Source organism: Bacteroides sp. L008, from assembly GCF_040812255.1.
In the GTDB taxonomy this organism is placed as follows: domain Bacteria; phylum Bacteroidota; class Bacteroidia; order Bacteroidales; family Bacteroidaceae; genus Bacteroides; species Bacteroides vicugnae.
The window spans coordinates 346,027-807,399 of record NZ_JBFNXO010000002.1 but is presented as its reverse complement, the minus strand read 5'-3'; the positions used below and the strand labels follow the sequence as shown (position 1 = coordinate 807,399).

Here is a 461,373-nt window from a genome sequence, read left to right as displayed (position 1 = left end):
GCAAATGCAACCAAGCAATCTGAAGTTCATCAGAATTCAGAAAGAGGATTAGGAAACTACTATCTAAGCAAAGGATGGGATAAACTCGATACAAACTGGGAAAGATGCTTTGCTATTATTGAAAATGCCAACATCGTTATTGATGGTATTCGTAATAGTGATCTGTTAGCAGAAGGGACTACCACTCGTAAACCAATGCTTCGCTATTTAGGAGAAGCATTGACCATGCGTGCAATGGTATATTATGATATTGTTAAAAATTACGGAGATGTCCCTATGCGTTTTGAACCTACTCAAGCTAACGGTTCTAACATGTATGCAGCAAAAACAGACCGTGACGTTATCTTAGACCAACTATTAGATGATCTGGATGAAGCTGCAAATTATCTTCCTTGGGCAGGTGAAGACGGATACACAACAGAACATGCCACTGCAGGTTTTGCACATGGTCTATTTGCCCGTATTGCTTTATCACGTGCCGGATATAGCATCCGCGAACAGGCAAAAACAGGTTATAGAAATCATCCGACTTGCAGTGACGGACAATTCCCCACTCAACGCCCGTCAGAAGCAGAAGTTCAAAAACTACACGAACGTGCATTGGCACATTTGGATATTGTAGTTAGTAAACAAGTTCATAAATTGAATCCGTCTTTTGAGAACCAATGGGATTTGATCAACAAGCGGACATTAGATACTAAATATTACGAAAATCTATACGAGGTAGCTCACGGATTAGGAAGATCAGGTGAAATGGGATACAGTACCGGAGTTCGTATTAATGGTGCCAGCAATAAATATGGCGCAAAAGGCAACAGTAGTGGTAACATCAGACTCACAGCTTCTTATATCTTGTCTTTTGACAATAACGACAGCCGTAGAGACATTACATGCGCCTATTATGAATTAAAACAGACTACAGTAGACAATAAAGCAGTCATAAAAGAGACATTGCTTTCCAACTCTCCTTTCAGTGCTTACGTAGCAAAATGGGATATCCGTAGAATGGACGATGCAATCATCTCTTTGGCACAAAATACAGACCAGAAATGGGCTCCGGGTATTAACTGGGTAGTGATGCGTTATTCTGATATTTTATTAATGTATGCTGAAGTTATGTATAACTTGTATGGATTAGAAAGTAGCAATCCAAACGGCACCACTACTAAAACCGCACTTGAAGCTTTGACAGAAGTACACATTCGTGCTTTCGATACTGCTGCCCAGACTGCTGCCAAAACAGCAATTGAAGCATCTGCCCGAAACAACTTCATGGAAGCACTTGACCAGGAACGCGCATGGGAATTTGCAGGAGAATGTGTTCGAAAATACGATCTGATACGTTGGGGAACACTCTCTGAAAAACTGGATCAGTTCAGGACAGACTATAAAGCCATGATTGAAACAGCTCCTAAATTTATCTTCTACAAAATGAAAAGTGATGATCCATATTCAATTGATATGAACAGTATCACTTGGCGTACTGAACAAATTCCTCCCGACCTTAGAGACCTTGAGGATCCTGATAAAGTGAAGGAAGCTGCAAAGACTGCAGGTTATGAGTATGTTACTGGTTGGGGAACTAACTATGAATGGAAGAAAGGAGTAGCAGATACTAGCAAAACAACCAATGATTTAAATCTTGAGTATGTAGATGATATCAGCAGTGGTTTAAATACTACAATCAAAAATAGACATCTATTACCAATAGGCTCCAAAACAGTTTCGGATGCCAATGGATACATAGAAAACTCCTATAACTTCTAATAAATGTATGAATATCATTCAATAATTGATCTCATGAACATGAATATTATCAAATCAACAAAATATACGGTTTTATCAGGACTTTTTATAGTCCTGACCGTACTGCTTTCATCGTGTGAGAAAGCAAATGATTGGGAAACAGACAGTGCCTACAATCGTCTGTTCCGTAGTACTAAACTGGCAGTCAGCCCTAGCATCAACGATGCTGAAGTTATATGGAATAATACAATCAATACCGATTATTATATCATTGAAGTGAATACTTCTGAACTCACCGCTGAAAATTATCAGGAAGGCTCTGTTATTTTCGGAGAGGATAAGAGTATAAAAAGCTCTCCATACACTATTGAGGGATTGGATGCAAATACCAATTACTATATTCGTATTCGCTCATGCTCAGAAATAGCATCACCTTCCAAATGGGTATATCCGGAAAATACAAGCTTTAAGACTAAAACAGAACAGTTAATTGAAGATATCTCAACCATCACCGGTTCTACTGCCATTATCACATGGAAAAAGAATCAGAGTGTAACTCATTTCCTACTGACGAACACAGAAACTTCAGTAGTTACAAACATTCCAATCACTTCGGAAATGAATGCTAAAGGTAGTTACCAACTTACAGGACTGGCTGCTTCTACCGCATATACTATTGGTATATACAATACTGTCAGTGGTGAAGAAATCTTGAGAGGTGAGAAATCGTTCCAAACTACAGAAAACTTCCCGGACGGTTATACACCTGTATATCTTACAGCTGCTGATGATCCTAATGAGGTGCTTGCTGCTCAAAGTGGAAATATCGTTCTGGTTGTGCCTCACTCTACAACGATCACATTCAATAAAGCTGTCATTGTACCTGAAACTATTACATCAATAGTATTTTGGGGAGCAAGTGGAGGAGCTGAACAAGCAACGATGACAACTAAAACTATTTTGACTTTAGGAAATAAGGATGTGGTACGTTTCTATAACTTAAATGCCGATGCGCAGGGAGATTATTTCTTTAATCTTCAGAAGAGTACAGAAATGACAGATGATATAGCAACTAGTATCAACACTCTATTAATAGAGAATTGTACGATAAACAATTCTAAATCGTTAGTAAGAGCTAAAGAAGGTACTAGTATTCAAATCAATAAAGTTAGTGTAAGTAAATCTATTATCAACGGTTGTAGCGGAGATATGTTTGCTTATAAAGAATCAACAGTTGCCCAAATCCCTGTTACTGAAATAACTAATAGTACCTTGATTAAGCCACAAGGACGAATCTTCTATGCAGGAAATGCAGCTTCTTTCTCCATCGATTATTGTACGATGTATGGCTGGGGAGGTTCAAAAGCATTATTAGAATTAGGAGATAAAAATACGACAGGAATGTCCTTAGCTATCAAAAATACAATCTTGGCTAATGGTGGAAGCAGTAGAAAAGCTCATAATGCAAATGCAGCTGCAAATCTTAGTCTGACTATCGAGAAAGTTTATGGTACTAATGATATGACATTCCATAGTACTCTTGGTGATGTAACCAAATATGATAAATCATCTGCGGAAGTGTTCGAAAATCCGGAAGAAGGAAACTTCAAAATCATAGATGCCCTATTCCCAAGTGGCATTGGTGATCCTCGCTGGACAGAATAAGAAAATAATGGAATGTCTGAAAAGACATACTAAAATTGAAAGGCTATCATTTTATCTGATAGCCTTTCTTGTTATCTCCCCACTCTATCCCGATACTCCGTAGGCGTCATTCCAACCTGTGCTTTAAAGCATTTACTGAAATAACGCGGATCATTAATGCCTACCATATACGAAATCTGGGTCATATTAAATTCTCCGGTTTCTATTAATTGTGTAGCCCGCTTGATACGCATTTCTTTGATAAATTCAATCGGAGCCAGTCCGGTAAGTGTTTTCAGCTTCTTGAAGAAAACAGAACGGCTGACAGCCAGTTCCCGAACCAGATCATCTACCACCAGTTCTCCATTATCCATGTTCTGCTCCATCAACTCTACCAATTTATCCATAAACTTACGGTCGTTGGGAGACATTTCGAGAGTTGCAGGTACAGTTTCGGAGGCATCTTCTTCAGCAGACGGCATATCCGTAGCCACAGGCGCTACCTCCTGGCCGGTAGAAATATTGATATGCATCAGACTATCCCGGTAGAAACTTTGCAGTTTCTTACGCTGCATCAACAGATTTTCCACACGGGCTTGCAAATAGGTAGCACTGAAAGGTTTCGTTATATAATCGTCCGCACCATATTCCAGTCCCTCCAGTTTGCTTTCAATCGTAGTTTTGGCAGTAAGCAAGATGATAGGTATATGGCTGGTCGTCATATCCGCACGCAGTTCGCGCGTCATTTCGATACCATCTTTCTCAGGCATCATCACGTCACTGATGATAATATCTGGCAGATACTTCAAAGCTTTGCTTGCCCCCTCCTTACCGTCAGCAGCTTCCACCACCCGGTACATCGGAGAAAATATACTGCGCAAGAATTCACGTAACTCCTGATTATCTTCGACTAACAACATCAATTCTTTGGAGTTCTCTTCTTTCGCAAATTCTTCCCCATACACATCTTCAATCTTCTCCGAATCATCGCTTACCAACGTTTCAGACTGAATGGAAGAATTGGCTATATCCACTACTTGTCCCATTCTTGCCGGAGCAACCGCATCTTCCAGAATAAACTCGGCTTCCTTATCATAATGTTCTTTTCCCTTTAGGAAATCTACTTTGAAGCAACTCCCTTCTCCCAAATGACTATCAACGGAAATAGTCGCTTTATGCATTTCCACCAACTCTTTCACCAATGAAAGTCCGATACCCGTACTAGCCTGATTGAAAAGATTCTTATCCACCAGATTCTCAAAACGGACAAACAGTGACTTCTTTTTGTTTTCCGCAATACCGATACCCTGATCTTGCACGCCAATAGAAACTGTATTTTCATCTTCACGGATAAACACAGTAATCATCTTACCATTCGGCGTATATTTAAATGCATTGGAAAGCAAATTGAATACAATCTTTTCCAGCTTATCGGCATCCACCCAAAGATAAAGATGTTCCTTTTCGGTCTGGAACAGAAAATCAATCCGATGTTCTTCGGCCACAGCTTCAAAATTATCCATCACCTTACGGACGAAAGGTACAATATCCAGCCGCTGCACCTGCATCTTCATCTTCTTATTCTGAATCTTGCGGAAATCCAGAATCTGATTGACAAGACGGAGCATCCGATTGGTATTCCGTTCAACCACCACTAACTGTTCGCGAGCATCAGCCGGCAATTTATCATTCTTCAAGACCTGCTCCACCGGACCTGCTATCAACGTAAGCGGGGTACGCAACTCATGCGATATATTAGTAAAGAAACGTAGTTTTATATCCGAAATCTGCTGTTCGACCGAAACCTCATGCTTCAACCGATAAATGGTAAACAGGATATAAACGGCTACGAAAATAATAATCAGAATAAAAAGTACATAAAGCACATAAGCTACCGGCGTCTCCCAGAAAGAAGGAAGAATAACAATGTTCAGCAGACGTTCATTATCCACCCACACACCATCACTATTCGTTGAACGAACACGGAGCACATACTCTCCTTTCGGAAGATTCGTATAAGTCACACTACGCTGTTTGTCGGCAAAAGTCCACTGTTTCTCAAATCCGTCGAGAATATAAGCATACTGTATATTCTGCGGATTGGTATAATCAAGTGCCGCAAAGTGAACGGAGAAAATATTCTCTTTGTGTGAGAGCACCAATGGGTCGGTATCGTCAATATCCACCTTCAGCAAGGAGTCATCTCCGGGTGTAATATCCTCATTAGTCACCATCAGCTTGGAGAATACGATAGGTGGGATATAGCTACTCTTACGAATAGAGTCGGGATTAAATATAAAGACTCCGCCACTGGCACCGAAAAGCATACTTCCTTTAGCCGTCAATGTGGAAGCCGCTTCACTAAAGCGCACCGGGAAAGTAATACTACGTTCATCGTAACTTTCAAAACGTTCTTCTGACGGAATAAACTTACAAATCCCATTCTCCGTACTAATCCATAAATTCTCCTTACTATCTTCGCGGACAGAAAGCAAGACGTCAGAAGGAAGACCATCCAGTACGGAATATGATTTGAACTCTCCATGACCGTCTTTACTGATAGATACCAGTTTGTTGAGTCCCCCGCCGAAAGTAGCCAGATAAAGTTCCTTTTTCTTAGTGGAAATAATCCAATGGACATCATTATTACTCAAACTTTGCGTATCGTTCGGCATACGGGAGAAATGATAGAACTGCACATCCTCCGGTTTCTTAAAGTTCTCATCAAAAGCAACAGCTCCCGTAGTTGTGCCTACCCACAGACGTCCATTATGATCGGAAGTAATGAAACGCGCTTTGTAGCAAGGATCAATCGGATATCCTTTCAGATTGTTCCGGTGATTGATAAACAACGTCTTTCCTGCTTCATTCTCCGTAATATAATTGATACCTCCGGCAAAAGTAGCTACCCAGATACGACCATAATGATCTTCATAGATACAATACACATTGTTATCGCTCAAACTGTACATATCTTCTTCACGATGAAGATAACGGGTCAGTTTATAAGACATTCCGTTGGAAGAAGTCGGCTCGGCACGGACAAGTCCGTCTCCTTTTGTTGCAATCCAGATCATTCCTTTCGAATCCTGAATAACAAAATAAACAGTTCCCAACATGGGAGTACCAGTAGTAGAAACGATGCCGCTTTCGGTCAGGTATCCTTTATAAGTTTTATCGGCATCATACATACGAAGCATACCGTCTTTCAAACCGACCCACAGATTACCCAGTTTGTCTTCACACAGGGCACGCACCTCATTATGCAATGATTCATGTTCATGCGGCATAGGAGTCATCATCGCGAAAGGCACATTCCGATAAGTCACTTTCTCCAATCCCTTAGAGTGGGTGCAAAGCCATAAATTACCTTGTTTGTCGGAAAAAGCCGAATGAATCTTATTGGAAAAACGCCAGTCACGGCTACCCAATTCATTATAGAAAGGAACCAACCGCTTTTTTTGAGGATCAAAATAAGAGAAACCTCCTCCGTAAGGATGTACCCAAAGATATCCGTTTACATCTTCATGGATATGGAAGGCCGGACGGGAACGTTCGGGATTACTGTATTCAATAAGAATCTGTTCACGGGTCACCACTCCGGTCGAAGGATTAAAATGGGCTACAACACCCGGTTCTTCCTGCTCAAACCACACTTCCGAAGCACGGTCTACATAAGCAGAAAGGATCGGTTTTGCGGGTAAAGCCTTGCAAGTCAGGAATGAATAATGCACATTTGTTTTAGTCCGCAAGTTGTAAGTAAAGAAACCATCCGAATCAGTAGTGATCACAGAGATGTCCGGTGCAACCGGATGAATAGAAGTGATCCGTCCTTTCGTGGGGAGCTCGATCAACGTAAATTCTCCGCTTTCTTTCTGATAAGACCAGATGCGTCCATGATCGGAGGCAAAGCAAATGTCCTTATCCCGCTCCTGTACTGCATAAAAAGCTTGGTTCATTCCGCCAAACTTTCCTTTTGTCTCCGTAAAGTAAGAGTCCGGTTCTTTCTTTTCGGGGCGGATCATGCCGAGACCGTTATCTGTCAACAGCCAGTCATTGCCTGCTTTATCTTGATGTACTTTGAGTATATGTAGAGAGGGAAATAACTCCGTCTTACTGGAATAAATATCCCATGTCAGGCGATTATTCTCATCCGGATGAGTCTGGATTCGGATAGCTCCGTCATTTTCTGTCAGCAGCCAGACGGTTCCATTCGGCATCACCTCAATGGTATGTACATTGAAAGCGCTTCCCTCTTCTCCGGCAGCAGGCACCTGTTCAAAAGTCTCCGTCTTCGGATCGAAACGATGGACACGATTATCATAGGTCAGTAGCCACAGAAAACCGTAACGGTCTTCATAGATACGATCTACACGGTTATTGGTCAAACTGATATAGTTTCCCTGACGGGCCTTGTATGTTTTAAAGGTATAACCGTTGAAACGGTTGATGCCATCCCAAGTGGCAAACCAAAGATTGTCTTTGTGATCCTGCAAGATGTTCATCACCGTATTTTGGGATAATCCATCTTCAGTAGAATAGTGGGTGAAAAAACAGTGCTGCTGTGCATGTGTCAAGAACACAATAGCTAGCAAAAAGATTACTGAAATTAAGGTTTTCTTCATCATATCACTCGGTTCTGTGCCGTAAAGATAGAAAAATACTTGTAGTTTAATGCAATCTTTAGCGGCTATTTAACAGAATCGGACCATTCTATAGAACAAGTCATCAATTTTAGACATAAGAATAAAAGAACAAAATATCTTGTCGGATTCTGTTTTTTCGCTCTTTTGTTCTTATGTCCACTTATTTATACTTCTGCTTTGTTGTTCTGCTGCTTCCAGCTAATTTGTTTCTTTACCTGTTCATCAAATCAGCGCTTTACCGTTATCAGTTTGTTTCCGTTCTCTACCGGATTCCAACCATCTTCTCCTGCCAAAACAGTTGTTATCTCATATCCTTTCTGATTTTTCAATTGTCGGGAGAAAGCAGCACGTGCTTTCGGGTTGGCCCCTTCACCCCGATTTTCGTATTCGGCATAAAAGACTGTCTTTTCATTTTCTTTCTTGCCCCAATTATTCCAACCGACAGGAAGGATATGTTTCCCCAACTCACAACGAATAAATACAGCCTGTGCATACGGACGCCAAGGACGGGACAGATATACTTTCTTGGCTTCCGGCTCTGCTGTCAACCGGCAATCGTAGAAGACATAGCCGTACTTTTTCCCTTTATCGGTAGAAGGAGCAGTGACATAGCCATCGCGTTTGCTATGAATGTGACAGCGATTAAAAACAGCGGTAGACCAGCCGAAAATAAAATCGACTGTTCCTTCAATATAGCAATCTTCGTAATATTGACGGCTTTGCTTCCCATATGTGTAGAGAGTATCTTGGAAGCCGAGGAAACGGCAGTTCTTAAAATAGACACGGTCGGCAGATACAAAGCAGGCAACTGCCTGTCCTACGGGACCTGATGAGTTCTCAAAAGTGATATTTTCCGCATAGAAGTCGGGAGCATAGATATAGCAACTGGATGAACCGGAAGTTCCCATATTCTCACCGAATACATTTTTCTTGTTTGCGAAACCGTCATAAGTCAATATCGTACCTTCTTCTCCAATCAGGGAAATATTAATCTTGGATTCAGGGATGATGAGTTTCTCTTTATAAGTACCCTTGCGAACCAGAATAGTGGTACGGATGTCTTTGCGAAAATCGGGAACAGCATCGATCGCTTCCTGCACGGTAAAGAAATCACCGCTACCATCTTGAGCCACTACATAATCGGATTGACGGATATATTTCGCCAATTCCGGAATTTCCTTGCCGATGGCATCCACAGCCAGCCCTGCAATAGTTCGCGCTCCGTATACATTCAAGTGAGTATTGTCTTCACGGCCTTTCGGAAAAGCAGGCACTTGATTGGGCTCAACAAACACAAATAATTTCTTAGATTCTACTGGTCCAAGTCCTTGTACCAGGTCATGAGTGATTTTATTCATATCAATGAAAATCACTCCTAATTCTTTTGCCACATTGCGGGAAGCATCCAGATAAGCACCATGTGTATCGAATAAAACAGCTCCTTCCTTCGGCTGTTCCTTTTCCCCCGGCGTGCGGCGGACATCTTTTGCAATGGCGTCATCCTTCGGTTGCACAAAGTTACGACGGACGATAGAGTTAAACAATACCGGTATTCCACCCTTGGCACGGGTTTCATTTACATAGCGGCGAAGAATCTCATCAAAAGTTGTCCCCGGATCAGTGTGACGGGTAGAGTCTGCTTTCTCATCGTTATGACCGAACTGAATAAAGACATAATCTCCTTTTTTCACTTTGGAAATCACTTTTTCCCAACGTCCTTCACTGATAAAGCTCTTGGAACTGCGTCCGTTAGCAGCATGATTGTCTATCCGTACATCTTCAGAAAAGAATCCGGGAAGCACCATTCCCCAACCACGTTCAGGGTTTCCTCCATCTATTTTCTTGTTAGCCATGGTCGAATCGCCTATCATGAAGATAGTGATAACCGGTTTGTCCGCACGAAATGCAGAAAAAAGAATGAAAACTGCGGCCAGCAGCCCCCACATTTTATGTCTTTGTGTCTTCATATTTATCTATAATTATAATACTACTCTCTATATATAAAAATCATTTTCCTCTATCACCTTCAAACCGGAGATGCTTACAAGACACTTGCAGCTTATCGTAAACCGATTTATTTCGGTTGAACCAATGTGTTCACCGTATTGAAGCAAAGTGTTTCAAGCGTTGAAACTAATAATCCCAAGCGGGCTGGCAACCATTCGCCTTGCTTCTCTCATTTATAAGGATACCAGTTACTACTTTCTTTAAAGATGTTTTCCGGAGTATACTTCGCTACTTCCTTCTTCGTCAGTTGTTTGGCCCACGTTACACGTCCTGTCGTATCAGCACCTGCACCGGTATTTCCAAATTCGGCATAACGAGCTGTTTTTTCGTTCTCCGGATTCTTCCAGTTGTGCCATCCTTCGGGGCGGATGTGATTACCAAACTCACAATTAATAAAGACCGTTGCGGCATAAGGACGCCACGGACGACCCAGATATACTTTTTTCACGTCCGGAGCAGCTGTCAACTTGCAGTTCTTGAAGACATATCCGAATTCTTCACTTTGTGGGGTTGAAGCGGCCGTGATATATGAATCACGTTTGCTATGAAGCTCACAATATTCAAATAGAGCAGTTGAGGGACCAAAAATAAAATCGGTAGTCCCCTCGATATAACAATTGGTAAATAAGAGCCGTGTTCTTTCAGAACCCGTATAAATAGTATCCTGATTTCCCAGGAAACGGCAGTTGACAAACATGAGCCTGTCACCTTCGGTATGAAGAGCTACCGCCTGTCCCAATGGAGCCGCATTATTCTCAATCGTCAGATCCTTAAAAGTAATGTCATTTCCCTCTACTTTTACTGTATAGGTACGAAATGTCCCCATCTTATTGATGTTGGCATGATCGTCATAAGTAATAATCGTTTTCTCTGCACTTTCGCCCACCAGTTGAACATTCTTTACCCAAGAAGGGATGACCAGTTTTTCTTTATAGACACCATTCTTGATAAATATAGTTACCGTATAATCCATAAAAGCGCGGACAGCTTCCACTGCTTCCTGAATATTACGATAGTCTCCTGTCCCGTCACGTGCCACAACTAACGTGTCTTTGCGTTGCTGTTGCTGTGAATAAACAGATGTTACTCCTACGCCGAGCAGAAACAAGCACATCATTCCTTTAAAAATAGTCCTTTTCATCGCCGGAAATTACTTTTGTAAACGTTCATATTCCAAGCTAGCCATAATAAAAGGTCCTACGGCTTTAGGATCGTTATTGCGGATAGTTTCATTTATATAATAGTCATAATCGCCGGAACGGTACACTTTTCCTCCCAATCCTGCTACTGCGCAAGCTTTGGTGATGGTTACCAATCCATTTTTGTCCACTTCGATAAAATTATCGAGAAATCCCTTATAACCTTTCAGCGCTACATCCAGATAAGATTTATCAATATATCCCAGACGGACTGCCTTAAAGAGCGAATAAATAAACATAGCAGAACAGGAAGATTCCACATAATTTCCCTTGTCCCCACTCCTGTCCATTACCTGATACCATCCTCCTGTCTTCGGGTCTTGAAGTTTCTTCACCTGCACAGCCACATTATTCAGGATATCCAGCAGGGAATCTCTTCCGGCTTCATGCAGCGGAATAAATTCAAGTGCATCTACCAATGCCATTGCATACCATCCCATAGCACGTCCCCAAGTATGTTTCGACTGTCCGGTTACCGGATCTGCCCAACGTTCGGTACGACTTACATCACACGCATGGCGATAAAGACCGTTCTTAGGGTCATACGTATGCCGCGCACAGGTGATAAATTGGTTGATAACATCTGCATAGTCCTGCGGAAGATTATTACGGAAGGCATATTCGGCATAGAAGGGAGCTCCCATGTAAATTCCGTCCAGCCACATCTGATGAGGATAAATCTTTTTGTGCCAGAAACCACCGTCTTCATTGCGCGGCTGTCCTTCAAACTGGCTATAAAGCAGATCGAGCGCTTTTTTATATTTAGGATTCTTCGTTTGCTCATAGATACGGAAAAGAATTTTTCCAGAGTTGATACGGTCGAGACTATAATCAGTTAATTTGTAAGCGGTAATGCTGCCGTTCCCATGCACCATTGTATCTGCATACGCAATGGCATAATCACGAATTTTCTTGTCACCATAAGCATCATACACATCAAGCATAGCTCCCAATTCCAGTCCGTGGCAATAATCCCACTTCAATTTCGGTTGGAAATCGAGTTGCCAGGATTCCGGGCAACGGATCATTTCCGATTCGGTCATCCGTACAGACCAGGGCAACTTGCCGTCTACCTGTTGCGCCGATACCGGAACGGTCATTGCAATCAGCAGAGCCAATATAAAAAAATTAGAAAAAAGAGTTCGTCTCATGGTTTGTTATTTTAAGGATTAAACATACAAGTCTTTCACGCTACGAAAGTAGTGTTTTTCCTCCAAACCCGATAGGATTTTTTAGTCAAGTAGGTGCATTTTTTGTTTTTCGTGCACGGAAACGACCAATTTTGTGCACGTAAACGTCAAAAATGTCCATTTTTTATGCAATATCTGATAAATTAAGAGTTTCGTTTTGGAAGAAAGCGGAAAAGGTCGTACTTTTGGCACGGTTTACAACTAATACCCTCTGGGGGAAACACAGGTAATTTATCATTAAAACAGAGAAAAAATAGAACAGAATGGAAGAAGTATTCAAGTACATTATCGGTCTTGGAGCGGCAGTGATGATGCCGGTCATTTTCACAATCTTAGGAGTATGTATAGGTATTAAATTCTCTAAAGCGCTGAAAAGCGGTTTATTGGTAGGTGTCGGTTTCGTCGGTTTATCAGTAGTCACAGCGTTGCTTACCAGCAGCCTGGGCCCTGCACTAAGTAAAATGGTAGAAATCTACGGATTGGAACTGGGTATTTTCGACATGGGATGGCCCTCTGCAGCAGCAGTTGCCTACAACACATCTGTCGGTGCTTTTATTATTCCGGTTTGTCTGGGTGTTAATTTGCTGATGTTGCTTACTAAAACAACCCGCACTGTCAACATCGACCTTTGGAACTACTGGCATTTCGCCTTTATCGGAGCGATCGTTTATTTTGCTTCCGACAATATCTTCTGGGGATTTTTCGCTGCAATCATCTGCTACATCATTACACTGGTAATGGCGGATATGACTGCTCCCGCTTTCCAAAAGTTCTATGATAAAATGGAGGGTATCTCTATTCCACAGCCTTTCTGCCAAAGTTTTGTTCCGTTTGCTATTGTAATCAACAAACTACTTGATAAAATTCCGGGATTCGACAAACTGAATATCGATTCTGAAGGTATGAAAAAGAAATTCGGATTGATGGGTGAACCGTTGTTTCTGGGTATCGTTATCGGTTGCGGTATCGGAGCACTGGGTTGTGCCAGTTGGAAAGAAGTATTGGACGGTATTCCGGGGATTTTAGGATTAGGAATCAAGATGGGTGCGGTGATGGAGTTGATTCCACGTATCACCAGCCTTTTCATCGAAGGTTTGAAACCGATTTCTGACGCTACCCGTGAGTTGATCGCTAAAAAATATAAGAATAACACCGGTTTGAGCATCGGTATGAGCCCTGCATTGGTAATCGGTCATCCGACTACGTTGGTAGTATCCCTGCTTTTGATTCCTGTAACGATCTTCCTGGCCGTTATCCTTCCGGGCAACCGTTTCTTACCGTTGGCTTCTCTGGCAGGTATGTTCTACTTATTCCCGATGATTCTGCCTATTACAAAAGGTAACGTAGTGAAATCATTCATTATCGGTCTGGTAGCTTTAACAGTCGGACTGTATTTCGTCACAGGACTAGCAGGTTTCTTCACGCTGGCTGCCAAAGATGTATATGCTGCAACGGGTGACCCGACAGTGAATATTCCCGCCGGTTTCGAAGGTGGAGCACTCGATTTCGCTTCCAGCCTCTTCTGCTGGGGTATCTTTCACTTGACTTACAGTCTGAAGATTATCGGTCCGGCTATCCTTGTCGCGCTGGCACTCGGTATGGCTGTTTACAACCGTATCCGCATGACCCGGAATGACGCGAAAAATGCATCAACCAATAAAGAATAATATAAATCCTATAAAGAAAAGATGATGAAAAAATTAGCAATTGCAATGATGTTGGGTATCGCAGCGATGTCTGCTTCTGCCCAGGTGAATTACAAGATGCAAGTGGCTTGCAGTCCGCAAGACGTGAAAACGTATGATACAAACCGCTTGCGTAGTAGCTTCCTGATGGAAAAAGTAATGGTTCCGAATGAAATTAACCTTACTTATTCGATGTACGACCGTCTGATCTTTGGCGGTGCAGTACCTGCAACCAAAGAACTGGTTCTGGAAACAATCGATCCGCTGAAAGCTAAATTTTTCCTCGAACGCCGTGAACTGGGTGTTATCAACATCGGTGGCGAAGGTATTGTAACTGTAGACGGTAAAGAATACACGCTGAAATTCAAAGATGCCTTGTACGTAGGTAGAGGCAAGCAGAAAGTGACTTTCAAGAGCAAAGATTCCAGCAATCCTGCCAAGTTCTACATCAACTCGGCGACTGCTCACAAAGAGTACAAAACTCAATTGATCACTATTGACGGACGCAAAGGCTCCCTGAAAGCTAATTCATTCGCTGCCGGAAAGATGGAAGAAAGTAATGACCGCGTTATCAACCAGTTGATTGTCAACAATGTACTTGAAGAAGGTCCTTGCCAATTGCAGATGGGATTGACGGAATTGAAACCGGGTAGCGTATGGAACACGATGCCGGCACACACTCACTCCCGTCGTGTGGAAGCATACTTCTATTTCAACGTACCGGAGGGCAATGCTATCTGCCACTTCATGGGCGAACCTCAAGAAGAACGTATCGTATGGATGCAGAACGAGCAGGCTATCATGTCACCGGAATGGTCTATCCATGCTGCTGCCGGAACAAGTAACTATATGTTTATTTGGGGTATGGCTGGTGAAAACCTCGACTATGGAGACATGGACAAGATCAAATATACAGAAATGCGCTAACCGTTGCGTATTCCTATTCATACATATAATCAATGATCCGAAAAACTTCATTCTTTTCTCTTGCAGGAGAAAGAGGTGAAGTTTTCCGGATTTTACATATTCTTCCCCCAAAGAACAAACACTTCGTTACCTATTATATAATAAGATGTAACAAAATCCATATATAATGCAACGAATAATACATGATTTTGACCAATTTTTACAAATAAAATTCAGTCGAAATGCCGACCTTTGTCAACGAAACAAAATCTATTTAAATCCATTATCATGAATGCATTTCAAAAAACAGGCGAAAAGATGACAAACTACAGGTGGACCATCTGTGCTATGCTATTTTTTGCTACTACAGTTAACTATCTCGACCGTCAGGTTCTCTCATTGACGTGGGACGAATTTATCAAACCGGAATTCCACTGGGACGAATCTCACTACGGTACTATTACTTCTGTTTTCTCCATTGTATACGCTATATGTATGCTGTTTGCCGGTCGCTTTGTCGATTGGATGGGAACTAAAAAAGGATTTTTATGGGCCATCGGTGTCTGGTCGGCAGGTGCTTGTCTTCATGCCGTTTGTGGCGTTATCACAGAAGCACAGGTAGGTCTGCATAGCGCAGCAGAACTGGCAGGTGCCACAGGAGATGTGGTAGTCACCATTGCTACTGTCAGTATGTACTGCTTCCTCGCTGCCCGCTGTATCCTCGCTTTGGGAGAAGCCGGTAACTTCCCCGCTGCAATTAAAGTAACTGCAGAGTATTTCCCTAAGAAAGACCGTGCTTACGCTACTTCTATCTTCAACGCCGGTGCTTCTATCGGTGCATTGATCGCTCCTCTTACCATTCCTATTTTGGCAAAAATGTTCGGTTGGGAAATGGCGTTTATCGTAATTGGTGGACTTGGTTTCATCTGGATGGGATTCTGGGTATTCATGTACGATGCTCCGTCGAAAAGCAAACACGTTAACCAGGCAGAGCTTGACTATATCGAACAAGACCAGCGCGAAGCTGGTAGTGCGCCGATGACAGACGAAAAAGATGAAAAGAGAATGAAATTCTGGCAATGCTTCAGCTACAAGCAGACATGGGCTTTCATCTTTGGTAAGTTTACCACTGACGGCGTATGGTGGTTCTTCCTTTTCTGGACTCCGTCTTACCTGAATACTCAATTCGGTATCAAAACTTCCGATCCACTAGGTATGGCATTGATTTTTACGCTTTATGCAGTAACAATGTTGTCTATCTACGGTGGTAAATTGCCTACTATCTTTATCAACAAAACAGGTATGAATCCGTATGCAGCCCGTATGAAAGCGATGTTGATCTTCGCCTTCTTCCCATTGGTTGTATTGTTGGCACAGCCGTTAGGCACGGTTTCTCCATGGTTCCCGGTTATTTTGATCGGTATCGGTGGCGCTGCTCACCAGTCCTGGTCGGCTAATATCTTCTCTACTGTAGGTGATATGTTCCCAAGAACAGCTATCGCAAGTATCACTGGTATTGGTGGTATGGCAGGTGGTTTCGGCTCCATGATTCTTCAGAAAGTAGCAGGTAACTTATTCGTATATGCTTCCGGAACAACGATGGTTGACGGTAAAGAAGTAGAAATGACGAAAGAGTTGCTGGAACAGGGAGCGCAATTCGTACACCCTGCCATGACATTCATGGGCTTTGAAGGTAAACCGGCCGGATATTTCATTATTTTCTGCGTGTGTGCAGTAGCTTACTTGCTGGGTTGGATCATCATGAAAGCATTAGTTCCGAAATACAAACCTATCGTATTGGATTAATTCCATATCAATAGATACTATCCATAAAAACAAAAGAGTAATCCGTCGCCGGATTACTCTTTTGTTTTTTAACCAATTATTCAAAAAATGAAAAAAATAAAAAAGCCTCTTCTCACGAAGAAGGCTTTTTAGGTTTACTTATCCTGCATCATCCTCCTGCAAAATATTTAAACGTAACACTTAAAACAGTGTTTTTGCATTCCTATAATGAAGTATAGTAAACGTTAAGATGAAAAAAAGGGAAGTCTCACGACTTCCACAATTCTTCTAACCTTAAATCTAAATCTCTATGAAAAAAACGTGTTGCAAATATAGGCGTTTGTTCAATATAGAGGTGTTAATGAATTGCATAAAGAGAGAATAAAAACTAACATCTGCAAAATGATGCAATTTTTCAGGAGCCTTCTATTAATTTTAATAAACTTTTGTAGAGTGGATTACGTTCCAAGAGTTCGGGAACTCCTGTGATGAACATCTGTTTCCTCGCACGGGTTAAGGCAACATTCAGTTTCCGGTCAATCAAAACACCCTCTTCTTCCGTCAGATTGGATAGAAATTTTAATTGATAAGGGTAGTTGACACAGAAGGAATAGATTATTACATCACGCTCGCTTCCCTGAAACCGCTCCACGGTGTCAACCAGAATGCGATTCAGAACCGGAATACCTACTGATTCTATTTCTTTTTTTATCAATGCTATCTGACTCCGATAAGGAGTAATGATTCCTAAGGTACGGGATTCGTCAAAATCCGACTGATGGTGTTCATAAATGCGAACGGCTAAATCTGCAACGATACGTGCTTCCGAATAGTTGATTTTGGCAGACGCTCCTGCTTTCTCCGGTACAGAAGGATAAAAGGCCAAACGGCAGATCGTGTCCGAGTCCTCTATTTGATGAGGTAGTCCGACAGGAATCAGACGACCTCCGTAAAAAGTACGATTGGCGAATAAGGCAACCTCCGGATGCATACGTCCCTGACGACAAAGCATATCATAGGAACGCTGAATAGCGGACGATGAACAGGCTGCCGTACAGCTCCGGTAAAGACGTTCAAACAAAGAATCTTTCAGATTACTCAACCCGATAGACAGTAATGATTCATCATAGATTGCCGCCTGTTCGGTGTTTTGCTGAACAACGGCAGGCAGTTGCTTATGATCTCCAATCAATACAAACTTATCAATTGCATTTTTCCCGTCTTCTCCACGGGCACAAAGAATACCCAGTAACTGCGGCTCCAATATTTGAGTAGCCTCATCAATGATAGCCACATCAAAGTGTTTCAGACGAAACAGTTCCGGTTTACCGGAAATAGCCGCTACGGTCCCCACGATAATCCGGCAACTCCGAATACGCTCATAGACCTCTGAACGACGGTTGCAAGAAGATAACTCATTTTCAATCAGATGCTCGCGATAGGCTTCATCACAGGATAATTCGCTTCCCACCCGGATAAAATCAACTGCCGGGGCAATGGAAGCCAACGACTTGCATATCTCATCAACCGCCCGGTTGGTATAGGAAAGCAAAAGAATCTGCGCATCCTTGTCTGCATGAAAGGTTTCTACCATTTTCTTCAAGGCGCACGAAGTCTTGCCCGTTCCCGGAGGTCCGATAAGAAGGAAATAATCCTGTGCGGCTTTTGCTTTCAAAGCAACTCGTGTAAAATCATCCTTCGAACAGGAAATGAGAGAATCCAATGATTCATCAAACCTCGGAGAACGCTGCGATAACAACAAATCCCGACGTTCCTGTGTGGCGGAAAGATAGGCATACAAGCCCTGATACATGGAACGGAATGTAGTATCCATGATATCATGTTCTATCGCATAGAGGCTTTCGGCAGGAAGCACGGATGGATTCTGCTGGGTAGCACGTAACCGAATGCCTATTTCGTTTTCTGTCAGGTACTCAATATTGCCTTTGAAAACCATTTTATTGGTGACATTATCTGCATCGCAATTCCGTTCATAAAGGATAATAGCATCTCCTTGACGGAAATTAGGAAGAAAAGTTTCACTTTCAAGAGCTCTATTTCCGATTATATTACTTTCAGAGACTTCATTTTCAGTAATATCACTTCCGGTAGTCCCAGTTACGGGGATCTTATTTGTCAAAGCATCCCCTGCTTTTTTCTTTTGAAAAAAAGAAAAAGTAAGTCCGGCTTTATGTTCATCAGCAGCATGATTCTCCTTTATTTTCAAATCATAAATGATTTCTCCGGCCTCACATTTCTCCGCCAACGTAGAGAGCCACAAAGAAGCTGCCCCTGTACGTCCTTCATAATCTACGTCACCGGATTTTGAGGTATAAAGTTCCTTTGTTATAAAGTTGTACACCGCATAGAAGTAATTCTTTTCCAATGAGGAAAGAGCTTTCAGCTTCGATTGGAAGTTATCAATAGAAGGACGCAGGTATGTTTCCCAGAAACGCCCTTTCAAGCCTCGCTCATTCAAGGTAGAAGCATTGATTTCTTCCAGTTTTTGTGACGTATACTCCAGACTGTTTCGTAATTGGATGCCATATTCATCGGCTACAATCCGGTTACGCAAATCAATCACCCGGCGCACCATCGCCCACGAAGGACGGGAAGGATAAAGAAGCGGATAGCGGGTATAAAGCAAATAAGCCTTCACTTTCCGGTGATCCATTCCCATCGAATATTGCAATACCGCCTGATAAAGCAACATCTGTACCTTATTATTCTCTTTCGGTTCTACCTTGCCCCGGATAGCATACTCGTCCGCTTTACCGGATTTCATTTCGATGAAAGAAGACATATCCCGCTGCATATAGTCAAGACGTCCCTGAAGTCCGAGTGCCTCACAGATATAAGATGGTTCGAGCACGGCATCTGTTTTGTCAAGCTCATAGCCGGCTGCATGAAAGGTGTCATTTACTGTTTCACGAATATGATCGAAGTGCAATTTGCAGTCTTCAAAGAATTGGCGTTCTTTCTCCTTGTCTCGTAAATCGGAACAGGCGGCCAGTTCAATAGGATAACGCCGGAAGGCTTTCTGCATACAGGTACGATAGTCTATCTCTTCGCTCTTTGCATGAATCCATTCGTCCAGAAAAAGGTTGGCTATATTTCCCAATAATAAAGGACGGGCATTTTCGATCGGTTGAAGACGGGAAAGAAAATAGTTGGCCGGATGGTGTCCGTAGTCACGGAAACACTCGGCAAGGGAACTGATGTCGAGCAAGTAATCCGGTTCGAGTACGATAAAAGAAGGGGTCAGGATTCCTGCTTCATCGATGGCTACATCCAATAAGTTGACTTGCGCATGACGCCAAAGCAGCTTGCACGTCTCTGCAAACTCTTCATTGATTTGGGGAACATTATAACAGACAAGGTATGGTTGCTCCGAAACTTCATCTAAGGGAGTCACATACAGATATTGTTCGTCGGCATACTGGAAACAGACACGCATCCGCTGCACCCGTTCGCGGGCAGGAGGCGCAACCAAATAGGTGGCATCCGCACGGGGAAGCAACCGATATAGTTTCGGAGGAATATCTTCTTCCAAGAGTTTACGGATAAAGAAAGCCAGAGTTTTCGCATCCCGCAAGAGTTGTTCCCGATTGGGCTCTTGTTGACGGTTCAGGATAGCATTTGAAGTTAACCGGAAGGTATGCAGCCGATTCTGCTCGGCAACAGAAAGACCCACCTTAGCCGACACAAAACTAATTCGTGCGGAAAGATCGGTCATCTGTAAACTTTCGTTTTGCATTTGCGCGCGACAAATGCGTTCCAGCAAGTCACGCATTTGCTTATATCCTACGGCAAGGTAGGCGTCTTCTGCCCGGCAAACTGCTAAAAGTAATTCATAAGATTCTATCGCTTCACTCTTCGGACAGGGCAACGTCATCTCCAGCTTCATCTTCTACTTCCTCTTCGGTTTTCTTCTTGTCTTTTATCATCAAAATACTCATCTCGTACAACAGATAAAGTGGAATAGCTACGACACTTAAAGTGAAAGGGTCGCCTGTCGGAGTAATAATAGCTGCTGCTATCACGATAACAACCACCGCATGACGGCGGTATTTCCGCAGGAAGGACTTGTTCACCACTCCCATCAAAGAAAGCAGCCATGTAACCAATGGAAGTTCAAAAGCCAATCCCATGCAGAGAATCAGCATCATAAAATTATCTATATAGGAATTGAGTGACAAGATATTCTCCACTTCCGAGCTCAACTGATAAGTAGACAGGAAACGAAGTGTCAATGGATAAACCATAAAGTACCCCAGCAGAACACCGATGAAGAACATCAGCGTTCCAATAGTCAATGCTTTACGTACTCCTTTTCTCTCATTCGGATAAAGAGCGGGATTAATGAAACGCCATATTTCAAAGAAGAGATAAGGCATAGCTGTCACAACCGACATCCAGAATGCTGTCGACATGTGAATAAAAAATGGAGCAGCCAAGTTGATATTGACTAGCTTCACATAAAATTGTTGTGTAAAAAAATCATCGGTCAAATCAAATGTCTTCCCGATATGCCGTAATAAATCGTAGAATATGAAATCATTGTGGCAAGGTGCCAATATCACATGATCGAAAAGATAGGGCATAGCAATGAAGTAGCCTACCGCCAAAACAAACCAAATTCCGATCACCCGAAAAAGTACCTTACGCAGTTCATCCAAATGATCCCAAAAGGTCATTTCTGCCATCCGTACTTGCTTTACTTACCTGTGTCGGCAGGTTTATCCAGATCTTCTTTTGCCTTGTTTATTTCATCTTTTGCTTCGTTCACACCGTCTTTGAAGCTCTTCACGCCTTTGCCTAATCCGCGCATCAGTTCAGGTATTTTCTTTCCACCAAAAAGAAGAAGGATAACCAAAGCGATAATAATCCATTCGGACCCACTAGGCAAAAAGCCTAACAATAATAAGTTTGTCATAAGTTTATTTGATAAAGAGGTTTTTAATAGTTGCTGCAAATATAATCATTTTCACTACAGGTTACATGGATTAACACAGATTTTTATTCACCACAGAGGACACAGAGGGCACAGAGTCCTTTTTTCATGATACGCTGTCAGTATCTTCAGTATCTGATTTGTATCTTTGAAAAAGCTCCGTGTCCTCTGTGGTGAATTAATCTTGATAATATACCCGTTTCACTCGTGTCGATATACTTGTCAACACTTCGTAAGGGATTGTATCCAGCGTATCGGACAAAACCGTAATCGGAAGATCATCACCGAAAATGATGGCCTGATCGCCTTCCCGACAGTCAATGTCCGTTACATCTATCATGCACACATCCATGCAGATATTACCCACATAAGGAGCTTTCTTTCCGTTCACCAGGCAATAGGCATTGCCACGTCCCAAATGACGGTTTAATCCATCCGCATAGCCGATAGGAATAGCTGCAATACGCGAAGGGCGTACCAGATGTCCCATCCGGCTATATCCCACCGTATCTTCCTGGGGAACATCCCGGATTTGAAGAATGGTAGTCTTGAGCGTGCTCACATTATGTATAATCGAATTGTCTATCGGGCTAACTCCATAAAGTCCGATTCCCAAACGTACCATATCAAACTGTGCATCGGGGAAACGTTCGATTCCTGCTGTATTGCAGATGTGACGGAGAATCTTGTGAGAGAAAGCGGCCTGCAATTCCTGCGAACCTTTCTCGAACAATTCAATCTGTTCACGAGTGAAAGTGTCGAACTGCGGCGAATCACTTCCTACAAAATGAGAGAATACCGAACGGGGGATCACTGCACTCTGATTCTTCAGACGACGAATGAGCAATGGTATATCCTCTACCGCAAAGCCCAAGCGATGCATACCTGTATCCAGTTTCACATGAATCGGGAAGTTGGTGATTCCTTCTTTTTCTGCCGCTTTGATGAGCGCATCGAGCAGATGGAAATTATAGACTTCCGGTTCCAGCTTATAATCGAACATGGTTTTAAATGCTGTAAGCTCCGGATCCATGATTATAATAGAGGCGGTAATACCTGCTTTGCGAAGTTCTGAACCTTCGTCAGCCACGGCCACAGCCAGATAATCGACATGGTGTTCCTGCAAGCTCTTGGCTATTTCGTACGAACCGGCTCCGTAAGCGAATGCTTTCACCATACAGATCACCTTTGTTTCCGGATGGCGAAGCATGGAACGGTAATGGTTCAGATTGGCGACCATCGCTCCGAGGTTTACTTCAAGGATGGTTTCATGTACCTTCAATTCAAGCTCTTCGGATACCAAATCAAAGTTGAACACGCGCGAACCTTTTACCAGAATTACTTCCGAATGAAGTGATTTGAGTATGCCGGATGTAAGAAGTGCTTCTGTGTTAGGAAAGAAGTAGCGTTCGAGATCGTCATCAAAACGAGCGGAACAGGAGGATATTTCCTGCCCTACACCAATCAGTTTATTTATTCCTTTACTCTGCACCAACTGTGCTACACGCCGGTAGAGCGTAGCGGTACTTTGTCCGGTTTCCAGTATATCCGACAGGATCAGTGTCCGCTTCAAGCCTTTCTTTTCCGAACGGCGTACCAGAAAGTCGAGTGCAATATCCAACGATGCCAGGTCTGAATTATAACTATCATTAATCAATACGCAGTTATTCTTTCCTTCTTTCACTTCCAGACGCATGGCAATCGGTTCGAGACGGGCCATCCGTTCGGTGATCTGGTCGGCAGGCGTCATCAGGTAAAGACAAGCTGCCAGGCAATTCAGCACGTTTTCGATGGAAGCGTCATCGATGAAAGGAATACAGAATGTATTATCCATTTCCAGATAACGATAGGATATAACGGTATGATCTTCTTTCTTGATTACACGGCTGATATACAATGGACGTTCAATATCCTTACAGCTCCAGGCTATTTCACGTGCGGTCAGCATTGATTTTGCGACACAATTACTGATTAATTCGTTATCGCCGTTGTAAATCACTACATCGCAGTCTTTGAAAAGCGTCAGCTTCTCCATGCATTTCTCTTGCAATGAGAAGAAGTTTTCCTGATGGGCACCGCCGATATTGGTCAGAATACCAATGGTAGGCTTTATCATTCGTTTCAAGGCTCCCATCTCTCCCATTTCGGAGATGCCGGCTTCGAAAATGCCCAGTTCTGCTTCTTCTGAAAGTTGCCATACAGAAAGAGGAACTCCGATCTGCGAATTATAGCTACGCGGAGAACGGACGATACAACGATCCGGACTAAGTAACTGGTGCAACCACTCTTTCACAATGGTTTTTCCATTGCTTCCGGTGATACCGATCACAGGGATTTTAAATTTATCACGATGCGCTTCGGCAAGCTTCTGCAAAGCCTTCAGAGGATTGGGAACGATAAGGAAATTGAGAGTTGAGAGTTGAGAATTGAGAATTGGCTGCGCATCATCATCTTGCCCAGATTTCTCCATTTTCAATTCTCCATTCTCAATTAATTTAAAGTCTTCTTCTGTTATTACAAAATTGCGTACGCCCCGGTCGTATAATTCGGGGATATAACGGACTCCGCTATTTCGTTTGGTAGTTAAAGCAAAAAAGAGAGTTTCTTCCGGAAAACTCAAAGAGCGGCTGTCTGTTAACAGCCAATCAATAGTCGCTTTATGTTTGCCCATACGGCGGGCACCGATACTTTTGGCTATGGATTCAATCGCATATGACATAGTTCTGTTTCTTTTTGAAAATCTAAGTACGGGTATTTTCCGATAAGTCGTTCTATTTTTAACACTATTTGTCCTAAAAAGCGTTGATACGCCTCTGACTCGGGGTGAAAGGGTTTATGTGCCAAGTCCCGGCGGATGTCCTGCACTGCCATGATAACCTGCTTTGTTTCAGCGGAAAAGAAGGTTTCGGAGAAGCGTTCCCACAGGTAACGAATCGCCAGAGGAGACGGATGCAGCATATCGTCAGCATAGAAGCGATAATCACGCAATTCGTCTAATATGATTTCATAAGAGGGGAAGTAGAACACTCGTTCCGGGAACAATTGCTGCAACCGGTCGATGGCCAGTAACAACGTAGATTTACTTAATTGATTGGCGTGCATTCCGTCGCGTATATGACGGATCGGGCTGACTGTAAACAGCCATTTTAATTCCGGATTGCAGGCTGCCATTCCGGTGATGAGCGCTGTATAATCTTCTACAATTTCTTCAACAGTAAGCCGGTAACGTAAGAAATGGTTTTCCGGCAGTTGATGGCAGTTGGCTACCACTTGCCCACTCTCTTTTTGTTTATAAACATAAGCGGTGCCCAAAGTTACCATTAGCCAGTTCAACTCCGGCAGTCTTTGATGGGCGTGATGAAGACGGGCATTTATGGTATGCAATGTTTCTTCGGGCGTAAAAGCTGAAAAAGAGCCGTGATGCATCGGACTATGCCATAAGTCTTTGTAGGCAAACAAATCCTGACTGGTATATTCTTTATTTCCTATAATCTCTCTCAAAGCGGATGAGATAGACAAAGGATTATAAAGGATACCAAAAGGATTCAGATCCAGCTGAAACCCGGCATCTGTTAATTGTCTCCCGATATTTTCCGCAAAACAGGAGCCCATCTGAAGAATATGATCTGCATGACTGACAGGCGGCATCCCGGCAGGCAATTCTACAGATGTTTGAAAGTTCATACGATTTTCCATCATTTCATTACGTTTCATATGCAAAAGTAATCAAAAAACAATTTCCTACCTCTTTTTCCTCACGATTCAATAATCTTAGGGGGTACGAAAAACAGATACGTCTCTATGCCGAATAAGATTTTATAAAAAAAAGGAGGCCGAATATACTTTCTTTTCGTATTTTTGCACTAAATTTCCTCGAATCATGAAGAATGAACCGATATATAACTTGCTAAACACTATCAATTATCCTGAAGACCTGCGAAAACTAGACGTGGAGCAACTGCCGGAGGTATGTAGTGAATTAAGGCAAGACATTATTAAAGAACTCTGCTGCAACCCGGGGCATTTTGCTGCCAGTCTGGGAACAGTGGAGCTGACCGTAGCTTTGCACTACGTCTACAATACACCTTATGACCGTATTGTATGGGACGTGGGACATCAGGCATACGGCCACAAAATACTGACAGGACGCCGTGAAGCCTTTTCTACGAACAGGAAACTCGGAGGAATCCGCCCTTTCCCGTCTCCGGAAGAAAGCGAATATGATACTTTCACGTGCGGACATGCTTCCAATTCTATTTCTGCAGCTCTCGGTATGGCTGTCGCAGCCGCCAGAAAAGGAGATGCCAAACGCCATGTAGTAGCCATCATAGGCGACGGTTCCATGAGTGGCGGACTGGCTTTCGAAGGACTGAACAATGCATCCGCCACGTCGAACAACCTGCTCATTATCCTGAATGACAATGACATGGCTATTGACCGTAGTGTAGGAGGCATGAAGCAGTATCTCTTTAACCTGACAACTTCCAACCGCTATAATCAGCTACGTTTCAAACTCTCGCGCATGTTGTTCAAGCTCGGCATCCTAAACGAAGAACGCCGCAAAGCGCTCATACGTTTCGGGAACAGCCTGAAATCAATGGCTGCACAGCAACAGAATATTTTCGAAGGGATGAATATCCGTTACTTCGGTCCGATAGACGGACACGACGTTAAGAATCTGGCAAGAGTATTGCGCGACATCAAAGATATGCAAGGACCTAAAATCCTGCATCTGCATACTATCAAAGGAAAAGGATTCGGACCGGCAGAGAAGCACGCTACCGAATGGCATGCTCCCGGCAAGTTCGATCCCGTTACCGGCGAACGTTTCATTGCTAACACTGAAGGAATGCCTCCGCTTTTTCAGGATGTATTCGGAAATACATTGGTAGAGCTTGCCGAAGCCAATCCGAAGATTGTTGGTGTCACTCCCGCCATGCCTAGCGGCTGTTCAATGAATATACTGATGGAAAAAATGCCCAAACGCGCGTTTGATGTAGGCATTGCCGAAGGACATGCGGTTACTTTCTCCGGTGGAATGGCAAAAGACGGATTGCAACCATTCTGCAATATCTATTCTTCTTTTATGCAACGGGCGCATGATAATATCATTCATGACGTAGCGATTCAGAATCTCCCTGTTGTTTTGTGCCTCGACCGCGCCGGCTTGGTTGGCGAAGACGGTCCCACTCATCACGGAGCTTTTGATATGGCATGTTTGCGTCCGATCCCCAATCTGACGATCAGTTCGCCCATGGACGAACATGAATTACGTCGCCTGATGTATACGGCACAATTGCCGGACAAGGGTCCGTTCGTGATCCGTTACCCTCGCGGACGCGGTGTATTAGTGGATTGGAAGTGTCCGCTGGAAGAGATTCCGGTGGGAAAAGGACGAAAACTGAAAGAGGGCAACGACCTTGCGGTTATCACTATCGGACCGATAGGAAACATAGCTGCCCGTGCCATCACCCGGGCAGAAGCTGATTTCGGTCTGTCGATCGCCCATTACGATTTGCGTTTCCTGAAACCGCTGGACGAAGAGCTGTTACATGAGGTAGGACGCAAATTCCAACGTGTCCTGACTATCGAAGACGGGATTATCAAAGGCGGGATGGGTAGTGCTATCCTTGAATTTATGGCAGACAACGAATACAAACCAACCGTGAAGCGTATCGGTATCCCTAATATATTTGTAGAGCATGGTTCAGTGGCCGAACTATATCAACTGTGCGGCATGGATGAAGAAGGGATTCTGACTAAAATAAAAGAATTTATCAATTGACATGAAGATTATTATTGCCGGTGCCGGCAACGTAGGCACCCATTTGGCCAAGCTGTTATCGCGCGAGAAGCAAGATATCATCTTGATGGATGATGACGAAGAGAAACTAAGTGCTCTTAGTGCCAATTTTGACTTGCTGACTGTTGCCGCTTCTCCTTCTTCCATCTCCGGATTAAAGGAAGTGGGCGTCAAAGAAGCCGACCTGTTTATCGCAGTCACACCGGACGAAAGCCGTAACATGACTGCCTGTATGCTGGCTACCAATCTGGGAGCTAAAAAGACAGTGGCACGTATCGACAATTACGAATATCTTCTGCCCAAAAATAAAGAGTTTTTCCAGAAGCTGGGAGTAGATTCGCTGATTTACCCGGAAATGCTGGCTGCGAAAGAAATCGTATCTTCCATGCGTATGAGCTGGGTACGCCAATGGTGGGAGTTTTGTGGAGGTTCTCTGGTTCTGATTGGTACGAAGATGCGCGAAAAGGCTGAAATCCTGAATATACCGCTGCATCAGCTAGGCGGTCCTAATATACCTTATCACGTAGTAGCCATCAAACGCGGAACGGAAACGATTATTCCGCGTGGAGACGATGTCGTTAAATTGCATGATATTGTTTATTTCACCACTACCCGCAAGTATATTCCTTATATTCGTAAGATAGCCGGCAAGGAAGATTATGCCGACGTACGCAATGTGATGATTATGGGAGGAAGCCGCATCGCAGTCCGTACCGCACAATATGTGCCGGACTATATGCAGGTGAAAATAGTTGATAATGACCTGAACCGTTGTAACCGCCTGACAGAGTTACTGGATGATAAGACAATGATTATCAACGGAGATGGCCGAGACATGGATTTGCTCATCGAAGAGGGACTAAAGAATACCGAAGCATTTGTAGCTCTGACCGGTAACTCGGAAACAAATATTCTAGCCTGTCTCGCCGCTAAACGTATGGGAGTGGAAAAGACGGTGGCAGAAGTAGAGAATATCGACTATATCGGTATGGCGGAAAGTCTTGACATCGGTACTGTTATCAATAAAAAAATGATTGCTGCCAGCCATATCTACCAAATGATGTTGGATGCCGACGTGTCTAATGTGAAATGTCTTACTTTTGCCAATGCGGACGTTGCTGAATTCACTGTACCGGAAGGTGCTAAAATCACCAAACACCTGATTAAAGACCTGGGACTCCCGAAGGGTACTACCATCGGAGGAATGATCCGCAACGGAGAAGGTATCTTGGTGACGGGTGATACACAAATCCGTCCCGGCGACCATGTAGTCGTATTCTGTTTGAGTATGATGATTAAAAAGATTGAGAAGTTCTTTAATTAAGTATTAAGTATCAGGTATTAAATATTAACCGTAGCAACCCATTTTCACCGACTAATACTTAATACCTGATACTTAATACCTGATACTTAATACTAGTTTATGATTAATTCAAAGATGATATTCCGGATTCTGGGCTTTCTGCTTCTGATAGAAACAGCGATGCTGTTATGTTGTGGAGCGGTCTCTCTTTTTTATAAAGAGAATGACTTGCAGAGTTTCCTGATTTCATCTGCTGTCACAACCTGTATCGGCGTTCTGTTGCTTGCCGTCGGGAAAGACGCAGTGAAATCCTTGAATCGTCGCGATGGATATGTCATCGTCAGCGCAGCATGGGTTACCTTTTCCCTTTTCGGAATGTTACCTTATTATATAGGAGGATATATTCCCAATGTTACAGATGCTTTTTTTGAAACGATGTCCGGATTTAGCAGTACGGGGGCCACTATTCTGAATAATATTGAGTCAATGCCCCACGGAATACTTTTCTGGCGGGCTATGACGCAATGGATAGGTGGTTTGGGTATTGTATTCTTCACCATTGCCGTTCTGCCGATTTTCGGTGTGGGCGGAATTCAGGTATTCGCAGCAGAAGCCAGTGGACCTACTCATGACAAAGTGCATCCCCGCATTGGCATCACCGCTAAATGGATTTGGGGTATTTATGCCGGAATGACGGGAACACTGATTATTTTATTAATAGGTGGTGGCATGAGTATATTCGATAGTATATGTCATGCTTTTGCAACGACCAGTACCGGTGGGTTCTCTACCAAACAGGCCAGCATTGAATATTACCATTCACCTTACATAGACTATGTAATTTCCATTTTCATGTTCCTTTCAGGTATTAACTTCACATTGCTGCTATTGATGTTTAACGGGAAGATCAAGAAGTTCTTACATGATGCGGAACTGAAGTTCTACTTTATTTGTGTTTCATTCTTCACTCTATTCATTGCTGTCTGGCTCCATCAGACTTCTTCTATGGGAGTAGAGGAGGCATTCCGGAAATCGCTTTTCCAAGTGATTTCATTGCAAACTTCTACGGGATTCGTCACAGCTGACTATATGCTTTGGCCTTCCATCCTTTGGGGCTGCCTCGTCATTGTGATGATTATCGGAGCTTGTGCCGGCAGTACAACAGGGGGGATCAAGTGTATTCGTATGGTTATTCTGTTTCAAGTAGTGAAAAATGAATTCAAACATATTCTTCACCCTAACGCCATACTCCCGGTGCGGGTAAATAAGCAAGTTATTTCCCCTTCCATTCAGTCTACTGTATTGGCTTTCACCTTTTTGTATGTAGTTATTGTTATCATCAGCGTGCTTGTCATGATGGGCTTAGGAGTCGGTTTTCTGGAATCAATAGGAACCGTAATCTCAAGCATAGGCAATATGGGACCAGGCCTCGGCACATGTGGCCCGGCTTTCTCGTGGAGTGCATTGCCCGATGCTGCCAAATGGCTGCTTTCTTTCTTAATGCTCCTGGGACGCTTGGAATTATTTACTGTATTATTGCTTTTCACTTCCGACTTCTGGAAGAAGAATTAAAAACTCAAATTCTCAACAATACTTATCCCTATGAGAAAAAATACTCATACCTATGAGAATATATTTCCATTGGTATGAGTATTTTTTCTCATTACGATGAGTATTCTATCGTATTTCTACGTCATTATCGCATCATATCTTTCTAAGTAAAATCTTTCTTACTACAGGTTTATTAACCTCATAAATCTTATTGATAAGAACTTCCATTTCCTGCTCACGAGCTTCACGGACAGGATCCAGCATCATCTTTGAATACATATCGCGACGTCCTTTCAACCAGACATTCTTATCCACGTTTTCATCCATTATCTCAATTGCTTTTCTATCATTAGCGAACAACAATCCCTGCTGCTGGAAAAAGCCAAATTGACACCATGCATACTCTCTGAATGTTCTTTCAATCTCCCAACGATATTCATTCAGGTGCATCACTGTCAATGCCTGTTGATATTGAGGAGTTTTGGATTCGGCAGCTAGATTAATGCCTTTTGCCAAGTCGTCTCCACTCCATATTCCAATTTCTTCCTCATCAATCAACAATTTATAATCACCTTTCAGACCTGTTACTTTCAGAACCTCACGATTCATTTCATCCATAAAAGGAATGACTTTCGTAGCTTCTGCCTGACCTTTTTTTTGTCCCCATCCACGGGCAATCGTATCCAAAGGATAAGGAAGAGCTTCTGCCAGATAGTCAAAGCTCAAATCTTTCCCGTTCTTCTTGATATTTGAGATTGTACAATTCTCTGCTTTAACTGCCTGTTTCTTATTAGCATTTATCTCCATTTCTGCTACTTCTTTACCCACAAATCCTTGTGCTTTCAGGAAAAGGTAAGCCATCACCATGTGTCCGTCATTATCCGGATGAATACGGTCGCTGCCACAAAGCGTAAATGCCGGATCTTTTTGTTGGTTTTGTTGATTCAAAGCAACCATAGGAGCATTCAAATCCGTAAATTCCCAATTGTTCTTAGCTGCAGATTCTTTCTGGTATTCAACGATACGTTTGATAGTTTCGTTCTTTGTTTTGAACGGTACATTCTCTTTCAATTGCACGGTTTCATCATAAGGGGAAGTTCCGACCATCACAATACGGGTATCAGGAAGATCTTTGAAACGCTTCTCCATTTGCTGATAGTTCTTGATACTTTCCTGATATTTCTGTTCACCGAATTCTTTTGGATTATCCCCGTTATATTCAAAATATCCGGAGTCATTCATACCAAAAGTAACCATCAATACAGAGGGTTTCATTGGGAAAATATCTCCATCCAAGCGTTTGTTCATATCGTATGCCGTATCTCCGCCAATACCACCGTTCAATATGCGGAGAGGCATATTCGGAAAACGAGTCATATAATACAACCAGATATACGAATGGTAATGACCGCCATCCGTGATACTGTTTCCTAAAAATACTGCTCTTTCACCCTCTTTAAAAGGTTTCACAGTTTGAGCAAAGGCAGTAGTATATGTCATACAAACTGCCGCAATCAATACAAAAATCTTTTTCATGTCTTAATATTTTTTACAAATACAAATGCCAAACAGAAAGATTATGATCTTCTTCATGAACATTTTCTTTATTTTTTGAGAGAATCGTATATAGCAACTGCCACGCGAGAATCAGCACAGCCATAATAGAGGAACCACTTCTGGTTGTGGAATACAAGTCCCTCGATAAATACCGTTCCGGCAGGGTATTGTCCGCTTTTCTCAAAGTCTGATTCGGGAGTATAGAACGGTTTATCCAGACGATCGATTAGTTTGGTGGGGTCTTTACTATCAAACAGGGCTTGTCCGGCACAATAGGAATTCGCTGTATAAAGCGTATCCCCCTCTGCACCCGATTTGTTTTTACCGTTATAAAACAACAGGATTCCTTTATCTGTCAGGATAGCAGGAGGGCCACACTCGGTCAGGTCACTGTCGAATTTACCCGGACGGGGTATCATGACTTTCAGGAATTCGCCGTTTTCATCCAACATTGGTTCCCAGTTGACGAGGTCTGTGGAGGTAGCTACATTGACAAACTTTTCTCCCCAATACATCCAGTATTTCCCATCTATTTGAGCGATCACTTGTTTGCCGTCAACTAATTTAGTCAGGATAGAGGCAGACTTTGAGAATTCATCCAGAAATCTTCCATTATAGGCTTTGGCAAAAGCAGGTCCGTGTTTTTCCCAAGTTTGGAGGTCACGTGAGGTGGCCACTGCCAAACGTGCCTGTTTACGGTTCCATTGTGTGTAATGCATTACATAAAGTCCGTCTTCTGTTACGGCAATGCGCGGGTCTTCGCAACCACCCGGATTCTCGAGTTCTTTCTGGCTATCGTCTGCCGGATAAAATACGGGAACAGTCATTCGTTGGAAATTTATTCCGTCGTCGGAAGAAGCGTATCCTAAACGGGAAGTACGTGAACCAATACCGGTTGCCGAATTATCTTCAGCCCGATAGAGCACTACTACTTTTCCATCATAAACGGTGGCAGCCGGATTGAATGTATCGCTCGCCTCCCATGCCACTGAATCCTGCCTCATCGGACAATAGAAAATAGTAGTAGTATCAGGTGAGATAATTGGATTAACGCCTTCCGGACGCTGGAAGTCCGCCCACGCCCAATCCGGAAATTCGGATGTTTGTTTCTTCTCGCCACATGAAGTAACGAATGCGGCAGCCATCAGTAGATAAGCTATGTTCTGTAGTTTTCTTTTCATTCTTACGTTGTTTGATTAATATGTCTTCATAATTAGTTTTTATAATAAAATAGGCACGGATTACACAGATTAACGCTGTTGCTTTACATACCCATCATTCTAAAAACCGTGAAATCCGTGTAATCCGTGCCTAATCTTTTTGCAAAATTATTACCAACCTGCTTTATTTCTTTAAGGGAAAGAGGGAGGCACCACTTTAGTTCCCCATTTTACATCGGGTTTGGCCGAGGTAGCAAAATCAATAGTCCCACCATTATTAAGTTGATCCCAATCTATCCATGTACTATCATACGGTTTGCCATTCAACTTCATGGATTTGATATAGATATTCTTTTCCGAACCGCCTTTTATCACTATATCTCCTTTCTTCAGATGAACTTTCACCGATGAAAAGATTGGTGTATTTACAGTAAAGCCTCCTATTCCCGGTATTTCGGGATAAAGACCGATACAGGCAAACACATACCAGGCACCCATCGTACCTAAATCATCATTACCCGGCAGACCGTCAATTTTACTTGAATACTGTTCATTCAATACACGGTTGATAATTTCCTGTGCTTTGTAGGGAGTTCCCACCCAGTTGTATATCCAGGGGATATGGAAACTCGGTTCATTGCCGGAAGCAAACCAGGCATCATTGTAGCCGGCATCCAGACGGGTGAAGAATTCGTCCAAACGTTTCTCTGCCGCGGCTTTTCCACCGATTATTTCAATCAGACCGGCAATATCGTAAGGCACCATCCAGAAATAATTCTTATAGGTCGATTCACGGAAGTCTTCAGTCAGAGGTTTCCACGAACCATCCGGATTACGTGATTGCAACCAGCCGGTTTCCTGATTGTACAGATTCTTCCATGAACGGGCAAAATGAAAATAACGCCAACTTGCAAATTCATCTCCTACAGCGTGCAATGCAAACTGTCCGATGGCAAAATCCGCAGAAGTATATTCCAATTGAATGGAAGCATTATAATATCCTTTATCCAAATACTGTTTCAATCCCGGACGCGCCTCCACATTCTGCGACATTGCTCCCGGTTCTTCGGCTCCCTTTCTCATTATTTTGAAAATCGGCTTCGGATCATAATTACGGGCACCAAAAGCATAGGCATTAGAGATCAGGATAGGAGTCGGATCTCCTTGCATCACTCCGGTTTCAATATTCGCCATGACCCAACGTGGATAAGCGCCGCCAGCTTCTTCAGCAAATAGTTGGTGAGAAATCACAATATCAGAAGCTACTTCGGGATCGAGCATCGACAATAATTGAATCTGTGTGCGATAGGTATCCCAGTTGCTGAAAGAGGTGTAGTGTTTAGAACGGGACTTATGCACCTTGAAATCAGCTCCCATATACTCTCCGTTCACATCACTGCATACATTCGGGTGAATGAACGAACGATACAAATGGGTATAAAATTGAGTGGTCCGGTCCGGATTAGTGCCCTCTACTTCGATTTTACCCAAGTAGTCATTCCATTTGGATTCTGCCTGGTTTTGAATCTGTAAGAAGTCCCATCCGGTATTCTCTGCTTTCAGATTCTCACGTGCATTTTCTACGGAAACATAAGAAACACCAATCTTATACTGGATATTTTTCTTCTTGCTTACATCAAAAGTAAAGTAGACTCCGGAATATTCTCCCTCGGCAAAAGTGGTGTTCGGTTTCAGTTCATCTCTTTTCCAGGTTCCCGATTCCAAGGCATCGGCATCAAATTCTGCAACGAAATAGACTTTATACGGTGTACGCAGACCGCAGAAATTACCACCCTCTGCATATCCTTCACACTTATTCGGTGCAGTGATTACAACGGCTGCCTGCTCGATCGGAGTGGCGGAAATACCTCCACCGATAATGACTGTACCATATTGTTGATCTGCCGGATATTCATAATTCGCCATACCGGTTCTTTCGGTCACAGTCAGTTTGGCTTTGATGTCTTCCTGCACCATTGCCTCATAATAGCCGGCATGTCCTTTTTCTTCAGAGATATTGATACGATAGTTGAGAATGTTGTCCGGAGACATCTTCAGTTTGCCTTTTACCGGAAAAGTAGGGAAGTTGCCCATGTGTTCGCAACCGCCGCCACTCAATTGGTTGATGACAAATCCGGAACGTTTGGAAAAGTAAGAAGGGGTGAACTGCACCATTCCATAAGGATAGGTGGCTCCGGGATAAAGATATCCCGAAGTCAGACCAACGCCTTTTGTACCTATCAGTGTATTCACCTGACGGGCATAATTGCTCCCGGCATTCTGTGCCAGGAGGCTCCCCCACCCTCCAATCAATACCAATAATAAACCTGTTAAAACTTTATTTTTCATACTGTATTTCGTTGTTTCTTTTCTTATTCTTTCGACAGAGAGAAAGGAGCGGCATATTTTGACGTACATCTCTCTTTATTCGGTTGCCCTCCCATTTCAAAACGGAGCGTACCACCGTCTGCTATATCGTCATATTTAATAAAATTCTTATCCAATACACGTCCATTCAAAGTAGCAGACTGGATATAGACATTCTCTTTATTGTTGTTATTTGCTTCGATCACAAACTTATTTCCGTTTTCCAGCGTTATGGTAGCCTTTTTAAATAATGGACTGCCAATCACATATTCATCCGTACCCGGACAAACGGCATAAATGCCTAATGAGCTTAATATATACCAGGATGACATACCGCCTTGGTCTTCGTCACCCGGATATCCTCTTTCTGTTGAATTATAGAGTCTTTCAACAATCTGACGTACCCAATACTGTGTTTTCCATGGCTGTCCGGCATAGCTATACAGGTAAGGCATGTGCTGAATCGGCTGATTGCCATGCGCATACTGTCCCATCCCTGCGATTTCCATTTCTTTCATTTCATGGATCACTCCTCCGTATGTTCCCGGCTTGATAGTGCTGGGCAGGGTAAACACTGAATCTATTTTGGTAGTAAACTTCTCATCGCTTCCGAACAAGTTGATTAATCCTTCGGTATCATGGAATACCGACCAGGTATAATGCCAAGCATTGCCCTCACAGAAAGGTCCGCCCCATTCCAGCGGGTCAAACGGTTCCTGCCATTTGCCATCGACGCCTTTTCCACGCATAAAGCCGATGGACGGATCGAATACATTCTTATAGTTGTACATCTGACGGGCAAAAACTTCCTGATAGTGTTTGTTTCCGACCATTTTTGCCAGCTGGTAGCCACAGAAATCATCATAAGCATATTCCATGGTCTGGGCACTCGATCCCATTGATTCCGGATAAGGGACATATCCCAGTTCAAAATATTCTTTCCAGAAGCCGCGTCCGTTGGCTCCTCCCCAGGGACCTTTGTTCATCGCTTCGTGTGCGTATGCTTTCAATGCTTTTTCCGGGTCGAAGGTACGGATGCCTTTTGCCCATGCGTCTGCCAATAATGAGATGGAGTGATTACCCAACATTCCTCCCGTTTCTCCGGGAGCCGACCAGGATGGTAGCCACCCGCATTGTTCCTGTGCGGCAAGCAAAGCATTCATGTAGCGTCCTTGCATAGTAGGATGAAGAATATTGGTCAGTGGGAACTGTGAACGGAAAGTATCCCAGAATCCATTATCGGTATACATATATCCGTCATATACTTTGCCATCGTAAGGGCTGTAATAATAAGGTTCTCCGTTCGCTTTACGTTCGTAGAATTTACGTGAGAAAAGATTAGCACGGAACAGACATGAATAAAAAGTCTTCATTTGTTCTTCTGTTCCACCCTCTACCTGAATTCTGTTCAGCAGTTCATTCCATGTTTTTTGTCCACGGGCTTTAGTAGTTTCCAGGTTGGAGTCTTTACCCAGTTCATCGTTCAAAGTAATCACAGCCTGTTCTGCACTGATATAGGAAGAGGCTGCCTTAGCCTGTACTTTCGAGCCTTTTTTAAACTTGATATAAGCACCATAACCTTTGCCTGCTCCCTCCTGTTTTTTAGAGAAGATTTCATCTTTCTGATTTTCCCATACGCCGTAATCTTCAAATGCTTTATCGAATTGCACAACGAAATAACTGCGGAATGTCTTGGAATTATTTACAAAACGCTGGTTATTCACCCAACCGGATATTTGTCTCTTGGCGGGATCTATTTTGATTTCACTCATATCCGTATATCCGTCTATCACCAGATAGGCGTCTCCAGTAGAGGGATAGGAAAAACGCAAATGCACGCCGCGGGTAGTCGGTGCCATTTCGGTGGTAATGCCATTATTCAATGTTACTTTATAATAATGCGGCTTGGCTATTTCATTGTCATGACTAAATTTCGTCGCCCGTTTATCCTGATTAACGACTAGTTCTCCCACCATCGGCATAAAGGAATATACGGCATAATCACTCATCCACGGGCTGCATTGATGTGACTGGCAGAATCCTCTGATGGCATCTACCGCATACTGATACTTCCAGCCCTCTCCATTCTTTCCGGTTTGTGCAGACCATGTGTGCATGGCATAAGGCATACCGGTAGTAGGATATGTATTTCCATAACTTAATCCAAAATGGGAATCAGTGCCCTGTAACGTATTGACGTATTGCACCAAGTCTTTCGTTTGAGCGTATATTCCTGTGGAAATAAAAAGAAAGATTACTAGATAAATTAGTTTTCTCATGGTTATTCTTTAATGTGTAACGTACTATTTTTACTGATAGATTGAATGAATCATTTATTGCCAGCAGTGATTCCCGGCCAATCATCCGTACGGAATGGAGATGCCGGAAGATTGGCTCCATTATACAAATTACAGATCGGATTATCAGCCCATGCATATCTAACTGCTACCGGGAAAGCGACTGCCGGCGAAGATACTACGATTGTGTTACCCTCAATCACAGCATCAGCCCAATGGAATTTATGATCGACACCGGCAATGGTAAATCCTTTTATTATTTCGTTATTTGCAGTCTTCAACCCACCGTCCGTATGTTTGAAATAAATACGGATCTTATTACCTTCCATCTGATACGTATCATACATTGGACCGGAATATGGTATTTTCTCACCATAAGTCTGTGCCCGCGCAGCCAATGCCAAACGCCTGCCGACTTCCTGTTTATTTTTCGGATGAATATCAAAAGCATCACCTATATCAATGGTCACAGCCATTCCTGTATTTTCAAGATGCAATGTTCGCGTTTGAGCCTCTCTCAATTCAGCCCAGGTTGCATCCACCGGAGCGGTTTGTTGAGCTGTGAAACTGGCAAGTTGTACCATATAAAATGGAAAATCAGTTCCCCAACGATTCCGCCAGTCGGTAATCATCAATGGCATCAACTCACGATACAGATATGCTTGTCCGGTATTAGCCTCACCCTGATACCAAATGGCTCCCTTTATGCTATAGGGAATCAACGGATTCAGCATCGCATTAAATAAGAAGCCGGGAATATTAGGTTCATTAGCTGTATTTACAGGCATTTGTGGAATATCTTTTATATTCAAAGAAACCTGATATTTCCAATCACCGGCCAATGGTATAGCGTCTGATTGAGAGCGATGGAGTGAAACACTTTCAGGACTTCCATTTATACCTCCTGTACCTCCAGTGTCCATCACACGCACAGCAATCACCGCCTTACCACCTTTTACCAGTTCTTTGGGTACTTTGTAGCTTCTGGGAGCCATCCACCCCTCAGTGTGTCCCACTTGTACGCCATTGAAATAGGTGAAATCATTATCATCAATTACTCCGACATTCAACGTCAGTTCTTTGCCTTCCCATTTTGCCGGAATATCTATTGTTTTTCTAAACCAAACAATACCATTAAAGCCTTTCAAGCCTTGCTCCTGCATCAGCCCCGGCACTTTCATCGTTTTCCATGCACTGTCTTCAAAGTCTGTGACTGTCCATACAGCTCTGCCATCCACAAATCCTTTGTCAATCTTTTCAATCTCTTTCTTCCAGTCTTCCACATCTGAATGGAATTTCTTTTCACGATCTTCGGATGAAATCGGAAGTCCTTTCAGTACCTCTAGTTTCTTCTGCATATCCGGCACGGTTGCCAAAGCCTCTTTACTCGTCCATGTTTCAATATAAGTACCTCCCCAGGAAGTATCTATCAGTCCGATTGGCACATTTTGATACTTATGCAAATCGCGCCCGAAAAAATAACCGGCTGCCGAAAAGTCTGCCACACTTTTTGAAGAGCAAACCTGCCAACCATTACCTGCTGCTTTCATATCATTTATGGGTAAAGGACTTGTTGCTTTCTCTACCAACAAGAAACGAATATTCGGATAGTTATTCGCCTCCTCTTTCTCTTGTTGATAGTTCATCACTTTACCCCAACCTTCTACCTGCATTTCCATATTGGATTGGCCGGAACATACCCATACTTCACCAATCATCACATTGTTCAACTTTACAGGTTTCCCGTCAGAAATAGTTATCGTATATGGCCCTCCGGCGACCGGAGTATCTACTTTAGTCTTCCAATTCCCTTGTGCATCAGCCTGAATAGTATATTTCTTCTGATCCCATGAGGTAGTAATTTCTACTTTCTTATTGGGTTTAGACTTACCCCATACAGGAGCTTGTGTTTGTTGCTGCAACACCATGTTATCAGAAAATACCGGAGATAGTTTGATCTGTGCAAAGACATTACCTCCACACATTAAACACCACAAAATACAGATTAAAGTCTTATTCATATCTGTTTTTCATTTTATTAATTAGTATAAAATTATAATTTATGAACGAACAAAATGGCATTTACCACTAATATGTAACCTTTAAAAGAATAAAAAAGAACCATTCCTCTTTTCACTAGAAATGGTTCTTTCGATTATTTACTACAGTTTAGCCTTACTCTTCATAAAGTTTCTCCCAATTATATACACGATAAAAGTAAGGACGATAAAGATCTGCACTACCCACTGCATTAAAGTTACCACCAAAACCATCAGCCGGATCTGTATTTGTAGAAAACACTAATTCACCTGCCCGTGATAAATGAGGATGCAAATTTACCATATACAAATTGCCATAAGTCTGTACCCCTAGTTTATCTAAAGTATTGGGGAATCCAAACAATGTTTTGCGATCTGTAAAAGGTCCATAAGGTTTATCACTTCGGAAAATATACATTTCATGCCCAAACCATTTAGCTTGTGCCACCATGTAGTAACTATCTCCTTTTTTAAAAACCCAAGGCATACTGCAATCCGTTTCTTGAATTTTGGAAAGAGCAACCTGTTCTTGAGTTGGATAAGTGTTTTGCCAAGAATATTCTCCATCCTCATTGCATACATAATATTCCCATGGACTATCTAAACTATGTGTAGCCGTACGCGCAACTATTATATCATAATTATTATATGAACCATACAAATAAATATGCCCGTCTTCATCTTCATACAAAGTAGAACCGTATCCATAGACATCAGCATCATTAAAATGATGATTTGCACTAATGAGTTTCAAATAGCTTTCATCACCCGGTTTTCCTTCCAAGCTATAAGTAGCCAAACAAATACCTTCATGTCTCATCAGATGTTCATTATCTGTATTATCCACTCCATTCCAAAGAACTTGTAATTGATTATTATACACAGTAGCATCACCAGCCCAATATAACCAATCTTGATCGATCTCCCCTTCCTGTATCTGTGCTTCAGATCTGCTAGCTTTAGGATGACGAATATGAGTACGTGCCTGATAATAGCGCGGAGCATTAGGATCGGTTGTTTGAACAAAATCGGCTAACCAAATAAGATTTTCTTCTTTATCACCAGGTGTCTGCACCATAATAGTGTTACGAGGGAAATTTACTTTATTTCCATCACGTGACCGAGTTTCTCCATCTACAACTCCATAGAAGCTATCATTAAATGACCAAAATGTGTTTCCATCAGGCAACTGCGTCGTTAACACTCCATCACCTCCATTCCATCCTAAAGTACGAGTAAACAACTTATCGTATTTTTTATCTTTAAAAGATACCACATAGTCGTTCCGCTCTAATAATTCCAATTCCCAGGTTGGATCTATATTATTCAATACATTCTCCACCGCATCATCCTGCGGGCTGTTCTTATATTCCAAAGGAAAGGCTTCAAATTTGTCGCAAGCCTCAAATGCTCCACATAACAAAGAGAGCAATAAGATTTTTCCAACTTTATGTTTATTCATAACTATATCTTTTATCAGTTAATTAGAACGTCAATTGCACACCTAAATTCACAACACGTTGGTTCATGTATGCATCACCTGCTGTATTTGTCTTAATTTCTGGGTCTTGCTGATATTTATCATAACCTGTAAATGTCAATAAATTGTAAGCATTCACATAGAAACGAATATTATCTATAGCTTTCGGCAATATCTTCTTTGGAAGTTGATATCCCAAATCGATTGTTTTCAAACGAATATACCAAGCATTAATCAACCAAAAATCAGACATATAGGTACTGGCACTATTAATTGTAGAAGGATTGGTTGTCAAACGCGGGAAACCAATTTCTTCACCATTCTGATAACGTTCCAATGTCCAACGACTAGTATGGATAGGCTGGAACTGACTCTTGAATGACTCAATACCTGTACCGTTAATAGCAAAACTATAATCAAATGACCCCTGAAACAATACATTGAAGCTAAATCCACGCCAATATCCACCAAATGACCATCCTAAAGTAGTAGAAGGCAAATTGGGTTTACCAATAGCACCTTTATCATAATCATCAATCGTTCCATCATTATTTAAATCGGCATATTTCAAATCACCAGCTTGTACAGGAATATCCGTGTAAGGAGTTGCCGGAGCATCTGAAGCACCGGATTGTATCTTTGCAACATCTTCCGGAGTATAATACCCGATCCATTTATAACCAAAGGGTTGATTTAATGGCTTTCCGGTCTCTGCCAACCATGGATATTTTTGTTGAGCTTCAGCTTTATAATCTACCTTATTCTTTGCATAAGAAAATACCAGGTTAGTATTGAAATCAAAATCACCAAAACGATCTTGATAGCTAATCTGACCGTCGAAACCTTGATTAGTAGTCCTTGCTATATTGTTTGGAGAGAAGCCGATACCAAGAACCAAAGGGACGTCATTTCTCGTCACCAATTGGTCATAACGCTTATCTAAGAAGTAGTCGATAGTAAACGAAAACTTATTTAAAAAATTCATATCCAAACCAACATCAAACTTCTTTGCCTTTTCCCAAGTAGCATTAGGAGTTCCCAAATCACCCTCTTTATAAGAGTCAGTAAATTTTGGATAATCACCAAAGGAGTAGCCATCACCTTTCTGATATACTTGATCGTACAAATAACGATTACCCGCTGCTACATCCGAACCAACCAAGCCATAAGAAGCTCTCACTTTCAAAAGTTGCACTTTATTTGCCAGCCAATCTACATTCTTAAAGAAATCTTCTTCCGAAATAGCATAACCGATACCTACGGCAGGAAAGAATCCAAAACGGTTTTTTCTTCCAAAACGGTCAGTTCCGTTATAGGCCATATTGAGATCAATCAAATATTTACTTTTATACTTATACCCCATTGTCAAGGTATATCCTTCAAAATTGCTAGGAACAGCCGCTGATACAAGACCATCTCTATCTACTGTAGTAGTCTGAAGATTATACAGAAACATAGCGCTGACATCATGATCTCCTCCGTTAAATACGCGAGCATAGTTCACCGAAGCTTGAATATTCAAGTCTTTTGTAGCCTTTTCCGTACCACTGGTCACCGAAAACGTTCCATAATCATACACCTTATTCGGATTAATTACATATCCATTAGTCGACGAATCGTAATGATAGGTAGGATATTGAGATCGGTTTGCCTGACGATGATTTTCATCTACACTCGAATATGCCAAGCGATAATTGGCAGAAAGTCCCTGTGTCAAAAAATCCATTTTCCAAGTAGCTCCATACAGAATATTATTATCATTACGACGGGTACGCTTATATCCCTCATTTGCTAAACGGGCATTCAAGGTGGGTTTATATCCTTCCGTATCATTTAGATAAGCATAAGAGCCATCCGGATTCAATACTGGAGCTGAATAAGGATGCATTTTTGAGAAATCGTAAATTTCACCTGTTGCATTCATATTACAAGGTTCGTTGACATTCATAAAGCGTGATGATATATCCAAACGCATACTCAGGTTATCTGTCACAGCAAAGTCAATGTTAGTACGATAATTGAAACGACGGTAGAAATAATTGGAATTCACTCCACTCTCCTTTGTACCAAAATCTTTCACCATACCATCCTGTGTAAAGTAACCCGCAGAAACAAAATATTTCAACCTCTTAGAACCACCGGAAATATCCACATTCACATTCTCCTGAAAAGCACTTTTCTTAAAAATTTCATCATACCAATTTACATCCGGATGTCCGTAAGGATCAGTATGATCCCTAAAAGCCATAACATCTGCCTTTGAGAATGGCCTAGGCATACCATCATTCTCATAAGCTTCATTCACCAAAATAGCTGTATTGTATGAGTCCAAAAATTTTGGAGTACGCACTGGAATCTGCATACCACCTTCCAAACGTACATTGATTTGAGGTTTCCCTTGCTCTCCTCTTCGGGTCTTCACCACCAATACACCATTAGCACCCTTAATACCATAGATAGCTGTTGTAGAAGCATCCTTCAAGATAGATATGCTTTCTATTTCGTTCACATTGATTTGTGACAACTGATCGTACGTATACTGGACATCGTCCACTATAATCAACGGCTTATTGCCATCCGCATTCAATGAACTCACACCACGAATAAAGAAATCAGAAGCATCCTTACCTGGCTGTCCAGATTGTTGTTGGCTAAAAAATCCAGGTAGCTTTCCTGTTAATGCATTTTGTAAGCTACTGGTCGGTACATTACGTATTTCACGTGCTTGTATACCACTTACAGCACCAGTCATCGTAAGACGCTTTGCTTTACCATAAGCCACTACTACCACCTCATCAAGATTTGTCAAGTCTGGCGTTAGCTCCACATTCCAATCACGTTGATTTCCTATTTTCACCGTAAGTTTCTTAAAGCCAATATAAGTAAACTCTAGCACTTCTCCCTTGTTCACCTTCAACTGATAATTACCATCAAAATCCGTAATTGTACCAATTGTCGCATCCTTCACTTTTACATTTACTCCCGGAAGCAGTTCACCATCAGTGGAAGAAACCTTTCCTCTTACTGTTATCGATTGTCCAAAGGCAAACGCAAACAGATTTATACTTAATAATATTAAAAGTATTCTTTTCATAACATATTACCAATTCGGGTTTTGAACCATATTTTTATTCTTTATCACTTCCGAGTACGGAATAGGATAGAAGTAACGTTTCACATTAAACGTAGTAGACAGTACATTTATCTTATTATAAGTCGTTATAGCACCGGAAATTTGAATATTTAAACCTTCCAGAGGTTTCGCGAAAACTTCTTCAGCTATTCTCCAACGGCGGATATCCCAATAGCGTTGTTCTTCAAAAGCCATCTCAACACGTCGCTCGTTCTGAATAATTTTACGCATATCAGTCTTATTTATCGACCCTAATGCTCCTAAGCCATAATTATCATCTCCATCGATACCCGCACGTTTCCTCAATGCAATAATAGCATCATATACATCTTGTGAAGGTGCCGACTGATATTCATTCAACGCTTCAGCATAATTTAGCAATACCTCTCCATAACGATACATTACCCACAAGTGTAGTGCTTCACTATCATACTCGCTTTTCGTTTTATAATCTTTCATGAACTTAGATATATAATAACTAGTTCGGCTATATTCGGCTCCTGAAGGATTGTTCGCTCCACCGAAATTTGTTTGAAGCTGCGTATTCAACCAAGAAGAACCATGATGCAATACTGTTAACTCTAAACGGGGATCACGATCTCTATACGGATCGTTCGAATTATATGTATATTTACTTTTATCTGTGGACTTGCCATCTTTCATTAAAAATGATTCCACTAAATTTTGTGTTGGATTAGTGTTCCCATATCCCTGCGCATTTCCGGAAAATCCCAATGGACCATTAGCTGTTTCAATACCTTTTCCTTTACCTATAGGACGAAAGAAAATCAATTCAGGATTACTTGTTGAGCTATAAAATTCGGTAGATATATTCCGGTAATCAGCTGTCAAATCCAACGTCTTTTTACCATTAGGGCCAAACTCATCAATCACCTCCTTGGCTGCTTGAGCCGCCAGATTCCATCGCTCCGGATCATAAGAAGCATATCCTATCAATTCATTTCCAGGTTCTATAGGTCTCTCATTAAACAACGGACTAGCTGCATATAACAATACTCTGGCTTTCATTGCCATACAAGCTTCTTTTGTTGGTACATGCGCATAGTCGCCACCATCCGATATCGGTAATGAACGAAGATCATTTTTAATTTCATCCAGTTCACGAACAATATAATCAACGCATTGAGCAAATGTATTCCGGGGAAGCTCTATATCATCATTCAAATCGTATACTTGATCACCCACCAAAGTTACACCCCCATAACGTTTCACTAATTCAAAGTAAAAGTGGGCTCTCAAAAAACGGGCTTCCGCTTTCATTGTATAATTCAATGGTTTTACCTCTCCCAACGCATTCGTATATTTCAGGTTGAAAGGCACCACGTCAATATTATTAATCAAGATATTCGCTTTACGGATTCCTTGATAATATTCCCCCCATTCCATATCTGTTACACGAGTCAATGCCGAATAGCGTCCTATTAGCAATTTATAGACAGCTGGGTCATTATTGTTGATGGAGACAGCATCATCCGAAGCAGCATCCAAAAAATCACCACCCACCCGATTATATCCACTATATAAATGTTCATAATAGATATTGTTCAGAAATCGTCTGGATTGTACACCAGCCGAATCGACTCTGGAAAACAAATAATCAAGTGTGAATTGTTCTACCGGTTCTTTCTCATATCCATCGTTACAAGCCGAAGCCATGAACAACAAACCTGCACCTAAAAATGTTAAATATTTATTTCGTACCATACAATAATTCATTAAAATCTGATATTAATACCTGTACTAATGCAACGTTGTAACGGATAGCTTGTGAAGCTAACTTCCGGGTCAACTAAATCGCACGCAGACTTCGTAAACAAGTTTTGTCCATTGACAAACAGTTTTACACGCAAACCACCTAAATTGTTACGACAAAATGAATCGGGCAGGTTATATCCCAAACTTATATTTTTTAGACGGATATAGTTTCCGGAACGTAACCAGAAAGAGGAATTCCAGCCATTACCACGGTTATAATTATTTCCACCAGCCGTCAGTCTTGGGAACGTAGCAGTTTCAGCTGTTTCCGGAGTCCATCGTCCCAACATGTTTTCATAAGCCTGACCATAAAATTGACCATTTTGTTGGAAACCTTCGGTTAAAGTGACATCGCCTAAATAGTAATCACGGTTATAAGCTCCTTGCCAAAGCATTGAGAATTCCAATCCTTTCCACTCAAAACCCAAATCAATTCCAAAGTAAGAATACGGTTTATCACCACCAATCACAGTACGGTCAAACTCATTAATCACTTTATCACCGTTCAAGTCTTTGTATTTGATATCACCTGGCTGAATATTTTCAAATCCTTCGATTACCGGACTATTTTCTATTTCTTCTTTGGAAGTAAAGAATCCATCGGCTACCAATCCGTACATGACTCCTACAGGACGACCCGTCTGACGTAGATACTCTTCCGGAACATACTGTTCGTCCATATAGAGCAATTTACTTTGATCACAACTCCAGTTAGCAGAAATATAATAATTGAAATTGCTTACACGGTCTTGATAAGTCACAGAGAGTTCTCCACCAAAACGACGTACTTTACCTATATTTTCTGTCGGATAATACTGTCCAATTAACTGGATACTTTTGCCTCTGCTTTGAAGCAAATCAAAATATTTATCATTGTAATAATCTGCAGTCAGTTTCAAGCGGTTACCAAATAATGATAAATCAACTCCCACATTCAACTTATATGCTTTTTCCCATGTCAAGTAAGGATTTGCTAACGGAGTATTTTCCGTTGTAAGATTTCCCATACCCAAGTTTGTTCCCATTGGGTAACCAGCTGCCACGTTGCTAGAAAAAGTTTGTCGATATCCATAATAACCAGAGTTATCCATACCATTACCTGTCTTACCAAATGTTCCACGTATCTTTAACTGATCCAACCAATTAGCATCTTCCATAAAATTTTCTTTGCTTATATCCCAGCCAAGACCAAACGCGTAGAAGGTTCCCCAACGATTACCCGGGGCATAACGATTGAAATAACTTTCACTCAAAGCAGCCTGTACAAAATATTTCTCCGCATAATCATAAGCTACGTCACCTATAATATTGGAAGGCAACTGTGGTAAATCATAATTGACCAATGTTTGACGAGTGTCGCTCATTAAAGTAGCTTTTACTCCATGTTTTCCAAAACGCCGATTGTAGTCGACAGCAATCTGACCATACATTTGCTGGTAACTAGTCACAGAATTAAAGAAATTAGATTGAGTATTTGTGGCTCCATGCAAAGTGTAGAATTCTTTCCCTTCTTTATCAAATCCATAAGCATATACCGGAGCACGTTTACTTCTTTGAACATACGAACGGTTCTGAATAGAAACATTACCCACCATACGAACCGACAGACCCTCCACTAATTTACCAAAATCATATTTCAAGTTAACGCCTCCTACCATATCTCTCGCGCTATCCTTGATATAACCTGAATTAATCGATTGTGACACCAAGTTATTGTCAAATGTTTTATTACCACCCCATGTTCCATTTGGATTTTTAATAGGATAAGCATTATTAGGAGTATTATAAATAGAATTTAATAAGCTCCCATAAGAAACACCAGGTTGATTACCATCTTCCACGCGACCAAGCAAAGTTACTTTTGCTGTAAAGTCATCAGTAATATTGATGTTCACCTTCGAAGAAATCATATAACGTGAATATGATAAATTCGTATCATGCGCATCATTATCTGTGGGATTTGCAAACAACCCTTTTTCACCCTGATAGCCTATACTGACAAAATATTGTGTGACCTTATTACCTCCTGTTACATTTAGGTTATATGCCTGTGTAGTAGCATTTTTGTTCAATATTTCATCGAACCAATTTATATCAGGATGTGTGTATGGACTAGAATGTGTACGGAACTTATTAAAGTCATCGTATGAATAAAGCGGATCTTTTCCGTCATTTTGCAGTGCTTCATTCAACAAGTATGCATATTGATATGCTGATAGAGGTTTAGGAGTTTTCAATGCACTCTGCACACCAAAACGTCCCGTAAAAGATAAATGGATTCCTTCATTAATAGGTTCTTTAGTTGTAATCAGTAAAGCACCACGCGAACTACGCATGCCCAAAAACATTGATGACAACGCATCTTTCTGTATAGATACCGACTCGATAGCTTCCGGGTCGAGTGAATATAGTTCTCTCTGGATACCATCAACAACTACTATTGGAGCATTACCACGTGAACCGACACCAAATTCAGTGTTATCACTATAAAATCCCTCCCCAAATAAAGGAACGCTACCAACCAAATCATTTCTTGAATTAGAGGCAATCTGATGCGCACGAGCTCCTGCATATTGACTTACATTCAAACCTGCCATACGACCTTGCAAGGCTGGTAAGATGGTTGTCCCCATCATAGACGACAAGTCATCCGTATACACAGTAGCAGCAGATCCTAAATAGTTTTTCTTATTTTTAGGCTCATAAGGGCCACTAACGGTTTTCCTATTTTTAATAAATTGTTCATTTAATGTCACCTTGAATACGCGCTCTGTATTCCTCAACTTATTAACCTTAACTTCTTTGTGAATGAACTCCGGATGTGACAAACGCAATACATCTCCTTTTTTCATTTGAAATGTAAAAACACCATCAATCCCTGTTATAACTTTAAAATCACTATTTTTCATGGTGATCGTTACATCCGGAACCGGATTACCGTATTGGTCAACCACCTTACCAGTAATATTAGCACCACCTACTTCCTGCGCAAAAACTTTCGGAGACATCATTCCCCAAAGCATACCCATGGCAAGCAATACAAAATAAAACCGTCTACTTATTTTAGTTACTATATTATACATATAATTTATCTATCTTTTAATATTAATAAAAAGAACATGATGGCTTTATTCACAGGCTAGTTCGCAAATAAAAGGTTCTTTCTCACCTTCTACCTCTCCCCCTTCCGCAGCTATTTTATCATCAGTACTCGTAATACTAAGCGTACCATCCTCATTTGTGAATATGTACTCAATATGGGTGATCGTTTCCCCCTCTTGAATTCCAAAATATTCTGCCGGCCAAATTGTTAAATTAAAGATATTACTAAGAATACTGTCTTCCTTAGGCATCAACGTCTTTGCACTCTTTTCTTTTACTTCATATGTATTGCCATTATCTGTATATGCTATAGCTTCCAGATAGATAGCATCTGCCTTCTTAAGCTCATTGTCATATGTATCACCTAGGAAAGTGAATGTCACAAAGTCATCTTGTAATACTGCTAGCGGTTCAACTTTATTATAGTGAAAAGCACAGAAATCAGTTACTTCTCCTACTCCTTCTACCACTTCGAAGCAGTCGTTACTAGGTACATACTTCTTGTATTTCATACCGTGTTCGTCATTTGCAGGAAAATCGTCTTCTGCAAAATTAATGAAGAAAGCAGGCTTAAAACGGAGATTTTTAGGTCCGGTTTTACATTTCAAAGTTATTTTAATAGTAGCGTTCTCATGTTCAAGCATCGTATAAATCTTATTCGTACTAAAGGCTACCCATTCCATATCGTTCAAGACATTGGTGCCCACACCATATTCAGCCCTTAATACTTCCGCCCAAGGTACATCCACATTTTTGGGCACTAATTGGGGGTCAACAGGTGACATGGGAAACGAAGTTATTCCATCTTCCTTACCAGTAGCCGTATAGGTCACAGTTGTATTCTCACGTGCATTCCAACTTTTCGGGACTAAGATTGCCATAAGAAACTTCCTCGTTTGATTTTCTGCTGATTCGATATGCGCATCAATAGTAAAAGTTGCAATTTCTCCTGCTTTTGCCCAATAAATGGGATTCTCTTCCGTTCCTTGGTTGATATTGACCTTATCAAGATAAACACATCCGACTACAACAAGAGCCATCAGAATACTACTGCCTACCCAAGCAACCCTATTTTTTTTTATATTCGTTTTCATAAAATTACCTTAAAACATTATTCTGTTACTTGCTTAAAAGTATAGATATACTTATTTGTATGACATCCCGGACTCAAAGTGATGGTCATCTGACGTTTTCCATTTACTGTTCGAAACCCAATAAGTGTCTTTATTTCCTTCTCTGTCCCATTTTCTTTAAAAAAAAGATGGAATGGATATATTGGATCATCTACACTCCAGCTACCATTACCTTTCACGATAAAAGGTAAATAGTTTTCTATTTTGTATGTATTATCTTCATTCAGCACAATATGGAAACGCGTAAAATCCATCATGTCCGTAATGTCTACTCCATTTCGAGAAACAGCCGACAATTGCCAGTTGGCATTTATGTTTTTAGCTACTTCTGAATAATTTTCAGGGGTTATTTCATCTTTAAATGTATTGCAAGAGCTGACAGCTATCGCCAATGTAAAGAAAACCCCCATTGTAAATCGTATATTTAATTTCATATTATACTCTATTTCTTAGAATTATTCGTAATAAGGATTTTGTATCAAATCTTCAGACTTCACCGTTTCTTTATAAGGAATAGGAAAGAAGTACATCGCTTTACGGAAAGTATGTTTACGCACCGGAATTATCTTACCCTTCTCCGTCACACTTTTTGTAATTTCGAATCCATGCATCTGTTTATTCTCAGTTTCCTCAGCAATCATCCAACGGCGCACATCAAAGAAACGATGTCCCTCGAATGCCAACTCAATGCGACGTTCTAATCGAATAGCATCTCGCATTTTCTCATAATCCCTATCTATCCCCTCTGCCAATCCATATCTGCCATCCTGTCCAGGGTCGATACCTGCACGTTCACGAAGTTTTTCCAACACTTTACGAGGACTTATAGTATACTCACCTAAAACATCCTCATGATCTGGACCATAATATTCATTGGCTGCTTCTGCATAATTCAGTAGAATCTCAGCATAACGAATCAAGTCAAATGCTTGAGAAGTACCTACAAACCAATTTCCCGCTAATTGACGATGACTAAATTTACGAATATAATATCCAGTTGGCGTACCGCTTCCAAAAGCATCGGTAGTTGATCCTTCCCCTTTATGAGTATAAACGACGTGGTCTTTGTCACCTCCACTCATCATTACACTACCATTCCAAACAACCGTGTTGGCAAAACGCGGGTCACGTCCTTCTGCCGGTTTCAAAGGATCATAAGGATATTTATCACTTTGTCCTATTGATTTCCCATCTTTCATAGGGAACTGTTCTACCAAGTCATGATAAATATAACCACCATTACCATTCCCGCCACAAGTGGGAGGTCCAAATAATGCTTCACGCTGATTTCCTTCTCCCGGTCTACATTCGAACAATGCTTCACAGTATGTTCCATTCGGATAAGTCACTCCATTAGCACCATCCGACACTTTACCAAAGTCATTGTTATGGAAAATGGCATAAAATCCCCAACCAGGTTCAGCACTTCCTTGGTTATATCCACCACTTTCTATATGGCGTATATAAATGGAATAACGGTTCAATTTTATCACATCAAGAGCTGCATCGACAGCCGCTTTCCAGCGTTCTTCTTTATACTCAGGATAACCAATCAACTCTTTGGGGCAATTAGTAGCTATACCAAAATCACTACCATTGAATAATTTACTGGCTTCGTACAAACGAATACGTGAAATCAGTCCTTTACATGCTCCAGCTGTAGCACGTCCATTATCCATACCACTGAACACAATAGGCAAATCTTTCGCAGCCAATTCACATTCATCTACAATGTATTTCACACAATCAGCATATGTGTCACGCTTTGTTTTCATATCATCTGCGACCTCATATATGGTATCACCAAGCAAAGGCACTCCACCATAATGACGTAACATCATCGCATAATACCATGCGCGCAAGAATCGGGCTTCTGCCTTATATTGGACCTTAGTAGATTCAAGTAACGGAGCAGCATCTACGTACTTCATAAATAAATTCACTCTTCGGATATTAGTGTACGCCTTCTTCCAAACATCATCTTCTAATACATTTAGCGAATTAATAGTTCCGGTAGCAAACATCACATCATTGGTTACATCAGAGACAACTTTATAAGCAGCCTCATCACAAGCAGTTTGTAAGCCTCCATGCTCTTTCGTTACCCCGAAAGCATTAGTTGTGTATCGATTAGGCTTAACATCATAACCAACATCTACATAAATTTGAGAAAGGAAACCTGCCGTATATGCACTATCCGCAAAGACAGACTCCCGGTCAAGATCTGTCGTTTCAATTTGCTCTAAATTAGCGCAAGATGAAACCAACCATACACCTGCAATAGGTAAGAATAAATAAAATAAGCTTTTCATATACAATAGAAATAGCGGTTAATAAATCGTTTATAAACTCTGTTAACAGTAAAATTCATTATTATTAGTTTTTTTTATCATGCTGCATTTATATTTTATAAAGTAAGAACGATTATAACAGATTATACCACTAAATAAAAATGTATTTTTTTCAATGGATTCAATACCTTCACAGCAAAATCTATAAAAGTGTAAGAAGCAGATTAAATCTTTGTCTGATACTTATCTTTTGTATCCGGATCTGCGAAAAAATAGGAATCATTACAGACTATCTGTATGAACAGTATGACGTATTCTAAGTTACAAACAACGAGATAGCCATTTTTAATTACGACATTCTACCTCTCATTTAAATGTTTATTTAGTAAATTCATAATCAAAAGCTTGAATTTCAACCGGTCCAAGTAAACCCGAAGACTGCAATGGTGAATCAGCTTTCCATGGATTGATAGTTGTCCACGTCGGACGCAGGTCTTCTGGAAGAGATTGGTCACCAATAAGGCGATTTTGCCAATTATTGACGACTGTTATTTCCAACTTATTCTCGCCTTTCTTCAAATAGTCAGTCACATTCATACGATATGGGTACGTCCATACACCTCCTACATAATGTCCATTTAAAGTAACTTTAGCCATCACCATCACACTGCCTAAATCAAGATACAAATTCTTCAATGGGAGTTCTTCTAATATGAATTCTGTTTCATAAACAGCCTGTCCAGAGAAATATTTGATTTTATCATCATCGGAATTTATCCAATCTTTTAAGTGAGACCAAACAACAGGTGTTTCCATGCCACGTTTACCAGCTTCAAATGTTATCTTCCAAGGTGTATCTATCGTATAAACCATTTCTTTCATCGGAAAATTTTCTTTCTTCTCTGTTGTTTTATCATTTTTGCAGAAAACTATAAAAGTACTTTCATTTCCTTCTAACTCAATTGGTAAAGATATATCTCCTTCTTTACTTTCAAAATCAGGTAAATGGCGAATCTCTCCTGTTACAGGATTCCAAAGCTGCGGAAACAATTCCTGCGAAACGCGGAACTCTCCGTTGAAAACGACTTTTTCATTATCTTGATTGGACACAAAATAAATTTCCGCATCCGGCAAAGTTCGATGTATAAACAGAACCGGAATATCTTTTTCACATGTGAAATCAGGATGTATATTTAGTGTATCCAGTACTTCTTGCATAGCAATACCTCGGTGGAATACTTTACCTTTTCCATAATGACTGTTAGCGAACAATTCTGTACCGATACGCAACACTTCCTTATCTACTTCAGGATAACCAGACAAACTTGGAGAATATTCAGGAGCACCACCATAAACAGCCAAACCTGCACGTACCAGTTCGCTGATCTTTTTCAGCACTTCGGGACGCATGCTTTTTTGATTAGGTAATACCAGTAAACGGTATTTCATTCCATCAGGCAGAGTTAAACAAGCATCCTTTACAGTAGCCCTCGTTAAAAGCACCTCACTATTAATAAAATCAAAAGAGTAGCCTTTGGGTAATTGAGGGTCTATCGAACCCGTCATCTTCGGAGTATCTTCCCCGATAAAATAAGCAACATCTGCCACATAGGTACCCTGCTGCAAAAGAAAATTCGCTCTCCTCAAATAGTTTGTAAACAGATCCATCTGACTAAACCAAGTATTCTTACGATGAAAATCATTTCCGAACCAAGCACTCACACCGGGATTACGATCTTCATAAGGTTGATGAATATACAAATGAAGTAAGGAAGCATTGATACCTTCTGTGAAAAAGCGGTCAATACGTGCTTTCATATCGCCTGGATAATGGGTAAAATTAGGGCCTCCACTTGTGCATGATTCTGCCCAGATGCGCTTCTTACCATAAATATGTCCACAGGAAGAGGCACAACGGTTCTCAATCAGTCCCAAATCACCAAAACTCCAGAACTCACCACTGATTTCATCCGACTGCCCGCCATATTGTAAAAACTCACCCGGAAATCCCCAATGCCCATAGTTTTCCAACCAGGTAGTAAGTCCATGCTGATGGCAGATAGTTCTCAGTCCACCTACATAGTCATACGAAATACCATCAGCAATTAAACGACGCAAATCCCAAAGAAAACGTGAAGACATGTCTTCATTACCTACGACTTTTCCATACAGAGCTGGTAAATAAGGTAGAGGATCATATCCATAAACTTTTTTAAAACGTTCCAACATATCATCTGTCCAGTTCTGACTACCCGTCTCATAACTATCCTGTACAACAATCTTCAGACTCTTACGATCGGCTTCAGGGATACGGCGAAGAATTTCACCCATATAGGCGTCAAAGTGTGCACCGACATGTTTCTTACTCATCTTATCCACTTCAAGTCCGGTAGCCTCAGGAGTAGCAGGTGTATTCGTCACACCTGTGGTTTTCATTTCCAGACAAGAAACAATCCAGTCACCAGCGGGCACATTCCAAGTCAAAGTCCCACCTGACGAAAGAGAAACAGTCAAATCTATCACCTTATCTTGTGGAATAGTAAATCCTTCCGCCTCATTATACCAATCCTGATTAGCCCACATATATGAGTCCCACTTAGGATCAGGTCGTTGATACATCTTCGCTAAAGTTTGTTCCGGATATCGTTCTATCATTCTTGCAGAGGAAAGAACAACTGTAGCTTCTATATCTCCATAAGAATTGATTGGTCTATCCAATAACAGACGGAAATCTCCGGATTTTGTTGCAGGAAGAGATAGAACAACCGGAGCATTTGCAAAGAATCCAACAGACCGCATGCCATTGGTACGATCTATCTCAAATTTCCGAATCGTTTGATAAGTATTACCTATTTTAGCTTGCAGTTCTGCTTTTGTCCATACATAGTTGTTTGTAGTAAAAGTGAAGCTACGAATTGGTTGAGATTCATCGATATGCATATCAAAAGCCACGGGTTCGTATCCTTTCTGTTGTAATTTCCATTCTTTTTTAAACACATCGCTCTGCGTTGGATAAGCAATGACGCGAACCAATTGCATGGAATCCGAGTATCCGGGTACTGTATATGAGAGAGTTTGCGGACCTTTTACCTGCATATCTGTAGAAGCCAAATAGCGCATACTCTGCTCCGGTTTCACCCACGGTCCTCCCGATTGACTCCATCCCGGACTATTAAACATTCCTATTTCAATATCAAGTTCCGTCGCAGTTTTTAATGCTGCATGTACGGCTTCCCACCATTCAGGCGTGAAGATCTTCACCTCTCCGTAGGAATTTCCTCCTATATCAATATTCCCAATATACGCACGGGTGATTCCTGCCTTTTTCATAGCATGCAAATCTTTAATCACTCCTTCCTTTGAAATATTATCGGAAATCCAATACCAATAACATCCCACCCTAATACTATCTGGTATCTCACGAAATCCCTTTTCAATAGTTCCTATCGAAAACATATCTTTTGTATTCGAGCACCCTGACAGAAAACAAATCACAACGCTTGCAAGTATTACTAATATATTTTTCATAATATCATATTTTTCACTTTAGTCAAAACAGAGGACTTCCAGCAATTCATCCGGCTATTAATAAAAAAAGAGAATAAACAAACCGAAGAAATATTGTGGTACTTCAAACACCAATCCGAATCTTTTACTCAATATCTATTGAACTATATACTATGAACGTCCAGAAGCTGGAATACCACTAAAAAGAAATAAAAAATAATCGAATAGCTCCGGCCCGTTTCAAAGAGTATAAAAATATTCTTTTACCACTGCACTATCATCACATACCACCATTACAACATTTATCATTATCATGCCCCATAATGTGACGAACATCAATAATGAGAATCAGCAGCTGAATTAGATTAAAACGGTATGGAGATGAACTAATCTTAGTTTCTCTAAAACTTAATCTGCATTATGCAATGATTTAACATTCATCATACATAAATTTATTCGTCTGACAGTTGTTGAACTTTCGTCTGACAACTGTTATTCTTTCGTCTAACAGTTGTCAGACGAAAAAGAAACAGTTGTCAGATGAATAAATCCATGTATCATTAGCCATAAATCCATTAGGCATTAAAAATAAATCTGCGCAAACTCGGATTTAGTTCATAACGGTCAAGTTATGAATGAAGAATGATCAATGGACTAGGATTTACGTGTCATTTCTTAATGAGGCACACGTTATCCCTTCATGAATGGCAAGAAACTATTAATGATTCAAATCAAACACAAAATCATAGTTACCTTCTTCCACGGCAATTGTTTTCTTTTCAATGCTAACTTTCTTCTTATTCATCTTGCACGAAGTAGCAGCATCGGGTATGCAAATAGTGGCAGTAGTTCCGGAAGGAACTGAAACTTGAAGATTCAGCTGGCTATTTTTCAATTCCCAATTGACGATAATAGTACCATAAGGTGACTCTTTCGTAGTTTTAGCCCAGGTGACCCCGTTCGGTATTTGAGGATCAATATAGACATGACGATATCCCGGAGCAGCCTCATCAGGACGTATTCCTCCTACTGCTTGATAGAACCAGGTGCCGATTCCATTGTAACAATTATGCACCCGGCTACGTTCGCCACTCCAATATTCCCAAGTTGCTGTAGCTCCATTATCAATCATATATAGATATCCGGGATAATCACGCTTTTTCAATATCTGATAGAAGAAATCCGCTTTTTTATTCCGAACAGCCCATTCTGTCAAAATGGGTACTCCAACAAGGCCGACTGCTATATGTCCTTTATGTTTTTCTTCAGTGATAGCCATCATATTCTCTCTTACCGTATTGTATAAAGCATCGGGGACAACGCCTACCAACATAGGATAACACATATCCAACTGCGAACCGGTAGAATAGATACCCTCATTCGGACGATAGAAAGTCTGATGTATCAGTTTATTAAGCTTTTCTTTACGGGTTGCAAATTCTTCGGCTTCTTCTTTCTTACCCAACACTAAAGCTACTTTATTCATAGTACCCAGACATTCACTGATAAAACAGTTGCTTACCAAATCCACAGAAGATTGAGCACCGGCATCCACTCCCATCGGTGCCAGCCAGTCGCCAAGATACCAATCGCGATATTTCGTATCAGGCCAGCGTTTCAATAAACCGTCAACTGTATATTTATCGACATATTTGAACCACTCTTTCATTTGAGAATAATATTTCTCTATTAGTCGCGGATCATTGTAGTTGACATAAGTTCTCCAAGGAGCCAACACAAAGAATCCACACCAATAAGGACCGCCACCACCTGCACCGGGATTAGGACCTACGTGTGGCAAACTACCTCCCTCACGCATGGAATCTCCCCATGTCTGTATCCAGTTCTCAAAAGTCGGAGCTACATCATACATCGTCTGCAAAGACATCGTTGAAGAGTTTCCATCACCACCATAACCGGCACGTTCCAGATGAGGACAGTCTACCATATATCCACTAAAGGTGAGACATTTCATTGTATATTGAATCATATTATGAATAGCATTCAAATCGGCATCCGAACATTCAAAAGTGGCCGCTTGCTGATAACCTCCGTGAATCTGGAGCGATTTCATCCATTCTCTTTCCGGCTTTACAGGAAGATTGGAAATACGCACATACCGATAAGCATGATGATTGAATTTATTTCTAAAACATTCTCCATTCCGTCCACCGGATATATAAATATCACTTTCACCTTGTTTGTCAAATTCTCCGTCTTTAGTCAGATTATCACTATATTCCATTGTTATTTCATGACCTACAGGCAATGTAGGCATATACATTTCAAACCATCCGGTCTGCACCCGTCCCATATCTACCAGCCAAGTGTCTTCATTCAATTGCCTTATAGAAACAGGTTGTAGTTTCTGATAGATTTTATTGACCTCACACATTTGGGGTGAAGCAATATGATCGGGAACTTTCACCGTTACTACCGGAGCCCATTTCATCTTGTTCAATGCTTGTGAAGAAAGATCTGTCGGCAAAATTCTTCCATCTACTCTTTCACCAGCGAATTGCAGTGCCCGCCAAGTCCCTGTATCCGAATAACCACTTTCGCGTCCACACCATGAACTATCTGTTTTTGTCAGTACTTCCCATTTTCCATTTCGTAAAACATCCAGTTCCGCTTTCACCAATGGGCCGTCGTAAGCTGATCCGAAAGTAGTACTTTTATACCATCCCTGTCCAAGCCAGATCAATAAGTCGTTTTCTCCCTCTCGCAAGTAGGGAGTTACATCATAAGTGACGATCAATGAACGCTTAGTCAGATGAGATACAGCAGGTGTCAGTACATCCTCGCCAACTTTTTCGCCATTGATATAAATCTCATGATAACCCAATGTATTCACATGCAAAAAAGTGGTTTCCCCTTTTGTTGCATTTACTTTCTTACGAAGAATAGGAGCACAGACCTTTCCTCCCTCAACAGATGAGCCTATATATTCGCCATGCATATGTGATTTATCCAAAATGCCAACGGCAAAACGAGCTACCGGACTCCAGGCTGAAGCCTGTTTTTTGGAATCCCATGCACGAACTCTCCAATAACATAATGAGCGGGAAGACAAAGGAGCACCTTGATAAGGCACCATTACCGAAGCATCGGATTTCAATTTCCCGGTATTCCATAAATCGGCTTTATCTTGTATCAGAAGAATACTGTCCGAAGCCACTTGTATCTCATAGTAAGTTTGTCTACCTTTCAACCCATCACCTTTCAGCTTCCAACTGAAATGAGGAGTAGTATTATCAATCCCCAAAGGATTCACCAGATTCTCACACTTCATTTCTGTCAGCATGAAAGGAGCTTCCTTCGCTTTGCCATACACAAACGCCGATATACTGCAGAAACAGCCTATCAATCCTACACTCAATAATCGTTTCATTCTACTCATACTACCATTTTTATTAACTTATTTAAGAACGACAAAGTTATACGATCCCGATAACACCTCCATTCGATTCGGATGTACTTCATCTTTTATAATAGTCCCCACCCTGCTCACCGGGATTCCTGATTCCAGAATCGTGTTGCTTCCCCAATCCGGAATGACAACCGTAGCCGATGTATTGGCAGGTATTTCTATTTTAAGACTTAAATTTCCATTCTCATTTATTTTCCATTCAGAACAGATCCTACCATATAAACTTTCATACGATGCTTTACAATATTTCAAATCCGACACAAGTTTCGGCGCAATATAAAAATATTTCATTCCGGGATTCAACGGATCAGGCTTTATACCTGCCAGTGAACTGTAGAACCACGCCACAACACTTCCAAACATTGGATGGCAATGACCACATCCTTCATCGTTTCCGTCACCATTCCACGTTTCCCAAAGAGTATTATTTTTCTTATCAGCCAGATAGCCGTATCCCGGAAAATCTCTTTGATTCATTAATTTATACGCAAGGTCTGCTCTTCCATTTTCTGTCAGGACTTTCAACACAAGCGGCGTGGCAAGTATACCTGTATCAAAATGAAAATTAATATCTTCCAGATGTTCAAGCAAAGCTGAAAAAACTCTTTCATACTTGTCTTGAGGAACAAGTCCGAATGCCAGTGCAAAAACATCAGATCCTTGTTTTCCCTCCCAATAATGATGGGTATCTTCATTATAGAACTCGACATTGAAATTCTCTTTTATTTTCCGGACTTGTTCCCGAAAAAGATTCTCATCCCCGGTTTCATTCAACGTTCTTGCTATTTCTGTCATGATGCAAGCGACATGATAAAAATAGGCCGTATTCACTAATGATGTAGGAATTTCAAGAATATTATGAGGGGTAGACCATTCTCCCAAACACCATCCATTGGGTTCTTCTCTGACTACTATTCCTTTATCGTCCGTACGTGTTTCCAAATATTCAACCCAGTGTTTCATACCATTATAATGTTCATGCAATAACGCCGTATCACCATAATGACAGAAATAGGCCCAAGGGATAATAACATAAGCCGACCCCCAGGCAGGTCCTCCCCCTCCCCCACCAAAAGGAGCAGTATGAGGAACATAACCCGTTTTCTTATTACTTGCATCACTGATATCGCTCACAAATTTCTTGAGAAACCCTGTCATATCATACGAATAAAGTAAACTCTCCGTAATCACCTGTCCATCCCCCGTATAGGCCAATCTCTCACGATGCGGATCACTACTTATTATACCTTTGAAATTAGCATGCATCGTACGATTATAAGCCTGACAGATATTATTAAATAACTCATTGGAGCATTCAAAACTTCCTGTATTCTCTATATCCGTATAAATAGATTTCACAATAACACTCTGTTTTGAGATTTCTATTCCTTTCGCTATAATCTCAATCTTTTTAAATGCATGCCAGGTAAACTGGGGTTCCCATTTTTCTATATTTCCACCTTTTAGAACATAAACATCTTTCTGACCATAGTCCAATCCTTCATCACTGATAAAACGTAATTTCACAGAATCTCCCCGTTCTCCTTTTACTGACAGTTCGCACCAGCCGGAAACTGTTTCAGGTAGAGTAAAAGTATAGGTTGAATCGTTCATCTTCTCAAAATGAGCATTCATCGTTTGCATCACTTTATTGAACGGAATCGTCTGTGCTTTTAAAGCACCTGTGGGCGGACGTACAAGCAAGGCCGATCTCCATGTTGATTCATTATAGTGCGTCTGATTCCATGAGCCTAATTCAAGACGGGCATCATAAACTTCACCGGTAAATATAGCATCATGCAAAATCGGTCCCGTAGTAGTTTTCCATGATTGATCCGAGACTATCGTTTCTTTCGTTCCATCTTTATATTCAATTTCCAGTTGCAGTATCATTTTAGGGACATCATACCACATATATCCTTCCACAATACGGTCACGCTGATTATACCAACCATTACCTAGGATAACTCCTATCACATTGTTTGATTTCTGCAGACTAGAAGTTACATCAAATGCATTGTAAAGTACTCGTTGTGTTGACTGGTCGTCATAGTGATACAAAAGCTTTTTCAATGACCGCTTATCATAATTCGTAACGGCAGGAGCTAATACTTGATCTCCGACTTTACTTCCATTTATATACATTTCATAGAATCCTAATCCTGACACGTATACTCTAGCTTTCCTGACTGCTTTTTTAATAACAAACTCTTTACGAAAATAAGGTGCCGGAGAAGTACATGCAGAATCGGGATATAAATCTTCGATTTGCCCTATCCATTTTGCCTGCCAATCAGAAACCTGTAACAGACCCATCGTCCAATTCGAAATATCGCTCCAATTGGATGGAATGTCATTTTCATCCCAAATCATCACTTTCCAGAAAAGTTGATTTCCGGATAATAATGCTTTTCCCCGATAGTTGATTATAGACTCTGACGACTTCATCTTACCAGAATCCCAATAATTTCCCTTTCCCTTATTTAATTGTTTAATATTATCAGACACAAGAATGCGATAGGCCGATTGTTTCTTTCCTCTTTGATCTGATGATAATTGCCATCGAAGTTGTGGATTCCGGCTCTCGACAAGAATTGGAGTTTTCATATTGTCGCAATGCAGATTCACAACACGGATGTCACTCCTTCCATAAGCAAAGGAAGACAATATTATCAGCAGAAAAAGACTTCCGATAAACTTGTTCATCTTATAGTAACTAAAGGATTGTTTCATATGCACGGGCTCTTTCACTATACAGCTATCATTATTTCATTCTAGTCAGTTTCACCTGATGAATAACCGGTTTATTTATTCTATAAATTGTTTCAACAATAGAATTCATATAATCACTCCATACCTTACGTATTTCAGGATGCATTGCTTTGACATACCAGTCATAGCTTGCTCTAAGAAAAAAATCTTTAGGCAGGTATTCCTGAAGTTTATCGATAGCTTTCTGATTATCGGCAAACAATAATCCCTCCTTTTTCAGGAAAGAATATTCTGTCCACAAATATTCTCTGAACCGTTTCTCTATTTCAAACCGCTCTTCATTCAGGTACATAATTGTCATAGCCTGCTGATATTGGGGAGTAGTCGGATAGTCCGCCAGATTAATCCCATCTGCCAATCGTTCGGATGAAATATCATCTATAAACTGACCATCTATAGTCAACCGATACCTCCCTTTCTCCAGGTTGATTACCTGAAAGTATTCCTGATTAAATTCCTCCATAAACGGGATTAACTGCATGGCATCATGTTGAGATCTCTTGTTTCCCCAGCCATGCCGCGGAATAGAATCCAAAGGATAAGGAAGCGCATTGGCCAGATAGTCAAAAGCCAGTTCGCCTTCTTTCTTCTTTAATCGGGAGATTTTACAGTTTTGGTGGGTTACAACATTCAAGCGCTGTGCATCAATGGAAAAATCCGACACTTTATGTCCTGCCAGCCCTTGCGCTTTCAAGAACAAATAAGCCATCACCATCTGACCATCATTATCCGGATGAATCCGATCTATCCGGCAAAAAGTAAATGTCGAATCTTTCTTCTGTTCTCTTAGACTGATTTCGCACATCGGTTGGTTGAAATCTACAAAACCCCATCCATTCTTTTTGGCTGACGTGCGTTGGGCATCTATTATTTTCAGAATGGCGTTATTCTTCTGATGCAGAATGAAATTATTGAACTTTGAGGTTTCATCATAAGGAGAACCACCTATCAATACTTTGGTTATTTTATTCTTAGCCAGCAGCCGTTTTTCTATTTCCCGAAAGCTATCCAACGACTTTGCAATCTGTTGTCCTGACAGTTCGTTTGCATTGTCTTTCATGTAAATATCATAACCGGTATCATTCATACCGAAAGTAAGGGTCACGTAAGTTGGACGTCTGCCGAATACATCATCGTCCAGCCGGTCTTTAATATCCCATGCACTCTCGCCGCCAATACCAGCATTCATGATAGTGATCGGTTTATCCGGAAAACGAGTCATGTAATACAACCAGATAAACGAATGATAATGTCCGCCATGAGTGATGCTATTTCCTGTAAACACTACGCGCTCCCCTTTCTTGAATGGAGGAATTGCCGACTGTGCCTGCAAACTACTAATACTCACATAAGCCAAACACAGTAATAGAAATATCTTTCTATTTATTTCATGAATCACCATCTGATACCTTTTTTGAATCATACCGAACTATAATTATCAGAACATTATATCCAATTTATTCTTCTCCGCCTTCCCATACTGTTTCAGCAACACACTAACGTCCCCTTTCAGCAATTCGGGTTCTGCTTCCACACTAATAATCTTCTCTTCACCGGGCATCAAAGTAACATAATTATCAGACATAATAACAGGAAGTATACGTTTCTGCGTAGACTTGTTAACAAGCCTCATACGATTGGCAAATGCTACTGTTTCAGCATTATTCTTCAAGGCTATTTTTACCTTTCCATTAGACAGTTCCGACTTATCTACCAACCGGCAGGATAATTCTGCCTCCGGCAGCGTATTCAACAAGGTATAATCGAGATCTCTCACGCCATTTCTCCAATAGAAATTTTCGGAAAGCAGATTACCTCCAGCGTCAGTCAGTTCCAACTTGATAAAATGCAAAGGTGTCAGTTCTTCTATTCCTGCAGGCTTTTCACCATAGACTTCAAACTCAAATAATGAATACCCGAATTGTGTAGCACGACTAATACCCACCAGTTTCACATAACGAGCGGCCACCGGTTCTAAACGAATTTGTTCCGTACCACCTTTTCCAGCCTTATTGGTATAGACCGTTTTCCAATTCTTTGCATCTTTCGACACCTGTAACTCATATTCTTTAGCACAAGCCACTTCCCATTTCAATGTCACATTTTCTACTTTCTCCTCCTTACCAAGATCAACATATATCCATTGAGGATCACTATATTCACTTTCCCAGCGGCTTCCTGTACCTCCATCCATAGCCAATGAAGCCTTTTTGGAATCACCCGTTGAGGAAGAAGCAACTGCATTCTTTCCGAAAGCCAGATTGAACGGATTAAAGTTCAGTGTGAAAGCTTCTGTCCTATTACTGGCCGCCACGTCAATCTGCTTCGCCTGCCCATATGCAGAAACCTCTTTTCCATTCAGATCGTAAATTGTTGCTTTAGCCATTGCCCCTTTCAGGTCTTTCGCTGTCGTATTTATGGCTTTTATACTGTTATTAGAAGCATTCCATTGAATATGTAAAGGCTCACAAGCCTTTTTCGCTCCCCAGTAAGCTCCCGTAGGATCATAATAATAATCATAAGTCTGCCATACAAATGAAGGATAGGCAGGATGGCTCATCCAAATCAAGAGTCCGGCAGCATCATTCCACATCTTATCATTCCAAGCCTCATACATCCCCTTCATTACTTCGATATTCAGCATTTGTGCTTTCTCACAGAATTCTTCCAGTCCGGACGATTCTCCGTACTGTGTGTTCACCGAGCTCTTGTAATTAACAGGGTTGGCATTAGATGCTTCTTTACCGAAGAAATGCTTGTTCCAGACATTATCATCATCATTCTTCAATTGCTCGTCGGTAGGCAAAGGCCACCATGCTTCTTGAGGTATAAACTCTTTTATACTTTCAAATGTAGGGAAAGTAGCTGTACCTATTTCTGTACGCATACCATATCCATGGTCGATACCATACGGATAGGCCGGTGTATTAAAGGCCAGATTACTGCCGGAAGTTTCGAAATGATGTCTCGGAGGCTGATTTCCCCACCAGCCACTTCCAGACAGACCATCCTGATTGGAACAAGACTTATACATACGGTCATTATTGTCTTCTTTCGCTACCATTTCACGCAGATAATTATCCAAATCGGGTACCGGATGTGTTTCATTGGCTCCACACCAAATGGCAATAGAAGGATGATTTCGCAAACGTTTGACCTTATCAAGAGCGTTTGCTTTGAAAGCTTCCGGTTGTGCCACCTCATTATAAGCTACATACAACCAGAAGTCATTCCATACCATAATTCCATACTTATCACAATAATCGTAAAATTCATCGTCAGTCACACAGCCTGTCCACAAACGAATCATATTATAATTCATTTCTTTATGTAATCTGATCTTTGTTTCATACTCTTTACCCTGACACCGAAGCAGATACTCGCTCATTCCCCAATTACCTCCTTTCAGATAGATCTTCTGTCCGTTGATAAAAAAGGTCAGAACAGGATAACCTACCACATTATCAATCATTTTATACTCATACTTCTTGATACCAAACGTGAGTTCTTTCACATCCGATGGTTTACCATCTACAGAACAAGTTAGTTTGCAAGTATAAAGATTGGGAACACCATAACCGTTTGGCCACCAAAGTTTCGGATGATTGATAATCAATTGCGCGAATTCATCTTTGTTGATAGACAATCTGGCAGTCGCCCCTCCATCCACTTGAATATCTTTGGAAAAGGATATATTTCCCGGCTGGATAACTCCGGAAATAACCACTTTCTTTCGTTCAAGAGAAGCATTCTTTACATCAGTCGAAATAGAAATCTCCGCTTTCTGCAAAACAGGCAAATCTGAACGCACCCAAGGGTCTTCCATCACTACATCTCCGGTAACAGCCAGATAAGCATTACCTGTGATACCCGCCAGACGTCCCGGTACATAAGGCATCCAGTCCCATCCGGCACCTGCCAGATAACTGGGGCTACATGCAACTCCATACGGATCTTTAGCCTTGCGTGTTTTCTTCTGATCGGGATCGGTAATCAAAACAGCAATTGCATTCTTACCGGATTTCTTTATCAGATGAGTTACATCAAATTTTGACCGTATCATGTGACCGCTTACATCTTTAGTAGACGTTTTCGTTCCAGATATTTTCTCTCCGTTAAAATAGAAATCAGCAAAACGATTCGTATTATCAAAATGAAGCCACACACGTTTGCCTTTCGAATAGGAAGCCGGAAGTTTAAATTCGGTACGATACCAGAAAGGACGATTATAATACGTTTCGTCCACTTTATAAATATGATCGGCATAATTAGGATCAGGAACAATCCCGGCATCTACATAAGCTGTAAAAACAGTTCCGGGAACTACGCCTTTCACATAATCGGGCATTTTAAACCCGGGAGTAGATATTTGTTCTCCGGTCGCATTTTCCAAATCTGCCTGCGGTTTCACCTCCCAGACAATTCCGGAATCAGAGCTGTTTAACGACATATTTATATCCTTTTCAGCACATACCCCCTGAATAGAAGTAGCCATCAACGATAATAAAAAAAGACCAAGCTTATTCATCAATCAAGCATTTAAAGTTACCATTTGTTTTTCCAATCCTTACTCCTATTAGATACCCCATCCGGTATTGGGCTGATCGCCCATAAACAGTTCCAATGTACCTCCGGCTACAATATCCGCAAAATCGAGATAGCATTTATTGTACTCCTTGCCATTCAGCAAAGCCTTTTGTATATAGATGTTGTTCGTGTTGTTATCATGAGCTATTACAGTAAATGTCTTTCCCGAATAATAGGTAGGATCCAAGCGAAATTCCACTTTGTCAAATACCGGACTTGTAATTTCCATACGTGTATTACCCGGACAAGAAGGATGAACACCGGAGGCTGCCAACACATACCATGCCGACATCTGGCCTACATCTTCATTGCCGACAATACCTTCTACTTTATTCGCATAAGCTTTTTCGCAAGTATAGCGAGTCCACTTTTGTGTATGCCAAGGCACGGCAAGCTGATTGAACAGGAAAGGAACAAAGTGCACCGGCTCATTTGCATGATTATAATATTCATTCCACAACATATTGGAAGGAGTCTTATTGAAGAAATCAGTCAGGTCGGCAATTACTTTTTCCTTACCTCCCATCAATTCCACCATACCCGCAACATCGTGAGGTACAAACCATCCCTGTTGATAGGAGTTGGCTTCTATACAGCCATACCACTCTTTAAGACGTGCATTCTCCGGCCATGCCACCCATGTTCCATCTGCTTTACGAGGGCGGAACCAACCTTTCTCATGGTCAAAAACATGATGATAAGCCTGTCCCTTTTCATAGAAACATTTAGCATCGTCTTCTTTCCCCATAGCTTTTGCTAATTGGGATATACACCAGTCTGTATATGCGTATTCCAAAGTAGTAGAAATACTCAATGGTTCGGGAACATATCCCAATGAATCATTGCCAAAGCGATGTGATGTATTGACTGCATATTGATATGCCTTCTCCGCATCGTATGTACGGATTCCTTTGATATAGGCATCTGCCAAAACAGACAGGGCAGGATTGCCCAGCATACAGCCGGAATAAGAATTCATAAGCTCCCAACGCTCGTAATATTCACGTCCGCTTTGATCGGCCATAGTAATCAGGGAGTTCAGTTCATCGCTAACTAAGCGTGGATTGATAATAGTCTGTAAAGGGAACTGACTGCGAAAGACATCCCATCCGCTAAATATAGTCCGTTTCGTGAAAGTACTGTCGCCCGCATGCACTTTATAATCTCCACCTACATAACGTCCGTCCACATCCGTATAGATACGAGGATCGATCATTGTATGATACATGGCAGTATAGAATATCGTTTTTTCATCATCCGTACCGCCGGATATCCGAATGCGGCCAAGTTCTTTATTCCACAAATCCGTAGCCTCCTGTTTTACCTGTGCTAAATCTTTAGAAGCAATTTCCTGTTTAAAATTATTAGCAGCTCCTTCCATATCGACGAAAGAGATACCCACTTTCATCTCCACGCTCTCCCCTTCTTTGGTCGGAAATTCAGTAAAGAAGCCCAAGTGTTTGCCTTCCAACTCTTTCTTATCTTTTATAATCGGAGCCTGTGAAACACGTGTCAGATAGGGAATACTCACTACCTCATCCCGCTTCCGGGTCCATTGGTCAGGAATATCTGCACTCCAGAAACCGTAATCAGTCAGAGGTTTGCTGAATTGCGCATAATAATAAACGGTATAATTGGCTTTTCCCTCGCCATTACCCCATCCACCACCATCGGGTGTGCACTTCATCCAGCCTTGAATCGTATAATCATCTACCACTTTAATATATTGGGAAGTAGATGTTCCTCCTACCCTGCGTGCCAGATCTATCTGAATACGGGATTGATCGTTAGAGGGATAAGTGAAACGCAATATTCCACAATGCGGCGTCGCACTGCTCTCTACTTTTATTTTGTAATCAGTCAACTCTACAGAATAATATCCGGCTTTAGCTGTCTCGGTTACTTTATTATAAGCCGAACGATATCCTTTGATACTATCGTTATTCTCTTTGCCTGCCACTTTATACAATTCACCGGTAGTTGGCATTACAAGAAAATTTCCTAGATCCCCAAACCACCCTACGCCACTCATCTGGGTAAAAGCAAATCCCTCAATCGTTTTATGCTCATCACTATAACCGGAACCGTTATCGCCTCCTGTTATTGTGTTCGGGCTAACTTGCACCATACCATAAGGAGTCGTAGCCCCAGGAAAAGTTTTACCTAACCCATGATAAACGCCGGCAGCTCCCACACTGGTACTGGCGCCAATAAATGGATTTACATAATCCGTCGGGATTAGTTCTTCCGAAGCTGTATGGACCGATGAACACCCTGTCATCCACCACAAAGAGCAAGCAATTAAAAGACTAGCAGTTGCTTTATACATAACAATATTATAATTATTTTAATTCAAACCCAAAACAAATGTCTTTATACCAAAACGAGGCATTGAAATTGTCATTTCCGACTTTCCGGCATGTGTTTTTATTTTCTTTCTTTCGATGCATTGACCATTCAGATCGACTTCTTCCACGCTTGATAATGGCATATCGAAAACGATCTTCTGTAGCTTGTCATTTCCTTCTGCATTAAACAGGCGTAATATAATCTTTCCACTTTCCAACCGGGCAGTACTTATTTGATAACCTGTATTTCGCAAATCGACAAATGATTTTGATTCCAAAGCTGCTATTGAATGGCAGGAATATAGCAACGGCTCATTCCAACAATCGCTATCATCTGCTATTGATGCTTTGTCCCATTTACCACGATGAGGTATGATTGCATATTTCATCTTCAGCGGCTGCGTAATTTTATAATCCGGCCCCCAAAGTCCTCCTCCCGAATATTGAGCTGTGAGTCCTAATGGATAATCTTTCCCATGAGAATAAGAAGTGGTATGATCTGACAATAAAGCCAGTGCATAATCGCCCTCCTGTTCAGCCAAATCAACCCAATGAAGTATGATATTATGTTTGATCTGATCCCAGGAATTAAAGAAAGTATTGTCGAGTTTACTTTCACAAACATCAAACGGTGCATTCTTATAGATACGAGGAGAATGAAGATCGGCCGGGAACAGAACATTCAGTTTAAACCGGTCGTCACAAAAGGCCCTACGATTATCACTCCAATGATTTTCTTTATATTCTCCAATACCTACATTCTTTTTCCAATCGATTGTCAATTCAAAATCAATTCGTTTTGTTCCTTTAGAAAAAGTTACAATCTGTGTAAACGGATGAGAAGCAATTTCTCCTTGTACCTTTACTTTTTTCTCATACGTGTTATCTCTCAATACCGTCAGTCTGCCCGGTGTTTCCGTAGAAGAATGAAATTTATTTTCTTCATAAAAGAAACCTCTCAATTCTCCCAAAGAATATTCACCTGTTTTACATGCAAACTCTTTATTCCCCTCTTTCTTAGCAATCAGACTTTTTATAATTCCTCCTTTCGATAAGTCGAAAACAATCTTATACATATCATTTTCAACCGCGTACTCCTGTTCATTAACCTTTTCACTCTTTGAAACCTGTTCATTCCCCGAAACTGCTCTTTTACCTGTTTCTTTCTTTTTTATGCAATACGTGGAGTAACCGAAAGGAGGAATATCTGCTTCAAAAAACAATCTTATTTTTTCACCCTCACTTTCTACAAAGCAACCTATCTCTTTCCCTTTCCAATCATAAATACCTAAATCCGAATATCCTGATTCCGAAGGAAGAAGGACATTCATTGTTTCTTTTCTTTCCGTTCCTAAAGTATTGAAAACGCGTATATACTGTTGTTGAGTGACCTTTTTCTGTTGAGCAATGGGATTATCAAAGCTCTGCATAGATGCTCCGATAATTCCATCAGCAATAGCATTCGTACTATCTGTCCAGCGTTTGATCTGATCTGCCCATGTACCCTGTTTATTCAATCCATTGTAGGGCACAATCCATGAGTCATGATGCTGCGCCAGCATTAAAGTGCGCCATGCCTCATCCATATCAGCTTGTGGACAGGTATATTTATTCTTCAGATAAGCCATCACGGACATTTTTTCCGCCATGATAATCCGATTTTCAGATGTGCGTACTTCCTGTGCGATACGCTGCATCACCTGACTTCCCCACATCAGGTTTACATGCATGTCCTCCTGTGAGAAATGCCAGTCATCATCTGTTTTTCCAATGGAGATCTTTTCAATGTAATCTCTCCATCTCATATATATAGAGTTATTTTTTGTGTTCTTCCCACTTCCTATCCACGGACCATTTTTCCATCCGGCATCCTGAAAACACATACCAACCGGATGCTGGATACCTGCATCACGACAAGCTTTCAAATATGCGTCCGAATTCCCCCAGGCAGTTGTTTGCCAAGTCGATTTCTGCTCCAATTCTTCACAAGCATACCGGGGAACTGCCAATATGGAAGTACCATCTGGTCCTACCCAGTTAACCAGTTCACCACCATAAGCAGCCGTATATCCTCCCCAACAAGTATTAGGACATTTCAATACAGCATATTTAAAACCGAATAGTTTAAGAATTTGTGGCAAACAGCTTGTGAAACAAGGTTCCTCCACGGAATAAGTGACGAAATCCACCTCTGGAAAATGTGCATTTATTTTAGCTATACCATATTGAAACTGCCGTATGATACTTTCACCCGAAATATTATAGCAATAAGGCTGCGCATAAGTAGGATTCGTAAATTCTACCTGCTGACTGGTTGCCACTTCTTTAAAATGCTGATAAGCTTCTGGGGTCTGTACACGAACCGTATCCCAGGTTTCAGGTTCTATTTCCAGACCTATTCGCCAATCCGGATGCATGTGCAACTGATCCACTATAAATTGCGTTTTCCATTTCACCGGATAATGACCATATATTCCGCCATGGTATCCGTCAACAAAATAGGCTTGCTGCGAATAGGCATTAGTAGATAAGAAAACAGTCAGTAATATGATATAAATTTTATTCATGGTATCCTAAGACTATTTGGTTTTGCGTTGTTCCATTTTACGCATAAATTCTTTTAATTTTAGCTGCGCAACTTCTTCGTCATTCTCATTCTCCGGAAATGTCCAATCAAGAAGTACCAAAAGATTCTGATTTACAATAAATTCTTCTTTAAGTTCTTCACTATTATCCACTTCCTGCAGAAAATTTGTTTTTTCATCAGAAGTCAGTTCATCAGCAAAATATCTATTCAGAAAATTTCTCATTCCTCGTCCTTTTTTATCAAAGAACGATTAGATATATAAAAACCCCTAAAAGAATATCTATAAATTAATTAAAAGTCACGCTGCTAAGCACACATTAAGTTTTACTCTCAATTTTTTAAGTGCTATTCCCATTTGACATTCCACTGTATTCACCGAAATTCCCAGCTTCTCGGAAATCTCCCTGTATTTCAATCCCTTCATACGACTTAACAAAAATATATCACGGCATCTTTTAGGTAAACTGTTGATAGCATCTCTGACCAGTCTTTCCGTTTCATTTCCCTCGGATATATCAGATACATCAAAACGGTCTAAAGATTGCAGTTTCAAATTTAATTCTATCTCAAAAGAGGCTTGCACATTCTCTGCATATTTTTGTTCGAATACCTTATGCTTCAAATAATCCAAGCATCTGTTTCTTACAAGTCTGAAAAGGTATGCATTTACATTTTCGATATGATCTATCGCATCTCTTCTCTCCCATAGGTCTGTAAACACATCTTGCGTTATGTTTTCAGCATCCTCTTCCAGTACAACAAATTCTTTTGCGAACCGAACAAGTTTGGGATAATACATAAGATATAATTCTGAAAAGCTCATAGTTGTGTGTTTCTTTAGATTAGTATTCAGTTATCAAAAATCTTATGTTGCAAATATAGAGATGAAAAAAGCCTACTTCTGTGTGGAAGTAGGCAGGAAAGTAGACGTTTTAAAGACTAAAAATCTTATATATATTTAATAATCAGCATCTTACCACAATACCATTTTGTTGTTTTGGTAAACCCTGTAGAATCATTTTTGAGATAAAGAACCGAGCTTTTTCACCTCTTCTTCAAAGAGATTACTATCAAGAACAGACATTCTCTTCACTTTACTCTTATAATTATAAATTGTCTGCACAGAATAATGTAGAAATACAGCGATCTGACCTACGTCTATGATCCCTAATCGGATCAATGCAAATATGCGCAATTCTGTATTTAACTGGTCTTTTTCGAGCTTGTAATGCTCCTCCGGTTTCAACAGAGAATTAAACTCTTCTACAAAATTGGGATACAATTTAAGAAATGCTTTATCGAAGTTATTATAAAGTTCTTCAAGTTCCTTTTCAAAAGGACGGGAAGAGGATTTATACAAATCATCAATTTGTCCTGTCTTTATTTTCCTGTTTACATTCTTCCTGTATTCATCAAGCTTATTAATATAAACGGCACACTGGTTCATAAAATATCCCACATACTTTTCCTTGATTAGATTTGCTTCATCAAGATTCTTATTCAATCCAATCAATTTCTCATTCATGGCTTTAAGATGTCGTTTAGCCCGGGATACCACTTTTGTTTGCTTATACGTGAAATATAAGGTTATTGCAAGCGCCACCACAAACAAACTGGTCAGTAATATATAAAAACGCAGGTTTCGTTTCTGCTCCTCCAACCTGTATAAATAAGTATTCTCTATAATCGGATGAATACGGGCTATTACGGTATTCTTAAAACGGGAGTTATAGAAAATTGCATCATCCAAAGCCACTTTTATATAATTATAAGCGCGGTCTATATCTCCTTTATGATACAAATTGACTGCTAAAGTCAACAATGCTTCATTCTCTTTCACCGCCAACTTCGTATCTGTCATAGCAGCCAGTATCAGGTACTTTTCCTCCAATTCAGGATTTTTCATCAACCGATAGATTCGTGCAAGTCCCATAGCCATCATAGCATATCCATGAGACTCCGGTTCCTGTTTATCATATATTTGCGTCAATATCTGAAGTGCTTCTTTTGTGTCACCACTATCTTGAAGCTTCACCGCTTTTTCTTTCCTGTACTCGTCGGACTCATTAAACAAGATACTCATGACTGTATCTCGATAAGCTTCTTTTTCTACAATATATCCTTTAGAGAATCGTACATCATCCGTATATTTAATGAGGTTTTCATAATAGCGTATCTTATTCCAACAATACAATGCTTTCAGATGATCGGGTAAATCTGCACACTCAATTGACTTAAAAATGTCATTTGCCTGAATAAACAAACCGGATAGGGAATAGACGAAAGCCAAACGGAGTTTCTCTTCCAAAAGATATTCCTCATTACCCATCTTCTTTGCAATCTCAATATTCTCATGAATATATTGTTCTGCCGAATCACAGACAAAAGTTTCATACTGATGGATAATCTCTTTATTCAAATTATACAAATCTTCCGGAGTGTTCTGTCCGGACTTCTTTGTCTTCAATTCTTTTATGGTGGCTTCCTTTTTCTGTGTATACACCAAACGTTCAGAAATCACTTTGTCCAACACCTTCAACAAAGAGTCATTTTCATTACCTGCATAGAGGTAAAATAAGGAGTTCAAGAGAAAAAATGTAAACCAAAGTGTGCGTTTCATATTAGTGCGTTCTTTCTTAGTCTGCAAAAAAATGTATTTTATTTGTGTAATTCGTAAAAAAGGAAGTAAATCGTTCTTTTTATTGCATCTTTTAACAAATACAGGAGAAAGAATAGCCTTATTTCAAAATGATATTTATGAAACCGTACCGACCAAAAAACGAATCCTCTGGAAGCGGAGTTAAAAAAAGCTTTTTTGCCACTCGGACTTTGCAAAAAGTATAAATATTAGTTCTATATTTGCAGCCGTTAAAGGAGAAAGATGAAACAAAGCTTAAAATTCGGACTACTTTTAGTATTGGCTTTGCTCATCCATTGTGCAACTAATGGAGCAATGGAAGATATGTGCAAAGTTTCCTCCCCGACTTATCGGCAGGAGAAGTGCTATGTGTCACAAAATTGTCCGATTCACAATGCTTTAGAACGTCTTTACAACCTTTACGCTACCCAATCTTGCGATATGAGTCATACGGACGTCACGCATGTCCCGGCAAATAAAAGCATACTGTTGCCAGTTGCTTTTTCCGGAGAACATCACAATTCTCAAACACCGTACCACTCTTCATCTTCTCATCCCCCAACGTGCTATTATGATCCTATCTCCTATTATATATATGAGTTAAGAAAGATTGTCATTTAGCCTACAGTACAGTAGACTCTTTTACTCGTCTTTTATTACAGTTGGTTTTATTCTCCATAGGGCGAATAGATTAATTGTTTATTTCTATATAATATTCAATCTAAACAGCTATTGAATTATGAATTTTACATTTTTAGTTGTTGTTTTACTGACAGCGCTTGCTTTTGTCGGTGTAGTAGTAGCTCTTTCGCGTGCTATTTCTCCCCGTTCATACAATCTGCAAAAGTTTGAGGCTTATGAATGTGGTATACCGACACGTGGTAAATCATGGATGCAGTTTCGCGTAGGCTACTACCTGTTTGCTATCCTGTTCCTGATGTTCGATGTCGAAACTGCTTTACTGTTCCCGTGGGCAGTAGTTATGCATGACATGGGACCACAGGGACTTATTAGTATTCTCTTCTTCTTTATCATTTTAGTTCTGGGTCTTGCTTATGCCTGGAGGAAAGGAGCTTTGGAATGGAAATAACCAAAAAGCCAAAAATAAAATCTATTCCGTATGATGAGTTTATCGACAATGAATCATTGGAAAAGTTGGTCAAGGAACTTAATGCAGGAGGAGCAAACGTTGCCCTCGGAGTTCTTGACGACTTTATCAACTGGGGACGCAGTAACTCACTGTGGCCGCTTACCTTTGCAACCAGTTGTTGCGGTATCGAATTTATGGCACTGGGTGCCGCGCGTTATGACATGGCCCGCTTTGGGTTTGAAGTAGCACGTGCCAGTCCGCGCCAAGCTGATATGATTATGGTATGCGGAACAATCACCAATAAAATGGCTCCGGTACTGAAACGACTCTATGACCAGATGCCCGATCCGAAGTATGTGGTTGCCGTAGGCGGATGCGCCGTCAGCGGAGGTCCTTTCAAAAAGTCCTATCATGTGGTTAACGGAGTGGACAAGATTCTTCCGGTAGATGTATATATTCCCGGATGCCCGCCACGTCCTGAAGCTTTCTATTATGGCATGATGCAATTGCAACGCAAAGTAAAAATAGAAAAGTTCTTTGGTGGAGTAAACAGAAAAGAGAAGAAACCGGATTATTTAAAAAATGAAGAATGATTCTACATTCTGTAATTAAAAGGATTTATGCAAGAAATACAATTTATAGCTCCTGCAGCGTTACACGACGAGATGCTGCGCTTGCGAAATGAAAAACAGATGGACTTTCTCGAAAGCCTCACCGGTATGGACTGGGGAGTAGCCGATGAGAAAGACGCTCCGGAAAAACTCCGCGGTTTAGGCGTAGTCTACCATCTGGAATCTACCATTACAGGCGAACGGATAGCATTAAAAACAGCGACAACCAACCGCGAGCTACCTGAAATTCCATCTGTCAGCGACATTTGGAAGATAGCCGACTTCTACGAACGTGAAGTTTTCGATTATTACGGTATCACTTTTATCGGTCATCCTGACATGCGCCGGCTTTATCTGCGTAACGATTGGATAGGTTATCCAATGCGCAAAGATAATGACCCGGAAAAGGATAACCCATTGTGTATGACCAATGAAGAGACGTTTGATACGACTCAAGAAATAGAACTGAACCCGGACGGAACCATCAAAAATAAAGAGATGAAGCTGTTCGGTGAAGAAGAATATGTAGTTAACATCGGTCCGCAACACCCTGCTACTCATGGTGTAATGCGTTTCCGTGTTTCTCTGGAAGGTGAAATCATTCGTAAGATTGATGCGAACTGCGGTTATATCCACCGGGGCATCGAGAAAATGAATGAAAGCCTCACCTACCCTCAAACATTGGCTTTGACAGACCGTCTTGACTATCTAGGTGCACACCAGAACCGTCATGCACTGTGTATGTGTATTGAAAAGGCTATGGGTATTGAGGTTAGCGAACGTGTGAAGTATATCCGTACCATTATGGATGAATTGCAACGTATCGACTCTCACTTGCTGTTCTACTCTTGTCTTGCCATGGACTTGGGAGCGTTGACAGCATTTTTCTATGGATTCCGTGATCGCGAGAAAATTCTCGACATCTTTGAAGAGACTTGTGGCGGACGTCTGATTATGAACTACAATACAATTGGCGGTGTACAGGCTGATCTTCATCCTAACTTCGTCAAACGAGTAAAAGAGTTCATTCCTTATATGAGAGGAATCATCCACGAATATCATGATATATTTACGGGTAACATCATCGCACAAAGCCGTATGAAAGGCGTCGGTGTGTTAAGCCGTGAAGATGCCATCTCTTTCGGTTGTACCGGAGGTACAGGCCGTGCTTCAGGATGGGCGTGTGACGTACGCAAACGAATGCCATACGGTGTATACGACAAAGTAGATTTCAAAGAAATTATTTATACGGAAGGTGACTGCTTTGCCCGTTACCTGGTGCGTATGGATGAAATCATGGAAAGTCTGAACATCATCGAACAATTAATAGACAATATTCCCGAAGGACCTTATCAGGAGAAGATGAAGCCTATCATCCGTGTTCCGGAAGGCAGTTATTACGCTGCAGTAGAAGGAAGCCGTGGTGAATTTGGTGTCTTCCTTGAAAGCCAGGGTGACAAAACACCTTACCGCCTGCACTACCGTGCTACGGGATTGCCGCTTGTTGCCGCAATCGACACCATCTGCCGGGGAACGAAGATTGCCGACTTAATTGCTATTGGCGGAACAATAGATTATGTCGTTCCGGATATTGATAGATAAAATACTTAATTATTAAGAATATATGTTCGACTTTAGTATAGTAACAAACTGGATACATGAGCTACTGCTCTCCATTATGCCGGAGGGATTAGCCATCTTTATAGAATGTGTAGCTGTCGGCGTGTGCCTCGTAGCACTATATGCCATCCTGGCTATCATATTGATCTACATGGAGCGTAAAGTTTGCGGTTTCTTCCAGTGTCGTCTTGGTCCGAACCGTGTTGGTAAATGGGGTTCTATTCAAGTGGTCTGTGACGTACTCAAAATGATGACCAAAGAAATCTTCATGCCGAAGGGTGCCGACCATTTCCTTTACAATCTTGCTCCATTCATGGTGATTATCGCCTCATTCCTGACTTTCGCTTGTATTCCTTTTAATAAAGGTGCAGCGATTCTGGACTTTAACGTGGGCGTGTTCTTCCTGTTGGCTGCTTCCAGCATTGGAGTTGTCGGTATCTTGCTGGCTGGTTGGGGTAGTAACAACAAATTCTCTTTGATCGGTGCCATGCGAAGCGGTGCACAGATTATCAGTTACGAACTTTCTGTTGGTATGAGTATCATGACTATGGTAGTGCTGATGGGAACCATGCAATTTTCTGAAATCGTAGAAGGACAGGCTGACGGCTGGTTCATCTTCAAAGGACATATCCCTGCTGTCATTGCTTTTATCATTTACCTGATTGCCGGAAATGCAGAATGTAACCGTGGCCCGTTCGACCTTCCCGAAGCTGAAAGTGAGCTGACTGCCGGATACCACACAGAATACTCCGGTATGGGTTTCGGTTTCTTCTATCTGGCAGAATACTTGAATCTGTTTATCGTGGCCAGTGTTGCCACCACTATCTTCCTGGGAGGATGGATGCCGTTACACATCGTCGGGCTGGATGGATTCAACACTGTAATGGATTATATTCCGGGCTTTATCTGGTTCTTCGCTAAAGCATTCTTCGTGGTGTTCCTTCTGATGTGGATCAAATGGACGTTCCCACGTTTACGTATCGACCAGATTCTGAATCTGGAATGGAAATATCTGGTTCCAATTTCTATGGTAAACCTATTATTAATGGCATGCTGCGTAGCTTTCGGCTTCCACTTTTGATAAATGAAAATTATGGAATATAAAGATAAAAAATATACGTACTTAGGTGGTCTGGTGCACGGCATCAGCACACTGGCAACGGGTATGAAAACCAGCATCAAGGTATACTTCCGCAAGAAAGTGACCGAGCAATATCCCGAAAACCGGAAAGAGCTGAAAATGTTCGACCGTTTCCGTGGTACGCTGAATATGCCCCACAATGAGAATAATGAACATCGCTGTGTAGCCTGCGGATTATGCCAAATGGCTTGTCCGAACGATACAATCAAAGTGACCAGCGAAACCGTCGAAACAGAAGATGGCAAGAAAAAGAAAATCCTGGCAACCTATGAATATGACCTGGGTGCCTGTATGTTCTGCCAACTCTGTGTCAATGCTTGTCCGCATGATGCGATTACGTTCGACCAGAACTTCGAACATGCAGTATTCGACCGGACAAAACTTGTCCTGAAACTGAATCACGACGGTAGTAAAGTAATAGAAAAGAAAAAAGAAGTTTAGATATGGGATCAACACTTGAAACAGTAGTATTCTACTTTTTGGCAGCATTTATTATTGCTATGTCCATCATGACGGTGACTACCCAACGTATCGTACGCTCGGCCACCTACCTGCTCTTCGTGCTCTTCGGCACGGCCGGCATCTATTTTTTGCTGGGTTACACCTTCCTGGGCTCTGTTCAGATAATGGTTTATGCCGGTGGTATCGTCGTTCTTTATGTATTCTCCATCCTGTTGACCAGCGGAGAAGGTGATCGAGCCGAGAAAGTGAAACGAAGTAAGCTCCTGGCCGGGCTCATTACCATGATTGCCGGTTTAGCAATTATCCTGACCATCACGTTGAAGCATAATTTCATGCAGACGGCTAATCTTGCCCCGCACGAGATCAATATTCATGCCATCGGGAACGCTTTGCTTAGTAGCGACAAATACGGTTATATATTACCTTTCGAAGCTGTCAGTATCCTGTTGCTGGCTTGTATCATCGGTGGTATCATAATTGCACGTAAGAGATAGAAAATCAAGTATTAACTATTAAGTATTAAGTATATGATACACATGGAATATTATCTGGTAGTTTCTACCATCATGATGTTTGCAGGAATCTATGGATTCTTTACCCGCCGGAACACACTGGCTATCCTGATTTCTGTAGAGTTAATGCTGAACGCCACGGACATCAACTTTGCCGTGTTCAACCGTTTTCTCTTTCCGGAGGGAATGGAAGGCTATTTCTTTGCACTCTTTTCCATCGCCATCTCGGCTGCGGAAACTGCAGTAGCCATTGCCATCATGATTAACATTTATCGTAATCTCCGGAGCATCCAGGTGCGCAACTTGGACGAGCTGAAGTGGTGATTTGTTTCTCACCAAGAACAAATAATAATAAATCAAGTAATAAAAATAAAACTGTATGGAACTAACAATTCTAATACTCCTTCTTCCTTTCTTCTCCTTTCTCATACTGGGAATCGGAGGTAAATGGATGTCCCATCGGACAGCGGGCACAATTGGTACGCTGATACTGGGAGCAGTAGCGGTACTATCCTACGTTACAGCTATCCAATATTTCTCGGCTCCACGACTGGAAGACGGAACATTCGCCACACTGATACCTTACAACTTCACGTGGCTTCCTTTTACAGAGACCTTACACTTTGATTTGGGCATCCTGCTCGATCCTATATCAGTAATGATGTTGATTGTCATCTCTACCGTGTCACTGATGGTACATATATACTCTTTCGGCTACATGAAAGGTGAGGTAGGTTTTCAACGTTATTATGCTTTCCTATCCCTGTTTACCATGTCTATGCTGGGATTGGTTGTTGCAACCAACATCTTCCAGATGTACCTTTTCTGGGAATTGGTGGGTGTAAGCTCTTATCTGCTAATCGGTTTCTACTATACAAAACCTGCTGCGGTTGCCGCTTCCAAGAAAGCGTTTATTGTCACTCGCTTTGCCGACTTGGGCTTCCTGATCGGTATCCTGATTTACGGATATTATGGTGGTACATTCGGATTTACCCCGGACACGGTATCCTTGATAAGCGGTGGAGCTTCTATGCTTCCATTGGCTCTCGGATTGATGTTTGTCGGTGGTGCCGGTAAAAGTGCCATGTTCCCGTTGCATATCTGGTTGCCGGATGCAATGGAAGGTCCTACTCCGGTCAGTGCATTGATTCATGCGGCTACCATGGTTGTTGCCGGTGTATATTTGGTGGCACGTATGTTCCCGCTTTTCATTGCCTATGCACCGAATACGCTGCACATGGTTGCCTGGGTAGGTGCATTCACCGCATTCTATGCAGCAAGTGTGGCTTGCGTACAATCAGATATTAAACGCGTACTGGCTTTCTCTACCATTTCACAGATTGGTTTCATGATGGTAGCTCTGGGTGTCTGTACTTCCATGGATCCTCATGAAGGAGGCTTGGGCTACATGGCTTCCATGTTCCACCTCTTCACACATGCTATGTTTAAGGCATTGCTCTTCCTCGGTGCAGGTAGTATCATTCATGCTGTACATTCTAACGAAATGTCCGCGATGGGAGGTTTACGCAAATATATGCCGATCACTCACTGGACATTCCTGATTGCTTGTCTTGCTATTGCCGGTATTCCTCCATTCTCGGGTTTCTTCTCGAAAGATGAAATTCTGGCTGCTTGCTTCCAATACAGCCCTGTAATGGGATGGGTAATGACAGTAATTGCTGCGATGACCGCTTTCTATATGTTCCGTCTCTACTACGGTATTTTCTGGGGCAAGGAAAACAAAGAGCTCCATGCACACCACACACCACATGAAAGTCCGCTGGCTATGACTTTCCCATTGATGTTTCTGGCGGCAGTAACTTGTGGAGCCGGATTTATTCCTTTCGGACACTTCATCAGTTCGAATGGAGAATCTTATTCCATCCATCTCGATCCGTCGGTGGCTATTACGAGCGTTGTCATTGCGATTATTTCGATTGCAATCGCTACATGGATGTACAAGAATGCCAAACAGCCAGTTGCCGATTCATTGGCAAAACAGTTCAAAGGTCTGCACAAGGCTGCTTATAACCGCTTCTATATTGACGATATATACCAGTTTATCACGCATAAGATTATCTTCCGCTGCATCTCTACTCCTATCGCATGGTTCGACCGTCATGTAGTGGATGGATTCTTTGATTTTCTGGCATGGGCTACCAACACAACAAGCGACGAGATCCGTGGTTTGCAGAGCGGTCAGGTACAACAATATGCATACGTGTTCCTTTGCGGTGCACTGGCACTTATCCTACTGCTGATTCTCTAAATAGTAAATCTTTAAATAGTAAATCATAAAGATGAATTTCTTATCAATATTCGTACTTATCCCCTTATTGATGCTGGCCGGACTCTGGGCAGCACGAGGAATCAAAGCCATCCGGGGGGTTATGGTTACTGGCGCATCGGCACTTCTGATTGCCTCCGTCGTACTTACATTCCTGTATCTGGGAGAGCGTAGTGCCGGAAACACGGCAGAAATGCTTTTCCGTGCAGATACGCTTTGGTATGCCCCGCTTCACATATCCTATTCAGTAGGTGTTGACGGAATTTCGGTAGCCATGTTGTTACTGTCCGCTGTCATTGTGTTCACCGGTACATTTGCTTCCTGGCGTCTGCAACCGCTGACAAAAGAATATTTCCTTTGGTTCACCCTATTGTCTATGGGAGTATTCGGATTCTTTATATCCGTCGATTTATTCACCATGTTCATGTTCTACGAAATCGCATTGATACCGATGTACCTGTTGATTGGTGTATGGGGATCGGGACGTAAAGAATATGCAGCCATGAAGCTGACCCTCATGTTGATGGGTGGTTCTGCCTTCCTGCTGATCGGTATTCTCGGAATCTATTTCGGTTCGGGAGCAACCACTATGAACCTCCTCGAAATCGCGCAGTTGCACAACATACCTTTTGCACAGCAATGCATCTGGTTCCCGCTGACTTTCCTTGGTTTCGGTGTATTAGGTGCCCTTTTCCCGTTCCACACATGGAGTCCTGACGGTCACGCTTCCGCCCCGACTGCCGTATCTATGCTTCATGCCGGAGTATTGATGAAACTGGGAGGTTACGGATGTTTCCGTATCGCCATGTATCTGATGCCGGAAGCTGCTAACGAACTTTCATGGATATTCCTGATATTGACAGGTATCTCTGTAGTTTACGGTGCATTCTCCGCTTGCGTACAGACCGACTTGAAATATATCAATGCTTATTCATCCGTATCTCACTGCGGACTGGTTCTTTTCGCTATTCTGATGCTGAATCAGACAGCAGCAACAGGAGCTATCCTTCAGATGCTTTCACACGGATTGATGACAGCCTTGTTCTTTGCTCTTATCGGTATGATTTATGGACGTACACACACACGTGACGTTCGCGAGCTTGCCGGCTTAATGAAAGTTATGCCGTTCCTTAGCGTATGTTATGTAATTGCCGGTCTTGCCAACCTCGGTCTGCCGGGATTAAGTGGTTTTATTGCTGAAATGACTATTTTCGTCGGCTCTTTCCAGAACAACGACCAGTTCCACCGGGTACTGACTATCATCGCTTGTTCTTCGATTGTGATTACTGCAGTCTACATTCTGCGTCTGGTAGGTAAAATTCTATACGGAACCTGTACCAACAAACATCATCTCGAACTGACTGATGCGACTTGGGACGAACGTGTAGCCGTTATCTGCCTCATCGTTTGTGTAGCCGGACTAGGTATGGCTCCTTTCTGGGTTAGCCACATGATTGGTGAAAGTGTACTCCCCGTAGTCTCACAACTGATTCCATAGCCCTTTAATTTTTAATCTTTAATTTTGAATTGATAAAGATGGATTATTCACAATTTCTATATATGCGAGAAGAGCTGTCGCTCATAGCCGTCTTACTGCTGCTATTTCTAGCTGACCTCTTCATGAGTCCGGATGCACACAAAAATGGTGGGAAAGCACGCCTGAACACAATGTTACCCGTTATTCTGATGGCTATCCATACAGCTATCAATTTAATTCCGGGAACTGCTGCCGATGCATTCGGCGGTATGTATCATTATGTACCGATGCACACAGTGATTAAATCAATCCTGAACGTCGGCACACTGATTGTTTTCCTGATGGCACACGAATGGATGAAAAGAGAAGATACTTCGTTCAAGCAAGGAGAATTCTATGTACTAACACTCTCTACCTTGTTTGGTATGTACCTCATGATTTCTGCCGGACACTTCCTGATGTTCTTCATCGGACTGGAAACTGCTTCTATCCCGATGGCAGCGCTGATTGCCTTTGACAAATACCGTCATAACTCTGCCGAAGCAGGAGCCAAATACATTCTGACAGCTCTTTTCTCCAGTGCATTACTGTTGTTCGGTCTGTCAATGATCTACGGTTCTGCCGGTACTCTTTATTTCGATGACCTTCCTGCCCATATTGACGGAAATCCGTTGCAGATCATGGCATTTGTATTCTTCTTTGCAGGAATGGCATTCAAATTATCATTGGTTCCGTTCCACTTATGGACAGCAGACGTTTACGAAGGTGCTCCGAGTGCAGTTACCGCTTATTTGAGCGTTATATCAAAAGGATCGGCAGCATTTGTTTTGTTGGCTGTACTTATCAAAGTATTCGCTCCAATGATCAATGACTGGCAGGAAGTACTTTATTGGGTAACCATCGCTTCTATCACGATTGCCAATATATTTGCTGTCCGTCAGCAGAACCTGAAACGTTTGATGGCGTTCTCCAGTATTTCACAAGCGGGATACATTATGTTGGGCGTTATCGGAGGTACGGCACAAGGCATGACAGCTTTGGTATATTACGTATTAGTGTACGCTGCTGCCAACCTCGGAGTATTTGCCGTGATTACTATCGTGGCATTGCGCAGTCAGAAATTCACGCTCGAAGATTACGCAGGACTTTATAAAACGAATCCCAAAATTGCTTTCCTGATGACTCTGTCTCTGTTCTCATTGGCAGGTATCCCTCCGTTTGCCGGATTCTTCTCGAAGTTCTTTATCTTCATGGCTGCTTTCGACGCAGGTTTCCACTTGCTGGTATTCATTGCATTGGTAAATACAGTGATTTCATTGTACTATTATCTGTTGATTGTAAAAGCAATGTATGTCACTCCTTCCGACAACCCGATTCCTACTTTCCGCAGCGACCGCTGCACGAAATGGGGACTGGCACTCTGCACACTGGGTATCATCGGACTGGGTATCGCAAGTATCGTATATCAGTCTATCGATAAATTGTCGTTCGGAATATAAACGAACTACCTCTATAACATAAGAAACGGTCTTGGTTTCATGTCCCTATCAATCGACATCAAAACCAAGACCGTTTCCTTTATATATTAAATTGCCCCTTTACCGGGCACAACTCATCTCTTCCGTCACAATTACCCCAGGAATAGTAAACCAGAACCGTGATCCTTTTCCTTTTTCAGAGTCAACGCCAATACGTCCACCCAGTTGTTCTACAATGCTTTGACAGATAGAAAGTCCCAATCCTGTACCGTGCACAAAAGAATTAAGCTTCACAAAACGTTCAAAAATATGCGGTAACTGCTCTTTCTCAATACCGATTCCCGTATCTTTGACATAAAACTCCAACTCTCCTTCTTTTATTTCATATCCGACATGAATACTCCCTTCGGAGGTAAACTTCATTGCATTATTAACAAAGTTAGAGATCACCTGATGTATGCGATTACGATCACTAATGACATGACAGACCGGAAGATGATTATCAAGTACCAGTTCCACGTCTTCTTTCGCTTTCATACGCATCGAGCGGACAATATCCTCACACAACAGATTTACATCTACGTCTCCATTAGTAAACTCAAACGTACCAGCCTCAATCTTCGAGAGGTCGAGTATATCCGAAATAAGTTGCAGTAACAGATCATTATTCTCACGTACAATCTTAATATACTCCTGACGTTCTGCCACGTCTTCAGTTTCCACCAACAAATCGGAGAAACCAACAATAGCATTCAGCGGCGTACGGATTTCATGACTCATATTTGCAAGGAAAGCACTTTTCAAGCGATCCATCATCTCCGCTTTATCGCGTGCCTGAATCAATTCGGCTTCGGTCTCTTTCAGCTCTGTGATGTCATAATTGATGCCGATGATTTCTATTTCGTTTTCTTCCGGTCTATAGTTAGTGACCATTACATTACTATTTACCCAATTCCATTCGTTCTTTGTTCCGGGACGACGAATACGCACTTCTCCCTGAAAATGCCTCCTTTTACCCTTCTTGACTTCGTCATAGAAATCAAAGAAACGTTTACGGTCTTCCGGATGCATTTTGCCATAAACTCCCACAACCTCGCTCAAAGGAATATCTTCTTCCTCACCCAAATTCTTATACCACTGTTTAATAGCATAACCTTTCCGGTTCAAAAGATTCAGTTTAGCATAACCTACCTTGGCATAGTCGGATATCATCAGGAAGAAATTCTCAAAATCACGGATACGATTCATCGCGTCGATGCGTTCCGTATTGTCAATGCTGATTAAGATATATCCGTTAAAGTTACCCTCGTTGTCATATAGTTTACTAACTTTCGAATATAGTTCGATCACGTTGGAGCGGCTTGTTTCATAATATCCCCCGGTTTGCTCAAAAGAATAGTTAAGCCGGAAATCGACTAAATCCTCATTCCTCACACGATCACGGATGTTCTGTGGTACATTCGGATTCTCAAAGAAATTAACCCCTATTACATCCGATTTATTCACTACACCGAATATCTCCAGATCTTTATTATTTAAATTCACCAGATACCCGTCTTTATCATAGATTTCGACTCCTGCCGGGATATTGGTAAAGATATTCTTAAATAACTTTTCGCTCCGGTCCAGTGCCCGATTGGCTTTCACTGATCCCGTGGAATCGAGGAACAAGCCGACAACTTCATCCTGTTCAGGAGAATAAATAATCCAATGCGTATAGCGTTCCGTTTTAGGAAAATATTCATCTTTTTCCCTATAAGAATCACTATCCAGGATCTCTTTCAGGAAATCAAGTTTTTGGAGATAGTCGGAATGCTTTTCAGATCCCAAAGCACCAATATAAGATTCCAAAGGATGTCCGAAAAATGTGGAACTTACCTCATTTGCATCTGTCACCCGATAATCACAAGGCTTATTATTCTCGTCACGGATAATCGACATACGGATATAACCCATCGGCATAAAATGGAACAGGTTATTCAGGAAAGCCTGTTCACGGATCACCTTGTCCTTGGCCTTACGCAACTCGATACAAATGCTTATAATATTTCCCAATGAAGAGAACCATTGAAAATCTTCATTACTCCAGCCATGGTAATTTTTCACCAGATCAATGCCCATATACCCCCAAACGTGATCACCCGTCATCAAAGGAGTAACCATTAAAGAACGAATCCCCTGAACAGCAAGTATCTTATACTCATCGGCTGCTGCTTCCGGTAATTGTTCCAATGTATCCAAGAGAATAGGTTTACCAGCTAATATCTGTTCACTCCACCACTTCGATTGACTGATAGGTATATTTTGGAGAGTCTCTTTTTCAGCTGATACCCCTTCGGAAACAACTTCATAAGTACAACTATGATGGGTATGAGTCTCATCATATTCAAAAATATAAACGCGTCCTTCGCCATCATATAGATTCAGTATATCTCTTAAAATATCTGTTATACAAGATTCCACCTCTTCATCACGAAGGAAACGAAGCAACGATTGCGACACAAAATTCTGACGGCGAAGCAAGTCATTCACACGTCTTAATGCATCCCTTTGATCTTCTTCCTTAGGAGCTTCGACACGCTGGATTACTCCGAAGGATTTATCACCTCCATCAGCACCTGCTCCCTTCTCACGAAAAGCCAGACGAGTATGTAACCAAACCTCACCATATTTGGAATGAATAGGAAAAGTTTGTTCATAAAAGTCCTTATGAATAGAAGTGTTTGCCTGAAACTCTTGGGTAATTTGCTTGCGATAATCTTCACGTACCAGATTCAGAAAATCCGAATTAGAAATAGTGTCTCCATCCAAGCCCAGAAGATCACAAAGATAATCGGAACATAAGTAATATCCTGTCGTTAAATCTACTTCCCACCACCCGATCTGTGCAAGAGAAGCCATTTTATGGTACCGCTCGTTGTCTGTTTGCATAATTTATATCATTGTAAGATAATAGGTCGACAAATATACGAAAAAGGAAATCACTCATACCATAAAAAACCAAATAAAAAAACTAAAATAAGATTACGAAAACAAACAAATAGAATATGGGAGAATCTGTTTGTTACAAATACTCCCATACCTCCTATTAAAAAATAAACCTCGCTAATCTATATCTTAATTATAATGAGGAGAAATTATATCCGGTCCAAGTGAACAGGGATGCATCTGCACCAGTGTTAGTAGCAGGTTCGGTAAATGTATTCAATGTACCGTTCAGCTTCGTTTTATATTGCAGAGTATTCGTTATGCTAATGCTGGAAGCTGGATTTCCCGCACCTTTGCTGTCGTTCATATCAATCAGGTCGATGGTTCCGCCGGTACCTTTGACAAGCGCATTGATAATGGTAGCTTTCGCGCCACGACGAATCTTTATCACATCCTGCATACGGTCTACATTGTCCGTTGTATTTGCAGCATTATTTACAATCGTCATATTTTCAACCGTAAAGTCCGATTGACGCAGATGATCGGGATAGATACCGTCCAAATTACCGTCTGCTTCAATACCGCGCGGATCTGCTTCCGTACTGGTATAACCGCTTTCCCAAACACCATAGCAGTTTTTCAATGTACCGGAATATCCTTGAGTAAAGTCGAACATATCATCATCCGGGTTTACAGCTAACAGGTTCGTTACATTCACTGTACCGCCAAAGAATTCGATGGCATCATCCGCACTTTCAAGAATATAGATATTCTCAATCTTGGTACCGTTTCCAACACCGTTCAGCGTCAATCCATTGTGTTCGATATCTGCTGTAGAGCGAGCACCGGCATAGCAGATTTTCACATAAGTCAGTGAACCGGAATTATCATTATCGACACTACCACCATATTTATAGTTGTTGTCGATTTCTGTCAGACCTGTATCACTCTTATTTGCATTCGAGCCGGAGATCGGAGCTTTACCGTTGATAATGACTCCTCCCCAATAACCGGATGTGGGACTCGTTGAGTTGGCTGTGAAAACGATTGGCTTGTCAGCGGTACCGTCAGCATAAAGTTTACCCCCCTGTGCTACCAGCAGATAACTGCTGAAACCTTCACGGGCTTTAATCGTTGTTCCGGCAGGGATATTCAGACGGCCTCCGTCTTCAATCACGACTGTTCCGTTCAGAATATATTCCTTAGCTTCCAGCGTTTGCTCTCCGGTCAGCGTTCCGGACAGGATATTTTCACCCACAACGATAGAGCTACCTGTTCCGCCATTGTTTCCACCATTTCCATTACCATCGCCGTCTCCGTCACTATCACTGCTACATGCAGTCAATGTAAGTGCTGTTGCCATAACGGCAAATGTCATAAAGTTCACAAACAATCTTTTCATTTTGCTTTCATTATTAGTTAATAATTTTATTTCATCACCCGGTTTAGAATGTACACGACACCCCCAGGCTTATATTTATTCCTTTCTTATAATCATTCAGTATCACCTTCTCCCCGTTTTCGTTCGCTTTGCGGCTTAACTTATAAGAGGGATTCAGCAGATTACGAGCTTTCAGGTTGAGTGAGAGATGTTTATTGAGTTTAGCTTGAGACACAAAATCCAGTGTCAGGATTCCCTGCTCCATCATATCTTGATAGCCCTGTGTACCAATGGTATATATCTTATCACTCACATAATTAAGTACCAATGTATTGACAAAGCTACGCTTACCCTTCGTGAAGTTATGTGAGAGATCGAAATTGACAATCCACGGTGCAGCTCCTTCCAGTTGCGAACCGGTAGTAACGGTTGCCAAAGGCATTTTGGCATTCGTGTAGATATAAGAGCCGTTCAATCCGAAAGAGAGTTTATTCATTCCATTCGCGGCATTACCCGCCGGACGGACAAACAGATTCTTACGTATTTCCACTTCTACTCCGGCTACGGTTGCTTTGTCTGCTATATTCTCATAAGAAAGATAACCTCCGGCACTTGCCACTTCTATGCGGGATATCGGATTCTTGATCAGTTTATAAAAAGCCGTGAGAGAAATCAATTCGGTCGGAGTGGGATTAAAGTCCCATTTCAAATCAAGGTTATAATTATCCGAAGGTTTCAGATTGGGGTTACCCTGGCTGTTGAAGTTCACACCGACATAACGGTAAGGAGATATTTCCTTTGCCTGCGGCAGCGTATACGTTTTGCTGGCTCCCAGACGAAGCGAGTTTTTCTCATTCAGATTGTATTTGAGATTCAAGCTGGGCAGGAAATAATCTTTTTGAATGGTATTGTTTCCTTTAGAGCCTCCACGATTGACATTATAGTCCACTTCAATGTCTACCTTGTCATATTTCAATCCCAGATTCACAATCCAACGGGAAGTAAACTGGTAGGTAGCTTCGGCATAAGCGGAATGAATATTCTTTTTTACTGTATATTCATCTATATTCTTCTGTATCTTAAACCAGTCGGAAGAAAAGTTTTCCTGATTATAATAATCGTCAAGCGAGAAGTCATGCAAAGAAGGGATGGTAGAAACATGTCCTACCGTCAGATTATACTCCGTAGCTTTGAAGTTATCATCAACGAATCTGCCTGCATATCCGAAACGGACATTTGATATCTCTTCCACATCATCTTTCAGACGATAGACCAAGCCTGCTTTTACATTCAGGTCGTTTTCGTCTAAAGTTGAGAAATAGCGCTGTTGCGAGTTTCCTCTAAGCAATGTATATCCATTTTCCGCTTTGGTCAGGTTGTTGATACGACGGTCCGGTTCATAACCTTTCACTATATTATAGGAAGCACCTGCATCCAGACTTAACGATTTGGTTAATCCCCAGTTGGTCATCAGCTGATTAACGATCAACATATTGTCATTCGCCTGTTGACGACGGGTGAATCCGAGGTTTTCGTAGTCGTCACTAAAAATCGAGTTCTTACCGTTGTAGTCACCCACCGACTGGGTATTGGCATGAATCATCATAAAATTATAACTGATGTGATGACGGTTCTGCATATCGAAATCAACATTGGCAAGTGCCAGCTGACTGATATTCTCCGTATACTTCTTGCCATTCATATCTTTATATATCGTACCGCTGGTAGTTGTATTACGTATGATTTCATCCGTATACTGATAGTCCGTCGTATGTCCGGCAGTCAGGAAGAAAGAAAGCGGATTTTTGTCTTCTCCGACATAGAATCGTTTGCCACCGGAAATGCTATAACTCCGATTGATCTGGAGATGTTGACCGAAAGGGTCTAACTTATTTTTGAAGTTCCATGAGTTTTCATCCACAGGTTCGGTGCGATTGGCAAAGCCCATAAAGTTCACTCCATCCTGTTTCAGAAAATCGGCCGCTACAGTCTGTGTGTTCAAGCCACCGGAAATACCGAATCCCAAATGACCGCTACCTATCAGTTCTTTGGATACAATATCTATGGTTGCCCCTCCAACATCACTGCTGCCTCCTGCGTTGAATGCTTTATTTACGCCTACAGACTGGATAATGTCCGTACCGAAGAAATCAAGAGAGATATTCTTATATTCCGGATCTTCGGAAGGAAGAGCGAATCCGTTGAACGTGGTTGCATTGTAACGGTCTCCCAATCCACGGACAAAGACATTCTTCACCCCGTCTTGTTTAGATACTCCGGCAACTTTAGTGACGGCACCTTCCGCATCCGAAACACCCTTGCGGGAGAGTTCCCTAACGCCGACGGATTGCACGGCAATCACTGCCTTCTGCTGTTCGAGCAACAGCATATTCTCATTTTCCCGGTTCTTTTTGGCTACTACCACCACGTCGGAAAGTTCTTGTGCATCTGTTTCCAGTTCCAGATTCAAAATCACCAGCTTTCCATTCTCCACACGCACCTTACGGCGCACTTCTGTCTTATAGCCTACATATTTTATTTCAATATCATACATACCTTCCAAAACACCGGCAACATTCAACTCGAAGTTACCATCCATATCGGTAACGGCTCCGGCTTGAGTGCCTATCAGCCGGATAGTAGCTCCGATCAGAGGTTCTTTGGAAAGTTTGTCTTTCACAGCTCCTTTCACCTTTATATTAGCAGCCAATGCGGAAAGTACACATACGATACTGAAGAAGACTGCAACAGAGAATCTTAATAGAAATAGCTTTTTCATCGAACTTTACTCTACGTTTAAATTACATCGGCAAAGGTAGAGCGTAAATGTTACGATGATAATACGAAGAAAATACAATCTATTGAAATAAGCATTGCAATCTCATTGCTTCTACATGGAATTTCCTTTCATTGCTATCTTTATTTCCTTTCCTGCTTATGACAGGCAATGCCAACCCGCTGGCACAACTGTGCCATCGCAATGGCACAACAGTGACAACGTAGTGGCACAACTGTGACAAGCCGCTGGCACAAGCCCTCGTCCAGAGCATCTCCAGAGGCTTCCTTTGCAGAAAAAACGGAGTCCGGGAGGGGGACTAGCGTCAACCGGTCTCTATTCCCTCGCCAATCACTAAATCAATTTCTTTTTCTTCCGGTAGTTCTCACGAAACTCTTTGGGCGAACAACTCTTTTTCTTTTTAAAGATACGGTTGAAATTGGAAAGGTTATTGAAACCGCACTCATAACAAATCTCGGCAATAGACATAGTAGAATCGACCAGCAACCGGGAAGCAAAGCCCAAACGAATGTCTATGATATAATCAGATAAGTTCTTTCCGGTACGCAGTTTGAAGAACCGGCTGAACGACACATCCGTCATTCCCACCATATCAGCCAATTGTCCCAGACGTATTTCCTCCTGATAATGTGCATTGATATATTCCTGCACTTTTTGCACACGGCGGCTGTCCGAATGAATATCTATCTTGGCAAAAGACGAACTGGACAACGTACGGGCTTCTTCTTCAAAGAGAGAAAGCTCATACAGTATCGTCATAAACTTGATGACTGCATAGAATCCCTGTTTCTCGGAAGCAAGCGTATCCAGCAACGGATAAATTTTCAGTATGGCAGACATGGGAAAACAAAGTCCCTTCTGTGCCTTATCCAGCATCCGGCGGATAGAATCGAATTGATTCTTATTGATAAAGCTCTTGAAGAAAAGATCGGAAGAAAACTGGATGGTAATCTCCCGTATCTCTTTAGAACGACAGTCGTTCTGTTCCCAGACGTGTTCCAAGTCTTTTCCCGTTATCAGCACCAGATCATAGTCGCCTATCACTTCGGAAGAATCTCCTACAATCCGCCTCACCCCGGCAGCCTTTTCGGTGAAGTTCAATTCAAATTCGGAGTGATTGTGAATAGGATAAGTGAATTCCGTTTTATAACGCTCCGCAATGTAAAAGCAATCCTTATCTGATAAAGGAGTGATTTCACGGATAATCTGGTTGGATAACGGTGTAGTCATAGTAGTAGTAATTTATAAACGTTTGATTAGTTTTCTATCTTTACCCCTATCCGATGGAAGTCGGCTCCCGACGGATTCTGGAAGACACGCAGATCGAATTCAGGAATAATGGCAAGCACATGATCGAAAACATCTGCCTGTATGCCTTCATAGGCAACCCATACTTTATTGGCAGAAAAGAAATAAAGTTCCAACGGAATACCGGTTTCGGTAGGCTGGAGCTGGCGTACCATGCAGGTCAGGTCCTGATTGACGGTAGGCAGGTTTTTCAGATAATTAGTCAGATAGGCGCGGAAAACTCCCAGGTTTGTTTGCCGACGTCCATTCACTAATACGGAGTTGTCGATGTGATGCTCCTTATTATATTCTTCCACTACCTTTTCCGTTTCATCCACATAGTTCGTCAAAAGTTGTATCTTCCGGTATTTTGCCAACATTTCCGGTGTACAGAAGTGCACGCTGGTCATGTCTATATTAATGGAACGTTTCACACGGCGTCCGCCGGATTCCTGCATTCCCTGCCAGTTCTGGAAAGAGTCACTAATCAACAGGTAAGGAGGAATGGTGGTGATGGTGTTATCAAAGTTACGCACCTTTACGGTGTTCAATGTTACCTCTATCACCGTACCGTCCGCACCATATTTCGGCATCGTGATCCAATCGCCTACTTTCAGCATATTGTTGGCAGAAAGCTGGATGCCGGAGACAAATCCCATGATACTGTCCTTGAAGACTAACATCAAAACGGCAGCGGAAGCTCCCAGTCCGGTCAGCAGCACCACCGGGCTTTGCTTTATCAGGATACTGATAATAATAATGGCTCCTATAAAGAAGAGAACGACTTGTGCTGTCTGCAAAAGTCCCTTCAAAGGTTTGTCCTTATATTGTTCACGTGCGCTATATACGAGGTAAACGGCTGTGAACAGCGCACTGACGAAGCGAAGAAAGACTGCCAGGATATAAATCATGCAAAGTCTGCGAAGGAAGTCCAGCAAACCGGAGTCCGCATGTTCGGGAAATGCGATAGGGATAGATATATAAATCAAAATAGGTGCTACCAATCTGCTGATATTCAGCATCACTTTATCATTAAATACAATATCATCCCAAGTTGCTTTCGTCTGTTTCACCAATCTGGCTACGGTACGCAGAATAATCTTGCGGCAAATCAGATTGGCTAATAAAGCGATTCCGATTATGCACAATAAGATGATAAAGTTATCAATCTTATCTGCCCAGACTTCATCTACTCCCATCGAAAGCAAAGCATGGTTTACTTCTTGCATCATTACATTACCTGCTTCTTCCGGCTGTCCATTTGCCAATGCTATACTCACAGTGTCAACTACTTCCTTTACTTCTTTCATAAGCAATCTTCTCTCTCTCTTTTAGTTTTTCTTTTATTTATGATTTCTGTTTATTTTTTCCTTCTTCCAAATATTCACTGATATCCTGCCGCAACCAATCGTAATGGAAGAGCCTTTTGTAGGCTACATTCTTCTTGAGCATGATTTCCACATTCACCTGGCTGTTCTGATAACAAGTCAGTTCGTTTCTGAATTGTTCATTGTGTTCGGCCAGTCGTTTGATTTCCTGTTCCCGTTCACGGCGTAATACAGTGCAGACCGGAATCAAAAGTTTCATTACCACATTATCCATCACATGGTGTCCCTGCATATACAAATAAGTAGTTTCCGGCACCAACCCCAGCTCTTTAAATTCAGCCTGCAGTCCGTTTACTTGATTGATGTTATGAGGAAATTTCTTTTTCAACTCTGCCAACTTCTGGTTAACCCGTTGTTGGAGTGATTCCAGACTCTTTTCCGGATTCCGGAGGTTAATCTCACGCAAAGAGGTATAGGTATGGAAATCGTACATCGGGAAAGTGTAAGTATCCCGTTGGCGATAGAACCATACGTTCCAGAGAAAAAGCGGATATACTATTTCGGAGTATCTCTTTAGATAGGAATTGAAGTCGAGAATGGAACGGTCGTTCAATGTGGCCTGCACACATACCTCGTGAAGGCTCTCGGCAAAACAATGATAGTTTTCAATAGCATAGGTATAAGTCTGAAAAATATATCTGTTCCGGTTGATTTTACGGGAGGTATTGGTGGCTCCCTGCAACAGGAAATCATAGTCACTGTCCACACAGGCAATCAGGCTTCTCCCCAGTTCGGCTGTATTCAGCGTGTTCATGAGTACCATCTTTTTTCCTTTTGCCAAGGAGGTGGCCGAAGGAAGCATCACCTGGAAATAGTGTTCATCATCTTCAAATTCTTCAAGCAATGTGCGCCAGAAAGCGATGTCGTCATAGCTTTCTACATAAGCGATGATACGTCGGCGGGCTTTTTTCGGATAAAGCTTATGGGCGGCATTGAAATAGGAAGAAGTCAGATTATCTCGTAGTGAAGTTGCCATCAGTTTTATTTATATTGGTAGATATATCGCTTACTTCTGTCACGGCATCCAGCCATCCTTCCATAATGACGGCAGGTGAATGGGTAGTCAGGATGATCTGCACATTCGGATTCAGTTCACGTATCATAGCAATCAATTTTTGCTGCCATTCTATGTGAAGGGAAGCTTCCGGCTCATCCATAAACAATACGCAGTGGCTGTTGTCCTGCACAAGTACGGTCAGCAGAATAACCAGCATTTGCTTTTCGCCGGACGATAGTTTATAAGGAAACAATAGCTCGCCATCCTGGTAGAAAGCAATATCATTCCGTTTCCGGTCTATCTTTTTACGTGTATAGCTGAACAGTTCGTCAATCATATCCTGAAAGCGGCGCTTAGCCACAGACAGTGTGGCCGCCTTGCGACGTTCCTCTTCATTGTCGCTGGAAAGCATTTCGATCATCTTATTGCCTATGTTAACCTGATAATCGAGATAACGGCGTTGCAACAGGTAGAGTTGCCAATCCAGTTCGGACTTTACATTCTTGTCTGCCATACGGGCGGTGAAGTCTCCCATAATCAAGGGACGGTCGTAGCTCCGGATCACATTATAGGGGATATAGGTTGCCTGGGGATTGTCGAAGAAAAGACGCACTCCGTTCTTCTCGTCACTTTTCATTTCACCGGAGAGTTCCTCGAGATATCCTACCGAACGGTTCAGAATGGTAGTCTTCCCCACTCCGTTGATGCCGGAGAGGATATTCACATCGGGACGCAAATCCCATCCTATATTAAAGCGTTCCCATAGTCCGTGTATCTCGATACGACGGATATAATTGGCTTGTTGTTCCATAATATTCAAGTTTAATCAAGGCAAATATAAACAAATCATACGATAAAAAGCTACCTTTGCAACCGTTTTCTCTATTTGATTGTTAATGATATCAGAAATATAGTAAAATAAATAGCATCAACATGGACAAAAGTAAGAACCTGTATGGTCATTTGTTTGCGCTTACGGCAAACGTTATGTGGGGATTAATGTCTCCCATCGGTAAGTCAGCTCTTCAAGAGTTTTCCGCAATTTCAGTTACCACGTTCCGTATGGTGGGAGCAGCAGCAGCTTTCTGGATTCTTTCTATATTTTGTAAACAGGAACATGTGAATCATCAAGATATGCTGAAAATCTTCTTTGCTTCACTTTTTGCGCTAGTATTCAATCAAGGAGTGTTTATCTTCGGACTTTCTATGACTTCTCCTATCGATGCTTCTATCGTAACTACTACTCTACCGATTGTAACAATGGTTGTAGCGGCCATCTATTTGAAAGAACCTATTACCAATAAGAAAGTAATGGGAATTTTTGTAGGTGCTATGGGAGCACTCATTCTCATTGTGAGCAGCCAGGCAGGAAGTAACGGAAACGGAAGCCTGATTGGTGACTTGCTTTGTCTCGTTGCGCAAATCAGTTTCTCCATATACTTAACTGTATTCAAAGGATTATCTCAACAATATTCAGCAGTAACGATTAACAAATGGATGTTCATCTATGCTTCGATGTGCTATATTCCATTCTCCTATTATGATATTTCTACGATTCAATGGACTTCTGTTTCCACAATTGCTATCATACAGGTATTGTATGTCGTATTAGGAGGTAGTTTCCTCGCATATCTCTGCATTATGACTGCGCAGAGACTGCTTCGTCCTACGGTAGTCAGCATGTACAATTATATGCAACCGATCGTGGCTACAATTGCGGCAATCGCAATGGGTATCGGAAACTTTGGCTGGGAAAAAGGGATTGCCATCGCACTCGTATTCCTGGGAGTATATATTGTGACTCAAAGTAAATCGAGAGCTGACCTTGAAAAAACAGAAAAGCTTCATTAATAGTATAAACGGGTAGAAAGACTGAACGTTTCCTACCCGCTTATGCTAAATGTATTCTTTAATAATTAGAATCTTGTTAATTTAAAGCCTTATTTCAAATCCTCAAAGTAAGTATCGAGCAGACTTCTTGCAGCTATAAACGAAGTCAGGTTACCTTTCAATACCTGCTGTTCTTTTTCTAAGAGCATCGCTTCAATCTTCGGATTATGATAAAAGCTGTCACGAAGTTGTTCATTAATGCTTTCATACATCCAATATTTACTTTGTTCGTTTCGGCGATATTCAAAATAGCCGTTTCCTTTCACGAAATCAATGTACTCGTAAATCATGTCCCAGACTTCCTTCACTCCCAGATTATAAAAACCGGAGTAAGTCAAGACTTTGGGAGTCCATCTGGATTCAGGCGCAGGAAACAGATGCAATGCATTACGGAATTGAGTGGCAGCCAACTTGGCACGTTCCAGATTATCTCCATCGGCCTTATTGATAACGATACCGTCCGCCATTTCCATAATACCACGCTTAATCCCCTGCAGTTCATCTCCCGTACCGGACAACTGAATCAACAGGAAGAAATCAACCATCGAGTGAACAGCCGTTTCGCTCTGTCCCACTCCTACGGTCTCCACAAAAATCTTATCAAATCCGGCAGCTTCGCAAAGAATAATCGTCTCCCGTGTTTTACGTGCCACTCCTCCCAATGAACCGGCTGACGGACTAGGGCGGATGAACGATTTAGGATGTACGGCCAGCTGTTCCATACGCGTCTTATCTCCCAAGATACTGCCTTTACTGCGTTCACTACTGGGATCGATAGCCAATACCGCCAACTTGCCCCCTTTTTCAAGTACATGCAGACCGAATACATCTATCGACGTACTCTTTCCCGCACCGGGAACACCACTGATACCGATCCGAACCGAATTGCCGGAAAATGGCAGACATTTCTCGATGATTTCCTGTGAGACAGCCTGATGTTCAGGCTTTACGCTTTCCACCAATGTCACAGCCTGACTCAATATAGTGACATCACCCTTTACGATACCTTCTACAAACTCTGCTACTGAAAGTTGGCGTTTCTTAGGTTTCCGCTTTAAGTAGGGATTCACAGATGAGGGTTGCTCAATACCTTTATTGACAACAAGTCCCTTATATTCTTCACTATTTTCAGGATGTTCCATAACAATAGGATTTAGCGTTTGATATTGATTTCGACTTTCGGGCGTAGCGGATCATTCGTTATCATCAAGATACGTAAATGATGTTTCTTATTACCTACGTCACGCTTACGAATGGTCACTTTAAGTTTCGTCATTCCATCCGGGGGAAGCACTGTCTTTTTCAGGCTCACTCCTACCGATGAATTAAATACCTGCAACTTACTGATAATTAATGGAGTTTTTCCGGCATTGGCTATCAATATGTCGTGGCTTGCCTTTTTCTTCTTTATCAATGGCACGCTCAGGTCGATGTTCGTTTCAGAAATACGCATGGCAGGAGCGTTCAGAGAATCTTTTTCTGTCATACGTGAGAAGTCGGGAAGAAGAATAGCCGAAACCGGTATTTCATTATCTTCGCTCACCTTATCACCGGAAAAACGGGAAAGGTAAACGGATGTTTGTGTCAATCCATAATCTTTCAGCTGGCTTGCATCCAGCGTCAGTTTAACAGTTCCTTTCTTACCTTTCAACAGCACTTTAGGTTCCGCTTCCATTTTCAGATAAGGAGGCAGGTGCATCAGCACCGGTTCGTAGGGACGATCGGAAAGATTGGCGATGTTGAAAGTCAATGAAGGCTGCTGTCCGCGATAAACATCAGGAAAAGCAAACTCATCACGATCTAAACGGATATTTCCGATGGCATGAGGAAGCAGCTTGGTATAATCTTTAATTTCCTGCACCACTTCGCCGGTAAACTTCAGATAAACCAGACTCGGACTGGCATTGCTATAGATGCCTACTGACTTCTCAAAATGCCCTAACGCCTTGGCATCAAAAGTAGCCTTTACTACTCCCTTTCCTCCGGGAGCAATCGGTTCTTTCGTCCAGTCGGCCACGGCACAGGCACAAGAGGTCGTGACGTTGGTCAGCACCAACGGTTGGTTTCCCGTGTTAGTGATGGTATATTCCACAGCCACCGGACGTTTCCACTCTATTTGTCCGAAGTTATGTGTCTCTTTATTTGAAGAGATACGCGGTTGGGCAACGGCTGCCAAAGCGACAGTAAGCAAAGTTAATATAGATAGTAAACTACGTTTCATGCGATATTTTTTATTTTGGTGCACAAATGTAGGGGTTTTAGATGAGTTTTTCACCACAGATTACACAGATTAACACAGATTGGGAAAAGACTTTACTTAATAGCATTCCTTGTAAGCCCCTGTTTATAAGAAAAAAGTTCCTCACCGAGGAAGGATGCCTTCCTCGGTGAGGAATACCCTCTTCATCGGTGAGGAACGCCTCGCTCATCGGTGAGAATAAAAATCCCCTGCCGGAACTATTTAATAATAATTGTCATCGAAGCAGAATGAGAAGCATATTCCGGTGCATAAGCACACTGCATAGTTGCCAAACCTGTTTCGTAAGTTCCTGCACGACTGACACGGTAGCTATATTCCAACACGTATACACCCTTTCCTAAATGATCGAAGAAGAAATTAGTCGATGCATCTTTGATGTCTACGTAATAGCCAAGCCCGTTGTTCCAACGATAACCGGAAATGCCGCCAATCGGTTCGAAACAAGCGCCCCGCTGATCTTTCAACTGTACAAAGTCCATCGGACGGTCTACGCGGATGCTCAAACGGGAAACGACTTTATCACCTACCTGAAGAACCGTTTTGGCAGTAATAGGTTGCAATTGAGGCACGTTATTCACCGTACGCTCCACATACAACTGTTTCTCAACATTCAGTTCACCGCCCTGTTGTTTCACATCACTCATAGGAGATTCAAATTCTGCATACACAGCTCCCCAGGCAATACCCGGATTTCTCTTTTCCACTTCAATCTTGCGGGCATCCACCACATTCTTCTGTGTGAAAGAACGTTTGATATATCCCAATCCGGGAACAGTCGTTTTACTTGGACTAACAGTTTCCAGCACTTCATCAGCAATCACAATCCGTACATCTCCCTGATTGTCGAGTAAATTAGTACCCTTCATCAGCAATGCAAATACCGCATCGGCAGTAGCTACCGGAGAATTCCACTGTTGTGTCTGCTTTTGCTTCAACAACCAAAGTTTCATTTCTTCCACTGTATCGGTATTGCCGCCTGTCTGTTCCAGCGCTTCCATCACATCTACATGAGCCTGCATCTGCATTCCGCCCCATGTATACGGATTCTCGTTGAAAGCAAAGAACATTCCCTGTTCATCTGTCTTCGTCAGATGTTCTTTCAGAGAAGCGACAAACTCCTGCGCTTCCTTCTTGCGTCCGGCTTTATCAAGCACAATGGCGGCAATCGCTTTTGTATCCATCGAAGGAGAAGTCAGCAATTCTCCTACCTTAGAAAGATAATAGGTATAAGCCGCTTTATTGACTGCGGGTACCTGCTCTCCCGAAATAGCGATGAGATACAAATATTGCAGAATACTGCCCGAAACGCCCGTAAACTTCACACCGTCTTTCTGCGCTTTCAGGATTTCCTTATACTCGTCCAAAGCTGATTGATGAAGGTAAGAGAAAGCCTTCTGTTGCAAGGAAAGAGCCGATCCGCTTAATTTCTCACCTGTCAGCATAGCCAGACGGGCATTCAGTTCGGCGATATAGGTAGTTACAGATCGACTGCCGTTCATTCCTTTATACCAGGACCATGCCCCGTTTGAGTTCTGTAACTCCTGCAATCGAGTCAAAGCTGCGATATTATTACTACGGATGTTATTCAAATCAAACAAGGTGGCGATGCGCTCTTTCTGTTGCTCTTCCGTCTGTGCTTCGAGCACCCAGGGAGACTCGGACAAAATGATATTCTTCACTTCCTGATTCTTTTGCAGATTGCTCAAGAACGTTTCTTTCGTACCTCCTTGCAGTTTCCAACTTTCAAATACCGCTTTGATCTTCGGCTGACTGTTCATGATAAACGAGGCCAATGTATTGGCATAGTAGGCAGTAGCCCAGGAAATAGCGTTATTACTTGTCGGAAGACTCAATGAAGGCAATGCCTGAACGGCATACCAAGCCGGGTTTCCTGTAAATTCAACAGTTAGTTTACGATCTGTGGCTGTTTTACTTTGCTGATTGAACAGATGATCGAGTGAGAAAGTACGGGTTTCTTCTCCACGCACTGGCATTGGAAGTGTCTCCACCAAATGCTCTTTATTGCTAAGAACCGGAAGCAACTGTTGTTCTCCATCGCTGAAAGTACCACTGTCGGCAATCATCCGGCATCCCACTATTTCGTATTTATCACTAACGGTAAACTGGAAGTCCACACCCATTGTCTTTCCGGCAGCAAGGCTGAATTTCTGTTTTTGTGTACTGATAACCTTCTCTGTCATCGGATCAAAAAGGACCAGACTGACCGTTCCGGCTTGCGGCTTACCAGTCATATTAGAGATAGAAGCTGCCAGAGAAGTCTTATCACCCACACGCACAAAACGAGGGAGATTAGGAGTCAGCATAAATTCTTTGCTTGTGGTAGCTTCGCCATCCAATGTTCCTGTCAACATTCCCTTTGTATGAGAATATCCACGGAAGTTCCAACGCGTCAGACTTTCGGGCATCGTGAAAGAGAAAGAGATCTCTCCCTGTTCATTGGTGCGAAGTTGAGGATAGAAGAATGCTGTTTCTGCTAAATTGGTACGCAAGTCGGCAGATGCTTCGGGAAGCATTTCGTTGTCAGATGCCTCATCCGCTTTTTCTCCCGTGGGTATCATTTCCGATTGAAATTCAACATTAGTCATGGCATCAGCAGCCATAGCCGATTTCATCTTTGGCGCATTACTCCTTAAAGTTGCAACGTCCAATGTCGAAACGCTACCTGTCACCGTCAACTTTCTCGTCGAGCCATATCCTCTCACCATTATTTCATCCGTTCCTCCGCTATTATAATAATTCAACAGCATCACAAAGTGGTCATACTCCAGTGATGGCACTTTGAGACTCTTCGTATTCCACCAGTAATTGAACGAATTATTGCCGGAATACCCACTCATCCAATTAAAGTAAGGGAGTATCTGATTGTAATACACCCAAAATTCCTGCTTACGATTCCATATTTTATCCAAGGAGGCATCATACATCGTTGCCAGCATTTCCGCGTTGGCAGCCTGCCCTTGCGGCGTTTTAATCGTCAGCTTCCATTCTTCCTTTTGTCCCGGACGCAATTTATCACGGAACACTTCCCACTTCATAGCCAGCGTTTTATCAGGAATCCGTTTGGTCAGCCGCACCTGTTCCTGATAAACCTGTCCGTCCCTCACCATACAGAGATTCACAAAGACACCATCCCCATAACTTTCCCGATATGGATACTCGAAACGGACAATTGTATCTGACAAATTCAACGTCTTGCTCTCCAACAATTTATCACCGGAAAATACATTCATCATCACATAAGCATCTTTTTTCGACGTACCGAAACAGAACACGGCCGGATGGGCAGCATCAAATTCCGTATTTGCACCATAGAACCACATCGTCGTTTCTATGGGCGGACGTTTGTCCTCGACAGAGAAAAGAATCGTGTTGGTGTCAGCAGTCACTTCCTTGCCCTGATTGTCTTTCACTGATGCTTTCAGCACATAAGGTCCCGATGGAAGATTCTTCCAGTCGAGCGTCATGTCTTCATTAGAAGTAAAGGTTCCCGTTGCAACCGGTTTCTCTTCCAGCTGCTTAAAGTCCTTGTCTTTGGCAGGGTACAAGTAATAATCCCCCTTCACCTCCACAGGTTGTCCATTCAGGTTCTGTACTTTAAATATTGTTTCGAAGGGTTGATCCTTGCAAGTCTTATCTTGCAATTCCACCTGCAAAACCAACGAACGGTTCCCTGCCGAAATCACGTCCGTAGAAGATTGTGTTTCACCTGCCACGTTGGTAACAGTGGCCTCAATGGAATAACGATAATATACCTTATCGTTATTTTTATAAGAGTCACTTTCCTGCAGACGAACCGGTATCGTAAATTCTCCATTCTCATTGGCCATCACTTCACCGGAAGCAATCTGCACAGATTCCGCAAACCGCCAAAGGCTGTATGCAGAACGCTTTACCGTATATTTCACCGGAAGATCCTGAAGCAGCACACCACTATAAGATTGTACCATCCCTTTCACCTGTACCTCATCACCCAGTTTGTAACTTCCTTGTTGCTTTTCGAAAGTGACATCAAATGTCGGACGTTTATAATCTTCTACCCGGATGCTTGTACGGCCTCTTCCCGCTTTCAAAGAAAACATTCCGTTCAGGCAAGCCGAAGGCAATGCAAAATCGGTGGTAAACGAACCAAACTCATTGGTACGTACCGACTTCTGCCCTACTTCCTGATTGTTTACATCCAATAAAGTCACCGTATATTCCTTGTTCGGAAGCACATTCGCCGTATCTGATTGTTGAGAATAAGCAATTCCCTTCACATATACCGTCTGCCCGGGACGATACAAAGAGCGGTCGGTCAATAAAGTCATATTTTCAGTCACTTTATCTTCGTCGCCGTAATATCCGTAACTTCCTGCATAAATGCCTTGTTTCGGCATTGCCGTATCCGTCCCCTTGGAAGCTTTCAGATAGCGGTATTCGGATTTCCAGGGAAATACGACCTTACCCTCTTCGTTTGTCGTAAACTCCTGCAACACTTTTTCGTCATTACTGTACATTGTCACTTTCGCATGGGGAATAGGATGCCCTGTCTGTCCATCCAGCGTCACCACTTGATACTGTTTTTCCGGCAGACGGCACGTCAGCACTTTGAAACGTGTTACATCAAACTTACTTTCACTATCTCTCTTCGCACGAATATCAGGTATGATACGCATCACGTAAGATCCAAGCTCGGGAGCTTTGAATGTAAACACAGTGTCCTGCGTCCGGTAATCTTTCGGACGAAGCACAGCGTAATGTTGTTCCTTTATCAGTTTCTTCGCCTGATAAAGACGGACAGTGAAACCATCCAGATTTTTGTGTGAGACCCTCAATTCTATCTCTTCGTTCGGAAAAGCCAAATCGGATGCATAAACATTCAAATAAGGAGCCAATATCTCTTCCCGAAGATTTTTCAAAGCATTGATTCTGCGATAGCCTGGATAAAGGCGGATTGCCTCATCGCAAAGCTGCAATGCATTGAGCTGCTGTTGTTTTCCAATAGCATACCGGGCTTCCGCCAAATAGACTTCGGCACAGATGGGTTCGGAAGCATACTTGCTTTTCAATGTGTTCAAAGCTTTCAGATAAGTATCTTCCGTCAGTACCGGAAGTTCGCCCTGTACCTGGAGAGGTCGAATATTCCGATCAGCATTCCATCTCCATTCCAGGTAGTTAAGTGCTGTCAACACATAACCTTCTTTTAATCCGGCTGCTTTATAAGCGGAAATCATATTTCCATAAATAGCTATTATATCTTGTTTTACCGGATTCACAGTACCGTCATTAGTAATCCTGTTACCCAGTTCTTCCACCCGTTGCAGTGCTTCAATGCTACGGGAAGCCAATAAATGATACATATCATGGTGATAGTATTCGCTCGTTTCTCCCAGTTCTACAAACGGAATATAGTCGCGTGAGGATGTTTTGAGCAGCAATACAGAATCGGCCAATGCCTCCTTTATATTTGTCCGCACTTTTTCGATGAACATATTGGCTGTCCATTCACGCATATCGGTAGCAGGTGTCTGGTCTACGATTTCTGTCCGTTGGCGGAGTTGCCACAGGTTGCTGGCTGCATAATCTGCATAGATTCCCGCTATCAAAGAGTGTAGGATGGCGCGATCCATTGGTTGGTCAGTCTGTTTCACCCATTGTTCCAGTCCTTTCAAATCAGCATAAAGACTGTCGGGATTCAACATTTCCCGATATTTCATCCGCCACGTATATGCTTTGAGCATTTGTGGTGAGTTTTTCTCTTTTTCCCCTTTCTGATAAATCTCATCAGTCAGTTTTATTACTGTCTTAGGCAAGCTCTTTTTCCCCGCTTGCTCCACTTCTTTCCATAATTTGTCGAAAGTTTGTGCTTGTACTGCCGGAATCACTCCCAACCATAATAGCACCATCATACAAATCTGCTTTACTTTCATAATCTTTCTAGTTTAAGTTTGATATAAGTCTCACTCTTATAAATAACAAAGTAAGGAAATAAAGTTTAAAGATTTGTACTTTTTAGCTTAAAAAAAGCTTTTATCAAGCTACCAGCCCTATAGCATATTGCATAAACATTAGCCTATTAATCAACTCACTTTGGAATAAAATAAAAAGTCCAAAGGCTGCCACTCCGTTTGTTGTTTAATTGAAAAGTTTATCTTCTGCAATAAGATTAACCTATCTCTTACAAGTTCAAAAATGTAAAAGTATCTTGCACCTTACACTAATCCTGTGATAGTTAATTGATATACAGGATTTGTAGCAGTACAAAAAACAACTTTATGTAAAATTTTAGATATAAAAAATGGGGATATCGTATTTAATAACGTATCCCCACTCTAAACTTAGTTAATGTACTTGTTCTCATTTCTCAATTCTGTACCCCCATGAAAGCATTTCATTACGACCTACTTCACTAAGGATTTTTCTAACTAAAGAACTCATTTTCTTTGCCATAATCTTTAAACCTTTAAAATTACTAATTCCTGAAAACTAAAAAATAAAACTTACTTGTTTGGTTTGGTATTAATTGTTGAATATCCCCAAACATGTACATCGGCTTCGCCGATCTTTCTAAACAATCTTTTTAAACTTTTCATTTTGTTATCCTCCTAATTACATGTTTTACAACACAAAAATACAGCCTTTGTTTATACATTGATCTAAAAAAGAGAGAAATTTATGTTTTATAGCATATTTCTTGATTTGCATCAATTAATTTATTTGTTATACAGCAGAATTGTAATATACGCTGCAATAAATATGACAAAAGGCACAGATGAAATATCATCCGTGCCTTCACTATGGTTACCTATTATATAATAGGAGAATATTTATATAAAGAGAAATACGTTATTTCATTGGAGTTTGCTCCAAAGTTGCCACCAGAAAGTCATAGAACTTCTGTACGGTAGGAATCAACGCTCTTTCGTCCGGCGAATGCGGTGAACGCAAAGTCGGACCAAAAGAAATCATGTCCAATCCCGGAATAATAGCACCGATAATACCACATTCCAAACCAGCGTGAATCACTTTCACTGCAGGTTCTACGCCAAACTGCTGTTTATAGGATGACTTCATCGCATGCAAAATCGGAGAATTTACATTAGGTTGCCAACCGGAATATCCGCCTGTCATCTCTACCTTCATCCCTGCCATAGAGAAACAAGACTCTAAGCTGGTAGTCAGATATTCCTTCATGCTATCGCTTGAACTACGAGCCAAAATCTTAATGGCTGCCTTCCCTTCACCAATCGTAATAATAGCAAGGTTGGAAGACGTTTCTACCGTATCCGGAACAGTAGGGATCATACGTGTCACACCGTTCTGACAAGCAAAGATTGCATCAATCAGATTGTCTTGAATTTCTTCAGGTACTTCACCGGCAGGAAGTTCTACGCGTTCAGCTGTAAAACTGATCGGAGTTTCAATAGCCGAATATTCTTCATTGAACAGGTTTTCGCAGTATTTCACCAAGCCCAGCAGTTCTTCTTCATTTTCAGCCGGAATGGTAATAACCGCATGCGCCTCACGCGGGATAGCATTACGCATATTACCACCTTCCCAGCTAGCCAAACGGGCTTCATAGCTGGCAACCGCTTCACGAACGAAACGAACCAATAACTTATTGGCATTGGCACGCCCTTCATTGATTTCCAATCCCGAATGTCCGCCGCGCAATCCTTTCAAAGTAACTTTCACTGCGATATCTCCTGCTTCGGGAACTACTTCCTTATATTCCAAGGTAGCAGTTACGTCCATACCTCCGGCACAACCGATATACAATTCACCTTCATCTTCCGAGTCCAGATTCAACAGAATTTCACCGTTCAGGGTGCCCGGCTTCAAACCAAATGCACCGTACATACCGGTTTCTTCATCTTTAGTGATAAGAGCTTCCAGAGGACCGTGTTTCAGGTCTTTTGCTTCCAGCACGGCCATGATGGCAGCTACTCCCAGTCCGTTGTCCGCACCCAAAGTAGTACCTTTTGCTTTCACCCAGTCACCATCTATATAAGTTTCAATCGGGTCTTTTTCAAAATCGTGTACAGTATCGTTGTTCTTCTGCGGAACCATATCCATGTGCGCCTGAAGAATTACACCTTTCCGGTTTTCCATACCCGGAGTTGCCGGTTTACGGATAATCACATTACCTGCTTCGTCTACAAAAGACTCCAAGCCCAAGCCTTTTCCGAAACCAAGAAGAAATTCAGTTATTTTTTCCATGTGTCCTGACGGACGAGGAATCTGTGTCAACGAATAAAAATGCTTCCACACATTTTGTGGAGCTAAAGAAAGAATGGTACTCATAATAAATATTTTAAAACGATTTTAAATCTAATAATTAAACAGTGCCAAGTTATGGAAAAGTTTTCAGATGGCAAAGGACGTCAACAAAAACATTTAAGAATACACAGTTTTAGCTAAAATTTCACCCTCGATGTCTATTGGTGAATGGCAGAGCGGCAAATCCATAGATGCCCAACAGAACAACCAGAAAGGTTTGAATACCGTGTACAATCAGGGCAAAGATTCCGGCATCCGTCACATTTACTCCATAAAGCATCATCATAGAAATGATAGCGAAATGCCACGGCCCCGCCCCGTTGGGAGTAGGCACAATCACGGCAAACGTACCGCCCACAAACATGACCAATGCCGCCAGAATACCTAAATGCGCTGTAAAGGCAAAACAATAGAATGTGAAATAGAAATGGAGAAAGTAGCACGTCCAAATAGCCAGTGTATAAAAAATAAAGAGAGGAATGTTACGCACTCCCCTTAAAGACATAATCCCCTCCCATATATTAAGTACAAAGCCTTTCACCCGTTCGTAAAAGAACAGCGTTTTTCTTAAATAATAAAGAAGGATCGCCACACCGATAAAACAGAACAGGATGATATAAAACCATACTGAAGTCAAAAGATGAACAAGAGAGGGTATTTTTGTTCCGGTCTGTTGAAGAAAGGTGACGAAGATAGGTAATTGAAGTAAAACAGTGATGCCTGTAATAAGAAGAATAGTCAACGTATCAACCAGTCGCTCCGTAACGACTGTTCCCAACGACTTGGCAAACGAGACGTTATCATATTTCGCCAAAACCCCGCAACGGCTCACTTCCCCGATCCGGGGAACTACCAGACTGGCAGCATAAGAAATGAAGATAGCATTCACACAATCGCTCTTTTTCGGGAAAGCGTCCAACGGTTCCAGTGTCTGTCTCCACCGCCATCCACGAAAGACTTGTGCGAACACCCCGAACACTAATGAGAAGAGCATCCACCACCAATTTGTACCGTGTAATAACACATCGCCCGCTTTTGTAAAATCAAAGTCGCGATATACCCAGAATAAGATAAAGCCGCCTAAAACAACCGGTAATATCAGTTTCAGTGTCTTTTTTAATAGTTTCTTCATCCTTAATTCTTCATTCTTCATTTAAAAGAATTACCTTTGTCGGCTGCAAAAGTAATTATTTAGTTGGTAAATGAAATTAGTAAAGCCTAAAAAGTTTCTCGGACAGCACTTTCTGAAAGATCTGAAAGTTGCGCAAGATATTGCCGATACTGTCGACACTTTCCCCGAACTGCCTATTTTGGAGGTGGGACCGGGTATGGGAGTATTGACCCAGTTTCTGGTGAAAAAAGACCGGTTGATAAAGGTCGTAGAAGTTGACTATGAGTCGGTTGCCTATCTTCGCGAAGCTTATCCGTCATTGGAGGACCACATCATCGAAGATGACTTTCTGAAAATGAACCTTCACCGGCTATTCGACGGCAAACCTTTCGTACTGACCGGTAATTATCCGTATAACATCTCCAGCCAGATCTTTTTCAAGATGCTGGACAACAAAGATATCGTCCCCTGCTGTACGGGAATGATTCAAAAAGAGGTAGCCGAACGTATTGCAGCCGGACCGGGCAGCAAGACTTACGGCATCCTTAGCGTATTGATTCAGGCTTGGTACAAAGTGGAATACTTATTCACAGTGAGCGAACATGTGTTCAACCCGCCCCCCAAAGTGAAAAGCGCTGTCATCCGCATGACGCGCAACGAGACTAAAGAGTTGGGATGTGATGAGAAACTGTTCAAACAGGTAGTGAAAACGACTTTCAACCAACGACGCAAAACATTGCGCAACTCTATCAAACCTATTTTAGGCAAAGATTGTCCACTCACGGAGGACATATTATTTAATAAACGCCCGGAACAACTATCGGTAGCAGAATTTATAGACCTGACCAATAAAGTGGAAGAAGCATTAAAGACGGCAGGCAACAACCAACAACCGACTGATGGGCAGCAGTGAGCAGAGAACTGGATTTTGTAATTCGTAATTTGTAATTGACAACGATGAACGAGGAATACATTGACAACGTTAAACACCTTATTGAGCAAAAAGACGCCGATACGGTAAAAGGGCTTCTCATCGACCTCCATCCGGCCGACATCGCCGAATTGTGCAATGACCTGAATCCGGAAGCGGCCAAGTTCATCTATCGCCTGCTCGACAACGAAATTGCCGCCGACGTACTTGTCGAAATGGACGAAGACGCTCGTAAAGAGCTACTCGAAATGCTCCCTTCGGAGACAATCGCCAAACGCTTCGTTGACTACATGGATACGGACGATGCCGTAGACCTGATGCGTGAACTCGATGAAGATAAGCAGGAAGAGGTTCTTTCGCACATTGAGGACATTGAACAGGCAGGTGACATTGTCGACTTGTTGAAATACGACGAAAATACCGCCGGTGGTTTAATGGGTACGGAAATGGTACTCGTCAACGAGAACTGGAGTATGCCCGAATGTCTGAAAGAGATGCGTCAACAGGCGGAAGAGCTGGACGAAATCTATTATGTATATGTCATCGACGACGACGAACGTCTGCGAGGTATCTTCCCGCTCAAAAAGATGATTACGTCTCCTTCTGTATCCAAGGTGAAACACGTGATGCAGAAAGATCCGATTTCCGTGCATGTAGATACTCCCATTGATGAGGTGGTACAGGCGATTGAAAAGTACGACTTGGTGGCCATCCCCGTCATCGACAGTATCGGTCGGCTTGTAGGACAAATCACCGTCGACGACGTCATGGATGAAGTTCGTGAACAATCGGAACGTGATTATCAGTTGGCATCCGGTCTTTCGCAGGACGTAGAAACAGACGATAATGTATTGAAACAGACCACTGCCCGCCTCCCCTGGTTATTAATCGGTATGATCGGCGGAATCGGAAACTCTATGATATTGGGAAATTTCGATGCTACTTTTGCCGCTCATCCCGAAATGGCACTTTATATCCCGCTGATCGGTGGTACAGGAGGAAATGTCGGAACACAATCTTCGGCAATCATCGTACAAGGCTTGGCAAACAGTTCGCTAGATGCCAAAAACACATTCAAGCAAGTCACCAAGGAAGCAGTAGTAGCATTAATCAATGCCACGATTATCTCCTTATTAGTATACACCTACAACTTTATCCGGTTCGGTGCAACAGCTACGGTGACTTATTCCGTATCCATCAGCCTGTTTGCCGTGGTTATGTTCGCATCCATTTTCGGAACACTGGTACCAATGACTCTGGAGAAGCTAAAGATTGATCCTGCAATTGCAACAGGACCGTTTATAGCCATTACAAATGACATCATTGGAATGATGTTGTACATGGGAATAACCGTTTTATTGTCATAAAAACACGATAAACAAAAAAAAATAAGCAAAATAGTATGAAGTAATCGTTTTATTTCATTAATTTGTGACCCAAAACTAATATACAATGATGGACGCTCATGACACTAATCAACCCTTGAACCAAGGGGAATTAGAAGAAGAAAAGAAAACAGTCGAGGTTTCTGAAGCTATTACAGAGACTCCGACTGAAGAAGTTACTGCCGAAGTTCAACCTGAAGCAGCCCCTAAACCTGCCACTAAGGAAGATGTACTAAACCAGCTGAAAGAGCTTGCGCAAGATGCCGAAAATGCGAACAAGCAGGAAATTGACAATCTGAAACAATCATTCTACAAGTTACATAATGCCGAGTTGGAAGCTGCTAAGGTACAGTTTACAGACAACGGTGGAAACATTGAAGATTTTGTTGCCCAAGAGGACCCGACAGAGGAAGAATTCAAACGTCTGATGGGGGTTATCAAGGAAAAACGCAGCAGACAGGTTGCTGAATTGGAACGCCAGAAGGAAGAAAACCTGCAAGTGAAACTTTCCATTATCGAAGAACTGAAAGAATTGGTGGAATCCGGAGATGATGCCAACAAATCTTATACAGAATTCAAGAAGCTGCAACAGCAATGGAATGACACGAAATTGGTACCGCAAGGCAAAGTGAATGAACTTTGGAAAAACTATCAATTATATGTAGAGAAGTTCTACGATTTATTGAAACTGAACAATGAATTCCGTGAATACGACTTCAAAAAGAATCTGGAAATCAAGACGCGCCTCTGCGAAGCTGCTGAAAAGCTGGCTGACGAGGAGGACGTGGTTTCCGCTTTCCACCAACTGCAGAAGTTGCATCAGGAATTCCGCGATACAGGTCCGGTAGCCAAAGAACTGCGTGATGAGATCTGGAATCGGTTCAAAGCCGCTTCTACCGCTGTCAACCGCCGTCATCAGCAGCACTTCGAGTCGCTGAAAGAGGCCGAGCAGCACAATTTGGACCAAAAGACCGTAATCTGCGAAATCGTTGAAGCGATTGAGTATGATGAATTGAAGACATTCTCTGCTTGGGAAAATAAGACTCAGGAAGTGATTGCCCTGCAAAACAAATGGAAAACCATCGGTTTTGCACCTCAAAAGATGAATGTGAAAATCTTCGAACGTTTCCGCCATGCCTGCGATGATTTCTTCAAGAAGAAAGGAGAATTCTTCAAGAGCTTGAAAGAAGGTATGAACGAGAATCTGGAAAAGAAGAAAGCACTCTGCGAAAAAGCGGAAGCTTTGAAAGACAGCACGGACTGGAAAGTTACTGCCGATGCGCTGACCAAACTTCAAAAAGAATGGAAGACCATCGGACCGGTAGCCAAGAAACATTCGGATGCTGTCTGGAAACGTTTCATCACTGCTTGCGACTACTTCTTTGAGCAAAAGAACAAGGCTACTTCTTCACAACGCTCTGTCGAAACAGAGAATATGGAAAAGAAGAAAGCATTGATTGAAAAGTTATCCGCTATCGATGAGAACATGGATACTGAAGAAGCGAGCAATCTGGTTCGGGATTTGATGAAGGAATGGAATTCTATCGGTCACGTGCCGTTCAAAGAAAAAGATAAGCTATACAAGCAATATCACGGATTGATCGATCAGTTATTCGACCGTTTCAATATCAATGCTTCCAACAAGAAGTTAAGCAACTTCCGTTCGAACATCAGCAATATCCAGGGAGGCGGAACTCAATCTTTATATAGAGAACGTGAGAAACTAGTGCGCACTTATGAGAATATGAAGAACGAACTTCAGACTTATGAGAACAATCTGGGCTTCCTGACTTCTACTTCCAAGAAAGGCAGCAGCTTGTTGACTGAACTAAACCGCAAGGTAGACAAGCTGAAAGCAGACTTGGAACTAGTATTACAAAAAATTAAAGTAATCGACGAATCAATTAAAGCAGAAGAATAATCCTCTGCCCGATTTAGAGAAATAAAAGAAACCGGTTTTATGCTCGCTTGAGCAATAAAACCGGTTTCTCTTTTCTAGCAAACAAGCTTATACAGCCTTTAAGGATTTATTTATTAAACATCAACCCCACGTATTCTTTTCACAGCAAATATGTGTTTCTTCTGACTATAAATGTCAGAAAACAATAAAACCCTGCAAGATTTAATTCTTAGCAGGGTTCTATATAAATTGACGTTGATTTGTTGGGCTACCTGGATTCGAACCAGGAATGACAGGACCAGAATCTGTAGTGTTACCATTACACCATAGCCCAATGATTTTCGTTTGCGGGTGCAAAGATACAAATATTTTGGGAATTCAAAACAATTCTGATATTTTTTTTGCAAAAATGCCCAAATAAGCTTTCTAAACAAAAGTATCTCCACTAAAAAACACAAAAATTGAGGGATAACTTTCTTGTATCCAATAAATCAGCGTATATTTGTCAAAAATATCACGTTTATAATCAGAAACAAAGGGTTGCCTTTTTTTGTTATAAACAAATAGAGAACATAAATTATTAATCTCAATTACAGGAATGAACGATACTAAAGTATTAATTGAAAAAATAAAAGAAGGAATTCAAGAGAAAAAAGGTAAAAAGATAATCGTTGCCGATTTAACCAGCATAGAAGATACCATCTGTAAATATTTCGTTATCTGTCAGGGAAATTCTCCCAGTCAAGTGAGTGCCATTGTAGATTCAATCAAGGAATTTACACGCAAAGGTGCGGATAGCAAACCTTATGCAATCGATGGGCTCCGGAATGCAGAATGGGTGGCAATGGACTATGCCGACGTACTGGTACACGTTTTTTTGCCGGAAGTAAGAGCTTTTTATAATCTTGAACACCTTTGGGCAGATGCCAAACTCACTCAAATCCCCGATCTAGACTAATTAATGATTATGGACAATAATAATAGCAATAATAACAATAGCAATAAACCTAATAATAAGGTTAATATGCCTAAGTTCAACCTGAACTGGATGTATATGATTATTGCCCTTATGCTTCTCGGCCTCTGGTGGGGCAGTGATTCAAAGGGAGCTGGAAGCAAAGCTGTAACTTACAGTGAGTTTCAGGACTACGTAAAAAAGGGCTATGTAAGCAAAGTATTGGGTTATGAAGATAAGTCAATCGAAGCTTTTCTTAAACCGACTGCTGTAGGAGCTGTTTTTGGAGCAGATTCTACCAAAGTAGGACGTAACCCTATCATTACAAGTAGAACGCCATCTACCGATAAACTGGAAGAGTTTTTGCAGGCAGAAAAGGAAGCCGGTCATTTTGACGGCTCTTCTGACTATCCGCCCAAATCGGATATTTTCCCCGCAATCCTGATTCAGATACTCCCGCTTGTCTTGCTTGTAGCGTTATGGATCTTCTTCATGCGCCGTATGAGCGGAGGTGGCAGTGGTGGCCCCGGTGGTGTATTTAACGTAGGAAAATCAAAAGCCCAGCTTTTTGAAAAAGGCGGAGCCATCAAGATTACATTTAAGGATGTAGCGGGTTTGGCAGAAGCTAAACAAGAAATAGAGGAAATAGTAGAGTTCTTGAAGGAACCGCAGAAATATACGGATTTGGGAGGTAAGATCCCTAAGGGAGCATTGCTGGTAGGCCCTCCGGGAACCGGTAAAACTTTGCTTGCCAAAGCTGTAGCGGGTGAAGCTAATGTTCCTTTTTTCTCACTGGCAGGTTCTGACTTCGTGGAAATGTTTGTGGGTGTAGGTGCATCCCGTGTTCGCGACTTGTTTAAACAGGCTAAAGAAAAAGCTCCCTGTATCGTCTTTATCGATGAGATTGATGCCGTAGGACGTGCTCGTGGCAAGAATCCTGCAATGGGAGGAAATGACGAACGTGAAAATACATTGAACCAGTTATTGACAGAGATGGACGGTTTCGGTTCCAACAGCGGTGTGATTATCCTCGCTGCTACTAACCGTGTAGACGTACTTGATAAAGCGTTGCTCCGTGCAGGACGTTTTGACCGTCAGATACATGTGGATCTGCCTGACTTGAATGAACGTAAAGAAGTATTTGGTGTGCATTTGCGCCCGATCAAAATAGACGATAGTGTTGATGTAGACTTGCTGGCTCGCCAAACTCCGGGATTCTCGGGTGCGGATATCGCCAATGTCTGCAATGAAGCTGCACTGATTGCTGCCCGCCACGGAAAGAAATTTGTAGGCAAGCAAGACTTTCTGGATGCGGTAGACCGTATCATCGGTGGTCTGGAAAAGAAAACCAAGATTACTACGGAAGCTGAAAGACGTTCCATCGCTTTGCATGAAGCAGGACACGCCTCTATCTCCTGGTTATTGGAATATGCCAATCCGTTGATTAAGGTAACTATCGTTCCCCGCGGACGTGCATTGGGAGCTGCCTGGTATCTGCCGGAAGAACGTCAGATTACTACTAAGGAGCAGATGTTGGATGAAATGTGCGCCACTTTAGGAGGACGCGCCGCTGAAGATTTATTCCTTGGCCGCATTTCAACTGGTGCCATGAACGACTTGGAAAGAGTGACCAAACAGGCATATGGTATGATTGCTTATTTAGGTATGAGCGACAAGCTGCCGAATTTATGTTATTACAACAACGATGAATATTCTTTCAATCGTCCATACAGCGAAAAGACAGCCGAACTAATTGACGAAGAGGTAAAGAGAATGGTGAACGAACAGTATGAACGCGCCAAGAGAATTCTGTCAGAGCATAAAGAAGGTCACAACGAACTGACACAATTACTGATTGACAAAGAGGTAATCTTCGCAGAAGACGTTGAACGTATCTTCGGCAAACGCCCCTGGGCTTCGCGTTCGGAAGAAATCATGGCTGCTAAAGAAAGCCAGGATGCTGCAAGAGCTGAAAGGGAACTTGCCCAAAAGCTGAAAGAAGAAGAAAAAGAAATCAAAGAAGAGGAAGTTGAAAATACTGCAGAGGAACAAGCACCCATTGACACCAAAGTTGCCGCAGCGGGTAACAAGGTTACAGTGGAAGGCAAAGTTACCGTAGAGGGTAAGTCTAATGGAGAAGAACAAGCTAACGAGTCCAACTAATTAAAACGAATAGATTTTGATTAATAATTTCATAAAACGAGCTATTACAGGTGTACTCTTCGTTGCCATCTTGGTAGGGTGCATCCTTTATGATGCATTCAGTTTTGGCATTCTGTTCACCGCTATCAGTGCACTGACTATTTATGAGTTTGCACAGCTGGTAAATATGCGCGCAGAAGGAGTCAAGATAAACAAAACCATTAATATGCTCGGCGGGGCTTATTTATTCCTCGCAATCATGGGATTCTGCATTGATGCAGCCGATTCGAAAATATTCATCCCGTATGTGCTTTTATTGCTTTACATGATGATTAGCGAATTGTATCTGAAAAAGGAGAACCCGGTACTTAACTGGGCTTATTCGATGCTTAGCCAACTTTATATCGGCCTGCCTTTTGCTTTGCTAAATGTATTGGCTTTCCATAACGACCCAGCGTCGGAATTCAGTAGCATAAGCTATAATCCGATTCTACCGTTATCCATCTTTATTTTCCTTTGGCTGAATGACACGGGTGCTTATTGCATCGGTTCACTGATAGGCAAACACCGACTCTTTGAACGCATCTCCCCGAAAAAATCATGGGAAGGTTCTATCGGTGGCGGAGTTGTAGCAATCGGAGTATCTTTTATACTTGCTCACTACTTCCCATTTATGTCAATGATTGAATGGGCAGGACTGGCATTGGTAGTGGTTATATTTGGCACATGGGGCGACCTGACGGAGTCATTGCTAAAACGCCAATTGCACGTAAAGGATTCGGGAAATATCCTTCCGGGACATGGAGGGATGCTCGACCGGTTTGACAGTTCTTTGATGGCTATACCGGCAGCAGTCGTTTATCTATATGCATTAACGTGGTTCTAACAGGAGTTTTTCTCATCAATTAGAATTGCACACAATACAAAAGGTCGGGAACTTCGATAGAAGTATCCCGACCTTTTTCACACACAGTAAATCATAGTTAGGTTATCGGATCGAAGAAGTGGAGTGTACATCCTTCGCAGCTTCCGGCACACCTACCGGATGATCCAGATCAAGAACGATCACTCTTCCTTCTCCATGTTCTCTTGAATTTATAGTCACTTTAAAACCTTTCATTGTTGATTCAGAATCTTTCTCCGTTGGGAAGAACTTTTCCAGATTATAAGAAACTCGTCCCCATCCCCAATAATCGGTTACATCTTCATACGTATTATAACGCAGTTCCAAATGTACGTAACCATCTTCAGCCACATTCAATGTTCCCGGTTCTGACGGTTCTCCCGTTTCTATCTTATTTTGCACAAGACTGATACGATGTTTCTCCGAGCGAGGCAGTTCCTGACGAAAAATTACATTCAGGAATTTTCCTCCCAACCACATATCACCCTGATAAATCAGGATAGGATCATTGCCGAATTCCACCGCTTCTTCCTCTGTGGTCATATCTTCTACTTCCTTTGTCAACAATTCCTGTACACCTTCCATCTTCACCTGAACTCCTTTTCCTCCTTCCATGTCATACAAAGGATTGAAAAAAGCCACTACACGTTCACCGTCCACCGGTTTAAACCAAGGTATGGAAGTAGCAACCGGATCAATCAATCCCCAACGATCACCTTCCAAATAATAGCCTCCTCCACCGGTTGCACGAACGGTCGCCCAGTCCCAGCTAAAGTCTCCGATAGAATAGCCATCATCATCACATGATTGCAACATTGGCACTAATGCCAATAACAACATTCCTAAAAGCCACTTAAATTTTTTCATATCTTTTTTCCTTTCTTTTTTAGTCTTCTGCTTAATAAATAAAAAAGCCGTGCAATTACTGCATCGGCTTTACGTTTATTCAGAAAAAGAAAGTTATTTTTTCAACAAATGCAGCATTTCACGAGCTGCACGACGGGGAGCACCGGCAGGTCCCAACCGTTCAGCCATATATTCATATCCCGAAAGCATTTCATTTCTATATGCTTCATTTCCAATGATATTTTTCAATTCACTCTGCATATTCTTCACGGTCATCGTATCCGCCACCAGCTCTTTTACCACTTCACGGTCGGCAATCAAATTAACCAACGAAATAAATTTCACGGTCAAGATATGACGCCGCAAGAAGGAAACTATTTTCCCTATCGGAGTGTGATAACAAACGACTTGGGGAACACGGAACAATGCCGTCTCAAGAGTAGCCGTGCCTGAAGTGACCAAAGCCACATCTGCGTGTTGCAACAAACGATAGGTTTGATCGAAAATGATTTTCACTTTCGCCTCTCCTACATATTTTTTATAATATTCGGGAGCAATGGCAGGAGCACCCGCCAGAACAAGCTGATAATCAGGAAAAGCAGAAGCCGCCTCCAACATATCCGGCAGATTATCTTTGATTTCCTGTTTCCGGCTACCTGCAAGAAGAGCTATTATCGGTTTATCTTCCAGTTGATTCTCCGCAATAAACAGATTCTTATTTTTCGGATGAGCTTCCTGATAGGCTGCCACCTCATCCACGGTAGGATTTCCAACATAGTGGATGGGATATTGATGCTTTCCTTCGAAGAACTCTACTTCAAAAGGAAGAATGGAAAAAAGTTCGTCTACATCTCGTTTTATATTCTTAATGCGATACTCTTTCCACGCCCATATCTTCGGAGAAATATAATAATAAACCGGAATCTGTGTCTTTGCATGGACAAACTTGGCTATATCCAGATTGAATCCCGGATAGTCCACCAGAATAACAACATCCGGTTGCCAGGAAACAATGTCTTCTTTACAACGCTTCATATTTGCAAAGATAGTGCGCAGATGGAGCAACACGGGAATAAACCCCATGTACGCCAGTTCTTTATAATGTTTCACCATCGTTCCTCCAACGGCAGCCATCAAATCACCTCCGAAAAACCGGAAATCAGCCTGCGGATCTTCGGCCTTTAAGGCAGCCATCAGATGAGAAGCGTGCAAGTCGCCGGAAGCTTCGCCGACAATCAAATAATACTTCATAATAGTTGATAGGTGATAGGGGATAAATGATAGGTGATAGGGGATAAATGATAGGTGAAAATTAAAACATGACAACCACTAAGTCGTGTCTTGTAACCGATTCTCAACTCAACATCTATCGCTTATCACCTATCATTTATCAACTAATTAAACCATTTGTTAAGTTCATCCATAAAGTGATAAGCTGTCACATCAACCGTGGTCGGAGTGATAGCAACATAGCCATTTGCCAAAGCCCAATGATCATTCTTCTCATTTTCAAGCTCGTGGTCGGTAAATTCGCCGGTCAACCAGAAATAATTCGGATCGTTCAGACGGGGACAGGCAGCCCATTCGTTCGTCCAACGACCTTTTGCCTGTTCACAGATTTTGATTCCTTTGATATCGGTTGTATTCGGGAAGTTTACGTTCAGGCAGGTCAAAGGAGGAAGTCCTTTTTCCAGTACCATGGCGGCAATACTGCGAATATAAGGTCCGGCAGCTTCAAAATCGGCATCAGGTTCATGATTACACAAAGAGAAGCCAATAGAAGGGATTCCATTCAAACAACCTTCGAACACCACTCCCATCGTACCGGAATAATGCACGTTAGTGGCGGAGTTATCCCCATGATTGATACCACCGACTACCAAGTCCGGTGTCCGGTCGAGCACTGTGTTCCGTGCCAATTTGATACAATCGGTCGGCGTTCCCGAACATTTATAAACAGTTAAACCTACCTCTTTCTTTACTAACTGGTAATGAACAGGCTGCGTCACCGTCAGCGCACAACCACTGCCCGAACGCGGAGCATCAGGTGCCATTACCACAATATCTCCCAAAGGGCGAAGAAACTTCACCAGTTCATTAATCCCTTTAGCCATCACGCCATCGTCATTTGAAACAAGTATCAACGGCTTTTCATTTTCCATATCTTCAATCCTTTCCTTTTTTATATTCGCACAAAAGTAACAAAAAGAAGCCGTACCGCCAAACACCTCCCTGCATCAGATCGAAAAGTCTCTTTCCACCCCATTCCTACCCGTTTACAAATCTTAATCTTCTGCAAGCGAGCAAAAAAAGAAATAGATATCCAATATAAATATGTATATTTGCAAGCTCGTTAAAGAGAAAAGTAGATGATGCAACCTGTTGAAGTTTTGTAACCGTTTCGTCCGACAGTTATTAACAAAACAGGCGACTTATCAACAGAAATTGCAAAGTTTCTCTTTTTTCGTAGGCGCTCTAAGGATTTATCACTTATTTCGCTGCCAATAAATTTAGAGAATATGGGAAAAATTATTGCTTTGGCCAATCAAAAGGGTGGTGTAGGAAAAACAACGACTACGATTAACCTCGCAGCTTCACTTGCTACACTGGAAAAAAAGGTACTCGTGATAGATGCCGACCCGCAAGCTAATGCCTCTTCCGGTCTGGGAGTAGACATCAAGCAGTCGGAATGCACTATCTATGAGTGTATTATTGACAGAGCCAACGTACAGGACGCTATCCTTGACACGGAGATTGATTCTTTGAAAGTGATCTCTTCGCACATCAATCTTGTAGGGGCAGAGATTGAAATGCTGAACCTCCCAAACCGAGAAAAGATACTGAAGGAAGTACTCACTCCTTTGAAGAAAGAATATGACTATATTCTGATAGACTGTTCTCCTTCATTAGGACTAATCACGATCAACGCCCTAACGGCAGCGGACTCGGTGATTATTCCCGTTCAAGCTGAATATTTCGCTCTTGAAGGTATCAGCAAACTATTGAATACCATTAAAATCATCAAGTCGAAACTGAATCCGGCTTTAGAGATCGAAGGTTTCCTGCTGACGATGTATGATTCTCGTCTGCGTCAGGCTAATCAGATCTATGACGAAGTGAAACGGCATTTTCAAGAACTGGTGTTCAATACCGTTGTTCAACGAAATGTAAAATTGAGCGAGGCTCCCAGCTACGGTGTTCCGACCATCCTTTACGATGCGGAATCTACCGGTGCCAAGAACCACTTGGCTCTTGCAAAAGAGATTATCAACCGAAATAAATAAAAGAAGAAGATATGGCAACACAAAAAAGAAATGCATTAGGACGCGGTTTAGACGCCTTGCTCTCAATGGATGATGTGAAAACCGAAGGGTCTTCTTCCATTAATGAAATAGAGCTGGCAAAGATTACTGTCAATCCTAACCAGCCCCGCCGTGAGTTTGACGAAACAGCGTTGCAGGAACTGGCTGATTCCATTGCGGAAATCGGTATCATCCAACCTATTACTTTACGCAAACTCTCGGACGATGAATATCAGATCATCGCGGGAGAACGTCGTTATCGCGCTTCACAAAGAGCAGGCTTGAAAACAATCCCTGCTTATATACGCACCGCCGACGACGAAAACATGATGGAAATGGCGCTGATTGAAAATATCCAGCGTGAAGACCTGAATGCCGTAGAAATCGCACTTGCCTACCAGCATCTGCTCGATCAGTATGAACTGACACAGGAACGTCTTAGCGAACGTATCGGAAAGAAAAGAACGACAATCGCCAACTACCTGCGTTTACTAAAATTGCCGGCTCCCATACAGATGGCCCTGCAAAACAAGCAGTTAGACATGGGACATGCCCGTGCGCTGATTTCATTAGGCGACCCGAAACTACAAGTTAAAATATTCGAAGAAATACAAGAGCACGGATATTCAGTCCGCAAAGTAGAAGAAATTGTTAAATCATTAAGCGAAGGAGAAGCGGTGAAAAGCGGTACGCGGAAAATAACACCGAAACGTGCCAAACTTCCCGAAGAGTTCAACTTATTGAAGCAACAACTCTCTGGCTTTTTCAACACCAAGGTACAACTCACCTGCTCTGAAAAGGGAAAGGGAAAGATCAGTATTCCTTTCGGTAACGAGGAGGAACTGGAACGTATCATGGAAATCTTCGATACGCTAAAGAAGTAAATGACAAGAAAAAGTAAGAAATACCAGTTACTAGTCAGCGCCCTGCTTCTCTGTTTTTTACAGGTGGCAGGGATTGATGTGTATGCACAGTCCACTGTTACTCCAGTACGGAAAGATACAACAATCATACAGCGTGAAGCACCGAAAGCCCGTGCACGAAGGCATCGCGAACCGATTGCACAGGATTCGACAAGACAGGATTCTATCCGGATCATACCCTCCAAAGAACTTCCGGCCATCGACAGCTTGTCAGCTGCCAAGATACAGATAGCAGACAGTCTGGACGCAGCCAACAAGAAAGAGCTGAAAAAGATAGAACAGCCGTCATCGATTGTTGTAAAGACCGACAGTGTACCGCCAACGACTCAAGATATTAACAAGAAGATATTTATCCCGAATCCGACCAAAGCTACCTGGTTGGCAGTCGTATTCCCCGGTGGAGGACAAATTTACAATCGTAAATACTGGAAACTACCTATTATATATGGAGGGTTTGCAGGTTGTGCCTACGCGTTAAGCTGGAACGGCAAGATGTACAAAGACTATTCGCAAGCCTATCTGGACATCATGGACAGCAATCCGAACACCAAAAGTTACGAGGATTTGTTGCCCCCGAACTCCACTTATAATGAAGAGCAGCTGAAAAACACCTTAAAAAGAAGAAAAGATATGTTCCGTCGTTATCGGGACCTTAGTATATTTGCATTTATCGGAGTTTACCTGATCTCTATCATCGACGCTTATGTAGATGCGGAGTTATCCAACTTCGATATAACCCCCGACTTGAGTATGAAAGTAGAGCCGGCCGTTATTGATAATAACAACCAGTTCCGCTCCAACAGCTTTAAAAACAAGTCGGTTGGCCTGCAATGCGTATTACGATTTTAAAAACACAATTTAGATTGATCTTATTATTGAAGCATGAAGAAATTAGTTAGCTATTGTTCGATTATTTTTCTTTTACTAGTGGCCACGTCGCAGGTAAAAGCGCAAAGTGTAGATGTAGTGATTCGTGAAAATGGAACTGAACGCAAAGAAAGCATCGACCTGCCTAAAAGTATGACTTATCCACTTGACAGTCTGTTGAATGACTGGAAAGCTAAAAATTATATTGATTTAGGCAAGGATTGCAGTACGGCTGAAATCAATCCTTTATTCAGTGACTCTGTCTATATCGACCGCTTGTCACGCATCCCGGCCATCATGGAAATGCCTTATAATGATATTATCCGCAAATTCATCGATATGTATGCAGGACGCTTGCGCAATCAGGTTTCTTTCATGCTAAGTGCCTGCAACTTCTATATGCCTATTTTTGAAGAAGCACTGGATGCATACGGACTTCCACTGGAACTAAGATATCTGCCGATTATCGAATCTGCGTTGAACCCATCAGCCGTATCACGTGCAGGTGCTTCCGGTCTGTGGCAATTTATGATTGGTACAGGTAAGATTTATGGTTTAGAATCAAACAGCCTGGTAGATGAACGTCGTGACCCGATTAAAGCAACTTGGGCTGCCGCTCGTTATCTCAAAGAAATGTATGATATCTATGGAGACTGGAATCTGGTAATTGCTGCTTATAACTGTGGGCCCGGTACAATCAATAAGGCAATCCGCCGTGCCAATGGCGAAACTGATTATTGGAAAATCTACAATTACCTGCCTAAAGAAACGCGTGGTTATGTGCCTGCCTTTATCGCTGCCAACTACGTGATGACTTACTACTGCGACCACAATATCTGCCCGATGGAAACCAATATTCCGGCAAGTACTGACACAGTGCAAGTAAACCAAAATCTGCACTTCGAACAAATCGCTGACCTTTGTAATGTACCTCTGGATCAGATCAAGAGTTTGAATCCGCAATATAAGAAGCAAATGATTCCGGGTGACAGCAAACCTTATACGCTAAGACTCCCTATCGACGCGATCAGTACTTTTATCGATAAGCAAGATACGATTTATGCACATCGTGCCGATGAGTTGTTCCGCAACCGCAAAACCGTTGCTGTAAAGGATATTACACCTGCAACCCGTAAAACGACAACAGCAGTTGCCGGTAAGGGGAAACTGACCTATTACACAATAAAAAGTGGAGACACTTTATCCACTATCGCCGGAAAGTATGGCGTCACAATCAAGGATATACAAAGGTGGAATGGAATGTCTAACACTAAAATTGCAGCAGGAAAACGATTGAAAATATACAAATAAATAACTTCCTGCTTGCATCGTTCGGAAATTTGCTTATTTTTGCAGAACTAAGCAAGTGAAAGGATAACAATTATGGATAATCTGGCCCCCAAAGAAATAGCTGACGAAGAGATGATTAATCAGGCGTTCCACGAACTACTGAATGACTATCTCAATACTAAACATCGCAAAAAAGTTGAAATCATTACGAAAGCTTTCAACTTTGCCAATCAGGCGCATAAAGGAATCAAACGCCGTTCGGGTGAACCTTATATTATGCACCCGATTGCCGTTGCCAGCATTGTATGCAATGAAATAGGTCTCGGTTCCACTTCTATTTGTGCAGCCTTGCTGCATGATGTGGTAGAGGACACTGATTACACAGTGGAAGACATCGAGAATATCTTTGGTCCGAAGATTGCCCAGATTGTGGACGGACTGACTAAAATATCCGGTGGAATCTTCGGTGACCGTGCTTCGGCACAGGCAGAGAACTTCAAGAAGTTACTGCTCACCATGTCGAATGATATCCGGGTCATTCTTATCAAGATAGCGGACCGTTTGCATAACATGCGTACTCTTGGCTCCATGTTACCCAACAAGCAATATAAGATTGCAGGCGAAACGCTTTACATCTATGCTCCACTTGCCAACCGTTTGGGGCTCTATAAGATAAAAACGGAGCTTGAGAATCTAAGCTTCAAATATGAACATCCCGAAGAATATGCGGAAATAGAAGAGAAGTTGAATGCTACTGCCGCTGAACGTGACAAGGTCTTCAACGACTTCACAGCCCCGATCCGTACCCAACTGGATAAGATGGGATTGAAATACCGGATACTTGCCCGTGTAAAATCAATCTATTCCATCTGGAACAAGATGCAGACCAAGCATGTTCCTTTCGAAGAAATATACGATTTACTGGCTGTTCGAATCATCTTCGAACCACGCAATGAAGAAGAAGAACTCAACGACTGTTTCGATATCTACGTTTCTATTTCCAAGATATACAAACCCCATCCGGACCGTTTGCGCGACTGGGTCAGCCATCCTAAAGCTAATGGTTATCAGGCATTGCACGTCACTCTGATGGGTAACAACGGACAATGGATTGAAGTCCAGATTCGTAGTGAACGGATGAACGACGTTGCCGAACAAGGTTTCGCAGCCCACTGGAAATACAAAGAAGGAGGAGGTAGCGAGGATGAAGGCGAATTAGAAAAATGGTTGAGAACGATTAAGGAGATATTAGATGATCCGCAACCGGATGCCATCGACTTTCTGGATACCATTAAGCTAAATTTATTTGCTTCCGAAATATTCGTGTTCACTCCTAAAGGCGAACTGAAGACTATGCCGCAGAACTCTACGGCTCTCGACTTCGCATTTTCCCTGCACACGGATATTGGTAGCCATTGTATTGGCGCTAAAGTCAATCATAAATTAGTGCCGTTGAGCCACAAATTGCAAAGTGGTGACCAAGTTGAAATCCTGACTTCAAAATCGCAACGCGTACAACCGCAATGGGAAGTTTTTGCAACCACTGCCCGTGCCCGCGCCAAGATAGCAGCCATTCTCCGCAAAGAGCGTAAAGCAAATCAGAAGATAGGAGAAGAAATCCTTAGTGAGTTTCTGAAAAAGGAGGAAGTCCGTCCGGAAGAAGCTGTTATCGAAAAGCTACGCAAACTGCATAATGCCAAGAATGAGGAAGAGTTGCTGGCTGCCATTGGTAGTAAAGCAATCGTTCTGGGAGAAGCAGACAAGAATGAACTGAAAGAAAAGCAAACCAGTAACTGGAAGAAATATCTGACATTCTCTTTCGGCAATAGCAAAGAGAAGCAGGAAGAGAAAGAACCGCAGGAAAAAGAAAAAATCAACCCGAAAGAGGTGCTCAAACTGACGGAAGAAAGTTTGCAGAAGAAATATATCATGGCCGAATGTTGCCATCCTATTCCCGGTGACGATGTATTGGGATATGTGGATGAAAACGACCGGATCATTATTCACAAGCGCCAATGCCCTGTTGCCGCCAAATTGAAGAGCAGCTATGGCAACCGCATATTAGCGACCGAATGGGATACACATAAAGAACTATCTTTCCTGGTATATATATATATAAAAGGTATAGACAACATGGGACTTTTGAATGAAGTCACCCAGGTCATCTCCAGACAGCTCAATGTAAATATCCGTAAGCTGACCATCGAAACCGAAGATGGCATCTTTGAAGGAAAAATCCAGTTGTGGGTACATGATGTGGATGATGTAAAAACTATCTGCAACAATCTGAAGAAAATACAGAATATCAAACAGGTGAGCCGTGTAGAGGAATAGCTTTCATTTATTCCCGCCCATCCAGTTCGCGTTTAATGGCCAAAAGCTCTTCTTTGATCGCTTTCAGCTTATTAACGATCTCATAATTACGAACTGTAGCTTCTTTATTATCCTTCAAACGTTGCCGGGCACCGGGAAGTGTCATCCCTTTCTCTTTGACCAAATGATAGATAAGTCCGATCGTTTCTACGTCTTCCTTACGATACTGACGTATTCCTCTTCCTGCTGTCTTAGGCGAGATTTGCGGAAATTCCTTTTCCCAAAAGCGGAGTAACGACGGATTGACTCCAAACATATCGGCAACCTCTCCTATTGAATAATATAGCTTCAATTCTTTATCTGTATTAAGCATAGCACTCCTGTTTAAAGATTTTAATCAAATACTTTACCATGATTGGCTGCCAGCTGAATCATCCTTTCATAATCTTCGGCACTCAAGTCCATGAAATAATAATTGACCGGATTCACGACCTGTCCTTTCACATGCACTTCGTAATGCAAATGCGGACCGGTACTCTTTCCTGTACTCCCCACTTTTCCGATAATCTCACCACGCACTACTTTCTTTCCGACTTTCGTATTAAATCCTTGCAAGTGAGCATATCGAGTGAGATATCCGAAACCATGATCGATTTCGATGGTATTCCCATATCCGGTCTCCCATCCTACTTTCACTACAGTTCCGTTTCCGGTAGCATATACATCTGTTCCCGGATGAGCAGAGAAGTCCATACCTGCATGAAACTTTGTCGTACCGTAAATAGGGTCGATACGTGTACCATAACCGGATGCTGTCTGACGAAGATCTTTATTCGAAATAGGCTGGATAGCCGGAATACATTTCAACATCTCATCATGGTTTTTACACATATCAATCACATCGTCGAAAGATTTCGACTGAATATACAGTCTTTTGGAGAGCACATCCAGTTTTTGAGTCGTATTCACTACCAACTTAGAATTCGCCAAATCCATCAGTTCTTCGTAACGGTTCGTCCCGCCATAACCAGCTTGGCGGATAGCCGGAGAAACAGGATCGGCCTGCAAAATCACCCGGTACAAATTATCGTCACGCTGCTGGATATCCTGAAGTACTCCCATAGCGTCGTCCAGACGACGGGAAAGTACATTATACTGTGCCAAAAGACGGCTGTTCTCAATTCTTAATTCTTTCTCCGATGGAGAGCCAAAAATCAGAAGCAATACAATAAAGCAACCTGCTCCCAACCCCATTCCATAGAAAAGCCGGCGCAGGATACTAAGCGCACGCTGCCGTACGGTAGGGTAAATTCGATCATAAGTCTGGGTCTTTGAATTATAGATGTAGTATACTTTGCGCATCTTTTTGGAAATATTTCGCTTGTTAATACGGCAAAAGTAATAAAAACAAGCTATCTTTGCACAGTTTTTTGAGAATATTAACCTCAACGATAGATATATAGAAGAATATGTTGACTGCAAAAGAGATCAGAGATTCATTCAAGAATTTCTTTGAGTCGAAAGGACACCACATCGTCCCCTCGGCTCCGATGGTGATTAAAGATGACCCTACCCTGATGTTTACGAACGCGGGGATGAACCAGTTTAAAGATATTATTTTGGGTAACCACCCGGCGAAATACCAAAGAGTCGCGGACTCGCAGAAATGTTTGCGCGTTAGCGGAAAACATAATGACCTGGAAGAAGTTGGACACGACACCTACCACCACACCATGTTTGAAATGCTTGGGAACTGGTCGTTTGGCGATTACTTCAAGAAAGAAGCAATCAACTGGGCGTGGGAATATCTGGTAGAGGTCTTGAAACTGAATCCGGAACATCTCTATGCAACCGTATTTGAAGGAAGTCCCGAAGAAGGATTGAGCCGTGACGACGAAGCTGCTTCTTACTGGGAACAGTTCTTGCCAAAAGATCACATCATCAACGGTAACAAACACGATAACTTCTGGGAAATGGGTGATACAGGACCTTGCGGACCTTGTTCCGAAATCCATATCGACCTTCGTCCTGCAGAAGAACGTGCCAAGATCTCCGGTCGCGACCTCGTGAACCACGATCATCCACAGGTGATTGAGATCTGGAATCTCGTATTCATGCAATACAACCGCAAAGCAGATGGCAGCCTTGAGCCGCTTCCAGCCAAGGTTATTGACACCGGCATGGGATTCGAACGTCTTTGTATGGCTTTACAAGGAAAAACATCCAACTACGACACAGATGTATTCCAGCCAATACTAAAAGCTATTGCAGCCATGTCGGGTACAGAATACGGAAAAGACAAGCAGCAGGACATCGCCATGCGTGTAATTGCCGACCATATCCGTACCATTGCATTCTCTATCACAGACGGCCAGTTGCCTTCTAATGCGAAAGCAGGTTATGTGATCCGCCGTATCCTTCGCCGTGCCGTTCGTTACGGATATACTTTCCTCGGACAGAAACAGGCATTTATGTATAAGTTGCTTCCTGTATTGATTGATAACATGGGAGAAGCTTATCCTGAACTGGTTGCACAAAAAACACTGATTGAAAAAGTAATCAAGGAAGAAGAAGAATCATTCCTCCGCACACTGGAAACAGGTATCCGCTTACTGGACAAGACCATGGAAGATACCAAAGCCAGCGGAAAAACAGAAATCAGCGGTAAGGATGCCTTTACTTTATATGATACATTCGGTTTCCCACTCGACTTGACAGAACTGATTCTCCGTGAAAACGAAATGACTGTCAACATTGAAGAGTTCAATGAAGAAATGCAGCAACAGAAACAGCGTGCACGTAATGCTGCCGCTATCGAGACTGGTGACTGGATTGTGCTGAAAGAAGGTACGACCGAATTCGTTGGTTACGATTACACTGAATACGAAGCTTCTATCCTTCGTTATCGCCAGATCAAACAAAAGAACCAAACATTGTATCAGATTGTACTTGACTATACTCCATTCTATGCAGAAAGTGGTGGCCAGGTCGGTGATACCGGCGTATTGGTAAGCGAATTCGAAACGATTGAAGTGATCGATACCAAGAAAGAAAACAATCTCCCGATACATATTACCAAAAAGTTACCCGAACATCCGGAAGCTCCGATGATGGCTTGTGTAGACACTGACAAACGTGCTGCCTGCGCAGCCAATCACTCGGCAACTCACTTGTTGGATGCTGCTTTGCGTGAAGTGTTGGGTGAACACATCGAACAGAAAGGTTCATTGGTTACACCGGATTCATTACGTTTCGACTTCTCTCACTTCCAGAAAGTGACCGATGAAGAAATCCGTAAGGTAGAGCATATCGTCAATGCGAGAGTTCGTGCCAATATTCCTTTGAAAGAATACCGCAACATTCCTATCGAGGAAGCTAAAGAATTGGGGGCTATCGCTCTCTTTGGTGAAAAGTATGGTGACAAAGTACGCGTGATCCAGTTCGGTTCTTCTATTGAATTCTGTGGAGGTACACACGTAGCTGCAACCGGAAATATCGGTATGGTGAAAATCATGTCGGAAAGTTCTGTTGCTGCCGGTGTTCGTCGTATCGAAGCCTATACCGGAGCGCGTGTAGAAGAATTGCTGGATACAGTGCAAGATACACTTAGTGATTTGAAAGCTCTTTTCAACAATGCTCCTGATTTGGGTATTGCAATCCGCAAATATCTGGATGAAAATGCAGGATTGAAGAAGCAGGTAGAAGACTTCATGAAAGAAAAAGAAGCAGCTCTGAAGGAAAGACTGTTGAAGAATATACAGGAAATTCACGGCATCAAAGTGGTTAAGTTCTGTGCTCCGCTACCGGCAGAAGTAGTGAAGAATATAGCTTTCCAACTTCGTGGCGAAATTACAGAAAACCTGTTCTTCGTTGCCGGAAGTATAGACAACGGTAAACCGATGCTGACAGTCATGCTTAGCGACAACCTGGTTGCGGGTGGTCTGAAAGCCGGTAATCTGGTGAAAGAAGCTGCCAAGTTGATTCAAGGTGGCGGCGGTGGCCAACCTCACTTTGCAACCGCAGGAGGTAAAAACACTGACGGCCTACCGGCAGCTGTTGAAAAAGTACTGGAGCTAGCAGGAATCTAAAAGTAAATAAAAAGGGCCTGATAAGAAGATAACAGGCTCACTTTACATAAAGATTTAAAATTAGGCGCGGATTACGCGGATTTCACGGTTTAAAGAATAAAAATCCGTGTGATCCGTGTAATCCGCGCCTAAATATTATACAAATCGAGGCACTGATGAGCACCCCGTCCGACATCGATGAAACAACCCTGCGGCACGAAGGAATACGTTGTCCGATGCCAAGGAATATCGACCAGATGTAGAAGTCTATTTGTCTCTCTTTAAAAATATTAAGCCTAGAATTTAGGCTTGTCACAGTTTTTTTCTACCTTTGTGACCTGATTAATTATTTTTCTTATCCTTCAAATAAATAAAATAAGTAATCACTAATACCTAAAAAGCAATGAGAACACCAGCTTATCTATGCCTGCTGCTAACCTGCATGCTCATTTCTTGTACCTCTACACAAGAAAAACACGAAATAGATTACACATCTTATGTAAATCCATTTATTGGAACCGACTTCACCGGAAATACTTATCCTGGTGCCCAAGCTCCTTTTGGCATGGTACAACTTAGTCCGGATAACGGACTTCCCGGTTGGGATCGTATCTCCGGTTATTTCTATCCGGATAGTACGATTGCCGGCTTCAGCCACACGCATCTCTCCGGCACCGGAGCAGGAGACTTGTATGACATTTCTTTCATGCCTGTCACCCTTCCCTACAAGGAAGCAGAGGCTCCACTTGGCATCCACTCTAAATTCTCCCATAAAGATGAAAGTGCCCATGCCGGTTACTATCAAGTACGTCTGACTGATTACAATATCAATGTTGAACTGACCGCCACCGAGCGTTGTGGTATCCAACGTTATACATTCCCGGAAGCTCAATCCGCCATCTTCTTAAACCTGAAGAAAGCCATGAACTGGGATTTCACCAACGATTCTCATATCGAAGTCGTAGACTCCGTCACTATTCAAGGTTACCGTTTCTCTGACGGTTGGGCGCGCGACCAGCATATCTATTTCCGCACCCGCTTCTCCAAGCCTTTTGAGAAAATGAAACTGGACACTACCGCTATCATCAAAGATAATAAACGCATTGGTACTGCCGTGATCGCCCGTTTCGACTTCAACACCCAAAAGGATGAACAGATACTAGTAAACACCGCTATTTCCGGTGTCAGCATGGAAGGCGCAGCCAAGAACCTGCAAGCAGAAGTCCCCGAAAACGACTTCGACAAATACCTGGCCGAAACGAAAGCAAACTGGAATCATCAACTCGGAAAGATTGAAATAAAAGGGGATAACGAAAATGATAAAGTTAATTTCTACACTGCTCTCTATCACTCAATGATTGCACCTACTATTTACAGTGATGTAGACGGAGCTTACTATGGCCCCGATAAGAAAGTGCACCAGGCCGGCGGCTGGATAAATTACAGTACTTTCTCCTTATGGGATACGTACCGTGCCGCCCATCCCCTCTTTACCTACACCGAGCCGGAGCGTGTTAACGACATGGTGAAATCTTTCATCGCTTTTTACGAACAGAACGGACGTCTGCCTGTATGGAACTTCTATGGAAGTGAAACAGATATGATGATCGGTTATCATGCTGTCCCTGTCATTGTAGATGCCTATCTGAAAGGAATCGGTGACTTTGATGCCAAGAAAGCCCTCGATGCTTGCATAGCAACAGCCAATCTGGATAATTATCGCGGTATCGGACTCTACAAAGAACTAGGATACATACCTTACAATGTAACAGACCACTACAACGCAGAAAACTGGTCGTTATCCAAAACTCTGGAATATGCTTTCGATGATTACTGTATTGCCGAAATGGCAAAGAAGTTGGGTAAGCAAGACATTGCGGACGAATTTTACAAACGTTCTCAAAACTACAAGAATGTCTATAACCCCACCACTTCTTTTATGCAGCCACGTGACGACAAAGGCGTCTTTATCAAGGATTTCAAAGCCGATAACTATACACCACACATCTGCGAAAGCAACGGATGGCAATATTTCTGGTCCGTACAGCATGATATTGACGGGCTGATCGACCTTGTAGGAGATAAAAACCGCTTTGCCGAAAAACTGGACAGCATGTTTACCTACCATCCGGCAGCAGATGATGAGCTGCCCATTTTCAGTACAGGTATGATAGGGCAATATGCACATGGTAATGAACCGAGCCATCACGTTATTTACCTGTTCAATGCCATAGGACAGGAAAACCGCACGCAAGAATATGTGGCGAAAGTAATGAACGAGCTTTATAAGAACGAACCGGCCGGTCTTTGCGGCAACGAAGACTGCGGACAAATGTCAGCATGGTATGTATTCAGCGCTATGGGATTCTATCCTGTAAATCCTGTCGGCGGTAAATATGAAATAGGAACTCCGTTGTTCCCGGAAATGCAGCTACACCTTTCAAATGGAAAAACCTTTACCGTACTCGCCCCCAAAGTCAATAAAGAAAATATCTATATCCAATCTATCAAAGTTAACGGACAGCCGTATGACAAAACGTATATCACCCATGAGCAAATAATGAGTGGAGCGACTGTAGAATTTGAAATGAGCAAGACCCCTAAAATTTCCGGGAGCCCTTTTAAAGAGAGAAACCCTTAAAACCCACCTAAACTAATCAGAGAGAATGAATGAGAACTTCGATGTAACCTACAAAAGTTTATTTCGCAGATACTACCCTAACCTGATCTTCTATGCTACCCGCCTAGTAGGAGAAGAAGAGGCTGAAGACGTGGTACAAGATGTATTTGTAGAACTGTGGAGACGCAAAGACCATATAGAAATAGGCGAACAGATTCAAGCCTTTCTCTATCGTGCAGTCTATACCCGTGCCCTAAATGTCTTAAAACACCGTAATGTAGAAGACGGTTACTGTGCTGCCATGGAAGAAATCAACCAAAAGCGTACCGAATTTTATCAACCGGACAATAATGAGGTAATCCGGAGGATTGAAGACAAGGAACTCCGCAAAGAAATCCACGATGCGATTAATGAACTTCCGGACAAATGCAAAGAAGTTTTCAAGCTAAGCTATCTGCACGATATGAAAAACAAAGAGATAGCTGATGTTCTCGGTGTTTCCCTCCGCACTGTGGAAGCCCATATGTATAAAGCCTTGAAGTACTTACGAAGCCGTCTCAATCCTCTTTGGACAATTCTTTTCTTATTTTTATGGAGATAATGATAAGTGTTTTTGTATTCTGAATTGTATTATTAATATGAAGGAAAAGAAAATGAATAATCTGAGTGAAGAAATAATAAACAAATATCTGACAGGACAATGTTCTGAAGAAGAGCTTGTCGAGGTGAATACCTGGATGAAAGAATCGGAAGAAAATGCCCGCCAGCTCTTTCGCATGGAAGAAATTTATCATCTCGGTAAATTCGACCAGTATGCTAACGAGCAGCGAATACTTCGTGCGGAAAGACGGCTTAATAAAAAGTTGGACGAGGAAAAAAGAAAACAGAGAAAAACAGCACTAAATATGCAGCATTGGATGAAATACGCTGCAATGATTGCTGTAATATTGGTAATTGGCGGCGGGCTCGGATATTGGCTTTATCAAAACGGAAACGACCAACAAATGATGGTCGCAGTAGCCAATGAAGGCATCGTGAAAGAAATCATTTTGCCAGATGGCACCAAAGTCTGGCTGAATAATTCGGCAACTTTAAAGTATCCCCGCGAATTTTCCGAGAAAGAGCGTAACGTTTATTTGGATGGAGAAGCTTACTTCGAGGTAACCAAAAACCGACATAAGCCATTCACCGTACAAAGTGATGCGATGCGAGTACGTGTACTAGGAACGACATTCAACTTCAAATGTGATAGGCATTGCCGAATAGCAGAAGCAACATTGATTGAAGGTGAAATTGAAGTAAAAGGCAACAAAGAAGAAGGACAAATTATTCTCGCTCCCGGCCAACGCGCCGAATTAAACAAAAACAATGGACGCCTGACCGTGAAGCAAGTAAATGCAAAACTGGATGCAGTCTGGCATGATAATCTGATTCCATTTCAGAAGGCGGATATCTTCACAATCAGTAAGGCTTTGGAACGTTTCTATGACGTAAAGATTATTTTGTCTCCGGACATGAAGGCAGACAAAACCTATTCTGGTGTACTGAAAAAGAAGTCAACCATCGAATCCGTGTTGAAATCATTGCAAAACTCCATACCTATCGATTATAAAATCGTAGGAAACAACATCTTTATCTCTCCTAAATAGAGAGATAAAGAACAAATGTGATAAAACTTAAAAGCCATTAATACCATGAATTTAAAAACATTCCTAACAGTAGGATGTTTAGGAGGTTTATTCACACTTAGCTCCTGCACAGCCCCCACTAATGTAAAAGACTACAGTTCTTATGTCAACCCTTTCATCGGTACCGGTGGACATGGACACACTTTCCCCGGAGCAGTAGTTCCCCACGGTATGATTCAACCCAGCCCGGACACCCGAATTGATGGCTGGGATGCTTGTTCGGGTTACTATTATGCAGACTCTACCATCAACGGTTTCTCACATACACACGTCAGCGGCACAGGTTGTTGCGACTACGGGGATGTGCTACTCATGCCTACTGTCGGCAAACAACAATATCTAACTACCGATCCCCAAAGCCAGACACTGGTCTATGCTTCTTCTTTCTCTCACGAAAACGAGGTGGCAGAACCGGGGTATTATTCTGTTTTTCTGGACACCTATCAGGTAAAAGCTGAAATATCAGCAACTAAACGCGGTGCCATCCACCGTTATACTTTCCCCGAAAATTCAGAATCCGGTTTTATCATCGATTTAGATTACAGCCTGCAACGACAGACTAACTCGGAAATGGAAATCGAAGTGATCAGTGACACGGAAATTTGCGGACATAAAAAAACTACTTATTGGGCTTTCGACCAATATATTAATTTCTATGCCAAATTCTCTAAACCGTTCTCTTATACATTGATTACGGATTCTATTACCATGGACGACGGCAAACGACTTCCCGTCTGCAAAGCACTGTTGCATTTCGACACGAAGAAGAACGAACAAGTACTTGTGAAAGTAGGCGTTTCCGCTGTCGATATAGCAGGCGCACGCAAGAATGTCGAATCTGAAATTCCCGGATGGGATTTCGATAAGGTACGCAAAGACGCACGTCAGGCGTGGAATCAATATCTGTCGAAAATTGACATTACAACTTCCGACAAGGAAGATAAAACCATCTTCTACACCGCTCTTTACCATACGGGAATCAGCCCGAATCTGTTTAGCGATGCAGACGGACGTTATTTAGGAATGGATCTCGAAGTGCATCAGGGAGATACTGTCAATCCTGTGTATACCGTATTCTCATTGTGGGACACTTTCCGCGCATTGCACCCGTTAATGACGATTATCGATCCCAATTTGAATAATCAATTTATCAATTCACTGATAAAGAAGCAACAGGAAGGCGGAATATACCCGATGTGGGATTTGGCTTCCAACTATACCGGTACCATGATCGGTTATCATGCTGTCCCCGTCATAGTGGATGCTTATATGAAAGGGTATCGCAATTTCGATGCAAAAGAAGCCTATAAGGCCTGTCTGCGTGCAGCCGAATATGATACTACCGGTATCAAATGCCCGGACTTGGTACTGCCGCATCTCATGCCGAAAGCGAAATATTATAAGAATGCCATTGGTTATATTCCCTGCGACCGTGAAAATGAATCCGTAGCTAAAGCGCTGGAGTATGCGTATGATGACTGGTGCATTTCTATTTTTGCAGAAGCAATGAATGATTTTGAGTCCAAAGCCAAATACGAGCGTTTTGCCAAAGCATACGAATTCTATTTCGATAAATCAACCCGCTTCATGCGTGGACTTGACTCGAAAGGTGAATGGCGCACCCCATTCAATCCGCGTGCATCGACTCATCGCAATGATGATTATTGTGAAGGAACAGCGTGGCAATGGACTTGGTTTGTACCTCACGATGTAGAAGGACTGGTCAACCTGATGGGTGGCGAGGAGGCATTCGTTCAGAAACTCGACTCACTGTTTACGGCTGATTCATCACTCGAAGGTGAGACAACATCGTCAGATATCAGCGGACTTATCGGTCAATATGCACATGGCAACGAACCGAGCCATCATGTGATTCATTTGTACAATTACGTAAATCGTCCATGGAGAACCCAAGAATTAGTGGATAGTGTTTATCGCAGTCAGTATGCCAACAGTGTAGACGGGCTATCCGGTAATGAGGATTGCGGTCAGATGTCTGCATGGTACATACTCAACTCTATGGGATTCTATCAAGTATGTCCCGGAAAGCCGGTATATTCTATCGGACGCCCCGCATTCGATAAAGCAGTGATCAATCTGCCCGGAGGTAAAACATTCAGCATTATAGCAAAGAACAATTCCAAAAAGAATAAATACATTGAAAGCATATCACTGAACGGCAAGTCTTTGGAAACTCCATTCTTCAACCATCAGGATATAGTAAACGGCGGAAGAATGGAAATCAGGATGACTGACAAGCCTAACTACAAAACACATATACCATGAAAAGAATATTACTGACAGTTTGTGTGCTTGGTTGCACATTCTTTGCCAAAGCCAAAGACTGGACACAATATGTCAACCCGCTAATGGGTTCGCAGTCTACCTTCGAGTTATCAACAGGTAATACTTATCCGGCCATTGCCCGTCCCTGGGGAATGAACTTCTGGACTCCCCAAACTGGAAAAATGGGAGACGGGTGGCAATATACCTATACCGCTAATAAGATTCGTGGTTTCAAACAAACGCATCAACCCAGTCCATGGATTAATGACTACGGACAGTTCTCCATCATGCCAATAGTTGGCAAACCGGTGTTTGATGAAGAAAAGCGTGCCAGTTGGTTTGCGCATAAAGGAGAGATTGCCACTCCTTATTACTATAAAGTATATCTTGCAGAACATGATGTGGTCACTGAAATGGCACCGACAGAACGTGCTGTTCTCTTCCGTTTCACTTTCCCTGAAAACGATCACTCTTATGTTGTTGTAGATGCCTTTGATAAAGGTTCCTACATCAAAATAATCCCGGAAGAAAACAAGATTATCGGTTATACCACTCGCAACAGCGGTGGAGTTCCCGAAAACTTCAAGAATTATTTTATCATTGAATTCGACAAGCCTTTCACTTATAAAGCTACAGTAGCCAATGGTAATCTGCAAGAAAACATAGCCGAACAGACTACTGATCATGCCGGAGCTATTATCGGTTTCCAGACACAGAAAGGCGAACAAATACATGCCAGAATCGCCTCTTCTTTCATCAGCTTCGAACAGGCTGCCGCAAATATGAAAGAACTGGGTAAAGACAATATCGAACAGGTAGCCAAGAAAGGAAAAGAAGCCTGGAATCAAGTTTTAGGTAAAATAGAAGTGGAAGGAGGCAATCTTGACCAATACCGCACATTCTATTCTTGTCTGTATCGTTCATTGCTTTTCCCGCGCAAGTTCTATGAACTGGACGCCGCCGGACAACCGATTCATTACAGCCCGTACAACGGTCAAGTCCTGCCGGGATATATGTACACCGATACTGGTTTTTGGGACACATTCCGTTGCCTCTTCCCATTATTGAATCTGATGTACCCTTCTGTCAACAAGGAAATGCAGGAAGGACTTATCAATACTTACAAAGAAAGTGGTTTCTTCCCCGAATGGGCAAGCCCCGGACACAGAGGTTGCATGGTTGGTAACAATTCAGCCTCCATCTTAGTAGATGCCTATATGAAAGGGGTAAAAGTAGACGACGTAAAGACGTTGTATGAGGGTTTGCTTCACGGCACAGAAAACGTACATCCTGAAGTTTCTTCTACAGGGCGTCTGGGACACGAATTCTACAACAAATTGGGCTATGTTCCTTATGATGTGAAAATCAACGAGAACGCTGCCCGTACACTGGAATATGCATACGATGACTGGTGTATCTATAAACTGGCCAAAGAACTGAAACGTCCGAAAAAGGAAATCAACCTTTTCGCCAAGCGTGCCATGAACTACAAAAATCTTTTCGACAAAGAATCTAAATTGATGCGCGGACGTAATGCGGACGGCACATTCCAGTCTCCATTCTCTCCGTTGAAATGGGGCGATGCCTTTACAGAAGGAAATAGCTGGCACTACACCTGGTCAGTTTTCCATGATCCTCAAGGGCTTATCGACCTGATGGGCGGAAAGGATGAATTTATTACTATGATGGATTCTGTCTTTGCCGTACCTCCCATTTTTGACGACAGCTACTATGGACAGGTGATTCACGAGATTCGTGAAATGACAGTAATGAATATGGGTAACTATGCACATGGTAACCAACCCATCCAGCATATGATTTATCTGTATGACTATGCCGGCCAACCCTGGAAAGCCCAATACTGGTTACGCCAAGTAATGGACAGGATGTACACTCCGGGGCCTGACGGTTATTGCGGTGATGAAGACAACGGACAGACTTCCGCCTGGTATGTCTTCTCCGCCCTGGGCTTTTATCCTGTTTGCCCGGGAACGGATGAGTATATCTTAGGTGCCCCACTGTTCAAGAAAGCAACTCTTCATTTTGAGAATGGCAATAGTTTAGTGATTGATGCCCCGAACAATAGCAAAAAGAACTTCTATATCAACTCCATGAATTTCAATGGAACTGATTATACCAAGAATTATCTTCGTCACGAGGATTTATTCAAAGGTGGTACTATCAAAGTAGACATGGACAACAAACCTAATCAGAATAGAGGAACAAAAGAAGAGGATATGCCTTATTCTTTTTCTAAGGAATAAAAGCCCTTAAGACATAATAAAAGCCTATTTATCAAGATTCCAACTGATAAAAACAGCCTGAAAGTATCTTTTTACTTTCAGGCTGTTTTTATCTCCTCTTGATTACTTTTTCACTACCTTTGCTCCCACAAACAATAATTCATGAGCATGAAAGAAAAACTTGACTTTTCAGAAGTCCCTTATCAATACTCGATGTGTCTGAACCGACAATGTCCGAAAGCCGACACATGCCTTAGACAACTCGCCGAACAAAGTGTACCGGAAAAGGTCGAACATTGGACAATTATTAGTCCCAAGCGTTTAACTACTGTAGAAGGAGATTGCCCTTATTATCGTTCCAATATCAAAGCGCGCTATGCAAAAGGATTCATCGGCATCTTGGAAAGCCTGCCCCATAAACAAATGGAAAGTGTAATCACACACCTAATGAGTTTTTTCAGTCGCAGAACCTATTACCGTGCCCGCAAAGGTGAACGTTTACTCTCTCCCGCCGAACAACAGCAAGTGCTGAATATCCTTAAGCATTGTGGTGTTTTACAACCACCTAAGTTCGATAAGTATATCGAAGCTTATGACTGGTAACAAGCCTTAAATGCCATGACAGTGACACCATATTGGCACAGTTGTGCCATCGAAGTGGCACGCTTGTGACAAGGCGATGGCACAGTCGTGCCACCACGGTGGCACAAATCATTAAAACCAAGGATAGCTATTAAGAAGCAAAAGAAAAATCCTCCTGCTCTACCATTCTATATAAGTAAGGTAAAGCAAGAGGATTTTGTCTAAAGATGATAAGCAATGAATAAAACAGCTTTATTCTGCTGAACGATGCCGGATAGTAACGGCTTTATTTGTTTATTTATAAACAATAGTCGTTGCGTCATTTTTAGTTAGATTCGGAATCTCCTGGCCTTTTTTCAGATAAAGAGTTTTAACTTTATTACTACGGTTAGCATTTAAGGTCGTTAGCATTGGACATTCTGAAACATCAATAGAAGTCACATTGTCATAACTTTCGTACCATGAAATAATGCTTAAATCTAAAGATTCCAACTTACTGCTACTAAATTTAAGGCTTTCTGCATATGAATACGCATAAGTTCCCCCTGCATTAAAACTGGGGATTGGATTATCTCCTAAATTATATTCTTCGCAATATCTCGCGTTACTTAATGATAATGATTTCACTTTATGTAAACCTGAAATATCAAGCTTCTTCATATTTGTGCAATATCCCAAACTTAATGAAGTGAGGTTCGGGAAGTTTTCTATTCCCGTAAGATCCGTGAGTTGACTAGAATATGAACTATTTGACAACGAAGTAGCATTGAGTCCTGCTTCTAAAATAATGCATTGAGAACCTGCAATTGAAAGAGCCCAATTATTTTTTACCACAAGCGCTCTAAGGTTTTGGTCCGGAATACTGACTAATTCAACGTCAGGATCCTTTTGTACTACAGCGATATCACTGGCTAACGTATTATTTGTATTAGTAATCCGGACAAGACCTCCACGTGTGTCTGTAGCACCACTAAGAGTATAAGTCAAAGTTACTGTTGTCAAGCCATCATCTCCTAATTGCGGTTGAGAAACCGATTGTTCGGTAATCCATTCGTCTCCTTGTACAATTGAAGCCGTATATTCGACATTATATCTTACCTTGAATGAAATGGTACGCGCTGAAAGATCATACATCAAAACGTCCGTTTCCGGAATAATAGCTTCCGTTCGTTTTTGGTTTACATTGACGTTTACAGGGTTCGTAACAAGTGGACTTGAAATAGTGATGGTAGCAGAACGTTCTTTATAAGTTACATTTTTTGCAGCTTTAAATGACAAGGTAACTTTACCACCAAAATCACTCCGTTTATCAAATGCCAACCATTCTTCACCCCCCTCGCTATAAGTAATGACAGGTTCAGCGATATTTGTATTGAGCTGAATTTGTATAGCATTTTCTTCTCTTGAAATCGACAAGTTATCATCAGAAAGTAAATCTATAATATAATCAGGCAAAGTTTCTACCTGCAAAGGTGCTACAGCAGAACCTGTAAAAAATTTGAAAGTCGCCGTACGCTTCTCGTCCAGTGTATTAGGATCAATTGTAAAAGTGACTACGTCACCATCTTTTCCTGACATAACCGACGGGTGTGCCCAATCACATACACCCGCCAGTCTCCAATCTCCCGAACTTGCCACTGTAACAGTAATGTTTCCTCCATTTTTATCAGTCTGGATAGTATTGGTAGACAATGAGATAGTAGCCTCACTCCCATTGATCGATTCATCATCATCGGAACAACCCCACAACATGGTAGCTGCCAACAATGTTATCATTATATTTTTTAGAAAGTCCATCTTTTTCTGTTTTTAAGGTGAAATATAAACTTCTGTTAGAGAGCCTTACGCTCTGTGCTATTTTTACTGTAATAGTGGCTCGGGTAAACGAGTTCTTCGTCATACAATCCTCTACATACGCTCTGGCAACGAGATACCTGCGACCTATATAATGAAGGATCAAGCGCAAAAAACATATAGTATCCATACCCGGCTTCTTTTTTAGAACGTGCCGTTGATTCACTTGAATTTCCGCTACCACGGCGAAGCTCAATCGACATGCCGCCACATTGTTTCAGTGTCATACCAGTACCAGGGCTTGCAGAGCCTCCATAATCAGCTACAGCGTAATCACAATATTGACCGGGATCAACACCATCAATAATCTGAAGGCTATTTGAATACATTGCTCCAAGATTGTAGAGCGAAACAATCTTTTCAGGCATCGCCAATTTACACTCATACATTAACCGTGAACCTGCATAGGCAGACTGACTTGCAAGCCATGGATTAGATAAATCCGGTGAGCTTGAATATTCATCGTCAAAAGCAACACCATCCAGATTGTATGCACGACAATAAGCTGCCAATTCCCGAGCAAACTCTTTAGCTCCCATATCCGAAAGTTGGGCTACTCCTGCTTCATCATGGTTACCTAAGATACTGATGATGACTTTCATACCAACCTTACGAAGTGGTTGTAGATATTTGTCATTATTGTCAAGCAAGAATTGAACATTTTCGTTGTTTGACAGATACACACGCTTCTTTTCAGGATCCCAGTTAATGTTAGCTGCAAAAAGCACTATATGATCAAAATAATACTTACCACTTTCTGTCAGAAACTCCAGTGCATTAAGTGGATTGGTATCATTAATCTCGAAGTAAAGTACCATCTGTACCGCATCTTTTCCTTTGTTGGTGTTAGGCTTGTTACGGTAATCTTGCACAAGAAGTACCATATGTTTGGATGATTCGGTCAATGTAACTCCTTCTGTTGTTGATGTAGCTGTCAAAGGAATGATATATGTTTCATCTTCTTTCATTCCTTCGAATGCGGTGAGAGTTACTTTTACACTCGGAGTATTTTTATCATCCGGCGCAAGCACAAAAGTACCATTATTGGCTATTTTGACGTTGGCTGCGGGAAAGGCTTTGAAATCAGTCTCATGGACAGCATTATAAGTAGCCACATATGATTCATCAACAGCTATTTGAACATCTACTCCTTTTTGAGGAAGTTTGGATAGCCGAAACACTACGTTAGTACTGTGTTCATTGTCACGGAGCTCCACAACAGAACTGTTTTTATTAGTATTTTCATCCAGTAGTAAACCGTTTAACTGCGTGGATGTTAGATAAGGAGATTCATCAATCCTGCTTCCTACTACAATATCATCTTCACAAGATGTAAAAATTGTCATGGCAAACATTGCCAATGGCAGAAAACTATGTTTGATATTATTTATCATATTCGAGATTTTATGAGTTTATTATTGAGGTAATGAGACGGACACCCAATTAGGTTCGTTTTCAATTGTCAAGTCATAGCCACTCGTACTGTAATCTTTTGCTACAGTTCCCGAGCCTTCGTTGAATTTCCAATAAGCGATAAGTCCTTCTGAATCAGGTTCTACTGTATAGAAATGATTGGCAGATTGGATTTCCTCTGCAGTAAGTACCCGGTTCCAAATTCTAGCTTCAGAAACAACTCCATCAAAGTAACGGTCACTTGAGTAAGCGTAACCTACCCAAAAACAACGTGAACCATCTTCTTCATTCGTATGTTTAGCTCCCAGATTAACGGAAGTTTTAGATACAGAGTCTGAAAGTTTCTCTACTCCATTGACATACACTTTAATGGCACCCCTATTAAAGGTAACAGCTAGATGATACCATTTGTCACTTTCAAACTGGAGATCTGTGCTTGTACAATTTCCGCCAGATGTAGCCACTTGTAATTGGTTGGATGGAACGCCAGCATCACCAAGGCGTAATAAGTAGTTACCTTCAATACCCATTAATGTATTTAATGTATTGGGGAACGAAGTAGCTTTGAACAAAATTTCCATTGTCTGCTCTGTCAAATTATTGAATTTAGAGTCATTATTAAAGTCGGGATAAGCACGATTTCGACTAATATTACATACTACGTTAATGAGCGATGCTCCGCGGAATACGTAATAATATGTTTTGGCACTTTGTAATATCCCAATTCCCTCCACAGATTTAATAGTTACAGGTAGTACATAAGTTGTTTTGAGGTCAAGCTCGCCTGTATTGGTGAATTCAATAAACACTTCAGGACTGACTATGCTACCGGACTTTATGCTTGTAGTAGTTTCAGGCATGGAATAGTGCTCTTCAGGCAGAAGTATTGCATTTTCATCATAATATGCCATTTTGTAAGTTGACAAAAGTTCAGGAGCGGGTGCCATAGTTACCATGATATCATGTTCTTCAGGCTTGGCTAAAGCAACGGAAATACCAGCTTCCACATTTGTATCACCAGCTTTAAAAAGTATTTCTTTAGTAAAGTTGGATGCTGAAATGAAAAGCTTGTTATCATAGTGTTGCTCGTTTTCATCATTATTCTGGCAACTGCCGAGAAATACCGAAAAACCGGCAAGGGCAGTGATTATTAGGTTGTTTAGTTTCATAAGATGTTGTTTATTTAACGGTTGGACTCAATATATTAATGGCTTCTTTTATAGTCGGATAAATGTTGGCAACATTAAAGTAGTCTTTTTCCGCTGCATCAATCGAGATTCCTGCCTTGGTATAGTCAGAAGTTTTTGAGACAGCCCATTGAGCTGCTCCTATGATAGCAGACGAACCATCGCCTAGTTCCCCATTATAACTCCCTGAATTGGTAAGATAAGGAGTAGTCACCCCCATCACAAAGCGGTCAGTGGGCACATCCTTGGCAGATGCCATTAACACGAGATATGACATTTCATTTTGATTCTTGGCACCATGTGCATTGATAATAATATACTTACAATCAGCAAATAACTTCTTGTCGATAACATTTTGCGGAGAACCTTTGAAAATAATTGTTTTATCCATATTTGAAGCTTTCCAATTAGATACCACATCAAAAAATGCCGCTTGACGTGCTGTTTCAGCAGCTATTTCGCTTTCCTCAACCAGTGAATTAAGGTCAAAACCTGTATAGTTTGCTACAATTCCGTCTACTCCCAAAGCACTGCTTGCTGCAACTTGTTTAGCCACTTCATTCTTACAGTATTCAATAAAGCGTGTTGCATTATCAATAGGTTCTTCTTCTCCCTCATTCTCTGTTTCATCGGAAACAGTTTGTACATTGGCAGCTTCCTCATCAAGGATTTTTTTCCATGCACTTTCTATTCTATCGAAATCTACCAAACCTAACACTTTTGTACCTAACCGACGCACCTCTTCCATTTCAGATGCATTTACTTCGCTCACTTCCATGATATTATTCAAGCAAATGTAATCAATACTGTCGGGCATATCAGTAAGATGTTGGCTGCGCGAGGTTGGAATAGTGCTCACATTGTCAATTGAAGTAATCACAACCTGATGTTCTGATGTCTTGAATTCATTAAGAGACTTTACGTATTGGGCGTAAAGCTCAGGGTTCTGTTCCTCAATAGTCGGCGTATTTAGTTTAATACTTTCTACATCTGTCCAGTCGGAACAAGATGCTACAGCAACCAGTGTCATTGCAGAAAACAATGTTTTGAATATACTATTTCTCTTCATATTCGTTCAATTTTCTTTTGATATATAATTATTTGCAATCCCACCAAACATGAGTAGCCATTGAGTCTCCTTTTTTAGTCTTAGACTCTTGAGTCAAAGTCAAAACAGCAGCCTCCACGCTTTCTTTATTTTCACGATATTCGTCGGTCGGATATGGCATACGCCGCGCACCTTCTGTATCATCAACAATACCACTGCTGGCATTTGCCGCCATCGGCATCAACTTTGGATAGCCGGTACGCCGATATTCAGACCATGATTCCATACCATTCGGGAAATTGGCAATCCATTTCTGAGTAATAATCTGTTCAAGACTTTTCTCAAAGTCACCACCAGCCCATGCTACTGTAACAGCAGTATTAATCGAACCGGAATAATCATAAGTCTGCCCACTCTGTCCTTTTAATGGATCCTTGTAGCCTTCTACTTTTCCAGTATTCGCCAAATAGCTTTCTACTCCACTACTGATATTGTTTTCTTCAAATGACAAACGGATACCTGCTTCATAAAGGTCTTTTGGAGAGCCTCCCATATTCCACCCACGAAGAGCTCCTTCAGCACGTAAGAAAGCAACTTCTGAAGCACGGAATACAACAATGTTATCACTTGCAGCTACTTTCATACAAGAAGAACCTTGTGACCAAGAATTATACTGTCCCTGCAAAATGCCCCGACGCAATCCGACGTAACCTTCTTCTCCCGTATATGCATTTCCTGATACGGTACCAAAAGTACTTTTGTCATAATAGGCTTCACGACGAGGGTCATTATAACCATTCATGTAACAAGTTAAATCGGCTGAGATTCGTGCGTCAGACCATAGTACCATAAAACGTTGCCACGGATTATGATCGGCAACTTTGCGATAAGCACCGTCAGAGGCGGTAGTCATTACACCTGCTTCTACAGCTTCTTCAGCTAACTGCTGCGATGTTTTCCCGTTCACATTGAATCCTGATACGTAGCAAGTACGCATCGCCATTCTAAGCTTCAAAGAGTTGGCAAACTTGCACCATGCTAATGTATTACCATTATAAATTCTGTCTGCACTTGAACTGAAACTCTGGCTAGCATATTTACTCAATACTGAGATAACATTATCCAAATCCTCAAACATCTTAGTATAAACAGCTTGCTGAGAATCATAAGGGGATTTGATTGCGTTAGCGGCTCCCACCTGTGAATAAGGAATAGGACCATATGTATCTGTTACACGTAACATAACAACAATGCGATATAGCTCGGCTAATGATAAGAATAATTCATCATCACTCTGATTCTTCAAATTAAAATAATCAGGATAGAACTTTGAATAGAAATCATTAAATGGAATTTTCTTCCAGTCATCCGAAGGATTATAAGTCGCATAACGACCAGACCAACCTGTTCCCAAATTAGAGTCTGCTACATATCCCGAGAATCCTCCTGCCATCAAACAGTCTACATACTGAGAAAAGTTTTCTTGTTCCGGCATCATTAAATCCTGCAAATTAAGAGCTAATGACCTCACTAAATACCAATCTACCCCCATATCGTTCTGATCCGGTTCATGAGGATTCTTATTATAATCTTCAAAGTTTCCCGTACATGCAGTTGTACCAAAAAGAAACAAACCAGCGACTATAAACTGTATTATTGTATTTTTCTTCATCTTTTCAGTTTTTAGAATTTAAGTTTCAAATTGAATCCTACGCTACGAAGGCTAGGCATCATAAAGTAATCAATTCCTTGATAATAATTACCTGTAGTTGCCACTGACTCCGGATCGAAAGGAGCCTTACAGTAAATCATCCATAAATTACGTCCTACTAATGAAAGAGTTATATCCATTATGTTTTTCAGTTTTTTTCTTGGAATGGTGTAACTTACTGAAGCTTCTTGCAGACGCAAGTTAGTGGCGCTATACGTATAGTATTGAGGAATACCACTGTCAGCACCGACTACTGAATACCATTTTTGTGCATCAATTCTATCATTACCATTTATCACAACCCCACCATTGTCACGGGCTGCCGCTGTTACTTCAGACACACCATAGGAATCAAGTACGGCTTGGGTTGCAGAATACACAACACCTCCCAAACGGGCTGTTAACAAGAAACCAAGCCCCCAGTTGCCATATTGGAAATCATTACGCCATGCCATATTAGCTTTTGGGAAGACAGAACCTAGATAAATGTCATCAACTTTATCGTTTACTGTCACATTTCCATCTTCATTTACATAAATCTTATTATTCGAATCGCGGAGTAAGTCGGACTGTGAATAAAGATCACCCAAAGAACCACCTACTTTTAAAATAAACCTAGCCTTTGATAAACCACCTACATCCATTCGGTCTTTTGTAATCTCTTCACCTGTCACAGGATTTATATACCCGTCAATCAAGCTTAATATTTTGTTTTTATTGGCGCTGAATGTATAATTCGAACTCCATGTAAATTTATTCCATGTATTTTTGTAACCCAAAGAGAGTTCTACACCACGGTTGCGTACATTACCAGTCTGTGCATAAAAAGTGCTGTATCCTCCTGTTGGAGAAAGTTTGGCATCCATAGTCTGATTATAAGTCTTGGTATTGTAGAATGAAACATCCAAATTGAAGTTTTTCAGAAAGCGTGCAGTAAGACCAACTTCCCAAGAGTCTGTTCTTTCCGGTTTCAAATCATATAATGGATATGCAGATTGAGAAGAATACGCTCCGGTAGAAGTATTCCAAGAGAAAGTCGGATATGCTAAGAAACGCCCGAAGGGTAGACCAACAGATGCCCATGAAGCACGTAATTTCAAGTAAGAAATACTTTCAGGTAACTTAAACAACTCTGACAGAACAATAGAAGTACCTACTGACGGGTAGAAAAAAGATGCTTGTTTTGAGTTCGGGCCCGCCAGTTGGCTCGGCCAATCATTACGTCCGGTAAGAGTTAAATAATAAGTACTCTTATAGCCAACTTCCGCTGATGCAAATATAGATTGAGTCTGTTCACGATAACCGGTTTCCTCACGTTTACCTGTATCCTTATCCAGTTGGGCAACAGTGAAAAAGTTAGGAAGACCGTTTGCGGCAATCGGTCCACTGACACCAAGAGCTTCAGAACGATTATCGGAATAGGAAGCACCAATATTGGCAGTCAGGCTCCAATCCTCTCCAAATGTCTTGTTAATATTCAGCAACAAATCCGCGTATGTTTGTTTGTCACGAGTATTTGTTACTCCATAAAAACCATTTTTACCTTCAGCTATGGTTTCAATAGTAGAAGCATAGTATTTTTGTGTATATGTGTTATAGGAATTATCCAAACGTACACGCCCGGCTACATTCAACCAACTTAAGATATCATAACTCAAAGCTGCACTCAACATATAACGGTCTTTGTCATTTTCGCGCAAGTTACGGTAGTTGATCCAGTAAGGATTTTGCAAACGAAAAGAACCACCACCTTGCGGCCAGTATTGAGTATACATGTTACGTTCTAAATCATAACGTTCATACATCTTATAATCTTCCCAGTCGTTACCACGTGGAAATAAATAAGCAGAAGCCAATGGATTGGCATAGATACCTTGGTTTACCATATTACGGTCTTTCTGCATAATATATTGAGCCCCCACATCCAACTTCATTTTATCATCTAGGAAAAGAGTTGTATTACGGAATGTAAAGTTATAGCGTTCATACTTATTATTGGGAATAATTCCACGTGAATTAACCGCAGCAGCAGACAAATAAGTCTGATTGTGTTCAGTTCCGGTAGAAAGTGTTACAGACTCTGTTCCGATAAGTCCTGTTTGGAAATAATCACTTGCAGGATCGTATCCATAGTAATTGGCATCGTTCAGTCTCTTTCCCCAACTGGCATCTGTGCCGGATGTGCCATAACGATTTTGGAATTCCGGCATAACAAACTGGGATAACATTTCTGTATTACTGGATACCGTCAGAGATACACGCCCAACTTTTCCTTTCTTTGTAGTAATTACAATAGCACCATTGGCAGCATTGCTACCATACAATGCGGCAGCAGCGGCTCCGGATAAGACCGACATTGATTCAATATCTTCCGGATTAATATCTGCTATAGCTTCTGTGGAACCTTGTGATTGAAATTCTTCAGAACCACCTGAAGCACTTAAATTATACATTGGAATACCGTCAATTACATAAAGTGCATTGGAAGATTGTTCAATACCTCTTGATCCACGCATAACAACCTTACTTGCACCACCGATACCGGAAGAAGAAGAGTTGATGTTCAAACCTGCGACCTTTCCATTTAGAGAGTTGATAAAGTTTGCATCTTTTACAGCCAAAGCCGATTCGGCATCTACTTGTGTTACATTGTAACTCAAAGCTTTCTCTGAACGTTTGATACCTAGTGCTGTAACTACAACCTCATCAATCACTTGTGTATCGTCCATCAACGTTATATTGATAGAGGTCTGCCCTTTTAAAGGCACCTCCTGTGTCTTATAGCCAATATAAGAATAAATAATAATAGGATTATTACTTTTTGTGATTATTTTATAATTACCATCTAAATCCGTAATAGCGCCATCTGTTGTTCCCTTTACTAAGATACTAACACCAATTAGAGGTTCACCCTTAGAATCCAATACTTGTCCGGTTATAGTACGTTCTTTTCCACTTTGCTGTTGTACTGGATTAGAATCCCCCTTTTCAGATAAATAAATAATATTCTCTTCTATTTTATAAGAGACTGCCTTATCTTTAAGGAGTGTACTTAATACTTGCTCCAAAGAAGCGTCCTTCACTTTAAGAGGCTCAACCGTAATGGTTGAAAGTTTGTCATTATAAAAAAACTGATACTTTGATTGTGATTGAATTTGCTTGATTACAGTGCCTAAAGTTGTACGGGGAGTTGATAAGGTCAACTGCGCCATAGCCCATTGTACAGGAACTGCCAAAAACAAAAAGACTAATAAAGCCCGAAATAACTTCGAGTTTCGAAGCGAATGTTTGCTTTCCATACATTTTATTTAATGGTTATACATTTTATTAAACTCTCAAGGATGGTGTCGACTTCCCCTCCTCTGTTAATAAAACAATGCTAAAATAATAAACACTTAGTCCGATTTATCTTTTTTTTAAAAAAAATCTTTTCCAAGAGAAAATAATTTGCGGGGTATGCGTGCCAATGCTTACGGTTCACACATGATTTTTACTATGGCCTCCAACTGAGACAATTTTGAAACAGTGCAATTACCGACTATGCAAAGAATAGCTCGCTCTTTCTAGGATGAAGAACTAGTATTCGACAGTATCAAATCTCTCAAAGACTGGAAATAATAAACTTATTAAAATGAAACTGAAGATATGAAAACAATAAATAAGTTATTAATGGTTATGTCTATCCTGCTCCTTGTAGGGTTGATGTAATGATGACAAACAGGAGGGAATTACAACAGAACCAATTTCTAAATTAGAAATAGAACAGGAAAATATAAAAGTAAAGATTGGTAGCGAAAATAAGGTGACTATCAGTATTACACAAGGAGGTGGTGAATACAACGTATCTTCACTAAATCTGTATATTGCCCAAGCTACGATAGAAAATAGTGGAACCCAAATAGAAGGTTTTCAAAATGTTGGAACAATAATTATAGTATCAAACAAAGACGGAAGATTCCGTAAACTGTCTGTTAGTGTTTATGCCACCGACATATTGGAACTAGACAAAGAAAGCATCGAATTTATTACCAGACTTGAATATTCAGACGAAGCAACAATCAATGTTACAAATGGAAATGGAGAATTATTCTATAACATCTAATAATAAAGTTGCAATATCTCAATACAAAAAGTAAGTTTGTAATAAGAAGGTTCTATAAATAAATCCTCCATGATGTGTATATGAAAAATGAAGGGCTTTTAAAAAAGTTTTGAGATAAAAACATCTTAATCACTCCACCTGTTCTTTCGGATAATTCACCAAATACAATGTTTTTGTCGCACGAGTAAAAGCCGTATACAGCCATCGGAAATAATCAGGAGTCAAATACTCATCCGTCATATACCCCTGATCTAAAAATACATTCTGCCACTGCCCACCTTGCGCTTTATGACAGGTTATTGCATATGCATATTTCACTTGCAATGCATTATAATGCGGATCAGCTTTCATCTTTTTCATCCGGTCTCTTTTGATTGGAATATCTATATAGTCCTCAAGTACTGTATAAAATAATCGGTCATTGTCTTCTTTTGATAATGCAGGTGAATCCGAATGCAAAGTATCCAATAAGAGATTTGCATCCAATTCAAAATCATTCTGGTCAGGAAAACGGAGAGTGACTTCCGCAAAACGAAAGCCATATATGTCACGAGTTCGACGAACACGCCGGACAACTGCTATCTCGCCATTCGCTATAAAATCCATCTCCTTATATTTCTCTGTCCAATAGTAATTATTTCTAGCTATCATCAACATATCTCCTGAGTTCAATTCATCTTCACGCCAAAGAATTTGAGCACGTATTCCATTATTATATAGGTTTGCACGCTTATTAGAACGACAGACAACAATCGTTTCATCCATACCATCATGATCATAACAATTAGTCAGTTCCTCTATCAGTTCCGTTCCCGGTACCAGTTTAATATCAGGAAAGCCTGCTATTTTTATTTTAGGCAAAGAATAACAATCATCCTCCGCTATCAATCGCCTCAACTGTGTGGCATTCCATAATATTCCGGATTCTTGCACCTGACGAACTACTTGAGTAAGATCAATCTCACGTACTTCAAGCCCATATCCCTTCAATGCATCGGAAAAAAGTGCCGGGCTTAACTCCTCTCCTACCGGAGGAAGCTGCGCAGTATCACCCATTAACAAGAGACGACACCCCTGCCCCGAATAAACAAATTGCACTAAATCGTCCAATAGACGACCTGTTCCAAACACACTCCCCGACAGTCCTTCGTTTGAAATCATGGAAGCCTCATCAACGATGAATAAAGTATTTGTAGCCAGATTGTCATTGATCGAAAAATTACTAAGCTCATTCGAAAAAGACTGTTGCCTATATATTTTTTTATGAATGGTGAAAGCCGGATGTCCTGCATATGTTGAAAAGACCTTTGCCGCGCGCCCTGTAGGAGCCAACAATACAGATTTCTGCTGCAATTGATCCATGGTTTTCACCAATGCCCCTACCAATGAAGTTTTACCAGTGCCGGCATAACCTCTTAAGATAAAGACTTCATCCGCCAGTGTGGACAGCAGAAACTCTGAAAGAGATTTTACAGCAATTTCCTGCTCTAAAGTTGGTTGATAAGGAAAATTTTCCTTAATTTGCCTTTCTAAATAGTTATTTATCATTTTTGTACGAGAAAAAAGTTCGAGGAACTATCGTATTTAAATTTATTTATTCTATTTTTGCGATGCGAATATAACAACTAAAAACATAATTTATCATGAAAACAGTATTTAATATTGTATTGGTGCTTTGTGCTGCTGCACTGATTTACATCTGCTACACCAGCATTATGGGTCCTATCAATTTTGAAAACGCTAAAAAAGACAGAGAAAAAGCAGTCATTGCCCGTTTGATCGACATCCGTAAGGCACAGCAGGAATACCGTACGCTGCACCGCGGAATGTATACAGACAAATTTGACACATTGATTGACTTCGTTAAAAATCAAAAATTGCCGTTCGTTATGAAGATGGGAATGTTGACCGACAAACAATTGGAAGACGGACTGACTGAAAAGAAAGCTATGGCTATCATCGAAAAAGCAAAGAAGACAGGCAAATATGATGAAGTTAAGAAATGGGGACTTGAAAACTTCAAACGTGACACTATGTGGGTAGCTGTTATGGATACTATTTTCCCGAAAGGATTCAACCCGGATTCTATGAGATACATCCCTTACGGAGGTGGTGCTCAATTCGAAATGAATGTAAAAAACGATACTGCTAAATCCGGTGCTCCTGTATACTTATTTGAAGTAAAAGCTCCGTATGAAACTTATTTGAACGGACTTGACAAGCAAGAGATTATTAATTTAAAAGATGTTCAGAGCAAATTGGGTAGATACTGCGGTTTGATGGTAGGTTCTATCGATACTCCGAACAATGGTGCTGGTAACTGGGAATAATGATTGATTTTACTAAATCAAAACAATATACTTTATCCATCCGTCTTAGTACGGATGGATTTTCTTTTTCTATCTATAACCCGATTCATGACGATTCGCTTTCAATCATAGAGAAAGAGATAGACGCTTCTCTATCCCTAACAGCAAATCTAAAGGCAGTCTTCCACGAATCGGACTTCCTCAATCATCCTTACAAACGGGTAAACATTATGATGGCAAGTAAACGTTTTACAATCGTGCCATTAGACCTTTTTGAAGAGGAACAGACAGAACTTCTATTTTATCACAATCATCAGAAAAAAGAAAACGAAACGGTACTCTACAATATTCTAAGAAAGAATAATGTAGCTGTCATTTTCGGTATAGACAAAAGCGCACAGATCTTTTTGAATGAACAATATCCCGAAGCTCGCTTTTATTCTCAATCTACTCCGTTTATCGATTATTTTTCTGTAAAAAGCAGATTAGGAAACAGTAAGAAGATGTATGCTTCTGTACGCAAAGACGGTATTGACATCTATTGCTTTGAACGGGGTCATCTACTTCTGTCTAATTCTTTTGAATGCACGCATACAGAAGACCGTATTTACTATTTATTGTACGCTTGGAAGCAACTGGAATTTAATCAGGAGCGGGATGAGCTACATCTAACTGGAACACTTTCCGAGAAAGAAGTTTTAATGAGCGAACTGAAAAAGTTTATCCTACAGGTATTTATTATGAATCCTGCAACTAATATTGACATGCAAGCCTTATTAACATGCGAGTAATCAGCGGTATTTACAAACGAAGAAGATTTGACGTGCCCCGAACATTTAAAGCACGTCCTACAACAGATTTCGCCAAAGAAAATCTGTTCAATGTACTCAACAACTACATCGATTTTGAAGAAGGAGTCACAGCTCTCGACTTGTTTGCCGGAACCGGAAGTATTAGTATCGAACTGGTATCCCGCGGATGTGACCGGGTTATTAGCGTTGAGAAAGATCCTGCGCATCACTCGTTCATCTGCAAAATCATGAAAGAGGTGCAAACAGACAAGTGTCTGCCAATACGCGGAGATGTATTCAAATTTATCAAGAATGGTCGCGAACAGTTCGACTTCATCTTTGCCGATCCTCCTTATGCATTAAAAGAGTTGGAAACAATACCTGAATTAATCTTCCAAAACGATCTTCTCAAAGAGGGAGGATTATTGGTACTGGAACACGGAAAAGATAATAACTTCGAAGATAATCCACATTTCATAGAGAGAAGAGTGTATGGAAGTGTAAACTTCTCACTGTTCAGATAAGTTTTCCAATCAATCTCATCACTATTAAAGTAGCGGAGCCAATAAACGCACGATAGACTCCGCAGCTTTTTGTCTCCACGAACGTCTGACCCAATTCTTAAAAAAGATTTGTGTACTTTCTCGCTGATCCTGAAGAAATATCTCTTTCATTTCAAGGGCTGTTTCTACGTCATACATAAAGGCATTCACTTCAAAATTGTGCTCAAAGCTACGAAAGTCAACATTAGTAGACCCCACTGTGGAAAGCATGTCATCTGAAACCATGAGCTTAGAATGCAGAAAGCCCCTCTTATAAAAATAGACTTTAACACCTGCCTGCATCACATCTGCCAAATAAGAACGCGATCCAAGATGAGTAATCCAATTATCGGCACGTTCCGGTAGCATTAAGCGCACATCTACCCCGGACAATGCAGCTGTTTGCATAGCAGCTAATATTTGCTCTGTAGGCAAGAAATAAGGGGTTTGCATATAGAAATATTTTTTTGCACTGGTAATGGCAACCGTCAAGCCCTGCATGATTTCTTTCCAGGGTCCGATAGGCTCACTCGTGACAATTTGCGCTAAAGAATTTCCACAAGAATCAATCTTTGGAAAATAACGGGAAGCAGTTATCAGCGTACGGTCTACAAAATACCAATCGAGCAGAAAAGCCGTTTGCAGACCGTGCACAGCCTTCCCTTCCAGCATGATATGCGTATCACGCCAAACTCCCCAAGAAAAGCCACGCATATAGCGTTCTGCCAGATTCATTCCCCCAACAAAACCCACACGCCCGTCAATGACAACAATCTTTCTATGGTTCCGGTAATTCACTCTACTGGTAAATAAGGGAAAACGTACCTTTAAAAAGCTCCTGACCTCTATACCGGCATTACGCATTTCTTCGAAAAAGCGGTTAGGCACATGCCAGCAACCTACATCATCATAGATCACCCGCACTTCAACTCCTTGAGAAGCCTTTTCTATCAGTACGTCTCTGACCAGACGTCCAATAGCATCATCCTCAAAGATATAATATTCCATATGGATATGCTGCTTCGCTTTTTGTAGTTCGCGCAATAATGATTGGAGTTTGGTATATCCTTCGGTATAGATTGCCACACGATTTCCCTCAAATGGAAATGCCTGATTCGTTTGCTGGAAAAGTTGAATAAGACGGGAGTATTCATAGGGAACATCCGAACAATCCTGTGCCAGATATTCGGCCATTGGTTTCTTTAATAGGCGGTCATAGCTTTTTTGCCCGATGATACGCTCACGACGCTGGCTCCGGCCAAAGAAAAAATAAAAGACAAGCCCGACAATAGGTAAGAAAAGTAATATGAGTATCCATGCCATCGTTTTAACCGGATTCCGGTTGTCAAGAATGATAATGACAATCGTACCGATAATGGCTCCAAAATAAAGAATATCAAAAGCTACTGTTGCTATCTGGCTAAGCATATAGTTCCAATCAATCATAGGAATCTCCTTTCATACAGATACTGAACAACAAATATAGAGTAAATTATCGGATTAACAAAGAAGTCCCGGTGACAACATTGAATGTTGTGCCGGGACTTTCTTCGTTTTATTTGAATCTATTACGCTACTTCAGAATGGTCTGCCACCTCCATAGCCTCCACCACGTGGGCCACGCGGACCACCACCATCAAAACCACCATGACGCATATTGCCACGGGCTTCTTTATTTCCAAAAATATTCAGGCGATAAGAGAAACGAAGCATACAATAACTATTAATTCCATTATATTCGGAAACAGAACGCATATCGGCTGTCAACGAACGGCTGATATTGGATTGCTGCCGCAAAATATCATATACTTCAAAACTGATGGTTGCAGCATTGCCCTTCAGGAAGTTCTGGGCAATCTGCGCATTCCAGATAAGTTCATTCTTATTCATACTGGCATCACGATAACCACGGCGTGCGTTATTAGTTATATTGGTTGACAACGTCATACTCCAAGGTAAAGAGATATTAGTGCTTGCACCATAACCAAATGTATAAGGTTCCTGGTTATTTTCCGGACGCAGTTTGTTTCGTTCAAAGTTATAGTTAATCGAACCATTCAAGGTAAATTCAAACCAGTCGTTACGAAAAGTTCCATTCAGATTCTCTCCTAAAGTCAATGTTGTACTGGTGTTCTTGTCATTTATCTTGGTATCGTCATTGAAAAGGTAAGAAACCGCATTGGTATAGTTGGCACGAGAGAAAGAATTTATAGTGAAACGCTTATCTTTCAATGCTGTATTGAACCCAAACATACCCATCGCATTCCAGTTTCCGTTGATATTCTCCGGTTTAACTGTTACTCCACCAGTACTCTGATTGTAAGTAGTGGCATTGGTAATATTGTTTTGAGTCATATTCAAGTTTGCATGAGCCATTATGCCACGCTGTTTATCTGCATTATAAGTATTGTAGAACAAACGCATAGAATGAGAGAAGGAAGGCTTCAATCCCGGATTACCCTTACGAATGTTCAACGGATTAGAATCATCGGTTACATCCAGCAAATTTTCCATACTCGGCTGGCTTGCACGTCCCCGATAAGTAAAGCGTAACTGGCTGACTTTAGAGAATCTGTAACGAAAATCAACATTAGGAGCAAAATTGAACACATTTCTTTTTACTACAGTATCTACTTCAGCTTTCTTATAATCTAATCTGGTATTCTGCGGTTGCAGAGACACTCCAAAGTTCAATCGATATTTCTCGCGGATAATATTCAACCCTGCATTAATATCATGGTTATAGTATTTATATTGAGCATATTTACTCAAATCTCTATCCTTATTCTCTTCATATCCTTCAGGTAGACCATCACCAAAATTCCAAAACCAATCCTGTCCTTTATCTGCATCAGGAATCAAACTGTACGTACTTCTATCGCTTTCACTATACTTATATTGAAATTTATAGCGGAACTGTAAAAAAGTGGCTCTCGCAATCGGCTCACTATAAGTCAGTTCGGCAGTATAATCATAACTTTTGGTTGGAGAAGTAGTATACTGTTTACGTTCATCATCTTCTTTTTTTGCATTATCATCAAAATAACGCGTCAATGATTCACTAAACTGTTCGCTATCATTATCTCCATAACTAAATGTACCACGGAAAGTGATGTTTCGTCCCTGATTATTCAATCTACGATTCAGCTGTAAAGAAGCATTTGCAGAGAGACTCTGACCTTCTGATTCTGATTCACTGTTGCTGGCGTTGACACGAATAGCTTCTAAAGGATCATCTGTACTTCCCCAGAAAATCTTATTCAAAAACTCATTAGGATTAGACACCAAATTAAATGGATCTCCATTAAAAGTACCCGATTCGGAAATAGAATAACTGTTAGACTTTCCATAAGAAACGTTCGGACGGAAAATGATGTTTGTCAATGTATCCGGTTTCCATTCCAAACGGAAGTCGGCATTGAAGTTTGTATTTTTATTACGGCCTTTACTGTTTGAGTTGGAGTACGAATTTCCATTTTGCAGGAAACGTTCCGAGTAGTTTGTAGATGTTGCATCCCGGTCACTGAAATTATAACGGGCACTACCTCCCAGTTCCAGCTTATCAGTCTGAGTAGCAAAGTTAGCTCCAAGCATCTTGGTAGCAGTCAAACCATTGCTATTCCGGAAACGAGGGCCACCACCTCCACCTGAGAATCCTTGATCGTTCACATTATTGGCCGAACCAATTAAAGAGAATTGGCTATTATCGACAAAACGGTTCAACATCAAGTTACTTCCATAACGGTCTTCTGTACCACCAGCAACACTTGCGTTACCAAACCAACCTTGATTCATTCCTTTCTTCACTTTCAGGTCGAGAACGGTTTCTTCTTCCCCATCATCTATTCCGGTGACACGTGCCAAGTCCGATTTTTTATCGTATGTTTTCAGTTTATCAATCATGTTGACCGGCAAGTTCTTCAATCCGGTTTTCACATCACCCCCAAAGAACTCTTTACCATCTACCATAATCTTCTTTACTTCTTTACCATTGATTTTGACATTACCGTCATCATCAATCTCTGCTCCCGGAAGTTTCTTTACCAATTCTTCGAGCATCGCTCCTTCCGGAGTACGATAAGCAGCCGAATTATATTCCAGAGTATCTTCTTTTACGGTCACCTGCGGAGCTTCGGCAGTAATCACTGCTTCTTTCAGCATAACAGCATCCGGATCTAATGCAATGGTCCCCATCTTTTTATCGGTGGCATTAGCAGATAATTGTACTGGTACGAGTTTGGTACGAAACCCGATATAGGAAACTTTCAACACATATTTCCCGGCTTTTACTTTGGGGAGAGTGAACCATCCCTGATTACTACTGGCTATACCAGCGGCATAAGCGCTATCAGGCAATGATAACAATTGAACTGTAGCCTGCGCTGCAGGCTCTTTTGTGTCGGCTTCCACCACACGTCCCGAAACGGTAATTACCTTATTCTGTGCAAAAATTGAGAAGGTGCATAGCAACATCAGCACCAACCCTGCTGAAAATCTTTTCATTTACCTTATTTACGATTATATTAGTAGCAATAACAATGTCTTTTTGACAAATCGAATCGCAAAAGGTTTAATTGAAAAGAAAATTATCTTTTAAAGAATCGATCAACAAGCGCTTTTTTAAGACCAAATTCCAAACAAAGCACATTAAAAACCAAAAAGGTCAAGAAAGAGGAAGTATCAACATTAATCACATCTCCTTGCATTACACGCCACAACATACCACCAAAGACGAACAAGAATGTTAAAAAGATAGCATTACGAACAGCTGAATTACGAATCTGCTCCGTTTCCCGGCTCTCATTTTTACTGAATGCAAAGATTATCAACAAGCATCCTGCCATCATCAATAACTTTGTGCATTCTTTATAAAACAGCAAGTTATTATCGGTCACCACTCCCCGCATCACTAGAATAAAAGGGATGAACAGAGCTACCAACAAGACAACATATCCTAAAGGACGACAATATACAGGTAATAATGCTTTCATGATTGAACGTTTTAATGAGACAAAAGTAAGTAAAAAAAATATTTTATATACATTTGCAGAGTAAAAAAGCAAAAGAATCATGAGTAAACAAGAAGTTATTCTCTGCGAAAGCTTGGAAACGAGCCTCGGTCGTGCCATTGAGTTATGCCCGCATGACAAACTATTCGTCCTCACAGACGAGCATACCCAGCGTCTTTGCCTTCCTTCCTTAAAGGCATCAGGTCTACTGAAAGATGCTGTAGAAATCTGTATCGGAGCCGAAGACGTACATAAAACGATGGAAACGCTTGCCTCCGTCTGGATGGCATTAAGTACTCAAGGAGCTACCCGCCACTCTTTGCTTATCAATCTTGGAGGAGGAATGGTGACGGATCTCGGAGGTTTTGCCGCAGCCACATTTAAACGTGGTATTTCCTATATCAATATCCCCACTACTCTACTGGCTATGGTAGATGCATCAGTAGGTGGTAAAACAGGAATCAACTTCAACGGACTGAAAAATGAAATCGGTGCCTTTGCTCCGGCAAACAGTGTACTGATTGAAACAGAATTCCTGCGTACACTGGATGCATACAATTTTTTCTCCGGATATGCTGAAATGCTAAAGCATGGTTTGATTAGCAATACGGCACATTGGGTGGAATTACTCAATTTCAATACTTCTAATATTGACTATACAGCTCTCAAACAATTAGTAGGTCAATCGGTACAAGTGAAAGAAAACATCGTAGAACAGGATCCCTTTGAACATGGAATCCGCAAGGCATTAAATTTGGGACACACTGTGGGACATGCATTCGAAAGCATGGCATTGGCAGAGGAGCGCCCTGTATTGCATGGATATGCAGTAGCTTGGGGAATCGTATGCGAACTGTATCTTTCTCATCTCAAAGTAGATTTCCCGAAAGAGAAAATGAGACAAACGATCCAATTTATCAAGGACAATTATGGCGTTTTTACTTTCGATTGCAAAAAATACGACCAACTATATGCATTCATGACGCATGACAAAAAGAATACTTCAGGCACAATTAATTTCACTCTACTGAAGGATATCGGAGATATTTGCATCAATCAAACTGCCGATAAGGACACTATTTTCGAGATGCTCGACTTCTATCGTGAATGTATGGGAATTTAATCCGACACCGGAGAGATTACATAATAAAAGGGAATGAAGTAAACTTCATTCCCTTTCTCTTCCCAATCCCTATAAATAATTGACAATTGTGCGACAATTGCCCGCGCTATTGTTCTAAATTACTCATTCGATACTGCGAAAGCGACATACCTGTATGCTTTCTAAAAAAACGTCCAAGCGACGATTGATTCGCAAAGTTCGTTTTTATGGCTATTTCCTGAATATTCAGGTTTGTATTCTTCAATAAAGCCTTGATTTCTAATATGATGTATTCGACTATCCAATCTTTAGCAGATTTCCCGCTTGTTTCCTTGATTACCATAGTCAGGTATTTGGAAGTAATACACAGTTTATCTGCATAAAAAGCTACATCCTTATTCTCCTTAAAATGCTTCATGATAAGCCCAAAGAATTTATTAGCTAATTCTTCTTTACGGGTATCCCTGCGGACAGTCATCAAGGTCGATTCCTTTTGATAAGCATTGAACAGTTCCAGATACAGATACCTCAACAAATGAATAATCAGCTCCCGCCTATATATATCTTGAGAAGTAACTTTATCTTTTATCATACCCAGATAATTATACATCCGAGGAATGTCGCGTTCCGATTGCGGATACCAATAATGACTCCGCATATAGAAAAAGAAATGCGGAGAAAATCGGGGCACACCACTTAACGCATCACTAAACAGTGAAGTAGATATTACCATCGTAACGGTCGAAAAATCTTCACTTGGCTCACTAAATGAGACAAATTGTCCGGGTAATAATATAATCAATTCCTCCGGTTGTATCCAGTGTACATCCTCATGCACTGTGATTTTAGCCCTTCCACTTAAACAATAAATAATCAATGCTGATTGATTATTAGAAGGATAAGAAGTCAGAGGAAGATACTTCAGATTTTGATAAAACTTAAAATCGTCACCCAGGACGTATATCTCTAATGTCTCTCTATTTTTAATGTCTAACATTTAACACCTTTCTAAACTAAGTCTTTTTACAAATGTATAACTTCCTAATTTACCACACACCAAAATTGGAAATATAGTATCATACTAGGGAAATCAAACACCTTTTATTTGCATTAATTTATAAACAAACTCACTGATTGTTAGTTCATTTGTCATTTTCCTATTTAGTTTTATTATAGACTTCCCTACTTTTTATAGTGTTTTTAGGACAGGAAAAGGATTAATGCTTTCAAATGAAAAATAAGCAGATTGTTTTCCAATTCAAGCAAAATTAAAAAATGTACTTTTATATCACATAAGAGGCAATCAAAAGAACTACTAACTCATTGAGAAAAAGATTTGCATAGTCCCAAGAAAGACTAATAATCAGAATAATAGCTATAAATCGGCACAATTCATACTAGAAAAATCAACGGATTATTTGCTATTTAAAAATTAATCAGTACTTTTGCATCCGCAATTCGGGGTGTAGCTCAGCCCGGTTAGAGTACTCGTCTGGGGGGCGAGTGGTCGCTGGTTCGAATCCAGTCACCCCGACTGGTGAAAGAGGTTAGAAGCCGAATGGGTTCTGACCTCTTTTTATTTAAAAAAACAATGAAAGAAGATCCTAGACATATCCGCATCAGTGAATACAATTATCCTCTTCCGGATGAACGTATTGCTAAATTCCCGTTGCCTATCCGCGACCAGTCCAAACTCCTAATATATCGTCGGGGGGAAGTAAGTGAGGATATCTTCACCTCTTTACCGGAATATCTTCCGCAAGGCAGTCTGATGATATTCAATAATACGAAAGTCATTCAAGCACGTCTTCATTTCCGGAAAGAAACAGGAGCACTGATTGAAGTATTCTGCCTCGAACCGATTCAGCCGAATGATTATGTATTAAACTTCCAACAGACAGAACATGCCGCCTGGCTTTGTATGATCGGTAACCTGAAAAAATGGAAAGATGGAGAATTAAAGCGAGAAATGACAGTCAAAGGACTTACAATCACATTAACCGCCGCCAGAGGAGAATGCAGAGGAACCAGTCACTGGGTAAATTTTTCATGGGATAATCCGGAAGTGACGTTTGCCGATATTCTTGAAGTATTCGGAGAACTTCCTATCCCTCCTTACTTAAACCGGAATACGGAAGAAAGTGATAAGGAAACTTATCAGACTGTTTACTCTAAGATTAAAGGTTCGGTAGCGGCGCCTACGGCCGGTTTACATTTCACCCCGCGAGTGTTGGATGCACTACAGGAGAAAAGCATCGATCTTGAAGAGTTAACATTACATGTAGGAGCCGGAACATTCAAACCCGTAAAAAGTGAAGAGATCGAAGATCATGAAATGCATACAGAATATATATCGGTCAATCGGAGCACAATTAAAAAACTAATAGACCATGACGGTTGTGCCATTGCCGTAGGAACTACTTCTGTACGCACTCTCGAAAGCTTGTATCACATTGGAGTTATTTTAGCAGATCATCCGGACGCTACTGAAGAAGAATTGCACGTCAAACAGTGGCAGCCTTATGAAAAATACGATCAGATACCTCCGGTGGTTGCACTACAAAAGATATTGGGTTATCTCGATAGAAATGGACTCGAAGCACTCCATACCAGTACACAAATTATTATAGCTCCTGGATATCAGTACAAGATAGTGAAAGCGATGGTCACTAACTTTCATCAGCCACAAAGTACCCTGCTATTATTGGTTTCTGCTTTCGTAAAAGGAAACTGGCGTGCGATTTATGATTACGCTTTAGCACATGATTTCCGATTCCTAAGTTATGGAGATTCTTCCTTATTAATACCATAAATTTCTACACCCAATAGAATCGATCTAGTTCACTAAAAACAAAAGCACAATGTTAAGCGATAATAATCAAGAAATGTTCCCCATCGTAGACGAACAAGGAAATATCACCGGAGCAGCCACTCGTGGGGAATGTCATAGCGGCAGCAAACTACTTCATCCGGTAGTCCATCTTCATATTTTCAATACCCGTGGAGAGTTGTATCTGCAGAAACGTCCCGAATGGAAAGACATCCAACCGGGGAAATGGGATACAGCGGTAGGTGGACATATTGACTTGGGCGAAAGCGTAGAAATCGCTCTAAAGAGAGAAGTCCATGAAGAATTAGGCATCACGGACTTTACTCCTGAACTACTTACTAATTATATTTTCGAATCCGAACGTGAAAAAGAACTTGTCTTTGTTCACAAGACTGTTTACGATGGAGAAATCCATCCCAGTAAAGAACTGGACGGAGGACGATTCTGGACCATTGAAGAAATAAAAGAGAACTTAGGAAAAGGGATTTTTACTCCCAATTTCGAAAGCGAATTGCAGAAAGTCTCTCTTATTCCTTCTCTATCCAAGTAACGATTTTTTCAGAAAACGGACTTTCTTTAGGAGAGGCAAAGCCCACCCAGTTTCCATTCTCATCAATCATGAATTTCTGGAAATTCCACTGAACCGACGCATCTTCTTTACCATTCAGCTTCTTCTCTGTCAGCCATTGATAAAGAGGAGCGATTTCTTTCCCTTTGACGGAAATCTTAGCCATCATCGGAAAAGTGACACCGTAGTTCAAAGAACAAAATTGAGCTATTTCCTCATTACTTCCAGGTTCTTGCCCCATAAAGTTATTTGCCGGAAAACCGATTATTACAAAGTCTTTATCTTTATATTTCTCATATAATTTCTCCAGTTGAGCATACTGTGGCGTCAGTCCGCACTTGGAAGCCACGTTGACCACAAGCACTTTCTTACCTTTCAATGAAGAAAGAGAAAATTCTTTGCCATCAATCGTTTTCACTGCAAAATCATAAAAAGACTTGTTCTGCGCTTCCAAAGAAACGGCAAACAACAGACTTACCATCATCAAGACGAATGTTTTCATGGTGAATATACATTTAGTTTGTTTTTATAATAAACGAACCAATGTGAAGAAATGTTCTGTTATTCTATGATAGCTGCAAAACCTCCGTTTCTAACCATCTTAACGGTCAACAGCTCTCCGACTTTCACCTGCGATGACTTACAACGATAATCCATCGCCTGACGTCCTGCATTGATGCCATCTTCGAAAGATGTCATCTGATAAGAACGGCCTTTATTCAAAAAATCCAGCTTGATGGTAAATTCACGTTCTTTTTCACCATTGTTGGCGATTCCTCCTATGAACCACTTATCACCTTTACGTTTCGCTACAATTACGTATTCACCGGCTTTAGCTTCCAGTGCCACTGTCTCATCCCAAGTTACAGGAACTTGTGTAATGAAGCGGGTACAATCTTCATTGCGATAATAAAGAGTCGGATTGTCCGCCAACATCTGCAGAGCGCTTTCGAAAACCACAAACAATGCCAACTGATAAGCACGTGTTCCGATACTGGCAGCATTAGGGCGCTCTGCTCTATATACATTAGGCTGCATACTAATCATTGCTCCGGGAGTATAATCCATCGGACCAACTGCATTACGTATAAACGGTAAATACAGACTGTTATCCGGATAGCATCCTCCCATTTGTTCCATACCACGCACTCCTTCATAAGAAAGGACATTCGGATATTTATATTCTAATCCAGCCGGTTTAAAAGAACCATGAAAATCAACAAACAAGTGATATTTAGCAGCTTCACGAGCTACCCGTTCGTAATAGTTGACCATCCACTGGTCACTTCTATCCATAAAATCAATCTTAAGTCCTTTCACTCCCCATTCATTGAAAGTTTTGAATAGATCAAAATTATTTTCCACAGTCAACCATGTCAGCCAAAGCACAATCCCTACATTCCTTTCTTTGCCATAACGAATCAGTTCATGCAAATCTACTTTAGGATTCGGCGTATAAGGGTCACGAGTACTTTCGGCCCAGCCTTCATCCATAATAATATAAGGAATATCGAATTTGGAAGCAAAGTCGATGTAATACTTATAAGTCGCCAGATTATAGCCAGCAACAAAATTCACATCGGGCCCGTAAGGAGAGGCGTCATTCCACCATTCCCAACTTACTTGTCCCGGCTTTATCCATGAAACGTCTTGAAGCTGATTTTTTTCGGCAAGTCGATAAGTCATTGTATTTTCAATCAGCTGCTTATCATTCCTACTTATCACAAAGTAACGCCAAGGATAATTTCTCGTACCTTTTGTCTTGGCAATATAATCAGCTTCCTCTGTGATTTTCACACTACGATCACCACTTTCCGTAAAAGCAAGCGGAGTCTTAGGAAAAGTAGAGATCAGTCCATTTTCACCTGTTCCTTTGAGAAACATACATGGATAATCGGTCAGGTCCGATTCACTGATTAATATCTTATAATCTTTCTTTGTGTCAATCAAAGCGGGCAGAACAGCCATTTTATCTTCCGGCTTCCATGTGTTACTCCAAATATGTGTATAAGGTTCTTCATAAGCTGTTTTGAAACCTCCCGGTTGTTGCAAGTGAAGCAGATAATCCGACGGGAAGTTGATAGCAAATTCTTCACTCATTACCTCAACATCACCTTTTTGCGAGGTAAGGAACCGATAAGCAACTCCATCGTCAAAGGCACGGAACTCTACTGAATAATCTTTGAAAGTCAGTAGCAATTGATTATAACGATTATTGATTTTCGAATATTTCAAGGGCACAACAGGAGTTAAATACTCGTCGATACTCATACGCTTCTGACGACGCAACTTAGGATTCTGCCCCAACACTTGATTCTTCAGAGTCAACTGAATAGAGTTATCTTTCAATAATACTTCTCCGTTGTAATCTATACTGTAATAGATTTTATCCGAAAGATTAAATAGTACTTTTATTTCTCCATTGGGAGATACTAACTCGAATTTGTTCTGGGAATGAAGTAGTGATGCCAAGCACAGGAACATCAATAGCAATAAATACTTTCTCATTGTTTCTATTTTATGTTATACCGTAATTTGAAAGACTTTATACAAAGATAAAGATTCTGTTTAAAGTCCGTATTAAAACCTCACTGTTTTTCTTGGAAAAGATAACGATGAAGCTACTGCCTCATTCTGACACTGCACGTTTATAATTCAACCTACCACTCCTTACCAAATCCAACTTTATGTCATTATTTACATCATACTTCAAATAAGAAAGAAATTCTCCGTTATAATCTATATATTACATAGGTTACAACGGAGAATTCCAATATACCAGAACCTCACTTAGCATTAATTTAAAGGACTAGGCAATACTCCTTCAAAGGTCATCTTCACCATATTATAATGTACCCAACTACCATGATACATATAATATGCCCGTCATCATCTTTGAATGCAAACTAATCAACAGGTCGAGCTGCATGGGCTATCTTATCAATTAGAAATTCACCTAAAGCATCCTTAAAACGGGCTTGCAAGACGATTTAATATAACTACGCCAATCCCCTGCTTCACCATTATTCTGAACATCATTTACTCTGAAAAATACAACTTCTTCAAGGCCGGCATATCAACTAAAAAAAACAGGATTACCACTCTTTTTTCTTTTCTGAAAGATTTACCTGATATTTCATTGTCTTTCCCGGTAACGACAAAGAAGGAGCTACCGCTTCATCTGATACGGCACGCTTATAGTTCGGTTTACTGCTCATGATAAAACGCAGTTTCACGCCATCACGTATATCCGCATACTTCAAATAGGATTTGTCATATTTCTTACCATTAACATATAATTCCTTCACATACACATTCTTCGGCGACCAATTATCTGCTGTCATTTCAATCACCTTTCCATTACTCATCTGAACGGATATACCCTTAACACAAGGTGAACCTATATTATAGACATTACTTGACGGAGCAACCGGATAAAAGCCCAAACAATTGAACATATACCAAGCAGACATCTGACCGCAATCATCATTTCCACTCAAGGCATCCGGCGTATCGCCATAGAAACGATCAACAATGGTACGAATCCATTTCTGACATTTCCAAGGTTCTTTCAGATAGTTATAAAGATAAGCCACATGATGACAGGGCTCATTTCCATGCCAATAAGCACCGATACGTCCCTGAATGTCATGAGCACCCGGAATATCATCCGGTAATTCCACCGTGAACAATTCATCCAGACGATTACGGAACCACTCCTCACCGGCTTCATTTATATACCCTTGTACATCTTGTGGGACATACCAAGTATATTGGACCGTAAAACCTTCCGTTATATCTCCCCAGCCATGCACAGAACCGGGCCCCTGATAAGCAACGGGAGTAAACGGAGTACGCCAGCCACCCTTACTGTCACGTCCGCGCATATACTTCGTTTCGGGATCGATCAGAGTCTGATAAGACAATGCCCGATTCAGGAAATATCGGTAATCACCTTCCTTACCTAACTTCTTGGCTGCCTGTGCGATGCAATAATCATCATAAGCATATTCCAACGTCTTGGAAACGGATTCCGCTTCCTTATCGAAAGGCACATATCCCATTGCACGATATTCCGGCAGACAATCGTAATTCGGATTCATCGCCGTAGTCTTCATCGCTTCGTAAGCACGTTCATAATCGAAGCCTTTGACCTCTTTCACGATCATGTCCGCCAAAACGGAGACTGCATGGTAACCAATCATACACCAGGTTTCATTTCCATAGAACGACCAAATAGGAAGCATCTTCTCTACGCTCTTGTCATAATGTGCCAACATCGAATTGGCAATATTGGCATTTACATCCTGCTGCACAAGGTTGAACCAAGGATGCAAGGCACGATAAGTATCCCAAAGAGAAAATACAGTATAGTTGGTGAAGCCTTCCGCTTTCTCTATATTCTTGTCTAGTCCGCGGAACTGCCCGTCTGAATCCTGAAAGATGAACGGATGCAAAGCCGCATGGTAAGCCGACGTATAGAAAGTTCTTTTCGTTTTAAGATCGGCAGTAAGGGTATATTTCCCTAGTTCCTTTTCCCACAGAGCTTCACCTCTGGCTTTCAGATCATCGAAAGTCAGTCCGGAAAGTTCTTCTATATTATTCTTCGCACCATTCGTGCTGACTGACGAGATGGCAGTTTTCACAATCACCTCCTCTCCAGCTTTTGTTTCAAAAGAGATGCAGGCCATCAGATTCTTGCCCCAAGTCTCGTAGCAGCTACGGAAACGGGAAGTGTTATAAATCACCGGCTTCTTATCTTGCATAAAACGCAGTCCGGTCAACTTTTTAGAAAAAGTAGCCGTAAAATAGACATGGCGTTCCGGTCCCCAGCCCTTCACCAGTTTATAGCCGGTGATGGTAGAGTCGTTCTCCATGCGCAGATTCGCCCATTCACAAGATTGCCATAAAGTATGATTCATGTCAATCATGATAAAAGACTTGTCTGATTGAGGGTAAGTAAAGCGGAACATACCGCTACGCACGCCTGATGTCATTTCAGCCTTCACTCCATAGTCTGTCAATTCTACCGCATAATAATTGGGGGATGCCCACTCCCTTTCATGTGAATAATGGGAACGGTATCCTTTTTCCGGATTCTCACGAGTACCCGGTTCTAGTTTCATTTCCCCGGTTCCCGGAATGAACAGGAAATCTCCTAAGTCAGGTATGCCAGTCCCACTCAAATGAGTCAAGCTGAACCCTAATAATGTGGAGTGATTGTATTTGTAACCGGAAGCGGCATCATAGAATTTGCTGTCTGTATCCGGACTCATCTGGATTCCTCCGAAAGGAATCTGTGCACCCGGATAGACATTCCCATAACCGTCCGTCCCCACAAATGGATTCACATAATCAATCAGCTTTTCGGTTTGAGCCATGCCCGGCAAAGCACTCACCAGGCATAGCCAGACCAAAAACAATCCTCTTTTACCCATTACACTCACCATATTTATACTCTTTATTATGCCTGTATATCACCTACGGCAATCTGATATTCGCGCCACAACTCGTCTATGTTATATTCATCTCCCAAGATATGCTTGATAGCTCCATCGAACGACCAAGGAATTACCTCCAATGTACTCCGGTTAAACTTACGCAGGAACTCAGGGTCTTTGTTGTCACGCAACCACACGAAGAAATAACCCGCCGTACGATATCCATCCATATAATTTCCACCTTTCGGACGGGCATTCGGTCCGTCAAATCCTCCATTGGCAATCCGCACGGCGTCTGCCATTCCCTCGATAAATGCCCAGAACACACGATTAGTTCCGTAAGAGCCAATTCCCTGTGGTTCCAGCTGATATGCGTGCGTCAATTCATGCAAAAGTACCCCGCGTGTTTCAAAAAATAACTTAGCTGTATCATTCGCTGCAAAAGATTTCTCAATGTGACGTGTACTGTAGAAGATTGTCACATCGCCATTACCACCGCCTTTGGCTGAAACGCCGTCAACATCTTCCAATGTATAATGTATCTTGTATACAGTTGGAATACTATCTTCAGGCGAGTTGTAAAGAGTAGCCAATACAGTACGTGCCTGTTCCTTGATGTATGATTCAGCATCGGGAATGATCCGGTGGTAAATGTCCGATCCCAGCGTTTCCGGTGCTTTGTCCTCAAACAATATAGCACCCGTATTGTACTCCTTCCATACGTCAGGATTATCCTCCACTTGTTTTTGCGCACTTGCAGCACAAGCCCCCATACCTACCAGCAGGCAGGCTGCATAGATTAAATGTCTCTTTTTCATATTCCTTTATTGATTATTTGTTGATTCCGTTAGTTAATGAATAAGGTTTATCCTCCGGTGATAATCCACGGCGTTTGTTAGGTGACGCGCCCATCTTGAATTCCAGCACGCCTCCTTTCAGTATGTCCTCATGTGTAATATACATCTTGTCGTATACCTTGCCGTTCAGCTTCAGCGACTGTACGTAACGTTTCTTGTCGCTAACACCCGGCGCTTTGATCTCCAGTGTCTTTCCGTCAGGAAGCGTCAGCTTCAGATAAGGCAGATAGGGTGCTCCCAACACATACTGGTCCGTACCGGGACAAACCGGATAAAAGCCCATCACAGAGAAAAGATACCATGCCGACATCTGTCCGCAGTCATCATTTCCACCCAATCCGTTAATATCATTCTTGTACATCTTATTTAGAATCTCACGCAGCCAATACTGTGTTTTCCACGGCTGGGAAGTCCATGCATATAGATAAGGCACATGGTGGCTCGGTTCATTACCATGCACATATCCGCCTACCAGACACTCTTCTGTAATATCTTCATTATGCTCATAGTACTTCTCCGGCAAATGCATGGAGAACAGTTCATCCAGTTTCTGCACGAATGTCCTTTCTCCCCCCATCAAATCGATCATGCCAAACACATCGTGCGGCACATGGAAAGAGAAATTCCATGAATTGCCCTCGATAAAACCTTCACCGTAGGTTTGCAATACATCAAACTCTTTCTTGAAAGAACCGTCACTATAACGAGGACGGGCAAAACCAATACTTGTATCATAGATCGTACGATAATTGAGGGCGCGTTTCCGGTAAGCCTCCGCTATTTCCTTGTTGCCTGCTTTCAAAGCTGTCTGATAGATAGTCCAGTCGTCATATGCATACTCCAAAGTGGAAGAGGCTGCCGTACCGCTCTTGTCTAGCGGAATATATCCCAACTTCATATAATCGGCTACACCTTCATAGTATGGAACGGTGGAGGTGCTCACCATCGCCGCCAATGCTTCGTCCACATTCGAAAAAACGCCTTTGGCTATTGCATCCGCCAACACGGAAACGGCATGATAACCGCTCATGCACCAGTTTTCATTTCCCATCAGGCTCCATACCGGCAACATTCCGTGCACGCTTTGCTGCTCATGTTTAATCATGGATTCCACCATATCGGCATTGCGTCCCGGTTTCACCAGATTCAGGAAAGGATGTTCCGCACGGTAGGTATCCCAAAGAGAGAATATAGTGTAGTTGGTGAATCCCTCCGCCCGGTGTATGTTATGATCCAAGCCGCGATAGCAACCGTCTACATCCATATATACAGACGGATTAATCATGGTATGGTAAAGGGAAGTATAGAACATCGCTTTCTGGTCGGGCGTACCTTCGATCTCGAAATGATCCAGTTCGTTATTCCAATCTGTACGGGCAGCTTCCACCAACTGTTCGAAGTTCTTTCCGGAAGTTTCGGCACGCAGATTCTTGACCGCACCTTCCGTACTGACTGCTGACAATGCCACTTTTACGACCAGTTCCGGGTTGTTAGCGGTATCGAAGTTAAAATAAGCTACGATCTTACGACCGGTGATCTCCGGGAAATTCTTTTCCAGACTGAAGCGACGCCAGAAGCCATTGTAGAGAGACTTTTCCTTATCTTTGTATCCATAATCTCTGACAGGCTGCGAGAACGAGATAGCAAAATAAGTGTAGTTAGTACGAGCCCATCCGTTGGTAATACGGTATCCAGTCAGCAAGGTATCATTCTCCACCCTTAGATTCGCCCACAGCACTTTGCCGTCATAATTATAAATACCATGCACCAAGTCCAGAATCAGATGACCGTCTTTTCCTTTTGGGAAAGTGTATTTATGTACACCCGTCCGTTGTGTCGCCGTCAGTTGGGCTTTAATGCCATAATCGTCCAGCATCACTTCATAATATCCGGGAACAGCCTTTTCTGTGGCATGGTCGAAACGCGAACGGTATCCTTCTTCCGGATGATTCGCCCGTCCGGGATTCAACTTCACATCGCCAACAGCGGGCATCAGCAGGATGTCTCCCAAATCGGAATGTCCCGTGCCGCTAAGATGGGTGTGACTGAAACCGACAATGGTCTTGTCCCGATACTGGTAACCGGCACAATATTCATAGGCATTTTTTTGATAAGCCCCATTCACATTATGCGGAATTGTATCTGTGTCCGGACTCAACTGCACCCATCCGAAAGGAGTACAAGCACCGGGAAAGGTATGCCCCATCCCGTTAGTACCGATTATCGGATTCACATAGTCCACTGGTTGTTGCGCTATGGCGGACAAAGTTGCCGCCGCCATAGTCATCATCAATACTTTCTTTTTCATATTATTCATATCTGCTTACTTTGCATCACGAGAGAATGAATAGGGGAAGTCTGATTCGTTGACACCTCTCCCCTTATTCGGTTTATTATCCATATCAAACATCAGACGCCCGCCCTTCAACAAATCAAAGTGGTTCAGGTAATTCTTCGTATAGTTCTTGCCGTTGTAGTTCAACGAACGGATATAACGATTGTCATCGCTATTCTTCGGAGCGGAGATTTCCAGTTTCTTACCGTTCTCCAGCGTAATTGTCGCTTTCTTGAAGTAGGGAGCTCCCATCACATATTCATTGCTGCCCGGACATACCGGATAGAAACCCAATGCGGTAAAGACATACCACGCAGAAGTCTGGCCATTATCTTCATCTCCGCAATAACCGTCCGGAGTGGGAAGATAGAGGCGGTTCATTGTCTCACGCAGCCAGTATTGGGCTTTCCACGGCTCACCAGCATAATTATACAAATAAATCATATGTTGGATAGGCTGGTTACCATGTGCATAGTTTCCCATGTTAGCGATCTCCATTTCACGAATCTCATGAATCACTCCTCCGTAATAGCTGTCATCAAATACGGGAGGAAGATTGAATACAGAGTCGAGCATGCTGACAAACATCTTCTTACCGCCCATCAATTCAACCAACCCCTGTACATCGTGGAATACCGACCAGGTGTAGTGCCAACTATTTCCTTCCGTAAAGGCATCTCCCCATTTGAAGGGATTGAACGGAGTCTGGAAAGTTCCGTCGGAGTTCTTTCCGCGCATCAGCTTAGTTTCCGGATCGAACAAGTTACGATAGTTCTGGCTCCTTTTCTTATAAACATCCAGTTCTTCTGCCGGGCGACCCAACTTTTCACCCATACGGTAGATACACCAGTCATCATAAGCATATTCCAATGTGCGTGCCGCATTCTCGTTAATTTTCACATCATAAGGCACATAGCCCAGTTTGTTATAATATTCGTATCCACGGCGTCCGGTAGTAGAAACTCTCGGATGCACACTGTTGGCTCCTTTCAACAGACCTTCGTACATTTTTTCCGCATCCGCTTTAGTCACATTCTTCATGAAAGCATCTGCCACTACAGAAGCTGAATTGTTTCCAACCATGCAGCCACGATGCCCCGGACTTGCCCATTCAGGGAAAAATCCGCTTTCAAGATAGGTATTTAGCAGGCCTTCCTGCATCTTCTCGCCCATTGAAGGGTATACCAAATTGACAAATGGGAACAAGCAACGGAAAGTATCCCAGAATCCGGTATCGGTAAACATATATCCCGGACGAATTTCACCATTATAGGGGCTGTAGTGCACAGTCTCACCTTTGCCGTTTACCTCGTAGAACATACGGGGAAACAATACTGAACGATACAGGCAAGAATAGAATGTACGCATACGGTTCTCATCACTGTCTTCGACCTTGATACGGCCTAACACATCGTTCCATGCCTTACGTCCGGCTTCTTTTGTCTGTTCGAAGGTCTTATTGCCGATTTCTTTCAGGTTCAGTTCCGCCTGCTCGGGACTGATAAATGAGGATGCCACTTTTGCGTGTACCTGTTCTCCTTTCTTCGTTGAAAAACCGATAGCAGCACCCACGTGATTGGATTGCAGTTCGAGATGTGTTTCTACCAAATGATAATCTGCCCATACTTTGTTGAAAGTAAAAGGTTTGTCGAACTCTATTACAAAGTAATTCTTGAAGTTTTGAGGAACCCCGCCACTATTGCGTGTCGTATAACCGACTATTTTATTTTCTTCGGGAATCACCTTCACATACGAACCGCGATCGAAAGCATCTATCACTACATAGGCATCGGAAGTTTCTGGGAAAGTGAAACGGAAATATGCGCAACGTTCCGTCGGAGCTATTTCAGTTGTCATGTCATACTCGGACAAATAAACACTGTAATAATAAGGAGTGGCTTTCTCTGCCTTGTGAGAGAACCAGGAAGCACGACTGTCCTGATCAATCTTCAACTGCTTAGTCATCGGCATGATTGAGAACTGACCGTAGTCATTGATCCACGGGCTGGGCTGATGGGTTTGCTTGAAACCTCTGATTTTGTCGGATGCATAAGTGTAAGCCCAACCATCGCCCATCTTCCCGGTTTGTGGCATCCAGAAGTTCATACCCCAAGGCAACGCGATGGCAGGATATGTATTTCCATTGGATAGTGATATTTTCGAATCAGTCCCCATTAAAGGATTCACATAGTCTACCGGTTGCTTTTGCGCAAAGGTAGAGGAAGCTCCCAATAGCAGGGCTATTGCGAAAGATAGTAGTTTCTTTTTATTCATGGTCTACGAATTAAGCTATTAATACTAGATTATCAAAATCTTTTTTTTACGTTACAAATTAAAGCATCTTTCAGCAATTATCAGTCCTCTGATACGCCAAAATAAGAAAAAATAGCAGTATAGTCAACCAAAGGAAACGAGTGTCAACGAGAGTACAAGTTAAATAACTGGAAATCAAGATGTAATATTTATGTGCATACCACGAGAGTACAACCGGAAGACTAACTGTTTAAGCAATAGAGAGAGGATAATTAGCCTTTACCCTCTCTCCAATTCTATCAGAAACAAATATTTAATTATTACCAGATTAATTCCATCCCGGGTTCTGGTGTCCTTCCAAAGCTGGGTTAGCCTGAATTTCATCCAACGGAATAGGCCATAGCAAAGCATATTCAGGAATGGCTCCGGCTCTTGTGCTTCCATCAGGCTTGTTCTGAATCTGAGCAGATGAAAGGGCAGTCCATTTCAACTTTCCAGTTTCAGTAGATGCTTCCGGATACAAAAGAGTACGGCGAATGTCATCCCAAATCTTAAATTCCAACGGCAACTCATGCAGACGTTCAGTCAAAATCGCTTGCACCAGATTGTCTCCTGTAGCAGTCTCATCCATCAGTCCTGCGCGTTTACGCACTTGGTTAAGGTAATATTTAGCGCCACCGACAGCATTATCTTCATGCCCTGTACGTGCCAGACCTTCGGCTGCAATCAGCAAGACTTCCGCAAAACGGAATACTGGCATATTATAATCGCCGTCATGACCGCTAATCAAAGCATTTTCATCAAACCATGCCCAGTTGCCTGCATTGTTCAAAGTATGAGTCTCCCCTGCAGCATCGGTATATTCCCAAAAGAAAAACTGTTTCTCATGTCCCCGAATATCAGCAGGATCATAGCTGTTAAGCAACATATCACAGGGAAGGTATGCATTATATAACACGTCTCCTCCCGGATGGAACACTCCCCACTGAAATGCATCCGCTCCGATAGAACGGCAAGCATAAGAGTTGCCTACACTATAATTGGTGTAATTGTATTCTTTAGCATAGATGATTTCAGCAGATTCTTTCGTAGTCTTGATCACATTATATGCCGAGTTCAAATCATCAGTCGTTCCATTCGGATGAATAAGTCCATGAGGACTGTCATTGATCACTTTCAAAGCCATCTGTGCAGCTTTACTATAATAGTCTGCTCCACCATTTAACGGTGCACCTGCCCATTGCAGATAAACCTGTGCCAGCAAAGTCTGCGCCATTGCCCTGGTAACATAACAGCCATTTTCATAGAACGTCTTATTAGGCAATGCATCTCCATTGACAATATCCAGCAAGTCGGCTTCAATCTTCTTATAGATCTCTTCGGCAGAAAGTCGTTCTTTGTACATACCTTCTGTAGAAGTGTAAGGTTCTGAAATATAAGGAACACCACCAAATTCTTTGACTAGCCAAAAATATCCGTATGCACGGAAGAATTTACCTTGAGCCACATAATTATTAATAGTAGCTTCATCCAGCACTCCAGTCATTGACGGAATATTGGCAATAACAAAGTTGGCACGTGAAATGCCTTTATAGAACTCATGCCAATATTTCATTGCAATATCATCAAAAGATTCAATATTGAAATTACAACCTTCGGATGCTGTAGTAAATGTTCTGTCCTTACGTTTATCGACATACAATCCAGATACGATACCACCCCACATCGTCGCTTTAGGAGTCCAACCACCGCCTACATCAGTGTTATGCAAATAAGGTACACCACCGAAATACAATGCGTTCACACCCGATTCCGCATCAGCTTTCGTCTTCCAGAACTGGTCAGATGACTTCATATCTAATGGCTCTTCTTTCAGAAAATCGTCACATGAATTCAGCAACACAGAAAGTGAACACATGCAAAATGCAGATATATATACTTTTAATAGTTTCATAATTCTTATGGTTTTTATAACGGTGAATTAAAATGCTACATTAAGACCGAACGTAAATGTTCTCGGACGCGGATAGGTAAAGAACTGGCGGTTAGCACCCCATTTGTTGTCACCTAAACGAGATGAGTTATCCGGATCATATCCGTTATAGTCTTTAGAAGTAATCAGGAATGCGTTATTCACATTCGCATACAAGCGCAACGAAGAAAGACCGATCTTCTTAACCAGTGTCGGATTGAAAGTGTATCCGAGCTGAATCATGTTACAACGCAAATAAGAACCGTTGCAAACCCAATCATCATCTGCTTGGTTATTAGCTCCCTGACCAAAGTTGTTCAGGCGGATTGCCTGTTCTTTACCCGACGGATTGAGAGTAGGATGCCATGCTTCTTTATAAAGACGGTCTATACCATTGGTAAGGAAACGGGCTACAGTAGAGTGATAATATTCTTGCATCACATCTACTCCCCATGTAAACTGGAAATCTAACGTCAAATCGAATCCTTTATAATTGAAGGTATTGATAAATGAGCCCATCCAGTCAGGTAAACCGTTACCGATAATTTCACGTTTCTTATAAGTCACCTTTTCACCGATAGTGGAAGGTATGTTCATTGTCTCCGGGTCCCAGTTAGACGGGATTCCATCATAGATACCAGCACGCTTATAACCATAGAAAGAAGAAAGCTCTTCACCTTCACGAATCAACATATCGTAACCAACAAAACCATCGGTTGTAATCTGACGCTTACCGGTGACAGGATCAACAGAAGCACTTTCATCCAACTTCTCTACACGGTTCTTGTTGAAGCCCAGATTAAGAGTGGAAGTCCATTGGAAATCATGTGTTTGGATAGGATATGCTGTAACGAGAATATCCACACCGCGGTTGGAAACGGCTCCAATATTATCCATGATAGAAGAGTAACCTGTTGATTCGGGAACCGGACGGTCGAGTAACAAATCTGATGTATACTTATAATAATAGGAAATATCGAAATTCAGTCTGTTATTGAATAACCCCAGTTCAAATCCTAAGTCCCACTGTCCGGTCTTTTCCCATTTCAAGTCCGGATTAGGCATATTGTCCAAGTAAGACACAACGTGCAGAGCATCACCAATGATTGTATTCGACTGGCTCACTGTAGCCAATGATTTATAAGTACCGATTTCCGAATTACCTGTCAGACCGTAAGAAGTATGCAACTTCAGTTTGCTGATCAATGAGTTATCTTTCAAGAAGTCTTCATTAGAAATCATCCATCCCAAACCGACTGATGGGAAAAATGCATATTTATTGTTCTGTCCGAATTTGGAAGAACCGTCATAACGACCGGTTACGGTAGCCATATACTTGTTGTCATAAGAATATGCCAGACGCAAGAAATAAGAGTTCATCGCCCACTTGTCGTAATCACTGCCAACAGAAGGACGGTTCGTACCGGAACCTAAATTATAATATCCGTAGAAGTCATCGATATACTTACTGTCGGAAGCATTGAAAGAGGTATAGCGATATTCCTGCCAAGACATACCTGCCATTGCATTAAGATGATGTTTATTAAAATCTTTCACATAAGTCAGGTAAGTTTCTTCCTGCCAATACAGTGAATTGGAATTACTTGCAGAAGCTGATCCTTCAGTACTCTGATTAATCATCGGACGCGGAGTGAACGGCGTATAGTTAGCGTCGCGATTATTGTGGTAATCGATACCGAACTGGGTTTTCAGATCTAATCCTTTCATGAGATGGAAAGTCAAAGCCGCATTACCAAAGATCTGCGTACGATATTGCATAGCCTGCATTCGTTCGAGCAACTCAACAGGATTACCTACACCTTCCGGGCTGAAACCTTGTTTTCCACTATTAGGATCAGTCTGATTGTTGAGAATAGAACTTGTATTAATTATATTTGTCTGCGTATATTCGCCATCCAGCTTAACTGGCAAGAAAGGTAACTGTTCGATCATTGTACGCAATGCACCTTGTCCGTAGGGGTTATCAGAAGTTCTGTTACCCCAAGTATGGTTCACCAGCAAATTAACGGAAGTAGACAACCAATCTGTCGGTTTGTCATCATATGCCAGTTTTGCGTTGATACGTTTGAAGTAAGAGTTCAGCAAAATACCCTGTTGATCGGTATAATTGATAAATGCTCCGATAGAAGATCCTTCTCCCGTACGTTGGATACTGATCTGGTGGTTGTGAGAAATTGCCGTACGGGATGCTTCATCCTGCCAGTCGGTATTATATTTCGGAGAACCGTCGGCATTGAACAAACGTTCGTCAGTGAATATCTGAGACAGATCGGTTGTGAAGTTCTTACCTTGGAAATCATTGGCATTTTCCAATCCCTGCTTAAAGGCAGACATCCATTCGTTAGCATCCATTACATCTATTTTTTTGGCCATCTTACCGATAGACAATGAACCATCATAGGAAACATGGACTCCTTTTCCCGCACTACCGCGCTTGGTGGTCACCATGATAACACCATTAGCACCACGGGCACCGTAGATAGCGGCAGAGGAAGCATCTTTCAACACTTCGATAGATTCGATATCATTCGGATTAAGTAACTCGAAGTTTGACATTACCACTCCATCGACTACATACAGCGGTGATGCTGATGCGTTAATGGTAGAAATACCACGAATAATGACACGTGACTCTCCACCCGGCTGACCGGTATTAGAGAAGATATTCACACCGGCCACTTTACCTTTCAATCCGTCAAGCGCATTGAAAGACTGTGCTTTCAGCATGTCTTTACCTTTAGCTGTGGAAATGGAACCTGTCAAGTCGGATTTGCGCATCGTACCATAACCAACAACGACCACTTCGTCCAACGCTTTCGTATCCGACTGCAGAACTACGTTCAAAACATTGCTCTTTAGTTCCGAGACTTTAAATTCTTGTGTAATATAACCAATGTACGAAAATACCAAGGTAGCATTGGAAGGAACAGAGAGGGTGTATTTACCGTTAACGTCAGTGATTGTTCCAGTACTACCGTTTTTAACTTTTACAGTACCACTGATAACCGCCTCTCCCTGATCATCGGTTACCGTACCGGAAATTGATTTTACAGATTGAGCATTAATGCCCAAACTCAACATCATACCCATTACAAATAAGGTAAGATACTTTAGTTTTCCATTCATAATTCCTTAAATTTGATTAGTAATAAGGTTAATTCCTTTTAAAAAGATCACTGCAAATAAAGGTTATTTAAATAAAAGTCAAATGCTCTACCTTGCCAAAAAAACGGCAAAATAGAGAGACATACCTAAAGCACAGAATGGCAGATTAGAGCACAAACCAATACACTGATAATCAATCAGATATAATCCACAAAAAGGATTTAGAGTACAAGGTAGTGACAAACAAATAAACGACAGTGTTTCCCAATCAGTCACCTATACAAAAGAATTTAGCCTGCACAATCAGCGTACATTTCGCTGTTCCCGATAATCTTTCGGTGTCATCCCGAACCGACGGGTAAATTCTTTATAAAAATAAGAACGACTGGAAATACCGACTTCCATAATAACATCTTGAATGGAAAGTTCTTCATCAAGTAACAGACGGGCTGCCTTTTCCATACGGTAACTTTTTATTAAATCACCGGGAGCTGTATTGGAAATTTCCTTGAATTTACGATAGAACTGACGTGAACTCATCGCCATACGATCAGCTATCAACGTTGATCCTAATTCTTCCTTGTCCAGGTTTTCTTCAATCACCTTTAACAACTTGCGAATAAAATCAGCCTGTTCGGTAGTTGTACAGACAATCTGGCCTGCCAAATCCCCCAGTTCCTCCATATATATCTGTTTCGCTTCCCGTTTACCATAAATAGCATTATGAACAACTTCCCGCAAGAATAATATATCATAAGGAAGTACAACATAAGAATCAGACCACAAGATCAGCTCCCGTTGAATGGCTGAACTGACTTTCCAGGTTAATAACGGAATAAAAGCTGTCCTTGAAAGCAAGGTACGATTCCGACTAACATACTCCATAAAAGTACTTTCAGCATTTGCATACATTGTCATATCCACCAGTAATAGAGCCGGAGCCGACCGACGAATTTCCTCAAAAGCAAGCTGCACACTCTTCACCTGATGAACCACATATTCATCAGCCAGAAAATTACTGATTAACCAAGTCATTTCGTCCCTGTCTTCCAGCAAAAGCACTGTTTTCTTCCCTTGTTCACCAGTCACTGGTAAGAGCGCCGGTTCAAAAACAATCGTCAACCTACTGCCACTCTCATCATGATCATAACGAAGAACGGCATGAATCCGTTCCAAGGCTGACCGTACAAAACCTAATAGTAAATGTACGCCAAACACATAATCGGCATCTTTCTCCGCTACAGAAGAGGCTTTATCAGAAAGATATTCATACAACGCTTTCACTGTAACGTCTTTAGAAGAAAAATGCAACTGCATCTTACCATCTTGTTCTGACATGTCTACTATTACCCCATATGTACCTTTCATTTCGGCAATACGAAGGTAGCAGCAATAAAGAATACTATACAATGCGTTCTTGTAAACCGGAAACGTTATATGTTCCGGGATCGCTGATGTGATAGAAGAATGATCAATCCCTTGTTCTTCCAACGTACGCAATACTTCTTGGGAAACTCCTTGTATACTCATACGTGCAGAAACAATAAACCGATCCGGAAAGAATTGTTTAAGTTCTTCCAAATGCAGAGTGTCAGGATTAAGAAGTGCGGTCATCACCGTTTCACGTATCAATGACACCTTTTCAAGAGATTGCTCATAAGAAAGATTCTCTGCACGCAACTGGTCGCAATAATTATAAATAAGGGTAAAATCTTCAAGTACCCTACGATCGGTATAGGCAGTTTCGGATTTCCGACAACGTTCTGTCCCCATCAGTGTTTTCATCATCCGTTCCTGAAGGTAGTTTTTACGAAGCAAATATATCACGTACCCTAACAATAACAGGAAAATGATAAAATAAATAAAATAAGCCGGCGCTGAACGATACCAAGGAGAGAGAATATGCACCGGAATAGAAAAATGACGATACTCTGTATCAAACACATCTCTCTTATAACGCACCTTAAAGAGATAATCGCCTGCCGGCACTCCCGTATATGAGGCTTCATTAATACTACTGAAAGATGTCCAGTCTTTGTCGTATCCTTCCAACTGGTAAGAATATTCTATATCTTCTCCTGATAAAAAATCCGGCACAATAAAAGAAAGCGTAAACGAAACCTCCGCTCCTTTAAACTGCAACGCCTTACCATCATCCGTATAATAATTTTCCTGAACCACCTGCGTATGTCCAATCGTCAACTTACGCAATAAAATATCCGGGTAGAATTCCGGAGCAGCCTGCATCTCCTTATCCAGATAAAGCAACCCGTCAATCCCACCGAAGAAAAGTTCCCGTGTATAAGGACACATATAATAAGCGTCATCACTGAACTCGCCGATCTGGACACCTGCACTGTAGAAGTAGGCATGTGATGAGCCGTTTATCGGATTATATTTAATCAATCCCCTGTTCGTACCAAGCCACAAGAGTCCGTTTTCATCTTCGAGTACACCATGAATCATATCATTGAGCAATCCTTGTTCCCGCCCGATATAGGTAGCTTTCATCTGGCCCCTATTAGAATTCAGACATACCAATCCCGATGTTGTCCCCACATACAACACCCCTTCTTTGGTCCGATACAAGCTAAGCACATCGTCTACCGACTTATGAAGCATTTCTTTCAAAGAAATCACCTTATATTCTTCAGTCCGCTTATCAAACCGTATAAGTCCTTTCTCCCGGCTACCAAGCCACAAAATAGAATCTCCCTCGGCCAGCATTGGATAGAACATTGTAATTTCTCGCTGACCATGAAAGAAATGATAGCTTTTCTGGGATTTGAGACGAATGGTACCTGCCTGCTTCTCAAGTATTAATTTATGAAAACCGGAACCGGCTGTCACCACATAAAGTACACTATCATTTTCCTCATCAATACCATGAATTTCGGTAGGTTGTGCCGGCAAGTTTTCCACACAATGCAAAGCTTGATCAGCAAAAGAATAGTAGAAAAGTCCCGGATCACCAGAGCCTATCCAAAAGCCATCCATATAACGGCTTTGGACCAATTTATAAACGGGAAATTCTTTATTCCACCGCATATAAGACATCACATTTTGCTTGCCTTCAGGAGAATAGACTGTAACGGCGGAAGCCTCTTCACTCTCACGATAGTCCGGTATATGCAATAGTCCGTCGCCTTTCGTCCCGAACCATAGCCCGCCACGATTGTCTGTCATAACAGAACGTACCTGCCTGCTCAAGTTAGACGAAAGTTGATTAAGCATCAAATTGGTGGCAATGGAGTATTTCTTAGCATACATAATCGTTCCCTGCCCGTCCGAAGCAACCCATAGAACATTCTGATGAGGATCTCGATAAATACTGTATATACGTACATTCCGGTCGACCACTTCTTCTTTATATTTCTGAGATGTACGAAGACGGACTAATCCATTCGTCCTAAAACCAATGATAATATCTTCATAGAAAAGAGCTATTCCTGCAATTGTACCATACTTTTGCACTAATGAAGAAAGGTTACGAATATAAATTTTAGATTGTCGGGAAATATCATAAACATAGAGATCATGTTCACTATCGATAAAACAAAGAACACCATTCTGATAAAAGACATCCATAATGGGGTTCGCATGAAAATCGGTAGATGAAACAGTTGAATAAATTGATAATGTATCACAATCAAAAGCATCCTGCGAAACCTGTAACAATTCCCCTGTATGCTGGATAAAAATCCACAAGACACCATCATCCGTTACGAATGCCCGTTTATCCATATCTTCAACAGAGACTTTCAGATTATTAATCTTTACAAATCGTTTATAAGATGTATTATAGTAGAAAATTCCATCACGACTCACCACCCATGTGTTTCCTTTAGAATTGGAATGTAGATAATAATCATCTGTAAAGTCATAATAGCCGACCACTTGCCGCGAATCCAGTGAAAGACGATTTATTCCCAAATGGGTAGAAATCCACAAACAATTATTATCCGCCTGTTGAATAGAATGAATCACATTGTTACTCAAAGATTTTTGGGCTGAAAAATCAGAACGAAAAACTTCCATATTTCTGCCGTCATAGCAATTCACACCATCATATGTGCCAAACCACATTAACCCTCTATTGTCTTGAAAAAGACAAAGTACAGCACTATTAGATAACCCTTGCTGATAATCTACTTTCCGGAAGATATAGGTATCTTTACCGCCATCTGCTTGACAGACCAATGAATAAATCAATAGAACAAAAGACAAAATCAAGCGTATTTTCATTGTGTTAATCATTAATATCATCTATTAAATATTAGGCAATCGCTTATATGTTTTGTTTCGCTGCGCGAAAAAAAATTGCCACTAATAATCGATGTCTTTAATTCACTTCACACAAAGATACGTTTTTATACGGAAAATGCAATCTATTTTATCAAATAGACGCATTTCCATACAAACTAATACACCCAATTAAACAAATTCCATCAATATTTCACTACAATATCCCCCATTGCATATTGGGTGTATCCCCCAACCACAATTCAAGTACACCACCTTGTTCCAACACCATATGAGGAAGTTGATAAGAATTATATTCTTTACCATTCAACCGAGCACGCTGTATATAACAATTCTTTGAAGAATTATTGTATGTCTTGATTTTGAAAGTTCTCCCCTTGTAATATGCAGTATCCAGTTGTATAGTCACTTCGTCAAAAACAGGACTAGTAATATCATACATCGGATTTTGCCGGGAACCTCCGTCAAGACTGAATAATCCCACTGCCATCAATACTCCTATGCCTCCCATCTGTCCCTGATCTTCATCGTGACCACCATAACCCTTATCCGGAGTAACAGCTCCGTAAGCTTGTTCCTTCACCCTACGCACCCAATATTGCGTCATCCACGGCTTTCCGGCATGGGAAAAAACATGGGCATTAGAACATCCCGGCTGGTTGGCATAACTGACGGTTCCACTTCCATAGCCATATACAAAATCCATAGGGGCCGATTGCTCAAAAGCATCATTCAGTAAAGAACATAAGCTGTCATTCCCTCCCATCAACTCTGCCAGTCGAGGAATGTCATGCGAAAGGCCGAAAGTGGCCTGCCATGCATTAGCTTCTATATATCCGACACCGCTCGTCAAGTCAGTATGTAACCAACTGCCGTCTTTGCGCCGCGGCAAGATTAATTTTTTTTCATTGTTAAAAGAAGCCGGCCATCCTGATGAACGTTTACGATAATAAGTATAATCTTTCTTCATTCCCATACGAGCAGCCATTTCGCTCAAAGCCCAATCTTCGAATGCCCATTGTATAGTCAGCCCCGCATTGTCCGGACAATAACCATATTGAACATAAAAGTCCAATTCTTTATTCATGTCCAACGCTAACATACCACCTTTAGCATGATTCTTTTTCATCGCTTTATAACCGGCTTTAGGCGACCATTTATGAATAATATTCCTCTGATATGCACTTGTGATAAGCGATGTGGCAGGACATCCGCTCATAATGTAAGAATATCCGCCGGCACAAGGACCGCGAGGCAACAAATCGCCATTCAAATCATATTCGATCAGGGAAGCTGCAAAATCATCCAATACAGATGGATAAGCGATCCCCCAAAGTGTATTCAGATTCCATTGAGTCAACCAAAAAGCGTCAGAATTATACATATGATGTACCGATTGTCCGTTCTTATCTTTCCGGAGCTGCTTCACAATCATTCGTGCCTGTAAAGTATGTGCTCCCTGACGCACACCTTGTGTATAATCCGGATATTCGCCGTTAAAGTCATCTATTTTGTGACGCCCTAAAAGCGTATGCCACAAATCTGTATAAAACTTCCTTTTCTGTACATCAGTTCCTCCTTTTACATCTATCCTACCTAACCATTCATTCCATTCCGTCTGTGATTCCCGACATATACGATCGAAATTCCAATGATTACAGCTTTGCTTCAGATTCTCTTTCGCATTATTTACACTGACATAAGAAATAGCCATTTTAATCTGCAACCTATCTCCTGCCTCCATTTTATATTTGGCAGAAACACCTGATGTAGACGCATCATAATAAGACCACCCTGCAGCTTGCGGTTTGCTGTCGGTAGTACCTTGTATTTCATACACATCATGCTTATAATCAGCTCCGGCCCATCCGTCCAACACATTAAATGGTCGGTCAAATTCAGCAACAAAAAATATCCTGACCACATCAGGACCTCCCCATAACCGCCCCATCGTATCAAAAGAACCGCTGATTTCATTTGGGCCGCTACGTTTTACCTGTGCATTGACCATAGTAGATGTCCCTACATATCCACCTAAATTAAGTAAGATTTCCGCTTCACAATCCTTAGTATATGTCAGCCTGTAAAAGCTAGCATAATCTGTTGCTGTTTGTTCTACCCATGTATCATATTTTTCCAGATAAAGACGATGATATCCCGGCTGAACGATCTCCCCTTCATGGCTAAACGGCGATTTCCAATGCTGCTCTCCCAATGTCGGGTCAACCTGTCCGGTTGTTGGCATGAGAGTAAGTCCCGACAACATCCAACAATGCACTTGCGGAAATCCCAATACTTCTGTGGAATTATAATTATATCCCCCACCATATTGATTTTTATTACGTGTTAAAGGTGCAGCCCCGATCATGCCAAAGGGTTGGTTACCTGTGATAAAGAAAAAATACCGTCCGCGAGCCGATTCAATGTAAGGATCCACCCAAGAAACATAGTCCTTATAATCTTCAGGAGCCGGATAAACTTCTATTTCAGACAAACCAAGATGTTCTCCGTCTCCATCGGTCACTTCAAAACGAAGCCAACGAGTTTTCCGTGCCGGAAATGTTACAACTTTAGGCCTGCCGTCATTAGCGATTTCCCAAACATTAATACGACTACCATCACTGAAGTGAAGAATGCCGCTTGCTGTATGTGTTTTCTCATCCGCTCGATCATACAATACCACCTTATCAATACATACCTCTTGTTCCCAATCCAATTGAATCCAAGGATAGTCTATTGCCCCCCAGAAAGTTTCTGTACTTTTAGAAGCCCATTCCCCCTTTCCTGCGATACGAATCAGTTGATCGGTCACATTTTCCGCTTTGTGAAATTCATCAAGTACAGAAGATGCACTTACCCGGCTTTGCGGTGCTATATTATATGGAGAAGCATACATCGCACAAACAGAGAATAATGCAATAAGAAGAGATGGTAATCGTAATATAGCCATAAATAAATATGCTTACTGATTATACATTAATAAATCTTTCACTATTATTTCCCCTGTCTGATACATGATTCCCGGAGCTGTCAGGCCGCAACAATCATGCATCAGAGACAGAAGAAACCCTCTATTCAATTTAAACTTCAAACAATATCTGATGTAACGAAATTACTTTCGTTCGCAATATACACCAAATTCGGCAATTGAAGTAGTCCCATTCGATTTCTGCACTTTCATACGGACCGCATCTCCCCATACAGTGTCAAAACGGTGAATTTTCACACGTTGAGAAGTAGGAGCCTTACCTTCAAACAGTGTTTTCCAAGTATTACCCGTACGATATTCAAGACTATATTCCTGCAAACGGTCATTATTACGATCAGTAATAACAATCATATTGAAAGGCTTCTCACGCTCAAACGTAACCGAATACCAAGGAGCATCTACAGCTTGATTACAATTCCAGCAAGAACCAAAATCATCATCATTAGCAAAATCCATGATAGCATAATCATTACTCCATGTACCTTCTGCCGGTTGATATTTAGCTATATTGGAAGAAATAATGGGACTATCCGCTTGAGGAACATCGGCAATATGTCCATCATTCTTCCAGAGTTTTCCAATCTCCTTCAATGCTTTCAGAGCATTAGCATCTATTAACCCATCTCTGTTGGGAGCCACGTTCAGGATAAAGTTACAATAAGCTTTTCCCATCGGAATAATATTATCATTTACCATTTGTGCAGGAGATTTCACCGGAGTTGTCGGGAAGCTTTCTTTCCAGAACCAATTCTGTTGCAACGGCAAACAAGACAATGCAGGCAAGCGGTTTGTATCTTTTGAGATATGCTGTCCGGCTCCTTGTTCATATGACTTGATATCAGTATAGAACAGAGCTTCAGTAGGATATTTTGCAGCATTCAAGTCCATCACCAGACAATTAGGTTGAATAGACTTAATCAAACGATAAATATCTTCAAAAGGAACATCATCGTAAGAGATGCGTGACCAAGGAGCATCCCAACCATCAATAATCACTGCTTTGATTTCACCGTAGTTTGTCAAAAGCTCGCGAAGCTGCTCTTTAATCATCTCAATATGCTTCGGCGTGATACATTTTGGACGCAAACGAGCATGCGTGTCAAGAATAGAATAGTAAAGCATCACTCCAAGCCCTTCGGCACGGAACGCATCTGCATATTCTTTCACTACATCGCGTTTGAAAGGACTGCTCATTACACTGTAATCAGTAGTTTTTGTATCCCAGATACAGAAACCACTATGGTGCTTAGTGGTCAAACAGCCATAAGTCATATTAGCTGATTTTGCAGCTTTTGCCCATTGTTTGCAATCCATTTTTTTAGGGTTGAAAAGCTCAGGAGAAGCATCCGGATCCGGCCAATCTTCATTGAAGAAAGTAGGCATGTTAAAGTGAATGAACATACCACAACGAAGATCTACAAACTCCTGTTGTAATTGGTGTAGTGATTTGGTTTGAGCATTGGTATGCAGTGCTGCAACCATACACAAATAGATAAGTACGAAAAGTTTTTTCATGACTCTCATTGTTTTTTGTAGTTATACATTAATAATTTGTTATCGGTTATTTAGCTATTTAAAAAAAATCCGGGCGTATCTCCCATTATCAGTTCGAGCGTTCCGCCCGCTACAATATCTTTAAAATCAATGTAACATTTATTATACTCCTTACCGTTCAAACGGGCACGCTGTATGTAGCAGTTCGTCTTCGAATTGTTGCGGGTCCGGACAACAAACTCTTTTCCTTTGAAGTAAGTACTATCGAGCCGGATACGCACTTCGTCGAACACGGGACTAGTGATTTCGTAGCGCGTTGTCGCCGGACAAGAGGGATGTATGCCTGTTGCTGCCAATACATACCACGCCGACATCTGTCCCACATCCTCATTGCCCACCATTCCTTCTACCGAGTTGCGGTAGGCATTCTCACAGATGTGACGTGTCCATTTCTGCGTCAACCAAGGAACATTTAAGCGGTTGAACAGGAAAGGTACGAGATGCACCGGTTCGTTGGCATGATTATAGTAATCATTCCAGCGAATACTCTCGGGAGTCTTGTCGAAAAACGCAGTCAGCTCTGCCAATGCCTTCTCCTTGCCGCCCATGAGCTGCACCATGCCATCAACGTCATGCGGAACAAACCAGCCCTGCTGATACAAGTTAGACTCTTCGCAGCCGAAACTGTAGGCTGTGCGCGCATCGTCACGCCAAGGGGCGTATGCACCGTCTTCCTGACGCGGGTAAAACCATCCCACTTCCGGATTGAACGTATTGCGATAATTCTGCCCCCGTTTTTCGTAAAATGCCGCATCTGCCTCATATCCCAAAGCCTTTGCCAACTGCGAAAGACACCAGTCAAAGTAAGCATACTCCAGCGTTTTCGACACGCTCATCACCGAGTATCCTCGCTCACCATTGCCGAAACGTTCGGCGGTGTTGCAGGCATAACGGTAGGCCTTTTCCACATCGTATTGACAGATACCTTTCAGATAGGCATCCGTCAATACAGATATCGCCGGATTGCCAATCATACAACCGCTATAAGCATTCAGAAACTCCCAACGGTCGTAATATTCATGTCCACTCTCTTCGGCCAATGACACCAACGAGTTGATTTCATCGTTCACCATGCGCGGGTTGATAATAGTCTGAAGAGGGAATTGGCTACGGAATACATCCCAACCGCTGAATATTGTACGTTTGGCAAAGCTTTTACTGCGATGTATCTTTCCATCTCCTCCCGTATAACGTCCATCTACATCAGCTATAATACGAGGATCAATCATGGTATGATAGAGGGACGTATAGAATATTGTCTTTTCATCTTCACTTCCCCCTTTCACTTCCATTCGCGAAAGCTGACGGTCCCAACTTGCCACAGCTTCTTTGCGCACTTGATTAAAGTCCTTTTGAGCTATTTCACTGCGGTAATTGCGTTCCGCACCGTCCATATCAACAAACGAAATACCTACCTTCATCGTCACTTCCTCGCCTGCCTGTGTAATAAACTCCGTAAAGAAGCCGATGTGCTTGCCTTCCATCTCACGCCCGCCTTTGGTAACGACAGCTTTCGACACTTGTGTCAGATAAGGCACGCTCACCACATCGCCGTTTCTGCGGCTCCATCCATCGGGGATGTCAGCACTCCAAAAACCGTAGTCCCGCAGCGGTTTGCTGAACACGACATAAAAGTAAACGGTGTAGTTAGCTTGTCCCCAGCCATTACCCCAACCACCTCCTTCGGGTGTACACTTCATCCATCCGCAGATGGTGTGTTCATCTTTTACCAGTACATATTGAGCCACAGAAGTACCACCCACACGCCGCGCCAAATCTATCTGTATGCGCGACTGATTATGTTCAGGATAAGTGAACCGAAGCATACCGCAATGCGGAGCGGCTGTAGTTTCCACTTTAATATTATAGTCGGTCAAAGCCACGCTGTAGTATCCAGCCGAAGCCTTTTCCGTCGCTTTATCGTAAGCAGAGCGATACCCCTGTATGGAGCCGTCTTCGCGACCGGCAATGACCTGGAACCTACCAGTAGTAGGCATGGTCAGCAAATTGCCCAAGTCACCATACCAACCCACTCCGCTCATTTGCGTAAAGGCAAACCCCTCTATCGTTCGATGTTCGTCGCTATAACCCGGTGCGTGGTCGCCTCCAGTTATCGTCTGTGGACTTACCTGAACCACCCCAAAAGGGGTGGTTGCTCCCGGAAAAGTCTTTCCCAATCCATGATAACTTCCGGCCAATTCCATACTGGTACTTGCTCCGATGAACGGATTGACATAGCGAGACAAATGTTTATCGGCTGCCATTCCTACACCATTCCCGCAGAGGGCGGTAAAAACAATAAGACAAAGTATGTATTTCGTTGTTCTCACAATCTAAAAAGTAGGTTTTATTATTCTTCCTTTCTCTGCATCTTCATCCACATACCGCCGTTCTCGGTAGCACCTGTATCCGGACACAACAAGTAAATGTAGAATTTATTATCACCAGCTACATTCAAGCGGTCGTAACGAATCACAAACAGTCCTTTCTCATTGAACCAAGTATCCAACAAGGGTTTGGTGTATGCATTCATATCTTTTACTTGATTGGGGTTCATCGCTCCACCACCGCAAGTTTCACCTTCACCCGACAAATTGGTGAAATGTATCCAATCCTTATCAACATTATTCATTCGGATATTAGCTCCCGGCTCGCTACTTCTAAAAGCAAGGTTCGCAAACCACCACGACCAAATAACCAACGGACGCTGCGTGCAATCCGCATTTTTCCATCCATAGTCATATTTCATTAGGTTGATGTCCGCTATAGTGCCGCCATCTGTGAAAGAACCTTTCGTGCATTCCCAGATTTCATCACAGGCAGCACCCTTATTCTGCTCCTTACAGAATGAAAATTCTTTGCCTGCCGTCACATAATCAAAATCAGTTACAGCATCCTTGTTGGAAATGAATGTCACACCGGACATTCCTTCAACAGCCACCGTTTCGCCACTACAATCTATGGCTTTGAACGCATAAGTGTTTCCATCCAATGCCTTGATTCCTTCCACCGGAGTTTCCAATTTAAATACTTTTCCCTCTTTTACCAGCATTGATTCGTAATATTGTGTATGCCCGTTCACATCATTTCCACTCTTATTTTCAAGCGTAACAATCTTTACAGAAATATCTGAAACACCAGCCAATGCTAAACTATAATAGCCAATCAGATTGCCGGAAGCATCACAAATCACTTGATTATCCAATAGGTTCTTGGCAAATAATTCTGTAAACTCCGCTTTAGGTGCCACTTTAGTCTCTATATAACTTTTCGCCACCGTATGCAACTCCATCTTTCTGCCGGTAGCCACACCGACCAATATCAGTTTAGTGCTTTCCTCTGCTCTAGTAGCGTCTACTGCCGGTACTTCAGTGATCATAAATTTCGTATCCACATATTCCGAACTTAAGTTTTGAAAATGAACATTACATTTATCAATGGTCAACTCTACCGCTTTACCACTTGTTGCAAAAGTAGTCTTCACTTCTATTGCTTGTTCCAAGAAATCGGAATCAAGAATTACCGTTCCATCCTTGCTAAACTGAAAGAAGAATTCACGTCCCTCACATTCAGTTATCCAACAACCCTCTGACGCATTATAAAGTACTTCTTTCACATCCGATGACTTCAACCGATCACTCTCGCCATATCCTACGTCACTCAAATCAATTGTATTACATCCCCATAAGAGGAACATACACAACACACCGTATATATATGATAATTTATTCATGTTTATGTTTATTGATGATTGTTCAAGAATTTCTTTACTTCAGCTACATATTCATTCCATAAGTCTTCCATAGACATGTCAGGATAGCTTTCTTTCAGGATATATTTCACTGCATACTCCAAACTCCAGTCGTTAGTCAGTGCATCCATTTTTACAGTCCACGGCAACATGCGCACAAAGTCACCGTTATAAATTCGCAACCAGCTCATGAAAGCACCAGAGGTGTTATAATCAATCTGCCAAACATAAACCTTGTTATCCTGTGGATCTTTATACGGTTTTTCAATCGCAGCTTTATATTCATTAATCTGACCTTCCGTGGCAAGTCCGAAGAATCCGCCGTTGGAGATTTTCACTGCATCCGGCCATCCTTCCTGATATCCCTGTTTGTCGCAGTCTTCCCCCTTCTTCTCATAATGTCCTTTGTGGGGCATCCATTCTACGCAATGACCCATTTCGTGCATCACTACTGCCTGCATATCGGGCAATAACCACCAGGCATCACTTCCCATATTGCTTTCTGATGCCGGGTAAACAATACCACGTCCTTCGTTGTGGTTCGGATAATCGAAGGCATAAGCACCTCCAGTCTGTTCTTTCTTAATCATGAAAGTCAAATTTTCGTAAGGGTCACAAGCAATGTTGTGAGGCTCGAACGACATGGTAGCACAGTCCATATAATACCATTTACGGAACTCTTCCTGCGTTGCGTCTGCGCCACTATATCTGTTGTACAGCCATTCTACTGTACGTAAATCCGAGTTACTTTCAAAATGTATTTTCAGCGGATTGCTCTGACGCTCTCGAAACTCTTTCCAAGCCATATAGTCCATGTTCAGCGTCATCTCTGCATTGGCAAGGTGTTCACTCAAGCTTGTCCAGTCGCTGTATTGTTTGTTTCCTGCTTCGTCTACGTAAATAGAGCGGAAACGGCAATCACGTGCACCATGTTTGGTAGTAACCACTACTGTACGGAAACGACTCAAGTTCAGCGTAGCATTCGGCAGTCCGTTGTCTCTCTTCACGGTCAGGTTACCGAAATCGCCTATGTTGGAAATCATCACGCGTTTCACTTTCGTTTCAGTGAGCAGGGAAGCAAACTCTACTTCGGCTCCCACATACTCGTTTTTCTTCTCCCACGCATCGTTGCCACCGTCCCAAGTGATGTAAAGTTCGTTCAGATAAGCATCATACTTTGCCTCGGAAATCGGAGCAGGTGCATAACCTACTACCGTAGCTCCATTTTTCGGGCTTTCCCAGCTTCCTTTATAAATGTCGGGAATCTGATATCCGTCTTCCTCGCCATAGCAGCCGCTCACGACCAACGACACCAAAAGACCCAATGCCATATTTTTCCAATATTTTGTATTCATTACTTCTTAAAAATGTGTTTAACAATAAAATTTACCAACCTAAGTTCTGTACCAATTCGGGAATACGACGGATGTCATCATAAGGAATCGGCATGAAGTATTGTTTCTTTGAGAAGTTAGCACGGTTTTCGAGCAAGGTACGTGCAAAGAAGTCTGGATAATCCTTATCCATATTCATACCGTACACATTGCCACCCTCGCCACCTTTGTGATATTCGGGGTAAATCCAGTGATCGGGATCATTGTTGCCTTCGGCCACTTTCCAACGGCGAACGTCGAAAAAGCGGTTCCACTCGAACACCAATTCCACAATACGTTCGCGACGGATACGATTGAGCAAGTCATTCTTTGTCTTCGGACAAAACACTTTTCCGCCCTCATTAGTGAATGAGTATTCGGGGATACCGGCACGCTCACGAATCTGGTTCAGTTGCAATAGTGCGCCTTCCAAGTCGTCACACATACAGAGTGTTTCAGCATATCCTAAAATCATATCAGCCACACGAAGCGTGGGAGAGAACATTTTAGAACCGTCATCTTCCGTAGCTTTTGCTCCTTTACGGATTAGATAGCCAGAGTCAGGACAGTCACCGGAAGCTTTCGATTTACCGCAGGTTCCGCGTGCACCATTTGTAAAGTCGGTACGATGTTCTTCGTTTTGACTACCATAGTTCAGCCAGATAGAACCGTTGTAAGTGACATTTACATAGAAACGTGCCTCACGGTCTTTCCACTGTTTCAATACATAAGAATTGTCTGCATCGAAATATTTCAATTCAGTATCATTCTCGTCATAATACTGTCCGGAAGTAAAGTTACCAGCAGAAGGTACTCCTTCGAACTTGTTATAAGAGGGATCACGGTCTATTGTCAGTCCATTCTTCGTAAAGAACATATCCACTGTTTCTTGTGTAGTATAATAGCCTCCACCACCGCTCACACTAGTGTCTTCGAAACCGGAGAACTTAGGACAGGTCCAATAAGTGTAGTCCCATTGGTCGCGTAATTTGACCATAATCAGTTCGTTGAAGATGACATCATAGTTCTTCGTGTAGAAAGCAGCAATAGCACGACAGGACTTGTAGGGGTCGAGCTTACCATCCGTATATACTTTTGTCAGCCCATAATTCTGCGAAGTAGCAAAGCTAAAGAACTCTTTATAAGCTTCGTTGGCTTTATTCCACTTAGTGAGGTCTTCCGTTTGTGGGAAAAGCTGTTTGCCATCTAAGTTTTTGACAGATGCCATATCTGTGTTTCCATTAAACAGCGGGCTTGCCCAATAGAGATATAACTTAGCTTTCAAAGCCTTGCAGATCCCTACGTCCATACGTCCCAAATTGTTCTTGGAAACTCTGTTCGGCAAGTCGCCTGAATCAATAGCCTTTTGCAATTCGTTAGCGATAAACTCTACACATTCGTCTACCGAGTTGCGCACCTTAATCAGTTCTTCCTTTGAAGCATCCAAAGGTATCGGATCTTCGCCAATCAAAGGTATGGGACCGTAAATGCGAAACAACTCGAAGTAATAGTAAGCACGTAGCACACGCGCCTCTTCTTTCCAACGTCCACGTACGGAAGCACCTACTTCCTGGCATTTGTCTACGTTCTGAATGAAGGTACTTGCTTTGGCTATAGCTTGATAGTAGTCTGTGAAGTAGCGGTTAGCCTGGCTATACGAAGCAGTTGCCCCCCCCGTTGTCCATTCCGCATACGTCTTGTTCCAACGGTTGGCTCCTTCCAATGATGCTTCGGTGAAGATAGTTCCGTTCATGTTTGCGTCCACATGGAGCACATCACCCACCTCACGGATATAGCTGTATACATTATTCAGATATTGCTCTGTGCGTTGTTTCGAAGCAAACGTCTCTTCCAATCCAAACTGCTTGCCCGGAATAGACTCAAAGAAATCGCTGCATGACGACATCCCCAAGCAAATCAAAGCTGCTGCAACATATTTTCTTATTTCTGTTTTCATACTTTTCTTTTTAGACTTGGTTAAAAATTAAACTTAAGACCTATTGAATAGCTCGATACGTTAGGATAAGCCGTACCGTTAGATGTATTCAATTCCGGATCCCACAATTTGAACTTAGAGAACGTGAGCAGATTGGTTCCCATCAGATAGATCTGTGCGTTCTTAATCAGTAGCGGATCTGTCCACTTCTTAGGCAATGTATATGAAATGTTTACTTGTTTCAAACGCAAGAAACTGACATCTTTCACCCACCATGAACTTGGCTTCACGTTATTGTTGTTGCCGTCGCTACCGACTGACAAACGAGGATAGAACACGTCTTGATTGGTAGGATTGTCTGCTCTCCAACGATCGGTGATGTTAGCAAATACGTTGTCGCGTCCTTCATCGTCCCAGAACGGTTTTATAGAAATGCCGTCCAAATAGCGGTCAGCTTGTGCATTTCCCTGGAACAAAGCGCTGATAGAGAAGTTTCCAACTTGCAGATCTGCTCCGAATCCATAATAAATTCTCGGTACATCTCCACGACCAATTACCGTTTTATCGTAATCGTCAATCACACCATCGTCATTCAAGTCACGATATTTAACATCACCCACGTGAAGCGTACCGAACTGGGTAGCGTGGTCATCAATCTCATCCTGGCTAGTAAACAGTCCGTCAGCAATGTATCCCCAAATAGCGTTCACGTTTGTCCCACGGGTTTCCATCCATGGATAGTCTACAGGCGGCTGATCGTTTTCTATAATTTTATCTTTGTTGAAAGTCATATTACCACGCACGGTAAGGAAGGTGTTTTTACCAATCTTCTGCGTATAGTCCATCGCAATTTCAACACCCTTATTCTCTACAACACCCAAGTTGGCGTAAGGATTCTCAATCCATCCGGCATAGCTTGGCACAGTACTTCTCTGTAAGAATATATTATCTCTACGTTCTTTAAAGAAGTCAATTACAAATGAAAGGTTGTCGTTTAGTAATTTCAGATCGATACCCAAATCCTGCTTACATGATTTAGACCAAGTGACATTCACACCATACTTTTCTTCGCCATAACCGCTAGCACCATTATGCGAGGTACCAAACCAAGTGCCACGTAAACCTCCAAATACACCTTGATACATAAAACGACGTCCTGTAGCTGTATCACTACCTACCCAACCATGTGTATAACGGAATTTCAAGAATGATATATATTTGCGTAACGATTCCCAAAATGGCTCATTAGAAACTGCCCACCCCAAACCGAATGCGGGAAAAGTACCGTAGCGATTACCAGGAGTGAAGTTTTCCGAACCATTAATACCTAAATTGAATTCTGCAAAGTAACGGTCATTCCAAGAATAAGTAGCACGTCCGGCAAAACCACGCTGCTTGTAAGCCATACCGCCAATGACATCGGAAGCATTTAAATCCCAGTATATTTTCTGGTTGTAAAGCAACAAAGCACTTACACGATGTGCACCGAAATCGCGTTCATAATTTAAAGAAGCCTCCGTATAAACGGTGCGGTTGCTCGAATGAGTAGGAGTGTCAAGCGTCAAGATTCCGTCTGCTTCACCCAATACATCGTACAAATATTCCCCTGTTTCTTCATCAAATAAGGTATCTTCAATCCAAAGCCCATTTTCGTCTGTAGCTCCTTTAAACTTATACATTGGTTCGCTACGGTTGTAGTTTCTGCGGCGGGAATTATAGGTATCGAATGCTATCATTGCAGAAGCAGAAAGTCCTTTGCTCCATTTCCAGAAGTCCAAATCCTGTTTTACACGTACATTTGAGTTCAACTGAGTGCTGAATTCATCATAATAACCTCCACGAGCCAACTTACCATAAGGATTGAATTTCTGTTGCGTATTGATGCCCGGAATCATTCCATTGGGCAATACCATCGGATAAATAACCGGATTGACATCCATACAAGAGGCATATAAGGATGCAGCGCTGCTTTGTGGATAGTGTCCTTGTCCCAAATAGCCGAAAAATCCTAAGTCAATAGCCGTCTTTGTTGTAGGCTTCAAATTTAAGTTTGAAGTAAAGTTGTATCGTTCATACTTCATTGACGTATTATAATTCTCCAGCTTGAAGTTACGTGTCATACCGTTTTCGCCATAATAGCTCAATGAAGCATAATAGCTTGCCTTCGGTGCACCACCACGAATATTAATGTTGGCACGGCGATTGTGGCCCCAATCGTTAAACAATTCGTTTGCCCAATCTACGGCCGGATACAGATACGGATTATACAAACGAGGATTATCATTCGGTAGCAAGCCGTTCGATTTTTTCGTAGCATCGATATACGCTTGAGAATAAGCAATGGTATTATTCTTATTCATTTGCGCTTCGTTGCGTGCTTCCATGTAAGTATAAGCATCGGCCATATCCACCTTTTTAGTCATGCGGGTGAGGCTTTCATAATAATCCACGCTAAATGTCGGTTTACTGATGCGTCCGGGTTTTGTCTTTACAATTACCACACCATTAGCACCACGCACACCATACACGGCAGTAGCAGAAGCATCTTTCAACACAGTAAATGATTCAATATCTTCCGGATCAATATTATTGAAGCTACGCTCCACACCGTCCACAAGTACCAACGGACTAGAACTTTGCCCATTTTTAACCAATGTAGAAATACCACGAATCCAAATATCCGACTCGTCATGTCCCGGTTCACCACTACGTTGCACAGCAACTACACCGGCAATACGTCCGGAAATAGCTGAAGATAATTTGGCAGCAGGCATTTTGATAGCTGAAGCGTCTAATGAAGACTGTGCGCCAACAACAGATACCTTACGCTGATTACCGTAACCTACCACTACCACCTCATCCAGCGACGATACATCTTCTACCAAAACAATATCCACCACTTTCTGTTTGCCAACTTTAACCTCCTGTGGTTTATATCCTATATAAGAGATAACCAAAATAGGATTTCCTGTTGACAATTTTAAAGTGTACTGACCATTCGTGTCGGTAATGGTACCGTTCGTCGTCCCTTTTTCCTGTACACTAACTCCAATGAGCATTTCTCCTTTTTCATCCGAAATACGTCCTGTGACCGAACTGCCCTGCGCCTGCATTGTTACACTATACGTGAACAACAATAGCAGCAACCACAAAGACCTGATGCGATGTTTTTTCATTTCAAACAAATTCATACTACTTGTTTTAAATTAATAATAAGGTTATCAAATGCAATAATTGCATGGCGGCAAAATAACAGGATTTAAAAAGAAATGAAATACTCCTGCACGCCAAATACTAAAGAAAGGAAAAAATGTCCGTTTGAAGTACATTATGTCATTCAGAGTACTAAACAAAACACTAATAATCAACGAAGTGCACAATTAATTCAGAAAAAGAGAGTACAGCCCCTAGTATCAAAAAAAACAGCATAGTTCAGCACAGGATATGCTATTACACACACCAATATGTTCAATTGCAGATATTAGTATGTTTAAACAATATCAAATTTGTTCCTCTTTATTCAGATAAGTCTCCCTGTAAACCTTCGGAGTCACACCAAACTTACGCGTAAACTCTTTATAGAAATAAGCGCGGCTGGAAATACCGACATCAGAAATAACATCCTGTATAGACAAATCTCTATTCTGCAATAAACGGGCAGCTTTTTCCATCCGGTAATCTTTAATCAAATCACTTGGAGTCATTCCGGATATTTCCTTTAATTTCCGGCAGAACTGACGGGAACTCATCAACATCTGTTCCGCGATAAAGGTAGAACCCAAATCCTCCCGATCCAAATTCCGCTCAACCACCTGCAAAAACTTCCGGACGAAATCCGCCTGCTCGGTAGTAGTGCATACAATGGAGTTCGTCCAGCCTTCCAACTCTTCCAGATACACTTGCTTAGCTTCCCGCTTACCGTAGATCACCTTCTGAATAGTCTCTTTTAAGAACGGTATGTCATAAGGAAGAACCAGATAAGAGTCTGCCCACTGGATCAACTCCCGCTGCATTGCCGTACTAACCTTCCAAGTCAACATTGGAATAAAGGCAGTCTTTGAAAGCAGCGAACGATTCTTGGCTACGTATTTCATAAACGTGCTTTCAGCATCCGTATACATCTGCATATCTACCAAAAATAAAGCAGGAGCCGAAGTATGCATCTCATCAAACGCCAGCTGTACGCTTCGCACCGGACGAACGTCATATTCATCAGAGAGCAGGGCACTGATAAGCCATACAATCTCTTCACGGTCTTCCAGCAACAAAACAGTTTTCTTCGTCTCATCCTGCGGGGCGATAGTAACCGGTTCGAAAGTGATTGCCAGCCGGCGCCCACCCGATATTTCCTCCGTCACACAACAAAGTGTACAGTTCTGCTGTCTCAACGCTGAAAACACAAAACGTTGCATCGTCCGGATGCGGAACCGGTCGTCCGAATCTTTCCCTTTCACCGGCAATGATTCCTGCTCGGTCAATATCTTATGCAGTCCCTCCACCGTATCATCCGAAGAAAAGAAAGTCAGCGTCATCCTGTTTTCTTCCTCTTTCATACTAACCGACACTTCACAGGTGTTCCTGTCCAATAGGTAGAGACCGCTGAAATAAAGGATGCAGCGCAACGCATTCTTATAAACAGGGAAAGTGAAATCCGCCGGAATATCCAAATGGATAGAGGAAATATCACGACCTTCCTTTTCAAGTACCCGGAGCACTTCTTCCGCCAACTGTGAAAGAGGCGGTCGCCCCGTAACAAAGAATTGCAGGGACGACAACAACCGGAAACACTCGTCGCCAATACCGCACCCGAAGAGCAAAGCCATGACGGCCTCACGGATCTGCCCGACTTTATCAGCATACTGATCCAACGAAAGCGTCTTGTCATTCAGTTGGTCACAGGCTTGGTAAATGAGCGTACAGTTATCAAGTACCTCGCGTTCTTTGTAACCGTCTACCACCAGTGAAGCGTTACGGCGTTCGGTTTCCAGCAGTTCCTGCATCATACGTTCATGACGGAAATATTTGTGGAATAAATGAATGACATATACCGCCAGCATAAGTCCGATCAACAGATAGATGATATACGCATAAACCGTCCGATACCAGGGAGGAAGAATATATACAGGAATAGTGAACGTCTTGTATTCCGTAGCAAATACATCTTTCTTATAACGGACTTTAAAAAGATAATTGCCCGAAGGCACACTAAAATAAGAGGCCTCGTTGACACTACTGAATGCCCCCCAATCCTGATCATACCCTTCGAGCATATAAGAGTATTCCACATCTCCGTCACTTGTATAATCCGGCACGACAAAAGAAAGAGAAAAAGACACCTTCGCCCCTTTCATCTGCAACCCTTTCCTGTCCGGCAAATAGTGGTCCTGTAAGTTAACGAATGTTTTCTCAATCACCAACTTACGCAATAAAACCTCCGGGTAATATTCTGGAGCGGAAGGTACATTCTTGTTCATATAGAGCAGCCCGTCGATTCCTCCGAAAAAAAGATTTCCAGTGTAAGGACAGCGATAATAGGCATCGTCGCTAAATTCTCCGATTTGTATGCCGCCACTATAATAATAAGCGTGCGAAAAGAAATTGTCCGGATTGAATTTGATAAGACCGCGGTTCGTCCCCAGCCAGAGAAGTCCGTTGGCATCTTCCAAAATACTGTGTATCATATCGTTGAGCAATCCTTGCTTACGCCCGATATGGACGGTTTCCAACCTGTTCTCCTTGAAAGTGACACGCACCAAACCGGCAGTAGTGCCTACCCACAACTCTCCACGACGCCAATGCAAACACAGTACATCATCCACGGATTTGTGCAACATCTCGCTCAAAGAGAAGACCTGATATTCTTCCGTCTTCCGGTTGAAACGCACCAATCCCCTCTGCTGACTGCCCAGCCACAACAAGGAATCTCCTTGGGGCACCATACTATAATAGAGATTAAGCTCCTGTTGCTCATAGTAGAATTTATAATGTTTCAATGACTTTATCCGGAGCGGTCCATGCCCGCTGTCGAGCACCACCTTACAAAGCCCTTCACCCGAAGTGGCAAGATAGAGTACACTGTCATTCTCTTCGACGATGGAATGTACTTCATTACCGCCCTCTACCGGAACTCCGGAATCAGTTCCCACCAAAGGATGAAGTTGTCCGTTATCGAATGAATAATAGCACAAGCCCGGAGAAGCGGCTCCCACCCAGAATCCGTTTCTATAACTGCTCTCCCGCATAGCATAGATTCGCAACTCCCGTTCCGGTCTCACGTAAGATACCGCAGGCTGTTTCCCATTCAGCGAATAGACCTCCACATCGGATGCCCGCACTCCGTCACGATAATTTTTCACATGAAGCAGGCCGTTTCCCTTGGTTCCTACCCAAAGGCCACCCTGTTTATCCGTCATGATTGCCCTTACCTGCCGAGTCAAATTGGGAGAGAAGCTGCTCAACATCAGATTGGTAGCAATAGCGTATTTCCGCGAATACATCACCGCTCCCTGCCCGTCGGTTCCCACCCACAAAACTCCTTGCCGGGGATCATTATAGATGCCGAAAATCCGCATATTCCGGTCAATCACTTCTTCCGCATATCGCTGGGAAAGACGCAAACGCATCAGTCCATTGGTATGAAAAGCTAAAATGATGTCTTCATAGAAAGGCACAATGCCGGTGATAAGCCCATACTTCCGAACCAACTCACCAATATTCCGGATATAAATCTTAGACTTTCTTGAAATATCGTACACGAAAAGATCGTAGTCGGAGTCATAAAAGCAAAATACGCCATTCTGGTAGCATACATATTCTATCCGCTTCTGATGAAAATGGGAAGGAATGGTGGTAAGCCGGGTGGACAGAGTATCCTGATCAAAAGCATTCAACGAAAAGCGATACAGGTCACCGCTTTCATAGGGGAAAAGATACAAATCGCCTTCATCAGTGACAAACGCCCTAACATCGACTTTCAGCATATGGATGTCCGGCATCGGAATGTTAACAAAACGATGGTGAAACGTATTATAATAAGAAATCCATCCGTAGCCCAACACCCAGGTATTCCCTTTCTGATTGGAATGAATGACAAAGTCTCCTCCGAAATCGTAATTGCTAATAATCTGTCGGGAGTCTTTTGAAAAACGGTTGGCTCCCGAATGCGTGGTCATCCACAGGCAACTGCTATCCGCCTGTTGAATAGAGTGCACAATATTGTTGTTCAATGTTTTCTGCTCGGAAAAGTCGGAGCGGAATACTTCCATATTTTCTCCGTCATAACAATTCGCACCGTCATACGTTCCAAACCACATCAATCCTTCGTTATCTTGGAAAATACTTAATACGGCACTATTGGAGAGTCCTTGCTGATAATTCACGGTCCGGAAAAAATAGGTTTCATTCCCTTTATCAGCACGGACAGTCAATGAAGCAGCCAGTGTTATAAGAAATAAAATCAGGTGTGTTTTCATCGTACTTTCTTTATATTACAGATCGTTTTCCCCCTCCTTCCGGAGTAGTAATTCGATCTTATATTCCAACCGTCCGATACGACGGTCCAATTCCATAATCTTCTCATCTTTACGTTCGAACAGTTCAAGTAACTACTTGTTAAATATGCTCACTATCCATTGGCAAACTGCCTCCAAAAACATAATCTTTTGTATTTCAATGTAATCTCTAATTATACCACCGAAATAAAGGAAGCAAGCTTTCATTTATCAGATAATTCAGAGCAAATATAGTGAATTAATATAAATAATACCAAAATGAAGCAGAAAAGTAATCTACAACAGCATACTCCTTTCATTCCGCCCAAAAGGTTGGAAGCAGAAAAGTGGTAAAACAAAAAAACGGTGTCAGACCAGAAGCACTGTGTAGTGGTTCATTGACGGAGCGGCAAAAGTCTTCTTGCTTTACAAACACGGTTACCGGAAACGAGAAAGCAATTGGGAGAGCAATTTGAAAACTTGGGGGGATTTGATTCAGGACAATCACATTCTTAAAATAGATTCATTCCGGTACGAAACCAAATCAAACCGTAACCGTAAATGGAGTATATGGTTTAATACTACATAATGTCGGCTCTATATGACAATTTTGATATTTTATTAATGGACAACTGTAGTCGGCTACTTGGTCAAGTACAGTTGGCTACTTAGACGACTATAGTTGACTAGATAGTCAACTATAGTCGGCCAATATCTATGTTGACTATTTCAATCCATTATTCAAGCATATTGGTCTTCTTATGTCCTTCCATATGAAGGAAACACCTAAGCTTTTGTTTTAACTAAGGCTCCTTTCCCAAGAGGTAGGGAACGCAGTGTGAAGGATGTGAAGAATTAAAAAGAGAACCTTAAATCACAGCAAACATCTGTCACACTACAACTTACGAGTCTGTGATACTTGTGAAGGTCAAAAGCGTTTTTTTAAAAGGATCAAACTACCGCAATTTTGATTCATAACCAAAACGAACCGTTTTGAGGATAGTTGTTCTGAAACATATCCCCTCAAAATTAAACAGAGCCAGCAATTGCCTGTCAAATAGATAAACAGAATAAACAAAGGGAGAGCTTGATAGTGAAGCTCTCCCTTTATTATTTTTCCGATGATGTTAATGAATCGTTATTTCTTGGCTAATTCATTAATCACATCCATTATCTTCTGACCGATTTCTTCGGCTGCCTCCATTGTAGAAGCCTCGCTATATACGCGGATGATCGGTTCTGTATTACTCTTACGCAAATGTACCCATTTGTCGGCAAAGTCAATCTTCACACCGTCGATATCGTTGATTTCTTCGTTCTTATAGATTTCCTTTACTTTTGCAAGGATAGCATCTACATCGATTTCCGGAGTCAGATCGACACGGTTCTTAGCTATGAAGTAAGGAGGATAAGTGGCACGAAGCTCGCTAACTTTCTTTCCTTCATGAGCCAGATGGCTAAGGAATAAAGCAATACCTACCAATGCATCACGGCCATAATGGCTGGCAGGATAGATTACTCCACCATTTCCTTCACCACCGATAACGGCATTGGTTGCTTTCATCTTCGTTACAACGTTTACTTCGCCTACAGCAGAAGCACTGTATTCCATACCATATTTACGGGTTACATCACGCAGGGCACGGGTAGAACTCAAATTAGAAACTGTATTCCCCGGAGTATGTTTCAGTACATAATCAGCCACAGTAACCAGTGTATATTCCTCACCGTACATTACACCATTTTCGCAGATCATTGCCAAACGGTCAACGTCTGGGTCTACAACGAATGCTACATCTGCTTTGCCCCCTTTCATCAGGTTCATGATGTCGCCGAGGTTCTTTTCAAGCGGTTCTGGGTTGTGTTGGAAGTTTCCGGTAGGTTCACAGTAGAGTTTTTCTACATGTTTCACCCCCAAACGTTCAAGAAGTTCAGGGAGAATGATACCGCCTACAGAGTTCACACAGTCAATCGCTACCCGGAAGTTGGCTTTCTTGATAGCTTCTACATCTACCAGGTCGAGAGCCAATACACTGTCGATATGTTTCTGATTATAAGTCAGGTCTTTGCGGTAAGATCCCAGATGGTCAACATCGGCATAGTCAAATTCTTCAGCTTCAGCAATACGAAGTACTTCGTTGCCTTCGGCTGCATTCAGAAATTCACCATGTTCATTCAGCAATTTCAGTGCGTTCCACTGTTTCGGGTTATGAGAAGCTGTCAGGATAATACCACCACAAGCGCCTTCCATTGTTACAGCAAGTTCTGTGGTCGGGGTAGAAGCAAGATCAATGTCTACTACATCCCAACCCATTCCCATCAATGTGCCGACTACTACGTTTTTTACCATCTCACCCGAAATGCGGGCATCGCGTCCAACAACAATCTTGTTGCTCTTCGCTTTGCAGGTCTTACGAATCAAAGTAGCATAAGCCGAGGTGAATTTTACAATGTCAAGCGGGTTCAGTCCTTCCCCCGCTCCTCCGCCGATAGTTCCGCGGATTCCAGAGATAGATTTGATTAGAGTCATAGGTTTTTAACTAAAAGATTTATCTAATGTTAGTGTCTTAACTTTTCGCTTTTTCAAACTTCCGGATATCATAGAAGTAGGGATTGACATATTGTTGCGCAGTTGTATGCCCCATCTTAGAAGGTACAATCAAGCGCACATGAGCATTATTACGTAAATATGGTAATGCAATCAACCATCCGGATGGAATCGCAGTTCCATAACCATTAGCAACCGTCCACAAATAGTCATAATCAAAATCACCAGATAAAACGATTCCATAAACAGTAGATGTGTTTTGCACATAACGGAATGTCAATGGGGATTTATAATATTCAGAGATATCCATCCATTTTTCCAAAGGAACATTGAAACATGTAGTATCTCCTGTCATCATATCCTGTTCTACATAACGAGTACAAATGATGTTATTGTTAGCAAAAGTATCTACCTCATTAATAACTTCAACTCCATCCTTATCCTCTTTTCCTCCACGATCTACGATCTGCATATATACGCCATTGGAGAAAGCAACATATTCGTCATATCCATTCCCTGCTTCTTTAGAAGCTGTAATAGTATCCCGTTCAAACTCTTCCAATGAAATGACACGGATATCATTATCTTTGATGAACTTATTCACCGCATTTTTCTCGTCTTCCAGCATTTCTGCATAAGTCTTCGAATTGTCGCATGCCTGGAACAGACTTCCGGCGGTTAACAAAGAGAGAAATAAAAATACAAGTTTCTTCATTATCTGTTATTTAGCTATATTCTGCACAAATGTATCTCAAAATCATTAAAAGTTGAAAGAGGGAAGTTGAAAGTTCGTATCTTTTAACCTTTCCATATTCACTTTTAACCTTCCATCTTTAGCTTTTCGCTGTTAGTAAAGGTTTATATTTCTCAAGCGCTTTCTCAAAGACCGCTTTTGCCTCTTCCATCGTTCCGAAAAATTCACCGCCCGAAGCATTCAAGTGCCCTCCTCCATGGAAGAATTCGGCAGCTAGCTGATTGCATGGGAAGGTTCCTACCGAACGAAGGGATATTTTAATCATCGGTTTCTCTGTATCTTCCCTCAAGAAGCAAGAGAAGCAGACATTTTTAATGGAAAGGGGGATATTAACAAAGCCCTCACTATCGCCTTTTATGTAGTTGAATTTACTTTGCTCTGCTTTCGTCAGGGTGATTAGTGCCGAATTATAATCCGAATACACAGTCATGTTCGACAATACATAGCCCATCAAACGTAAACGACTCTCTGAATAGGTGTTGTACACCTTACGATAAATATCATCTTTATCGATTCCTTTAGAAAGGAGTTCGCTAATGATAAAATATATCTCCCGGTTGTTCGAGTTATAGGTGAACCCACCGGTATCTGTCATCATTCCTGTGTAGATACATTCTGCACCTTCCTTGGAGATATCACTGAAATATCCCATACGGCAGATGAGACGGAATATCAGTTCGGAAGTAGAAGATATTTTAGGATAAGACATTACTATCTTACAGAAATCTTCGGGATACAAATGATGATCGATCATTATTTTACGTGCCGGAGAAGCAGCCACAGCGTCTGCCATATCGTCAATACGCTTCAGTGCATTGAAATCGAGGCAACAAATGACATCTGCTTCGGCAATCAATTTATCTGCAAAGTCTTTGTAACGGTCATACAACAGAATATCCTTACTGCCCGGCATCCACCGCAAAAAATCGGGAAAAGCATTCGGCACAATTACGTTTACTGTTTTTTCCTGTGAATCCAGGAAATGATATAATCCCAGTGAAGAACCGATAGCGTCACCGTCAGGGGAAACATGAGATACAATTACTATTTTGTCAGCTCGTTCAAACCATTTGGTGAAATGGTCTATTTTGGCTTGTTCAATTACTTTCGTCAACATACTCTTATACTTTATCAAGGTGCAAATGTACGATAAATCTTTGTACTTAGAGCAAAAAGCGGACAGAACCTTCGTCGGATAGCGAGATAAACCGCAGACCGGATTGCTTGCATTCGCTTTCAAGGAGGTGTTTGCGGTATTCCGAGAGAGATGCGTCCAATATGACGTAAGAGAAAGAAAAGATTCGAGTGAGCTCTTCCATATGTCCGTCATATCCTTTGCATAAGTAAAGATACTGAATATATAACGGAGAAACGGTGGTTTTGTTCCGCCAATGGTTATCATTTATTACACAAATATGACAGCCATGATAGGATATAATCTGCTGCTGACGGTTTAGTTCCATATACCGGCAATCGGCAGTTATTTTTTGAGGAGGCAGAAGGTGATGATGCTTCCAATAGTTAGCAGCCATGCGTTTCAAATGTTTTTCATTGGGGATAGTATCTACATAGTTTATCCAGGAACGTCCATCGCTCTCAATGCAATGTACTGCTGGGCAACCGCGCACATTATAAAAGACCAGGCTCGTCCGGGGACGATCTAGCCAATAGATTGTTGCATGATAAGTCCCCAGTAATAAGATAGAAAAAAGACAAATCAATAAATTCCGGTATCGACGGTTCATAAAATAATAGGTTAACAAAGAGCCAACGATATAGATACCCAATATTTCTGACTGATAAAGCCAGATTCCATCTATAGAAGCGTAAGGAAGCTGTTCCACCCATCGGACGAAGAAATTAAGTCCTTCCAATAGTTTCTTAACACCTTCGGCCACTACGGTCTGAAGCCACGAAAGAGGAGTCAGAAGAAGCATAATGACAGCAGCATACAGGATAATCGTAATGAAAGGAATAACAACCAAGTTCGTCAATAGAAAATGTACAGAGAACCGGGAGAAATAAAACATGACAAGCGGAGCTGTTCCTACCTGTGCAGCAATAGACACACTCATCAGTCCCCAAATATATTTCCCTATTCTACCTTTCACCGTAATCAGGTGATAAACTGGCTTTTGAATCAATAGGATGGAAGCAACAGCAAGGAAAGAGAGCTGGAAACCAACATCAAACAACCATGCCGGATTACAGAATAGCATCAACCATGCAGCTGCCGCCAATGTATTTAAAGATAGCGGTTGGCGACCAACCATATCTGCCATTGCTAAAATCGAAAACATACTGACCGAGCGTACTACCGAAGGGGAAAGTCCTGTGAAAAAGGCAAAAGCCCATAATAGGATAAGAAGAAGAACAGAACGTATAGCTCTACCTATATTTCCTCTTCGGGCAACAGGTTTCAGTATGAAGAAGAGCAATGTATATAAAAGCCCGATATGCAAACCGGATAAAGCTAAAATATGACTTGCTCCGGCTACCGAATAACTCTCACGAACCGAATCACTTAATTCCGTTTTGTCTCCTATGGTCAGTGCTGAAAGTACAGCCAGTTCATCGCCGGAAAATCCTAGTTCCCGATAAAGTGAAATCATCTTTCTTCGACAAGAACCGGCTATACCTTTGAGATCAAGGTTATTCATTCCGTCCAATTTTGCCCATTTCCCGGATGCAACATATCCTGTTCCGCTGATTCCTTTCCGCATCAGGAAGCGGGCATAATCAAATTCATCAAAGTTCCGATTGTTGAGAGGAGGAGAAATACGGGCAGAAACCAGCAGTTCATCTCCACTTTTTAATCGGGTGACGGCCGAATCTTGCTGTAGATAAAGGATTGCAGCACGTTCTATCGGATATGTGCCGGCAGTATCACGACGTCCCTTTAATAATGTCTGGCAGAGGTAGGTATGTTCTTTCACCTGAGGTGCATCCGTTATTAAAACCCGATACACTGTTTCTTCTTCCGGAAAAGAGTAGACAGCGTGCTGTAATTGCCAAGTTATTCCAAGCCACCCTCCTATAAAACAAAGGATAGAGACAGCTAATCCAAAGCACCATCGCAATGAATGGCGTTTCAGGAAATAAAGAACAAACAATAAAGCAATACAAAGTCCAAGAGCTAGAACACTCCCAAAAGGTTCCCATGAACGGTCAAAAAAATGATCTCCACAAAAAACGCCTGTTATCCAAGGGATAATCAGGCGTATATAGGGATATCGATGGATGTAAAAAGTACTCAACAGATGAGTTACAGTTCGTGCAACTGACGAATCATCGCTTCCGGATCCGGTGCTGCAAAGACAGCATTACCCGCCACTAACGCATCGGCTCCCGCCTCAACCAAACGGGCACCTGTTTCCAGATTTACCCCACCGTCTACTTCAATCAGCGCTTTCGAACCTGTCCGTTCAATCAGGGCACGCAGCTCACGAACTTTTTCTACTGAATGTTCGATAAACTTCTGTCCTCCAAATCCCGGATTCACGCTCATGATAAGCACCATATATACATCCCGGATAATATCTTGTAAAAGAGCTACAGGAGTGGCCGGATTGATAGTTACAGCAGGCTGCATCCCGGCTTCTCTGATTTGTTGAATCACCCGATGCAGATGCGGGCAAGCTTCATAATGCACATTCATCGTATGAGCGCCCAACGCTTTTACCTCCGGAATAAACTTTTCCGGATTCACAATCATCAAATGCACATCCAGCGGTTTCCGGCTTAACTTCGCTACATATTTCAGTACCGGAAAGCCAAATGAAATGTTCGGAACAAATACTCCGTCCATAATATCAATATGTACCCACTCCGCTTCACTGCGGTTTACCATTTCAATATCCTTTGCCAAATATCCAAAATCGGCAGAAAGAATGGAAGGAGCGATAATCGGTTTCATAATTCTTCTATTTTAAGTTCTAGCCGTCTCTTATTCGGGACGGTTTTATTCTATTTATAATCTAATGGCTTGCTCGTTTTAATCTGTTTATCCGATTAATTACTTCATCAGACAACCATCTTCCAAGTGATATCCACGAAGCAATTCATCTATTTTCAAACGTTTTTTACCGGGAAGCTGTAAAGAAAGAATAGATACAAATCCATCCGGTACAGCTACTTTCATGAATTTCTTCCCATCGGTCACAATTGTTCCTATAGCTAATTGATGTGATTCATAAATCTTCTCACTTTCAAAGATCTTCACGGCCACTGGTGCTCCTTTTTCAGAAGTAATCAGTTCACTCCAGGCAGCAGGATAAGGTGATAATCCACGGATAAAATCGTATATCTTCTTCACCGACTGATTCCAGTCAATCCGGCAGGTTTCTTTAAAGATCTTCGGAGCAGGACGAAGTTCACCGACAACCGCCATTTCTTCTTGAGGAATCGGTTTTACCGTTCCATTCAATATAGCGTCTACCGTTTCAAGAACCAGTTTTCCTCCCAGCACCATCAACTTATCATGTACCACTTCCACATTATCCGTATCTGCGATAGGCACACGCACTTGCTGAATGACTTCTCCGGTGTCTATCTCGTGTTTCAAAAAGAAAGTAGTAATTCCGGTTTCCGTATCACCATTGATTACTGCCCAATTAATGGGGGCAGCTCCACGGTATTGAGGAAGCAAAGAAGCATGAAGATTGAACGTACCCAGTCGTGGCATATTCCATACCACTTCCGGCAACATACGAAAAGCAACTACAATCTGTAAGTCCGCCTTCCATTCACGCAATGCTTCTACAAAAGCTTCATCTTTCAACCTTTCCGGTTGAAGTAACGGCAAATTTTGTTCAAGCGCATATTGCTTTACAGGAGAATACTGAATCTTATGTCCGCGTCCGGCAGGCTTATCGGGCATTGTAATCACACCCACTACATTATAACCGCCTTCTACTAATTGACGCAGGGCCTCTACCGCAAAATCGGGAGTCCCCATATATACTATTCTTAAATCTTCTTTTTTCATCATTCAATATGTTATCGCTACTTAGGCACGGATTACACGGATTTCACGGTTTCCTGAATTAGGTCTACATAAAACAACAGCGTAAGCTGTGTAATCCGTGCCTAATAAATTATCCCTTACGGTTGTTAGTCTTCAGAGAAATGTACCAATACTTGCCGGTATGAATTAAATATCTTCGATTTAGAGACAAATCCCTGGTATCGCCCTTCTTCATCCACTACCGGAAGATTCCAGGCTTTCGTATCATCAAACGTCTGCATCACCTGTTCCATTCCATCCGTATCGAATATCTTGGCAGGGGCAGATGTCATTAATTTATTAACAGTGAAACGATGATAAAGTTCTTGTCGGAACATGATGTTACGAATGTCGTCGAGAAGTACAATTCCCAGCAATTCACCCGTTTTCTTATCTGTCACCGGGAACACATTTCGATGGGAAGCAGCTATTGCTTTCACTAATTCGCCCAAATCCATTTCCGGATGTACGACAACGAAATCTTTCTCCACCACATTTTCCATTTTCATCAACGTCAACACGGCTTTATCCTTATGGTGTGTAAGCAACTGTCCCTTCTTGGCCAGACGCATCGAATAGATACTATGAGGCTCGAAAGCAATAATGGTCAGATATGAACTTACGGATACAATCATCAACGGAAGGAATAAATCATATCCACCAGTCAGTTCGGCTATCAGAAACACCCCTGTCAAAGGAGCGTGCATAACGCCACTCATCACTCCCGCCATTCCCATCAACGCGAAATTCTTCTCCGGCAAATAAGCAGAGAAAGCAAAATCATTGCTAAAATGAGAGAAAACAAACCCTGCAATACACCCCAAATAAAGAGAAGGTGCAAAGATTCCACCACAACCGCCACCACCGTTCGTTGCACTGGAGGCAAATACTTTCAACAAAATTATCAGCACCAGATAAACCAGCAGCAGATTACCATAACCATAAAACATAGAATTGTTCATGACCGTATCCCACTCTGCCGCAGACGTTCCATTCAGCAAAAGATCAATCGTATCATATCCTTCACCATAAAGAGGCGGAAAAAGGAAAATCAGCACACTCAACATCACACCACCGAAAGCCAATTTCTTATAAGGGTTATTAAGTTTACCAAAGACGCCTTCCACCGAATTCATGGCACGCGTAAAGTATAGCGAAATCAGTCCGCAAAAGATTCCCAACAAGATAACGAAAGGAATACGTTCCAGTTCGAATGCCTGATCAAGATGAAACTTAAACATAGCTTCCGTACCGGTAGTGATATAAGATACGGTAGCTGCGGTCACTGCAGAAATCAGCAGCGGAAGCAAAGAAGACATAGTCAGGTCAATCATCAGGACTTCCAATGTAAACACGAGTCCGGCAATCGGAGCTTTGAAAATACCGGCAATGGCACCTGCCGCTCCACATCCTACGAGCAGCATCAGCGTGCGGTGTTCCATCTTGAAGACGCTACCCAAATTGGAACCGATAGCTGAACCAGTCAGTACAATCGGCGCCTCCGCCCCGACCGATCCTCCAAATCCGATAGTAATAGCACTGGCGATAGTAGATGACCAAATATTATGTCGTTTGATACGTCCCTGCCTGCGGGAAATGGCATATAGAATCTTGGTGACTCCATGACTGATGTCGTCCTTGACTATATTGCGCACAAACCAGCCTGCCAAAAAGATTCCGACTACCGGATATACCAAATACAGGTAGTTGGCCTGCGTCGCACTGAAGTTATCGGTCAGAAAATTCTGTATCTGATGGATAAAGAATTTCAATATTAATGCGGCAAACGCTGTAAAGATCCCAACAAGAAAACTTAATATCAGGATAAATTGCTTCTCCTTTATATTCGCTTCCCGCCATTTGATGCAACGCTGTAATAAACTAAGTTTTTCTCCTTTCATTTATTCGCGAATTATCTTTATCACTCCACCTTTTTCCAACTTAATAATACTTGAGGGTCTCGGCCGGCTCATATCGTCCTGGCGAAAGCCAACGATATAATCTACCGCCGATTTGATTTCATCACTGATTTCGCTAAAATTAGCCGCACCCGGCTGCCCGCTGACATTAGCCGAAGTAGAAACGATTGCTTTACGGAACTGCTGACAGAGTCGTCTGGAAAAGTCTTCATTCGTCACTCGAATCCCTACACTGCCATCCTCGGCCAGCAAATTCGATGCTAAGTTACGTGCTCCGGAATAAATAATCGTCAACGGCTTGTCGGCAACTTCAATCAAATCCCATGCAACATCAGGCACATCCTGTACATAAAAATCTACTTTAACCGGAGAGTCTACCAAGACCAGCATAGCCTTGCTGTCAGCGCGTTTCTTAATCTCATACACGCGGCGTACAGCCTCTTCATTAGTCGCATCACAGCCTATACCCCATACGGTATCGGTGGGATAAAGGATCACTCCTCCTTCATTCATCACCTGACAGGCTTTTTTAATATCTTCTATCATTTCTTGATTAATTTCCGTTAAGAACAAGACGCAAAAATAACACTTTTATTCCATTTAGTGAAATCTATCCCGACGTTTTTAAGTCCCTCAAAAATACAGATTGACACAACAAACCATACAAAAAAGAAAGAACGATGTAAATTAAGAGATAACCTACATCGTTCTATAAAAAACAGATCATTCAAAAAATCAACCCCTAACGCTATCTGTTCTTCCAACTATTGTCCAGATTCGGGTTCAAAATCACATCTTCATAGGGATAAGGAACATACATCTTACTGTCATCCCAAGTTCCGGTGACTGCTACTGCCTCTTTCCTGAAAACTCCGGGCGCCACTTCAATAGGCTCATTTTTCTTACGGAATTCAAAATGATCCTTATACCGGTACATTCTGAACATATCCCTGGCTCTGCTCGCAATACCGCCCCAATAATAACCGGCCATTTCCCAACCATGTTCATTGTAGGCTGCTTCCGCCAGTTCATCAGGAGACATATCCGTCGTATATCTATTTGTTTTTTCACCGTCTGCCCTGTTGCGCACTTCGTTCAACACTTTAACCGCCTGTTCATTGATTTCTCCTGCACGGCCTGTTGCTTCGGCATACCAGCAATATACTTGCGAAAGACGTAATAACTGGAATGTTTTCTCCCCCGATGCATTGACTACGGCAGGATTTGTATAATCAAATTCAGTTCCGCGTACAGCACCTTCCACGGTCTTCATAAAGACAGGTGCCACTACCTCGCGGGAAGCAGGATCGGTATCATACCACCAATCATATAGTTTCCCGTCGCTAAGCATGATTTTCGGGAAATACGTAGCATCTTTACGAGGACCTTCGGGGAAGTTCATCCAGAAATTAATTTCTCCATTCGTATCTCCCCAACCGGCCTGTTTCATATCTTGCAGGAAATCGGTCAAGGGAGCGGATTGTCCTGCTGCATCCCTATTATAATAGATACCCAACAGAAGTTCCGTATTCTTATTGTTGTATTCCCATGAATATACCTGGCTATATTCCGGCAGCAGTTTATAATAGTAGCTACCACCATCTGCACCGTCTATCACTTCTTTGGCTTTGGCGGCAGCCAGCTTGTAATATTCTACTCCTTTATTAAGCGGCCATCCTGCCATACACATATAGACATAAGCCATCGTTGCTTTTACGGCTCCCTCACTTACAGCAATGTTCATTCCATTTCTGCCATACGGTTCCTTCGTGTACAGTACGGGGCAATCGGTTTCTGCTATTTTCAGGTCAGACAGAATCAATTCGTACACTTCTTCTTCCGTCTTCAACGGAGCATTATAATCTATTTCTTCTTTCAGCATGATGGGAACCCGTCCCCAAGTGGTCACCAGATAAAAATAAGAGTAGGCTCTCCAATAATGTGCTTGTGCAATAGCCACTTTTATATCGTCTTTTGATACCTCCGGCGTACGCTCCGCATTATTTATGATAAAATTGGCAGCCTTGATGACTTTGAAACGCTGCTCCCACATACTGGACAACCACGAGTTATTGTCTTTCACATCAAACTGGTCGTGTTCACGAAGAGGTTGTTTATTACTGGAAGGATGAGTGGAGATATCATCTCCCACCAGGAAGTTCGTTCCACAAAGATTATTACTAGCCTGTGAACTTGCGATCACGGAATAGAGAGCCGTCAGCGAAGCGTCCAAGTCTTCTTTATTACTGAAATAGGTATCCGAAGGTAACTGCCCTTTCGGATCTTCTTCCAGAAAATCACTACACGAAGTCCAACACAAAGCTGCCAGAAGCACAGGCAAGGCTTTCATTATAAAGGTATATGCTGTTTTCATACGGTTATTGTCTTAATACACGGTTTAAAATCTGAATTTGGCTCCAAAGGTGATTGTCCGAGGAATCGGATAAGCACCGTAATCCAGTCCGTCATAACTGGTGTACACTTCAGGATCCATTCCTTTGTAGCGGGTGATTGTAAAGAGATCCTGTGCGCTGACAGACAGTTGTACACTTGCAAACTTCAGTACACGGCGAGGAATGCGGTACGAGAGGCTGATATTCTTCAACTTGATAAAAGAAGCATCTTCAAGCCAGAAATCCGAATTAGCATAACTCTTGTTGTCGGTATTGGTAAGGCTCGGATAAAGAGCGTCCGCTTTGTTGGCAACATGATCCCATCCTTTGAAGTAGGCATCACGCAAGGTTACGAAACGAGAAACACCAGTCATGGATGCCGCCATAAAACGGCTGATATTCAACCGGTCATATCCGGTGGCAGCATTGAAAAATACATTCAGCGTCCAGTTTTTCCAAGTAACAGTGTTGTTCCAACCTACTGTCCATTTGGGACTTGCCTGTCCTTTCACAACCAAATCATCGGAAGTCGGATTCGTTGTCAGACTACCATCTGCTTTCTGATAAAGATTAGCGCCTTTATCATCGAATCCTTTCCATTGATAGACATAGAAAGATCCCATAGGATAACCGGGCTTCATAATCTGCAGAGGACCTCCCAAATCGCTATAGTTAGCAGTGAGTACAAAGTCATCTCCTGCGAGGTCTGCTACTTCATTCTTCACATAAGAAGCATTCAGGCTGGTTTCCCATGTCACAGCTCCCTTTACAGGGAAAGTGGTAAGGGATAATTCGACTCCGGTATTGTTCAGTTTTCCTTGATTCACCCAATAAGTACCACCTCCGTTATATTTAGGCACCTGTTTCTGAAAGAGCAGATCTTTCGTTTGTTTCTTGAACCAGTCCACTGTAATATTAAAGCCTCCGATACTCATATCCAATCCCAAATCATATTGGTAAGTCTTTTCCCAGGTAATGCCGGGTGTAGCAAACTGATATCCCCAATATCCTGTAGAGGAAGTGGAAGTTCCCCAGCCGTAAGATGCTCCCGACAACATACCCAATGTGCTGTAAGCAGCAATATCCTGATTTCCGGTGACACCAAAGCTGGCACGCAGTTTCAACTGATCGAGCACGTGCTGGTTGCTCATGAAAGATTCTTGTGCAATATCCCAAGCCACAGCTGCGGAAGGGAAATATCCCCATTTGTTGTCTCCCTGAAATTTAGAAGAACCGTCAGCTCTTAATGCAGCGGTAATAAAATATCGTTTCTTATAATCGTAATTAGCACGCACGATACCGGAAGCCAAAGAAAATTCCGTGTATGAATTGCTCGCATCTCTGATAGCAGCATTGCCAAGATTCCAGTACCCAACACTTTCATTGTTCAGATTGGAACCGGTTCCCTTTAGTTGTGAGTCCCACGAACGACTTATTTCCCATACACCCATGGCAGTGAAGCTATGATCTCCGAATTGCTTTTGCCAGGTCAGATTGTTAGTATTCTGCCAATAGTTATGCAATGCGTTGGTATTGCTTGCGCTATTGATAGCACCCGGTGAATCCAGTTTCGACCGGAAAGAATAAGAAGGACTATTATCGTAGTCATAACCTCCCTGAACGGAAAGCGTCAGTCCTTTCATGATCTTAAACAGCAATGTCAGGTTGGCGTTTAAATTATAGCTATAGCTATCGCTATTGTTCACTATCATTTCACCGTAAGGGCTGGAACCGATCATATTATACGGGTCTGTATTGTACACGCCGGTTTCGGGATCTTTCAGCTCCATGGTAGGCGAAAAGTTAGTGACATGCAACCAGTTCGCCCCACCTTCATTGTGTTTGTGAAGACTGGATGCGTTTAATTTTGCAGAGATTGTCAACCAGGGTTTCACTTCCGAGTCGATGTTTGCCCGAATTCCATAGCGTTTATAATCGGACATGATGGTGATGGCTTCCTGATCGAGCACATTTCCCGAAATAAGGTATTTCACTTTTTCATTTCCTCCGGATATGGCGAGCCGATAATCCTGGGTGATACCTGTACGAGTCAGAAGATCAGTCCAGTTAATTCCTTTCGTTCCATTTTTATAAGCCTCAAGATCTTCGGCGGAGATAGTAGACGATCCGCGAATGTCATTCAGTGCAGTTGCATATTCGTAAGCGTTCAGCAGGTCATACTGTTTTCTGACAGTCGAAAGCCCTACCGATGCATCGAACGTTACCTGTGCTTTTCCCTCACTACCCTGTTTGGTGGTTATCAGGATAACGCCATTCGAACCACGGGAACCGTAAATGGCAGTGGAGGAAGCGTCTTTCAGTATTTCCATCGACTGGATATCAGAAGGGTTAATACCGTCCAAGCCACTGGAAGAGATGATACCGTCAATCACATATAAAGGATCACTGCTTTTATTAATAGAGGTAGTTCCACGAACGCGCACCTTCATACTTGCTCCGGGCATACCACTCGTAGCAGTAACTTCTACACCGGGAGTACGACCCTGGAGTATATTTTCAACCCGTTGTACAGGTTGATTTTTGTATTGTCTGTTGGATACACCGGACACAGCACCCGTAAGGTCACTCTTCTTGACGGTTCCGTATCCTACCACTACCACTTCATCCAACAACTGATTGTCTTCTTTCAACACAACACGAAGAAGAGATCTCTTTCTGACTTTTACTTCCTGCGTATGATAGCCGATATAAGAGATCACCAAAGTCGCTCCTTCCGGGGCTTCGAGAGTAAACCTACCATCCATATCACTGGTAGTTCCGGTATCTTCACCTTTGATAATGACGGAAGCACCAATGATTGTCTCTCCCTGTTCATCGTTAATCACTCCTTTGATTGTCTTTCCAGCATCCCCGTCGGTGGTAGTATCGCTGTTTATCGTAACTTCATTGTTATTTTCCGGGGCTTCCTGTATTTCTGTCTTCTGTTCTTCAAGAGGAGGAGCAACCTGCGCGAATAATCCGAAAGGCAGAAACTGCATTAAAAAAATGCATAATAGCCATTTGTTTTTCATTATTACTTCCATTATTGTTCTAAAATTAGAATAGTTATTAGGATAGATTACCATCAATATTAGGCAATTTATGTGCCAAAAGCATAACAAAAGACTGATACATCGAGACTTATCGAGTTTAATCAAAGAGAACATATCACTCATTTTCAAACACATAAATAATTTGCAATAAAGAAAAAAGCATTAATAGCCAGATTAAGTTTCAAGCACGATCCTGTGCAAAAATTCCACAAAAATGTGGATATATTCCACAAGATAATAAGTTAAGAATAATCCGTATTTAAAAGTCCCTTTCCATCCTTCTGATTGTTTCCACACATCAGAAGTCAGAATAAACGTCCCAAGACTACAGTTTAAACGATTATTAACTAATTTCTCCCCCGTCTCCAAGAATAGAATCGTCAGAAATATCTATCTTTGCCCCAATTTCAAGCAAGAAAGTAAAAGTGCTATTTTTGTGTCGAATTTAAAACGTTTAAGAGAAAACAATGGAAGAAATCGTATTTCATCACACATTACCTATCCAATTGCGATTCAATGATGTAGACAAATTTGGTCACGTCAACAACACGGTTTACTTCTCTTTTTACGACTTGGGAAAGACTGAATACTTCGGTTCGGTATGCCCGGGAGTAGATTGGGAAAAGATTGGTATTGTCGTTGTTCATATCGAAGCGAATTTCGTTAAGCAAATTTTCGCATCGGACCACATAGCTGTACAAACAGCCGTCTCTAAGATAGGTACCAAAAGCTTTCATCTGGTTCAACAAGTCATTGACACGAAAACCAATGAAGTGAAATGCGTTTGCAAGTCCATCATGGTTACTTTCGATCTTGAAAGACATGAGTCCATGCCACTGACCAAAGAATGGATAGAAGCGATCTGCAAGTATGAAGGACGGGATTTACAAAAAGCATAGATTGATTTTTCTCTCCACCGATGAAGACACCCTCCGGCACCAATGAAGGCATCGAGCGGTACCGGGGAACAAATCTCCCACGAATGAGAAACAAAACAAGCAAAACCAACTTCCCTGAAAAAGTTTTATCCTGATTCATGTCCGCTATATAACAGAAATTGCCTATTTTTGCATCTTATTATTAAGGCATAAAATATCTAGTACAGAAAATGATAGCTGAGAAAAGTATAAATTTAGATACCCTTCATAAAGTATTGTTTGATAATGAAAAGCTGGAACTCTCTGAAGAATGTATTCGAAAAGTAGAGGAAAGCTTCGATTTTCTGCAATCCTTTTCCAGCGATAAGATTATTTATGGTATCAATACGGGATTCGGCCCAATGGCACAATACAGAATAGAAGATCAGTCATTGATCGACCTTCAGTATAATATCATCCGAAGCCATTCCACCGGTGCCGGCAAACCGCTTCCCGAACTTTATGTAAAAGCAGCTATGATTGCCCGTTTGTACACTTTTCTACAAGGGAAGTCAGGAGTGCATCTGGAACTGGTTTCTCTCCTCTGTGAATTTATCAACCGCGGAATTTATCCGTTCATACCCGAACACGGAAGTGTAGGTGCCAGCGGCGATCTCGTACAACTGGCCCATATCGCCCTGACGTTAATAGGGGAAGGGGAAGTTTTTTATCAGGGTAAATTGTGTAACGCAGCTACGGTGCTTCAGGAAAACGGCCTGAAACCTTTTTCCATGCGTATTCGTGAAGGTTTATCCGTTACAAACGGTACTTCTGTAATGACAGGCATCGGTATTGTCAATCTGATTTATGCAAAAAAGCTACTCCGTTGGTCGGTGGCTGCCTCTGTAATGATGAATGAGATTGCCGCCTCTTATGATGATTTTATGGCACAGGCATTAAACGAGGCCAAGCATCATAAAGGTCAACAAGAGATAGCTGCTATGATGAGAGAATGGGTGGCAGGCAGTAAATGCGTGCTTCAAAGGGAGAACGAGCTATACAACCAGGTGCATAAAGAGAAAATCTTCGAACACAAAGTACAGCCCTATTATTCCTTGCGATGTGTTCCGCAAATACTCGGTCCTATTTACGATGAACTGGAGAATGCGGAAGAAGTATTAATAAACGAAATAAATTCCGCCTGTGACAATCCGATTGTCGATCCGGATACACAAAATATTTATCATGGCGGCAACTTCCACGGAGATTACATTTCTTTCGAAATGGACAAGTTGAAAATTGCTATGACCAAACTGACTATGCTTTGCGAAAGACAGATTAACTATCTGTTCCACGACCGTATCAATGGCATCCTGCCTCCGTTTGTAAATTTGGGAGTGCTTGGATTGAACTATGGTTTACAGGCTTCGCAATTCACTGCAACCTCCACCACAGCGGAATGTCAGACATTATCAAATCCGATGTATGTACACAGTATCCCCAACAACAATGATAATCAGGATATTGTCAGCATGGGAACCAACTCGGCTCTATTAGCAAAAACAGTCATTGAGAATTCTTATCAGGTGATGGCTATCCAGTTCATGGGAATGGCACAAGCTATCGACTGCCTGAAAATACAGGATCGCCTAAGCCCCAAAAGCCGGCAGGTTTATGAAGAAATACGCAGTTTCTTCCCTGTATTTACCAATGACACACCTAAATATAAAGAGATAGAAATGATGATAGACTATCTCAAAAAAGAAGAGATATAAAATGAAATATGCATTAGTAACCGGGGGAAGCCGAGGTATCGGCCGTGCTGTCAGTTGTAAACTGGCGGAAATGGGCTACTTTATACTGATAAATTATCAGAATAACGACGCAGAAGCGGAGAAAACGTTGCAGTTAGTACAGGAAAAAGGAAGTAATGGCGAGTTGATGAAGTTCGATGTGACCGACCCTGCCGCTATCACCCTTGCTTTGGGCAACTGGGCTTCCCAACACCCTGACGAATATATCGAGGTACTGATAAACAATGCAGGTATCCGCAAAGACAACCTGATGCTCTGGATGACAGGAGAAGAATGGAGCAAAGTGCTCGATATCAGCCTGAACGGATTCTTCAACGTGACACAGCCTTTATTGAAGAATATGCTGGTCAAACGTTATGGACGTATCGTAAATATCGTGTCATTGTCGGGCATTCAGGGAATGCCCGGCCAAGCCAATTACTCCGCAGCCAAAGGTGGCGTAATAGCCGCTACCAAAGCACTGGCACAGGAAGTTGCCAAGAAGAAAGTAACAGTCAATGCAGTAGCTCCGGGATTCATCCGTACGGATATGACGGAAGGAATTGATGAGAACGAATGGAAGAAACATATTCCCGCGGGACGTTTCGGCACTCCGGAAGAGGTTGCCGACCTGGTCGGTTTCCTGGCATCTCCAGCCTCATCCTACATCACAGGAGAAGTGATTTCCATCAACGGAGGACTATATACTTAAAATAAAAGCATAGAATAGACAAAATAATGAAAAGAGTTGTTATCACGGGAATGGGGATTTACTCTTGCATCGGCAAGAATCTGGATGAAGTAAAAGACTCACTATATCATGGGAAATCGGGAATTGGCATAGACCCGGTACGGAAAGAATTGGGCTATTTTTCTGCATTAACGGGGATATTGGAACGTCCCGATTTGAAGAAGTTGTTGGACCGCCGTAAACGTCTCTGTCTACCGGAGCAGGGAGAATATGCTTATCTCGCTACATTAGAAGCTTTCCGTAATGCCGGTATTGATGAGGATTTTCTCGAAGCCAATGAAGTGGGTATCTTGTATGGCAATGATAGTAGTGCCGCTCCTGTTATTAATGCAGTGGACATCATTCGTGAAAAGAAAAACACTGCACTGGTAGGTTCCGGTTCTATTTTCCAGTCGATGAATTCCACCGTGACAATGAACCTGTCGGTTATTTTCAAACTAAGAGGGGTCAACTTCACCATTGCCGGAGCCTGTGCAAGCGGTTCTCACGCTATTGGCATGGGTTACCTGCTTATAAAATCGGGATTGCAGGATTGTATTCTTTGCGGTGGCGCACAAGAAGTCAATCCTTATGCAGTAGGAAGTTTCGACGGACTAAGCGCATTTTCCACCCAGGAAGCAGTCCCCGAGAAAGCCTCGAAACCTTTTGATAAACGACGTGACGGACTGATTCCGAGTGGAGGAGCCGCTAGTCTGGTATTAGAGAGTTATGAATCGGCTGTAAAAAGGGGAGCTCCCATTCTGGCCGAAGTCATCGGTTACGGTTTTTCATCCAATGGAGATCACATCTCCGTGCCTAATGTGGACGGCCCGAAACGTTCTCTTCAAATGGCTATCAAAGATGCAGGGATTGCACTCGAACAGATCAGTTATATCAATGCACACGCCACCTCAACTCCGGTAGGTGACTTGAACGAGGCGAAAGCCATTGCAGAAGTATTTGAAGGGCATCACCCGTATGTGACCTCCACAAAGTCTATGACAGGACATGAAATGTGGATGGCCGGTGCCAGTGAAGTGATTTATTCCACCCTCATGATGAACAACGGTTTCATCGCTCCCAACCTCAATTTCGAGGAACCGGACGAGGCCTCTGCACAATTAAATATACCTACCCAACGGGTAAACCTGGAATTTGATACGTTCCTTTCCAACTCATTCGGATTCGGAGGAACCAATTCCACACTAATCATACGCAAAATCAATCCATAATTTACTAAAGAAAACAGATATATGACAAACGAAGAAATCATCGAGAAAATAAGAACCACTCTGGCAGAAGAGTTTGAAGTAGACATCGACGTTATCCAGCCGGATGCACCGTTAATGGAAACTCTTGAACTGGACAGCCTGGACTTGGTCGATATGGTGGTACTGGTAGAAAAGAACTTCGGTTTCAACGTAACCGGACAAGATTTTGCGGGTATCAAAACCTTCCAGGACTTCTACGATCTCGTTATCACCCGTATGCAGGAAGCCAAGTAAATATGTCGACGTGGAAAGGCAAAACCCGGGGAGGAACATTCGGATACTTATTCTTTATTTACCTGATTAAGTATCTGGGCATTACTGCCGCTTATATATTTCTAAGTCTGGTAGTATTGTACTTCATACCGTTTGCTCCAAAAGCCACCAAAAGCACCTGGTTTTATGCCCGCCACATTCTGAAATACAACCGAATACGCTCTTTGGGTATGTTGCTACGCAACTATTACCGGTTAGGGCAAATCCTGATTGACAAAGTAGCTATTGGCAACGGAAAAGTCGATCAATACCGGTTCGAGTTCGAACGGTATCCGGAATTTCTGCAATTGCTGAACAGCGAACAGGGAGTGATTATGATTGGCGCCCATGTGGGAAACTGGGAAATAGGCGTTCCTTTCTTCGATGATTACGGAAAGAAAATCAATATCGTGATGTATGATGCCGAACATCGTAGAATCAAAGAGATATTGGAGAAAAATGGTCAGGACAAGGATTTTAAGATTATCCCCGTCAACGAAGATAACCTGACACACGTTTTCCGTATTACCGAGGCATTAAACAAGAAAGAATATGTATGCTTCCAGGGCGACCGTTATCTGAATAAAGAGAAACTGCTGACAGGAACACTCCTGGGACAGAAAGCTCCTTTCCCTGCCGGTCCTTTCCTGCTTGGTTCGCGAATGAAAGTTCCGGTGGTATTCTACTTTGCCATGAGAGAGCCGGGCAGAACCTACCGTTTTCATTTTATAAGGACGGAACCAGTCATACGAACCAAAGAAAAGAAAGCAGAGACAGCTCTGCTCGAACAATATACGGCCGCTTTGGACCAGATACTGAAACGCTATCCGGAACAATGGTTTAACTATTACTCATTCTGGGAAACCACAAGTGACGGTTCGCTCTCAAAGGATTGAAATAGAAAGATATAACAAAATAAAGATGCAACAGAATCAATATGATAAGGAACCGTTGACCGCGGTAGAGGCACAACGCCTGGCACAAGAAATAGCTTTCGGGCCCGTCGTGTTTCAGGTATCACGCCTTATGCTCAAATTCGGTATTTTTCAGTTACTGGCCGACGAACGCGCTGGCATGACACAAGAAGAAATCAGCAAGGCTTGTGGGTTGTCTTCCTATGCGACACAAGTTTTGTTGGAAGCCTCATTAACCATCGGTACGGTATTGCAGCACGAAAACCGTTACCGCCTTGCCAAAGCCGGATGGTTCCTGCTCAACGACAAGATGGTACGTGTCAATATGGATTTCAACCACGATGTCAACTATCTGGGAATGTTCCATCTTGAAGAGGCTCTCACCAACGGACGTCCCGAAGGGCTGAAAGTATTCGGCGAATGGAGTACCATCTATGAAGGACTGTCAAGCTTACCCTCACAAGTACAAAAGAGCTGGTTCGGTTTCGATCATTATTACTCGGATTGCTCGTTTGACGAAGCTTTGGCGATTGTTTTCGCCCGTCATCCCAAGACTTTACTGGACGTGGGAGGTAATACCGGTCGATGGGCAACCAAGTGCGTAAGCTATGACGACGCGGTGGAAGTAACTATTATGGATCTTCCGCAACAATTGGAGATGATGCGTCAACAAACTAAAGAACTGCCCGGAGCAATGCGTATCCACGGGTATGGCGCCAATCTGCTCGATCCCGAAGTTCCTTTCCCGACAGGGTTCGATGCTATCTGGATGAGCCAGTTCCTTGATTGTTTCTCGGAAGAAGAAGTAACCAGCATACTGACCCGTGCAGCCCGCTCTATGAGCCGGGAGAGCCGCCTCTATATCATGGAAACTTTCTGGAATCGGCAAAAGTTTGACACAGCCGCTTATTGCCTGACACAAATCAGTCTTTATTTCACAGCCATGGCAAATGGTAACAGCAAAATGTATCATTCGGATGATATGGAACGGTGCATCAAAGCAGCGGGATTGGAAGTCGAAAAGATAGATGACCATTTAGGAATGGGACACAGCATTGTACAATGTAGATTGAAATGAACAACAGGGAAGTTATCATACAAGGAGAAGGAATACTCAATCTGATTCCACAGCGTCCGCCCATCGTGATGGTGGACAGTTTCTTTGGTATCGAAGAGAATCATTCTTATTCCGGACTGACTGTTACTGCTGATAATATTTTCTGCGAAACCGGAAAACTGCAAGAAGGAAGCGAACAACCGGAAACCGGAAAACTGCAAGAGGCGGGAATTATTGAACACATCGCTCAATCGGCAGCAGCACGTATCGGATTTCTTTATACCCGGCAGGGTGAAAAAGTACCGTTAGGGTTTATCGGCTCGGTAGACAAACTTAAAATCTACGATTTGCCAAAGATCGGGATGAAACTATTTACGGAGATTACCGTTGTACAGGAGGTATTCGACATTACATTGATTTCTGCACAAGTGAAAGTGGAAGACAAGCTGATAGCTGAATGCAGGATGAAAATATTTATAAAAAAAGAATGAAACGGAAAACGAATCAACAGGTTGCAGCTTTGACTAACCGGACTACCTTCAGAGTGCGGTTCAGCGAAATAGACTCCATGCAGATTGTATGGCATGGTGAGTATGTGCGCTACTTTGAAGATGGAAGAGAAGCTTTTGGCAAACAGTATGGTTTGGATTATATGAGTATTTACCGGGAGGGATACATGGTTCCTATCGTGGATCTCACCTGTCAGTTCAAACAATCACTATCTTTTGGTGAAGAAGCGATTGTCGAGACGCGCTATATTGCCTGTGAGGCAGCCAAGATAAAATTTGAATACGTTATCTACCGGGCTACCGACCAGAGTATAGTAGCTACCGGAAGCACCATACAAGTGTTCCTGAACCTGAATAAAGAATTGGAGCTTATGAATCCTCCGTTTTATCTGGAATGGAAAAAGAAATGGAATATCCTTTAAATATATACATCACAGCCCATACGCTGATTAGTTCGTTAGGTTTCGGCATCCCGGAAAATCTGGAGGCCATCCATAACTACCGAAGCGGAATCCGTATGCAAGAAGCCGGCCTAATTTCCGATCATCCCCTATTGGCGGGAATGATTGATTCTGTGGAATTGGAAAAACGGGCGAAACTGATGCAGATTACGGATTATACCCGGATGGAGCAATTATTCATACTGGCTATCCAAGAGGTTATTTCTCAATCGGGAGCCGACTTGCGGGAGCCGGATTGCGCCTTGTTATTATCTACCACTAAAGGAAATATAGATTTATTGAGTGACCGGACAAAACAATCGGCCTTTCCACAGCAAATCTCTGCTGACAGTCCGGTTTTTCTTTGGAAAATGGCGGAACGAATCGGAGATTTCTTTAGAGCGACAAATCAGGTAGAGGTCATCTCTAATGCCTGTATATCAGGAGTCTCGGCACTAATCGTCGCTAAGAGATGGATAGAATCAGGACGTTACAAACGAGTGATTGTGGCAGGTGGGGATATTCTTTCTCATTTCATTACCAGCGGCTTTCTATCGTTCCGTTCTGTAAGCGTACACCCCTGCCGACCATACGATATACAACGGGATGGATTAAGCCTGGGCGAAGCCTGTGGAGCTGTTCTTTTAGAAACTCAAGGAAACGCGAATCATATTATTCTCTCCGGAGGAGCAATCAGTAATGACGCCAACCATATATCCGGTCCTTCCCGAACAGGGGATGGTTTAGCTCTAGCTATTAATCAGGCAATGGAAGAAGCCGGAGCACTCCCCGAAGACATTAGCTTTATCAATGCACACGGAACAGCCACGGTTTACAATGACGAAATGGAATCCAAAGCCATACATCTGGCGGGATTAGCCACAGTCCCGGTGAATAGCCTTAAACCCTATTTCGGTCATACATTAGGGGCTTCGGGCATTATTGAAACCATACTTTGCATAGAACAACTAAAAGAAGGAAGATACTACGGAACTTTAGGGTATGAAACACTCGGTGTTCCCATGCCTATCACTGTCTATGCCACTCATCAACCGATGCCGATGAAATGCTGCATCAAAACCGCTTCCGGTTTCGGAGGCTGTAATGCCGCACTGGTATTATCCCTCCCCGATGCTCATCTGAAACAGAAAGCAAACTTGCAGGCCACAGACAAAGCGAGTACTCCGCCAGCTTGCAAAGCAGTGGTGGAATCGGGCAACACGGTCACAATCAGACCGGGAGCAATAGAAAGTAAAGGAACAACTGTATTCAGTTCTTTGGAAACTGACTTTGCACCATTCATCCGGGAAGCATACAAACATCTGGGAGAAAACAATATGAAGTTCTATAAGATGGACAACCTCTGTAAGCTGGGATATGTAGCTGCCGAATATTTACTGAAAGATACACACTACCGTCCGGAAGAGATTGGAATCATTCTTGCCAATGCTTCTTCCTCTCTGGATACGGACTGCAAACATCAAGCGATCATCAGTAAAGAAGGAGACAAAGCAGCCAGTCCTGCCGTGTTTGTCTACACTCTCCCCAATGTAGTATTGGGAGAAATCTGTATCCGGCACAAGATTCAGGGAGAGAATACATTCTTTGTCCGTCGACAATCCGATACTGCCTCATTAGAGGATTATGCAAGGATTGTGATGGCGAAAGGCAAGTTACATACCTGTATCATAGGCTGGTGCGAACTACTGGACGGACATTATCAAGCAGAATTTAAACAACTTAATAATATATCAACGATTTATGGATAATTTAGATCAAACCAAAAGAGAACTGATGGACGAAGTGAAAGGGAAACTAATCGAAGAGTTGAACCTTGAAGAAATCACTCCGGAAGATATTGACAATGAAGCCCCTCTGTTTGGCGACGAAGGTCTTGGCCTTGACTCCATTGACGCACTCGAAATCATCCTGATTCTGGAACGCGAATACGGTATAAAGATAGAGAACCCCAGTGAAGGAAAACAAATCTTCTACTCGGTACGTACACTGGCAGACTACATCATTGCTAATCGCAAAGCTTAACCGATGAAGATATACGTCACCGGATTGGGAGTTGTTTCGGGCATCGGTATCGGAGTTTCCAAAAATATAGAAGCGTTGAGACAAAGAAAGCATGGCATCGGAAAAGTAACTCTTTTTCCGACTGCTCTCGATGTGCCCGTATCCGAAGTGAAACGTAGCAATGAGGAACTGAAACAACTATTATCTTTACCTCCACAACGCACTGTATCACGTACGGCCTTGTTGGGAATGATGGCAGCCAAAGAAGCAATGGATGACGCGGGATTAAACTTGCGCATATCGCCCAACCGACCAGAAAATCAGCTACTAAATCAGCCGCTAACCTCGCAAAAAGACCAGCGATCATTACGTATCGGTTTTATTTCCGCCACTTCCGTTGGCGGTATGGATTTGAGCGAGCACTTCTATGAATCTTTCAAGAAAAACCCAGGACAGGGACGATTACGGGAAGTGATTTCACACGACTGCGGAGCCAGTACGGAATTGATTGCTTCGTATTTAGGTATCAATGATTTTATAACCACCATCAGTACAGCCTGTTCGTCAGCAGCCAATGCCATCATGCTGGGAGCAAGAATGATTAAACACGGGCTACTGGATGCCGCTATCGTGGGAGGCACAGATGCACTTTGCCGGTTTACGCTCAATGGATTCAACTCCCTGATGATTTTGGACAAAACACATTGCCGTCCCTTTGACCGCTCACGTACCGGATTAAATCTGGGAGAAGGCGCCGGTTACTTAGTGCTTCAACCGGAAAGTTCACTCCAAAGAACTCCTTATTGTGAACTTAGCGGTTACGCCAATACGAATGAGGCTTATCATCAAACAGGAAGTTCTCCCGAAGGGAACGGTGCTTTTCTGTCAATGAGCGAAGCTATCGCTTCCAGTGGCGTTTCTCCTGAAGAAATCGATTATATCAATGTACATGGAACAGGTACTCCCGGCAATGATGCGTCAGAAGGTATGGCACTCCGAAGAATCTTTGGAGAACACGTTCCTCCATTTAGTTCGGTAAAAGCCTTTATCGGACATACCTTAGGAGCTTCCGAAGGAATTGAAGCTGTTTACTCCGTTCTTTCAATAGATAAAGGTATGATTTATCCTAATCTGAATTTTACGGAGGCGATGCCGGAAACGGAACAGAAATCAGGAATAGGACTGATACCGGAAACTTCTTTTCAAGAAGGAATCCCCATCCGACATGTGTTATCCAACTCTTTCGGTTTCGGAGGAAATGATTCATCGCTCCTCTTTTCCGCAACGAATTTTCCAGCATGAACGCACCTTTAAGTATTTAAGCCTATGCAGCCAGTTTATATTCAACGCATCGCTTCCATTCATCCGCAAAAGGATCATTCACCAGAAAATAATCACCCTTATCTTCAGGCTTGCGAACCCGACTATAAGGATATTATCACCAATGCGACCTTGCGCAGACGCATGAGCCGTATCGTAAAAATGGGGGTGGCCTGCGGATTGGAATGTATGGGTGAACTATCTCCTGAAAAGATACAAGGAATCATCACAGCAACAGGATTGGGCTGCCTGACAGACACGGAAAAATTCCTGAACAACCTATTGGATAATGAAGAGCGGATGCTGAATCCTACTCCTTTCATCCAGTCGACATTCAATACAATCGGTGCACAAATAGCTCTGATTCATCAAATACATGCCTACAACATGACTTATGTCCACCGTGGACTTAGTTTTGAAAGTGCTTTATTGGACGCTATGATGAAAATAGGAGAAGGAAGCGAGAATATACTTGTGGGAGCCATCGATGAAATGACAGAAACCAGTTACACGATTCAGCAACGGCTGGGAATGCTGAAAGGGATAGCAGCCGGAGAAGGTGCTCAATTCTTCCTGTTAAGTCGGGAAGCCGGAGAGCATCCGTTGGCTGAAATACAGGGAATCGAAACTTTCATCGGGAAACAGACTACAGAAGAAATCAGCTCCCGAATCATCCGTTTTTTGCAACGAAATGGTTTAGAATGTCAGGATATTCAGTGGTTGGTTACCGGGAAAAACAAGAAGCAACACAATCAAGATGACTCTCACGAGCAAACTGTCGACAATGACAACTCTATTTATGAAGAGCTTGAAACAAACCTTTTCCCGGAAAGTGTTCATCTTAGCTTTAAGGATGAATGTGGTGAATATCCTACCGCAACATCGTATGCGATATGGAAAGCAGTGAACAAATCGGCAAACTGCACTCCCCCTACCCATATATTGATTTACAATCATCACCACTCCATCAATCATTCATTGATTCTAATCCGGAAAAGCGTATGATAATCGTTTGCCTCCTTCTTTACCTGCTCTTGATCCTGTCTTTTCTCGTTTATGCTTCCTATAGCATTCGATCGGGAATTTACCTCCGGTCATTTTGCAAAAAGCATACTGCGGAAAAGATTGTCGCCCTGACTTTTGATGACGGCCCCGACTCCCTACAGACTCCCAAAGTTCTTCAGGTACTAAAAGAATATCAGGTAACCGCCTGTTTCTTCTGTATCGGCCATAAGGTAAAAGGGAATGAAGCAATCTTGCAAAAAATGGTAGCAGAAGGTCATCTGATTGGAAATCATTCGTATACCCATTCCGGTTTATTCCCACTATACGGGCTCTCCAAGATGAAAAAAGATTTGCAAACTTGTCAGTGTGAACTAGAACGAGTAACTTCGCAGCCGGTTAGTTTGTTTCGTCCACCGTTCGGTGTCACTAATCCAACGATTGCGAAAGCCGTTCGACAGTTAGGATATACCTCTATAGGATGGAGCATCCGTACACTGGATACACAACAAGCACCGGATAAAGTCCTTGCCAGAATTCGGAAACGTCTTGAACCGGGAGCCATCATTCTGTTGCACGACCGGATGCCGGACAGCGACCAGCTAGTGAAACAAATCTTGGATTTGCTGAAAGAACAAGGATATACAGTTGTCCGTCCGGACAAACTATTGGCATAAAATAAAAAAAGGTATGAGAACTTTATTAATATATTTATCGCTTATCTTCTTGTCTATAGCCTCTATCCATGCCCAGAGCATGAAAAAGATGCCACAAAAGACAGAGTTTGAAAGCCGCCTGGCAAAGGAGGCGCAAACCGTAGAGTCCATCGAAAGCGATTTCACCCAAGTGAAATATCTCGATGTATTCGATGAGAAGGTTACTTCCAAAGGGAAGTTCTACTACCAAAAAAGCAATAAAATCTGCATGGAATATTTCCGCCCGATGGATTATCTCATCGTGATAAACGGCAGTAAGCTCAAAATCGTTTCAGATGGCAAGAAAAGCATCATGAACCTTAGTTCGAACAAAATGATGGCACAGATGCAGGATATGCTGACCGCGTGTATGATAGGCGACCTGTCTAAAATGTCGTCCAACTACCAGCTGGAGTATTTTGAAGATGCACGATACTATCTGGTTAAAATAAAACCGACCAACAAAGCAGTACAAGCCTATATTGCCGGTATAGAAATCTATCTGGACAAGAAAGACATGTCGGTACACAAACTCCGTCTGTCCGAAACAGCCACAAACTATACAGAATACGAATTCTATAATAAAAAGTTCAACTCCCTGAAGAATGAGACGAAGTTTGCGATTCGTTAGTCTGACGGTTCTGCTATTCTTATGGATACAGATCCAGACTTCCTGCTCTCCACGAATGGGCGGGGAAGGCAGCACCGTGCCTCCCGCTATCGAACTGACACAAGGAGAAAGCTCGCAAAAATACAATATCCAACTGGATTTCATGAAACATCACATGAGCGGTATGCTAATAGTACGCCGTATGCCTGATAACGAAATCCGGATCGTAGCGTCTACCTACTTCGGACTAAGCCTTTTCGATTTTTCTCTTCGCAACGATCAGTTTACTGTCAACAGTTGCATTGAACCCATGAAAAAGGAAAAGGTGCTGAAACTTCTGGAAATGGATTTCAGACGTCTGTTCTTAAGTGAGAAAGGTACTCGTGTGAAAGCGACCAAAGACAGTGCTACTGAAAAAAGAACCAGTGGAAAAGGCTTTGGAAAGTCAGTGGTCTACATCACTGGCAATACTCCGGGCGATCCCGCACAAATAAAAATCAAACATCCGTGGATTCGGTTAACGATCCGTCTGGACAAACTATCTAAAGAGATTTAATATATGCTACTTGATAACTTCTATACCATCCTTTCCTCCGAATCATCGGACTCAACGATCTGGACTATCCAGATAAAGTTGAATCCCGGGCATCCTGTTTATCAGGGACATTTCCCCGAACATCCGGTAGTTCCGGGAGTTTGCCTGTTACAACTTATCAAGGAATGTGTAGAAGACATTCGCCAGCAAAAGTTGCAAATAGCACAAGTGTCTTCCTGCAAGTTTCTTTCGGCTATCAATCCTATAGAAACACCGTACATTTCGGTTGCACTGACTTTTAAAGAGACAGAAGAAGGTACACTTCAATTGCAGGCGGAGGGGAGTGTAAAAGAAGGAGCTGTGAAAAAGAACATTGTAAAAGAAAGCAGTATAAAGGACAGCAGTATAGAAGAGAACTGTGCAGAAGGGCATACCGTAAAGAGCGAATATTTCATTAAACTAAAAGCTGCACTTACCCCGAAAGCATGAAAGAACAAATAAGTACAGCCTATTGGCACGAGAAGTTGAACCAATTAGGGATCATCGTTATCATCCCAAGTTACAACAATGGAAAGACACTGGCGGACGTCATAGAAAGTGTACGTTTCTACGCCCCCGATATCCTTGTTGTCAACGACGGTTCTACAGATGAAACTGCCGGAATACTTAGCCGGGAATCTAACTTACATACCATCACCCACCCTGTCAATCAAGGAAAAGGAGTAGCTTTGAGACATGGACTATCCTTTGCCAAAAAGCAAGGATTTCGGTATGCAATCACCATTGATTCTGACGGACAGCATTTCGCTTCGGATATTCCCGCATTGATCGAAGCCATAGAAAAAGAACCGGACACATTATTGGTAGGTGCCCGTAACCTCGCCTCGGACAATATGCCGGGAAAGAATACATTTGCCAATAAGTTTTCCAACTTCTGGTTTACCCTCGAAACAGGTATCAAACTGCAAGATACACAATCCGGCTACCGCCTGTACCCCATCCAACGAATGAATGTAGACAAGTGGTATTACACCGCCAAATACGAATTTGAGTTGGAAGCACTTGTCTTTGCAGCCTGGGGCGGCATTAGCGTTAAAAACATTCCGGTACATGTTTATTATCCGCCACAGGAAGAGCGGGTTTCTCATTTCCGACCGTTCCGTGATTTCACCCGTATCAGTATCCTGAATACAATATTGGTACTCGTCACTTTCCTTTGGATCATCCCCCGAAACTTCTTCCGTAAACTGAACTGGAAGAACTGCAAGCAGTTTTTCTCGGATCATGTCACCCACTCCCCCGAATCTAATCTGCGGATCACGGCTGCCATCACACTCGGCGTATTCATGGGTATCGTTCCGGTATGGGGATATCAAATGCTAATCACGTTATTTCTGGCACATTTGTTCAGACTGAATAAAGTCATAGCTATTGTAGCAGCCAATATCAGCATCCCTCCGATGATTCCATTTTTGCTGTACGGCAGTTACGTGACCGGTTGTAAAGTGCTGGGAGATCCTGTCAATCTGCATTTAAACGAACTTTCTTTTGAAAATGTAAAATCAGTCATAGAGCAATATTTAATAGGAAGTGTTATCTTTGCAGTCGTATGCAGCATACTGGCAGGAACCATCGCGTTCATTCTGCTCACGGCGTGTAGGAAAAAAAAGATATGACCCAGTTTTTTATCGGACTATATGATTATTTCGAGAGGCACAAGATTCTGTTCTATTTGTCACTCATCAGTTGTGTCCTGTTGATGGGATTCTTTGCCCTGCAAGTAAGGTTCGAAGAGAACATCACACAATTTTTCCCCGACACTAAAGATTCCCAGAACACAATCAAAGTGTTCGACAATCTCAAGATTAAGGATAAGATTATCATTATGTTATCCTCGGCAGATACCTGCCACCGCGTAGAACCTGACTCCCTGATAGAAGCAGCCGGACAACTGCAACAAACCCTGACTGAAAAAGCCGGAGGAACACTGATTAAAGGAATTTTCGCACAGGTAGACCAAAGCCTCATCCAAGGAGCCACAGACTTCGTTTATGAACATCTTCCGCTTTTCCTGACCGATACGGACTATCAACGCTTCGATTCCTTACTGACGGATAAAGGGATACAGGCTGTCATGCAGAAGAATTATACCAACCTCCTCTCTCCTGCCGGAATTGCATTAAGAAGTTATATTCTCCGGGACCCGCTCGGACTGGGAAGTGAAGCCCTGAAACATTTGCAAGATTTCCAGTTGGAAGCCAACTACGAGATTTATGACGAACATATCTTCTCCAAAGACGGCTCCACCTTACTTATGTTCATTACCCCGGTATTCAGTACAGGCAGCACCGGAAAGAACGACGAACTGATAAAGATACTCGAAGAAGAGCTCAAGCACGTACAGGGAGAATCCCCTACCATTCGAGCTGAATATTTCGGCGGTCCCTCCGTGGGAGTCTACAACGCCCGTCAGATTAAGAAAGATACCATCCTGACTTCCTCCCTGGCACTGCTTATCATCATTGTATTTATCTCACTCGTTTTTAAACGAAAGAGATCGATACCGTTGATTATTACTCCGGTACTGTTCGGAGGATTATTTGCCCTGTTTCTCATTTTCTTTATTAAAGGAAGTATCTCCGCCATTGCAGTGGGAGCCGGTTCAGCAGTGATGGGTATTGCACTAAGCTATTCCATTCACATGCTGGCACATCAGAACCATGTTTCCACCGTGCAACAACTTATTAAAGAGATAGCCTATCCGCTTACGGTAGGTAGTTTCACCACCATCGGCGCATTTCTGGGATTGATATTCACCAGTTCCGATCTGTTACGCGACTTCGGTTTGTTTGCCTCTCTGGCATTGGTGGGCACTACCCTCTTCTGCCTCATTTACCTGCCTCATTTTCTGAAAGGACAGGCAGACGTCAAACAGGGACGCATACTACGCGTCATCGAGAAAATAAACGCTTATTCTTACGAAAAGAATAAATGGCTGGTAGGCGGCATCCTACTCATTACAGTGATCTGTTTGTTTACTTCGCAAAAGGTAGGCTTCAACAACGATATGATGAGTCTCAACTATGAGCCCCGCCATCTCCAACAATCGGAAGAAAAATTACTGCAACTCTTCGACAACGACGAAAAGACCGTGCTTTTTGTCAGTGTGGGCAAAGACATGAATCAGGCTACCGAAACTTATGCAACGACCAATCAGAAGTTATCGGCACTGAAAGAGCAGGGACTCATCAAAGAGTATGCCTCCGCCTCACAGTTTCTGATCTCTCCGCAAGAACAGCAGAAACGCCTGAAGAAATGGAAAGATTACTGGACGGATGAAAAGCAGCAACAAGTTCGTGAACAGTTGGAAACAGCTGCTGCCGAATATCGTTTCCGTCCGGGAAGCTTTGATTCTTTTTATCAATGGATGAACCAACCTTTCGGTGAATATCATTACACCGCGCAAGGAGACGATTTATCCGGCAAGCTATTGAATGAATGGCAAACCTCTGCCGATTCCATCACCATGCTTATCAGCCAGATACGGATCAGCGAACCGAATAAGGAAGCTGTGTACCAGAACTTTAATAAAGATCCGAATGTAGTCATCTTCGACCGTTCCTACTTTGCCAACAAATGGGTATCGGCCATCAATGACGACTTTTACCTGATTCTGTACATCTCTTCTTTCCTGATATTCTTTGCACTATGGTTCTCCTACGGACGTATCGAACTTACCTTGATGAGTTTTCTCCCGATGCTAATCAGCTGGGTAATCATCTTAGGATTAATGGGAATTCTGGGAATTGAGTTCAATATCATCAACATCATCCTGTCCACCTTTATCTTTGGCATTGGAGATGACTTCAGTATCTTCATTATGGACGGGCTACAAAACAAATACCGTACAGGTCAGAAGGTGTTGAATTCCCATAAAACAGCCATCTTCTTCTCCGCCTTCACCACAGTGGTCGGTATGGGAGCACTTGTGTTTGCCAAACACCCGGCTTTGCAATCCATTTCACTGATTTCCATTCTGGGTATGATAGCAGTGGTATTGGTGGCCTATACCATTCAGCCACTCATTTTCCGGTTCTTCATCGCAGGCCCCGCTTCCAAAGGATTGCCGCCTTATACGCTTATCGGATTGATACGTACCGTGTTGCTCTTCCTGCTTTTCTTTATCGGCTGCATCGTCCTCCGTATATTGATTATCCTGCTTTATCCGGTGCCTGTGCGCAAAAGCAGCAAGCAGCGTTTGGTGTGCCGCCTGATACAAATCACCTGCAAAGGAATTTTGCTACTGGCCACCGCCGTCAAAAAAGAACATATCAACAAAGCCAACGAACGCTTCCGGCATCCGGCAATTATCATTGCCAACCACCAGTCATTCATCGACATTCTGGTATTGCTGTCTCTTTCGTCTAAAATCCTGATGGTAACCAACCATTGGGTATGGCACTCTCCTTTCTTCGGAGCCATCATTCGTTATGTCGACTTCTATTATATAGGCGAAGGATACGAGCAATATATGGAACGGATGCGGAAAAAAGTGAAGGAGGGCTACTCCATCGCCATTTTCCCGGAAGGCACACGTACCTATAACGGAAAGATGAAACGTTTCCACAAAGGAGCATTCTATCTGGCAGAAGCATTGAAACTGGATATTCTCCCGATCCTGCTTTACGGTAATAACAAAATCATTGCCAAAGCACAACCTTTCAATATTCGGAAAGGAATCATCTATACGGAAATACTTCCCCGTATACCATTAGACGATCTGTCTTTCGGAAGTACTTATCAGGAGCGTACCAAACGCATATCCGCTTACATGAAAGAGGTTTATGCCCGTATCTGCCGTGAACAGAACACTACGGACAATCCGGCGTTCTACGAAGCTCTTATCCAGAACTATATCTATAAAGGTCCCGTCGTAGAATGGTATATCCGTATCAAAGTAAAAATGGAAAAGAATTACCGGCTATTCAACCGGTTGATTCCCGTCCAAGGGCAAATCACAGACATCGGTTGCGGCTTCGGCCCGTTATGCTATATGCTGTCTCTGCTTTCCGAGGACCGGGAAATCCTGGGTATTGATTACGATGAAGACAAGATAGCGCTGGCGCAGCACGGATGGTTACGCAACGAGCATCTCCAGTTCAAGCATGGCAATGCATTGGAATATCCCCTGCCGGAAAGTGATGTCTTTATCCTGAACGACATGCTTCACTATATGAGCTACGAACATCAACAAGCCCTATTGTTGAAATGTGCCGGTCGCTTACGTTCAGAAGGAATGATTATCATACGCGACGGAAATTCAGCCAACGCTTCCAAGCACCGGTTAACCCGGTTCACGGAATTACTATCCACCCGTATTTTCAACTTTAACCGGACGGTCGGAGAATTACACTTCACCACCGAAACTCAACTACGGGAAATAGCAGTCGCCTGTGGAATGGATGTCGAAATCATTCCTAATGACAAATATACATCGAACACTATTTACATATTCAGAAAACCGGACTAGTATGAGCAAATATGATATCATCATTATCGGCAGTGGCCTTGGCGGACTGGAATGCGGAGCGATTCTTAGCAAAGAGGGATTCAACGTATGCATAGTAGAAAAAAATGCGCAATTCGGTGGATGCTTCCAGACTTACCAACGAAAAGGGCATTTGTTGGATACGGGTATTCATTATGTAGGAAGCCTGGATGAGGGTCAAGTGATGAACCAGTATTTCCGCTATTTCGGTATCATGGACAAGCTGAAAATAAAACGCTTGGACGATGCTGCTTTTGACACGATCTACTATAAAGGAAAAACATACGATTATGCAATGGGGTACCCGCAGTTTATTGAAACCATCTGCCGGTCCTTCCCGCATGAGAAAGAAAACTTGAAATGCTATGCCGAACAGCTTCAGGCTGTCGGAAACCTGATTAGCGTAGACCACCTGAAACAAGGCACACTCGCTTTGGAGGGTATGAAATACTTTTGTACCTCTGCCGCCCATCTGATTGCGGATATCACTCCGGACCCCGCCTTACGAAATGTACTGGCAGGTTCAGCTTTACTCTACGGAGGTTTGAAAGATGTATCCACTTTCTACCAGCATGCCATGATTAACCACTCTTATATTGAAGGCGCCTACCGTTTTGTAGACGGAAGTATGCAAGTCAGTCTGGAGCTAATCAATGTAATCCGGGCAAACGGAGGGACCGTGCTCAATAACAGTGAAGCCACCCGCATCATCGTTGAAAACGAAAAGGTACAAGGGGTTATCATCAATGGAGAAGAGCGACTGGAAAGCGACTTCGTCATCTCCAATATGCATCCCCAACGGACATTGGAGATACTGGATAAAAACCGTAGCATCAAGAATGCCTATATTTCCCGCATCCGTTCGTTGGAAAATACCTACGGTATCTTTACGCTCTATCTGGTAATGAAGAAGAAAAGCACTCCCTATCAGAACCGTAACCTGTATCTGCATGGGAACAATAAAGTGTGGTATGACAAACTGCTCTATCCGGGACGGACCACCAACTGTATGATTTCCATGCAAGCGTCTTCCGAGGACAGTCAATATGCCAGTGTCATTTCCATCCTGACACCGATGTATATGGATGAACTGTCTGCCTGGAAGGACACGACTCCCGAACATCGGGGAGAAAGCTACCAATCCTTCAAAAAGGAGAAAGCAGAACAGATTCTCCGCTTCATCCGAGGACATGGCATTGATCTTTCAGAAAACATAGAAGAGATGTATACCACTACTCCATTAAGCTATCGGGACTATACAGGAACAGTGGATGGTTCCGCGTATGGGATTATCAAAGATTATAAATGTCCGCAAATTGGCTTCGTATCTACAAGAAGCCGCTTGGGAAATCTCTTTCTCACCGGGCAAAACCTGAATGTGCATGGTGCATTAGGGGTAACACTAACTGCCATGCTGACTTGTGCGGAGTTTGTAGGACAAGAATATCTGGCTAAAAAAGTAGGAAATGCATAGAATAGTCAAAAAAACAATCAAGTACGCAGGTTACATTTTCTTGTTACTCATCATCGGATTGATAGTCGGCATCAGCTACCTCTACTTTTCTGCGGATATGATGCAACCCAAGCATGAGCCCATGATACCCTTGAGGGAAATGCCTTATGCAGACACTATCATCATGGCTCCGGCAGAGGTTATCTACAACGACACTCTTGACCTCCGGTTTTATGCTGACAACTTCCTGCGTCACAGCAAAAGCGGACTGTGGGAATTGTTCGTTAGAGGGGATGCTCTTGAAAGGGGGGATGCCATCGGCAAACTGTCTGCCGATCTACTCCATCATCAGGAGAAAGTATTTATCGACCAGATTCGCGAAATTATTCCTTCGGACAGTTATCTGAAATTTCTGCGGTTCTTCATTGTACTATTCAACCGTAATCTGGGTGCGAATGTCCCTGAAGAATATCGAGAAGAGATTTATGGAATATCGCAATCGTGTACCCATGAATACGATTTTATCGGCACTCCTTACGAACGCCAATTAAATTATCATTCGGCACATGATCTGGGACATGCCATGCAAGATTATATGTTAGTGGGATGCAGTTCATTCGCTGTTTGGGGAACACAAAGTGCAGATTCATCCCTGCTCATCGGACGTAATTTTGATTTCTACGTAGGAGATGCTTTTGCAGAAAACAAGCAAGTTGCTTTCTATGCACCGGAGAAGGGCTATAAGTTTGCTTCCGTCGGATGGCCCGGCATGATAGGTGTACTGTCCGGTATGAATGAAGCAGGGCTCACCGTCACGATTAATGCAGCAAAATCCGCTGTCCCCACAGGCTCCGCCACCCCTATTTCCATCCTGACCAGAGAAATCCTGCAATACGCATCAACGATTGAAGAAGCCTTTGCCATCGCCGAAAAGCGGAAAACATTCGTCTCCGAATCTATATTGATAGGTTCTGCCAAAGACGGAAAAGCCGCCATTATCGAGAAATCGCCCGAGAAGACCGTACTTTTCACCGGTAAAGAGCCCGACCGCCTCATCTGCACCAATCACTATCAATCGGAAGCATTCAGCGAGGACGAACGGAATCTCGAGAATATCCGTACTTCCGACAGCCCTTATCGTTTTGCCCGATTGGAGGAACTCATCAACGAGAATCAGCCTCTGGACACCAAGGCAGCCGCCTCTATCCTGCGCAATCGCAAAGGTCTGCAAGATATCGATTTGGGACTGGCCAACGAAATGGCTGTCAACCAGTTTATAGCCCATCACTCCGTTATCTTCCAACCGGAAAAGCGGTTGATGTGGGTTTCCACCTCTCCTTGGCAATGTGGAAAGTATGTAGCTTACGACTTGAACAAGGTATTCAAAGACTACATCCTGCTGAAACAAGAAATATTCATCCCGGAATTAACTATTCCGGCAGATAAATTCATCGACACACCGGAGTTCCAGCATCTTCTCACTTATAAGAAACTGACTCCGCTTTTATTGAAGAAAATCAGAAAAAAGGAAAAGATAGAGGAATCTGTTTTAAAAACATACCAAGCCTCCAATCCTTCCTTATACTATGTATATGAAGTAATAGGAGATTACTACGAGGCCATGCAACAACCTCACCAAGCTATTGCATACTGGCAACAGGCATTGAAGAGACCTATTCCCAAGTTGCAAGAGAAAGAACGTATCCAGCAAAAAATTCAAAAACAATCCAAAGATGGAAAAGAATCCTGAAATTCAGTTCCGCTCACCGGAAGATATCAAAAGCTATCAGGAAGAACAGTTAGCCAAAGCGTTAGCCTACCTGCAAGCACATTCCAAGTTCTATCAACAGATGTTTGCCGAACATCACATTGATATCAATCAAATAAAGACGATTGAAGACTTGCAACAGATTCCCGTCACTACCAAGACGGACTTGCAACTCCATAACGATGATTTCATCTGCGTAGACAAAGAGGAAATTATCGACTATGTGACGACTTCGGGCACATTGGGAGATCCGGTCACTTTCGTTCTCACCTCTGAAGACCTGGACCGTCTCTCTTACAACGAATACCTATCTTTCACCACCACCGGATGCACCAAGCAGGATATTCTTCAATTGATGACTACCATCGACCGCCGTTTCATGGCAGGCTTGGCTTATTATATGGGAGCCCGCGAACTGGGTATGGGAGTGATCCGTGTAGGCAACGGCATCCCGGAACTGCAATGGGACACGATTCGACGGATACATCCGACTTGTGGAATGGTGGTCCCCTCTTTCCTTATCAAACTGATAGAGTTTGCCGAGAAGAATCATATCGACCATAATACCTGTTCCATGCAGAAGTGCATCTGTATCGGAGAAGCATTGCGCAATCAGGAATTCCAGTTGAATACGCTCGGACAGAAGATACACGATAAATGGCCTGCCTTGCAGTTGTATTCCACTTATGCCTCCACCGAAATGCAGTCGTCCTTTACCGAGTGTAATGAATTCCACGGAGGACATTTGCAACCGGAACTTATCATTGTAGAGTTTCTGGATGATAATAATCGTCCTGTGGAAGAGGGAGAAGCAGGGGAAGTAACGATCACGACGCTCGGAGTCAAAGGTATGCCGTTGCTCCGTTTCAAAACAGGCGATATTTGCTACCACCACACCGAGCCCTGTGGTTGTGGGAGAAACACCATTCGTTTAAGCTCCATCCTCGGCCGGAAAGGACAAATGATTAAATACAAAGGAACGACGTTATATCCGCCTGCATTATTCGACATTCTGGATAATATACCTTCGGTAAAAAACTATATCATTGAAGTTTATACCAATGAATTGGGAACGGATGAGATTCTGATTCGTATCGGAAGCGAGAACCGTAGCGAAGCCTTTGCCAAAGAGATTAAAGATCTGTTCCGTTCGAAAGTCAGAGTGGCGCCAAGCATCAATTTTGAATCGGCAGAGTACATTGCCAAGATACAAATGCCTCCAATGAGTCGAAAAACGATAAAATTCATTGATTTACGATAATTATTTTCTACTTTTGGAAGTTAGTAACCAACTATATCACTTTAACATTAACGTATATGAAAAAACTTATTCTATTCTTATTCTTGAGCACGAGTCTGTTCTGTTTCGGACAAGGCAAGAGTGCATTGAAAGACATTCAGTCTATTAAGTTCTATGGGGTAGACTACTCCCAAGTGAAGATTTTCGGTGCAGATGAATCACCGGTACAATTCAAAGATGCTTTCAGACGCATCAATGAGCTGTTCATCACAGAAGCTAAGAAGTATAACGTAGGAAAACAATTGAAAAAAGAAGTGACAGAGATCCCACTGGATGCCGTTAATCAGGTGAACGAAAACATCGACCTGGCCGAGCTAATGACCGCTAAAAGAGAATATACTCTTAGTAAAGAGCAAATCAAAGCAGCCATCAACGCATTGCCTATCCAGAAAACACCCGGAGTAGGTATGGTGTTTATCGCACAGTTCCTGGACAAATCAAACAATAGAGGTACGTATGAAGTCGTATTCTTCAATACCGAAACAAAGGAGATCATTGAAGAATGGATCACCGACGGCAAGGCACGTGGTTTCGGATTGCGCAACTATTGGGCAGGCTCTATCTATAGCGCACTCAAGAAACTATAAACAATAAAAATACAAGTATGAGAAAACTACTATTAGTACTGACCTTATTATTAAGTATCAGTACGTATGTCGCAGCACAGAATTACACAGAAGTAGTGTATTTAAAGAATGGCAGCATTATTAAAGGAGTAATCATTGAACAAGTGCCCAATGTCTCTTTAAAAATCAAAACAGGTGATGGCAGCCTCATCATCTGCCAGATGAGTGATGTGACTAAAATCACAAAAGAAGAGTGGTACACAAGAGATTATCGTAAGGATACCAACGACCGCAAAGCCGCAAGAAATACATTAAAAGGCTATAAGGGTTTCGTAGACTTTGCATATATTGGCGATGTGAGCGACTACAATGCCTCTAAAATTGAATTATCAACCACACATGGTTATCAATTCAACAATTATTTCTTTGTAGGTGGTGGCGTTGCTTTCAACTACTATACCGATGCAGATCTTTATGCAGCCCCCATCTATGCTAACTTCAGAGCTAACTTCATCAACAAAAAAGTGACTCCGTTCGCCGACGTAAAAGCCGGATATTCTGTAGGAGACATAGAAGGAGCGTATGCTTCGATAGGAGTAGGAGTGCGTTTTTCTTTAAAAGGGAAAAAGGCCTTGAATTTAGCGTTGATGTATAACTTCCAAGATTATGACGCCACAACAGATTATAGTTACAGCTATGGAGGGCATTATTATCATAACAGTTGGAATGATACATGGGAGTTACATGGAGTAGGAGCTAGATTCGGATTTGAATTCTAACCCCGTTGTTTACAACAGACAAACAAACGATTAATCAAATTCAAAGATGAAAAAGACCATCACAACACTTCTACTATTAAGTTGCATTACTACATTCTCATTTGCACAAAGTATTGTCATGACTTCCGGTACTATTGACTTCATCAAGGACCAGCAAGTGATACAATTTACTTTTTCTTACGATGAAATGCTGGTAGGCAAACTGACAGAAAACGAATATGTAGAAAAAAAGAGTTCTGAATACAACGCTAAAGAAGAGGGCAAAGGAGACCAATGGAAAGCCGCCTGGTATGGTGACCGTAAAGAACGGTTTGAACCAAAGTTTCTGGAGCTTTTTGATAAATACATGAGTGAGGTAGGCATCACTGCAGGTTCAGAAGGTGCTCAATACCGGATTGAAATCAATACCGATTTCACCGAACCGGGTTGGAACGTGGGTGTCATGCGCCAAAATGCATCTGTCGATCTAAGTTGCAAGGTGAAGAAGATTGAAACCGGCGAACAAGTAGCCTCCATCAAAATTCGTAACGCTTCTGCCAACAACTTTTGGGGTACTGATTTTACTTCCGGATATCGCGTCCAGGAAACGTATGCCAAAGCAGGAAGAGAGCTTGCCAAGTTCTTTATCAAAAAGGCGAAGTTGCGCAAGATAAAAGACTAATGACCTTATTACTTCAGAAGGGTATGGAAATGAATTAAATCTGTTTGCAATACAGATAAATTTCCTACCCTACTATTGCTTTTCACTAATTAATTTTGTATCTTTAGTAATTTTCATCCTTTTGGAGATAGCTAGTCACCTTATAGAATGATAAATGTCACCCTATAAGGTGACATTTGTCTTTTTATAAAGTGCCCATTGTCCCGTTACAACGGGACGACTACCCGACTGCACAAAAAGTCACTAGTTTCTGCACTGAAAAGTCTTAATCTATGCACTGAAAGACCTTAAATACAATGATGAATAATGGAAACGTTATTGATGCGTTATATAAAGAATATTAGGAACTTTCCGTTCTCCGGCATGGTCAAACCGCCCATTGTCACAAGGATAATTAACGACTCCATTATCCGATGCACCGGACAACCAAAGAGTAGTAGATCCACCTCCATCCAAATTTAATGCATCCTCACCCCCTAAAACACGAATCAGATGTGCCAATTCCGGGATATTCACTCCTCCTGCCTGTTCAGGAAAACGCCCGTCTACCGTTATCAACAGTATTTTTCCATCCTTAGTAGTAGCAACAGCACTACGAGGGTGCTTCGTCCGGATAAAATTCGGTTCACACGAGTTCCAATCACAAACCTGTCCGTCTTTCAACATTAACGGACCGGAAGCGAGTATGGTACCTGCTTTGCCTTTATAATTCTTTTCTATCTGTTTGTTCCAAGGAATTAATTTCATTCCCCCTTTGCGCACACTAATGGCTCCTGTGACACGCTGTTTAAACTCACTCTGCAGCGTTGTATCAACAACTTGGCGATCCGTCTTCAGGAAACAGACCGAGTTTCCCCGTTTCATGTCAAAATAGGAGCCATTAATGGCTGCAATGGCGTTATGTTCAGAAGCAATCTTACTTGTTTCTTTCATTTTATCCGAAACGGCAACACCGACTTTCAAACCTACAAGAGGATCAATTTCTATCAGGCTGATAGATTGGGGACCTTGATATAATTGAGGGATAGAAGCATACTTATATACAATTCCTTTTTGAGGATTGTATATCTTCCAACAAGCAGATACAATAGCCAATGAATCCGCTGCTGTCTGCCCTTTTACTATTCCAATGGAGCATACAGCCAGGATAACGACGATTAACAAGTTTCTCTTCATAAACTAACGAATCAAGATGTTAAGTATAATATATATTAGTCTTAATGACCAGTGATGTCCGTATTATAATCTTCCCGATTATATTGCCATAATAGAATAGGATATCCTTTCGCATTTACCTTGTAATACCATGAATTTCCCCATCCTGCATCAAGGTAGTTCTGCATATTTGATAAGAATTCTTTCGACTTAGTCTCTCCATCATGGGGCTTTTGAACTCCCACAATCCCACTAGAGAAATCTGTTTTGGGAACTCCTGCACTCAAAATCTCCATGCCTTCTATTGCCCAGCAATTTTCTACATTCATATTAGCAGCTCCCATGAAAGCCGCAATGCGCCCCAAATTTACACCATTTTTCTTGTTTTCCACTAATTTATTTAAAGCAACGCATCCTTTAGGTGCAGTATCAAAGTAAGCTCCGATACCTGCTGCCCCTGCGTTCATGGAAATTATATCACCAGCTGCATAACAATTTTCTAAAATGCCACCAGCCCAAACAATACCAACTATACCTCCGGCACGTGAATTCCCGGTTTCATTCTTTGCTGTAACAGAAGCTGTAGAATAACAATTCTTTATAGAAGAATATGTAGCTCCACTCGGTTTACCAATATTACCGGAAATGCCACCTATCGCATCTGCTCCCGACACCTTTCCTGTCGTATAACAATTCTCAACGCTTCCAGTAAACTCTGCTGAAGTAGGTATTTTAGATCCTATATATCCAGCCAATATTCCACCGCCATTTTCTGCTACAATATCTGCATCTACAATCCCCAAGTCTTTACAAACACCACAGAGAACTCCAAACAAGCTGGCATAATTGCCTTTCGATTTCAGCTCTCTGATTACGTGTCCATTACCATCAAAATCAATGATTCGGTCATAAGGAGAAGTTGCATTTAATGGCTGCCACTCAACGGCTGCCATATTCACATCCGCTTCCATCCTGAAATAAACCGTCCCTTTAGAATAAGTAACTTTATGCATATTCTGGATGTGTCTTGCCGTCTTTATAATATACGGATTCTCCATCGATCCATCCCCCGAATCAAATAATTGGTCATTCGTTTTTTTCTTGATCAGGATAAAGGTCCGCACACTGCGCTGCCCATAATGATCGTACTTTCCATTGTCGCATGGGTAATTAACCACATCGGTTGTCGAAAGATTACTATTCTTCACATACATCGTTGTGGAACCTCCTCCATCAATATTCAATGCATCTTGAGGCTCAAAATACCGATTAATAAAACCGGTAAGTTCTTTTGCTGTCATCCCGGCAGCTAAATCGGCACGCCCATCCACGGTTATCAATAGTAGCTTGTTCTGTTCGGTCAGGGCTACAGCAGTACGGGGGTGACGTACTCCTTGATGCCTCCGATAATCTTCTCCATCCAATGTATTCAGATTGATGCCAGATACATCACCGATGAATGTCTCTCCTACCGGTTTGTAATCTTCAATCAAGACCGGTGCCCCGGAAAAGATGTTAGGTGCCGAGTTATATGCATACGACTCTTTTGTTCCATATCCGATAGCTACTTTATATCCATCATAAGTGATCGCTCCTTCATGCTTCCAATATCTTAAATGACCTTCGGGTAAGGTTATTGCTGACATTATCGAGCCATTCGTTTTGATGAAAGAGGCATCCAGTTCATACGTACCATTAACTCCTCCCACCGCATCGCGTTTTAAAGCAACACTTGACAAAGAATCAGATTGAGGCAAAGCTACAAATTCCAATTCATAGTCGGGATTCGAAAGATCGAGTTCAAGTACATTCACTTGTTGCTGGGCATTAAAAGCCCCATTCTGATAAGTATACCATATAAAGTTTTTCCCATCAATAGAATCTATTTTCCAACCTTCTTTATCTTTTAGTGTTGGACCTTCTACGACAACAGGAGGTGGAGTATAGTTCTGACCTTTCCCTATCATGTCACTAAAATCCTCATTATCCAGTTGACTGGAACACCCGATAGTAACTATAAAAAGCGTGGAAATCAACACTATTATTATTCTATATCTTTTCATAATCAATTAAATTAAAAGTTTAAACCATCATTCCATCCCGGATTTTGAGTCAGTGCTCCATTGGTGAGTATACGGTCCTGCCGAGGAATCGGATACAAGTAGTCACGTGCTTCATTCCATTGCCGGGGAACGTCTTTATAACATATAATATTGCCGGACTCTCCCTCTGTCAATTCTACAGTAACACCGATCTCCAAGAATTCGAGTGCATTAACTCCAGTAGGTTTGGCTCCTTTATATAGGCAGACATCAATCGTTCCATCGTGATTCAGGTCATAATTGCCCGGACCAGGGAAATACATACCCAGAAAGTCATTATCCATACAACTTCCCTCTTTCCAACGCATCAAGTCATAATAACGGAAACCCTCCATTAGCAATTCAATCACCCGCTCGCGACGGATTTCTAATATCACCCCTTTATTGACATCAGAAACATGAGGATAAACATTCAAAAGATATGAATCGGGAGTGGCATTGGCGTCACTCATATTCAAATTAGGCATCCCCACCCTTTCTCTAATCAATTTGATTGTCCTGTCAATATCATTCTGTTCCAGAGTTCCTCTTTCTGCTTTAGCTTCCACATAATTTAAGTAGACTTCGGCTGTCCTGAAAATAGGAAAGTCATTTTCAGATGTATCTCCCACGTCATATTTGGGATCACCTGAATACTTTATCAGATGGTAGCCCGTCATCGCAGAGGCAAAGTTAGGACCTACTTGTTTGGTAGTACCCGGTCGTATGTATCCCGGGGTACGGATGGTCTGTGCCAGACGAGGATCTCTGTTCTGACATTCATCAAAGAATACTTTAGTGGCATACCCTTGCATATCGGTAAAACGGGAACCGTTCTTGTTCAGATACATATTAACGACTGTTTTTGACAAACCGGGTCTGCCTTTTGAAGCTGTATTTTCAAAACCCTGAACATCATGACGTATGTTCAGAGTTCCATTATAATCTCTGGCCAATATAATTTCCTGTTGAATAGCATTCAAGGAAGAAAAAAGAGACTGATAAGGGGTTACACCCGACTTATACAAACTATATCCGCTATTTCTCATGAAATCATCAGATGCACTGATACATGCATCCAGATATTTCTCATAATCTCCTATTCCATGATATTTGCGGAAAGTCCCCTCGAACAGACAAACTCTTGACTTCAATGCCAACGCAGCCCATTTACTAACTTTGTAAAGTTCTTTATCTTTGGATAAAGTAGTAATAGCAAAATCCAAATCTTCGATGATTCTCTGCATTACAAACTCTCTGGAATCTCGGGGTTTATACAACTGTTCTGCATCAGACGAGTCCAACACTTTGTCATACCAAGGGACATCTCCAAATCGCTGTACTTTTTTAAAGTAAAAATAAGCCCTGAAAAAACGGGTGATTGCATCGTACTTATTACGTACATCTTGATCTTCACAATTATGAGAATTCTCTAACAAGAAATTGAGACTTCTCAATGCCTCCCAACTCCATCCTCCACCTGTTGATGGAATGATACGTTGCCCTGTCACCTCATCGTCCAACGGAGAGACAATCAACACATCTGCATTATCTTTATAAATATCTGCCGCCGTAGGTAGTATATTATAGTAAAACTGATTACTATATAGTTGGAGTTCGTTTTCATTCTTGAAATAGGTGGTTGGAGACAGACTGTCTTCAGGATAAAGATCTAATTTATCACACGATATAAAAAGAATGGCAAACAACCACATAGATATGATACAAAACTTAGTTTTCATATATACATATATTAGTTATTATCAAAATGTAATATCAATGCCAAAAGAATAGGTTTTTGAGAACGGATAAGCGAGTGCACTGGTTCTACCCGTTTTCCAACTCGTTCCGGCCGCTGCCGCTTCCGGATCAATGTAATCCGTATCTAATCTATCCAATGTGAGTAGGTTTTCACCACTAAAATAAAGACGAGCTTTCTGTACATTTATCTTTGACAACCATTTCGCTGGCAATGTATATCCAACAGTCAGGTTCTTCAGTCGGCAATAAGCGAGACTTTGCAAATACCGGTTATTAACTGATGATAAAGAACGGCCGTCATTCCATGCAATATATCCTCTGGGACGTGGGAAATAGGCATTAGGATTGTCTACACTCCAAATGTCTGCCAGGAAATCTTTCGGAATAAAGCTTGGTGCAGGTGCACTATATGGTCCCCAAAAGGCATACGCATCACTGGACGGATACCAGTCCTGTTTCCCCACTCCTTGAAAAAACACGGAAAAATCAAATCCATTCCATTCAGCATTAAGTCTGATACTATATGTATAGCGTGGAAGAGAGTTACCTATTATCCGCTGGTCCTTAATATCATTAGCACTGACAGTTTGCTCAATCTTATTGTTACCATCGAGGTCAATATATTTCATATCTCCGGCATGTAGTCCTCTATCGACGACGGCATTATTGATGATATAGTTTACAATACTCTGGTCTACACCATAATTAGCAGCCTCTTCATCTGTTGCAAAATAGCCATCAACCATATATCCCCATATATCTCCCAGCCTCTGTCCAACATAAGGAGAGCTGATTTCCTTATTAGGATTGTCATATTTCGTAATCTTGGAGATATTATCCCCGATTCCGAACGAAATGCCATAATTAAAAGGTTTATCCATCACATTAAAACGGTCATTCCACGCAACGACCAATTCCCAACCTTTGGTTTTTAGGTCAGCAGCATTCATATTAGGAGATTTTGCACCATAAACAGACGGTAATGCTTTGCCGGGCATTAACATGTCTTTTGTATCCCTTATATAAGCATCTGCCGAAACATTCAATCTATTATTGAATATACCGATATCGAGACCAATATTCTTAGTTACCACGGTTTCCCATGTCAAGTCCGAAGCATTGGGAGCCGTTTCATAGGCATACGAGGCTTTTTCTTTATCACCAAACGAATAATTAAGCACTTTCCCTGTTTCTATTTGCTGCAGATAATCATAATATCCAACTTGCTGATTGCCTAAAGTTCCATAGGACAGTCGTAACTTCAAGTTATCTACTGTATTTCTCAGTGCTCCGTAGAAAGGCTCTTCACTAATGCGCCATCCCGCAGAGAACGATGGAAAGAAGCCGTACCGGTGTCCTTTTTTAAACCGGGAACTGCCATCATATCTTCCGCTTGCCTCAAACAAATATCTCCCTTTATAGTCATAATTGGCCCTATAAAAGACACCGAACAAGGCGTATTTATTCTTTCCTCCGGTGACTACCGTATTTTCTCCCTTAGCTAAATTAAAATCATTCAACTCATCAGACAACAGTCCATCTTTACTCACTGTCAGGTCTTCATAAGATTTTGTCTCATAGTTAATACCTCCTGTCAATTTCACATTATGAGAACCGGCAAACAAATTACCATAAGTTCCGTAAGCATTATACGCATAATACAAATGCTTTGTATTCAGGACTGTCAGCTTATTTCCTCCACTTGTACTTTCAGGCATGGTAAGTGTAACACCCGGTACCTTAGAGTATTGCACATCCACACTTCTATTGGTACACTTCTTGTCATATTTCGAATATGTATAGTTCCCTATGATTTCAACATGTTTTACCGGGTTGATAACCACTTCAAAGGTAGTCATAAACTCGTCTATCTCATCTTTATTATTATGTTTCTTATTGGATAATGCAACGGTGGTACCCGCCAAAGTATAGTTCATTATATTAGTTTCATACACCAGTGTACCATCAGGATGTACAGGCACTAATATAGGCAAGGCACGATAACTTGCATTCTTAAATATAGTATTCACTCCACCAAGTCCCGGATAGGAGTAGTTCGATTTGAAATAAGATGTATTATTACTGACGGATAACCAAGGAGTCACTTTTGCTTCCAGCCTTGATTTGAAATTATAGCGTTCATACTTATCCGGTTGTATTTTAAAAACTCCTTTCTGATTATAGTATCCTCCGGAAAGCCTGAACTTCAGATGTTCACTTCCACCGGAAATGCTTACATTATGTTCATGCGTCGGACGTTTATGGTCATATAGATAATTGTACCAATCAAAATTCCCATAGTATTTATACTGTCCGTTTTCAGTTACTACCCAAGGCCGTTCGGGTTGTTCCGTCTTATCATTTCTCCTGGTCCACATCTCATAATAATCTTTTTCCGTATACGTGAGCAATGGCGTCCCCTGCCAAGTAGAGAAGAACATATCGCTAATACCGGCCGCATAATATCCTCGGGTTTCATAATCTGTCGACGTAGTCACATCACTAAAGCTATATCGTCCGTTATAATTAAGAGTGACTTTGCCTTTTTCTCCCGTCTTTGTAGTTACCAGAATAACTCCATAGGCGGCACGTGCTCCATAAATTGCTGCAGACGACGCATCTTTTAAGACCGAAATAGAGGCGACATCATTCGGATTGACACGATTCACATCTCCCTCCACTCCATCAATAAGGACCAACGGTTTGGCAGAACCACTAATGGAGTTTACACCTCTGATATTAAACGAACCTCCATCTCCCGCACGACCTGAAGAAAAGGAGACAGTCATATTGGGAACCGCTCCCTGCAGTAATTGTGACATAGTCGAAGCAGAGCGCCCTGCCAATTGATCCCCCTCTACCACAGATACAGCACCTGTCAAATTCACTTTCTTCTGTGTTCCATAACCTACGACCACCACTTCGTCCAAAGACCTGGAGTCTTCTTGCATTGTTATATTGATGACCGAATTATCCTTGACAGGATATTCAATGCTCTTATAGCCTAAAAACGAGAAAACCAATATACTATTGCCCGGAACCTCAATTGTATATCTTCCGTCCATATCAGTGATGGCTCCTATTTTCTCACCTTTAACAGCTACATTACAACCAACAACAGCCTCCCCCGAATCATCTTTTACTGTTCCTGTTATCCTCCGGCCGGAAGTTACGTTTCTCATTTTTTCCATATTTTTCACCAGAATAATATGGTTGCCCTCCATCGTATACGAGAAGCCTGTTCCTTGCAAAACTCTATTAAGAATTTCGGCAACCGTGGTTTCCCGAGTAGATACTGCTATTTGCTTGTTCAAATTCACCTCATGCTCATTGTAAATAAACAAATAGTCTGTTTGTTTTTCAATCTGTCTGATAATGTCAGATAGTGTTGCGGTTCCTTTATTCATCGTTACTTTTTGATTTTGAGAATGGATATTCAAAGAATATGTCTCAAAAACAATGAATAACAGGAAAAAGACAGTTAACCTCATAATTCTTAAAATTTGAGTACAGTGTGTTTTTCTATGGACAATACGTCCACACCAAAGATTATTTTTCATATCTTTGCCTAGAGTTATTAAGTTAATACATAAAGATTTGTAACAGATGATGAGTCTTTTTTATTGACTTCTCACATATCGGTAAGTGCTGCAACACTTACCGATATTTCTGTTTTAAACGGGCAGGTTCTCTTGCTCTCATTTTCAGTGTTTTTTTAGATTAAATACTAGGGTTAATAGATTATGATCTGATTCTTTTCGTCGTCCTGTATATAATTAAATTTAATGTATTTCTGCAATACTCTCATCACATGTTCGATTCCTTCTTTCTGGCGGAACTTACCGGTACACGGATGAGAAGTTATTTCTATGTTTTTATTAATGATCTTCACTTCATAATATTGCTCTAATTTCTTAAAGACAGTTTCCAACGGTTCATCTTTAAAAGAATAAATACCCATCCTCCACAAGAAATCATGATCCGAAGTAAAGGTCTCTTTATAAAGTTTCCCATCTCTAACTTCCACCTTTTCATGTGGGTTCAAGATTATTTCGTTTTGCGTTTCAGGATGGTATACGGTGACTTTACCTTCTATCAAAGAAGCTTCAAATAAACCGGAGTTAGGATATGCCGAGACATTGAAAGTAGTTCCCAATACTCGAATATCATATTTCTCCGTCTCAACAATAAAAGGATGTTTTTCGTTATGAGCCACTTCAAAATACCCCTCTCCTTCCAAAATCACTTTCCTTTCTTTGGCATGAAATCCGGTAGCCGGATATTTTAAAGTAGAGTTGGAATTCAACCAGATAATTGTTCCGTCAGCCAGAATCAAGCTGGCCCTCTGCCCTGCAGGAACTGTCATCATCTGCATTTCAGTAGAGCGTTCAAGACGGTACTCCTGATATTCCTTATGAATAATAAAAGCAATCATGGCAACAACCGCCGCAATCTTCATTGATGTCCAAAGATAACGCATCACAAGTTTTTTATTTCCCACCTTTTCTTCCTGCAAATTGCCATTCCAGATAGTAGCATCATAGATATGACGCATTTGCATCAGTTGCTCACGGTGTTCTTCACTTTCTTTCATCCAGCGTACTACTTCTCTCTTTTCTTCGGGAAGAGCATCTCCTGCAAGATATTTATTCAACAGTTTCGTGTCCATACTTTTTCTTTGGGGTTAAGACATAAGCTTTTTGAGAGCTTACATATATAAGACACGCCACTTGCAAACTTCACTAGGAGAAAAATAAAAAAAGTGCTTTGAGGTCCTTCATTTGTTCATCGATGCCAAGGAGGATATGCATCAATGCCGAAGGAGAACTTTATCGGTAAGGTATTCTATTAGAAAAAAAGTAGAGTATAAAGGTAATCTTTGAGGTTCTTCCTTAAAGCTTGCAACGCTTTGCCAATATGATAGTCTACCCCTTTCACTGTCACATTTAATGATTCAGCGATTTCTTTCATCGATTTATTCTCATATCGACTCATCATAAATGCCCTTCTTGTTTTTTCCGGCAATTCATTTAAAGTACGATTAACAATATCGATTATTTCTTCAGAGAAAAGTTGGTTAGGATCGGAAGAGTCGAGAGAAGAGATACGGAAATCAAGTTCGTAAAGTTCATCATCCAGGATGTTTTCCCTGGCCTCCATCCGCAGATGCTCATTTCGCAGGTAGTTTAAGGCCTGATTCTTTACCACAGTCATCAAAAAAGCACGGATATTTTTCACCTCTTCAGTCTTCATCGTACTCCATAAAGTTATCATTGCCTCAGAGGCTATATCTTTCGACTGCATCTCATCGTGAAGATAGGATTTAGCAAACAAGAAACAACGTTGATAATACTCAATATAGATATCATCAAATGTCATATTAGAGCTTATGGCACCGTTTTGTCTTCTCATTTTAGCGTATTTCTCACCTGTTTAGACTTTTGTTAACGAAGCAAAGATAGCTAAAAGAAGTTATCTTCCAAAAGCCAGTCTTGAAATATTTTCGTCTTATCTACTATACACTTCCGCTTTTTTTCGTACTTTTACCCCTTGTTGGAAAGAAGTGCCTTTTCAACCCTTGAGAACAGAAAAAGAAAAAACAATATATAAAATGAATCACAAATGGAATTATCGACCCATTACACCCGAACAGGCAGAGACAAGCCAGACATTGGCCCAGGAACTAGGGATTAGCCCGATACTTGGACAACTTTTGGTGCAGCGGGGAATTACGAAGGCAGCAGATGCCAAGAAGTTTTTCCGCCCGCAATTGCCCGACCTGCATGATCCGTTCCTGATGAAGGATATGGATATTGCAGTGGAACGTCTGAACAGGGCGATGGGAAAGAAAGAACGTATTCTAATTTATGGAGATTATGACGTAGACGGTACTACTGCCGTAGCATTGGTCTACAAGTTTATTCAACAGTTCTATTCGAACCTTGATTATTACATACCCGACCGATACAATGAAGGGTATGGCATTTCTAAAAAAGGAGTGGACTATGCCGCAGAAACCGGTGTAGGACTGATTATTGTACTCGATTGTGGAATTAAAGCAGTAGAAGAAATCACTTATGCCAAAGAGAAAGGGATTGATTTCATCATCTGCGATCATCATGTACCGGATGATGTGCTTCCGCCTGCCGTAGCTATTCTGAATGCCAAACGCCTGGACAATACGTATCCGTACACTCACCTTTCCGGTTGTGGAGTCGGTTTCAAGTTTATGCAGGCATTCGCTATCAGTAACGGTATCGAGTTCCACCACCTGATTCCTTTGCTGGATATTGTAGCTGTGAGTATTGCATCGGACATCGTTCCGATTATGGGTGAAAACCGTATCCTCGCCTACCACGGTCTGAAGCAACTGAACAGTAACCCGAGCATTGGTATGAAGGCTATTATCGACGTATGCGGACTTTCTGAAAAGGAAATCACCGTCAGCGATATTGTGTTTAAAATCGGACCGCGCATCAATGCATCAGGACGTATTCAAAACGGAAAAGAAGCCGTAGACCTGCTGACGGAAAAAGATTTCTCGGTAGCACTTGAGAAAGCCGGACAAATCAACCAGTACAACGAAACCCGGAAAGACCTCGACAAGAGTATGACGGAAGAGGCAAACAACATCGTTGCCAATCTGGAAGGATTAGCGGATCGCCGCTCCATCGTGCTCTACAACGAAGAATGGCACAAAGGCGTGATCGGCATCGTAGCTTCCCGTCTGACAGAAGTGTACTACCGCCCTGCCGTGGTACTGACCCGGACGGATGATATGGCAACAGGTTCCGCACGTTCAGTTTCCGGCTTCGATGTATATAAAGCAATCGAGCATTGCCGCGACCTGCTGGAAAACTTCGGGGGACATACATACGCCGCCGGACTGTCGATGAAAGTGGAAAACGTGAATGCCTTTACCAAACGGTTCGAAGAATACGTTTCACAGCATATCTTGCCGGAACAAACCAGTGCTGTGATCGAAATTGATGCTGAAATTGATTTCAGGGATATTTCGTCAAAATTCTTCAACGACCTAAAAAAGTTTAATCCTTTCGGTCCTGATAACACGAAACCTATTTTCTGCACTCACCATGTTTATGATTACGGAACAAGTAAAGTGGTGGGACGCGATCAGGAACATATCAAACTCGAACTGGTCGATAATAAATCGAATAATGTAATGAACGGTATCGCGTTCGGACAGAGCTCACACGTACGTTATATCAAAACGAAACGCTCGTTCGACATCTGTTACACCATTGAAGAAAACACGCACAAGCGTGGTGAAGTACAACTTCAAATCGAGGATATAAAGCCGATTGAATAAGTATCAGGAGATATTAAAACAATATTGGGGATATGACTCCTTCCGCGACTTGCAGGAGGAGATCATCACCAGTATCGGCGAAGGCAAAGATACACTGGGACTTATGCCGACCGGAGGCGGTAAGTCCATCACTTTTCAAGTGCCTGCTCTCGCCCAGGAAGGGATTTGCATTGTCATTACTCCTCTCATCGCCCTGATGAAAGATCAGGTGCAAAACCTGCGTAAACGCGGCATCAAGGCGCTTGCCGTCTATTCAGGCATGACACGGCAGGAGATTCTCACTGCTCTTGAAAATTGCATCTTCGGTAATTATAAATTCCTCTATATTTCTCCGGAACGTCTGGACACGGACATATTCCGTGCCAAACTGCGATCAATGAAAGTCTCCATGATTACGGTCGACGAAAGTCACTGTATCTCACAATGGGGATATGACTTCCGCCCTGCTTACCTGAAAATTGCCGAAATACGGACATTGCTACCGGGAATTCCGGTACTGGCACTTACAGCCACCGCCACTCCGGAAGTAGTGAAGGATATTCAAGCCCGTTTGGAGTTCCGTGAAGAGAATGTTTTCCGCATGAGTTTCGAACGGAAAAACCTGGCATATATCGTCCGGCAAACGGATAACAAAACTCAAGAGCTGTTGCATATCTTACGAAAGATACCCGGCAGTGCCATTATCTATGTCCGCAACAGACGACGCACCAAAGAAATCACCGAGTTACTGGTAAACGAAGATATTACCGCCGACTTCTATCACGCCGGACTGGATAATGCCGTAAAAGACCTCCGGCAAAAACGCTGGCAAAGCGGAGAAGTTCGTGTAATGGTAGCGACAAACGCCTTTGGAATGGGAATTGATAAACCCGACGTGCGCATCGTATTGCATCTCGATCTCCCCGACTCTCTCGAAGCTTACTTCCAGGAGGCCGGTCGTGCAGGAAGAGACGGTGAAAAAGCGTATGCTGTGATCTTATACACCAAAACGGACAGAACGACGCTGCACAGGCGCGTTGTGGATACTTTTCCCGACAAAGAGTATATTCTCAGTGTCTACGAACATCTGCAGTATTACTATCAGATGGCAATGGGCGACGGTTTCCAATGTGTCCGCGAATTTAATCTGGAAGAGTTTTGCCGGAAGTTCAAATACTTCCCGGTTCCGGTGGACAGTGCGCTGAAAATACTGACTCAAGCCGGTTATCTGGAATATACGGACGAACAGGATAATGCCTCCCGTATTCTTTTCACGATTCGTCGGGACGAACTATACAAATTGCGGGAAATGGGAACGGAAGCCGAAGCACTGATACAGACGATTCTCCGCTCTTACACCGGAGTATTCACCGACTATGCCTATATCAGCGAAGCAACCCTGTCCATACGTACCGGACTGGCCCGTGAACAAATTTACAATATACTGGTCACGCTTACCAAACGTCGTATCGTGGATTACATTCCGCACAAAAAGACACCTTATATTATATACACCCGCGAACGGCAGGAACTTCGTTTTGTGCATATTCCTCCTTCCGTCTACGAAGAACGCAAAGCCCGGTATGAAGCCCGCATCAAAGCGATGGAAGAGTATGTCACTTCGGAGAATGTGTGCCGGAGCCGGATGCTGCTCCGTTACTTCGGAGAGAAGAACGAGCACAACTGCGGACAATGCGATGTTTGTCTTAGTCACCGTGCAACTGGTGCCCTGACCGAGAATTCTTTCGATTTCGAGGAACTGAAAAAGAAAATATCAGAATTACTTACCCAGAAACCGCTGACACCGGTAGAAATAGCCGATAAGATAGAAGCGGAGAAAGAGAGCATCAGCGAAGTCATCCAATATTTATTGGAGGAAGGCGAATGGAAGATGCAGGATGGAATGATACATATTTCAAAATAAGTTACTACCTTTGCAAGGTAACTCAAAAATAACACACCATGCCGAACTTTTTTAAATCTTTCTTCTCCGGTAAGTCGGAAACTCCGGAAAGTGAAAAACAGAAAAACGATCAGAAAAATTTCGAGATCTTCAAATACGACGGTTTACGTGCGCAACGCATGGGACGTCCGGATTATGCAGTAAAATGTTTTATTGAAGCTCTTGCCATCAAGGAAGAGTTTGAAACAATGGGCTATCTTAGCCAACTCTATATCCAGATGGGGGAAACGGCAAAGGCCCGCGAATTATTGGAAAAGATGGCTGCTATGGAACCTGATGTCACAAGTACTTTCCTGACACTGGCCAATGTATGCTTCATCCAAGAAGATTATCAGGCAATGGAAGAAGCTGCCAATAAAGCGATTGCCATCGAAGAAGGAAATGCCGTGGCTCATTATCTGTTAGGGAAGGCCCGCAAGGGACAGGATGACGACCTGATGACTATTGCCCATCTCACCAAAGCAATCACTTTGAAAGATGATTTCATTGAAGCTCGCCTGTTACGCGCGGAAGCTTTGATGAACCTGAAACAGTATAAAGAAATGATGGAGGATATAGATGCTGTGCTCGCTCAAAATCCGGAAGAAGAGACCGCCATGCTCCTGCGCGGAAAAGTAAAAGAAGCAGACGGCAAGGACGAAGAGGCAGAAGAAGATTACAAACTGGTGACGGAAATAAACCCGTTCAACGAACAGGCATACCTTTATTTAGGGCAACTTTATATCAACCAGAAAAAACTGACGGAAGCCATCGGCCTGTTTGATGAAGCCATCGAGCTGAATCCGAACTTTGCAGAAGCCTACAAAGAACGTGGACGTGCTAAATTACTGAATGGTGATAAGGACGGTTCTGTAGAGGACATGAAGAAATCTCTGGAACTGAATCCGAAGGATGAAGCTAACCTGAACGGAGAATTCAAGAACCTGGGACCAAAGCCTGAAGCACTTCCCGGCATCTTTTAAGTATCCTTTTCATGTATTTTAAGCAAGAAAACAAAAAAAGTATCGTTTTTTGTTTGCATCTAACAGAAAATTATTACTTTTGCCCCAGAATTAAAAACCAAAGCAAAAAAATAAAGATTCGAATGAAATCATTTACTTATGCATATTACTTCTTTTTTTACTTTTACTTTAGCAACAAAGTAGAGCGGGAGTTTGTATGTATCAAGTGACAGTGATGCTTAAGGACTGAATAGAGAAATCAATCATATGAATCCCGCTCCAATATGGACGCGGGATTTTTTTATATAATATATTTAGAACAATGAAAAAGATAGCAATTCAAGGAACACTCGGCTCATATCATGATATCGCCGCACACAAGTACTTCGAGGGAGAAGAAATAGAGTTAATCTGTTGTGCCAACTTCGAAGACGTGTTTACTTCGATACGGAAAGACAGCCAGGTTATCGGAATGCTAGCCATCGAGAATACGATTGCGGGAAGTTTGTTGCACAACAATGAATTGTTGAGACAAAGCGGCACACAGATTATCGGTGAATACAAACTGCGCATCTCGCACAGCTTTGTCTGTCTCCCCGATGAGAACTGGGAAGATCTGACAGAAGTCAACTCCCACCCTATCGCCCTGATGCAGTGTCGCGAATTTCTGAATCAACATCCGCAGTTGAAAGTGGTGGAAGGTGAAGATACGGCCCGCAGCGCAGAAATCATCAAGAATGAAAATCTGAAAGGACACGCTGCCATCTGCTCCAAAGCAGCAGCCGAGCGTTACGGCATGAAAGTCCTTCAGGAAGGTATTGAAACGAACAAGCACAACTTCACCCGTTTTTTGGTTGTTGCCGATCCCTGGCAAGTAGACGAACTCCGCCAACATCATGCCAATGCAACCAACAAGGCAAGTATCGTATTCACTCTTCCACACACGGAAGGCAGCCTGTCACAGGTTTTATCCATTCTATCGTTCTATAATATCAATCTGACCAAAATTCAATCGTTGCCTATCATCGGACGGGAATGGGAATACCAGTTTTACGTAGATGTAGCTTTCAACGATTATCTAAGATACAAGCAGTCTATTGCTGCAATCACTCCATTAACCAAAGAACTTAAATTATTAGGCGAATATGCAGAAGGAAAGTCAAACGTATAAAATCGCTCCTGCCGACAGATTGGCAAGTGTTAGCGAATACTACTTCTCAAAGAAGCTAAAAGAGGTAGCACAGATGAATGCAGAGGGAAAGGATGTTATCAGCCTCGGTATCGGAAGTCCTGATATGCCTCCCTCAAGGGAAACCATCGAAACATTGTGCAACAATGCTCATGATCCCAACGGACACGGTTATCAACCGTATGTAGGTATCCCCGAACTACGCAAAGGCTTCGCTGCCTGGTATCAACGCTGGTATGGAGTGGAACTGAATCCGAATACGGAGATACAGCCTTTGATCGGCTCGAAAGAAGGAATTCTCCATGTTACGCTGGCATTCGTCAATCCGGGTGAGCAGGTGCTAGTCCCGAATCCGGGATACCCGACCTATACATCTTTGAGTAAAATACTCGGAGCGGAAGTTATCAACTACGACCTGAAAGAAGAGGATGGCTGGATGCCTGACTTCGAGGCACTGGAAAAAATGGATCTTAGTCGCGTAAAACTGATGTGGACCAATTATCCCAACATGCCGACGGGAGCCAATGCAACTCCGGAAATCTATGAACGTCTCGTTGATTTTGCCCGTCGCAAGAATATCGTAATTGTGAATGATAATCCATACAGCTTCATTCTGAACGAAAAACCTATCAGTATCCTAAGTGTACCAGGAGCCAAAGACTGTTGCATCGAGTTCAATTCTATGAGTAAGAGCCACAATATGCCGGGCTGGCGTATTGGTATGCTGGCATCGAATGCTGAATTCGTACAATGGATATTGAAAGTGAAAAGCAATATCGACAGCGGTATGTTCCGTGCCATGCAACTGGCTGCAGCTACCGCCCTTGAGGCTGAAACAGACTGGTATGAAGGTAATAATAAGAATTACCGCAACCGTCGTCATCTTGCCGGTGAGATCATGAAAGCATTGGGATGCACCTACGATGAGAAACAAGTAGGCATGTTCCTCTGGGGGAAGATTCCTGCTTCCTGCAAGGATGTAGAGGAACTGACAGAAAAGGTGCTGCATGAAGCAAGAGTGTTTATCACTCCGGGATTTATCTTCGGCAGTAACGGAGCAAGGTATATTCGTATCTCACTTTGTTGCAAGGACAATAAGCTGGCGGAAGCACTGGAAAGAATTAAAAGAATCTAACCTCTTCCAAAGAGAGGACGATAGCAAGATGAGACAGAATAAGTTCAATAAAAACAAGTTATTAAAAGAATAAAAAACAAATAAGAATATGGAACTCGAATCAATTTTATTACCGGGCATTGAGGCTAAAAGACCAATTGTCATTGCCGGCCCATGTAGCGCAGAAACGGAAGAACAAGTAATGGATACAGCCAAACAACTGGCTGCTAAAGGACAGAAAATATATCGTGCCGGAATCTGGAAGCCGCGTACCAAACCGGGAGGTTTCGAAGGTATCGGTGTAGAAGGTCTTGCCTGGTTGAAAGAGGTGAAGAAAGAAACTGGAATGTATGTTTCTACGGAGGTAGCAACAGCCAAACACGTTTACGAATGTCTGAAAGCGGGAATCGATATTCTTTGGGTAGGTGCACGCACCACTGCCAATCCTTTCGCCGTACAGGAAATCGCTGACGCACTGAAAGGTGTTGATATCCCTGTGTTAGTCAAGAACCCGGTGAATCCGGATCTCGAATTGTGGATCGGAGCGCTGGAACGCATCAATAACGCAGGATTGAAGCGTCTGGGTGCTATCCATCGCGGTTTCAGCAGTTATGACAAAAAGCTCTACCGGAATCTTCCCCAATGGCATATTCCTATCGAACTGCGCCGTCGCATCCCTAATCTTCCGATTTTCTGTGATCCGAGCCATATCGGTGGAAAACGTGAGTTAGTTGCACCGCTTTGCCAACAGGCTATGGACTTGAATTTCGACGGTCTGATTATAGAAAGCCACTGCAACCCGGATTGCGCATGGAGCGATGCTTCTCAACAGGTTACTCCGGACGTACTCGACTATATCCTCAATCTGTTGGTAATCCGTACGGAAACACAATCTACCGAAAGTCTGGCACAGCTCCGTAAACAGATTGACGAATGTGACGACAATATCATTCAGGAATTAGCAAAAAGAATGCGTGTGGCACGTGAAATCGGTACTTACAAAAAAGAGCACGGAATCACAGTTCTTCAAGCCGGACGTTACAATGAGATTCTGGAAAAACGTGGCGCGCAGGGCGAACAATGCGGTATGGACAGCGAGTTTATGAAGAAGATTTTCGAAGCCATCCACGAAGAATCAGTTCGTCAACAGATGGAAATTATTAATAAGTAGTTAGAGTGAAGGTGTGTCATAATGAATAATAAAACGCAGATTAACGCAAATTATCGCAGATTATTTCAATTATATTGATATATTAATCAACGACTTATAAAATTATTTCTGCAATAATTTGTGTTAATCTGCGTTTTGACACACTCTCACTAAATAATAAACATTATGAGAATATTAATCCTTGGAGCCGGTAAAATGGGCTCCTTCTTTACTGATATTTTGAGCTTTCAACACGAGACGGCCGTGTTCGACGTCAACCCGCACCAGTTGCGTTTCGTCTATAACACGTATCGTTTCACCACATTGGAGGAAATTAAGGAATTTGAGCCGGAATTGGTTATTAATGCCGCTACAGTAAAGTACACGTTGGATGCCTTTCGCAAAATACTGCCTGTACTACCGAAAGACTGCATCATTAGTGACATTGCCTCTGTAAAAACCGGACTAAAGAAGTTCTACGAAGAGAGTGGTTTCCGCTACGTTTCCAGTCACCCTATGTTTGGCCCGACTTTCGCAAGTCTTAGCAATCTAAGCAGCGAAAATGCCATCATCATCAGTGAAGGCGACCACCTGGGAAAAATATTCTTCAAAGACCTCTATCAGACATTGCGTTTGAACATCTTCGAATATACATTCGATGAGCACGACGAAACAGTAGCCTACTCGCTTTCTATTCCGTTCGTATCGACTTTCGTATTTGCTGCCGTAATGAAACATCAGGAAGCCCCGGGAACTACGTTCAAAAAGCACATGGCAATCGCCAAAGGGCTGCTAAGCGAAGATGATTACCTGCTTCAGGAAATTCTGTTCAACCCACGCACTCCGGGACAAGTGACTAATATCCGGACAGAGTTGAAAAACCTTCTCGAAATCATCGAAAACAAGGATGCGGAAGGTATGAAAAAGTATCTGACGAAGATTCGGGAAAAGATTAAATAATCAATACCGGTGCCAAGATTTAACGATCCCCTGCAAAAAAGTTCTTTGCAGGGGATTTTTTTATGTGTACCTTTGTATCCGCAAAAACGGATTCACAGGAGAAAGAATGATAGATCAAATTACCATAGACCGGATATTAGATGCGGCACAAATTATAGATGTCGTTTCAGATTTTGTCACCCTGCGCAAACGTGGTGTCAATTACGTCGGTTTGTGTCCGTTCCACAGTGATAAAACCCCTTCTTTTTATGTCTCTCCCGCCAAAGGATTATGCAAGTGTTTTGCTTGTGGAAAAGGTGGAAATGCCGTGCATTTCATTATGGAGCACGAGCAGATGTCTTATCCGGAAGCATTGAAGTACCTTGCCAAGAAATATAATATCGAAATCAAGGAACGGGAATTAAGTGACGAGGAGAAGTTTGTGCAAAGCGAACGTGAAAGTCTGTTTATTGTCAATAACTTTGCACGCGATTATTTCCAGAATATACTAAAGAATCATATAGACGGCCGTAGCATCGGTATGGCCTATTTCCGTAATCGTGGCTTTCGCGATGACATTATTGAGAAATTCCAGTTAGGCTACTGCACCGAAAGTCATGATGCATTTTCCAAAGAAGCAATCCAAAAAGGATATAAGAAAGAGTATCTGGTAAAGACCGGACTTTGTTATGAAACGGATGACCACCGGTTACGGGATCGTTTTTGGGGACGTGTTATCTTTCCTGTCCACACGCTTTCCGGCAAAGTGGTGGCTTTTGGCGGACGTGTACTTGCCAGTGCAACGAAAGGGGTTAAAGTTAAATACGTCAATTCGCCCGAATCGGAAATTTACCACAAAAGCAACGAATTATACGGTATATATTTCGCCAAACAGGCTATTGTAAAGCAAGACCGCTGCTTTCTAGTTGAAGGTTACACGGATGTGATCTCCATGCATCAATCCGGCATAGAGAATGTGGTTGCTTCTTCGGGAACAGCCCTCACGCCAGGCCAAATCCGTATGATCCATCGGTTCACCAACAATATGACGGTGCTTTATGACGGTGACGCAGCAGGTATCAAGGCTTCTATCCGAGGAATTGATATGTTATTGGAAGAAGGGATGAATATCAAAGTCTGTCTTCTTCCCGATGGGGACGACCCGGACTCTTTTGCCCGTAAACATAACTCTACGGAGTTTCAAGCCTTCATCTCGGAACATGAAACGGACTTTATCCGCTTCAAAACGAACTTATTGCTGGAGGATGCAGGAAAAGACCCTATCAAGCGTGCGGAACTGATTGGTAACCTGGTGCAAAGTATCTCTGTCATTCCGGAAGCGATTGTTAGAGATGTCTATATCAAAGAATGTGCCCAACTACTTCATGTAGAAGACAAACTGCTTGTATCGGAAGTTGCCAAGAGGCGGGAAACTCAAGCGGAAAAGCGAGCCGAGCAAACGGAACGGGAACGCCGGATGGCTGAAAGAACAGCTATGATGTCACAGGGTAGCACACCTCCTGAAGATGTTCCAATGCCTAATGGAGATATTCCGTTACCTCCTGAAGTGGATGGCGGATATACAGATGTTCCTCCTGCTCTGCAGGAAGACAGTTATGCTTCCTTTATTCCACAGGAAGGAAAGGAAGGGCAGGAATTCTACAAATTCGAGCGACTGATATTACAGGCGGTAGTTCGTTATGGAGAGAAAATCATGTGTAACCTGACCGATGAAGAAGGAAATGAAATTCCGGTAACCGTCATAGAATATGTGGTTAATGATCTGAAAGAGGATGAGTTAGCCTTCCATAATCCGCTGCACCGCCAAATGTTATCGGAAGCTGCTGCACACATGCACGATTCCAACTTCATTGCCGAACGTTATTTCCTGGCACATCCTGATCCGGTAATCAGTAAATTGAGTGTAGACTTGATTAATGTGCGTTATCAGCTTAGTAAATATCACTCCAAGTCCCAAAAGATCGTGACGGATGAAGAACGGCTCTATGAACTGGTTCCGATGTTAATGATTAACTTCAAGTATGCAATCGTAACAGAGGAATTAAAGCACATGCTTTATGCCCTACAAGATCCTGCTCTTGCCCATGATAATGAGAAATGTGACTCACTTATGCAACGCTATAATGAGTTGAGAACCGTACAAAGCATCATGGCAAAACGCTTGGGAGACCGGGTTGTTCTGCGATAAATCTTCATCGGTGCGAAGCCATGCCTTCACCGGTGCCGCACACCCTCCTCATTGATGCCGAAGCCTACGTTCCCCGGTGCTGGAACAAAATCGCATTTTTTAGAGGTTTTCTCTATAAAGTTCCGTGTTGAATCAGATTCATAAACTCTTCACGAGTCTTTGCCTGATTGAAAGCTCCGGTAAAGTCAGAAGTAGTAGTAATAGAGTTTTGTTTTTCTACACCACGCATCTGCATGCACATGTGTTTGGCTTCCACCACTACCATTACACCCAGTGGATTCAGGGTTTCCTGAATGCACTCTTTGATTTGCAGTGTCATGCGTTCCTGCACTTGCAGACGATGAGAGAATATATCGACTACACGGGCAATCTTACTCAACCCCGTGATATAGCCGTTAGGAATATAAGCCACGTGCGCCTTTCCGTAGAACGGCAACATATGATGTTCGCAAAGAGAGAAGAAATCGATATCTTTCACAATCACCATCTGACTATATTCTTCCTGGAATTTAGCGGAACGAAGCACTTCATGAGGATCCATATGATACCCTTTCGTCAAGCTTAACATTGCCTTAGCCACCCGTTCCGGAGTTTTTAATAACCCTTCCCTTTCGGCATCTTCACCCAACAAAGTTATAATACTACGATAATGACTCTTCAACTCCTCCAGATTCGGAGAAACAATTTCTTCTTTTTCTAACATGATACAATTATAAAGGGATATTGATCTGGTCTCTTACAATAGAAACCTCTTTGAACACACCGGTAGCTTTCAACCGACGCATCATTGCGTCCGCTTCTTCAATGCTACGGAAATCACCTACACGACAAAGCCAACGAGGTGGATTGAACGAAGTATATACCGTCAATTCAGGAAAATACTCTTTCACACGTGATGCCACATGATAAGCATCATTCTTCGCCTGACGAGTATTATTACCGGCATACGCCTGAATTCTGAACCCGGAAGTCTTTATTACTTTCTGTTCACCTGTTGCAGGACGTTCCATACCTATGAGAGCCTCAATGCGGGGGTCTTGATGGATAGTCACCTTTCCTTGCCCCGGAATGTTACGTTCCAGACTCTTGATAATACTTTGCGCTTGTATGCCAACACTTGCCAAAGCCAGCAACAAAGTAAGTAAAGCTATTTTCTTCATTTAATAAACAGTATTTAGGCACGGATTACGCGGACTACACGGTTTTTAAGATTTCATAGACAAAAACACCGTGTAATCCGTGAAATCCGTGCCTGAAAAAAGTTTTAATTATGCGTTGAAGGCATCAATGATACCTTTGAAATCAGATACTTTCAAAGCAGCACCACCAATCAAACCACCATCAACGTCCGGGTTAGCGAACAGTTCTTTAGCGTTAGAAGGTTTACAGCTACCACCGTAAAGGATAGAAGTATTGTCTGCGATTTCTTTACCATACTTGTCAGCTACGATAGAACGGATGAAAGCATGGATTTCCTGTGCTTGTTCAGGAGAAGCTGTTTTACCTGTACCGATAGCCCAAACCGGTTCGTAAGCCAATACAATCTTAGAGAAGTCTTCAGCAGACAGAGAGAATACAGATTCCATCTGTGCAGCTACCACTTCGTTCTGCTTGTTAGCTTCGCGTTCTTCCAACACTTCACCGATACAGAAAATCGGAGTCAGGCCGTTAGCCAAAGCCAATTTTACTTTTTCTTCCAGGATAGCAACTGTTTCACCGTAGTATGCACGACGTTCAGAGTGTCCCAGAATTACATATTTTGCACCTGTAGAAGCAACCATTTCAGCTGAAACTTCACCTGTATATGCACCTGATGCTTTGTCTGCACAGTTTTCAGCACCTACACCGATCTTTGCAGCGTCTACCAACGGAGTAACAGAAGCCAGGTGGATAAACGGAGTACAGATGATTACATCACAGTTAGGCTTTTCGTTAGCCAATGCTTCGTTCAGTTCTTTAGCCAAAGCGATACCCTCTTGAAGGGTTTTGTTCATTTTCCAGTTTCCTGCAACAATGTTCTTTCTCATTTTGTTTTTTATTTTAAAGGGTTAATAAATTTACGATTGGACGATTGACGATTGAACGATTGAAATTAGTGTTCGTTACAGAGGGTCGATCGTTATCATTCATTTCTTATTCTCGTTCTTCTATTCCTTGGTTCTTTATTTCCATTTCTTTGTTTTTCACCTCTTCCTCTCGTTGCTTCCGCTTCGCGTTTTTCCGTTCTCTGCGGCGAACGACCAAAACATCCACTCCGAGCACTAACAACAACGGAATAACAAACCATAAGAATACATATCCCACCGTATGAGTATCACTGCTCACTTTCTGCTTTCCTAACGGCAGATTTTCCAGCTTGTCCGTCAGCACATATTCATCCGGTATATCCTCATCGCTCCATTTATTCAGAATTGTTCCGTTCTTAATCAGTATCAATCCCGGATTGGAACGAACCATCGTCTTTAATGTAATATCATCCATCTGACAGAAAGGATATTCGGCTCCCGTCTTGTCCTTCCACAATTCGATCTGCTCTTCCGGTGAAGAAGTGAGGCAGTAAAACTTATAGCCATGCTCCACCGAATAGTCATATATCTCATTAATCAAATCAATGTTACTATCATCCGCCTCTTCAATCCGATGGGCAACCAACAGGAAGGTGTATCCTATATCCGTCAAGACATCGTCTGTTATATCCTCACCCGTATTCAGATCAATCATAGAGAAATCGTGAATAGCCGGTTCATATCCTTTTTCCTTTAAGACTGTCCGCGTGTCGATAAATGTCCAGGTACTATCCGGATAGTTATCCAACGTAAATTCTTTCTTCTCTCCGTTCTTTTCCAAGATAAAGATGCTTTCATATACACTCGGTTTCGCTCCTTCGGGCATTGTCATCCCTTCCAGAATATTCTTTCCGATCTTGTAAGGACGAAAATCTAAAACAGGCAGACGGTCCAAACAATAGAATGACAAAGTAAACACAAAAAACAGCGTATAGAGAGAAACCAACCATTCCATCTTCACACTGATAAAACGAATCAGCATCCTTCTGTGACGGAAAGCCATCATTGCTGCAAACAGCAGAACTATATTCTTCCCGAATGTCTCCCAGTTTGTCAACACCCAGGCATCTCCAAAACAGCCACAATCCGAAACCGGATCAAAGATGGCAAGATACAAAGTCAGTGGTGTCATGAAAATCATCAGCATCAAAGCCAATGAAGTAGCCAAGGTTCTTCTGGTAGCAAAGAATAAGGAGATACCGATAAAAAACTCAATGGCTGATAAAGTGATGCCTCCCAATAAAGGGAAGAATGAAGGAAACCAGGAATCCATTCCGAATGCGGTCAGATAATCCTGTATCTTATACTGGAACCCCAGTGGATCAACTGCCTTTACAAATCCGGAAAAGATGAACGATGCCGCCAAAAGAAAGCGACACATATTCGCCACTACCTCCTGAATGATATGTAAGTTCTTATCCTTCAAATTCTATCTTAATCAGTCCGAAAACAGAGTAATTAATCATATCCATATAATTGGCATCAATTCCCTCTGACACCAATGTGTTGCCGGCCAGGCTCTCAATCTGCTTGGTACGGTAAATCTTCATCAAGATCAAGTCTGTGTAAGAGCTGACACGCATACTCCGCCAGGCTTCATCATAATCATGGTTTTTGGCAAGCATCAGGTCTAATGCCCCTTTTGCATACTTATCGTATAAAGCCATCGCTTCTTCATTGCTGATGTCGGCAGATTCGGCATACCCCAGCTCCAACTGGATGAGTCCGACAATGCCATAATTGACAATCGCAATAAACTCTGCACGGATTCCCTCGTCAATCAAGGTCACTCCTTTGGTCTCAATACTACGAATCCGATTGGCTTTAATAAAAATCTGGTCAGTCACCGAAGCCGGACGCAGGATACGCCATGCAGGCCCGTAATCGTGCAGCTTCTTGGAAAATAAGTCACGGCACAAGGCGATGACATGTTCAAATTGTTGCTTGGTATCTTTCATCTTCTTCCAAATAGTGCGCAAAGGTAACAATAATTAAGTAAAAACAGAAAGAGGGCACTCTAAATTATATTAAAGTGCCCTCTTCTAAAGATATTGTATTACTGTTTTATAAGCTATCTATTTTATGAACAACGCAAAACCTGTCCGATACGCAAAGTCGTGGTCGGTTTGATGCGGTTCAGTTTGCAAAGCGTGCTGACTGATACGCCCCGTAACTTAGCAATGCGGGACAATGTATCGCCACTCTTCACCTTGTGATAACGGATAGCACCGTCAGCCACCTGAGTGTCATGAGAACCTGCACGATTCACGCCTTTTGCTTTGCGGAACGTATAAGTATCGGCAACGATATCCTGTTTCGGGAAGTCGAACATATAAATCGGATTAATGGCAATTCCCAGGAAGCGGGTTTCGAAATGAAGATGCGAACCAGTAGAACGTCCGGTGTTACCACCCAGACCAATCGGTTCACCGGCTTTCACCAGCTGATTATCTTCAACCAATTGTTTAGACAAGTGTCCGTATACAGTTTCCAATCCATTATCATGACGGATAACAACGTACTTACCATAACCTCTGCGCTCATACTTCACTACACGCACTTTACCGTCAAAAGCAGCAACGATTGTATCACCGATATTAACCTTCAAGTCGAGGCCATTATGCATTCTTCTCCAACGAGGCCCGAAAGGCGAAGTAATTTTAGTACTCGGAGTTGGCATATGGAAACCAGTCAGGTCGATTGTATACGTTTCAGGGATAATAGCATTTCCGTAAGCATGCACATACTGGTTGTTCCAGTTTGGATAAAGACTTAGGGCGGGATATTCGGACTGTTCGGCGCGGATTTGCTTCTGCAAGGCCAAAGAGTCTACTGATTTTAATTTCTTGTCTATCGGTGCTTGGCGGGCAATCAGGTCTTGCGAGAAAGAGCTCAGACTGACCATAGCCGCAACAGCGACCAATCCTGTTTTAATAATGCTAAAATTCATTCGTTCTTTGTCAATTCAATTAATATTCGTCGTTTGCGTACAGGTAGTCAAATGTTGCCTGCTTGTAATCGAATATTTCTTCCGGTTTAAAAAATCTCGTTAATTCAATAGCTGCCGTCTCCGGAGAATCGGATGTATGAACTATATTCTCTTGAAAGCTCATACTATAATCCCCACGAATGGTGCCTGGGGCAGCTAAACGTCCATTAGTCGGTCCCGCCAACGTACGGACTGTTTGAATAGCATCCACACCTTCGAAACAACAAACAATGACAGGAGCTGTCATCATCGAATCTTTCACACGCTGAAAGAAAGGTTTGCCGCTAAGGTGGGCATAATGTTCGCTTAACAATTCATCAGTCAGTTGCACCATCTTCATGCCGGCCAACCGCAATCCTTTACGTTCAAAGCGGTGAGTAATCTCACCAACCAATCCCCGTTGAAGGGTACACGGTTTTAAAATGACCAGCGTTTTTTCAAGCATAATACTCGACTTTACAAATGGTTAAACAATACATTTACTAAAAAAATTCCTCCAAAGATAGTATTTTCCTATGAAAAGGCAAGGGAGTTATTAACTATTTTTCAGATGCTTAGTACGGAAAGAAGGGACAATCAGGGCGTTAAACTCCTATAAATAGGGAGGATAGAGACGAAATATGTTTTGCAACACATTTACGCAAATAAACTGCATGTTTAACCGTTTTTCAACTTATGGCAGCCCAGTTAACATTCGTTTTCCGTAAGGCTTTAAGCTGTCGCCATAAGATTTCGTTCTCCGGACTTTGTGCTGCTGGGTCTTGTTCTACAATACTTTCAGCTATAGCACGAACGTATTGTAACAGTTGCCCGTCGCGGACAATATCCGCAATCTTCAAATCGAAAGCAATGCCACTTTGCTGTGTACCTTCAAGATCACCGGGACCACGCAATTTCAAATCGGCTTCTGCTATTTCAAAGCCATCATTGGTGCGCACCATGATTTCCAATCGCTTCCGGGTGTCCTCCGTCAACTTGTAATTCGTCACCAGAATACAATAAGACTGTTCTGCTCCACGCCCCACCCGGCCGCGCAACTGATGTAACTGCGATAACCCGAAACGTTCTGCATTTTCTATAATCATCACCGAAGCATTCGGAACGTTCACTCCCACTTCGATGACGGTGGTAGCTACCATGATCTGTGCTTTACCCGAAACAAAAAGTTGCATTTGTTCGTCTTTCTCGGCAGGCTTCATTTTGCCATGCACTTTGCAAACCGTACACTTCGGAAACTCTTCCAGAATATGCTGATATCCTTCTTCAAGATTCTTCAAATCAATCTTTTCGCTCTCTTTAATCAGCGGATAGACAATATAAACCTGACGTCCTTCGTCGATCTGCTTACGCACCGAACGATACATGCTTTCCCGGCGATTGTCGAATTGATGGATGGTAGTAATCGGTTTTCTTCCGGGAGGAAGTTCATCAATCACAGACACGTCCAAGTCGCCATACAAGGTCATCGCCAACGTACGGGGAATGGGAGTGGCAGTCATTACAAGTACATGCGGAGGTTGAACATTCTTACTCCAAAGACGGGCACGCTGAGCCACGCCAAAACGATGTTGTTCGTCAATCACAACGAAACCTAAAGAGGAGAAATTGACAGTATCTTCAATAACGGCATGGGTTCCTATTAATATCTGCACATCTCCGGTCAGCAATCCGGTCAGAATCGCTTCTCTCCTTTTTCCTTTAATAGAACCTGTCAGTAGCTCAACACGAATGTCCATGCCAAAAAGCAATTCCTTGATGGTTTCGTAGTGCTGGTTTGCCAGGATTTCGGTAGGTGCCATCATACAAGCCTGATAGCCATTATCCAATGCCAGCAACATACTCATCAAGGCAACCAGTGTTTTTCCGCTTCCTACATCTCCCTGCAAAAGACGATTCATCTGCCTGCCACTGCCGACATCGTTCCGTATCTCTTTCAATACCCGTTTCTGCGCACCCGTCAGTTGGAAAGGAAGATTCTTTGCATAAAATGTATTGAACACATCTCCCACTCTTTCAAAGATGTATCCACGATACCTTTTCTGCCTGTCTTTGGCATATCGGAGAATGTTTAACTGAACATAAAACAGTTCTTCAAATTTAAGACGGTATTGTGCCCGACGAAGGACATCGGGATTGGTCGGGAAGTGGATATTCCGGAGCGCTTCCGTCAAAGGCATCAAATGATGCTCCGTCAGCAACTTGGGAGAAAGTGTTTCAGGCAGAGGTTCCTGTATCTGCTGAATCACCGTTGCCATCATCTTCTCAATCGCGTGAGAGTTGAGGAAACTGCGTTTCATCTTCTCCGTCGTACTGTAATAAGGTTGCAGTCCCACCGAGGAAAGTTTCAAATCATCCGGTTTATCTATATCGGGATGCGCCACATTGATACGTCCGTTGAAAACAGTCGGTTTGCCAAAGATGATATATTCCTCGTGAAGTTTATACTTTCCCAAGATATACTTTATGCCTTGAAACCACACCAAATCAACGACTCCTGTGCCATCCGAGAAATGCGCTGTCAGACGGCGTTGCCGTCCTTCACCAATAGTCTCAAAACCGAGGATTTCTCCTTTCAACTGAATATACGGCATATTGCCATCTATTTCATGAATGTAATAGATGCGGCTCCGGTCAATATATTTATAAGGGAAATAATAAATTAAATCGTGCAAGGAGTAGATTTCCAACTCCTTATTTAATACAGCGGCTTTTTGAGGGCCTACACCGGAGATAAATTTTATGTCGCGTGTGGCTAAATCAAACATTTATAAAAGAGCACTCCCCACTTTTAAATCGAAAGGAGTTGTTATTTTTATATTTTCACGGTTGCCTTCTGCCAGATAAACGGGTATTCCCATCGCTTCCACAACGGAAGCATCATCTGTAAAGAAGGGGGTAAATTCCTGTGCGTAGGCTTGTTTCAGCAACTCTACATCGAACACTTGCGGCGTTTGCACCAGTTTGTAATCCATCCGGCTGACTGTTTCACTTCCGGCATCTGTCAAATGGCGAAGTGTCTCTACTACATCCACCACAGGAATCACGGCTTTCTGCACCTCTGCCAACTCATAACAACGGCGAATCACTTCTACTGATACAAACGGGCGTACTCCATCATGCACCCCCACCAATCCCGGCTCTTGCACCAATGCCAGCCCATTCTTTACGGAATGGAAACGTGTTTCACCTCCTTCCGCAAGGACATGTTTCACCGTAAAATGATGTTTATCACAAAGTTGCTTCCAGAAACTTTGTTGCTCCTGCGGAAGCACCAATATGATTTGAAGTGTCTCGTCATATCTCCTGAAGACTTCCAGGGTATGCATCAACACAGGTTTATCCCCCATGGGAAGGAATTGTTTGGGGAGATCACTTCCCATTCGCAAGCCCTTTCCACCGGCGACAATGATTACATTTTTCTTCATGGGCGGTTTAGCGTTTAACGCACATCGCTTCTACCAGTTCGCCTACTTTTTCTTTACCTGCCAACAGATCAACGATTGCCAAGGCAAATTCCATAGCAGCACCCGGTCCCATCCCCGTAATGATGTTTCCATCACGTACGACATGTGCATTTACACATTCGGCGCCATCCAGATATTGTTCGAAACTCGGATAACAGGTAGCCTTCTTTCCTTTCAGCAGCCCCAGTTTACCCAACACCATCGGAGCAGCACAAATGGCAGCAATAGGTTTACCTTTTGCAGCAAAATCAAGAATCAATTTACGCAATCCTTCGTGCTTGTCAAGTGTAGCAGCTCCCGGCATTCCTCCCGGCAACAACAAAAGTTCAGCATCGAAGAAATCGCAATTCTCGAAATTGATATCGCAAAGAACAGATACATCATGTGCTCCCACTACAATTTCATCCGGTGTAACGGATACGATTTCTACATTCAGTCCGGCACGTCTCAACGTGTCAATAGCAGTAAAGGCTTCAATTTCTTCAAAACCATCTGCAAAAAAAGCGTATACAGTTCCCATAATGCTTAATATATTTGGTTAATGATACTATCTCAAGTTAAAATAATAGGTGATTGTCCCTGTCTGGTTATTCACTCCATCGATCGTATTAAAACGGGCTTTCTTAGCTGCATCCTCCGCTGCTTTACGTAAAGCAGAGTTTACAGTGTTCGTTTGAGGGCTAATGCTGGTCGACACTACTTGTCCTGCGGGATTCACGGTGATATTCACCACTACACGTCCTTCTTCCTGCACGTTATATACAGGCTTCGGCAAACTACCCGTACCTAAAGAACGTCCGCCAAGGTCAAATGTTCCATAACCACCAGTTCCGGTCTTCGCTCCGGTAGAAGAATTACCTTCTTTGCTACCTTCGGTTCCCGTGCCACTATCTGCTGTTCCTTTATTACCTGTCATTTGCGCTCCTTTTCCGAACGCACCGGCCACCCTCTTTTTAGCAGCCTCTTCGGCAGCTTTACGTTCACGTTCCGCTTTTTCCTCCGCCAGTCGTTTCGCCTCCACAGCTTTTTCCGCTTCCGTTTTTTCCGGCTTCTTCACCGGCTCTTTCGGCTTGACCACCTCTTTAGGTTTCACCGTTTCTTTTTTCGGTTCTTCCGCTTTAGGTTTCAAAGTGACCGTTTCCTCTTCAGTCTGTGTCAGTAAATCCTGTTCCGAAGGAAGTTGCGGTTCTGTTTCTGCAGGCGGTGCTGCCGCATCTTCATCCATAATATCCACATCTACCAGAGAAGGATCATCAAAACCGCTCGCTGCGTCCACATTCCCCAGCATCACGGGCACTCCACCTGCATCTTCATCCGGTTGGGGGACAGTAAAGCTCACCAGAATCAAAAGAGCAATCACTGCCACATGCACCAATAGTGCACCGAGCGCTCCTATGTATTCACCCTTTTTTCTTCTGTCCATTGTTTCTTATTTTTTTTCAGGCGGGCGGGTAGCCAGCACCATCTTAAAATGATTCTCGTTTGCAATGTTCAATACCCTTACAATCTCACGGTAAGGTACCGATTCATCCGCATACAATGCCACATACATTTCCGGTTCCTTCTCTGCACAACTCTGCAAAAAAGAGGTCAGATCGTTCAGCGCCACCGGCTGCTCTTTTTCATTGCCGAAAGCGGCATAGAAATTCAAGTCCTTATCGATAACCACTCTTGTCAGCGGTTTGGCCGAAGTCTGCTGCTTGCCTTGAGGCAACAATACCTTGATGGCATTGGGCGACACCACCGTAGAGGTTATCATAAAGAATATCAGCAACAGGAAGATGACATCCGTCATGGAGGCCATGCTGAAATTGGGCGATACTCTATTTCTTCTTTTTAATCCCATCTGCGAATTATTTTGCAGGCTCGTTCAACAGGTCCATGAACTCCATTGTACGAGATTCCATTTTATTTACCACACGGTCTACCAGCATCACCAGATAATTGTAGGCAAACATAGCGATGATACCGACAATCAGACCACCGACCGTTGTAATCATAGCTTCATAGATACCTCCGGAAAGCAAAGTGATATCAATGTTTCCGCTTCCGGCATTCGCCATTTCGTAGAAAGCACGTACCATACCGGTCACCGTACCGAGAAATCCGAGCATCGGAGCGCCTCCGGAAATAGTTGCCATCACAGTCAGTCCTTTTTCCAGCTTTGCAACTTCAATATTACCCACATTCTCAATAGCTACCTGCACATCGTTAATAGGACGTCCCAAACGGCTGATTCCTTTTTCTATCATACGTGCCGAAGGAGTATTCATCGTGCGGCAATAGTTAATAGCCGCTTTGATCTCTCCACTATGAATATAGTCTTTAATCCGTTCCATAAACATGGGGTCCTCTTTTCCTGCCTTGCGAATCATGTAGTTACGTTCAAACAGGATATAGAAGCAGACAACCGACAGTACGCCCAGCACAATCATAATCCATCCACCCTTGACAGCCATATCAAGCATGTTCATTTCAGGAGTGTTTACCTCCGTCAGCACGGGGTTGGCAGTAGCCAGTGAGTCGGCCATATTCATAGCCCCTTGGGCTAACAAGATCATTGCATTCATGAGCGTAGACAGTTTTTATATTCCTGAATGGTACGTTCGAGTCCCAGATACAGTGCATCGCTAATCAACGCATGTCCGATAGACACTTCATCCACCCAAGGAATGTTTTTATAGAAATAATTTAAATTCACCAGACTTAAATCATGACCGGCGTTCAATCCGATCCCCAGTTTACGGGCAGTCTTCGCAGCTTCGATAAAAGGAGCGATGGCCGCTTCCGGATTCTTAGGATAGTTTGTTGCATAAGGTTCTGTATACAGTTCGACACGATCCGCCCCTGCTTTTGCCGCATATTCCACCATTCCAGGATCAGCCGCTACAAAAACGGAAGTACGGATGCCGGCACTGTTAAATTGATCGAGAACTTCAGTCAGAAATTCCAGATTTGCTTTCGTATCCCAACCGGAATTGGAGGTGATCTGTGAAGGATCATCGGGAACTAAAGTAACCTGATGAGGTTTTACTTTCAACACTAAGTCAATAAATTCCGGGGACGGATAACCTTCAATATTGAATTCTGTCCGCAACAGAGGACGCAAATCATATACATCCGAACGACGAATGTGACGCTCGTCAGGACGGGGATGAACGGTGATACCATCAGCACCAAAAGATTCACAATCAAGCGCCACCTTTACTACATCGGGCACATTTCCCCCGCGAGCATTTCTTAGTGTAGCAATCTTGTTTATGTTTACACTTAATTTAGTCATAGTTCTACGTTATATTTGCCGCAAAAATACAAATATTATTATTAGTTGCCTAATAATACGAAACGCATTCTCTACTCTTTTTTGGTTATTTAAAGTAGAAATCCAAGAAAAAATGCCAAATTTGCATCCTGAACTAATGATGTTGCTTATGAAATTTGCCATTTTCGGAAATACTTATCAGGCTAAAAAGTCTTCTCATGCTGTCACCTTGTTTAAACTTTTAAAGAAACAGGGAGCAGAGATTGGTATGTGCAGGGAATTTTACCAATTCCTAGTTTCAGAAAATATGGATATTGAAGCAGATCTATTATTTGATGGTGATGATTTTACTGCCGATATGGTAATCAGTATCGGAGGCGACGGAACATTTCTGAAAGCTGCCCGCCGCGTAGGAAGAAAAGGGATCCCTATTCTGGGAATTAACACAGGACGTCTAGGGTTTCTAGCTGATATTTCACCGGAAGAAATGGAGGAAACATTCGATGAAATCCAAGCCGGAAGATATAGTGTAGAGGAACGAAGTGTACTTCAGTTGATCTGCAACGACAAACATCTTCAAGATTCTCCGTATGCCCTCAACGAAATTGCCATTCTTAAACGGGACAGTTCATCAATGATTAGTATCCGAACAGCTATTAATGGTGCGTATCTGAATACTTATCAGGCTGACGGGCTGGTAATTGCGACTCCTACCGGCTCCACAGCCTATTCTTTGAGTGTAGGTGGTCCGATTATGGTTCCCCATTCCAACACGGTTGTCATCACTCCGGTAGCTCCGCATAGTCTCAACGTCCGCCCTATCGTTATTCGGGATGATTGGGAGATTACATTAGATGTAGAAAGCAGAAGTCACAACTTCCTCGTCGCCATTGACGGGAGGAGCGAAACCTGCAAAGAAACGACTCAACTAACCATTCGCCGGGCAGATTACAGTGTAAAGGTGGTGAAACGTTTTAATCACATTTTTTTCGATACACTCCGCAGCAAGATGATGTGGGGAGCTGATGGAAGACGGTAAGCAGTTTACATTATACAACCGTTATTCCTCATCGCCTGATTCAACTATACGGTACTTAAAAATAGAACTTCTAAAAAAAGGGACATTCAAGCTGTTGAGAATGCAACAATTTGGGTATAGGATTCCAACTAAAGACAAAAAAGGCCGGGATTTACTATCTTCAGAAATCACATTGACATTATTTTCCCCTATATTTACCCGATAAGATTAAAATACCCTGATTGCATTTACAAATCATTCTTTTATAGACAAGAGTCATTCATTTTATCAGTTTCTCCTTATCTTTATTCGCATACAAACTAGAGAAAAAACAGTTTCCAATCATTCCTATATGAGTTCCTCACCGAGAAACGAGTTGTCCCTCACCGAGGAACTTATCCTTCCTCGGTGAGGGACATCTCGTTGGTTTTAATCCAATGAAGGCTTCTATGATTAAAAAGCGGCATATTATATGCAAATTCATGCTACGCTCGCCCTATTTTCTGTATATTATTGCAATTATTTATGCAGTTCTTTCTCCAGTTCATCCATAAAAGAACAACTGTTACCCGAAGAAATATTAAAAACAGACCATCGGGTTAGTTAATATAGAAGGAAATTAAAATATCGGTAGAGAGAAAAATACCCCGATATTAATTTAATGTAAACGACTGCGAACCTATCAGGTTCCCGCCTTCAAAAATATCTACCCGATAATTTCCGGCATATAGAAACTCTTCTACATCCCAAAACACATTGATATTCTGTTCTTCTCCATTATATTCAATATACTTCTTAATTGAATAAACCAATGTACGGTTTTCATAAGGGAAAGTATTGGATGCACTCTTGGTCAGTACATCATTATCGGGTTTGGTAATACGTATATAGATGGTACGTTCACCGTTTTCAGCGGTTATATTCTTCACGACCGTGAAACTGATAGCCAGCTTCACCACGTCTTTCACTTTCTTTGCAGCTTTGCCACGTTTATTGCGTGGTTCGATACGAATATTAGTTGCATCGAGTTGTGCGGCTAACGTCACCTTTTTATTCAGATTCTTCTTTTCTTCAGAAAGGTTATCGATCTGTCGTGAAGCCTGATTATACTTTTGGGTCACTTCAGCTATGACCTGTTTCTGCTGTGCAGTCAGTTTATTCAAAGAGTCGATCTGATTGATATAGCCAACCATTACCTTACGCAAAGTAGCCAATTCTTTCTTTAAACGACGAATCTCTGTCGCATTCGAGCTCTTCACAGTACGAAGTTCCTCCAATAGACGTTGAGTTTTCAATTGTTCCTGTTCCAGTAATTGAGATAAAGAGTCATTAGAAATCGTCATCTTTAACTCATCATATTGTTGTGCAAAACGGGCATATTCGTTTTCCAGATCTTCCTTGTCTAATTGGAATTCCTGCACTAACTCCCGGTTAGCTTGTTTTTCGGTAAACAATAAATAAGTAATACCAATAATAGCTATCACCAAGATAGCCACGGCCGCAATAAGAAGGCTTTTTTTACTCATAGTTTCAGTTGTGAATTGATAACGTGCGCAAAAGTAATCATTTCGCAACAGAAGTCAAGTATAAAAAGTGAGAGTTTTTGAAATAATCTGCGAAAATCTGCATTAATCTGCGTTTCAATAAATATCCATTCAGCTCATGTCCGTACGCTAAGCGGTAGCCCGAGAAATAATATAGCATTTACCTAACGGACAAACGTATGTTATCTACCGTGTGAATGTCCGTTACCCACCGGACGAGCATCAACAACCTACCAGACGAAAGTCGGTCATCTGCCGGACGAACAATTCATGAAGGACGCGGGAACAGAAACAGCACCGGCGAAGTGATCCGAACCGACAGCGGCAGCAGCAAAAGCTGTCTTCTCTGCCCAGTATTATTGCTGTTGTTTATAACAGAAATAATACTTTTACTTACTCTTCTTTTCTCTACTCTTCTCTACTCTACTGGTTTCCATTGGGTTTTCCCCCTTTACTGGCGGGCGTTTCAGCGCTTTGTGCACCCCTCTTCGGACACCCTCGTTTTTGTATCGTTTTCGTTGCTTATTCTCCGCTTCTTTTCCACGCTTGCCAACGGCTTGTCCGACCACTTTTTTTTCCATTATAGCTGTCCATTCGGGAGAACTTAGACCTTTAACTAAAATTATTACGGAAAAATTTCTTTAATCAGGATTATCGTTGTAATTTTGTCGCGCTAAAAGATAAAACAAATTATCAACTTTTTAAATATATAGTATTATGTCAAAAGTAACCGTAGTAGGCGCAGGTAACGTAGGTGCTACATGTGCAAATGTACTTGCTTTTAATGAAGTAGCAGACGAAGTAGTAATGCTGGACGTTAAAGAAGGCGTTTCAGAAGGTAAAGCAATGGATATGATGCAGACAGCTCAATTGTTGGGTTTCGACACTACATTGATAGGCTGCACGAACGACTATGCTCAGACTGCTAACTCTGACGTTGTTGTGATTACTTCAGGTATTCCTCGTAAACCGGGTATGACTCGTGAAGAACTGATCGGTGTGAACGCCGGTATCGTTAAATCGGTAGCAGAAAACCTGTTGAAATATTCTCCTAACGCTATCATCGTTGTTATCTCTAACCCAATGGATACAATGACTTATTTGGCATTGAAAGCTCTGGGCTTGCCGAAAAACCGTGTTATCGGTATGGGTGGTGCTCTGGATAGCTCTCGTTTCAAATATTTCTTGTCTCAAGCTATCGGTTGCAACGCTAACGAAGTAGAAGGTATGGTTATCGGCGGTCACGGTGATACTACTATGATTCCTTTGACTCGTTTCGCTACTTACAAAGGTATGCCTGTATCCAACTTCATCTCTGCCGAAAAACTGGAAGAAGTTGCCGCTGCTACAATGGTAGGTGGTGCTACACTGACTAAATTGCTGGGTACTTCTGCATGGTATGCACCGGGTGCAGCGGGAGCATTCGTAGTTGAATCTATCCTTCACGACCAAAAGAAGATGGTTCCTTGTTCTGTATTATTGGAAGGTGAATACGGCGAATCAGATCTTTGCATCGGCGTTCCTGTAATCCTTGGCAAGAACGGTATCGAAAAGATCGTTGAACTGAACCTGAACGAAGACGAAAAAGCTAAGTTCGCAGCTAGCGCAAAAGCTGTTCACGGAACGAACGCTGCTTTGAAAGAAGTAGGTGCTCTGTAATTAAAATCCCCTTACTTTATATATCAAGAAAGGCTGTTCCTCGTCATGAGAAACAGCCTTCTTTCTTTTCAACAGAATCCAACCCCACTATATTTCTAAAAAAAGCTAATTCGTTTTGAGTTCTCACAGAAAGCATATACATTTGCATCGTTGTTTATGCAATTATTGTTTAAGTAAACAAGTACAAAAAAACTGACTACTTTAATAAACAAATTACATAAGAACAGGGTTATTTAAAATAGAAGTATCACCTTATTAATATGCAAGATGCGATGAAAAAAGTTTTTTTTCTGACATTTCTGTTAAGTTTCACTTTTACAGTAAAAGCGCAGAGCTTTCTAAGTCTGGATAGTTGCCGCGCATTAGCTCTTGCCAACAACAAAGATTTGTTGATAAGCAATGAAAAAATAAATGCTGCTCATTATCAACGGAAAGCTGCATTTACAAATTATTTGCCTAATTTCTCGGCAACGGGAGCTTACATGAGGAACCAGAAAGAGTTTTCATTATTAAATAATGACCAGAAAGCTGCGCTTTCAGGATTAGGAACGAATCTGGCTGTGCCTTTCCAACAGGCCGCACACGAGATTGTAACAGCATACCCAGACTTGGCGCCACTTATTTCTTCTTTAAGTGGAGCTCTACCCGCTCTCGATCAAGCGGGAAACTCTTTAGTGGATGCGCTCCGCACAGACACCCGAAATGTCTATGCAGGTGCCATTACATTGACACAGCCCTTATATATGGGTGGGAAGATCCGTGCATACAACAAAATTACAAAGTATGCCGAAGAGTTGGCCCAAGAACAACATCACGGCGGTATGCAGGAAGTGATCATGAGTACGGACCAAGCCTACTGGCAAGTTATTTCGCTGGTTAACAAAAAGAAGTTGGCGGAAGGTTATCTAAAGCTTTTGCAACAGCTGGACAGCGATGTAGAGAAAATGATTAATGAAGGAGTAGCTACGAAAGCAGACGGTTTGTCTGTACGCGTCAAGGTAAATGAAGCGGAAATGACACTGACTAAAGTGGAAGACGGATTGAGTCTTGCGCGAATGTTGTTGTGTCAACTATGTGGCATTGATCTTAGTTCTCCCATCACACTGGCAGACGAAAATATGGAAGACATTCCATTACTGACAACGGACCCTCATTTCGATCTATCCACCGCTTATGAGAATCGTCCGGAAATACGTAGCCTCGAATTGGCAACGCAGATTTATAAACAGAAAGTAAATGTAACCCGTGCAGAACATCTTCCATCCATCGCATTGATGGGAAATTATATGGTAACCAATCCCTCGGTTTTCAATAGCTTTGAAAACAAGTTCAAAGGTATGTGGAATGTGGGAGTGATGGTACAGATACCTATATGGCACTGGGGAGAAGGTATTTATAAAACCAGAGCGGCAAAAGCCGAAGCTCGTATTGCACAGTATCAACTTCAGGATGCTCGTGAAAAAATAGAATTACAGGTCAATCAAGCCGCATTCAAGGTAAAAGAAGCCGGTAAGAAATTGGTAATGTCTTCTAAAAACATGGAAAAAGCGGAAGAAAATCTACGCTATGCAACACTTGGTTTTAAAGAAGGAGTGATTGCCACCAGCAATGTTCTTGAAGCACAAACAGCATGGTTGTCTGCTCATTCAGAAAAGATTGACGCGCAAATAGATGTGAAGCTGACGGAAATCTATCTGAAGAAATCTTTGGGAACTCTGAAATAGGTGATAGTTGATAAATGATAGTTATCAGTTATCAACTATCAGTTATCATCTATCAACTATCAGTTATCACCTATCATTTATCATTTATCATTTATCAACTATCATTTAAATTCATATTAATATGGCACCTATAAAATCACAAAACAGCAATATGCTGCTTGCATTCCTTACTCTGTTGGGAGTTATTGCAATCGTTGCAGTCGTTGGCTTCTTCATGCTCCGCAAAGGTCCTGAAATTATACAGGGACAGGCTGAAGTTACCGAATATCGCGTTTCAAGTAAAGTTCCGGGACGTATACTGGAATTTCGCGTGAAAGAAGGGCAAAGTGTCAATGCCGGGGATACACTAGCCATTTTGGAAGCTCCTGACGTGGTAGCAAAAATGGAACAGGCACGTGCTGCTGAAGCAGCTGCACAGGCACAAAATGAAAAAGCAATCAAAGGCGCACGGGAGGAACAAATCCAGGCAGCTTATGAAATGTGGCAAAAAGCCCAAGCAGGCGTTACCATTGCCGAGAAATCATACCAACGCATCAAGAATCTCTATGAACAGGGAGTGATGCCTGCACAGAAGCTGGATGAAGTGACTGCGCAACGGGATGCAAGTATTGCAACAGAGAAAGCTGCCAAAGCACAATATACCATGGCGAAGAATGGAGCCGAACGTGAAGATAAGATGGCTGCGGAAGCTTTGGTAAACCGGGCGAAAGGAGCTGTTGCCGAAGTTGAATCGTATATTAAGGAAACTTATCTCATCGCTCCGGCTGCCGGGGAAGTTTCTGAAATATTCCCGAAGGTAGGCGAATTGGTTGGTACCGGTGCTCCTATCATGAATATCGCTGAACTCAACGATATGTGGGTAACATTCAATGTACGCGAAGATCTGCTGAAGAACCTGACGATGGGTTCGGAGTTCGAGGCTGTCATTCCTGCTTTGGATAATAAAAAGATCCAACTCAAAGTATACTATCTGAAAGATTTAGGCACTTATGCTGCTTGGAAAGCAACCAAAACCACCGGACAGTTCGATCTGAAAACATTCGAGGTGAAAGCTTCTCCGGTAGAAAAGGTGGAAAATCTCCGTCCGGGTATGTCTGTTATCATTGACAAGTAAATGACCATGAAAGAGAGAGAAAAGAAATATATAGCTTTGTGGCAGGTCATGCAAAGAGAGTGCCGGCGGTTGGTATCACGTCCGCTCTATCTCTTCTGTATGGTCATCGCCCCGCTGTTTTGCTATATATTCTTCACCACTTTAATGGATTCGGGGCTTCCCAAGGATTTGCCTGCGGGAGTGGTGGACATGGATGATTCGCCTACTTCCCGTAATATTGTCCGCAACCTGGATGCTTTTTCGCAGACAGGGGTTGTAGCTCATTACAGCAATGTAACAGATGCACGTATTGCCATGCAGGAGGGAAAAATCTACGGATTCTTCTATCTCCCCAAGGGTTTATCGGCAGAGGCACAAAGCCAACGGCAGCCAACGATCTCTTTCTACACCAATTACTCATACCTGATTGCAGGCTCTCTATTGTTCAGGGACATGAAAATGATGGGAGAACTCACCTCCGGAGCTGCGGCCCGGACGATGCTGTATGCCAAAGGTGCGACAGAGGATCAGGCTATGGCTTATCTGCAACCAATCGTAATTGATACACACCCACTAAATAATCCGTGGCTGAACTATTCGGTATACTTATGCAATACACTGATACCGGGGGTACTCATGCTATTAATATTTATGGTTACCGTTTATTCAATCGGTGTGGAAATCAAGGATCGTACTGCCCGCGAATGGCTACGGATGAGTAACAACTCCATTTACATTGCATTGGCTGGAAAACTGCTTCCCCATACAATAGTCTTTTTCATTATGGGTATATTTTATAATGTATACCTGTATGGATTCCTGCATTTTCCTTGCAATAGCGGCATATTCCCGATGATATTCGCCACACTGTGTCTCGTATTGGCATCTCAATGTTGTGGCATTGTCATGATAGGAACTCTGCCGACTCTACGACTCGGATTAAGTTTCGCCTCCCTATGGGGAGTCATATCATTCTCCATTTCCGGATTTTCATTCCCGGTCATGGCTATGCACCCTGTTCTACAGGCTTTGAGTAACCTATTCCCGTTGCGGCATTATTTCCTTATTTACGTTGATCAAGCGCTCAACGGATATAGCATGGCTTACTCATGGACCAACTATATGGCACTATTAATATTTATGATGCTCCCTTTCTTTGTGGTTCATCGCCTGAAGGAAGCATTGGTTTACTATAAATATATACCCTAAATGAAAGATATAAAATTAAAAGACAAGATAGCCCAAGGCATCAATGACCTGTTTTATATCTGGAAGCGGGAGTTTCAGACAACTTTCCGCGACCAGGGGGTACTGATATTTTTCATACTCGTCCCACTAGGTTATCCGTTGTTGTATAGTTTCATTTATGACAACGAAGTAGTGCGTGAAGTTCCTGCTGTTGTTGTAGACGATTCGCATTCATCTCTTAGCCGTGAATATCTACGCAAGGTAGATGCCACACCCGATATTCAAATCGTCTCTTACTGTGCCGATATGGAAGAGGCCAAACAAATGCTGAAGAACCGGCGTGCGTATGGTATCATTTATATCCCTTCGGATTTCAGCGACAATATCGCCAAAGGAAAGCAGACACAGGTCAGCATCTATTGCGATATGAGCGGATTGTTATACTATAAATCGATGCTTCTTGCCAACACTGCCGTTTCTCTGGATATGAACAAGGACATCAAAATTGCACGTAGCGGAAACACGACCGATCGTCAGGATGAAATCACCGCTTATCCGATAGAATATGAAGAGATTTCCATCTTCAACCCTACTGCCGGATTCGCCGCTTTTCTGATTCCTGCTGTATTGGTATTGATTATCCAACAGACATTATTGCTCGGCATCGGTCTCGCCGCAGGAACTGCTCGTGAGAACAACAGATTTAGGGATCTTGTACCTATCAACCGTCATTACAACGGAACGTTACGAATTGTATTAGGAAAAGGATTGAGTTATTTTCTGGTTTATATATTGGTAGCTTTCTACGTACTTTATGTAGTTCCAAGATTGTTTAGCCTCAACCAAATAGGACAACCCGGTTCATTAATATTATTCGTTGTCCCCTATCTTGCGGCTTGTATTTTCTTTGCGATGACAGCTTCCATTGCCATTCGCAACCGGGAAACGTGTATGCTGATTTTTGTATTCACATCAGTCCCCTTGTTATTTATTTCCGGTATTTCCTGGCCGGGGGCAGCTATTCCTCCGTTTTGGAAGTATGTATCCTACATCTTCCCCTCAACGTTTGGAATTAACGGCTTTGTAAAAATCAACAATATGGGAGCCACTCTTAGTGAAGTAGCTTTTGAATATAAAGCTTTATGGCTACAAGCTGGTATTTATTTCCTGACCACCTGTTGGGTATACCGCTGGCAAATACTAATGAGTCGCAAACATGCAATAGAGAGATACAAAGAATTAAAAGAGAAAGCAAACTTATCCAAGCAGATAAGTGATTAATGAGTAAGAATTGCAAGAGAGAGAATTAACGGTGTATCCTTTCAATGGAGATATGCCGTTTTTCTTTTTATATAAAGACAGAAAAATCCCCCGTTCCAAGAGAGTATAGAACGAGGGATTTTAGAGATATTATAAAGAGAGTATAATAAGTTTAGAACTTGTAACCTACACCAATAGAGAAGTTCATGTTCTTAGGATTACTTACCCCGTCTGATTTGAAATCAACTACATTAGTAAAGCCGAATTCACCATCCAGACCTACAAAGAATTTACCGATTTCATAAGCAACACCTACACCAATACCACAATCAAATCTTTTTCCACCAAATTGATCATCACCATCACCAAAGAAATCAGCTTTGTCATCACCAACTTTTACCTTTCCGGCAACACCAAATGCAAAATAAGGACCAGCTTTCACAACGATGTTCTGATTGTCAGCAACAGCAAATCTTGCAGCTGCCAAAACAGGAATCTCAAGATACATAGGATTAAACTTCATAGTCTCACCATCTTCTTTTATTTTTGCACCTTTTTGAGTAAGCATCAAAGAAGGTTGGATAGACCACATATCAGAGAACTGATATTCCATACCAACACCTACATTAAATCCAATCTTCATGTCAGTATCCATATCCCCAGTGTAGTTACTCATGTTCATACCCACTTTGGCATTCCAAGAAATTTGAGAATAAGAAACGATAGAAACAAGTGCAAATAGCACAAAAATCAAACCTTTTTTCATATCATTCATTTTTTAGTTTGCCTCCCTCTTCCCTTTGGTTGGCATTATTAGTTAATAGTCCTGTTTGAGGTGCGGGGAATTATTCGTAACTGATTAAAGTATTGAAACGCACCCTTCCATATTTAACGTATGTTTCGTAGCCGCAAATATATTTCATTTATTTTATATAAAAAAATCCTTGATAGTCTATTTTTTGCATAAAGGTTATTAAAGAGTGACTATATAGAAAAAAATAATGTTTATCCGGTCTTTTTTTATGCTTAACTAATTTCCAGGCAACAATGCAATCAAAATATTCTTGCAAAATTTACACATTCACAATTATTAACCAACTATCTACTGGCTGTTTACGAAATATTCGTAGATTTGCGAAGTATTCGTAATTAAACAACATCTCCATGGAAAAGTTAACTATACAAGAAGAAGAAGTAATGATCTACATTTGGGAGTTACAATGCTGTTTCGTAAAAGACATTGTTGCAAAGTATACGCAACCGGCACCTCCTTATACCACAGTAGCATCTATCGTGAAGAACCTCGAGCGAAAAGGATATGTCACACCGAAACGTGTGGGTAATACCTACCAATATACTCCTGCCATTCGCGAAAATGAATATAAACGCCATTTTATGAGTGGTGTAGTTCGTAACTACTTTGAGAACTCTTACAAAGAGATGGTTTCTTTCTTTGCCAAAGACCAGAAAATTTCGACCGATGATCTCAAAGATATTATCGAACTCATTGAAAAAGGAAAAGAAAATTAATAGAAAACATTCATCACCATGACTCCGGAACTGGCTTATTTTCTAAAGATAAATGTAGCGATAGCTCTGTTCTACGCATTCTATCGGTTGTTTTTTCATAAAGACACCTTCTTCCATTGGCGCAGGATGGCTTTGCTATGTTTCTTCGCCATCTCCTTGCTTTATCCTTTGCTGAATATTCAGGGATGGATAAAAGCTCACGAACCAATGGTGGCAATGGCAGATCTTTATGCAACCATCATACTTCCGGAGCAAGCAGTTACTCCTTTACAAGAGCCTGCAATGAACTGGCAAGAGGTTATCATACAGTTCGCAAAAATTATCTATTGGAGCGGAATGTTATCACTAGCTACACGCTTCTTTGTACAACTGGGTAGCATTATCCGGTTACACTTCCAATGCTCAAAAAGCAAGATACAAGGAGTACGCGTACATCTATTAAAGAAGGAAACCGGCCCTTTTTCTTTCTTCCACTGGATATTCATACACCCACAATCACATACGGAATCTGAAATCAGTGAAATCATTACTCATGAAGAGACACACGTCCGTCAATACCATTCGGTAGACGTACTTATCAGCGAGATAATGTGTATCTTTTGCTGGTTCAATCCATTTATCTGGCTGATGAAACGGGAAGTCAGAGGAAACCTCGAATACCTGGCAGATCACCATGTATTGGAGACGGGGCATGATAGTAAATCATACCAGTACCATTTATTGGGACTGGCACATCACAAGGCTGCAGCAAATTTATCAAATAGTTTCAATGTTTTACCACTCAAAAATCGTATTAAAATGATGAATAAACGAAGAACGAAAGAAATAGGAAGAACAAAATATCTGATGTTTCTTCCCTTGGCTGCTATCTTAATGATTGTCAGTAACATCGAAATGGTGGCACGTACTACTGAAAAATTTGCCAAAGAAATGATGGGGCAAGCAACAGAAGAAGCTGCCATACAAGCTGAAACCACGGATATTCCGGAACTTCCTATAGAAGAAATTCAAGGAACTACACTTCCACTGGATAAGCAAGGAAAGGAAATGACGGAAACTCAAATCAAAAGTGTACCAGATTCCGTTGTCTTCCAAGTTGTAGAAGAAATGCCAGATTTTCCGGGAGGAGCACAGGCACTGATGGATTACTTGTCGAAGAATGTCAAATATCCGGCTGAAGCACATGCAATCGGCGCACAAGGACGCGTGATTGTAAGCTTTACTGTTAAAAAGGACGGAACTATAGCCGATACGAAAGTGGAACGAAGTGTCAATCCGTATCTCGACAAAGAAGCCATGCGTGTAATTGCCGCCATGCCTAAATGGAAACCCGGTAAACAAAGGGGAGAAGCGGTGAACGTGAAATTTACAGTTCCTGTTGCTTTCAGACTTACTGGTCCGGAGCTTCCCAAAGCGGAAGAGGTAAAGCAGTCCGACATGGATGAAGTAGTGGTGGTGGGCTATGCTGCAAAAGATGATCCAACTCCAGAGGGAGGCAGTGTAAAAGGAGAAAATGAGGATGAAGTATTCACCGTGGTAGAAGCAATGCCCAAATTTCCGGGAGGACAAGCCGGCCTGTTCCAATATCTGGCTAGAAGTATCAAATATCCCGTCATCGCTCAAAAAAGTAAAGAGCAAGGCAGAGTCATCATACAGATGATTATTGGTAAAGACGGAAGTTTGTCGAATATCAAAGTCTTACGCAGTGTATCTCCGTCACTGGATGCAGAGGCTGTACGCGTAGTGGGTAATATGCCTAAATGGGAACCAGGAATGCAAAAAGGACAGCCTGTTTCTGTCAAGTATACCATTCCTATCGTATTCAGATTACAGTAAATTCTTTCCCCGGTGCCGCTCCCTTTCCTCATCGGTAAGGAAAGGGGCGTTCATCGGTGGGGAGCACCCTCCTCCCCCAGTGCCGAACGTATCCTTCCCCGGTGCTCAAAAAAACATTTCTTTTTCAGCTGTTTACAAGGATAGTTATAAAAAGATCCTTATATTTGCTCATGTAACAAAACATTATTCACATGAAAAGATTCGTATGGATTATTGGTTTGATATGCTGCATGACCTGCATCATACAAGCCAAAGACAGAGTGATCGAGCGTCCTCCTTTTCTAGCATGGAGCTCCAACAGTATCGAGGTCGATAAAATTGTCATGAGTGATACAGTGACAACAGTGTATATAAAGGCTTTCTATCATCCTAAATATTGGATAAAAATAGCAACGGGCAGTTTCCTGAAAGACAACAATGGAATGCTCTATCCCATTCGAAGAGGAATTGGAATCACATTAGACAAGGAGTTCTGGATGCCGGAATCAGGAGAAGCGGAATTCCAATTGTTATTTCCTCCCATACCCGAAAATGTGACCAGTCTGGATTTCTCGGAAGGGGATTTTGACGGAGCATATAAGATATGGGGCATACAACTGGATAAGGATGCATTCTATAAACAGAAACTTCCCAAAGAAGCAGTCGTACACAAAATAAATAAGAAAGCGATATTGCCGACTCCTAAGTTGGCCTACGGAACTGCTACTCTTAAAGGAAAAATACTGGACTATCAAAAAGAGATGATAAAGCAAGTGAAGATGCACATAGAAAGTCCTGCACTGAATATCCACAACGAACAGAATATCATAAAAATCAAGGAAGACGGCACTTTCCTGGCGGAATTAAAAGTGGTATCTGTTACAAGCGTAGCATTGGAATTTCCTTTTGGTTGGATTGAATGTCTGATAGCTCCCAATGAAGAGACATCACTCATTATAAATACGAAAGAACTTTGCCGCAGACAAGCACATCTGCAAAGAAAAGATAAAACGTATGGAGAGCCTGTATACTTCAATGGTTATCTGGCTAGCCTACAACAAGAATTAGCTTCAGTAGATATAAACATTGTATTAAAAAGCGTTTATTACATGGATATGTACAACGACATTGTCGGGAAAAGTGCAGATGAATATAAAGCTTATGTACTTGAGCGCCTTCCATCTATTCGAAAAGAAATCGCGCAATCACAATACAGTAATGCGTGCAAAGAGCTATTAAATATCCTGGTAGATCTGGATGCGACTGGCAAAATCGCTATGACGGAGAGAGAACTAAAATCAGCACATATTGCTGTCAATAAACTGAATAGGGAACAGACAGACGATTATTTTTATAATACTCACATCGATACTCCTAAAGGATACTATGACATATTAAAGGAATTCAGTTCTATCAACACTCTTAAAGCTCTATACGGCAAATATTACGCATCGACGATTTATTTGATAAGCTTCCTGCCAGATTCTCAAAAGGTACTTGAGGAGACACTAGGAACAGGACAGGGACCCTTATTTGATAATATTAAATTTAATAAGCTGTATCAATCCATCAAAAATTTCTCCCCGTTAACAACAGAACAGCATGCCGAATTAAAAACTTTTTCTTCTCCGGTTTATGCCGAGATGCTTAACCAAACGAACAAAGAAATCATAAAGAAAATTGAATTGAACAAAAGAAAGACAGGATTCACAGTGAACGAAGCCGGACAAGTCTCCAATGAGGATTTATTTCCCTCCATTATCTCTAAATTCCGGGGACACACATTGTTAGTTGATTTCTGGGCAACATGGTGTGGTCCTTGCCGCACGGCTAATAAAGCTATTCTTCCCATGAAAGAGGAATTAAAAGATATGGATATTATCTACCTTTACATCACAGGCGAGACTTCTCCCAAAGGTACTTGGGAAAATATGATTACCGATATTCATGGTGAACATTTCCGTGTGACAAATGAGCAATGGAGTTTTCTGATGTCCAATTTCAACATACAGGGAGTTCCTACCTACTTTGTTGTTGATCCGGAGGGTAATATCACCTTTAAGCAAACAGGTTTTCCGGGAGTAGACACGATGAAAGAACAGTTAATGAAGGCTATGAATAAGTAATTCAAACCTAATAAATCAATAAAGAAAAAGGGCTGTCTAACAAGTCCCTCATTTACAATTTCACCCACGCTACAGATAGTTATAGCGTGGGTGATTTTCAATATTCAGGACTCGTTAGACAGCTCCTTTTTATATCCTACGAGTGGGAGGCCAAAAGTCCTCCAAACTCCCCACCATCTTTATTTATGCATTTCTACAATTTGAGTTGGAGCCATCTCTACATTCCGGCGATCTACCTGACGAACGACACTGGCAGCCAGGGATAAGAAAGCACGTCCGGTCACGGAGTCTTCATCCAACGCAACAGGCGTACCATTATCTCCTCCTTCACAGATGCTTTGCACGATAGGAATCTGTCCCAACAAAGGAACATTCATTTCTTCAGCCAGTTTCTTGGCACCTTCTTTACCAAAGATATAGTATTTATTCTCGGGAAGTTCAGCGGGAGTAAACCAAGCCATATTCTCAACCAAACCGAGAATAGGTACATTTACCTTATCATTGGTGAACATATTGATTCCCTTACGGGCATCTGCCAAAGCAACCGCTTGCGGAGTGCTGACAACAATCGCTCCTGTCATGGCTAATGTTTGAACAACCGTCAAATGAATGTCACTGGTTCCGGGAGGAAGGTCTATCAGGAAATAATCCAAATCTCCCCAGGCTGCATCAGCTATCAACTGTTTCAATGCATTACTTGCCATTCCACCACGCCACAAAGTTGCCTGATCCGGATCGACAAAGAAACCGATAGACAATAATTTCACTCCATATTTCTCCACCGGAATAATCATGTCACGACCATCTATACGTTCAGCATAGGGGCGTGCATCCTCCACCTGAAACATCTTAGGCATGGAAGGACCGAAAATATCTGCATCGAGCAAACCAACCTTATAGCCTAATTTAGCCAGAGCAACTGCCAGGTTCGCAGACACCGTAGACTTACCCACGCCACCTTTACCGGAAGATATACCGACTATATTCTTCACTTGCGGAAGGAGCTTGCCAACTTCCGGACGAGCGGCTTGCTTACTCTCTGTTGTGATTGTTACCTGCACATCAGGAGAGACATACGTATGAATAGCTGTTTCCGCAGCTTTCAACATTGATTTCATAAACGGATCAGTCGGTTTCTCAAAAATCAATGAAAAGCTGACAGTCATACCATCAATACGAAGATTATCGGCAACCATCTCCGCTTCCACCAAATTCTTTCCCGTACCAGGATAACGCACCGTTGCCAATGCATCCAATATCAATTTAGGATAGAGAGTCATTTTATTTACTATTTGACGATTTACAATTATACGATTTAATTACTATTTACTGCTGGAGAATTATTTGCTTGTATTCAATCCGCTACGCTTGCTACGGTTATAGCTACGATAGGGATCAAGCTCTATTTCCACATCCGGTTCTTGTAGTTTACCTTCCTGCGGAAGCCGGAATTTGATATACTTAATATCTAAACCACGATCCAGCCATTGTTGTTCATAATAGGTCTTAATACCGAGAATATTATCTACCAGACCAGAATGATATAAATCTTCAGTCATAAACTCAACGGGAAGTTTGTTTGCCTCAATCATGTATTTCGTATAGGTAAACATGAAGTTGCTGTCCGTTTTCAGGTGGATAATGCCATTCGGCTGCAAGAATTTGCGATACCGTTCCATAAAATAGGTAGAGGTCAGTCGTTTGGTTGCTTTCTTCATTTGCGGATCAGAGAAAGTAAGCCATATTTCACTCACTTCGCCTTCGGCAAAAAAACGTTCGATGATTTCAATATTGGTACGCAGGAAAGCGACATTCTTCATTCCGGCCTGTAATGACTCCGTTGCTCCCGTCCACATACGGGCGCCTTTTATATCCACTGCTATAAAGTTCTTTTCGGGAAACATCTTACCCAGACCGACGGTATACTCACCACGTCCGCAACCCAGTTCGAGCACAATCGGATGATCGTTCTTAAAAAACTCTTTATGCCATTTCCCCTTCATGTCAAAAGGCACGTTATCTACCGCCGAATAAGGATATTCGAATACGTGCGGATAACTTGCCATATCGGCAAACTTTTCTAATTTATTCTTTCCCATATCAATCCTGATTAGATCGCAAAGGTACTGATTTTGATGCAACCGACAAAAAGAAATGGAGCACAGATTTCTCCATGCTCCATTCTTCTATAGTGCTGAATGATTCGTCTTATCAAATCTCAACATTCACTTCAACGTCTACTTCCACATTTCCGCCTTGTTGTGCTTTCAAATCTTCATAGAAAGCAGCACGGGAAATAGCAACATACGGTTGCAGGAAAAGAAATCCAATACCAAAAGTAAAGATACAAAGGATGGCCCAGCCAATGAAGCTTAAATCAAGCATGAACAACTTCATCTTGTTTCCTTCCATCATAGCCATACTTTTCTCAATAGCTGCATTGTTTTTCATTTCCGGTTCATCTTTCAAGATAAAGTCGGTCATTGCATAAGAATAAGCCTTAATGATACCCGGTATAAGCAGCAACAGTGACCACAAAACTGTATAGACCATCTGAAGCAACTTAGTGACAAAAATACGTCCATAATCTTGGAAACCTTCGAACAAAGTACCAAAGTCAATGTCTTTGCCTCTACATACGCCAAGCATTACAATAGTAAAACCGTACGCAACCGGTAGTCCGACAAATAATGAGCATAACCCTCCAATCAAAGGAATAGCTGATAAACCGCCGGCTATAACTGAATAAATAAGTGCAGCAACAGCTGCCATAGGCCACTTGCCTCGAAGTGCCTCACGTGCCTGCGCACGCAATTCTGAATTTTGTTTTAACATAATGAATAATATTAATTGATAAATGTGTCATTTCAAAAATATAGTTATTCCACTATTGTTACCCAGCCATGCGTATCCGGTTCGTCGCCATACTGAATTCCACGGAGCTTATTATACAATTTTGTACAGATTGGTCCCGGCTTACCGTCTTTAGAGATCACATAAGATTTTCCGTTTTCCAAATCATCGATACGTTGAATCGGGCTGATTACTGCAGCAGTACCACAAGCACCTGCTTCCTCAAATGTTTCCAGTTCTTCTTCCGGTATCGGACGGCGTTCTACCTTGATACCCATATCTTCTGCCAACTGCATCAAACTCTTATTGGTAATAGAAGGCAAGATAGAAGATGATTTCGGAGTGATATACGTATTATCCTTAATACCGAAGAAATTGGCAGCACCACATTCATCGATATATTTCTTTTCTTTCGCATCAAGATAGAACTCGCAGGAATAGCCCAAATCGTGCGCTTTCTTGTTAGCACGAAGACTGGCTGCATAGTTACCACCCACTTTATAAATACCTGTTCCATGAGGAGCGGCACGGTCAAACTCACGAATGATAACGTACGGATTGGTAGAGAAGCCACCTTTGAAGTACGGTCCTACCGGAGTTACAAATACTACAAACATATACTCATCTGCAGGATGTACGCCTACCTGGGCACTTGTTCCAATCAATAGCGGACGAATGTAAAGAGAAGCACCGGTTTCATAAGGAGGAATAAAGCGTTCATTCAGCTTCACCACTTTCAAGATTGCTTCTTTGAATCGTTCTGTCGGAAGTTCTGCCATCAGAATTCCCTGGCAAGTAGATTGCAAACGGGCAGCATTTTCTTCCAAACGGAAAATACGAACTTTACCATCTTTTCCACGGAATGCTTTCAGTCCTTCAAAGGCTTCCTGACCATAATGTAAACAGGTTGCCGCCATGTGCAAATTAAGGTGTTCTTCACTGCTTACCTCCAGTTCTCCCCATGCACCATTACGGAAATTGATTCTCACATTGTAATCTGTCTTCATATATCCAAACGACAGATTCGCCCAGTCTATTTCTTTCATATTGTTATGTATTAGTTTATTTTCTATGCATTGAAACGCAAAAATAACTTTTATTCTTCAGATTGCCTCTTTTCTTGCAATAATTTTTCGACTTCCCGGTCGGCTTTTGTCAGTTTATCCTTGCAAAAGGCAATAATTTCATTGGCTTCTTTTATTTTCTCACTCAAAATGTCGATATCCAGTTCGTTGTTATCTATCTGGCGAACGATCTTTTCAAGACGTTCCATCGCTTGGGAATATGTTTCTTTTTTTGCTGCCACGATGATTGATATTTAATGATTAATGTTTTTACAAATACACGTTTGGTGGATAGTTACTTTTCTACCACCGATCGAACTTCTCCTTTCGATAACCGGGTTATCAAATGGTCTCCCGGCTTCAGTGAAGATACATCCGTCACCGCTTTCCCGTCTTTTATTGTAATACTATATCCACGACTCAAGAGTTTATCCGGAGAAGCGTCCGCTATTCGTTGTTGCAAAAGTTCCAGACGGTGAGATTGACGGGCCACTAATGCTTTCGTCACCTGTGACAAATCTTTCTTTGCTACCAGCAAAGAAAAACGAGCGTCCGCAAGTTTGCGATGAACAAGATTGGGAATACGGGTTTGGAGAGTTTCCAACCTTCGTCGTTCCAGATCAAGAAGCATATAAGCTCCTTGTTGAATACGCATAGATAATTCTTCCAGATGCTCCGCAACTTCCCCTACCCGGTGAATCAGGAGTTCGGCAGCAGCCGTAGGAGTTTTTACCCGGGTATGAGCAACGGAATCAAGCACTGTATCATCGCGTTCATGCCCAATACCAGTAATGATAGGTAACGGAAATTGCGCACATGCAGCTGCCAATAGATAAGTATCAAAGCCGGACAAATCGGAAGTAGCTCCACCACCACGAATGATGACTACTACATCAAATTCATTGATGCGGGCATTAATACGATCCAAAGCCGCCAACACTGATTCTTCTACCTGATTTCCCTGCATTAAAGCCGGAAAAAGCTCCGTATAGAAAAAGAACCCGCCCGGATTATGCTGCAACTGATGACAGAAATCTCCATATCCGGCCGCAGTAGCCGAAGAGATGACAGCAATACGCTGGGGAAGAACCGGTATCTCAAGCTCTTTATTCAGCGTCAACACTCCCTCCTCTTCCAACTGTAATAATATTTCCCGGCGACGACGAGCCATATCTCCCAATGTATAAGCAGGATCAATGTCAAGCACTGTCAGACTGTAACCGTACAGTTCATGAAACTGAACTGTTACTTTCACCAACACCTTAATGCCGGAAGTAAATAACTGCCCTGTAGTTTCCTCAAAATAAGGTTTCAACAAGCGGTAGATATTATTCCAAATCATACCGCGTGCCTTGGCTACGAGATTATTGCTACGAGGATCTTTCTGCACGAATTCCAGATAGCAATGCCCTGTCGTATTGGAACGGACATCGCTCAACTCTGCCTGTATCCAATATTCATCAGGCAGGCATTGCTCCAGACTACGGCGGACGAGTGCATTCAGCTCTAAAAGAGAAAGCCTCTCCCCACCCTCTCCCAAAGAGAGGGAGTCAGATTGCTTTGACTTATTCATAGCGTTTATCATACAGCAGTCACATTATTTCTTTTCCTTGGAAGAAAAGTTAAGATAAGCCTTCCACAAATCGGGAATACCATATCCATATATGTTATCCGGGAAATCGGCTCTATCACCCGATTGACGTACCAAATCTATAATCTGCTTCGCTGTCAGCTTCGGACAAGCCTGCCACAGACAAGCTACCATACCACACATAATCGGAGAAGAGAAAGAGGTTCCGTTGGCACGGCGAAGATTACCATCTGTTCCCATCACATCCGAATTCAGACCGACAGCCACTACATCCGGTTTCACACGTCCGTCAGCCGTATTTCCAACAGAAGAAAATGGTGCCAGCTCCCCCCTTTTATTTACAGCTCCTACCGTTATTATATTCTCTGCGTCTCCCGGAGGGGTAATTTTCTTCCACGAACCTGCCCCCGAATTTCCGGCACTGCAAACAACGACCATTCCTTTATCGGCTGCCTTCGCAGCTTCACGAGACATCAACGCATAATGACCATTCAAGTCACGATATCTATAATTCTTCGCAGGATCGTCAAATGAATAATATCCAAGCGATGTATTCACCAAATCCACTCCTACACTATCGGCAAACTCAATGGCTGCCGCCCAGTAATCCTGTTCTACCAGATTCTCCGAATATTCGTCCTCACTACGCAGCAACCAATAAGAAGCTTCAGGAGCTGTGCCAATCATCACATTCGGCTGATTCATGGCCATACAGGATAATACAGACATTCCATGGCTACTTTCAGCATAAATATCCGCTTCCGGATTCACAAAGTCACGCACCCCAAGAATACGGATATTTTTCATTGCATCAATCTTATCCACATTATGGAATCCGGCATCAATTACGGCAATAGTCATTCCCTGTCCCTTAAAGCCCGCATCATGCAGAAGATTGACACGGCTCATTGCCGCCTGTGTGATTGCAGGACCGTAAAGGCTATCGGTACGCACCGGTTTATTTATTAACGAATCTCTTTGAAGGGCTCTTTGTGTGATACCTTTCCACACTCTTTCCGTGGAACGTACAAAAGGCAACTTTGCTATTTCGTCAATCAAAGTACTATCATTGCAAGAAACAGTAACAAAATTATCCCACTTCCCGGTAACGAGTACATGGACACCTGTCTTCCGTATAGCATCTACATATTTCTTACAGACCGGCAAATCCGTGGAATCAATGGGTAATCCTTGTTTCTTTCGACGCTCTATAGATTTCATAGACAAATATTTTTCCGGTTTCTGCAAGGAATAGTCTGTAGCCGCCTTGTCTTTCAGGCTAATTCGATATTTTAAGGTATCCTCCGGAGTAAACTGTGCAAACACACCCAAATACATATTTAAAGCGAGAATCAATACTATAAACTTCTTCATAAGTTATCTTTCTTTTTAATCAATCATAATCCTTCATTTTCTATAATCACCAACCCGATTCCTCTTTGAGAAGCAATGAAAGCTCCTCCCAGCACTCGTCTCCCGTCATAAAACACGGCAGATTGTCCCGGGGCAATGGCCGAAGCCGTTTCGAGGAAACGTACTAACAGACGTCCGTCTTCCAATCTTTTCACCCGGCAGGGGATAGGACGACTGCGATAACGAATCCGTACTGTCAGATTCTCACATCCGAACAGTTCCTGTTCATCCACAATCTTATCCTGCTCCGCCAACATGTATTCTGTTTTTAATTGGTCGGCATCCCCAAGCATCACGGTATTTTTCTGCGGATTGATTTTCAATACATAGGCCGGCTTTCCTAAAGCAATCTCCAATCCCTTACGCTGACCGATTGTATAATAAGGCGCCCCTTTATGTTGCCCCAACTTCACCCCTTCAGAGTTGACAAACCATCCCGGTCCGATTTCACTATCCAGTTCAGGACACTGTTCACGAAGAAAATCACGATAATCTCCTTTAATAAAGCAGACTTCCATACTTTCCCCTTCTTTCGACTTTGCCTCATATCCTTTCTCCGCAAGATACTCGCGAACTTTCACTTTCGTATAATCTCCCAACGGAAAGATACAACGCTTCAGCACTTCCTGTCCCAATCTCCAAAGGAAATACGACTGGTCTTTCTTATCATCATCTCCGGCTACTATATACGTGTATCCGTTTTTCTCTTCCAACCGTGAATAATGTCCGGTAGCAATCCATGCACAATTCAACTTGTCCGCCCACTCTGTCAAAACACGGAACTTAAACAACGGATTGCACATCACGCACGGATTCGGCGTACGCCCCTGCTTATATTCGTCTATGAAGTTTTTTACAATGGTCTCTTTAAAAGGAATACGTTCATCTGCCACATAATGTTCAATCCCCATCCGTGCAGCCAACTCTCTGGCATCCTGCGGTTCATCTCCCCACACACGCATAGTAACTCCCACGATCTCGTATCCTTGTTCTTGCAGCATCAAGCAAGTAGCGGTGCTGTCTATGCCACCACTCATACCTACCAATACTCTCTTATTTCGTTCTTCCATTCGAATTTTGAAAATTTACATGGATACAAATGTACGAGATTTCAAAGAGAAAAATTGCTTTTCTGAAAGAAAATCCTTATATTTGAAATATACCAAAAGCGAGAACAATTATGGCTAACCCAAGATTACCGGGCATTTCCGAAAACGAGCAAGCCTTATTGTATGCCAAATTGAATGAGTACAACCGGGGCAGAGCCTCTTTTAAAGAGGTAGGAGTCTACCTGGTGGTGTTGCCCCGACCGGGGAAACCAAACTATTCCCTTTGGCTGTACTCTCCCCTGCCCGAAAAACAATCCATTCTTTATATACATGACCTGTCACCGGACATCAACGACTCCCTGCGGATGGCCAGCACGATGTTTTATTATTCGAGACGTTGTATCATCCTGGTAGATTACAATGAGAAAAGAATGCAGAGTAATGGTGACGACCTTATCTTCTTCGGAAAATACCGGGGACATTTTCTCCATGAAATCCTCAAGATAGATCCCGCTTACCTAAGTTGGGTAGCGTACAAATTCATTCCCAAAATACCTAAACAGGAACGTTTCGTCAAAATAGCACAAGCTTATTATTCCATACATTTGGACATAATGATAAGAAAGTCGAGGGAGAAGCGTTCACCCAGCCGCTATCTGGGAGAATTAGGAGAAAAGCTGACAGACTTAAAATTAAAAGTCACTCGGGTAAGATTGGAAGATGATCCATACAAAACAAGAGTGAACGGCACTACCCCACAGTTTTTTGTCAAGCAAATACTGACTTTGACCGATGCCAGTGGAAACTTAGTCATTATGAGTATTCCATCAAAAAATCCCAGTGCGATTTCATGCACTCTATCCGGGATAGAACATGAATACCGACTGGGAGATATTATCTACGTCGCATCAGCGAAAGTATCACGCCAATATGAAAGCTATGGTTCAAAATACACGCGCCTTAGCCACGTGAAGTTCGCAAGTCTCAACGTTTAGTCCAATCGTCCTTGACAAAACTTGCCGGATAAGAGATTTTATCCACCACACCGTCTTTCTGACGAATCCAGGATGTGAATGTACGGGTACCCTCATCCAATACAATAATACGGGCTCCATTCGGCAAATGGTTATATTCCGTATTTCCACCGGTAAAGCGTCCGTAAGCCAAAAGGATATCTTTCCACATCACAGCATAATCATTATCATGGTCGTGTCCTACAAACATACCCATCACATCGCCAGCTTCTTTCATCGCTGCAAACATTCCTGTATTCAATTTAGGTGCACAGGCTTCCTCCATACGAGTTCCACGAAGAATTGCATTTTCGCTACGGGCAGCGTCATTGTATTCAGGAAGAGGAATATGAAAAAAAGCAAGAGCCGGCAAAGGTTGTCCACCGTTTTGCTCTTTATAAGCCGCACTCTGTTGACGATACCAATTTATCTGGTCGAATGTAAGCCATGCACACCCTTTCACATCTTTCAAAGGAGAATAAGAATGAGAATCCATGCAATAAAGCAAAGCAGCATCCTTCTTTAGATTAGAAGACGATTTCACTGTCAATACATAATCCGGTGACAAAACAGTTCCGCGATCAGGCAATAAATTGCCGGGAACTTTACGGATGATATCATATAACTGTTCCCGTGTCATTCCCTGTTCATTGTCATGATTACCAAAAGTAACCACAAAAGGCAGTTTACGCTTAACTACCGGTTCAAGTACCTGCAACATTCCGGAATCCGCCGGAGCAGAATAAACGACATCACCGGTAAATATCACTAAATCCGGACGTTCGTCATCAAGCACCTGATTAATACGTTCCAAAGCTATATCTGAAGCCCGATTTCCATATTTAAAATGCACATCGGTAAATTGTACAATCTTGAATTTACCATCTTTACTAAATTTCAGTTCACTCTTCTGAGCCATACAAAAAGTAGTTACCAATAAAAAGGCAAGTGTTAAGTAGATTTTTAAAAGACGAATCATAATTATTTGTTTTAGGGGGTTAAGAAATCTTTTCTATCAGTACAGTAGCATAAGCCGATATACCTTCTTCACGACCTGTAAAACCGAGTTTCTCAGTAGTAGTCGCCTTAATGGAAATATCATCCATGTCAATCCCCATAACAGTTGCCATTGTCTCCTGCATCAGAGGAATGTGCGCTTTTAACTTCGGGCGTTCGGCACAAATGGTTGCATCGATATTGCCCACTTTATATCCTTTGGTAGCAATCAACTCCACAGTTTTCTTCAGCAGTATCTTGCTATCTATATTTTTAAATTCTCCCGCAGTATCAGGGAAATGATAGCCAATATCACGCATATTCGCCGCCCCCAACAGAGCATCGCAAACAGCATGCAATAATACATCAGCATCCGAATGCCCTAACAATCCTTTTGTGTGTTCCAAAAGAATGCCACCCAGCCATAACTCACGTCCTTCGACCAACTGATGTACGTCAAAACCAAAGCCTACTCTTATCTTCATATTTTGTATAACAAATGAGTACTAATGAATAAAAAAAAGATCAACGAATATAGAAATCCAGCAGTTTTTCTTCCTCCAGATAACCTTGCAAACGCTGTCCGATACTAACAGGGCCTACGCCTACAGGAGTCCCTGTAAAGAGCAAGTCACCTATTTTCAAAGTTACAAACTGGCTGACATAAGCGATTATATCATCTATCTTGAAAAGCATATCTGCCGTACAGCCACGCTGCACTTCCTGTCCGTCGATCAACAAATGAAAGTCAAGATTCTGAATATCCTTATAGTGCTCCACCGGAACAAAAGTTCCAATGGCAGCCGACGAATCAAAACCTTTGCAAAGCTCCCAAGGATTACCCTGCTCACGGAATTTTCGCTGAAGGTCACGAGCCGTAAAGTCGATACCTACAGTCACTGCATCATAATAGCGGTTAGCAAAACGGGGAGCGATATTTTTCCCCAATCGGTTGATACGGACTACCAATTCCGTTTCATAATGTATCTCTTTAGAAAAGTCGGGAATGAAAAACGGTTTGCCATCCTTCAGAATAGCAGAATCAGGCTTCATAAAAATCACCGGCTCCGTATTTACTTGTGTATGTCCCAGTTCTTTGTTATGCTGGGCGTAGTTCATTCCTACTGCAATAATCTTCATTATTTCTCGTTAAAATTCAATCGGTTAAACATAACAGCCAAATGAGCATATAGAGACGTATTCTGCACCACTATATTCTCAGGCACACGAATTCGGAAAGGAGTAAAGTTCCATACGGCTTTTATGCCTCCGTCTACCATCTTATCTGTAATTTCCTGAGCAATATTAATAGGTACGGTCAATACACCGATATTTACATCGTATTCTTTCATCTTTGCTTCAAAGTCATCGGAATGAAAAATAGGAATGCCATTCAGATCTTTTCCCACCAGTTCCGGATTCACATCAAAAGCAGCCACAATCTCCAGTCCGAAATGATGCAAACCAGAATCCCGAAGCAAAGCAGCCCCCAGGCTACCTACACCAAACAAGAAGGCTTTGTGCATATTGGTAAATCCAAGAAAGCTCTCTAACACCTCAATCAACGCATCAATATTGTATCCCACTCTCGTACGCCCCGAGATATTGACGTATGACAAATCCTTGGCGATTTGAGAAGCGTCAATATTTATTTCCTTAGAGATTTGTGTAGAAGAGACATACTGCTCCCCTTTTTCTTTCATTAGTTTTATATTGGACAGATACCAGGGAAGTCTGCGCAAGGTAGGCTCCGGCACTTTATCCGCCTCTTTTCGTATATAAGTGCTCATACTTCTTACAAAATTTGGTATTTTGCAAAAGTACATTATTTTTTGAGACTGACAACCCTATAACAGAAAACCTTAATAGAGATTAAACAAAACGATGAAAAGAGACTCAAATTTTGCTCTTTTCGATAAGTTTAATACTTTTGAAAAGGATTAAAAATAACAAGTATGAAAAATAATGATTGGAAAGATAGATTGAACGTTGTGTACTCCACGAATCCAGACTTCGGCTATGAAATGGATAACGATGAAGAACAGGTTACCCTCGACAAAGACAAGCAAAACCTGCGGGTTTCCATTGACAAAAAGAACCGGGGTGGTAAAGTGGTAACATTAATTACCGGATTTGTGGGTACGGATAATGATTTGAAAGAGCTGGGCAAGTTACTGAAAAGCAAATGTGGAGTAGGCGGTTCAGCTAAAGACGGAGAGATAATGGTACAAGGAGACTTCAAGACCAAGATCATAGATCTACTCATCAAAGAAGGATATACTAAAACCAAAGGCGTAGGAGGTTAAATTAAATAATACAAGATATGAGAAAAGTAATATTATTCTGTGCGGCAACACTATTCTCGCTGCTGTCATTCGCACAAGAAAGTGATATGGATATTGTCAAGGTAGGTGACAATATGCCTGCTTTCACCCTTCATTCAACAGTAAACGGCACCGTAAACTCTACAGATCTAAAAGGGAAAGTTGTATTAATCAATATTTTCGCTACCTGGTGCGGTCCTTGCCAAAGCGAACTGGCTGAAGTTCAGAAAACACTCTGGCCTAAATATAAAAACAACAAGGATTTCTGTATGTTAGTAATCGGTCGCGAGCATACAGACGACCAATTAGCGGAATACAATAAAAGAAAAGGGTTTACATTTCCCCTCTACCCGGATCCCAAACGGGAAGTTACAGGTAAATTTGCCACCAAAATGATTCCCAGAAGCTACTTAATAGACAAAGAAGGAAAAGTAATATCAGCTACTACCGGCTATGAAGATGGAGCTATAGATACGCTGATGAAGCAAATAGATAAAGCATTGAAATAGTCCCTATCCCTAAAATATGCCTTAAAGAAAAAGAGTCCGGTACAATACCGAACTCTTTTCCTGAATTTTAAATGTAAAAAATGACTTGGCAAGTAAGTAATACTTAACAAGAATTGAATCTGATTATTCAGCTTTCAAAGTGAAACGCTTGAAGTCAACAATCTTCAGTTCAGGATCAGCAGCAGCCAACACTTCTCTTACAGTCTTCTTAGCGTCCATGATATCTTCTTGGTTCAGCAGGCAAACTTCTTTCAAGAACTTAGCCAGACGACCCTTAGCGATGTTCTGAATCATTTGTTCAGGCAGATGTGCAGCCTTTTCAGCAGAAACAGTAGCAATGATTTCTTTTGCTCTCGCTACATCTTCAGCTGTAATCCAACCTTTAGCCATATTGCTTTCCATGTGGTCTTCACTGTCTACATGAGCCGGGTTGATGTTAGCTTTCTTCAGAGCAGCTTCTACAGCCTTCTGTACCTGTTCAGCCTTTGTCTTTTCGATAGCTACTTCGATTTCTTTTTGCTTCACTTCTTCAGAAACACCATCCTCATCAATAGCGATCGGATTCATGGCAGCAATCTGCATAGCTACTTGCTTAGCCAACTGCTCGTCAACGTTCTTGTTAAAAGCAACAATCGTACAAAGACCATTTCTGTTCATGTGGTTGTAAACAGCAGTGCTTGCACCTTCTACAGTCATGTAACCATCAAGTTCCATTTTTTCACCTGTGATACCGCTACGGTCAGTCACTGCATCCTGCACAGTACCGTTACCCATCGGCAATGCTTTTACTTCGTCCAATGTCTTGCATTTGTTAGCCACAGCAAGATCAAGAATATCCTGAGTCAGTTTCACAAAGTCAGCATTCTGAGCTACGAAGTCAGTTTCACACTTCAAAGCAATGACAACGGCATAGTCACCGGTAGTCTTAGCCAGAACGCAACCTTCAGAAGCCTCACGTTCAGAACGCTTAGCAGCAACAGCTTGTCCTTTCTTACGGATAATCTCCATTGCCTTGTCGTAATCGCCATCAGCCTCTGTTAATGCATTCTTGCAATCCATCATACCAGCTCCGGTCATTTTGCGCAGCTTGGTAATATCAGCCATAGTTACAGCCATAATAATTTCCTTTATTTAAATGAATAATAATTTTCGAAACAAAAAAATGTGCCAATCTGCCAATCAAGATGCAAGTGTATAACAATACCCTTGCACATTAGCAAATTGGCACATTTTATATATTAAGCCTCTTCGTCTTCCTTGATGAAAGCAGCAGCTTTAGCTGCGTTGATAGCTTCTTCGTCAGACTTGTCGAGTCTAGCTTTTACTGATTTCTTCTTGCCTTTGTTAGCAGGAGCCTCACCAGCTGCTTCCATGTCGATCTTTTCAGCTTTTCTTTCTTCCAAACCTTCGATCATTGCAGCGCAACAAGCATCCAGGATAACTTCTATTGATTTAGTAGCGTCATCATTAGCAGGAATTACGAAATCCACGTTTGAAGGATCAGAGTTAGTATCAACGATACCAAATACAGGGATACCCAAACGGTTAGCTTCGCGAACTGCGATATTTTCTTTCATTACGTCGATTACGAACAATGCAGACGGCAGACGAGTCAGGTCAGCGATAGATCCCAAAGTCTTGTCTAATTTTGCACGTTGACGAGAAATCTGAAGAACTTCTCTCTTAGAGAGGTTAGAATATGTACCATCGTTAGTCAATTTATCGATAGTAGCCATCTTCTTCACAGCCTTACGGATAGTCGGGAAGTTAGTCAACATACCACCCGGCCAACGCTCGATTACATAAGGCATATTAACAGATTGAGCTTTCTCAGCCACAACTTGTTTAGCTTGTTTTTTAGTAGCAACAAAAAGAACTTTCTTGCCAGATTTGGCAATCTGTTTCAAAGCTTCAGCAGCTTCGTCTACTTTTGCAACTGTTTTGTGGAGGTCAATGATATGAATACCATTGCGTTCCATGAAAATATAAGGAGCCATTGCAGGGTTCCACTTTCTCTTAAGGTGTCCGAAGTGGCAACCAGCCTCCAATAATGTATCAAAATTTGTTCTTGACATCTTGTTTTTTCTTTAAATCGTTTACTTTCTTTTTTGTTTTTTCTAAACCAACCGCTGGGTAGTCTATGAGCAGAGTCCCAGTAGTTTAGATACTAAACATATTCCTCTATCAGGCAGCACATTAACGCTTGCTGAACTGGAATCTTCTACGAGCTTTCGGCTGTCCCGGTTTCTTACGTTCAACAGAACGAGGGTCACGAGTCATGAAGCCTTCTGCACGAAGAGCAGCTTTATCTTCAGCGTTCATCTTAACCAGTGCACGAGCGATTGCCAAACGCAATGCCTGAGACTGACCTGTGAAACCACCACCACACAAGTTAACCTTGATGTCATACTTCTCAGCAGCACCCAGCTTGTTCAATGGTTGTTTTACAACATACTGAAGAATAGTTGATGGAAAGTACTCTGCAAGGTCTCTCTTGTTAATAGTAATCTTTCCTGTACCTTCGCTTACGAATATGCGTGCAATAGCACGTTTACGTCTGCCTAATGCATTTACTACTTCCATTATATCTTATTTATATGAATTAATATCAATCATTTTCGGGTTCTGTGCAGCCTGTTTGTGTTCGCTACCAGCGTAAACATACAAGTTGTTCAGCAATTTAGCTCCCAGAATATTCTTAGGAAGCATACCCTTCACTACTTTTTTCAGTAATCTCTCTTCACCGTTCGGTTTTGTAATCAAACGGGCAGGAGTCATTTCTCTCTGACCACCAGGATAACCAGTATATGACAAATATACTCTGTCATTCCATTTGTTACCAGTCAGTTTTACTTTGTCTGCATTGATGATGATAACGTTATCACCGCAGTCTACGTGAGGAGTAAAGTTTGGTTTGTACTTTCCTCTCAGCAATTTTGCAACTTTTGCTCCCAGACGACCTAAAGTCTGGTCTGTAGCGTCAACGATAACCCATTCTTTGGTTACAGTCGCTTTGTTTGCAGAAATGGTCTTGTAACTTAAAGTATCCACTCTAATTTTGTTTTTTAAATGTTACTACTAAAATTGTCTTCACCACTTATTAGTCTTCCCCGGACAAAGGAATACTAACTAGCTATGAATTAATCTCTTATCATTTTGTGATAATAATCGGCTTGCAAAAGTACGGCTTTTCTTTGAATTGGCAAACAATTTCTTCCTTTTTTTGGATTTATCCGGTTGAATAACAAGAGATATAAAGATATTATCGGAAAACAAAAAGTCATTTCTGGAAGATTTCAAAGTAAATTATAATTCAGACTATTATATAAATAAGGTGTAACAGAGATCTGCCACCTTCCCTACAAGCATCACAACAGGTATCGGGATAAATTCTAAAGGGTTTTAGACGATTTCAAAAGCCCTCTATCTGTTTTCAAAAAAAGGAAAAACAATACTAAAATAGTAATAGAAAGAAAAGCATCTATCTTTGCCATAGATTCTTAATCCAGAAAACAACGAATAGAATTGATATGAAAAACATTCAAAAACTTCTCTTTCTTGCGGTTTGCCTTTGCACCGCACTTACGGTCAAAGCACAAAACCTGACTGTCACCGGAAAGGTCATAGACTCGGAAGGTCTTGAGGTGATCGGTGCCAACATTACTCTGAAAGGTACTCCCGGCGTCGGTGCAATCAGTGATTTAAGCGGAAATTACAAGATTCAGGTAAACAATGCCGCTAAAGACATTCTCGTATTCTCTTATATAGGAATGAAAACACAGGAAGTACACGTAAAAGGAAAAACGGTCGTCAATGTCACGCTGCAAAGTGATGCCAAAGCATTGGACGAGGTGGTTGTGGTAGGTTACGGAACCAGTAAGCGTAGTGACCTGACCGGTTCTGTGGTTTCTGTAAAAAGCGAAGATTTGATGAGAATGCCTACTTCCGACGTCACCCAAGCATTGGCGGGACGGGTGGCAGGTGTACAAATAACCCAAAGTGAAGGTGCTCCGGGTTCTACCATTTCCATACGTGTACGCGGTGGTATTTCCATTACGCAAAGTAATGAACCTCTTTATATTATCGACGGCTTCCCCAGCGAAGACGGAATGTCTACTATCGACCCTGCCGAGATTGAAACGATTGATATCCTGAAAGATGCCTCGGCAACTGCCATTTACGGTGCACGCGGAGCAAACGGGGTAGTGGTAATCACCACAAAGCAAGGAAACAAAGACGGTTCCAAGATGAGTATCAGTTTCGACAGTTATGTAGGCGTGAAGACTCTGGCACGCAAACTGCCGGTACTCTCTACCAAGGAGTTTGTCCTGCTGGATTATGAGCGCAGATTACAATTCAACGGTGAAACAGGAGTGAAAAGTTTCCAGTCTATCTACGGTTCTTTCCTGGATATTGATGAAAACTACGGCAACTACGCCGGAATCGACTGGCAGGAAGAGACTTTAGGAAGAGTAGCCACTTCACAGAATTACCGTGTACGCATCTCCGGAGGAAACAAGGAACTGCAATACTCCCTGAACTATACTTATTTCAAAGACCTTGGAGCTATGCAGTACAGCGGAAACGACAAGCATAATATTTCATTCAGCCTTTCCCACAAACCTACCAAGCGTATTTCTGTCAATGCCCGTGTAAACTACGACCAGACCTATATATATGGTATGGGGACTTCCGACCAGTCCACCCGTTTCAACAAGATGGAGCATATCCTGCAATATCGCCCCACCAAAGGGATCTATGGAGATGACGAGAGCCTGCTGAAGAATGAAGAAGACAATATCACCGACGAAGAAGGCAATCCGATGCAGAATCCGCTCACCTCTGCCGCCCAAGAAATAAACAAAAGGCAATTGCGTACTTTCCAAGCCAATGGAGGGCTGACTTTCAATATTGCCAAAGGATTCAGTTTCCGCAACAATACCGGTATGCGTTACCAAACCACGCGCTTTGATGTCTTTTATGGAGAGAAATCCAGCATCGGAAAACGTTCCAGCGCCAACGGATATATCCAATACGCGGAAAACAGCAGCTTCCAGACTTCCAATGTGCTCAACTATGAATACAAGAAAAAAAAGCATAAATTAGTCGCTATGCTCGGACAGGAATGGGTATCACGATGGACACGCAATATGCGCGCCAGTGCCACCAATTTCCCCAATAACGATATTAACCTGGATGATATGAACCTCGGCATTCCGGGTTCCATTACTTCCAATGCCAATTACGATGACAAATTACTGTCCTTCTTCACCCGGTTCAATTACAATTTCGGAGAAAAATATCTGGTGACCGCTACTTTACGTGCCGACGGTTCTTCCAAATTCAGTGAGGACAAGAAATGGGGACTTTTCCCTTCCGTTTCTGCCGCATGGCGTATGGGCGAGGAGAAGTTTATCAAGAACCTGAACTTGTTTTCCGACCTGAAGTTACGTGTCGGGTATGGTATGTCGGGCAACAACCGCATCGGCAGTTATGCTTCACTGAACCTGCTGAATTCCGTGAAATATCCGAATGGTGAAAGTAATATGCCCGGATACGTACCGACCGCTATCCCGAACGAAATGCTTCAATGGGAATCCAACAACACACTCAATATCGGACTGGATTTAGGTTTTCTGGAACAACGCCTGACTATATCCCCGGAGTTTTACGTGAACGAAAGTACCCACTTACTCCTGAACTCACGCATACCCAGCTCTTCAGGATACAGCAATATGATTCGCAATATCGGAAAGACGCAGAACATCGGCGTCGACCTGACCATCAGTTCCGTCAACATACAAAAACGCAACTTCACATGGAATACCAACTTCAACTTGTCTCACAACAAGAATACGATCAAAGCATTGTCCGGAGAGCAATTCTTCCTCGAAGAAGCCAAATTCGGTTATAACCAAAAGACACACAAGATAGAAGTAGGCAAGTCAATCGGACAGTTCTACGGATACCGTACCCTCGGACTTTATCAGGTAGAGGACTTTGATTATGACCCGAACACTAAAAAATACACATTGAAAGAAGGAATCCCTTACAGAGGTTCCCGCAGTGAAACGCAACCGGGTATGTGGAAATTTGCCGATACCGACGGGAACAAAGTGATTGATGAAAACGACCAGACGGTTATCGGTGAAGCCAATCCGAAATTCTTCGGCGGATTGAACAACACTTTCACTTATAAGAATTTCGACCTGAGCATATTCTTTACCTTCTCCTACGGAGGCGAAGTATTGAATGCCACCAAACTGACCAATACCCAAGCCGGCAAATCCGGATACAATGTACTGGATGCAGTGAACAGCAGCAAGCGCTGGATGACCATCAACCGGAATGGTGACATTATAACAGACCCGCAAGAGCTTGCCGCATTAAATGCAGGCAAAAGCGCAGCCGTTGTCAACGATATGGAACAGGGAGACACCTATATCCACTCATGGGCAGTAGAAGATGCCTCTTACCTGCGGCTAAGCAACGTGACTATCGGGTACAACTTCCCCAGAAAATGGATACGGAAAGCCGGCATCCAGAAACTCCGCCTGTATGCGACAGGCAGCAACCTGTTTGTCTGGACTCCCTATACCGGATTCGACCCGGAAGTTTCTACCAAAGGCAGCAACCTGACTCCCGGAGTAGACTACGGAGCATATCCGAGAAGCCATTCCTACGTATTCGGTCTGAATGTGACCTTTTAATTCACCTTAAAATAACGGAAAAATGAAAATCTACAAAACATATCTTTATGCGCTCGGTATACTGGCAGGAGGCCTGCTCAATACTTCCTGTGCCGACCTGTTGACTGAAGACCCCAACTCTTATTACGAGAAAAAGGACATATTCTCCACAAAGGCAAAGGCCGCCATGGCCGTTACCGGAGTATACGAACGACTTCCGGAACTTTATGGGTATATGGACATGGCATTTCCCTGTTCGGACGATACTTATTATGTGTCGGGAGTGACTTCGGACAAAGGCCGGCGGGACATCGCCCACTACAAAGTGACCAGTTCAAACACATGGGTAAATAGCGTCTGGCAAGGCAACTACACCGGAATTGAACGTGCCAATTATACCGTTGAAGGTATTGAAGGCATGGCTGATTATGAGAAAGACAAAGAGCTGCAATCACTGGTCGGAGAAGCTAAATTCCTGAGAGCCTTGTATGCATTCAATCTGGTGCGTTACTGGGGAGATGTTCCCTTCAAAACGACTTCTACGAATGTAGACAAAAATGTCTTCCAACCACGTTGCAGCAGAGAAATAATCTACGACCAGATTATTGACGACCTGAATTTTGCCAAGACTCATTTATCCTGGGCTACCCCGGCCGTTACCCCGGAGAAAATCACCCAAGGCGCTGCACGCGGATTGCTTATGCGCGTACTATTGCAACGTGCCGGATACAGTCTTCAAATGAACGGAAGCATTACCCGCCCGGACGATGCCAAGCGCAAAGAATATTTTGAAGCTGTCATCGAAGAGTGGGAAGAGTTCAAAGCAAACGGCTATCATGATTTCTATCCCGAAGGTTACAGAGAGCTGTTCAAAGGTTTCTCGGCAGGAACACTTAACTCTGTAGAAAGCATCTTTGAAATCGCATTTTATAGTCCGGACGGAAATACAGGAGCCAAAGGATACTGGGGGACTTACATCGGCCCGCTGGTTGCGCATCCCGGCATCTCCGTCACTGAAGTCAACCAGTTCATGGGACGTGCCAATGCGATGTTCCGGGTGGTTCCCGAATGGAAAGCATTCTTTGACGTACAGGAAGAAGACGCAGACGGTAATGTAATAACGGGGGACGAACGCCGTGACGTGATGATTTGCGACTACAAATACAACTGGGACAAAGAAATCTACAATCACGTGAAAGTGGTTAACAAGAACGGAAAAGACTGGTATCCCGGCAAATGGCGCCGCGAATGGATGCCTATCGGATACAAGAACCCGAACGTTACCGATGTCAACTTCTGCTATCTGCGCTATGCGGATGTCGTACTGATGGCAGCCGAAGCCTACAATGAAACGGGTGATACATCCGAAGCATGGAAACTGCTCAACAGCGTACGCAAACGTGCCGGAGCCAGAGAAATTACCACAGAAAATTACACCGAACTGATGAAAGAGAAAGTGTACAAACTCAACTTTATTTCCGATGCTGACGATGCCGGCAAGTTCCGTACGGCACTTTATTGGGAGCGTGGTTTTGAACTCGCTTTTGAAGGGCAACGTAAATACGACCTTATCCGCTGGGGAGTTATCAAAGAGGCATTAACCTTGTTCAGCAGCCGTTCATCAGTGAAGAGTTCTTATCCTGCCGGAGACAATTTCCAAAAGGGCAAACATGAATTATTCCCTATTCCGCTAGACGAACTACAGTTGAATCCGATGTTTGAAAGCAAAAACAATCCTAATTATTAAATAATACCATGAAGAAATTAATCAGCAGCATACTACTTTGTTGTCTGGTGTCCGGTGTACAGGCACAAGAGAAGCCGGCACGGATCAGACTTACCGACGTAACGCTTATGCACGAGATGCGTGCCACCCCGTCGCCGTTGGACAAAGCAACGGTGTCCGACCGTGCAGTCTCGTTCCAATGGCCTTTGCAGGCAGATATAGATACTTCCGAAGAAGTATTGGACGGAATGAAGTCCCGCAAGAAGAAAGTAGACAAGTCCCGTTTGAAATACCAGTTACGCTACTCGCAAGATGCAGCGCTGAAAAGTAATGTGATTCAGGAAGAGACCCGCTGGCCTTTCTTCAATCCGGAGAAAGATTTAGCTCCCGGTGTATGGTACTGGCAATACGGATATGTGAATGAAGGAGGAAAGACTCAATGGTCTTCCGTTTTGCAGTTCACGGTTGAAGCCCATCCGGACAAGTTCTGCCCGCCATCATTCAAGACGATGCAGGCAAACCTTTCCAAAAGTCATCCGCGTATATTGGTGCAGAAAGACCAATGGGCGGACTTTATGAAAAACAGCCGGTCGAAACCGGAGTACCAGTGGTATTTGGAACAAGCCGATAAAGTATTGAAGACTCCGATGCAGTCTGTCAATAACATCAATACCAAACTGGCTGACGGTCTGGACAACGCCATGCAGCGCAGTGCCATGTTAACCAGGGAAAGCCGCCGCATCATCGATCAGGAAGAAGCCAATGTAGAGCTGCTGATACGTGCCTATCTGCTGACACAGGACACGAAATATAGCAAAGAAGCTATAAAGCGTGTGATAGAAATGGTCGGCTGGGATGAGAACAAAAATGTCATGGGCGACTTCAACGCTTTTACCATGCTTTCGCTCAGCTCATTGGCTTATGATTCATTCTACGACCTGCTGGACGAAGGGCAGAAGCAAACTTTGCTGAAAGAGATTAAAAAACGTGGCAGTGAATCCTACAATAACTTCAACAACCGGTTGGAAAATCATATAGCCGACAATCACGTATGGCAGATGACCCTGCGCATTTTCACATTTGCAGCATTCAGCGTGTACGGTGAGCTCCCCGAAGCGGATACATGGGCGGATTACTGCTACAACGTTTGGCTGGCACGTTTTCCCGGTCTGAACAAAGATGGAGCCTGGCACAATGGCGACGGTTACTTTGCGGTCAATTTCCGCACGCTTGTCGAAGTGCCCTACTTCTATACCACCGTCACAGGATTCAACTTCTTCAACGACCCGTGGTATCAGGGTTCCGTGATGTACACCCTCTACCAGCAGCCCCCTTTCTCCAAATCAGCCGGCAACGGTAGCGGACACCAGGGAAATATGAAGCCGAACTCTATCCGTGTGGGATATGCCGACGCATTAGCCCGCATGACCGGCAATACGTATGCCGCCGATTATGTGCGCCGCATCGCCACTACTCCCGACTTCCACAAACGTTTCCTGACTTCCAAATCCGGCAGCCTGGCATGGTTCCGCCTGCAATGCGACAGACCGTTGCCCGAAGGCGAAGGGCTTGCCAATCTCCCGATGGGGTATGTTTTCCCGGAAAGCGGACTGGCTTCCTTTATGACCAACTGGGAGCGTGTGGGTGGAAACGCCATGTTCAGTTTCCGAAGCAGCCCTTACGGCAGTACCTCGCACGCCATTGCCAACCAGAACGCATTCAACACATTCTTCGGCGGAAGCTCGCTCTTTTACAGTAGCGGTCACCACATCGCATTTGTAGACAAGCACAGTATGCTTTGCCACCGTTCCACCCGCGCTCACAACACTATCCTGGTGAACGGCATGGGACAGCGTATCGGTACGGAAGGGTACGGTTGGATTCCCCGTTACTATATAGGCGAAAAAATCGGCTACCTCTTGGGGGACGCTTCCAACGCTTACGGCGAAGAAATCTCCCCTATCTGGCTGGAACGCGGAAAAGAAGGCGGAATAGAATACACTCCTGCCAACGGCTGGGACAAGAACCACCTGAAAACTTTCAGACGTCACACCGTCGCTTTAGGCAAGACCGGATTAGTATTCATCTACGACGAACTGGAAGCCGACGAACCTGTCACCTGGGACTATCTGCTGCATACGGTCATCCATCCGATGAATGTCACCAAGAAAGATAAGTTCGTACACATACAGGCTACCAACAAAAACGGAGCTTCCGACGCTTATCTTTTTTCAAGCGGCACATTAAAGACCGATACGACCAGCCAGTTCTTTGCTCCGGCTGTAAACTGGTTGCGCGCAGATGCCAAAGGACAGTTTGCCGCTTATCCCAACCATTGGCATTTCACAGCGACTTCCGAGAAACAGAAGACGTACCGTTTTGCCACCATTATAAACACACATCTTCTCTCCCGCCCTGTCGCCGACCCGGAGATACTTCCCGACGGACGCATCAAAGTGGGGAGCTGGATTATCAAGGTGAATGTCTCGGCAGAGGGTACTCCTTCGTTTTTCATCCGCTCTACCCGGAAAGGGGAAGATGTAAACATCACCTATAAAGGCGGAGCGACGATAGTACGTGAAGACGGCTATGAAACGACTCTTGTAGACAAACGTCCGGAACTGGAAATCTAACCGATTATAAGAAACATATGAAAACAAAAAGATACTTAGTACAAGGATTCCTGCTGCTGTTCTGCTCCATGACAGCCATAGCCGGTTCTCCTTCCGAAGAACTGCAACATCCGCAGCATCCACAGAAACAGGAAGGTAAACGTCCGCGCATACAGACTTCCGCAAGCGAGAAAGAAATTGTGTTCAAACCCAATGCGGAAACGGGAAAAGTGGAGACAGCAAAGACCCAAGCAGTCAAAGCCATCGGGAAGGAGCGGAAAGAAACGGCAGCCAAGCCTAAAAAGAAGCCTCATCCGAAGAAAACTTCCGAACGCTACCGGGCGTTCAAGACCAATATTGCTTATGATGCAATCGCCGTGCCGAATCTGGCTTTCGAGATACAATGCAGCGAGCATATTTCCGTAGAGCTTCCCGTCATGTTCAGCGGCTGGGACATCAGTGACAAACACGCAGTCCGTACTTTTGCCGTTCAGCCGGAAGGACGCTGGTGGTTGGAAAAAGCAGGGACAGGCCATTTCTTCGGTGTACACGCACACATGGCATTGTTCAACGTGAAATGGGACGAAAACCGTTATCAGAACACGGGGCGTCCGTTATTGGGCGCAGGTGTCAGCTACGGATACAAACTCCCTTTTTCCAAACATTGGGGAGCGGAATTTACCTTGGGAGCCGGCTATGCCAACATGAAGTATAATACCTATTATAATATAGACAACGGTGCTCTGATTGAAACAAAAAGCCGGAATTACTGGGGAATCACCCGTCTCGGTCTATCACTGTCCTATCATTTTTAAGTCTGTTTGATTATGAAAAAGAATACCTATATATCCATTATCCGCACGTTGGGCTGTTTGCTGTTACTGTCGGTTTTCGTAAGCAGTTGCCTTTATGAAGAACCGGAATTGACGGCCGACGGTGAACTCGGAGTAGACCCCACCGCTGTCAACATCATGACGAACCTGACACTGGAAACGTCGTTTGACCCCGTAAATGTGAATCGCGGTACACGCGCGGCAGCCACCACCTACTTGCATCGTTTTGTCGTTGCCGTTTACGAAGGCTCGCAAAAAGTAGCCGGTCAGGTTATCTATCAGGAAATGCAGAGCGGTGAAACAACTGTCAATATCCCGCTTAGCATGAAGTTACATGCCCGTAAGTATCAGCTTGCCGTATGGGCAGACTATGTGGAAAAGCCGGAAGAGGAAACTTATCAGACTTTCTATGATGCAACGGACATGGCATTCATACTACGTGCCACACCCTACAAGGGAAACTCCCGATACCACGACGCTTTCTACGGAAATACCCCATTGGATTTGAGTGCCTATCGCGACCAGTGGAACGTAACCGTTCCCGTAGATGTCAAGATGCTTCGTCCGATGGCATCGTACAACCTGATAGCAACGGATGTAGCCAAATTCCTGAAGAAAGTGACCGACAAGGAAATCACCGGAAAAAGATTTACCATGACTGTCAAATACAACTACTATCTGCCCACAGGGTTTGATGTGTTCACCGGCAGACTGAAAAACTCTTTGCAATATATAGAGTACAATAAGACGGTTGACCTGGCAACTCTCCAGAAAGAGGAAAACAAAGAAGAGTTCAACATCGGTTTCGACTATCTGCTTATCAACAATGAATCCGTATCGTCCATTCCGGTGACTATCGAGATAACGAATGAGAGTAAAACCGTGGTAGCCCGTTACCAGAATCTGAAAATCCCCTATCAACGGAACAAAGAAACAAACATCCGGGGATATTTCCTGACAGCCAGTCCGGGTATCAGTTTCGACCCTGATTTCAACGACGAGGACATCATCATAGATGTAACTCCTATTGTAAAAAACAACTAATAATTATTATACACTTTAATCATTACCATTATGAAAAAGAACTTTGCCTATTTAGCGATTACGCTATTCATGGGATTATTCGCCTCATGTAGTCAGGAGAATGACCCAACTACTTCGGACAGCCGGAATAAGCTGGTCAATATCTCCGCCGAACTACCGAAGGAATTTGCCCAAACACGTGCCGTTCCGTCAGCAGACGGACATTACCTGCGTTGCATCCTCGAAATAACGAATGAAAACGGCGACCGGGTGTATAGAGAAGAGAAACTGGGAACTGAAGGCAATGCGGACGGTAAACTCTCCTTTACTTTTGCCCTTGAAGAAGCTGGTACGTACAACTACAAGATGTGGGCTGACTTCATTGAAGCCAACGGACAGGAAAAAGATCCTGTGACAGGCCGCTACACCGACAAGTTTTATAACACGGAAGACCTTACAAAGATTACAATCAAAGATCCGGCTTTGCTTTATAACACCGATGCGTGTGACGCATTCTCCGGCAACGGAACTTTCGAGAAAAGTCAGGCAACGTTAGAGAATCCGCTTAGTGTCACATTGATTCGTCCGTTTGCCAAACTGATTGTATCGGACAAGAGTAAGGAGAATTTCGCTAAATGTACTTCTGTCAGTATCAGTCAGGAAATTCCTGGCGGATTCGATGTATCGACAGGTAAGATTTCTACGGAAACAGTGGAAGCCGTTCTTCCGGCTACTGCTCCTATCGGCACAGGAGAACAAGAAGGAGAAGGATTTGATTTAAGACTCTTCTCATGCTATATCTTTGCAGACAACGACGCTCTGGGAGAAATCGGACTGACTTTTGTAACTACCGACGGTGGCCGTACAGTCGCCATTCCCGCCAATGTGCCGGTGAAAAAGAACACACGCACACTGGTAAGAGGATACCTTGTAGCCGAATCACAAAACAACGGACAGATTGATACTGATTTCGGTGATTGGAATCCGGATATAGACGGAGGAGACGTTGAACCGACAGAACCGACTATCGACCCGAAAATTGGTGATTACTATTATAAGAACGGTGAATATTCTTCGGAACTGAGGACGGATGCCGAAAACCCATGTATCGGAGTTGTATTTGCCACTAAAGCTATAAACGGCGATGAAGCAAGCAATTATGGTGAATATACCCGTATCAAAGGATATGTGATGGCTTTGGAAAGCGCGCCGAGCAATACACGTAAAGAATTCTGTGATAAAGCTATGAATGGTACAATTGATTTCACCGGTATGGAATTGGTAAAAACAGGCTATGAAAATACGAAAGCCTTTTTAGCGGACAGCCGCTATACAGACAACAGTACCTCTTATCCACTACTTCTCGACTTTATCGCATTCAAAGAAAAAACAGCCACTCCCGAAAAGTCCAGTGGATGGTATATACCTTCTATCGAAGAGTTAAAAGAAACAATGATTAAATATCACGGTTTTGAGGAAACTCCAGCCAACAATGTATTCGTTGAAGCCGTAAATGCCATAGAGGGTGCCAACCAGTTTGTTCACACTACATCTGCACGTTACTTACTTTCCAGCAGTATCAGTAATAAAACAATTACCCCTGTAACGTTAACCGACGGTGTATTAGATACCAATACCAGAACGCAGGCAATATTTAATTCAGATCCGCAAAAAGCCGGTGTGCAAGGACAAATCCGTCCTATCCTCACTATCTTGGAATAAACAGCCAAAAGCGAAACACAATAGAAGAGCCAAGATAAGCAAGGCATCCCCTGCTAGCCTTGCTTATCGGCTTTTCCTCTTTATTTGCTATTTAATTTCGTTTTATTTCCGATTTATCTCCCAATCAATCTTTTATTTAATTCATCCTTATGAAAACAACTCTCCGCTTCAGCACTCTTTTCTTCATGCTTGCCTGCCTGTTTTTAGGCACTGCTTGCAGCGACGATGCACTTCCCGAACCGACAGACACGGGAACGGAACAGCCGGGAGAATCTCCCGATGCCTTACACGACAAGACACGGGAAAAGCCCTATCCTAAAGCGGACAATGAACTCTACATCAATCCCGCTCCGTTCATCGTGCCCCAAGCCATGAAGACCGGAGACAAACTTCAATTTGCCTTTTCACAGTCGAAAGACTTTCCTGATACGGAAACCACTGTATCCACTCCCCGGCAATGGTGCATGTACAATGCGCACCGGACACTCAAAAGCGGTACATGGTACTGGCGCTTCCGCTCTGTCGGCAATGACGGAACCGAACAGGCATGGAGCGAAACCTACTCTTTTGAAGTAAAAGACGAAACGCCCAAATTCGTAACTCCTACCTTTGAGACATTGCTCAAGAATGCTCCCCGCACTCATCCCCGCCTGTTCTGTTTTCTCGACAACGGACTGGAACAGGCACGGCGTAATGTCAAGTCGCATCCCGAATACAAACAATTAACAGGCCGTGCACAAACGGCATTGGGCACGGATTACTCTCTTCTTCCCAACCCTTACGACGCAGCCGCCCAAATAAAAAACTCCGTCCAACATCTGTATCAAGCCTATCACCTGATACAAGACAAAAAATATGCAGACAAACTGCACGAGATACTGACCATTCTGCTGGCATATCCCGTATCGGACTCCCAACTGTTTGCCAGTAATTTCGGCGCTACGGATATCGCCATCAGCTTTATCGAAATCTACGACTTACTCTACAACGAACTGGCTCCGGAAGAAAAGCTCGGAATTGAAGAACTGTTGATGCGTGTTTCGCGCTACTATTTCCAATCAAACTGCGGAAGACAGGAAAACCATATTTTCGATAACCACTTCTGGCAACACAATATGCGCATATTGTTCCAGGCTTGCTTCATCCTTTACGATAAAGCAGCCTATGCGGACGAAATTCTCCCGATGCTGGAATACTATTATGAAATATGGAGTGCCCGCGCACCGGCTTCGGGGTTCAACCGGGACGGAATATGGCATAACGGAACGGGCTATATCGCCACCAACATAAAGACACTGTATTATATTCCTTCCCTCTTCTCGCACATCACACGAAATGATTTCCTGAAACATCCGTGGTATCTGAACGCAGGGAAAGCACTGGTCTATACCAGTCCACCCCACTCCAAAAGTATCGGATTCGGTGACGGAAGCGAGAGCGGAGAAGAGCCGAGCCGGGTATTAGCCGCTTTTGCCGACTTTCTGGCTAAAGAGAACGCCGACCCGTATTCGGGCTGGTATGCCGACCAATGCAAGGAGTTGGTACAGCAAGACTATGAGTTCAGGCTCTACCGCATGGTACGCACTCAAAGCTATGCCACCGAACTGCCATCGAACACTCCCAAGCTCATCTGGTATAAAGATGCGGGAGAAGTTGCCATACATACCCATCTGGCGAATCCGGAACAGGATATGGCTATCGGCTTCCGTTCCAGCACCTTTGCTTCGGGCAGCCATACGGTAGCCAATCAAAACAGTTTCAATCTCCTTTACAAAGGAGTGGATGTGTACCGCAGCAGCGGATACTACCAGAACTTCAGCGACGCGCACAACTTGATGTCTTACCGCCATACCCGCGCCCACAACACTATTTTAGTCAACGGCATCGGCCAGCCTTATTCCTTGAAAGGATACGGCAACGTCACCCGTGCCATGGGCGGCGACCACATTTCCTATTGTCTCGGAGATGCCTCCCACGCTTATAGCGGCATCAGCGACGACCCGATGTGGGTGACCGCCTTTGCAGCCGCAGGCATCACCCAAACTCCGGAAAACGGATTCGGCAAAACTCCGCTTACCAAATACCTGCGCCACCTGTTGTTGCTGCATCCTTATACCGTAGTCATCTACGACGAACTGGAGGCTTCCGAAGCTGTCCGCTGGGACTGGCTCCTGCACAGCCCCACGCAATTCCAACTAGACAAGGACAGGAACATGAGTGTCACCGAAAACACGACGAAAGGATTCAAAACCGTTGTTCGGCAATTCAGCAATTCTTCTTTTGAATACTCGCAAACCGACCAGTTTGTTGTACCGCCTGCCACCCCCGCTCCTGCCCAATGGCATCTGACTGCAACCTACGGTCCTTGCGCCCAAAACCGTATCCTGACTATTATTCAGATTACGCCGGATTCGGAACAGGCTCCGGCAATCGTACGTACCGGAGACAGTTTCCAATGTGACGACTGGAGCATCCAAGCCGTCCTAAGTCCCTCCCAACCGGCCGAACTGATAGTCACCAACCGGACAAACAGCGCGCTATTCAGCTATTCGGCAGACAACCCGGTCATCGACGGAAGTATGTATCTCCGGAAGTCTCCCCGTTCTTCTTTACTCTACGACCAATCGAACGGCAGATATGGCGTGACGGAACAAACGGATTATATCCCGGCTTCCACACGGGCTGTCGGCTATGAACATAAAACAAATCCCTAATTGACTATTATGAATATGAAACAAGTATCTATCTTTCTAATTCTACTGTTCGCTTATTGCGGCGCTTACTCTCAAAGCTCCAAAGAAACCATATCGGCTTTTTACACTTTCGACAACGAAGAAGAAATTGCCGACTGGCTGGTGGAAGGAGAAGGCAAAGCGTATATCGAAAACGGAAAGCTGATTCTGGAACCTCTGTTCTTTCCACTTATGGAAACGTTGATGAAAGCCGGAGCAATCTCTGACGACAACCGCATGAAAGAATACGAGCCCTATCTCTATGCAGCCATGAAAGCCAAATACGGAAAAGACGTCAGAAACTATTTTCTTTTAGGAAAAGGAAAGCCCGTATTCATGGGCGGCCATTTCAACGTATGGAACCGGCGCATCCGGACATCCGATAACTTTGCCATCGAATTTGATTTCACCCCGCTTTCACCCGCTCCCTTGCACATGCTGATGTTCTGCGGCTCCGGCTTGGAAGGAGAAAGCGTTTTCGATGCTTCCCTACCCGCACGCTACGGAGTGGAAGACGAAACGATGTACGACATGGCAATGTATCGCGTCTCATTCTTCCATAAATCACGCCGGAAGGCTAACTTGCGCCGTGCCCCCGGCAAGATTATGGTTGCGCAGGGAGCAGATGTGGTGGTTTCGGAAGACTGGACGACAACCAGCCGTTGCCGGGTGGAAAGAATCGACGGGACAGTGCGATTCCTGATAAACGGAAAAGAAAGTTTCTCCTTCAAGGACGAGCAGCCGTTGAAAGGCGACAACTGGGGATTCAGACTAATGGCTTGTGCCAAAGGAGCGTATGACAATATTAAAGTACTCACAATTAAATAAGGTATCCTTATGCATATCAGACAGACATTTATATGGCTGCTTTTACTGCTCGCTTATAGCAGCATTCATGCGCAAATTCCGAAAGAAGCCATAAATCCGAAAGAAACCGTATCCGCAACCTACACGTTCGATACGGAAGAAGAGCTTGCCGACTGGTTGGTGGAAGGAGAGGGCAAAGCATCCATAGAAAACGGGAAACTGATTCTGGAACCTCTGTATTTCCCGCTTATGGACTCTTTGATGAAAGCCGGAGTAATCTCCGAAGATAACATCATGGAAGAATACAACCCCTATCTCTATACGGCAATGAAAGCCAAATATGGAAAAGACATCGCCAGGTATTTCCTGCGGGGAAAGGAAGAAGCGACATTTACAGGCGGACACTTCAATATCTGGAACCGGAAAATCAAAACAGCCGGAAACTTCGCCATCGAATTTGATTTCACTCCCCTTTCGCCCGCCCCCTTGCACATGGTTCTGTTTTGTGCTTCCGGACTGAAAGAAGAAAGCATCTTTGCTCCTTCCCTGCCCGCACGCTACGGTCTGGGCGAAGAACTGATGTATGACATGAAAACCTACCGCCTTTCATTCTTTCATCAGTCACGCCGGAAAGCCAATTTGCGCCGGGCTCCAGGCAAAGTCATGATTGCCCAAGGAACAGATGTAGTTACTTCGGAAGACTGGCGTACAACCAGCCATTGCCGGGTGGAAAGAATCGACGGAACCATACGCTTTCTGATTAATGGAAAAGAAAGTTTCTCCTATAAAGACAAGGAATCATTGAAAGGCAACAACTGGGGATTCAGACTAATGGCTTGTGCGAAAGGAGCGTATGACAATATACGGATTATCACAATCTATCAATAGCCAACTCCAGTCGGCTATATGGTCAAGTAGAGTTGTCTATTCAGCCAACTACTGTCAGCTATGTGGCCGACTGCATTTGGCTAACCCCATCTTACCTGTTTCCACCCGGTATTCAATCGTATTCGCTTTCTTATGTCCTTTCAGATTAAGGAAGCACCTACACTTTTGTCTTAACCGGGACTTCTTTCTTAAAAGTGTGAACAGAGTGAAGGGTGTGAAAAGCTAAAAAGAGAGCCTTAAATCACAGTATACATCTGTCATACTACAACTTACGGATTGGTGAAACTTGTGAAAAGCAAAAGTGAATTATAAAACCAGAATGAATCAGAATCAGTTTTGATTTCGTCTTTTACAGCTTATTGTCAGAAAATGAAATTCTTTAAATAGAATCTGAAAGTCATTTAATGTCCAGTTACCTATCTTTGCCCCCATGATAAAGCATAATCAGCGTTAAAGAATTAAATAACACAATACCATGAAAAAAGATTTTCTACCTTTTTTAATTGCATGTTTCATCTGTTCATGCATCAGTTTTCAGGCATACGCACAGGAAAAAGTGTTTGCCACTTATTTTGATATTCCTGTCAATAGTCCGGAAGGAACGGAAGTTACCGGACGCATTCATCTGGAAAGGAATAAAGATGTACTGACTTCTCCTATCCCCAAGGGATATAAGTTCGAGATTGTCACACAGCCTGCGGAAGCACTGTTCAAGATAGAAACCCGCTACGATTTATCCCAGCGTATCATGGGAATATTGAGCGTTGACAAAAAGAAAAAGACCGGCCCCAAAGCCATCTCCTATCCCATGACAATCGCCCTGAAAGACGGGAACAGGGAAATAGAGAAATTCGATATTACGGTTCATATCGCTAAAAGCACTTTATGGACATTATTATACGACCGCTACCTTCCCCATGCCATCGGCAACAGCCGCTTGTATGGCCGGATGAAATACTCGGACAAAGAAGTAGCGGAGATAATAGATGAATTAGAAAAGAACAACGGACGTTTCAGCGGATTCAGATGTTATACTGCCCGTCCACAGGATTATAAAGCGGAATTCAATCCTAAGAACGACCATCTCAACACAAAAACCATTGAATATGACTGGGAAAAAGTAGCCAACCGGATTGGAGGACTCGGCTATGCGTATGCCACATCGAAAGTCTATGGTCCGGAAGGTTCGCCGGAGAAAAGGAAAGAATTGCGCGATGCTTTATACAAAGCAATATTAGCCTATACCCTGTCTGTTCCAGTGGAAGGGAAAGAGGTGGAAATAAACGGGAAGCCTATCGGCAATTGCACCGGCGACGCTTTCAGCCTGCTTCAAGCCAACAAGCTGTCGGGCGTTCAGATACCGACTCATCAGTGGGTGCTGACAGACCCGTTGGTGGTGCCTGCACTCTACCTTATGCCTGACATTCTGAAAGGGATGCAGGAAAATGACGAGACCTGCCTCAAAGTGCATAATGCACTGGTACGTTATAATCAGTTATTTATGTCCATCATAAAGGGGCGCAGAGCTATTGACAACCCCAAAGAACGCTGGGGGGAAATACAGGATACTCTTTATTCATCCGGAGCGTGGACAGATGCCAATCTGGGACATCGCTCGCGCACCATGTTGGCTCTCCCGCTTATCTGGGCGGACTACAACCGTCCGCTGACGTACGTACAATACTGGTATAGCGACTTCTATAAGGATAAGCCTTTCAAGAATTTCAGTTTCTCTCCCGGATGGAGTCCGCAAGGAGTGATAGCCGACGTCAGCCGATGGATGACGAAATACAATATTCCCGCACACAAGTATATCCAGTCGGGATTTCAACCGGATGGCACCATATCCCACCACATTGGCCGTGCTACTGACGCAGCTATGGTAGCCTACGGCTTTGAATGGCTGACGGATTGCAACGTGGGATACCAATATTTCAAGAACACGCCCTTCAAAGTAGCTGCCCCGCAGTATCAGTTCCAGTTAGACCATTTATTGAATGTATATCCCAAGTTAATCTACAAGCAGCACATGGACTTCCTCGTCGCCGGACGTTCTTATCTGGACGATTTGAAGGGATTTGCAACCAAGCGCTATCCCAGAGCGGTCAATGAAATGCTGAAAGCCCGAAGCAAAGATACCCAATTGAGTGGAGTGGAAGAATTGCAGACAGTAATCAAAGCAATCAAAGCGAATACTCATGAATATTCGGGTACGGATGCTTATTGGGTGAATGAATATCTCGTGCACCGCCGGGGCGAAAACGAACCTGCGTTCTATGCGTCCCTGAAACTGAAATCGGAACGTACGGTAGGAGCCGAAGATTTCAGCAAGGTACGCAAGTCCTGGCATCTGGGATATGGTATCCTGCAACTTAAAGTACGCGGAGATGAATACGCCAGCCGCGTTTTGAAGAATTATGACTGGCACGCCGTGCCGGGACTGACGGAAGAATGGCGTACCGACGCCCTGCCCGCCGAAGGTGGCGCACAGGCTTCTTTGCCCGGATTAAACAAAATATCCGGTGTACTGGCCGACGGCAAAACGGGTATGGGAATCTACCACCATCTGCCGAAAGAGAAATACAGTTCCTCAACCGCATTCAAAACGTACCACTTCATCGAGGATAAAATCATCGCACTGGGAAGCGGCATCTCCCGTCTCCGTCCGGGACAGGGAAAGGAAATCACCACATTCCTCGACCAGTCTGCCTTCAACCGCGAACTGACCTGGTGCGTCAACAGTAAAGAGCAAACTGTGAATCCGGGTGAATCGGTGAATATCACCGAAAATATAGAATCTGTCTGCTGGCTTCACCAAGGAGAGAAAGGATATATCATTCTGCCGAAAAAGAGGCTGCAACTGGTGATTAAAACCGGAAAAGAAATCAATATCACCGACCGGGCAATAGCCGACAAACAGCCTAACTTTATTATCGCCCTCAATCACGGAGTCACTCCGGGAAGCGGTCTGGATGATAGTTATGCCTATTACCTGATACCCAATATCGGCAAAGAGGAGATGAAAGCCCGCGTGGCCGACCTGCAAAAAGAGATTACGACCGTAGAAAACACGGCTTCCGCCCATGCGGTATATTCCGCTGCCGACAAGACCTGGCAATATGCTTTCTTCAAGCCCGGAACGATTTCCGCAGGAAAGACTGAAGTGACTTCCGACGATGTGGCATTAATCATGCTGCGCGATAACGGTGACAGTTGGACTTTATCTGCTTCCAATCCGATGCCGGACGGCAAAAAGCAGAGACTGACTTTCCGTGTCAGCACTCCTCTGGCGGCAGGCACTTATACCTACCGGACAAAAGGTGTTTATCCGCTGGAAGGAGAAACCGTGACTGTTTCTCCGGATAAAGGGGGTGCAAAGGTGGTGGTTGAGCTGCCGGACATCAGAGATGAGAAACAGTACAATTATCAGTCCGACTTATATGCGGCAACCCCGATTGTAGTTACTATTCCTAAATAAATCGTTTTCAATATAATACACCAGCATCATAAGAAGATGCACTTATCATCATTGGTTGAGATATGAAATCACTTCAAAAAAGAAATATACTTATTCTTCTACTCCTGACCGCCTGTTTCTGCGGAAACTCGCAGAGCTTTGCCGCCGAACCGGGAAAGAAGGTTCCGCAATGGGTTCAACACGCTTTTTCCGTGATTGAGAAACAGGCACAGAAGATGTCTGCCAAAGTAGAAAAAACATCTTGCCTTCCCCGTTCCATCCAACGGGGAATGGTAAGTCCGACCGACTGGACCAGCGGCTTTTTTCCGGGAATGTTGTGGTATGTGTACGAATATACCGGAAAAGAAGAATGGAAAGCGCGTGCCGAACGTGCCACTGCCTTACTGGAAATGGAACAGTTCAATGCTTTCGACCACGACATAGGTTTCAAAATGTATTGCAGCTACGGTAACGGATGGCGGCTGACCCGGAATCCGGACTATAGCAAAATTATTTTCCGTTCTGCCAAGACTTTAAGTTCACGCTATTCATACAAGACAGGGCTTATCATGTCTTGGGAAGAAGACAGCACACGTGACTGGCAGTTCCCGGTTATTATCGACAACATGATGAATCTGGAATTACTGATGGAAGCCTATAAATTATCCGGAGACACCACATTGCGCCACATCGCCCTTTCCCATGCCGACAAAACAATGAAATGCCAATACCGCGAAAACTATTCATGCCCCCATGTGGTAGACTATGATGCGGAAACGGGCGAAGTCCGCAAATTCGACTGGAACAACGGCTCCGATGATGTCCGTGTTTCGACCTGGGCACGCGGACAGGCATGGGGACTTTATGGGTTCACGATGATGTACAGGGAAACAAAGAACCCGAAATACCTGCGCCATGCCGAACATATCGCCGACTTTCTCATACAGCATCCCAACCTGCCGGCAGACGGAATTCCTTATTGGGACTATTCCGGCAGCCAGGTTTCAACGATACGGGATGCTTCCGCCGCTTCCGTGACGGCATCGGCGTTCATTGAGCTAAGCACCTACTCTCCCCATAAAGGCTACTTCAAAACCGGAGAAAAAATGCTGAAAAGTCTCTCTTCCGATGCGTATCTCGCCAAACCGGGAAAACATTCTTTCTTTATTATAAAGCAGGCTATCGGAAATTATCTCCGAAACAGCGAACTGGAAGGTGGATTGTCATACGCCGACTACTACTATGTGGAAGGGTTGCTGCGCTACTTAAAACAAATCAACCCATCCATGGAACAGAAGTAAAAACATCGAATAGGCTGGAAATGTGAGATGAATAATCCGAAAGTATATTTGGCTATTGAATGAAAGATGATTATCTTTACCTTACATTTGTAGTATTCACATTTATCATTCAGCACACATGAGAAACCGATATTTGCAAACAAGCCTCATCTCCGGCCTCTTCCTCTGTTTACTATCCGTTTCGTTCTGCCATGCGGCGACCGGCGGATCGGAACACATTCATTTCCGGCGTCTGTCGGTCAATAACGGAATGTCGCAAAATACGGTTCTCGCCCTCACGCAAGACCATAACGGTAAAATCTGGGTGGGAACCATGGATGGTCTGAACTGGTATGACGGATACCGTTTCGCTCTCCTCTACAAGAATCTGAACGACAGCACCAGTTTATCCAACAATCATGTTTACTCACTCTGTACCGACGCAGAAGGTACTGTGTGGGTAGGCACTTTAACCGGACTATCCAGATATAACATTGTAGGAAACAACTTCACCAATTTCTACTTACCCGGAAAATTACCCATACAAATATTCGCCATAGAAGACCTGAACGACAAGAACCAGCTCTTATTGGGAACCAATAGCGGGCTTGTTGTCTTTGATAAAAAAACGGGGTACATGAACCTGCATCCCCTTCTGCGGAAAGTCAACGTTTATTCCATTTGTAAAATAAAAGATGAAGTGTTGCTTGGAACTTCATCCGGTCTCTACCATTACCATCCCCATGACAATTCTGCCGTGCAACTGCTTCCGGAATTGAAAGAAGAAGTGTTCTCGTCCATTCTCCACGACCCGAGAAAACAGGTCAGCTGGCTGGGGTCGCTGACCAACGGAGTCTATTGCATAGATGAAAAATTCCGGATAAAGAAACATTATTATGACAAAAGCCCGCAGCAACTAGCTGAAAAGGCCGTCCGCACATTGGCACAGGATGACAAGGGAAGAATCTGGATCGGTACCATAAATGCCTTATTCATATTGGAACCTGAAACCGAAAAAATACAGAGACACGCCTTCTCCCATGAGGATCAAAATTCATTGGGACATAACTCTGTACGTTCCATTCTAAAAGATAATCAGGGAGGAATGTGGGTAGGTACTTTCTATGGCGGACTGAACTATCATCATCCCATGGCTCCGGCATTCGGGACGTTAGTTTATTCAGCCTACAAAAATTCCATCAGCGACAACACGGTCAGTTGCATCGTCGAAGACCCGCATACCGGCAATCTCTGGATAGGAACCAACGATGGCGGGCTGAACGAGTATGACCGTAAGAACAACCATTTCTCGGTTTACCGGGCCAATCATCACAACGCCCGCGCATTGCAATCGGACAATATCAAATGTGTATTGCCCGACGCGGACGGCATTTATATAGGAAGCCACGGCGGTGGATTGAGTTATTTATCCGCCCGCACCAAGCAAATTGAGAACTATACTTTCCCCGAAGCTGTCTCTTTCAGCAACAGTTGTTACTCTTTACTGGACGGACAGGACGGAACACTTTGGGTAGGTTCCATCATCGGATTGTACCGTTTCGATAAAAAGACCGGGCAGCTATCCCTGCATCCTCTGGCACAAGAATATCCCCGGCTGAACTCCATCCTCATATCCGTCCTATACCGCGATTCGGCAAACCGGATATGGATTGGAACGGAAGAAAGCTTGTTCGTATATGCCAACGGCAAACTGGAAGAATGGAAAGACGGCACATCCGGCGTTCCGGCTCTGATACAGGCTTTCTGCATACAGGAAGACAGCAATCATCGTATCTGGATAGGCTCCTCCGACGGCCTGTATAAGTCGGATGACGGAAGTGTCGGACAGCAAGTCCGCTATTCTACACAGAACGGATTGCCTAACAATTTCATCTATGGCATACTGGAAGACGGACGGGGACGGCTCTGGCTCACGACCAACCGAGGTTTATCCTGTTTTGACCCTGCCGAAGAGACGTTCCTCAATTATACCGTACAAGACGGATTGAGCCACGGGCAGTTTAACACTTACGGAGCGTGTAAGACCAAGGACGGCATCTTCTTTCTGGGAAGCCTGCAAGGAATTACCTATTTCAATCCGTATGAGTTTGTAGACAATCCGTATTCTCCGAATGCTGTCATTACGGGAGCCAGCATCCAGAACCAGCCTGTGGCAAAAATAAAAGATGGCGTTTCCAAGTTTTTCCAGGCAGATGACGGGAAACTATTAGGAATGTCCTTTCCTTCCAACCGCAAGTTATTCAGCGTCCATTTCTCCGTAATCAATTATCTTTCCGGCAGACGGAATCTGTTTGCCTACAAACTGGAAGGATTTGATGAGGACTGGATTTATTCGAGGCAGATTGTTCCGTCGAGAGGTGTCGCCTATTCCAATCTGCCGCCGGGGAAATATGTATTCAAGGTAAAAGCCTGCAACAACAATGGCCGCTGGAGTCTTACTCCGACCGAATTCTTTGTACATATCACTCCTATGTGGTATCAGACATGGTGGGCAAAGATGCTCTATGTCTTATTTACATTGGGCGGACTTACTTTCATCTTCTATTTCTTCATTGCCCGCGCGAAGATGAAAATGCAGATGCAGATTGAACATCTGGAACGCAATAAGATTGAAGAAATCAGCCAAGAGAAAGTACGCTTCTACATCAATATGTCCCACGAACTGCGTACTCCGTTGAGCTTAATATTGGCTCCTCTGGAAGAACTGGTAGAAGAGAAGAATAAGTTTGACGACCGGATTCAGCAGAAACTTTCGTATGTGTACAGAAACGGACGCAAATTACTTCACCTTGTCAACCAGTTACTGGATTTCAGAAGGGCAGAGTCGGGAGCGCTTCCCATTCATGTTGCCATGAATAACGTGGATGAACTGGCCGGAAATGTCTTTACGATGTTCAAGGAGAACGCGCAGAAAAGAAACATTGCCTATCAGTACCGGTCGGAACTGGATGCGAGCCTGCTCCCGATAGACAGAACATATGTGGAGATGATACTAACCAACCTGCTTTCCAATGCGTTCAAATTCACTCCGGACGGTGGAGAGATAACGCTCTCTGTCTGGAAGAAAGAGAATTGTTTCGGATTCACGGTCAAAGATACCGGCGTCGGAATCGCGCCGGAGAAATTAGCACGCATCTTCGAGCGTTTCTATCAGGCGAGCGAAGGCAGGAAGGGAAGCGGAATCGGACTTTCATTAGTCAAATGCCTGGTCGAAAAGCATCACGGAAGTATCAGTGTGGAGAGTAAGCCGAACCAAGGCAGTGAATTCCGTATCGAGTTGCCGTCCGATCTGTCAGTATATGCTCCGGAAGAAATAGAGAACCCACATGAACAGCATATCCCCGAACTACAAACGGCTTCATTAGCCACTGAAACAATGGTGGAGGACGGAGAGTTCCGGGCAATAGAGCAATCTGCCGCACCGACGGAAAATGAGTCATCGGATGAGATTACAGAAACAATCCTGCTGGTGGATGATAATAAAGAGATGGTGGACTATTTGAAGAATAACTTTAAATCCAAATACATCACATTGACCGCCGGAAACGGGGAAGAGGCACTGGCCATCCTGAAAGAACAGAAAGTGGACATTGTATTGTCCGATGTCATGATGCCGGGTATTGACGGGATAAAGTTGTGCGAACTGATAAAAAAGAATATGCAGACCTGCCATATTCCTGTCATTCTCTTATCGGCCAAAGGTAGTATCGAAGCCCAGACAACCGGTATCCAGACCGGTGCGGATGACTATATCCCCAAACCTTTCTCGATGAGTCTGCTAAAAGGTAAAATCAGTAATATACTGAAAGCAAAGCAGCGGTTGAGGCACTACTATTCCAACACGATTGACATTGATACGGCGAAAATAACGTCCAATGCGCTGGATGAAGAGTTTATGAGCAAAGCGATACAGATAGTCGAGGAAAATATTGACGATGAAAATTTCACGGCGGATGATTTGGCGGAGAAACTTTGCATGAGCCGTTCTTCCTTGTACCTCAAGATGAACTCGATATCAGGGGAACCGCCGGCTAACTTTATCCGTCGTATCCGTTTTAATAAAGCCTGCAAATTATTGCTGGAAGGAAGGTATTCGATTTCCGAAATCAGTAACAAGGTCGGCTTTAGCTCGCCCTCCTATTTCTCTACCAGCTTCAAGAAACACATGGGTTGTCTGCCTTCCGACTATGTGAAAAACCAAGGAAAGAGAGAGGCTGAATAATATTCAGCCCTCTCTCCTGTTTCATTTTTAATATCCTTTCTGACAAGGTACCATCAAAGGGTAACGGTCGATTGTCTCCTGACAACCGGAAGTCTTATTAATCAATAAAGTGCTATGCGAGAACTTCCGTCCTTTCGCTTTTACTGCTCCGTTGGCAGGGCCATAAAGCAGGTATTCTCCCGTCGTCTTGTTTTCAATTTCCAGACGGGCTTCCTGACTGGTGTCCATCTGCGCTTTGATACGATAGTTGCCGATGACAATTGTGTTATCTGCATCCGGCTTCGCATCAGCAAATGACATGGAGTTGGATTCGTCTATCTGAATAACTGCCAGGAATCTCATATCCTTGCATTTACGGACGTTCTCGAATTTACCGTGATATTGATTTTTTTCAAACTCGATTGCTTTTCTTCCACGCTGCGGGTTCAGCCAGTCGAACGGTTTGACGTACGACGTATCAACCAGGGAAGTAGTCAATTCGGAACTTCCGAAAATCCGGGCAAGCACATCACAATTATCCGTATCGGCTATCAGTGAATTCCCGGCATCGCCAATCTTCATGCCTGCACGTTCAAGCCCATTAAGCTGAAAAGTCCAGGTTACTTCTTTTTCCGCTTCCAGTTCATCATATAGTACGATGATATTAGGACGCAACATCACCAAGTGACGACGGAATTTACGGACTTGCGGATTATCATTATCATCCAGTATAAAACCGTTTTCGGAGGTGTAAGCCTGTGCATTCTTCAACACAGTAGTCCAGTTGAGGGCACTTTGGTCAAAAGGTACATATGCGTTTGAAGCATCGCCCAAAGCATAGGTAACATCGTTGCCGTCCAGATAACGGGCAATCCATCCGTAACCGCTATGCGAATAGGCCTGCGTCTTTCCGTCTACGGTAATGGTATTACGCGCCCGGCTATGCTTGTGTGCCAGCAAGTAATGCTTGTCTTGTGTCGTCACTTTATATCCTGTAGGATAAAATATCGGTTTTCCTTTGTAGGACACATTGAAACTGTTTTGCTCTGCCATTCCGTGAGAACCGGATCCGAAAGGTGAACTACGGAACGAGACAAACAGATTGTCCGAAGCATTCAGCACATCGGTATTCATGACGACGATACCGGTTTGAGGAAATACGGCAGACTGGGGAATGTTCGCCAGATTCACTGCCTCTACCTTCCGCGGACGATGCTGCAAACGATAGGTGTCAAAGTCCGTTTTCTTAAAAGCGAATGGAGCGTCAGGTGATTGGCCGGACAGCTCATAAGCGTAATGGATAGCAAACGGATTATTCAACTCTTGCCCCAGAATGTATGCAAACTCTGCCCGGAGCCGGTTTACTTCATAGACCTTGTCGCTCCCGTCACCGAATCCGTCACCGGCAGAATGTACAGGCATCGTGTAAGCCAATGCATTGGCACAATTGGCATACCATGGATGCTTGAAGATATTCACGTTGAAAAGATTACGAAACAAGATGAAGTTATTCACCATCGATTCCATATTCACATGGATATAGCCCATGTTTCCGTTAGGCCAGACACCGTCTGACAAGAAGCCGCCGCCCGGTGAACGTGATAACCAGATGTCATAAAGCATACCGAACCACTTCTCTGCCTGTACATCATGGCCTTTCATGACGATAGCGGAAGTAAATGCGTTATAAAAGGTATGCTGAAAGAAATGGGCGCATAGTATGCCATCCGCCGACCCGACATTTTCCTGCATGGCATCGTCTATAATCAGCCCAATGACGGTCGTGATGAAGTGCTTATAATTCTTTTTCTGTTGTTCGTTCAGATAGGCATAGGCCACGTCATAGGTCATACTCAAGGCGGACATGGACTTGGCGCCCGTAAAGTCGGCAGCCGCATACATTGCAGCCGGTTCTTTTGCCGCAATGTAATCTGCCAAGGCTACAGCTTTATCGAGATATTCCTTGTTCGAAATCAGCCGATAGCCATTCAACAAATGTTCAATATCTCTATTGATTCCTTCTACTTCGTATCTCAAACGGAATTGCATGATTTGCTTTCGTTCTACTTCAGAAGCCGTTGCAGGTATGGGGTCGCCTTTCACCTTATAACTCGCCACCTCTTTATTCAAAGCCGCATTCGCAGCTCTCCGGTAAGATGCCCTTAATTGTTTCTGATCGGCTGTCAGCACTTTGCCGGATATGGCCTCTCCGAAAATACGAGGATGCTTCTCCGGTATCATATCATACGCTTCTTCGGCATTCGGTGACTGAAATTTAGGAAGATTTTCGGGGATATTCACTTCGTATACCTTCGACCAGGATTTCCCTGACACCCGATAGCGCCAATACCACGTACCCGGTTTGAGAGGCTTGTGGTTATTATAAAAGGCCAGTTTCAACCCTGTACGGGTAAGTACATCTTTATCTGAAAAGTTTCTTGTACGTCCCATTTGGAAGTCATACTGCAAACAGCGATCCGTTTTTCCGCTTACTTTTTTTACAGGAAAGACTTTAGGATACTCGTAATCAGCCATCGGCCAAGTGAAAACCGGCGGATTGGTTATAACCTCGTGCCCCTTCACCGGGTAAGGAAACTCCCGGTTTCCCTTTTGCCGGATGCATCCCATAGTCAATGGGGTAATGCCACTCTTACTATCATCCGCCTCCTCTTCATTCACCTTGAAACCGTCGGCAAACCGATGGAAACCGCTGAATACCTGCTGAACCGTTCCATCCGACTGCGCGAATACTGACTGCATGGAAACGGACATTACCGCCACCGTTGTGCCAAGCCATACTTTGATTTTATTCTTCATGATACTCTTAACTATCTATCTGCTATAAATTCTTTTTTATATTTATTGAATACATTCCGCCATCTTTACCTGAAAATCATTCATCATGGCAGCCATTTTTTGTGCTATCTCCGGATATTGCCCAACCAAATCTACAGTCTCTTCGGGGTCTTTCTCCAAATCGAAAAGCGCAAGGCCGGTTTTGCCTCCCCTTGCAAGCTGCACGCCCGGCAGACCATCCTTTCCCGGTTCTGTCACGATGCGATATTCGTGAGGAGCCACACATTTCCATTTCCCGTCTCTCACCGCTTCTACTTTACCGTCATATAAAAAGTAAAACGGTTTATGACTCTGTGCTTGTCCGGTAAGTGTCATCCATACGTTCTCACCATCGAACTCGTTCATCCGCGGCATTTGTGAACCGGTCAGTTCTACAATGGTAGGGGTAATGTCCAAAGCCGACAGGAACTGCTCGGAAACTTTACCTGCCGGAATACGACCGGGCATCCGGGCTATGAACGGCACACGCTGCCCACCTTCAAAAGTAGTACCTTTTCCCTCACGAAGTCCGCCTGTAGAACCGCCGTGATTGCCGTAACTCAGCCACGGACCGTTGTCGGATGTAAACAATACCAGGGTATTATCGTCCAAACCGTTTTCTTTCAATGTTTTCATTATTTCACCTACCGACCAGTCTATCTCCATAATTACATCAGCATATAGCCCTTCTCCAGATTTTCCTTTGAACTTATCCGATACGCCCAGAGGAACATGAGGCTGTGTATAAGGAACATAAAGCAGAAAAGGTTCATTCTTATGCTTGTCAATGAATGCCGTTGCACGTTCTGTGATACGGGTAGTCATGTGATTCACTGTAGGATTATATTCCACCACGCGCTCATTGTCGTAAAGCGGCAATGCCCGGTACGGATGTCCCGGCTGAGGATGGAAAGGCCACATATCATTGGAATAAGGCAAACCGAAAAACTCATTGAAACCGTGTCGGAGCGGTAGGTGTTCGGGAAGACATCCCAAATGCCATTTGCCGAAAATGCCGGTAGCATAATTATTCTGTTTCAGGTAGTCGGCAAGGGTAAATTCATCGCTTTCCAATCCGTTTACGGACAGGTCGTCTACAACTCCCTGTAAGCCTGCCCGTTCGGCATATCGCCCTGTCAGTAAGGCGGCGCGCGATGGAGTAGAGGCTGCCGCACCTGCATAAAAGTTAGTGAAACGGATACCCTCCGCCGCCAGTTGGTCCAGATTGGGAGTTTGCAAACGAGAGTTGCCGTAACACTTCATGTCTCCATAGCCTTGGTCGTCAGTCAGTATAATAACGATGTTGGGCTTTTCTGCAGCGTTGCTTCTTGAAGAAGCATTCGCTGTTTCAGATGATTTTGAGTTTGAACCGTTGCAGGCGGATAATCCTGCAACAGCCAAACATAAGACTGATAAATTATTCATAAAACTTACTGTAAACTATCATTTTTTTACTTTAAAGCTAAAGGCTAACGGTTCATTCTTCAACCCTTTGGGCAGAGTAACAGTCACCTTGCCATCCTTACAGGAATACTTCACGCTCTTGCCGTTTTGCAACAGAGTCATTCTGCCTGTCGGCTCGTTACCTTCCCACTCAATGGTGGCAGGCAATGTCTCTTTTTCGGGCAGGGCGTAGATGGCATATAATGTTTTACCGTCTTTATTGGCAGTAAACCATACTTTACCGCAGTTATAGTTTGGTGTAGTACGGGTGGCGTAGATAGCCGCACCATTCTGCTTCAACCAATCACCAACTTCTTTCAAGCGGTCGATAGCGCCTTGCTCAATCTCTCCTTCCGGAGTAGGTCCGATGTTCAGTGCCAGGTTTCCGCCTTTGGCTACAATTTCAGCCAGCATATTGATTACCCATGAACAGGATTTGTATTCAGAGTCCGGACTCCAGCCCCAAGTTTTAGCCAAAGGGATACAAGTTTCCCAGGGGTTGTTTATCTGTTTCTCAGGAATGACACGTTCCGGTGTCTGGTAGTTCTCGTTACGTCCCGGCACGGTTCTGTCCGCCACGATAAGACCCGGTTGTTTCCGGCGTGCTTTGTCTACGATTTCATCCATCTTGATATCCTGTTCCGGTTTACGCACCCATCCTCCATCAAGCCACAAAATGTCGACATTGCCGTAATTGCTCATCAGTTCGTCAATCTGGTTGGCGGTAAACTTCTGGAAGTTCGCCCATTTCTTATGGTATTTCTTTACGTCATAGTTTACGTTACGTGTGGGAGTAGCCCAAAACGGATCCCAATAATCTTTGTGATGCCAATCCGGTTTGGAAAAGTAAGTACCAATCATGAAACCTTTCTGCCGGAAAGCATCGAACAGGTGCTTGGTGACATCACTGTATTTTCCATTCTTATACGGCCCTTTTGTAATGCCGTAATCCGTGTATTTAGAGTCGTACATACAGAATCCATCATGATGCTTAGTGGTGAAGACAAGGTATTTGCATCCGGCATCTGCCGCAATGTCTGCCCAACGGGAAGGTTCGAACTTGACCGGATTGAATGAATCCGCCAATCCCCAGTACCATTTTTTAAATTCATCGTAAGGTTTGTCCGGAGCTACTCTCTCCCTGCGCTTGGTAAAGCGGTCTTCCGAACAAAGCAACCATGATTCCGTAATACCCGGCACAGAGTAAATGCCCCAGTGGTACATGATACCGAATTTCACGTCTTGCCATTTATCCAGTTTTTCCAGTACTTTCGCATCCGTAGGCCATTCATAGCTTTCCGAACTTTCGTGTATCAGTTCTCCGTCTTTCGTTCCGAAAACTTTTTTGTTTTGCGCATTCAGTGCCAGCGACAGACCGATACACGCAACGAGTGATAAAACTTTTTTCATAAATAGTTCTTGTTATTGCATTAGTAATAGATATTTTAGTTCTTTGAGTCAGAAACGCTTTCTATAAAAGCAGGTTCGCCCTGCAATTGCTTCACGATATTTTCCGCTTTCTCAACTTCTGCTTTTGTGCCGCAAATTAGTAATGACACGCCACCTTCAGCACCGTCCACACCACCTTTCGCCGTGACGTGAACATCTACATCGGCAAATTCTTTCATGGCTTCGATTTCAGTATAGATATTGCCTTGCGTTACATTGAGACGCACTGTACCCTTACCGCGTTGTATATCACCATTTGTTATCTTCTGAATTTCAAACAGGTCTTGCGTTGTTTCTTTTTCGAGGCCTACCGGCACAATCCAGCGTCCTTTACCTTCATCTGTGTATTTGCGCAGCTTCGCTACAGTGCCTCCGTCGGGTGCTCCTACACATACGGCTGCCTGACGTTTGGCGTAATTCACCATGTTAGCACCTTTAAACACGATGTCCTTCGCATTCATACGTGCTAAAGCATCGGCATAAGATATGTCAGCAGGCTTCCCTTTCATTAATACTATTTCCGACTGACGTTTCATCCCTCTAGCAAAATCTTCTTTCGAACTCGGGAAGATTCGTCCTGTGACGAAACTCCCCCGGGGAGCTGACAGTCCGGCAAGTTCTTCTGCAAGATAAGTATTAGTTGTTCCCAAAGTTATGATGACAATGCCGTTCTCCAATCTGTCCTTGACATCTTTATTTGCCGCAATACCCTTAGCTATCAGACGTTTGCTTTCACTGACCGTCAACCGTGCGGTTGTCATATACTCATATGCTTTCTGCGGAATAGTTCCCGCCGCTTCTTTTTTTTCTTTAAGTTGCTGCATACAGCTACTGAATGAAAGTGCTATCGCAGTTAGTAGGATATAGTTGATTGCTTTCATATTTAATGTCTTTACCTGATATTTAATGTCTTTATCTGATTAGATTTCCAGTTCGGGTACTTTATCAACCAAGACTTTTTCAGTACCGTTTTCTTTGACAATGGTAGCTTTACCTTTATAGTCAATGCTTACGTTCTCACCTTTCTTCGTATTGCGAACGAAAAAAGAGGGAGCACCTTTAGAGGATAAATTAACCTTGATATTCCAGTCACCTATCTCAATACAGCCATCTTTCAACATTCGTGGCTGCGCGGTGGGGGTCAGTTTGGCATGAGTATCGATAATTGTAGCAAAACGATATACTTTCTGCTTGTCTGACGTAGCTGTGAAATGCCAATGATTTGCGTACGTTTTAAAATTACCTTTCTCGTCAGCAATCAGCCAATTGACGGCAGGCGTAAAGAATTGACTGGTCGTATCGGTTTTCAATACTCCGGTGGAAAAAAGGTAAGCATCAGAGATTCCTTCTTTGTTGGTAGCCTGTACGTGTACCCAATCCGGATTGCTTTTATCCACATTCATCGGATTAGTAACCGTATGCAGCAAGTAACTCCAAGTGACAGGCTGTTCAGCTTCCAATTCGTCATAGATAAAGGTAAGACCTGTTTTTCCGAGTTCCACGATATGACGGCGGTAAGTTTTCAGTCCGACTTCGTCCCAACCATTCTCAGGGGTATATTCCAGCCCGGCAACTTTGCCACGTTCTATCCAAAGCGGAGAGATTACTTTTCCATATGCATTAGACGCATCCCCTACCACATAACCTATGTTTTCACTTATATAATGACGGGGAATCCATCCGTAACCTTCGGTACCGATACGCTGTCCCATACCATTAACCAGTATCGTATTGTGAGCACGAGTTGCACGGTAACAATAAACAGAATGTTTATCAATAAAAGAAGTACCATGACCTGAGCTATAAAAGAGCGACTGTCCGCCCCAAAAGGTATTGAACGCATTCTGATTGGTTAGTGCATGGGATGTGCCACCGTAAGGACTGCTACGAAAACTAATCATGGCACTGTTTTCTGTCTGCGATAAACGGGTGGAGAATGAAGCCAGACCGGATTGCGGGAAAACGTGTCCCATAGGCAGGTCGGCAAGACCAGCCCCCACAGGCAATGGTTTGTCACACTGCAAACGGAACCATGCCAGTCCGCCTGCTTTGGACGTACTGCCTTCATTCAAAATGTTCGGCTGACGTGCCCGGATAGTACGCACATAATCAGCAGCATACGTATTGCCTGTCATCCGGGCGACAGCATCCGCATAACCGACTCTTACTCCTCTGGGCGTTAACACCTTTTCATGGGAACTACCATTTCCGCCCGATTTTGAAAATGGGGGTTGCTGATAGATAGTGTACAACACCGAACCTTGATACCAGGGATCAGAGAAGAAATCAAATCCGGTCAGCCTGCTGTAAAAATAAGGAACTTCTATCAATGTACGTGTGTTTACAGTGAAATAAGAGTCGCCATTATGCCATGCACCATCCTTATTCAGACCGGGGAAACGGGCAAGCCACACGTTATAGCAGTAATCTACCCAAGTATCAGCCTCGGGCAGTTCACCGTAAACAGTGAAAGCCGCCATTGTAAGAATCCGGAGCGTCATTTGCCAGACGTGATTCTCAGCGATATGATTTTCCAGATAATTATTATAATGGTCATACATCTTGTTTCCATACTTCCGGATGCAAGCAAGCAGGTCTTTTCGGGTATCTTCATCCAGAAGGTCATAGAGAGCATCATAAGCCAATGTGCCAAGTGATACGAAAGTAGCGTCATTAAAATCGCCTTTCACATTATCACTTTCCCCCCAAGTGATAATTTCCTTGATACGCTTGATGGCTTCATCGGCATAGCGACGTTCTTTAGTCAGCATATAAGCACGTATGATAACATCCAGGTTCGACTCTTCTCTGTCGACAATACGGCGACTTTCACGAGTAAGCATTGCGTTGCGCTCCATTTCGCTGTTCAAATTTGCGAGCAGCTTGGTGTTGACGTCATTGATAGACTTCATAGGTGTCTTCATCGCCTTGTTGGCAGCCGAGATATAAATCTTGCGTTCCGGAGTGGAAATGCTACGACGGATAAAGTGCTCCCACTCTTTTTTATCAAGCCAGACGCGGGGATGTTCATGTGGAACTTTGGCGAGGACTTCTTTCAGGGAAGGCGGACAGAACTTGTCAGGATTGGTTTCCACCGTAAATTGCTGAACCGTAGCCCATTTTGTCTTTCCATCCTTTACGTTGCCATATTGCCAGTACCACACGCCGGGTGTCAAGTCTTTCTCCGGATTGTAAAAAGGCCAACGGGTTTCCACCTGTACCACCCCGGTCTTGAAAGTGGGATCTTGAGAGTAGCGCAAGCTATAACGGACTTTACTCTTGTCAACCTTATGCTTAGTATCCAGCCCGTCCAGCCCGCTCTCTACCACATAAAGCCCTTCCTGCAACGGCCATTGAAAAGAAACGATACGGTCGGCAACCACTGCTTTGTCCGACGGCGAGGGAGTAGCACGCATTTCGTGCATCAAAGTGACATCTTTCAGCCGGATATTGACAGGCGACTGTTGAGCATACAGTCCGGATGCCAATAAACAAATTGTAAGAGTATATAAAGTAAGTTTCATGGTTATTTGTTATTTATAATCTAGCAGTTAAGCGTTTTTCATTCTATATTCATTCTTGTTTAGCCGAACTTCTTCAATTCTTTATATCGTCTTAATGCTTCCAGATAATAATAATCCGCATAGTTTAACGGTACATCCACCTCGCTATCATGTGGAAAACTACCCACCGAGTGTTTCAGGATGAATCCTTTATTCTCATTCTCCTTCGCCAGATAATCCGGTGAAGAAAGCTGTTTTAATATATTTTCCGCATACTCCATATAACTGTTACTTAGATTCTTATCATCTGTATATCCGCATAGTTCGAGCAAAGCGGAAGCGGTAACAGCCGCGGCGGAAGCATCACGCGGGGCGTTCGGAATATCCGGTGCATCATAATCCCAGTAAGGAATATAATCATTTTCCGAAGGACGGTTCTCCATTATAAATCGGGCAATCTTATGCGCAGCTTCCAGATAAGCGGAATTTTTCGTAAAGCGGTAACACATCGTGTAACCATACACTCCCCATGCTTGTCCGCGTGCCCAGGCGGAAGAATCGGAATATCCTTGGAAAGTTCCTTTAGACTCCACTTTCCCGCTAGGTACGGAATAGCTGACTACATGATAGGAAGTCATGTTCTCACGAAAATGATTCTTCAAGGTTTTGTCAGCGTGAGCCATCGCAATATCACGATATTTAGAATTTCCGGTTTGTTCGGATGCCCAGAAAAGCATCTCAAGATTCATCATATTATCAATAATCACCGGGTAACTCCAATCCCCAAAATCCCAGGAACGAATCAAGCCGACTTCCGGACTGAAACGTGCACAAAGGCTCTCGGAAGAATTCACCAAAACCTGTTTATCTTTCGGTTCCGGTTTCAAACGAAGCGCCTGTCCGTAGCTACAATACATCATAAAGCCAATATCATGGTTTCCTGTATAATATTGAATATCTTCCAGACGGTTCGTATATTTACGGGCCTCCTTCGCCAACGCCTCATCCCCTGTCATCTCATAGGCCAGCCACATGGAACCGGGATAAAAACCACTTGTCCAGTCTTTGGCATTTTCCAGACGGTAACTTCCATCCGCCTTGGTAGAACGTGGAAAACAAACTGTGTCAGGTACATTTTTCAACTGATCCGCCATATAAAGTAACTGATGACCGGATGTTTTCACCGCAGTTTCAAACCATTCCGGCGTACCCGCTTTAGGAATATCACAAGCGGTCAGCAGACCTATTCCCAAAACCGCCATATACAACTCTCTTTTCATTTCCATATTTATAGTTTTAATGATTTATTTTAGATTTAATGTCTCATCTTTACCGATAGCAAAATTAGGGATTGCCGAAAAGAAAGGCTTTATATATCTATTTTTTCATCCTTGATTCCATATGCGTCAATGTAGATTTCGTCCAAAACACTTTTGTTTTTGTCTATTCTCATATTATTATACAAAAATTGCGCACACCTTCTTTAAAAAAGAGGATGTGCGCAATTTTGTTTCAGTCTGCGAACCTTGCTTATCTCACAATATCTTCCGGAAATTTAGCCGGCATCTCCACCCGTTTCCAAGTTTCATAATACCAGGTATTCAACTCGTTTCCATTCAAATCATTCTTGATGAAATATTTCAGACACAGATAATCATTGTCTTTTATTTCAAATTCGAGGATATTATCCTGATTATCCAACATTGGCAGATGAATATTCTTCTCGATACTTTCTTTATAAGAATCATCCGTCAGTTGTTTCCACATTCCATATCCTGTAATGATGGCATCCGAACCGGGGATAATGGTAAAGTTCACGATCCGTCCGTCATCACTCAACACTTTAAATGTATTACTGGGTTTCAATGCTCCCGGCACATCGGGAGATTCCGACACATAGTGGCAGAGCTGCCAAATACCTTTTAAATCGGCCGCTTTGAATTTTGTTTTCTTTTGGGCCATCGCACCTGTTACCGCTAACAACATCATTGAAAGCATGGTAAAGAAAAAGAGCTTTTTCATTGTCGTATGATTTTAGTTAACACTCTCGAAGGCGTATGTCCAAATATAAATATTTATTTTGAGAATATAACTATCAAAGACATAAAAAAACTCGCATAACCCAAAGATTATGCGAGTTTTACATAAATATACCGAAATATTAGAAATCAGCATTTCTCGGTGTACGCGGGAACGGTATCACGTCACGGATGTTCGCCATACCTGTAACGAATAATAACAGACGTTCAAAACCAAGTCCGAAACCGGAATGAGGACACGTACCAAACTTACGGGTATCCAGATACCACCACATATCTTTCATCGGGATGTGCATTTCTTCAATACGGGTCAGCAGCTTGTCATAGTCCGCTTCACGTTCGGAACCACCGATAATTTCACCGATCTTCGGGAAAAGAACGTCCATTGCACGTACAGTCTTACCATCTTCGTTCTGCTTCATATAGAAGGCTTTGATTTCTTTCGGATAGTCAGTCAGAATCACCGGACGTTTGAAGTGTTCTTCCACCAGGAAGCGTTCGTGTTCAGAAGCCAAATCCACGCCCCAGTAAACCGGGAACTCGAACTTATGGCCTTTCGCAACAGCTTCTTCCAGAATCTTGATACCGTCTGTATAAGGCAGACGTACGAACTCATCTTTCAATACACCTTGCAGACGTTCAATCAAGCCCTTGTCGAACATATCGTTGAGGAACTTCACATCATCCGCACAGTTATCCAACGCCCATTTCACACAATATTTGATGAACTCTTCCGCCAAGTCCATATTGTCTGTAATATCGTTGAAAGCAACTTCCGGCTCAACCATCCAGAACTCTGCCAAGTGGCGGGGAGTGTTGGAGTTTTCGGCACGGAACGTAGGACCGAATGTGTAGATAGCTCCCAAAGCAGTAGCAGCCAACTCACCTTCCAGCTGACCGGAAACGGTCAAACTTGCCTGCTTACCGAAGAAATCATCTTCATAAGAGATAGAGCCTCTCTCGTCTTTCTTCAAGTCATACAGGTTCATGGTAGTCACCTGGAACATCTGTCCGGCACCTTCACAATCGGAAGCCGTAATGATCGGCGTATGGAAATAGAAGAAGCCCTTTTCATGGAAGAACTTGTGAATAGCAATCGCCATGTTGTGACGGATGCGGAACACAGCACCAAACGTATTCGTACGCGGACGCAAGTGAGCAATCTCGCGCAGGAACTCCATAGAGTGACCTTTCTTCTGCAATGGATATGTATTATCACAAGTACCCAGCACTTCGATTTCACGAGCCTGTACTTCCACTTTCTGACCGGAACCTACTGACTCTACCATTTCTCCGTTCACGCTAATACAAGCGCCGGTAGTAATCAGTTTCAGCATCTCTTCATCGAAATTAGCCAAATCTACTACGACCTGCAAATTATTTATTGTAGAACCGTCATTCAGTGCGATAAAGTTTACTTGTTTGCTACCTCTGCGGGTGCGAACCCATCCTTTCACATTGACCATCGCGCCAATATCTGTGCGCTTCAACAGATCAACAATTTTTGTTCTACCAATCTTTTCCATTTAACTTTTTCTTTTTAGATACAAGAAGACGAGGTTTCAATTACAGGGTTCATTCTTTCCTGCTCTCTTTCCTCGTCCTCTGTCAAGTTGTTATTTATTGACTTATTATTCAAACGATCCCATACGGAGGTAGTTTACTTCTGCTTCCGACAGGTAACGCCAGTCTCCGCGACGCAGCCCTTTTTTGGTCAGTCCGGCGAAGAACACACGGTCGAGTTTTACTACTTTGTAACCCAGTGATTCGAAAATACGGCGAACGATACGATTCTTACCGGAGTGAATTTCGATACCTACCTGGTCTTTTTTGAAATCATCTGTATAGCTGATTGCATCTGCATGGATTTCGCCATCTTCCAACTGGATACCAGCTGCAATCTGATCCATATCCGCTTTTGTCAGGTTCTTGTCCAGATGAACATGATATATTTTCTTCTTCAGAAATTTCGGGTGTGTCAGCTTGGAAGCCAGATCACCGTCATTCGTCAGCAAGAGTACACCAGTCGTGTTACGGTCAAGACGTCCTACGGGATAAATACGTTCGTTGCAAGCGCCTTTTACCAGATCCATTACCGTACGGCGTTCCTGCGGATCATCCGATGTAGTAACCGTATCTTTCGGCTTATTCAACAATACGTATACCTTACGTTCGATGCTTACCGGTTCATCGTGGAACTTAACCACATCCGAACGTTTGATCTTTGTACCCAATTCCGTTACTATTTCACCGTTTACAGAAACCACACCTGCCGTGATAAATTCATCAGCCTCGCGACGTGAACAAACACCGGCATTAGCCAGGAACTTATTCAGACGGATCGGCTCATTCGGATCAATAAACTGTTCCTTGTACTCGATCTGTTTCTTTACGCTATACTTAGCATTCGGATCATAATCGCCGGTACGCGGACGAGGACGATAGCCTCCTTGTGAACGGTCATTGTTGTATCTCGGACGATAGCCGCCACCACCGTTGTTGCTACGATAGCCACCACCTTCACCGTTGTTGAAACGGGGACGATACGGACGGTCACCACCTTCACGGTTGTAAGAAGGACGTTGAGGACGGTCGCTACCTTCGCCGTTATTGAAACGGGGACGGTACGAACGGTCACCACCTTCACGGTTGTAAGAAGGACGTTGAGGACGGTCACTACCTTCGCCGCTATTGAAACGGGGACGCTGGGGACGGTCATAAGAACCACCTTCACGATTGTAGGAAGGACGTTGGGGACGGTCATAAGAACCACCTTCGCGGTTGTAAGAACGTTGCGGGCGTTCGCCTCCTTCATTATTGTTATTGAAGCGAGGACGATACGGACGATCGCCACCTTCACGATTGTAAGAAGGACGTTGGGGACGGTCGCCATAAGAGCGGTCACCATACGAACGCTGCGGGCGTTCGCCTCCTTCATTGTTGGCATTAAATCGCGGGCGATACGGACGATCCCCGCCTTCACGGTTGTAAGAAGGACGATACGGACGTTCTCCACCTTCTCTGTTGTAAGACCTGTTACCATCACGGCCGGCACCTGTATTCTCTTCATTGAAAGAATTTTCGCGCCATTCTTCGTTTTCTGTGCTCATTTTTTTTATTCGAATAAAATTAGACTTTGGCCTCACGGCCTATTTAAAAACACGTTTATTATATAAGTAAACAATTAAAGCCCCGTATAAGTATGGGGAGTGATTGCTCTTAACTCTTTTTTAATATCTTCGCTTACATTCAATTCTTCGATAAACTCTTTAATAGAACTTTCTGTAATAGCCTGATTGGTCCGGGTTAAAGCTTTCAAAGCTTCATACGGATGCGGATAAGCCTCACGGCGCAGAATAGTTTGAATAGCTTCTGCCACTACGCTCCAGCAGTTATCCAAGTCACGATAGATAGCCGGTTCGTTCAGCAACAGTTTACGCAATCCCTTCAAAGAACTCTGAATGGCAATCACGATATGACCGAAAGGCACACCTACATTACGCAGCACTGTCGAGTCTGTCAAGTCGCGCTGCAAACGGGAAACAGGAAGTTTCACAGCCAAGTGTTCCAGGATAGACGTTGCTATACCCAGGTTACCTTCCGCATTTTCAAAGTCAATCGGATTCACTTTATGCGGCATGGCGCTTGAGCCCACTTCTCCGGCTTTGATCTTCTGTTTAAAGTACTCCATAGAGATATACTGCCAGAAGTCACGATTCATATCGACCATAATTGTATTGATACGCTTCATGCTATCAAAAACAGCAGAGAGGTTATCATAGTTCGAAATCTGCGTAGTATATTCTTCACGTTCCAGCCCCAGTTTTTCTGCAACAAACCGATTACCGAATTGTTTCCAGTCATATTGAGGATAAGCTACATGATGCGCATTGTAATTTCCGGTAGCACCACCAAACTTAGCGGTAATCGGACATGCTTTCAACATGGCCAGCTGACGTTCGAGACGGTAAACGAATACCATCACTTCCTTGCCTAAACGAGTAGGAGAAGCCGGTTGACCGTGAGTTTTGGCAAGCATCGGAATGTTAGCCCATTCTGTTGCATAAGTTTTCAACTGCGCAATCAACTCTTCAATCAACGGATAGTAAACCTGTTCCAATGCTTCTTTGATAGAAAGAGGAACAGACGTATTGTTAATATCCTGAGAAGTCAGTCCGAAGTGGATGAATTCTTTATAGTCATCCATTCCGCCCATCTTGTCAAATTCTTCTTTCAGGAAGTATTCTACGGCCTTCACGTCGTGGTTAGTTACACTTTCGATATCTTTAATGCGCTGTGCGTCTGCTTCAGAGAAGTTACGGTAGATATTCCGTAAAGTTTCAAACACGTTGCTATCGATCCCTTTTAATTGCGGCAAAGGGAGTTCGCACAAGGTGATAAAGTATTCCACCTCTACCTGTACACGGTATTTAATCAGTGCAAATTCAGAGAAATAAGCTGCCAAAGCTTTAGTTTTGCCTCTATATCGACCATCAATCGGAGATATGGCCGTCAATACATCAAGTTCCATACGTTTTCTTAGATAATTATCAGACTGCAAAATTAACTCTTTTTCCTGAGTTATAAGGTAAAAGGAGAAAGAAAGTTTGTATAAAAGAGGTAAGAAATAAAAAAAAGTCTCACGAATTCATCCGTAAGACTTCTTTTTGTGTGGGCGTTGACGGATTCGAACCGCCGACCCTCTGCTTGTAAGGCAGATGCTCTGAACCAGCTGAGCTAAACGCCCTTGTTAATGAGCCGGAAGTGCTTCGTTTTTTTGTGTGGGCGTTGACGGATTCGAACCGCCGACCCTCTGCTTGTAAGGCAGATGCTCTGAACCAGCTGAGCTAAACGCCCTTACACTTCCGTTTCAAAAGCGATGCAAAGGTACGGCATTTTTTGAATTCTGCAAACATTTCATGTATTATTTTTCAAGAAAGTTTTTGTCTAATAAAGGAAAGCTCTGATTATCAACAAATAATACAAAAAAGTTTTTTTCTTGCAACTTTCACTTCGTCCAGTCCTTCTAATAGATAAAGCAACCTATTTACGAATCACACGTGCCGGATTCCCGACTGCAACACTGTCGTCGGGAATATCTTTCGTCACAACGCTCCCCGCTCCTATCACACAACGATTACCGATCGTCACACCGGGACAGATAATAGCGCCGCCGCCAATCCAGCAGTCTTCACCAATCGTCACCGGATAAGCATATTCCTTAGAGCCTCTTCTTTCCTGATAATCCATTGGATGATGCGGCGTATAAATTTGCACGCAAGGGCCGACCAGTGTGTGAGCACCAATCGTGATATATCCTCCATCGAGGAAAGTGCAATTGGCATTAACAAACACATGTTCACCCAACTTAATTCCGTCTCCGTGGTCGCAATGGAAAGGCGGGCATATAATAGAAGTTTCAGGAATCCCCGGCACCAACTTTTCCAATAATTCCCTATACCCCGCATCGTATGTACTCATTCCCCGCATACGTGCCAATAGTTTTTTGGCATGTTCAAAACGTACCTGCAATTCCGGTGCAGACATATCAGCCAACTGGCTACTACGCATCTTCTCAACTTCCGTCATACTTTATACTTCTTTACCGTTAGTAAATACAAACTTCTTTTCATTCGAAAGAGATTCGTTAAACTCAAATCCTTCCCAAGAGAAGCCTTTCAGATCCTCCGGATTTTCAACTCGATTCTTCAGAATGAATCGTGTCATTTCACCACGGGACATTTTGATATATATCACTATTGAAGCCAATTTTCCATTCTTCCAGACCTGAAATTCGGGAGTGATGACACGCACCTCTTTTTCTACCCGCTTCCAATCAAACAAACTCCTCATCTCGTCACTGGCCAAATTGCAAAGTATGCCGCCGGCTTTCTTTATATCTTCTATGAACACATCCGTCAGGCGAGACTGCCAATAAGAGAACATCGTCTGATTGCCCAGTTCAGGCAACACTATATCTCCTTCCAACCGATAGGAACGAATGACATCCAAAGGCCTCAACAACCCATAACAAAAGGAAGTCAGCCGCAGGTGTTCCTGTGCATATTCAAATTCTTCTTTCGAGAAATCTTTTGCATTCAGCCGTTTGAACACAATTCCGGTATAAGCCAATAAAGCTGGCAGTTCCGGTGTACCCTCTGCATGAAAAGCCTGATAACGCTTGTAATTTTCCACAGCTATCTTAGCATTCACACGCAACAGACGCTCCAGTTCGTCCACCGAAAACTGTGACATTTGCAAAGCAACCCCGGAAGCTTCTTTTTGAAATCGTGGAACCGTCTTCAAAGGAACTTTTACCTTTGAAGTTTCACTCATAGTCTTGGCACAAGATAGAAGTACTAACATTGCTAAATCTGATTTTATCTTTTCAAGAAACAAAAGTAAATAATAAAAAGCAAAAAAACATTCTACTAGAGATTTTAAATATTACAAGTTGCTGTCATCCGTCACCCAAAGCCTAATAATGCATTGACTATAAACAAGTAAGACTGTGACAGCAAGACGTGATGGCATGGTGACAGCACCATTTTCCGCCACCATGCCGTCACACTTTATCAATGCATCCTTCCGATATAAGACTTTCATCCCTTCGGATGATGAAATCAAGGAAGCCTTAGTTTAGTTAGTTTCCAGCCACTGAAACTTTAGTTTCTCACTGGTGAAACTCCAGTTTCTCACCGATGAAACTTTAGTTTCACGCCGACGAAACTCTAGTTTCACAGTGCGGAACTACCAGTAGCAAGGCACATAAAAAAAAGAACCCTCTCTTTGAACAAGCCAAAGAAAGAGTTCTTTTTCTTAAATAAACGACTAAAACAGTTTATTTATATTCCTGCCAGCTCTTGATCTGAATATCACCCAATTTCAATTCGCAGAATGCTTCGATAAAGGCACTTGCCAGACGAGCATTTGTAATCAATGGAATGTTGTGATCAATCGCACCGCGACGGATACGATAGCCGTTCGTCAATTCACGCTTACTATGATTCTTCGGAATGTTAACGATCAAATCAAACTTATGGTCAGCAATCATCTTCATCACGTTGTTCTCTGCACCCGGTTTTTCATCCGGCCAATAAACCGGAATTGTGTCTACTCCATGAGCGTTCAGGAAAGCTGCAGTTCCGGCAGTAGCATAAATCTGATATCCCTTAGCAAACAACATACGGCTAGCATCCAGCAAATCCACCTTCGACTTCATGGCACCGGAAGAGAACATAACCGCTTTTTCAGGAATCTTGAATCCGGTAGCAATCATTGAATTCAGTAATGCTTCAGAGAAATCGTCCCCAATACATCCAACTTCACCCGTAGAAGACATATCCACACCCAATACCGGGTCGGCATTGTGCAGACGAGAGAAAGAGAATTGAGAAGCTTTTACACCAATCCAATCGATATCAAACGCAGATTTGTCCGGACGTGAGTACGGAGCATCCAGCATGATACGGGTAGCTGTTTCGATGAAGTTACGTTTCAGAACTTTAGACACAAACGGGAAGCTACGAGAAGCACGCAAGTTACATTCGATAACTTTCACTTCGTTGTTACGAGCCAGGAACTGGATATTGAACGGACCGGAGATATTGAGTTCTTTGGCAATCTGACGGCTGATCTTCTTGATACGGCGTGCCGTTGCAAAGTAAATCTTCTGTGCCGGGAATACCAGTGTAGCGTCACCGGAGTGCACACCGGCAAATTCCACGTGTTCGGAAATTGCGTATTCCACCACTTCACCATTCTGGGCAACAGCGTCAAATTCAATTTCTTTTGTATTTTCAAGGAATTGAGAAACAACTACCGGGTATTCTTTAGAAACTTCGGCAGCCATCTTCAGGAAGTTCTCCAATTCTTCATCATCGTAGCAAACATTCATAGCAGCTCCCGAAAGCACGTAAGAAGGACGAACCAATACCGGATAGCCTACTTTTTCTACGAATCCTTTCACCTCTTCGAGACTGGTAAGTTCCATCCATGCCGGTTGGTCGATACCTAGTTGGTCGAGCATAGCGGAGAACTTGTTACGGTTTTCAGCACGGTCGATAGAGATCGGAGAAGTACCTAGTACAGGAACCGACTGGCGGTAAAGTTTCATAGCCAGATTGTTCGGAATCTGTCCACCTACAGAGACAATCACACCGCGAGGTTGTTCCAGATCGATTACGTCGAGTACACGTTCGAACGAAAGTTCGTCGAAGTACAGACGGTCGCACATATCATAGTCAGTAGAAACCGTTTCAGGGTTGTAGTTGATCATGATTGACTTGTAACCCAACTTGCGGGCTGTCTGAACGGCATTTACCGAACACCAGTCAAACTCAACCGAGCTACCGATGCGGTAAGCACCCGAACCCAGTACCACTACTGATTTTTCATTCTTATAATAGTTTACATCATAACCTTCTACTGCATAAGTCATATACAGGTAGTTAGTCAGTTCCGGATGTTCGGAAGCGACGGTATTGATACGTTTCACAGCCGGAAGAATACCCAAAGCTTTTCGATGAGCACGTACAGCCAAGTTTTCTTTCTCCATATTTCCAGTCGGGTTCAAGACGAAGCGGGCAATCTGGAAGTCAGAGAAACCTAAGATCTTCGCTTCACGCATCACGTCAGCCGGAATATCTTCTACCTTATTATAAGCAGACAATTTAGCTTTGTAGTCTACGATATTTTTCAGTTTGCCAAGGAACCAGGGATCGATCTTAGTCAGGTCGTGGATACGTTCGATAGTGTAACCTTCTTCCATGGCCTGTGCGATAGAGAAGATACGTAAGTCAGTCGGACAGGAAAGTTCTTTATCCAAATCGTCAAAGTGCAGTTCGTCGTTACCTACGAAACCGTGCATCCCCTGACCAATCATACGAAGACCTTTCTGGATGATTTCTTCGAAAGAACGGCCGATAGACATAATTTCACCTACCGACTTCATGCTTGAACCGATTTCACGAGATACACCGGCAAACTTAGTCAAGTCCCAACGAGGAATCTTACAGATGTAATAGTCAAGTTCAGGAGCTGAATATGCTGAATTCGGAGTACCCATTTCACCGATCTGGTCGAGTGTATAGCCGAGTGCTACTTTAGCAGCAACGAATGCCAACGGATAACCGGTAGCTTTAGACGCCAATGCAGAAGAACGGCTCAAACGGGCATTTACTTCAATCACACGGTAGTCGTCCGTATCAGAGTTGAAAGCATACTGAATGTTACACTCACCCACGATGCCGAGGTGACGGATACATTTAGTAGAAAGTTCTTTCAACAGAGTCAGTTCTTTATCATCCAGTGAACAAGTAGGAGCCACTACGATGGATTCACCGGTATGGATACCCAGCGGGTCAAAGTTTTCCATGCTGGCTACTGTGAAGCAATGGTCGTTAGCGTCACGGATCACTTCAAATTCGATTTCTTTCCAGCCTTTCAAAGATTCTTCTACCAGAATTTGTTTAGAGAAAGCAAAGGAACTTTCAGCCAGTTTCAGGAATTCTTCTTCGTCGGCACAGATACCGCTACCAAGACCACCCAATGCATAAGCAGAACGTACCATGACAGGATAACCTATTCTGCGTGCAGCAGCAATGGCGTCTTCCATGTTTTCTACTGCCTGGCTAACCGGAGTCTTCATATCGATTTCGTTCAGTTTCTTCACGAACAAATCACGGTCTTCTGTATACATGATAGCTTCTACCGATGTACCCAGCACCTTTACTCCGTATTTATCAAGAATACCCTGTGTGTAGAGTTCCGCACCGCAGTTCAACGCAGTCTGTCCGCCGAATGCCAGCAAGATACCATCAGGACGTTCTTTCTTGATAATTTCTTCTACAAAATAAGTATTTACGGGAAGGAAATACACTTTATCGGCAATACCTTCAGAAGTCTGAATGGTTGCGATGTTCGGGTTTACCAATACTGAGCTGATACCTTCTTCTTTCAAAGCTTTCAGTGCTTGTGAGCCTGAGTAGTCGAACTCTCCGGCTTGTCCGATTTTGAGTGCTCCAGAACCCAAAACGAGAACTTTCTTGATTTCCTTTTCCATTTCTTTTGTTGTTATAATAAGTTGTTATTTCTAAGTTCGTCCATAAAAAAAATGCGTTACCCTCAAAAAAGGATTAACGCATTACCAAAGAACTAAAATATCGTTTTTGGAGAAAAGAGAAGAAGTCTGCCGTTTCCGGGTGCAAAACATCCGAATGTAGATAATACTTACTTCTGATTTCCTGTTGATTCATTGTCGATTTCAAAATTTGTGCAAAGTAACGACATATTTTGCACATGACAAAAAGAAACGTTCACTTTTTTACCGAAATAGTTTACCGCGTCAATGAAACGGTCGTTTTTCCATTGGCTTTTTTAATGAATACTTTCTTGTATGGTTCGTCGTCGTCCGAGTAAACATGCACGCCATTATATTTCCAGGATATCATTTTCGCCCAATATTTACCGCCGATAACGTCTCTATCCGTATATTTATAAGTGATTTGCATTGCATCCTTTTCGCCATTTACATAAATTGGAAAAGAATAAGTGCTCTGTCTTTCATCTCCATAAGCGCTCACTGTGCAATAGTACAACCCCTCTTCCTCATCATAAACAACCCAGTTATGATTACCATTATAGTTACCATGCTCCGCATTATAGTCTTCTGTACGTTCTATCGGATTAACTAATTCTTCACGCCATGACACAGGGAGTGTATTTTTATCCTCCGGATTTATCAGACTGTTTCCATTCTCATCTATATAGTAAAATTGCACCGTGTTACCTCTCGAAAAGAAATTTCCATCCGGGATGCTATCATACCAGCCTTCTTCCTCATCAGTCATTTCATCATTACAACCTATCAGGCTGAATGTACCTAAAACGAATAGCAACATTCCTAGTAGTTTTCCCGTTTTCATAATATAAAAGTTTTTAGATACCGACAAAGATATTGAATTAATCCGGTAAACAGAATATTTTCTTTAATAATTTTCTGATAGATAGCTCATTTTCAAGACTAACAGTAGTAAGCATTAATCATGAAGTAACTACATTTTGATGTATCTTTCAGTTTTTATCCTTATCTTTGTTGCCATTATATAATAAGGTAATAAAATATGGGAAAAGAAAAAATCATATTGACGGGCGACCGTCCTACCGGAAGACTTCATATCGGTCACTATGTAGGTTCGTTGAAACGCAGAGTTGACCTGCAAAATGCAGGTGATTATAGCAAGATGTTTATCTTCATTGCCGATTCGCAAGCATTGACAGACAATATAGACAATCCGGAAAAGGTGCGTCAGAATGTAATTGAAGTAGCCCTTGACTATCTGGCTTGTGGCATAGATCCGTCTAAAGCTACCATCTTCATACAGTCGCAAATTCCGGAATTATGCGAGCTTAGCTTCTATTATATGGACCTTGTAAGCGTATCCCGACTGCAACGTAACCCGACTGTGAAATCGGAAATCCAGATGCGTAACTTTGAAGCTAGTATTCCCGTAGGTTTCTTCACTTATCCTATCAGCCAGGCAGCGGACATCACAGCATTCCGTGCAACAACTGTCCCTGTGGGTGAAGACCAGGAACCAATGCTCGAACAGGCTCGTGAAATCGTTCGCCGTTTCAACTATATATATGGTGAGACATTGGTAGAACCGGAAATCCTGTTGCCGGACAATGCAGCCTGCCTGCGTCTTCCGGGAACTGACGGTAAAGCTAAAATGAGTAAATCACTCGGAAACTGTATCTACCTTTCGGAAGAACCGGAAGAAATCCAGAAGAAGATTATGAGTATGTATACCGATCCGGGACATCTCCGTGTACAAGACCCGGGAAAGATTGAAGGTAACACCGTATTCACTTACCTTGACGCTTTCTGCCTTCCCGAACATTTCGAACGCTACTTACCGGATTATCCGAATCTGGCAGAATTGAAAGCACATTATCAACGCGGCGGACTGGGCGACGTAAAAGTGAAACGTTTCCTAAACTCTATTATGCAAGAAATACTCGAACCGATTCGTAATCGTCGTAAAGAGTTCAGCAAAGATATTCCGGCTATCTATGACATGCTTCAGCAAGGATGCGAAGTAGCCAGAGCTGCTGCTGCCGAGACTTTGGCAGATGTGAAAAAAGCAATGAAGATTAATTATTTCGATGACAAGGAGTTAATCGAGGAACAGGTAAAACGTTTCTCACAGGAATAAGGAAGTTTGCATAAAAACGTATCATATAAAGTAAAGGCTGCCTACTCTAAGAAAGAATGGCAGCCTTTATTATAATATACAATTTAAGATTTAGCTAACTTCATCTTCGTCATTCTTGAATAATACATCCTTTAGTTTCTGATAAAGGAATGAAAGTATCAGTAATATCAGTCCGAGAATGATGAACACAATGATTTTACCAATAGTAGGCATTGCCCACAAATCGTCAAATACAAGTTTAAGCAGAACGATTCCGAAAGTCGAAAGGCTTATCATGCGCATGACTTTCTGATGCAAACGCATCCCTAGTCCCATCTGAACAAATCCGGCAATACTTAATGAAAGCGAAAGACCGGCACTGAAATCATCCACTCCTACCTGCCAGAGGAAAGAGCGCACCATTGTCACCCAAAGAAGAGTGACCAGAATATTGAGATAAATAGTGAAACGACTCTTGATGCCGATTAATAGATAGTATTGGCGTGCCACATAATAGATATTCGCTATTACAAAGGCTGCCGTGAACCATCGCAGTACAACAGGCACAAAAGCCATGTTCTCCCATTGGTCTCCCCATATATTTATGATGTATACAAGCGAATTTACCCCAATAGCCAGCATATAGAAAGTCAGATATCGGGTGATCGGGAATCTTTTTCTGAAAGCATAACAAACACTCGAAATGGCAATGGCAGTAAACAAGAACATTGCTCCGCTCCTCGTAGCTCCCTCAAAATGCAGGTGGAACTCCATCATAAATGTATAATAGAGTATAGCTACAGAGACAAAAAGCATGAAAGGATTCCAGAAACCATATTTCAGTTGACGGGCTGTAGAGAAGAATGAGCTATAATGTCCCATCAACAAAGCAAATGCTCCGGTAGCCAGCCCTACAAACAAAGAGGTGACAAATGAACTGTTCAGGAAAATAGTGCCGACAACATGATGTTCATACATTACTACATTATATATATCCATCAGGTAAGAAATAAAGGTGAGTCCCACCAGTATCTTTGCCGCATATTCATATACCCGGATTCTCGACTTGATATAAAGCCATAACAATAACACCATTTCTGACGCCCAAACTAATGTTATATAATTTCCATCCAACTGAATCGGGACGGTAATAGAGACAAATGTCAACACAAGTCCCAAAGTGGTATACACCAAGAATTTATAGTCCTTCCGGCTCTTCCATAACCAAAGCACCAGCCCTAAATTAACAAGAGCGATAAACAGGCTCAACAAACCGCTTGCTTTGAAAGACCATCCCATATTCCGCAAGAACAAAGCTCCCGAAAGCAAATAAATAAAATTATTCGTTATAATGACGAATACCAGTCCCCGACTCATTGTTCGCATATCTTCCCCACGAAGAATGGAGAACACCGGAAGCAGAAAGATAAAATAAAACAGAGTGGTAAACAAAAACAAGTGCCCCGAAATAACTGTAGAACTGGAGGTATAGCTAAATAAAAGAAAGATTCCCATTATCAGCCAGGTAAAGACAAATGAGATAATCGGAAGCTCACCCCACTTCTTATAAATGGAAAGTCCGAACATACCGAGATTCAGGATACTTACATAAGTGAACAGTACCAGATAACTTCCCTCTCCACTGCTTACGATGAAAGGTGCAAGAAATCCTCCGACAAGTGAAATGATAGCCAGTTCGCGCCGATTGTACACCACAGACAGAACAGACATAAATACAGTGACGCCTATCAGAATGATAAACGCCATAGTCTGCGAGAAGATATGATAATAATGGAATGCAATGGCAACCGTAAGATAGAATACAGCAAAAGCGCCACCCGCAAGTAGCGAGCTAAATGTACGATATTTCTTTTGCAACCGTTCGGCAACGGCCAGCAATACAGCTCCCGTCAGGAAACCAAGTACGGTACGGAAAGTCTCATTGATCCAATTCTTATCAATAGCATACTTCACAAAGAAACCTACACCGATGACGAATATAAGGATACCGATCTTTCCGAAGAGATTCTCACCGATGAACCTCTCGTAATTCACTTGCTTCTTTTGTCTTGAAACAGCCGGAGCAACCGGGATAACCGGAACAGTCGGAGATTTAGCAGATTCTTTTCGAACAGCCTCAATACAAACTTCTTCCAGTTCTGTTTCAACCGTCTTTTCTTGTGTCTCTCCCAGTGTCTCACGTACTGTTTCAACAACCGATTCTTGTTTTTCCGAAACAACTTTCCCTTGTTGTGCAGCCTTTATTACCGTAACATGCTCTGTCATTTGAGAGATCAAAGGGACATCTTCTGTTTCTTTTACAACTATTTCCTCTTTAGGTTTATGCTCTTCAGTAGCAGTCTTTTGCTGAAGTTTGAGATAATCGTCCATTCGTTTCTTTATCTCATTCAATTCTCTCTCTACTTTCCCGAAGCGATTATCCAACCTACTCAATAGCACAAATAGCATAACTAAAACAAGTAGCGCATATACAGTATTAAAATCGTCCATAATATTCCAGATTTGAGTTCGATATCACAAATATAGATAATAATTAATAGTCTCAATCAATTGTTATTAAATTATTTGGATTATCGCAACAATGTAAGTTTACATCAATTACACAAATCAGACTACAGATCTCAAAGTCTGAAGATAGCAATCGCCCTTTACCTTTATCCCAGGCCCCCGATGAATAAAGAGTTGGCGGGTGAATGGCGACTCTTACACCAGCTTTTTCACTTTGCTTTGCATGCAATATCATTATAGCTAATCAGAATATCATTATAGCTAACAGGAATATGCTAATAGCAAAAACAAATATGCTAATAGATTATTTTTTTCATTGGGATGATTTAAAAAAACATTGCAGTGTTTTCTCCAATTAATACAAGGATTTTAGAAAACACTGTAATGACATTTTTTCGATATGTAATGTGATGAATACAGTAATGAAAAGGACTTCCTTCACCCGCAAACAGTGTATTCATCGAGAGTTCAGAAGAAAGGTGAAGGGGATGGGAAAATTACAACTCGCATTCACATTCTCTACCAAACTAATAAAAAGGCAGCTGAAAGCGAAAATACCTTATTTCAGGATTCGCTTTCAGCCGCCTTCTCTCTTTCAGCAGGCGATCACAAAGAATCGCCGGATACTGAAATTATATGATTACTGTGCTGATTCGACCAATACTACACGGTTCAGAATCGGTTGACCGAATTTGTCAACACCACCACCGGCTGCAACTTTCAATCTATCGGCAGAGATGCCATACTTTTTAACGAGCAGGTCTTTAACAACTTGCGCACGTTCCAAGCTCAACTTCTGGTTGAAAGCCGGAGTACCTGTTGCAGAGTCTGCATATCCGTTGATTGTGTATGTAGCATTCGGAGTATCTTTTATCTTGCTGGCAAGATATGACAAGTTCATTTCTTCCTGCGGAGATAATTTATCAGAACCAATCTTGAAGAATACAGTACGCGGAGCAATGTTAGTATCTGTTATAACAACTTCTTCAGTATCTTCTACTTCAACCGGTTGTTGTGCATTTGCCAACTGCTGTTGTAATTGCATATTAGCTGCTGCCATTGCATTCATCTGATTACGCATCTGGTTCAATTCGAGTTCAGAGATAATCTGTGGAACCGGACGTTGGAATCCGCGAGTTGGGAAATAATAAGTTACACCAATAGTAGCACCTAAGATACCATCGTAATCAGGTTTACTTCCGTGTTCGCCGTCAAACTTGCCTTCCAGACCTGTTGCACTCAATTCCAAGTTCAAGTCAACAGCATTCGACAAACGGAAGCGGTTGATAATACCTGCATTGAAAGTAGCGGAGTTAGTGTGAGGACGAGAATAAGCATGAGCCCAACCAGCACCAATATAAGGGATAATTTCATATACACGATTCGGATTGTATCCACCGAAAAGTGCATTCAGGTTAATCATCAAATCACCATGCAAGTTCATGTAGTCCCATCTTTGTTTGTAAGAGCCATCTTCTCTCGGACCACCAACCACATAATTAGCAGTTTCGCTGGTGGTGAATCCTTTGGCCTGTAGACCGCTGTACTGCAAACGCAATCCGAATCCCGGAGTTACCCATTTACCAACAGACACGTTGAATGTAGGAGCGACACGATCTCTGAACTTACCGATATGGTCATTGTTTCCATACAATACCTGAGCACCTCCTCCTACAGAGAAGAACCAGTTACTCCAGAAAGGATTAGTTATTACTTGATATTTATCTTGCACCTGAATCACTTCGTATTCAGTTACAGTCATTGTCTGCTGCGCAGAAGCGACAGACGCAACGCCGGCAAATGCCAGCAACATCAGAATCTTTTTCATATACCTAATAGTTAAGTGGTTATTTAAATCTTTTTCTTTGTTGAACTATTTAAATAACACGAACTGGACTAAAAGGTTTTAGGAAAAGATGAATTTATTTGTTTTATTTGAATAATCTTTCGATGTCCTCCTCCTTAATAGTTGTCAAAACGATTTTCCCGTCGGGTGTGTAATTCGGTGAGGGACAGGCAAAAAGGTTGTCTACAAGGCTTACCATTTCTTCATTACTCAACACCTGTCCGTAGATAATAGCCGCTGCCCGCGCCAATGTAATTGCCAGAATACTTTGAATCTCTTCTTTAACGTCACTTCCTTTTTCCATCGCTGTATGTAGCATATTACGCACCAGCTCGACCGGATTCAGTCCTTCAATACCCGAAGGAATACCATTAATGGCATAACTACCGCCTCCCAGATTGCTCAAATCGAAGCCGACTGCCGACAAATCATCCATAATACTTTGAAGAACAGCAGCTTCCGAAGCCGGTAATTGTAGTATTTCCGGAAAAAGAACGCCCTGCGATACTCCCTGTTTCTGCTGTATCTGTATCATATAGCGATCAAAAAGCACCCGTATGTGTGCCCGGTGTTGGTCGATTAACATTAAACCGGATTTAACTGAAGTCAGAATAAACCGCCCTTTGAACTGTAAATGCTGATTCCCCTTTTCCATCACCGGTTCATTGGCATACAAAGTAGAAGAAGCAGCGGATGTCATCGTCTCTATCTTTTCTTCCACAAAGGCCGATTCGCCTCCAATAGAAGAATCCGCCCAATCCATTTCGGGTTCCGGCTGCGGATTATTCATCTTACTGGCTTTTGTCAGCCCTCCGTACAAATCCTCCCATTCTACTTTCGAACGGCTATACGATCCGCCGCCACCGGTAGAGACTTTAAACGGATTATATTCTGTATTATAATGTACCTTCGGAGGTTCGGAAGATATCTTTTCCTCAAATGCCGGAATGTCAGGCATATCCTCCGTATCAAAATCAATGGAAGGGATAGCACTGAACTTACCCAACGATTCCTTAACGGATGCTGAAAGTATCTGCCAGATGGCCTGCTCATTCTCAAACTTGATTTCGGTCTTTGTCGGATGAATATTTACGTCAATATTGGCCGGATCCACATCAAAATAGATAAAATAAGAAATCTGTTCACCGACGGGAATCAACTGCTCATAAGCCTCCATGACTGCCTTATGGAAATAAGGATGGCGCATATAGCGTCCGTTGACAAAGAAATACTGATGGGCTCCTTTCTTACGGGCAGTCTCCGGTTTGGCTACGTATCCGGAGATTTTCACCATGGTAGTATTCACGTCTATATTCAGTAATTGCTGGTTGAGCTTCTTACCGAAAATAGCAAGAATACGCTGACGTAACTGTGATACCGGAAGATTGAAGAGCTCCGAATCATTACTATAAAGCGAAAAGGCAACTTCCGGATGCACCAAAGCGATACGCTCAAATTCGGCAAGGATGTTACTCAATTCAGTGGAATTAGCCTTTAGAAATTTACGACGGGCAGGCACATTAAAGAACAGGTTCTTTACAGAGAAGTTGCTTCCTTTAGAACAGGATATAGCCTCCTGACTCTCCACTTGAGAACCTGCAATCACCAGCTTCGTTCCCAGTTCTTCCGATTCCGGGCGCGTCTTTAGTTCTACCTGCGCCACTGCTGCGATGGATGCCAATGCTTCTCCGCGAAATCCCATGGTACGCAAAGCAAACAAGTCCGCAGCTTCCCGTATCTTGGAAGTAGCATGCCGCTCAAAAGAGAGACGGGCATCCGTTTCGGACATTCCTTTTCCATCGTCAATCACCTGAATACAGGTTTTACCCGCATCAGTCACTAACACATGTATATTTTGCGCATCTGCATCAATCGCATTCTCCACTAGCTCCTTGATAACAGATGCCGGACGTTGTATTACTTCACCGGCAGCAATCTGGTTAGCTACCGAATCAGGTAACAAATGAATGATATCGCTCATACTTCGTAAATTAACAATTAAAAACTCCAGCTTCCTGTTGCTAAATAATGCCACAGATAGAGAAGGAAGGCTATGATTATCAGTATGATTCCGAAAGAGACTGGTTTGCGGCCACTTGCTTTTCTTCTTTTCAAATGTGTAGTACCTTCGACGAATTTACCGCGAATATCTTCCGGATTAAATTCTTTCTCCGGCAGCATTCCCAAGTCACGTTTGGCGTTCTCCTCCATCTTAGCGAGCTTTTCTTTCCGCTCATCCACATAAATGTATTGATGATTAAAGCCCCGGGGCTTTCTCATTGAGTTAAACATTCCCATACTACTTCATATTTATTAAGTTTCGCTTTTCTGTCTTTGGTCGCCGGTCGGTAGTCGGCTTCAATGTTTCTCCCGCACGCTTGCTGCGCCAGTTGAAAATATCGTCCTTATTCAGCGGACGGACATAGTCGAACCAGGCAAAAGTGGGAAGACGCAGTTTATCAGGCGGTATCTGGTCCATCGGATACATCGTTCCGTTGGATTTGCCGATAAAGAGTCCTTTTTCCATTTTCTTATCCTTCATATAAAGATGGAGCATACTACCTTCCAGACAATTAAATCCGGTCATCGTACTGTCTTTCTCTTCAGGATAAAAAGCTGTCAATACATTACCGATCACCTCAATATGGCGCATATCTCCATTAACGAAATAGGCTTTCATCTCCTTGCCGGACACTTGATTATAGTGAATAGAGTCTTTCATCTCCACTGTCAATGCCTGGTTGATAATGTGCGCCCAGTCAATCGTACTGTCATTCATATAAATCTTGATCTGCTCACCAAGCAGTTGCTGTCCGTCATTCCAAAGAATAGGGTCAGTATACATGGTCATACAGGAATCTTTCGAATTATAAACCAGTGAGTCACATACTCCCTGAACATCTGTACGATACATACGTACTTTATGGTAAGCCTTCATCAACCGGTACAAAGAATCGGTATTCAGATTATAGGACACCATCTGCAAAGTATCTCCATGCAGATAAAGACTGTCTCCCTGTGAATAATCGATAGCAACAGCGCGTTTTGTTGCAAATGCGGAGTCCGTCAATTCATTATAGAAACAATAATCCCCCGTCAGCATATTCTTATTAATGGAATCTGTCATCTTCACATTATCGAATGCTTCTCCGTAACCGATTATCCGGTCATAGAAGAGACTGTCGCCTACAAGTTTCTTCCCCTGATTGGTCAGGACCGAACGGTCCAACAATTCCGCTTGTTCGGTCAATGTGTTATAGAATCCCCGTTCCGAATAGATATGATTATTATCACTGACGATATTGGAAGGTCCGAGAATCACTGCTATTTTGTTCTCCGTATTATACCTCAATGTATCGGAGGTCAACACAAACTTAGGATTCACCAGCTTCACATCATGGTTGAATACCGACTGTTTCGTTGCAGGGCTATATTCACCCCAGTCAGAAGTCAGTACATTCTCTTCATCCATCAAAGTTCCTCCCTCGAAATAATATCCGAGGTCGTAGAGACGGTCATAGTTCAAACTGTCCGTCAGCAAAGTAGTGTTCCGGTTAATCATCTTCACATTTTCACGAAGTTGCGCAATTTGCGTCATTCCGTCATAATAAAGATAATCACCATAGATGAACAAGGTATCTCCCTGTTCCATACGCACATTACTGAAGGCTTCTACGGAGTTGGTTTTCTCAAAAATCAGTGCACTGTCACAGTACATATACATACTGTCATGGCGCAACTTCACGTTACCAATCAACACCTGCACATCCGGACGTGCCAGCTTATCCGCCTGTCCTTCGTCAGCATGAAGCAAGTAAACTTTGGTCTTTTTATTCTCCGGTTGCTTCTTGTTGTCTTGCGCAAGACATACACCAAACAGGCATAGAAAGCCTATAAGGAGCCATCTATGCCTGTCTTGTTGTTTATTTTTCTTATTCTTTTTCAGCATATAAAGTCAAAGCAAGGTTATATCAGTCATTCTTGACCCAACCCGGATACTTGAAGTCACACTTCTGCCAGTTTTCGTTGATGCGTACATAAGTGTGTTTTTGCTTGTTCAGAATCCATTTCTGCAACACCTCTTCGCGACGCTTATCCATTACGATTTCTTTCAGATCCTGATAGTCTTCCGCGATGGTTGCTTTATGACCATTGATTTTCGTTTTCAATTTCACGATAGCGCATACTTCTTTTCCATCTTTCTCATTAATCATTGTAAAAGCTTTGGAAATCTCGCCAACATTCATCTTATCCACTACCTTAGCAACGTCTTGAGGAAGATCCTGCATCTGGAACTTAGAGGTAGTGATACCTGAATGTTCATTGATGTTCACCATGATACCATGATTGTTACGGGTATCCTTATCTTGTGAGATAACGGCAGCCGCATCATCAAATGTGAATTTGTTAGCACGAATATCATCTGCAATAGAATCCAGACGGGCACAAGCCTCGGTCAGTTCTTTTTCCGATACTTTCGGACGCAACAGGATATGGCGAGTATTAACACGGTCACCACGCTTCTCAATCAACTGGATAATATGGAAACCAAATTCCGATTCTACAATTTTGGAAACTTTCTTCGGGTCCTGCAAGCTGAATGCCACATTCGCATAAGCGGGGTCCATCATACCACGTCCCATAAATCCACATTCACCACCTTTAATGGCAGAAGCCTTGTCTTCAGAATACAAACGTGCCAATGTGGAGAAGTCGATTTCTCCTTTTGTCACACGATCCGTATAATCACGCAGTGTCTTCTTTACATCCTCGATTTCCGAAACGGGTATTTTGGGTTGCAAAGTAATAATCTGCACTTCCACCTGTGTAGGAATGTAAGGGATACTATCCTGTGGAAGGTCTTTGAAATAACGGCGTACTTCTGCCGGAGTCACTTTGATATCTCCTGCCAGTTTCTGCTGCATCTTCTGAACCGTCAATCCGTCACGTGCATTATCACGCAAAGTCTCACGAATCTGGGTGGATGTTTTATTGAAATACTCCTCCATTTTCTCTCTGGAACCGATCTGCTGGATGTACATATTGGTCATCATATCCACACGCTGAATGATTTCCGCTTCGGAAACCTCGATACTGTCCAACTTTGCCTGATGCAGGAATAACTTCTGCACAGCAATCTCTTCAGGAATTACACAATAAGGATCGCCTTCGAATCTGCGTCCATTATACAAGGCATCCATACGGGCCTCTTCTACATCTGATTTTAAAATAGCTTCGTCACCTACAACCCAAACTACTTCATCAACCACATTATCTTGTGCATAGGTTGCCACATTAGCAAATATTGCCAGGACAAGGGTAACAACAAATCTAAAGTTCACAAACTTCTTCATTCTTTGTATTTAATAATTATATATAATCTTCTTCTTACTTACCGCCTGCTGATACAAGTCGTTCTTTACCTGTTCCATAAAGCTCACCCGTTTCTGATTCACCAGTAAGTCTTTCACTTCCGACCGGGCAAATTCATACGGTTTCTCCTCACCAACTCCACGATAATCGCTCACATTCAGGAAATAATAATAAGCCGTATCTTTCAATTCTACCTGACGGTGTTTGTTTACGTACTCTTCCGGTGCCTCTACTTTCAACGGAATCATGTCCAGGACATCGGTCACAGACACCCATTTATCATAGAAATATTCATATTTCACCGCATTCTGCAAACTATATTTTTCCAGACTCTCAATAGCATCCTGTTTTTCCGACTTATACCATCTGCGCACATTGTTCAACTGCGGAGCTGTCAACGGCACTTTAATAAACAATCCCTTAATCAACGGGCTTTCCAGTTTAAACAATTCCTTGTTTTTGCCGTAATACTCTGCTATCTCGTGTTCGGAAATATCATTCGTCAACTTCTGGTTAATCAACTCCTGCTGATAAGTATGCATGATCAACGCTTTCCGATAATTCTCCACCAGTTTGTCTACATCCACATTATCTGGGATATTGTTCGCAGCTTTCTCATACAATAAAATCTCTTCCGCCCAACTACGAATATAGTGCTCGGCGAAGAGAATGCTATCATCTTTTGACAATCCGACCGGAAGCACGGACATCAAATCTTCTTTATATAAAAAGTTACCGTCCACCTCTACCAAAGGAGTCTTTCCTTTGTGGTCGCGCTGTTCCTTGCACGCTCCACAACCAAGAAGGGTAATCAGTAAGAGGACTAATATTCGCATCGGCAACTAAAATCTACTTATTTAAGGTACGAAGATAGTGAATAATCGGTTACATCAGTTATTATTAACTGTTTTTAAAACCTCTTGGTTTATTTCAACCTTACCGGACTCACTCAATTCCCGCATCCAGCACGTGTCAAGATAGCTTCGATAATCCTTTCGAACCCGATCAATTACTTCCCGATAATCCTCCGGACCTTTCATTTTTTTGCCTACAACAATAGTAAAAGGATAAGACACCAAAGGGTCAAAATCACCCTTCTTAAAAACCAGTTTATCTATATATTTATTGTCTCCGTCGGCAAAAATTCCTTGTTCAACTTGTATCTTTTCCTCCCCGGATGTATTAAAAGTTTGCCGAAGCTTTTCCGCCCACTCTTTTTCCGGCACTTTCTTCAGCATTTTTTTGGCTTGCTTTGCCGTCTTTTTATCAACGCAATGAAGCACGACTCCTCTATACCGGGGACTCTCCCACCGATAATCCGACGAATGAAATTTAAAATAAGTAGCCAATCCCGCGCGGTCATTGGCTGCGGGCAAATCTATTTTCTGACGTGTTATCTCTTCCACCAAATAGTTTTCATCAGATTCCCGCAAGGCATAAGGTATTTCAGGATGCTTTTTATCGATGTTCCGGCTTTCATAATCCAGCAATGACTTGGCTATAAATCCTTCCAACTGCCGTTTGACAGCTTGAGGATGGGAAGAGGCAAAATGAGTGAACATAGTTCCGGTGTACGCTTGTCCGTCAATCGTAAACAGGGTTTGTTCTGTACGGCCTTTCGCCAGCAATTCTTCCATTGCCGCCTGATTGGGAATATACTGCCATGCTTTTTTCAATCGCTCGAGCACCGCACCTGTACCTTTGTCCAAAATTTCCTTGCGCCGTAACCGTTCCATTAATCTGACACTGACATTTTCATAAGCAGCCGTTTCCTCCCGATCGACCACTTTCAAGATATGAATCCCTTCAGGAGTGAAAAAAGGCTGGGATACCATACCTTTTGCCAAAGAGAAAGCAACATTCTCAAACTCACTCGTTGTTTCCAGACATTCAATCCATCTACTTTGCTTATCATCCGAGTATATTTCGACCAAACGGTTAAAATTCAAATCCGGCTGATTCTGTATCACCCGGTATATAGAATCCATCCGCGTTTTTTCTTCTTCTAAATGCCTGGAAGTGATTATCTGCGGCAAACGTTTGAAAATCTGCATCACCTGTACCCTGCCGCTACGTGCCTTCAGTCCCATTTTCTGATAGATAGCACGGGCACAGCTATCCATCACTTGCCTGTCTATCAAATAAGATTCCACCAATTCGGTCCGGCATTTCTCCTGTTGTTTACGAAAAACAGAAGTCGTATCAAGTCCGGCAGCCCTGGCAGCTTCCACTTTCAATTTCGATTGAGCGAAAAGTGCTGCATACTCTTTCGGTGAAAGTTCGACATTTGAACGTTCCGCATAACGGTGGTACGCATATTCAAATTCCGAACGGAGTATCTCTCTTCCGTTCACACGCATCAATACGGGATCTTCCCGCGCAAAGGCCACGACTACAAAAAGAGAAATACATCCCAACAACAGGCTTCTTTTCATCATCTATTTTATTTTCTTTCCGATCAATTAAACAACAAGCATCATGACAATAACAGATAAATAACAAACGGTGAGCAGTGAACACCCTGCTGACAACACAGCCTGTTCACCGTTCACCGTTACTAGTTCACCGTATTTATCTATTACTCCGGACGGCTATAGTTCGGCGATTCACTAGTAATCGTCACGTCGTGCGGATGACTTTCCATTACACCTGCATTGGTAATGCGGGTAAATTTAGCGTCATGAAGTTTCTCAATATTGGCAGCACCGCAGTATCCCATACCTGCACGCAAACCACCACTCAGTTGATAAACAACTTCGAAAAGCGTACCTTTATAAGGAACACGGGCAGCGATTCCTTCCGGAACAAGCTTCTTCACATCAGCAGTTCCACTCTGGAAGTAGCGGTCTTTCGAACCATTCTCCATTGCTTCCAACGAACCCATACCACGATAGGATTTGAATTTACGACCATTGAAGATAATAGTGTCACCCGGAGATTCCTCTGTTCCGGCAACTAATGATCCGATCATTACGCAATATCCTCCAGCGGCCAACGCTTTCACCACGTCGCCCGAATAACGCAAACCACCATCGGCAATCAAAGGAATACCTGTACCCTTCAACGCTTTTGCAACATCATAGACAGCAGATAACTGCGGAACACCTACACCGGCAACCACACGAGTTGTACAGATAGAACCCGGACCGATACCTACTTTCACAGCATCCGCACCAGCTTCCACCAAAGCTTTGGCAGCTTCTCCGGTAGCAATGTTACCTACCACAATATCAATATTCGGGAAGCGTTTCTTTGCTTCTTTCAGTTTTTCAATCACAAATTTAGAGTGTCCGTGAGCTGTATCAATCACGATTGCGTCCGCACCGGCATCCACCAATGCTTGCATACGCTCCAATGTATCGGCAGTAACACCTACACCGGCAGCTACACGCAGACGACCTTTGGCATCTTTACAAGCCATCGGTTTATCTTTTGCTTTTGTAATATCTTTATAAGTGACAAGACCGATCAACTTTCCATCCATTCCGACAATCGGAAGTTTCTCAATCTTATGTTTCTGAAGAATCTGTGCAGCAGATTCCAAGTCTGTAGACTGGTTGGTAGTCACCAATCTTTCTTTCGGAGTCATGACAAGATCAATATGTTTTGCCATGTCTCTTTCGAAACGCAAATCTCTGTTGGTAACAATACCCACCAGATAACCTTCATCATCTACCACAGGAATACCACCGATTTTATATTCTGCCATAATGTCCAGTGCATCCTGAACAGTAGAACCTCTTTTGATCGTTACAGGGTCATAAATCATACCATTTTCGGCACGCTTTACGATAGCAACTTGTCTTGCCTGTTCTTCGATAGACATATTTTTGTGAATCACACCGATACCACCTTCACGGGCAATGGCAATAGCCATTTTCGCTTCGGTAACCGTATCCATGGCAGCCGTCACAAAAGGTATTTTTAACTCAATGTTTTTTGAAAACTTTGTCGAGAGATCGACAGTGCGCGGTAAAACTTCAGAATAAGCGGGGATCAACAATACATCATCGTAAGTCAACCCATCCATTACAATCTTATCAGCAATAAATGACATAGGGCTATGCGTTTAAAATTTATTGCGTGCAAATATACGGTTTTTATTCAAAACCGCATACCTGCACGCCTATTTTTTTCGCTTTTTTAATTAGCCATTTCAGAGATGAACTTAATACGTACCAAGCGAACTTCCTCTTCCGTAAAGTCATCGCCTAATTCATCAAGCGCATCATCAATCTTATCAGTGGTAGATTCTTTGAAATAATCGTAGATATCGAGCATATGATCTTCGTCCATGATTTCTTCCAGGAAGTAATCTATGTTCAGCTTGGTTCCCGAATAAACGATGGCTTCTACCTCGTCCAACAGTTCACCAAATTCAATCCCTTTGGAAAGAGCGATATCATCTAACGCCACTTTACGGTCGATAGCCTGAATAATAGCTACCTTCATCTTAGATTTATTGGCAACCGTACGTACCCGCAGGTCTTCAGGGCGTTCTATCTCGTTCTCTTCACAGTGGCGTTTGATTAATTTACAGAACTCTTCACCGTAACGTTTTGCTTTTCCGGCACCTACGCCAGGTATATTCTGCAACTCGTCTAATGTCACCGGATAAATGGTAGCCATCGCTTCCAAAGACGGATCCTGGAAGATCACATAAGGCGGTACTTCCAGTTTCTTCGAGAGTTTCTTCCGCAAGTCCTTCAACATAGAATAAAGAGCCGGGTCCACCGCACAGGAACCACCGCCACGTGCCGGCACTTCTTCTTCCGTCTCTTCGAAGTCATTGTCCTCGGTAATCTTGAATGACTTCGGCTTCTTCAGGAACTTATGCCCTTCCTCCGTCACTTTCAGGAGTCCGTAATGCTCCACATCTTTGCTCAAGTAACCTGCAATCAGCGCCTGACGAATCACTGCGTTCCATGTCTTATCCTCTTCACCCATACCGGAGCCGAAGACTTCGAGGTCTTCATGCAAATGCGCCTGTACTTCGGAAGTTTCTTTACCTTGTAGTATGTCTATAATATAATCTGCCTTAAAATTTTCTTTCACCGCGATAATCGCTTCAATCACGGCACACAATAACTCTTGAGCCTCCACTTGTTTTTTAGGGTTTAAACAGTTGTCACAATTTCCACAATTTTCTTCCGTATATTCTTCACCGAAATAATGTAGCAACGTCTTGCGTCGGCATACGGAAGATTCGGCATAAGCAGCGGTTTCCAACAGAAGCTGCTTGCCAATTTCCTGCTCTGCCACAGGTTTTCCTTGCATGAACTTTTCCAGTTTCTGCAAGTCTTTGTTTGTATAAAAGGTTATGCACTGACCTTCACCGCCATCTCTACCGGCGCGCCCGGTCTCCTGGTAATACCCTTCCAGACTCTTTGGAATATCGTAGTGAATCACAAACCTTACATCCGGCTTGTCAATTCCCATACCGAAAGCGATAGTTGCTACAATAACGTCCACTTTTTCCATCAGGAAATCATCCTGATTCTTAGTCCTGGTCAACGAATCCATACCAGCATGATAAGGACGTGCATTGATACCGTTTGCTTGCAGGATTTCGGCAAGTTCCTCCACTTTTTTCCGGCTAAGGCAATAGATAATGCCTGATTTCTCCGGATTGTTTTTGATAAACTTGATAATATCCCTGTCAATATTAGCGGTCTTCGCACGTACCTCATAATAAAGGTTCGGACGGTTGAACGAAGATTTGAAGACTTGAGCATCTACCATTCCCAGATTTTTCTGGATATCATGCTGCACCTTCGGTGTCGCTGTTGCGGTAAGCGCAATCAACGGAGCTTTTCCTATTTCATTGATAATAGGGCGAATCCGCCGGTATTCCGGTCGAAAGTCATGACCCCATTCCGAAATACAATGAGCTTCATCCACTGCATAAAACGAAATCTTTACCGAACGCAAAAACTCTACGTTTTCTTCTTTCGTCAGCGACTCCGGCGCTACATATAGCAATTTTGTCTTTCCGGCAAGGATGTCCGACCTCACTTGGTCTATCGCACCTTTGTTTAATGAAGAATTGATAAAATGGGCGACGCCATCTTCTTCACTGAAATTGCGCATTGCATCCACTTGATTCTTCATCAACGCAATAAGCGGAGAAATTACGATTGCTGTACCTTCCATCAAGAGCGAAGGTAGCTGATAGCATAAAGATTTCCCGCCACCGGTAGGCATCAGTACAAAGGTATCTTTACCATCGAGCAAGTTATTAATGATCGCTTCCTGGTTTCCCTTGAACTTATTAAATCCGAAATACTTTTTCAGTTCATCTGTTAAATTAATCTTCCTTGCCATCTTAACTTAGGTTGTTTTATTCAGTTCATGGTTTAACTTTAAGTATGTTCTCTTCTTCAAGAGAGCCAAACAAAGTTATAAACAACTTCGTAATTACCAAGCAAAATGCGACTAATATTTTCAAGAAAATACAGTTACGATCATTTTCTGTAGCCTTACTCTTTGATTTTAAGCAGTTTGTAGTCGTGCCATATTCGCTTTTTCCAGTTGCATCTTTGCATAATCCAGCGTCACCTTATACTCTTTTTTGTTCTCTGAAGGGATTTCAAACATGACATCCATCATGATTGTTTCCACAATAGAGCGCAATCCGCGGGCACCCAGCTTATATTCTACCGCCTTGTCAACGATATATTCGAAGACATCATCTTCAAATGTCAGCTTGATACCATCCATTTCAAACAGTTTGATGTATTGTTTGATGATAGAGTTTTTCGGTTCGGTAAGGATCGCACGAAGCGCATCCCGATCCAGCGGATTCAAATAGGTCAGTACCGGAAGACGTCCGATAATTTCGGGAATCAGTCCGAATGACTTCAAATCCTGCGGAGCGATGTACTGCATCATGTTATTCTTGTCCACCGTCGCTGTTTTCTGCGATGCCGTATAACCTACGACATGGGTGTTCAACCGTTGGGCGATCTTCTTCTCGATACCGTCGAACGCACCGCCACAGATAAAGAGAATATTCTTGGTATTTACCGGAATCATCTTCTGGTCCGGATGCTTACGGCCTCCCTGGGGAGGTACGTTCACTACAGAACCTTCGAGCAATTTCAATAATCCCTGCTGTACACCCTCACCGCTCACGTCGCGAGTGATCGAAGGGTTATCTCCTTTACGGGCAATTTTGTCGATCTCGTCGATAAACACGATACCCTGTTCTGCTTCAGGTACATTATAATCTGCTACCTGAAGCAAACGGGTTAAAATACTTTCGATATCTTCGCCCACATAACCGGCCTCCGTCAGCACCGTAGCATCTACAATGGTAAACGGCACGTGCAGTAACTTGGCAATCGTGCGTGCTAGCAATGTTTTTCCGGTTCCGGTACTGCCCACCATAATAATGTTCGACTTTTCAATCTCCACATCATCACCGCTGTCTTTTTGCAACAAGCGTTTATAATGGTTATAGACCGATACGGAAAGGAAGCGTTTCGCATCATCCTGTCCGATCACATACTGGTCGAGGAATTTCTTGATTTCTACCGGCTTGGGTAGTTCTTTTAAGTTGAGTTTGGTAGCTCCTGTGCTTTTCTTGCCTTCTCCCAATGCCTCCTGAGTAATCTCATAAGCCTGGGTAGCACAGCTGTCGCAAATATAGCCATTCATTCCCGTAATCAGGAATCCGACTTCATTCTCCGACCGTCCACAGAAGCTACATCTTTTCTTTGTTTTTGAATCAGCCATTTTTATTTCTTAATCAATACCTCATCAATCATACCGTACTCTTTCGCTTCCTGAGCTGTCATCCAGTAGTCGCGGTCAGAGTCCGCCCATACTTTATCGAAATCAGTATGCGAATGATCAGCGATGATCGTATAAAGTTCTTTCTTCAATTTCTGAATCTCACGCGCTGTGATTTCAATGTCTGACGCTTGTCCTTGCGCACCCCCCATCGGCTGATGAATCATCACACGTGAGTGAGGCAATGCAGAACGTTTACCTTCAGCACCGGCAACCAGCAATACAGCCGCCATTGAAGCTGCCATACCTGTACAGATGGTAGCAACATCACTTGAAATAAACTGCATCGTATCATAAATGCCCAGTCCGGCATATACACTTCCGCCCGGAGAGTTGATATAGATAGAGATATCCTTACCCGGATCCACAGAATCCAGATACAACAACTGTGCCTGAAGCGTATTAGCTGTATAGTCATCTACTTGTGTACCGAGGAAAATGATGCGGTCCATCATCAAACGGGAGAAAACATCGAGTTGGGTTACGTTCAACTGTCTTTCTTCCAGAATATAGGGATTCAAATACCCGGCCTGCGACTTAATCACATCATCCAATACCATGCCATTCATTCCTAAATGCTTGGTTGCGTATTTTCTAAAATCATCCATGTTAATTGTTCCTTTCTTATAAATTAAAAATAAACGTAAGTACAAAGAAACGAAAAAGAATACAGAGACACAAAAAAACACAGAGTTATAATTTTATAAAAACTCTGTGTTTCTGTGACTTTATATTTTATTCAACCGAATGATTACTCAAACATTTTATTGAATTCTTCGATCGAAACGTTCTTGTTTTCCAAAGTAACCTGCGCTTTCAGAGCAGCAGCAAGCTTCACTTCTACCACACGACTTACCAAATTATTGATAGTTTCTTTCTTCTTCAACATTTCCTGTGCATAGTTGTCAAGCACATCGTCAGGAATAGACAACATACCGTATTGAGCAAACTGTGCCTTCGTTGTTTCTCTAGCCATCTTCAGAACATCTTCCTGTTCTACTTTGATATCGTTTGCTTCAACCAACTGCTCCTTAATCAGGTGCCAAGTCAGTTCTTCGATGCTCTTATCATAGTTTTCAGCAACATATTCTTCTCCCTTTTCTTCGTTGTTCAGCAACATGATACGTTTCAGCAGGGTATCAGAGAATTCCAGCTTACCTACTTTTTCCATCATCACCTTACGAATGTCGATCAGGAATTTATAATCGCTGTCAGCCACAAATCTAGCTGCGATTTCTTCTTTAATCTTAGCGCGGAATTCTTCTTCAGTCTTCACAACACCTTCGCCGAATGCCTGGTCGAATACTTCCTGAGTCAATTCACCCGGAACAAAACGAGTGATTTCTTCTACCTGGAAGCTGAAATCAGATTTCACGTCTTTTGCGATTTCCTTGTCAATCTTCAACAAAGAACCCAGTTCGGCAGCATGTCCGTCATAAGCCACATTCGGATTGAACACCAATACATCATTTACTTTTGCATTAGCAAAAATAGCTTTCTGATCGTCGTTCTTCATGTAAGCAGGCATCAACACAGCAGCTTCTACCTGAATACCGCCTTCTTTTGTGTTACCTTCTTCATCCAACTGTGCCAGCAGACCTTTCAGCATATCATTATCTTCGTAAGAGTCTACCTTATCATACTTGCCAGTGCGTTGAGTATACATCTTCACCTGGTTGTCGATCATTTCGTCAGAAACTTCGATAGTATAATAATCCACTTTATCTTTAGCACTTACTTCTGCTTTAAATTCAGGTGCCAAAGCGATGTCGAATACGAAATCGAATTCTTCCATTGTATCGAAATCAATATTCTGTTGCTTTTCTTCGTTAGGCAACGGCTCGCCCAACATATTCACCTTATTTTCTTTAATATAATTGTAAACAGCTTCTTGCAGTGCCTTATTCACAACCTCTGCAATTACCGACTTACCATACATCTTTTTAATAAGACTTGTCGGAACCATACCTTTACGGAATCCCGGAATCTGTGCCTTCTGACGGAGCGACTTCAACTCTTTATCTACTTTCTCCTGATAATCGGCTTTCTCAAGCTTTACAGTAAGCTCTGCGCTTACTTTGTCAATGTTTTGTAATGAAACGTTCATTCTGACAATTATTTATTTGATTTATACTTTGTTCTATACTCAAAGAGGGTGCAAAATTAGTGCTAATCTTTCAAATTTCAAAAGACATTGCAGATTTATTTCAGCAACGCCACCCATCTTTCACACATCTTTTATTGATATTTCACTGATATTCTGCTCATACCCACACCTAAACAATGAAAATTCCCCATCAACACCCACCCCGCCAGGTTCCCCCGGCCTACTTTTTTCTCCGTCAAGCGAGTGCCCGTAACGGAGCGTTAAGAAGGGCAGATTGTTTGAGCGTAGCGAGTTTCTGCCCTTTAGCGTAGTGTAGGAAGCGAGTAGGAGAAAAAAGTCAGCCTTGAAAAGCCCGATTTAATGAGTGTAGCCGCAAGCTCGCTTGAGGATACCGAGCGTAAGGGCTTTCTCCAACTTTTCTTTGGTTCTTTCTTTTCTTTCAAGAGAAAAGGAAAGAACTTTTTTTCTGATAATCCGCAAATTAACTTTCCAAAAAGATGGTTAATCCAAAAATTATTCTTTTCTTTGTTGCGGATTGATGGACCATTAGTTTCTCGATTTGATTACAAGGTTTTTACTTCCGTTACCAGAACGCATTTGTAAACTCTCTGTCGTTTTAATCTTTTTATTAGTAACCATCTATCCAGAGAGTTTTATTCATTTATTTATTTTTTTATCATTTTCATTATGAACATTTATGTTGGAAACCTTAACTACCGTGTTAAGGAAGGAGATCTGCAACAAGTGATGGAAGATTACGGAGCAGTATCATCAGTTAAAGTTGTTATGGACCGTGAAACCGGTAAATCCAAAGGATTCGCTTTCATCGAAATGGAAGACGACGCTGCAGCTGCAAAAGCTATTGCTGAATTGAACGGAGCTGAATACATGGGTCGTACAATGGTAGTTAAAGAAGCTAGACCTAGAGCTTAATTGCCGACGCTAACATAGCTAAGAAAAAAAGAAACTTCTGTCACCTGATGACAGAAGTTTTTTTATTACCCTTCCATTCCTTGCACTTCCACGTCCTTCACCTTACGGAGCAAGTCGGAAGCAAAGATAAAGTTATTCAGTCGTTCATTGGTAGAAGTAAAGATGTCATCTTTCGTACCTTCCCACTCTTTATGTCCCTCATAAATATAAATCACCTTCTCACCAATCCCCAATACAGAGTTCATATCATGCGTATTGATAATGGTCGTCATGTTATATTCCTGCGTAATATCGTGGATCAGATCATCAATCACCAATGACGTTTTCGGGTCCAGCCCCGAGTTCGGCTCATCACAAAACAGATATTGCGGATTCAAGGCAATCGCACGCGCAATAGCGACACGCTTCTGCATACCACCACTGATTTCTCCCGGAAACTTATCTTTCGCTTCCCCCAGATTCACACGATCCAGACAGAACATCGCCCGTTTGACCCGGTCACGCAAGATATCGTTGCTAAACATATTCAGTGGAAACATCACATTATCAAATACGGTCATAGAGTCAAAAAGAGCCGCACTCTGGAAAATCATTCCCATTTCCTTGCGAAGCATCTTCTTCTCCTTCTTCCCCATTAGGACAAGGTTACGTCCGTCATACAAGACTTCTCCTTTCTCCGGAGTCAGCAATCCTACAATACATTTCATCAACACCGTCTTACCGGAACCACTCTGACCGATAATCAAGTTTGTCTTTCCATTTTCAAAGTCAGCATTGATATCACTCAATACTGTCTTGTCATCAAATGATTTATAAAGTCCTTTAATCTCAATCATCCCATCAAAAGTTTAGTTAATATCAAGTCTGAAAACAGAATCAATACACTGCTGGACACTACGGCATCCGTAGAAGCCTTTCCTACAGCAATCGAACCTCCCTCTACCGTGTATCCGAAGAAAGCGGACACACTTGCAATGATAAACGCAAAAAAGAGGGATTTGATGATACCCGCCCAGATAAACCATTCGTTAAACATATACTGCAAACCATATTCGAGATCGACAGCATTCATAACCCCGGCAAACCAACATGTGCAAAAGGCACCGATGATTCCGGCAAAGATACTAAACGTCACTAGAATAGGGATAACAGTCACCATCGCCGTAATCTTAGGCAAAATCAGGTAGTTCGCCGAATTGATACCCATAATTTCGAGCGCATCAATCTGTTGTGTCACCCGCATCGTTCCTAATTCGGAAGCGATATTCGACCCGACTTTTCCGGCAAGAATCAAGCACATGATGGAGGAAGAAAATTCCAGCAACATAATTTCACGTGTCACATATCCCACTGTCCAGCGGGGCATCCATGGACTTTCGATATTCAACTTAATCTGAATGGTAATCACTGCGCCAATGAAAAACGAAATCAACAGCACAATACCGATGGAGTTTACACCTAGCTGCTCCAACTCGTTAAGGTATTGCCGGAAGAACATACGCATACGCTCGGGGCGGGAAAAAGTCCGTCCCATCAGTATAAAATATCTCCCGACGGTTCTCAATGCTTTTATCATAACTCACACTATTTGTCTGCAAATGTACATTATTTCAGCTTATTTTTACTACATTTGCCGCAAAATAACTAGAATATGGAAGAAAGCAAGATGGTGCTCCGCACGGAAGACTTGGTTAAAAAGTACGGTAAACGAACCGTTGTAAGCCACGTTTCCATCAATGTGAAGCAGGGTGAGATTGTAGGTTTGCTGGGACCGAACGGTGCCGGTAAGACGACTTCATTCTATATGACTGTAGGGCTGATTACTCCTAATGAAGGACGTATTTTCCTCGATGACTTGGAGATTACCAAATATCCGGTTTACAAACGCGCACAAACAGGAATCGGCTACCTTGCACAGGAAGCTTCCGTTTTCCGCCAGATGAGCGTGGAAGATAATATCGCCTCTGTACTGGAAATGACCAACAAGCCCAAAGAATATCAAAAAGAGAAACTCGAAAGCCTGATTGCAGAGTTCCGCCTGCAAAAGGTACGCAAAAATAAAGGTAACCAGTTGTCGGGAGGTGAGCGCCGCCGTACAGAAATTGCCCGTTGTCTTGCCATCGACCCCAAATTCATCATGCTTGACGAACCTTTTGCCGGTGTCGACCCGATTGCCGTAGAAGATATCCAGCAAATTGTATGGAAACTGAAAGACAAGAATATCGGAATCCTGATTACCGACCACAACGTACAGGAGACGCTTAGTATCACAGACCGCGCCTATCTGCTGTTCGAAGGAAAGATCCTTTTCCAGGGGACACCGGAAGAACTATCGGAAAATCAGATTGTGCGTGAAAAATACTTGAGTAATAGTTTCGTGTTACGCCGAAAAGATTTCCAGTTGGAAAAATAGGTTCACCACAGAGGACACGGAGGACACAGAGTTTTATTTTATAAGAAGACACGGATTGCCCCAATCTATATTTATATAGTTGAGACAGTCCGTGTCTTTGATTTATTATTTCCCTGTGTCCTCCGTGTCCTCTGTGGTGAATTTTATTTCTGTCGAATATAAATATTAACCGGCGTACCTGTCAGATTCCATTTCTCACGCATCTTATTTTCGAGGAAACGTTTGTATGGCTCTTTCACATACTGCGGCAAGTTGGCGAAATATACAAATGAAGGCACTTGTGTGTTCGGCAACTGTGTGATATATTTAATTTTGATATACTTACCTTTATTGGAAGGAGGCGGATAAGCCTCGATCAACGGAAGCATTTCTTCATTCAAACGTGCGGTCGGAATCTTTGTCGTCCGGTTTTCATACACACTACGTGCTTCTTCAAGCACTTTCAGAATACGTTGTTTAGTCAGTGCAGAAGCAAAGATGATCGGGAAATCGACAAACGGAGCAAAACGCGAGCGAACAGCTTCCTCAAACGCTTTCTGTACTTTCACAGATTTATCTTCCACCAAATCCCACTTATTGATAACAACTACCAGTCCTTTCTGATTCTTCTGAATCAGAGAGAAGATATTCAAGTCCTGCCCCTCAACACCTCTTGTAGCATCCAACATCAAAATACAAACATCCGAACCTTCGATAGAACGAATCGAACGAACGACTGAATAATATTCCAAATCTTCATTTACCTTGTTTTTCTTACGGATACCCGCTGTATCCACCAGGTAAAAATCAAATCCGAATTTATTGTAACGAGTATAGATAGAGTCGCGGGTAGTTCCGGCAATCTCTGTTACGATATTACGTTCTTCCCCAATAAATGCATTTACAATGGAAGACTTTCCGGCGTTCGGACGTCCTACCACAGCAAAACGAGGAATATCATCATCCAGAATTTCAGATGATTCTTTCTTGAAATTGCTGACAATCAAGTCCATCAAATCACCCGTACCACTTCCTGTCATGGCAGAGACGCAATACGGATCGCCCAATCCCAGTTTATAGAATTCGGGAGCGTTATATTGTAAATCGTGATTATCCGTTTTATTAGCAACCATAATCACCGGACTATTAGCACGACGCAGAATAGCAGCTACCTGCATATCCAAGTCAGTCACTCCATTCATCACATCCACTACAAACAGAATGACATCCGCTTCTTCCACGGCCAATAATACCTGCTTACGGATTTCCTCTTCAAAGACATCATCCGAGTTGACCACCCATCCACCGGTGTCCACCACAGAGAATTCACGGCCCAGCCACTCAGACTTGCCATATTGTCTGTCGCGGGTTGTACCCGCTTCTTCATTCACAATAGCCTGACGAGTCTTCGTCAGACGGTTAAATAAGGTAGACTTGCCCACATTCGGGCGTCCTACAATTGCAACTAAATTACCCATAGTTCAATACCTTGTTTTTTCACGACTATCACAGTCGCATGAATACTCTTAATCTAACTGATAACCAAAATTGCGGAGTTCCTTATCCGAACTACGCCAATCCTTATCCACTTTCACATACGTTTCGAGGAAAATAGTCTTTCCAAAGAAACGTTCCAGTTCACGGCGAGCCTCGGTAGCCACCTTCTTCAACGCCTTTCCCTGTTTACCGATAATGATTCCTTTCTGCGAATCACGTTCCACGTTAATCACCGCCCGAATATGAATCTTCTTCGGTTCTTCCTTAAACTCTTCTACGACAACCTCCACCGAATAGGGGATCTCTTTATCGTAGTAGAGCAGAATCTTTTCCCGGATAATCTCATTCACGAAGAAACGGGCAGGCTTATCCGTCCACTGATCCTTTCCAAAATAAGGAGGAGAATCGGGCAGCAGTTCTTTGATCCGCTTCATTACATAGTCTACATTGAACTTTGATGTAGCAGAAATCGGAATAATTTCGGCTTGGGGAAGCAACTCTTTCCACTCTTCCACCAGCTTTACCAGTTTTTCCTGATCTGTAAGATCTATCTTATTGATGAGCAAGAGAACAGGCACCGTCATCTGACGCACCTTTTCCATAAACTCATTATTCTTATCCGGCGTCTCCACCACGTCCGTTACATAAAGCAAGATATCCGCATCCGTCAATGCCGAAGTAGAAAAATTCAACATAGACTCCTGTAGTTTATAATTGGGCTTCAACACACCCGGAGTATCAGAAAAAACAATCTGCATTTCATCCGTATTATAGATTCCCATAATCCGGTGACGAGTAGTCTGCGCTTTGAAGGTAGCGATCGAAATACGTTCGCCTACCAAGACATTCATCAATGTCGATTTTCCGACATTCGGATTTCCTACGATGTTTACAAAACCTGCTTTATGCATTTCTCTTTATTTTATTGGTTGAGACAAAAAAACGCATCGAATCGAAATAGGATGCGTTTTTGAGTGTTATAGTTCAGTAACTTACGTTACGATTCCTTCTTTCCATCATAACCCCATTTCACATATACTGCGCCCCAAGTAAATCCGGCACCGAATGCAGTGAAAATGATGTTATCGCCTTTCTTGAGTTTATCTTCATAATCCCAGATACACAGAGGAAGTGTAGCGGCACTCGTGTTACCGTAATGCTCAATATTTATCAACACTTTATCCATTGGCACCTCCATACGGTGTGCCACAGCCTCGATGATACGGACATTCGCCTGATGCGGAACAATCCAGTCAATACTATCTTTCGTCAGGCCATTCTTTTCTGCGATTGCAGCAGAGACATCCGACATGTTGGATACAGCATATTTAAATACTGTTCTTCCTTCCTGGTGCAAATAGTGCATCTTATTGTCTACTGTGAAATAAGACGGAGGACAAACCGAACCACCAGCTTTCATGTGGAGGAAAGGCAATCCCTTACCATCTGTTCTCAGTATCGAATCCATGATCCCGTAATCTTCCGTAGTCGGTTCCACCATAAAGGCAGCAGCACCGTCACCGAAGATAGGGCATGTAGCACGATCTGTATAGTTAACCATTGACGACATCTTATCGGCACCGACAATGATAATTTTCTTATATCTTCCCGAACGGATGAAATTAGCAGCTGTCTCCATCAAATACAGGAATCCGCTACAAGCAGCCTGCAAATCGAAGGCAAAAGCATTCTTCAGTCCGAGTTTATCACAAAGAATAGAAGCTGTAGAAGGAAAGTGATAGTCAGGAGTAGTAGTAGCAACAACAACTAAATCAATGTCATCAGGATTAGCGCCAGTCTTCTTCATCAACTGTTTGGCAGCTTTGCGCGCCATATATGAACTACCTAATCCTTCCTCATTCAGAATATGTCTTTCCTTTACTCCGATACGAGTCATAATCCATTCGTCGTTGGTATCCACCATTTTTGATATCTCATCGTTAGTCAAGATATAATCGGGTACGTACCCGCCGACTCCTGTGATTACTGCATTTATTTTTTCCATCAAACCTATTTTTAATTAGCAATACTATAATACTTAAAGCAGCCGGAGAGTTTCACCCCCAGGCTGTTTCAGTATAACTGTACTAATTATACAGCTGCTTCTTTCACAATAGCGAGCTTACCTCTGTAATAGCCGCAAGCACCACATACAGTGTGGTAAACGTGCCATTCGCCGCAATTCGGACAAATAGCCAATGTAGGAGCTACTGCCTTATCATGAGTTCTTCTCTTCGCTTGTCTCGTACTTGATTGTCTTCTCTTAGGATGTGCCATTTTCTTAAAACTTTAATTATTATCTAATATTTTTTTTAATTCATTCCAACGAGGATCAATTTGTTCCTCCACTTCTTCCTCAATTACGATGTCATCTCCACCTGTGTCGAAAGTATCATCGCTATCCTCATTCGCATTCGTTTTCAAATGCTTGTTCAATTTACTGGTTACCGCTTTATTACACTTACCGGGAGCATGTACATGCTTCATGGGTATAGAGAGTGCAATAAACTCATACATGAACCATGCAACGTTGATTTCCCCTTCTTCCTCGGGAATCACAATCAGGTTGTCACCTTCTTCTGCATATTCATGTCCAAACTTTACCATCAGTTTATCAGAAGAACTGATAGGCAACTCCATATCATCCAGACAACGGTCACATGGTACCCATACCATTCCCTCAGTCTGAAAACTCAGCTCGAAAGCACGAGAGGTTCTTTTCACGGTCAATGTAACATTCACCTTTCCTTTCTGAACTTCAGGACCATCAATGTGAGCGAAGTAAAGGTTATCCAATACAAACTCATACTTAGCAGAGTCTGTTTGCATTCCTTTCAAGTCAATTTTGTATTTATCAAACTTTCCCAAAGCTTCTCTCTTTTTTAAATCGTTAGCTTACAATTCGGGCGACAAAGATACAAATAAATATCCTCATAACATACAAATTATCAGTAAATATTCACTTTTTTAATAGGTATTATGAGGTTTGTATCTGTTAAAAACGGCGATATAAATACCAAAGTAATAAAAAAACAGAAAGCCTCGCCCGTCCAATAGACAAGCGAGGCTTCTTAAAAACGGCGGCTACCTACTCTCCCACTGTTACGCAGTACCATCGGCGTGACGAGGCTTAACTTCTCTGTTCGGAATGGGAAGAGGTGGAACCCTCGTGCTATAACCACCTGAATAAGGTTATGACATGATGAAAAGTAAAAATTCAGTGTCTAGAAAGCTAAACGTATATACCCAACCGGTACATGTTCGAAAGAAAGTGAACGGGCAATTAGTAATGCTCGGCTTTGATGTTACCACCTTTACACCTGCATCCTATCAACGTCATCGTCTTTGACGACCCTAAGAAATCTAATCTTGTGGCTGGCTTCGTACTTAGATGCTTTCAGCACTTATCCAATCCCGACTTAGATACCCAGCAATGCACCTGGCGGCACAACTGGTAAACCAGCGGTCAGTCCAACACGGTCCTCTCGTACTAGTGTCAGAGCCACGCAAATTTCATACGCCCACGATAGATAGAGACCGAACTGTCTCACGACGTTCTGAACCCAGCTCGCGTGCCACTTTAATGGGCGAACAGCCCAACCCTTGGGACCTTCTCCAGCCCCAGGATGTGACGAGCCGACATCGAGGTGCCAAACCCCTCCGTCGATATGAGCTCTTGGGAGGGATCAGCCTGTTATCCCCGGAGTACCTTTTATCCTTTGAGCGATGTCCCTTCCATACGGAAACACCGGATCACTATGCTCTAGTTTCCTACCTGATCGACTTGTCTGTCTCCCAGTCAAGCGCCCTTATGCCATTACACTCTACGGACGGTTACCAATCGTCCTGAGGGCACCTTTAGAAGCCTCCGTTACACTTTTGGAGGCGACCACCCCAGTCAAACTACCCACCAAACAGTGTCCTCGTATCTACGAGTTAGAACTCAAATAATCAAAGGGCCGTATTTCAACAGCGACTCCACAAATACTGGCGTACCTGCTTCAAAGTCTCCGGCCTATCCTACACATCAATTACCCAAATTCAATGTTAAGCTATAGTAAAGGTTCACGGGGTCTTTTCGTCCCATCGCGGGTAATCGGCATCTTCACCGATACTACAATTTCACTGAGCTCACGGTTGAGACAGTGTCCAGATCATTACACCATTCGTGCAGGTCGGAACTTACCCGACAAGGAATTTCGCTACCTTAGGACCGTTATAGTTACGGCCGCCGTTTACTGGGGCTTCAATTCAATGCTTCTCTTGCGATGACATCTCCTCTTAACCTTCCAGCACCGGGCAGGTGTCAGGCTGTATACGTTATCTTTCAATTTGGCACAGCCCTGTGTTTTTGTTAAACAGTTGCCTGGACCTATTCTCTGCGCCCAACTCTCGTTGGGACCCTTTATCCCGAAGTTACAGGGTCAATTTGCCTAGTTCCTTAACCGTGAATCACTCAAGCGCCTTAGTATATTCAACCCGACTACGTGTGTCCGTTTGCGGTACGGGTACCTTAAAGATTAAGTTTAGCGGATTTTCTTGGGAGTATGTTTACACGCACTATTACCTCATTCCGAAGAATTCGGTATACTATCAGGTTCGACTCTTGCGGTGGATTTGCCTGCCGCAATCAACATCTACACCCTTCAACGGACTATTCCGTCAGTCCGCGGCGCTGTCACTCCTCCGTCTCCACGTCACTCTTTAAGGTAGTACAGGAATATTAACCTGTTCTGCCATCGGCCTCACCGTTCGGCTGAGCCTTAGGACCCGACTAACCCTGATCCGATTAGCGTTGATCAGGAAACCTTAGTCTTTCGGCGAGGGGGTTTCTCACCCCCTTTATCGTTACTTATACCTACATTTGCTTTTCCACACGCTCCAGCAAAGCTCACGCTTCACCTTCGACGCAGAGTGGAATGCTCCCCTACCGATCATTACTGATCCCATAGCTTCGGTAAATTGCTTAATGCCCGATTATTATCCACGCCAAACTCCTCGACTAGTGAGCTGTTACGCACTCTTTAAATGAATGGCTGCTTCCAAGCCAACATCCTAGCTGTCTTAGCAATCTGACTTCGTTAGTTCAACTTAGCAATTATTTCGGGACCTTAGCTGATGGTCTGGATTCTTCTCCTTTAGGACATGGACCTTAGCACCCATGCCCTCACTCCTGGGATCGAACTACTGCGCATTCGGAGTTTATCAAGACTTGATAGGCGGTGAAGCCCTCGCATCTTATCAGTCGCTCTACCTCACAGTAGTAATTCCCAAGGCTGCACCTAAATGCATTTCGGGGAGTACGAGCTATCTCCAAGTTTGATTAGCCTTTCACCCCCACCCTCAGTTCATCCGGAAGCTTTTCAACGCTTATCGGTTCGGTCCTCCAGTTAGTGTTACCTAACCTTCAACCTGACCAAGGGTAGATCACTTGGTTTCGCGTCTACTCCTTCCGACTAATCGCCCTGTTCAGACTCGCTTTCGCTTCGGCTTCATGTCTTGAGACACTTAACCTTGCCGGAAAAAGTAACTCGTAGGTTCATTATGCAAAAGGCACGCCGTCACTGCTTACGCAGCTCCGACCGCTTGTAGGCGCACGGTTTCAGGGACTATTTCACTCTTCTATTCGAAGTGCTTTTCACCTTTCCTTCACAGTACTGGTTCGCTATCGGTCTCTCGGGAGTATTTAGCCTTACCGGATGGTCCCGGCAGATTCACGCAAGATTTCTCGTGTCCCGCGCTACTCAGGATACCACTACGCTTCGTTTCACTTCGTATACCGGACTATCACCGTCTATGGTCCCATTTTCCAAAGGGTTCTACTCATGAAATGTCTTGCGATGTCGTGGTCCTACAACCCCAATATTGCCGTAACAACATTGGTTTGGGCTAATCCCCGTTCGCTCGCCACTACTAGGGGAATCATTATTATTTTCTTTTCCTACAGGTACTAAGATGTTTCAGTTCCCTGCGTTAGCTTCCATCTAGGATGGATGACATTCCTTCAGAATGCCGGGTTGTCCCATTCGGAAATCTTCGGATCAAAGGTTATTTGCACCTGCCCGAAGCTTATCGCAGCTTATCACGTCCTTCATCGCCTCCGAGAGCCAAGGCATCCGCCATGCGCCCTTGCTTACTTTCTTTCAAACTTCTTAAATTGAAAATTGAGAATTGAGAATTAAAAAATAATACTCAATGACAATATCAATCACGTACGGTTTGATATATACTTTTAGCTCTTACTAAAATTTTACTTTTTGTACATCATGTCAAAGATCGTTTCTCTTTTCAGAGATCGTGGAGAATAACGGATTCGAACCGTTGACCCTCTGCGTGCAAGGCAGATGCTCTAGCCAGCTGAGCTAATCCCCCAAGAGGTTATCAAGAATTACTGTATTCCGCTTACGCGGCATTTCCTCGTTCTTGAGCTTGGTAGTCCCAGGCAGAGTTGAACTGCCGACCTCTACATTATCAGTGTAGCGCTCTAACCAACTGAGCTATAGGACTATGTTCTACGCATTATCGGCTGCTTTCGGCATAATCGATGCAAGCATCGCTTCTGCTCTCTCTTGCTCGATAATTCAACCTTGTCTACCTGTATGTTAGACTCGGCTTCTTTTTTCTCTTGTTTATCTCTATCTATACTTCTATAGATGGTTGATCTATATATTATAAATAAACAAGTACCAGTAGTACAAAAACAGAACCTTTAAAGTCACTTTTTTTACGATGTCGTATTTTACATTATTCATGCAGAATTACATCGTTTACGGCATCACTCCAGAAAGGAGGTGTTCCAGCCGCACCTTCCGGTACGGCTACCTTGTTACGACTTAGCCCCAATTACCAGTTTTACCCTAGGACGCTCCTTGCGGTTACGTACTTCAGGTACCCCCGGCTTTCATGGCTTGACGGGCGGTGTGTACAAGGCCCGGGAACGTATTCACCGCGCCATGGCTGATGCGCGATTACTAGCGAATCCAGCTTCACGAAGTCGGGTTGCAGACTTCGATCCGAACTGAGAGAGGTTTTTGGGATTAGCATCCTGTCACCAGGTAGCTGCCTTCTGTACCCCCCATTGTAACACGTGTGTAGCCCCGGACGTAAGGGCCGTGCTGATTTGACGTCATCCCCACCTTCCTCACATCTTACGACGGCAGTCTCTCCAGAGTCCTCAGCATGACCTGTTAGTAACTGAAGATAAGGGTTGCGCTCGTTATGGCACTTAAGCCGACACCTCACGGCACGAGCTGACGACAACCATGCAGCACCTTCACATTTGCCTTGCGGCTATATAGTTTCCTACATATTCAAATGCAATTTAAGCCCGGGTAAGGTTCCTCGCGTATCATCGAATTAAACCACATGTTCCTCCGCTTGTGCGGGCCCCCGTCAATTCCTTTGAGTTTCACCGTTGCCGGCGTACTCCCCAGGTGGAATACTTAATGCTTTCGCTTGGCCGCTTACTGTATATCGCAAACAGCGAGTATTCATCGTTTACTGTGTGGACTACCAGGGTATCTAATCCTGTTTGATACCCACACTTTCGAGCATCAGTGTCAGTGACAGTCTAGTGAGCTGCCTTCGCAATCGGAGTTCTTCGTGATATCTAAGCATTTCACCGCTACACCACGAATTCCGCCCACCTCTACTGTACTCAAGACTGCCAGTTTCAACTGCAATTTTACGGTTGAGCCGCAAACTTTCACAACTGACTTAACAATCCACCTACGCTCCCTTTAAACCCAATAAATCCGGATAACGCTCGGATCCTCCGTATTACCGCGGCTGCTGGCACGGAGTTAGCCGATCCTTATTCATATGGTACATACAAAATCCCACACGTGGAATACTTTATTCCCATATAAAAGAAGTTTACAACCCATAGGGCAGTCATCCTTCACGCTACTTGGCTGGTTCAGACTTACGTCCATTGACCAATATTCCTCACTGCTGCCTCCCGTAGGAGTTTGGACCGTGTCTCAGTTCCAATGTGGGGGACCTTCCTCTCAGAACCCCTATCCATCGTAGTCTTGGTGGGCCGTTACCCCGCCAACAAACTAATGGAACGCATCCCCATCGATAACCGAAATTCTTTAATATCAATCTCATGCGGGATTGATATGCTATCGGATATTAATCTTTCTTTCGAAAGGCTATCCCCGAGTTATCGGCAGGTTGGATACGTGTTACTCACCCGTGCGCCGGTCGCCATCTTCACTTTGCAAGCAAAATGAAATGCTGCCCCTCGACTTGCATGTGTTAAGCCTGTAGCTAGCGTTCATCCTGAGCCAGGATCAAACTCTTCATTGTAAAAGTATTTTTATCATCAGTTAAGATGATTATTTGCTCTGTTCAGGACGCCGTAAATTTATTGACCTTATTCAAATACCTATCAGCCTTAATTGTATCGCTACTTCATAAGACAAGCATTGACGGTTCTATTTTTACTTGTACTACTTGTATTGTTTATCAATATTTCAAAGAACTAACGTGGCTTCCGCCGCGCCTGCTTTCTTTTCGAAAGCGAATGCAAAGATAAGGACTTTTTCAGATAACTTCCAAACTTTTTTCAAAGTTTTTTGTTTTTATTTTCCGTGGCCTTCATCTTATAGCAGAATGTCAATCATTAGGCTCTGTCTCTCTAGCAAAGCGGGTGCAAAAGTAGACAAGTTATCAATAACATCCAAATATATCTGACTATTTTTTCTAATTATTTTCGGGTATTCATCCTAACTTACTGAATCATAACGATGTTGTAGAATATATTTTTCTTCATATATGTTGCATATATATGAAAACAGACAGGAAAGGACACCTTATTATATTACATACGCGCGTATAGAGCAAATAGCAAAAAGATATTCGCAAAGAGAAGGTAAAAAGAGAAGTACTCTTAAAGAAACAAACTAAAAAAATAGATTTCTACAGGACAAGAACACATAAAAAAGTGAGAATAGTTATCCGTTATCACTCTACTTTTGTTTATAATTCGCTCCTACTAATCAATAAATAAATTACTATCCTAATTTCAGCATACAGGTGTCTTTCTTTATAAGACATACCACTTCATAGGCTTTCTTCTTATGTTCAATATTCATTTGCTTAGTAGTTGGCAAGGGCTCACTGCAGTAAACAAATAAGCTATCAGATGTAAACAAATTCGTTCACTGCAGTGAGCTGTTAAAAGACATTAGGGCTTATCAGAAGAATCACGAGGGATAAACATCTATTATATAAGACATTGACGTCTATTGTATAGGAGAGTATAGGATAAAAGCGAATAGACAAGACACTTATTATAAACTGTTTAAGATAGAATCAGGACGAGACAGGGTGAGGGTAACTTTTTACCCTCACCCTACTACCGCACTTACCCTCACACGTTGTAACCACGATGAATAAAGGGATTGAGCGAAGGTGTGAGGGTGTGAGGGTAAAAGTGATACAAAAATTTAGTTGAAATGAAATATTAAAAGCATCCATGTTCTATTAAAAAAGAAGGAGCTGCACAATGCAATGCATTCTTTCTGTTAAAACCTCCGGGATACTCAAACAAAAAGAACCTCCGTCTGTTACATTAGCGATTTAAACATAGTAACCTAAACTTTAAAATTATGGCTAGAGAAAGTGTAAAAATCCTACAAGGTAAATTAGATGTAGAAAGTTTAATTTCACAGTTGAACGCAGCATTGGCTGAAGAGTGGTTGGCATATTACCAATATTGGGTAGGTGCATTAGTAGTGGAAGGCGCCATGCGTGCCGACGTACAAGGTGAGTTCGAGGAACATGCCGAAGAAGAACGTAGACATGCACAGTTGCTTGCCGACCGTATCATCGAGCTGGAAGGGGTTCCGGTACTTGATCCGAAACAATGGTTCGAACTGGCAAGATGCAAATATGATGCTCCGCAAGGCTTCGATTCAGTCAGTTTGCTGAAGGATAATGTTGCTTCCGAACGCTGTGCCATTCTCCGTTATCAGGAAATTGCCGACTTTACTAACGGGAAAGATTTCACCACTTGTGATATCGCCAAACATATTCTTGCCGAAGAGGAAGAACATGAACAAGATTTACAAGATTATCTGACTGACATTGCCAGAATGAAGAAATCATTTCTCGAAAAGTAAATTCTAATTTAATAATGATTAGGTGAGAGAGGGTGCGTCCGAAATACAGGATATGCCCTCTTTTATGTAATAGTGCGATAAAAACCAAACTATTTTCAAACAAATCAAGAAGAAATCTTTCTTTTTTCGTATTTTTGTCCCAATATGCATGTTTAATCCAAGTAGATAACAACATCAACGAAAAGGAATGAAAGTAATTGATTTAATAAATAACAGTAAAGGTACAGCTTTTTCTTTCGAGATTCTCCCTCCTTTGAAGGGAACCGGAATCGAAAAGCTCTATCAGACAATCGACACTCTTCGAGAATTTGATCCGAAATATATCAATATCACCACGCATCGCAGCGAATATGTCTACAAAGATCTCGGCAACGGGCTCTTTCAGAGAAACCGCCTGAGAAGACGTCCGGGAACAGTTGCCGTAGCGGCAGCCATTCAGAATAAATATAATATTACTGTGGTTCCTCATATCCTGTGCAGTGGTTTCACGCGTGAGGAAACCGAATATGTATTGCTGGATTTGCAATTTCTGAATATCACAGATTTGCTGGTACTTCGTGGGGACAAGGCTAAACATGAATCGGTCTTTACTCCCGAAGGAGACGGATATCATCATGCGATTGAATTGCAGGAGCAGATTAATAATTTCAATAAGGGAATCTTCGTTGACGGTTCAGAAATGAAAGTCACCGCCAGTCCTTTCTCGTATGGCGTGGCGTGTTATCCGGAAAAGCATGAAGAATCTCCTAACATAGAGACAGATCTTTACTGGCTGAAAAAGAAGGTAGAAGCTGGTGCAGAGTATGCTGTAACACAATTATTCTACGATAATAAGAAATATTTCGATTTTGTGGAGCAGGCTAAGGCAGCAGGTATCAACATACCTATCATTCCGGGAATCAAGCCTTTCAAGAAAATCTCCCAACTAAGCATGGTCCCCAAAACATTCAAGGTGGATTTGCCGGAAGCTCTGGTGAAAGAAGCATTGAAATGCAAGAATGACGCGGAAGCCGAACAGGTGGGTGTTGAATGGTGCGTGGCTCAATGCAAGGAGTTGATGGAACATGGGGTTCCGAGCATCCATTTCTACTCCATCGGAGCAGTAGACAGTATCAAGGAAGTAGCCAAAATCATTTATTGATATGTTTTTCAAAGACGTAATCGGACAAGAAGAAATCAAGCAACGACTCATTCAGGAAGTGAACGAGGGGCGTATTCCACATGCCCAACTCATTTGCGGTCCCGAGGGAGTTGGTAAAATGCCATTGGCTATCGCATACGCACGCTACATCAGTTGCACCAATCGGGGCGAGGAAGATGCTTGCGGTGTCTGTCCGTCTTGTGTGAAATTCAATAAGCTGGTACATCCGGATGTGCATTTCGTATTCCCCATCGTGAAAAGTGCGAAAGGCAAGAAAGAAGTGTGTGATGATTATATTGCCGATTGGCGGCCATTCGTTATCAACAATCCTTATTTCAACCTCAACCATTGGTTGGGTGAAATGGATGCGGAGAACTCGCAAGCGTTGATTTATGCCAAAGAGAGCGATGAGATCCTGAAGAAGCTCAGTCTGAAATCCAGTGAGGGTGGATTCAAGATTACGATTGTATGGTTGCCGGAGAAAATGCACCCGGTATGCGCCAATAAGTTGCTGAAACTGCTTGAGGAGCCACCCGAAAAGACGATTTTTCTATTGGTTTCCGAAGCTCCGGACATGATTCTGCCTACCATCTTGAGCCGTACTCAACGTATGAATGTGCGGAAAATTGACGAAGCCAGCATCGACCGGGTATTGCAGAGTAAATATCATGTTCAGCCTGCGGATAGCATCTCGATTGCCCATCTGGCAAACGGAAATTTCGTCAAGGCACTCGAAACGATTCATCTGAATGAGGAGAATCAGTTATTCTTCGAGCTCTTTGTCAACCTGATGCGCTTATCCTATCAACGGAAAATAAAGGAGATGAAGATGTGGAGTGAACAGGTGGCCAGCATGGGACGCGAACGCCAGAAAAACTTTCTGGAATATTGCCAACGTATGATCCGCGAAAACTTTATCTTCAACCTGCACCAGCGCGATCTGACGTATATGACTATTAACGAACAGAATTTTGCAACCCGCTTTGCACCTTTTGTCAACGAACGTAATGTGATGGGTATCATGGACGAATTAAGCGAAGCGCAACTACATATAGAACAAAATGTAAATGCTAAAATGGTATTTTTCGACTTCTCACTGAAGATGATCGTACTGTTGAAGCAATAATAAATATATAACTTATGGAATATAAACTTCATAATGGGAGCGGTGGCCTTTGCTGCAAAGGATGTTCCCGACAAGATAAAAAACTGAATACCTACGACTGGCTGGCTGACATACCGGGCAATGCGGAGGAGAGTGACATGGTAGAAGTGCAATTCAAGAATACCCGGAAGGGATATTTTCGGAACAGCAACAAGATCAAACTGGAAAAAGGAGATATAGTTGCCGTAGAAGCTGCTCCGGGCCATGACATCGGAGTAGTTACATTAACCGGCCGGCTTGTTCCCCTGCAAATGAAGAAAGCAAACTTCAAGGCAGATACGGAAATCAAACGTGTTTACCGGAAAGCCAAACCAGTGGATATGGAGAAGTTCAACGAAGCCAAAGCCAAAGAACACGCTACCATGATCCGCGCACGCCAAATTGCATTGAACCTCAATCTGGATATGAAAATCGGTGACGTGGAGTATCAGGGAGATGGTAATAAGGCTATCTTCTACTACATCGCCGATGAACGGGTAGACTTCCGTCAGTTAATCAAAGTATTGGCCGAAGCTTTCCGTGTACGTATCGAGATGAAACAAATCGGTGCCCGTCAGGAAGCCGGACGTATCGGCGGAATTGGCCCTTGCGGACGCGAACTGTGTTGTGCCACATGGATGACAAGTTTTGTGTCTGTGTCTACCAGTGCCGCCCGTTTTCAGGACATCTCACTAAATCCGCAAAAACTTGCCGGACAGTGTGCTAAACTGAAATGTTGCCTGAACTATGAGGTAGACTGTTATGTAGAAGCGCAAAAACGACTTCCTTCGAGAGAGATAGAGTTGGAAACAAAAGATGGTACTTTCTATTTCTTCAAAGCAGATATTCTAAGCAATCAGGTTTCTTACTCTACGGATAAGAACTTCCCCGCCAATCTGGTTACAATCAGCGGCAAACGCGCTTTTGAAGTCATCTCCATGAATAAAAAAGGGATGAAACCGGACAGCTTGATCGAGGAAGAAAAGAAACCGGAACCGAAGAAACCGGTTGACTTGCTGGAACAGGAAAGCGTTACCCGCTTTGACCGTAGCCGGAATAATAAAGATGGCGGCAATAACGCTAACCGGAACAATAAAAAGAAGAAGAAAGGAAACAATAACAATAATAACGGTAACCGCCCGCAACAACAAACGGAAGGTGGAAATCGTCCGCAACAACCTCAACGGGAGAATGAAAACCGCCCGCAGCCGTCAGAAAACGGCAACAGAGGGGAAAGGGACAATCGACCGAGAAATAACAATAACAACCGGAACAGAGGACAGAACCAGGGACGGAATAACGAAAACAGACGTCCGGAAAGGGGACAGAACCAAGAACGCCCACAAGGACAAGAGCGCCCCAGTCAAGAACGTCCGCAAGGTCAGGAACGCCCACAACAACAAGACCGCCAACGGGAGCAGCAAGGACAGGAACGTCAAGAACGTCGTCCTAATTTGGAGCGTCCTTCCAAACCAGAAAGAAATCAGAATCAGGAGAAACTGCCAAATAATGAAAGGTCTACTCAAGAATAGTTTATTTATTCTATTCAGTGCTTGTTTACTGACAGCCTGCAATGATAATACGGTGTATCACTCCTATCAATCCCTCCCTGACGAGGGATGGGAAAAGAGTGATACACTCTCTTTTCAAATATCCATAACCGACAGTATTCCCACTACCCTCCGGCTTTTTGCAGAAGTCCGCAACAGAATAGAGTATCCTTATCATGACCTCCACTTATTTATCAGTCAGAATCTACAGGATTCTACGGTATGGCGCACTGACACAATCGCTTTCAGCTTGGCTGATTCTGAAGGGAAATGGACTGGACATGGATGGGGAAGCATTTACCAATCGGAAACTTTTTTTAAATCTCTCCTCCCCTTGCATTCCGGCAACTATACTATCAAAGTGATAAACGGAATGAAAGATGAAAAACTACAAGGATTGAGCGATATAGGCATCCGCATTGAAAAACAGTAAAAGGTAAAAGTTAAAGCCTTCTGCCACGGCCTGCATCAATCCGCAGGAAAATAAACAGCAATATCGTAAATCCCCATAAAGAAGAGCCTCCATAACTAAAGAAAGGTAATGGAATACCAATAACCGGAGTCAAGCCCAGCACCATACCGACATTGATAAACAAGTGGAAAAGGAAAATACTGACGACCGAATATCCATAAACCCGGCCAAAATTCGAAGTCTGCCGTTCGGACAAGAAGATTAATCGCAAAATCAAAATAAGGAATGCCAACAGGACAGCAGCCGAACCAACAAAACCTTGCTCTTCACCTACTGTACAGAAGATAAAGTCGGTATCCTGTTCAGGCACATACTTTAACTTCGTTTGCGTACCATTCAGGAACCCTTTTCCTGTTAATCCACCGGAACCGATGGCAATCTTAGATTGATTCACATTATATCCGGCACCGGTCAAATCTTCTTCCAAACCAAGCACTACTTTAATACGGACTTGCTGATGGGGTTCCAGCACATTGTCAAATACATAATTACTAGAATACAGGAACCCGACAGAACCGATTGCAAACAGAGCAATCAGGAAATAAGTACGTTGCCGCTCACTTAATGCCAGATAAATCAGATAGCCTATCATTACAGCACAAAGCCCCCATTGCACCCAAACCAGACTAAAGTGCACCCAATATTCCGATATTAAATAGGTAATCAGCAATATGATCAAACTTCCACCAATGATATTGCGGGTAGCAGCCCATTTCTTGCGATATACCCATACCATGCCACCGGCAAATAATAGAATCAACAGCAATACGATAAATTCTCCCAGCGGCGTAGGAGTATCGGCAATAAATACTTCATCAAAACGGATGCCGACCACAAAGTAGATTACCGCGCATACGCCTGCAAAGAGCACTACCCCCGGCATTCCTTCACGATAAAGAACCAGAAAAAAGGCGAGATAAACCAATGCAGAACCCGTCTCCCGCTGACCGATAATCAATAACATCGGAAGCAGAATGATAAATCCCAGGATAAAGGCACACTTTTCTTTTTTGATGCTGAATGAATAAGAGTTCATGTATTTGGCCAAAGCCAAGGCTGTGGCAAACTTGGCAAATTCGGCAGGTTGCAAGCTAACCGGCCCCATCACCAGCCAAGAGCGTGACCCCTTTGTGTCCGGCGCTATGAAGATGGTAACGATGAGCAAGAGAATCATTCCTACATATATAATGTACGCGAACATATCATACATACGGTCTTCCAGCATCAACAACACAAATCCGAGCCCGAAGGAACAGATAATCCACACAAACTGTTTACCGGCACGGGTCGAAAAATCCAGAAAATCACGTTCACCATAGTCGTAACTGGCTCCGCAAACGCTGAACCATCCACCAACAATCAGGAGCAGGTAAATAAAAATCGTTACCCAGTCCAGTGATTTCCACAAACTATCGTTCCTCGTTACCATACAATATCACTCTGTTACTAATTTCTTCCGCTCTTAATTCATTTTCCGGTGATAACTTCCCGTTTATATATTGTTCCATCATCAACGCACCAACAGGCACTCCATAAGTAGCTCCCCAACCACCGTTCTCCACATAGACGGCAATAGCTATCTTGGGTTTATTCATAGGTGCAAAACCCATAAATACCGAGTGGTCGTGCCCACGATTCTGTGCAGTACCTGTTTTACCACAGGCCTCCAACCCCGGAACCATTACGGACAGCATACGGCAGGTACCACCGGTGGCTGCGCCACGCATCCCTTCTACTACTGATTCATAATGCCTCTTCTCAATAGTGGTATAACGCGGTACACGATAGATGCTATCCAACTGGTTATCCTGGATTTCCTTTACAATATGCGGTGTCACGAAATATCCTCTGTTGGCAATCGTCGCCCCCAAGTTAGCAATCTGAAGAGGAGTGGACAGAATTTCTCCCTGTCCGATAGAGATACTGATTACGGTTAATCCGTTCCAATGTCCGCGATAAGCTTTATCGTAGAACTGTGCATTCGGAATCAAACCACGTTTTTCTCCCGGCAAATCGACTCCCAGTTTGTAGCCGAATCCCTGCGAAACCATGTGATCTTTCCAGACCGTTATGGCATTTTGCGGTGAACCGTATTTACGATCGCCGAACATACGAAACAGTCCCCAACAGAAATAGGAGTTGCACGAAGTGGCAATGGCAGGAATCAGAGGCAAGGGAGAACCATGAGCGTGGCAACCTACTGTCAATCTTCCGTAATGGAATCCATGCGAGCAAGGGAATGCCGGACTTTGTTCGGTAATAATTCCTTCTTGCAAGAAGGTCAGTCCCTGCGCTGTTTTAAAAGTAGATCCCGGAGGATACACTCCCATCAAGGCACGATTCAGAAGTGGTTTCGTCATATCACGTTGCAAAGCCAGATGATTCTTTCCACGCTGACGGCCAATCATCAAGTGCGGATCGTAATTGGGAGAGGATACCAGACAAAGGATTTCCCCGGTTTCCGGTTCGATAGCTACAACACTTCCGATTTTATTCTTTAATAAACGCTCGCCCAGCATCTGCAAGTCAATATCCAGGCTCAATGTCAGATTCTTACCGGGAACGGAAGGACGGTCATATTCGCCATCCATATAATGCCCCTGGATACGGCCATGTGCATCACGAAGCAGAATTTCAATTCCTTTCTCGCCACGAAGATATTTTTCATACGATTTTTCAACTCCCAGTTTGCCGACATAGTCACCACGAATGTAGTATCCTTCTTCATCAGCCTCCATTTCTTTTGCGGAGACTTCTCCAATATCTCCTAAAGCATGAGCGGCAGCGTTGTAGGTATACTGGCGAATGGTACGCCGTTGAATATAAAAGCCACGGAACTTAAATAGTTTTTCCTGAAAGACACCACATTCCTCTGCCGAAAGTTGCGACATAAACAACTGGTTGGTATAGCGGGAATATCCCGGATTACGGCGACGGTCTTTCATGTCGCTCATAATTTTCAGGAACTGCGAACGGGTGATATTCAGCGATTGGCATAAATCGAGGGTATCGAGATTCTCGACTTCCTTCGGCACAATTGTTATGTCATAGGCCGGCTGGTTGAATACCAGCAATTTGCCGGTCCGGTCGTAAATAGCACCGCGTGAAGGATACTGAATTTTATTCAGAAAAGCGTTACTGTCAGCATTCTTTTTGTAGTCATCAGTCATGATCTGCAATACAAAAAGACGTATCAGATAAATCAGAACAATGGAGAGAGCAATACCTCCGATTACAAATTTGCGCTTCTCTAAGATATAATCTTTTGCCATCGTTACCTCTTAATCCCTTCTATAGCTATGATACAGGTTACAGTCAGAACAGTGCAAAGGAGCACTCGCAACAATAACAGCCAAATGCTGGTAAATGAGAAGAACTCGATGGAGAGTAATGCCAGACTGTGCACAAAAACACTTGCAGTAGTATATTTTAGAAAAGGACTGATTCCCATCGTCTTGAAAGAGGGAATGAGGCTGTCCGGATTATCACGGGGCATGAACAGACGAAGCAAAGAGGGCCGGAGAAAAGCAAGCAATACGGCAGCCGCTGCATTCATTCCCGGAGTATCGGAAAAGATATCAATGGTCAGTCCGAAGAAGAAAGCCCACAGCATCAGTTCATTGCGGGAAGTGCCGGAGCTGAACTTCAGAATAAAGTAAATATAGAGAAAAGGAGTTGCGTATCCGGCAATATGCACATTATTCAGAATCAGTACCTGAAGAAGCACCAAGCCGATAAACCATCCGATTCTATGTATATAAGTAATTATCATTCTTGCGTCACCTTGTTTTCAAGTTTCTTCTGTTCTTCCTGTCCCGTCCGGGCTATCACGCGAACATCACTCAACTTACCGAAATCAGTAGCCAGCTTAATCTTCAACAGATAGGAAAGTCCGTCATTAGAATCGGACATATCATCCACCGTTCCCACCATGACACCTTCCGGAAAGACAGTCGAGAAACCGCTGGTGACGACCGTATCTCCCAAATTAAACTCTGCATGACGAGGCAGGTCTTTCAGATAAGCATAGCGCGAATCTCCATGTTCCCACTTCAGGTAGCCGAAGTAATCGCTACCGACAATCTTACAACTGATATTCGACTTGCTGTTCAGTACCGAAATCACCACCGAATAAGAAGGGGATGTTTCATAAACAATCCCTACAATTCCATTACCGTCCACGACTCCCATTTCGGAGCGAATGCCGGAAGAAGAGCCTTTATCAAGTGTGATATAATTATCAACGAGATTCAAGCTGTTCTTTATCACATGAGCCTTGAACAGCTCATAATCCGTTTGCGACACCTGCCGAATACTTTTGATAGTCAGAGAATCAAGCTGACGCTCTCTCAATGCTTTCTCCAGATTAGTAATCTGTTGTTCGAGCACCATGTTCCGGTCCATCAGGTCTTCATTGACCGATTTCAGATGAAAATAAGAGGAAACTCCTCCCGAAACTTCATAAACTGCCCCCACAACCGTATTGGCAGAAGTGAAGAATGCACTCTGCTGATAACGGTTGAACCGAAATAACAAAACAAAACTGGCTACCTCCAATACGATGAAGAGGAACCAGTAATTGTATTTCAGAAGGAAGTTTAATAAATTCCTCATTCCCGGTTTATCTCATTAAGAAAGAGAAACGGTCTACGTTCTTTAATGCCACACCTGTACCTTTGGCGACTGCGTGCAAAGGATCTTCCGCAATATGGAAAGGAATGTTGATCTTGTCGGTCAAACGCTTATCCAGTCCACGAAGCAATGCACCACCTCCGGAGAGATAGATACCATTGTGCACAATATCAGCATACAGTTCAGGAGGCGTATTTTCCAATGCACTCAAGATAGCAGTTTCAATCTTTGAAATAGATTTCTCCAGACAGTGAGCTACTTCCTGATAGCATACAGGCACTTCCATTGGAAGAGCTGTAATACGGTTCGGACCATGAACGATATAATCTTCCGGAGCATCTTCACCCAGTTCGGTTAAAGCAGCACCCACATTGATCTTGATACGTTCTGCCATACGCTCGCTGACTTTCACATTGTGCTGACGGCTCATGTATTCGCGAATATCTTCTGTCAGGTCATCACCGGCAGTACGAATGGAGTTGTTGGAAACGATACCTCCCAAAGAGATAACGGCAATTTCCGTAGAACCACCACCTATATCGACAATCATGTTTCCTTCCGGAGCTTCTACGTCGATGCCGATACCGATTGCCGCAGCCATCGGTTCAAAAATCAAATAGACATCACGGCCACCGGCATGTTCCGCAGAGTCGCGAACAGCACGGAGTTCGACTTCCGTACTTCCCGAAGGAACGCCAATCACCATGCGAAGAGAAGGTGAAAACAAATGGTTGCGAGTATTCACCTGCTTTATCAAACCGCGCATCATCTGCTCGCAAGCATAAAAGTCGGCAATCACTCCATCTCTCAACGGACGGATAGTACGTATGTTTTCGTGGGTTTTTTCATGCATCAACTTCGCCTTTTCCCCCACGGCAATCATCTTTTCTGTACGGCGATCCAAAGCAACGACTGACGGCTCATCCACCACGATTTTCCCATTCGTGATGATAATGGTATTGGCTGTGCCCAAGTCCATTGCGATCTCTTGTGTAAAAGAAAATAATCCCATTCTTGAATAATTTATTAAAGTGGAGTATTAAGTTTAAGTATTATAACTGTGCAGTGCAAGTTAACACTAAAAACTTAATACTTATTTTTTTAGTGTTTAAAATGACGGATACCGGTAGTCACCATCGCCATACCATGCTCATTGCAATAAGCAAAGGATAAATCGTCTTTTACCGAACCTCCCGGTTGGATAACAGCCGTAATACCTTCTTTATCTGCAATTTCCACACAGTCGGGGAACGGGAAGAAAGCATCGGAAGCCATCACTGCACCATTCAGATCAAAACCGAATGATTTGGCCTTTTCAATTGCTTGCTTCAATGCGTCTACACGCGAAGTCTGTCCTACACCGCTTGCAAGAAGTTGCTTATCTTTTGCCAATACGATGGCATTAGACTTGCTGTTCTTTACAATTTTATTGGCAAACAACATATCTTCTACTTCTTCCGGAGTAGGAGCTTTGTCTGTCACGGTTTTCAGGTCAGCTACCGTTTCAATATTAGTATCTTTATCCTGCACCAATACGCCATTCAGTAAAGCACGGAATTGCTTTTTAGGCAATTTGGCTTCTTTACGAACGAGGATGATGCGGTTCTTTTTCTGTCCCAGGATTTCGAGTGCATCCACATCATAATCCGGTGCGATAATCACTTCGAAGAAAATCTTGTTGATTTCTTCCGCTGCTTCTTTGTCAATGACGCCATTCGTAATCAATACACCTCCGAAAGCAGAAACCGGATCACCGGCCAATGCGTCTTTCCAAGCATCCAGAACAGTAGTGCGGGAAGCCAGTCCACAAGCATTGTTATGTTTCAGGATAGCGAAAGTGAGGTCGTCGAATTCGTCAATCAGGTCAACGGCAGCATTGATATCGAGAAGATTGTTATAAGAGATTTCTTTTCCGTGAATCTGGTCGAACATCGCTTCCAGATTTCCGTAGAAATAACCTTTCTGATGTGGGTTCTCACCGTAACGAAGTTGCTTCTGGCTATTTACCGAGCAACGGAAAGCAGAGCCTTCGCCGGCATCGAAATAGTTGAAAATAGCCGAATCGTAATGAGAAGAAACGGCAAATGCTTCTTTTGCCATCCAACGGCGTTCTTCGAGTGAAGAAGTAGCACCGTGCTCCATCAACATATCCAGCAATGGTTTGTATTGAGCTTGAGAAGCCACAATGATTACATCGTTGTAGTTCTTGGCTGCGGCACGAATCAGAGAGATTCCGCCTATATCGATTTTTTCAATAATATCTGCTTCAGATGCACCGGAAGCTACCGTAGCTTCAAACGGATACAAATCAACAATCACCAGATCTATCTCGGGGATTTCATACTTCTCAATCTGTTGCATATCCTGCTCCAAGCCGCGACGGCAAAGGATACCTCCGAATATTTTCGGATGTAATGTCTTTACTCTACCACCGAGAATAGAAGGATAAGTGGTCAAATCTTCCACTGCCTTGCAAGGATATCCCAATGATTCAATAAACTGACGAGTTCCGCCTGTCGACAAAAACTCTACTCCCTCTTCATGAAGTTTGGTAATAATTTCGTCCAAACCTTCTTTATAGTATACAGATACCAATGCAGTTTTTATTTTTTTAGACTCTGACATTGAATTGCTTATTAAGTATTTGGTGTGCAAAGTTACGAAATATTGTTTATCGTACGTAATAAATAAGGTGTGAATTAATAAAAAAAAGCGTTGACCCTCCTCAATGGAAAATCAACGCCTCTTCGCAGTTGTGTTTTCTATTCAAAATCTATTACCAGATAGACACTCGTTTATCCTTAGGTACAAACATCGGATCCTGCTCGGTAATTTTGAATGCTTCATACCAATTTTCGATATGAGGAAGAGCACCGTCCACACGCCATTTTCCTAATGAGTGAGGATCGAGTTTAGTTAACCGGAGAATTTCTTCAGGACGGATATTTCCTGCCCACACATTAGCATAAGCAAGAAAGAAACGTTGTTCCGGAGTAAATCCGTCAACAATTTCCAATGGTGCAGCTTCTGTTGCTTTCTTGAAAGCCTGGAAAGAAACCTGCAAACCTCCGTGGTCGGCGATGTTCTCTCCCAATGTCAGGCTACCGTTTCCGTGTACGCCCGGAGCCACTTCAATGCTGTCAAAGAAGTTCACCATTACTTGGGCACGTTCTTCGAACTTTTTAGCATCTTCTTCCGTCCACCAGTCTTTCAGGTTTCCGTCTTTGTCATATTGACGTCCCTGATCGTCAAATCCATGAGTCATCTCATGGCCGATGACCACGCCAATTGCACCGTAGTTCATAGCATCGTCCGCATTCATATCGAAGAACGGAGGTTGCAGGATGGCTGCCGGGAAGCAGATTTCATTGGTAGTCGGGTTATAATAAGCGTTCACAGTCTGGGGAGTCATCAACCATTCATCCTTGTCTACCGGTTTGCCGGCTTTAGCAATCATTTCGTTGTAATCCCATTGGTTCGCACGTTCAATATTTGCCCAGTAAGAATCATTTTTGATCTCCAGTGCAGAGTAATCTTTCCATTTATCAGGATAACCGATTTTTACATGGAAGGTAGCCAGTTTCTCCAACGCTTTTTCTTTGGTCGGTTCGCTCATCCATTCCAAACCTTTGATGCGTTCACCCAAAGAAGTTTGCAGGTTCTTCACCAGTGTAACCATGCGTTCTTTAGCAGCAGCAGGGAAGTACTTTTCCACGTACATTTGTCCTACCACTTCGCCAAGCACACCGTCTACGGTGCTCACAGAACGTTTCCAACGAGGTTGCATTTCTTTCTTGCCGGACATTGTTCTGCTGTAGAAATCGAAATTCTGTGCTTCAAAATCATCGCTTAAATAAGAAGCGGCAGCATCTATCAATCCCCATTGGAGATACAGTTTTTGATCGTCCAGCGATACGGTGTTAATCACATCGGCTACTTCCTTCATGGCAGCAGGCTGACCGATGTTCACTTCCTTCAGATCTTTCAAACCGGAAACGGTGAAATAAGTATCCCAGTCGAAAGTCGGGAAGTTCTTTTTCAACGTTGCCATGTCCATCTTGTTATAATTAGCATGAGGATCACGCAATTCCACTTGTGAACGAGCTGCTTTCGCCAGACGGGTTTCAATGTCCATCACTGCTTTTACCGCTTTCTGTGCAGTAGCGTCATCATAACCTGCCAACTGGAACATCTTGGCGATGTGTTCCTGATATTTGTTACGGATATTTTTAGTCTGCTCGTCATCTTCCAGATAATAATCACGTTGTCCCATTCCGATACCTCCCTGATAGGTTTGTACGATATTCATGGAACTGTTCATATCGTCTGCACTTACGAACATGGTGAAGTAAGGACGGATGCCTTTCTTCTGGCTTTCGGCGATATATGCATAGATTTCTCCTTTATCCTTGAGAGCGTCAATGGCTGCCAGTTCCGCTTTGATCGGAGCTACACCTTCCTGATTCAGTTTCACGCTATCCATTGCGATATTATAAAGATCGCCTACTTTCTGGGCAGCACTGCCCGGTGCGTTATCTTTCTTTGCAGCCAATTCGGCAATCAACGCTTTCAGTTGCTCACGGCTGTTTTCGCGCAACATATCGAATGTACCGAAACGTGAATACTCGTCTGTCAGCGGATGATCTTTCACCCAACCTCCACAGGCATATTGATAAAAACTTGTACCCGGCACAGCCGTGGTATCCAGATTAGCAAGGTCGATACCGGACGTCAGCACGGCCTCTTTCTTACTGTTACATCCTGTTGTCATAAGGCATACGGCAAGAATTGGTAAATACTTGGTTACTTTCATACTCATATAATATGTTATAGAATTATCATGCTATTGGAAAGGAAGTTCTAGCCTTTCACTTCTTTCACTTCTTCCAGTTCCATCGAAACTCGCTCCCACTCTTCAACAATAGTATCCAACTGCTGTTTCAGTTTCTGATGCTGCTCATACAGTTTCATATCCGAAGCTCCTTCGGGAGTGGCCATTTTCACTTCTATAATGGCTATGGCCGATTCGGTTTCTTCGATCGAGGTTTCGCAATCCGCAACTTGGCGCTCGAGTTTCTTCACTTTCTTATTCAGTTCTTTTTGAGCTTCATAAGAGAGTTTGTTTTCCGAAGGTTGTGCGGCTTCCTGTTCATTATTTCCTTTGGCAGATGCCGTAGGAGAAGTGGATAAGCCTGCCCCTTTCTGAAGTTCGTTCAAGCTATCTATCTTTTTCTTTTGCAGAAATTCATAGATACCGCCGAGGTGTTCTTTTACCAGTCCGCCACCGAACTCATATACTTTAGTCGCAAGTCCATCCAAAAAATCACGGTCGTGGCTGACAAGAACTACGGTTCCGTCAAATTCGCGGATCGCTTCTTTCAATACGTCTTTCGAACGCATATCCAAATGATTGGTCGGTTCGTCCAGAATCAGGAAGTTGACGGGTTCCAGAAGAAGTTTAATCATTGCCAATCGGGTACGTTCTCCACCGGAGAGGACTTTCACTTTTTTGTCCGAGGCTTCGCCTCCAAACATGAAAGCTCCCAGTATATCACGTATTTTCAGACGGATATCGCCTGTAGCTACCCGGTCGATCGTATCGAATACAGTCAGGTTCTCATCCAGCATTTGCGCCTGATTCTGCGCAAAATAGCCGATTTGTACATTATGACCGATGGTGAGCTTACCATCAAAGTCAATCTCTCCCATGATACACTTTACCAATGTAGATTTACCCTCTCCATTCTTACCGACGAAAGCTACTTTCTCTCCCCGGTTGATAGTGAGGTTTACATCATGGAAAACAACATGGCTGCCATACGCTTTGCGTACATCTTCGCAAATCACAGGATAGTTTCCGCTACGGCTGGCAGGAGGAAACTTCAAACGAAGCGAGGAGTTATCTTCTTCATCTATTTCAATGCGGTCTATTTTATCCAGCTGTTTGATACGGCTCTGCACCTGTACGGCTTTGGTAGCTTTATAGCGGAAGCGTTCGATGAAGTCTTCCGTATCCTGTATCTGTTTCTGTTGGTTTTCGTATGCACGGAGCTGTTGTTCGCGACGTTCTTTACGCAGAACTACAAACTCATCATATTTCACTTTGTAGTCATAAATCTGGCCACAAGTGATTTCGATGGTACGGGTCGTTACATTATTGAGGAAAGCACGGTCGTGGCTGACCAATACGACTGCATTGGCACGTGTAGCCAGAAAGTTTTCCAACCATTGGATACTTTCAATATCGAGGTGATTGGTCGGTTCATCGAGCAAGAGTACGTCCGGGCGACGCAAAAGCAACTTCGCCAATTCGATACGCATACGCCATCCGCCGGAGAATTCCGAAGTAGAACGTTCGAAGTCCTCCCGGCTGAATCCCAGTCCGAGCAGAGTCCGTTCGATTTCCGCCTGATAGTTTGTACCACCCATCATCAGGAAGCGGTCATTTTCATGCGTGAAACGGTCTATCAACTGATGGTATTCTTCCGAATCGTAGTCTGTCCGTTCGGCTAGTTCCTGATTCATCCGTTCCAACCTCGCCTGAAGTTCAAAAATATGTTCGAATGCCAGTTCCGCCTCTCCCATCACCGTCCGGTTGTCGGAAAGAATCATGACCTGCGGCAAATATCCGATGGTTACATCTTTCGGAGTGGCTACAATGCCATGTGTCGGCGACTGCAAGCCGGCTAATATTTTCAGCATGGTTGATTTGCCGGCACCATTCTTGCCGACCAACGCAATGCGATCTTTCTTATTAATTACATAGCTGACGTCCTCAAAAAGCGGCGTCGCATTAAATTCTACTGATAATCCTTCTACTGAAATCACTTCTGCTTCTGATTTATAACATTTTGGACTGCAAAGATACTGAATATTTATTAGATACAGCTTAGTATTATACGTTATGAAAAACAAAAAAGCAGTCATTCTGATTGAATGACTGCCCTCTATCTTTACCTATGTATCTTCTTTAGAACAACTTAGCAGGATATTCGCCGGCATCTACCAATGCCTGAATCTTGTCTACTACGCTCTGACGATCTTCCGGATAAGTAACACCAAACCATTTGCTGGTAGTATCCAATACTTCAACAGTAGCAGTTCCGTCATTAATCAATTTATCCACCATCAATGGGATGAAGAATTCGCTCTTCAGGTTTTCCATGTTCTTCGGATCGCTAAGGAAAGTCTTGAAAAATTCCTGGCTGTAAGCGAAGTAATCAGGAGTGAAGCCCCAGAAGTTCATACTTACCGGAGTCGTGTCAGGAGTAGCAGTCCATTCGCCATCATCACCGATATATTTCACTTCACCGTCAAGACGTTGAATCTTCGTACGTTCTACTACAGATGTCAACAATCCTTTAGCATCTGTGCTACAGATACCACGAGATACCGTACCGCTTTCGCTCAAGGTATTTCCTACACGGAAACCTACCATTGAATAAACGTTCTCTGAATTTTCAGGAAGAGCTGAAAGGAATTTACCCATTACCTGGAAAGAATCGCGACCATAAAAGTCATCGCAGTTGATTACTGCAAACGGTTCTTTAATCACATCAGCACCCATCATTACTGCATGGTTTGTACCCCATGGTTTTGTACGGTCTGCCGGACAAGTAAAGCCTTCCGGAAGATCGTTGATAGACTGAAATACCAGTTCGCAAGGGATGTGACCTTCGTATTTGGAAATAATTTTATCACGGAAATCTTGCTCAAAATCTTTGCGGATTACAAATACAAGCTTACCAAATCCGGCATTGATAGCATCATAGATAGAGTAATCCATAATAGTTTCGCCATTAGGACCCAGTCCGTCTAATTGCTTCAAGCCTCCATAACGGCTACCCATACCGGCTGCCAATAAGAATAAAGTTGGTTTCATAAATTGTGTAATATTAAAAGGTTAGTGATGTCAACGGCATCAGATTTCGTTGCAAAATTACAAAAATAGTTGAATCCAACAGGACAAATATCAATCATTATTTACCAAAATCGTACAAAAATCATTCATTAGAAGGGATAACCGATAGCAAAATGTATTCCCAGATTCTTCATAAAGCTTCCTGTGACATTGTAATATCCGCTTCTTTCGGTATCGTAAGGCAAATGCAAAGGTATACCGAAGTCGAGACGGAACACCAGAATATCCATATCATACCGAATACCGACACCAGTACCCAAGGCGATTTGTTTCGGGAAAGTTTTCAGTTCGAGCTGTGAGTCCGGACGAGCCTCATCTTTACGCATCAACCAGACATTTCCGGCATCTAGGAAAGTAGCTCCCCAGATACTCTTAAAGATACGGAAACGATATTCTACATTTGCCTCGAAACGGAAAGTACCCGTCTGATCGAGGTAGGAATAGCGGCTTTCCGACGGATGGTAGCCACCCGGTCCGATGCTACGCACCGTGAAGGCACGAATACTGTTGGCACCGCCTACATAGAATTGTTCGCTGTAAGGGGCTATCGTTGCATTACCGTAAGAGAAGAGAGCACCCAAGGCCACACGGGAGGCAATCTTATTATTCTTGTCCATATTCCATAAATGGCGGAACTCCGTATTCAGCTTTACAAACTGTGCGAAAGGTACGTTGAGCAAACGCTTATCCTCTTTGTTGAAAGGCTGACCGAAAGCACGGTAAATCAAGGAGGTCAAGTTTCCGGCAGAAGTAATGGTGGACTGCCACCAAATCGGATTCTTTATACCGCGTGCGGAAGCGTTATCATACGTATAAGTATATTCCATGGCAGGAATAAACTGGTCTTTCAAACTGATATATAAGGCCGGATTAGCTTCGGCTATTGCGATAAATTCGTCCGATTGATGTTGCAGGACATTGAATGTCAACTTGAAAGGGGTAATACTATGTCGGCTTGTACGTGTCGGCTGGAAATCGTAGGTAGCATTTCCACCGAAGGATAGCAGTTTGTAATATCTGGCGCGGTTCAACTGGTCGACGTACAGGCGGAAAGTCGTTGTTGCCGGAAAGTCGAACTCTCGTTTTCCCAAATGCGGGAAAACCACCCGTGGGAAAGTCAAAGAAGTAGAAACTCCCATCTCCCAGCTATTCATCAGAGAACTCTTCTCTCCTCCGCCGGTTTGCCACTCATAAGAACCTTTCAGCTTTACATTCCAGCTTTCTCCACCTCCGAACACATTGTTCCGGGTGACGCCGAATGAGGCTCCCGGACCGGTCTGGTCGTTACTTTTGGTTACGACATTCAATTCCAGCTCGGCATCCAGCGGCTTGGCAAAAGTAGCTTGCATGGTTACGTTCAATGTATCACAAACGGCTGTCGTATCTTTCGGAGCATATTGCAAATCCAGATAACTGAAGATTCCCAACTGGCTAAGTTTCTCCTGCACCTGCTCCTGTCGATACTGACTGTAAAGCCGGGTGCGGTTGGAAGCACGCATCTGTGTATTCCGCACAAATTGCTGATAGTTCAACCACCGATAAAGCATATTCGGACGAACCTGCAATTTCTTATAGAAATGAATATTCAGATTCTTGTACATCATGCTATCATTCGGCATTTCTCCATTTTTCCCAAATAAATAGACGGAAGCATCTCCTACATAGTAAGGACGCTGCGCAGCAGCAGGCAATCCCGACACAGGAATCAGACGAAGACTGATGTGTCCTCCGGGCACTAAAGTTGTATCTGCCTGATAAGTCATATAGTCGGGACGGAAATAAAAATATCCCCGGTTACGTAACAGCGTACTGATACGGGTACGTTCTTCATCCAGATCGACCACGTTAAACTGCTCACCGGGATTTATATAGGACATCCGGCGCCCCCGTTCCATAATACGTAAAGTCTGGGGTGTGAAACGCTGATAATAGACCGTATCAATAAAATAAGGGTTCTTCATGTCAACCGTATAAAGAATGCTTGCTTTCAGGCTGTCTTTCTTATCCACCAAGGTTTCATAAGTCACTTTCCCGTTAAAATAGCCATAATCACGGAGCAAGTTAGTAGCCACCTTGATACGCACTTCCGGATTGACAGTGGAAATAAATACCGGAGGGTTGGCAGCCAGGCGGTTGAACATCCACTTTCCAAATCCCTTTTTATATTTCACAAAGTCATTATACATCCACATTTTAAAAGGAATAGGCAGAAGGCCTCCTAACATCTTTGTACTGGGAGTTTTGTCAAGAGCCGCATCAATCTCTGTTAAGGCCGTCTCTCCTACCGGTGTTGCCGACTTATTCTCTACTACCGTTTTTCCTCCTGTATAGAGTACCTCCCCTTCAGGCAGGTGTTTTGTCACCGAACAGCCCGAAAACAAAATGATACCAATCAGACAACTTGCTAATATGTTATTATATATCCCTTTCATGCTTACTTCTTTTTCTTAAAGATGAACAGTTCACTGAGTTTGTCCAGTTTCTTGCGAAGTACCAGACCGACTCCGGTTTCCGTAATCTCGCCTTCGAGTACACTCTCGTAGTTTTTATCGTAAAACAGACGGACATAACGGGTTCCGGTTCTATCCAAACGATATTCCAGAGAGATGTTATCAATAAAGGATTCCGCATCATTCGTCGCACTCTCACCTGTAGAAACCTTACCTCCGATTACAATCTGGAAACGATTGTTAAAGAGACGTTGTGAATAACGGAAACTGTAATCCGTACGCTTACCACCCGTATCCGACAAATCGTGATCTTCGATACCGACAGAAACACTGGCATTTTTCAGATTTCCCATCAATGAATTGATTTGGCTGCTTAATACGGAGTTCAGTGCGGAACCCATATTCAGTTTACCCAATCCACCACCTCCGCCACCAATCGGTCCGGTGCCAAGATAGGTTTTCATAACCATAATATAGAGAGCTTGTTTACCTCTCTCTTCCGCCCCCATGGCTGTCAACTCGTTTTGTATGGTTGCATCTTCGGGAGCAGATACATCAAATGCAAAGGAAAGATTATCCAACCGGTTCTTGACGACAATGGATACATCGAAATTAACCGAACGCGTTCCGCCGTTCTCTCCTTCGGAAACAGAAGCACGGATACGATCGGTGGCTTTGAAGTTCAACATCGGGTCCATGGGGTTTCCTGTCCATTCCACATAGCTACCGTTATCGATAGCAAATTCTTTGGCGGCAATGACAGGCAAAGCATATTTCATCAAACCGCCGCTCAACGTATAGCGTCCGGTCAATGTCAGATCACCTTGCGGAGTATATTTCATAGAGAGGTCACCTCCCCCTTCCAGTTCGACACGATTGTCATTGCTTGCATCCAAATCGACTTTCAAACGGACGGATGGATCGATATGTACCATCATCACCATGTCCAACCCACCTAAAGAAACAGTCGGCACTTCTTGTTGAACAACCGTAGTGGTGTCGCTAAACGAAGTAAAGGTTACCAGACTTCCCAAACGATCCTGTACCGTCAACGGTGAGTCGGTCAAGATATAGGAAACGTCTGTATTACCCAACAGGCTCATGTTTCCACGCATGTTCAATCCATCCAACGGTCCTTTCACTGTTGCCCGGAAATCGGCAAAGACTTTTCCGTAGACCAGACTCTCACGAGTGCGTTTGGCATCCAGAAGCGTATAGTTCTGCGCCAGCAGATTCAGATTTGCCATCGGTCGGGACATATCCCTGAAATCAACATAACCGTCAATCGTAAATGGAGTTTTTCCTGTTGTATAGATAGCGAATTTATCAAATTCCAACCGATTATTCTTTATCAGTACCGGACGGTTGTCGAACCTGAAATTAGCACCATACTGTTGAGAAAGGACAGAAACGCTATCCAGCACCAGTTCGCCATTAATCAAAGGCTGTTCGGTGCTACCCGTAATGTTCAGATTACCATCCATATCACCGGCCAGCGTAGCCATTTTATCAGGAATAAATACGTTAGCTACACGTAGCGGGAAATGCTCCAGAGTAGCGTTTACTTCCAGACTATCTTTTCCTGTCCGGGTTGGAAGCAGCTTACCATCCGCCACCATCACTTCTACTTCGTCGTGATTCAGATAGGCGTTCAGGTATTGCTTTCCCTGTTCGCCCGGTAGCCAAGTAGCTCCCACTGTCACGTCACCAATGCGTTGACGTTCATAAGTCAGCTCATCAATAGCTGCTTCAACCGAAAGCTGAAGATCCTTTTCGGTCTGTACATAGTGCGCTTCCGCAGAGAATAAACCGGTTATTTCCGGGAAGTAAGGAAGTACACTGCTCAAATCAGCCAAACTGATTCTTCGGATTTCCACATCAATATTCTGTAGAGAAACGGTGTCTCCCCGTACGGAATGTACACGGAATCCCATTCCTTCGTCATCCCACATATCGACATTGGCGTATACGCGCATATTCTTATGTACATAAATCCAATTATGCTTTTCATTGAAATGGAACTTCTGGAAGGCGATAATCGGTTCTTCCGGAATCAAGGTGAAAGCCAGTCCATCGCCTTTTCCTTTGCCCTCAAACAAGGGACGTGCATTGACACCGAGTAATACTCCTGTTTCTCCTTTTCCATTTTTAAAGTCTACCAACAACTCGGCATCCCGGTCACGAATCTCTCCCGTCAGTGTGGTAGAGAAGGAGAATTGCGGATTCTTGGGGCCGTTAATAACTCCGGCACGCAATTTCATGAGTGTGGTATCTTGTTTGACGGTAAAGAAGATGGTATCCAATTGCAAAGTATCTACTTTCAAGGCATGGACAGCGGCCTTTCCATTGATTCCCCAGTTGGGAGCCGTTCCGAATTTCACTGAAGCGTCATGGTAAGCTATCTTCTTGGTAGCCAGGAAATATGCCAAAGGGTTCTCTTGTCCTGCGGAGAAAGAGAAAATAGCAGTTGGCAATGCTTTGCGTAATTCAGCGTGATTCAAGGCTTTCTCCTCAATCTGCTTCATCAGTACATCTACAAAATGAGTGGACTGGCGAATCAAAGGATTAACGCCGGAACGTGCACTCAAATCGAGTTTCATATCTCCGGAGATTAAATGTGCCGAAACTAAATCCCGACGTGCTTCGGCAACTAAGTTAAAAGTCAGCGGACGTTTCATTGGCTCTGGCATGATTCCCAGTTCATGCAAATCCAGTTGGGTGACATCAATCGTTATTTTACCGTCGGGGTAGCTGTGTGCCAGATTGTATTCAGCATCCGTTGTCATTTTCAATAAAGCATTGTCACTTGTTAGATGTGCAGTGACCAATGCGCCTTTAAGTTCTCCCGTCAGATCAAGATTGGAAAGATGGTATTTAGCATAATGAAGCTGATCTAGTGAAAGATTCAATTTGGCAAATGAATGGTAGGACATGACATCTAATCCACGACCATTAGCCGCAGCCGAAAGAGAAAGTTCATAGATAGAGTCTTTCGGGAGGAAACTATGAAGTTGCAGATTGTCTATTTTCAGATCAGCCTTATAGACTTCGGTAGTGGTATTTAAGGCTGCATTCACGTCCATTGCTCCTTGTCCTTCTTTCAAACGGAGATTTGCTTTATATTCAGGACCTTTGATATCCACTTTCGCCACCAGATTCATGCTGTCAGGAATGACAAGCGTACCATTCGGCGCTTCTCCCGACAGAGCGGTCAGGAAGTTCAGGTTTTGAGTGGTCATTTTCAAGCCGATGGTTCCGGTGCGTGTGAGGCTGTCAGCAAGGTTTTCCAGAAGACCACCACCCTCCAATGCAAAAGCACCCGGCAGATCTACCGTGAAACGGGAAATCTGCATTTCTTTCAGATTGCCGTCCGTGCCGGCACGGATGACGAGCGGGCGGAAGGGATAGGCTTCTTTGAAGCTTTCAGGCAGACCGCCGGCAAATAGCATGACGTCTTCTTTGCCGATATAGGCATTGAGACGGGCGGATAAGCGTCCCGTAGTGGGGATATTGACCAGTTCCCAATAGGTATGGGCAGATAAATCGATTTCAGAATGGGGAGTGTTCAGTTTCAAACCGGGAACACAGATAACAGAATCATTGGAGTAGGCTCTACCCGTCAGGGAAGTGACGCTCAATCCGGAACGTTCGTTCATGGTAAATTCACGAATGACTGCGTTCATATCCCTCCCTTTATACAGCAAGGAATCCAGAGCGATGCGAATATCCCGGACGGCAATATGAGAAGCATCGAAGCCCTCTGCCGGTTGAGCAGTTCCGGTATCATAGCTGGCGGAGGTTCCCGATAATAAGAACTTCTTCAAGTCGTAGTACTGATTCTTCAAATCCGCTTGAGCATCATCGATGGCTGCTTCTCCAATATGGGTCGCCATACGCATGGAATCAGCAGGAAGCTGCATACTGAACGATACATTTTTCAATTTCAACTGATGAAGAGCTACTTTCCAGTTGATCGGAGCAGAAGCTGCGGTATCTTTGGGCGTAGTTGTGGTATCATTCATCAGTAGTTGCACGTGAGTGTCGGATAGTTCGACCTGATTGATTACCGCTACTTCATTAGACAGATCGACGCCATGACTTTGCAGGAAGAAACGTCCCAAAACGCCTTTAATCTTCATTCCCTCCATCAAATCGGCTGAATTAACGGCTACCCGGCTCAAAGTCACTTCATCCACTTCTACTTTTCCTTTTATCAACGGCCATGCCTGTACACGGACATTGAGGCTTTCTAAAGACAAAAGGGTGTCCGGCTGTTGAATGACCTCCACACCACGTACCAACAGATTAAGTGGGAAACGAAGGTCTATCCGCTCCACCTGAATCTGCATGCCGGTTGCTTTAGAGGCGTATGCAGTAACCTCCCGACGCAAAAGATTCTGAACGGGAGGAACATAAAGCAATACCATTAGTATTACAAAGAGTATTATAGGAGTAAGCAGTATCCAGCTTACCCAACGTATCCATTTTCGTTTCATGTAAAATGTGTCAGTGTAAATAAGGTGACACAAAGTAAACAAATTATTTTGAAAAAAGGTTTGGGTAATAGTAAGAAAGATATAAATAGTAGCTAAGGAGTAGGAGAAACCAGCTTATTGGGGCTTCTTCATTGTCTCCAAATAAAGCTCCGCTTCACTAATTATTTTACGGACAGCTTCTAATGTATTAAATGTTATTTCTTCTATTTTTTCCGAGAATTCTTCTCCACGACAAGCCTCCAACCATTTTAGTGGAGCGATGGTTTCCTCCGCTCCGATCATTGTGAAGAGAGGGAGAAGTTTATGCGCCATGGCAGCTATCCCATCCACTTCTTTATCGTTCAATACTTGTTGCATCCGTTCGATATTCCTACCTGTCTCTTCAATAAAAGTATGAATGATGGAGTATGCTGCTTCCGGATCATCTTCAGAATAAGCAGTAAGTGCAGAAAAGTTGATCCCGACAGTTCCCATATCTTCTGTAATATGCGCTTCATCGGCCGAAAGTTGACCTTCATTTACTGTTAGCAACAATTCCTTTACTGTAAACGGTTTATGCAAACAACCGGCAAAACCATGTTCATGTAAAGCGGCTTTATCCATCTCACTACGGGCAGTCACAGCAATAACAGGGATTGTTTTTGCTTGTGGTATATTAGAAGCCCGTAATAGTTTTACCAAATCAAACCCGTTAATGGCAGGCATTTGTATATCTGTCAGCAATACATCGAAGACGGAAGAGCGAAGTTGTTCAATCAGCTGTTCCAGCTGTTCACAACATACCGCATCAATACCATACTGTTTCAACATGGCAGCAGTCAGATTCAGCTGAATCTTATCATCATCAATCAAAAGCACACGAATGACTTTCATGGGAGGAATGGCAGCCGACTGTTTGGGAGCGTATGAACTTTCGTTCTCCGATGATTCACTTTCCGGAGATTCACTCTCCGCAAGGGATTTACCTACCGGATACAGAGGCAGAACGACCGTAAAACAGCTTCCCTCACCTAATGTACTCTGCACGTCGATTGTTCCCTCAAGCAAGGTTACCAGCTTCTTCACAATAGACAGTCCGAGTCCGAATCCTTCTTCCCCCTGTGCACCGGAAAGACGTGTGAACTCTTGGAAAATACGTTCACGATCTTCTGATGCCATTCCTTTTCCTGTATCGGCTATAGCAATGGTTAACTTTGAAGAATCATAACCGGCTGTCAGGCTAATCTCGCCTTTTTGAGTAAATTTTACAGCATTGGACAAAAGGTTATTCACAATTTGCCGAAGTCGCAAAGGATCGCTAATATATCCTCTGTTCAGTTCCGAAGCGACGTGACATTGCAAGGCTAATCCTTTGGCAGCAGTCAGAGGTTCGAAACTGACATAAATTTCATCAAATAGCTGGGAGGGGTTAAAGGTTACACGATTCACTTCCGCTTTATTGAGATCAAGCCGGTGGAAATCGAGCAAGTCACTGACTAACTTCAATAAATGTTCCGAAGAACTTTTCATATTGTCGAGATAGAATCGTTGCCGTTCATCTTCTGTCAACCGGGACAGAAGCTCGGTATATCCCATAATTGAGCCTAACGGAGCTTTAAAATCATGGGTAATGGCAAGCATTAATTTCTCGCGGGCAACAAGCAAATCTTCCGCTCGTTTATTCGCTACCTCCAATTGCCGGCGGTAACGGTTGCTACGGGAAATATCCCGCATAATCAATATCAGGAAAAAAGCAGATAATAGTACGGCACCAACCGCGATACCGCCGATGATACGTGCCGACCGCATCCTCACTTCCTGCTGAAGTTCGGCATCCTGACGGGCACGCAAGGTCATTTCTTCCTCATATTGTTTAATCAGGCTATCCATCCGTGCCGTCAACTGCGTATTCATCCGCTGGTACTTTGTACTGGTACGCCGGATTGTTTTCCTCCGTTGCAGTCGTTTTTCTTCGGTAGCCATGCGGATTTTCTGCTGAAGAGAATCTTTGGAAGTGGTCGGTTGAAGAATGGTATCGGTAGCGACTTCCAACGATGTATTTACTAATACGGCACTGTCTTGTTTAGAAGGGGAAAACACCTCGGCGAGTCGCTTAAAGAATCCCTTCTTTTTAGGCGTAGTGATTAAAGAGTCACGCTTGGTAATGACCCGATGTTGTACCCGCTGCTGGGTAATAACTGAATCCTGTTCGGAAATGATTTCTTCGATTTCCGAAGCAGAGAGAAGACTGTCGTTTGCCTCACTTAGCACCCGCAACATCTGAATCGTGTTTTGATCTTTCTCATGGAGAAGGGTCAACAGACTGTCTGTTCTTAAATTCTGTTGATCGTCGGCGGCCGATAATGCTTCCATCTCACGATGTACAAACACCAGCGAGAAAAGGAGGATCGCCAGCAACAAAGTGTAACCGGCGGTTATTTTCAACTTTGTAAAACGGAAGGAAGCCATTGGGGTTAAGTATTAAGTTTTAAATATCAAGTATTTAGTATCAGGTTTTGGGATGGGGTTCGGGGAGCTTCGTCATGTGATGAAAACGCCACCAAAGCATCAATCCTGCGCTCGTCAAACCAAAAGGGAACGCCATCCAGACACCTACTACTCCCCATCCCATCACAAAGCCACAGAAATAACCTACAGGAAGGGAAATAATGAAATAGGCGACAAAGGCAATCACCATCATTAGTTTTACATCTGAAATTCCACGCAAAGCGTTGGCAAAAGTAATCTGCAGTCCGTCGCCAAACTGATAAACGAGGAAAGGTAAGATTAGAGAGGTCACCATAGCAGCCACTTCCTGACTGTCGGTAAACCAGCCTCCCAAGTAATTCCGGCAAAGGAAAACAATCAAAGAAAGCACAACGCCCAATGTCATCATCAGATGAAAACCTGCATAGGCAGAACGACGTACATTGATGATGTCATTCTGACCTTTGAAGTTACTGACACGAACAGCCACAGCGGCACCCATACCGTAATACATCATAAATGTAAACTGCGAAATAGCCAGCATAACCTGATGGGAAGCCAGAGCGATAGTACCCAGCCAACCGATCATGATCGCACTTAGACTAAAGGAGGCTGTCTCCATTCCCATTTGAAAGGCAACCGGCCATCCGATCCCATTCAAACGTCCAAATATAGCTCGTGACCATCCCAAACGGAAAAAGCCAATCTTATAGCGGACAAAACGCGGACTACGCATAAAGATAATGATAAATATAATCACCATCACGATACGCGAGAACAGCGTGCTGATACCTGCTCCCAACAGACCTAATTCGGGCAATCCGAGCTTTCCATAAATCAGGATATAGTTTCCTATGATATTCAAGACATTTCCACCAAGCAATATCCACATGGCGGTTTTAGTATCCGTAATTCCGTCTGTAAACTGCTTAAATCCATTGAAAAGCATGACAAACACTAGCGAAGCGAGCAAAACAAGATAATACGGTTTAATCAGGGGAATCAATTCTTCCGGCTGTCCGAGACGTTCTATATTTAGATAAAGAACAGTCATACAGATAGTCAGCAGCAATGCAACCATCAGGTTTGCCAGCAAACTGTTGCGTAAAGCCTGTCCCGCAGGGGCATACTGCCGGGTTCCATACAAACCTCCCACAATGGGAGTCAGCCCATACGAAAACCCTGTACTGAAAATAATCGCCAGATTGAACACATTATTGACGAAGGAAGCTGCTCCCAGCTCAATCGTACTATGATGTCCGATCATTAACGTATCCGCGAATCCAAGAACGATTACTCCTATTTGACCGATCACAATCGGCAATCCGAGAAAAATCAGTGCTTTATAATGCTCTTTATATGTACTATAAATATGTCTCATTTACTTTTCCGTTACCTAAACGAATCTCCATTTTCAGGCAAAGGGACTTTTCCCTTTCACTGGTAGATTATAAAAGGGAGAATTTAATTTTGTTGTTTCTTATAATAAAGTATTACTCCGTTCTCCTTACGGAAAGCAGATTGAGCCACTGCCCGCAATTGTTCGGCTGTGACAGATCGATAACGATCAACCTCTTTTTCCATGTCTTCCGCCCGGCCAAGCAATTCGTACCAAGCCAGGTTGGTTGCCACATTCAAATAATTGATGTTGCCGAATATCTGGGTAGACTCAAATTTATTCTTCACCTTTTCCAGTTCCTGTTCGTCAACCAATTCTTGTTGCAACAAATCCAGTTCTTCCCGTACTGCCGCTTCCGCCTGTTCCAGGGTGACACCTGCCGAAGGTTTGCCACTAATATGGAATAACCCCGCATCTACACTGCCGGAAATATAGGCATCTATACTTGAGAATAATTGTTTCTGCTGTACCAAACGCTGGCTCAAACGGCTGGAACGCCCGTTGCTCAACACATCCGACAGAATATCAAACGCATAATAATCCGGATGATGATGATCGGGCATATGGTAAGCCATAAACAGGGAATCGAGAGGAACATTTCTCTCAACTGTCAGTCGACGTTCTTCCGTCTGCTCCTGTTCCTGTGGCAGGTTCCGTTGAGGAACTTCCCGACGAGGAATAGAGGCAAACCATTTTTCCGTCAAAGCAACCGCTTCTTCGAAAGAGATATTGCCGGTCACAGCCAATATAGCATTATTGGGAGCATAAAAACGGAAAAAGAATGCCTCCACTTCTTCCAGCGTAGCATTGGCTATATGCGACAACTCTTTTCCGATAGTAGGCCATTGATAAGGATGCGTCTGATAAGCCAGAGGACGCAAAAGATGCCCTACATCTCCATAGGGCTGATTCAAACAACGCTGTTTGAATTCTTCCATTACTACTCCCCGCTGTACCTCCAGACTCCGTTCACTAAAATCAAGACTCAGCATCCGGTCGGATTCCAGCCAAAAGCCGATTTCTACGTTCTGACGAGGTACAGTGAGGTAGTAATTGGTTATATCATTATTCGTCCAGGCATTATTCTCTCCACCCGCCAGTTGAAGCGGCATATCATAATCGGGAATATTCACCGATCCTCCGAACATCAGATGTTCGAACAAATGGGCAAAACCGGTATGTTCGGGATCTTCGTCACGGGCTCCCACATTATATAATATATTAAGGGCAACCATCTGCGTACTTTCGTCCTGCGAATGTACCAAACGTAACCCATTATCAAGAATATGCCTGTTGATTTTCATATATTTCAGTCAAGTATTGTCACCTTTGTTATTTTTACATCTTCTTCGGGACGGTCGCTACGGTCGGTTTTCACCTGCTGGATTTTATCCACAATATCCATACCTTTCACGACTTCGCCGAATACGGTATATTCGCCATCCAGATGCGGAGTTCCTCCCACCGTTGTATAGGCTTCAATCTGTTCCGGAGTGAAATGAAATTCCGGTTCTTTGGCAGCCATTTCCTGTGCCTGTGCAAACAGTTTTTCCTGCAAATCATAAAGACCGTTCTCGTCATTTTCTTTCCGCATCTTATAGATTTCTTTCATGTGTTTCTGTGCCAGCGTATTGAAAATAACATTAATCTTATTCTCATTCATCTGGCTTTCCATACCCAGCAAGGTAGAATCATTGAACACCTTACCCGTCACGATATAAAACTGGCAACCGGAAGATTCTTTCTTCGGGTTCACATTATCTCCCTGACGAGCAGCGGACAGGGCACCTTTCTTATGGAAATATTTAGGATATACAAATTCAGCGGGAACAGTATAACCTACATCTCCGGTACCCAACATTTTTCCTTTCGGCGCATTTTTTGAGTCCGGGTCACCTGCCTGAATCATAAAATCTTTGATAACGCGATGAAACAACGTACCTTCATAAACTCCGTCTTTCACCAGTTTGATAAAATTATCGCGATGCTTCGGTGTCTCATTATAGAGCTTTACCTCGATGTCTCCTAAAGTGGTTTCAATCTTTACCAACGTTTCTTTATCCATGTCTCCTCCTTTTTTTGTTCCGGTTTTGCAGGCAGTAAGTCCGCAAAACGATATGGTTAATATGATCAATAAAATCTTTTTCATAACGCTTTTATTTAATTTAAGTTTGCAAATATACCATTTTCGCCTAAATCCTCTTACCTTTGTGACTTAAAAGAATCAAAACCTGACATGATGAGCTCCATATTGATCGTTGAAGATGATATCACTTTTGGAATGATGCTAAAAACCTGGTTAGGCAAAAAGGGCTTTGAAGTATCATCAGTGAGTAATATTGCCCGCGCCCGAAAACATATTGAAAGCCAAAGCGTCGACCTCATTTTATCAGACTTGAGACTCCCCGACCACGAGGGCATTGATCTACTGAAATGGATGAACGAACAAGGCATTGATATTCCTTTAATTATCATGACCGGTTATGCAGATATACAATCGGCTGTGCAAGCAATGAAACTGGGAGCACGTGATTATATCGCCAAACCTGTGAATCCGGAAGAGTTGCTGAAGAAAATCGCAGAATCCTTACAGGTCGGAAAGGTTCCGGTGACTCATAATACCGCCAAATCTTCTTCTAAAAAAAGCACCTCCATTTCATCTAAAGATTCAACAGAAAATCATCATGCCTATCTGGAAGGTGAAAGTGATGCAGCCAAACAACTTTACAACTATGTAGGTCTGGTAGCTCCTACCAATATGTCCGTACTTATCAACGGTTCCAGCGGAACAGGAAAAGAATATGTGGCACACCGCATCCACCAACTTAGCAAACGGAATGACAAGCCGTTTATTGCCGTAGATTGTGGCTCTATCCCCAAAGAACTGGCGGCCTCCGAATTTTTCGGTCATGTAAAAGGTTCGTTCACAGGAGCCTTGACAGATAAGACGGGGGCTTTCGTTGCTGCCAACGGCGGAACTATCTTCTTGGATGAAATCGGGAATCTTAGTTACGAAGTACAAATACAACTGCTCCGTGCCCTGCAAGAGAGAAAGATACGTCCGGTAGGCTCCATGCAGGAAATATCAGTAGACATCCGTCTGGTATCTGCAACAAATGAAAATCTGGAACAAGCTATCGAAAAAGGAACTTTCCGTGAAGATCTTTATCACCGTATTAATGAATTTACGTTGAAAATGCCTGACCTAAAAGAGCGGGAAGAGGACATCCTGCTCTTTGCAAATTTCTTTCTTGATCAGGCAAATAAGGAGCTGGACAAGCATCTGATAGGCTTTGATGCAAAAGCATCACAGGCTTTACTGAACTATCATTGGCCAGGTAACTTACGCCAAATGAAGAATATCGTGAAAAGAGCGACCTTATTGGCACAAGGCAGTTTCATCACTCTCCTTGAACTTGGGACCGAACTTTTGGAAACTCCCGTATCCAGTGTCACAAGCATAGCATTACGCAATGAAGATACCGAAAAAGAACATATTCTGGAAGCATTGCGCCAAACCGGAAATAATAAGAGCAAAGCTGCACAGTTACTGAATATTGACCGGAAGACATTATATAATAAATTGAAATTATATAATATTGATTTGTAGCAATTTACAATCTTATATTTCTCAAGCATTCTCATGCCTATGAGAAAAAACTCTCATAGGCATGAGAAAAAGTTCTCACTATAATGAGTATTTTTTCTCATCACAGTGAGAACACTTTAGATTGTACTTCCCTGATACTATTTGACTAGTTCTTTCTTTATTCTTGTTACAGGTTGATTAGAATGATTGCGTAATAACCTGCTAATAATTGGCTACCTTTCTATATTTCTCCCATATATTTAGAAGGAGATACTCCAAAATGTTCCGTGAAATGTTTGCGAAGAGTGCGAGTATCAGAATATCCGACCATTTCCGAAATCTCCTGAATAGAATAGCGGTTTTCCAGAATTAATGACGCCGCTTTGCTTATACGTATACTGCGGATCATATCTATGACCGACAAATCACTACGCTGCTTCACTTTCCGATACAACGTAGGCTGGCTCATATTTAATTGTTCCGCCAACATCTTCACATTAAAATCTTCATTGGAAAGATTAACCTCTATAACATGAATAAGCTGTTGCAGGAAAGTATCTTCTTTCCCTCCCTCTTCCGATTCTTGTTTCAGCATCAAGGCCTTTGTATAAATCCGTCTCAACCGTTCTCGTTGTAAAATCAGGTTATCCACTTTGGCAAGAAGAATCTCCGGATTGAAAGGTTTCAGCATATAATCATCCGCTCCACTATAAGAACCATGCAAGATATCAGCATCTTCCGATTTTGCAGTCAACATCAAAATCGGAAGATGCGCCGTTTCCTGTTGTGCACGAATCTCCCGACAACAAGTAAAGCCGTCTTTTACAGGCATCATCACATCCGAGATAATGAGGTCGGGCAATTGTTCTTTTGCCATACGCACCCCTTCTTCACCGTTGCCGGCTTCATATACTAAATACTTAGAAACAAACAAACTCCGGATATATTCACGGACTTCTTCATTATCCTCAATAACCAACAAGCTTTTTTTGGATGTTGTTTCTTGGCTATTTTCTGATGCAGAAAGAAATAGTTCCGACTTCAACTCTTCATTCGGTTTCGTACTCATTTGCTGACAGTCAACCAGTTCATAATCATCTTTTGCAAAATGCTCCTTGCCATCAGGAATATATAAAACAAACGTACTCCCTTCACCCGTTTTGCTCTCCAATGTCACTTTGCCATGATGCAAATCCATCGTATTCTTCACAATGTATAATCCAATCCCTATCTTTGTTGATATTTCCGGTATATTTTCTCCTGTTATGAACGATTCGAAAACATGTTTCTGCAAATCCTTCGGAATCCCTGCCCCTGTATCCGAAACAGCAATCCGGCAATATCCTTGTCCATCTTTCATTGTATGGGAGACAGAGAGCAGGACACTACCACCCGAAGATGTATACTTAAATGCATTCGAAAGAAGATTTTGCACGGCCGAAGTAATTTTGGGTTCATCTACCCAATACAACAGTTTTCCTTCAGGCAGATTAACCTCAAAGCGCAAATCCTTGATCTCCGACATTTGCCGGAATGGTTCCGACACACTCTTTATCACCCGAGCCAAGTCGGTCTCGGACAATTGGAGTTTAACCATTCCTGCCCCTATTTTTTGCACATAAAGTAAATGATCTACTAAAGTATGCAAGGAAGTAGCATTCTTATGCATTATCTGCAATTTCTTATAAAAAGGTTCCAACGGATTAGCTTGTTTCATCAATTCCTGCAACGGAGCAAGAATCAAAGTTAGCGGAGTACGCAGTTCGTGGGCAGCACCAGTAAAGAAATTTTCACGTTCCATACGTATCTGCCGTTCTTTCTCACGCTCCAGACCAACAGTCAGCAATTCATGTTTCATCTGCATTTCATGTTCCAGACGCCGTTGTCTCAATCTTAACAATCGCACAAAATAAGCTATCATGCCAATCACCACAAAGAGAATAAACAACCGAAAAGCCACTGTGCGACTCCAATGAGGAAGTATCTTTATATTCAGGGAAGTCACTGCTCCCGTCTGTCCATCCGGAAATATATTCTTTACCTCGAATACATAGTCCCCTTCCGGCAAGTTAGTATATGAGGCTTTTTCTCCATCATCAGATATCAGCCAATTCTCCTGATAGGGCAAAAGCCGGTAGTTATACTTTTGTTGTTCATTGGAATGAGACAGATTATTGAAAGTCAAAGAAAAATCGCGATTATCATTATTCAAAATAACTTGATTGGTATAAGAGATTCCCTCCCGAAGTATTATTTGACCGTTTATCTCCTTATCTATTTCCACCGGACGGTTGTCGACTTCCAATCCCGTTATCAATACCCGTTCATTTGCAGGATACACATCTACATCATCCGGATGAAAGTAAGTCATACTCTGATTATTCCCAAAGAACAACGTATGGTTACTGAATAAAGCCGAACGGTTACTACCTGCAATATAATAATTATAGAAAAGGTGCTGATGACGGCTATAACGGGAAATTCCCGAATTGCTGCCCAGCCATATATGTCCTTTAGCATCTTCCGTAATACAACCGACAAAATTACTGCACAATCCGTCAGCAGTTGTATAAAATTCACGAATCGAATCCTGTTGAGGAGAGAGAATTGCGAAACCATCCATATAGCCTACATACAGATTTCCATCTGTAGAAGCTAACAATGACCGCACTGAATGATTCTTTACATTTGCTTTCTGCTCATAGCCAGACTTGGCTGATATTTCACCGGAAGCAGAGACAGACACCCTACATACTCCCTGATTGCTTGTGCCCAGCCAGATACCCCCGTCTTTTGTTACAGCAATAGAACGTATGGCAAGTGCTTCTTTTTTATCTAGTTTCTGTTCAACCGGCAAACGCTTGCACATTCTTTTTTTAGGTTCAAAGAGCAAAAGTCCTTTTTCAGTACCCACCCAAATAACTCCTTCAGCATCTATATAGATAGCCCAAATATCCGAAGTATAGATGATACCATCCACCAGCAAAGTATAAGTTATGAATCGGCGGGATTTAACATCATAAACGGTAAATGTCCCATTTCTATTCCCGAACCATAAATTACCCTGTCCATCTTTCAAAGAACAGAGCACAGTTTCACTACTATTTCCCGAACCGGAATATACAGTAGAAAACTGTAGCCTCTTACCTGATTCATAAGGTTCATCACTTCGCATAATACCTTTATGAAAAGTGGCCAGCCATACAAAACAGTCGTCGTCCATCGTTATACTGCAAATCTCATTATGCCTATCCTGATAAAAACGGTTATAGAACTGTGACCGCAAGTCCGAACACATCACTCCTCCACCGTTTGTCCCAATCCAAAGCACCCCATTCGGATCATAATAGGATGAAATCATACGAGTTTCCAAGTTTTGCTGAACTTGTGAAGCTGTATTATTATAAATTTCTGTAGTGAGTTTCTGTGGATATCCCTTATCCGGTATCAACACAGTATAGCCACTCCAAGTTACCGCCAGATAACGGTTATTATCTATTGGTATGACTTGATAAACATCCGTATGGGAAAGCTGATTTCCCTCTGTTGTCCCGTCATACGAGATCCTGTCAATCTGATGAGTCCGCAAATGATAGCGAATAATCCCCCGGGCAATGGTTGAAATCCATACAATATCATCCTTACACATGACAGAAGTAATCTGAATAGACTTTATTGTATCTAATGGGATCAACGTCCGGCACAACTTCTCACTATCCGGATGAAATAACAGCAAGTTACTGAAATTGGTAACCAGACACAACCCTCTATTTTCATCAAAGCAAACAGCAGAAAAAAATTCTCCTTTTGCGGATAGTAGCTTAAAGTCCTTCTGAAGGTTCGCACAAATAAAGTCTGCATCGCCTGACTGATTTTTATGCTCTTTCCATTGATACAACAATAATTTATCTTCGAATATAGCCCAAAAAGAAGTTTCATTCAAGGGTAACAATCCCCAGAGCCTGACTCCATCCGTCTCCTTTCCGGATATGACAGGAGTAAAACATTCGGATTTTCTATTAAAACAATAAAGTTTGTTTCCGGCAATAATACCCAGATAGTCTTCAGATAATTTCACAATCTTTTCAACCGAAACAGACATTTCCATCGGACTGAAATTTTTAATCATCTTCCCATCATAACGGCTTAAGCCATTATTCGTACCAAACCACATAAATCCATCCGCATCCTTACAAATGCAAGAAACGGTATTGTCTGCCAGTCCATCCTGCATTGTCAACAAACGAATATCCTTATCAAAAAAAGCATAAACGGAAACCAAAGGAATACTGCTTATTATCAGAACTAGTAAGATTAGATTTAAGCGTTTTGTCATATTAATCAATTTAGGGCAAATAAACGAAATAAAGTCAAAACATACAAAAAAAAAGAATAAAGAAATGCCGCATGAATTAAACATGTACACTGAATGAAAGAAATATGCATATCCGTAAAGACTTTGTTCGCGTACATTTGCAGTACAATAACCTTATGTATAACTTTAAATAAAATGCAATGAGAAAACTAACATCATTACTCACCATGCTATTGCTAGGTATCAGTTTCGTGTATGCGCAGCAAGTCAGCATCAAAGGTACCGTTACAGACAAAAGGCTTAATGAGCCGATTATCGGTGCCAGTGTATTAGTGGAAAACACAAACAACGGAACCATCACAGATATAGATGGTAACTTCTCTCTCAAAAATGTCGCTAAAGGAAATGTGCTGATCATATCTTATATAGGATATCAGCCTCAACGCCTGACATTCGACGGCAATCAAACGACTTTCAAAATCATGCTGACCGAAGATACGCAAACATTGGATGAAGTGGTTGTAGTAGGATTCGGAACACAGAAAAAGGTGAACCTAACCGGAGCAGTAGCAACTGTAGATACCAAAACGTTGGAATCCCGCCCGGTTACTTCCGTATCACAGGCCCTGCAAGGGGTCATGCCGGGATTGAACATTGACGTGAATGATAAAGGCGGACGACTGGATAAGAATCCGACAATGAACATCCGTGGCGTCGGTAACCTGGGAACAGGTTCCAGTGCTTCACCACTTGTTTTGATTGACGGTGCCGAAGGAGATATTAACACGCTTAATCCACAGGATATTGCTAATATTTCCGTATTAAAAGATGCAGCTTCCTCTTCTATCTACGGATCTCGCGCTCCGTTTGGTGTGATATTGATTACTACTAAATCCGGAGAAGCAGGAAAGACAACGATTCAATATTCAGATAACTTCCGTTGGTCTCGTCCGACCAATATACCCGACATGCTTGACTCCTATCGTTTTGCCAGATATTTCAATGCAGCGCAACTTAATACTGGAGATGGTAACAAGAAATTTATTTTCGATGACAACACTATTGATCGTATCCAACGATACATGGCAGGCGAGTATCCATACACCTCTGATCCGGAAGGTTCTCAAGGGAGTAATTTTTTCCCTTTCAATGGAGCGTCTAATGATAACCAAAACTGGCCGCGAAACTTCATAGACAAAACATCTTTCGGACAAGAACATAATTTAAGTATTTCCGGTGGAAGTGAAAAGGTCAAGTATTATATCTCCGGTGCTTTTCTTTCGCAAGAAGGACAAATGAACTACTCTGACGAGAAAAAGAAACGTTTTAATATCAGCGGAAAAGTCAGCGGACAGGTAACCCAATGGTTAAACCTTGACTTCAATGCACGATTTATCCGTGAAGATATTGCAATGCCTACGTTTATCAATCTCTATGGCGACCGTTTCTTTGCAGAAACAACCAAGTTATATCCTACAATGCCATTATATGACAACAACGGACACTATACACGTAACCCCAAGTTAATGCAGTTAACTTCCGGAGGGCGTTCCAACTCAACGAAAGATACTTACTTCACCCAGGGAGGATTTCATTTAACCCCCATCAAAGGATTAGGCATACACGGGCAAGCCAGTCTGCGTACCGAAAGCTATCAACATCAATACAACATTAACAAAGTATATCTATACACTCGTGACAATCAGCCGGTTGAAGAACAATGGCTGGGTGGTGACGACGATCTTGCCGCCGGAAGAACATCTGCACAAAGCGAAACGGAACAAACTTCCATGGTAACTACGGCTCTTTACGCAGACTATGAATACTCTTGGATGAAGCATAATTTCAAAGCTACCGCAGGTATGAATTCGGAATATTACCGCATCAACAACATGGTAGGCAAACGCTATGACGTAGTCAACGAACTGGTCCCCAGTATCAATACCGCAACAGGAACGAGTGTACTGAAAGCCTTCACAAGAGAATGGGCTACAATGGGTTATTTCGCACGCGTCAACTATGACTACGACGGCAGATACCTGATTGAAGGAAATATCCGTCGTGACGCGACTTCCCGTTTCCGTGGAGATCAACGTTGGGGAACTTTCCCTTCCGTATCCGTCGGTTGGAATATTGCACGCGAAGCATTTTGGGAACCGATACAACAACAAGTAAATCTTTTGAAACTCCGTTTCTCTTATGGTAGTCTGGGAAACCAGAACACAGAGAGCTTCTACCCTACCTATTCCATTCAGAACATTACAGTAGGTAGCGCAGACGACGGAGGCCGTTGGTTGCTTGAGCAGGCCAACAAGTCAAGTATAGCTTCTACTCCCGGACTTGTAAGTTCATTGCTCACTTGGGAACGGGTCACCAGTTACAATGCCGGTCTGGACTTCGGAGCTTTCAACAACCGTTTGACCGGATATGCGGAATATTATGTCCGCGACACAAAAGACATGGTAGGACCTGCCGAAGAGATTTCTCCGATTGTAGGTGCGTCAGCCCCGAAACTGAACAATACATCTTTACGAACCAAAGGATGGGAATTACAAATAAATTGGCAGGATAGAATCGGTCAGGTAGGTTATCACATATCTCTCAACTTATCCGATGCGCAGACTGAAGTGACAGAATATCCTAACCCTGACAAGACATTCTATACCAAAGACTCTGATGGTAATACAATAGAAAGTTACTGGAAAGGAAAAAAACTAGGTGAAATCTGGGGATTCAAGACAGTAGGCATGGCAAAAACCGATCAGGAAATACAAGATTATATAGCTATCCATGACCAAAGCAGACTTCCCAATGTTGGCAATAACATCTGGAAAGCAGGTGACATCATGTATGCGAATCTCGATGATAATGCTGCTATTGAAAAAGGGACTTCCGCCAACGACCCGAAGGACCTCTGCATTATCGGCAACAGTACACCGCGCTATCGTTTTGGCATCACATTGGGAGCAGATTACAAAGGTTTTGATATCAGCATGATGTTCCAGGGAGTGGCCAAACGCGATATATGGGTAGGTGGAGATGACAGATCTGTATATGAAAAAGGTATGATTTTCTGGGGAGTCAACGGAGGACAATGGGACTCTACAGGATACGAAGAACATTATGATTTCTTCCGCCCGGAAGGTGACGAACTGGGAACAAACCTAAACGCTTACTTCCCTCGTCCCATCATCGGAAGCAAGCAAAATCAACAAGTACAGACTCGTTACCTGCAAAATGCCGCTTATATCCGCCTGAAGAATCTACAAATCGGATATACCTTACCGAAAGCGCTGATACAAAAAATCAGTTTACAAAAAATACGGATCTTCTTTTCTGGTGACAATCTTTGGACAGGAAGTAAAATGAGTAAGAATTTTGATCCGGAGCTATTATATCAGAATGGTATGAGTTACCCACTAAGCTATACACTCTCCTTCGGTGTCAACATCACATTATAAACCTTAAAAACAGATTATTATGAAACTAAAATATATATTCTTTTCATTCATGGCTGCCTCATTCACTTTGAGTTCATGCAGTGACTTTCTCGACAGGCAACCCTTGACAGACAATACGGACGAAGGATTCTTCACCGAACCGATTCAATTGCAGGCATATTGCAATAAAAAATATGATTTGCTCCCCGATTATAAAGATGTCAATCTTTTCAATGATGACGAAACGAGTGATAATCAGGCAGCAGACGCACCGAAAGATCTCTTTTTGCCCCAGCGCATCAAAGTAGCAACAGATGGCAGCTATAACCGGCAGGAACATTTGCGGGATTGTAACCACTTCCTGCACTATGCTCTTGAGAACCTGAAAAGCGGAAGACTTAATAATACCAATGAAACACAGCAATATATAGGCGAAATGTATTTCTTCCGTGCCTATATTTACTTTGAATACCTAAGAAAGTTTGGAGACTTCCCTATCATTACGGAAGAACTTACCGCTGATGACTATGCCGCCAATGTGGAAGCAAACAAACGTAAGCCACGTAATGAGGTAGCACGTTTTATTCTTAGCGATCTGGATGAAGCTATCAGCCGTCTTTTTCCCCGTAGCAATGCATTAACCAACCACCGGTTGAATCAGGAATCCGCATTATTGTTTAAGTCCCGTGTTGCTCTTTATGAAGCCAGTTGGGAGACCTATCACAAAGGAACAGCCCGCGTACCGGGTGGTCCGGGATGGCCGGGAGGAACATTTGATGGTAATCTGGACACAGAAACAGACTTTTTCCTGACACAGGCAATGGAGGCAGCAAAACCTATAGCAGAAGCATTTCTACCCAATATCACCGATAAAATTGAAGACTACATGAATTTGTTCAACCAATATGATTTATCATCCAATAAAGAAGTATTGTTATGGCGTATGTATGCCGTAGATGCAACAGTCAACAGCAAGGTGGAGGGTACGTATCATAGTATCTACTACGGAGAAAAAACAGAAGCCCAAGGTTGTGCCGGCAAAGACGGAGGATACACACGCTCATTAATGGAAACATTCCTGACCACTAACGGTTTGCCTATTTACGCAACCGGCAACACAGAATATCAGGGTGACGCAAGTATTGAAGATGTGATGAAAAACAGAGATCTGCGTCTGGTACAATCAACTTCCAAACCGGGAGATCTCATATGGAGGGGAGCAAACCTTGACCAGACAGGTATCATGAGATATGTCAACTTGCTGAATTCATATGAAAGCGTATCTCATTCCACTACCGGTTATATGGTACGCAAAGGATGGAGAGACAGCAACGTTACTATGAATGATAATTCGCCATTGGCTTATATGATTTTCCGTGCTTCAGAAGCATTCCTCAACTATATGGAAGCCGATTGTATGAAAAACGGAGGAATTTCCATAGATGCAAACAGCCAGAAATACTGGAAAGCATTAAGAAAACGCGCGGGAGTATCAGATGATTATCAAAAGACCATAGACAACACTGACCTGAACAAAGAAAATGACCTGGCTGTATGGTCGGGCAATGAACAAGTTAGCAGACTGCTTTATAATATCCGACGTGAACGCCGTTGTGAGTTTATAGCTGAAGGTATGCGCAAAGACGATTTATTCCGTTGGCGTTCACTAGATAAAATGAAGAATTATATAGTGGAAGGATTCAACTGGGAAGAATATAAGAAAGAGGAGTATTATGTACATCAGACGCAACTGGGATTGAAAATCTATGATAGCAAATATCTGCGACCATATGCCTTCAACGAGTTGATTATCAACAACAATGGCTATAACTTTGAAGAAGCAAACTATCTTACCCCGATTTCTTATGACATCTTCCGCATGTCGACACCAGTGAAAGGAGGAGACCCAACCACTTCAGTTGTATATCAGAATCCGGGATGGCCGATAGGCTCCAATCTCTATGCAAATCAGTAGCAATTCAATATAAATCATAATCCATTAGAAATAAAAAGCTATTTTTGCCATTATGAGTATTACAACAAGTATGATATATCACCGGACATGGATAATCGGAGCAGCACTTGCTGCTCCGATTCTTCCAGTTTCATCACAGGTCCCCCCTAACCTAGTCTTTATCATGGCCGACCAATATCGGGGAGATGCATTAGGTTGTGTGGGCAAAGAACCTGTAAAAACCCCTTGTCTGGATAAACTTGCTTCCGAAGGAATCCTGTTGACCAATGCAATCAGCAGTTATCCCGTTTCATCACCGGCACGGGCCATGCTGATGACAGGTATGTATCCGCTCCACAATAAGGTGGTAGGCAATTGTAATTCACAAACTGCCCCCTATGATGTAGAACTTCCTCAAGAAGCCCGCTGCTGGAGCGACGTACTGAAAGATATGAACTATCAGACCGGATATATAGGCAAATGGCACTTGGATTCTCCTCATAAACCTTATGTAGACACCTACAACAACCGCGGTAAAGTAGCATGGAACGAATGGTGTCCGCCCGAACGTCGTCATGGTTTCGATCATTGGATAGCCTACGGGACGTACGATTACCATCTAAAGCCCATGTATTGGGATACTACCGCCCCACGCGATAGTTTCTATTATGTAAACCAATGGGGACCTGCCTATGAGGCAGATAAAGCCATCGAATACATTCAGGCACAAAAAGAGAATAAACAGCCTTTCGCATTAGTCGTTTCAATGAATCCTCCACATACAGGTTATGAACTGGTTCCCGACAACTATAAAGCCATGTATAGGGACTTGAATGTAGAAGCTTTGTGTGCCAATCGCCCCGATATACCTGCCAAAGGGACTGAAATGGGTGACTATTTCAGAGACAACATACGTAACTATTATGCATGTGTTACAGGAGTGGACGAGAACGTAGGACGTATCGTAGACGAATTAAAAAGAAACGGGCTCTTCAAGAATACGATTATAGTGTTTACTTCCGACCACGGCATCTGTATGGGTGCTCACAACCATGCAGGGAAAGATATTTTTTATGAAGAGTCTATGCGTATCCCCATGATTATTTCCTGGCCAGAAAAAATTCAGCCGCGTAAAGACGAACATTTGATGATTGCTTTCGCCGACTTATATCCTTCTCTCCTATCCATGATGGGATTCCGGAAAGAGATTCCCGAAACGGTACAAACATTCGACTTATCCCGGGAAATCCTCGGCGAAAGTAGAAGAGAGGTCATACAACCTTATTATTTCGTACAGTTCGACAATCATGCCACAGGTTATCGCGGACTACGCACAGCAACCCATACCTTTGTAGTACATGCCCAAAATGGTATTATAGACGAAACAGTTCTTTTCGACCGCACAAAAGACCCATATCAAATAAACAATATAGCCGAACACTCCCCCAAGTTAGTCCGGCAGTTCCGGGAACAACTCAAGAAATGGCTACACCATACCCATGATTCATTTGCCAATTATCTGACCCCCTAATAAATAAATTAAAGACCATGAAGAAACTACATTACTTTATTCTTTTTATCTTTTGCACAGTTACCTGTCTCGCACAACAGCAGAACATCCCTGTCCCCAAGCCTCACCAACTAAAATGGCATGAGGCGGAATTGGGAGCCGTCTTCCACTACGACCTGCATGTGTTCGACGGCATCCGCTATGATCAAAACAACAACCGCATTAACCCCATCGAAGATTACAACATATTCAATCCTACCAAACTGAATACCGACCAATGGGTGCAAGCCGCCAAAGCTGCCGGATGCAAATTCGCTGTGCTGACAACCAGTCACGAAACCGGCTTCTGTCTTTGGCAAAGTGATGTCAACCCTTATTGCCTGAAAGCCGTGAAATGGCGGGACGGCAAAGGAGATATTGTACGCGACTTCGTGAACTCCTGCCGCAAATATGGTGTGCAACCGGGCATTTATGTCGGTGTACGATGGAATGCTCTGCTAGGCATCCACAATTTCAAAGCCGAAGGAGAAGGAGAATTCGCAGTCAACCGCCAGACATGGTATAAACGCCTGTGCGAGAGAATGGTTACCGAGCTGTGCACCCGCTACGGCGATCTCTATATGATATGGTTTGACGGTGGAGCCGATGACCCGCGCGGTGACGGTCCGGATGTGGAACCTATCGTGAACAAATACCAACCGAATTGTTTGTTTTACCATAATATAGACCGTGCCGACTTCCGCTGGGGAGGGTCGGAAACCGGTACTGTGGGCTATCCTTGCTGGTCTACTTTTCCCGCTCCCTGCTCGCACCATAAGCGTTTGGAACAAGACAAAGACCTTTTGGAGTTGCTAAAACACGGAAGCAAGGACGGCAAATATTGGGTTCCCGCCATGGCAGACACTCCATTAAGAGGAGCTAACGGACGTCACGAATGGTTTTGGGAACCAGATGACGAAAACAATATTTACCCGGTGGACGTGCTAATGGACAAATATGAAAAATCGGTAGGAAGAAACGCCACGCTAATCCTTGGACTTACGCCCGACCCCACAGGGTTACTTCCCACCGGAGACGTGCAACGGCTCAAAGAAATGGGAGATGAAATCAATCGCCGGTTCGCTTCACCGATAGCACAAACCGCAGGACAGAAGAAAAGCCTGCCCCTTAAGTTTGGCAAAAAGCAACCCGTAAACTACTGCATCATCCAGGAAAACATCAAAAATGGAGAACGCATCCGTCAATATAAAGTAGAAGCGAAAGTGAACGGCAAATGGAAAACCGTCTGCACAGGAGAATCCGTAGGCCACAAACGGATTGAAAAGTTTGAGCCGGTAGAAGCAACGGCACTAAGACTGACTGTACTCGAATCTACCGCATTACCGGATATTATCAATTTCAGTGCATACTCCGTCCAATAAAATCGGAAACATGAAAAGAACCATCCGCACCATGAAAGAGTATGGATTTGACTTTTTAAAGATAGATAACCAATCTTTCACGCTCCCGTTTTATATGGACGGAACGCAGGCCGTTCGACAGGCAAAGTACTGTAACCTCGCATTAGAACATCAAGCCCATCGTATGCAGCTGGGATTGATGAATTGTATGGTACAGAATGTTTTGAATATAGTATGGGGTGATTCTAACGGAAAGCAGTAATTACGAAGTATCCCCATCAACAAGATAGGCATAATTGAAATAAAGAAATAACACCCAAAAACTCCCCCCATGAACAAGAAAGCTCTATTTCCTCTCACACTTTTGCCGCTGGCCGCAACTTATTTGCAGGCACAGAACAACGGCAGTCTCCGAAGTGAATGCACAGACAAACGTCCGAATATCATCCTCTTTATGGTGGATGATATGGGATGGCAAGACACTTCCCTCCCATTCTGGACGCAAAAGACACGTTACAACGAACTGTATGAAACACCTAATATGGAACGCCTCGCCCGGCAAGGAATGATGTTTACCCAAGCGTATGCCAGCAGCATCAGTTCTCCTTCCCGGTGCAGTCTTATCACCGGAACGAATGCAGCCCGCCACCGGGTAACCAATTGGACACTACAAAAGAATACAAAGACGGATCGCGAAGACAAATTACTGGATGTTCCGGATTGGAACTATAACGGAGTAAGTCAAGTAGCCGGCACTAATAACACCTTTGTCGGAACCTCTTTCGTACAACTCCTAAAAGACAGCGGTTATCATACCATCCATTGCGGAAAAGCCCACTTCGGTGCCATAGACACGCCGGGAGAAGATCCACATCATTGGGGATTTGAAGTCAATATCGCCGGACATGCCGCCGGAGGGCTTGCCAGTTATCTTGGAGAAGAGAATTACGGACATACCAAAGAAGGGAAACCGGTTTCATTGATGGCTGTTCCCGGGCTTGAAAAATATTGGGGTACAGAAACTTTTGTAACCGAAGCGCTGACTTTGGAAGCTATTAAAGCATTGGATAAGGCAAAGAAATACAACCAGCCTTTCTACCTGTATATGGCTCAATACGCCATCCATATCCCGCTGAACAAAGATAAACGTTTCTATGACAAATACAAGAAGAAAGGGATGACTGACCACGAAGCTGCTTATGCAACGCTCATTGAAGGCATGGACAAGAGTCTTGGTGACTTAATGAACTGGCTGGAAAAGAATGGGGAAGCTGATAACACGATTATCATTTTTATGAGTGATAACGGAGGGCTTGCCTCCGAATCTGAATGGCGTGACGGCAAACTGCATACACAGAATTACCCTTTGAACAGTGGCAAAGGCTCTACCTATGAAGGTGGTATTCGCGAACCGATGATTGTCAGCTGGCCGGGTGTAGTGGCTCCAGAAAGCAAATGCGACAATTACCTGCTGATAGAGGACTTCTACCCCACTATCCTCGAAATGGCAGGAATCAAAAAATACAAAACAGTCCAGCCAATAGATGGAATCAGCTTCATACCTCTGTTGAAACAGACAGGCAATCCCTCCAAAGGCCGGAGCCTTTTCTGGAATATGCCTAACAACTGGGGAAATGACGGTCCCGGAATCAACTTCAATTGTGCCGTTCGTAACGGCGACTGGAAATTGATTTATTACTATGGAACAGGCAAGAAAGAGTTGTTCAATATCCCTGATGACATAGGTGAAAGCAACGACCTTAGTGCACAACATCCGGATATCGTGAAAAAACTTTCCAAAGAGTTAGGAGACTATCTAAGAAAAGTAGATGCACAACGACCTACTTCCAAAGCTACCGGCAATCCTTGTCCCTGGCCGGACGAAATAAAATAGATTACCCAAACAAAAGGAGTGTGGCGGGGAGTGTGGAATAATTCCACACTCCCCGCCACTATTTCCACACATTCCACATACGGTTCTACACAGTCCTACGCCTTTCGAAATCACATACACCTTTATTTATCAACCACTTAGCATATCGCTATTTTTTTGGCACGCGCTTTGATCTTTAATAAAACGTTAGCGAAAAAGTAATAACCAATTCCTTAACACAAAAGTAGAGAATTGAAAACATATGTCTAATAATCTTTAAAGCAAACGATTATGAAAAAATTAGTATTAGTAGTAGCAATGTTTATGTTTGTTTGTGGTGGTTCATTCCTTGTAAAGGCTCAGAGTTCTGCAGAAGCTGTGACAGCCCCGACAGAAGTCAATGCGACAGTTGTCAATGATACAGTAGTAAAAGATACTGTAACTAAAAAAGACGAGCCTGCAACGGCATCACTGGTTGCATTAGCCGCTAATGTCAATGATACAGTTGTCACAGACACTGCATCTAAAGACAAACCGGCTGTGCCTGTCAAGGAATAACCTTGCCAACAACAAGCAGGACATAGTCTGCTGAACAATAGTAAGCACACTACAAAAAAAGCCATCCCTACTTTCGTCTATTCCGGGGATGGCTTTTTTTATTTTTATTCCAATATCGGATCTGCTTTCCAACTTGAAACGATATTTGCCGCCTCTGCTTCAAAACTCTTTCCTACCAAAGACACAAATGTCTTAGTATTGCCATTTCCATTATTGAACAACCAATTAGCTACCATTCCATCCTTATCCTCACTCAACAACTTGCCGCTCTGCTCGGAAATTTGTTGTTCCGATAAGGCTTTTGTCCAAATACGGGCATAACTGATAGCTCCGTTCAACCGGCGTTTACCATCAGACTGTCCGATGTAGAAATCAGAAGTAAGATTGATCTCTTTCAAATCATCCGGCGTACCGTTTGATAATTGAAGCGTTTCTTTGGCACCATTTACATACAATGCAATCCGTTCACTTCCGCTCTTACTATTATCCAATACCACAGCCACATCATACCATTTATTAGTTTCTATCTTGGTAGAACCTTCATAGCGGATACTGCCTTTATCATCTGCAGCAAGCTGAAGGAAACGTTCCTCATTATTGCTTCCTCCTTTATGCACATCGACACGCAGCAGGAATTTCTTCTCTATACCCATCACTGTATTAATCCGGGCATTTCCATTGTCATCTCCATTCAACGACTCAATGTTGAAACGGGCTTCAAACGTGATCGTACTCAAATTCTTTAGCGATTCATCTGCCGTACCATTATATTCAAACGGTACTTTAAAGTAATTACCGCTACCCAGGTTCGCTACTTTATCTGCCTGTACCACCGTTACAGTCAGACTTAATTCCTGCTCCGCTTCGTCTCTGACAAACACGGTAGTGATACCCGCTTTTTTACCTATTAAATTGAAACGAGTGTCATCCACCTGCTGAATAGCTACAATCTCTTCATTCTCTGCTGTCAGACTATAACCTCCGTTTCCTTTTTCTACCGTAATCATGATCTTATTGTTGACTCCCACTCTCGGTGTCAGATTGGAGACATCAATAGAAATCGGATTTACCGTCACCTGAACCACTGCCTGTTTTCCTTTATGGTCTGTAAAAGTCACTGTTGTATGTCCGTTCTTCAAGCCTGTCAAAGTATAGAAAGGACGGAACTGGTCTGTATTGACCATGCTGACAACCGTTTCGTCCTCCACCTCATAAGATAATTCATCATTGCTGGAAAAATTCCCCATGCTGACAATCAACTGCTTTTCACCGGAAACTTCCAAGATCACCTCCGGCTCATTCACTTCCAGTTCAAATACACCTACATTCACAGAGATATTGGCAGCTACTCCTTCTCCATCCATTACTTCGATGGTAGTGGCTCCATTCTGTGAGCCACTTTTTACAGTTATCAATTCACCGGAAACAGTAGCCGTTGCAATGGCAGTGTTGAAACTTCTCACGGTATAGTTTCCGTTTCCAACCACTACATTCACTTTGGCTTCCTCATTCTGCCCGATACGTATCACCGGTTTATTCACAATCAACTCTATCAAGTCTTTAGCCACATCGTCATCATCATCGTCATCACAACCTATAACGGCAAACGATAATACCGACAAAAGCAACAGACACATATATGTATAGATTCGTTTCATCTGATTTTCTTTTTAAAGTTATACATTCCTACCGGTTTACCATCCGGGATTTTGTTCAATGGTCGGTGTCTTCTGCAACTCACTCTGGCGAATGGGGAACAGATAATGCTGAATAGAGAAAGTACGTTCTTCCACGCAGAAACGCTCCATTCTATATTTCACACCGTCAACCGTAATCGCTCCATTCTCATCCTGTACCGGACGCATTCCGTTAATCATTCGCTGGCAACGAGGCAATGCACCGTTATTGGCAGCCCAGTATTTCTGTGTACGTTTTGAGTTGTCGCTTCCACTAGATTTCCAAAGGCTTTCCTTTGCCAGTTCTTCCTTACTTGTCGGCTCCAAATACAAACGGCAAGTCCACGGACGTTTTCCCTCATAAAAGAGTTCCACGCGACGTTCGCGCTGAATGTATTCACGCATCAACTGCTGATTCGTTTTTACTTCCGGCGGCATCGGTTTCATAAAAGAACGTTCACGAACCGTATTCACCAATTTATAAGCTTCATCAATATCCTCTCCCAATTCATTACAAGCCTCCGCATAAATATATATAAACTCCGGAAGACGCCAGATGGCGGGCGCATTGATACTGAAATTACCGGATTTGTTCCATGACTCCTGTTGGAATTTACGTAAATAATAACCAGTAGTAGTTGCATTGGTAGCACCAATCTTATCGGAACCACTCGCGGTATTGATCGTTTTCGACTCGTTCTTATTATTACGGTAAGGAGCTCCGTGATAAATTACGTCGCGATAGAAACGCGGGTCACGAGTACCTTTCACATACGGATTAGCATCGTCATAGCCACCTTTACGGGCTTCTGCCGAATACACCGGATAACCATAATCACCTACGATATATTCATATTCATCCACTTGTTCCTGCACCGGTTGCTGTCGCGAACTTCCCTCACGGCTAGGCGGATAAATATCTCCCTGCCATGCCTGATCCTTGCTCTTCGTCATAAAGAACACATACTCATTGGCAAAGGCATCCATATCATAAAACATATCCCACAAACGAGCATATACACGGCTGTCATTCAGATTACCGTCAGCCGGATCCTTGAAATCATTTGCGTCATGTTTCGTATAGAGAGAATAACGCTTGGTGCCACCGACTTCGAAATCCAAAACGGCTTTGGCCGCTTCTTTTGCTTTTCTCCAACGAGTAGCATCGTAAGCATACTCATCTTCGAACACACGACGCAGGTTATATCCATATTGAGAAGCACCATTCCACAACGGAGTAGCTGCTACCCAGCGAACAAAAGAAATCAATCCCAGACAGGCTCCCTTATCCACACGACCGAAATTCTCAGAAGTTTTCACATATTTATTGGGAACCATGCCATAAGCTGTTTGCGCATCCGTCACAATCTTCTCGACCATCGAATGAACAGACTCTTTCTTGAAGTCCATATTATCTCCGGCATTAATCACACGATCAATATAAGGAGCTTCGCCATACATACGCATTAACAACATGTGGAAATAACCACGCATGAAATACATTTCACCGATACGGTTACGAAGATCACCATCCTGCTGAGGATTATCAGGAGTGTTATATTTTTGTACATTTTCTATAATCAGATTCGCTTTACGGATTCCTTCATAAAGAGCCTCCCAATATTGTCCAAAACTACCGGGCAAAGAGTTCGGGTTCCAAGCGCCGTTATTGAAGTTATTCGTTATGTTTCCCTCTACGTTGGTTCCTTCACATTCGTCCGTAATGGCACTGTTGCTGAAGTGTTCGAAGAATACCAACGGACGGTCTGCTTTCTTTGCAGCCGCATATACGTCGGAGACTAGTCCGTTCACTTTTTCGTAACGGGCAAAAACGTCCGCTTCCGTAATATTATCATCATCGTCCCGGTCCAGGTAATCGCTACAGGAAGTAAAGACCAAAGGCAGGACCAATAAAGCAATTGCTAAAAATCTATCTAACTTTTTCATATTTCTATCTTATTTAGAATGTAATATCAATACCAAAATTGAATACCTTTTGAATAGGATACCAGGAAGCTCCGTCTCCGGATTTCGTTTCCGGATCGATATCCACATCACCCAGTTTATCAAAAGTCAACAGATTCAGACCTTGCACATAGATACGTGCCTGTTGCACATGGAATTTACGTAATAATTTGGGCGATACATTGTAACCAATTTCCACATTCTTAAGACGCAGGTATGAAGCATCATACAAAAACAAACTGCTGTTTCCATTCTTGTTGTTATCATGTGTTCCATAATGTAATGCCGGATATTTGGCAGTAGCAGCCGTTTCTGGTGTCCAACGGTCCAGATGCATTTTCTTCACACGTCCGATCTTATCCTGTTCAAATTGCGGGAAGTCAAATACAGCAGCCCCATTCAACAGAATAGATGATTTTGTCGCACCTTGCAATAATACACTAAAATCAAAGTTCTTATACTGGAAACCGAAAGGAATACCGAACATCAGTTCCGGACTACGCGGATTTCCCATTGCCGTACGGTCTTCATCATCAATCACTCCGTTACGATCCAAATCCTTATAAACAACATCTCCCGGAATTAATTGTCCCCACGGCTGATAACCGATTTTGTTCAGGCGGTCAGCTTCTTCCTGATCGGCTACAAAATGATCGAACACATAGACGAAGTTTTCGTATAAACGTTTACCGGTCTCTTTACGCCAGGAATTCTTACGGGCAACTTCCGCTTTATATTCCAGACGGTTGCGGGAGAAAGTCAGGTTCGGACGGATATAGTAACGGAAATCCTTTCCAATCTTATCGTTCCAGCTCAATTCGATATCCACACCGCGGTTGCTTACTTCACCCAGATTCTGTAAAGCCGCATCCTTACCTACAATGTCCGGATATCCCATGATACCGTCACCGTTCATATCCGTAATAATGTCAAAACGATATTCATAAAATGCATCTACCGTCAATGCCAACCTTTGATTCAGGGTAGTAAAATCAATACCGACATTCAGTTTACGAGCTTTCTCCCAAGTCAAACTTGCATTAGCCAGATTACCTTCGGAATTACCGCCTACATTTGTACCAAAGTTATTACCGAAATCATAACCGCTACCACCACCATAGAAAGCCAGATAAGGGAAACGGCTGCTGACATTGTCACTACCTACCAAACCATAAGAAGCTCTTACTTTCAGGAAATCAACCCAGGAAGCTTTTTTCATAAATTCTTCTTCTGAGACTACCCAACCGATTGAACCCGCGGGGAAGAATCCGTAACGTTTGCCCGGAGCGAAATTCTCGGAACCATTGTAACCGAAATTGAATTCCATCAGATACTTCTGATTATAATAATAAGCAAAGCGCCCGGTGATACCTTGGCTATGATAAGCCAGCTCATTGTTAACGGTACGATTACCACGGTTTGCCAATAACATGGCTGTCACTTCGTGACGATCGCTAAACAAACGGTTGTAATCCAAACGTGCTTGTATATAAGTACGTCCATCAGAAGCATTATGACTGAATCCGTTACCGATAGTCTGGTCAATATCATACTTGTTACCTGTTTTATAAGCACCGGTATAATGGCCGCCAGTCATATAAGCATCTGAACCTTCAATCGGCATAAACGTTGCATACTTCGGATATTCACGATATCCATCCTTGTAAGTATCCAGTTTGCGGTTAATCCATCGTCCTTCGGAAGCATCATAAGAAAACATCAGTTCCGCCTTTAATCCTTTCGTCAGAAATCCCATATCCAGATTCATCGCAAAACTACCGTTCAGATAAGTATTCTTCTCATTCAAATAACCCGTACGGCTCAATTCACCCAAAAGATTGTAGCGATAGATGTTGTCACCATAAAGCATTCCACGAGGGTTCTGCTGAATATATTCCTCATTCTGCGGATGCGAGTTTTCTTCCACCAAAATGGGCAGATAGGGAGGTTGAGTTGCACAGATGGTCATCAGGCGACTAGCCGTTGTACCCGGTGCATTACGGTCAGTAATACGGGCTCCCAAGTCCAGACGGGTACTCAAATAACGATTAATGTTAATATCAATGTTTGAACGAAAGTTGTAACGGGTGAATTTGGTCTGTGAGTCATATTCACCAGCATTCGCATATTTGTAGTTACCTCCTTGTGAGAAGTAATTAGCCAATACATAATAACGTACCTTGTCCGTACCTCCACGGATGGAGAGGCTTACATCTTCCTGCAAGCCCGGTTTAAAGGCAAAATCATAATAATCCCAGTCATATCCCAAGCCATCGGAGTTATCTCCTTTGGCGCGGCGGAAGTTATCAATCGCCTGTTGAGAGAAGAGGTTCAAACTGCTGATGTCTGCACCCGTCATCTTGGCATCGTTCAATCTGGCCTCATTATATAAGGTTGCATAATCGGCAGAACCTAAATATTCGGGGAAACCGATCGGCTGGTTAATACCGATAGAGGCTTTCAGATTCACGGTTGCCTTTTCCGCTGCTTTACCACGTTTGGTGGTAATAACGATTACACCATTTGCACCACGGATACCATAAGCGGCAGTAGCGGAAGCATCTTTCAGAATAGTGAATGTTTCAATTTCATCTGGTGCGAGGTAACTCATGTCACGTTCGATTCCATCGACAATGACAATAGCACTTTGATTACCGTAAGTTGCCTTACCACGGATAAACAATTCACTTTGGTCAACACCCGGTTCACCACCCGCATACTGGTTTACAATCAAACCAGGCAGACGTCCGGCAAGTGCATTGTTGATATTAGCCGTAGGACTCTGCGTCAAATCTTTTGTCGTAATGGTAGCAACAGAACCGATCATGGTTTCTTTACGTTGTTTGGTATAACCTACCACAACCACTTCCTGCAGGGCTTTCGTATCTTCCTGTAGTAAGACAGTCAGTTCCTTCTTTGCACCGGGAACAATTTCCTGCGGCTGGTAACCCAGATAGGAAAACACCAACGGAGCTTCTGCATAAGGCAGTTTCAATGTAAACTTACCATCCATATCCGTAATCGTACCTGCATTGGCCACTCCTTTCACGACAACAGACACACCGATCAACGGGTCATTTGTCGTCTTGTCCAATACCGTACCTGACACTGTTATCTTATTGCTTTGTGTGGCCTGCACCTTTGCCGTTCTTCCCGTTTGCGCCACCCCCTGCAAAGGTATACCTGCAAGAAGAGTGCAAGAAACAGCCACCAGACAAATATTTCTTTTTATATGTATCATCTTTCTTTTCGATTTTCTATGTGTAATAAATCAATCTTATTCCTCTGCTTTCTTACCGAAATCCGGTCCGACCCAGTTGGCTTTTTCCGTTGCTTTACCTTGCACCCAGTCTTCATAACGGGCACGGATTTCAATCATTGTTGCTCCCGGGACTTCCGCATTCAAGGAGATTGTCAGACGATCTTCCCTGTTGTCGCGATTACCGAAGACCGGTGCTTTTGCCCAGTCGTACTCCCACACATAATAGCCTTCGGGATGAGCCAACGTCCAAAGCACATCAGAACAGCTGCGCAATGCAGCAATAAACTTATTCTTGGTCTTTTCCGGATAAAGGCTGCTAGTCGGCTGTTTCACCATATCCAAAAAGTAACGGACAAATATTCCACGGAATAAAAGATTATCTCCCGAATTTCCTTCACCACTGAATACCGGATAGTTGGAATCCATTTTCTTATTCACCTGGTAAGAGCCGAAAGCAACTGCATTACGAAGATATTCATCCTCACCGGTAGCGTTGTACAACTCCAGAGCAGCCGCCATAAATGTTCCCTGATTATAAGACAAGGCTACTTTATCAGGATCTCCCGGTGTACCGTCATCTTTAATACTAAGATTATCATATACCTGTCCGGTGGAAATATCACACAGATAAGCCGTCATCCAGTTATATACCTCTTTGGCGAAGTTCAGGTAATAAGCAGCCTGCTCTTCCCAGCCGTCTTTAGCCTCTTTAACGGTAAGCTGATACAATTTCATAGCCAGAAGGCAACCGGGACCATTAGAACAAGACATACGTGAAGCCGGCGCATCCGTTTTCCATGCCATTCCTCCTACCCCTTTATAGTCATTCTTCGCTCCCTTAATATGGTTCCACATCTTCATCAACGCACTGTAATAATCCTGATCGCCAGTCAATTCATAAACCCGCAGACAAGACAGTGCCATCCATTCCATATCATCATAGAAGTTATTCCAGAAGTCTTTGCCACCATAACCGCAATGTTCATTCCAGTCATCAAAAGCCGGCAGGAAAGGTTTCATGATGTTTTCATACAAATGAGCCTGATATTCGGGATTATTTGCATGACGGATATAAGCATCGATCACGATATCCAATGCATGTCCCTGCGACCATCCACCGCTACCGCCTGTGCTTGCCGGTTCTCCGGTTTCCGGTGTATTCGGTTTTTCCCAGTAAATGCTTCCGCAAAAGGTATCCCGTCCGCTGGCATTCTCATAAAAATATTTGATATAAGTTCCCGTACTTTTGTCGGCTGCATCTGTCCAGTTCACATCCGACACATATTCGCCAGACGAATTGCCCTTGTAGATATCTCCCAAATCGCCGTCGTCACAAGCTGTAAATATTGCCAGTGCACCGCTTAACAGCAAAGCTCTTTTTGATAATGATACTATATAGTTCTTCATATTATTATTCAGTTTTAATCTTCATTCGTTTCCGAAGCTACCCAACGGTGGGTATACGTTCCAAACTCTGCATTGAAATAGAGGGTCACATCGGTTTTCACCGTAGCATAATAGACATTTCCCTGCTTTTCGCCCCATTGCAGTAACTCGTCGCAAAAACGGAAACTGTAATCCCATGGATCTGTGCCCAATGCCAGTTGATATAAATTATAATAGCTGTTGTCGGTAGTCAGATTCGGTTGCCCTTTATCTTTCTCCTTATGTCCCCAACGGTAGGTTGTTCCGTTGATCTCCATCTTAAAGCTATGACGGGTTTCACCGCTTCCTGCCCAACTTTCCGTTTGTTTCCGGGCAGTATAATTCTTCACACCCCATTTGCCATATCCCAGATAGTTGAAGTTCTGTCTATACCCGCCTGAATGGTTATAAAGATACACCTCTCCTATTTCATCATAACTGATTGTCTGCTCACCCATATTGATAGTAATCCGGTAGATGCCTGATTGAGGAACCGTAATTGTATAATCTTCACCGTCATTACGTTCACGCAACACTCCGTTATCATCTACATAATAATAGCACTTGCGACCTTCAACAGTAGATGTAAAGACAAATGGCTGATCAGCTTTCAATAGAGTAAATGTCTGATAAATTCCCTCATTCTGACGAAGCATCTGCTGCGCTTCCGCTTCATCGCCATCATCTTCTGTACCTGCTCCAGTGATATAAACCGGCTCGTTTTCAGAAGGCATATCATCGATGCCGTCCATCATAAAAATTACGAAATAGCCTTCCAAACTACTAAGAGCCTGATCCAATCCGCAATAAGCACGTACCTTCCAACGCAGTGTGCCGTTGGTATTGCAACGGAACTTAGCCAGTTTACCTATTGTATTTGCCTGATAATGGGTAAAAGTCAGCTGTGATTCCAGCCCATTATTATCCGAAAAAAAAGTTTCTACCGGTTTGGTAAAGTCGCCCCCGATCGTATCAATCAATACTTCATAACGATATACAGTATTTCCGTGCTTCTCGGTAGGCGTCCATTTTAAGATAATATCCGTTAACGAAGCACCCGAAAGTACTACCCGCTCACCGCTAGCCATTGCATCCATTGTTCTGACTGGTTCAGGCGGAACAATCGGTTCATAATCATCCGGATCAAAGCCCGGATTCAGTTTATTGTCACAGGCCGTCAGTCCGATAAGAAAAAACAGCAGGGCAAATTTGATTAGTTTCTTTGTTATCATATTGTTTCTCATATTATATTCCTAGTTTTAGTATGAATGAGGACATCCAATTGGTTCAAAGCGGCTCTTATCTCCATTATAAGTTGCAGGAAGTTCCGCTCCCCAAGCTGGTTTATTTTCGCTTATATTCTGCAAACAAACTTGCGCATCCAATCCGCTACCGCCATTTCCCCAATTTTCAAAAACTGTAGAACCTCCGACACCTTTCGAGAATACCCAATATCCCATCAAGTCAGAGTGTTCTTCTGCATTAAGGATTTTGCACATATTCGCTTTAATTTCACTTTCGTCCAACGCTCTCTTCCACATCCGTGCCTGATAAACTTTGCAATATCCTACCCGATATGAATCTCCGGAACGTCCTATCAACAACGCCTTATCATTTCCACCTACATCTGTCAGATTGAGAGATGAATTAGGGGCACAATCTTCATAAGAGTTATCTGCAGGAGTCAACGTTTCTCTCACTCCGTTTATATACATTTTATAAGCCTCTTTTGTACTTGATTTCGTTCCATCATATACAATGGCTATATGATACCATTTACCCGGAGTCTTACGTCCACCTTCCGAATCATCACAATAAATAGTCTGCTGACTACGGAAACGGGGGTCACTCTTACCATTAATTTTAGTGGCTATTTCAAAACGCGGATTCACATCCTTAGCTTCTGCACGAAGCAGGAATACACTTTCCAAACCTATAAACGATTGCAAAGAACGAGTATAAGTCGGATAGAAAACAACCTCAAGAGTAAGCTGATTCATACTTTTCACCTCTGAATGTGATTCCGCATACTTCTTAATATCAATTTTAAAGCATACGTCATATTCCAAACGATAACATACCGGATTCACATAAACTGGTAAAGTCAATTTCTGACCTGCCGCATCAGACAGTTCCAGTGTAGTAGTTCCAAGCTTCTTTCCTGTTAGTTTTAACTTGGTAGCCCCGTCTTCCGTAATCAATTCAGCGGTTTTCAAATAGGTTTTATTATCATCTGTGAGTTGTGCCAACTTATAATCGCCATTTCCTCTGGTGATGGCAATTTCTGTAGATGCCTCATAGCCACCAATAATTAAAGAAGTTGCTTCATTTTCCAATTTAAGGTTATACGGATTCACTTTCACCGCAATCTCCTCCATGGAACCTTTTTGGTCTGTCACAATCACTTTCACATCACCTCTGGCTTTGGGTTTCAAGGTAATCAGATTCTCTTTTTCAGTGGCCTCCACAATCGTTGCATCCGTAGTAGGCTCGCCATCTCCTACCTGATAAGTAAAACTATAGCCACCATTACCTTTCTCTATAGATATATATTGAGATTCGGCATCCGGTTCGACAAAAATGGCTTCATTACTTTTCAGTGTCAGATCCACGATGTTCACTACCACAGGAAGGATGATCGTTTTGCCTTTCTTATCTGTTATCGTAACATTTACCGGATCATCTCCAGTCTCGAACTTGGCAGTCAACGGAATAACCTGTCCCGATAGTTCGCCCACTTCCAGAAACTTATCAGCACCTTCCGGTATGGAAATCTGGTAATCTCCGTTACCGGTCAAAATCTTCACCAGTCTCTTTTCACCGATAAAGAGGTCAAACCCTTCTTCCGGTGCATCTACCGTCAAATCCCAAAGTTTTGCTACCCGAACCAGCACTCTAGCCACTTTCTTACGCCCATCTACTATTAATATAGTGGTTTCCGTACGGTTATTTTCCTCCAACTGACTATTTTCGGTAGCTTTAATAGTCACCTTATTACCATTGATTGTAGCCGTCGCCACATTTTCATCAAATGGCTTCACATAATAATCTCCATTACCGGAAGTGATACTTACCGTAATCTCATCTCCTTGTAGCAGTGTCACCGAATTATTATCGACAACCAGATCTGTTGCCGGTTTCACTTCCTGTTCTTCTTTATCATCACTGCACGATACCATAAAAAATGGGATAGTCAATGCTGAAAGAAATAAAAAACTAAGTTTCCTTTTCATTAGATTAAAGATTAATAAATTAATACTTTTCAAGTTTATCTACTTAAAACTTCGATGAGACAAAGATAAAATCACTAAACTCTACCAAAAGAAAATTAACTGCTTTTTTTTACCTTTTGGCACGGATATTTACTACATTAACACGGATATTTACTTCTTCTTTTTCTTTAAAAATTCCCGCCACAGACTACTGCTGAACCTCTTCCAAATGTTTCATCCGAAACTCTTTTGGCGTACATTCATACTTTTCACGGAACACCTTAAAGAAAGTAACTTTGTTCGAGAATCCCGAATCGAATACAATTTCATCAATCGTCTTTTTAGTGGTCAGCAATAAATCTTTCGCTATGTGCAAACGACATTCCTTAATCAGATCGGTCGGGCTATCCTCTCCTATCTCTTCCATCTTCCGGTAAAGACTCCGGGGACTGATTGCCAGCCGATCGGCGATATAACGCGGAGTCAAATCTTTGTTCGTTATATTATCATTGATAATCTTCAAAACCGACTGTAGGAACTTCTTCGACTCTTTATGCGTCAACTTCCCGTCCGACTTTTCAAAAGAACTAATTGGCGAACTGAAATAATTCTTCAACACCTCTTTCCGTTCCATCACCTGACAGACAGAAATACGAAGGTACTCCGCACTAAACGGTTTCGTGATATACATTTCCGCACCGGCAGAAAGAGCCTCCATCTGTTGTTCCATCTCGTGCCGTCCGGAAACCACAATAATAGGAATATGCGCCGTCTCTTTCACCGATTTGATCCGCCTGGTCAGTTCAATGCCACCCATTCCCGGCATCATGACATCACAGATTATCACATTCGGATAAACCTCATTCATCACCTGATCCAGCCGTTCGGGATCTTGCAAGGTTACCACATTGAAATCAGCCGAGAATATTTCTCCAATAAACCATAGCATTTCAATTTCATCATCGACCACCAAAAGCGTGGGACGCATCTTGTCAAACTCATACTGTGGAAGTTTCAGTATCGGTTGAGTATCTATCTTGGGGATATATTCCGCCGTGAGCCGCTTTGCTTCCGCCACTCCGGTAGTCTGCTCCATAACTGGCAAGGTGAGTGTAAACATCACCCATCCGTCAGGAGTATTTTCCACTTTCAACGTACCATTCAGTAACTTTGCCATATTATAAGAGATGGCTAGTCCCAGTCCGTTCCGGGAAAAGTTCTTTTCATCCTGATTTTCGAAGTTATCCAAAATAGCATACCGGTTAAAAATATACTGGAAATCCTTTTCCTTGATGGTACTTCCTTCATTTGCTACACGAAGAGTCAACATGTTTTCCCCACTCGTATCCACTTCAATCTTGATACTCTGTCCGTCGGGAGTATATTTAAAGGCATTAGAAATCAGATTAATAATAATCGTATTCAGAAATCCCTTGTCCGAGTTCCACATCACCTGTTCGGGTATCTTGCTCAAGAAAGTGATGTTTCTGGATTTAGCCATTTCGACAAACGTTTTAGCTATTCCTTTCACAATAGAAGACACATTCAATGACTCAATCCGTACTTCCCTGTTTCCTGTTTCAATCCGACGGAATTCAATCAACTCATGAATCAGGTTGTTGAGACGCTCCGCATTCGTCTGAATCATCTGTACGTAGTCCACGACAAATTTACTAAGTCCCTTCGATGAAAGGATTCGTCCGCAAGGACCATAAATCAAAGTCAGCGGAGTACAAAACTCATGTGCGATATTAGTAAAGAAACGAAGTTTGGACTCAAAGACATTCTTTTGATGGCGTTTCTCTATCTCGTTCAGCAATTCCTGCTTTTTACGTTTGGAGCGCAGTATAAAAGAACGTATCAGTAAGGCTGCCAGTAAAAGCAGACAGAAGGCATAAATCAAATAAGCCCACCAGGAAGCATACCACGGATCGCCTATACGAATGACCAGGGAATAGACATCACTCTCTTTATCAAAGACACTATTGTAATATTTCACCAGTAAGGTATATTCACCAGGAGCCATATTCGTAAAAGAGACTCCACTTTCCGAACCATTGTTTACCCATTGGTCACTCAATCCTTTCAGTTTATAGAAATAGGTACAGTTATTACCATTCAGATAATCCACAGAAGCAAATGAAACAGAAAAGAAATTCTGGTCATACTGTAAATTCAAGACTTCAGCTTCTTTTTTCCGGGTGAGAAATTCTCCCAGATTGTATTGTTCACCGAAGATAGACAGCTTATCAAAATAAACAGGAGGCATATAAAGCTGCTCCGGACGGCCATCCGCCCGGATAGCTACGACTCCATTGATTCCTCCAAAGAACAGAGTACCAGTCCGGGAATCCCGAAAAGCGGCACCGTCACTAAACTCTACCACCTTTAAACCATCTCCGAAACCATACGAACGAAAGACATTCCGTTTCGTATCGAAATTGATTAATCCGAGATTGGTGCTCAACCAGAAATTGTCGGACGAGTTTCTAAGAATTGCATGAATGGTATTATTCAGGAAACCATTCTTGGCATTGAAGAGCTGATAAGAAGTTTCCGAAGTGTACTTTATCAATCCGTAGCTCGTTCCAAAAAGATAGTTATTGCTGCTGTCTTTACTGATGGCGAGAATATTATTCAGGGTCATGTTTTCGTATTTGTGAGTAGACACCGGTTCCAGGCCGTTCGTCGTTTCGTTATAGCGGAACACCCCATATCCTTTATTACCAAACAACAGGTTGGTTTCATTCTCCGCATAAATAGTAAAGAAATAGTTCGATCCCAGTTCGCCATCATTAATGATGTAACGTTGCGCATCCACAATCACCGGATTGTCCGGTGTTCCGGCAATACGAGCCTTCACCACTCCCATGCCGACACTCGCCAGCCACAGTTCGGAATCTGCTGTTTCGTAAATGTCATGGATGTATTTGAAATCTTCGTTGCCGATCCGTATTGGTATACTCTTGATACGTTTTTCCCGATATGAATAATAAGTTAATCCTTCTTCGTCTCCTATCCAAAGCAAATTCCGGTGGCTTTTGGCAAAACAATAAACGGCATTACTACTCAAAGCACTATTAGAGGTAGTCAACACCTCTGATCGGCAGTCAGAGATGTTTTTATCGAATTCGTAATCATAGATTTTAAGAATTCCGTTTCCTTTGGTTCCCACCCAAAAAGTACGTTCATCATCAAGATAGATGGCACGCACGGGGCGTTCTATTTTCTCGGTGTAATTGCTAAGCACCATTGATTTGATAGAATAAAGCGGGTTCGAATAAAGATAAACACCTTGCCCGTCTGTACCAATCCAAACAACATCCTGAAAACGGTCCTTCTTGAGACAGAATACACCGCTGTTGATTGGCAACGGCTGAATTTGATAATGATTCGTTTCCTTCTGTTTCTCCAACAGCAGAATACCATCCATCAAAAAGCCCACAAAATAGCTGTTATGATAATGAACGATGGAAGAGATTTTGCCACGTTCCTGTATTTCCTTACCCAGATTGGCAATAAATTCATTCTTCTGGGTCGGAATATGGAAAGCATAAAAATTAAATTCCTTGTCTATGTAATAAAGAGATTGCTCGTCATTGAAACAATAGATCAAGGAGGTCTGATAAATCAGATTCGTTTTTTGGGGTAACAGGGTGATATCTCCCGATGTGGCTTCCTGCTGTATGTCATAACAACGGTTGTATCCTTTCATGACTACCCACATCCGGTTATTACCGTCGATAAAGAAGTTTACGATATCGGAAATCGGAATTCCCGTGATATTGATTTTCTTGAAGACGCCTTCTTTTTTATGATAATAATAAATGCAGTTACTATCCTGGATAATGAACAGATTACCATGACTATCCTTATTCATAAAGAAGAGTTTCTGAAATTCATTATAGTGAGTGATTGTATTGGTTTTCCGGTTCAAACGGTTCAACCCATAGTAGGTTTGAATCCAGTAAATGTCTTCACCCGTATACACAATATTGTCAATCAGATTACCAGATAAGTAATCCTCCTTGTCACGGGTCTTAAATTCCTCAATCTCTTGTCCATCATAAATATTCAGTCCGTCGCAGGTCCCGATCCACATTAATCCACGTTCATCCTGGCACAGAGATGTAATCGAACTATTAGACATATATTCTTTATCTGCAACTTGCTTCAAATTATAAGCATAAGCGTTATGTATCAACAGATTAAGAAAAAAGAATAGAATAAAAAACGACTGTTTCCCCATAGTGTATTATTCTTAGATTTGCTATATGACAAAGGTAAACAAAAAAACATTCCGAGCTTTTTTTTTGGCCGAGATATAAGTAAATATCCGTGCCAGAGTAGTTAATTTCAGCGACAAGAGACGATTTAAACTCCCTATTACTAGAAGCGCATTCCTTTTCTCCCTATTTTCGTCGTAGAAATTATTTTCAAATCTATAAATTCATTGGTTCATGAAAACACCTTTTTCATTTAAACACTTGCTATTTCTTGGAGGTGCCGTGTTGTACAGCCTGCAATCTTCTGCCGTTAAGAATCCGGTAGACTATGTCAGTACACTGGTAGGCACTCAATCCAAGTTTGAACTGTCTACCGGAAACACGTATCCGGCTACGGCATTGCCGTGGGGAATGAATTTCTGGACACCGCAGACCGGTAAAATGGGAGACGGTTGGGCATACACGTATGATGCCGACAAAATCCGGGGATTCAAACAAACACATCAGCCCAGTCCCTGGATGAACGACTACGGGCAGTTTGCCATCATGCCTGTCACCGGCGGACTGGTATTCGACCAAGACCGACGTGCCAGTTGGTTCTCTCACAAAGCGGAAGTCGCCAAGCCTTATTATTATAAGGTATATCTTGCCGACCACGATGTAACAACCGAGCTTGCTCCTACGGAGCGTGCCGCCATGTTCCGTTTCACATATCCGGAGACAAAGAATGCCTACGTGATTGTAGATGCTTTCGACAAGGGATCTTACGTGAAAGTGATTCCGGAAGAAAACAAGATTATCGGCTATTCAACCAAGAATAGCGGTGGCGTGCCGGAAAACTTCAAAAACTATTTTGTGATTCAGTTCGACAAACCGTTCACATTCCTTTCCGCAGTTTCCGAAAATAACATTCTTCCGAATGAAACAGAAGCGAAAGGAAACCACACAGGTGCCGTGATCGGGTTCGCCACCCAAAAAGGAGAAATTGTACACGCACGTGTTGCTTCCTCCTTTATCAGTCCCGAACAGGCGGAGTTGAATCTCAAAGAGCTTGGCAAAAACAGTTTCGACCAACTGGTAGCAAACGGAAGAGAGGTCTGGAACCGTGAAATGAGCAAGATAGAGGTAGAAGATGACAACATTGATCATTTACGTACATTTTATTCCTGCCTGTACCGTTCGATGCTTTTTCCACGCAGTTTCTACGAAATAGACGCTAAGGGACAAGTCATGCATTACAGCCCCTACAACGGCGAAGTGCGTCCCGGCTATATGTTTACCGACACCGGATTCTGGGACACGTTCCGCTGCTTGTTTCCTTTCCTCAACCTGATGTATCCGTCAATGAATCAGAAGATGCAGGAGGGACTGGTGAATGCTTACAAAGAAAGCGGTTTCCTGCCGGAATGGGCCAGCCCGGGACACAGGGATTGCATGGTGGGCAACAACTCGGCTTCCGTAGTGGCCGACGCTTACATCAAAGGGTTGCGCGGGTATGACATCGAAACTCTTTGGGAAGCATTGAAACATGGAGCCAATGCACATCTTAGCGGAACTGCTTCGGGGCGTCTCGGCTACGCATCTTACAACCAACTGGGATATGTCGCCAACAATATCGGCATAGGACAAAACGTTGCACGTACATTGGAATATGCATATAACGACTGGGCGATTTATACATTAGGCAAGAAACTCGGTAAACCGGAAAGCGAAACCGATATTTACAAGAAGCGCGCATTGAACTATAAAAATGTCTATCATCCGGAACACAAACTGATGGTAGGTAAAAACGACAAAGGCGTATTCAGTCCGAAATTCGACGCTGTAGACTGGAGCGGTGAATTTTGTGAAGGAAACAGCTGGCACTGGAGCTTCTGCGTATTCCACGATCCGCAAGGACTTATCAACCTGATGGGAGGCAAGAAAGAATTCAATACGATGATGGATTCCGTTTTCGTCATTCCGGGCAGACAGGGAATGGAGAGCCGCGGCATGATTCATGAGATGCGTGAAATGCAAGTGATGAACATGGGGCAATATGCGCACGGAAACCAGCCTATTCAGCATATGGTGTATCTCTACAACTATTCAGGCGAACCCTGGAAAGCCCAATACTGGATACGTGAGATTATGAACAAGCTATACACCGCCGGTCCCGACGGCTATTGCGGCGACGAAGACAACGGACAAACTTCCGCATGGTATGTATTCTCCGCACTCGGTTTCTATCCAGTTTGTCCGGGAACAGATGAATATATCATAGGAACTCCGCTCTTCAAATCAGCGAAGTTACATCTGGAAAACGGAAAGACCATTACGATCAAAGCAGATAACAACCAGCCTGCCAACCGCTACATTAAAGAAATGAAGGTGAACGGGAAATCACAAACCCGCAATTTCCTTACACATGACCAGCTGACAAAAGGTGCCAATATCCAATTCCAAATGAGCCCCGTACCCAATAAACAGCGGGGAATCACAGAAAAAGATGTACCTTACTCTCTTTCATTTGAATAAAATATTGTACTTTTGGAGGTCAATGAATTATCTACCAAACAAACTATAAAAACATGAAACTGAAAAGTCTTTTACTAATTTCCCTTGTTGCGATCGTATTCTGCAATTGCCAGAGTAACTATCAGCCTACCACCTTTACTGTTGCCTCTTATAACCTAAGAAATGCCAACGGCAGCGATTCACTTCGCGGAAACGGTTGGGGACAACGTTATCCGGTCATTGCCAAGATGGTGCAATACCACGATTTCGATATTTTCGGCACACAGGAATGTTTCCTTCATCAGCTGAAAGACATGAAGGAAGCACTTTCCGGTTATGACTATATCGGTGTGGGCCGTGACGACGGTAAAGATCAAGGTGAACATTCTGCAATCTTCTATCGTACCGACAAGTTCGATCTTGTAGAGAAAGGCGACTTCTGGCTGTCGGAGACTCCCGATGTGCCGAGCAAAGGCTGGGATGCCGTGCTACCGCGTATCTGCAGTTGGGGACACTTCAAATGCAAAGATACCGGTTTCGAATTCCTGTTCTTCAACCTGCACATGGACCATATCGGGAAGAAAGCCCGTGTGGAAAGTGCGTTCCTTGTACAGGAGAAGATGAAGGAACTGGGCAAAGGCAAGAATCTTCCGGCTATCCTGACCGGTGACTTCAATGTCGATCAGACTCATCAGTCATACGATGCTTTTGTAAGCAAAGGCGTGCTGTGCGATTCCTACGAAAAATGCGATTTCCGTTATGCTATCAACGGAACCTTCAATGACTTCGACCCGAACAGCTTTACAGAAAGCCGTATCGACCATGTATTCGTATCTCCGTCTTTCCATGTGAAAAGATACGGCGTACTGACAGATACTTACCGGAGCATCGTAGGAAACGGAGACAAAAAAAATGCAACCGACTGTCCGGAAGAAATCGACATCAAAGCATATCAAGCCCGCACTCCTTCCGATCACTTTCCTGTAAAGGTAGAGTTAGAGTTTGACGAACGTCGGCAGAAATAATTTTATTAGTTAAAAATAACCTGAAAAGTTTCACCACACAACCTGATATTCCTATGAGAAATATATACACCCTAGCCTGTATGTTATTTTTCCTTACGTCCGCAACGGGAAAGACACCGGAAAACAATCGCTATCTTTCCATTGCCGACTCGATTCTGCACAATGTATTGAATCTTTATCAGACGAAGGACGGATTACTGACAGAGACTTATCCTGTCAATCCCGACCAGAAAATCACTTATCTGGCTGGAGGAATGCAACAGAACGGAACGCTGAAAGCCTCTTTTCTATGGCCTTACTCCGGGATGATGTCAGGTTGTGTGGCGTTGTACAAAGCTACCGGTAACAAGAAGTACAAGAAATTACTCGAAAAGAGAATCTTGCCGGGGATGGAACAGTATTGGGATAACAGCCGCCAACCAGCCTGTTATCAGTCATATCCGGCCAAATATGGTCAGCACGGACGTTATTATGACGACAACATCTGGATTGCATTGGATTATTGCGACTATTACCAGCTCACCCACATCCCAACTTATCTGGAAAAAGCCATCGCATTGTATCAATACATTTACAGCGGCTGGACTGACGAACTGGGTGGAGGTATTTTCTGGTGCGAACAGCAAAAGGAAGCAAAACACACTTGTTCGAATGCCCCGTCAACTGTGCTCGGTGTCAAGTTATACCGATTGACAAAAGATGCCAAGTATCTGGAAAAAGCAAAGGCTACCTATGCCTGGACCAGGGAACATCTTTGTGACCCCGACGACCATCTTTATTGGGATAACGTCAACCTGAAAGGAAAAGTGTCCAAAGAGAAGTATGCCTACAACAGTGGGCAGATGATTCAGGCAGGCGTGTTGCTCTATGAGGAAACAGGAGACGAACAATATCTGCGTGATGCCGGACAAACAGCTGCAGGAACAGACGCTTTTTTCCGTACGCAAGCCGACAAGAAAGATCCGGTAATCAAAGTACACAAAGATATGGCTTGGTTTAATGTGATTCTGTTCAGGGGATTGAAAGCTCTGTACAAGATTGACAACAATCCGGTTTATGTAGATGCCATGGTGAACAACGTTCTTCATGCTTGGGAAAACTACAGGGATGAGAACGGACTATTGGGAAGAGACTGGTCGGGACATAAGGAGGAACCGTATAAATGGTTGCTCGACAATGCCTGCCTCATTGAGTTTTTTGCCGAAATAAATTAACTTCATCCATTATTATCACCATGAATATAACTAAAATAGTTGGTTTATCCATCCTCCTCTCCGGCAGTGCCGGTATGCAAGCGATGGAGTAGCCGATTGCTCATATCAGGAATTATTGTATTCCTGCTTACGGAATAACTGTTTCTAACATTGACACTTACGGTTCCAAGATAGTTTCAAGGCAGAAGAACTTTAGTTTCAAGCCTTTGAAACCATAGTTTCAAGCAACAGAAACTAAAGTTTCTCACCAATGAAACTAAAGTTTCCTACTGATGAAACTAAAGTTTCAAGCAATGAAACCTTCTCTCACCTGTAATAGTATGATAATGAGCGAATACAACTCCGAATAGAGAAACAAGTACCCTCATAGCAGAAAAACAATAAAATCCCAGCTTTCGACAAAGTGACAGCACACCATGCCGTCACCTTGCCATCACACCATGCTGTCACACCGTAATATTTTCAGGATCAATAATTTATATCCAATCAGGTGACAGATGACAGCATTTTATTCATTTTTCAATTTGTATGTAGAGAGTTATATGACTCCTGAAAATAAACAACCCATATAATATAGACAATATGAAATCAACTTTTTTATTCTTACTTGCTACGACAGTGATGACTTGTGCTGCCAACGGCCAGTCTTCCAATCATAAAGAGAACCAGTTACCCGATTGGGCTTTCGGTGGTTTCGAACGTCCGAAGAGCGTAAATCC

General features: G+C 42.7%; 305 protein-coding genes, 6 tRNA genes, 3 rRNA genes and 1 pseudogene (2 of these 315 cut by a window edge). 125 read left to right on the top strand and 190 right to left on the bottom strand.

Annotated elements, in window-relative coordinates; genetic code table 11:
* On the top strand, positions 1-1,767 hold the 3' portion of the coding sequence (locus AB3G73_RS22230) for a RagB/SusD family nutrient uptake outer membrane protein (protein WP_367745621.1). 231 nt of this gene lie to the left of the window's left edge; 1,767 of the gene's 1,998 nt are visible here — the last part of the coding sequence; the start codon falls outside the window, past its left edge; the stop codon is at positions 1,765-1,767.
* Positions 1,768-1,800: 33 nt separating this feature from the next.
* Entirely contained in the window at positions 1,801-3,411 is a 1,611-nt protein-coding gene (locus AB3G73_RS22225) for a DUF5123 domain-containing protein (protein ID WP_367745620.1), read from the top strand.
* Positions 3,412-3,482: 71 nt separating this feature from the next.
* Here the strand turns inward: AB3G73_RS22225 and AB3G73_RS22220 are convergent, their stop codons facing one another.
* The 4 genes from AB3G73_RS22220 to AB3G73_RS22205 all read right to left on the bottom strand — a co-directional run bounded on the left by AB3G73_RS22220 (position 3,483) and on the right by AB3G73_RS22205 (position 12,393).
* A complete protein-coding gene (locus AB3G73_RS22220; protein ID WP_195648539.1) occupies positions 3,483-8,018 on the bottom strand; it encodes a two-component regulator propeller domain-containing protein in 4,536 nt (1,511 codons plus the stop codon).
* 245 nt (positions 8,019-8,263) lie between these two features.
* Entirely contained in the window at positions 8,264-10,003 is a 1,740-nt protein-coding gene (locus AB3G73_RS22215) for a pectinesterase family protein (protein ID WP_367745619.1), read from the bottom strand.
* 209 nt (positions 10,004-10,212) lie between these two features.
* Positions 10,213-11,184 carry a pectinesterase family protein gene (locus tag AB3G73_RS22210; RefSeq protein WP_367745618.1) on the bottom strand — a complete coding sequence of 324 codons (972 nt, stop codon included), beginning with the start codon at positions 11,182-11,184 and terminating at the stop codon, positions 10,213-10,215.
* A gap of 9 nt (positions 11,185-11,193) precedes the next feature.
* Positions 11,194-12,393 (bottom strand): glycoside hydrolase family 88 protein, encoded by a 1,200-nt coding sequence (locus tag AB3G73_RS22205; RefSeq protein WP_259022247.1) that lies wholly within the window; start codon positions 12,391-12,393, stop codon positions 11,194-11,196.
* A gap of 302 nt (positions 12,394-12,695) precedes the next feature.
* On the opposite strand from AB3G73_RS22205, the gene AB3G73_RS22200 reads away from it, so the two are divergent.
* The 3 genes from AB3G73_RS22200 to AB3G73_RS22190 all read left to right on the top strand — a co-directional run bounded on the left by AB3G73_RS22200 (position 12,696) and on the right by AB3G73_RS22190 (position 16,829).
* Entirely contained in the window at positions 12,696-14,099 is a 1,404-nt protein-coding gene (locus AB3G73_RS22200; protein ID WP_259022246.1) for a PTS galactitol transporter subunit IIC, read from the top strand.
* Positions 14,100-14,123: 24 nt separating this feature from the next.
* Entirely contained in the window at positions 14,124-15,044 is a 921-nt protein-coding gene (kduI, locus tag AB3G73_RS22195) for a 5-dehydro-4-deoxy-D-glucuronate isomerase (protein ID WP_148366599.1), read from the top strand.
* Between the two features lie 267 nt (positions 15,045-15,311).
* Positions 15,312-16,829: an MFS transporter gene (locus AB3G73_RS22190; protein WP_167511836.1), complete on the top strand. Its 1,518-nt coding sequence runs from the start codon at positions 15,312-15,314 to the stop codon at positions 16,827-16,829.
* A 394-nt stretch (positions 16,830-17,223) separates the two neighbouring features.
* On the opposite strand, the gene AB3G73_RS22185 is transcribed toward AB3G73_RS22190, so the two are convergent.
* The 5 genes from AB3G73_RS22185 to AB3G73_RS22165 all read right to left on the bottom strand — a co-directional run bounded on the left by AB3G73_RS22185 (position 17,224) and on the right by AB3G73_RS22165 (position 25,476).
* Positions 17,224-20,715 (bottom strand): AAA domain-containing protein, encoded by a 3,492-nt coding sequence (locus AB3G73_RS22185; RefSeq protein ID WP_367745617.1) that lies wholly within the window; start codon positions 20,713-20,715, stop codon positions 17,224-17,226.
* Entirely contained in the window at positions 20,678-21,514 is an 837-nt protein-coding gene (gene tatC, locus AB3G73_RS22180; protein WP_167511837.1) for a twin-arginine translocase subunit TatC, read from the bottom strand. Before tatC ends, AB3G73_RS22185 begins: the two co-directional genes overlap by 38 nt.
* An 11-nt stretch (positions 21,515-21,525) precedes the next feature.
* Positions 21,526-21,744, bottom strand: a complete 219-nt coding sequence (locus AB3G73_RS22175; RefSeq protein ID WP_117934729.1) for a twin-arginine translocase TatA/TatE family subunit — start codon at positions 21,742-21,744, stop codon at positions 21,526-21,528.
* Between the two features lie 196 nt (positions 21,745-21,940).
* Positions 21,941-24,481: a bifunctional UDP-N-acetylmuramoyl-tripeptide:D-alanyl-D-alanine ligase/alanine racemase gene (locus tag AB3G73_RS22170; protein WP_367745616.1), complete on the bottom strand. Its 2,541-nt coding sequence runs from the start codon at positions 24,479-24,481 to the stop codon at positions 21,941-21,943.
* Entirely contained in the window at positions 24,457-25,476 is a 1,020-nt protein-coding gene (locus AB3G73_RS22165) for a GSCFA domain-containing protein (protein ID WP_367745615.1), read from the bottom strand. The genes AB3G73_RS22170 and AB3G73_RS22165 overlap by 25 nt, the downstream gene beginning before the upstream one ends.
* A gap of 166 nt (positions 25,477-25,642) precedes the next feature.
* Here AB3G73_RS22165 and dxs point away from each other — a divergent pair, with 166 nt between their 5' ends.
* From dxs to AB3G73_RS22150, 3 genes are all read left to right on the top strand, one after another.
* Positions 25,643-27,547 carry a 1-deoxy-D-xylulose-5-phosphate synthase gene (gene dxs / locus AB3G73_RS22160; RefSeq protein WP_217722044.1) on the top strand — a complete coding sequence of 635 codons (1,905 nt, stop codon included), beginning with the start codon at positions 25,643-25,645 and terminating at the stop codon, positions 27,545-27,547.
* A gap of 1 nt (position 27,548) precedes the next feature.
* Positions 27,549-28,889 carry a Trk system potassium transporter TrkA gene (gene trkA / locus AB3G73_RS22155; RefSeq protein WP_009000401.1) on the top strand — a complete coding sequence of 447 codons (1,341 nt, stop codon included), beginning with the start codon at positions 27,549-27,551 and terminating at the stop codon, positions 28,887-28,889.
* A gap of 99 nt (positions 28,890-28,988) precedes the next feature.
* A complete protein-coding gene (locus tag AB3G73_RS22150) occupies positions 28,989-30,440 on the top strand; it encodes a TrkH family potassium uptake protein (protein WP_367745614.1) in 1,452 nt (483 codons plus the stop codon).
* A 132-nt stretch (positions 30,441-30,572) separates the two neighbouring features.
* Here AB3G73_RS22150 and AB3G73_RS22145 read toward each other — a convergent pair whose 3' ends face one another.
* From AB3G73_RS22145 to AB3G73_RS22040, 22 genes are all read right to left on the bottom strand, one after another.
* On the bottom strand, positions 30,573-31,955 hold the full coding sequence (locus tag AB3G73_RS22145; RefSeq protein WP_217722046.1) for an SGNH/GDSL hydrolase family protein: 1,383 nt from the start codon (positions 31,953-31,955) through the stop codon (positions 30,573-30,575).
* A gap of 68 nt (positions 31,956-32,023) precedes the next feature.
* Positions 32,024-33,157 (bottom strand): glycoside hydrolase family 130 protein, encoded by a 1,134-nt coding sequence (locus tag AB3G73_RS22140; RefSeq protein WP_367745613.1) that lies wholly within the window; start codon positions 33,155-33,157, stop codon positions 32,024-32,026.
* A 171-nt stretch (positions 33,158-33,328) separates the two neighbouring features.
* The gene (locus tag AB3G73_RS22135) at positions 33,329-35,485 is read right to left on the bottom strand and encodes a GH92 family glycosyl hydrolase (protein ID WP_320982959.1); all 2,157 of its coding nucleotides are present in this window, start codon (positions 35,483-35,485) and stop codon (positions 33,329-33,331) included.
* Between the two features lie 23 nt (positions 35,486-35,508).
* Positions 35,509-37,782, bottom strand: a complete 2,274-nt coding sequence (locus tag AB3G73_RS22130; RefSeq protein WP_234132305.1) for a GH92 family glycosyl hydrolase — start codon at positions 37,780-37,782, stop codon at positions 35,509-35,511.
* Between the two features lie 50 nt (positions 37,783-37,832).
* Positions 37,833-39,821: a sialate O-acetylesterase gene (locus AB3G73_RS22125; RefSeq protein ID WP_367745612.1), complete on the bottom strand. Its 1,989-nt coding sequence runs from the start codon at positions 39,819-39,821 to the stop codon at positions 37,833-37,835.
* A 154-nt stretch (positions 39,822-39,975) separates the two neighbouring features.
* Entirely contained in the window at positions 39,976-41,301 is a 1,326-nt protein-coding gene (locus AB3G73_RS22120) for a DUF5005 domain-containing protein (RefSeq protein ID WP_234132307.1), read from the bottom strand.
* 22 nt (positions 41,302-41,323) lie between these two features.
* Positions 41,324-44,413 carry a TonB-dependent receptor gene (locus AB3G73_RS22115; protein WP_234132308.1) on the bottom strand — a complete coding sequence of 1,030 codons (3,090 nt, stop codon included), beginning with the start codon at positions 44,411-44,413 and terminating at the stop codon, positions 41,324-41,326.
* A 6-nt stretch (positions 44,414-44,419) separates the two neighbouring features.
* Entirely contained in the window at positions 44,420-46,177 is a 1,758-nt protein-coding gene (locus AB3G73_RS22110; RefSeq protein ID WP_234132309.1) for a RagB/SusD family nutrient uptake outer membrane protein, read from the bottom strand.
* An 11-nt stretch (positions 46,178-46,188) separates the two neighbouring features.
* Entirely contained in the window at positions 46,189-49,311 is a 3,123-nt protein-coding gene (locus tag AB3G73_RS22105) for a SusC/RagA family TonB-linked outer membrane protein (RefSeq protein WP_234132310.1), read from the bottom strand.
* A 45-nt stretch (positions 49,312-49,356) separates the two neighbouring features.
* The gene (locus tag AB3G73_RS22100; RefSeq protein ID WP_234132311.1) at positions 49,357-50,424 is read right to left on the bottom strand and encodes a DUF4961 domain-containing protein; all 1,068 of its coding nucleotides are present in this window, start codon (positions 50,422-50,424) and stop codon (positions 49,357-49,359) included.
* A gap of 17 nt (positions 50,425-50,441) precedes the next feature.
* Positions 50,442-50,897 carry a DUF5004 domain-containing protein gene (locus AB3G73_RS22095; protein WP_234132312.1) on the bottom strand — a complete coding sequence of 152 codons (456 nt, stop codon included), beginning with the start codon at positions 50,895-50,897 and terminating at the stop codon, positions 50,442-50,444.
* 21 nt (positions 50,898-50,918) lie between these two features.
* A complete protein-coding gene (locus AB3G73_RS22090; protein WP_367745609.1) occupies positions 50,919-52,775 on the bottom strand; it encodes a RagB/SusD family nutrient uptake outer membrane protein in 1,857 nt (618 codons plus the stop codon).
* A 357-nt stretch (positions 52,776-53,132) separates the two neighbouring features.
* Positions 53,133-56,282 carry a glycosyl hydrolase gene (locus AB3G73_RS22085; protein WP_367745608.1) on the bottom strand — a complete coding sequence of 1,050 codons (3,150 nt, stop codon included), beginning with the start codon at positions 56,280-56,282 and terminating at the stop codon, positions 53,133-53,135.
* Positions 56,283-56,979: 697 nt separating this feature from the next.
* On the bottom strand, positions 56,980-59,661 hold the full coding sequence (locus tag AB3G73_RS22080) for a family 78 glycoside hydrolase catalytic domain (protein ID WP_367745607.1): 2,682 nt from the start codon (positions 59,659-59,661) through the stop codon (positions 56,980-56,982).
* Between the two features lie 18 nt (positions 59,662-59,679).
* Positions 59,680-62,424: a family 78 glycoside hydrolase catalytic domain gene (locus tag AB3G73_RS22075; RefSeq protein ID WP_367745605.1), complete on the bottom strand. Its 2,745-nt coding sequence runs from the start codon at positions 62,422-62,424 to the stop codon at positions 59,680-59,682.
* A gap of 31 nt (positions 62,425-62,455) precedes the next feature.
* On the bottom strand, positions 62,456-63,886 hold the full coding sequence (locus tag AB3G73_RS22070) for an SGNH/GDSL hydrolase family protein (protein WP_367745603.1): 1,431 nt from the start codon (positions 63,884-63,886) through the stop codon (positions 62,456-62,458).
* Between the two features lie 15 nt (positions 63,887-63,901).
* Positions 63,902-66,994: a discoidin domain-containing protein gene (locus AB3G73_RS22065; protein WP_367745602.1), complete on the bottom strand. Its 3,093-nt coding sequence runs from the start codon at positions 66,992-66,994 to the stop codon at positions 63,902-63,904.
* A gap of 45 nt (positions 66,995-67,039) precedes the next feature.
* Positions 67,040-69,379 (bottom strand): GH92 family glycosyl hydrolase, encoded by a 2,340-nt coding sequence (locus AB3G73_RS22060; RefSeq protein ID WP_234132319.1) that lies wholly within the window; start codon positions 69,377-69,379, stop codon positions 67,040-67,042.
* A gap of 18 nt (positions 69,380-69,397) precedes the next feature.
* Entirely contained in the window at positions 69,398-71,965 is a 2,568-nt protein-coding gene (locus AB3G73_RS22055) for a glycoside hydrolase family 38 C-terminal domain-containing protein (RefSeq protein ID WP_322019439.1), read from the bottom strand.
* A 12-nt stretch (positions 71,966-71,977) separates the two neighbouring features.
* Positions 71,978-72,208, bottom strand: a complete 231-nt coding sequence (locus AB3G73_RS22050; protein ID WP_259022230.1) for an anti-sigma factor — start codon at positions 72,206-72,208, stop codon at positions 71,978-71,980.
* A 75-nt stretch (positions 72,209-72,283) separates the two neighbouring features.
* Complete coding sequence (locus AB3G73_RS22045) at positions 72,284-72,808, bottom strand: RNA polymerase sigma-70 factor (RefSeq protein ID WP_195648561.1); 525 nt, start codon at positions 72,806-72,808, stop codon at positions 72,284-72,286.
* Positions 72,809-73,000: 192 nt separating this feature from the next.
* Positions 73,001-74,605: a DUF6377 domain-containing protein gene (locus tag AB3G73_RS22040; protein ID WP_195648562.1), complete on the bottom strand. Its 1,605-nt coding sequence runs from the start codon at positions 74,603-74,605 to the stop codon at positions 73,001-73,003.
* A 261-nt stretch (positions 74,606-74,866) separates the two neighbouring features.
* Between AB3G73_RS22040 and AB3G73_RS22035 the strand changes: the two genes are divergently transcribed.
* The 11 genes from AB3G73_RS22035 (at position 74,867) to AB3G73_RS21985 (ending at position 85,322) form a co-directional block, all read left to right on the top strand.
* A complete protein-coding gene (locus tag AB3G73_RS22035) occupies positions 74,867-75,244 on the top strand; it encodes a hypothetical protein (RefSeq protein WP_195648563.1) in 378 nt (125 codons plus the stop codon).
* A 118-nt stretch (positions 75,245-75,362) separates the two neighbouring features.
* On the top strand, positions 75,363-75,713 hold the full coding sequence (locus tag AB3G73_RS22030; protein WP_148366442.1) for an NADH-quinone oxidoreductase subunit A: 351 nt from the start codon (positions 75,363-75,365) through the stop codon (positions 75,711-75,713).
* A complete protein-coding gene (locus tag AB3G73_RS22025) occupies positions 75,704-76,306 on the top strand; it encodes an NADH-quinone oxidoreductase subunit B (RefSeq protein WP_004301465.1) in 603 nt (200 codons plus the stop codon). The genes AB3G73_RS22030 and AB3G73_RS22025 overlap by 10 nt, the downstream gene beginning before the upstream one ends.
* A 27-nt stretch (positions 76,307-76,333) precedes the next feature.
* Complete coding sequence (locus AB3G73_RS22020) at positions 76,334-77,926, top strand: NADH-quinone oxidoreductase subunit D (protein ID WP_258979534.1); 1,593 nt, start codon at positions 76,334-76,336, stop codon at positions 77,924-77,926.
* Between the two features lie 22 nt (positions 77,927-77,948).
* Complete coding sequence (nuoH, locus tag AB3G73_RS22015; protein ID WP_195470190.1) at positions 77,949-79,025, top strand: NADH-quinone oxidoreductase subunit NuoH; 1,077 nt, start codon at positions 77,949-77,951, stop codon at positions 79,023-79,025.
* A gap of 12 nt (positions 79,026-79,037) precedes the next feature.
* Positions 79,038-79,526: a 4Fe-4S binding protein gene (locus AB3G73_RS22010; RefSeq protein ID WP_004305338.1), complete on the top strand. Its 489-nt coding sequence runs from the start codon at positions 79,038-79,040 to the stop codon at positions 79,524-79,526.
* A 2-nt stretch (positions 79,527-79,528) separates the two neighbouring features.
* Positions 79,529-80,041 carry an NADH-quinone oxidoreductase subunit J gene (locus AB3G73_RS22005; RefSeq protein ID WP_148366445.1) on the top strand — a complete coding sequence of 171 codons (513 nt, stop codon included), beginning with the start codon at positions 79,529-79,531 and terminating at the stop codon, positions 80,039-80,041.
* Between the two features lie 33 nt (positions 80,042-80,074).
* The gene (gene nuoK, locus AB3G73_RS22000) at positions 80,075-80,383 is read left to right on the top strand and encodes an NADH-quinone oxidoreductase subunit NuoK (protein WP_004301460.1); all 309 of its coding nucleotides are present in this window, start codon (positions 80,075-80,077) and stop codon (positions 80,381-80,383) included.
* A 55-nt stretch (positions 80,384-80,438) separates the two neighbouring features.
* A complete protein-coding gene (gene nuoL / locus AB3G73_RS21995) occupies positions 80,439-82,328 on the top strand; it encodes an NADH-quinone oxidoreductase subunit L (protein ID WP_367745601.1) in 1,890 nt (629 codons plus the stop codon).
* A gap of 31 nt (positions 82,329-82,359) precedes the next feature.
* Complete coding sequence (locus tag AB3G73_RS21990; RefSeq protein ID WP_004305342.1) at positions 82,360-83,844, top strand: NuoM family protein; 1,485 nt, start codon at positions 82,360-82,362, stop codon at positions 83,842-83,844.
* A gap of 38 nt (positions 83,845-83,882) precedes the next feature.
* Positions 83,883-85,322, top strand: coding sequence for an NADH-quinone oxidoreductase subunit N (locus tag AB3G73_RS21985; protein ID WP_148366448.1), 1,440 nt, complete (start codon positions 83,883-83,885; stop codon positions 85,320-85,322).
* 99 nt (positions 85,323-85,421) lie between these two features.
* On the opposite strand, the gene AB3G73_RS21980 is transcribed toward AB3G73_RS21985, so the two are convergent.
* The 7 genes from AB3G73_RS21980 to AB3G73_RS21950 form a co-directional block, all read right to left on the bottom strand.
* Entirely contained in the window at positions 85,422-88,232 is a 2,811-nt protein-coding gene (locus tag AB3G73_RS21980) for an ATP-binding protein (RefSeq protein ID WP_367745600.1), read from the bottom strand.
* Between the two features lie 190 nt (positions 88,233-88,422).
* Positions 88,423-89,631 carry a hypothetical protein gene (locus AB3G73_RS21975; RefSeq protein ID WP_195648568.1) on the bottom strand — a complete coding sequence of 403 codons (1,209 nt, stop codon included), beginning with the start codon at positions 89,629-89,631 and terminating at the stop codon, positions 88,423-88,425.
* 43 nt (positions 89,632-89,674) lie between these two features.
* Positions 89,675-92,389, bottom strand: coding sequence for a TonB-dependent receptor (locus AB3G73_RS21970; protein WP_259022227.1), 2,715 nt, complete (start codon positions 92,387-92,389; stop codon positions 89,675-89,677).
* A gap of 351 nt (positions 92,390-92,740) precedes the next feature.
* On the bottom strand, positions 92,741-93,637 hold the full coding sequence (locus AB3G73_RS21965) for an AraC family transcriptional regulator (protein WP_148366450.1): 897 nt from the start codon (positions 93,635-93,637) through the stop codon (positions 92,741-92,743).
* Between the two features lie 26 nt (positions 93,638-93,663).
* Complete coding sequence (locus AB3G73_RS21960; protein WP_148366451.1) at positions 93,664-95,004, bottom strand: mechanosensitive ion channel family protein; 1,341 nt, start codon at positions 95,002-95,004, stop codon at positions 93,664-93,666.
* Between the two features lie 37 nt (positions 95,005-95,041).
* The gene (locus tag AB3G73_RS21955) at positions 95,042-96,058 is read right to left on the bottom strand and encodes a DUF4435 domain-containing protein (RefSeq protein WP_148366452.1); all 1,017 of its coding nucleotides are present in this window, start codon (positions 96,056-96,058) and stop codon (positions 95,042-95,044) included.
* Positions 96,036-96,890, bottom strand: a complete 855-nt coding sequence (locus AB3G73_RS21950) for an AAA family ATPase (RefSeq protein WP_195648570.1) — start codon at positions 96,888-96,890, stop codon at positions 96,036-96,038. Before AB3G73_RS21950 ends, AB3G73_RS21955 begins: the two co-directional genes overlap by 23 nt.
* Before the next feature lie 122 nt (positions 96,891-97,012).
* Here AB3G73_RS21950 and AB3G73_RS21945 point away from each other — a divergent pair, with 122 nt between their 5' ends.
* Complete coding sequence (locus AB3G73_RS21945; protein WP_148366454.1) at positions 97,013-97,930, top strand: DMT family transporter; 918 nt, start codon at positions 97,013-97,015, stop codon at positions 97,928-97,930.
* Between the two features lie 89 nt (positions 97,931-98,019).
* Here the strand turns inward: AB3G73_RS21945 and meaB are convergent, their stop codons facing one another.
* The 5 genes from meaB to AB3G73_RS21920 all read right to left on the bottom strand — a co-directional run bounded on the left by meaB (position 98,020) and on the right by AB3G73_RS21920 (position 109,641).
* The gene (gene meaB / locus AB3G73_RS21940) at positions 98,020-99,111 is read right to left on the bottom strand and encodes a methylmalonyl Co-A mutase-associated GTPase MeaB (protein ID WP_367745599.1); all 1,092 of its coding nucleotides are present in this window, start codon (positions 99,109-99,111) and stop codon (positions 98,020-98,022) included.
* A gap of 11 nt (positions 99,112-99,122) precedes the next feature.
* Positions 99,123-100,190: a DUF1573 domain-containing protein gene (locus tag AB3G73_RS21935; protein WP_195648573.1), complete on the bottom strand. Its 1,068-nt coding sequence runs from the start codon at positions 100,188-100,190 to the stop codon at positions 99,123-99,125.
* Between the two features lie 236 nt (positions 100,191-100,426).
* Positions 100,427-106,159, bottom strand: a complete 5,733-nt coding sequence (locus AB3G73_RS21930; protein ID WP_367745598.1) for an alpha-2-macroglobulin — start codon at positions 106,157-106,159, stop codon at positions 100,427-100,429.
* Positions 106,160-107,075: 916 nt separating this feature from the next.
* Positions 107,076-108,533 carry an aminoacyl-histidine dipeptidase gene (locus tag AB3G73_RS21925; RefSeq protein ID WP_074556838.1) on the bottom strand — a complete coding sequence of 486 codons (1,458 nt, stop codon included), beginning with the start codon at positions 108,531-108,533 and terminating at the stop codon, positions 107,076-107,078.
* Between the two features lie 121 nt (positions 108,534-108,654).
* Entirely contained in the window at positions 108,655-109,641 is a 987-nt protein-coding gene (locus AB3G73_RS21920) for a lysylphosphatidylglycerol synthase transmembrane domain-containing protein (protein WP_074556839.1), read from the bottom strand.
* Between the two features lie 70 nt (positions 109,642-109,711).
* Between AB3G73_RS21920 and rsmA the strand changes: the two genes are divergently transcribed.
* The 3 genes from rsmA to AB3G73_RS21905 all read left to right on the top strand — a co-directional run bounded on the left by rsmA (position 109,712) and on the right by AB3G73_RS21905 (position 113,857).
* Positions 109,712-110,533 carry a 16S rRNA (adenine(1518)-N(6)/adenine(1519)-N(6))-dimethyltransferase RsmA gene (gene rsmA / locus AB3G73_RS21915; protein WP_148366455.1) on the top strand — a complete coding sequence of 274 codons (822 nt, stop codon included), beginning with the start codon at positions 109,712-109,714 and terminating at the stop codon, positions 110,531-110,533.
* 44 nt (positions 110,534-110,577) lie between these two features.
* The gene (mgtE, locus tag AB3G73_RS21910; RefSeq protein ID WP_099146489.1) at positions 110,578-111,918 is read left to right on the top strand and encodes a magnesium transporter; all 1,341 of its coding nucleotides are present in this window, start codon (positions 110,578-110,580) and stop codon (positions 111,916-111,918) included.
* An 85-nt stretch (positions 111,919-112,003) separates the two neighbouring features.
* The gene (locus AB3G73_RS21905; RefSeq protein WP_148366456.1) at positions 112,004-113,857 is read left to right on the top strand and encodes a DUF349 domain-containing protein; all 1,854 of its coding nucleotides are present in this window, start codon (positions 112,004-112,006) and stop codon (positions 113,855-113,857) included.
* Positions 113,858-114,099: 242 nt separating this feature from the next.
* On the opposite strand, the gene AB3G73_RS21900 is transcribed toward AB3G73_RS21905, so the two are convergent.
* Positions 114,100-114,170, bottom strand: a tRNA-Gln gene (locus AB3G73_RS21900).
* Positions 114,171-114,434: 264 nt separating this feature from the next.
* Here AB3G73_RS21900 and rsfS point away from each other — a divergent pair.
* The 3 genes from rsfS to AB3G73_RS21885 are packed head-to-tail and all read left to right on the top strand — an operon-like array spanning position 114,435 to position 117,819.
* The gene (rsfS, locus tag AB3G73_RS21895; protein ID WP_148366457.1) at positions 114,435-114,794 is read left to right on the top strand and encodes a ribosome silencing factor; all 360 of its coding nucleotides are present in this window, start codon (positions 114,435-114,437) and stop codon (positions 114,792-114,794) included.
* 9 nt (positions 114,795-114,803) lie between these two features.
* On the top strand, positions 114,804-116,954 hold the full coding sequence (gene ftsH, locus AB3G73_RS21890; protein WP_367745595.1) for an ATP-dependent zinc metalloprotease FtsH: 2,151 nt from the start codon (positions 114,804-114,806) through the stop codon (positions 116,952-116,954).
* A gap of 16 nt (positions 116,955-116,970) precedes the next feature.
* A complete protein-coding gene (locus AB3G73_RS21885) occupies positions 116,971-117,819 on the top strand; it encodes a phosphatidate cytidylyltransferase (RefSeq protein WP_195358420.1) in 849 nt (282 codons plus the stop codon).
* A gap of 102 nt (positions 117,820-117,921) precedes the next feature.
* Here the strand turns inward: AB3G73_RS21885 and AB3G73_RS21880 are convergent, their stop codons facing one another.
* The 3 genes from AB3G73_RS21880 to surE form a co-directional block, all read right to left on the bottom strand.
* Positions 117,922-118,704 carry a NigD-like protein gene (locus AB3G73_RS21880; protein ID WP_148366460.1) on the bottom strand — a complete coding sequence of 261 codons (783 nt, stop codon included), beginning with the start codon at positions 118,702-118,704 and terminating at the stop codon, positions 117,922-117,924.
* A 93-nt stretch (positions 118,705-118,797) separates the two neighbouring features.
* Positions 118,798-119,934 (bottom strand): lipid-A-disaccharide synthase, encoded by a 1,137-nt coding sequence (gene lpxB, locus AB3G73_RS21875; protein ID WP_321019852.1) that lies wholly within the window; start codon positions 119,932-119,934, stop codon positions 118,798-118,800.
* Positions 119,935-120,077: 143 nt separating this feature from the next.
* On the bottom strand, positions 120,078-120,845 hold the full coding sequence (gene surE / locus AB3G73_RS21870) for a 5'/3'-nucleotidase SurE (RefSeq protein ID WP_148366462.1): 768 nt from the start codon (positions 120,843-120,845) through the stop codon (positions 120,078-120,080).
* A 357-nt stretch (positions 120,846-121,202) separates the two neighbouring features.
* Between surE and AB3G73_RS21865 the strand changes: the two genes are divergently transcribed.
* From AB3G73_RS21865 to AB3G73_RS21845, 5 genes are all read left to right on the top strand, one after another.
* Positions 121,203-121,967 (top strand): ParA family protein, encoded by a 765-nt coding sequence (locus tag AB3G73_RS21865; RefSeq protein ID WP_122135576.1) that lies wholly within the window; start codon positions 121,203-121,205, stop codon positions 121,965-121,967.
* Positions 121,968-121,978: 11 nt separating this feature from the next.
* Entirely contained in the window at positions 121,979-122,869 is an 891-nt protein-coding gene (locus AB3G73_RS21860; protein ID WP_009000352.1) for a ParB/RepB/Spo0J family partition protein, read from the top strand.
* On the top strand, positions 122,870-123,757 hold the full coding sequence (locus tag AB3G73_RS21855) for a DUF5683 domain-containing protein (protein WP_148366463.1): 888 nt from the start codon (positions 122,870-122,872) through the stop codon (positions 123,755-123,757). It abuts the gene before it with no gap.
* Between the two features lie 33 nt (positions 123,758-123,790).
* Entirely contained in the window at positions 123,791-125,086 is a 1,296-nt protein-coding gene (locus tag AB3G73_RS21850) for a lytic transglycosylase domain-containing protein (RefSeq protein ID WP_074638096.1), read from the top strand.
* Positions 125,087-125,158: 72 nt separating this feature from the next.
* Complete coding sequence (locus AB3G73_RS21845; protein ID WP_008776780.1) at positions 125,159-127,399, top strand: bifunctional (p)ppGpp synthetase/guanosine-3',5'-bis(diphosphate) 3'-pyrophosphohydrolase; 2,241 nt, start codon at positions 125,159-125,161, stop codon at positions 127,397-127,399.
* 7 nt (positions 127,400-127,406) lie between these two features.
* On the opposite strand, the gene AB3G73_RS21840 is transcribed toward AB3G73_RS21845, so the two are convergent.
* Both AB3G73_RS21840 and AB3G73_RS21835 read right to left on the bottom strand, forming a co-directional pair.
* Positions 127,407-127,751: a MerR family transcriptional regulator gene (locus AB3G73_RS21840; RefSeq protein ID WP_004301384.1), complete on the bottom strand. Its 345-nt coding sequence runs from the start codon at positions 127,749-127,751 to the stop codon at positions 127,407-127,409.
* A gap of 20 nt (positions 127,752-127,771) precedes the next feature.
* On the bottom strand, positions 127,772-128,740 hold the full coding sequence (locus AB3G73_RS21835; RefSeq protein WP_074638095.1) for a M23 family metallopeptidase: 969 nt from the start codon (positions 128,738-128,740) through the stop codon (positions 127,772-127,774).
* 107 nt (positions 128,741-128,847) lie between these two features.
* Here AB3G73_RS21835 and alaS point away from each other — a divergent pair, with 107 nt between their 5' ends.
* From alaS to AB3G73_RS21800, 7 genes are all read left to right on the top strand, one after another.
* Positions 128,848-131,466 carry an alanine--tRNA ligase gene (gene alaS / locus AB3G73_RS21830; RefSeq protein ID WP_148366464.1) on the top strand — a complete coding sequence of 873 codons (2,619 nt, stop codon included), beginning with the start codon at positions 128,848-128,850 and terminating at the stop codon, positions 131,464-131,466.
* 382 nt (positions 131,467-131,848) lie between these two features.
* Complete coding sequence (locus tag AB3G73_RS21825; protein ID WP_321019853.1) at positions 131,849-134,086, top strand: GH92 family glycosyl hydrolase; 2,238 nt, start codon at positions 131,849-131,851, stop codon at positions 134,084-134,086.
* Positions 134,087-134,111: 25 nt separating this feature from the next.
* Positions 134,112-134,666: an RNA polymerase sigma-70 factor gene (locus AB3G73_RS21820; protein WP_148366466.1), complete on the top strand. Its 555-nt coding sequence runs from the start codon at positions 134,112-134,114 to the stop codon at positions 134,664-134,666.
* Positions 134,667-134,703: 37 nt separating this feature from the next.
* Positions 134,704-135,714 carry a FecR family protein gene (locus AB3G73_RS21815; RefSeq protein ID WP_195648580.1) on the top strand — a complete coding sequence of 337 codons (1,011 nt, stop codon included), beginning with the start codon at positions 134,704-134,706 and terminating at the stop codon, positions 135,712-135,714.
* 45 nt (positions 135,715-135,759) lie between these two features.
* Positions 135,760-138,039 (top strand): GH92 family glycosyl hydrolase, encoded by a 2,280-nt coding sequence (locus AB3G73_RS21810; protein ID WP_321019855.1) that lies wholly within the window; start codon positions 135,760-135,762, stop codon positions 138,037-138,039.
* A complete protein-coding gene (locus AB3G73_RS21805; protein WP_320980755.1) occupies positions 138,036-140,303 on the top strand; it encodes a GH92 family glycosyl hydrolase in 2,268 nt (755 codons plus the stop codon). Before AB3G73_RS21810 ends, AB3G73_RS21805 begins: the two co-directional genes overlap by 4 nt.
* A gap of 147 nt (positions 140,304-140,450) precedes the next feature.
* On the top strand, positions 140,451-140,885 hold the full coding sequence (locus AB3G73_RS21800) for a DUF6078 family protein (protein WP_167511841.1): 435 nt from the start codon (positions 140,451-140,453) through the stop codon (positions 140,883-140,885).
* A gap of 273 nt (positions 140,886-141,158) precedes the next feature.
* Here the strand turns inward: AB3G73_RS21800 and AB3G73_RS21795 are convergent, their stop codons facing one another.
* From AB3G73_RS21795 to AB3G73_RS21770, 6 genes are read right to left on the bottom strand one after another with little or no spacing between them, the layout of a single operon-like run.
* Positions 141,159-142,661: a BACON domain-containing protein gene (locus AB3G73_RS21795; RefSeq protein ID WP_195648582.1), complete on the bottom strand. Its 1,503-nt coding sequence runs from the start codon at positions 142,659-142,661 to the stop codon at positions 141,159-141,161.
* A 35-nt stretch (positions 142,662-142,696) separates the two neighbouring features.
* Positions 142,697-144,112 (bottom strand): DUF1735 domain-containing protein, encoded by a 1,416-nt coding sequence (locus AB3G73_RS21790; protein ID WP_148366471.1) that lies wholly within the window; start codon positions 144,110-144,112, stop codon positions 142,697-142,699.
* 21 nt (positions 144,113-144,133) lie between these two features.
* Positions 144,134-145,300 (bottom strand): DUF1735 and LamG domain-containing protein, encoded by a 1,167-nt coding sequence (locus AB3G73_RS21785; protein WP_234132332.1) that lies wholly within the window; start codon positions 145,298-145,300, stop codon positions 144,134-144,136.
* A gap of 10 nt (positions 145,301-145,310) precedes the next feature.
* A complete protein-coding gene (locus tag AB3G73_RS21780) occupies positions 145,311-146,387 on the bottom strand; it encodes a glycoside hydrolase family 18 (RefSeq protein WP_367745592.1) in 1,077 nt (358 codons plus the stop codon).
* 28 nt (positions 146,388-146,415) lie between these two features.
* Complete coding sequence (locus tag AB3G73_RS21775) at positions 146,416-148,038, bottom strand: SusD/RagB family nutrient-binding outer membrane lipoprotein (protein WP_217721362.1); 1,623 nt, start codon at positions 148,036-148,038, stop codon at positions 146,416-146,418.
* Between the two features lie 11 nt (positions 148,039-148,049).
* Positions 148,050-151,376 carry a TonB-dependent receptor gene (locus AB3G73_RS21770; RefSeq protein ID WP_148366475.1) on the bottom strand — a complete coding sequence of 1,109 codons (3,327 nt, stop codon included), beginning with the start codon at positions 151,374-151,376 and terminating at the stop codon, positions 148,050-148,052.
* A gap of 503 nt (positions 151,377-151,879) precedes the next feature.
* Here AB3G73_RS21770 and AB3G73_RS21765 point away from each other — a divergent pair.
* Positions 151,880-152,179 (top strand): hypothetical protein, encoded by a 300-nt coding sequence (locus AB3G73_RS21765; RefSeq protein ID WP_217721363.1) that lies wholly within the window; start codon positions 151,880-151,882, stop codon positions 152,177-152,179.
* Between the two features lie 129 nt (positions 152,180-152,308).
* Here AB3G73_RS21765 and AB3G73_RS21760 read toward each other — a convergent pair whose 3' ends face one another.
* Complete coding sequence (locus AB3G73_RS21760; protein ID WP_195648586.1) at positions 152,309-153,727, bottom strand: ATP-dependent RecD-like DNA helicase; 1,419 nt, start codon at positions 153,725-153,727, stop codon at positions 152,309-152,311.
* A 95-nt stretch (positions 153,728-153,822) separates the two neighbouring features.
* On the opposite strand from AB3G73_RS21760, the gene AB3G73_RS21755 reads away from it, so the two are divergent.
* Genes AB3G73_RS21755 through AB3G73_RS21745 form a run of 3 tightly spaced genes read left to right on the top strand, consistent with a single transcriptional unit; the run spans position 153,823 to position 155,803 of the window.
* On the top strand, positions 153,823-154,509 hold the full coding sequence (locus tag AB3G73_RS21755; RefSeq protein WP_148366477.1) for a hypothetical protein: 687 nt from the start codon (positions 153,823-153,825) through the stop codon (positions 154,507-154,509).
* A complete protein-coding gene (locus AB3G73_RS21750) occupies positions 154,509-155,279 on the top strand; it encodes a DUF3822 family protein (protein ID WP_367745591.1) in 771 nt (256 codons plus the stop codon). The genes AB3G73_RS21755 and AB3G73_RS21750 overlap by 1 nt, the downstream gene beginning before the upstream one ends.
* On the top strand, positions 155,270-155,803 hold the full coding sequence (locus AB3G73_RS21745) for an RsmD family RNA methyltransferase (RefSeq protein WP_099146476.1): 534 nt from the start codon (positions 155,270-155,272) through the stop codon (positions 155,801-155,803). The genes AB3G73_RS21750 and AB3G73_RS21745 overlap by 10 nt, the downstream gene beginning before the upstream one ends.
* A gap of 24 nt (positions 155,804-155,827) precedes the next feature.
* Here the strand turns inward: AB3G73_RS21745 and cls are convergent, their stop codons facing one another.
* The 3 genes from cls to AB3G73_RS21730 all read right to left on the bottom strand — a co-directional run bounded on the left by cls (position 155,828) and on the right by AB3G73_RS21730 (position 160,812).
* Positions 155,828-157,267: a cardiolipin synthase gene (gene cls, locus AB3G73_RS21740; RefSeq protein WP_099146475.1), complete on the bottom strand. Its 1,440-nt coding sequence runs from the start codon at positions 157,265-157,267 to the stop codon at positions 155,828-155,830.
* A 132-nt stretch (positions 157,268-157,399) separates the two neighbouring features.
* Positions 157,400-160,324 (bottom strand): TonB-dependent receptor, encoded by a 2,925-nt coding sequence (locus AB3G73_RS21735; protein WP_099146474.1) that lies wholly within the window; start codon positions 160,322-160,324, stop codon positions 157,400-157,402.
* Positions 160,325-160,407: 83 nt separating this feature from the next.
* Positions 160,408-160,812 carry a hypothetical protein gene (locus AB3G73_RS21730; RefSeq protein ID WP_099146493.1) on the bottom strand — a complete coding sequence of 135 codons (405 nt, stop codon included), beginning with the start codon at positions 160,810-160,812 and terminating at the stop codon, positions 160,408-160,410.
* Between the two features lie 79 nt (positions 160,813-160,891).
* Here AB3G73_RS21730 and aroB point away from each other — a divergent pair, with 79 nt between their 5' ends.
* Entirely contained in the window at positions 160,892-161,953 is a 1,062-nt protein-coding gene (aroB, locus tag AB3G73_RS21725; protein WP_148366480.1) for a 3-dehydroquinate synthase, read from the top strand.
* Positions 161,954-162,059: 106 nt separating this feature from the next.
* Here aroB and AB3G73_RS21720 read toward each other — a convergent pair whose 3' ends face one another.
* Complete coding sequence (locus tag AB3G73_RS21720) at positions 162,060-162,929, bottom strand: AraC family transcriptional regulator (RefSeq protein WP_167511842.1); 870 nt, start codon at positions 162,927-162,929, stop codon at positions 162,060-162,062.
* A 462-nt stretch (positions 162,930-163,391) separates the two neighbouring features.
* Between AB3G73_RS21720 and AB3G73_RS21715 the strand changes: the two genes are divergently transcribed.
* The 3 genes from AB3G73_RS21715 (at position 163,392) to AB3G73_RS21705 (ending at position 165,312) form a co-directional block, all read left to right on the top strand.
* Positions 163,392-163,466 (top strand) — tRNA-Pro (locus tag AB3G73_RS21715).
* Positions 163,467-163,523: 57 nt separating this feature from the next.
* Positions 163,524-164,744: an S-adenosylmethionine:tRNA ribosyltransferase-isomerase gene (locus AB3G73_RS21710; protein ID WP_217721364.1), complete on the top strand. Its 1,221-nt coding sequence runs from the start codon at positions 163,524-163,526 to the stop codon at positions 164,742-164,744.
* Positions 164,745-164,793: 49 nt separating this feature from the next.
* Positions 164,794-165,312 carry an NUDIX domain-containing protein gene (locus AB3G73_RS21705; RefSeq protein ID WP_367745590.1) on the top strand — a complete coding sequence of 173 codons (519 nt, stop codon included), beginning with the start codon at positions 164,794-164,796 and terminating at the stop codon, positions 165,310-165,312.
* Here AB3G73_RS21705 and AB3G73_RS21700 read toward each other — a convergent pair.
* From AB3G73_RS21700 to AB3G73_RS21570, 27 genes are all read right to left on the bottom strand, one after another.
* Positions 165,290-165,832, bottom strand: a complete 543-nt coding sequence (locus AB3G73_RS21700; protein ID WP_148366483.1) for a glutathione peroxidase — start codon at positions 165,830-165,832, stop codon at positions 165,290-165,292. The genes AB3G73_RS21705 and AB3G73_RS21700 overlap by 23 nt on opposite strands.
* 59 nt (positions 165,833-165,891) lie before the next feature.
* Positions 165,892-167,838, bottom strand: coding sequence for a glycoside hydrolase family 97 protein (locus AB3G73_RS21695; RefSeq protein WP_259022204.1), 1,947 nt, complete (start codon positions 167,836-167,838; stop codon positions 165,892-165,894).
* Positions 167,839-168,425: 587 nt separating this feature from the next.
* Complete coding sequence (locus AB3G73_RS21690; RefSeq protein ID WP_258979477.1) at positions 168,426-170,780, bottom strand: GH92 family glycosyl hydrolase; 2,355 nt, start codon at positions 170,778-170,780, stop codon at positions 168,426-168,428.
* Positions 170,781-170,794: 14 nt separating this feature from the next.
* On the bottom strand, positions 170,795-171,589 hold the full coding sequence (locus AB3G73_RS21685) for a basic secretory family protein (RefSeq protein ID WP_367745589.1): 795 nt from the start codon (positions 171,587-171,589) through the stop codon (positions 170,795-170,797).
* A gap of 13 nt (positions 171,590-171,602) precedes the next feature.
* Complete coding sequence (locus AB3G73_RS21680; RefSeq protein ID WP_259022203.1) at positions 171,603-173,945, bottom strand: GH92 family glycosyl hydrolase; 2,343 nt, start codon at positions 173,943-173,945, stop codon at positions 171,603-171,605.
* 6 nt (positions 173,946-173,951) lie between these two features.
* Positions 173,952-176,237 (bottom strand): GH92 family glycosyl hydrolase, encoded by a 2,286-nt coding sequence (locus AB3G73_RS21675; protein ID WP_321019858.1) that lies wholly within the window; start codon positions 176,235-176,237, stop codon positions 173,952-173,954.
* A 307-nt stretch (positions 176,238-176,544) separates the two neighbouring features.
* The gene (locus AB3G73_RS21670; protein WP_367745588.1) at positions 176,545-178,170 is read right to left on the bottom strand and encodes a RagB/SusD family nutrient uptake outer membrane protein; all 1,626 of its coding nucleotides are present in this window, start codon (positions 178,168-178,170) and stop codon (positions 176,545-176,547) included.
* A 27-nt stretch (positions 178,171-178,197) separates the two neighbouring features.
* The gene (locus AB3G73_RS21665) at positions 178,198-181,335 is read right to left on the bottom strand and encodes a TonB-dependent receptor (protein WP_148366489.1); all 3,138 of its coding nucleotides are present in this window, start codon (positions 181,333-181,335) and stop codon (positions 178,198-178,200) included.
* 282 nt (positions 181,336-181,617) lie between these two features.
* Complete coding sequence (locus tag AB3G73_RS21660) at positions 181,618-185,571, bottom strand: helix-turn-helix domain-containing protein (RefSeq protein ID WP_259011352.1); 3,954 nt, start codon at positions 185,569-185,571, stop codon at positions 181,618-181,620.
* Between the two features lie 202 nt (positions 185,572-185,773).
* Positions 185,774-188,527, bottom strand: a complete 2,754-nt coding sequence (locus AB3G73_RS21655) for a GH92 family glycosyl hydrolase (protein WP_148366491.1) — start codon at positions 188,525-188,527, stop codon at positions 185,774-185,776.
* A gap of 162 nt (positions 188,528-188,689) precedes the next feature.
* Positions 188,690-190,081: an alpha-L-fucosidase gene (locus AB3G73_RS21650; RefSeq protein ID WP_195648595.1), complete on the bottom strand. Its 1,392-nt coding sequence runs from the start codon at positions 190,079-190,081 to the stop codon at positions 188,690-188,692.
* A 50-nt stretch (positions 190,082-190,131) separates the two neighbouring features.
* Positions 190,132-192,450, bottom strand: coding sequence for a GH92 family glycosyl hydrolase (locus AB3G73_RS21645; RefSeq protein WP_298045010.1), 2,319 nt, complete (start codon positions 192,448-192,450; stop codon positions 190,132-190,134).
* 20 nt (positions 192,451-192,470) lie between these two features.
* Entirely contained in the window at positions 192,471-193,853 is a 1,383-nt protein-coding gene (locus AB3G73_RS21640) for a hypothetical protein (protein ID WP_148366493.1), read from the bottom strand.
* A gap of 8 nt (positions 193,854-193,861) precedes the next feature.
* A complete protein-coding gene (locus tag AB3G73_RS21635) occupies positions 193,862-195,226 on the bottom strand; it encodes a hypothetical protein (protein ID WP_258979468.1) in 1,365 nt (454 codons plus the stop codon).
* A 31-nt stretch (positions 195,227-195,257) separates the two neighbouring features.
* The gene (locus AB3G73_RS21630) at positions 195,258-197,201 is read right to left on the bottom strand and encodes a RagB/SusD family nutrient uptake outer membrane protein (protein ID WP_217721370.1); all 1,944 of its coding nucleotides are present in this window, start codon (positions 197,199-197,201) and stop codon (positions 195,258-195,260) included.
* A 20-nt stretch (positions 197,202-197,221) separates the two neighbouring features.
* Positions 197,222-200,371, bottom strand: coding sequence for a TonB-dependent receptor (locus AB3G73_RS21625; protein WP_148366495.1), 3,150 nt, complete (start codon positions 200,369-200,371; stop codon positions 197,222-197,224).
* A gap of 309 nt (positions 200,372-200,680) precedes the next feature.
* Positions 200,681-204,652, bottom strand: coding sequence for a two-component regulator propeller domain-containing protein (locus tag AB3G73_RS21620; protein WP_195648598.1), 3,972 nt, complete (start codon positions 204,650-204,652; stop codon positions 200,681-200,683).
* Positions 204,653-205,808: 1,156 nt separating this feature from the next.
* On the bottom strand, positions 205,809-207,200 hold the full coding sequence (glmM, locus tag AB3G73_RS21615) for a phosphoglucosamine mutase (RefSeq protein WP_148366497.1): 1,392 nt from the start codon (positions 207,198-207,200) through the stop codon (positions 205,809-205,811).
* A 37-nt stretch (positions 207,201-207,237) separates the two neighbouring features.
* Entirely contained in the window at positions 207,238-207,933 is a 696-nt protein-coding gene (locus AB3G73_RS21610; RefSeq protein ID WP_195648599.1) for a DUF4827 domain-containing protein, read from the bottom strand.
* A gap of 118 nt (positions 207,934-208,051) precedes the next feature.
* The gene (locus tag AB3G73_RS21605; protein WP_004311034.1) at positions 208,052-209,089 is read right to left on the bottom strand and encodes a bifunctional oligoribonuclease/PAP phosphatase NrnA; all 1,038 of its coding nucleotides are present in this window, start codon (positions 209,087-209,089) and stop codon (positions 208,052-208,054) included.
* A 46-nt stretch (positions 209,090-209,135) separates the two neighbouring features.
* On the bottom strand, positions 209,136-211,229 hold the full coding sequence (locus tag AB3G73_RS21600; protein ID WP_367745587.1) for a ComEC/Rec2 family competence protein: 2,094 nt from the start codon (positions 211,227-211,229) through the stop codon (positions 209,136-209,138).
* A gap of 8 nt (positions 211,230-211,237) precedes the next feature.
* Positions 211,238-211,888 carry a ribulose-phosphate 3-epimerase gene (gene rpe / locus AB3G73_RS21595; RefSeq protein ID WP_148366500.1) on the bottom strand — a complete coding sequence of 217 codons (651 nt, stop codon included), beginning with the start codon at positions 211,886-211,888 and terminating at the stop codon, positions 211,238-211,240.
* A gap of 99 nt (positions 211,889-211,987) precedes the next feature.
* On the bottom strand, positions 211,988-212,959 hold the full coding sequence (fmt, locus tag AB3G73_RS21590) for a methionyl-tRNA formyltransferase (protein ID WP_258981933.1): 972 nt from the start codon (positions 212,957-212,959) through the stop codon (positions 211,988-211,990).
* Between the two features lie 125 nt (positions 212,960-213,084).
* A complete protein-coding gene (locus tag AB3G73_RS21585) occupies positions 213,085-214,878 on the bottom strand; it encodes a chloride channel protein (protein WP_074636713.1) in 1,794 nt (597 codons plus the stop codon).
* Complete coding sequence (locus AB3G73_RS21580; RefSeq protein WP_004297304.1) at positions 214,879-215,442, bottom strand: L-threonylcarbamoyladenylate synthase; 564 nt, start codon at positions 215,440-215,442, stop codon at positions 214,879-214,881.
* 202 nt (positions 215,443-215,644) lie between these two features.
* Positions 215,645-217,270, bottom strand: coding sequence for a RagB/SusD family nutrient uptake outer membrane protein (locus tag AB3G73_RS21575; protein WP_259022195.1), 1,626 nt, complete (start codon positions 217,268-217,270; stop codon positions 215,645-215,647).
* 24 nt (positions 217,271-217,294) lie between these two features.
* Positions 217,295-220,321 carry a TonB-dependent receptor gene (locus AB3G73_RS21570; protein ID WP_320980682.1) on the bottom strand — a complete coding sequence of 1,009 codons (3,027 nt, stop codon included), beginning with the start codon at positions 220,319-220,321 and terminating at the stop codon, positions 217,295-217,297.
* A gap of 488 nt (positions 220,322-220,809) precedes the next feature.
* On the opposite strand from AB3G73_RS21570, the gene AB3G73_RS21565 reads away from it, so the two are divergent.
* From AB3G73_RS21565 to AB3G73_RS21445, 25 genes are all read left to right on the top strand, one after another.
* On the top strand, positions 220,810-221,241 hold the full coding sequence (locus tag AB3G73_RS21565; RefSeq protein ID WP_004324741.1) for a thioesterase family protein: 432 nt from the start codon (positions 220,810-220,812) through the stop codon (positions 221,239-221,241).
* A 209-nt stretch (positions 221,242-221,450) separates the two neighbouring features.
* Positions 221,451-222,974, top strand: a complete 1,524-nt coding sequence (gene hutH / locus AB3G73_RS21560) for a histidine ammonia-lyase (protein WP_367745586.1) — start codon at positions 221,451-221,453, stop codon at positions 222,972-222,974.
* A gap of 1 nt (position 222,975) precedes the next feature.
* Positions 222,976-223,704 carry a 3-oxoacyl-ACP reductase FabG gene (gene fabG / locus AB3G73_RS21555; protein ID WP_004297297.1) on the top strand — a complete coding sequence of 243 codons (729 nt, stop codon included), beginning with the start codon at positions 222,976-222,978 and terminating at the stop codon, positions 223,702-223,704.
* Between the two features lie 26 nt (positions 223,705-223,730).
* Positions 223,731-224,954, top strand: coding sequence for a beta-ketoacyl synthase (locus AB3G73_RS21550; RefSeq protein ID WP_195648604.1), 1,224 nt, complete (start codon positions 223,731-223,733; stop codon positions 224,952-224,954).
* 21 nt (positions 224,955-224,975) lie between these two features.
* Positions 224,976-225,227 (top strand): acyl carrier protein, encoded by a 252-nt coding sequence (locus tag AB3G73_RS21545; RefSeq protein WP_004305450.1) that lies wholly within the window; start codon positions 224,976-224,978, stop codon positions 225,225-225,227.
* Positions 225,228-225,229: 2 nt separating this feature from the next.
* The gene (locus AB3G73_RS21540; protein ID WP_186966693.1) at positions 225,230-226,141 is read left to right on the top strand and encodes an acyltransferase; all 912 of its coding nucleotides are present in this window, start codon (positions 225,230-225,232) and stop codon (positions 226,139-226,141) included.
* A 25-nt stretch (positions 226,142-226,166) separates the two neighbouring features.
* Positions 226,167-227,237, top strand: a complete 1,071-nt coding sequence (locus AB3G73_RS21535; protein ID WP_099146013.1) for a class I SAM-dependent methyltransferase — start codon at positions 226,167-226,169, stop codon at positions 227,235-227,237.
* Positions 227,234-227,707, top strand: a complete 474-nt coding sequence (locus tag AB3G73_RS21530) for a hydroxymyristoyl-ACP dehydratase (protein ID WP_217721379.1) — start codon at positions 227,234-227,236, stop codon at positions 227,705-227,707. Before AB3G73_RS21535 ends, AB3G73_RS21530 begins: the two co-directional genes overlap by 4 nt.
* Positions 227,704-228,147, top strand: coding sequence for a thioesterase family protein (locus tag AB3G73_RS21525; RefSeq protein ID WP_004305454.1), 444 nt, complete (start codon positions 227,704-227,706; stop codon positions 228,145-228,147). The genes AB3G73_RS21530 and AB3G73_RS21525 overlap by 4 nt, the downstream gene beginning before the upstream one ends.
* Positions 228,132-229,934: a beta-ketoacyl-[acyl-carrier-protein] synthase family protein gene (locus AB3G73_RS21520; RefSeq protein WP_148366508.1), complete on the top strand. Its 1,803-nt coding sequence runs from the start codon at positions 228,132-228,134 to the stop codon at positions 229,932-229,934. Before AB3G73_RS21525 ends, AB3G73_RS21520 begins: the two co-directional genes overlap by 16 nt.
* Complete coding sequence (locus tag AB3G73_RS21515) at positions 229,927-230,208, top strand: phosphopantetheine-binding protein (RefSeq protein ID WP_004297289.1); 282 nt, start codon at positions 229,927-229,929, stop codon at positions 230,206-230,208. Before AB3G73_RS21520 ends, AB3G73_RS21515 begins: the two co-directional genes overlap by 8 nt.
* Before the next feature lie 3 nt (positions 230,209-230,211).
* On the top strand, positions 230,212-231,489 hold the full coding sequence (locus tag AB3G73_RS21510; protein ID WP_195648609.1) for a beta-ketoacyl-[acyl-carrier-protein] synthase family protein: 1,278 nt from the start codon (positions 230,212-230,214) through the stop codon (positions 231,487-231,489).
* Positions 231,490-231,513: 24 nt separating this feature from the next.
* A complete protein-coding gene (locus AB3G73_RS21505) occupies positions 231,514-232,512 on the top strand; it encodes a beta-ketoacyl synthase chain length factor (protein WP_367745584.1) in 999 nt (332 codons plus the stop codon).
* Positions 232,509-233,186, top strand: a complete 678-nt coding sequence (locus AB3G73_RS21500) for a polysaccharide deacetylase family protein (RefSeq protein WP_320975286.1) — start codon at positions 232,509-232,511, stop codon at positions 233,184-233,186. The genes AB3G73_RS21505 and AB3G73_RS21500 overlap by 4 nt, the downstream gene beginning before the upstream one ends.
* 13 nt (positions 233,187-233,199) lie before the next feature.
* The gene (locus tag AB3G73_RS21495; RefSeq protein WP_148366512.1) at positions 233,200-233,835 is read left to right on the top strand and encodes an outer membrane lipoprotein carrier protein LolA; all 636 of its coding nucleotides are present in this window, start codon (positions 233,200-233,202) and stop codon (positions 233,833-233,835) included.
* Positions 233,810-234,370, top strand: a complete 561-nt coding sequence (locus AB3G73_RS21490) for a hypothetical protein (protein ID WP_259022182.1) — start codon at positions 233,810-233,812, stop codon at positions 234,368-234,370. The genes AB3G73_RS21495 and AB3G73_RS21490 overlap by 26 nt, the downstream gene beginning before the upstream one ends.
* Positions 234,371-234,373: 3 nt before the next feature.
* Positions 234,374-234,838, top strand: coding sequence for a 3-hydroxylacyl-ACP dehydratase (locus AB3G73_RS21485; protein WP_195648614.1), 465 nt, complete (start codon positions 234,374-234,376; stop codon positions 234,836-234,838).
* Complete coding sequence (locus AB3G73_RS21480) at positions 234,835-236,025, top strand: DUF2062 domain-containing protein (RefSeq protein WP_367745583.1); 1,191 nt, start codon at positions 234,835-234,837, stop codon at positions 236,023-236,025. Before AB3G73_RS21485 ends, AB3G73_RS21480 begins: the two co-directional genes overlap by 4 nt.
* A complete protein-coding gene (locus AB3G73_RS21475; RefSeq protein WP_367745582.1) occupies positions 236,022-239,879 on the top strand; it encodes a 1-acyl-sn-glycerol-3-phosphate acyltransferase in 3,858 nt (1,285 codons plus the stop codon). The genes AB3G73_RS21480 and AB3G73_RS21475 overlap by 4 nt, the downstream gene beginning before the upstream one ends.
* A 1-nt stretch (position 239,880) precedes the next feature.
* Positions 239,881-241,371 (top strand): NAD(P)/FAD-dependent oxidoreductase, encoded by a 1,491-nt coding sequence (locus tag AB3G73_RS21470; RefSeq protein WP_297284719.1) that lies wholly within the window; start codon positions 239,881-239,883, stop codon positions 241,369-241,371.
* Positions 241,364-243,100: a C45 family peptidase gene (locus tag AB3G73_RS21465; RefSeq protein WP_259022179.1), complete on the top strand. Its 1,737-nt coding sequence runs from the start codon at positions 241,364-241,366 to the stop codon at positions 243,098-243,100. Before AB3G73_RS21470 ends, AB3G73_RS21465 begins: the two co-directional genes overlap by 8 nt.
* Positions 243,084-244,379: a phenylacetate--CoA ligase family protein gene (locus AB3G73_RS21460; protein WP_004324722.1), complete on the top strand. Its 1,296-nt coding sequence runs from the start codon at positions 243,084-243,086 to the stop codon at positions 244,377-244,379. Before AB3G73_RS21465 ends, AB3G73_RS21460 begins: the two co-directional genes overlap by 17 nt.
* Before the next feature lie 56 nt (positions 244,380-244,435).
* Positions 244,436-245,005 (top strand): hypothetical protein, encoded by a 570-nt coding sequence (locus AB3G73_RS21455; RefSeq protein WP_148366519.1) that lies wholly within the window; start codon positions 244,436-244,438, stop codon positions 245,003-245,005.
* Positions 245,006-245,022: 17 nt separating this feature from the next.
* The gene (locus AB3G73_RS21450; protein ID WP_367745581.1) at positions 245,023-245,763 is read left to right on the top strand and encodes a hypothetical protein; all 741 of its coding nucleotides are present in this window, start codon (positions 245,023-245,025) and stop codon (positions 245,761-245,763) included.
* A gap of 46 nt (positions 245,764-245,809) precedes the next feature.
* Positions 245,810-246,424 carry a hypothetical protein gene (locus AB3G73_RS21445; protein ID WP_055167696.1) on the top strand — a complete coding sequence of 205 codons (615 nt, stop codon included), beginning with the start codon at positions 245,810-245,812 and terminating at the stop codon, positions 246,422-246,424.
* A gap of 315 nt (positions 246,425-246,739) precedes the next feature.
* Here AB3G73_RS21445 and AB3G73_RS21440 read toward each other — a convergent pair whose 3' ends face one another.
* The 6 genes from AB3G73_RS21440 to AB3G73_RS21415 form a co-directional block, all read right to left on the bottom strand.
* Positions 246,740-247,600 carry a phosphodiester glycosidase family protein gene (locus AB3G73_RS21440; protein WP_367745580.1) on the bottom strand — a complete coding sequence of 287 codons (861 nt, stop codon included), beginning with the start codon at positions 247,598-247,600 and terminating at the stop codon, positions 246,740-246,742.
* Between the two features lie 41 nt (positions 247,601-247,641).
* Positions 247,642-249,642 carry a phosphodiester glycosidase family protein gene (locus tag AB3G73_RS21435; RefSeq protein ID WP_321019872.1) on the bottom strand — a complete coding sequence of 667 codons (2,001 nt, stop codon included), beginning with the start codon at positions 249,640-249,642 and terminating at the stop codon, positions 247,642-247,644.
* A gap of 11 nt (positions 249,643-249,653) precedes the next feature.
* Positions 249,654-251,402, bottom strand: a complete 1,749-nt coding sequence (locus tag AB3G73_RS21430; protein WP_122135530.1) for a RagB/SusD family nutrient uptake outer membrane protein — start codon at positions 251,400-251,402, stop codon at positions 249,654-249,656.
* Positions 251,403-251,423: 21 nt separating this feature from the next.
* The gene (locus AB3G73_RS21425; RefSeq protein ID WP_322019455.1) at positions 251,424-254,981 is read right to left on the bottom strand and encodes a TonB-dependent receptor; all 3,558 of its coding nucleotides are present in this window, start codon (positions 254,979-254,981) and stop codon (positions 251,424-251,426) included.
* Positions 254,982-255,154: 173 nt separating this feature from the next.
* Complete coding sequence (locus tag AB3G73_RS21420) at positions 255,155-256,090, bottom strand: FecR family protein (RefSeq protein WP_367745577.1); 936 nt, start codon at positions 256,088-256,090, stop codon at positions 255,155-255,157.
* A gap of 179 nt (positions 256,091-256,269) precedes the next feature.
* Positions 256,270-256,800: an RNA polymerase sigma-70 factor gene (locus AB3G73_RS21415; RefSeq protein WP_321019884.1), complete on the bottom strand. Its 531-nt coding sequence runs from the start codon at positions 256,798-256,800 to the stop codon at positions 256,270-256,272.
* Between the two features lie 232 nt (positions 256,801-257,032).
* On the opposite strand from AB3G73_RS21415, the gene recJ reads away from it, so the two are divergent.
* From recJ to dnaG, 8 genes are all read left to right on the top strand, one after another.
* Positions 257,033-258,751 (top strand): single-stranded-DNA-specific exonuclease RecJ, encoded by a 1,719-nt coding sequence (gene recJ, locus AB3G73_RS21410; protein WP_008650492.1) that lies wholly within the window; start codon positions 257,033-257,035, stop codon positions 258,749-258,751.
* Positions 258,744-260,654: an ATP-dependent DNA helicase RecQ gene (locus AB3G73_RS21405; protein WP_259022178.1), complete on the top strand. Its 1,911-nt coding sequence runs from the start codon at positions 258,744-258,746 to the stop codon at positions 260,652-260,654. Before recJ ends, AB3G73_RS21405 begins: the two co-directional genes overlap by 8 nt.
* A 38-nt stretch (positions 260,655-260,692) precedes the next feature.
* Positions 260,693-261,655, top strand: coding sequence for a lipopolysaccharide assembly protein LapB (locus AB3G73_RS21400; RefSeq protein ID WP_148366522.1), 963 nt, complete (start codon positions 260,693-260,695; stop codon positions 261,653-261,655).
* A 301-nt stretch (positions 261,656-261,956) separates the two neighbouring features.
* On the top strand, positions 261,957-262,805 hold the full coding sequence (locus AB3G73_RS21395) for a prephenate dehydratase (RefSeq protein WP_004297266.1): 849 nt from the start codon (positions 261,957-261,959) through the stop codon (positions 262,803-262,805).
* On the top strand, positions 262,780-263,958 hold the full coding sequence (locus AB3G73_RS21390; protein ID WP_055167701.1) for a pyridoxal phosphate-dependent aminotransferase: 1,179 nt from the start codon (positions 262,780-262,782) through the stop codon (positions 263,956-263,958). Before AB3G73_RS21395 ends, AB3G73_RS21390 begins: the two co-directional genes overlap by 26 nt.
* A gap of 88 nt (positions 263,959-264,046) precedes the next feature.
* On the top strand, positions 264,047-265,108 hold the full coding sequence (locus AB3G73_RS21385) for a bifunctional 3-deoxy-7-phosphoheptulonate synthase/chorismate mutase type II (protein ID WP_074636687.1): 1,062 nt from the start codon (positions 264,047-264,049) through the stop codon (positions 265,106-265,108).
* Between the two features lie 165 nt (positions 265,109-265,273).
* The gene (locus AB3G73_RS21380) at positions 265,274-266,047 is read left to right on the top strand and encodes a prephenate dehydrogenase/arogenate dehydrogenase family protein (protein ID WP_055167702.1); all 774 of its coding nucleotides are present in this window, start codon (positions 265,274-265,276) and stop codon (positions 266,045-266,047) included.
* A gap of 106 nt (positions 266,048-266,153) precedes the next feature.
* The gene (gene dnaG / locus AB3G73_RS21375; protein ID WP_234132354.1) at positions 266,154-268,235 is read left to right on the top strand and encodes a DNA primase; all 2,082 of its coding nucleotides are present in this window, start codon (positions 266,154-266,156) and stop codon (positions 268,233-268,235) included.
* Positions 268,236-268,347: 112 nt separating this feature from the next.
* On the opposite strand, the gene folE is transcribed toward dnaG, so the two are convergent.
* The 14 genes from folE to AB3G73_RS21305 all read right to left on the bottom strand — a co-directional run bounded on the left by folE (position 268,348) and on the right by AB3G73_RS21305 (position 280,037).
* Positions 268,348-268,938: a GTP cyclohydrolase I FolE gene (gene folE, locus AB3G73_RS21370; protein ID WP_004324710.1), complete on the bottom strand. Its 591-nt coding sequence runs from the start codon at positions 268,936-268,938 to the stop codon at positions 268,348-268,350.
* A gap of 7 nt (positions 268,939-268,945) precedes the next feature.
* Positions 268,946-269,395: an SPOR domain-containing protein gene (locus tag AB3G73_RS21365; protein WP_148366525.1), complete on the bottom strand. Its 450-nt coding sequence runs from the start codon at positions 269,393-269,395 to the stop codon at positions 268,946-268,948.
* 108 nt (positions 269,396-269,503) lie between these two features.
* Positions 269,504-270,262 carry a triose-phosphate isomerase gene (gene tpiA / locus AB3G73_RS21360; RefSeq protein ID WP_004307847.1) on the bottom strand — a complete coding sequence of 253 codons (759 nt, stop codon included), beginning with the start codon at positions 270,260-270,262 and terminating at the stop codon, positions 269,504-269,506.
* A 106-nt stretch (positions 270,263-270,368) separates the two neighbouring features.
* Entirely contained in the window at positions 270,369-271,727 is a 1,359-nt protein-coding gene (locus tag AB3G73_RS21355; protein ID WP_148366527.1) for a BT_3928 family protein, read from the bottom strand.
* Entirely contained in the window at positions 271,717-272,259 is a 543-nt protein-coding gene (locus AB3G73_RS21350) for a DUF1599 domain-containing protein (protein WP_074636678.1), read from the bottom strand. Before AB3G73_RS21350 ends, AB3G73_RS21355 begins: the two co-directional genes overlap by 11 nt.
* Before the next feature lie 122 nt (positions 272,260-272,381).
* Positions 272,382-273,251: a peptidoglycan DD-metalloendopeptidase family protein gene (locus AB3G73_RS21345; protein ID WP_148366528.1), complete on the bottom strand. Its 870-nt coding sequence runs from the start codon at positions 273,249-273,251 to the stop codon at positions 272,382-272,384.
* A 19-nt stretch (positions 273,252-273,270) separates the two neighbouring features.
* Entirely contained in the window at positions 273,271-273,735 is a 465-nt protein-coding gene (gene ndk, locus AB3G73_RS21340; RefSeq protein WP_148366529.1) for a nucleoside-diphosphate kinase, read from the bottom strand.
* A gap of 223 nt (positions 273,736-273,958) precedes the next feature.
* Positions 273,959-276,055, bottom strand: a complete 2,097-nt coding sequence (gene recG, locus AB3G73_RS21335) for an ATP-dependent DNA helicase RecG (protein ID WP_195648623.1) — start codon at positions 276,053-276,055, stop codon at positions 273,959-273,961.
* Complete coding sequence (locus AB3G73_RS21330; RefSeq protein ID WP_367745574.1) at positions 276,056-276,715, bottom strand: 2-C-methyl-D-erythritol 4-phosphate cytidylyltransferase; 660 nt, start codon at positions 276,713-276,715, stop codon at positions 276,056-276,058.
* A 7-nt stretch (positions 276,716-276,722) separates the two neighbouring features.
* Positions 276,723-277,274 (bottom strand): DJ-1 family glyoxalase III, encoded by a 552-nt coding sequence (locus AB3G73_RS21325; RefSeq protein ID WP_148366532.1) that lies wholly within the window; start codon positions 277,272-277,274, stop codon positions 276,723-276,725.
* A 27-nt stretch (positions 277,275-277,301) separates the two neighbouring features.
* Positions 277,302-278,177: a cell envelope integrity protein TolA gene (locus AB3G73_RS21320; RefSeq protein ID WP_367745572.1), complete on the bottom strand. Its 876-nt coding sequence runs from the start codon at positions 278,175-278,177 to the stop codon at positions 277,302-277,304.
* 6 nt (positions 278,178-278,183) lie between these two features.
* Positions 278,184-278,600 carry a biopolymer transporter ExbD gene (locus AB3G73_RS21315; protein ID WP_148366534.1) on the bottom strand — a complete coding sequence of 139 codons (417 nt, stop codon included), beginning with the start codon at positions 278,598-278,600 and terminating at the stop codon, positions 278,184-278,186.
* A gap of 7 nt (positions 278,601-278,607) precedes the next feature.
* Positions 278,608-279,324, bottom strand: coding sequence for a MotA/TolQ/ExbB proton channel family protein (locus AB3G73_RS21310; RefSeq protein ID WP_148366535.1), 717 nt, complete (start codon positions 279,322-279,324; stop codon positions 278,608-278,610).
* Entirely contained in the window at positions 279,321-280,037 is a 717-nt protein-coding gene (locus tag AB3G73_RS21305) for a pyridoxine 5'-phosphate synthase (RefSeq protein ID WP_148366536.1), read from the bottom strand. The genes AB3G73_RS21310 and AB3G73_RS21305 overlap by 4 nt, the downstream gene beginning before the upstream one ends.
* 148 nt (positions 280,038-280,185) lie before the next feature.
* On the opposite strand from AB3G73_RS21305, the gene AB3G73_RS21300 reads away from it, so the two are divergent.
* Positions 280,186-281,055, top strand: coding sequence for an NAD kinase (locus AB3G73_RS21300; RefSeq protein ID WP_148366537.1), 870 nt, complete (start codon positions 280,186-280,188; stop codon positions 281,053-281,055).
* A gap of 632 nt (positions 281,056-281,687) precedes the next feature.
* Here AB3G73_RS21300 and AB3G73_RS21295 read toward each other — a convergent pair.
* Both AB3G73_RS21295 and AB3G73_RS21290 read right to left on the bottom strand, forming a co-directional pair.
* Positions 281,688-282,560, bottom strand: coding sequence for a hypothetical protein (locus AB3G73_RS21295; protein WP_148366538.1), 873 nt, complete (start codon positions 282,558-282,560; stop codon positions 281,688-281,690).
* Positions 282,561-282,967: 407 nt separating this feature from the next.
* Positions 282,968-283,159 (bottom strand): hypothetical protein, encoded by a 192-nt coding sequence (locus AB3G73_RS21290; RefSeq protein WP_167511845.1) that lies wholly within the window; start codon positions 283,157-283,159, stop codon positions 282,968-282,970.
* A gap of 136 nt (positions 283,160-283,295) precedes the next feature.
* On the opposite strand from AB3G73_RS21290, the gene mdh reads away from it, so the two are divergent.
* The 5 genes from mdh (at position 283,296) to AB3G73_RS21265 (ending at position 289,523) form a co-directional block, all read left to right on the top strand.
* Positions 283,296-284,237 (top strand): malate dehydrogenase, encoded by a 942-nt coding sequence (mdh, locus tag AB3G73_RS21285; protein WP_148366539.1) that lies wholly within the window; start codon positions 283,296-283,298, stop codon positions 284,235-284,237.
* A 272-nt stretch (positions 284,238-284,509) separates the two neighbouring features.
* A complete protein-coding gene (locus tag AB3G73_RS21280; protein WP_195648626.1) occupies positions 284,510-285,961 on the top strand; it encodes a TolC family protein in 1,452 nt (483 codons plus the stop codon).
* A 121-nt stretch (positions 285,962-286,082) separates the two neighbouring features.
* Positions 286,083-287,075, top strand: coding sequence for an HlyD family secretion protein (locus AB3G73_RS21275; RefSeq protein ID WP_148366541.1), 993 nt, complete (start codon positions 286,083-286,085; stop codon positions 287,073-287,075).
* Between the two features lie 6 nt (positions 287,076-287,081).
* Positions 287,082-288,263, top strand: a complete 1,182-nt coding sequence (locus AB3G73_RS21270; RefSeq protein ID WP_367745571.1) for an ABC transporter permease — start codon at positions 287,082-287,084, stop codon at positions 288,261-288,263.
* Positions 288,264-289,523, top strand: coding sequence for an ABC transporter permease (locus AB3G73_RS21265; RefSeq protein WP_195648627.1), 1,260 nt, complete (start codon positions 288,264-288,266; stop codon positions 289,521-289,523). It begins immediately after the preceding gene.
* Between the two features lie 151 nt (positions 289,524-289,674).
* On the opposite strand, the gene AB3G73_RS21260 is transcribed toward AB3G73_RS21265, so the two are convergent.
* A complete protein-coding gene (locus AB3G73_RS21260; RefSeq protein WP_195648628.1) occupies positions 289,675-290,268 on the bottom strand; it encodes a porin family protein in 594 nt (197 codons plus the stop codon).
* Between the two features lie 398 nt (positions 290,269-290,666).
* Here AB3G73_RS21260 and AB3G73_RS21255 point away from each other — a divergent pair, with 398 nt between their 5' ends.
* The 3 genes from AB3G73_RS21255 to AB3G73_RS21245 all read left to right on the top strand — a co-directional run bounded on the left by AB3G73_RS21255 (position 290,667) and on the right by AB3G73_RS21245 (position 294,973).
* Entirely contained in the window at positions 290,667-291,032 is a 366-nt protein-coding gene (locus tag AB3G73_RS21255) for a BlaI/MecI/CopY family transcriptional regulator (protein ID WP_004305524.1), read from the top strand.
* An 18-nt stretch (positions 291,033-291,050) separates the two neighbouring features.
* The gene (locus AB3G73_RS21250; RefSeq protein WP_234132357.1) at positions 291,051-292,868 is read left to right on the top strand and encodes a M56 family metallopeptidase; all 1,818 of its coding nucleotides are present in this window, start codon (positions 291,051-291,053) and stop codon (positions 292,866-292,868) included.
* Between the two features lie 191 nt (positions 292,869-293,059).
* Positions 293,060-294,973: a TlpA disulfide reductase family protein gene (locus AB3G73_RS21245; RefSeq protein ID WP_148366545.1), complete on the top strand. Its 1,914-nt coding sequence runs from the start codon at positions 293,060-293,062 to the stop codon at positions 294,971-294,973.
* Between the two features lie 179 nt (positions 294,974-295,152).
* On the opposite strand, the gene AB3G73_RS21240 is transcribed toward AB3G73_RS21245, so the two are convergent.
* The 8 genes from AB3G73_RS21240 to mnmA all read right to left on the bottom strand — a co-directional run bounded on the left by AB3G73_RS21240 (position 295,153) and on the right by mnmA (position 302,964).
* Positions 295,153-296,253: an Mrp/NBP35 family ATP-binding protein gene (locus AB3G73_RS21240; protein ID WP_148366546.1), complete on the bottom strand. Its 1,101-nt coding sequence runs from the start codon at positions 296,251-296,253 to the stop codon at positions 295,153-295,155.
* A gap of 60 nt (positions 296,254-296,313) precedes the next feature.
* On the bottom strand, positions 296,314-297,072 hold the full coding sequence (trmB, locus tag AB3G73_RS21235) for a tRNA (guanosine(46)-N7)-methyltransferase TrmB (RefSeq protein WP_148366547.1): 759 nt from the start codon (positions 297,070-297,072) through the stop codon (positions 296,314-296,316).
* Between the two features lie 112 nt (positions 297,073-297,184).
* Complete coding sequence (locus AB3G73_RS21230; RefSeq protein WP_148366548.1) at positions 297,185-297,808, bottom strand: DUF975 family protein; 624 nt, start codon at positions 297,806-297,808, stop codon at positions 297,185-297,187.
* Positions 297,809-297,852: 44 nt separating this feature from the next.
* Entirely contained in the window at positions 297,853-298,884 is a 1,032-nt protein-coding gene (locus tag AB3G73_RS21225) for a branched-chain amino acid aminotransferase (RefSeq protein ID WP_258981928.1), read from the bottom strand.
* Positions 298,885-298,922: 38 nt separating this feature from the next.
* Positions 298,923-299,132, bottom strand: coding sequence for an exodeoxyribonuclease VII small subunit (gene xseB / locus AB3G73_RS21220; protein ID WP_004297216.1), 210 nt, complete (start codon positions 299,130-299,132; stop codon positions 298,923-298,925).
* Positions 299,133-299,185: 53 nt separating this feature from the next.
* Positions 299,186-300,463, bottom strand: a complete 1,278-nt coding sequence (gene xseA / locus AB3G73_RS21215; RefSeq protein ID WP_148366550.1) for an exodeoxyribonuclease VII large subunit — start codon at positions 300,461-300,463, stop codon at positions 299,186-299,188.
* Between the two features lie 24 nt (positions 300,464-300,487).
* Entirely contained in the window at positions 300,488-301,855 is a 1,368-nt protein-coding gene (locus tag AB3G73_RS21210) for a S8 family serine peptidase (RefSeq protein ID WP_195648632.1), read from the bottom strand.
* Between the two features lie 23 nt (positions 301,856-301,878).
* Positions 301,879-302,964, bottom strand: coding sequence for a tRNA 2-thiouridine(34) synthase MnmA (gene mnmA / locus AB3G73_RS21205; RefSeq protein ID WP_148366552.1), 1,086 nt, complete (start codon positions 302,962-302,964; stop codon positions 301,879-301,881).
* Between the two features lie 110 nt (positions 302,965-303,074).
* Between mnmA and AB3G73_RS21200 the strand changes: the two genes are divergently transcribed.
* A complete protein-coding gene (locus AB3G73_RS21200) occupies positions 303,075-303,938 on the top strand; it encodes a hypothetical protein (protein WP_148366553.1) in 864 nt (287 codons plus the stop codon).
* On the opposite strand, the gene AB3G73_RS21195 is transcribed toward AB3G73_RS21200, so the two are convergent.
* The 4 genes from AB3G73_RS21195 to AB3G73_RS21180 are packed head-to-tail and all read right to left on the bottom strand — an operon-like array spanning position 303,928 to position 306,742.
* Positions 303,928-304,935 (bottom strand): metallophosphoesterase family protein, encoded by a 1,008-nt coding sequence (locus AB3G73_RS21195; protein WP_367745570.1) that lies wholly within the window; start codon positions 304,933-304,935, stop codon positions 303,928-303,930. The genes AB3G73_RS21200 and AB3G73_RS21195 overlap by 11 nt on opposite strands.
* 19 nt (positions 304,936-304,954) lie before the next feature.
* Entirely contained in the window at positions 304,955-305,437 is a 483-nt protein-coding gene (gene ispF / locus AB3G73_RS21190) for a 2-C-methyl-D-erythritol 2,4-cyclodiphosphate synthase (RefSeq protein WP_004297210.1), read from the bottom strand.
* A gap of 40 nt (positions 305,438-305,477) precedes the next feature.
* Entirely contained in the window at positions 305,478-306,092 is a 615-nt protein-coding gene (locus AB3G73_RS21185; RefSeq protein ID WP_148366555.1) for a fumarylacetoacetate hydrolase family protein, read from the bottom strand.
* Complete coding sequence (locus AB3G73_RS21180) at positions 306,092-306,742, bottom strand: redox-sensing transcriptional repressor Rex (RefSeq protein ID WP_008650453.1); 651 nt, start codon at positions 306,740-306,742, stop codon at positions 306,092-306,094. The genes AB3G73_RS21185 and AB3G73_RS21180 overlap by 1 nt, the downstream gene beginning before the upstream one ends.
* A 165-nt stretch (positions 306,743-306,907) precedes the next feature.
* On the opposite strand from AB3G73_RS21180, the gene AB3G73_RS21175 reads away from it, so the two are divergent.
* Together AB3G73_RS21175 and AB3G73_RS21170 are read left to right on the top strand one after the other, a co-directional pair.
* A complete protein-coding gene (locus AB3G73_RS21175) occupies positions 306,908-307,258 on the top strand; it encodes a translation initiation factor (RefSeq protein WP_148366556.1) in 351 nt (116 codons plus the stop codon).
* Positions 307,259-307,275: 17 nt separating this feature from the next.
* Complete coding sequence (locus AB3G73_RS21170) at positions 307,276-307,785, top strand: TlpA family protein disulfide reductase (RefSeq protein ID WP_367745568.1); 510 nt, start codon at positions 307,276-307,278, stop codon at positions 307,783-307,785.
* 123 nt (positions 307,786-307,908) lie between these two features.
* Here the strand turns inward: AB3G73_RS21170 and tsf are convergent, their stop codons facing one another.
* From tsf to rplM, 4 genes are all read right to left on the bottom strand, one after another.
* Positions 307,909-308,901, bottom strand: a complete 993-nt coding sequence (gene tsf / locus AB3G73_RS21165; RefSeq protein ID WP_148366558.1) for a translation elongation factor Ts — start codon at positions 308,899-308,901, stop codon at positions 307,909-307,911.
* A 122-nt stretch (positions 308,902-309,023) separates the two neighbouring features.
* Entirely contained in the window at positions 309,024-309,860 is an 837-nt protein-coding gene (rpsB, locus tag AB3G73_RS21160) for a 30S ribosomal protein S2 (protein ID WP_004305566.1), read from the bottom strand.
* A 121-nt stretch (positions 309,861-309,981) separates the two neighbouring features.
* Positions 309,982-310,368 carry a 30S ribosomal protein S9 gene (gene rpsI / locus AB3G73_RS21155; RefSeq protein ID WP_004297203.1) on the bottom strand — a complete coding sequence of 129 codons (387 nt, stop codon included), beginning with the start codon at positions 310,366-310,368 and terminating at the stop codon, positions 309,982-309,984.
* Positions 310,369-310,374: 6 nt separating this feature from the next.
* Positions 310,375-310,836 (bottom strand): 50S ribosomal protein L13, encoded by a 462-nt coding sequence (gene rplM / locus AB3G73_RS21150; RefSeq protein ID WP_004297202.1) that lies wholly within the window; start codon positions 310,834-310,836, stop codon positions 310,375-310,377.
* A gap of 479 nt (positions 310,837-311,315) precedes the next feature.
* On the opposite strand from rplM, the gene AB3G73_RS21145 reads away from it, so the two are divergent.
* The 12 genes from AB3G73_RS21145 to AB3G73_RS21090 all read left to right on the top strand — a co-directional run bounded on the left by AB3G73_RS21145 (position 311,316) and on the right by AB3G73_RS21090 (position 335,797).
* Positions 311,316-314,495: a SusC/RagA family TonB-linked outer membrane protein gene (locus tag AB3G73_RS21145; protein ID WP_367745567.1), complete on the top strand. Its 3,180-nt coding sequence runs from the start codon at positions 311,316-311,318 to the stop codon at positions 314,493-314,495.
* Between the two features lie 22 nt (positions 314,496-314,517).
* A complete protein-coding gene (locus AB3G73_RS21140; RefSeq protein ID WP_258979437.1) occupies positions 314,518-316,221 on the top strand; it encodes a RagB/SusD family nutrient uptake outer membrane protein in 1,704 nt (567 codons plus the stop codon).
* 8 nt (positions 316,222-316,229) lie between these two features.
* Positions 316,230-318,833: a DUF4962 domain-containing protein gene (locus AB3G73_RS21135; RefSeq protein WP_367745566.1), complete on the top strand. Its 2,604-nt coding sequence runs from the start codon at positions 316,230-316,232 to the stop codon at positions 318,831-318,833.
* Between the two features lie 17 nt (positions 318,834-318,850).
* Complete coding sequence (locus tag AB3G73_RS21130) at positions 318,851-319,627, top strand: DUF3575 domain-containing protein (protein ID WP_195648638.1); 777 nt, start codon at positions 318,851-318,853, stop codon at positions 319,625-319,627.
* Between the two features lie 12 nt (positions 319,628-319,639).
* On the top strand, positions 319,640-320,689 hold the full coding sequence (locus AB3G73_RS21125) for a DUF6562 domain-containing protein (RefSeq protein ID WP_148366563.1): 1,050 nt from the start codon (positions 319,640-319,642) through the stop codon (positions 320,687-320,689).
* A gap of 30 nt (positions 320,690-320,719) precedes the next feature.
* Positions 320,720-322,390, top strand: a complete 1,671-nt coding sequence (locus AB3G73_RS21120; protein ID WP_234132362.1) for a DUF6562 domain-containing protein — start codon at positions 320,720-320,722, stop codon at positions 322,388-322,390.
* 185 nt (positions 322,391-322,575) lie between these two features.
* The gene (locus AB3G73_RS21115) at positions 322,576-325,104 is read left to right on the top strand and encodes a DUF4962 domain-containing protein (RefSeq protein WP_367745723.1); all 2,529 of its coding nucleotides are present in this window, start codon (positions 322,576-322,578) and stop codon (positions 325,102-325,104) included.
* A gap of 15 nt (positions 325,105-325,119) precedes the next feature.
* Complete coding sequence (locus tag AB3G73_RS21110; RefSeq protein WP_229118797.1) at positions 325,120-325,950, top strand: DUF1961 family protein; 831 nt, start codon at positions 325,120-325,122, stop codon at positions 325,948-325,950.
* A 9-nt stretch (positions 325,951-325,959) separates the two neighbouring features.
* On the top strand, positions 325,960-326,817 hold the full coding sequence (locus AB3G73_RS21105; protein WP_367745565.1) for a DUF1961 family protein: 858 nt from the start codon (positions 325,960-325,962) through the stop codon (positions 326,815-326,817).
* 475 nt (positions 326,818-327,292) lie between these two features.
* Positions 327,293-330,295 (top strand): polysaccharide lyase family 8 super-sandwich domain-containing protein, encoded by a 3,003-nt coding sequence (locus AB3G73_RS21100; protein ID WP_367745564.1) that lies wholly within the window; start codon positions 327,293-327,295, stop codon positions 330,293-330,295.
* A gap of 62 nt (positions 330,296-330,357) precedes the next feature.
* A complete protein-coding gene (locus AB3G73_RS21095; RefSeq protein WP_367745563.1) occupies positions 330,358-331,575 on the top strand; it encodes a glycoside hydrolase family 88 protein in 1,218 nt (405 codons plus the stop codon).
* Positions 331,576-331,693: 118 nt separating this feature from the next.
* Positions 331,694-335,797, top strand: coding sequence for a two-component regulator propeller domain-containing protein (locus AB3G73_RS21090; RefSeq protein WP_320980657.1), 4,104 nt, complete (start codon positions 331,694-331,696; stop codon positions 335,795-335,797).
* 27 nt (positions 335,798-335,824) lie between these two features.
* Here the strand turns inward: AB3G73_RS21090 and AB3G73_RS21085 are convergent, their stop codons facing one another.
* The 14 genes from AB3G73_RS21085 to yaaA all read right to left on the bottom strand — a co-directional run bounded on the left by AB3G73_RS21085 (position 335,825) and on the right by yaaA (position 353,411).
* Entirely contained in the window at positions 335,825-338,593 is a 2,769-nt protein-coding gene (locus AB3G73_RS21085) for a DUF4962 domain-containing protein (RefSeq protein WP_367745562.1), read from the bottom strand.
* Between the two features lie 42 nt (positions 338,594-338,635).
* Positions 338,636-340,036 (bottom strand): sulfatase, encoded by a 1,401-nt coding sequence (locus tag AB3G73_RS21080; protein ID WP_259022138.1) that lies wholly within the window; start codon positions 340,034-340,036, stop codon positions 338,636-338,638.
* Between the two features lie 18 nt (positions 340,037-340,054).
* Complete coding sequence (locus AB3G73_RS21075; protein ID WP_217721408.1) at positions 340,055-341,464, bottom strand: alpha-L-fucosidase; 1,410 nt, start codon at positions 341,462-341,464, stop codon at positions 340,055-340,057.
* Positions 341,465-341,499: 35 nt separating this feature from the next.
* On the bottom strand, positions 341,500-342,384 hold the full coding sequence (locus AB3G73_RS21070; RefSeq protein WP_367745561.1) for a hypothetical protein: 885 nt from the start codon (positions 342,382-342,384) through the stop codon (positions 341,500-341,502).
* A 39-nt stretch (positions 342,385-342,423) separates the two neighbouring features.
* Complete coding sequence (locus AB3G73_RS21065; protein ID WP_148366574.1) at positions 342,424-345,027, bottom strand: DUF4962 domain-containing protein; 2,604 nt, start codon at positions 345,025-345,027, stop codon at positions 342,424-342,426.
* A gap of 59 nt (positions 345,028-345,086) precedes the next feature.
* The gene (locus tag AB3G73_RS21060) at positions 345,087-346,286 is read right to left on the bottom strand and encodes a glycoside hydrolase family 88 protein (RefSeq protein WP_320974412.1); all 1,200 of its coding nucleotides are present in this window, start codon (positions 346,284-346,286) and stop codon (positions 345,087-345,089) included.
* 250 nt (positions 346,287-346,536) lie between these two features.
* On the bottom strand, positions 346,537-347,028 hold the full coding sequence (locus tag AB3G73_RS21055) for a DUF4488 domain-containing protein (RefSeq protein WP_195648648.1): 492 nt from the start codon (positions 347,026-347,028) through the stop codon (positions 346,537-346,539).
* 139 nt (positions 347,029-347,167) lie between these two features.
* Entirely contained in the window at positions 347,168-348,571 is a 1,404-nt protein-coding gene (gene asnS / locus AB3G73_RS21050) for an asparagine--tRNA ligase (protein WP_148366576.1), read from the bottom strand.
* Positions 348,572-348,676: 105 nt separating this feature from the next.
* Positions 348,677-350,155, bottom strand: coding sequence for a pseudouridine synthase (locus AB3G73_RS21045; RefSeq protein WP_367745560.1), 1,479 nt, complete (start codon positions 350,153-350,155; stop codon positions 348,677-348,679).
* A 74-nt stretch (positions 350,156-350,229) separates the two neighbouring features.
* On the bottom strand, positions 350,230-351,576 hold the full coding sequence (gene purB / locus AB3G73_RS21040) for an adenylosuccinate lyase (RefSeq protein ID WP_195648650.1): 1,347 nt from the start codon (positions 351,574-351,576) through the stop codon (positions 350,230-350,232).
* A gap of 141 nt (positions 351,577-351,717) precedes the next feature.
* A tRNA-Val gene (locus tag AB3G73_RS21035) sits at positions 351,718-351,792 on the bottom strand.
* Between the two features lie 35 nt (positions 351,793-351,827).
* Positions 351,828-351,902: transfer RNA gene (locus AB3G73_RS21030), tRNA-Val, on the bottom strand.
* Between the two features lie 186 nt (positions 351,903-352,088).
* Positions 352,089-352,634: a sugar O-acetyltransferase gene (locus AB3G73_RS21025; RefSeq protein WP_148366579.1), complete on the bottom strand. Its 546-nt coding sequence runs from the start codon at positions 352,632-352,634 to the stop codon at positions 352,089-352,091.
* A gap of 3 nt (positions 352,635-352,637) precedes the next feature.
* A complete protein-coding gene (yaaA, locus tag AB3G73_RS21020) occupies positions 352,638-353,411 on the bottom strand; it encodes a peroxide stress protein YaaA (protein WP_148366580.1) in 774 nt (257 codons plus the stop codon).
* A 145-nt stretch (positions 353,412-353,556) separates the two neighbouring features.
* Between yaaA and AB3G73_RS21015 the strand changes: the two genes are divergently transcribed.
* Positions 353,557-353,688, top strand: a complete 132-nt coding sequence (locus AB3G73_RS21015) for a hypothetical protein (RefSeq protein WP_367745559.1) — start codon at positions 353,557-353,559, stop codon at positions 353,686-353,688.
* A gap of 198 nt (positions 353,689-353,886) precedes the next feature.
* Here the strand turns inward: AB3G73_RS21015 and carB are convergent, their stop codons facing one another.
* Positions 353,887-357,108 (bottom strand): carbamoyl-phosphate synthase (glutamine-hydrolyzing) large subunit, encoded by a 3,222-nt coding sequence (gene carB / locus AB3G73_RS21010; RefSeq protein WP_217721412.1) that lies wholly within the window; start codon positions 357,106-357,108, stop codon positions 353,887-353,889.
* A 274-nt stretch (positions 357,109-357,382) separates the two neighbouring features.
* Complete coding sequence (locus AB3G73_RS21005; protein WP_367745558.1) at positions 357,383-357,970, bottom strand: hypothetical protein; 588 nt, start codon at positions 357,968-357,970, stop codon at positions 357,383-357,385.
* Positions 357,971-358,168: 198 nt separating this feature from the next.
* On the opposite strand from AB3G73_RS21005, the gene trpS reads away from it, so the two are divergent.
* A complete protein-coding gene (gene trpS, locus AB3G73_RS21000) occupies positions 358,169-359,263 on the top strand; it encodes a tryptophan--tRNA ligase (protein WP_004297181.1) in 1,095 nt (364 codons plus the stop codon).
* A gap of 90 nt (positions 359,264-359,353) precedes the next feature.
* On the opposite strand, the gene AB3G73_RS20995 is transcribed toward trpS, so the two are convergent.
* The 13 genes from AB3G73_RS20995 to tig all read right to left on the bottom strand — a co-directional run bounded on the left by AB3G73_RS20995 (position 359,354) and on the right by tig (position 378,891).
* Positions 359,354-361,753, bottom strand: a complete 2,400-nt coding sequence (locus AB3G73_RS20995; protein WP_320974972.1) for a DUF2339 domain-containing protein — start codon at positions 361,751-361,753, stop codon at positions 359,354-359,356.
* 658 nt (positions 361,754-362,411) lie between these two features.
* Positions 362,412-363,599, bottom strand: a complete 1,188-nt coding sequence (locus tag AB3G73_RS20990; protein WP_148366583.1) for an OmpA family protein — start codon at positions 363,597-363,599, stop codon at positions 362,412-362,414.
* A gap of 103 nt (positions 363,600-363,702) precedes the next feature.
* Entirely contained in the window at positions 363,703-365,598 is a 1,896-nt protein-coding gene (mutL, locus tag AB3G73_RS20985) for a DNA mismatch repair endonuclease MutL (protein ID WP_367745557.1), read from the bottom strand.
* Positions 365,599-365,615: 17 nt separating this feature from the next.
* Positions 365,616-365,915 carry a hypothetical protein gene (locus tag AB3G73_RS20980; protein ID WP_004297174.1) on the bottom strand — a complete coding sequence of 100 codons (300 nt, stop codon included), beginning with the start codon at positions 365,913-365,915 and terminating at the stop codon, positions 365,616-365,618.
* Position 365,916: 1 nt separating this feature from the next.
* Positions 365,917-367,566 (bottom strand): OstA-like protein, encoded by a 1,650-nt coding sequence (locus AB3G73_RS20975; protein WP_148366585.1) that lies wholly within the window; start codon positions 367,564-367,566, stop codon positions 365,917-365,919.
* 22 nt (positions 367,567-367,588) lie between these two features.
* Complete coding sequence (locus AB3G73_RS20970) at positions 367,589-368,971, bottom strand: peptidylprolyl isomerase (RefSeq protein WP_122138585.1); 1,383 nt, start codon at positions 368,969-368,971, stop codon at positions 367,589-367,591.
* Positions 368,972-368,980: 9 nt separating this feature from the next.
* Entirely contained in the window at positions 368,981-369,826 is an 846-nt protein-coding gene (locus tag AB3G73_RS20965) for a peptidyl-prolyl cis-trans isomerase (protein ID WP_148366586.1), read from the bottom strand.
* Positions 369,827-369,880: 54 nt separating this feature from the next.
* A complete protein-coding gene (locus tag AB3G73_RS20960; protein ID WP_234132385.1) occupies positions 369,881-371,425 on the bottom strand; it encodes a peptidylprolyl isomerase in 1,545 nt (514 codons plus the stop codon).
* Between the two features lie 143 nt (positions 371,426-371,568).
* Entirely contained in the window at positions 371,569-373,047 is a 1,479-nt protein-coding gene (guaB, locus tag AB3G73_RS20955) for an IMP dehydrogenase (protein ID WP_148366587.1), read from the bottom strand.
* A gap of 86 nt (positions 373,048-373,133) precedes the next feature.
* Positions 373,134-375,314, bottom strand: coding sequence for a DNA helicase RecQ (recQ, locus tag AB3G73_RS20950; RefSeq protein ID WP_148366588.1), 2,181 nt, complete (start codon positions 375,312-375,314; stop codon positions 373,134-373,136).
* Positions 375,315-375,482: 168 nt separating this feature from the next.
* Positions 375,483-376,727: an ATP-dependent Clp protease ATP-binding subunit ClpX gene (clpX, locus tag AB3G73_RS20945; RefSeq protein ID WP_148366589.1), complete on the bottom strand. Its 1,245-nt coding sequence runs from the start codon at positions 376,725-376,727 to the stop codon at positions 375,483-375,485.
* Positions 376,728-376,729: 2 nt separating this feature from the next.
* On the bottom strand, positions 376,730-377,392 hold the full coding sequence (gene clpP, locus AB3G73_RS20940; protein ID WP_004297164.1) for an ATP-dependent Clp endopeptidase proteolytic subunit ClpP: 663 nt from the start codon (positions 377,390-377,392) through the stop codon (positions 376,730-376,732).
* A 143-nt stretch (positions 377,393-377,535) separates the two neighbouring features.
* Complete coding sequence (tig, locus tag AB3G73_RS20935; protein ID WP_148366591.1) at positions 377,536-378,891, bottom strand: trigger factor; 1,356 nt, start codon at positions 378,889-378,891, stop codon at positions 377,536-377,538.
* 360 nt (positions 378,892-379,251) lie between these two features.
* Between tig and AB3G73_RS20930 the strand changes: the two genes are divergently transcribed.
* Both AB3G73_RS20930 and AB3G73_RS20925 read left to right on the top strand, forming a co-directional pair.
* Positions 379,252-379,494 carry a hypothetical protein gene (locus AB3G73_RS20930; protein WP_195648655.1) on the top strand — a complete coding sequence of 81 codons (243 nt, stop codon included), beginning with the start codon at positions 379,252-379,254 and terminating at the stop codon, positions 379,492-379,494.
* Between the two features lie 84 nt (positions 379,495-379,578).
* Positions 379,579-379,824, top strand: a complete 246-nt coding sequence (locus AB3G73_RS20925; protein ID WP_004297160.1) for an RNA-binding protein — start codon at positions 379,579-379,581, stop codon at positions 379,822-379,824.
* A gap of 65 nt (positions 379,825-379,889) precedes the next feature.
* Here AB3G73_RS20925 and AB3G73_RS20920 read toward each other — a convergent pair whose 3' ends face one another.
* Positions 379,890-380,660, bottom strand: coding sequence for an ABC transporter ATP-binding protein (locus tag AB3G73_RS20920; protein ID WP_148366592.1), 771 nt, complete (start codon positions 380,658-380,660; stop codon positions 379,890-379,892).
* On the bottom strand, positions 380,657-381,400 hold the full coding sequence (locus AB3G73_RS20915; RefSeq protein ID WP_148366593.1) for an ABC transporter permease: 744 nt from the start codon (positions 381,398-381,400) through the stop codon (positions 380,657-380,659). The genes AB3G73_RS20920 and AB3G73_RS20915 overlap by 4 nt, the downstream gene beginning before the upstream one ends.
* 75 nt (positions 381,401-381,475) lie before the next feature.
* Here AB3G73_RS20915 and lptB point away from each other — a divergent pair, with 75 nt between their 5' ends.
* Entirely contained in the window at positions 381,476-382,237 is a 762-nt protein-coding gene (gene lptB / locus AB3G73_RS20910; protein ID WP_004297152.1) for an LPS export ABC transporter ATP-binding protein, read from the top strand.
* Between the two features lie 143 nt (positions 382,238-382,380).
* Here the strand turns inward: lptB and der are convergent, their stop codons facing one another.
* The 10 genes from der to AB3G73_RS20860 all read right to left on the bottom strand — a co-directional run bounded on the left by der (position 382,381) and on the right by AB3G73_RS20860 (position 392,026).
* Positions 382,381-383,694 (bottom strand): ribosome biogenesis GTPase Der, encoded by a 1,314-nt coding sequence (der, locus tag AB3G73_RS20905; protein WP_004297149.1) that lies wholly within the window; start codon positions 383,692-383,694, stop codon positions 382,381-382,383.
* 48 nt (positions 383,695-383,742) lie between these two features.
* Positions 383,743-384,624 (bottom strand): GTPase Era, encoded by an 882-nt coding sequence (gene era / locus AB3G73_RS20900; RefSeq protein WP_004297147.1) that lies wholly within the window; start codon positions 384,622-384,624, stop codon positions 383,743-383,745.
* Between the two features lie 86 nt (positions 384,625-384,710).
* Positions 384,711-385,718, bottom strand: a complete 1,008-nt coding sequence (locus AB3G73_RS20895; RefSeq protein WP_195648657.1) for a beta-ketoacyl-ACP synthase III — start codon at positions 385,716-385,718, stop codon at positions 384,711-384,713.
* 86 nt (positions 385,719-385,804) lie between these two features.
* Positions 385,805-385,990, bottom strand: coding sequence for a 50S ribosomal protein L32 (rpmF, locus tag AB3G73_RS20890; protein ID WP_074559973.1), 186 nt, complete (start codon positions 385,988-385,990; stop codon positions 385,805-385,807).
* Between the two features lie 12 nt (positions 385,991-386,002).
* Positions 386,003-386,581, bottom strand: coding sequence for a DUF177 domain-containing protein (locus AB3G73_RS20885; RefSeq protein WP_074559974.1), 579 nt, complete (start codon positions 386,579-386,581; stop codon positions 386,003-386,005).
* 207 nt (positions 386,582-386,788) lie between these two features.
* Positions 386,789-386,899: ribosomal RNA gene (gene rrf / locus AB3G73_RS20880) — 5S ribosomal RNA — on the bottom strand.
* Positions 386,900-386,976: 77 nt separating this feature from the next.
* Positions 386,977-389,856 (bottom strand): 23S ribosomal RNA (locus AB3G73_RS20875).
* A 155-nt stretch (positions 389,857-390,011) separates the two neighbouring features.
* Positions 390,012-390,085: transfer RNA gene (locus AB3G73_RS20870), tRNA-Ala, on the bottom strand.
* Between the two features lie 58 nt (positions 390,086-390,143).
* Positions 390,144-390,220: transfer RNA gene (locus AB3G73_RS20865), tRNA-Ile, on the bottom strand.
* A gap of 277 nt (positions 390,221-390,497) precedes the next feature.
* Positions 390,498-392,026: ribosomal RNA gene (locus AB3G73_RS20860) — 16S ribosomal RNA — on the bottom strand.
* Together the 16S, 23S and 5S rRNA genes with 2 tRNA genes alongside form the textbook arrangement of a ribosomal RNA operon.
* Positions 392,027-393,330: 1,304 nt before the next feature.
* Between AB3G73_RS20860 and AB3G73_RS20855 the strand changes: the two genes are divergently transcribed.
* From AB3G73_RS20855 to gldH, 5 genes are all read left to right on the top strand, one after another.
* Positions 393,331-393,843: a ferritin-like domain-containing protein gene (locus tag AB3G73_RS20855; protein ID WP_004299950.1), complete on the top strand. Its 513-nt coding sequence runs from the start codon at positions 393,331-393,333 to the stop codon at positions 393,841-393,843.
* 187 nt (positions 393,844-394,030) lie between these two features.
* Complete coding sequence (gene metF / locus AB3G73_RS20850; protein ID WP_074558936.1) at positions 394,031-394,984, top strand: methylenetetrahydrofolate reductase [NAD(P)H]; 954 nt, start codon at positions 394,031-394,033, stop codon at positions 394,982-394,984.
* A 1-nt stretch (position 394,985) separates the two neighbouring features.
* A complete protein-coding gene (locus AB3G73_RS20845; RefSeq protein ID WP_320978817.1) occupies positions 394,986-396,110 on the top strand; it encodes a DNA polymerase III subunit delta in 1,125 nt (374 codons plus the stop codon).
* A 14-nt stretch (positions 396,111-396,124) separates the two neighbouring features.
* Positions 396,125-397,660 carry a regulatory iron-sulfur-containing complex subunit RicT gene (locus AB3G73_RS20840; RefSeq protein ID WP_148363871.1) on the top strand — a complete coding sequence of 512 codons (1,536 nt, stop codon included), beginning with the start codon at positions 396,125-396,127 and terminating at the stop codon, positions 397,658-397,660.
* Positions 397,638-398,111 (top strand): gliding motility lipoprotein GldH, encoded by a 474-nt coding sequence (gene gldH, locus AB3G73_RS20835; protein WP_148363872.1) that lies wholly within the window; start codon positions 397,638-397,640, stop codon positions 398,109-398,111. The genes AB3G73_RS20840 and gldH overlap by 23 nt, the downstream gene beginning before the upstream one ends.
* 10 nt (positions 398,112-398,121) lie before the next feature.
* Here the strand turns inward: gldH and rodA are convergent, their stop codons facing one another.
* The 15 genes from rodA to AB3G73_RS20760 form a co-directional block, all read right to left on the bottom strand.
* Positions 398,122-399,579: a rod shape-determining protein RodA gene (gene rodA, locus AB3G73_RS20830; RefSeq protein ID WP_148363873.1), complete on the bottom strand. Its 1,458-nt coding sequence runs from the start codon at positions 399,577-399,579 to the stop codon at positions 398,122-398,124.
* Complete coding sequence (gene mrdA / locus AB3G73_RS20825) at positions 399,560-401,422, bottom strand: penicillin-binding protein 2 (RefSeq protein WP_148363874.1); 1,863 nt, start codon at positions 401,420-401,422, stop codon at positions 399,560-399,562. Before mrdA ends, rodA begins: the two co-directional genes overlap by 20 nt.
* A 2-nt stretch (positions 401,423-401,424) precedes the next feature.
* On the bottom strand, positions 401,425-401,922 hold the full coding sequence (gene mreD, locus AB3G73_RS20820; protein ID WP_195649246.1) for a rod shape-determining protein MreD: 498 nt from the start codon (positions 401,920-401,922) through the stop codon (positions 401,425-401,427).
* The gene (gene mreC / locus AB3G73_RS20815; RefSeq protein WP_122136129.1) at positions 401,919-402,764 is read right to left on the bottom strand and encodes a rod shape-determining protein MreC; all 846 of its coding nucleotides are present in this window, start codon (positions 402,762-402,764) and stop codon (positions 401,919-401,921) included. Before mreC ends, mreD begins: the two co-directional genes overlap by 4 nt.
* A gap of 7 nt (positions 402,765-402,771) precedes the next feature.
* Positions 402,772-403,794, bottom strand: a complete 1,023-nt coding sequence (locus tag AB3G73_RS20810) for a rod shape-determining protein (RefSeq protein WP_004304915.1) — start codon at positions 403,792-403,794, stop codon at positions 402,772-402,774.
* Between the two features lie 89 nt (positions 403,795-403,883).
* A complete protein-coding gene (gene purH, locus AB3G73_RS20805) occupies positions 403,884-405,407 on the bottom strand; it encodes a bifunctional phosphoribosylaminoimidazolecarboxamide formyltransferase/IMP cyclohydrolase (protein ID WP_367745555.1) in 1,524 nt (507 codons plus the stop codon).
* A gap of 151 nt (positions 405,408-405,558) precedes the next feature.
* Positions 405,559-407,595: a M13 family metallopeptidase gene (locus AB3G73_RS20800; RefSeq protein ID WP_148364236.1), complete on the bottom strand. Its 2,037-nt coding sequence runs from the start codon at positions 407,593-407,595 to the stop codon at positions 405,559-405,561.
* Positions 407,596-407,642: 47 nt separating this feature from the next.
* On the bottom strand, positions 407,643-409,610 hold the full coding sequence (abc-f, locus tag AB3G73_RS20795) for a ribosomal protection-like ABC-F family protein (protein WP_195649247.1): 1,968 nt from the start codon (positions 409,608-409,610) through the stop codon (positions 407,643-407,645).
* A 142-nt stretch (positions 409,611-409,752) separates the two neighbouring features.
* The gene (locus AB3G73_RS20790; protein WP_074558949.1) at positions 409,753-410,664 is read right to left on the bottom strand and encodes a nucleotidyltransferase; all 912 of its coding nucleotides are present in this window, start codon (positions 410,662-410,664) and stop codon (positions 409,753-409,755) included.
* A 128-nt stretch (positions 410,665-410,792) separates the two neighbouring features.
* Positions 410,793-413,135: a BamA/TamA family outer membrane protein gene (locus tag AB3G73_RS20785; protein WP_195649248.1), complete on the bottom strand. Its 2,343-nt coding sequence runs from the start codon at positions 413,133-413,135 to the stop codon at positions 410,793-410,795.
* A 2-nt stretch (positions 413,136-413,137) separates the two neighbouring features.
* Positions 413,138-417,649, bottom strand: coding sequence for a translocation/assembly module TamB domain-containing protein (locus tag AB3G73_RS20780; protein WP_367745554.1), 4,512 nt, complete (start codon positions 417,647-417,649; stop codon positions 413,138-413,140).
* Positions 417,650-417,763: 114 nt separating this feature from the next.
* The gene (locus AB3G73_RS20775; RefSeq protein ID WP_367745553.1) at positions 417,764-420,097 is read right to left on the bottom strand and encodes a hybrid sensor histidine kinase/response regulator; all 2,334 of its coding nucleotides are present in this window, start codon (positions 420,095-420,097) and stop codon (positions 417,764-417,766) included.
* A gap of 40 nt (positions 420,098-420,137) precedes the next feature.
* Positions 420,138-421,496 (bottom strand): MATE family efflux transporter, encoded by a 1,359-nt coding sequence (locus AB3G73_RS20770; protein WP_195649251.1) that lies wholly within the window; start codon positions 421,494-421,496, stop codon positions 420,138-420,140.
* A gap of 83 nt (positions 421,497-421,579) precedes the next feature.
* A complete protein-coding gene (locus AB3G73_RS20765) occupies positions 421,580-422,818 on the bottom strand; it encodes a pitrilysin family protein (protein WP_320974572.1) in 1,239 nt (412 codons plus the stop codon).
* Positions 422,819-422,823: 5 nt separating this feature from the next.
* A complete protein-coding gene (locus AB3G73_RS20760) occupies positions 422,824-423,663 on the bottom strand; it encodes a peptidylprolyl isomerase (RefSeq protein WP_148363880.1) in 840 nt (279 codons plus the stop codon).
* Between the two features lie 87 nt (positions 423,664-423,750).
* On the opposite strand from AB3G73_RS20760, the gene AB3G73_RS20755 reads away from it, so the two are divergent.
* Positions 423,751-425,124, top strand: coding sequence for a sigma-54 dependent transcriptional regulator (locus tag AB3G73_RS20755; protein ID WP_148363881.1), 1,374 nt, complete (start codon positions 423,751-423,753; stop codon positions 425,122-425,124).
* Positions 425,125-425,344: 220 nt separating this feature from the next.
* On the opposite strand, the gene AB3G73_RS20750 is transcribed toward AB3G73_RS20755, so the two are convergent.
* Positions 425,345-429,439: a two-component regulator propeller domain-containing protein gene (locus tag AB3G73_RS20750; protein ID WP_367745552.1), complete on the bottom strand. Its 4,095-nt coding sequence runs from the start codon at positions 429,437-429,439 to the stop codon at positions 425,345-425,347.
* A gap of 179 nt (positions 429,440-429,618) precedes the next feature.
* Here AB3G73_RS20750 and AB3G73_RS20745 point away from each other — a divergent pair, with 179 nt between their 5' ends.
* The 7 genes and pseudogenes from AB3G73_RS20745 to AB3G73_RS20715 all read left to right on the top strand — a co-directional run bounded on the left by AB3G73_RS20745 (position 429,619) and on the right by AB3G73_RS20715 (position 440,153).
* A complete protein-coding gene (locus AB3G73_RS20745) occupies positions 429,619-432,879 on the top strand; it encodes a SusC/RagA family TonB-linked outer membrane protein (protein ID WP_367745551.1) in 3,261 nt (1,086 codons plus the stop codon).
* Positions 432,880-432,898: 19 nt separating this feature from the next.
* Entirely contained in the window at positions 432,899-434,833 is a 1,935-nt protein-coding gene (locus AB3G73_RS20740; RefSeq protein ID WP_195649256.1) for a RagB/SusD family nutrient uptake outer membrane protein, read from the top strand.
* Between the two features lie 52 nt (positions 434,834-434,885).
* Positions 434,886-436,343: a sulfatase gene (locus AB3G73_RS20735; protein ID WP_234133845.1), complete on the top strand. Its 1,458-nt coding sequence runs from the start codon at positions 434,886-434,888 to the stop codon at positions 436,341-436,343.
* Between the two features lie 17 nt (positions 436,344-436,360).
* Positions 436,361-437,743 (top strand): alpha-L-fucosidase, encoded by a 1,383-nt coding sequence (locus AB3G73_RS20730; protein ID WP_367745550.1) that lies wholly within the window; start codon positions 436,361-436,363, stop codon positions 437,741-437,743.
* A 22-nt stretch (positions 437,744-437,765) separates the two neighbouring features.
* Positions 437,766-437,951, top strand: a pseudogene (locus AB3G73_RS20725) (hypothetical protein); the annotation flags it as partial.
* A gap of 102 nt (positions 437,952-438,053) precedes the next feature.
* Entirely contained in the window at positions 438,054-439,616 is a 1,563-nt protein-coding gene (locus AB3G73_RS20720; RefSeq protein ID WP_322019859.1) for a sulfatase, read from the top strand.
* A 270-nt stretch (positions 439,617-439,886) separates the two neighbouring features.
* Complete coding sequence (locus AB3G73_RS20715) at positions 439,887-440,153, top strand: hypothetical protein (RefSeq protein WP_167511699.1); 267 nt, start codon at positions 439,887-439,889, stop codon at positions 440,151-440,153.
* A 104-nt stretch (positions 440,154-440,257) separates the two neighbouring features.
* Here AB3G73_RS20715 and AB3G73_RS20710 read toward each other — a convergent pair whose 3' ends face one another.
* From AB3G73_RS20710 to AB3G73_RS20680, 7 genes are all read right to left on the bottom strand, one after another.
* Complete coding sequence (locus AB3G73_RS20710) at positions 440,258-441,811, bottom strand: LamG domain-containing protein (protein ID WP_195649258.1); 1,554 nt, start codon at positions 441,809-441,811, stop codon at positions 440,258-440,260.
* Between the two features lie 36 nt (positions 441,812-441,847).
* On the bottom strand, positions 441,848-443,776 hold the full coding sequence (locus AB3G73_RS20705; RefSeq protein ID WP_367745549.1) for a RagB/SusD family nutrient uptake outer membrane protein: 1,929 nt from the start codon (positions 443,774-443,776) through the stop codon (positions 441,848-441,850).
* A 13-nt stretch (positions 443,777-443,789) separates the two neighbouring features.
* Positions 443,790-447,035 (bottom strand): TonB-dependent receptor, encoded by a 3,246-nt coding sequence (locus tag AB3G73_RS20700; RefSeq protein WP_195649260.1) that lies wholly within the window; start codon positions 447,033-447,035, stop codon positions 443,790-443,792.
* A gap of 36 nt (positions 447,036-447,071) precedes the next feature.
* A complete protein-coding gene (locus tag AB3G73_RS20695; RefSeq protein ID WP_195649261.1) occupies positions 447,072-448,463 on the bottom strand; it encodes a glycoside hydrolase family 76 protein in 1,392 nt (463 codons plus the stop codon).
* A 14-nt stretch (positions 448,464-448,477) separates the two neighbouring features.
* A complete protein-coding gene (locus AB3G73_RS20690) occupies positions 448,478-449,725 on the bottom strand; it encodes a SusE domain-containing protein (RefSeq protein ID WP_320980637.1) in 1,248 nt (415 codons plus the stop codon).
* Between the two features lie 15 nt (positions 449,726-449,740).
* The gene (locus AB3G73_RS20685; RefSeq protein WP_258979412.1) at positions 449,741-451,714 is read right to left on the bottom strand and encodes a LamG domain-containing protein; all 1,974 of its coding nucleotides are present in this window, start codon (positions 451,712-451,714) and stop codon (positions 449,741-449,743) included.
* A 187-nt stretch (positions 451,715-451,901) separates the two neighbouring features.
* Entirely contained in the window at positions 451,902-455,942 is a 4,041-nt protein-coding gene (locus tag AB3G73_RS20680; RefSeq protein WP_367745547.1) for a response regulator, read from the bottom strand.
* Between the two features lie 211 nt (positions 455,943-456,153).
* On the opposite strand from AB3G73_RS20680, the gene AB3G73_RS20675 reads away from it, so the two are divergent.
* The 4 genes from AB3G73_RS20675 to AB3G73_RS20660 all read left to right on the top strand — a co-directional run.
* Positions 456,154-458,436 carry a GH92 family glycosyl hydrolase gene (locus AB3G73_RS20675; RefSeq protein WP_367745546.1) on the top strand — a complete coding sequence of 761 codons (2,283 nt, stop codon included), beginning with the start codon at positions 456,154-456,156 and terminating at the stop codon, positions 458,434-458,436.
* A 53-nt stretch (positions 458,437-458,489) separates the two neighbouring features.
* Positions 458,490-459,440, top strand: a complete 951-nt coding sequence (locus AB3G73_RS20670) for an endonuclease/exonuclease/phosphatase family protein (RefSeq protein ID WP_195649266.1) — start codon at positions 458,490-458,492, stop codon at positions 459,438-459,440.
* Positions 459,441-459,520: 80 nt separating this feature from the next.
* Positions 459,521-460,654 (top strand): glycoside hydrolase family 76 protein, encoded by a 1,134-nt coding sequence (locus tag AB3G73_RS20665; RefSeq protein WP_229128602.1) that lies wholly within the window; start codon positions 459,521-459,523, stop codon positions 460,652-460,654.
* A 573-nt stretch (positions 460,655-461,227) separates the two neighbouring features.
* Positions 461,228-461,373, top strand: partial view of a glycoside hydrolase family 130 protein gene (locus tag AB3G73_RS20660; RefSeq protein ID WP_195649315.1) — the 5' end (the start) only. Its footprint extends 1,015 nt past the window's final position; the window shows 146 of its 1,161 coding nt (coding positions 1-146); its start codon is at positions 461,228-461,230; its stop codon lies beyond the right edge, outside the window.

What these genes read in the sequence shown, in the direction of transcription:
- AB3G73_RS21295 (WP_148366538.1), bottom strand. Translation starts at nt 282,560, where the DNA reads ATGAGTAAAAAAAGCCTTCTTATTGCGGCCGTGGCTATCTTGGTGATA.
- AB3G73_RS21390 (WP_055167701.1), top strand. Translation starts at nt 262,780, where the DNA reads ATGCAGAAGGAAAGTCAAACGTATAAAATCGCTCCTGCCGACAGATTG.
- dxs (WP_217722044.1), top strand. Translation starts at nt 25,643, where the DNA reads ATGAAGAATGAACCGATATATAACTTGCTAAACACTATCAATTATCCT.
- AB3G73_RS22055 (WP_322019439.1), bottom strand. Translation starts at nt 71,965, where the DNA reads ATGAATAAAATTTATATCATATTACTGACTGTTTTCTTATCTACTAAT.
- AB3G73_RS21425 (WP_322019455.1), bottom strand. Translation starts at nt 254,981, where the DNA reads ATGAAAAATAATCTTTGGTGTGGACGTATTGTCCATAGAAAAACACAC.
- AB3G73_RS21935 (WP_195648573.1), bottom strand. Translation starts at nt 100,190, where the DNA reads ATGAAACGTAGTTTACTATCTATATTAACTTTGCTTACTGTCGCTTTG.
- AB3G73_RS21465 (WP_259022179.1), top strand. Translation starts at nt 241,364, where the DNA reads ATGCATAGAATAGTCAAAAAAACAATCAAGTACGCAGGTTACATTTTC.
- AB3G73_RS21070 (WP_367745561.1), bottom strand. Translation starts at nt 342,384, where the DNA reads ATGAAAGCAATCAACTATATCCTACTAACTGCGATAGCACTTTCATTC.
- AB3G73_RS22020 (WP_258979534.1), top strand. Translation starts at nt 76,334, where the DNA reads ATGCAAGAAATACAATTTATAGCTCCTGCAGCGTTACACGACGAGATG.
- rpmF (WP_074559973.1), bottom strand. Translation starts at nt 385,990, where the DNA reads ATGGCACATCCTAAGAGAAGACAATCAAGTACGAGACAAGCGAAGAGA.
- dnaG (WP_234132354.1), top strand. Translation starts at nt 266,154, where the DNA reads ATGATAGATCAAATTACCATAGACCGGATATTAGATGCGGCACAAATT.
- AB3G73_RS20690 (WP_320980637.1), bottom strand. Translation starts at nt 449,725, where the DNA reads ATGAGAAACAATATGATAACAAAGAAACTAATCAAATTTGCCCTGCTG.
- AB3G73_RS21490 (WP_259022182.1), top strand. Translation starts at nt 233,810, where the DNA reads ATGAGACGAAGTTTGCGATTCGTTAGTCTGACGGTTCTGCTATTCTTA.
- AB3G73_RS21510 (WP_195648609.1), top strand. Translation starts at nt 230,212, where the DNA reads ATGAAGATATACGTCACCGGATTGGGAGTTGTTTCGGGCATCGGTATC.
- tig (WP_148366591.1), bottom strand. Translation starts at nt 378,891, where the DNA reads ATGAACGTTTCATTACAAAACATTGACAAAGTAAGCGCAGAGCTTACT.
- AB3G73_RS21475 (WP_367745582.1), top strand. Translation starts at nt 236,022, where the DNA reads ATGACCCAGTTTTTTATCGGACTATATGATTATTTCGAGAGGCACAAG.
- AB3G73_RS20745 (WP_367745551.1), top strand. Translation starts at nt 429,619, where the DNA reads ATGAGAAAACTAACATCATTACTCACCATGCTATTGCTAGGTATCAGT.
- glmM (WP_148366497.1), bottom strand. Translation starts at nt 207,200, where the DNA reads ATGACTCTAATCAAATCTATCTCTGGAATCCGCGGAACTATCGGCGGA.
- AB3G73_RS22140 (WP_367745613.1), bottom strand. Translation starts at nt 33,157, where the DNA reads ATGAAAAGAAAACTACAGAACATAGCTTATCTACTGATGGCTGCCGCA.
- AB3G73_RS21330 (WP_367745574.1), bottom strand. Translation starts at nt 276,715, where the DNA reads ATGAAGAAAAATGTAATCATTGTCGCCGGTGGAAAGGGCTTGCGAATG.
- AB3G73_RS22075 (WP_367745605.1), bottom strand. Translation starts at nt 62,424, where the DNA reads ATGAAACAATCCTTTAGTTACTATAAGATGAACAAGTTTATCGGAAGT.
- AB3G73_RS21230 (WP_148366548.1), bottom strand. Translation starts at nt 297,808, where the DNA reads ATGTTAAAACAAAATTCAGAATTGCGTGCGCAGGCACGTGAGGCACTT.
- AB3G73_RS21690 (WP_258979477.1), bottom strand. Translation starts at nt 170,780, where the DNA reads ATGGTGAGTGTAATGGGTAAAAGAGGATTGTTTTTGGTCTGGCTATGC.
- AB3G73_RS21720 (WP_167511842.1), bottom strand. Translation starts at nt 162,929, where the DNA reads ATGTTAGACATTAAAAATAGAGAGACATTAGAGATATACGTCCTGGGT.
- AB3G73_RS21920 (WP_074556839.1), bottom strand. Translation starts at nt 109,641, where the DNA reads ATGAAGAAACTATTAAAAAAGACACTGAAACTGATATTACCGGTTGTT.
- AB3G73_RS21955 (WP_148366452.1), bottom strand. Translation starts at nt 96,058, where the DNA reads ATGGCAACTTCACTACGAGATAATCTGACTTCTTCCTATTTCAATGCC.
- AB3G73_RS21930 (WP_367745598.1), bottom strand. Translation starts at nt 106,159, where the DNA reads ATGAAAGTAAAGCAGATTTGTATGATGGTGCTATTATGGTTGGGAGTG.
- AB3G73_RS21170 (WP_367745568.1), top strand. Translation starts at nt 307,276, where the DNA reads ATGAGAAAAGTAATATTATTCTGTGCGGCAACACTATTCTCGCTGCTG.
- AB3G73_RS22080 (WP_367745607.1), bottom strand. Translation starts at nt 59,661, where the DNA reads ATGAGTAGAATGAAACGATTATTGAGTGTAGGATTGATAGGCTGTTTC.
- AB3G73_RS22005 (WP_148366445.1), top strand. Translation starts at nt 79,529, where the DNA reads ATGGGATCAACACTTGAAACAGTAGTATTCTACTTTTTGGCAGCATTT.
- mgtE (WP_099146489.1), top strand. Translation starts at nt 110,578, where the DNA reads ATGAACGAGGAATACATTGACAACGTTAAACACCTTATTGAGCAAAAA.
- AB3G73_RS22110 (WP_234132309.1), bottom strand. Translation starts at nt 46,177, where the DNA reads ATGGTACGAAATAAATATTTAACATTTTTAGGTGCAGGTTTGTTGTTC.
- surE (WP_148366462.1), bottom strand. Translation starts at nt 120,845, where the DNA reads ATGGAAAATGAAAAGCCGTTGATACTTGTTTCAAATGACGATGGCGTG.
- AB3G73_RS21835 (WP_074638095.1), bottom strand. Translation starts at nt 128,740, where the DNA reads ATGCGCAAAGTATACTACATCTATAATTCAAAGACCCAGACTTATGAT.
- AB3G73_RS21435 (WP_321019872.1), bottom strand. Translation starts at nt 249,642, where the DNA reads ATGAAAAGATATAGAATAATAATAGTGTTGATTTCCACGCTTTTTATA.
- hutH (WP_367745586.1), top strand. Translation starts at nt 221,451, where the DNA reads ATGATAGCTGAGAAAAGTATAAATTTAGATACCCTTCATAAAGTATTG.
- AB3G73_RS21485 (WP_195648614.1), top strand. Translation starts at nt 234,374, where the DNA reads ATGCTACTTGATAACTTCTATACCATCCTTTCCTCCGAATCATCGGAC.
- AB3G73_RS21745 (WP_099146476.1), top strand. Translation starts at nt 155,270, where the DNA reads ATGCGAGTAATCAGCGGTATTTACAAACGAAGAAGATTTGACGTGCCC.
- AB3G73_RS21110 (WP_229118797.1), top strand. Translation starts at nt 325,120, where the DNA reads ATGAAACAAGTATCTATCTTTCTAATTCTACTGTTCGCTTATTGCGGC.
- cls (WP_099146475.1), bottom strand. Translation starts at nt 157,267, where the DNA reads ATGATTGATTGGAACTATATGCTTAGCCAGATAGCAACAGTAGCTTTT.
- rsfS (WP_148366457.1), top strand. Translation starts at nt 114,435, where the DNA reads ATGAACGATACTAAAGTATTAATTGAAAAAATAAAAGAAGGAATTCAA.
- AB3G73_RS22225 (WP_367745620.1), top strand. Translation starts at nt 1,801, where the DNA reads ATGAACATGAATATTATCAAATCAACAAAATATACGGTTTTATCAGGA.
- AB3G73_RS21400 (WP_148366522.1), top strand. Translation starts at nt 260,693, where the DNA reads ATGCCGAACTTTTTTAAATCTTTCTTCTCCGGTAAGTCGGAAACTCCG.
- AB3G73_RS21625 (WP_148366495.1), bottom strand. Translation starts at nt 200,371, where the DNA reads ATGAATTTGTTTGAAATGAAAAAACATCGCATCAGGTCTTTGTGGTTG.
- nuoH (WP_195470190.1), top strand. Translation starts at nt 77,949, where the DNA reads ATGTTCGACTTTAGTATAGTAACAAACTGGATACATGAGCTACTGCTC.
- AB3G73_RS20775 (WP_367745553.1), bottom strand. Translation starts at nt 420,097, where the DNA reads ATGGCTTCCTTCCGTTTTACAAAGTTGAAAATAACCGCCGGTTACACT.
- AB3G73_RS20965 (WP_148366586.1), bottom strand. Translation starts at nt 369,826, where the DNA reads ATGCGAATATTAGTCCTCTTACTGATTACCCTTCTTGGTTGTGGAGCG.
- AB3G73_RS22095 (WP_234132312.1), bottom strand. Translation starts at nt 50,897, where the DNA reads ATGAAATTAAATATACGATTTACAATGGGGGTTTTCTTTACATTGGCG.
- AB3G73_RS21365 (WP_148366525.1), bottom strand. Translation starts at nt 269,395, where the DNA reads ATGAAGAAAATAGCTTTACTTACTTTGTTGCTGGCTTTGGCAAGTGTT.
- AB3G73_RS20710 (WP_195649258.1), bottom strand. Translation starts at nt 441,811, where the DNA reads ATGAAACGAATCTATACATATATGTGTCTGTTGCTTTTGTCGGTATTA.
- AB3G73_RS21240 (WP_148366546.1), bottom strand. Translation starts at nt 296,253, where the DNA reads ATGACTCTCTATCCTAAATTGATATTGGATGCATTGGCAACGGTGCGT.
- AB3G73_RS21255 (WP_004305524.1), top strand. Translation starts at nt 290,667, where the DNA reads ATGGAAAAGTTAACTATACAAGAAGAAGAAGTAATGATCTACATTTGG.
- AB3G73_RS21810 (WP_321019855.1), top strand. Translation starts at nt 135,760, where the DNA reads ATGAATTTAAAAACATTCCTAACAGTAGGATGTTTAGGAGGTTTATTC.
- guaB (WP_148366587.1), bottom strand. Translation starts at nt 373,047, where the DNA reads ATGTCATTTATTGCTGATAAGATTGTAATGGATGGGTTGACTTACGAT.
- AB3G73_RS20755 (WP_148363881.1), top strand. Translation starts at nt 423,751, where the DNA reads ATGATGAGCTCCATATTGATCGTTGAAGATGATATCACTTTTGGAATG.
- AB3G73_RS21500 (WP_320975286.1), top strand. Translation starts at nt 232,509, where the DNA reads ATGATAATCGTTTGCCTCCTTCTTTACCTGCTCTTGATCCTGTCTTTT.
- AB3G73_RS21085 (WP_367745562.1), bottom strand. Translation starts at nt 338,593, where the DNA reads ATGAAGAATAAAATCAAAGTATGGCTTGGCACAACGGTGGCGGTAATG.
- AB3G73_RS20895 (WP_195648657.1), bottom strand. Translation starts at nt 385,718, where the DNA reads ATGGAAAAAATAAATGCAGTAATCACAGGAGTCGGCGGGTACGTACCC.
- AB3G73_RS21790 (WP_148366471.1), bottom strand. Translation starts at nt 144,112, where the DNA reads ATGATAAATAATATCAAACATAGTTTTCTGCCATTGGCAATGTTTGCC.
- AB3G73_RS21850 (WP_074638096.1), top strand. Translation starts at nt 123,791, where the DNA reads ATGAAGAAATTAGTTAGCTATTGTTCGATTATTTTTCTTTTACTAGTG.
- fabG (WP_004297297.1), top strand. Translation starts at nt 222,976, where the DNA reads ATGAAATATGCATTAGTAACCGGGGGAAGCCGAGGTATCGGCCGTGCT.
- ispF (WP_004297210.1), bottom strand. Translation starts at nt 305,437, where the DNA reads ATGAAGATAAGAGTAGGCTTTGGTTTTGACGTACATCAGTTGGTCGAA.
- AB3G73_RS20845 (WP_320978817.1), top strand. Translation starts at nt 394,986, where the DNA reads ATGTTTTTCAAAGACGTAATCGGACAAGAAGAAATCAAGCAACGACTC.
- AB3G73_RS21675 (WP_321019858.1), bottom strand. Translation starts at nt 176,237, where the DNA reads ATGAATAAAAAGAAACTACTATCTTTCGCAATAGCCCTGCTATTGGGA.
- AB3G73_RS22040 (WP_195648562.1), bottom strand. Translation starts at nt 74,605, where the DNA reads ATGAAACGCACACTTTGGTTTACATTTTTTCTCTTGAACTCCTTATTT.
- AB3G73_RS20930 (WP_195648655.1), top strand. Translation starts at nt 379,252, where the DNA reads ATGAGTGTAGCCGCAAGCTCGCTTGAGGATACCGAGCGTAAGGGCTTT.
- AB3G73_RS21135 (WP_367745566.1), top strand. Translation starts at nt 316,230, where the DNA reads ATGAAGAAATTAATCAGCAGCATACTACTTTGTTGTCTGGTGTCCGGT.
- AB3G73_RS22050 (WP_259022230.1), bottom strand. Translation starts at nt 72,208, where the DNA reads ATGAGAAATTTTCTGAATAGATATTTTGCTGATGAACTGACTTCTGAT.
- AB3G73_RS20760 (WP_148363880.1), bottom strand. Translation starts at nt 423,663, where the DNA reads ATGAAAAAGATTTTATTGATCATATTAACCATATCGTTTTGCGGACTT.
- AB3G73_RS21865 (WP_122135576.1), top strand. Translation starts at nt 121,203, where the DNA reads ATGGGAAAAATTATTGCTTTGGCCAATCAAAAGGGTGGTGTAGGAAAA.
- AB3G73_RS21925 (WP_074556838.1), bottom strand. Translation starts at nt 108,533, where the DNA reads ATGAGTACCATTCTTTCTTTAGCTCCACAAAATGTGTGGAAGCATTTT.
- AB3G73_RS21540 (WP_186966693.1), top strand. Translation starts at nt 225,230, where the DNA reads ATGTCGACGTGGAAAGGCAAAACCCGGGGAGGAACATTCGGATACTTA.
- AB3G73_RS21270 (WP_367745571.1), top strand. Translation starts at nt 287,082, where the DNA reads ATGAAAGAGAGAGAAAAGAAATATATAGCTTTGTGGCAGGTCATGCAA.
- AB3G73_RS20695 (WP_195649261.1), bottom strand. Translation starts at nt 448,463, where the DNA reads ATGAAGAACTATATAGTATCATTATCAAAAAGAGCTTTGCTGTTAAGC.
- AB3G73_RS21780 (WP_367745592.1), bottom strand. Translation starts at nt 146,387, where the DNA reads ATGAAGAGAAATAGTATATTCAAAACATTGTTTTCTGCAATGACACTG.
- AB3G73_RS21695 (WP_259022204.1), bottom strand. Translation starts at nt 167,838, where the DNA reads ATGAGAAAGTATTTATTGCTATTGATGTTCCTGTGCTTGGCATCACTA.
- recQ (WP_148366588.1), bottom strand. Translation starts at nt 375,314, where the DNA reads ATGGCAAGGAAGATTAATTTAACAGATGAACTGAAAAAGTATTTCGGA.
- AB3G73_RS21145 (WP_367745567.1), top strand. Translation starts at nt 311,316, where the DNA reads ATGAAAAACATTCAAAAACTTCTCTTTCTTGCGGTTTGCCTTTGCACC.
- AB3G73_RS22210 (WP_367745618.1), bottom strand. Translation starts at nt 11,184, where the DNA reads ATGAAAAGGACTATTTTTAAAGGAATGATGTGCTTGTTTCTGCTCGGC.
- AB3G73_RS22090 (WP_367745609.1), bottom strand. Translation starts at nt 52,775, where the DNA reads ATGAAAAGCTTATTTTATTTATTCTTACCTATTGCAGGTGTATGGTTG.
- AB3G73_RS20750 (WP_367745552.1), bottom strand. Translation starts at nt 429,439, where the DNA reads ATGACAAAACGCTTAAATCTAATCTTACTAGTTCTGATAATAAGCAGT.
- meaB (WP_367745599.1), bottom strand. Translation starts at nt 99,111, where the DNA reads ATGGAACATCCTGAAAATAGTGAAGAATATAAGGGACTTGTTGTCAAT.
- AB3G73_RS20680 (WP_367745547.1), bottom strand. Translation starts at nt 455,942, where the DNA reads ATGGGGAAACAGTCGTTTTTTATTCTATTCTTTTTTCTTAATCTGTTG.
- rsmA (WP_148366455.1), top strand. Translation starts at nt 109,712, where the DNA reads ATGAAATTAGTAAAGCCTAAAAAGTTTCTCGGACAGCACTTTCTGAAA.
- AB3G73_RS22060 (WP_234132319.1), bottom strand. Translation starts at nt 69,379, where the DNA reads ATGTATAAAGCAACTGCTAGTCTTTTAATTGCTTGCTCTTTGTGGTGG.
- clpX (WP_148366589.1), bottom strand. Translation starts at nt 376,727, where the DNA reads ATGGCTGATTCAAAAACAAAGAAAAGATGTAGCTTCTGTGGACGGTCG.
- AB3G73_RS21320 (WP_367745572.1), bottom strand. Translation starts at nt 278,177, where the DNA reads ATGGACAGAAGAAAAAAGGGTGAATACATAGGAGCGCTCGGTGCACTA.
- AB3G73_RS21090 (WP_320980657.1), top strand. Translation starts at nt 331,694, where the DNA reads ATGAGAAACCGATATTTGCAAACAAGCCTCATCTCCGGCCTCTTCCTC.
- AB3G73_RS20700 (WP_195649260.1), bottom strand. Translation starts at nt 447,035, where the DNA reads ATGATACATATAAAAAGAAATATTTGTCTGGTGGCTGTTTCTTGCACT.
- AB3G73_RS21515 (WP_004297289.1), top strand. Translation starts at nt 229,927, where the DNA reads ATGGATAATTTAGATCAAACCAAAAGAGAACTGATGGACGAAGTGAAA.
- ftsH (WP_367745595.1), top strand. Translation starts at nt 114,804, where the DNA reads ATGGACAATAATAATAGCAATAATAACAATAGCAATAAACCTAATAAT.
- AB3G73_RS21315 (WP_148366534.1), bottom strand. Translation starts at nt 278,600, where the DNA reads ATGGGATTAAAAAGAAGAAATAGAGTATCGCCCAATTTCAGCATGGCC.
- AB3G73_RS21710 (WP_217721364.1), top strand. Translation starts at nt 163,524, where the DNA reads ATGAAAGAAGATCCTAGACATATCCGCATCAGTGAATACAATTATCCT.
- AB3G73_RS21825 (WP_321019853.1), top strand. Translation starts at nt 131,849, where the DNA reads ATGAGAACACCAGCTTATCTATGCCTGCTGCTAACCTGCATGCTCATT.
- AB3G73_RS21105 (WP_367745565.1), top strand. Translation starts at nt 325,960, where the DNA reads ATGCATATCAGACAGACATTTATATGGCTGCTTTTACTGCTCGCTTAT.
- AB3G73_RS21250 (WP_234132357.1), top strand. Translation starts at nt 291,051, where the DNA reads ATGACTCCGGAACTGGCTTATTTTCTAAAGATAAATGTAGCGATAGCT.
- AB3G73_RS22115 (WP_234132308.1), bottom strand. Translation starts at nt 44,413, where the DNA reads ATGAAAAGAATACTTTTAATATTATTAAGTATAAATCTGTTTGCGTTT.
- alaS (WP_148366464.1), top strand. Translation starts at nt 128,848, where the DNA reads ATGTTGACTGCAAAAGAGATCAGAGATTCATTCAAGAATTTCTTTGAG.
- AB3G73_RS21120 (WP_234132362.1), top strand. Translation starts at nt 320,720, where the DNA reads ATGAAAAAGAACTTTGCCTATTTAGCGATTACGCTATTCATGGGATTA.
- AB3G73_RS21395 (WP_004297266.1), top strand. Translation starts at nt 261,957, where the DNA reads ATGAAAAAGATAGCAATTCAAGGAACACTCGGCTCATATCATGATATC.
- AB3G73_RS22045 (WP_195648561.1), bottom strand. Translation starts at nt 72,808, where the DNA reads ATGAGCTTTTCAGAATTATATCTTATGTATTATCCCAAACTTGTTCGG.
- AB3G73_RS20840 (WP_148363871.1), top strand. Translation starts at nt 396,125, where the DNA reads ATGGAATATAAACTTCATAATGGGAGCGGTGGCCTTTGCTGCAAAGGA.
- AB3G73_RS21685 (WP_367745589.1), bottom strand. Translation starts at nt 171,589, where the DNA reads ATGAAAAAGAGACATTTAATCTATGCAGCCTGCCTGCTGGTAGGTATG.
- AB3G73_RS21445 (WP_055167696.1), top strand. Translation starts at nt 245,810, where the DNA reads ATGAAAAAGACCATCACAACACTTCTACTATTAAGTTGCATTACTACA.
- AB3G73_RS21575 (WP_259022195.1), bottom strand. Translation starts at nt 217,270, where the DNA reads ATGAAAACAGCATATACCTTTATAATGAAAGCCTTGCCTGTGCTTCTG.
- mreD (WP_195649246.1), bottom strand. Translation starts at nt 401,922, where the DNA reads ATGATAATTACTTATATACATAGAATCGGATGGTTTATCGGCTTGGTG.
- AB3G73_RS21345 (WP_148366528.1), bottom strand. Translation starts at nt 273,251, where the DNA reads ATGAATTTTAGCATTATTAAAACAGGATTGGTCGCTGTTGCGGCTATG.
- AB3G73_RS21185 (WP_148366555.1), bottom strand. Translation starts at nt 306,092, where the DNA reads ATGAAGATTATTGCAGTAGGAATGAACTACGCCCAGCATAACAAAGAA.
- lptB (WP_004297152.1), top strand. Translation starts at nt 381,476, where the DNA reads ATGGAAGAAAGCAAGATGGTGCTCCGCACGGAAGACTTGGTTAAAAAG.
- AB3G73_RS21290 (WP_167511845.1), bottom strand. Translation starts at nt 283,159, where the DNA reads ATGGAAAAAAAAGTGGTCGGACAAGCCGTTGGCAAGCGTGGAAAAGAA.
- AB3G73_RS21430 (WP_122135530.1), bottom strand. Translation starts at nt 251,402, where the DNA reads ATGAAAACTAAGTTTTGTATCATATCTATGTGGTTGTTTGCCATTCTT.
- AB3G73_RS21805 (WP_320980755.1), top strand. Translation starts at nt 138,036, where the DNA reads ATGAAAAGAATATTACTGACAGTTTGTGTGCTTGGTTGCACATTCTTT.
- AB3G73_RS21460 (WP_004324722.1), top strand. Translation starts at nt 243,084, where the DNA reads ATGGAAAAGAATCCTGAAATTCAGTTCCGCTCACCGGAAGATATCAAA.
- AB3G73_RS22120 (WP_234132307.1), bottom strand. Translation starts at nt 41,301, where the DNA reads ATGAATAAACATAAAGTTGGAAAAATCTTATTGCTCTCTTTGTTATGT.
- tsf (WP_148366558.1), bottom strand. Translation starts at nt 308,901, where the DNA reads ATGGCTGTAACTATGGCTGATATTACCAAGCTGCGCAAAATGACCGGA.
- AB3G73_RS21980 (WP_367745600.1), bottom strand. Translation starts at nt 88,232, where the DNA reads ATGCAAACAGACAACGAGCGGTACCATAAAATGGCTTCTCTTGCACAG.
- AB3G73_RS21820 (WP_148366466.1), top strand. Translation starts at nt 134,112, where the DNA reads ATGAATGAGAACTTCGATGTAACCTACAAAAGTTTATTTCGCAGATAC.
- AB3G73_RS22200 (WP_259022246.1), top strand. Translation starts at nt 12,696, where the DNA reads ATGGAAGAAGTATTCAAGTACATTATCGGTCTTGGAGCGGCAGTGATG.
- AB3G73_RS20685 (WP_258979412.1), bottom strand. Translation starts at nt 451,714, where the DNA reads ATGAAAAGGAAACTTAGTTTTTTATTTCTTTCAGCATTGACTATCCCA.
- AB3G73_RS20740 (WP_195649256.1), top strand. Translation starts at nt 432,899, where the DNA reads ATGAAACTAAAATATATATTCTTTTCATTCATGGCTGCCTCATTCACT.
- AB3G73_RS21650 (WP_195648595.1), bottom strand. Translation starts at nt 190,081, where the DNA reads ATGAAAAAACTTTTCGTACTTATCTATTTGTGTATGGTTGCAGCACTG.
- AB3G73_RS22150 (WP_367745614.1), top strand. Translation starts at nt 28,989, where the DNA reads ATGATTAATTCAAAGATGATATTCCGGATTCTGGGCTTTCTGCTTCTG.
- AB3G73_RS21985 (WP_148366448.1), top strand. Translation starts at nt 83,883, where the DNA reads ATGGATTATTCACAATTTCTATATATGCGAGAAGAGCTGTCGCTCATA.
- AB3G73_RS21680 (WP_259022203.1), bottom strand. Translation starts at nt 173,945, where the DNA reads ATGAATAATATGAAAAAGAAAGTATTGATGATGACTATGGCGGCGGCA.
- trkA (WP_009000401.1), top strand. Translation starts at nt 27,549, where the DNA reads ATGAAGATTATTATTGCCGGTGCCGGCAACGTAGGCACCCATTTGGCC.
- AB3G73_RS21660 (WP_259011352.1), bottom strand. Translation starts at nt 185,571, where the DNA reads ATGATTAACACAATGAAAATACGCTTGATTTTGTCTTTTGTTCTATTG.
- AB3G73_RS20770 (WP_195649251.1), bottom strand. Translation starts at nt 421,496, where the DNA reads ATGAGACATATTTATAGTACATATAAAGAGCATTATAAAGCACTGATT.
- rpsI (WP_004297203.1), bottom strand. Translation starts at nt 310,368, where the DNA reads ATGGAAGTAGTAAATGCATTAGGCAGACGTAAACGTGCTATTGCACGC.
- AB3G73_RS21795 (WP_195648582.1), bottom strand. Translation starts at nt 142,661, where the DNA reads ATGGACTTTCTAAAAAATATAATGATAACATTGTTGGCAGCTACCATG.
- clpP (WP_004297164.1), bottom strand. Translation starts at nt 377,392, where the DNA reads ATGGATGATTTTAGAAAATACGCAACCAAGCATTTAGGAATGAATGGC.
- AB3G73_RS21535 (WP_099146013.1), top strand. Translation starts at nt 226,167, where the DNA reads ATGCAACAGAATCAATATGATAAGGAACCGTTGACCGCGGTAGAGGCA.
- AB3G73_RS22190 (WP_167511836.1), top strand. Translation starts at nt 15,312, where the DNA reads ATGAATGCATTTCAAAAAACAGGCGAAAAGATGACAAACTACAGGTGG.
- AB3G73_RS21065 (WP_148366574.1), bottom strand. Translation starts at nt 345,027, where the DNA reads ATGAAACTTACTTTATATACTCTTACAATTTGTTTATTGGCATCCGGA.
- AB3G73_RS21580 (WP_004297304.1), bottom strand. Translation starts at nt 215,442, where the DNA reads ATGATAGAAGATATTAAAAAAGCCTGTCAGGTGATGAATGAAGGAGGA.
- aroB (WP_148366480.1), top strand. Translation starts at nt 160,892, where the DNA reads ATGAGTAAACAAGAAGTTATTCTCTGCGAAAGCTTGGAAACGAGCCTC.
- trpS (WP_004297181.1), top strand. Translation starts at nt 358,169, where the DNA reads ATGGGAAAAGAAAAAATCATATTGACGGGCGACCGTCCTACCGGAAGA.
- AB3G73_RS22010 (WP_004305338.1), top strand. Translation starts at nt 79,038, where the DNA reads ATGGAATATAAAGATAAAAAATATACGTACTTAGGTGGTCTGGTGCAC.
- AB3G73_RS21950 (WP_195648570.1), bottom strand. Translation starts at nt 96,890, where the DNA reads ATGGAACAACAAGCCAATTATATCCGTCGTATCGAGATACACGGACTA.
- AB3G73_RS21140 (WP_258979437.1), top strand. Translation starts at nt 314,518, where the DNA reads ATGAAAATCTACAAAACATATCTTTATGCGCTCGGTATACTGGCAGGA.
- mreC (WP_122136129.1), bottom strand. Translation starts at nt 402,764, where the DNA reads ATGAGGAATTTATTAAACTTCCTTCTGAAATACAATTACTGGTTCCTC.
- purB (WP_195648650.1), bottom strand. Translation starts at nt 351,576, where the DNA reads ATGGAACTTGATGTATTGACGGCCATATCTCCGATTGATGGTCGATAT.
- trmB (WP_148366547.1), bottom strand. Translation starts at nt 297,072, where the DNA reads ATGGGAAAGAATAAATTAGAAAAGTTTGCCGATATGGCAAGTTATCCG.
- asnS (WP_148366576.1), bottom strand. Translation starts at nt 348,571, where the DNA reads ATGGAAAAGATTGGTAGAACAAAAATTGTTGATCTGTTGAAGCGCACA.
- AB3G73_RS20925 (WP_004297160.1), top strand. Translation starts at nt 379,579, where the DNA reads ATGAACATTTATGTTGGAAACCTTAACTACCGTGTTAAGGAAGGAGAT.
- AB3G73_RS22035 (WP_195648563.1), top strand. Translation starts at nt 74,867, where the DNA reads ATGAAACAAAGCTTAAAATTCGGACTACTTTTAGTATTGGCTTTGCTC.
- AB3G73_RS21855 (WP_148366463.1), top strand. Translation starts at nt 122,870, where the DNA reads ATGACAAGAAAAAGTAAGAAATACCAGTTACTAGTCAGCGCCCTGCTT.
- kduI (WP_148366599.1), top strand. Translation starts at nt 14,124, where the DNA reads ATGAAAAAATTAGCAATTGCAATGATGTTGGGTATCGCAGCGATGTCT.
- AB3G73_RS20665 (WP_229128602.1), top strand. Translation starts at nt 459,521, where the DNA reads ATGTTATTTTTCCTTACGTCCGCAACGGGAAAGACACCGGAAAACAAT.
- nuoL (WP_367745601.1), top strand. Translation starts at nt 80,439, where the DNA reads ATGGAACTAACAATTCTAATACTCCTTCTTCCTTTCTTCTCCTTTCTC.
- AB3G73_RS21960 (WP_148366451.1), bottom strand. Translation starts at nt 95,004, where the DNA reads ATGAAAGAAGTAAAGGAAGTAGTTGACACTGTGAGTATAGCATTGGCA.
- tatC (WP_167511837.1), bottom strand. Translation starts at nt 21,514, where the DNA reads ATGGCAGAAATGACCTTTTGGGATCATTTGGATGAACTGCGTAAGGTA.
- AB3G73_RS21385 (WP_074636687.1), top strand. Translation starts at nt 264,047, where the DNA reads ATGGAACTCGAATCAATTTTATTACCGGGCATTGAGGCTAAAAGACCA.
- AB3G73_RS21115 (WP_367745723.1), top strand. Translation starts at nt 322,576, where the DNA reads ATGCTTGCCTGCCTGTTTTTAGGCACTGCTTGCAGCGACGATGCACTT.
- AB3G73_RS21505 (WP_367745584.1), top strand. Translation starts at nt 231,514, where the DNA reads ATGCAGCCAGTTTATATTCAACGCATCGCTTCCATTCATCCGCAAAAG.
- AB3G73_RS21525 (WP_004305454.1), top strand. Translation starts at nt 227,704, where the DNA reads ATGAAACGGAAAACGAATCAACAGGTTGCAGCTTTGACTAACCGGACT.
- AB3G73_RS21380 (WP_055167702.1), top strand. Translation starts at nt 265,274, where the DNA reads ATGAGAATATTAATCCTTGGAGCCGGTAAAATGGGCTCCTTCTTTACT.
- AB3G73_RS21280 (WP_195648626.1), top strand. Translation starts at nt 284,510, where the DNA reads ATGAAAAAAGTTTTTTTTCTGACATTTCTGTTAAGTTTCACTTTTACA.
- der (WP_004297149.1), bottom strand. Translation starts at nt 383,694, where the DNA reads ATGGGTAATTTAGTTGCAATTGTAGGACGCCCGAATGTGGGCAAGTCT.
- AB3G73_RS22030 (WP_148366442.1), top strand. Translation starts at nt 75,363, where the DNA reads ATGAATTTTACATTTTTAGTTGTTGTTTTACTGACAGCGCTTGCTTTT.
- AB3G73_RS21080 (WP_259022138.1), bottom strand. Translation starts at nt 340,036, where the DNA reads ATGAATAATTTATCAGTCTTATGTTTGGCTGTTGCAGGATTATCCGCC.
- mnmA (WP_148366552.1), bottom strand. Translation starts at nt 302,964, where the DNA reads ATGGAAGAACGAAATAAGAGAGTATTGGTAGGTATGAGTGGTGGCATA.
- AB3G73_RS21760 (WP_195648586.1), bottom strand. Translation starts at nt 153,727, where the DNA reads ATGATAAATAACTATTTAGAAAGGCAAATTAAGGAAAATTTTCCTTAT.
- AB3G73_RS20975 (WP_148366585.1), bottom strand. Translation starts at nt 367,566, where the DNA reads ATGCTGAAAAAGAATAAGAAAAATAAACAACAAGACAGGCATAGATGG.
- purH (WP_367745555.1), bottom strand. Translation starts at nt 405,407, where the DNA reads ATGTCAGAGTCTAAAAAAATAAAAACTGCATTGGTATCTGTATACTAT.
- ndk (WP_148366529.1), bottom strand. Translation starts at nt 273,735, where the DNA reads ATGCTTGAAAAAACGCTGGTCATTTTAAAACCGTGTACCCTTCAACGG.
- AB3G73_RS21665 (WP_148366489.1), bottom strand. Translation starts at nt 181,335, where the DNA reads ATGAATGGAAAACTAAAGTATCTTACCTTATTTGTAATGGGTATGATG.
- AB3G73_RS21025 (WP_148366579.1), bottom strand. Translation starts at nt 352,634, where the DNA reads ATGACGGAAGTTGAGAAGATGCGTAGTAGCCAGTTGGCTGATATGTCT.
- gldH (WP_148363872.1), top strand. Translation starts at nt 397,638, where the DNA reads ATGAAAGGTCTACTCAAGAATAGTTTATTTATTCTATTCAGTGCTTGT.
- AB3G73_RS22145 (WP_217722046.1), bottom strand. Translation starts at nt 31,955, where the DNA reads ATGAAAAAGATTTTTGTATTGATTGCGGCAGTTTGTATGACATATACT.
- AB3G73_RS21440 (WP_367745580.1), bottom strand. Translation starts at nt 247,600, where the DNA reads ATGAAGAGAAACTTGTTAATCGTCGTTATCCTGGCTGTATGCTCCATT.
- AB3G73_RS21775 (WP_217721362.1), bottom strand. Translation starts at nt 148,038, where the DNA reads ATGAAGAAAAATACAATAATACAGTTTATAGTCGCTGGTTTGTTTCTT.
- AB3G73_RS21800 (WP_167511841.1), top strand. Translation starts at nt 140,451, where the DNA reads ATGAAAGAAAAACTTGACTTTTCAGAAGTCCCTTATCAATACTCGATG.
- AB3G73_RS21905 (WP_148366456.1), top strand. Translation starts at nt 112,004, where the DNA reads ATGATGGACGCTCATGACACTAATCAACCCTTGAACCAAGGGGAATTA.
- folE (WP_004324710.1), bottom strand. Translation starts at nt 268,938, where the DNA reads ATGTTAGAAAAAGAAGAAATTGTTTCTCCGAATCTGGAGGAGTTGAAG.
- AB3G73_RS20800 (WP_148364236.1), bottom strand. Translation starts at nt 407,595, where the DNA reads ATGAAAGTAACCAAGTATTTACCAATTCTTGCCGTATGCCTTATGACA.
- AB3G73_RS21785 (WP_234132332.1), bottom strand. Translation starts at nt 145,300, where the DNA reads ATGAAACTAAACAACCTAATAATCACTGCCCTTGCCGGTTTTTCGGTA.
- AB3G73_RS21550 (WP_195648604.1), top strand. Translation starts at nt 223,731, where the DNA reads ATGAAAAGAGTTGTTATCACGGGAATGGGGATTTACTCTTGCATCGGC.
- AB3G73_RS22125 (WP_367745612.1), bottom strand. Translation starts at nt 39,821, where the DNA reads ATGAATAAGACTTTAATCTGTATTTTGTGGTGTTTAATGTGTGGAGGT.
- fmt (WP_258981933.1), bottom strand. Translation starts at nt 212,959, where the DNA reads ATGAAAAAAGAAGATTTAAGAATAGTATATATGGGGACTCCCGATTTT.
- AB3G73_RS21455 (WP_148366519.1), top strand. Translation starts at nt 244,436, where the DNA reads ATGAAAAAACTTATTCTATTCTTATTCTTGAGCACGAGTCTGTTCTGT.
- AB3G73_RS21175 (WP_148366556.1), top strand. Translation starts at nt 306,908, where the DNA reads ATGAAAAATAATGATTGGAAAGATAGATTGAACGTTGTGTACTCCACG.
- AB3G73_RS20720 (WP_322019859.1), top strand. Translation starts at nt 438,054, where the DNA reads ATGAACAAGAAAGCTCTATTTCCTCTCACACTTTTGCCGCTGGCCGCA.
- AB3G73_RS21520 (WP_148366508.1), top strand. Translation starts at nt 228,132, where the DNA reads ATGGAATATCCTTTAAATATATACATCACAGCCCATACGCTGATTAGT.
- AB3G73_RS22220 (WP_195648539.1), bottom strand. Translation starts at nt 8,018, where the DNA reads ATGATGAAGAAAACCTTAATTTCAGTAATCTTTTTGCTAGCTATTGTG.
- AB3G73_RS22085 (WP_367745608.1), bottom strand. Translation starts at nt 56,282, where the DNA reads ATGAAAAATATATTAGTAATACTTGCAAGCGTTGTGATTTGTTTTCTG.
- AB3G73_RS21565 (WP_004324741.1), top strand. Translation starts at nt 220,810, where the DNA reads ATGGAAGAAATCGTATTTCATCACACATTACCTATCCAATTGCGATTC.
- AB3G73_RS21100 (WP_367745564.1), top strand. Translation starts at nt 327,293, where the DNA reads ATGAAAAAAGATTTTCTACCTTTTTTAATTGCATGTTTCATCTGTTCA.
- AB3G73_RS21730 (WP_099146493.1), bottom strand. Translation starts at nt 160,812, where the DNA reads ATGAAAGCATTATTACCTGTATATTGTCGTCCTTTAGGATATGTTGTC.
- AB3G73_RS21880 (WP_148366460.1), bottom strand. Translation starts at nt 118,704, where the DNA reads ATGAAAAAATTTAAGTGGCTTTTAGGAATGTTGTTATTGGCATTAGTG.
- AB3G73_RS20960 (WP_234132385.1), bottom strand. Translation starts at nt 371,425, where the DNA reads ATGAAAAGAAGCCTGTTGTTGGGATGTATTTCTCTTTTTGTAGTCGTG.
- AB3G73_RS20810 (WP_004304915.1), bottom strand. Translation starts at nt 403,794, where the DNA reads ATGGGATTATTTTCTTTTACACAAGAGATCGCAATGGACTTGGGCACA.
- AB3G73_RS21200 (WP_148366553.1), top strand. Translation starts at nt 303,075, where the DNA reads ATGGCTAACCCAAGATTACCGGGCATTTCCGAAAACGAGCAAGCCTTA.
- rpsB (WP_004305566.1), bottom strand. Translation starts at nt 309,860, where the DNA reads ATGTCAAGAACAAATTTTGATACATTATTGGAGGCTGGTTGCCACTTC.
- AB3G73_RS21545 (WP_004305450.1), top strand. Translation starts at nt 224,976, where the DNA reads ATGACAAACGAAGAAATCATCGAGAAAATAAGAACCACTCTGGCAGAA.
- AB3G73_RS21860 (WP_009000352.1), top strand. Translation starts at nt 121,979, where the DNA reads ATGGCAACACAAAAAAGAAATGCATTAGGACGCGGTTTAGACGCCTTG.
- mdh (WP_148366539.1), top strand. Translation starts at nt 283,296, where the DNA reads ATGTCAAAAGTAACCGTAGTAGGCGCAGGTAACGTAGGTGCTACATGT.
- AB3G73_RS21095 (WP_367745563.1), top strand. Translation starts at nt 330,358, where the DNA reads ATGAAATCACTTCAAAAAAGAAATATACTTATTCTTCTACTCCTGACC.
- AB3G73_RS21670 (WP_367745588.1), bottom strand. Translation starts at nt 178,170, where the DNA reads ATGAAACTATTAAAAGTATATATATCTGCATTTTGCATGTGTTCACTT.
- lpxB (WP_321019852.1), bottom strand. Translation starts at nt 119,934, where the DNA reads ATGAAGTATTATTTGATTGTCGGCGAAGCTTCCGGCGACTTGCACGCT.
- yaaA (WP_148366580.1), bottom strand. Translation starts at nt 353,411, where the DNA reads ATGTTAGTACTTCTATCTTGTGCCAAGACTATGAGTGAAACTTCAAAG.
- AB3G73_RS22070 (WP_367745603.1), bottom strand. Translation starts at nt 63,886, where the DNA reads ATGATTCAAAAAAGGTATCAGATGGTGATTCATGAAATAAATAGAAAG.
- AB3G73_RS21975 (WP_195648568.1), bottom strand. Translation starts at nt 89,631, where the DNA reads ATGAAAAGATTGTTTGTGAACTTTATGACATTTGCCGTTATGGCAACA.
- AB3G73_RS21635 (WP_258979468.1), bottom strand. Translation starts at nt 195,226, where the DNA reads ATGAATACAAAATATTGGAAAAATATGGCATTGGGTCTTTTGGTGTCG.
- AB3G73_RS21125 (WP_148366563.1), top strand. Translation starts at nt 319,640, where the DNA reads ATGAAAAAGAATACCTATATATCCATTATCCGCACGTTGGGCTGTTTG.
- metF (WP_074558936.1), top strand. Translation starts at nt 394,031, where the DNA reads ATGAAAGTAATTGATTTAATAAATAACAGTAAAGGTACAGCTTTTTCT.
- AB3G73_RS21450 (WP_367745581.1), top strand. Translation starts at nt 245,023, where the DNA reads ATGAGAAAACTACTATTAGTACTGACCTTATTATTAAGTATCAGTACG.
- AB3G73_RS21350 (WP_074636678.1), bottom strand. Translation starts at nt 272,259, where the DNA reads ATGAAAGATACCAAGCAACAATTTGAACATGTCATCGCCTTGTGCCGT.
- AB3G73_RS22185 (WP_367745617.1), bottom strand. Translation starts at nt 20,715, where the DNA reads ATGAAGCTGGAGATGACGTTGCCCTGTCCGAAGAGTGAAGCGATAGAA.
- AB3G73_RS20675 (WP_367745546.1), top strand. Translation starts at nt 456,154, where the DNA reads ATGAAAACACCTTTTTCATTTAAACACTTGCTATTTCTTGGAGGTGCC.
- AB3G73_RS20765 (WP_320974572.1), bottom strand. Translation starts at nt 422,818, where the DNA reads ATGAAAATCAACAGGCATATTCTTGATAATGGGTTACGTTTGGTACAT.
- AB3G73_RS21075 (WP_217721408.1), bottom strand. Translation starts at nt 341,464, where the DNA reads ATGAAAAAAGTTTTATCACTCGTTGCGTGTATCGGTCTGTCGCTGGCA.
- AB3G73_RS20970 (WP_122138585.1), bottom strand. Translation starts at nt 368,971, where the DNA reads ATGAAGAAGTTTGTGAACTTTAGATTTGTTGTTACCCTTGTCCTGGCA.
- AB3G73_RS20780 (WP_367745554.1), bottom strand. Translation starts at nt 417,649, where the DNA reads ATGAAACGAAAATGGATACGTTGGGTAAGCTGGATACTGCTTACTCCT.
- AB3G73_RS21945 (WP_148366454.1), top strand. Translation starts at nt 97,013, where the DNA reads ATGGACAAAAGTAAGAACCTGTATGGTCATTTGTTTGCGCTTACGGCA.
- carB (WP_217721412.1), bottom strand. Translation starts at nt 357,108, where the DNA reads ATGGAAAAGGAAATCAAGAAAGTTCTCGTTTTGGGTTCTGGAGCACTC.
- AB3G73_RS21470 (WP_297284719.1), top strand. Translation starts at nt 239,881, where the DNA reads ATGAGCAAATATGATATCATCATTATCGGCAGTGGCCTTGGCGGACTG.
- AB3G73_RS22025 (WP_004301465.1), top strand. Translation starts at nt 75,704, where the DNA reads ATGGAAATAACCAAAAAGCCAAAAATAAAATCTATTCCGTATGATGAG.
- AB3G73_RS21245 (WP_148366545.1), top strand. Translation starts at nt 293,060, where the DNA reads ATGAAAAGATTCGTATGGATTATTGGTTTGATATGCTGCATGACCTGC.
- AB3G73_RS21480 (WP_367745583.1), top strand. Translation starts at nt 234,835, where the DNA reads ATGAAAGAACAAATAAGTACAGCCTATTGGCACGAGAAGTTGAACCAA.
- AB3G73_RS21965 (WP_148366450.1), bottom strand. Translation starts at nt 93,637, where the DNA reads ATGACTACACCGTTATCCAACCAGATTATCCGTGAAATCACTCCTTTA.
- AB3G73_RS21325 (WP_148366532.1), bottom strand. Translation starts at nt 277,274, where the DNA reads ATGGGAACTGTATACGCTTTTTTTGCAGATGGTTTTGAAGAAATTGAA.
- AB3G73_RS20855 (WP_004299950.1), top strand. Translation starts at nt 393,331, where the DNA reads ATGGCTAGAGAAAGTGTAAAAATCCTACAAGGTAAATTAGATGTAGAA.
- AB3G73_RS20995 (WP_320974972.1), bottom strand. Translation starts at nt 361,753, where the DNA reads ATGGACGATTTTAATACTGTATATGCGCTACTTGTTTTAGTTATGCTA.
- AB3G73_RS22135 (WP_320982959.1), bottom strand. Translation starts at nt 35,485, where the DNA reads ATGAAAAATAAAGTTTTAACAGGTTTATTATTGGTATTGATTGGAGGG.
- AB3G73_RS22100 (WP_234132311.1), bottom strand. Translation starts at nt 50,424, where the DNA reads ATGAAAACGAATATAAAAAAAAATAGGGTTGCTTGGGTAGGCAGTAGT.
- AB3G73_RS21195 (WP_367745570.1), bottom strand. Translation starts at nt 304,935, where the DNA reads ATGATTCGTCTTTTAAAAATCTACTTAACACTTGCCTTTTTATTGGTA.
- AB3G73_RS21180 (WP_008650453.1), bottom strand. Translation starts at nt 306,742, where the DNA reads ATGAGCACTTATATACGAAAAGAGGCGGATAAAGTGCCGGAGCCTACC.
- rpe (WP_148366500.1), bottom strand. Translation starts at nt 211,888, where the DNA reads ATGAAACCGATTATCGCTCCTTCCATTCTTTCTGCCGATTTTGGATAT.
- AB3G73_RS20920 (WP_148366592.1), bottom strand. Translation starts at nt 380,660, where the DNA reads ATGATTGAGATTAAAGGACTTTATAAATCATTTGATGACAAGACAGTA.
- AB3G73_RS21265 (WP_195648627.1), top strand. Translation starts at nt 288,264, where the DNA reads ATGAAAGATATAAAATTAAAAGACAAGATAGCCCAAGGCATCAATGAC.
- AB3G73_RS20915 (WP_148366593.1), bottom strand. Translation starts at nt 381,400, where the DNA reads ATGATAAAAGCATTGAGAACCGTCGGGAGATATTTTATACTGATGGGA.
- AB3G73_RS21815 (WP_195648580.1), top strand. Translation starts at nt 134,704, where the DNA reads ATGAAGGAAAAGAAAATGAATAATCTGAGTGAAGAAATAATAAACAAA.
- AB3G73_RS20730 (WP_367745550.1), top strand. Translation starts at nt 436,361, where the DNA reads ATGAAGAAACTACATTACTTTATTCTTTTTATCTTTTGCACAGTTACC.
- recJ (WP_008650492.1), top strand. Translation starts at nt 257,033, where the DNA reads ATGAATCACAAATGGAATTATCGACCCATTACACCCGAACAGGCAGAG.
- AB3G73_RS21300 (WP_148366537.1), top strand. Translation starts at nt 280,186, where the DNA reads ATGAAATTTGCCATTTTCGGAAATACTTATCAGGCTAAAAAGTCTTCT.
- AB3G73_RS21640 (WP_148366493.1), bottom strand. Translation starts at nt 193,853, where the DNA reads ATGAATAAATTATCATATATATACGGTGTGTTGTGTATGTTCCTCTTA.
- AB3G73_RS21260 (WP_195648628.1), bottom strand. Translation starts at nt 290,268, where the DNA reads ATGAAAAAAGGTTTGATTTTTGTGCTATTTGCACTTGTTTCTATCGTT.
- AB3G73_RS21700 (WP_148366483.1), bottom strand. Translation starts at nt 165,832, where the DNA reads ATGAAAACATTCGTCTTGATGATGGTAAGTCTGTTGTTTGCCGTTTCT.
- rodA (WP_148363873.1), bottom strand. Translation starts at nt 399,579, where the DNA reads ATGGTAACGAGGAACGATAGTTTGTGGAAATCACTGGACTGGGTAACG.
- AB3G73_RS21305 (WP_148366536.1), bottom strand. Translation starts at nt 280,037, where the DNA reads ATGACTAAATTAAGTGTAAACATAAACAAGATTGCTACACTAAGAAAT.
- AB3G73_RS21770 (WP_148366475.1), bottom strand. Translation starts at nt 151,376, where the DNA reads ATGGAAAGCAAACATTCGCTTCGAAACTCGAAGTTATTTCGGGCTTTA.
- AB3G73_RS21990 (WP_004305342.1), top strand. Translation starts at nt 82,360, where the DNA reads ATGAATTTCTTATCAATATTCGTACTTATCCCCTTATTGATGCTGGCC.
- AB3G73_RS21620 (WP_195648598.1), bottom strand. Translation starts at nt 204,652, where the DNA reads ATGAAAACACACCTGATTTTATTTCTTATAACACTGGCTGCTTCATTG.
- mrdA (WP_148363874.1), bottom strand. Translation starts at nt 401,422, where the DNA reads ATGGCAAAAGATTATATCTTAGAGAAGCGCAAATTTGTAATCGGAGGT.
- AB3G73_RS21005 (WP_367745558.1), bottom strand. Translation starts at nt 357,970, where the DNA reads ATGAAAACGGGAAAACTACTAGGAATGTTGCTATTCGTTTTAGGTACA.
- xseA (WP_148366550.1), bottom strand. Translation starts at nt 300,463, where the DNA reads ATGAATAAGTCAAAGCAATCTGACTCCCTCTCTTTGGGAGAGGGTGGG.
- AB3G73_RS22165 (WP_367745615.1), bottom strand. Translation starts at nt 25,476, where the DNA reads ATGAAACGTAATGAAATGATGGAAAATCGTATGAACTTTCAAACATCT.
- AB3G73_RS21755 (WP_148366477.1), top strand. Translation starts at nt 153,823, where the DNA reads ATGAAAACAGTATTTAATATTGTATTGGTGCTTTGTGCTGCTGCACTG.
- AB3G73_RS20705 (WP_367745549.1), bottom strand. Translation starts at nt 443,776, where the DNA reads ATGAAAAAGTTAGATAGATTTTTAGCAATTGCTTTATTGGTCCTGCCT.
- AB3G73_RS20980 (WP_004297174.1), bottom strand. Translation starts at nt 365,915, where the DNA reads ATGGGAATGTTTAACTCAATGAGAAAGCCCCGGGGCTTTAATCATCAA.
- AB3G73_RS20785 (WP_195649248.1), bottom strand. Translation starts at nt 413,135, where the DNA reads ATGAAAGGGATATATAATAACATATTAGCAAGTTGTCTGATTGGTATC.
- AB3G73_RS21310 (WP_148366535.1), bottom strand. Translation starts at nt 279,324, where the DNA reads ATGAATGCAATGATCTTGTTAGCCCAAGGGGCTATGAATATGGCCGAC.
- AB3G73_RS21130 (WP_195648638.1), top strand. Translation starts at nt 318,851, where the DNA reads ATGAAAACAAAAAGATACTTAGTACAAGGATTCCTGCTGCTGTTCTGC.
- AB3G73_RS21530 (WP_217721379.1), top strand. Translation starts at nt 227,234, where the DNA reads ATGAACAACAGGGAAGTTATCATACAAGGAGAAGGAATACTCAATCTG.
- AB3G73_RS21055 (WP_195648648.1), bottom strand. Translation starts at nt 347,028, where the DNA reads ATGAAAAAGCTCTTTTTCTTTACCATGCTTTCAATGATGTTGTTAGCG.
- AB3G73_RS21750 (WP_367745591.1), top strand. Translation starts at nt 154,509, where the DNA reads ATGATTGATTTTACTAAATCAAAACAATATACTTTATCCATCCGTCTT.
- AB3G73_RS21495 (WP_148366512.1), top strand. Translation starts at nt 233,200, where the DNA reads ATGAGAACTTTATTAATATATTTATCGCTTATCTTCTTGTCTATAGCC.
- AB3G73_RS21570 (WP_320980682.1), bottom strand. Translation starts at nt 220,321, where the DNA reads ATGAAAAACAAATGGCTATTATGCATTTTTTTAATGCAGTTTCTGCCT.
- AB3G73_RS22205 (WP_259022247.1), bottom strand. Translation starts at nt 12,393, where the DNA reads ATGAGACGAACTCTTTTTTCTAATTTTTTTATATTGGCTCTGCTGATT.
- AB3G73_RS22215 (WP_367745619.1), bottom strand. Translation starts at nt 10,003, where the DNA reads ATGAAGACACAAAGACATAAAATGTGGGGGCTGCTGGCCGCAGTTTTC.
- AB3G73_RS20990 (WP_148366583.1), bottom strand. Translation starts at nt 363,599, where the DNA reads ATGAAAAAGATTCTGATGTTGCTGGCATTTGCCGGCGTTGCGTCTGTC.
- AB3G73_RS20670 (WP_195649266.1), top strand. Translation starts at nt 458,490, where the DNA reads ATGAAACTGAAAAGTCTTTTACTAATTTCCCTTGTTGCGATCGTATTC.
- AB3G73_RS22105 (WP_234132310.1), bottom strand. Translation starts at nt 49,311, where the DNA reads ATGTATAATATAGTAACTAAAATAAGTAGACGGTTTTATTTTGTATTG.
- AB3G73_RS21585 (WP_074636713.1), bottom strand. Translation starts at nt 214,878, where the DNA reads ATGAAAGGAGAAAAACTTAGTTTATTACAGCGTTGCATCAAATGGCGG.
- AB3G73_RS21840 (WP_004301384.1), bottom strand. Translation starts at nt 127,751, where the DNA reads ATGCTTAATACAGATAAAGAATTGAAGCTATATTATTCAATAGGAGAG.
- AB3G73_RS21415 (WP_321019884.1), bottom strand. Translation starts at nt 256,800, where the DNA reads ATGACATTTGATGATATCTATATTGAGTATTATCAACGTTGTTTCTTG.
- mutL (WP_367745557.1), bottom strand. Translation starts at nt 365,598, where the DNA reads ATGAGCGATATCATTCATTTGTTACCTGATTCGGTAGCTAACCAGATT.
- AB3G73_RS21735 (WP_099146474.1), bottom strand. Translation starts at nt 160,324, where the DNA reads ATGAAAAGATTTTCAGCAGGGTTGGTGCTGATGTTGCTATGCACCTTC.
- AB3G73_RS21045 (WP_367745560.1), bottom strand. Translation starts at nt 350,155, where the DNA reads ATGAGCACAGAAAACGAAGAATGGCGCGAAAATTCTTTCAATGAAGAG.
- AB3G73_RS20715 (WP_167511699.1), top strand. Translation starts at nt 439,887, where the DNA reads ATGAAAAAATTAGTATTAGTAGTAGCAATGTTTATGTTTGTTTGTGGT.
- AB3G73_RS21420 (WP_367745577.1), bottom strand. Translation starts at nt 256,090, where the DNA reads ATGGACACGAAACTGTTGAATAAATATCTTGCAGGAGATGCTCTTCCC.
- AB3G73_RS20790 (WP_074558949.1), bottom strand. Translation starts at nt 410,664, where the DNA reads ATGAAACCAACTTTATTCTTATTGGCAGCCGGTATGGGTAGCCGTTAT.
- AB3G73_RS21605 (WP_004311034.1), bottom strand. Translation starts at nt 209,089, where the DNA reads ATGTTGACGAAAGTAATTGAACAAGCCAAAATAGACCATTTCACCAAA.
- AB3G73_RS21210 (WP_195648632.1), bottom strand. Translation starts at nt 301,855, where the DNA reads ATGAAGAAGTTTATAGTATTGATTCTCGCTTTAAATATGTATTTGGGT.
- AB3G73_RS21630 (WP_217721370.1), bottom strand. Translation starts at nt 197,201, where the DNA reads ATGAAAACAGAAATAAGAAAATATGTTGCAGCAGCTTTGATTTGCTTG.
- AB3G73_RS21970 (WP_259022227.1), bottom strand. Translation starts at nt 92,389, where the DNA reads ATGAAAAAGCTATTTCTATTAAGATTCTCTGTTGCAGTCTTCTTCAGT.
- AB3G73_RS21705 (WP_367745590.1), top strand. Translation starts at nt 164,794, where the DNA reads ATGTTAAGCGATAATAATCAAGAAATGTTCCCCATCGTAGACGAACAA.
- nuoK (WP_004301460.1), top strand. Translation starts at nt 80,075, where the DNA reads ATGATACACATGGAATATTATCTGGTAGTTTCTACCATCATGATGTTT.
- recG (WP_195648623.1), bottom strand. Translation starts at nt 276,055, where the DNA reads ATGTTTGATTTAGCCACACGCGACATAAAATTTATCTCCGGTGTAGGC.
- AB3G73_RS21655 (WP_148366491.1), bottom strand. Translation starts at nt 188,527, where the DNA reads ATGGCTATATTACGATTACCATCTCTTCTTATTGCATTATTCTCTGTT.
- AB3G73_RS21275 (WP_148366541.1), top strand. Translation starts at nt 286,083, where the DNA reads ATGGCACCTATAAAATCACAAAACAGCAATATGCTGCTTGCATTCCTT.
- AB3G73_RS22130 (WP_234132305.1), bottom strand. Translation starts at nt 37,782, where the DNA reads ATGAGAAAACTAATTTATCTAGTAATCTTTCTTTTTATTTCCACAGGA.
- AB3G73_RS20735 (WP_234133845.1), top strand. Translation starts at nt 434,886, where the DNA reads ATGAGTATTACAACAAGTATGATATATCACCGGACATGGATAATCGGA.
- AB3G73_RS22175 (WP_117934729.1), bottom strand. Translation starts at nt 21,744, where the DNA reads ATGACAAACTTATTATTGTTAGGCTTTTTGCCTAGTGGGTCCGAATGG.
- AB3G73_RS21610 (WP_195648599.1), bottom strand. Translation starts at nt 207,933, where the DNA reads ATGAAGAAACTTGTATTTTTATTTCTCTCTTTGTTAACCGCCGGAAGT.
- era (WP_004297147.1), bottom strand. Translation starts at nt 384,624, where the DNA reads ATGCATAAAGCAGGTTTTGTAAACATCGTAGGAAATCCGAATGTCGGA.
- AB3G73_RS21060 (WP_320974412.1), bottom strand. Translation starts at nt 346,286, where the DNA reads ATGAAAAGAGAGTTGTATATGGCGGTTTTGGGAATAGGTCTGCTGACC.
- tpiA (WP_004307847.1), bottom strand. Translation starts at nt 270,262, where the DNA reads ATGAGAAAGAACATTGTTGCAGGAAACTGGAAAATGAACAAAACCCTT.
- AB3G73_RS21845 (WP_008776780.1), top strand. Translation starts at nt 125,159, where the DNA reads ATGGATAATCTGGCCCCCAAAGAAATAGCTGACGAAGAGATGATTAAT.
- AB3G73_RS22170 (WP_367745616.1), bottom strand. Translation starts at nt 24,481, where the DNA reads ATGTCATATGCGATTGAATCCATAGCCAAAAGTATCGGTGCCCGCCGT.